The organism is Streptomyces daghestanicus (assembly GCF_020521275.1).
Taxonomy (GTDB): Bacteria; Actinomycetota; Actinomycetes; order Streptomycetales; family Streptomycetaceae; genus Streptomyces; species Streptomyces griseoviridis.
The window spans coordinates 168854-624921 of record NZ_BNDX01000002.1 but is presented as its reverse complement, the minus strand read 5'-3'; the positions used below and the strand labels follow the sequence as shown (position 1 = coordinate 624921).

General features: G+C 73.1%; 404 protein-coding genes, 8 tRNA genes, 3 rRNA genes, 11 pseudogenes and 1 riboswitch (2 of these 427 running past the window's edge). Of the genes and pseudogenes, 139 read left to right on the top strand and 287 right to left on the bottom strand.

Features of this window, described 5'->3' with window-relative positions:
• A protein-coding gene (locus Sdagh_RS03010) for a glycoside hydrolase family 31 protein (RefSeq protein ID WP_190078718.1) crosses the window boundary here: on the top strand, positions 1-1582 show its 3' portion. It extends 779 nt beyond the left edge of the window; 1582 of the gene's 2361 nt are visible here — the last part of the coding sequence; its start codon lies off the left edge, out of view; it ends in the stop codon at positions 1580-1582.
• 21 nt (positions 1583-1603) lie between these two features.
• Here Sdagh_RS03010 and Sdagh_RS03005 read toward each other — a convergent pair whose 3' ends face one another.
• The 6 genes from Sdagh_RS03005 to Sdagh_RS02980 all read right to left on the bottom strand — a co-directional run bounded on the left by Sdagh_RS03005 (position 1604) and on the right by Sdagh_RS02980 (position 7236).
• Complete coding sequence (locus tag Sdagh_RS03005) at positions 1604-2137, bottom strand: NUDIX domain-containing protein (protein ID WP_190009902.1); 534 nt, start codon at positions 2135-2137, stop codon at positions 1604-1606.
• Between the two features lie 61 nt (positions 2138-2198).
• A complete protein-coding gene (locus Sdagh_RS03000; protein WP_190078717.1) occupies positions 2199-3008 on the bottom strand; it encodes a M15 family metallopeptidase in 810 nt (269 codons plus the stop codon).
• A 94-nt stretch (positions 3009-3102) separates the two neighbouring features.
• Positions 3103-3708 (bottom strand): GTP-binding protein, encoded by a 606-nt coding sequence (locus Sdagh_RS02995; RefSeq protein WP_189425104.1) that lies wholly within the window; start codon positions 3706-3708, stop codon positions 3103-3105.
• 49 nt (positions 3709-3757) lie between these two features.
• Positions 3758-4153, bottom strand: a complete 396-nt coding sequence (locus Sdagh_RS02990; protein WP_189425102.1) for a DUF742 domain-containing protein — start codon at positions 4151-4153, stop codon at positions 3758-3760.
• Positions 4154-4162: 9 nt separating this feature from the next.
• Complete coding sequence (locus Sdagh_RS02985; protein WP_189425101.1) at positions 4163-4597, bottom strand: roadblock/LC7 domain-containing protein; 435 nt, start codon at positions 4595-4597, stop codon at positions 4163-4165.
• On the bottom strand, positions 4594-7236 hold the full coding sequence (locus tag Sdagh_RS02980) for a sensor histidine kinase (protein ID WP_190078716.1): 2643 nt from the start codon (positions 7234-7236) through the stop codon (positions 4594-4596). Before Sdagh_RS02980 ends, Sdagh_RS02985 begins: the two co-directional genes overlap by 4 nt.
• A 408-nt stretch (positions 7237-7644) precedes the next feature.
• Here Sdagh_RS02980 and Sdagh_RS02975 point away from each other — a divergent pair, with 408 nt between their 5' ends.
• The gene (locus Sdagh_RS02975) at positions 7645-8133 is read left to right on the top strand and encodes a hypothetical protein (protein WP_226534473.1); all 489 of its coding nucleotides are present in this window, start codon (positions 7645-7647) and stop codon (positions 8131-8133) included.
• A 250-nt stretch (positions 8134-8383) separates the two neighbouring features.
• Positions 8384-9538 carry an N-methyl-L-tryptophan oxidase gene (gene solA, locus Sdagh_RS02970; RefSeq protein WP_190078715.1) on the top strand — a complete coding sequence of 385 codons (1155 nt, stop codon included), beginning with the start codon at positions 8384-8386 and terminating at the stop codon, positions 9536-9538.
• Here the strand turns inward: solA and Sdagh_RS02965 are convergent.
• The 5 genes from Sdagh_RS02965 to Sdagh_RS02945 form a co-directional block, all read right to left on the bottom strand.
• Positions 9535-10491, bottom strand: a complete 957-nt coding sequence (locus Sdagh_RS02965; RefSeq protein WP_226534470.1) for an IS481 family transposase — start codon at positions 10489-10491, stop codon at positions 9535-9537. The genes solA and Sdagh_RS02965 overlap by 4 nt on opposite strands.
• A 101-nt stretch (positions 10492-10592) precedes the next feature.
• Positions 10593-15242: a hypothetical protein gene (locus Sdagh_RS02960; protein WP_189419101.1), complete on the bottom strand. Its 4650-nt coding sequence runs from the start codon at positions 15240-15242 to the stop codon at positions 10593-10595.
• 39 nt (positions 15243-15281) lie between these two features.
• Positions 15282-16163: a hypothetical protein gene (locus Sdagh_RS02955; RefSeq protein WP_189419099.1), complete on the bottom strand. Its 882-nt coding sequence runs from the start codon at positions 16161-16163 to the stop codon at positions 15282-15284.
• Between the two features lie 313 nt (positions 16164-16476).
• Positions 16477-18021, bottom strand: coding sequence for a hypothetical protein (locus Sdagh_RS02950; RefSeq protein ID WP_189419097.1), 1545 nt, complete (start codon positions 18019-18021; stop codon positions 16477-16479).
• A gap of 92 nt (positions 18022-18113) precedes the next feature.
• Complete coding sequence (locus Sdagh_RS02945; RefSeq protein ID WP_189419095.1) at positions 18114-18809, bottom strand: GntR family transcriptional regulator; 696 nt, start codon at positions 18807-18809, stop codon at positions 18114-18116.
• A gap of 128 nt (positions 18810-18937) precedes the next feature.
• Between Sdagh_RS02945 and Sdagh_RS02940 the strand changes: the two genes are divergently transcribed.
• Together Sdagh_RS02940 and Sdagh_RS02935 are read left to right on the top strand one after the other, a co-directional pair.
• Positions 18938-20266, top strand: coding sequence for an MFS transporter (locus Sdagh_RS02940; RefSeq protein ID WP_190077531.1), 1329 nt, complete (start codon positions 18938-18940; stop codon positions 20264-20266).
• Positions 20263-20847: pseudogene (locus Sdagh_RS02935) on the top strand (D-glutamate cyclase family protein); the annotation flags it as partial. The gene Sdagh_RS02940 and the pseudogene Sdagh_RS02935, both read left to right, overlap by 4 nt.
• On the opposite strand, the pseudogene Sdagh_RS02930 reads toward Sdagh_RS02935, so the two are convergent.
• The 3 genes and pseudogenes from Sdagh_RS02930 to Sdagh_RS02920 all read right to left on the bottom strand — a co-directional run.
• Positions 20745-21488: pseudogene (locus tag Sdagh_RS02930) on the bottom strand (glycosyltransferase); the annotation flags it as partial. The pseudogenes Sdagh_RS02935 and Sdagh_RS02930 overlap by 103 nt on opposite strands.
• 359 nt (positions 21489-21847) lie before the next feature.
• Positions 21848-23266, bottom strand: coding sequence for a HEAT repeat domain-containing protein (locus Sdagh_RS02925; protein ID WP_190009891.1), 1419 nt, complete (start codon positions 23264-23266; stop codon positions 21848-21850).
• A gap of 314 nt (positions 23267-23580) precedes the next feature.
• Positions 23581-23973, bottom strand: coding sequence for an ankyrin repeat domain-containing protein (locus tag Sdagh_RS02920; RefSeq protein WP_189419082.1), 393 nt, complete (start codon positions 23971-23973; stop codon positions 23581-23583).
• A 324-nt stretch (positions 23974-24297) separates the two neighbouring features.
• Between Sdagh_RS02920 and Sdagh_RS02915 the strand changes: the two genes are divergently transcribed.
• Positions 24298-24492 (top strand): hypothetical protein, encoded by a 195-nt coding sequence (locus Sdagh_RS02915; protein ID WP_189419080.1) that lies wholly within the window; start codon positions 24298-24300, stop codon positions 24490-24492.
• Between the two features lie 38 nt (positions 24493-24530).
• The gene (locus tag Sdagh_RS02910) at positions 24531-26300 is read left to right on the top strand and encodes a P-loop NTPase family protein (RefSeq protein ID WP_190077532.1); all 1770 of its coding nucleotides are present in this window, start codon (positions 24531-24533) and stop codon (positions 26298-26300) included.
• A 34-nt stretch (positions 26301-26334) separates the two neighbouring features.
• On the opposite strand, the gene Sdagh_RS02905 is transcribed toward Sdagh_RS02910, so the two are convergent.
• Positions 26335-27837: an SCO1417 family PLP biosynthesis transcription factor gene (locus Sdagh_RS02905; RefSeq protein WP_189419075.1), complete on the bottom strand. Its 1503-nt coding sequence runs from the start codon at positions 27835-27837 to the stop codon at positions 26335-26337.
• A 100-nt stretch (positions 27838-27937) separates the two neighbouring features.
• On the opposite strand from Sdagh_RS02905, the gene yczE reads away from it, so the two are divergent.
• The 4 genes from yczE (at position 27938) to Sdagh_RS02885 (ending at position 31429) form a co-directional block, all read left to right on the top strand.
• A complete protein-coding gene (gene yczE, locus Sdagh_RS02900) occupies positions 27938-28615 on the top strand; it encodes a membrane protein YczE (protein ID WP_226534468.1) in 678 nt (225 codons plus the stop codon).
• Positions 28612-29379, top strand: a complete 768-nt coding sequence (locus Sdagh_RS02895; RefSeq protein ID WP_189419071.1) for a glycerophosphodiester phosphodiesterase family protein — start codon at positions 28612-28614, stop codon at positions 29377-29379. Before yczE ends, Sdagh_RS02895 begins: the two co-directional genes overlap by 4 nt.
• Positions 29380-29427: 48 nt before the next feature.
• Positions 29428-30774, top strand: a complete 1347-nt coding sequence (locus Sdagh_RS02890; RefSeq protein WP_190077534.1) for an MFS transporter — start codon at positions 29428-29430, stop codon at positions 30772-30774.
• 280 nt (positions 30775-31054) lie between these two features.
• A complete protein-coding gene (locus Sdagh_RS02885; RefSeq protein WP_003977404.1) occupies positions 31055-31429 on the top strand; it encodes an RNA polymerase-binding protein RbpA in 375 nt (124 codons plus the stop codon).
• 201 nt (positions 31430-31630) lie between these two features.
• Here Sdagh_RS02885 and fxsA read toward each other — a convergent pair whose 3' ends face one another.
• The 4 genes from fxsA to Sdagh_RS02865 form a co-directional block, all read right to left on the bottom strand.
• Entirely contained in the window at positions 31631-32203 is a 573-nt protein-coding gene (gene fxsA / locus Sdagh_RS02880; RefSeq protein WP_189419069.1) for an FxsA family membrane protein, read from the bottom strand.
• A 47-nt stretch (positions 32204-32250) separates the two neighbouring features.
• Complete coding sequence (locus tag Sdagh_RS02875) at positions 32251-33120, bottom strand: polyprenol monophosphomannose synthase (RefSeq protein ID WP_226534460.1); 870 nt, start codon at positions 33118-33120, stop codon at positions 32251-32253.
• A 545-nt stretch (positions 33121-33665) separates the two neighbouring features.
• Positions 33666-35270: an amidohydrolase gene (locus Sdagh_RS02870; protein WP_189419068.1), complete on the bottom strand. Its 1605-nt coding sequence runs from the start codon at positions 35268-35270 to the stop codon at positions 33666-33668.
• A 46-nt stretch (positions 35271-35316) separates the two neighbouring features.
• Positions 35317-35757, bottom strand: a complete 441-nt coding sequence (locus Sdagh_RS02865) for an Lrp/AsnC family transcriptional regulator (protein WP_189419067.1) — start codon at positions 35755-35757, stop codon at positions 35317-35319.
• 209 nt (positions 35758-35966) lie between these two features.
• On the opposite strand from Sdagh_RS02865, the gene Sdagh_RS02860 reads away from it, so the two are divergent.
• Both Sdagh_RS02860 and Sdagh_RS36825 read left to right on the top strand, forming a co-directional pair.
• Positions 35967-36407: a hypothetical protein gene (locus tag Sdagh_RS02860; RefSeq protein ID WP_189419066.1), complete on the top strand. Its 441-nt coding sequence runs from the start codon at positions 35967-35969 to the stop codon at positions 36405-36407.
• A 125-nt stretch (positions 36408-36532) separates the two neighbouring features.
• On the top strand, positions 36533-36778 hold the full coding sequence (locus Sdagh_RS36825; protein ID WP_370594870.1) for a hypothetical protein: 246 nt from the start codon (positions 36533-36535) through the stop codon (positions 36776-36778).
• On the opposite strand, the gene Sdagh_RS02855 is transcribed toward Sdagh_RS36825, so the two are convergent.
• The 4 genes from Sdagh_RS02855 to Sdagh_RS02840 form a co-directional block, all read right to left on the bottom strand.
• The gene (locus Sdagh_RS02855; RefSeq protein ID WP_190077535.1) at positions 36741-37913 is read right to left on the bottom strand and encodes an acyl-CoA dehydrogenase family protein; all 1173 of its coding nucleotides are present in this window, start codon (positions 37911-37913) and stop codon (positions 36741-36743) included. The two genes, Sdagh_RS36825 and Sdagh_RS02855, sit on opposite strands and share 38 nt — an antisense overlap.
• A 238-nt stretch (positions 37914-38151) precedes the next feature.
• A complete protein-coding gene (locus tag Sdagh_RS02850) occupies positions 38152-38841 on the bottom strand; it encodes a TetR/AcrR family transcriptional regulator (protein ID WP_226534458.1) in 690 nt (229 codons plus the stop codon).
• Positions 38842-38938: 97 nt separating this feature from the next.
• Positions 38939-39079 (bottom strand): SCO1431 family membrane protein, encoded by a 141-nt coding sequence (locus Sdagh_RS02845; protein ID WP_189419062.1) that lies wholly within the window; start codon positions 39077-39079, stop codon positions 38939-38941.
• A gap of 152 nt (positions 39080-39231) precedes the next feature.
• Positions 39232-40623, bottom strand: a complete 1392-nt coding sequence (locus Sdagh_RS02840; RefSeq protein ID WP_190077537.1) for a C39 family peptidase — start codon at positions 40621-40623, stop codon at positions 39232-39234.
• Between the two features lie 277 nt (positions 40624-40900).
• On the opposite strand from Sdagh_RS02840, the gene Sdagh_RS02835 reads away from it, so the two are divergent.
• Together Sdagh_RS02835 and Sdagh_RS02830 are read left to right on the top strand one after the other, a co-directional pair.
• The gene (locus Sdagh_RS02835) at positions 40901-41545 is read left to right on the top strand and encodes a uridine kinase family protein (protein WP_372478409.1); all 645 of its coding nucleotides are present in this window, start codon (positions 40901-40903) and stop codon (positions 41543-41545) included.
• Positions 41546-42006: 461 nt separating this feature from the next.
• Positions 42007-43869: an AAA family ATPase gene (locus Sdagh_RS02830; protein ID WP_190077538.1), complete on the top strand. Its 1863-nt coding sequence runs from the start codon at positions 42007-42009 to the stop codon at positions 43867-43869.
• A 19-nt stretch (positions 43870-43888) separates the two neighbouring features.
• On the opposite strand, the gene Sdagh_RS02825 is transcribed toward Sdagh_RS02830, so the two are convergent.
• The 9 genes from Sdagh_RS02825 to Sdagh_RS02785 form a co-directional block, all read right to left on the bottom strand.
• Positions 43889-44974, bottom strand: a complete 1086-nt coding sequence (locus Sdagh_RS02825; protein WP_189419055.1) for a hemolysin family protein — start codon at positions 44972-44974, stop codon at positions 43889-43891.
• Positions 44971-46302, bottom strand: a complete 1332-nt coding sequence (locus Sdagh_RS02820) for a hemolysin family protein (protein WP_189419053.1) — start codon at positions 46300-46302, stop codon at positions 44971-44973. Before Sdagh_RS02820 ends, Sdagh_RS02825 begins: the two co-directional genes overlap by 4 nt.
• Before the next feature lie 249 nt (positions 46303-46551).
• Entirely contained in the window at positions 46552-47040 is a 489-nt protein-coding gene (locus Sdagh_RS02815) for a PH domain-containing protein (protein ID WP_189419050.1), read from the bottom strand.
• 34 nt (positions 47041-47074) lie between these two features.
• Entirely contained in the window at positions 47075-47923 is an 849-nt protein-coding gene (hisG, locus tag Sdagh_RS02810; protein ID WP_190077539.1) for an ATP phosphoribosyltransferase, read from the bottom strand.
• 43 nt (positions 47924-47966) lie between these two features.
• Entirely contained in the window at positions 47967-48239 is a 273-nt protein-coding gene (locus tag Sdagh_RS02805; RefSeq protein WP_030185156.1) for a phosphoribosyl-ATP diphosphatase, read from the bottom strand.
• A 25-nt stretch (positions 48240-48264) separates the two neighbouring features.
• Entirely contained in the window at positions 48265-48759 is a 495-nt protein-coding gene (ribH, locus tag Sdagh_RS02800; RefSeq protein WP_189419045.1) for a 6,7-dimethyl-8-ribityllumazine synthase, read from the bottom strand.
• 33 nt (positions 48760-48792) lie between these two features.
• Positions 48793-50082: a bifunctional 3,4-dihydroxy-2-butanone-4-phosphate synthase/GTP cyclohydrolase II gene (locus Sdagh_RS02795; RefSeq protein ID WP_189419043.1), complete on the bottom strand. Its 1290-nt coding sequence runs from the start codon at positions 50080-50082 to the stop codon at positions 48793-48795.
• Positions 50079-50723: a nicotinamide mononucleotide transporter family protein gene (locus Sdagh_RS02790; RefSeq protein ID WP_189419041.1), complete on the bottom strand. Its 645-nt coding sequence runs from the start codon at positions 50721-50723 to the stop codon at positions 50079-50081. The genes Sdagh_RS02795 and Sdagh_RS02790 overlap by 4 nt, the downstream gene beginning before the upstream one ends.
• Positions 50720-51322 carry a riboflavin synthase gene (locus Sdagh_RS02785; protein ID WP_189419039.1) on the bottom strand — a complete coding sequence of 201 codons (603 nt, stop codon included), beginning with the start codon at positions 51320-51322 and terminating at the stop codon, positions 50720-50722. The genes Sdagh_RS02790 and Sdagh_RS02785 overlap by 4 nt, the downstream gene beginning before the upstream one ends.
• A gap of 159 nt (positions 51323-51481) precedes the next feature.
• A riboswitch (FMN riboswitch) is annotated at positions 51482-51612 on the bottom strand.
• A gap of 252 nt (positions 51613-51864) precedes the next feature.
• Between Sdagh_RS02785 and Sdagh_RS02780 the strand changes: the two genes are divergently transcribed.
• Positions 51865-52296, top strand: coding sequence for a hypothetical protein (locus tag Sdagh_RS02780; RefSeq protein WP_226534456.1), 432 nt, complete (start codon positions 51865-51867; stop codon positions 52294-52296).
• A 4-nt stretch (positions 52297-52300) separates the two neighbouring features.
• Here Sdagh_RS02780 and Sdagh_RS02775 read toward each other — a convergent pair whose 3' ends face one another.
• Positions 52301-53563 carry an ROK family transcriptional regulator gene (locus tag Sdagh_RS02775; protein ID WP_189419037.1) on the bottom strand — a complete coding sequence of 421 codons (1263 nt, stop codon included), beginning with the start codon at positions 53561-53563 and terminating at the stop codon, positions 52301-52303.
• Positions 53564-53693: 130 nt separating this feature from the next.
• On the opposite strand from Sdagh_RS02775, the gene Sdagh_RS02770 reads away from it, so the two are divergent.
• The gene (locus Sdagh_RS02770) at positions 53694-54902 is read left to right on the top strand and encodes an MFS transporter (RefSeq protein ID WP_189419034.1); all 1209 of its coding nucleotides are present in this window, start codon (positions 53694-53696) and stop codon (positions 54900-54902) included.
• On the opposite strand, the gene Sdagh_RS02765 is transcribed toward Sdagh_RS02770, so the two are convergent.
• The gene (locus tag Sdagh_RS02765) at positions 54862-55320 is read right to left on the bottom strand and encodes an acyl-CoA thioesterase (RefSeq protein ID WP_189419032.1); all 459 of its coding nucleotides are present in this window, start codon (positions 55318-55320) and stop codon (positions 54862-54864) included. The genes Sdagh_RS02770 and Sdagh_RS02765 overlap by 41 nt on opposite strands.
• Positions 55321-55471: 151 nt before the next feature.
• On the opposite strand from Sdagh_RS02765, the gene Sdagh_RS02760 reads away from it, so the two are divergent.
• The 3 genes from Sdagh_RS02760 to Sdagh_RS02750 all read left to right on the top strand — a co-directional run bounded on the left by Sdagh_RS02760 (position 55472) and on the right by Sdagh_RS02750 (position 59027).
• Entirely contained in the window at positions 55472-56884 is a 1413-nt protein-coding gene (locus Sdagh_RS02760; protein ID WP_189419030.1) for a uracil-xanthine permease family protein, read from the top strand.
• Between the two features lie 438 nt (positions 56885-57322).
• The gene (locus Sdagh_RS02755) at positions 57323-58063 is read left to right on the top strand and encodes a DUF5995 family protein (protein WP_189419028.1); all 741 of its coding nucleotides are present in this window, start codon (positions 57323-57325) and stop codon (positions 58061-58063) included.
• 34 nt (positions 58064-58097) lie between these two features.
• Positions 58098-59027, top strand: coding sequence for a TIGR03619 family F420-dependent LLM class oxidoreductase (locus tag Sdagh_RS02750; protein WP_189419025.1), 930 nt, complete (start codon positions 58098-58100; stop codon positions 59025-59027).
• A 4-nt stretch (positions 59028-59031) separates the two neighbouring features.
• Here Sdagh_RS02750 and fxsT read toward each other — a convergent pair whose 3' ends face one another.
• The 10 genes from fxsT to Sdagh_RS02700 form a co-directional block, all read right to left on the bottom strand.
• Positions 59032-63660 (bottom strand): FxSxx-COOH system tetratricopeptide repeat protein, encoded by a 4629-nt coding sequence (gene fxsT / locus Sdagh_RS02745; protein ID WP_190077540.1) that lies wholly within the window; start codon positions 63658-63660, stop codon positions 59032-59034.
• A 2-nt stretch (positions 63661-63662) separates the two neighbouring features.
• Positions 63663-64637, bottom strand: a complete 975-nt coding sequence (locus Sdagh_RS02740; protein WP_189419021.1) for an AAA family ATPase — start codon at positions 64635-64637, stop codon at positions 63663-63665.
• Positions 64634-66823: a VMAP-C domain-containing protein gene (locus Sdagh_RS02735; RefSeq protein WP_189419018.1), complete on the bottom strand. Its 2190-nt coding sequence runs from the start codon at positions 66821-66823 to the stop codon at positions 64634-64636. Before Sdagh_RS02735 ends, Sdagh_RS02740 begins: the two co-directional genes overlap by 4 nt.
• Positions 66824-66827: 4 nt before the next feature.
• The gene (locus Sdagh_RS02730) at positions 66828-67172 is read right to left on the bottom strand and encodes a CU044_2847 family protein (RefSeq protein ID WP_189419015.1); all 345 of its coding nucleotides are present in this window, start codon (positions 67170-67172) and stop codon (positions 66828-66830) included.
• 104 nt (positions 67173-67276) lie between these two features.
• Entirely contained in the window at positions 67277-68977 is a 1701-nt protein-coding gene (locus Sdagh_RS02725; protein WP_189419013.1) for a flavin monoamine oxidase family protein, read from the bottom strand.
• Positions 68978-69051: 74 nt separating this feature from the next.
• The gene (locus Sdagh_RS02720) at positions 69052-69840 is read right to left on the bottom strand and encodes a carbon-nitrogen hydrolase family protein (RefSeq protein WP_189419011.1); all 789 of its coding nucleotides are present in this window, start codon (positions 69838-69840) and stop codon (positions 69052-69054) included.
• 396 nt (positions 69841-70236) lie between these two features.
• Positions 70237-71445 (bottom strand): MFS transporter, encoded by a 1209-nt coding sequence (locus Sdagh_RS02715; protein ID WP_190077541.1) that lies wholly within the window; start codon positions 71443-71445, stop codon positions 70237-70239.
• A gap of 148 nt (positions 71446-71593) precedes the next feature.
• Entirely contained in the window at positions 71594-72403 is an 810-nt protein-coding gene (locus Sdagh_RS02710) for a rod shape-determining protein (protein ID WP_189419007.1), read from the bottom strand.
• Complete coding sequence (locus Sdagh_RS02705; protein WP_189419005.1) at positions 72400-72783, bottom strand: TraR/DksA family transcriptional regulator; 384 nt, start codon at positions 72781-72783, stop codon at positions 72400-72402. Before Sdagh_RS02705 ends, Sdagh_RS02710 begins: the two co-directional genes overlap by 4 nt.
• A 61-nt stretch (positions 72784-72844) precedes the next feature.
• Positions 72845-73174, bottom strand: coding sequence for a TraR/DksA C4-type zinc finger protein (locus Sdagh_RS02700; RefSeq protein WP_189419003.1), 330 nt, complete (start codon positions 73172-73174; stop codon positions 72845-72847).
• A 294-nt stretch (positions 73175-73468) separates the two neighbouring features.
• Here Sdagh_RS02700 and Sdagh_RS02695 point away from each other — a divergent pair, with 294 nt between their 5' ends.
• From Sdagh_RS02695 to secD (Sdagh_RS02685), 3 genes are all read left to right on the top strand, one after another.
• Positions 73469-74578, top strand: a complete 1110-nt coding sequence (locus Sdagh_RS02695; RefSeq protein WP_190077542.1) for a sensor histidine kinase — start codon at positions 73469-73471, stop codon at positions 74576-74578.
• Entirely contained in the window at positions 74553-75266 is a 714-nt protein-coding gene (locus Sdagh_RS02690) for a response regulator (RefSeq protein ID WP_226534454.1), read from the top strand. The genes Sdagh_RS02695 and Sdagh_RS02690 overlap by 26 nt, the downstream gene beginning before the upstream one ends.
• Before the next feature lie 724 nt (positions 75267-75990).
• Positions 75991-78285 carry a protein translocase subunit SecD gene (gene secD / locus Sdagh_RS02685; protein WP_190077543.1) on the top strand — a complete coding sequence of 765 codons (2295 nt, stop codon included), beginning with the start codon at positions 75991-75993 and terminating at the stop codon, positions 78283-78285.
• Here secD (Sdagh_RS02685) and Sdagh_RS02680 read toward each other — a convergent pair.
• The 7 genes from Sdagh_RS02680 to fmt form a co-directional block, all read right to left on the bottom strand.
• Positions 78244-78696, bottom strand: a complete 453-nt coding sequence (locus Sdagh_RS02680; RefSeq protein ID WP_189418996.1) for an Lrp/AsnC family transcriptional regulator — start codon at positions 78694-78696, stop codon at positions 78244-78246. The two genes, secD (Sdagh_RS02685) and Sdagh_RS02680, sit on opposite strands and share 42 nt — an antisense overlap.
• Before the next feature lie 20 nt (positions 78697-78716).
• Positions 78717-80159, bottom strand: a complete 1443-nt coding sequence (locus Sdagh_RS02675) for a GuaB1 family IMP dehydrogenase-related protein (RefSeq protein ID WP_189419136.1) — start codon at positions 80157-80159, stop codon at positions 78717-78719.
• A gap of 133 nt (positions 80160-80292) precedes the next feature.
• Entirely contained in the window at positions 80293-80667 is a 375-nt protein-coding gene (locus Sdagh_RS02670; RefSeq protein ID WP_226534452.1) for a barstar family protein, read from the bottom strand.
• Between the two features lie 50 nt (positions 80668-80717).
• Complete coding sequence (locus tag Sdagh_RS02665; protein ID WP_189418994.1) at positions 80718-81761, bottom strand: sugar-binding transcriptional regulator; 1044 nt, start codon at positions 81759-81761, stop codon at positions 80718-80720.
• A 78-nt stretch (positions 81762-81839) separates the two neighbouring features.
• On the bottom strand, positions 81840-82526 hold the full coding sequence (gene rpe / locus Sdagh_RS02660) for a ribulose-phosphate 3-epimerase (protein WP_189418992.1): 687 nt from the start codon (positions 82524-82526) through the stop codon (positions 81840-81842).
• Between the two features lie 115 nt (positions 82527-82641).
• Complete coding sequence (locus Sdagh_RS02655; RefSeq protein ID WP_190077544.1) at positions 82642-84060, bottom strand: RsmB/NOP family class I SAM-dependent RNA methyltransferase; 1419 nt, start codon at positions 84058-84060, stop codon at positions 82642-82644.
• A 75-nt stretch (positions 84061-84135) separates the two neighbouring features.
• Positions 84136-85068 (bottom strand): methionyl-tRNA formyltransferase, encoded by a 933-nt coding sequence (gene fmt / locus Sdagh_RS02650; protein WP_189418987.1) that lies wholly within the window; start codon positions 85066-85068, stop codon positions 84136-84138.
• A gap of 310 nt (positions 85069-85378) precedes the next feature.
• Here fmt and Sdagh_RS02645 point away from each other — a divergent pair, with 310 nt between their 5' ends.
• Complete coding sequence (locus Sdagh_RS02645) at positions 85379-85924, top strand: hypothetical protein (protein ID WP_189418985.1); 546 nt, start codon at positions 85379-85381, stop codon at positions 85922-85924.
• 88 nt (positions 85925-86012) lie between these two features.
• Here the strand turns inward: Sdagh_RS02645 and Sdagh_RS02640 are convergent, their stop codons facing one another.
• The 14 genes from Sdagh_RS02640 to pyrR form a co-directional block, all read right to left on the bottom strand.
• Positions 86013-88172 carry a primosomal protein N' gene (locus Sdagh_RS02640; protein ID WP_189418983.1) on the bottom strand — a complete coding sequence of 720 codons (2160 nt, stop codon included), beginning with the start codon at positions 88170-88172 and terminating at the stop codon, positions 86013-86015.
• Between the two features lie 168 nt (positions 88173-88340).
• Positions 88341-89549, bottom strand: a complete 1209-nt coding sequence (gene metK / locus Sdagh_RS02635) for a methionine adenosyltransferase (RefSeq protein ID WP_189418981.1) — start codon at positions 89547-89549, stop codon at positions 88341-88343.
• Positions 89550-89788: 239 nt separating this feature from the next.
• Positions 89789-90991: a bifunctional phosphopantothenoylcysteine decarboxylase/phosphopantothenate--cysteine ligase CoaBC gene (gene coaBC / locus Sdagh_RS02630; RefSeq protein WP_189418979.1), complete on the bottom strand. Its 1203-nt coding sequence runs from the start codon at positions 90989-90991 to the stop codon at positions 89789-89791.
• Between the two features lie 128 nt (positions 90992-91119).
• The gene (gene rpoZ / locus Sdagh_RS02625; protein ID WP_003988945.1) at positions 91120-91392 is read right to left on the bottom strand and encodes a DNA-directed RNA polymerase subunit omega; all 273 of its coding nucleotides are present in this window, start codon (positions 91390-91392) and stop codon (positions 91120-91122) included.
• A gap of 75 nt (positions 91393-91467) precedes the next feature.
• Positions 91468-92061, bottom strand: a complete 594-nt coding sequence (gene gmk / locus Sdagh_RS02620; RefSeq protein ID WP_189418976.1) for a guanylate kinase — start codon at positions 92059-92061, stop codon at positions 91468-91470.
• 37 nt (positions 92062-92098) lie between these two features.
• A complete protein-coding gene (locus Sdagh_RS02615) occupies positions 92099-92422 on the bottom strand; it encodes an integration host factor (protein ID WP_003977346.1) in 324 nt (107 codons plus the stop codon).
• A gap of 285 nt (positions 92423-92707) precedes the next feature.
• On the bottom strand, positions 92708-93547 hold the full coding sequence (gene pyrF, locus Sdagh_RS02610; RefSeq protein ID WP_189418974.1) for an orotidine-5'-phosphate decarboxylase: 840 nt from the start codon (positions 93545-93547) through the stop codon (positions 92708-92710).
• On the bottom strand, positions 93544-94650 hold the full coding sequence (locus Sdagh_RS02605) for a quinone-dependent dihydroorotate dehydrogenase (RefSeq protein ID WP_189418972.1): 1107 nt from the start codon (positions 94648-94650) through the stop codon (positions 93544-93546). The genes pyrF and Sdagh_RS02605 overlap by 4 nt, the downstream gene beginning before the upstream one ends.
• 63 nt (positions 94651-94713) lie before the next feature.
• Entirely contained in the window at positions 94714-98022 is a 3309-nt protein-coding gene (gene carB / locus Sdagh_RS02600) for a carbamoyl-phosphate synthase large subunit (protein ID WP_189418970.1), read from the bottom strand.
• The gene (carA, locus tag Sdagh_RS02595) at positions 98015-99157 is read right to left on the bottom strand and encodes a glutamine-hydrolyzing carbamoyl-phosphate synthase small subunit (RefSeq protein ID WP_189418967.1); all 1143 of its coding nucleotides are present in this window, start codon (positions 99155-99157) and stop codon (positions 98015-98017) included. Before carA ends, carB begins: the two co-directional genes overlap by 8 nt.
• Positions 99154-99720: a PH-like domain-containing protein gene (locus Sdagh_RS02590; RefSeq protein WP_189418962.1), complete on the bottom strand. Its 567-nt coding sequence runs from the start codon at positions 99718-99720 to the stop codon at positions 99154-99156. The genes carA and Sdagh_RS02590 overlap by 4 nt, the downstream gene beginning before the upstream one ends.
• On the bottom strand, positions 99717-101003 hold the full coding sequence (locus Sdagh_RS02585) for a dihydroorotase (RefSeq protein ID WP_189418960.1): 1287 nt from the start codon (positions 101001-101003) through the stop codon (positions 99717-99719). Before Sdagh_RS02585 ends, Sdagh_RS02590 begins: the two co-directional genes overlap by 4 nt.
• A gap of 5 nt (positions 101004-101008) precedes the next feature.
• Positions 101009-101980 (bottom strand): aspartate carbamoyltransferase catalytic subunit, encoded by a 972-nt coding sequence (locus Sdagh_RS02580; protein WP_189418958.1) that lies wholly within the window; start codon positions 101978-101980, stop codon positions 101009-101011.
• An 88-nt stretch (positions 101981-102068) separates the two neighbouring features.
• The gene (gene pyrR, locus Sdagh_RS02575; protein ID WP_189418956.1) at positions 102069-102641 is read right to left on the bottom strand and encodes a bifunctional pyr operon transcriptional regulator/uracil phosphoribosyltransferase PyrR; all 573 of its coding nucleotides are present in this window, start codon (positions 102639-102641) and stop codon (positions 102069-102071) included.
• A gap of 287 nt (positions 102642-102928) precedes the next feature.
• Between pyrR and bldD the strand changes: the two genes are divergently transcribed.
• Positions 102929-103432 carry a transcriptional regulator BldD gene (bldD, locus tag Sdagh_RS02570; RefSeq protein WP_189418954.1) on the top strand — a complete coding sequence of 168 codons (504 nt, stop codon included), beginning with the start codon at positions 102929-102931 and terminating at the stop codon, positions 103430-103432.
• A 218-nt stretch (positions 103433-103650) separates the two neighbouring features.
• Here the strand turns inward: bldD and nusB are convergent, their stop codons facing one another.
• The 13 genes from nusB to Sdagh_RS02505 all read right to left on the bottom strand — a co-directional run bounded on the left by nusB (position 103651) and on the right by Sdagh_RS02505 (position 117124).
• The gene (gene nusB / locus Sdagh_RS02565; protein ID WP_189418952.1) at positions 103651-104079 is read right to left on the bottom strand and encodes a transcription antitermination factor NusB; all 429 of its coding nucleotides are present in this window, start codon (positions 104077-104079) and stop codon (positions 103651-103653) included.
• A 2-nt stretch (positions 104080-104081) separates the two neighbouring features.
• On the bottom strand, positions 104082-104648 hold the full coding sequence (efp, locus tag Sdagh_RS02560; RefSeq protein ID WP_189418950.1) for an elongation factor P: 567 nt from the start codon (positions 104646-104648) through the stop codon (positions 104082-104084).
• Between the two features lie 63 nt (positions 104649-104711).
• Positions 104712-105818, bottom strand: a complete 1107-nt coding sequence (locus tag Sdagh_RS02555; protein ID WP_190077545.1) for an aminopeptidase P family protein — start codon at positions 105816-105818, stop codon at positions 104712-104714.
• 388 nt (positions 105819-106206) lie between these two features.
• Positions 106207-107166: a Pro-rich N-terminal domain-containing protein gene (locus Sdagh_RS02550; RefSeq protein WP_190077546.1), complete on the bottom strand. Its 960-nt coding sequence runs from the start codon at positions 107164-107166 to the stop codon at positions 106207-106209.
• A gap of 243 nt (positions 107167-107409) precedes the next feature.
• A complete protein-coding gene (gene aroB / locus Sdagh_RS02545; RefSeq protein WP_190077547.1) occupies positions 107410-108501 on the bottom strand; it encodes a 3-dehydroquinate synthase in 1092 nt (363 codons plus the stop codon).
• Entirely contained in the window at positions 108498-109013 is a 516-nt protein-coding gene (locus Sdagh_RS02540) for a shikimate kinase (RefSeq protein ID WP_189418942.1), read from the bottom strand. The genes aroB and Sdagh_RS02540 overlap by 4 nt, the downstream gene beginning before the upstream one ends.
• Positions 109010-110194: a chorismate synthase gene (gene aroC, locus Sdagh_RS02535; RefSeq protein ID WP_190009837.1), complete on the bottom strand. Its 1185-nt coding sequence runs from the start codon at positions 110192-110194 to the stop codon at positions 109010-109012. The genes Sdagh_RS02540 and aroC overlap by 4 nt, the downstream gene beginning before the upstream one ends.
• Positions 110195-110409: 215 nt before the next feature.
• Positions 110410-111249 (bottom strand): shikimate dehydrogenase, encoded by an 840-nt coding sequence (locus tag Sdagh_RS02530; RefSeq protein WP_190009835.1) that lies wholly within the window; start codon positions 111247-111249, stop codon positions 110410-110412.
• Complete coding sequence (mltG, locus tag Sdagh_RS02525) at positions 111230-113059, bottom strand: endolytic transglycosylase MltG (protein WP_190077548.1); 1830 nt, start codon at positions 113057-113059, stop codon at positions 111230-111232. Before mltG ends, Sdagh_RS02530 begins: the two co-directional genes overlap by 20 nt.
• A 123-nt stretch (positions 113060-113182) precedes the next feature.
• The gene (gene ruvX, locus Sdagh_RS02520; protein ID WP_189418934.1) at positions 113183-113647 is read right to left on the bottom strand and encodes a Holliday junction resolvase RuvX; all 465 of its coding nucleotides are present in this window, start codon (positions 113645-113647) and stop codon (positions 113183-113185) included.
• Entirely contained in the window at positions 113647-116319 is a 2673-nt protein-coding gene (gene alaS, locus Sdagh_RS02515) for an alanine--tRNA ligase (protein WP_189418932.1), read from the bottom strand. Before alaS ends, ruvX begins: the two co-directional genes overlap by 1 nt.
• Positions 116319-116681: a hypothetical protein gene (locus Sdagh_RS02510; protein ID WP_189418930.1), complete on the bottom strand. Its 363-nt coding sequence runs from the start codon at positions 116679-116681 to the stop codon at positions 116319-116321. The genes alaS and Sdagh_RS02510 overlap by 1 nt, the downstream gene beginning before the upstream one ends.
• 8 nt (positions 116682-116689) lie before the next feature.
• Positions 116690-117124 carry a DUF948 domain-containing protein gene (locus Sdagh_RS02505; RefSeq protein WP_189418928.1) on the bottom strand — a complete coding sequence of 145 codons (435 nt, stop codon included), beginning with the start codon at positions 117122-117124 and terminating at the stop codon, positions 116690-116692.
• Positions 117125-117312: 188 nt separating this feature from the next.
• Here Sdagh_RS02505 and Sdagh_RS02500 point away from each other — a divergent pair.
• A pseudogene (locus Sdagh_RS02500) lies at positions 117313-119530 on the top strand (ATP-binding protein).
• Here Sdagh_RS02500 and rpsD read toward each other — a convergent pair.
• From rpsD to Sdagh_RS02475, 5 genes are all read right to left on the bottom strand, one after another.
• Positions 119518-120132: a 30S ribosomal protein S4 gene (gene rpsD / locus Sdagh_RS02495; protein WP_189418924.1), complete on the bottom strand. Its 615-nt coding sequence runs from the start codon at positions 120130-120132 to the stop codon at positions 119518-119520. The pseudogene Sdagh_RS02500 and the gene rpsD overlap by 13 nt on opposite strands.
• A 299-nt stretch (positions 120133-120431) precedes the next feature.
• Positions 120432-121787 (bottom strand): replication-associated recombination protein A, encoded by a 1356-nt coding sequence (locus Sdagh_RS02490; RefSeq protein ID WP_190077550.1) that lies wholly within the window; start codon positions 121785-121787, stop codon positions 120432-120434.
• A 44-nt stretch (positions 121788-121831) separates the two neighbouring features.
• Positions 121832-122494: a vitamin K epoxide reductase family protein gene (locus Sdagh_RS02485; protein ID WP_189418920.1), complete on the bottom strand. Its 663-nt coding sequence runs from the start codon at positions 122492-122494 to the stop codon at positions 121832-121834.
• 271 nt (positions 122495-122765) lie between these two features.
• Positions 122766-124028, bottom strand: coding sequence for a histidine--tRNA ligase (gene hisS / locus Sdagh_RS02480; RefSeq protein WP_190009826.1), 1263 nt, complete (start codon positions 124026-124028; stop codon positions 122766-122768).
• A gap of 11 nt (positions 124029-124039) precedes the next feature.
• The gene (locus Sdagh_RS02475) at positions 124040-124750 is read right to left on the bottom strand and encodes an MBL fold metallo-hydrolase (RefSeq protein ID WP_189418915.1); all 711 of its coding nucleotides are present in this window, start codon (positions 124748-124750) and stop codon (positions 124040-124042) included.
• A gap of 178 nt (positions 124751-124928) precedes the next feature.
• Between Sdagh_RS02475 and Sdagh_RS02470 the strand changes: the two genes are divergently transcribed.
• Positions 124929-125750 (top strand): peptidylprolyl isomerase, encoded by an 822-nt coding sequence (locus Sdagh_RS02470; protein ID WP_189418913.1) that lies wholly within the window; start codon positions 124929-124931, stop codon positions 125748-125750.
• A gap of 135 nt (positions 125751-125885) precedes the next feature.
• Positions 125886-127115 carry a DUF349 domain-containing protein gene (locus Sdagh_RS02465; RefSeq protein WP_190009824.1) on the top strand — a complete coding sequence of 410 codons (1230 nt, stop codon included), beginning with the start codon at positions 125886-125888 and terminating at the stop codon, positions 127113-127115.
• A 78-nt stretch (positions 127116-127193) separates the two neighbouring features.
• On the opposite strand, the gene relA is transcribed toward Sdagh_RS02465, so the two are convergent.
• The 15 genes from relA to pgsA all read right to left on the bottom strand — a co-directional run bounded on the left by relA (position 127194) and on the right by pgsA (position 142409).
• A complete protein-coding gene (gene relA, locus Sdagh_RS02460; protein ID WP_189418908.1) occupies positions 127194-129731 on the bottom strand; it encodes a GTP pyrophosphokinase in 2538 nt (845 codons plus the stop codon).
• 192 nt (positions 129732-129923) lie between these two features.
• The gene (locus Sdagh_RS02455; RefSeq protein ID WP_189418906.1) at positions 129924-130466 is read right to left on the bottom strand and encodes an adenine phosphoribosyltransferase; all 543 of its coding nucleotides are present in this window, start codon (positions 130464-130466) and stop codon (positions 129924-129926) included.
• The gene (secF, locus tag Sdagh_RS02450; protein ID WP_190077551.1) at positions 130463-131596 is read right to left on the bottom strand and encodes a protein translocase subunit SecF; all 1134 of its coding nucleotides are present in this window, start codon (positions 131594-131596) and stop codon (positions 130463-130465) included. The genes Sdagh_RS02455 and secF overlap by 4 nt, the downstream gene beginning before the upstream one ends.
• A gap of 3 nt (positions 131597-131599) precedes the next feature.
• Positions 131600-133378: a protein translocase subunit SecD gene (gene secD, locus Sdagh_RS02445; RefSeq protein ID WP_189418901.1), complete on the bottom strand. Its 1779-nt coding sequence runs from the start codon at positions 133376-133378 to the stop codon at positions 131600-131602.
• 129 nt (positions 133379-133507) lie between these two features.
• Positions 133508-133981: a preprotein translocase subunit YajC gene (yajC, locus tag Sdagh_RS02440; protein ID WP_189418899.1), complete on the bottom strand. Its 474-nt coding sequence runs from the start codon at positions 133979-133981 to the stop codon at positions 133508-133510.
• Positions 133982-134156: 175 nt separating this feature from the next.
• On the bottom strand, positions 134157-135236 hold the full coding sequence (gene ruvB / locus Sdagh_RS02435) for a Holliday junction branch migration DNA helicase RuvB (RefSeq protein WP_189418897.1): 1080 nt from the start codon (positions 135234-135236) through the stop codon (positions 134157-134159).
• 54 nt (positions 135237-135290) lie between these two features.
• Entirely contained in the window at positions 135291-135896 is a 606-nt protein-coding gene (ruvA, locus tag Sdagh_RS02430; RefSeq protein WP_189418895.1) for a Holliday junction branch migration protein RuvA, read from the bottom strand.
• Positions 135893-136441: a crossover junction endodeoxyribonuclease RuvC gene (gene ruvC / locus Sdagh_RS02425; protein ID WP_189418893.1), complete on the bottom strand. Its 549-nt coding sequence runs from the start codon at positions 136439-136441 to the stop codon at positions 135893-135895. Before ruvC ends, ruvA begins: the two co-directional genes overlap by 4 nt.
• Before the next feature lie 108 nt (positions 136442-136549).
• Entirely contained in the window at positions 136550-137302 is a 753-nt protein-coding gene (locus tag Sdagh_RS02420) for a YebC/PmpR family DNA-binding transcriptional regulator (protein ID WP_190077552.1), read from the bottom strand.
• 49 nt (positions 137303-137351) lie between these two features.
• Entirely contained in the window at positions 137352-137957 is a 606-nt protein-coding gene (pdxT, locus tag Sdagh_RS02415; RefSeq protein WP_190077553.1) for a pyridoxal 5'-phosphate synthase glutaminase subunit PdxT, read from the bottom strand.
• Positions 137958-137961: 4 nt separating this feature from the next.
• Entirely contained in the window at positions 137962-138873 is a 912-nt protein-coding gene (pdxS, locus tag Sdagh_RS02410; protein WP_189418885.1) for a pyridoxal 5'-phosphate synthase lyase subunit PdxS, read from the bottom strand.
• Between the two features lie 164 nt (positions 138874-139037).
• Positions 139038-139577: a LemA family protein gene (locus Sdagh_RS02405; RefSeq protein WP_189418883.1), complete on the bottom strand. Its 540-nt coding sequence runs from the start codon at positions 139575-139577 to the stop codon at positions 139038-139040.
• Between the two features lie 11 nt (positions 139578-139588).
• A complete protein-coding gene (locus Sdagh_RS02400; protein ID WP_189418880.1) occupies positions 139589-140779 on the bottom strand; it encodes a glycosyltransferase family 4 protein in 1191 nt (396 codons plus the stop codon).
• Complete coding sequence (locus tag Sdagh_RS02395; protein ID WP_190077554.1) at positions 140779-141684, bottom strand: phosphatidylinositol mannoside acyltransferase; 906 nt, start codon at positions 141682-141684, stop codon at positions 140779-140781. The genes Sdagh_RS02400 and Sdagh_RS02395 overlap by 1 nt, the downstream gene beginning before the upstream one ends.
• Entirely contained in the window at positions 141681-142409 is a 729-nt protein-coding gene (pgsA, locus tag Sdagh_RS02390; RefSeq protein WP_189419132.1) for a phosphatidylinositol phosphate synthase, read from the bottom strand. The genes Sdagh_RS02395 and pgsA overlap by 4 nt, the downstream gene beginning before the upstream one ends.
• A gap of 204 nt (positions 142410-142613) precedes the next feature.
• On the opposite strand from pgsA, the gene Sdagh_RS02385 reads away from it, so the two are divergent.
• Together Sdagh_RS02385 and Sdagh_RS02380 are read left to right on the top strand one after the other, a co-directional pair.
• Complete coding sequence (locus Sdagh_RS02385; RefSeq protein ID WP_190077555.1) at positions 142614-144812, top strand: elongation factor G-like protein EF-G2; 2199 nt, start codon at positions 142614-142616, stop codon at positions 144810-144812.
• Between the two features lie 187 nt (positions 144813-144999).
• Positions 145000-146658, top strand: coding sequence for an AbeC-like domain-containing protein (locus Sdagh_RS02380; RefSeq protein WP_190077581.1), 1659 nt, complete (start codon positions 145000-145002; stop codon positions 146656-146658).
• Between the two features lie 9 nt (positions 146659-146667).
• Here the strand turns inward: Sdagh_RS02380 and Sdagh_RS02375 are convergent, their stop codons facing one another.
• Positions 146668-147222 carry an HIT family protein gene (locus Sdagh_RS02375; RefSeq protein WP_189418874.1) on the bottom strand — a complete coding sequence of 185 codons (555 nt, stop codon included), beginning with the start codon at positions 147220-147222 and terminating at the stop codon, positions 146668-146670.
• A gap of 78 nt (positions 147223-147300) precedes the next feature.
• A complete protein-coding gene (gene thrS, locus Sdagh_RS02370) occupies positions 147301-149280 on the bottom strand; it encodes a threonine--tRNA ligase (RefSeq protein WP_190009811.1) in 1980 nt (659 codons plus the stop codon).
• A gap of 222 nt (positions 149281-149502) precedes the next feature.
• Between thrS and Sdagh_RS02365 the strand changes: the two genes are divergently transcribed.
• On the top strand, positions 149503-150228 hold the full coding sequence (locus Sdagh_RS02365; protein WP_190009809.1) for an exonuclease domain-containing protein: 726 nt from the start codon (positions 149503-149505) through the stop codon (positions 150226-150228).
• A gap of 55 nt (positions 150229-150283) precedes the next feature.
• On the opposite strand, the gene Sdagh_RS02360 is transcribed toward Sdagh_RS02365, so the two are convergent.
• From Sdagh_RS02360 to Sdagh_RS02320, 9 genes are all read right to left on the bottom strand, one after another.
• A tRNA-Val gene (locus Sdagh_RS02360) sits at positions 150284-150355 on the bottom strand.
• A 39-nt stretch (positions 150356-150394) separates the two neighbouring features.
• Positions 150395-150841: an SRPBCC family protein gene (locus Sdagh_RS02355; RefSeq protein WP_189418867.1), complete on the bottom strand. Its 447-nt coding sequence runs from the start codon at positions 150839-150841 to the stop codon at positions 150395-150397.
• 28 nt (positions 150842-150869) lie between these two features.
• Positions 150870-153605, bottom strand: coding sequence for an exo-rhamnogalacturonan lyase family protein (locus tag Sdagh_RS02350; protein WP_190077556.1), 2736 nt, complete (start codon positions 153603-153605; stop codon positions 150870-150872).
• 97 nt (positions 153606-153702) lie between these two features.
• Complete coding sequence (locus Sdagh_RS02345) at positions 153703-154296, bottom strand: hypothetical protein (RefSeq protein ID WP_189418863.1); 594 nt, start codon at positions 154294-154296, stop codon at positions 153703-153705.
• Between the two features lie 10 nt (positions 154297-154306).
• Entirely contained in the window at positions 154307-155179 is an 873-nt protein-coding gene (locus Sdagh_RS02340; RefSeq protein ID WP_190009805.1) for a carbohydrate ABC transporter permease, read from the bottom strand.
• A complete protein-coding gene (locus Sdagh_RS02335; protein ID WP_189418858.1) occupies positions 155176-156132 on the bottom strand; it encodes a carbohydrate ABC transporter permease in 957 nt (318 codons plus the stop codon). Before Sdagh_RS02335 ends, Sdagh_RS02340 begins: the two co-directional genes overlap by 4 nt.
• A gap of 14 nt (positions 156133-156146) precedes the next feature.
• Entirely contained in the window at positions 156147-157448 is a 1302-nt protein-coding gene (locus Sdagh_RS02330; protein WP_189418856.1) for an ABC transporter substrate-binding protein, read from the bottom strand.
• A gap of 354 nt (positions 157449-157802) precedes the next feature.
• Positions 157803-157874 (bottom strand) — tRNA-Val (locus tag Sdagh_RS02325).
• Positions 157875-157964: 90 nt separating this feature from the next.
• Entirely contained in the window at positions 157965-158417 is a 453-nt protein-coding gene (locus tag Sdagh_RS02320) for a TIGR02611 family protein (protein WP_190077557.1), read from the bottom strand.
• A 191-nt stretch (positions 158418-158608) separates the two neighbouring features.
• Here Sdagh_RS02320 and Sdagh_RS02315 point away from each other — a divergent pair, with 191 nt between their 5' ends.
• Positions 158609-159022, top strand: coding sequence for an SsgA family sporulation/cell division regulator (locus tag Sdagh_RS02315; RefSeq protein ID WP_004002642.1), 414 nt, complete (start codon positions 158609-158611; stop codon positions 159020-159022).
• Positions 159023-159329: 307 nt separating this feature from the next.
• Positions 159330-159890, top strand: a complete 561-nt coding sequence (locus Sdagh_RS02310; RefSeq protein WP_190077558.1) for a CGNR zinc finger domain-containing protein — start codon at positions 159330-159332, stop codon at positions 159888-159890.
• Between the two features lie 273 nt (positions 159891-160163).
• Here the strand turns inward: Sdagh_RS02310 and Sdagh_RS02305 are convergent, their stop codons facing one another.
• Both Sdagh_RS02305 and Sdagh_RS02300 read right to left on the bottom strand, forming a co-directional pair.
• Positions 160164-160376, bottom strand: a complete 213-nt coding sequence (locus Sdagh_RS02305) for a hypothetical protein (RefSeq protein ID WP_189419144.1) — start codon at positions 160374-160376, stop codon at positions 160164-160166.
• Between the two features lie 136 nt (positions 160377-160512).
• A complete protein-coding gene (locus Sdagh_RS02300) occupies positions 160513-160968 on the bottom strand; it encodes a hypothetical protein (protein WP_189418848.1) in 456 nt (151 codons plus the stop codon).
• A 209-nt stretch (positions 160969-161177) separates the two neighbouring features.
• Between Sdagh_RS02300 and Sdagh_RS02295 the strand changes: the two genes are divergently transcribed.
• Positions 161178-161693, top strand: a complete 516-nt coding sequence (locus tag Sdagh_RS02295) for a DsbA family protein (RefSeq protein ID WP_190009801.1) — start codon at positions 161178-161180, stop codon at positions 161691-161693.
• Positions 161694-161844: 151 nt separating this feature from the next.
• Positions 161845-162795: pseudogene (locus Sdagh_RS02290) on the top strand (IS481 family transposase).
• On the opposite strand, the gene Sdagh_RS02285 reads toward Sdagh_RS02290, so the two are convergent.
• The 3 genes from Sdagh_RS02285 to Sdagh_RS02275 form a co-directional block, all read right to left on the bottom strand.
• A complete protein-coding gene (locus Sdagh_RS02285; RefSeq protein WP_190009799.1) occupies positions 162792-163616 on the bottom strand; it encodes a GNAT family N-acetyltransferase in 825 nt (274 codons plus the stop codon). The pseudogene Sdagh_RS02290 and the gene Sdagh_RS02285 sit on opposite strands and share 4 nt — an antisense overlap.
• A gap of 65 nt (positions 163617-163681) precedes the next feature.
• Entirely contained in the window at positions 163682-164503 is an 822-nt protein-coding gene (locus Sdagh_RS02280) for an aminotransferase class IV (RefSeq protein ID WP_189418842.1), read from the bottom strand.
• A complete protein-coding gene (locus tag Sdagh_RS02275) occupies positions 164500-165546 on the bottom strand; it encodes a chorismate-binding protein (protein WP_190077559.1) in 1047 nt (348 codons plus the stop codon). The genes Sdagh_RS02280 and Sdagh_RS02275 overlap by 4 nt, the downstream gene beginning before the upstream one ends.
• Positions 165547-165724: 178 nt before the next feature.
• Here Sdagh_RS02275 and Sdagh_RS02270 point away from each other — a divergent pair.
• The 5 genes from Sdagh_RS02270 to Sdagh_RS02250 all read left to right on the top strand — a co-directional run bounded on the left by Sdagh_RS02270 (position 165725) and on the right by Sdagh_RS02250 (position 166184).
• A tRNA-Gly gene (locus Sdagh_RS02270) sits at positions 165725-165797 on the top strand.
• 38 nt (positions 165798-165835) lie between these two features.
• Positions 165836-165909, top strand: a tRNA-Cys gene (locus Sdagh_RS02265).
• A gap of 1 nt (position 165910) precedes the next feature.
• Positions 165911-165982 (top strand) — tRNA-Val (locus Sdagh_RS02260).
• 35 nt (positions 165983-166017) lie between these two features.
• Positions 166018-166089: transfer RNA gene (locus Sdagh_RS02255), tRNA-Val, on the top strand.
• A 20-nt stretch (positions 166090-166109) separates the two neighbouring features.
• Positions 166110-166184: transfer RNA gene (locus Sdagh_RS02250), tRNA-Val, on the top strand.
• A gap of 54 nt (positions 166185-166238) precedes the next feature.
• Here the strand turns inward: Sdagh_RS02250 and Sdagh_RS02245 are convergent.
• The 4 genes from Sdagh_RS02245 to Sdagh_RS02230 form a co-directional block, all read right to left on the bottom strand.
• Positions 166239-166520, bottom strand: coding sequence for a TFIIB-type zinc ribbon-containing protein (locus Sdagh_RS02245; protein WP_189418837.1), 282 nt, complete (start codon positions 166518-166520; stop codon positions 166239-166241).
• A 96-nt stretch (positions 166521-166616) separates the two neighbouring features.
• Entirely contained in the window at positions 166617-167546 is a 930-nt protein-coding gene (locus Sdagh_RS02240; RefSeq protein WP_226534450.1) for a phosphotransferase family protein, read from the bottom strand.
• 181 nt (positions 167547-167727) lie between these two features.
• On the bottom strand, positions 167728-167937 hold the full coding sequence (locus Sdagh_RS02235; RefSeq protein WP_189418833.1) for a hypothetical protein: 210 nt from the start codon (positions 167935-167937) through the stop codon (positions 167728-167730).
• Positions 167938-168174: 237 nt separating this feature from the next.
• A complete protein-coding gene (locus Sdagh_RS02230) occupies positions 168175-168423 on the bottom strand; it encodes a DUF8836 family protein (RefSeq protein ID WP_189418831.1) in 249 nt (82 codons plus the stop codon).
• Between the two features lie 196 nt (positions 168424-168619).
• Between Sdagh_RS02230 and Sdagh_RS02225 the strand changes: the two genes are divergently transcribed.
• Complete coding sequence (locus tag Sdagh_RS02225) at positions 168620-170173, top strand: serine/threonine-protein kinase (RefSeq protein WP_190077582.1); 1554 nt, start codon at positions 168620-168622, stop codon at positions 170171-170173.
• Here Sdagh_RS02225 and Sdagh_RS02220 read toward each other — a convergent pair.
• The 9 genes from Sdagh_RS02220 to Sdagh_RS02180 all read right to left on the bottom strand — a co-directional run bounded on the left by Sdagh_RS02220 (position 170146) and on the right by Sdagh_RS02180 (position 182632).
• Positions 170146-170958, bottom strand: a complete 813-nt coding sequence (locus Sdagh_RS02220; RefSeq protein WP_189418830.1) for a TrmH family RNA methyltransferase — start codon at positions 170956-170958, stop codon at positions 170146-170148. The genes Sdagh_RS02225 and Sdagh_RS02220 overlap by 28 nt on opposite strands.
• A 1-nt stretch (position 170959) precedes the next feature.
• Positions 170960-172195 (bottom strand): uroporphyrinogen-III C-methyltransferase, encoded by a 1236-nt coding sequence (gene cobA, locus Sdagh_RS02215; RefSeq protein ID WP_189418827.1) that lies wholly within the window; start codon positions 172193-172195, stop codon positions 170960-170962.
• Between the two features lie 471 nt (positions 172196-172666).
• Positions 172667-176536, bottom strand: coding sequence for a nicotinate-nucleotide--dimethylbenzimidazole phosphoribosyltransferase (gene cobT, locus Sdagh_RS02210; protein ID WP_190077561.1), 3870 nt, complete (start codon positions 176534-176536; stop codon positions 172667-172669).
• A 345-nt stretch (positions 176537-176881) separates the two neighbouring features.
• Positions 176882-178102 carry a precorrin-6y C5,15-methyltransferase (decarboxylating) subunit CbiE gene (gene cbiE / locus Sdagh_RS02205; protein ID WP_189418824.1) on the bottom strand — a complete coding sequence of 407 codons (1221 nt, stop codon included), beginning with the start codon at positions 178100-178102 and terminating at the stop codon, positions 176882-176884.
• Positions 178103-178183: 81 nt separating this feature from the next.
• The gene (locus Sdagh_RS02200; RefSeq protein WP_189418823.1) at positions 178184-178825 is read right to left on the bottom strand and encodes a GNAT family N-acetyltransferase; all 642 of its coding nucleotides are present in this window, start codon (positions 178823-178825) and stop codon (positions 178184-178186) included.
• A 126-nt stretch (positions 178826-178951) separates the two neighbouring features.
• Positions 178952-179776, bottom strand: a complete 825-nt coding sequence (locus Sdagh_RS02195) for a MetQ/NlpA family ABC transporter substrate-binding protein (RefSeq protein WP_189418822.1) — start codon at positions 179774-179776, stop codon at positions 178952-178954.
• A 67-nt stretch (positions 179777-179843) separates the two neighbouring features.
• The gene (locus Sdagh_RS02190) at positions 179844-180581 is read right to left on the bottom strand and encodes a methionine ABC transporter permease (protein ID WP_190077562.1); all 738 of its coding nucleotides are present in this window, start codon (positions 180579-180581) and stop codon (positions 179844-179846) included.
• The gene (locus Sdagh_RS02185) at positions 180578-181666 is read right to left on the bottom strand and encodes a methionine ABC transporter ATP-binding protein (RefSeq protein WP_189418820.1); all 1089 of its coding nucleotides are present in this window, start codon (positions 181664-181666) and stop codon (positions 180578-180580) included. The genes Sdagh_RS02190 and Sdagh_RS02185 overlap by 4 nt, the downstream gene beginning before the upstream one ends.
• 315 nt (positions 181667-181981) lie before the next feature.
• Complete coding sequence (locus tag Sdagh_RS02180; protein WP_189418819.1) at positions 181982-182632, bottom strand: HAD family hydrolase; 651 nt, start codon at positions 182630-182632, stop codon at positions 181982-181984.
• Positions 182633-182702: 70 nt separating this feature from the next.
• On the opposite strand from Sdagh_RS02180, the gene Sdagh_RS02175 reads away from it, so the two are divergent.
• Complete coding sequence (locus Sdagh_RS02175; RefSeq protein ID WP_189418817.1) at positions 182703-183062, top strand: hypothetical protein; 360 nt, start codon at positions 182703-182705, stop codon at positions 183060-183062.
• A gap of 1 nt (position 183063) precedes the next feature.
• Positions 183064-183483, top strand: a complete 420-nt coding sequence (locus tag Sdagh_RS02170; protein WP_189418814.1) for a hypothetical protein — start codon at positions 183064-183066, stop codon at positions 183481-183483.
• Between the two features lie 25 nt (positions 183484-183508).
• On the opposite strand, the gene Sdagh_RS02165 is transcribed toward Sdagh_RS02170, so the two are convergent.
• The 3 genes from Sdagh_RS02165 to Sdagh_RS02155 all read right to left on the bottom strand — a co-directional run bounded on the left by Sdagh_RS02165 (position 183509) and on the right by Sdagh_RS02155 (position 185802).
• Positions 183509-184006, bottom strand: a complete 498-nt coding sequence (locus tag Sdagh_RS02165; RefSeq protein WP_189418811.1) for a GNAT family N-acetyltransferase — start codon at positions 184004-184006, stop codon at positions 183509-183511.
• A gap of 57 nt (positions 184007-184063) precedes the next feature.
• Complete coding sequence (locus Sdagh_RS02160; protein WP_189418807.1) at positions 184064-184558, bottom strand: sigma-70 family RNA polymerase sigma factor; 495 nt, start codon at positions 184556-184558, stop codon at positions 184064-184066.
• Positions 184559-184632: 74 nt separating this feature from the next.
• A complete protein-coding gene (locus Sdagh_RS02155; RefSeq protein WP_190077563.1) occupies positions 184633-185802 on the bottom strand; it encodes a glycerophosphodiester phosphodiesterase in 1170 nt (389 codons plus the stop codon).
• 497 nt (positions 185803-186299) lie between these two features.
• Between Sdagh_RS02155 and Sdagh_RS02150 the strand changes: the two genes are divergently transcribed.
• On the top strand, positions 186300-186920 hold the full coding sequence (locus tag Sdagh_RS02150; protein ID WP_226534446.1) for a lysophospholipid acyltransferase family protein: 621 nt from the start codon (positions 186300-186302) through the stop codon (positions 186918-186920).
• Positions 186921-186989: 69 nt separating this feature from the next.
• Here the strand turns inward: Sdagh_RS02150 and Sdagh_RS02145 are convergent, their stop codons facing one another.
• The 4 genes from Sdagh_RS02145 to argH form a co-directional block, all read right to left on the bottom strand.
• Positions 186990-188522: an MFS transporter gene (locus Sdagh_RS02145; RefSeq protein ID WP_189418803.1), complete on the bottom strand. Its 1533-nt coding sequence runs from the start codon at positions 188520-188522 to the stop codon at positions 186990-186992.
• Entirely contained in the window at positions 188519-189070 is a 552-nt protein-coding gene (locus Sdagh_RS02140) for a TetR/AcrR family transcriptional regulator (protein WP_189418801.1), read from the bottom strand. Before Sdagh_RS02140 ends, Sdagh_RS02145 begins: the two co-directional genes overlap by 4 nt.
• Positions 189071-189158: 88 nt before the next feature.
• Entirely contained in the window at positions 189159-190109 is a 951-nt protein-coding gene (locus Sdagh_RS02135) for an aldo/keto reductase (protein ID WP_189418799.1), read from the bottom strand.
• Positions 190110-190252: 143 nt separating this feature from the next.
• Complete coding sequence (gene argH / locus Sdagh_RS02130) at positions 190253-191680, bottom strand: argininosuccinate lyase (RefSeq protein WP_190077564.1); 1428 nt, start codon at positions 191678-191680, stop codon at positions 190253-190255.
• A gap of 215 nt (positions 191681-191895) precedes the next feature.
• On the opposite strand from argH, the gene Sdagh_RS02125 reads away from it, so the two are divergent.
• From Sdagh_RS02125 to Sdagh_RS02115, 3 genes and pseudogenes are all read left to right on the top strand, one after another.
• Entirely contained in the window at positions 191896-192483 is a 588-nt protein-coding gene (locus tag Sdagh_RS02125; RefSeq protein WP_190077565.1) for a pyridoxamine 5'-phosphate oxidase family protein, read from the top strand.
• 3 nt (positions 192484-192486) lie between these two features.
• Entirely contained in the window at positions 192487-193179 is a 693-nt protein-coding gene (locus Sdagh_RS02120; protein WP_189418793.1) for a L,D-transpeptidase family protein, read from the top strand.
• Between the two features lie 58 nt (positions 193180-193237).
• Positions 193238-193740: pseudogene (locus tag Sdagh_RS02115) on the top strand (ferric reductase); the annotation flags it as partial.
• A gap of 274 nt (positions 193741-194014) precedes the next feature.
• Here Sdagh_RS02115 and Sdagh_RS02105 read toward each other — a convergent pair.
• The 5 genes from Sdagh_RS02105 to argC are packed head-to-tail and all read right to left on the bottom strand — an operon-like array spanning position 194015 to position 198863.
• The gene (locus Sdagh_RS02105; RefSeq protein WP_189418791.1) at positions 194015-194560 is read right to left on the bottom strand and encodes an arginine repressor; all 546 of its coding nucleotides are present in this window, start codon (positions 194558-194560) and stop codon (positions 194015-194017) included.
• A gap of 7 nt (positions 194561-194567) precedes the next feature.
• Positions 194568-195779 carry an acetylornithine transaminase gene (locus tag Sdagh_RS02100; protein ID WP_190077566.1) on the bottom strand — a complete coding sequence of 404 codons (1212 nt, stop codon included), beginning with the start codon at positions 195777-195779 and terminating at the stop codon, positions 194568-194570.
• Positions 195776-196687: an acetylglutamate kinase gene (gene argB, locus Sdagh_RS02095; protein ID WP_189418786.1), complete on the bottom strand. Its 912-nt coding sequence runs from the start codon at positions 196685-196687 to the stop codon at positions 195776-195778. The genes Sdagh_RS02100 and argB overlap by 4 nt, the downstream gene beginning before the upstream one ends.
• A complete protein-coding gene (argJ, locus tag Sdagh_RS02090; RefSeq protein WP_190077567.1) occupies positions 196684-197838 on the bottom strand; it encodes a bifunctional glutamate N-acetyltransferase/amino-acid acetyltransferase ArgJ in 1155 nt (384 codons plus the stop codon). The genes argB and argJ overlap by 4 nt, the downstream gene beginning before the upstream one ends.
• Entirely contained in the window at positions 197835-198863 is a 1029-nt protein-coding gene (gene argC, locus Sdagh_RS02085) for an N-acetyl-gamma-glutamyl-phosphate reductase (RefSeq protein ID WP_190077568.1), read from the bottom strand. Before argC ends, argJ begins: the two co-directional genes overlap by 4 nt.
• A gap of 420 nt (positions 198864-199283) precedes the next feature.
• On the opposite strand from argC, the gene Sdagh_RS02080 reads away from it, so the two are divergent.
• The 5 genes from Sdagh_RS02080 (at position 199284) to Sdagh_RS36820 (ending at position 202479) form a co-directional block, all read left to right on the top strand.
• The gene (locus Sdagh_RS02080; RefSeq protein WP_229879844.1) at positions 199284-199892 is read left to right on the top strand and encodes a hypothetical protein; all 609 of its coding nucleotides are present in this window, start codon (positions 199284-199286) and stop codon (positions 199890-199892) included.
• Between the two features lie 345 nt (positions 199893-200237).
• Complete coding sequence (locus Sdagh_RS02075; RefSeq protein WP_190077569.1) at positions 200238-200669, top strand: hypothetical protein; 432 nt, start codon at positions 200238-200240, stop codon at positions 200667-200669.
• Entirely contained in the window at positions 200666-201544 is an 879-nt protein-coding gene (locus tag Sdagh_RS02070) for a TniB family NTP-binding protein (protein ID WP_226534442.1), read from the top strand. Before Sdagh_RS02075 ends, Sdagh_RS02070 begins: the two co-directional genes overlap by 4 nt.
• On the top strand, positions 201475-201954 hold the full coding sequence (locus Sdagh_RS02065) for a hypothetical protein (protein WP_226534440.1): 480 nt from the start codon (positions 201475-201477) through the stop codon (positions 201952-201954). The genes Sdagh_RS02070 and Sdagh_RS02065 overlap by 70 nt, the downstream gene beginning before the upstream one ends.
• 3 nt (positions 201955-201957) lie before the next feature.
• Complete coding sequence (locus tag Sdagh_RS36820) at positions 201958-202479, top strand: TniQ family protein (protein ID WP_190077570.1); 522 nt, start codon at positions 201958-201960, stop codon at positions 202477-202479.
• A gap of 179 nt (positions 202480-202658) precedes the next feature.
• On the opposite strand, the gene Sdagh_RS02055 is transcribed toward Sdagh_RS36820, so the two are convergent.
• Positions 202659-203654 carry an Lrp/AsnC family transcriptional regulator gene (locus Sdagh_RS02055; RefSeq protein WP_190077571.1) on the bottom strand — a complete coding sequence of 332 codons (996 nt, stop codon included), beginning with the start codon at positions 203652-203654 and terminating at the stop codon, positions 202659-202661.
• A gap of 240 nt (positions 203655-203894) precedes the next feature.
• Here Sdagh_RS02055 and Sdagh_RS02050 point away from each other — a divergent pair, with 240 nt between their 5' ends.
• From Sdagh_RS02050 to Sdagh_RS02030, 5 genes are all read left to right on the top strand, one after another.
• The gene (locus Sdagh_RS02050; protein WP_190077572.1) at positions 203895-205538 is read left to right on the top strand and encodes a DHA2 family efflux MFS transporter permease subunit; all 1644 of its coding nucleotides are present in this window, start codon (positions 203895-203897) and stop codon (positions 205536-205538) included.
• 169 nt (positions 205539-205707) lie between these two features.
• Positions 205708-207042: an aminomethyl transferase family protein gene (locus Sdagh_RS02045; protein ID WP_190077573.1), complete on the top strand. Its 1335-nt coding sequence runs from the start codon at positions 205708-205710 to the stop codon at positions 207040-207042.
• 124 nt (positions 207043-207166) lie between these two features.
• Complete coding sequence (locus tag Sdagh_RS02040; protein WP_190077574.1) at positions 207167-208039, top strand: methylenetetrahydrofolate reductase; 873 nt, start codon at positions 207167-207169, stop codon at positions 208037-208039.
• A 1-nt stretch (position 208040) separates the two neighbouring features.
• Positions 208041-208946 carry a formyltetrahydrofolate deformylase gene (gene purU / locus Sdagh_RS02035; RefSeq protein WP_190077575.1) on the top strand — a complete coding sequence of 302 codons (906 nt, stop codon included), beginning with the start codon at positions 208041-208043 and terminating at the stop codon, positions 208944-208946.
• A 171-nt stretch (positions 208947-209117) separates the two neighbouring features.
• Positions 209118-209840: a bifunctional 5,10-methylenetetrahydrofolate dehydrogenase/5,10-methenyltetrahydrofolate cyclohydrolase gene (locus tag Sdagh_RS02030; protein ID WP_229879841.1), complete on the top strand. Its 723-nt coding sequence runs from the start codon at positions 209118-209120 to the stop codon at positions 209838-209840.
• Positions 209841-210347: 507 nt separating this feature from the next.
• On the opposite strand, the pseudogene Sdagh_RS02025 reads toward Sdagh_RS02030, so the two are convergent.
• From Sdagh_RS02025 to Sdagh_RS02015, 3 genes and pseudogenes are all read right to left on the bottom strand, one after another.
• Positions 210348-211383, bottom strand: a pseudogene (locus Sdagh_RS02025) (IS3 family transposase).
• Positions 211384-211534: 151 nt separating this feature from the next.
• A complete protein-coding gene (locus tag Sdagh_RS02020) occupies positions 211535-211840 on the bottom strand; it encodes a hypothetical protein (RefSeq protein WP_226534437.1) in 306 nt (101 codons plus the stop codon).
• Positions 211841-211879: 39 nt separating this feature from the next.
• Entirely contained in the window at positions 211880-214363 is a 2484-nt protein-coding gene (locus Sdagh_RS02015; RefSeq protein ID WP_190077576.1) for an alpha-L-arabinofuranosidase family protein, read from the bottom strand.
• A gap of 178 nt (positions 214364-214541) precedes the next feature.
• On the opposite strand from Sdagh_RS02015, the gene Sdagh_RS02010 reads away from it, so the two are divergent.
• Positions 214542-215060: a DUF6314 family protein gene (locus Sdagh_RS02010; RefSeq protein WP_226534435.1), complete on the top strand. Its 519-nt coding sequence runs from the start codon at positions 214542-214544 to the stop codon at positions 215058-215060.
• On the opposite strand, the gene Sdagh_RS02005 is transcribed toward Sdagh_RS02010, so the two are convergent.
• The 3 genes from Sdagh_RS02005 to Sdagh_RS01995 form a co-directional block, all read right to left on the bottom strand.
• A complete protein-coding gene (locus Sdagh_RS02005) occupies positions 215042-215635 on the bottom strand; it encodes a histidine phosphatase family protein (protein WP_190077577.1) in 594 nt (197 codons plus the stop codon). The two genes, Sdagh_RS02010 and Sdagh_RS02005, sit on opposite strands and share 19 nt — an antisense overlap.
• A 78-nt stretch (positions 215636-215713) precedes the next feature.
• On the bottom strand, positions 215714-216154 hold the full coding sequence (locus Sdagh_RS02000) for a GNAT family N-acetyltransferase (RefSeq protein ID WP_189418772.1): 441 nt from the start codon (positions 216152-216154) through the stop codon (positions 215714-215716).
• A gap of 65 nt (positions 216155-216219) precedes the next feature.
• Positions 216220-217677 (bottom strand): aminotransferase-like domain-containing protein, encoded by a 1458-nt coding sequence (locus Sdagh_RS01995; protein ID WP_190009776.1) that lies wholly within the window; start codon positions 217675-217677, stop codon positions 216220-216222.
• Between Sdagh_RS01995 and Sdagh_RS01990 the strand changes: the two genes are divergently transcribed.
• Both Sdagh_RS01990 and Sdagh_RS01985 read left to right on the top strand, forming a co-directional pair.
• Positions 217676-218593 carry a DMT family transporter gene (locus Sdagh_RS01990; protein ID WP_189418767.1) on the top strand — a complete coding sequence of 306 codons (918 nt, stop codon included), beginning with the start codon at positions 217676-217678 and terminating at the stop codon, positions 218591-218593. The two genes, Sdagh_RS01995 and Sdagh_RS01990, sit on opposite strands and share 2 nt — an antisense overlap.
• A gap of 98 nt (positions 218594-218691) precedes the next feature.
• Positions 218692-218886, top strand: coding sequence for a DUF1918 domain-containing protein (locus Sdagh_RS01985; protein WP_189418765.1), 195 nt, complete (start codon positions 218692-218694; stop codon positions 218884-218886).
• A 6-nt stretch (positions 218887-218892) separates the two neighbouring features.
• Here Sdagh_RS01985 and Sdagh_RS01980 read toward each other — a convergent pair whose 3' ends face one another.
• Positions 218893-220155: a glycoside hydrolase family 10-like protein gene (locus Sdagh_RS01980; protein ID WP_189418763.1), complete on the bottom strand. Its 1263-nt coding sequence runs from the start codon at positions 220153-220155 to the stop codon at positions 218893-218895.
• A 181-nt stretch (positions 220156-220336) separates the two neighbouring features.
• On the opposite strand from Sdagh_RS01980, the gene Sdagh_RS01975 reads away from it, so the two are divergent.
• Positions 220337-221209, top strand: a complete 873-nt coding sequence (locus Sdagh_RS01975) for a 3-hydroxybutyryl-CoA dehydrogenase (RefSeq protein WP_189418760.1) — start codon at positions 220337-220339, stop codon at positions 221207-221209.
• A 242-nt stretch (positions 221210-221451) separates the two neighbouring features.
• Positions 221452-221709 carry a hypothetical protein gene (locus Sdagh_RS01970; RefSeq protein WP_189418758.1) on the top strand — a complete coding sequence of 86 codons (258 nt, stop codon included), beginning with the start codon at positions 221452-221454 and terminating at the stop codon, positions 221707-221709.
• A gap of 30 nt (positions 221710-221739) precedes the next feature.
• Here the strand turns inward: Sdagh_RS01970 and Sdagh_RS01965 are convergent, their stop codons facing one another.
• The 10 genes from Sdagh_RS01965 to infC all read right to left on the bottom strand — a co-directional run bounded on the left by Sdagh_RS01965 (position 221740) and on the right by infC (position 232715).
• On the bottom strand, positions 221740-222285 hold the full coding sequence (locus Sdagh_RS01965) for an NUDIX domain-containing protein (protein ID WP_190009772.1): 546 nt from the start codon (positions 222283-222285) through the stop codon (positions 221740-221742).
• Between the two features lie 224 nt (positions 222286-222509).
• The gene (locus Sdagh_RS01960) at positions 222510-223850 is read right to left on the bottom strand and encodes an NsdA family TPR-like regulatory protein (protein ID WP_189418754.1); all 1341 of its coding nucleotides are present in this window, start codon (positions 223848-223850) and stop codon (positions 222510-222512) included.
• Positions 223851-224102: 252 nt separating this feature from the next.
• Entirely contained in the window at positions 224103-225119 is a 1017-nt protein-coding gene (locus Sdagh_RS01955) for a PP2C family protein-serine/threonine phosphatase (protein WP_190009770.1), read from the bottom strand.
• A gap of 157 nt (positions 225120-225276) precedes the next feature.
• Positions 225277-227790, bottom strand: coding sequence for a phenylalanine--tRNA ligase subunit beta (gene pheT / locus Sdagh_RS01950; RefSeq protein ID WP_190077578.1), 2514 nt, complete (start codon positions 227788-227790; stop codon positions 225277-225279).
• Positions 227790-228911 (bottom strand): phenylalanine--tRNA ligase subunit alpha, encoded by a 1122-nt coding sequence (gene pheS, locus Sdagh_RS01945; RefSeq protein WP_189418747.1) that lies wholly within the window; start codon positions 228909-228911, stop codon positions 227790-227792. Before pheS ends, pheT begins: the two co-directional genes overlap by 1 nt.
• Positions 228912-229075: 164 nt before the next feature.
• Complete coding sequence (locus tag Sdagh_RS01940) at positions 229076-230218, bottom strand: sensor histidine kinase (RefSeq protein WP_189418745.1); 1143 nt, start codon at positions 230216-230218, stop codon at positions 229076-229078.
• 50 nt (positions 230219-230268) lie between these two features.
• On the bottom strand, positions 230269-231114 hold the full coding sequence (locus Sdagh_RS01935; protein ID WP_189418743.1) for a TrmH family RNA methyltransferase: 846 nt from the start codon (positions 231112-231114) through the stop codon (positions 230269-230271).
• A 143-nt stretch (positions 231115-231257) separates the two neighbouring features.
• The gene (gene rplT / locus Sdagh_RS01930) at positions 231258-231641 is read right to left on the bottom strand and encodes a 50S ribosomal protein L20 (RefSeq protein ID WP_055492778.1); all 384 of its coding nucleotides are present in this window, start codon (positions 231639-231641) and stop codon (positions 231258-231260) included.
• Positions 231642-231742: 101 nt separating this feature from the next.
• On the bottom strand, positions 231743-231937 hold the full coding sequence (gene rpmI / locus Sdagh_RS01925) for a 50S ribosomal protein L35 (RefSeq protein ID WP_003977225.1): 195 nt from the start codon (positions 231935-231937) through the stop codon (positions 231743-231745).
• A 112-nt stretch (positions 231938-232049) separates the two neighbouring features.
• Complete coding sequence (gene infC, locus Sdagh_RS01920; protein ID WP_189419120.1) at positions 232050-232715, bottom strand: translation initiation factor IF-3; 666 nt, start codon at positions 232713-232715, stop codon at positions 232050-232052.
• A 386-nt stretch (positions 232716-233101) separates the two neighbouring features.
• Here infC and Sdagh_RS01915 point away from each other — a divergent pair, with 386 nt between their 5' ends.
• On the top strand, positions 233102-233467 hold the full coding sequence (locus Sdagh_RS01915; RefSeq protein WP_189418741.1) for a DUF1844 domain-containing protein: 366 nt from the start codon (positions 233102-233104) through the stop codon (positions 233465-233467).
• A 93-nt stretch (positions 233468-233560) separates the two neighbouring features.
• Here Sdagh_RS01915 and Sdagh_RS01910 read toward each other — a convergent pair whose 3' ends face one another.
• Entirely contained in the window at positions 233561-234289 is a 729-nt protein-coding gene (locus tag Sdagh_RS01910) for an SseB family protein (protein WP_190077579.1), read from the bottom strand.
• A gap of 195 nt (positions 234290-234484) precedes the next feature.
• Between Sdagh_RS01910 and Sdagh_RS01905 the strand changes: the two genes are divergently transcribed.
• Positions 234485-234829 carry a hypothetical protein gene (locus Sdagh_RS01905; protein ID WP_189418737.1) on the top strand — a complete coding sequence of 115 codons (345 nt, stop codon included), beginning with the start codon at positions 234485-234487 and terminating at the stop codon, positions 234827-234829.
• A gap of 45 nt (positions 234830-234874) precedes the next feature.
• On the top strand, positions 234875-235846 hold the full coding sequence (locus tag Sdagh_RS01900; protein WP_189418735.1) for a serine hydrolase: 972 nt from the start codon (positions 234875-234877) through the stop codon (positions 235844-235846).
• Here the strand turns inward: Sdagh_RS01900 and mycP are convergent.
• Together mycP and Sdagh_RS01890 are read right to left on the bottom strand one after the other, a co-directional pair.
• Positions 235831-237009: a type VII secretion-associated serine protease mycosin gene (gene mycP, locus Sdagh_RS01895; protein WP_189418733.1), complete on the bottom strand. Its 1179-nt coding sequence runs from the start codon at positions 237007-237009 to the stop codon at positions 235831-235833. The two genes, Sdagh_RS01900 and mycP, sit on opposite strands and share 16 nt — an antisense overlap.
• Positions 237006-237986: a hypothetical protein gene (locus Sdagh_RS01890; protein WP_226534427.1), complete on the bottom strand. Its 981-nt coding sequence runs from the start codon at positions 237984-237986 to the stop codon at positions 237006-237008. The genes mycP and Sdagh_RS01890 overlap by 4 nt, the downstream gene beginning before the upstream one ends.
• Before the next feature lie 949 nt (positions 237987-238935).
• Between Sdagh_RS01890 and Sdagh_RS01885 the strand changes: the two genes are divergently transcribed.
• Positions 238936-240138, top strand: coding sequence for an amino acid deaminase/aldolase (locus Sdagh_RS01885; RefSeq protein ID WP_189419118.1), 1203 nt, complete (start codon positions 238936-238938; stop codon positions 240136-240138).
• Between the two features lie 3 nt (positions 240139-240141).
• On the opposite strand, the gene Sdagh_RS01880 is transcribed toward Sdagh_RS01885, so the two are convergent.
• The 3 genes from Sdagh_RS01880 to Sdagh_RS01870 are packed head-to-tail and all read right to left on the bottom strand — an operon-like array spanning position 240142 to position 243719.
• Positions 240142-240978: a 3-oxoacyl-ACP reductase gene (locus Sdagh_RS01880; protein WP_226534425.1), complete on the bottom strand. Its 837-nt coding sequence runs from the start codon at positions 240976-240978 to the stop codon at positions 240142-240144.
• Positions 240979-240985: 7 nt separating this feature from the next.
• The gene (locus Sdagh_RS01875) at positions 240986-242350 is read right to left on the bottom strand and encodes an aldehyde dehydrogenase family protein (protein ID WP_189418729.1); all 1365 of its coding nucleotides are present in this window, start codon (positions 242348-242350) and stop codon (positions 240986-240988) included.
• Positions 242351-242357: 7 nt separating this feature from the next.
• Positions 242358-243719 carry a glutamine synthetase family protein gene (locus Sdagh_RS01870; protein WP_189418727.1) on the bottom strand — a complete coding sequence of 454 codons (1362 nt, stop codon included), beginning with the start codon at positions 243717-243719 and terminating at the stop codon, positions 242358-242360.
• A gap of 82 nt (positions 243720-243801) precedes the next feature.
• Between Sdagh_RS01870 and Sdagh_RS01865 the strand changes: the two genes are divergently transcribed.
• Positions 243802-244536, top strand: coding sequence for a FadR/GntR family transcriptional regulator (locus tag Sdagh_RS01865; RefSeq protein WP_189418725.1), 735 nt, complete (start codon positions 243802-243804; stop codon positions 244534-244536).
• Positions 244537-244579: 43 nt separating this feature from the next.
• The gene (locus tag Sdagh_RS01860; RefSeq protein ID WP_189418723.1) at positions 244580-245272 is read left to right on the top strand and encodes a gamma-glutamyl-gamma-aminobutyrate hydrolase family protein; all 693 of its coding nucleotides are present in this window, start codon (positions 244580-244582) and stop codon (positions 245270-245272) included.
• 78 nt (positions 245273-245350) lie between these two features.
• Here Sdagh_RS01860 and Sdagh_RS01855 read toward each other — a convergent pair whose 3' ends face one another.
• Positions 245351-246307 (bottom strand): LysR substrate-binding domain-containing protein, encoded by a 957-nt coding sequence (locus Sdagh_RS01855; protein ID WP_189418720.1) that lies wholly within the window; start codon positions 246305-246307, stop codon positions 245351-245353.
• 70 nt (positions 246308-246377) lie between these two features.
• Between Sdagh_RS01855 and Sdagh_RS01850 the strand changes: the two genes are divergently transcribed.
• Positions 246378-247511, top strand: a complete 1134-nt coding sequence (locus tag Sdagh_RS01850; RefSeq protein ID WP_190077580.1) for a TDT family transporter — start codon at positions 246378-246380, stop codon at positions 247509-247511.
• A gap of 6 nt (positions 247512-247517) precedes the next feature.
• Here Sdagh_RS01850 and Sdagh_RS01845 read toward each other — a convergent pair whose 3' ends face one another.
• From Sdagh_RS01845 to Sdagh_RS01835, 3 genes are all read right to left on the bottom strand, one after another.
• Entirely contained in the window at positions 247518-248087 is a 570-nt protein-coding gene (locus Sdagh_RS01845; RefSeq protein ID WP_189418716.1) for a helix-turn-helix domain-containing protein, read from the bottom strand.
• 403 nt (positions 248088-248490) lie between these two features.
• A complete protein-coding gene (locus Sdagh_RS01840; RefSeq protein WP_190009752.1) occupies positions 248491-251106 on the bottom strand; it encodes an ABC transporter permease/substrate binding protein in 2616 nt (871 codons plus the stop codon).
• Complete coding sequence (locus Sdagh_RS01835; RefSeq protein ID WP_189418711.1) at positions 251099-252184, bottom strand: quaternary amine ABC transporter ATP-binding protein; 1086 nt, start codon at positions 252182-252184, stop codon at positions 251099-251101. Before Sdagh_RS01835 ends, Sdagh_RS01840 begins: the two co-directional genes overlap by 8 nt.
• Before the next feature lie 236 nt (positions 252185-252420).
• On the opposite strand from Sdagh_RS01835, the gene Sdagh_RS01830 reads away from it, so the two are divergent.
• Both Sdagh_RS01830 and Sdagh_RS01825 read left to right on the top strand, forming a co-directional pair.
• The gene (locus tag Sdagh_RS01830) at positions 252421-253350 is read left to right on the top strand and encodes a 5'-3' exonuclease (protein ID WP_226534678.1); all 930 of its coding nucleotides are present in this window, start codon (positions 252421-252423) and stop codon (positions 253348-253350) included.
• A 177-nt stretch (positions 253351-253527) separates the two neighbouring features.
• Positions 253528-254379 carry a siderophore-interacting protein gene (locus tag Sdagh_RS01825; protein WP_189418709.1) on the top strand — a complete coding sequence of 284 codons (852 nt, stop codon included), beginning with the start codon at positions 253528-253530 and terminating at the stop codon, positions 254377-254379.
• Positions 254380-254861: 482 nt separating this feature from the next.
• On the opposite strand, the gene Sdagh_RS01820 is transcribed toward Sdagh_RS01825, so the two are convergent.
• The gene (locus Sdagh_RS01820) at positions 254862-255470 is read right to left on the bottom strand and encodes a GNAT family N-acetyltransferase (RefSeq protein ID WP_190009750.1); all 609 of its coding nucleotides are present in this window, start codon (positions 255468-255470) and stop codon (positions 254862-254864) included.
• Positions 255471-255549: 79 nt separating this feature from the next.
• Between Sdagh_RS01820 and Sdagh_RS01815 the strand changes: the two genes are divergently transcribed.
• The gene (locus tag Sdagh_RS01815; RefSeq protein ID WP_190078417.1) at positions 255550-256554 is read left to right on the top strand and encodes an RluA family pseudouridine synthase; all 1005 of its coding nucleotides are present in this window, start codon (positions 255550-255552) and stop codon (positions 256552-256554) included.
• Between the two features lie 15 nt (positions 256555-256569).
• Here Sdagh_RS01815 and Sdagh_RS01810 read toward each other — a convergent pair whose 3' ends face one another.
• The 16 genes from Sdagh_RS01810 to Sdagh_RS01735 form a co-directional block, all read right to left on the bottom strand.
• A complete protein-coding gene (locus Sdagh_RS01810) occupies positions 256570-258066 on the bottom strand; it encodes a cytochrome P450 (protein ID WP_189418705.1) in 1497 nt (498 codons plus the stop codon).
• Positions 258067-258124: 58 nt separating this feature from the next.
• A complete protein-coding gene (locus Sdagh_RS01805; protein ID WP_189418704.1) occupies positions 258125-258745 on the bottom strand; it encodes a GTP-binding protein in 621 nt (206 codons plus the stop codon).
• Positions 258726-259142, bottom strand: a complete 417-nt coding sequence (locus Sdagh_RS01800; RefSeq protein WP_190078416.1) for a DUF742 domain-containing protein — start codon at positions 259140-259142, stop codon at positions 258726-258728. Before Sdagh_RS01800 ends, Sdagh_RS01805 begins: the two co-directional genes overlap by 20 nt.
• The gene (locus Sdagh_RS01795; RefSeq protein ID WP_370594959.1) at positions 259139-259516 is read right to left on the bottom strand and encodes a roadblock/LC7 domain-containing protein; all 378 of its coding nucleotides are present in this window, start codon (positions 259514-259516) and stop codon (positions 259139-259141) included. The genes Sdagh_RS01800 and Sdagh_RS01795 overlap by 4 nt, the downstream gene beginning before the upstream one ends.
• A 26-nt stretch (positions 259517-259542) precedes the next feature.
• Positions 259543-261171, bottom strand: coding sequence for a sensor histidine kinase (locus Sdagh_RS01790; protein ID WP_190078415.1), 1629 nt, complete (start codon positions 261169-261171; stop codon positions 259543-259545).
• Between the two features lie 371 nt (positions 261172-261542).
• Entirely contained in the window at positions 261543-264395 is a 2853-nt protein-coding gene (locus Sdagh_RS01785) for a DEAD/DEAH box helicase (protein ID WP_190078414.1), read from the bottom strand.
• Positions 264396-264515: 120 nt separating this feature from the next.
• Positions 264516-265463 (bottom strand): twin-arginine translocase subunit TatC, encoded by a 948-nt coding sequence (tatC, locus tag Sdagh_RS01780; protein WP_189418695.1) that lies wholly within the window; start codon positions 265461-265463, stop codon positions 264516-264518.
• 48 nt (positions 265464-265511) lie between these two features.
• Positions 265512-265796, bottom strand: coding sequence for a Sec-independent protein translocase subunit TatA (gene tatA / locus Sdagh_RS01775; RefSeq protein WP_189418692.1), 285 nt, complete (start codon positions 265794-265796; stop codon positions 265512-265514).
• A 291-nt stretch (positions 265797-266087) separates the two neighbouring features.
• Positions 266088-266282 carry a hypothetical protein gene (locus Sdagh_RS01770; protein ID WP_189418690.1) on the bottom strand — a complete coding sequence of 65 codons (195 nt, stop codon included), beginning with the start codon at positions 266280-266282 and terminating at the stop codon, positions 266088-266090.
• Between the two features lie 33 nt (positions 266283-266315).
• Entirely contained in the window at positions 266316-266627 is a 312-nt protein-coding gene (locus tag Sdagh_RS01765) for a hypothetical protein (protein WP_189418688.1), read from the bottom strand.
• Positions 266624-267682: a helix-turn-helix transcriptional regulator gene (locus Sdagh_RS01760; RefSeq protein ID WP_189418686.1), complete on the bottom strand. Its 1059-nt coding sequence runs from the start codon at positions 267680-267682 to the stop codon at positions 266624-266626. Before Sdagh_RS01760 ends, Sdagh_RS01765 begins: the two co-directional genes overlap by 4 nt.
• A gap of 18 nt (positions 267683-267700) precedes the next feature.
• Positions 267701-268678 carry a helix-turn-helix transcriptional regulator gene (locus Sdagh_RS01755; protein WP_189418684.1) on the bottom strand — a complete coding sequence of 326 codons (978 nt, stop codon included), beginning with the start codon at positions 268676-268678 and terminating at the stop codon, positions 267701-267703.
• 154 nt (positions 268679-268832) lie between these two features.
• Entirely contained in the window at positions 268833-269204 is a 372-nt protein-coding gene (locus Sdagh_RS01750; RefSeq protein WP_189418682.1) for an FKBP-type peptidyl-prolyl cis-trans isomerase, read from the bottom strand.
• A gap of 60 nt (positions 269205-269264) precedes the next feature.
• Positions 269265-270260, bottom strand: coding sequence for an FKBP-type peptidyl-prolyl cis-trans isomerase (locus tag Sdagh_RS01745; RefSeq protein WP_189418680.1), 996 nt, complete (start codon positions 270258-270260; stop codon positions 269265-269267).
• 132 nt (positions 270261-270392) lie between these two features.
• Positions 270393-271754: a Pup--protein ligase gene (gene pafA / locus Sdagh_RS01740; RefSeq protein WP_190078413.1), complete on the bottom strand. Its 1362-nt coding sequence runs from the start codon at positions 271752-271754 to the stop codon at positions 270393-270395.
• Between the two features lie 9 nt (positions 271755-271763).
• The gene (locus Sdagh_RS01735; RefSeq protein ID WP_189418676.1) at positions 271764-273023 is read right to left on the bottom strand and encodes an MFS transporter; all 1260 of its coding nucleotides are present in this window, start codon (positions 273021-273023) and stop codon (positions 271764-271766) included.
• 105 nt (positions 273024-273128) lie between these two features.
• Here Sdagh_RS01735 and Sdagh_RS01730 point away from each other — a divergent pair, with 105 nt between their 5' ends.
• Complete coding sequence (locus Sdagh_RS01730) at positions 273129-274145, top strand: LacI family DNA-binding transcriptional regulator (protein ID WP_190078412.1); 1017 nt, start codon at positions 273129-273131, stop codon at positions 274143-274145.
• Positions 274146-274209: 64 nt separating this feature from the next.
• On the opposite strand, the gene prcA is transcribed toward Sdagh_RS01730, so the two are convergent.
• The 5 genes from prcA to arc form a co-directional block, all read right to left on the bottom strand.
• The gene (prcA, locus tag Sdagh_RS01725) at positions 274210-274953 is read right to left on the bottom strand and encodes a proteasome subunit alpha (protein ID WP_189418672.1); all 744 of its coding nucleotides are present in this window, start codon (positions 274951-274953) and stop codon (positions 274210-274212) included.
• A gap of 65 nt (positions 274954-275018) precedes the next feature.
• Positions 275019-275864 (bottom strand): proteasome subunit beta, encoded by an 846-nt coding sequence (gene prcB / locus Sdagh_RS01720; protein ID WP_189418670.1) that lies wholly within the window; start codon positions 275862-275864, stop codon positions 275019-275021.
• A 255-nt stretch (positions 275865-276119) separates the two neighbouring features.
• Positions 276120-276338 (bottom strand): ubiquitin-like protein Pup, encoded by a 219-nt coding sequence (locus tag Sdagh_RS01715; RefSeq protein WP_030356241.1) that lies wholly within the window; start codon positions 276336-276338, stop codon positions 276120-276122.
• A gap of 183 nt (positions 276339-276521) precedes the next feature.
• A complete protein-coding gene (dop, locus tag Sdagh_RS01710; RefSeq protein ID WP_360018524.1) occupies positions 276522-278033 on the bottom strand; it encodes a depupylase/deamidase Dop in 1512 nt (503 codons plus the stop codon).
• Between the two features lie 235 nt (positions 278034-278268).
• A complete protein-coding gene (arc, locus tag Sdagh_RS01705; RefSeq protein ID WP_189418668.1) occupies positions 278269-280035 on the bottom strand; it encodes a proteasome ATPase in 1767 nt (588 codons plus the stop codon).
• Between the two features lie 248 nt (positions 280036-280283).
• On the opposite strand from arc, the gene Sdagh_RS01700 reads away from it, so the two are divergent.
• Positions 280284-280583, top strand: coding sequence for a ferredoxin (locus tag Sdagh_RS01700; RefSeq protein ID WP_189418666.1), 300 nt, complete (start codon positions 280284-280286; stop codon positions 280581-280583).
• A 73-nt stretch (positions 280584-280656) separates the two neighbouring features.
• Here the strand turns inward: Sdagh_RS01700 and Sdagh_RS01695 are convergent, their stop codons facing one another.
• From Sdagh_RS01695 to Sdagh_RS01685, 3 genes are all read right to left on the bottom strand, one after another.
• Positions 280657-281232, bottom strand: coding sequence for a hypothetical protein (locus Sdagh_RS01695; protein WP_190078411.1), 576 nt, complete (start codon positions 281230-281232; stop codon positions 280657-280659).
• Positions 281233-281449: 217 nt separating this feature from the next.
• Entirely contained in the window at positions 281450-282352 is a 903-nt protein-coding gene (locus Sdagh_RS01690) for a tRNA (adenine-N1)-methyltransferase (protein ID WP_189418662.1), read from the bottom strand.
• 71 nt (positions 282353-282423) lie between these two features.
• Positions 282424-284010: a site-2 protease family protein gene (locus Sdagh_RS01685; protein ID WP_190078410.1), complete on the bottom strand. Its 1587-nt coding sequence runs from the start codon at positions 284008-284010 to the stop codon at positions 282424-282426.
• A 170-nt stretch (positions 284011-284180) separates the two neighbouring features.
• On the opposite strand from Sdagh_RS01685, the gene Sdagh_RS01680 reads away from it, so the two are divergent.
• Complete coding sequence (locus Sdagh_RS01680; RefSeq protein ID WP_226534422.1) at positions 284181-285125, top strand: RecB family exonuclease; 945 nt, start codon at positions 284181-284183, stop codon at positions 285123-285125.
• A 247-nt stretch (positions 285126-285372) separates the two neighbouring features.
• Positions 285373-286044: a response regulator gene (locus tag Sdagh_RS01675; RefSeq protein WP_189418657.1), complete on the top strand. Its 672-nt coding sequence runs from the start codon at positions 285373-285375 to the stop codon at positions 286042-286044.
• Positions 286045-286162: 118 nt separating this feature from the next.
• Here Sdagh_RS01675 and Sdagh_RS01670 read toward each other — a convergent pair whose 3' ends face one another.
• The 3 genes from Sdagh_RS01670 to metH all read right to left on the bottom strand — a co-directional run bounded on the left by Sdagh_RS01670 (position 286163) and on the right by metH (position 292435).
• Positions 286163-287767, bottom strand: a complete 1605-nt coding sequence (locus tag Sdagh_RS01670) for an ABC transporter substrate-binding protein (protein ID WP_189418654.1) — start codon at positions 287765-287767, stop codon at positions 286163-286165.
• A gap of 347 nt (positions 287768-288114) precedes the next feature.
• Positions 288115-288816 (bottom strand): HAD family hydrolase, encoded by a 702-nt coding sequence (locus tag Sdagh_RS01665; protein ID WP_189418653.1) that lies wholly within the window; start codon positions 288814-288816, stop codon positions 288115-288117.
• Between the two features lie 106 nt (positions 288817-288922).
• Positions 288923-292435, bottom strand: coding sequence for a methionine synthase (gene metH / locus Sdagh_RS01660; protein ID WP_190009731.1), 3513 nt, complete (start codon positions 292433-292435; stop codon positions 288923-288925).
• 315 nt (positions 292436-292750) lie between these two features.
• Between metH and Sdagh_RS01655 the strand changes: the two genes are divergently transcribed.
• The 6 genes from Sdagh_RS01655 (at position 292751) to Sdagh_RS01630 (ending at position 299844) form a co-directional block, all read left to right on the top strand.
• Complete coding sequence (locus Sdagh_RS01655; RefSeq protein WP_189418649.1) at positions 292751-293515, top strand: IclR family transcriptional regulator; 765 nt, start codon at positions 292751-292753, stop codon at positions 293513-293515.
• Between the two features lie 362 nt (positions 293516-293877).
• Positions 293878-294672, top strand: coding sequence for an MIP/aquaporin family protein (locus tag Sdagh_RS01650; protein ID WP_190078409.1), 795 nt, complete (start codon positions 293878-293880; stop codon positions 294670-294672).
• A gap of 47 nt (positions 294673-294719) precedes the next feature.
• The gene (gene glpK / locus Sdagh_RS01645) at positions 294720-296258 is read left to right on the top strand and encodes a glycerol kinase GlpK (protein WP_189418645.1); all 1539 of its coding nucleotides are present in this window, start codon (positions 294720-294722) and stop codon (positions 296256-296258) included.
• 42 nt (positions 296259-296300) lie between these two features.
• On the top strand, positions 296301-297917 hold the full coding sequence (locus tag Sdagh_RS01640; protein ID WP_189418643.1) for a glycerol-3-phosphate dehydrogenase/oxidase: 1617 nt from the start codon (positions 296301-296303) through the stop codon (positions 297915-297917).
• Positions 297918-298053: 136 nt separating this feature from the next.
• Positions 298054-298725, top strand: a complete 672-nt coding sequence (locus tag Sdagh_RS01635) for a FadR/GntR family transcriptional regulator (protein ID WP_189418641.1) — start codon at positions 298054-298056, stop codon at positions 298723-298725.
• A 135-nt stretch (positions 298726-298860) separates the two neighbouring features.
• Positions 298861-299844 (top strand): PAC2 family protein, encoded by a 984-nt coding sequence (locus Sdagh_RS01630; protein WP_189418639.1) that lies wholly within the window; start codon positions 298861-298863, stop codon positions 299842-299844.
• A 60-nt stretch (positions 299845-299904) separates the two neighbouring features.
• Here Sdagh_RS01630 and mshC read toward each other — a convergent pair whose 3' ends face one another.
• The 4 genes from mshC to Sdagh_RS01610 form a co-directional block, all read right to left on the bottom strand.
• Entirely contained in the window at positions 299905-301134 is a 1230-nt protein-coding gene (mshC, locus tag Sdagh_RS01625; protein ID WP_189418637.1) for a cysteine--1-D-myo-inosityl 2-amino-2-deoxy-alpha-D-glucopyranoside ligase, read from the bottom strand.
• Positions 301135-301229: 95 nt separating this feature from the next.
• Positions 301230-302069, bottom strand: a complete 840-nt coding sequence (locus Sdagh_RS01620; RefSeq protein ID WP_189418635.1) for an SCO1664 family protein — start codon at positions 302067-302069, stop codon at positions 301230-301232.
• A complete protein-coding gene (locus Sdagh_RS01615) occupies positions 302033-302623 on the bottom strand; it encodes a DUF3090 domain-containing protein (RefSeq protein WP_189418633.1) in 591 nt (196 codons plus the stop codon). Before Sdagh_RS01615 ends, Sdagh_RS01620 begins: the two co-directional genes overlap by 37 nt.
• Positions 302624-302689: 66 nt before the next feature.
• Entirely contained in the window at positions 302690-303376 is a 687-nt protein-coding gene (locus tag Sdagh_RS01610; protein WP_189418631.1) for a histidine phosphatase family protein, read from the bottom strand.
• A 61-nt stretch (positions 303377-303437) separates the two neighbouring features.
• On the opposite strand from Sdagh_RS01610, the gene corA reads away from it, so the two are divergent.
• Positions 303438-304433, top strand: coding sequence for a magnesium/cobalt transporter CorA (gene corA, locus Sdagh_RS01605; RefSeq protein ID WP_189418629.1), 996 nt, complete (start codon positions 303438-303440; stop codon positions 304431-304433).
• Positions 304434-304638: 205 nt separating this feature from the next.
• Here corA and Sdagh_RS01600 read toward each other — a convergent pair whose 3' ends face one another.
• Both Sdagh_RS01600 and Sdagh_RS01595 read right to left on the bottom strand, forming a co-directional pair.
• The gene (locus Sdagh_RS01600; RefSeq protein WP_190009722.1) at positions 304639-305427 is read right to left on the bottom strand and encodes a ferritin-like domain-containing protein; all 789 of its coding nucleotides are present in this window, start codon (positions 305425-305427) and stop codon (positions 304639-304641) included.
• A 221-nt stretch (positions 305428-305648) separates the two neighbouring features.
• Positions 305649-306704: an LLM class F420-dependent oxidoreductase gene (locus Sdagh_RS01595; protein WP_190009720.1), complete on the bottom strand. Its 1056-nt coding sequence runs from the start codon at positions 306702-306704 to the stop codon at positions 305649-305651.
• Between the two features lie 112 nt (positions 306705-306816).
• Between Sdagh_RS01595 and Sdagh_RS01590 the strand changes: the two genes are divergently transcribed.
• The gene (locus Sdagh_RS01590; protein ID WP_189418620.1) at positions 306817-307800 is read left to right on the top strand and encodes an aldo/keto reductase; all 984 of its coding nucleotides are present in this window, start codon (positions 306817-306819) and stop codon (positions 307798-307800) included.
• On the top strand, positions 307797-310394 hold the full coding sequence (locus Sdagh_RS01585) for a helix-hairpin-helix domain-containing protein (protein ID WP_226534420.1): 2598 nt from the start codon (positions 307797-307799) through the stop codon (positions 310392-310394). The genes Sdagh_RS01590 and Sdagh_RS01585 overlap by 4 nt, the downstream gene beginning before the upstream one ends.
• 107 nt (positions 310395-310501) lie before the next feature.
• Here the strand turns inward: Sdagh_RS01585 and Sdagh_RS01580 are convergent, their stop codons facing one another.
• Positions 310502-311284, bottom strand: a complete 783-nt coding sequence (locus tag Sdagh_RS01580) for a hypothetical protein (protein ID WP_189418618.1) — start codon at positions 311282-311284, stop codon at positions 310502-310504.
• Positions 311285-311331: 47 nt separating this feature from the next.
• Here Sdagh_RS01580 and Sdagh_RS01575 point away from each other — a divergent pair, with 47 nt between their 5' ends.
• Entirely contained in the window at positions 311332-311520 is a 189-nt protein-coding gene (locus tag Sdagh_RS01575; RefSeq protein WP_030244084.1) for a DUF5703 family protein, read from the top strand.
• Positions 311521-311601: 81 nt separating this feature from the next.
• Here the strand turns inward: Sdagh_RS01575 and Sdagh_RS01570 are convergent, their stop codons facing one another.
• The 3 genes from Sdagh_RS01570 to Sdagh_RS01560 all read right to left on the bottom strand — a co-directional run bounded on the left by Sdagh_RS01570 (position 311602) and on the right by Sdagh_RS01560 (position 314255).
• Positions 311602-312408 carry a chaplin gene (locus Sdagh_RS01570; RefSeq protein ID WP_190009716.1) on the bottom strand — a complete coding sequence of 269 codons (807 nt, stop codon included), beginning with the start codon at positions 312406-312408 and terminating at the stop codon, positions 311602-311604.
• A 127-nt stretch (positions 312409-312535) separates the two neighbouring features.
• Entirely contained in the window at positions 312536-312769 is a 234-nt protein-coding gene (gene chpH / locus Sdagh_RS01565; RefSeq protein ID WP_189418614.1) for a chaplin ChpH, read from the bottom strand.
• 160 nt (positions 312770-312929) lie between these two features.
• Complete coding sequence (locus Sdagh_RS01560; RefSeq protein WP_190009713.1) at positions 312930-314255, bottom strand: M20/M25/M40 family metallo-hydrolase; 1326 nt, start codon at positions 314253-314255, stop codon at positions 312930-312932.
• A 186-nt stretch (positions 314256-314441) separates the two neighbouring features.
• Here Sdagh_RS01560 and Sdagh_RS01555 point away from each other — a divergent pair.
• Together Sdagh_RS01555 and Sdagh_RS01550 are read left to right on the top strand one after the other, a co-directional pair.
• Positions 314442-314526: transfer RNA gene (locus Sdagh_RS01555), tRNA-Leu, on the top strand.
• Positions 314527-314595: 69 nt separating this feature from the next.
• Entirely contained in the window at positions 314596-314979 is a 384-nt protein-coding gene (locus tag Sdagh_RS01550; RefSeq protein WP_189418609.1) for a YchJ family protein, read from the top strand.
• Between the two features lie 9 nt (positions 314980-314988).
• On the opposite strand, the gene Sdagh_RS01545 is transcribed toward Sdagh_RS01550, so the two are convergent.
• The gene (locus Sdagh_RS01545; protein ID WP_189418607.1) at positions 314989-315690 is read right to left on the bottom strand and encodes a FadR/GntR family transcriptional regulator; all 702 of its coding nucleotides are present in this window, start codon (positions 315688-315690) and stop codon (positions 314989-314991) included.
• A gap of 137 nt (positions 315691-315827) precedes the next feature.
• On the opposite strand from Sdagh_RS01545, the gene Sdagh_RS01540 reads away from it, so the two are divergent.
• The 5 genes from Sdagh_RS01540 (at position 315828) to Sdagh_RS01520 (ending at position 319219) form a co-directional block, all read left to right on the top strand.
• Positions 315828-316352: a gluconokinase gene (locus Sdagh_RS01540; RefSeq protein ID WP_189418605.1), complete on the top strand. Its 525-nt coding sequence runs from the start codon at positions 315828-315830 to the stop codon at positions 316350-316352.
• A 51-nt stretch (positions 316353-316403) separates the two neighbouring features.
• Positions 316404-317801, top strand: a complete 1398-nt coding sequence (locus Sdagh_RS01535) for a GntP family permease (protein ID WP_189418603.1) — start codon at positions 316404-316406, stop codon at positions 317799-317801.
• A 74-nt stretch (positions 317802-317875) separates the two neighbouring features.
• The gene (locus Sdagh_RS01530) at positions 317876-318403 is read left to right on the top strand and encodes an NUDIX hydrolase (RefSeq protein ID WP_189418601.1); all 528 of its coding nucleotides are present in this window, start codon (positions 317876-317878) and stop codon (positions 318401-318403) included.
• A gap of 10 nt (positions 318404-318413) precedes the next feature.
• Complete coding sequence (locus Sdagh_RS01525) at positions 318414-318806, top strand: YidH family protein (protein ID WP_189418599.1); 393 nt, start codon at positions 318414-318416, stop codon at positions 318804-318806.
• A 101-nt stretch (positions 318807-318907) separates the two neighbouring features.
• Positions 318908-319219 carry a DUF202 domain-containing protein gene (locus tag Sdagh_RS01520; RefSeq protein WP_190009916.1) on the top strand — a complete coding sequence of 104 codons (312 nt, stop codon included), beginning with the start codon at positions 318908-318910 and terminating at the stop codon, positions 319217-319219.
• Here the strand turns inward: Sdagh_RS01520 and Sdagh_RS01515 are convergent.
• Both Sdagh_RS01515 and Sdagh_RS01510 read right to left on the bottom strand, forming a co-directional pair.
• Positions 319216-320170 (bottom strand): annotated as a pseudogene (locus tag Sdagh_RS01515) (IS481 family transposase). The gene Sdagh_RS01520 and the pseudogene Sdagh_RS01515 overlap by 4 nt on opposite strands.
• A 101-nt stretch (positions 320171-320271) precedes the next feature.
• Positions 320272-321210, bottom strand: coding sequence for an NADP-dependent oxidoreductase (locus tag Sdagh_RS01510; RefSeq protein ID WP_190078223.1), 939 nt, complete (start codon positions 321208-321210; stop codon positions 320272-320274).
• 205 nt (positions 321211-321415) lie between these two features.
• Between Sdagh_RS01510 and Sdagh_RS01505 the strand changes: the two genes are divergently transcribed.
• Together Sdagh_RS01505 and Sdagh_RS01500 are read left to right on the top strand one after the other, a co-directional pair.
• Positions 321416-322438 (top strand): phosphotransferase family protein, encoded by a 1023-nt coding sequence (locus Sdagh_RS01505; RefSeq protein ID WP_189422846.1) that lies wholly within the window; start codon positions 321416-321418, stop codon positions 322436-322438.
• A gap of 5 nt (positions 322439-322443) precedes the next feature.
• Positions 322444-323658, top strand: a complete 1215-nt coding sequence (locus tag Sdagh_RS01500; protein ID WP_189422844.1) for an acyl-CoA dehydrogenase family protein — start codon at positions 322444-322446, stop codon at positions 323656-323658.
• Between the two features lie 18 nt (positions 323659-323676).
• Here Sdagh_RS01500 and Sdagh_RS01495 read toward each other — a convergent pair whose 3' ends face one another.
• Genes Sdagh_RS01495 through Sdagh_RS01485 form a run of 3 tightly spaced genes read right to left on the bottom strand, consistent with a single transcriptional unit; the run spans position 323677 to position 326737 of the window.
• A complete protein-coding gene (locus tag Sdagh_RS01495) occupies positions 323677-324270 on the bottom strand; it encodes a TetR/AcrR family transcriptional regulator (RefSeq protein ID WP_189422842.1) in 594 nt (197 codons plus the stop codon).
• A 38-nt stretch (positions 324271-324308) separates the two neighbouring features.
• The gene (locus tag Sdagh_RS01490) at positions 324309-325970 is read right to left on the bottom strand and encodes a class I adenylate-forming enzyme family protein (RefSeq protein ID WP_189422840.1); all 1662 of its coding nucleotides are present in this window, start codon (positions 325968-325970) and stop codon (positions 324309-324311) included.
• Entirely contained in the window at positions 325967-326737 is a 771-nt protein-coding gene (locus Sdagh_RS01485) for an SDR family oxidoreductase (protein ID WP_189422872.1), read from the bottom strand. Before Sdagh_RS01485 ends, Sdagh_RS01490 begins: the two co-directional genes overlap by 4 nt.
• Before the next feature lie 198 nt (positions 326738-326935).
• On the opposite strand from Sdagh_RS01485, the gene Sdagh_RS01480 reads away from it, so the two are divergent.
• Positions 326936-328180, top strand: a complete 1245-nt coding sequence (locus Sdagh_RS01480) for an exo-beta-N-acetylmuramidase NamZ family protein (RefSeq protein ID WP_190078222.1) — start codon at positions 326936-326938, stop codon at positions 328178-328180.
• Between the two features lie 41 nt (positions 328181-328221).
• Here the strand turns inward: Sdagh_RS01480 and Sdagh_RS01475 are convergent, their stop codons facing one another.
• Positions 328222-331005 (bottom strand): penicillin acylase family protein, encoded by a 2784-nt coding sequence (locus Sdagh_RS01475; protein WP_190078221.1) that lies wholly within the window; start codon positions 331003-331005, stop codon positions 328222-328224.
• Positions 331006-331295: 290 nt separating this feature from the next.
• Here Sdagh_RS01475 and Sdagh_RS01470 point away from each other — a divergent pair, with 290 nt between their 5' ends.
• Together Sdagh_RS01470 and Sdagh_RS01465 are read left to right on the top strand one after the other, a co-directional pair.
• Complete coding sequence (locus Sdagh_RS01470; RefSeq protein ID WP_189422834.1) at positions 331296-331898, top strand: hypothetical protein; 603 nt, start codon at positions 331296-331298, stop codon at positions 331896-331898.
• Positions 331899-332165: 267 nt separating this feature from the next.
• Positions 332166-332900, top strand: coding sequence for a 3-keto-5-aminohexanoate cleavage protein (locus Sdagh_RS01465; RefSeq protein WP_189422832.1), 735 nt, complete (start codon positions 332166-332168; stop codon positions 332898-332900).
• A 184-nt stretch (positions 332901-333084) separates the two neighbouring features.
• Here Sdagh_RS01465 and soxR read toward each other — a convergent pair whose 3' ends face one another.
• Complete coding sequence (gene soxR, locus Sdagh_RS01460; protein WP_189422823.1) at positions 333085-333564, bottom strand: redox-sensitive transcriptional activator SoxR; 480 nt, start codon at positions 333562-333564, stop codon at positions 333085-333087.
• Between the two features lie 107 nt (positions 333565-333671).
• Here soxR and Sdagh_RS01455 point away from each other — a divergent pair, with 107 nt between their 5' ends.
• A complete protein-coding gene (locus Sdagh_RS01455; protein ID WP_189422821.1) occupies positions 333672-334133 on the top strand; it encodes a MaoC family dehydratase in 462 nt (153 codons plus the stop codon).
• Here Sdagh_RS01455 and Sdagh_RS01450 read toward each other — a convergent pair.
• From Sdagh_RS01450 to Sdagh_RS01440, 3 genes are all read right to left on the bottom strand, one after another.
• Positions 334124-334768 carry a TetR/AcrR family transcriptional regulator gene (locus Sdagh_RS01450; RefSeq protein ID WP_189422819.1) on the bottom strand — a complete coding sequence of 215 codons (645 nt, stop codon included), beginning with the start codon at positions 334766-334768 and terminating at the stop codon, positions 334124-334126. The two genes, Sdagh_RS01455 and Sdagh_RS01450, sit on opposite strands and share 10 nt — an antisense overlap.
• 79 nt (positions 334769-334847) lie before the next feature.
• Positions 334848-335135, bottom strand: a complete 288-nt coding sequence (locus Sdagh_RS01445) for a YiaA/YiaB family inner membrane protein (RefSeq protein WP_189422817.1) — start codon at positions 335133-335135, stop codon at positions 334848-334850.
• A 61-nt stretch (positions 335136-335196) separates the two neighbouring features.
• A complete protein-coding gene (locus tag Sdagh_RS01440; protein WP_189422814.1) occupies positions 335197-336348 on the bottom strand; it encodes an acyl-CoA dehydrogenase family protein in 1152 nt (383 codons plus the stop codon).
• Positions 336349-336422: 74 nt separating this feature from the next.
• On the opposite strand from Sdagh_RS01440, the gene Sdagh_RS01435 reads away from it, so the two are divergent.
• Positions 336423-337061, top strand: coding sequence for a TetR/AcrR family transcriptional regulator (locus tag Sdagh_RS01435; protein WP_189422812.1), 639 nt, complete (start codon positions 336423-336425; stop codon positions 337059-337061).
• On the opposite strand, the gene Sdagh_RS01430 is transcribed toward Sdagh_RS01435, so the two are convergent.
• Together Sdagh_RS01430 and Sdagh_RS01425 are read right to left on the bottom strand one after the other, a co-directional pair.
• On the bottom strand, positions 337048-338352 hold the full coding sequence (locus tag Sdagh_RS01430; protein ID WP_226534417.1) for a PP2C family protein-serine/threonine phosphatase: 1305 nt from the start codon (positions 338350-338352) through the stop codon (positions 337048-337050). The genes Sdagh_RS01435 and Sdagh_RS01430 overlap by 14 nt on opposite strands.
• The gene (locus Sdagh_RS01425; protein WP_190078220.1) at positions 338330-339202 is read right to left on the bottom strand and encodes an alpha/beta fold hydrolase; all 873 of its coding nucleotides are present in this window, start codon (positions 339200-339202) and stop codon (positions 338330-338332) included. The genes Sdagh_RS01430 and Sdagh_RS01425 overlap by 23 nt, the downstream gene beginning before the upstream one ends.
• A 168-nt stretch (positions 339203-339370) precedes the next feature.
• Here Sdagh_RS01425 and Sdagh_RS01420 point away from each other — a divergent pair, with 168 nt between their 5' ends.
• Positions 339371-340081, top strand: coding sequence for an ArsR/SmtB family transcription factor (locus Sdagh_RS01420; RefSeq protein ID WP_189422808.1), 711 nt, complete (start codon positions 339371-339373; stop codon positions 340079-340081).
• Between the two features lie 28 nt (positions 340082-340109).
• On the top strand, positions 340110-341045 hold the full coding sequence (locus Sdagh_RS01415) for a DMT family transporter (RefSeq protein WP_190078219.1): 936 nt from the start codon (positions 340110-340112) through the stop codon (positions 341043-341045).
• 171 nt (positions 341046-341216) lie between these two features.
• On the opposite strand, the gene Sdagh_RS01410 is transcribed toward Sdagh_RS01415, so the two are convergent.
• The 6 genes from Sdagh_RS01410 to Sdagh_RS01385 all read right to left on the bottom strand — a co-directional run bounded on the left by Sdagh_RS01410 (position 341217) and on the right by Sdagh_RS01385 (position 349900).
• The gene (locus tag Sdagh_RS01410) at positions 341217-342302 is read right to left on the bottom strand and encodes a Zn-dependent alcohol dehydrogenase (protein WP_189422804.1); all 1086 of its coding nucleotides are present in this window, start codon (positions 342300-342302) and stop codon (positions 341217-341219) included.
• Between the two features lie 16 nt (positions 342303-342318).
• The gene (locus tag Sdagh_RS01405; protein ID WP_189422802.1) at positions 342319-343707 is read right to left on the bottom strand and encodes an aldehyde dehydrogenase family protein; all 1389 of its coding nucleotides are present in this window, start codon (positions 343705-343707) and stop codon (positions 342319-342321) included.
• Between the two features lie 158 nt (positions 343708-343865).
• The gene (locus Sdagh_RS01400) at positions 343866-345140 is read right to left on the bottom strand and encodes an MFS transporter (RefSeq protein WP_189422800.1); all 1275 of its coding nucleotides are present in this window, start codon (positions 345138-345140) and stop codon (positions 343866-343868) included.
• Positions 345141-345171: 31 nt separating this feature from the next.
• Positions 345172-346539 carry a CitMHS family transporter gene (locus Sdagh_RS01395; RefSeq protein ID WP_190078218.1) on the bottom strand — a complete coding sequence of 456 codons (1368 nt, stop codon included), beginning with the start codon at positions 346537-346539 and terminating at the stop codon, positions 345172-345174.
• Positions 346540-346663: 124 nt separating this feature from the next.
• On the bottom strand, positions 346664-348895 hold the full coding sequence (locus Sdagh_RS01390; protein WP_190078217.1) for a molybdopterin oxidoreductase family protein: 2232 nt from the start codon (positions 348893-348895) through the stop codon (positions 346664-346666).
• A gap of 225 nt (positions 348896-349120) precedes the next feature.
• On the bottom strand, positions 349121-349900 hold the full coding sequence (locus Sdagh_RS01385) for a ScbR family autoregulator-binding transcription factor (RefSeq protein WP_189422794.1): 780 nt from the start codon (positions 349898-349900) through the stop codon (positions 349121-349123).
• A 547-nt stretch (positions 349901-350447) separates the two neighbouring features.
• On the opposite strand from Sdagh_RS01385, the gene Sdagh_RS01380 reads away from it, so the two are divergent.
• Entirely contained in the window at positions 350448-351233 is a 786-nt protein-coding gene (locus Sdagh_RS01380; protein ID WP_370594874.1) for an HAD family hydrolase, read from the top strand.
• Between the two features lie 25 nt (positions 351234-351258).
• On the opposite strand, the gene Sdagh_RS01375 is transcribed toward Sdagh_RS01380, so the two are convergent.
• Entirely contained in the window at positions 351259-351879 is a 621-nt protein-coding gene (locus tag Sdagh_RS01375; protein WP_189422789.1) for a TetR/AcrR family transcriptional regulator, read from the bottom strand.
• Positions 351876-352679 carry a hypothetical protein gene (locus Sdagh_RS36815; protein ID WP_370594875.1) on the bottom strand — a complete coding sequence of 268 codons (804 nt, stop codon included), beginning with the start codon at positions 352677-352679 and terminating at the stop codon, positions 351876-351878. The genes Sdagh_RS01375 and Sdagh_RS36815 overlap by 4 nt, the downstream gene beginning before the upstream one ends.
• A 181-nt stretch (positions 352680-352860) precedes the next feature.
• On the opposite strand from Sdagh_RS36815, the gene hmgA reads away from it, so the two are divergent.
• Genes hmgA through Sdagh_RS01355 form a run of 3 tightly spaced genes read left to right on the top strand, consistent with a single transcriptional unit; the run spans position 352861 to position 356145 of the window.
• Positions 352861-354171 (top strand): homogentisate 1,2-dioxygenase, encoded by a 1311-nt coding sequence (hmgA, locus tag Sdagh_RS01365; protein ID WP_189422787.1) that lies wholly within the window; start codon positions 352861-352863, stop codon positions 354169-354171.
• A complete protein-coding gene (locus Sdagh_RS01360) occupies positions 354168-354938 on the top strand; it encodes a GntR family transcriptional regulator (RefSeq protein ID WP_189422785.1) in 771 nt (256 codons plus the stop codon). The genes hmgA and Sdagh_RS01360 overlap by 4 nt, the downstream gene beginning before the upstream one ends.
• Before the next feature lie 22 nt (positions 354939-354960).
• Positions 354961-356145, top strand: coding sequence for a type ISP restriction/modification enzyme (locus Sdagh_RS01355; protein WP_189422783.1), 1185 nt, complete (start codon positions 354961-354963; stop codon positions 356143-356145).
• 3 nt (positions 356146-356148) lie between these two features.
• Here the strand turns inward: Sdagh_RS01355 and Sdagh_RS01350 are convergent, their stop codons facing one another.
• Positions 356149-356853 (bottom strand): TetR/AcrR family transcriptional regulator, encoded by a 705-nt coding sequence (locus tag Sdagh_RS01350; RefSeq protein WP_189422781.1) that lies wholly within the window; start codon positions 356851-356853, stop codon positions 356149-356151.
• A 63-nt stretch (positions 356854-356916) separates the two neighbouring features.
• On the opposite strand from Sdagh_RS01350, the gene Sdagh_RS01345 reads away from it, so the two are divergent.
• Positions 356917-357864, top strand: a complete 948-nt coding sequence (locus Sdagh_RS01345) for an ATP-binding cassette domain-containing protein (RefSeq protein WP_189422779.1) — start codon at positions 356917-356919, stop codon at positions 357862-357864.
• Positions 357861-358667, top strand: coding sequence for an ABC transporter permease (locus tag Sdagh_RS01340; RefSeq protein ID WP_189422769.1), 807 nt, complete (start codon positions 357861-357863; stop codon positions 358665-358667). Before Sdagh_RS01345 ends, Sdagh_RS01340 begins: the two co-directional genes overlap by 4 nt.
• A 26-nt stretch (positions 358668-358693) precedes the next feature.
• Here Sdagh_RS01340 and Sdagh_RS01335 read toward each other — a convergent pair whose 3' ends face one another.
• The 3 genes from Sdagh_RS01335 to Sdagh_RS01325 form a co-directional block, all read right to left on the bottom strand.
• Positions 358694-360421, bottom strand: coding sequence for an amidohydrolase (locus tag Sdagh_RS01335; protein ID WP_189422768.1), 1728 nt, complete (start codon positions 360419-360421; stop codon positions 358694-358696).
• Positions 360422-360671: 250 nt separating this feature from the next.
• Positions 360672-360941, bottom strand: a complete 270-nt coding sequence (locus tag Sdagh_RS01330; RefSeq protein WP_189422767.1) for a hypothetical protein — start codon at positions 360939-360941, stop codon at positions 360672-360674.
• A 919-nt stretch (positions 360942-361860) separates the two neighbouring features.
• Positions 361861-362667, bottom strand: coding sequence for an SGNH/GDSL hydrolase family protein (locus tag Sdagh_RS01325; protein WP_190009672.1), 807 nt, complete (start codon positions 362665-362667; stop codon positions 361861-361863).
• Positions 362668-363194: 527 nt separating this feature from the next.
• Between Sdagh_RS01325 and Sdagh_RS01320 the strand changes: the two genes are divergently transcribed.
• From Sdagh_RS01320 to Sdagh_RS01285, 8 genes and pseudogenes are all read left to right on the top strand, one after another.
• The gene (locus Sdagh_RS01320) at positions 363195-364058 is read left to right on the top strand and encodes a glycosyltransferase family 2 protein (RefSeq protein WP_226534415.1); all 864 of its coding nucleotides are present in this window, start codon (positions 363195-363197) and stop codon (positions 364056-364058) included.
• Positions 364055-365044 (top strand): glycosyltransferase family 2 protein, encoded by a 990-nt coding sequence (locus tag Sdagh_RS01315; protein ID WP_190078216.1) that lies wholly within the window; start codon positions 364055-364057, stop codon positions 365042-365044. Before Sdagh_RS01320 ends, Sdagh_RS01315 begins: the two co-directional genes overlap by 4 nt.
• Positions 365037-365840, top strand: coding sequence for a polysaccharide deacetylase family protein (locus Sdagh_RS01310; protein WP_189422764.1), 804 nt, complete (start codon positions 365037-365039; stop codon positions 365838-365840). The genes Sdagh_RS01315 and Sdagh_RS01310 overlap by 8 nt, the downstream gene beginning before the upstream one ends.
• A gap of 68 nt (positions 365841-365908) precedes the next feature.
• The gene (locus Sdagh_RS01305) at positions 365909-367003 is read left to right on the top strand and encodes a DUF5925 domain-containing protein (protein ID WP_189422763.1); all 1095 of its coding nucleotides are present in this window, start codon (positions 365909-365911) and stop codon (positions 367001-367003) included.
• Positions 367004-367286: 283 nt separating this feature from the next.
• Positions 367287-368945 carry a PP2C family protein-serine/threonine phosphatase gene (locus tag Sdagh_RS01300; protein WP_226534413.1) on the top strand — a complete coding sequence of 553 codons (1659 nt, stop codon included), beginning with the start codon at positions 367287-367289 and terminating at the stop codon, positions 368943-368945.
• Complete coding sequence (locus Sdagh_RS01295) at positions 368942-370030, top strand: cobalamin B12-binding domain-containing protein (RefSeq protein WP_190078215.1); 1089 nt, start codon at positions 368942-368944, stop codon at positions 370028-370030. Before Sdagh_RS01300 ends, Sdagh_RS01295 begins: the two co-directional genes overlap by 4 nt.
• Before the next feature lie 37 nt (positions 370031-370067).
• A pseudogene (locus Sdagh_RS01290) lies at positions 370068-370280 on the top strand (STAS domain-containing protein); the annotation flags it as partial.
• A gap of 170 nt (positions 370281-370450) precedes the next feature.
• On the top strand, positions 370451-371224 hold the full coding sequence (locus Sdagh_RS01285; protein ID WP_189422757.1) for a DUF72 domain-containing protein: 774 nt from the start codon (positions 370451-370453) through the stop codon (positions 371222-371224).
• Positions 371225-371243: 19 nt separating this feature from the next.
• Here Sdagh_RS01285 and Sdagh_RS01280 read toward each other — a convergent pair whose 3' ends face one another.
• Positions 371244-371612, bottom strand: coding sequence for a GntR family transcriptional regulator (locus Sdagh_RS01280; RefSeq protein ID WP_189422755.1), 369 nt, complete (start codon positions 371610-371612; stop codon positions 371244-371246).
• Between the two features lie 81 nt (positions 371613-371693).
• On the opposite strand from Sdagh_RS01280, the gene Sdagh_RS01275 reads away from it, so the two are divergent.
• A complete protein-coding gene (locus tag Sdagh_RS01275) occupies positions 371694-372623 on the top strand; it encodes a GNAT family N-acetyltransferase (protein ID WP_190078213.1) in 930 nt (309 codons plus the stop codon).
• A complete protein-coding gene (locus Sdagh_RS01270; RefSeq protein ID WP_190078212.1) occupies positions 372604-373122 on the top strand; it encodes a ribonuclease FAU-1 family protein in 519 nt (172 codons plus the stop codon). Before Sdagh_RS01275 ends, Sdagh_RS01270 begins: the two co-directional genes overlap by 20 nt.
• 56 nt (positions 373123-373178) lie before the next feature.
• Here the strand turns inward: Sdagh_RS01270 and Sdagh_RS01265 are convergent.
• Positions 373179-373756 (bottom strand): annotated as a pseudogene (locus Sdagh_RS01265) (class I SAM-dependent methyltransferase); the annotation flags it as partial.
• A 141-nt stretch (positions 373757-373897) separates the two neighbouring features.
• Between Sdagh_RS01265 and Sdagh_RS01260 the strand changes: the two are divergent.
• Positions 373898-374035 carry a hypothetical protein gene (locus tag Sdagh_RS01260; RefSeq protein WP_189422749.1) on the top strand — a complete coding sequence of 46 codons (138 nt, stop codon included), beginning with the start codon at positions 373898-373900 and terminating at the stop codon, positions 374033-374035.
• 9 nt (positions 374036-374044) lie between these two features.
• On the opposite strand, the gene Sdagh_RS01255 is transcribed toward Sdagh_RS01260, so the two are convergent.
• On the bottom strand, positions 374045-374506 hold the full coding sequence (locus tag Sdagh_RS01255; RefSeq protein ID WP_189422747.1) for a GNAT family N-acetyltransferase: 462 nt from the start codon (positions 374504-374506) through the stop codon (positions 374045-374047).
• A gap of 169 nt (positions 374507-374675) precedes the next feature.
• On the opposite strand from Sdagh_RS01255, the gene Sdagh_RS01250 reads away from it, so the two are divergent.
• Positions 374676-375695 carry a lytic polysaccharide monooxygenase auxiliary activity family 9 protein gene (locus Sdagh_RS01250; RefSeq protein WP_190078211.1) on the top strand — a complete coding sequence of 340 codons (1020 nt, stop codon included), beginning with the start codon at positions 374676-374678 and terminating at the stop codon, positions 375693-375695.
• An 81-nt stretch (positions 375696-375776) separates the two neighbouring features.
• On the opposite strand, the gene Sdagh_RS01245 is transcribed toward Sdagh_RS01250, so the two are convergent.
• Positions 375777-376745, bottom strand: coding sequence for a DNA polymerase Y family protein (locus Sdagh_RS01245; RefSeq protein ID WP_189422743.1), 969 nt, complete (start codon positions 376743-376745; stop codon positions 375777-375779).
• Positions 376742-380260 carry a DNA polymerase III subunit alpha gene (locus tag Sdagh_RS01240; RefSeq protein WP_190078210.1) on the bottom strand — a complete coding sequence of 1173 codons (3519 nt, stop codon included), beginning with the start codon at positions 380258-380260 and terminating at the stop codon, positions 376742-376744. Before Sdagh_RS01240 ends, Sdagh_RS01245 begins: the two co-directional genes overlap by 4 nt.
• A 152-nt stretch (positions 380261-380412) precedes the next feature.
• Between Sdagh_RS01240 and Sdagh_RS01235 the strand changes: the two genes are divergently transcribed.
• Positions 380413-381471, top strand: coding sequence for an ABC-2 transporter permease (locus Sdagh_RS01235; RefSeq protein WP_189422739.1), 1059 nt, complete (start codon positions 380413-380415; stop codon positions 381469-381471).
• 67 nt (positions 381472-381538) lie between these two features.
• Here Sdagh_RS01235 and Sdagh_RS01230 read toward each other — a convergent pair.
• Positions 381539-382622: pseudogene (locus Sdagh_RS01230) on the bottom strand (S1 family peptidase).
• Between the two features lie 471 nt (positions 382623-383093).
• Positions 383094-383999, bottom strand: coding sequence for a S1 family peptidase (locus tag Sdagh_RS01225; RefSeq protein ID WP_189422737.1), 906 nt, complete (start codon positions 383997-383999; stop codon positions 383094-383096).
• Between the two features lie 587 nt (positions 384000-384586).
• On the opposite strand from Sdagh_RS01225, the gene Sdagh_RS01220 reads away from it, so the two are divergent.
• Positions 384587-385024: a cell division protein SepF gene (locus Sdagh_RS01220; RefSeq protein WP_189422735.1), complete on the top strand. Its 438-nt coding sequence runs from the start codon at positions 384587-384589 to the stop codon at positions 385022-385024.
• Between the two features lie 39 nt (positions 385025-385063).
• Here Sdagh_RS01220 and Sdagh_RS01215 read toward each other — a convergent pair whose 3' ends face one another.
• Positions 385064-386239 carry an acyl-CoA dehydrogenase family protein gene (locus Sdagh_RS01215; RefSeq protein ID WP_189422732.1) on the bottom strand — a complete coding sequence of 392 codons (1176 nt, stop codon included), beginning with the start codon at positions 386237-386239 and terminating at the stop codon, positions 385064-385066.
• 129 nt (positions 386240-386368) lie between these two features.
• On the bottom strand, positions 386369-387964 hold the full coding sequence (locus tag Sdagh_RS01210) for an MFS transporter (protein WP_190078209.1): 1596 nt from the start codon (positions 387962-387964) through the stop codon (positions 386369-386371).
• 177 nt (positions 387965-388141) lie between these two features.
• On the opposite strand from Sdagh_RS01210, the gene Sdagh_RS01205 reads away from it, so the two are divergent.
• Positions 388142-389335: a putative hexosyltransferase gene (locus tag Sdagh_RS01205; RefSeq protein ID WP_189422728.1), complete on the top strand. Its 1194-nt coding sequence runs from the start codon at positions 388142-388144 to the stop codon at positions 389333-389335.
• A gap of 305 nt (positions 389336-389640) precedes the next feature.
• Complete coding sequence (locus Sdagh_RS01200) at positions 389641-390651, top strand: phosphatase PAP2 family protein (RefSeq protein ID WP_189422726.1); 1011 nt, start codon at positions 389641-389643, stop codon at positions 390649-390651.
• A gap of 86 nt (positions 390652-390737) precedes the next feature.
• Here Sdagh_RS01200 and Sdagh_RS01195 read toward each other — a convergent pair whose 3' ends face one another.
• A complete protein-coding gene (locus tag Sdagh_RS01195) occupies positions 390738-390953 on the bottom strand; it encodes an I78 family peptidase inhibitor (RefSeq protein WP_189422724.1) in 216 nt (71 codons plus the stop codon).
• Positions 390954-391394: 441 nt separating this feature from the next.
• On the opposite strand from Sdagh_RS01195, the gene ctaD reads away from it, so the two are divergent.
• The 3 genes from ctaD to Sdagh_RS01180 all read left to right on the top strand — a co-directional run bounded on the left by ctaD (position 391395) and on the right by Sdagh_RS01180 (position 394538).
• Positions 391395-393077, top strand: coding sequence for an aa3-type cytochrome oxidase subunit I (gene ctaD / locus Sdagh_RS01190; protein ID WP_190009650.1), 1683 nt, complete (start codon positions 391395-391397; stop codon positions 393075-393077).
• A 322-nt stretch (positions 393078-393399) separates the two neighbouring features.
• Entirely contained in the window at positions 393400-394182 is a 783-nt protein-coding gene (locus Sdagh_RS01185) for a DUF8842 C-terminal domain-containing protein (RefSeq protein WP_189422720.1), read from the top strand.
• A gap of 92 nt (positions 394183-394274) precedes the next feature.
• Entirely contained in the window at positions 394275-394538 is a 264-nt protein-coding gene (locus Sdagh_RS01180) for a hypothetical protein (RefSeq protein WP_189422718.1), read from the top strand.
• Between the two features lie 59 nt (positions 394539-394597).
• On the opposite strand, the gene der is transcribed toward Sdagh_RS01180, so the two are convergent.
• The 5 genes from der to aroH form a co-directional block, all read right to left on the bottom strand.
• Positions 394598-396076: a ribosome biogenesis GTPase Der gene (gene der / locus Sdagh_RS01175; RefSeq protein WP_189422716.1), complete on the bottom strand. Its 1479-nt coding sequence runs from the start codon at positions 396074-396076 to the stop codon at positions 394598-394600.
• A gap of 73 nt (positions 396077-396149) precedes the next feature.
• The gene (locus Sdagh_RS01170; protein WP_226534667.1) at positions 396150-396737 is read right to left on the bottom strand and encodes a lysophospholipid acyltransferase family protein; all 588 of its coding nucleotides are present in this window, start codon (positions 396735-396737) and stop codon (positions 396150-396152) included.
• Positions 396738-396790: 53 nt separating this feature from the next.
• Positions 396791-397486 carry a (d)CMP kinase gene (gene cmk / locus Sdagh_RS01165; RefSeq protein WP_189422712.1) on the bottom strand — a complete coding sequence of 232 codons (696 nt, stop codon included), beginning with the start codon at positions 397484-397486 and terminating at the stop codon, positions 396791-396793.
• A 127-nt stretch (positions 397487-397613) separates the two neighbouring features.
• The gene (locus Sdagh_RS01160) at positions 397614-398699 is read right to left on the bottom strand and encodes a prephenate dehydrogenase (protein ID WP_189422710.1); all 1086 of its coding nucleotides are present in this window, start codon (positions 398697-398699) and stop codon (positions 397614-397616) included.
• The gene (gene aroH / locus Sdagh_RS01155; protein WP_189422708.1) at positions 398696-399058 is read right to left on the bottom strand and encodes a chorismate mutase; all 363 of its coding nucleotides are present in this window, start codon (positions 399056-399058) and stop codon (positions 398696-398698) included. The genes Sdagh_RS01160 and aroH overlap by 4 nt, the downstream gene beginning before the upstream one ends.
• 216 nt (positions 399059-399274) lie before the next feature.
• Between aroH and Sdagh_RS01150 the strand changes: the two genes are divergently transcribed.
• Positions 399275-399718, top strand: a complete 444-nt coding sequence (locus Sdagh_RS01150; protein WP_189422706.1) for a Rieske (2Fe-2S) protein — start codon at positions 399275-399277, stop codon at positions 399716-399718.
• Positions 399719-399740: 22 nt separating this feature from the next.
• Positions 399741-400445 (top strand): nucleotidyltransferase domain-containing protein, encoded by a 705-nt coding sequence (locus Sdagh_RS01145; protein WP_190078208.1) that lies wholly within the window; start codon positions 399741-399743, stop codon positions 400443-400445.
• Position 400446: 1 nt separating this feature from the next.
• Here Sdagh_RS01145 and Sdagh_RS01140 read toward each other — a convergent pair whose 3' ends face one another.
• The 14 genes from Sdagh_RS01140 to pyrG all read right to left on the bottom strand — a co-directional run bounded on the left by Sdagh_RS01140 (position 400447) and on the right by pyrG (position 415668).
• A complete protein-coding gene (locus tag Sdagh_RS01140; RefSeq protein ID WP_190078207.1) occupies positions 400447-401466 on the bottom strand; it encodes an ADP-ribosylglycohydrolase family protein in 1020 nt (339 codons plus the stop codon).
• The gene (locus Sdagh_RS01135; RefSeq protein WP_189422702.1) at positions 401463-402209 is read right to left on the bottom strand and encodes an NUDIX hydrolase; all 747 of its coding nucleotides are present in this window, start codon (positions 402207-402209) and stop codon (positions 401463-401465) included. Before Sdagh_RS01135 ends, Sdagh_RS01140 begins: the two co-directional genes overlap by 4 nt.
• 68 nt (positions 402210-402277) lie before the next feature.
• Positions 402278-403201, bottom strand: coding sequence for a transporter substrate-binding domain-containing protein (locus tag Sdagh_RS01130; protein ID WP_190078206.1), 924 nt, complete (start codon positions 403199-403201; stop codon positions 402278-402280).
• Between the two features lie 40 nt (positions 403202-403241).
• Entirely contained in the window at positions 403242-404009 is a 768-nt protein-coding gene (locus tag Sdagh_RS01125; protein ID WP_189422698.1) for a hypothetical protein, read from the bottom strand.
• Positions 404006-404479: a hypothetical protein gene (locus tag Sdagh_RS01120; protein ID WP_189422696.1), complete on the bottom strand. Its 474-nt coding sequence runs from the start codon at positions 404477-404479 to the stop codon at positions 404006-404008. The genes Sdagh_RS01125 and Sdagh_RS01120 overlap by 4 nt, the downstream gene beginning before the upstream one ends.
• 200 nt (positions 404480-404679) lie before the next feature.
• Positions 404680-405795 carry a pseudouridine synthase gene (locus Sdagh_RS01115; protein WP_189422694.1) on the bottom strand — a complete coding sequence of 372 codons (1116 nt, stop codon included), beginning with the start codon at positions 405793-405795 and terminating at the stop codon, positions 404680-404682.
• A complete protein-coding gene (scpB, locus tag Sdagh_RS01110; protein WP_189422692.1) occupies positions 405795-406445 on the bottom strand; it encodes an SMC-Scp complex subunit ScpB in 651 nt (216 codons plus the stop codon). Before scpB ends, Sdagh_RS01115 begins: the two co-directional genes overlap by 1 nt.
• Complete coding sequence (locus Sdagh_RS01105; protein ID WP_189422690.1) at positions 406442-407641, bottom strand: segregation and condensation protein A; 1200 nt, start codon at positions 407639-407641, stop codon at positions 406442-406444. The genes scpB and Sdagh_RS01105 overlap by 4 nt, the downstream gene beginning before the upstream one ends.
• A gap of 18 nt (positions 407642-407659) precedes the next feature.
• Complete coding sequence (locus Sdagh_RS01100; RefSeq protein ID WP_189422687.1) at positions 407660-408220, bottom strand: hypothetical protein; 561 nt, start codon at positions 408218-408220, stop codon at positions 407660-407662.
• A complete protein-coding gene (locus tag Sdagh_RS01095) occupies positions 408205-409332 on the bottom strand; it encodes a ParA family protein (protein WP_189422685.1) in 1128 nt (375 codons plus the stop codon). The genes Sdagh_RS01100 and Sdagh_RS01095 overlap by 16 nt, the downstream gene beginning before the upstream one ends.
• Before the next feature lie 389 nt (positions 409333-409721).
• Positions 409722-410846: an alanine dehydrogenase gene (ald, locus tag Sdagh_RS01090; RefSeq protein ID WP_189422682.1), complete on the bottom strand. Its 1125-nt coding sequence runs from the start codon at positions 410844-410846 to the stop codon at positions 409722-409724.
• A gap of 134 nt (positions 410847-410980) precedes the next feature.
• Positions 410981-413149 (bottom strand): tetratricopeptide repeat protein, encoded by a 2169-nt coding sequence (locus Sdagh_RS01085; protein ID WP_190078205.1) that lies wholly within the window; start codon positions 413147-413149, stop codon positions 410981-410983.
• 161 nt (positions 413150-413310) lie between these two features.
• Positions 413311-413937, bottom strand: coding sequence for an NUDIX domain-containing protein (locus tag Sdagh_RS01080; RefSeq protein ID WP_189422678.1), 627 nt, complete (start codon positions 413935-413937; stop codon positions 413311-413313).
• Positions 413938-414018: 81 nt separating this feature from the next.
• Complete coding sequence (gene pyrG / locus Sdagh_RS01075; protein WP_226534410.1) at positions 414019-415668, bottom strand: CTP synthase; 1650 nt, start codon at positions 415666-415668, stop codon at positions 414019-414021.
• Between the two features lie 537 nt (positions 415669-416205).
• Between pyrG and Sdagh_RS01070 the strand changes: the two genes are divergently transcribed.
• Both Sdagh_RS01070 and Sdagh_RS01065 read left to right on the top strand, forming a co-directional pair.
• On the top strand, positions 416206-418008 hold the full coding sequence (locus Sdagh_RS01070; protein ID WP_189425039.1) for a glycoside hydrolase family 15 protein: 1803 nt from the start codon (positions 416206-416208) through the stop codon (positions 418006-418008).
• Positions 418009-418047: 39 nt separating this feature from the next.
• Positions 418048-419691, top strand: coding sequence for a PucR family transcriptional regulator (locus tag Sdagh_RS01065; RefSeq protein WP_190078659.1), 1644 nt, complete (start codon positions 418048-418050; stop codon positions 419689-419691).
• Positions 419692-419736: 45 nt separating this feature from the next.
• Here the strand turns inward: Sdagh_RS01065 and Sdagh_RS01060 are convergent, their stop codons facing one another.
• From Sdagh_RS01060 to Sdagh_RS01035, 6 genes are all read right to left on the bottom strand, one after another.
• Positions 419737-420879, bottom strand: a complete 1143-nt coding sequence (locus tag Sdagh_RS01060; RefSeq protein WP_189425031.1) for a glycosyltransferase family 4 protein — start codon at positions 420877-420879, stop codon at positions 419737-419739.
• Positions 420880-421064: 185 nt separating this feature from the next.
• The gene (locus tag Sdagh_RS01055) at positions 421065-421820 is read right to left on the bottom strand and encodes a hypothetical protein (protein WP_190078662.1); all 756 of its coding nucleotides are present in this window, start codon (positions 421818-421820) and stop codon (positions 421065-421067) included.
• 27 nt (positions 421821-421847) lie between these two features.
• Positions 421848-423566, bottom strand: coding sequence for a DNA repair protein RecN (gene recN / locus Sdagh_RS01050; protein WP_190012280.1), 1719 nt, complete (start codon positions 423564-423566; stop codon positions 421848-421850).
• Between the two features lie 190 nt (positions 423567-423756).
• Positions 423757-424662, bottom strand: coding sequence for an NAD kinase (locus Sdagh_RS01045; RefSeq protein WP_189425029.1), 906 nt, complete (start codon positions 424660-424662; stop codon positions 423757-423759).
• Positions 424659-425474 (bottom strand): TlyA family RNA methyltransferase, encoded by an 816-nt coding sequence (locus tag Sdagh_RS01040; RefSeq protein ID WP_190012279.1) that lies wholly within the window; start codon positions 425472-425474, stop codon positions 424659-424661. The genes Sdagh_RS01045 and Sdagh_RS01040 overlap by 4 nt, the downstream gene beginning before the upstream one ends.
• Positions 425475-425481: 7 nt before the next feature.
• Positions 425482-425745 (bottom strand): hypothetical protein, encoded by a 264-nt coding sequence (locus Sdagh_RS01035; RefSeq protein WP_189425025.1) that lies wholly within the window; start codon positions 425743-425745, stop codon positions 425482-425484.
• A 42-nt stretch (positions 425746-425787) separates the two neighbouring features.
• On the opposite strand from Sdagh_RS01035, the gene Sdagh_RS01030 reads away from it, so the two are divergent.
• Positions 425788-426135, top strand: coding sequence for an alkyl sulfatase C-terminal domain-containing protein (locus Sdagh_RS01030; RefSeq protein ID WP_189425023.1), 348 nt, complete (start codon positions 425788-425790; stop codon positions 426133-426135).
• Here Sdagh_RS01030 and Sdagh_RS01025 read toward each other — a convergent pair.
• The 4 genes from Sdagh_RS01025 to Sdagh_RS01010 all read right to left on the bottom strand — a co-directional run bounded on the left by Sdagh_RS01025 (position 426119) and on the right by Sdagh_RS01010 (position 430379).
• Entirely contained in the window at positions 426119-426988 is an 870-nt protein-coding gene (locus Sdagh_RS01025; protein WP_189425020.1) for an ABC transporter ATP-binding protein, read from the bottom strand. The two genes, Sdagh_RS01030 and Sdagh_RS01025, sit on opposite strands and share 17 nt — an antisense overlap.
• Complete coding sequence (locus Sdagh_RS01020; protein WP_189425018.1) at positions 426985-428049, bottom strand: FecCD family ABC transporter permease; 1065 nt, start codon at positions 428047-428049, stop codon at positions 426985-426987. The genes Sdagh_RS01025 and Sdagh_RS01020 overlap by 4 nt, the downstream gene beginning before the upstream one ends.
• The gene (locus tag Sdagh_RS01015) at positions 428046-429089 is read right to left on the bottom strand and encodes a FecCD family ABC transporter permease (RefSeq protein ID WP_189425016.1); all 1044 of its coding nucleotides are present in this window, start codon (positions 429087-429089) and stop codon (positions 428046-428048) included. The genes Sdagh_RS01020 and Sdagh_RS01015 overlap by 4 nt, the downstream gene beginning before the upstream one ends.
• Positions 429090-429347: 258 nt before the next feature.
• Positions 429348-430379 (bottom strand): HAD hydrolase-like protein, encoded by a 1032-nt coding sequence (locus Sdagh_RS01010; RefSeq protein ID WP_189425008.1) that lies wholly within the window; start codon positions 430377-430379, stop codon positions 429348-429350.
• A gap of 93 nt (positions 430380-430472) precedes the next feature.
• Between Sdagh_RS01010 and Sdagh_RS01005 the strand changes: the two genes are divergently transcribed.
• Entirely contained in the window at positions 430473-431768 is a 1296-nt protein-coding gene (locus Sdagh_RS01005; RefSeq protein WP_190078660.1) for a DUF1015 family protein, read from the top strand.
• Positions 431769-431827: 59 nt separating this feature from the next.
• Here the strand turns inward: Sdagh_RS01005 and Sdagh_RS01000 are convergent, their stop codons facing one another.
• From Sdagh_RS01000 to Sdagh_RS00975, 6 genes are all read right to left on the bottom strand, one after another.
• Entirely contained in the window at positions 431828-432559 is a 732-nt protein-coding gene (locus Sdagh_RS01000; protein ID WP_194544333.1) for a tetratricopeptide repeat protein, read from the bottom strand.
• Positions 432451-433566, bottom strand: a complete 1116-nt coding sequence (locus Sdagh_RS36630; protein WP_194544335.1) for a hypothetical protein — start codon at positions 433564-433566, stop codon at positions 432451-432453. Before Sdagh_RS36630 ends, Sdagh_RS01000 begins: the two co-directional genes overlap by 109 nt.
• A 184-nt stretch (positions 433567-433750) precedes the next feature.
• Positions 433751-433867 (bottom strand): 5S ribosomal RNA (gene rrf, locus Sdagh_RS00990).
• A gap of 104 nt (positions 433868-433971) precedes the next feature.
• Positions 433972-437092, bottom strand: a 23S ribosomal RNA gene (locus tag Sdagh_RS00985).
• A gap of 280 nt (positions 437093-437372) precedes the next feature.
• Positions 437373-438897 (bottom strand): 16S ribosomal RNA (locus Sdagh_RS00980).
• The 16S, 23S and 5S rRNA genes sit together here, the layout of an rRNA operon.
• 520 nt (positions 438898-439417) lie before the next feature.
• A complete protein-coding gene (locus Sdagh_RS00975; RefSeq protein ID WP_190011498.1) occupies positions 439418-440059 on the bottom strand; it encodes a DNA-3-methyladenine glycosylase in 642 nt (213 codons plus the stop codon).
• A 144-nt stretch (positions 440060-440203) separates the two neighbouring features.
• Here Sdagh_RS00975 and Sdagh_RS00970 point away from each other — a divergent pair, with 144 nt between their 5' ends.
• The 3 genes from Sdagh_RS00970 (at position 440204) to Sdagh_RS00960 (ending at position 442219) form a co-directional block, all read left to right on the top strand.
• On the top strand, positions 440204-440986 hold the full coding sequence (locus Sdagh_RS00970) for a sporulation protein (protein ID WP_189421770.1): 783 nt from the start codon (positions 440204-440206) through the stop codon (positions 440984-440986).
• A 41-nt stretch (positions 440987-441027) separates the two neighbouring features.
• Positions 441028-441567 carry a YbhB/YbcL family Raf kinase inhibitor-like protein gene (locus Sdagh_RS00965; RefSeq protein ID WP_189421769.1) on the top strand — a complete coding sequence of 180 codons (540 nt, stop codon included), beginning with the start codon at positions 441028-441030 and terminating at the stop codon, positions 441565-441567.
• A 145-nt stretch (positions 441568-441712) separates the two neighbouring features.
• A complete protein-coding gene (locus Sdagh_RS00960; protein WP_189421768.1) occupies positions 441713-442219 on the top strand; it encodes an HNH endonuclease in 507 nt (168 codons plus the stop codon).
• A 114-nt stretch (positions 442220-442333) separates the two neighbouring features.
• Here Sdagh_RS00960 and Sdagh_RS00955 read toward each other — a convergent pair whose 3' ends face one another.
• From Sdagh_RS00955 to Sdagh_RS00945, 3 genes are all read right to left on the bottom strand, one after another.
• On the bottom strand, positions 442334-443278 hold the full coding sequence (locus Sdagh_RS00955) for an SPFH domain-containing protein (protein WP_189421767.1): 945 nt from the start codon (positions 443276-443278) through the stop codon (positions 442334-442336).
• Positions 443279-443424: 146 nt separating this feature from the next.
• Positions 443425-443856, bottom strand: coding sequence for an NfeD family protein (locus Sdagh_RS00950; protein ID WP_189421766.1), 432 nt, complete (start codon positions 443854-443856; stop codon positions 443425-443427).
• Positions 443857-443929: 73 nt separating this feature from the next.
• Entirely contained in the window at positions 443930-444727 is a 798-nt protein-coding gene (locus Sdagh_RS00945; protein WP_189421765.1) for an ABC transporter ATP-binding protein, read from the bottom strand.
• 213 nt (positions 444728-444940) lie between these two features.
• Between Sdagh_RS00945 and Sdagh_RS00940 the strand changes: the two genes are divergently transcribed.
• On the top strand, positions 444941-445723 hold the full coding sequence (locus Sdagh_RS00940; RefSeq protein ID WP_190078038.1) for an Rv1486c family protein: 783 nt from the start codon (positions 444941-444943) through the stop codon (positions 445721-445723).
• Positions 445724-445877: 154 nt separating this feature from the next.
• On the opposite strand, the gene chpE is transcribed toward Sdagh_RS00940, so the two are convergent.
• The 3 genes from chpE to Sdagh_RS00925 all read right to left on the bottom strand — a co-directional run bounded on the left by chpE (position 445878) and on the right by Sdagh_RS00925 (position 448054).
• On the bottom strand, positions 445878-446123 hold the full coding sequence (gene chpE / locus Sdagh_RS00935) for a chaplin ChpE (protein WP_189421763.1): 246 nt from the start codon (positions 446121-446123) through the stop codon (positions 445878-445880).
• Between the two features lie 112 nt (positions 446124-446235).
• A complete protein-coding gene (locus tag Sdagh_RS00930; RefSeq protein WP_190078037.1) occupies positions 446236-446892 on the bottom strand; it encodes a response regulator in 657 nt (218 codons plus the stop codon).
• Positions 446885-448054 carry a GAF domain-containing sensor histidine kinase gene (locus tag Sdagh_RS00925; RefSeq protein WP_189421761.1) on the bottom strand — a complete coding sequence of 390 codons (1170 nt, stop codon included), beginning with the start codon at positions 448052-448054 and terminating at the stop codon, positions 446885-446887. The genes Sdagh_RS00930 and Sdagh_RS00925 overlap by 8 nt, the downstream gene beginning before the upstream one ends.
• Before the next feature lie 1093 nt (positions 448055-449147).
• On the opposite strand from Sdagh_RS00925, the gene Sdagh_RS00920 reads away from it, so the two are divergent.
• Entirely contained in the window at positions 449148-449858 is a 711-nt protein-coding gene (locus Sdagh_RS00920; RefSeq protein ID WP_190078036.1) for a transglycosylase SLT domain-containing protein, read from the top strand.
• A gap of 115 nt (positions 449859-449973) precedes the next feature.
• Here the strand turns inward: Sdagh_RS00920 and Sdagh_RS37150 are convergent.
• A pseudogene (locus tag Sdagh_RS37150) lies at positions 449974-450916 on the bottom strand (ABC transporter permease); the annotation flags it as partial.
• Positions 450871-451464: an FHA domain-containing protein gene (locus tag Sdagh_RS36805; RefSeq protein ID WP_370594877.1), complete on the bottom strand. Its 594-nt coding sequence runs from the start codon at positions 451462-451464 to the stop codon at positions 450871-450873. The gene Sdagh_RS36805 and the pseudogene Sdagh_RS37150, both read right to left, overlap by 46 nt.
• 865 nt (positions 451465-452329) lie before the next feature.
• On the opposite strand from Sdagh_RS36805, the gene serB reads away from it, so the two are divergent.
• Positions 452330-453568: a phosphoserine phosphatase SerB gene (gene serB, locus Sdagh_RS00910; RefSeq protein ID WP_190078035.1), complete on the top strand. Its 1239-nt coding sequence runs from the start codon at positions 452330-452332 to the stop codon at positions 453566-453568.
• Positions 453569-453663: 95 nt separating this feature from the next.
• Here serB and Sdagh_RS00905 read toward each other — a convergent pair whose 3' ends face one another.
• The 4 genes from Sdagh_RS00905 to Sdagh_RS00895 form a co-directional block, all read right to left on the bottom strand.
• The gene (locus Sdagh_RS00905; protein WP_189421758.1) at positions 453664-454182 is read right to left on the bottom strand and encodes a SixA phosphatase family protein; all 519 of its coding nucleotides are present in this window, start codon (positions 454180-454182) and stop codon (positions 453664-453666) included.
• A 58-nt stretch (positions 454183-454240) separates the two neighbouring features.
• On the bottom strand, positions 454241-454447 hold the full coding sequence (locus Sdagh_RS00900) for a hypothetical protein (RefSeq protein ID WP_189421757.1): 207 nt from the start codon (positions 454445-454447) through the stop codon (positions 454241-454243).
• Between the two features lie 197 nt (positions 454448-454644).
• The gene (locus Sdagh_RS36395) at positions 454645-454761 is read right to left on the bottom strand and encodes an SGM_5486 family transporter-associated protein (RefSeq protein ID WP_264201177.1); all 117 of its coding nucleotides are present in this window, start codon (positions 454759-454761) and stop codon (positions 454645-454647) included.
• Positions 454762-454878: 117 nt separating this feature from the next.
• Positions 454879-456068 carry the 3' portion of a CynX/NimT family MFS transporter gene (locus Sdagh_RS00895; RefSeq protein ID WP_226534405.1) on the bottom strand. The gene runs 199 nt beyond the window's last position, so the window shows 1190 of its 1389 coding nt (coding positions 200-1389); the start codon falls outside the window, past its right edge; it ends in the stop codon at positions 454879-454881.

Here is a 456068-nt window from a genome sequence, read left to right as displayed (position 1 = left end):
GGACGGGGGGCCGTTGCGCTGCTGGGTGGCGGTGGGGACGCCGGCGCGGGTGCTGCGGGTATGGGCGGCGCTGACCGGGGCGCCGGCGGTGCCGCCCGCGTGGGCGCTCGGTCACCAGCACGCGCGGTGGGCGGCAGGGGACGAGGACGAGGTGCGGCAGGCCGTCGCCGGCCATCTGGAGCGGGGGCTGCCGCTGGACGCGGTGCACCTGGGGGCCGGGCACCATGACGGGCACCGGGGGTTCAGCGTCGACCCGGAGCGGTTCCCGAAGCTGCCGCAGCTCGCCGAGGAGATGCGGCGGGACGGCGTGCGGCTGGTGTCGGCCGTCGCCCCGGCGGTCGCGGCCGTGCCGGGGGACGCGGTGTACAACGGCGGCGTGGCGGCGGACGTGTTCGTGCGGGACGCCACCGGGGAGGTGGTGCGGGAGGCGGGCCGGCCCGGGGAGGTGGTCTTCCCCGATGTCACGCACGCGCGCGTGCGGGCCTGGTGGGGCCGGTTGTACGAGGAGCGGCTGACGCAGGGCTTCGCGGGGTTCTGGCACGACCTGGACGAGCCGGCGTCGTCCGCCGCGTTCGGGGAGGCCACGCTGCCGCGGTCGGCCCGGCACTGGCTGGAGGGGCGGGGCGGTGACCATCGGGAGGCGCACAACGTGTACGCGCTGTGCCTGGCCCGGGCCGCGCACGAGGGGCTGCGGAAGCTGGTCCCCGGGCAGCGGCCGTTCGTGCTCTCCCGCGCGGGCTGGGCGGGGACGCAGCGGTACGGCGGTGTGCGGTCGGCGGACGTGGCGGCGGGCTGGCCGGGGCTGCGGGCGTCGCTGGGGCTGGTGCTCGGACTGGGGTTGTGCGGAGTGCCGTATTCCGGGACGGACGTCGGGGGGCGGGGCGGGAGTCCGTCGCCGGAGCTGTATCTGCGGTGGCTGCAGATGGCGGCGTACCTGCCGCTGTTGCGGACCTGGACGGGGCCGGGGGCGGGGCGCGGGGAACCCTGGGCGTTCGGGGACGAGATCCTCGGGCACGCGCGCGTGGCGCTGGAGGAGCGGCGGCGGTTGCAGCCGTTCTTCATGACGCTGGCGCACCTGGCGCGGCGTACGGGCGCGCCCTATGCGCGGCCGGTCTGGTGGACGGCGCCGGAGGACCGGGGACTGCGGGACTGCGAGGACGCGTTCTTGCTGGGCGACTGTCTGCTGGTGGCGCCGGTGCTCGCGCCGGGCGCGGACCGGCGGGCGGTGCGGCTGCCGCCCGGACGGTGGTACGACACGGCGACGGAGCGGGTCCACGAGGGGCCGGGGCAGGTGCTGGTCGAGGCGTCCCTGGAGCGGATTCCGGTGTTCGCGCGCGCGGGTGCGGTGTTTCCGGTGCGGGGCGCCGACGGCGGGGTGGAGCTGGAGGTGTGGGCGCCCGCCCCGGGGCGGACCGGGGGCGGGCAGTACGTGCCGGACAGCGGTGACGGCTGGGCGGAGCCGGCCGTCGAGTGGTATACCGCGCGGTGGCGGGACGGACGGCCGGCCGTCGAGCGGGAAGGCGCGGACGGGCCGGTCGAGGCGGGCCGCCCGGTGCGGGTGCGCGGGCTGGCCGGGCACTGACCGGGCCCTGACGGCCGTATGTCAGTAGCGGCCGTCGAACCAGGCGCGGACGGCGACGGTGTGCAGGGGGAAGGCGAGGTCGGCGGGGCGGCGCAGGAGGTGCCTGCCCTCCGTCTCGTCCGTGGCGGCGGAGGGCGGCAGGTCGGCGGCCGGCCGCTCGGGGAGCAGTCCGAAGAGGAGCAGGTGGCCGTCGGGCGCGCTCATGGCGTCGGCGAGGCGTACGTCGCGGCTCGCCGCGTGGATGCCCGTCTCCTCCTGGAGTTCGCGGACGACGGCGTGCCGCCAGTCCTCGCGGTCGTCGATGTAGCCGCCGGGCAGGGCCGTGCCGCCGCGGGCGGGTGCGACGGTCCGGGTGATGACGACCAGGGCGGTGCCCTCGGTGTCGTAGACGGGCTGGAGGGCCACCGCGACCGGCAGGGGGTTGCGGTAGGCCCTGGTGGAGCAGGCGGGGCAGGTGCGGGGCCAGCCGGAGACGCCCTCCCCGTAAGGGGTGCCACAGCTCGAACAGTGGGAGCCCGGTGCGGAGCCGGGAACGGAGGTCGGAGTTTCGGACACGCGGCGGACTGTATCCGATGGCGGGACGGGCGACTCCGGAAGACCGGTCAGGGACGGCCGGTCAGGGGCGGCCGGTCAGGGAGGCCGCGGAGACCGGGAAGTCGAAGTAGGTGTCGGGATAGGTCTCGGGCTTGTAGGTGAAGTGCCACCACTCCTCGGGGAGGTTGGCGAACCCGAGGTCCTCCAGGGTCTCCTTGAGCAGGAGCCGGTTGGCGCGCCGCGCGCCCTGGACGCGGGGGTCGGCGGTGTGCGAGAGGGTGTCGAAGCAGTCGAAGCCGGTGCCCATGTCGACGGAGTTGTCGGGGAAGCGTTCGGCGCGGGGCGCGGTGCAGGCCGCCAGGGGCTGTCCGGGGTGGTACGGGCGGGTCGGCCGGGCCGGGAGCCGGACGACGGTGAGGTCGACCGTGGAACCGCGGCTGTGCCCGGACCTCTCGGCGATGTAACCGTCGGCGAACAGCCGGGTCTTGTCGACCTCCGGGTAGAACTCCGCCTTCATCGCCTGGTCATCGAGATCCTGGGCCCAGCGGACGAAGTGGTCGACGGCGCGCTGCGGGCGGTAGCAGTCGTAGACCTTGAGGGTGTAGCCCTGGCTCAGGAGGCGGGTCTGGGCGGCGGCGAGGGCCTCGGCGGCGGGGCGGGTGAGGAGGCACAGGGGCTGTCGGTAGCCGTCGATGGGCTCACCGACGAAGTTGTGCGGGGTGAAGTAGCGGATGTCCTGGAGGATCGTCGGGGCGACGCTGCGCAGGGTGACGAAGTCCGCGGGGGCCTCGGGACCGGTCCCGGCGTGCGCGGTGGCGGGGACGGTGGTCACGGCGAGCAGGGCGGCGGACGCGGTGACGAGGCGGCGGGCCCAGGTGGTCGGTCGTGTCATGCCCCTTGCATATCGGGAGGGGGGTCCCGAGCGGTAGCGGTGGAGGCCCGCTGCCCGGGCGCGCTGGCGGCGACGAGTCCGGGAGCGGGGAGGCTCAGGTGGTGACGGTGCCGCGGCGCGTGGCGGAGTGCGCCATGGCGTGCCGTACGACGCCGATCAGCACCTCCTTGACCGACTCCCGGTCGCGGGCGTCGCACAGCAGGACCGGTACCTGGTCGTCCAGGTCGAGGGCGCGGCGGACGGCGTCCGCGGGGTGGCGGGGGGCGCCGTCGAAGCAGTTGACGCCGACCGTGAAGGGGATGCCGCGCCGTTCGAAGTAGTCGACGGCGGCGAAGCAGTCCTCCAGTCGGCGGGTGTCGACGAGGACCACGGCGCCGAGGGCGCCCTCCGACAGCTCGTCCCACATGAACCAGAACCGCTCCTGGCCGGGGGTGCCGAAGAGGTAGAGCACCAGGCCCTCGCGGAGCGTGATGCGGCCGAAGTCCATGGCGACCGTGGTGGTGTGCTTGCCCTCGACGCCGCTGAGGTCGTCGACGGGGCGGCCCGCCTCGGTGAGCAGTTCCTCGGTGCGCAGCGGCCGGATCTCGCTGACCGCGCCGACCAGGGTGGTCTTGCCCACGCCGAAACCGCCGGCCACGAGGATCTTGAGCGTGACGGGTTCGACCGGCGGCCTGCCGCGCTCGGGACGCCCGAGGATCATCGGTCTGCTCTCCTGCTGCTGGGTGGGGGCTGCTGGACGGCGCGGTCGTTCACAGGGCCCGGAGGCCACTGATCACATCGCGCAGAATGCTCTCGTCGGGCAGTTCGGCCGGGGGCACGGGACGGTTCACATGGACCAGGTCGGCGTCCACCAGGTCGCCGACGAGCACCCGCACCACGCCGATCGGGAGGTCGAGCCCGGCGGCGAGTTCGGCGACCGACCGGGGTTCGTCCCGGCACAGCGCGACGATGTCGTCGTGTTCCGGGGACAGGCTGGTGTCCGCCTCCGGGTCCTCCGCCCGGGGTTCGGCGACCACGACCGCGATCAGGTCGAGACGGTGCTGGGCCGGACTGGTGGTACGGCCCCGCGTCATGGCGTACGGACGGACGACCGGTCCGGCCTCGTCGTCGAACCAGTGGTGTCTTCCCTGACCGTCTGCGCTCATGTCACTCCACTACCCGCCCGAGGGCAGATCGGTGCGGGGCGCGGCGCCCAGGTGGGCGCCGACCCGCTTGACGAGGAGGGTCATCTCGTAGGCGACCTGGCCGACGTCGGAGTCCGCGTCGGACAGCACGGCGAGGCAGCTGCCGTCGCCGGCGGCCGTGACGAAGAGGAAGGCGTCGTCGAGTTCGACGACCGTCTGGCGGACGCTGCCCGCCTCGAAGTGCCGTCCCACGCCCTTGGCGAGGCTGTGGAATCCCGAGGCGACGGCGGCGAGGTGCTCGCTGTCCTCCCGGGTCAGGTCCTTGGAGGCACCCGTGGCCAGGCCGTCCCCGGACAGGACGAGGGCCTTGCGGATGCTCGCCACGCGGTCCACCAGGTCGTCGAGGAGCCAGTTCAGCTCCCGGCCGTCGGCCGTGGTGTGTCCGGTCGCCTTCGGTGCGGTCATCGACCGTCCCCCTTGTTCGTTTCATGTGGTGCGGGTGGGGCTGGTGGTGCAGGTGAGGCTGGTGGTGTCGGTGCGGTTCCTCGCGCGGGTCCGGGAGCGGTGCCGTCGGCGGCGTTCTCCCGGCGGCCTCGCTGCCAGCCGCGCTGGAGAGAGGCCATACGGCTGCGTACTTCCTCGGCGTCGCGGTCGGCGGGGTCGGCGGCCCGGTCCTCGGCGGGGCGTTCCCGTTCCCGTTTCAGCTGGGGGGCGAGGCTGGCCTGGCGTACCCGCCGGGGCAGCGGGAGGGAGCCGTCGCCGGTCTCCTGGGCGGTCTCGATTCCGTGGGTCCGTGCCGGTGCGGGGGCGGCGCCGCGGCGGGCGGGCAGTCCGCCGTCGGCCTCGCCGGCCCGGCCGTGGGAGCGGGACGGCGGCTCCTGTTCCGTCGTTCCGGGGCCCGTATGGGTCTCCTGCGGAGCGGGGGCGCCGTCCTGGCGTCCGGGGCCGGGGCGGCCGTGGGAGCCGGGCGTCCCGGAGGTACGGCGGCGGGGCAGCGGCGCGGGGGTGCCGGGCTCTCGTGTGCCGGGGAGCCGGGCCAGGGCGGTGCGGCGGTCCTCCTCCTCGCGGCCGGCCTCGTCACGGCCGGCCCCGCCGCGTCCCGTGCCGCCGCGTTCCGTGCCGCCGCGTTCCTCGGCACCGCGTTCGCCGTCGCCGCGTCCGGCGGCCCGGCCGGGGCGGTCGAGGCGGAAGCCGGCGCCGTTGGTGTCCGGGGCGTCGTCCGTCAGCAGGGCCTCCGGGATGAAGACGACCGCGGTGGTACCGCCGTACGGGGAGGGCTGGAGGGAGACGCGGACGTTCTGGCGCTGGGCGAGGCGGGCGACCACGAAGAGGCCGAGCCGGTCGGTGTCGGACAGCTCGAACTCGGGTGTCTCGGCGAGCCGGAGGTTGGCGTCGAGCAGGGTGTCGGCGGTCATGCCGAGGCCGCGGTCGTGGATCTCCAGGGTGAAGCCGTTGGCGACCCGTTCGCCCCGTACCTGTACGGCGGTGTGCGGCGGCGAGAACACCGTGGCGTTCTCCAGGAACTCCGCGACCAGGTGGGTGAGGTCGGCCACCGCGGAGCCGGTGACCGCGATCCGGGGCAGCCGGCGCACCTCGATGCGCTCGTAGTCCTCGACCTCGGCGACGGCGGCCCGTACGACGTCCATGAGCTGGACCGGCTTGCGCCACTGCCGGGAGGGGGCGGCGCCGGAGAGGATGACCAGGCCCTCCGCGTGGCGGCGCATCCGGGTGGTCAGGTGGTCCAGGCGGAACAGGTCGGCGAGTTCCTCGGTGTCCTCGGTCCGGCGCTCCATGGTGTCGAGCAGGGTGAGCTGCTTGTGCAGCAGGACCTGGCTGCGCCGGGCGAGGTTGACGAAGACCTCGGAGACGCCGGCGCGGAGTTCGGCCTGTTTGACGGCGGCCTCGACGGCGGCGCGCTGGAGGGTGTTGAGGGCCTCGCCGACCTCGCCGATCTCGTTGCGGTCGTACTCCCGGCGCGGCACCTCGGTCTCCACGTCGACCTGTTCACCGGCCGAGAGGCGGCGCATCACGCTGGGCAGGCGTACGTGGGACGCCTCGTGCGCCTCCAGGCGGAGCCGCTTGAGGTCACGGATGAGGCTGCGGCCGATGCGCACCGACAGGAAGACGGAGAACAGCAGGGCGATGACACCGAGGGTGCCGGCGACGACCGCCTTGGTGATGACGCCCATGGCGACGGGTTCGGCGCGGTTCTCGTACCGGTCGGCGGCCTCGTCGTCCAGGGTGCCGAGCGCGTCCAGCACCTCACCCGCGACGGCGTCCCAGCTCCTGGCGTCGATACCGGTGGGCGGGCCGGTGCCGGAGGCGACGACGGCGTCCTCGGCCGCGCGCAGCGGAGCGGAGGACGCGTCCCGCCAGAACCGCTCGTAGCGTTCCCGGTCCGCGGCGGGCAGCAGCGGCAGCGTCACGTCGTACAGCAGGGTGCGCTGGGCCGCCAGGTCGGAGACGTCGCTGACCTCGTCGGCGGTGAGCCGGCCGACGACCAGCGCGGAACCGAGGAGGGCGTCCTCCCGGGAGAGCAGCTCGCGCGCGCGGGAGAGGTTGACCAGGGCGCGGTACTGCTTGTCCAGGGTGACGTCGTCGATGACGTTGAGGTTGGCGAGGAGCAGGTGGCAGGGGTCGATCAGGTGGTTGTAGAAGCCGAGGGCCTGCGCCCGGTCGACGGTGCCGTTCTCGACGCTCTTCCGGAGGGGGCCGATGCCGGCGAAGGTGTCCAGGGCCGCGGTCAGCCGTTCGGCCTCGGCTCGGCTCAGCGCGTCGCGGACGTCGGAGTCGGCGGCGTAGCGGCGGACTTCGGCGATGGCCTCGTCGGTGACGGAGCGGGTGCGGCGCAGGGTGGGGAGGGCGTTGGAGGCGCGCGGGTCGGCGAGATAGACGAGGGTCTGGCGGCGTTCCTGCTGGAGCAGGCGGACGGTGTCCTCGACGGGGTAGCCGACCTTCTCGACCAGCGTCGAGACGGTGAACAGCCGGGTGGCCTCCCGGCCCGTCAGCACGGTGGCGAACGCCCAGATCGCCGTGAGGGCCACCAGCGGCACGAGCAGCAGCGCCACGATCTTCCGGCGGATGGACTTTCCGCGAAAGCGCATGGCCTCCCCCAGCTCGGCCCCCACCGAACGGGGACGCCGATGTACGTCAACAAACGGCGCGAGCCTACTACTGACGGGCTGGTTGTTCGAAGACCGGTCCGGAGGCTGAACTTCCGTACCCCACGCCGAAAGAACGCCGTTTGTCCGCGCATCTCGGGAGATGCCGTCCTGAGCGGGGCGTACGGCGGGACCGGCCGGATTTCCGCGCGGAACCGGATTTCTGTGCGCAAGGGGAATCCGGAGGGGGCGTCGATCGTCATTCTCTGTGGGAGACGGGGGCGGATCCGGCCACAGGCGCCGGGTGCCGCACCCGTGCGGCGTAAGACAGCGCAAGCCGGGCAGCCACAGGGGAGCCGGGTCTTCACGGGACGGGCGAGCGGTCTGCTGACGGTGGGGAGGGACACGTTGATGGGCACGGCGGAGCGGCGCGGGGCGCACGGGCACGACGGGGCGGTCCGGGCGGGGACACGGACAGGGTCCGAGTACGGCACCGGTGCGGTTCAGGAGCGGCCCGAGTACCGGCCGTTGTGGGTGGAGGAGCCGGCCCGGCGACGCCGGCTGCCGGACCCGGTACGGACGGCGGCCGTGCGCGCGGTGCTCATGGTCGCCGTGACACTGGTCCAGGCGACGGTGGCCTTCCTGTGCACGATGGCCGGCTCCTGGCTGGCCTTCCCCATGCTGCTCAGCGGCGTGGCCAGCACGGTGGCGGCGACCTGGGCCGTGCTCGACGTCTGGGTGACCCGCCAGGTGTGGATCCAGCGGCACGGCGTGATCTCGATACCCGCGAGCACGGCGCGGGCGCTGCGGCGGGAGCGTCGCCGGGCCCGGCGGCAGGCGCGGTCCGCGGAGCGCGCCCAGGGGCGGATACGGCGCCGCGGGCAGCTCTCCCATCCCTGAGCGACTCCTCCGGGGCCTTTCCCGGAGCGGCATCTCGCGGCGTCCGCCGCCGCCGGGGCCTGGCGTCCGGATCAGGTCGCGGGACGTCGGCGGTAACGTGTCAACGCCGTGAGCGGGGCCTGGTGCGTGCGGCTGCGTGGCGGAGGAGGGCGGCGATGCGGGGCATCGACGGCCGACGGCCACGCCTCGGACGCGCGTGCCGGGGCCCCGCGTCCGCGGCGTGATCCAGCGACCGGCCCTAGGAGTCACCATGTCCCCCGCCTACGACGTCATCGTCATCGGCCTCGGCGGTATGGGCAGTGCCGCCGCCCACCATCTGTCGGCGCGCGGCGCCCGGGTGCTGGGTCTGGAGAAGTACGGGCCGGTGCACGACCGCGGTTCCAGTCACGGCGGTTCCCGGATCACCCGGCAGTCCTACTTCGAGGACCCGGCGTACGTGCCGCTGCTGCTGCGCGCCTATGAGCTGTACGACGACCTGGAGCGGGCCACCGGCCAGGAGATCGCCACGCTGTGCGGCGGGGTGATGGTCGGCCGCCCCGACTCGCGACCCGTCGCCGGTTCGCTGCGCTCCGCACGGGAGTGGGACCTGCCGCACGAGATGCTGGACGCCGCCGAGATCCGCCGCCGGTTCCCGACGCTGGCGCCGGCGGACGACGAGGTCGCGCTCTTCGAGGCGAAGGCCGGGCTGCTCCGGCCGGAGAACACGGTCGCCGCCCATCTCCGGCTCGCCGGCCGGCAGGGTGCCGACCTGCGCTTCGAGGAGCCGATGACCCGCTGGGAGCCGCACGGGGACGGCGTACGCGTGCACACCGCCCGGCACTCCTACACGGCGGAGCAGCTGGTGATCTGCCCGGGCGCGTGGGCGCCGGAACTGCTCGCCGACCTCGGGGTCCGCGTCACGGTCGAGCGGCAGGTCATGTACTGGTTCCAGCCGGGCGGCGGCACCGGGCCGTACCGGCCCGAACGGCATCCGGTCTACATCTGGGAGGACGCGGCCGGCACACAGGTCTACGGCTTCCCCGCGATCGACGGCCCCGAGGGAGGCGCCAAGGTGGCCTTCTTCCGCCGGGAGTCGGTGCCCACCACGCCCGACACCATCGACCGGACGGTGCGGGAGGAGGAGGTCAGGACGATGGCGGACCAGGTCTCCGGTCTGCTCCCGGATCTCCCGGGCCGCTTCCTCAAGGCCGCGACCTGCATGTACGCCACCACCCCCGACGAGCACTTCGTGATCGCCCGGCACCCCGCGCACCCGGACTCGGTGACGGTGGCCTGCGGGTTCTCCGGGCACGGGTTCAAGTTCGTGCCCGTGGTCGGGGAGATCCTCGCCGACCTGGCGCTGACGGGGGCCACGGCCCATCCCATCGGGCTGTTCGACCCCGCCCGTCTCACCGGCCGCGCCTAGGTGTATTGACCCGCAGCGTTGTTGACGCGGCTGATGGGTGGCTGGCTGCCGAGTGCGGTGTGGCAGCGGTGGTGGTTGTAGGTGTGGAGGACGTCTGCCAGGGCTGTGGTGCGTTCGGTGTTGCTGGTGCAGGGCCGCAGGCAGGCCCACTCGTCGAGCAGGGTGCGGTTGAAGCGTTCGACCTTGCCGTTGGTCTGGGGCCGGCAGGCGCGGGTGAGCTTGCCGGTCGCGCCGGGGTCGGCCAGGGCCTGCTGCCAGGCGAAGCTCTTGCGGTAGGGCCAGGCGTTGTCGGTCAGGACCCGCTCGATGCGGCCGATGCCTGCGGTCCGGAAGAAGGCTGCGGCCCGGCGCGGGAAGTTCGCGCAGGTGGCGGCCTTCTCGTCCGGGTGGATCTCGCTGTGGGCGAGACGGGAGTGGTCGTCGACGGCGGAGTGGATGTGGTCGAAGCCCATGCTGCTGCGCCGGGCGCGGCCGGCCTGGCGGCCCAGGACCTTGTGGCCGCCGCCGTCCGGGATGCGGCCGAGTTTTTTCACGTCCACGTGGACCAGCTCGCCAGGGCGGGCCCGTTCGTAGCGGCGGATGACCTGTCCGGTGGGCCGGTCCATGTCCGCGAGTCGGTTCAGGCCGTGGCGGACCAGGACGCGGTGCACGGTCGAGGCGGGCAGGTTCCAGATCGGGCCGGGGCGGGCGGGGCCGAGTCTGCGGTCCTGGCGCGGTCGGCACACCTGGGCCTCCACCGTTGCCGCCGTGCGGTGGGGTGTGGTCAGCGGACGGCTGGGCCGGTCGTGCAGCCCCTGCCCGCCTTCGGACCGCCGGCGGCGGATCCACTTGTGCGCCGTGACGCGTGAGATGCCCGTCTCAGCCGCGACATGCGCTACCGGGCGGCCGGAACGGACACGGTCGACCAGCAGTCGCCTGCCGTGAACGGTCAGCCGGGCCTTACGGTGGGACACGAAGACCTCCGTGCGGTGCAGTCCCAGACAGCTCCACCACACCGGAGGTCTTCGCCCAGATCAAGCCCGGTCGGCGTTGACAACGCTCGTGATCAATACACCTAGCGGGCGTCGACGGGGCGCTTGTACATCCGCGTGGCGGTGATCTCGCTGTGCACCGCCTCGCCCTCGGCCTGCTGGGGCAGGCCAGGCCGCAGGTGCTCCTCCACGCTGATGTACTTCAGCCCGGCCCGCAGGTCCGCGTCATTGCGCAACCGGATGACCAGCGGGAACTCGGCGAGCGCGGTGGTGTCGAACAGTCCCGTGGTGTACAGGAGCTGGACGCCGAGCGCGTCGGAGACGGCGCGCTGGAGTTCCAGCAGGTAGGTGGCGTTGGCACGGCCGATGGGGTTGTCGAGGAAGAGCGTGCCGGCGTGCCGGTGCTTGTCGCGGCCCCGGTCGTTGCTGCGCAGCGCGGCCATCGTGCAGTAGAGGGCGATGGCGGCGGTGAGCAGCTGGCCGCCGGAGAAGACGTCGCCCATCTGCCCGACGGGGACCCGCTCGGCGCGCAGGACCGCGTCCGGTTTGAGGATCTCGACGGCGACGCCGTTCGGCTGGAGGGCGGCGGCGACGCCGCGCAGCAGCAGGGACATGCCGTCGCGGCGCAGGTCGGAGTTCTTCTTGACGGCCGCCCGGGTCGCCTCGTCGATCACCTCGCCGAGCCGCTCGGTGAGGACGGCCTGGTCGGGTTCCTCGAAGCGGATGCGGAGGAACTCCTGCCCGGACCACTCCCCCAGCCCCTCCGGCAGCCGGGACAGGCGCTGGGCGGAGCGGAGGGTGGCGAGGGCCGACTCCACCAGGCCGCGCAGCCGGTCCACGATGGAGTCGCGGTTGCGTTCCAGCTGGGCCAGTTCGTCGGTGAGGACGCGCAGCCGGGGGGCGAAGGCGTCGGCCCACTTCTGGGCGTGCTCGGGCAGCGCGGCGGCGGGCAGTTCGCGGATCTGCTGCCGGGCCGGGGTGCGGACCTGCTCGTAGCGGGTGGAGTTGGCGTGCCGCACCAGGACGTCGCTCGCCTCGCGGACGGCGGCCTCGGCGGCGGAGAGGTCGGCGGCGCAGCCGCGCAGCGACCGGCGGGTCTCGGCGGCGGACTTCCGGGCCTCTTCCAGGATGCCGGGGTAGGGCTCGGGCCGCTCCGGGTCCTCGTCGGCCGACGGTTCGCGCAGCAGGTCGCGCAGGAGGGCGGCGATCTCGTCGAAGCCGCCGGCCGCGTCCTCGGCGGCGCGGTGGGCGTCGAGGAGTTCGGTGTGGGCCTCGCGGGAGTGGTTCAACGCCTCGGTGCGGGCGGCCAGTTCGGACGTGGCGGTGCGCAGCAGGGCCTGGGCGTGCTCGGCGTCGCGCGGGACGAGGTCCTCGGGCAGTCCGGTGTGCGCCTCGCCGTCCTCGGGGGCCAGCCGCTCGGCCTCACCGCGCAGCCGGCCGAGCTGCTCGCTGGCGGTGGACATCCGGGTCTCCAGGAGCTGCACCAGTTCCTCGGCGCGGGCCGCGGCGGCCTGCCGGGAGGGGCCGTCGGAGCCGTCGGGCGACTGGAGGAGCTGCTCGGCCCGGATGCGGACCTTGTTGCTGAGCCGGTCCAGTTCGGCGCGGGCCGCGCTCTCGTCGCTCTCGGCGCGGGCCTGTTCGGCCCGCAGGTCGGCGCCGACGCCGACCTTCTCGTAGAGCTGGGAGGCGGCCCGGTACGCCTCGCGCAGCGCGGGCAGCGACGCGGTGGGCGCCCCGGTGCCGTCGTCCGGTACGTCGTCGGGGGCGCCGGCGATCTCGGCGCGCTCGGCGCGCAGCGCTCGGGCGGTGCGGCGGGCGTCGTCGGCGGCGCGCTGGGCGGCGCGCCGGTCCTCGTCGGCGGCGCGGGCCCGCTCCAGGCAGACCTGGGCGCGGGTCTCGGCCTCGGCCGCCTCGTCGGCCAGTTCCCGCAGGCGGGCCTGCCAGCCGGCGCGTTCGCGCAGCCGGAAGGCGAGTCCGGCGAGGGCGTCGGCGGCGCGCCGGGCCTTCTGGGCGGCCTCCTGCCGCTCGTCACGGACGCGGACGGCCTCGGCGGCGACCTCGTCGGCCTCCGCCCGAGCGGTGCGGGCCTCGGCCAGCTCGGCCTCGCACTCCTCGGCGAAGGCGTGGGCCTCCTCGGCGGCGCGGGCCAGTTCGGTGAGGCGGCCGGCCGGGCAGCCGGTGCGCCAGGAGGCGAGCCGGGCAGCCAGTTCCCGGTCCTTGCCGAGCCGGGCGGCGAGCGCGCGGATCTCCTCGTCCCGCTCGGTCGCGCGGGCGCGCAGTGCCTGGCGTTCCTCGTCGGCGGCGTGCTCGTCGTGCATGGCCGGGTTCGGCGGCACGAGGAAGACGCCCTCGTCGCCGGGGGCGTCGGCCGGGGTGGGGGCGAGCAGCGCGGCGGCGGTGCCGACGGCGACGGCGGACCGCGGCAGCAGCGCGGCGTCGCCGAGGGCGGTGCGGGCCCGGGCGTGCGAGTCGGGGTCGGTGATGATCACGCCGTCGACCAGTTCGGGCCGGGCGGCCAGGACGCGGGCGTGGTCGGCGGGGTCGACGGCCTGGGCCAGATAGCGCCAGCCGGGCAGGGCGGGGATGCCGTGCTCGCCGAGGAACTCGACGGTGGCCAGCACGTCCGGGCCGGGCGGCAGCAGACCGCCGTCGCCGAGGGCGCCGAGGATGCGGGCGTCGTCGGCGGCGGCGGTGCGCAGGTCGAACAGCTGGCGTTCGGCGGCCGAGACGCCGTCGTCGAGGAGGGCGCGCAGGTCGTCGGCGAAGCGGTCGAGCTGCTCGGGGGTGAGGGCGTCCTCGCCGGGCGACGGGGTGCCGGCGGCGTCCGGGTCGGTGGGGTCGGTGTCCGGGCCGTTCCGGCGGGGCCGCGGGATGCCGGGGCGGGGGGCGGAGGCCAGGCCGAGGAGTTCCGCGAGGCGTTCCTCGGCGGCCAGGGCGGCGGCGGTGCGGTACTCGGCGTCGCGGGCGGCCCGGGCGGCGGCGGCCGCGTCGGCCGCGCGGGCCGCGGTCAGTTCGGCGCGGCTCTCGGCGGCGGCGGCCTCGCGGGCGTGCTCGGTGGCCCGGCGGGCGGTCTCGCGGGCGGTGTCCCAGGCGGCGACGGTGGTCTTCTCGGCGTCGCTGGCGGCGAGTGCGGCGCGGGCCGGGTCGGCGTCGGGCGCGGTGTCGTCGAGCCAGCCGGCCCGGACCGCCTCGGCGGTCTCCTGCTCGACCTCGGTCAGCCGCTGGCGCAGGTGGCCGGCCTCGCTGCGGGCGCGCTGGGCCTCGGTGGCGGCGGCGGTGGCGTCCCGGTGGGCGGCGTCGCCGGTGTCCTGGAGGGTGGCGGAGCGCTCCTCCTCCTCGTTGGCCCGGTCCTCGGCCTTGCCTGCCGCCGCGTGCAGGGCGCGGACGAGGTCGACGGCGGCCTTGGCGCGGGCGGCGAGGGCGGGCGCGGCGTCCCGTTCGGCCTCCCGGATGGCGGCGGAGACGCGGGTGACGCGGTCGGTGGCCGCGCGGTGCCGCAGGACGGCCTCGGCGGCCTGCCAGGCGGAGTGCAGGGTGCGGGCGTCGGCCAGTTCGCGTTTCTGCGCGGCGGCGGACTTCTCGGCGGCGGCGAGGGCCAGGGAGGCGTGCCGGTAGGCGAGTTCGGCGGCGACCAGGGCGCTGCGGTCGCGGGCCGACTCGGCCTGGGTGACGGCGTGGGCGGCGGCGGTGACCCGCTGGGCGAGGTCGGCGGCCCGGACCCGTTCCTGGGCGCCGCGGGCGGAGAGCCGGCGGGCGAGGGTCCTGGTGCGGCGCTCGGCGGCGGTGTGGATCTCCCGGGCGCGGGCGCGGGACTCGGTGGCCTCGACGATCCGGCCGAGCAGGTCCACGGAGCCGGCCGTGAAGTCCCGTTCGGCGAGCAGTTCGGCACGGCGGCCCAGCTTGTCGCCGAAGCCGCTGACGAGGTCGGCGAGTCCGTCGGTGTCCCGGGTGTCGGTGACGGCGCGCAGCAGCAGGTCGGTGAAGTCGGCGTCCTTCTTCACCGCGAAGAGGCCGGCGGCCTCGCCCTCGTCGGCGTTCATCTCGCGCTGGTAGCGGAAGAGTTCGGGGTCGAGGCCGAGGTCGCCGAGATGCTCGGTCCAGCGTTCGTGGATGTCCTCCCAGTGGACCTCCAGGTGCGGGTATGCCTTGCCCGCCTCGGTGAGCGCGTCCCGGAAGCCCTTCATGGTGCGCCGCCGGCCCTGCGCTCCGGAGGCTCCTTCGACGGGCGGGCGTACGGCGGTGGATTCCGCGACCGGCAGGTTGTCCAGGGTGAGTCCGGGGCCGGGCCGGAAGGAGTACCAGGCCTCGGCGAACTTCCGCGGGTCGTTGGAGACCTGACGGCCCCGCCACTCGCTGACCTTGCCGACGACGACGCACTCGCCGGTCTGCACGTGCTGCCATTCCAGGGCGACGTGGCCGCAGTCGTCGGCGAGCAGGAACTTGCGCAGCACGCCGGAGCTGGCGCCGCCGAGGGTGTTGCGGTGGCCCGGCAGCATCACCGAGAAGATGAGTTTGAGCAGTACGGATTTGCCGCCGCCGTTCTCCAGGAAGAGCACGCCGGCGGGGGCGGGGCGGCGGGGCGGGCCGGCCGGCTCCTCCTCGAAGAACTCCGCCTGCCGGGGGGCCGGGTCGGGCACGGGCCGGCCCACTCCTCGCAGGTCAAGCACGGTGTCGGCGTAGCGCGCACCGGCGGGTCCGATGGAGTAGAGGCGGACCCGGGACAGCTCGTACATGGCGGACTCTCGTCAGTCTTCGTGAGGTCGGTGGGGGGCTCAGGCGGAGTGGAAGGGCAGGCCGGCGTCGGCGACCAGTTCCAGGTCGTCGGTGTCCTCGGCGGGCAGCAGGGTGGGGGTGCCGTCGGTGACCGGGACGACGCCCAGGTCCAGCAGCTCGGTCAGGGCGGCGCTGCCGGCCATGTCGCGGACCTGGAGCTGATAGCGGGCGGTGGTGCGGTAGGTGCCGCCGTGCTCGTCGCCGGTGCGCTGGAGGAAGCCGGAGTCGGTGAGGAAGGCGACGGCCTTGCCGACGATGCCGGTGGTCGAGCCGGGCAGGCGGCGGGCGTCCTTGGTGGCGCCGGTGGCGCTGCGCCTGACCCAGATCCGCCAGGCGGACTCCAGGCCGGGGGCGTCGCTGACGGGGTCGGTGTTCTCCCCCTGCTCGGCTGCGCGCTCCTCCAGGCGGCGGCAGGCCTGGCGGACGAAGCCGTCGACGCCGTTGACCGTGACCCGGCCGATGTAGCCGTCGTCGGCGAGGTCCTCGGGGCGGGGGAAGGCCATCGCGGCGACGGCGAGGTGGGCGAGGCCGTGCAGGAAGCGGTCGGCGGAGTCGGTGGCGGCGCGGCGGGCGTAGTCGCCCATGCGGACGGCGAACACCGAGTCCTCGGCGGCGGTGACGGCCATGCCCGCGCGCGGGGACACCTCCAGGACGATCAGGCCGAGGCCGGTCGCGACGGCGTCGGCCAGCCGGGCGAAGGGCGGGTCCTCGCGGTAGCGGCGCAGCAGGTCGGCGTACTCCTGGTCGCGGGCGGGCAGCAGCTTGGGCTGGAGGCCGAAGGCGACCAGCCGGGCGGCGTCGGCGGCGTCGGCGGGTGTGACGGCGGCGGCCTTCTCCGGCGCGGCCGGCTCGGGTTCGCTCCAGTCGACGGACTCGGTCACGGTCGGTACTCCTTGCTGCTGCTCGCTTGGCTTCGTGCCGGGGCGGCGGCCCCCCGGCGGCGCGGGGCGCGGGGCGCACCAGGACGTGGAACGGCCTCTCCGCCATGGCGCGGGGCACCCACCGCACCCTGGCGCGGGACGACCGCCCCGCCGTGACGCGGGGCGCCGATCCCACCGGGACGTGGAACGACCGTCCCACCACCACGCGGAACGCCGACCGTCCCCTGACGCGGAACGCCCGGGACACCGGCCTCACCTGGACGCGGGACGACCGCCCCGCCCTGCCCCGGAACGGCCCCCCGCTCCCCCCGGCTCACGCCGCCTCCGTCCGGTCCGCCGCCATGCCGGCCGCGTCGAGGAGGGCGGTGCCGACGATGAGGTCGGCGCCGCCGAACTCCGGGTCGTCCAGCTCCGTGCCGTCGTCCACGGCGAACAGCAGCTTCTCCTCGCCCTGCCGGTAGGCCGTGCCGACCGGCGGGCTGGCGGCGTGCACGGCCAGCAGGGCGACGAGGTAGGCCAGTTCGGAGCCGTCGGTGGCGTCGGCGCCCCGTCCGCGGGCCTCGGCCAGCAGCCCGGAGAGCCGGCGCGGCGCGTCGTGCGGCAGGTCGAGCAGGTCCCTGGCGACGGCGAGCTGCTCCTCGCTGAACCGGCTGTCGTCCGGGGTGGCGATCAGGTCGGGCTCGGGCATCTCGGCGCCCAGGTGGGCCCGCTCGACGGGCGGGGTGAGCAGGAGGTCGACCAGGTCGCCGACCCGGACGGAGACGGGCGTGCGCAGTCCGGTGCCGTGGGCGAAGAAGGCGTCGGTGACGCGCAGCGCCTGGTCCACGGGCAGCGGCAGGACGGGGGCGAGGAGGTGGCCGTAGAGGTCCGTGCCGGAGGAGGCGAGGGGGGTGGCGAAGGCCTGCCGGTCCTGCTCGGCGCGGAACAGCGGGCCCGCCTCCAGCAGGCGGGACTGGAGCTGGGTGTGCCGGCGGATGCAGTCCTTGACGATGTCGACCAGCTCGGCGGCGCGGCGCTTGTGCTCGGGCTCCTCGGACTCGTCGCGGGCCTTGCGGATGTTGGTGAGGATCGCGTTCTCGTGGCGGTACCGGTCGGCGACGTGGTCGAGGGCCTCGGCGATCATGTCGGGGACGGCTTGCAGCCAGTCCACCGCGCGGACGTTGCGCCGGGTGGCGTCGAGGGCGCGGCGCAGGGTCTCCGAGTACTGCACGGTGCGGTAGCGGGCCTGTTCGGCGGCGAGCTGGGCGTCGGCGAGCCGGCCCCGGCTGATCAGCACCTCCAGCTTGACCTCGGCGGCGATCTGCGCGCTGGTGACGTCGGTGTCGAGGGCGCCGACCAGGACGTTGACCGCCTCGTCGGTGGTGCGCAGGTACACCGTGCCGCCGGGGCCGGGGACCTCTTCGATCAGCTTGAAGTCGTAGTCGCGGCGCACATAGCTGCCGTCGGGCTCGAACGTGCCGTAGACCGCGCGGAAGCCGCGGTCCACACTGCCGACGTTGATCAGGTTCTCCAGGACCCAGCGGGCCACCCGCTCGTGCTCGGCGGCGGGCCTGCGGGGGGCCTGGGCGGCGACGCGCGGGACGAGCCGGGCCACTATCTGGTCGTGGTCGGCGCCCGTGTCGAAGTCCATGTTCAGCGTGACGAGGTCGATGGCGGCGAGGGCGACCTCCGCCATGCCGTAGACCGAGTACTCGCCCGCGAGATTGGCCTTGCGGGCGTCCAGGTCGTGCAGCGGGGCGGTGCAGGCCAGCGCGCGCAGCCGCCGCGCCAGTCCCTCGTCGGCGGCCGGGCCCGGCGCGGGGCGCGGCCCCGCGCTGAGCTGGGGCGGAGCACTGTCCGTCGATGCAGGCGAAGTCACGGTGCACAGACTAGGTCCTAGGTCTGACAACGACCCAAACGACCGCAGACGTCCCCCTCGGGCCACGGCACCGCGGCGTCGTCACGGCAGGGTCAGCCGTCCTCGCCGACCCGCCGCCGGTAGACCTCCAGCACCCGCTCCAGCGAGTCCGCGAGGTAGCCGGCGAGGAGCCGTTCGGCGCCCTCCCGGTCGCCGGCCGCCAGGAGGTCGAGGACCTCCTGGTTGCGGGCGATGTACGGCTCGTGCAGGCGGTGCGGGTCGTCGACGACGTGGAAGGCGAGCCGCAGTTCGGCGAAGACGCTGCGCATCACCTCGTCGGTGCGCTCACTGCCGGCCAGGGCGACCAGTTCCCGGTGAAAGTGGATGTTGGCCGTGCCCACCCGCTTCCAGTCGCCCTCCCGCGCCGCCCGCCGGGCCTCGTCCACGGCCCGGGCGACGCCCGCGAGGTCGTACGGCGGCTCGCCGAGGCCGCGGACGACCGCGCACTCCACGAGGGCGCGGGTGCGGTAGATGTCCTCGACGTCGTCGACGGTCAGCACCCGGACGAAGACGCCCCGGTTCAGCTCGTGCACCAGCAGCCGTTCATGCGTGAGCAGCCGGAACGCCTCGCGCAGCGTGTTCCGGGAGATGCCGAGCGCACCGCCGATGCTGTCCTCGGACAACCGGGTGCCGGGCGGGAAGAACCCGTCGGCGATGCGGCTCCGGAGGATGTCGGAGACCCGCTCGGCGGTACTGGTGCGGCCCAGGAGGGCGCGGTCGTCGGCGAGTTGTGCCAGCTGCTCTGCCATGCCCGGAATTCAACCTCAGACACAAGAACGAAACAACAGGGGTATTGAGGGATCGTTGAACGATCCCCTACGGTGTCGGGACTGGCTCATACCGCAAGCACTCTCCGTCCTCCTTCTGCGAGGTGCCCATGAGCACGACTCCGCCCTCCCCTCCGCGGCAGGCCCGCCCCGCCGCCCCGCGCCCGGACACCGCCGGACACCCCGCCGGCGAGGGCGCCCTGGGCTGGCTGCGCGCCCTCGGCCCGCAAGGCCGCCGCGCCTTCACCGGCGCGTTCGGCGGCTACGCCCTCGACTCCTACGACTACTTCACGCTGCCGTTGAGCATGGTCGCGCTGGCCGCGTACTTCGGCCTGGACAGCGGCCAGACCGGGCTGTTCACGACCGTCACCCTGGTGGTCTCGGCGGTCGGCGGCGCCCTCGCGGGCGTACTGGCCGACCGGATCGGGCGGGTCAAGGCGCTGCTGCTGACGGTGATCACGTACGCCGTGTTCACCGTGGCCTGCGGCTTCGCGCCGAACTACGAGACGCTGCTGGTCTTCCGGGCCCTCCAGGGCCTCGGTTTCGGCGGCGAGTGGGCGGTCGGGGCGATCCTGGTGGCCGAGTACGCGAGCGCCCGGCACCGGGGCCGCGCCCTGGGCGCGGTCCAGAGCGCGTGGGCCGTGGGCTGGGCGCTGGCCGCGGTCGTGTACACGGTGGTGTTCTCGCTGGCCGACGAGGGGCTGGCCTGGCGGATCATGTTCTGGACCGGGGCGCTGCCCGCGCTGCTCGTCGTCTGGGTGCGGCGGAGCGTGCACGACGCGCCCGAGGCGAGTGCCGCGCGGGAGCGGAATCCCGTCAAGGGGTCGTTCCGGGCGATCTTCGCGCGGGGGTCGGTCGGCACGCCCGGCCTGCTGCGGACCACGCTCTTCGCCGGTCTGCTGTCCACCGGCGTCCAGGGCGGCTATTACACGCTGGCCACCTGGGTGCCGACGTACCTGAAGGACGAGCGCGGTCTGTCGGTGGTCGGTACCGGCGGCTATCTGACGTTCCTCATCTCGGGCGCCTTCACCGGGTACCTGACCGGCGGTCATCTGACCGACCGGCTCGGGCGCCGGCGCAACATCTGGCTGTTCGCCCTGCTGTCGGCGGTCTGTGTCCTGGCGTACGCGAACATCCCGGGCGGCGCCGGCACGCTGCTCCTGGTGCTCGGTTTCCCGCTGGGGTTCTGCATGTCAGCCATCTTCAGCGGCTTCGGCTCCTACCTGGCCGAGCTGTACCCGACCGCGGTGCGCGGCACCGGGCAGGGCTTCACGTACAACACCGGACGGGCCGTGGGCGCCGTCTTCCCCACAACGGTCGGCTTCCTCGCCGACAGCTGGGGCGTGGGAGGCGCGCTGGTCTTCGGCGCGATCGGTTACGGCGTCGCGGCGCTCGCGCTGCTCGGACTGCCCGAGACGCGAGGGAGGGAGCTGGTATGAGCGGCACGCACCAGGACACCGGGGACCGCGCGGTCGTCCTCGTCGACGAGGACGCGCGCGCGTGGCGGCCGGCGACGGCCCGGAGCCGCTTCCGGGAGGGCCTCACGGGTCCCACGGCCGGGGTCGCGGCCGGCCACACCCAGGTCAACCTGATCTCCGTGCCCGCGGACTGGGCCTACGAGATGCTGCTCTTCTGCACACGCAACCCGAAGCCCTGCCCGGTGCTGGACGTGACGGACGCGGGAGCCTGGACGACCGTGCTGGCCGACGGGGCCGACCTGCGCACCGACCTGCCGCGCTACCGGGTGTGGCGGGACGGGGAGCTGGTGGAGGAGCCGACGGACGTGCGCGCCCACTGGCGCGACGACCTGGTCACCTTCCTCATCGGGTGCAGCTTCACCTTCGAGTGGGCGCTCTCCCGGGCCGGCGTCCCGATCCGCCACGTCGAGCAGGGCCGCAACGTGCCGATGTACGTCACCGGCAGGCCGTGCCGCCCCGCCGGGCGGCTGCGCGGTCCGACGGTGGTGTCGACCACGACGCGCACGCCGTCCAGGGCGCAGACGCCGGCCAGCAGCTCGACCTGCTTCTCGGGGGCGAGCCGGCCGACGTAGCCGACGATCAGCTCGCCGTCCGGGGCGAGTTCGCGGCGCAGCGCCTCGTCGCGCAGCTCCGGCCGGAAGCGGGCGGTGTCCACGCCGCGCGGCCACAGCGCGACCCGGGGCACGCCGTGCGCCCTCAGGTCGCGCAGGGCGGCGCTGGAGGGGGCGAGGGTGAGGTCGGCGGCGCAGTGCACGGAGCGGACGCGCCGCCAGGCGGCCGCCTCGCTGGCCCCCATGTACGTACGGGCGTATCCGGCGAGGTCGGTCTGGTGGACGGCGACGGCGGGGACGCCGAGGCGGGCGGCGGCGGCCATGCCGCGGACGCCGAGGACGAGGGGGCCGGCCAGGTGGACGACGTCGGCGCGGTGCGCGGTGACGGCCGCGGCGAGGCGCCGGCCGGGGAGGGCGACGCGGACCTGGGGGTAGCCCGGGAGCGGGAGGGAGGGGACGTGGACGACCGGGCAGGGGGCGTCGGCCTCGGGCCGGGTGCCGGGCGCCGGTGCGAGGGCGACGACGAGGGGAGCGTGACCGCTGTCGACGAGGTGCCGGGCGGTCTGGAGCGCGCAGTGGGCCACGCCGTTCACATCGGGGGGAAAGGACTCGGTCACGATGACGACACGCATGCGGGTGTTGTCGCTGTACCGGACGTGGCCGCGTCAAAGTGGATCTGTCCGGCCGAGGAACGGCCCGTGAGCGTTGCGCTGCGCACCCGCGCAGGTCGGGCCGTGTCCACACCCGTCGGCCCCCGGGTCATCCCGCGTTCGCACGCGGAGCGCGCGACCGCCTTCGCGTACGTCCGCCCCCGCGCGCCACGCGCCTCGCACGCCGCGCGGCTCCACCCCCCACGCGCCCCTCACGCCACGCCGCTGCACAACCCACGCGCCTCTCGCGTCGGCGCGAGCCCGGCTCCGCACGCCCCTCCCCATCGCGCGAACCGACCCACGCGCCGCTCACGCCGCGCGGACCCGGCCGCACACGCCCCTCACGCCGCCGACGCGTCCGGTCCGATCCGGCTGCGTACCGCCGTCTGGACCTCGGCCTCCTCGGCGGGGTCGGCGGCGAGCCTGCGGAGCCGTTCGACGACGCGGTTGTCGCCGGTCTCGGCGTGCCGGGCGGCGAGTTCGCGGGTGGTCTCCTCGCAATCCCACAGGCACTCGATGGCGAAGCCCGCCGCGAACGACGGGTCGGTCGCCGCCAGCGCGCGGGCGGCCCGGCCGCGGAGCTGGGAGGAGGCGGTCTCCCGGTACACGTGCCGCAGGACGGGGGCCGCGCAGGCGATGCCGAGCCGTCCGGCGCCGTCGACGAGGGTCCACAGCGTCGGCGCGTCCGGCCCCTCTCCCCGTACCGCCTCGCGCAGCGCGGCCAGGACCAGGTCGCTGTCGGCCGCCGTGCCGCGGCAGGCCAGCAGGCGTCCGGCGGCGGCGCCCAGCGCGTCGGGGCGGCGGGCCCAGCCGCGGGCCCGGTCCACGGCGCCCGGCGAGCGCATCCGCTCGAACGCGGCGACCGCGGCCTCGACCACCCCGGCCGTCCCGGTGGCCACGGCCCGCTCGATCAGGTCGAGCGCGCCGGGGTCGTCACCGTCGGCGAGATAGCGCAGGGCGGTGCAGCGGGCCCCCTCGGTACCGGACCGGGCGGCCTCGACGATCTCGGCCCGGTCCTCGGGGCCGGCCACCGCGGTGAGACACCGGGCGGCCGGCACATGGAGGGCGGCACCGCGCTCCAGCCCCTGTTCGGCCCAGTCGAGGACGGCGGCCACGCTCCAGCCCGGCCGGGGCCCGGTGGGCCGCAGCTGCCGCTGCCAGCGGTCGAAGCAGCCGGCCTCCTGGGCGGCGCGTACGCGCGTGGCGACCGCCTCCCGGGCGTCCTCGGCCCACAGCCGCCAGGGCCGGGGCTCGAAGGCGTCCCGCACGGCGGCGGCCAGTTCGGCCTCGCCCTGCGGGCCGGCGGGGAAGCGCGCGAGGACGGGCTCGGCGAGGGCGCGCAGCCCGGCGTCGTCGTCCCGCAGCGCCAGTTCGTCCAGGGCCCAGGCCCAGTTGGTCCCCCGGGCCGCGTAGCGGCGCAGCAGGTCGAGCGCGTCGCGCCGGCCGTAGGAGGCGAGGTGACCGAGGAACGCCAGGGCGAGCCCGGTCCGCGACTCCTCGGTGTCGAGGACGTCCTCGGCGTCGAAGAGGTGGGCCTCGACGGCATCCAGCTCGCCGTCGAGGTCGAGGAAGAGGCGGGCGTAGTAGAGGGAGCGGTTCTCCGCCTGCCAGTCGTGGCGCGGGTCCCGCAGCACACAGGCGTGCAGGGCGGCGAGCGCCTCGGCGCGCGGCGCGGTGAGCGCGTGCAGCGTGCCGTCGCCGCGACCCCGCTGGAGCAGGCCGAGCAGCGTGCCGCTGGGCGCTATGACCGGATCGAACATGGGAAACAGCCTCACATCAAGCGTCGACGCAACCGGGTGAACACGCGTTTACCTGGCCGCGCGACAACACGTCGGAGCGCCCGCCGTCTCTTGCTTGCCGAAGACCATTTTCCTCTGCCTCTCGTCGGTGGCCCTTGCGGACCGGGTCACGGGCCGCGCGGTGCGGCAACTGCTGCCCTGCCGTCACGTCCGTGAACCACGTCGTCATGATGACCCGGCGCTTCGTCCCGCCGCGACCGAAATATCGGCGGCCCCGTTCCGCCTCCCCCGTTTTCCCTGTCCTGCCTCACCCGCGGGGCTCCGCGCGGGTCGCGTCACCCCTCGCCGAAGAGGGCCAGCACTTCCTTGCGGTCGAACATCCGGGCCGTGTCGACGGCCGAGGGGGTGCCCGCCGCGGGGTCGGCACCGCGCTCCAGGAGGGCCTTGACGACATCGGTCTCGCCCTTGAAGACGGCGCCGGCGAGCGGGGTCTGGCCCCGGTCGTTGACCCGGTCGGCCTCGGCACCGCGCTCCAGCAGGGCGCGCACCGTGCCGGCGTGGCCGTGGTAGGCGGCGAGCATCACCAGGGAGTCGCCGCGGTCATTGGTGAGGTTGACCGGGACGCCCGCGTCGATGTAGGCCACGAGCGGTTCGGTCCGGCCCTGCCGGGCCAGATCGAAGATCTTGGTCGCCAGTTCGACGACCTCGGGGTCGGGGGCATCGGTCATCGGCCGGACCGCCTCTCCTCACTACGGACGCGCCTACGGACGTGGGCCGCGTCGGGGAATCGGGGGCGTACGGCCGCGAGCGGGCGGCCGTACGAGTGAATCGCCAGGGTACTGGCTCGTACGGCACATGACCCGGCGTGCCCGAGGCGGAGATCACCGGGTCCGCGCGGGACGCGGCAGGCCGGGTCGGCCGGGTCGAGGCGCACTCCGCCAGGCGGGGCAAATCGCCACCTTTTCACCCAGTTGCACCTTTAATCGTATAGATCCATGCTGTGATCCTGGAAGTACTCATGGTGACTGTCCCCGCGAACCAGGAGAACTCACATGATCCTCTCGATCTCAGGCGTGGTGCTGCTCGGCGTCGTCCTCTTCATCTTCTTCCGCAAGGACGGCCTGAAGGCGTCGCACATGGTGGTGGCCATGCTGTTCGGTTTCTACCTGGCGAGCACCGCGGTCGCCCCCAGCATCAAGGCGGGCGGCGAGAGCCTCGCCGGCCTCCTCGGCGGCCTGAAGTTCTGACCGCCCCACTCCCCCGTACGCACCTCCAGGAGGCAGCAGTGGCCCGGCGCCCCCTCCCCCGCATTCTGAGCAACGGCGGCGCGCAGCTCGCCCGGAGCCGGGAGCTGGCCCGGACGGCGGCCGACGGCGCCACCGACGTCCTCCAGCCGCTCCTCACGATCGGCCGCGGCCTCGGCCGGCTCGCCTCGGCCGCGCGCCGCAGGTGGACCGAGACCCCCAGGGACCGGCGCGGCGCGCTGCTCTTCCTGGTGGCCTCGGTCGTCCTGGTCGTGGCGCTGATGCCGTACGGGCCGCTGCTCGCCGCCGTCGCGCTGATGGCGGCGGCGGCCTGGCAGGGCCGCGACCGCACCCCGCCCGCGCCCGAGGGGCCCGACGACACCCAGGCCAAGCGGCTGTCCTCGCTCTACGAGGCGCTGGTCCCGTACTTCTCGCTCGCCGAGGACCCCGACCCGCTCTACACCCACGGCGGCTCGTGGGAGAAGGCGTTCCCGGCCCACGAGTTCGACGACGGCGGACGCTTCTCGCACCTGGTGGTGCACTACCCGGCGTACTTCACCGACGGGGAGGCCGCCGCCCGCGCCCGGATCGAGCACCTGCTCACCGCGAAGGCGGGCCGCGGCCGCGAGTACCGCTTCACCTGGGACGAGGAGGCCAACCACCTCACCCTCACCGTGCTGGAACCGCTGCCCACGGACATCGCCGCCCAGCGCTTCGTCACCGCGCCCGGCGAGACGGTCCTCGGCTTCACCGACCCCGGCCACGTCCAGCGCACGCTCCCGCTCACCCACGGCGAGGAGCGGCGCGACGTGCCGCCGGTCGTCTGGCGCACCGGCGTGCGCTCCACCGAGCCGCACCTGCTGGTCCTCGGCCGGCCGGGCACCGGCACCTCGACGCTGCTGCGCTCGATCGCCCTCCAGGCCCTGCACCACGGCGGCGACCTGCTCATCGTCGACGGCGGCGGCACCGGCGAGTACGCCTGCCTGACCGGGCGGGACGGCGTCCTGGCCGTCGAGTGCGGCCTGACCGGTGTGCTGACCGGTCTGGAGTGGGCGGCGCAGGAGACCGAGCGGCGGCTGATCGCCGCCAACCGGGCCCGGCAGGAGGGCGAGCCGACGCCCGAGGACACCCGGCGCCCGCTGTGGCTCCTGGTGGACCGGCCGAGCGCCTTCGCCCACCTCTCGGGCGCGGAGGGCCGCGAGGACCCGCAGTCCCTGCTCCAGATCCCGCTCCGGCACGGCCGGGCGGCGCACGTGACGGTGGTCGTGGCCGACCAGCTGGACGCCCTCGGCACCCTCAGCGACGCCGTACGGCAGCACACGCGCGCGCGGGTGGTGCTCGGCGCGGCCGGTCCGGACGAGCTGACGGCGGCGCTCGGCGCTCCCCCGCAGACCACGCCGGTCGACCAGGTCCCGCCGGGCCGCGGCTACGCCCGGCTGGGCACGGGCCCGGTGCACCGCCTCCAGGTGCCGGCCACCCCGGACCCGTACGACGACGCCACCAGCGACGCCCACCGGCAGGCGGTCCTCGCCCTGCTGCCGCCGCGCACCACACCGGCCGACGGGGAGCGCGTGCCGGACGCGCCGGACCTCCCGGACGCCTCCGAGGCGCCGCCCGCGACGGCCGCCGGCGGTCCGGCCACGGACGGCACGCCCATGCCCGGACCCGAGACGGAACCGGTCGCGCCGGTCGCGCCGGTCGCGCCGAAGACCGTTCCGACCCTCGCCCCGCCCGACGCGGAAGAAGCGGCGCGCGAAGAGGCGGAACGGGCGCGGGAGAAGAATCCGGTCCCCACGCTCGGCAAGCCGTAGTCGTCACGGCCGCGCGCCCCGGACCTCCCGGCTCTCACGCCACGAAGGTCCGGGGCGCCTCCGCGCCGCCGCCCGCGCCGCCCTTCTCCACCAGCCGGGCCGCCGCGGCCAGCCGTAGCGCCGCCTCGTCGGCCACCGCGCCGCCGACCGTGAACGGCAGCCGCGCATACCCCTCGAAGGCCCCGTCGACGCCGAACCGGGGCCCGGACGGCACCCGGACCCCCACCCGCTCCCCCGCCTCGGCGAGCCGGGACCCCGACAGACCGCCGGTGCGCACCCAGAGGGTGAGCCCGCCCTTCGGCACGTCGAACTCCCAGTCGGGCAGCTCCCGCCGCACCGCCGTCACCAGCGCGTCCCGGTTCTCCCTGGCCTGGGCGCGGCGCAGCTCGACGGCCCGCTCCCAGCCGCCGGTGCCGAACAGCCAGTTCACCGCGAGCTGCTCCAGGACCGGGGTGCCGAGGTCGGCGTAGGCGCGGGCGGCGACGAGACCGCGGATCACATCGGGGGCCGCCCGCACCCAGCCGATCCGCATCCCGGCCCAGAACGCCTTGCTGGCCGAGCCGACGGTGACGACGGTCGACCCCGCAGGGTCGAAGGCGCACACCGGACGCGGCATCTCCACGTCCCGGTCGAGCCGGAGTTCGCTCATCGTCTCGTCGGCCACCAGCACCGTCCCCGCCGACCGGGCCGCGTCGACCAGCCGCCGCCGCTGGTCCTCGTCGGCGAGCGCGCCGGTCGGGTTGTGGAAGTCGGCGACGACGTAGGCGAGGCGGGGCGCGGCCTCCCGCAGCACCTGGCGCCAGCGGTCCAGGTCCCAGCCGCGCAGTCCGCCGGCCATGGCCACCGGCACCAGCCGCGCCCCCGCCTCCCGCATCAGCTGGAGGATGTTGGCGTACGACGGCGACTCGACGGCGATGCGCTCGCCCCGGCCGCCGAAGAGGTGACAGATGGCGTCGATCGCACCCATGGCACCGGTGGTCACCATGATCTGCTCGGGCATGGTCGGGATGCCGCGCGCGGTGTAGCGGTCGGCGATCGTGGCGCGCAGCGCGGGCAGCCCGGCCGGGTAGTCGCCGTGGGTGTGCGCGTAGGGCGGCAGCTCCTCCAGGGCACCCTGGACGGCGCGGGTCAGCCACGGCTCGGGGGCGGGCAGGGCGGCGCAGCCCAGGTCGATCATCGAGCCGAGCGCCTCGGGCGGCAGCGGCTCCAGGCCGCGGGCCGGCACCGGGTTCCCGGCCGGGACGGCCGTCCAGCTCCCCGCGCCGCGCCGGGACTCCAGGAAGCCCTCGGCGCGCAGGGCCTCGTAGGCGGCGGCGACGGTGGTGCGGCTGACGGACAGGGCGAGGGCCAGTTCCCGCTCGGCGGGCAGCCGGGCGGCGACCGGGACGCGCCCTTCGAGCACCAGCAGGCGGACCCCGTCGGCGAGCGCCCGGTAGGCGGGCGGGCGGCGGGTGCCCGGCCCGGCCGGGCGGTCCGCCTGCGAGCCGAGCAGCCGGGCGAGCTGTGCGGCCCCCACGGCCGAAGTCCACTGCGCCATGTTATTCAGTCCACCTTCCGGCGATTGGCCCTGGATGACGTGCACTCCCAGGCCACAGGGTGTCATGGGTCAAGCCACATTCACCAGAGGGGGGCATTTCATGTCCACAGGTCCGACCGCACCCGTACCGGCGTCGAAGCGTCTCCCCCGCCGCCTCACCCAGCTCTACGGCGGTCTGCTGCTCTACGGGGCCAGCTCCGCGCTGCTGGTCCGCTCGGGCCTCGGCCTCGAACCGTGGAACGTCCTGCACCAGGGCCTCGCGGAGCGCACGGGGGTCTCCATGGGTGTGGTCCTCACCGTCGTCGGCGCCTTCGTCCTGCTGCTCTGGATACCCCTGCGGCAGCGCCCCGGCCTGGGCACCGTCTCCAACGTCCTGGTGATCGGGGCCGCGATGGACGCCACGCTGGCGGGGGTGCCGGACGCGCACGGCTGGGCGGCGCGCGGCGCGTTCCTGGTCGCCGGGATCGTGCTGAACGGCGCGGCGACCGGCCTGTACATCGCGACGCGGTTCGGCCCCGGCCCGCGCGACGGCCTGATGACGGGCCTGAACCGGCGCACGGGGGCGTCGGTGCGGCTGGTGCGCACCGCGGTGGAGGTCACGGTGGTGGCGACCGGTTTCGCCCTCGGCGGCACGGTCGGGGTCGGCACCCTGCTGTACGCGGTGACCATCGGCCCGCTCGCCCAGCTCTTCCTGCGGGTGTTCGCCGTCCCCGCGGCATCCGGGGGCAGCACGGTGGTTGCCGGCGGGCAACCCCGGGCGGCCATACTGCGTCGGTGACCACCGCGATACGCCATCCCTACCTCGACCATCCCGGCCCGATCCCGTTCGCCCACCGGGGCGGCACGGCGGACGGCCTGGAGAACACGCTCCGCCAGTTCCGGCGGGCGGTCGAGGCGGGGTACCGGTACATCGAGACCGACGTGCACGCCACCCGGGACGGCAAGCTCGTCGCCTTCCACGACGCGACGCTGGACCGGGTGACGGACGGGTCGGGCCGGATCGCCGCCCTGCCCTGGAAGGAGGTGAGCCGCGCGCGGGTGGCGGGCAGCGAACCGCTCCCCCTCTTCGAGGAACTGCTGGAGACCTTCCCCGAGGTCCGCTGGAACGTGGACGTCAAGGCCGAGGAGGCCCTGCTGCCCTTCCTGAACCTCGTGGGGCATGCGAACGCCTGGGACCGGATCTGCCTCGGCTCGTTCTCCGAGGCCCGCGTGGCCCGCGCCCAGCGCCTGGCCGGCCCGCGCCTCGCCACCTCCTACGGCACCCGGGGCGTGCTCGGGCTGCGGCTGCGCTCCTGGGGCGCGCCGGCCGCGCCGCGCCGCACGGCGGTGGCCGCGCAGGTGCCGGAGGCCCAGTCGGGCATCCCGGTGGCGGACCGCCGCTTCGTCCGCGCCGCCCACGCGCGCGGGCTCCAGGTGCACGTCTGGACGGTGAACGACCCCGCCCGCATGCACCGCCTCCTGGATCTCGGCGTGGATGGCATCATGACCGACCACATCGACACACTGCGCGAGGTCATGGAGGACCGCGGCGTCTGGGTCTGAGGACCCGCGCGGCGGCCGGGACCGCACCTGGGGGAAGCGAGGGCACGGGTGGGCACCGACACCGTGCGGACGGAGCCGGCCGACGACCGGGCCGGCCGCCGGCGCGAACAGCGCGGCTGGTACTTCTACGACTGGGCCTGCTCCGTCTACTCGACGAGCGTGCTCACCGTCTTCCTCGGCCCCTACCTCACCTCGGTCGCCGAGGCCGCGGCCGACGCGGACGGCTACGTCCACCCGCTCGGCATACCCGTGCGGGCCGGGTCGTTCTTCGCGTACTCGGTGTCCCTGTCGGTGATCGTGGCGGTGCTGGTGATGCCCCTGGTGGGCGCCGCGGCCGACCGCACCGGCCGCAAGAAGCCGCTGCTGGGCGCGGCGGCGTACACCGGGGCCGCGGCGACGGCCGGCATGTTCTTCCTGGCCGGCGACCGCTACCTGCTCGGCGGCGCGCTCCTGGTGATCGCCAACGCCGCGCAGTCGGTCGCGATGATGCTCTACAACTCCTATCTGCCGCAGATCGCCCCGCCCGGGGAACGCGACGCGGTCTCCTCGCGCGGCTGGGCCTTCGGCTACGCGGCCGGGGCGCTGGTCCTCGTCGTCAACCTGGTGCTGTACACCGCGCACGACTCCTTCGGGCTGACCGAGAGCGCGGCGGTCCGGGTCTGCCTGGCCTCGGCGGGCCTGTGGTGGGGTGCCTTCGCGCTGATCCCGCTGCGCCGGCTGCGGGACCGCCGCACCCCCGCGCGGGAGGCGGCCCTGCCGGGCTTGAAGCAGCTCGCGGCCACGGTGCGCGGCATGCGCCGCCACCCGCTGACCCTGGCCTTCCTCCTCGCCTACCTCGTCTACAACGACGGCATCCAGACGGTGATCTCCCAGGCGTCGGTCTACGGCTCCGAGGAACTGGGCCTCGGCCAGTCCACGCTGATCGTCGCCGTGCTGCTGGTGCAGGTACTGGCGGTGGCGGGCGCGCTGCTGCTGGGCCGGCTGGCCCGGAGGTACGGCGCCAAGCGGACGATCCTCGGCTCGCTGGTCGCCTGGACGTTCACCCTGGCGGCCGGTTATTTCCTGCCCGCCGGGGCGCCCGCCTGGTTCTTCGTCCTGGCCGCCGGGATCGGCCTGGTCCTCGGCGGCAGCCAGGCCCTCTCCCGCTCCCTCTTCTCCCACCTGGTCCCGCCGGGCAAGGAGGCCGAGTACTTCGCCGCCTACGAGTTGAGCGACCGCGGCATGAGCTGGCTGGGGCCGCTGCTGTTCGGGGTCACCTACCAGCTGACCGGGAGCTACCGGGACGCGATCATCTCCCTGGTGGCGTTCTTCGTCCTCGGGTTCGCCCTGCTCCTGCGGGTACCGGTACGGCGTGCGATCGGCGACGCGGGCAATCCCGTGCCCGGGAGGATTTAGCACTTGGCGCGAAAGGGCGGTAGTGTACGCCTTTGGCCTGCCAGGCGTACCGTTACTGCGCGTCAAAGGTGCCGAAGCACGGGGTGACATCTCCTAGTGGATGTGACATACCGGACGCCTGTGGGTACTGCACTGGTTGACAAAGGCTGCGGCTACGACGGCGACACATGGCCCCGGAACGGGACTCGGGACGGGAATCTTTACCGCCGACCGGACGTTGACCGGATGACGACGACAGCGACACCTGTCCTGTGGGCGACAAGCCCGGGAGGCACGATTCATGAGTGAGCGAGCTCTTCGCGGCACGCGCCTCGTGGTGACCAGCTACGAGACGGACCGCGGCATCGACCTGGCCCCGCGCCAGGCCGTGGAGTACGCATGCGAGAAGGGGCACCGCTTCGAGATGCCCTTCTCGGTCGAGGCGGAGATCCCGCCCGAGTGGGAGTGCAAGGTCTGCGGGGCCCAGGCACTCCTGGTGGACGGTGACGGCCCTGAGGAGAAGAAGGCCAAGCCCGCGCGTACGCACTGGGACATGCTGATGGAACGACGCACGCGCGAGGAGCTCGAAGAGGTCCTCGAGGAGCGGCTGGCCGTTCTGCGCTCCGGCGCGATGAACATCGCGGTGCATCCGCGGGACAGCCGCAAGAGTGCGTAGTCCCTGCGGGGGCTGAGCGGGATTCAGCGCATGTGAGTGACCGCGGGCGCCGTACGTCGAAACGTACGGCGCCCGCGGTCTTTGTCGTGCGGGTGGGTGTCGGGGGCTGCGTCTCCAGGTCCCCTGCCGGCCTGGACGGCCTCGTCCTCAGACGGCGGACGGGCTGAGCGGACCGGACCGGCGCCGGGACGTCAGGTCAGGTCAGCGCGTCAGGGGTGGGCGCTGGGGCTGGTCGGTGGGGTCGTCGTGCCTTACGACCTCGCCGGGGACGACCTTGCCGTCGGGGCGGTGCATGCGGGCCTGGCGGAAGGCGTCGCCCAGGGTGCCGGGGCCGGCCGCGCGCAGACGGCGCTCGAAGGTGCGCTCCGCGTACCGGCTGACGGCCTTCTGGACCGGGGGCAGCAGCAGAAGCAGGCCGGCCGCGTCGGAGAGCAGGCCGGGGATCATCACCAGCAGGCCGCCCAGCATCATCAGGCCGTTGCCCTCGCTGTTCGGCCGGGCCGCGGGCGGCGTGCCGCCCTGCTGCTGCCGCAGGGTCTCCTGGAGGCTGCGGAAGGCGCGGCGGCCCGCCCGCTTGATGATCACCGAGCCGAGGGCGATGCCGGCCAGCAGGACCAGGAAGACCACCAGGCCGTTCGACGCCCCGGCGACCAGCGTCAGCAGCCAGACCTCCAGCACCAGCCAGGCGGCCACGCCCAGCGGCAGCAAGGTGCGCGGCCGGGAGCGGCGGGTCCGGGCGGGCTGGCTGGGAGTGTGAGCGCCGGTCGTCGTCATACGTCCAGTGTGCCTGGACCGGGCTCAGCGCGGGATAAGGGGCCGGATCAGCGGGTCTCGGGCGACCGCTGCGGGGCGCGGTCCCGCTTGTCCCGGTCCCGCTTGTCCCGGTCCTGCTTGTCCCGGTCCTGCTTGTCCCGGTCCATGATCTTGCCGACCCGCTCCCCGACGCCCCAGGCGGTGACCCGCCACAGCGCCTCGACGAGGATGTCCTTGCTCATCTTGGAGTCGCCCAGCTCGCGCTCGACGAAGGTGATCGGCACCTCGACGACGTGGTAGCCGGCCTTGACCGCGCGACGGGCCAGGTCGACCTGGAAGCAGTAGCCCTGCGAGGCCACCTCCGCCAGGCCCAGGCCCTCCAGGGTCTCCCGCCGGAAGGCGCGGTAGCCGCCGGTGATGTCGCGCAGCGGCAGGTCCAGCGCGAGGCGCGAGTAGAGGCTGCCGCCGCGGGAGATGACCTCGCGGGACTTGGGCCAGTTCACCACCCGGCCGCCCGGCACCCAGCGCGAGCCGAGGACCAGGTCGGCGCTCTTCAGCGCGGTCAGCAGCCGGGACAGTTCCTCGGGCTGGTGGGACCCGTCGGCGTCCATCTCGACCAGTACGCCGAAGTCGCGCTCCAGGCCCCAGCGGAAACCGGCGAGGTAGGCGGCGCCGAGCCCCTCCTTGCCCTTGCGGTGCAGGACGTGGACGTGGTCGTCGCCGGCGGCGAGTCCGTCGGCGAGCGCACCGGTGCCGTCGGGGCTGTTGTCGTCGGCGACCAGGACGTGCGCCTCGGGGACCGCCTCGCGCACGCGCGCGACGATCGCCTGGATGTTCTCCGACTCGTTGTAGGTCGGGATGATCACCAGGGGCGTGCCGAGAGGACCGAACCGTCTCTCCTGGCCCGCTGCCGCTCGCGTCCCGTCGCCGTCGTTCACTGCTGCCCCTTCATGTCCGTACGCAGGGCACCACCATAGTGGCCGGGGCCTGCGATGACGTGACAGGACGTTCGTATGGTGGTGTCGTTTCCACAAGAGCGGGGTAGCAATGGGTCTTTTGGGGCGGGACGCGCGGGGCCGGGCTGCGGATGGGGGCCCGGTGCCCTTCGGGCCGACCCGGGACCCGCTGGCTGCGGATCGACCTAGAGCCGTTGTCTACTGAGCGTCCGGGCCCCACCCGGGTCGCACCTCCCGACCGGCCGGACATTCCCTCGTCGCGGCGCGAGCGCTGAGCCTGGCTCTCAGTGACGGTGCGCCGGTGCGGCGCTCCGTCCCTGACCCAGCGGCGCCGCGGCGTGTGCGCGGTAGTTCCCCGGTCGGGCGTCCGGTGGTGGACTCCGCCGAACCTACCGGCCCGGCTCCGTCGCCTGTCAACAGCCGTTCCACCTGCGGTGATCCGGTCAATGCCCTGGTCAGCGGCGAGGCGGGCGCGGCGGTGCGACACAGGGACGGGGGAAAGATCGTCGCCCCGTCGGACGTGGAGATCACTCGCCCGGCCGCACGAAGACCGTCCGGCCGCCGACGACGGTGCGCAGGCAGCGCGGCAGTTCGCGGCCCGGAGTGAGATCGGGCAGGCCAGGGGTGCCGGAGCGCGGGTCGGTGGACCAGCGGGCGACCCGGTCGTCGGGAGCCTGGACCACCAGTGCGCCGGTGCGCCACACGGCGTAGTCGGCGGGCGCGCCGGGGACCAGGACGCCCGCGTCGTCCCGGCCGACGGCCCGCCAGCCGCCACGGGTGTGCGCGGTGAACGCGGCGCGCACGGAGACCCGGTGCTCCGGTGTGCGGTGGAAGGCGGCGGCACGGACGGTGCCCCAGGGGTCGAGCGGGGTGACGGGGCTGTCGGAGCCGAAGGCGAGCGGGACGCCCGCCCGCAGCAGGGCGGCGAACGGGTTCAGGGTGCGGGCCCGGTCGGCGCCGAGGCGGCGGGCGTACATGCCGTCCTGCCCGCCCCACAGGGCGTCGAAGGCGGGCTGCACGGAGGCGGTCAGGCCGAGTTCGGCGAAGGCGGCGATGGTCTCGGGGGTGAGCATCTCGGCGTGCTCGACGCGGTGGCGGGCGGCGCGGACGCGGGCGAGGCCGAGCTTCTCGGCGGCGGCGCGGACGCCCTCGACGACCGTGGTCAGGGCGGCGTCGCCGATGGCGTGGAAGCCCGCCTGGAGTCCGGCCTCGGTGCAGGCCACGACGTGCGAGGCGACCGCGTCCGCGTCGAGGTGGGCGAGGCCGGCGTGGTCCGCGTCGGCGTAGGGGTGGTTCAGGCAGGCGGTGTGGGAGCCGAGGGAGCCGTCCACGAAGAGGTCGCCCGCGGCACCGGCCGCACCCAGCTCCCGGGCTCTGTCGGCATCCTGCTCGGCCCAGTAGCCGACCACCCGGGGGCCGGGCTCCTCGGCCGCCAGCCGCAGCAGCCCGGTCAGGTCGTCCTCGGAGGAGATCTCCGGGCCTGCGCATTCGTGAACGGTGCCGATGCCGAGCGAGGCGGCGTGCGCGAGCGCGGCGCGCTGGGCGGCGGTCCGCTGGGCCGGGGTGACGGCGCCGAGCGCGGTGGCGCGTACGGCGTGATGGGCGTCGCCGGTCAGCGGCGCGTCGGCGTGGCCGGCGGCGGCCGGGGCGAGGTCGAGCAGGGCGGTGGTGACGACGGCCGAGTGGACGTCGATGCGGCTCAGGTAGAGGGGACGGCCGCCGGTGGCCTCGTCCAGTTCGGCGCGGGTCGGCGGGCGGCCCTCCGGCCAGGCGGCGGAGTCCCAGCCGTGGCCCAGCAGCACGCGGTCGGCGGGACGGGCGGCGGCGAACTCCCGTACCCGGGCGAGGGCCGCCGGCAGGGAGGGCGCGCCGGACAGGTCGAGGCCGGTGAGGGCCAGCCCCGTGCTGGTCGTGTGCACATGTGCGTCGGTGAACGCCGGGGTGACCAGGGCACCGTCCAGGTCGACGACCTCGTCCACCCCGTCCGCGAAGGCGTCGGCGGCCCCCTCGGAGCCGACCCAGGCGATCTGGCCGCGCTCGACGACCATGGCCGTGGCGAAGGGGTCGGCGGGACTGTGGACCTCGCCGCGGCGCAGCAGGACGGTCTCGGACGGGGCACTGGACTCACTCATGGGCACCAGTCTCGCCCCTCACGGGAGCCGCTCCGACACCGGTCCGTCAGATGCGCGGCGGCCGGGCCTCGTACGGGGTGGAGAGCACGACCGTCGTACGGGTCGAGACCCCGGCGAGGGAGCGCAGGCGGGCGAGCAGCTCCTCCAGTTCGTGCGGGGTGGCGACGCGCACCTTGAGGATGTAGTTCTCGTCGCCGGCCACGCTGTGGCACGCCTCGATCTCGGGGACGCCGGAGAGGCGGTCCGCGATGTCGTCGGGGGCGCTGGGGTCGAAGGGCTTCACCGAGATGAAGGCGGTCATCGGCAGCCCGACGGCCTCCGGGTCGACCACGGCGGCGTATCCGCGGATGACCCCGCGCTGCTCCAGCCGGCGCACGCGCTGGTGCACGGCCGACGTGGACAGGCCCGTGGCCTTGCCCAGGTCGGTGTAGCTCATCCGCCCGTCCTTGACGAGCAGCTGCACGATCTGTCGGTCCAGCTCCTCCATGGCGCAAGAACCTACAGGGCGTTCGATCTCCTCCGATACCCGAGCAGCCCAGGTCATACCCGGTTCGTGATCCAGCGCCTGTGACGAACGCCACACGTCCCGGCCATTCTCCGTGATGTTCTCGTGATTACCGCCCGGAGCGCACGGGAAGTGCTTGCTGTGGTCGAGGCCGCAGTGCCTTCACGGCCCAGCCCGAGGGGGAGAATCCCATGCAGAGTCTTCAGCGCCCTGGTCGCACCACGCCCAGGCGGCAGCAGCCGGTCGTCGAGCCCACGCCGGAGGGTGTCGAACCCGACGCCTACGACGAGGACGAACTCGACGCCTACGACACCTTCGAGATGTACCGGGTGATCTGCCCGGACTGCGCGCAGCCCATCGCCCTGCTGGCGGACGAGGAGGTCCTCCCGGAGCACGCGCTGTGTGCCTCTCCGTGGAACCCGTTCGGGCTCACGGTCTGCTCCGGCACCGGCCGCCGGGCGGCCGACGCGCGCCCCGCGGACGCGTCCTTCCGGCCTCAGGAGCAGGACACGGCGCTGCTGCTGACGCTCCCCCAGGGCCTGGACTGGCGGATGCAGCCCTTCTCGCACGTCGGCGGCCCGGGTTCACGCCCGATGCGGGTGCCGATGATGCGGGGCCGGGCCGCCGCCTGACCGGCCGCCCACGGCGCGGGTGCCCGGCGCGCGGCGTCATCGACGGCGCGCGCCGGGCACCCGGTGAACTCATGCGCGAGCGCGTGCGCCGGTGACCTGTCCGGGGTGGCGCGCGTTGCCCGGGTATGACCCCCACGTTCACGGCCACCGGCCGTCGACGGCGCGTGTTCGTCCCGGTGCCCGCAGGCGTCTTCCCGCCCCCGCCGCAGCCCCCGGACCCGCCGATCTACCGCGAGCTGATGCGGGCCTGGGCCGACCGCGGCCGGACCCTGCCGGGGCGCCACGACCCCGAGTGGGCCGAACTCGCGGCGCCCCCGCCGGGCCTCGGCGGCCTCAGCGCTCCTCGGCCCCCACGAGATGGCGGGCGATGACCATCCGCTGGATCTGATTGGTGCCCTCGACGATCTGCAGGACCTTGGCCTCGCGCAGGTAGCGCTCGGCCGGGAAGTCCGCGGTGTAGCCGTAGCCGCCGAGGATCTGCACGGCGTCGACGGTCACCCGCATCGCGGTGTCCGTGCAGTGCAGCTTGGCCATGGCCGCCTGCCGGGCGAACGGCCGGCCCGCGTCCCGCAGCCGGGCCGCCGCCAGGTAGAGGGCGCGGCCCGCCTCGATCTGGGTCGCCATGTCGGCGAGCATGAAGCGCAGCCCCTGGAAGTCGGCGATCGGCCTGCCGAACTGCCGTCGCTCGGTGGCGTAGCGCGCGGCCTCGTCGAGCGCCGCCTGGGCCACGCCGATCGCGCAGGCGGCGATCCCGAGCCGTCCCGAGTCGAGCGCGGACAGCGCGATCGGGAAGCCCTGCCCCGGCTCGCCGATGCGCCGCGCGTCCGGCACCCGCACGCCGTCGAAGTGGACCTGTGCGGTCGGTGATCCCTTGAGGCCCATCTTCTTCTCGGGCGCCGCCGCGGTCAGTCCCTCGGCGTCCCCGGGCACCAGGAAGGCGGTGATGCCGCGCGGCCCCTCCTGGCCGGTGCGCGCCATGACCGTGTAGAAGTCGGCGACGCCGCCGTGCGTGATCCACGCCTTGGTGCCGGTGATCACCCAGTCGTCGCCGTCCCGTACGGCTCTGGTCCGCAGGGAGGCGGCGTCCGAGCCGGAGGACGGCTCGGAGAGACAGTAGGCGCCCAGCAGGCCGCCGCCGAGCATCGCGGGGAGGTGCTCGACCCGCTGCTCCTTGGCGCCGTGGGCGGCGAGCGCGTAGGAGGCGAGGGTGTGCACGCTGACGCCGAGGCCGACGGTGAGCCGGGCGGCGGCGAGTTCTTCGAGGACCTGGAGGTAGACCTCGTAGGGCTGGTCACCGCCGCCGTGTTCGGCCTCGTAGGGCAGGCCGAGCAGGCCGGAGGCGGAGAGCAGGGCGAAGATCTCGCGCGGGAAGCGTCCGGCGTCCTCTTCCTCGGCCGCCTTCGGGACGATCTCGCGCTGGGCGATGTCGCGGACGAGTGAGATCAGGTCCCGGGCCTCGTCCGTGGGCAGGTGACGGTCCACCGGCTGCGGGGCGCGGTCGTGCATGGCGACGCTCTCCTCCCTGTCGGGGCGCTCCGGCGGGCAGGCGCCGTGGGTGGGCGGCTCGCCGGGTCGGCCGGCCGTGGTCCGCAGCGGTGCTCCCGGGTCTCGGAAGCTGCCTGACCAGCGGCTGTGCGGTGAGTATGCCCGATCGGCGGCGGTCCGTCACCAGTTAACGACCGCTCACTTGAAGAAATGCTGGGGGCACCGTCCGGAGTCCGCGAGCGGGGTCGCCCGCGTGCGGTCAGGCGTCGCGGCGGGCCGGTGCGGGTGCCGGGTGGGCCGGGTCCAGTACGGCGACGGCGCGCAGGGTGCCGCCGAGGGTCTTGACCAGCGGGTCGCACCGGGCCGCGCGGGTCAGTCCGGGCCGTCCGATCCAGTCCCGGGTGGCGCCCTCCACCCCGCACACCCAGGGGAGCAGGGCCGTGCGGGCCGGCGTCGAGACGTCGGCCCGCCCGTAGACGCCCTCGGCGAGGGTGGTGACGATCACCTCGCGGACCTGGTCCCGGATGGCGTGCGCCTCGGCGTCGAAGCCGACGCCGCCGGTGACGATGGTGCGGTACGCGGCCTGGTTGCGCTCGGCGTAGCGCAGACAGCCGTCGACGGTGCGGTGCACCCGGCCCGCGGGCGGGAGGCCGAGACCGCTCACCGCGGAGGCGACCAGGCCGGCGACCGAGTCCTGGACGATCGCCAGGCAGCAGCCGCGCTTGGAGTGGAAGGAGTAGGAGATCAGCCCTTTGGCGGCGCCGGCCTGGCGGGCGATGTCGTCCATCGGCAGCGCGTCGCAGAAGGTGTCCGAGAACAGGGTCCGGCCGATGGCGAGGAGTTCGCCGCGGCGGGTCAGGGAGCGCCCGGTGCCGCGGGGGCGGGATGGGGCGGGTTCCGCTCGCGGGGCAGCGGGGGCGTTTCCGGCGCTCTGCCGGCTCGTGTTCACGGGCGACCCTGGTCTGCGACGGCGACGGGACATCCGCTGTATGGCAGCTCGGACCGTCGGGCAGGTCACATGCCGGGCGGGTCGCCCGGGTGCGGGGTCAGAGCAGGCCGAGCTGGACCACGAGCATCGCGACGACCACGACGAGGGTCCAGCCCATGAGGTGCTCCAGGAGCGCGGGGCCGTCGTCCTGCGGGCCTCCGGTGCGGGCACGGGCGGCGGTGGCGGTGTGTGCGGTCATGGCTTCTCGCAGATCTCGGACTACCGGGTGGTTCCCCCGTCGACTCCCCGTCGATCCGTCCACCTTGCCACCGAATAGGGCCGGCGCGACAGAGAGGTCGGTCACAGGCGGCGGCCCCCGGTGATCACCGGGGGCCGCCGTCCCGAGGCGGCTCAGCGCACGCCGGCTGCGGCGAGCGCGGCCCGCTGGCGCGGGGTCGGGTCGGCCGGGAAGAACAGGTAGCAGACGCCGCCGGTGCCGGAGACGACCTTGCCGGAGGCGTTGTACCGCTTGGTGCGGAGCCAGACGTTCTCCCACTCGCGGCGCCGGTAGACGCGGCGCACGGCCTCGTTGCTGTCGGAGGCCGGGTCGTTGGCGATCACGTCGCCGTCGCCGGTGAAGCCGATCACCGTCATCAGATGCCCCGAGGTGCCGTACCCGGCGCCGGTCAGCTCCTCGGCGAGGAACGACTGCGACGTTATGGCCGGGATGCCCGCCGCGATCAGCGTCTCCAGGTCGGTGAGCGAGCCGAGCCGGGTGACCAGGCCCTGGAGGCCGTCGAAGGTGGCCGCGTAGGCGGCGTTGAACGGCCAGTTGCCGCAGCCGTCGTACTGGTGGTCGAAGGTGTGGCGGGCCGCGTGGCAGATCTGCGGGTCGGCGTACGACGGGTCGACCCAGGCGAGCTGCTCCGGGGTGAGGCGGCCGCCCCAGTACTCGACGATCATCTGGGAGGAGGTGGGGCTGCACCAGGCCTCGCCGCCGTTGTCGTACTCGGGGTACTGGCCCTTGTGGATCTCCTGCGAGTAGCGCGGGACGTCCAGTTCGCGGGTGAGGCGGGGCGTGGAGGCCGGGACGGTGAAGCGGTCGGGGACGTCCGAGCCCATCGCGCCGAGCCGCCACACGGTCGGGGTGAGCCGGGTGCCGGGGCGGCGGAACAGGGTGACCCGGAGCCGGTAGGAGACCAGCCGCAGGCCCGAGGAGGCGTCGTCGACGGCGAGGGTGTCCGTCCAGACGCTGCTCTTGCCGTCGCCCTGGCCGTCCACCGAGGTGCGCCGGATGTCCTGGTCGCCGGCGGCCCAGCGGCCCATCACGTACCAGGGCGTGTCGGTGCCGTCGGAGTAGGTGCCCTTCAGCTCCGTCTGGATCCAGGTGCCGTCCGGGGTGCCGGCGTTCCAGGAGACGATCGCCTCGGTGGCGGGCACGGTGAGCCGGTGGACCGGGGAGGTCCAGGCCGCGTACTCCCAGTCGGCGGTCCGGCCGGTGTGCGGATCGGTGTACGCCAGGGTGCCGGCGGGGGCGGCGAGCACGACGCCGGGGCGGTGCCCCGCGACGGCACGGGTGCCCCGCGCGGTCCCCTCACGCCAGTCCCGGTACGTCGTCCAGGCCCGGTTGTCGACGCGGCGGGCGGCGGTGCGGTCGGGGTCGGCGGGCGCGACGTCCGGGTCGGCCCGGGGGCCGGCGGCGGCCGGGGCCGCGCCGGTGGTGAGCGCGGCGGTGGCGACCGCGGCGGCCAGCAGGGTTCTGCGGGACGGCTGTCCGGTGTCGTGCCGGGGCGATCTGGTCATGGGCGGAAGACCCCCAAGTGTCCGAGTCGGGGCGGGTCCGTGCAGGGTGGTCGGGCGGTGGGGAGGCGAAGCAGTGCAACGGTTGCGCGGTTGCGCGGTTGCGCGGTTGCGCGGTTGCGCGGTTGCGCCAACTATGGCCGCGCGCGCTCCCCGCTGCCAGCACTTCGGCCGTGCCACGCCCAGGGATGCGGCCGGGAGGGTCCCGGCTAGAGTGCTGCGCGACCGACCGCCGCCCCCTGTCCCTCTCCGCCGCCCTCCTCCACCCCAGGACCCCGCCATCCCTTCCGGACCTTCCCTCCCCCCGGCACCCGCCCTGCGCGACCTGGCCGGCCGGCTGCGCCGGCTGCCGCCGTCCTGCGGTCCGGTCCGGCTGATCGGCGTCGACGGCCACGCGGGCTCCGGGAAGTCCACGTTCGCCGGCCGGCTGGCGCGGGCGCTCGGCGGCGCCCCGGTGCTGCACCTCGACGACATCGCCAGCCACGAGGAGCTGTTCGGCTGGACCGGCCGGCTGCTGGCCCAGGTGGTCGAACCGCTCGGCCGGGGAGAGACCGCCCACTACCGGCCCTACGACTGGCGGACCCGGCGCTTCGGGCCGCCCAGGGCGCTGCCGCCCGCCCCGGTGATCCTGGTGGAGGGGGTCGGCGCGGGCCGCCGGGCACTGCGCCCCTGGCTGGCCGCGCTGCTGTGGCTGGAGCTGCCGGCCGAGCAGGCGTGGGCGCGCGGGCGGGACCGGGACGGCGAGGAGCAGCGGGCGTTCTGGGACGGCTGGGTCCCGGCCGAACGCCGGCACTTCCGCGATGACCCTTCACGCCCCCATGCCGACCTCCTGGTGCGCCCGGGGCATTCGGTGCACGAGGGGTACGACGTGCTCCCCGGGCCCGCCGGGACCGCAGGGCAAGGGCCCGATTCTCACCGTACGTGACCAGCCGTCGTCGTTGTGTCGAACCTGTGAAGACGTCGTCCCGGTAACTTGCCGACAAGCTCCAACTCGGCTTGACCCGGGAGCCGTACAGGTCTTACGTTCTCAATGTGCGGCCCTTCGGGAGCCGCCGCAGACGCGAAGCCCCCGGTTGTTCCCCCGTGATCGGGGGCTTCGTTCTGTCCGCATCACCCTTTTCCGCGGCGCCCGACGGCACCGATCGCTCACCCTCGGTCACCGCGCCCCCTGCGCCCCTCCTGCTTCCGCTCGTCGAGCGGCCCCTCCCCGCACCCTTCGGAGGGGACAGTCCCGCAGGTACGATGCCCTGGATGCGGCCCGTGGACGACTGCTCCAGGCACCTGGCAACTCCGTTCCGGGGCACAGCGGTTCAGCGGTCGGACCAAGGCGGCCGGCGGGCGACGCCCGGCGGCATACCGACGGGGGCACGGTTTGTGGGGGACGTGATGGACTTCGGCACGCAGGGCCCGCCGGCCCCGGCCGACCTCGCCTGGCTGCGAGGCGTGGACGCCTACACGATGGGCGCCTACCCGCAGGCCGAGGAGGAGTTCCGGACGGCGGTGCGGATCGATCCGGGCATGGCCGACGGATGGCTCGGACTGCACGCGCTGCGCGTCGACACGACGGCCGCGCTGCTGCGGATGTTCCGGCACCGGGACCGCTTCGGCGAACAGCGCGCCCGGCACCGCCGCACCCTCAACTCCTGGTACTGGCTGGGCTGGTGGGTGCAGCCCGTGCTGGAGAGCCCCCGCGACCTGCTGCTGGCGCACGCCTCGCACTGGCTGGACGGCCGCCATGTGCCGGAGCTGGACCGGGCGCTGGCCGGGCTGCCACCGGTCGACACCGACCCACACGTCCGTTTCCTGCACGCCTGCCGGGCCTATCTCGTCAAGGACTGGGAGCAGCTCGTCCGGCACACCGACCCGCTGCTGGGCGATCCGCTGCTGGGCATCGAGGCGGGCCTGTTCGGCGGCATGGCCCGGGTCCGGCTGGAGATGTACGGGCAGGCCGAGCCGCTGCTGTCGGCGGCCCTGATGCGGTGCCGCAGCGAGCAGCCGCAGCGCAAGGAACTGCGCTACTGGCTGGCCCGGTCCCGGGAGGGCACCGGCCGCAGCGCCGCCGCCCTGCCGCTGTACCGGGCCGTGCACCGGGTCGACCCCGGCTTCATGGACACCTCCGCCCGGCTGGCGGCGATCGCCGAGGGCGACGAGTACGAGGACGCCGCCGACCTCGCGGCGCTGACCCTGACCGGCGCCGGACAGGACGGGGTGGACGGTCCCGACGGGCTCGACCCGTTCTTCGGCACCGAGGAACGCGATCTGAAGGTCTCCGCCTTCGGGCCGCCCTCCGCTCCCCTGCCCTCGGCGGCCGACCCCTCGGTGCGGGAGAAGACCGCCCCGCCCGACCCGTCCCTGCCCACCGGCCCGACCGATCCCGGGTTACTGGAGGAGGCCCTCGCCGAACTGGAGCGCATGGTCGGCCTGGAACCGGTGAAACGGCAGGTCAAGGCGCTCTCGGCGCAGCTGAACATGGCACGGCTGCGCGCCGGGCAGGGCCTGCCCGTGCAGCCGCCGAAACGGCACTTCGTCTTCTCCGGCCCCTCCGGCACCGGCAAGACCACCGTGGCCCGCATCCTGGGCCGCGTCTTCTACGCCCTCGGACTGCTCGGCGGCGACCACCTGGTCGAGGCGCAGCGCGCCGACCTGGTCGGCGAGTACCTGGGGCAGACCGCCGTGAAGGCCAACGAGCTGATCGACTCCGCGCTCGGCGGGGTCCTCTTCGTCGACGAGGCGTACGCGCTGTCCAACTCCGGTTACGGCAAGGGCGACGCCTACGGCGACGAGGCCCTCCAGGTGCTGCTGAAGCGGGCCGAGGACAACCGGGACCACCTCGTGGTGATCCTGGCCGGCTACCCGGAGGGCATGGACCGGCTGCTGGCCGCCAACCCCGGGCTCTCCTCCCGGTTCACCACCCGCGTGGACTTCCCCTCGTACCGCCCCTCCGAACTGACCGCGATCGGCGAGGTCCTCGCCGGTGAGAACGGCGACCGGTGGGACGAGGAGGCCCTGGAGGAACTGCGCTCGATCGCCGGGCACGTCGTCGAACAGGGCTGGGTCGACGAGCTGGGCAACGGCCGGTTCCTGCGGACGCTGTACGAGAAGAGCTGTGCCTACCGGGACCTGCGGCTGTCCGCCTATCCGGGCGCGCTCGCCCGGGACGACCTGGCGACGCTGCGGCTGCCGGACCTGATGCAGGCGTACGGGGAGGTGCTCTCCGGGCGCGGGCCGCAGGACCCGCCGGGTCCCTGAGACCGCGCCCGGAGCCCGCTCAGGAGGCCAGCACCTCCTCGCTGGAGCCGCTGGTGCGCGGCTCGGCCAGGGTCACCTCGGCCACCTCCCGGTGCGCCGGGTCCCGCACCTCGCCGACGAGCAGCTCCAGTACGTCCTCCAGGGCGACCAGCCCGAGCACCCGGCCGCCGGTGTCGGCCACCTGGGCGAGGTGGGTGGCGGCCCGGCGCATCACGGTCAGCGCGTCGTCCAGGGGCAGTTCCGGCCGGAGCGTCGTCATGGGCCGCCAGACGCGCTGGGGCACGGCCCGGTCGGAGTCCTCCAGGTCCAGCACGTCCTTCACGTGCAGGTAGCCCATGAAGACGCCGTTGTCCGCGGCGACCGGGAAGCGGGAGTACCCGGTGCGCGCGGTCAGCGCGACGATCTCCCCCGGGGTGACCGACGGGCTGACCGTCACCCAGGACTCGCCCTTGAGGAGGACGTCCGTCACCGGGCGGGAGCCCAGCTCCAGGGCATCCTCCAGGCGCTCCTGCTCCTCGGGGTCGAGCAGACCGGCCTGGCCCGCGTCCTCCACGAGCCGGTTGAGCTGCTCGCTGGTGAAGACGGCCTCGACCTCGTCCTTGGGCTCGACCCGGAAGAGCCGCAGGATGCCCTGCGCGCAGGCGCCGAGGGCGGCCGTGACCGGCCTGCACAGCCGGGCGAAGGCGACCAGGCCGGGGCTGAGCCGGAGCGCGGCCTTCTCCGGGGCGGCCATCGCGAGGTTCTTCGGGACCATCTCGCCGATGACCAGGTGGCAGAAGACCACGGCGGCCAGCGCGATGACGTACCCGAGCGGATGGATCACGCCGTGCGGCAGGTGCATCCACGTGAAGACCGGCTCCAGCAGGTGGGCGACGGTCGGCTCGGCGACGGCGCCGAGGGTCAGCGAGCAGACGGTGATGCCGAACTGGGCGGCGGCCATCATCTGCGGCAGGTGCTCCAGGCCGTGCAGCACCTGGCGGGCGCGGGCGGTGCCGAGCGGTTCGATCTGGCTGCGGCGCACCGACACCAGGGCGAACTCGGCGCCGACGAAGAACCCGTTGGCCAGCACGAGGAGCGCGGCGAGCAGGAGTTGGAGGACGCTCACCGGGCCGCCTCCAGCAGACCGGCGGGCGCGGTCCGCACCAGCCGTACCCGCTCCGCGCGGTAGTGCCCGACCTGGCGGACGGAGAGCCGCCAGCCGGGCAGTTCGGCCCGGTCACCGACGGCCGGGATTCGGCCGAGCAGGTCCGCGACGAGGCCCGCGACGGTCTCGTACGGCCCCTCGGGGACCTCCAGGCCGATACGGCGCAGGGCGTCGACGCGGCAGCTGCCGTCGGCGTCCCAGGCGGGCCGGCCGTCCTCGGGCGGGGCCACCGCGAGTTCGGGCAGGTCCTGCCCGTCGTGCTCGTCGCGGACCTCGCCGACGATCTCCTCGACGATGTCCTCCAGGGTGACCACGCCGGCCGTGCCGCCGTACTCGTCGACGACGACCGCGATGGGCTGCTCGCTGCGCAGCCGGGCCAGCAGGGGCCGGACCGGGAGGGTCTCGGGGACCAGCAGCGCGGGCCGGGCGAGGGAGCCGACGGGGGTGCGCAGCCGCTCGTGGGCCGGAACCGCGAGGGCGTCCTTGAGGTGGACCATGCCGACGACCTCGTCGATCTTGTGCCGGTAGACGGGGAAGCGGGACAGGCCGGTGGCGCGGGTCAGGTTGACCACGTCCTCGGCGGTGGCCGAGGAGTGCAGGGCGCTGACCCTCACCCGCGGGGTCATGACGTGCTGCGCGGTCAGCTCGCCCAGGGACAGGGTCCGCACGAACAGGTCGGCGGTGTCCTGCTCCAGGGCGCCGGCCCGGGCGGAGTGCCGGGCCAGGGAGACCAGTTCGCCCGGAGTGCGGGCGGAGGCCAGCTCCTCGGCCGGTTCGACACCGAGGGTGCGCACGAGGCGGTTGGCCACCGAGTTGAGCGCGGCGATCACCGGGTGGAAGAGCCGGGCGAAGGCGTGCTGCGGGCCGGCCACGAAGCGGGCGACCTGCAACGGCCGGGAGACCGCCCAGTTCTTGGGCACCAGTTCGCCGATCACCATCTGCACGGCCGAGGCCAGCAGCATGCCGACGACGACGGCGACGCCGGAGACCGCGCCGCCGGGGATGCCGAGCCCGGTGAACGGGCCGTCCAGGAGCTGGGCGAGCGCCGGTTCGGCGAGCATGCCGACGACGAGGGAGGTGAGGGTGATGCCGAGCTGGGTGCCGGAGAGCTGGAAGGACAGCTCCTTGAGGGACTCGACGACCCGGCGGGCACGCCGGTCGCCGTCCGCGGCGGCGCGCTCGGCGTCCGCCCGCTCGACGGTCACCAGGCCGAACTCGGCCGCCACGAAGAATCCGTTGGCCAGGATCAGCAGGAGAGCGGCTGCCAGGAGCAGCAGGGGGATGGTCATGATGCCGCCGCCTGTGTCGTGTCACGACCGGGGGCGGCGCAGGTACTGCAGGACGATCCGTCCATCGCCGGAGGGAGTCACTCCTCGGGTAGCAGGAACCCCCGTGCACCGGGCGGAGCGACAGGGGCGAAGGCGCTCTCGTCGCGCCTTCGCCCTCCAGATTAATCACGATCCGGCCACCCGCGGCAGGGTGGACGACCCCGATCGGGCCCCGGGACGCTCCGGGGCGCACCTCGGGGGCGCTCGGGATCAGGCCGGGCGCGCCCCCGGGTCGGCGGCGGACCGGGCCTCGGCGAGGGCCCGCAGGGTGCGCGCGTCGGCGACGGCGCGCTGCTTGGCGATGCCCGGCTGGATGCCGAGGACGGGCAGGCTGGTGCCGTCGCTGAGGTCGAGGAAGACCCAGGGGTCGCCGGTGCGCAGGTTGACCCGGACGATCTCGGCCCAGTCCAGCCGGCGCCTGCGGGTGAGGTTGACGACGGTGAGGCCGGACTCCTCGGCGACGGCCTTGGGCCGGGCGAGGATCAGCAGGACGGCGTCCAGGAGCAGCGCGGTCAGCACGAAGCTGGCGCGCTCCCCCGGCCCGAGGCCCTTCAGCAGCATCGCGACCGTCGTGAGGACCACGAACAGCACGACGGCGGCGGCGAGCAGGACGGCGCGGGTGAGGACCGGCCGGAAGGTGACGGGCAGGCCGGGCAGCTCCCGCTGCGCGCCGGCGTGCCCGGGGGCGGCGTCCGCCATGGGATCGCTCCGGTGGAGGGGGTGGGACGGAGGGTCAGAGACGGCAGGCGTGGATGGCCGTGGTGAGGATGGCGCGGGCGCCGATCTCGTAGAGGTCGTCCATGATCCGCTGGGCGTCGCGGGCGGGGACCATCGCGCGGACGGCGACCCAGCCCTCGTTGTGCAGCGGGGAGATGGTCGGGGACTCCAGGCCCGGGGTGAGCGCCACGGCCTTCTCGAGCTGCTCGACCCGGCAGTCGTAGTCCATCATCACGTACGTCCGGGCCACCAGGACGCCCTGGAGGCGGCGGAGGAACTGCTGGGCCTTGGCGTCCTCGGTGTCGGCGCCGGTGCGTCGGATGACGACCGCCTCGGACTTCATGATCGGCTCGCCGAAGACCTCCAGGCCGGCGTTGCGCAGCGAGGTGCCGGTCTCGACGACGTCCGCGATGACCTCGGCGACGCCCAGCTCGATGGCGGTCTCGACGGCGCCGTCGAGGTGGACGACGGAGGCGTCGATGCCGTGGTCGGCGAGGTGCCGGGCGACGATGCCCTCGTAGGAGGTGGCGACCGTCTTGCCCTTGAGGTTCTCGACGCCGGTCGCGGCGCCCGGCCTGCCGGCGTAGCGGAAGGTGGAGCGGGCGAAGCCGAGGGGGAGGATCTCCTCGGCCTCGGCGCCGGAGTCGACCAGCAGGTCGCGGCCGGTGATGCCGATGTCGAGCTTGCCGGAGGAGACGTAGATGGCGATGTCGCGGGGGCGGAGGTAGAAGAACTCGACCTCGTTGCCCGGGTCGACGATGCGCAGTTCCTTGGACTCACGGCGCTGCCGGTAGCCGGCCTCATGGAGCATGTCCGCCGCAGGGCCGGAGAGGGAACCCTTGTTGGGAACGGCGATGCGCAGCATGGGGACGGCTTCCTTCGTGTGGTGTGGTGCGGGGGCGGGGTGCTCAGAGGTGGGCGTAGACGTCGTCCAGGGAGATGCCGCGGGCGACCATCATCACCTGGACGTGGTACAGCAGCTGGGAGATCTCCTCGGCGGCGGCGTCCTTGCCCTCGTATTCGGCGGCCATCCAGACCTCGGCGGCCTCCTCGACGACCTTCTTGCCGATGGCATGGACGCCCTTGTCGACCAGCTCGGCGGTGCGGGAGGTGGCGGGGTCGCCGTGGGCGGCCTTGTGCTGGAGCTCGGTGAACAGCTCCTCGAACGTCTTCTTGGACATGGTGGCGCCCACTCTACGGGCTCTGTCAGCTCGTCTGCCGCCAGGGTTCGGATACTGAACGGAGCGTCGCCGCCGTGGCGACCGCCGCGGTCACCGCCTCGTGGCCCTTGTCCTCGCGGGAGCCCTCGAGGCCGGCGCGGTCCAGGGCCTGCTCCTCGGTGTCGCAGGTGAGGACGCCGAAGCCGACGGGGACGCCGGTGTCGACGGAGACCTGGGTGAGGCCCTGGGCGACGCCCTGGCACACGTACTCGAAGTGGGGGGTGCCGCCGCGGATCACGACGCCCAGGGCGACGATCGCGTCGTAGCCGCGGCCCGCGAGGACCTTGGCGACCACGGGCAGCTCCCAGCTGCCGGGGACCCGCAGCAGGGTCGGCTCGCTGATGCCCAGGTCGTGCAGGGCGCGCAGGGCGCCGTCCACCAGGCCGTCCATCACCTTCTCGTGCCACTGCGCCGCGACGACGGCGACCCGCAGGTCACCCACGTTGCTCACGGACAGTTCCGGTGCGCCCTTGCCGCTCACGTTGCTCCTCGTGCTGTTCGCTGTGCTGTTCGGTTACTGGTTTCCGCAGGTGGACACGGCGGTGGTGTCCAGCCAGGGCAGGTCGTGGCCCATCCGGTCCCGCTTGGTGCGCAGGTAGCGGAGGTTGTGCTCGCCGGCCTGGACGGGCATCGGCTCCCGGCCGGTGACCTCGACGCCGTGCCGGACGAGGGCGTCCTTCTTGTCGGGGTTGTTGGTCAGCAGGCGTACGGAGCGCACTCCGAGGTCCTTGAGGATCTGGGCGCCGGCGCCGTAGTCCCGGGCGTCGGCGGGCAGGCCGAGTTCGAGGTTGGCGTCCAGGGTGTCGCGGCCGCGCTCCTGGAGCTCGTAGGCGCGGAGTTTGGACATCAGGCCGATGCCGCGGCCCTCGTGGCCGCGCAGGTAGACGACGACGCCCCGGCCCTCGGTCTGGATGCGGGCGAGCGAGGCGTCCAGCTGGGGGCCGCAGTCGCAGCGCTGGGAGCCGAAGACGTCGCCGGTGAGGCACTCGGAGTGGACCCGGACCAGGACGTCGGTGCCGTCGCCGATCTCGCCGTGCACCAGGGCGACGTGCTCGACGCCGTCGACGGTGGAGCGGTAGCCGTACGCGGTGAAGGGGCCGTGGGCGGTGGGGAGGTCGACCTCGGCCTCGCGGCGGACGGTGGGCTCTTCGCTGCGGCGGTAGGCGATCAGGTCCTCGATGGAGATGATCGTCAGGCCGTGCTTGCGGGCGAACGGGATCAGCTCGGGCAGCCGCAGCATCCGGCCGTCCTCACCGGCGATCTCCACGATGGCGCCGGCCGGGCGCAGGCCCGCGAGGCGGGCGAGGTCGACGGCGGCCTCGGTGTGGCCGTCGCGGACCAGGACGCCGCCGGGGCGGGCGCGCAGCGGGAAGACGTGGCCGGGGCGGACCAGGTCGGCGGGGGCGGCGGTGCCGCTCGCCAGCAGGCGCAGGGTGGTGGCGCGGTCGGCGGCGGAGATGCCGGTGGTCACGCCGTGGGCGGCGGTGGCGTCGACGGAGACGGTGAACGCCGTCTTCATGGACTCGGTGTTGTCCTGGACCATCTGCGGGAGGTGGAGCCGGTCCAGTTCGTCGCCCTCCATGGGGGCGCAGATCAGGCCGCGGCACTCGCTCATCATGAAGGCGACGATCTCCTCGGTCGCCTTCTCGGCGGCGATCACGAGGTCGCCCTCGTTCTCCCGGTCGGCGTCGTCGACGACCACGACCGGGCGGCCCGCGGCGATGTCGGCGACGGCCTGCCGGACGGGGTCGAGGGCGAACTCCTCGGGGCCGTCGGAGGGGTGGAGGAGGGGGGCGGCGCTCATGCGGGCGCTCCTTCCATCAGGGGCCGCGGGCCCTTGCGGGAGCGCAGCCACCAGTCGCGCAGGCCCCACAGGACCAGCGCGCCGTAGATGACGTAGACGAAGCCGGAGAAGGCGAAGCCGTTGGCGAAGTTCAGCGGGACACCGACCAGGTCGACCAGGAGCCAGGCGAGCCAGAACTCGACCATGCCGCGGGCCTGCGCGTACATGGCGACGATGGTGCCGACGAAGACGTAGGCGTCCGGCCAGGGGTCCCAGGACAGGCTCGGGTAGGCGGTGAACAGGCCGCCGACCGCGAGGGTGCCGACGGCGGCGGCGCCGAGCAGCACGGCGCGCTCGCGCCAGGTGGCGAAGCGGACGGCGATGGTGCCGTCCTGGGCCTGGCGCCGGCCGCGGTTCCACTGCTGGAAGCCGTACGCGGCGACGACCATGACGACGATCTGCTTGCCGGCGCTGCCGGAGAGGTGGGCGGTGGCGAAGGCGGCGAAGAGGATCAGGCCGGAGAGGAACTGCACCGGCCAGCTCCACAGGGAGCGGCGCCAGCCGAGGGCGAGGCCGAGCAGGCCGATCACGTTGCCGATCATGTCCGACCACTTGATGTGCTGGCCGAGGAGGACGAACGCCTCTGAGTTGAGCCAGTTCACTTGGTGCCCCCCTGGGCCGCGAGCAGGCGCTCGACGTACTTGGCGACGATGTCCACCTCGAGGTTGACCGGGTCGCCGGGCTGCTTGATGCCGAGCGTGGTCAGGGCGAGGGTGGTCGGGATGAGGCTGACCGTGAAGGAGTCGGGGCCGGCGTCGACCACGGTGAGGCTGATGCCGTCGACGGTGATGGAGCCCTTCTCCACGACGTAGCGGGAGAGCCCGGCGGGGAGGGAGATCCGGACGATCTCCCAGTGCTCGGAGGGCGTGCGCTCCAGGATCGCGCCGGTGCCGTCGACGTGGCCCTGCACGATGTGGCCGCCGAGGCGGGCGCCGACCGCGGTGGGGCGCTCCAGGTTGACGCGGGAGCCGACGGTGAGGGCGCCGAGGCTGGAGCGGTGCAGGGTCTCGGCCATGACGTCGGCGGTGAACTCGTCGCCCTCGTGGTCGACGACCGTGAGGCAGACACCGTTGACGGCGATGGAGTCGCCGTGTTTCGCGGCTTCGGTGACGACGGGACCGCGCAGTCGGAAGCGACAGGCGTCGTCGAGGGTCTCGACGGCGGTGATCTCGCCCAGCTCTTCGACGATTCCGGTGAACACGTCCCGGGTCCTCCTGCCTCTCGGGCACGGACTCCGGGGCTGCCGTCGATGACGACAGAACGTACGGACGAGAACGGTCGGGTACGCCGTCCCGTCGGTCGGACCTGTCCCCCGAGGACGGGTCCGAACCAGCCGGCGACGCGCACACGTGCTCGTCCGCCGCGCACTGCCTCCCATCCGGACTTTAACCGTCGGTCCAGGAATTTCACCTGGTCAACCGGTCGCTGGAAGCGACCGGGTCGCGGACTGTAACCGCCGGTTCGGACTTTCACCGACCCCGGAGTGCGCTGCTTCTGGTACAGAGCCAGTGTGCCACGCCTGATCGTCGTCCAGCCGGGCGAGTGCTGTGGGGTGGCTCACAGCCGGGGCCGCTCCTCCGCCGGGCTGGTCCGTACCTATTGACGATGTGGTCTAGTCCTCTCTAGTGTCTGCCCGGCTCCTGCCCCGAGACCGGCCCGGCGGTGGTGACGACGGCCCTTGCCCGCCGCCGGGCCACCCAGGAGCGTGGTGGGAGCGGCCCGCCACGGGGAAGGCTCACCTCCGTGCTGTCGACGAGCGGACGTGACGGACTGGTGCGGGCGGGGCTCGGTTTCCTCGCCGCGACCCAGCTGCTGCTGGGGCTGTGGGTACTGCTGCTCCCCGAGCTGTTCTGGAAGTGGCCCTGGGTGTCCCATCTGCCGCCCTACAACGAGCATCTGCTGCGGGACTTCGGCGGGGCCGGGCTGGCGCTCGGCGTGGTGCTGTGCGCGGCGGTGGCGACGATGGAACGGCGCCTGGTGCTGACGGCGCTGGTGGCCTATCTGGTCTCGTCGGTGCCGCACCTGGTCTTCCACGCCCAGCACCTGGCACCGCTGCCGGCGGCGAGCGGCGCGGGGTTCATGGCGCTGCTGGGCACGGCGGTGGTACTGCCGGCGGCGCTGCTGTGGCTGGCGGCGGGCGGGAACGCGGACCGGGGGGACGCGGAAGCGCCCTGACGCCCTACCGGACCGGCGGCCCGAAGAGGTCCTCCTGGGCGGCGTCCCGGGCCTTCAGCAGGGCGCCGCGCAGGACCGCCCCGCCGCCCAGCGCGCTGGTCCGCACCTCGGTGGGCAGGGGGGACATCCGGGCCAGCCGGCGGTGGACCCGGGCGGCCAGCGCCGGTCCGCCCGCGCGGCCGATCTCCCCGCCCAGCACCACACAGCCCGGGTCGAGGACGGAGACCACGGAGGCGGCGCCGAGGGCGACGCGGTCGGCCAGGGCGTCGAGGAAGCGCGCGCCGGCCGGGTCCGCGCCCTGCACCGCCGCGCGCACCAGGTCCACGGCGTGCGCGGGGGCGTCGGGGGCGGCCGGTTCACGACCGCTGCCCGCCGTCGCGCGCCCGGCCGTGCCCCGGGTTCCTGTCCCGTCCGCCGCCCGGAGGACCCCGTCCACCCCGTGTTCCGCCGCGAGGGCCGTGATCGCCGACGCCGAGGCCAGGGAGTGGAAGCCGCCCTCGCAGTCTGTGGCGGACGGCACGCCCGAGGTGCCCGGCACCGGCAGGAAGCCGACCTCGCCCGCGCCCCCGGAGGCGCCCCGGCGCAGCGCGCCGTCGAGGACGAGCGCCGCGCCGATGCCGAGGTCCAGCCAGAGCAGGACGAAGGTGTCCCGGTCACGGGCGACGCCGTCGCGCTGCTCGGCCAGGGCGGCCAGGTTGGTCTCGTTCTCGACGGTCACCCGGGACTCCGGGAACCGCTCCTGCACGGCGGCGACCAGCCGGCGGTGCCAGGCCGGCAGGCCGCCGCTGTCCCGCAGCTCACCGGTGGCCGGGTCGATCAGGCCGGGGGCGCCGATGCCCACCGTGTGCAGCCGGTCCGCCCCGGCCTCCTTGGCCGCCTGCTCGACCAGCGCCACCGCCTGCTCCACCGCCGGTCCGGTCCCCGCGTCGTCGGTGATGGGCGCCGACGCCTCGGCCAGGACGCCGCCGACCAGGTCGGAGACGAGCACGGCGACGCCCTCCGTGCGGACGTCCAGCGCGGCCAGACGGGCCAGCCCGGCGACGATGCCGTACACCTTGGCGTTGGGGCCGCGGCGCTGTTCGCCCGCCTCGCCGACCACCTCGATCAGGCCGGCCGCGCCGAGCCGTTCGACGAGGTCGGCCACGGAGGGCCGGGACAGGCCGGTGAGCTGCTTGAGCTGCGCGGCCGTCAACGGGCCCTCGCGCTGGAGCAGTTGGAGGGCGAGCCGGTCGTTGATGGCCCGAGCGGTCCGGGGAGTGGCGGGCATGCCGGAATCCTTCCAGATCGACGAGCGCGATGGCCGGAGTATTCACTATCTATCAGGAAGGCTGCCTGATAGTTTACGCCTCGCGGCATCCGGCCGTGACGGACAGCGGACCCCGGGGAGGGATTCCGGCATGAGTGTGGTGGTCCACCGACTACGCGACGTGCGGCGCGCCCGGTACGCCGTGGCGGCCGTGTTCGCCGTGCACGGCTCGGTCACCGGGTCGTTCGCCACCCGGGTGCCCTGGGTCCAGGACCACGCGGGAGTCAGCGCGGGCCAGCTCGGACTGGCCCTCGCCTTCCCCGCGCTCGGCGCCTCGCTCGCCATGCCGCTGGCGGGCCGGGTCAGCCACCGCTTCGGCGCCCGCACCGCGCTGCGCGGACTGCTGGCCCTGTGGACGCTGTCGCTCGTCCTGCCCTCCCTCGCCCCGAACCTGCCCACCCTCTGCCTCGCCCTGTTCGTCTACGGGGCCGCGTCCGGCGTGTCGGACGTGGCGATGAACGCGCTCGGCGTCGACGTGGAGACCCGTCTCGACAAGTCGATCATGTCGGGGCTGCACGGCATGTGGAGCGCGGGGGCGCTGATCGGCTCGGCGGCCGGCACGCTCGCCGCGCACCTCGGCACCGACGCCCGGCTGCACCACGCGCTGGCCGCCCTGGTGCTGACCGCCGCCGGGCTGGTCGCCTGCCGCTGGGTGCTGGACCTCCAGCCGGCCGAGGACGAGGACCCGCCGCCGAGGTTCGCGCTGCCGCCGCGATCGGCGGTGCTGATCGGCGCGGTCGGGTTCTGCGCGGTCTTCGCGGAGGGCGCGAGCCTGGACTGGTCGGCGGTCTACCTGCGGGACCGGCTGGACACCTCGGCCGGGCTCGCGGCGGCGTGCACCACCGGGTTCACGCTGACCATGGCGGTCTCCCGGTTCGCCGGCGACCGGCTCGTGGACCGGTTCGGCGCGGTGCGCTCGGTGCGGGTGAGCGGCGTACTGGCCGTGCTCGGCGGGCTGCTGGTGGTGCTCGGCGGCCATCCGGCGGTCGCGATGACCGGCTTCGCGCTGCTGGGTCTCGGCATCGCCGTGGTCGTCCCGCTCTGCTTCGCCGCGGCCGGCCGCAGCGGTGGCAACCCGTCGCTGGCCATCGCGGGCGTCGCCACCATCACGTACACCTCCGGGCTGATCGCCCCGAGCGCGATCGGCGGGCTGGCCGAGGCGACCAGCCTGGTGGTGTCGTTCGGGCTGGTGACGGTGCTGGCCTGCGGTCTGGTGGTGTTCGCGGGGGTGCTGCGCGCCGGGGACCGGCGGGTGAAGGTCAGGCGGCCGGACGCAGCAGTTCCCGGCCGACGGTCCTGAACGCCTCGCTCCACGGCGCCGGCCGCATCGTCGCCGCGTCCAGCCGGACCAGCACCCGGGTGCCGTGGGCGTAGGTGGTCGCCCCGTCCGCCGAGCAGAAACGGAAGCCGTACGTCAGCCCGGTCCGGCCCAGCCGCTCCAGCCACAGGTGGACGGCGTGGGCGCCGGGCCGGGTGACGGGCGCCTCGTAGGTGATCCGCAGTTCCTTCACGGCGTTGCAGGCGTCGCCGGCCGCCGCCCAGTCGCCCGCGTAGCGGTGACCGTGCTCCTCCCACAGCTCGCCCCAGGCCCGCTCGACCAGGACCGGGTAGCGGGCGTTGTGCAGCAGGCCGAGGGCGTCCAGGTCGTCGAAGTGGACGGTGACGGGGACGAGCCGGCCGTACGAGAGGGGGGCGGCGGCCGGGGCTTCGGCGGTCATGGGCGGTGCTCCTGGGACGTACGAGATGATTGCCGCCTACAAGGACCGGCGGCCCCTTCATCCTAAGCAGGCGCTCACCGGTGCGAAGCATGGCCGGTCAGCCCCGACAATGGTCCGGACAAGCCGCACAGAACGAGGAAAGCGACACCCCATGGATCTCGGCGTCCGCTGGAAGCTGCACGGCGACGGGCGCACCCCCGCCCCCGGTGCGGTGGTCCGCCCCGACGAACGGCTCTCCTGGCCCCGGACGGCCGGGCTCGGCGCCCAGCACGTCGTGGCCATGTTCGGGGCGTCCTTCGTGGCCCCGGTCCTGATGGGCCTGGACCCGAACCTGGCGATCATGATGTCGGGCGTCTCGACCATGATCTTCCTCCTGGCCACCCGCGGCCGGGTGCCGAGCTATCTGGGCTGTTCGCTCTCCTTCGTCGGTGTCGCCGCGGTGATCCGGGCGCAGGGCGGCACCAGCGCCACGGTGACCGGCGCGGTGCTGGTCGTGGGTGTCGCGCTGTTCCTGGTGGGGCTCGCGGTGCAGCGGTTCGGGGCGCGGATCATCCACGCCGCGATGCCGCCGGTGGTCACCGGCGCGGTGGTGATGCTGATCGGCTTCAACCTCGCGCCGGTCACCGCCTCCACCTACTGGCCGCAGGACCAGTGGACGGCGCTGCTGGTGATGCTGTTCACCGGTCTGGCCGTGGTGTGCCTGCGCGGCTTCTGGTCCCGGATCGCGATCTTCCTGGGGCTGGTCTTCGGATACGTCCTGTCGTTCCTCCTCGACCGGGTCCTCGGCAAGATCCACTCGGTGGACGGCAGCGGCGAGGTCACCGACCACTGGCGGCTGGACTTCTCCGCCGTGGGCCGGGCCGACTGGATCGGGCTGCCCTCCTTCCACGGGCCGACCTTCGAGTGGTCGGCGATCCTGGTCGCACTGCCGGTCGTGATCGCGCTGATCGCGGAGAACGCGGGGCACGTCAAGGCGGTCGGCGAGATGACCGGCGACCCGCTCGACGACAAGCTGGGCACCGCGATCTCCGCCGACGGCGTCGGCTCGGTCCTGTCCACCGCGGTCGGCGGCCCGCCCAACACCACGTACTCCGAGAACATCGGCGTGATGGCCGCGACCCGCGTCTACTCCACGGCCGCGTACTGGGCCGCCGCCTGCTTCGCCCTGCTGTTCGGCCTCTGCCCCAAGTTCGGCGCGGTGGTCGCCGCCATCCCGGGCGGCGTCCTCGGCGGCATCACCGTCATCCTGTACGGCATGATCGGCCTGCTCGGCGCGCAGATCTGGACCAACGCCCGGGTGGACCTGCGCAACCCGCTGAACCTGGTGCCGACCGCCGCGGGCATCATCATCGGCGTCGGCGGGGTCTCGCTGAAGTTCACCGACACCTTCTCGCTCAGCGGCATCGCGCTCGGCACGATCGTCGTCATCACCGGCTACCACACCCTGCGCGCCTTCGCCCCCGCCCACCTCAAGACCCAGGAACCGCTGCTCGACGAGGGCACGTCGACCTACGACCAGGGCTACGAGGGCTACGACGACGAGCCGCCGCGCGCCAAGTCGTAGGCGTGCGACGGGGGAACGGCGCCCGGCTCGCCCGCGCAGCGGTCCGGCTCCCCCGGCGGCTCGGTGCACGGCCGGCGTCGGTCCGAGCCCGCCCGGTGCGCGGCGCCGGAGCGGGGCCGACGTGCCGGGCGGGCGGTGACGGCGGCCGGGCCGGCGACCCACACGGCGGCCGGACGGCGGGACGGACGACCGGGGCGGCGGGAGCGACGACGCGGCCGGTCGTCCCGGTGCCGGCCGGAAGGGCCTGACCACGCGGGTCCGGCCCCCGTGTGGGTCGCCGGCCCGCCGGCGAGCACCCCCGCTCGTCGTCCGCCGCAGGGCACGAGCACCCGACGCGAACACGGTTCACCTCCCCCGCGCGGCGGCGCGTTCCCCCGTTCCGGGGAAGCTGCGGGGCGCCGGTCCTCCCGGCCCGCTGAAGCTGCGACTCTGCCCCCCATGACGCACCGTCGACACGTCACCACGGCCACCGGGCCGCAGGCCACCGCCCTCGCCCGGCTGCGCGCCCTCGGCGCGGCGCCCCCGCCCGGGGACGGCGTCGCGGTCTTCGCCCGGATCTACCTGCCCTTCGCCGAGGCCGCCGGCCGGAACCCGGGGGCCGGCCGCGTCCCCCGTCCCCGGCCCGCGGGCGTCCTGGGCGGGCGGTGCGCCGAGCGCTGCCTGGCCGCCGTCGACCCGGAGGACGACCCCGGCCGTCCGCCCGCCTGCTGGCGGCCCCTGCTGCAGTTCCGGCGCCACCCCCAGGTACGTCCGGCGCAGTTCGCGCTGGCCGGTCTCCACGCGCACGTCGGCCACGATCTGCCGCTCGCCGTCGTGGACGCCTGCCGGACGCTCGGCTGCGCGCCCGGGGACCTGGAGGACGAGTTCGACCGGGTGGCCGAGCTGCTCCTGCCGGTGGAGGAACGCGTCCGCGACGAGCTGATGCCGGACCCCGACGCGCTGCTGATCACCGACCCGCTGACCCATCTGCTGGGCTGCTGGAGCCTGGAGCGCGCCCGGGACGCCGCGTGGGTCACGGCCCGCGCCCTGTGGTCGCTGCGCGGACTGCCCGAACTGGCCGGGGAGTTCACCGAGCGGCTGGACGCGGCGGTCGGCTGCGCGGGCCGCATGCTCCTCACCCCCCTGCCCGTCCGGCCCACCCCCCGCACGCGGAATCCCCGTGTATCTCCCACGCGTTGACCCGGTGGTCACACCGACGGCGAAGGAGACAGGCATGGCGATCCCGCTCGGACTCGGTCTTCCCCAGATGCGTCAGTACGACATCGGCACGGACGTCCCGGAGGTGGCCCGCGCCGCCGAACGGACGGGATACAGCAGCCTGTGGGCCTTCGAACGGGCGCTGTTCCCCGAACCCGCCACGCAGGGGCTGTACGGCATCGAGGGCATGCCCTGGCCCGACGAGTACCGGAGCGTGGCCGAGCCGTTGGTCACGCTGACGCTGGCCGCCGCGGCGACCGAGCGGGCCGAACTGGGCTCCAGCGTGCTGGTCGCGCCGCTGCACGGCCCGTTCCAGCTCGCCAAGGCGCTGGCCTCGCTGGACGCGGCGAGCGGCGGCCGGGTCGTCGCGGGCTTCGGCACCGGCTGGTCCCTCGATGAGTACGCGGCGGCGGCGCCGCGCCCGTTCGCCGAGCGCGGCCGGGCCCTGGACGAGCTGATCGAGGTGTGCCGGGCGGTCTGGGGCCCGGACCCGGTGTCGTACGACGGCCACCTCACGAGGATCGCGCCGGCGGTGGTCGGGCCCAAGCCGGCCCGGCCGATACCGGTCCTGCTGGCCGCGGGCAGCGCGCGGGCCCGGCGCCGGCTCGTCGACCGGGCGGACGGCTGGCTGCCGGTGGCCGCCGGCGTGAAGGCGGTCACCGAGCAGTGGCGGCAACTGCGGAACCTCGCCGCCGAGCGCGGCCGGACCCGGCCGCTGCGGGCCTCGCTGCGGCTGAACGCCCGGTACCTGCCGACGACGTACGACGGACCCGGCCGCCGCCCCGGCCAGGGCAGCGTCGACCAGATCGTCGAGGACCTGGCCGCGTACGCCGCGATCGGCCTGGACGAGATCCACCTCGACCTCCAGGCCGGCCTGCGCGACGCGGAGGAGCTGAAGGACGTGGCGGCGGAGGTGTACGAGAAGGCCCGGGCGGCGGGGGTGTAGGGCGTCACTGTCCGCGCCGGGCCCGGTCCAGCAGCTCCCGCGCCTCCAGGGTGTGGCCCTGGAGGTTGAGCAGGGCGGCGAGCGCCTTGGTCAGGCGGGCCGTGACCGGGTGCCCGGGCCCGGACACCCGTCGGCTGCGGGGCAGCAGGTCCCGCAGGACGGTGACCGCCTGCGCCACCCGGCCGAGGCGGTGCAGAGCGAGGGCGAGGTTGTACTCCGCGGCGATCGTGTCGGGATGGTCGGGTCCCAGGACGCGCCGGCGGCCGTCCACCGTGTCCCGGTGGGCGGCGTGGGCCTCCTCGTGGTGGCCGAGGTAGTTGAGCAGCACGGCGGCCGTGCCCGTCAGCCGGAGGCAGTCGGGGTGGTCGGGGCCGAGCGCCTCCGGCCACGTCCGCCGCAGCACCTGCACCAGCGCGTGCGCGGCCCGGTGCTCCTCGCGGGCCAGCAGGTAGTCGACGGCCTCCAGCAGCCGCGCCCGCAGTTCCGGCCGCCGGTCGGCGTCGAAGTGGCCCGTGGTCAGATGGGTGGTGAGCAGCTCCCAGCCGGGCCAGTTGCCGGGGGCGTCCGGCCGGCCGAGGTCGACGGCGGCGAGGAAGGCCGCGACCCGGTCCTGCGCCGGCTGCCGGTCGGTCCCGGCCCGGACCAGCGCCTGGACCAACCGGTGGACGCGGAGCGCGCCCTCGTCCAGGGTCGCCAGGCCGAGCCGCAGCAGGGGCCTCACCGCCTCCGCCGCACCGGTCCGGGCACCGCCGCGCGCGAGGAGGCCGGGCACCCAGTCGAGCGGGACGGGCGCGGGGCCGAGGAACGCCGTCAGACCCAGCAGGTCACGGGCGGCGGGATGGTCGCCGCCGAGTCCGGCGACGGCCGCCGCGAGTACGGCACCGAGGGAGTCGCCGTCGTCCGTGCCGGCTCCGCCGCCCAGTGCCCCGGCGGGATCGTCCGCGAGCAGGGCGCGGTAGCGCGCCGGGGGCACGGCGTCCGCCAGCGCCCCGGCCGCCCGGCGCAGCGCGAGGGGATGGTCCCCGAGGGCGGCGGCAAGGGCGTCGGCGTCCCCGGGGGCGAGCCGCCGCAGCCGCCCGGTGAGGAACGCCACCGATTCGGCGCGGGTGAAGACGTCCAGGGGGACCGCGCGACCGTGCTCCGTGAAGTCGGGGTCCCTGGTGGTGATCAGCACGTGCCCGGGGCCGTCCGGGATCCATCGTTCCGTCCGCGGCGCTGTCACGGCCCCGTCGAGGACGATGAGCCAGTCGTCACGGGTCCGCAGGCGGCCGAGGAGCGCGAGGACGCTCCCGGTGGGGTCGTCCCGGGCGGTGCCGGCACCGAGCCGGAGACTCAGCTCGGCCAGCCCCCGGACGGTCTCCCCGGGGTCTTCGGCGCGCACCCACCAGACGATGTCGTAGGAGCCGGCGAAGCGGTGGGCGTACTCCAGGGCGAGCTGGGTCTTCCCGACGGCGAGGGGGCCGTACACGACCTGGACGGTCCGGTGCCCCGCCCGGAAGGCGTCGCGCAGCCGGGCCAGTTCGGTCTCCCGTCCGGTGAAGTCGGGGTTCCTGTCCGGGCTGTTCCGGACGCTCGGCAGCGACGGGGCGGAGGGCAGCGGGGGGCGCCGGGCGGCCCGGGGGGACGGCTGTGCCTCGGGGTGCGGGAGCGGGGCGGAGCCTGCCCCCGGGCCGTCGACCGCCGCCAGGAGGGCGGTGAGGGCGGCGGACTCGTCCGAGCCGGACAACCGCGTGCACGGCCTGCGGATCAGCCACTCGGGGACGTCCCGGGCCGGCACGTCGTCCACGAGCAGGGCCACGACGCGTTCGTGCCGCGCCACGTCCTCGGCGATCCCCCGCCACGGGGACGCGCCGGCGCCCGAGAACACCACGACCAGCTCGTCGGCCGCTGCCACGGCGAGGCGGGTCCGGTGGTCGGCGGGCTCCGGGCCGACGAGGTGCAGCCCTACGTGGTGTCCCCGGGCCGTCAGGTGCCACGCGATCCATTCGGCCCACTCGCGGTCGCGCGCGGTGTAGCCGATCAGCAAGGCGCGGACGGCGGCCACGTCCGGCCGGGAACCGGCGTCGGTGGAGGAGGACCGCAGGTCCCCCGGCCAGGGGGCGCCGGGCCTGGCGCGGAGCGTCCTCGACACCTCGGCGGCGGAGGGCCGGGCGTCCGGATCGCGGTGCAGGCACCGCGCCACCGCACTGCGGACGCGGGCGCCCACGCCCGTCAGCAGGGCCACGCGCCGGGCGTCGACCGGCCGGTCCCCGACGGACCCGGTCAGCAGCGCGACCAGCACGACCCCGAGGGCGTAGACGTCCGAGGCCTCCGTGGGACCGGACGCGGACGCGTCCCTCAGTTCCGGTGCGAGCAGGCCGGGACCGGGCACGTGCGCCGCGCGGTGCGGGCTGGGGACGCCGTCGACGGTGGCGGTGGCCCAGTCGGTGACGACGACGTCCTTCTCGCCCAGGAGGACCCGGCCGGAGGTCAGCGCGCCGTGCACCACCCGCTTGCCGTGCGCGTGCGCCAGCGCGGCGGCCAGCTTGGCGCCGATCCGCGCGAACTGCTCCCTCGTCGGCCGCCACCCGTCCCGCAGCAGGGTTTCCAGGTCGGGAACGGGTTCGCGGCTCCCGGCCCGCTGTTCGATGCCCACGGCCAGCCAGGGCCGGACGCCCAGGGCGCGTTCCCGCGGCGGCGGCGCGCCGAGCCCGAACAGACGCAGCAGGACGGTCTCCTCGGTGCGGACCAGCTCCGCGTCCGTCCCGGCGTCCCCGCTGACCGGCACCCGCACCAGCGCGTGGCCGAACGGGGACGACCGGCCGAAGTACTGCACGACGTGGCCGTGGACCGTGGTGGAACGGGCGGTGAGCGTGTACGGCCCCAGTCTGCGCGGGTCGTCGTCGCGCAGGGCCGTCCAGGAGGAGCCCGGCCGGTCGCCGCTCCCGGTGCCACCCTGGCCGGGGGGCCGGTCCGGTGCCTCGCGGCCGGGGCCGGACGAGAGGCCCAGCCGGCGCAGCAGCCGCTCGTCGGTGCCGGCGAACGGCCGTCCTTCCACGCCGGCCCGGCCGGTGCCCCGGTCGTCGGCCAGCCAGGCGGCGAAGCCCGGTGCGCGGCCGGTCAGTTCCCCCAGCCGGGAGCCGATCGCCCGGCTCGTGCGCAGGAGTTCGCCGGCCGGCACGGTGCTCAGCAGGATGCGCCGGGTGTCCTCGGTGACGTCGAAGACGCGCTGGTCCGGTGGGACGGCGGCACCGCCCTCGTCCGTGCGCAGCATCAGGCCGCCGAGGAAGACCTCCGCCAGGTGACCGGTGCCGATGCCGTCCCCGAGGGCCTTCTGGACCAGCCGCAGCACCGGGACGGTCACCGGTGCGACGGCGGCGACATGGGCGGCGAGACGGTACGCCTCGGGGCTGGCGGCGGCCCGGAAGCGCAGCACCTCGTGGCCGGCGTCCCGCGGGCGCTCCGCAGGCCGGGCGGGAGGGCTGGCGGAAGGCGGTGACGCGGCGGTCAGCAGGGGCAGCGCTTCGGTGGTCCCCGCCGAGCCGACGAGCCGGGCCCACCGCTCGACGACGGGGGCCGACGGTTCGATGACGGGCACGGGCAGCCCGGTGAACGGGGCCAGTTCCGCCGGCAGCACCGGGTCACGGATCTCCCACGTGTGCGGCGCGGCGCCCGCCCGCCGGGTGGTGACGCGCCAGGTCCGGTACCGGATCCCGGAGCCGGCGCGGAGCGGTTCGGGCAGGGTGTGCAGCACGGCGGTCGGACCCTGCCGGGCCAGGCGCCCGAGGAGGGCGTGCATCCGCCCGTCCCACCAGGCCGCGCCCACGCCGTCGCTGAGCACGAGCGCCAGCGTGCTCCCGGCGGCGGCGTCGCCGACGCGCACCGCGGTCGCCGCCTCCCGGTCGTCGCCCAGGTAGGGGCGGGCGGTGACGCGCGGGGCGCGCGGACCGCGGGTGTCCAGGCCGTGGACGCGTACCGTGCGGAACGCTCCGCTGCGTTCGAGCAGCTGCCGTACCTCGGTGACCAGGCGGCGCCACAGCAGCATGGACACCCCGTCGTCGACCAGCATCACCAGGTCGAGCCATCGGGTGCGGACCGGGCGCAGCACCGGGTCGAGCAGGCCCGTCTCGGCTGCGGCGGTCACGGTCGCCGGCTCGTCCAGCTCCATGACGCGGGGGTCGGGGCGGCTGCGTTTGAGGGGGCGCAGGGCCCGGCTGAGCGCCAGCTCCTCCGCCGCCAGCACCTTCTCCTCCGGCACGCGCAGCGGGATCGCCGGTGCCGACGGGCGCGCTCCCCGCGCCTCGGTCGCGTACAGCCCGGCGCCGGGTGTGCCGGTCCCGCCCGTTCCTCGGGATGGTGCGGACGGCCGTGGGTCCCGGTCCGCGCCGGGCCGCTCGGGGGCCCGGTACACGGGGACGCCGGGCCGCTCCGCGTCGCCGGCGGGCCGGCCGGGCCCGTCGTGATGTCCCGGGTCGGCCGGGCGGGCGGCGGCCGGGCCGGTTCCCTCGGCGAGGGCGGTCCGCGCCGCGCGGGCCAGCGGTGCCGTGGCGTCGCGGGGCAGGCGGGCGGCCAGCCACAGGACGTCGAGGAGTTCCTCGGCGCCGAGGCCGGAGCCGCTGTCCCGCAGGACCTGGGCGAGGGGTTCGGGCAGCATGGTCAGACGGTGCCGCCGAGACGGTGGAGCACGGCGTCGAGGAGTCCGTCGGCGTCCAGGCCGACGCCGCCCAGGCGCAGGAAGACGGCGTTCAGCAACTGGTCGGTCGCCAGTTCGCCGCGGGCCCGGCGGTTCAGGAACGCGGCGATCAGCTCCTCCAGGTCCGCCGTCGGGACCGCGCCGAGGTGGGCGGAGACGATGGCCCGCAGCTTGTCCTCGTCGGGTTCGGGCAGGTCCAGACGGACGCAGCGGCGCAGGAACGCGGGCGGGAACTCGCGTTCGCCGTTGCTGGTGATGACCACCACGGGGAACTCGCGGCAGCGCACCCGGCCGCGCACGAGGTCGGCCCGGCCGCCCGGGTCGCAGGTCATCACGGTGACGGCGGAGCGGTCCTCGGGCAGCCTGGCCAGTTCCGGGATCTCGAACTCGCCGTCCTCGAAGACCGTCAGCAGGTCGTTCGGCAGGTCCAGGTCCCCCTTGTCCAGCTCGTCCACGAGCAGCACCCGGGGGCGGTCCGCGGGCAGCAGCGCGGTACCGAGCGGGCCGAGCCGCACGTACGCGCCGATGTCGAGGGCCGTTTCCGCCTCGCCCGCCAGGTTGCTCTCCCGCAGCCGCCCGACCGCGTCGTACCGGTACAGCGCGTCCTGGACGGTGCTGCGGCTGTTGACGGGCCAGGTCAGGACCGTGCCGAGGCACAGCTCCCGGGCGACGGCGTGGGCCAGCGAGGACTTGCCGGTGCCCGGGTGTCCCGTCACCAGCAGCGGCCTGCGCAGGTGCAGGGCCGCGCTCACGACGTCCGCCTCCCGGTCGCCGATGAGGTAGGGACGGGCGGTGTCCCGGGCGCCCCGGTCGAAGCGCCGCCAGGGCGGGGCCTCGGGCAGGACGACGTGCCGTCGCCGGCCGTCACCGCGGAACAGGCGCCACTCCTCGTCGGGGAGGTCCGCGGCGGCCGTCCGCTCGGCGTGGGGATCGGTCATCGGGCACGTACTCCTTCTGCGGGGTCCGCGAGCCGGTGCTGAGCCGGCAGCGGGAGGGGGTGCTCGGGCTCCCAGACGAGGGACGGGCGGGCCCGGTGGCGTTCGGGATCGGTCCAGACCTTGCCCCGGAAGGTCCGCACGCGCTCGGGCAGCCGGACGAGCGGGCCGTTCGGGGCGACCTCGTCGAGGTGGTGGGCGTCCGCGTGGGAGCGGGCGGCCCGGTCCCACAGGACGACGGGGACCCCGCAGGCCAGGCAGATCTCCAGGAGGGTCCGGCGGATCTCCTCGGGTCCGTGCAGGACGACCTGTCCGGTGTGCTCGTGCGAGGTCCTGAGCCGGCTGTAGAGCTGTTTGGCGTCCGCTGTCTTCTCGTCCACGACCAGGGGTTCGGCCGTGTCCCCGGCCGACCAGCGGGCGCGCAGCAGCTGGGCGTGTCTCGGATTGTGCTCGGCGATCTCGGGGCAGCGCAGGGCGATGCGGTAGCCGACACCGAGCGGCTCGCCGGGCAGCCAGGGGACGGCGTTGCCCGCGTCCCATTCGTCGACCGGCAGGTGCAGTCCGTCCCGGTCGACCAGGACGTCCACGTCCCTGACCTCCTGGCCGCTCTCGGTCTCGGCCCGTTCGGCCGCCTCGCGGATGAGCCGGCCGATGCGGTCGGGCGGGAACGGCCCCGGTTCCCCGATGACCACCGGCGCGGGCGTTCCGTCCGCGCGGACCAGCCACAGCGCGCACCGGTGATGGTCCGGCGGGTCCGAGGCGAGGGTGCTGATCCGGGCGACGACGCGGGTGACGGCCGCGGGCCATCGGGCCGCCCAGGCGACCGCGTCCGCCCTGCGCTGGGCGAGGGCCGCCGCGTGCACGCCGAGCCGGCCGGCCACCCGCTCGCTCCAGGTCCGCAGGTCCTCGCGGTCCGCGGCGCCGGCCTCGGCCGCCGTGAACTCGACGAGTTTCAGCAGCGCGGGGACGGAGGGGCCGCCGTCCGGCAGTACGTCACCGTCGGGCAGGGCCTCCAGTTCGCCGAGGGCGGTCTCGACACCGTCGGCCGCCAGGGTCGCGCCGCGCAGGGCGGCGGGCAGCGGGGTGTACCGCAGGGCCTCGCGTGCCGCGCGCGGGACGAGCGCCGGGTCGCCCGCGGCGATCTCTCGCATCCGGTGCGCCAGGAGCCGTTGCTCGCCGACGGAGAGCAGACGGGCGGTGCCGCTCAGCCGGCCGGCCGCGAGCAGCCGGTCCAGGGCCCGGGGCCGCCGGCCGCCGCGGTACGCCGACGCCAGGGACTCGGTGAGCGTCGCCAGGGCCCGCTCCGATCCGCCGAGCAGGTCGACCAGTTCGTCGACGCCCGGCACCGAACCGTCGGCCGGCGTCCGCAGGCCCAGTTCGGCCGCGAGCCGGCGGGCGTGGTCGGTACGGGTCACGGGGTCGGCGAGGAGTTCCCAGAGTTCGTGGGCCAGCGTCCGGCGGAACGGGTCCTCCGGGCCGGGCGCGTCGGCGGGGCGGGCCTCGATCAGGTCGGCGGCGCCGGCGGTCAGCAGTTCGGCCCGGACGGTCTGCCACGGCAGGGCCCAGCTGCGCCGCACGACCTGCTGGCCGGTGAGCGGGCGGCCCTGCGGGTCCCGGTGGGCGACGACGAGTCCGACGACGGCCGGCTCGTGCCGGGACCACAGCGGGCCGCCGCTGAAGCCCGGGGCGACGGCCGCGCCGGAGAGGGCGCCGTCGAGGTAGTAGATGCCCTCGTCCGCCAGTTTGACCTCGGTGTCGGCGAAACCGCCGGCCTTGCCGTCGGCGCCCCAGGCCCGGACGGCCTGCCCTTCGGCCATGTCCTGCCACACCGCGGGCCGCACCGGTTCCGGTGCGGGTCCGGTCAGCTCCAGCACGCAGAGATCGCCCTGCCAGACGCCGGAGGGCCGCTGCCGGGGCGGGATCCACACGGTCACCCGCGCGACGGTCCGCCGGGGCGCGCCGTCGACGTGGAACACGATGTCGAGACCGTCCGCCACGGGCCGGTCGGCGGCCAGCGGCCGGATGCCCAGGGCGTCGTTGACCACGTGCGCGCAGGTGAGGACATGGCGGCGGGACAGCAGTACGGCGGCTCCCGCCTCGTCGCCCGCGGACCCGGTCCGGCCGTCGGCGGCCCGCCTCAGCACCGATACGACGGGCCGCGGCGCGCCGTCCTGTCTGAACCACCCCATCGCTTCAGTTCGGCCCGTCGCCGAGCCGCCAGGTCGCGGTGATCTTCATGGTGGCCTGTCCGCTGCCGCCGACGATGCCGAGCTTGAGGTCCTGGCCGATCTGCACGCCGAACTCGACGGAGAGGTCCTGGGGCGGGTCGTCGGCCGCGGCGACGGAGTCGTGGACCTGCTGGAGCAGCGGGCCCAGGGGACGCAGGGCCGCCCGGAGCGTGTCGGCGGCCAGCGCGGTCACCCGTTCGCCGCCGCGGGACACGGGGGTCCACTCGTCCTGCTCCGGGGGCTTCCCCACGTCGGCGAGTTCCAGGCGCAGGTCCGCCCCGGCCAGGTCGAGTTCGATGTAGTCGGGCATGCGGACCATTGTGCCGACCGCCCGCACGGCGGTCACGGTGTTCGCGGTTCCGCTGTCCGACCGTCACCTGCGGCCGGGCGCCCCCGGGCCGCCGGCGGCTCCGGTCAGTCCTCCGGCAGTTCCACGGGCGCGATCTCGTCGTAGAGGTCGCCGGGGCCGGGGTTGGCGGGGTCGGTCGCTCCGCCGAAGTGGCGCATGACGCCCCAGACGGCGTTGAGCGCGGTCTGGACGGCGCCCTCGGCCCAGCCGGCCGTCCAGGAGATGTCGTCGCCGGCGAGGAAGACGCCGCGTTTGTCGGCGGGCAGCCGGTCCTGCATGAAGTGGGTGAACAGGCGCCGCTGGTAGCGGTAGTGGCCGGGCAGGTTGGCCTTGAAGGCGCCCATGAACCAGGGCTCGTTCTCCCAGGAGACGGTCACCGGGTTGCCGATGATGTGCTTCCTGATGTCGACCCCGGGATAGATCTCGCCGAGCGATTTCAGCATCACCTCCATCCGCTCGCGCGCGGACAGCGGCAGCCACTTCAGGCTGTCGTCGCACCAGGTGTACGACAGGCAGATGACGGCGGGCCTGCCGGGACCGTCGTCGAGGAGGTAGGTCCCGCGGGTCATGCGGTCGGTGAGCGTCATCGACATGACGTCCCGGCCGGTCTCCTCGTCCTTGTCGAGCCAGAAGGGCCGGTCCACGGGCACGAAGAGCTTGCTGGATTCCATGTAGTGGGTGCGCTCGATCGCCGTCCAGTGGTCGATCGGGAAGAGCGCGTCGTCACAGGCGATCTTGGAGAGCAGCAGCCAGGACTGGGCGGTGAAGACCACCGCCCGGTAGGTGCGGATGTCACCGTCGGCGTCCGTGACGGTGACGCGCCCGCCCGCGGTGCGGTCGAGTCGGGTGACGGCCGGGCGGGGCTCGCCGCCCCGGTGGAGGCTCGCGAGACTGGTGCCGAACGGCCAGTGGACGATCTTCTCCGGGGCGCGTTCCCACAGCCGCAGCGGCAGTTGCCGGGAGCCGCCGACGATGCCGCGGTGGTGGTCGTCGGCCTCGGTGTAGACGACGCGGAGGATCTCCAGGATGGAGTTGGGGAAGTCGGTGTCCCAGCCGCCGGTGCCGAAGCCGACCTGGCCGAAGATCTCGCGGTGCCGGAAGGACGCGAAGGCGTCGGAGTCGCAGAGGAAGCCGTAGAAGGTCTGGTTGTCGAGCTTCTCGACCAGCTTCGCCCAGATCTCCCGGATGCGCGGGACGTCCCGCTCGCGCAGGGCGCGGTTCATGGCGGAGAAGTCGGCGCCCTCCTCCAGGCAGCGGGCCCAGGCGTCGGCGACGTCCCGGTAGACCTGCGGCAGGTCGGCGAGGGTCTCGGCGTAGTGCGTCTCGCCCTTGAGGTCGACGACGGTGGACGGCGTGGTCTCGGCGAGGGGGTTGGGGAAGGGCCGGGTCTCCAGGCCCACCAGGTCGATGTAGTGCCGCAGGGCGGTGGAGGAGGGCGGGAAGCGCATCGCGCCCATCTCGGCGGTCAGCCCCTCGGTGCCCGCGCCCTCGAAGCCGACGGTGCGCAGCCGGCCCCCGATCCGGTCGGCCTCGTACACCACCGGGCGCAGGCCCATCTTCATCAGCTCGTAGGCGGCGACGATGCCGGAGAGGCCGCCGCCGATGACGGCGACCTCGGTGCCGTGCTCGGTGGCCGGTACCTGGCCGAGGCCCGCCGGGTGGGCGAGGTAGTCGTCGTAGGCGTACGGGAAGTCCGGGCCGAACATGGTGATCGGCGGCTGCTCCGCGTCGGCGTGCTCGATCGCGTTGGGCACGGTGGAGGTCATGGGGCGGGGCTCCTGGCGACGGGCGGGGTGCGGGTGTACGGGGGCGTGCGGGTGTGTGCTGCGGCGTACGGTGCTCAGACGAGAGAGCCGTAGAGGTCCGGGCGCCGGTCCCGCAGGTACGGGTTGGCCGCGCGGGAGGCGGCGAGGAAGGCGGGGTCGGCGTCGGCGAGGAGGAGTTCCGCCTCGCGTCCGGCGCGGGCGCGGGCGACGCCGTCCGGCCCGGCGAGCGTGGAGAGGCCGACGAACTCGAACGGGCCCTCCCGGCCGGTCCGGTTGACGTACGCGACGTACATCTGGTTCTCGAAGGCGCGCACCGGGACGACCGACTCGGCGACGAACTGGAACGGGTGCATCTGCGCGGTCGGCACCAGGAGCAGGTCGGTGCCGGCCAGGGCGTGGGCGCGGACGTTTTCCGGGAACTCGACGTCGTAGCAGATCATCAGGCCGATGGTGAGTCCGCCCGACTCCGCCTGGGTGACGGGCTGTTCGCCCGGGGTGAAGTGCGCGTGCTCGTAGTCGCCGTAGAGGTGGGTCTTGCGGTGGCAGGCGAGGCGGGTGCCGTCGGCGGAGATCAGCTGGACGGAGTTGAAGACGCGCCCGCCGTCCCGCTCCGGGTAGCCGTAGGCGACGGCGAGGCCGTGCCGGGCGGCCGTCTCGGCGACGGCGTCGGCCGCGTCGCCGTCGGCGGGCTCGGCGAGCCGGGCGACGGCGTCCCCGATGGCGTACCCGGTCAGGAACAGCTCCGGCGTCACCAGCAGCCCGGCCCCCGCGGCGGCGGCCCGGCCCGCGGCGGCGTCGAGGACGCCGAGGTTCCCGGCGACGGAGCCGGGCCGGCCGGAGCTCTGGAGCAGGGCGGTGCGCATGCGTGTTCCTCACCGGTGGGCGGAGGGGGTCGGGGGACAGCTAGACGGTACGGTCGGCGCTTTCGACGGGACAAGCGGGAGCCGTTGCGCGCCGGTGGGCGATTCCTTGCGTGCCGGGGGCTCTTTCCGGCGATTCGTTGCGCGGGGAGAGCGCGGGGTGCCGCGGAGTGGTCTGCGGGGCGTCGAGGGGTCTGGGGCGGGTGCGGGATGCGGCGCGGGTCGGCGGGCGCCGGGCGCGCTCAGCGTCGTCCGGTGCGGGGCCGACTGCGGGGCGTCGGGGGGCGGGTGCGGGATGCGGCGCGGGTCGGCGGGCAGGGCGCGGCGTCCGGTGCCCCGTCCGGCACGGCGTCCGGCACGGCGTCCGGTGCGGGGTCAGGCACGGCATCCGGCACGGCGTCAGGCACGGCGTCCGGCACGGCGTCGGGTGCGGCGTCCGCGCGGTGCCGCCAGCAGGGCCGCCGTCACCAGGTAGGGCACGGCGGCCCAGGCGAACGCCGCGCCGTGGCCGGCCGCCGTCCCGAGGGTGGCGTACGTGCCGTACACGGCCAGCGTGCCCAGGTCGGTGCCGAGCCCGGCGACCGAGGTGAGGGTGGCCCGTCCGGTGGCGTCGATACGGCGCTGGAGGCGGGCGTCGGCGAGCACGCCCGCCAGTTGGAAGCCGCCGAAGGCGACGCCGACGAGGACGAGCCCGGCCGGGGTCCCGGTCAGCGCGCCCGCGGCCAGCGCGCCGGCGGCGCCGGTCAGCAGCAGGGCGAGCCCGGCCGTGCCGAGGCGTTCGGCGACGCCGGCCAGCAGTCCGCCGGCCGAGGCGCCGGCCCAGAGGACGAGCAGCAGCCAGGGGACGTCCGTCGCGGCCACGCCGGTCTCCCGGACGAGCAGCGGCGCGTACTCGTCCAGCGCGCCCCAGACCGCGCTCACCGCCGGGACCAGGAGCAGCGCGCCCCGTACGGACCGGTCGGCGCGGGCCTCGGCGAGCCCGGCGCGCAGCGTCGTCGTCCAGCCGGAGCACGCGCCCCGCGCGGACGGCACGCGGTGGGCGCGGGGCGCCCGGTGCGGGCGGTGTTCCGGGAGCCGGGCCGCCGTGGCCGCCGAGAGCAGACAGGCCAGCACACTGGCCGCGCCGACGGCCAGGGGCCCGCCCCGGGCCAGGACGGGGGCGGCCAGGGCCATGGCCGCGACGGTGGCCACCGGGCCCGCCGCGCGGACCCGGCCCATGACGCGGGCGTACCGGTCGGCCGCGCCGAGCCGTTCCAGTTCGTCGTGGGCCAGCGCCTCCAGCGCGCCGGAGCCGAGCGCTCCCCCGGCGCCCCACAGCACGAAGCCGAGCGCGAAGGCCGGATACGACGGCACGAGCACCCACAGGGCGAAGCCGGCCGCCGTCAGGAGCGGGCCGAGCCGGAGCAGCAGCCGCCGGGAGACCGCGTCCGCCCAGGCGCCGGACGGCACCTCCAGCAGGAGGCCGGTGACCGCCCACAGGGCGAAGAGGGAGGAGATCTGCCAGAGGGTGAGCCCGGCGTCGCTGAACAGCAGCGCGTACACCGGGTAGAGCAGGACGAAGTCGTCGAGGAACGCACGCGCGCAGAGCGTGGCCGACAGGCGTCGCACACCGTCGGGGGCCGCGCGGCGGGAGGATCAGTGTCGTCGTCGGGTCATGGGGTCGAGGGTAGCCGCGGAGGGACGGACGGGCTAGGGAGTTCCGGGCGAGGGGACCAGGGCGGGGAGGCCGGGGCGGGGCAAGCCGTCCGCCCGGTCGTCAGCGGTCCGGGCCGCCGGCCGACGGATGGCCGTGCGCGGCGTACAGGACCAGGGCGGCGCCGCGGACCGCCGCGGTGTGCGGTGCGGGCACCGTCCGCAGCGGTGCCCGCAGGCCGACGACGAGCCGGCGGGCGAGGCCGGGGCGCAGGGCACCGCCGCCGGACAGGAGCATGCCCCGGCCCAGGGCGTCGGAGGTGTGGCAGGTGCGGTCCTGCCGGAGCATCGAGGTGACCATGTCCGTGACGACCTCGCCGATCTCCGCCGAGACGTCGGCGCCGGCCGGATCGGCGGTGCCCAGGGCGGCGCGGCGGGCGTCGAAGACGGTGCCGTCGCAGAGCAGGACGGCCTCGGTGAGGTGGGCGCCGATGTCCACCACGAGCAGCGGACGGCTGAGGTCGGCGCCCGCGGCAAGGGCTACGGCGCGGGCGGTGGGGACGGTCAGCACGGCGCGCGGGTTCAGCACCCGCAGGGCGGCGCGGGCGCGTTCGCGGTGGGCGGGGCCGGCCGGCACCGGCGTGGTGACCACCACCAGGGGACGGGCGTCCCGGGGCAGCCGGTGGCCGAGCAGCCGGTCGAGCATGCGGGCCGCACCCGGTACGTCCACGATCGTGCCCCGCTGGACCGGATGGCCGGCCCGGTCGCCGGGGAAGGTGACGGTGGGTACGTCGAGGAGGGTGCCGCGCCCCGCGATCAGGGCCCGGGTGCGGGCGCTGCCCAGATCGAGGGCGAGGCCGCAGCACCGCCGGCACAGCGGCCAGGGCCGGTGCCCGGCCGGGGGTCCGGTCCGGGGCCGGCGCAGCATTGTCATCGCCCGGCCTCCCTTACCTGCCGGCAGCGGGCGCAGTAGCGGGCCTGCGGTACGACCATCAGGTGCTCCCGGTCGACGGGCCGCCGGCACAGGCCGCAGACGCCGTAGCCGCCCTCGGCCATGCGCCGCAGGGCCGCCCGGACGTCGGTGACCACCATGCGCGCGGAGGCCTCGATCCGGCCGCGCACCTCCGCCCGCGCGGCGGCGCCCCGGGGCGTGGGCCCCGCGGTGGGGGCGGCGGTCCGCTCGGCGGCGAGCGCGCGGAGCTGTTCCCGGCGGAAGAGGAGCTGTTCGCGCAGGTTCTCCCGGAGGGTGTCGAGGTCCTCGGGCGACAGGTGCGCGGCCCGGTCGGCGGCGCCGAGGGTCTGGTGGTTCACCACTTCACCCCTTCGTGCAGGGCTGGGGACGGGGAGGGACGGTCGAGGGACGGGGCGGAACGGGTCAGACGGCGGCGCGGCGCCGGCAGCCGACGCAGTACCGGGTGTACGGCAGGATCTCCAGACGCTCGACGGGGACGGGCTTGGCGCAGCCCAGGCACCGGCCGTACGTGCCGTCCTCGACGCGGGCGAATGCCTCGTCGATCTCCTTGAGGTCCCGGCCGATCGCCTCGGCCTGCGCGGACAGCGGGTGGTCCGCGGCGTCCCGCCCGCCGGCGTCGAGGGCCCGCAGCTGGGCCAGCCGGCTGTCGCGGGCGTGTTCGAGGCGGCGGCGGGCGTCCTGGGCGCTCATGCGGGGCGCACGGGCATCCGTACGGGAGGTGTCGGGGGACATGGGCAGGGCCTTTCGCACGGGGGCGGCAGGACGGCCGCCCGGTCCCCTTCGATGCTCCTCGTCCGCGTCCGGGAAGCCCATCGGGCGCGCTCCCCATTCGCCCGGGGCCGGGGTACCCATCCGGCCCCGGCACGGGGGTCCGCCGGGACCTCGGATATGGGGGTCACGACCCATCGACCACACGCGGGAAGCAAGGCAGAGTGGGCCGCGACCGGCGGCATCCGAAGGCGCCGGGTCCACATCCGGGTGCGTCAGGGAGATCCGGGCGGGTGAGGGAAAGAGGAGTGCGTCCCGGTGTCGCTGTTCTGGCGGATCTTCGGGCTCAACGCCCTGGTGCTGGGCACCGCGACGGCGCTGCTGCTGTGGGCGCCGGTCACCGTGTCCGTGCCGGTGCTGCTGACCGAGGCGGTCATCCTGGTGGGCGGTCTCGCCGTGATGCTGGTCGCCAACGCGGCCCTGCTGCGCTGGGGCCTGGCCCCGCTGGGCCGGCTGACGCGGCTGATGGCCACGGTGGACCTGCTGCGTCCCGGGCAGCGGCTGCCGGTGCCCGGTCCGGGTGCCCGGCCGGACGCCGGCCACGCTCCGGGACGGGGCGCCGGCCCGGGGGGCCGCGCGGGCGGCGGGGGTGGTGAAGTGACCGAGCTGATCCGCACGTTCAACGCCATGCTCGACCGGCTGGAGCACGAGCGGGCCACCAGCAGCGCCCGGGTGCTGCTCGCCCAGGAGGCCGAGCGCCGCCGTATCGCCCAGGAGCTGCACGACGAGGTCGGCCAGAGCATGACCGCCATCCTGCTGGTGCTGGGGCGCGCCGCCGACGAGGCCGCCGAGCCGCTGCGCGCGGAGCTGCGGCAGGCCCAGGAGATCACCCGGGACAGCCTGGACGAGGTCCGTCGCCTGGTGCGCCGGCTGCGGCCGGGGGTCCTGGACGACCTGGGGCTGGTCAGCGCACTGACCTCGCTGACGGAGGACTTCGCCGTCCACACCGGGCTGTACGTGGCCCGCCGCTTCGACGCCGACCTGCCCGCCCTTCCCCCGGAGACGGAACTGGTGCTCTACCGGGTGGCGCAGGAGAGCCTGACCAACGTGGCCCGGCACGCCGACGCCCGCCGTGTCGAGGTACGGCTCTGCCGGACCGGCGGGACGGTGGTGCTGGAGGTCACCGACGACGGACGCGGCGTCGAGGCCGTCTGCGAGGGCGCCGGCATCCGCGGGATGCGGGAACGGGCCCTGCTCGCCGGGGCCGTCCTCACCCTGGCCTCCCCACCGGGCTCCGGTACGCGGGTCCGCCTGACCGTGCCCGTCCCCGCGCCCGGTACGCCCCCCGCCGCCCCTGCCCCCGCCGTCTCTTCGTCCGTCCCCCTCCCAGGAAGCCCTGACCATGACCGACCCCGCCCAGCCTCCTGAACCGGCCCCGGCGCCGGTCCCGTTCGCGTCCCCGGCTGCCGCGCCGATCCGCATCCTGCTCGCCGACGACCACGCCCTGGTGCGGCGCGGCGTCCGCCTGATCCTGGAGCGGGAGGCGGACCTGCGGGTCGTCGCCGAGGCGGGGGACGGCGCGGAGGCGGTCGAGGCGGCGCGGGGCACGGACGTCGACCTGGCCGTCCTGGACATCGCGATGCCCCGGCTCACCGGTCTCCAGGCGACGCGTGAGCTGGCCGCGCTCAAGCCGGGCCTGCGCATCCTGATGCTGACCATGCACGACAACGAGCAGTACCTGTTCCAGGCGCTCAAGGCGGGCGCCTGCGGCTATGTGCTGAAGTCCGTCGCCGACCGTGACCTGGTCGCCGCCTGCCGGGCCGCGATGCGCGACGAGCCGTTCCTCTACCCCGGCGCGGTCACCGCCCTGATCCGCAACTACCTCGACCGGGTGCGGCACGGCGAGGAGAACCCCGACCGGTTCCTCACCCCGCGCGAGGAGGAGGTGCTCAAGCTGGTCGCCGAGGGCCACTCCTCCAAGGACATCGCCGAGCTGCTGTTCATCAGCGTCAAGACCGTCCACCGCCACCGGGCCAACCTGCTGCACAAGCTCGGCCTGCGCGACCGCCTGGAACTGACCCGGTACGCGATCCGCGCCGGGCTCATCGAACCCTGACGTCCGCCTCCCCCGCCTCCTCGCGCCCCGGAAAGGGACGGTGCATGCGCCCGGCACCCGGCACCGTCCCGGCCCACCGGATCACGGCGGCCCTCGGCACATTCCTCGCCGTCCTCCTGGCCTTCCTCCCCACGCCCCCGGGCCACGCCCCGACGCCCCTCGCTGCCGCACATGCCGCTCCTACACACGCCGGCCCCCTACATGCCGGCCCCGCGCAAGCCGACCCCGCACACGCCCGTCCCGAGCACACCGCTCCCGCGCACGCCGCCCCCACACACCCCGACCCGCCAGCGACCGGCCCCGCACACCCCGACCCGCCAGCGACCGGCCCCGCGCCCACCGGCCCCCGCGCGGACAGCCCCGTACACACCGATCCCCGTACAGCCGCCCCCGCCCCCGCCCCCGCACACGCCACCCCCCGCACGGACACCCCCACCGTCCTCCCGAGCCACGCGAGGGCGCGGCTCGCGCCTCTCCACCACCCCGATGACCGCCCCGCACCGCCCCACCATCGCGCCCCCGACGCCACCACCACCCCCGGCGCGCATGCCCCCGCCCCGGCCCCGTTCGCGTACCACCCGCCCGCCTCCCCCGGCCGCCCGGCCCCCGATCGCGGCCGGGCACCTCCCGCGCCCTCCGGCAGCTGAAGCACCCCCTTCCCCTCCCTCTTCTCCGCCGCGGCCGTGCCCGAGGGCCGCCGCGGCACGCCTGCCGGAGGCCCGCCTTGAAACGCCGTACCCGCGCCTCGCGCACCCGCGCCCTGCTCGCCCTCGCCGTCATCGCCGTATCGCTGGCCGTCGCCCTGACCGTGCCGGTCCGTCTCGGACTCGACCTGCGCGGCGGCACCCAGATCGTGCTGGAGACCCGCTCCACCGCCACCGTCGACGCCGGTCCCGAGGCCACCGACCGCACCCTGGAGGTGCTGCGCGGCCGGATCGACGCCCTCGGCGTCGCCGAACCCACCCTCGCCCGCTCCGGAGACCACCGCATCCTGGTCGAACTGCCCGGCGTGCACGACCCGGAGCGGGCCGCCGGCGTACTGGGCCGCACCGCCCACCTGACCGTCCACCCGGTCCTCGGCACGGCCGGGACCGAGGACGACGACGCCGCCACGGACGACGACGCCACCGCGCCTGCCCGCACCCTGCCCGACGAGTCCGGGCACCCCCTGCGACTGGGGGCCGCCGCCCTCACCGGACAGGACGTCGAGGGCGCGGACGCCCGGTTCGACCCGGAGACCGGCACCGGATGGCACGTCACCGTCGATCTCGACGACACCGGCCGCGACCGCTGGACCCGGATCACCGCGGACGCCGCCTGCCACCCGGAGGGCGACCCGCGGCGCCGGGTCGCCCTGGTCCTCGACGACAGGATCATCTCGTCGCCGGGGGTCGACCCCTCCGTGCCCTGCGGGACCGGCATCCCGGGCGGCAGCACCCGGATCACCGGCTCCTTCGACGACGCCGAGGCCCGCGAGCTGGCCCTCCTCATCTCCGGCGGCGCCCTCCCCGTCCCCGTCGAGACCATCGAGCAGCGCACCGTCGGCGCCACCCTCGGCGCCACCGCCATCACCGCCGCGGCCCGGGCCGCCGTCATCGGCACCGCCCTGACCGCGCTGTTCGTCATCGTCGTCTACCGGCTGATGGGCCTGCTCGCCACCGTCGCCCTCGCCTGCTACGGCCTGATCTCCTACGCCGCGCTGGCCGCGCTCGGCGCGACCCTGACACTCCCCGGACTCGCCGGGTTCGTGCTCGCCGTCGGCATGGCCGTGGACGCCAACATCCTGGTCTTCGAACGCGCCCGTGAGGTCCACTCCGCCCGCGACCGGTCCAGCCCCCGGTCGGCGCTGACGGCCGGGTTCCGCGGCGCGCTGAGCGCGATCGCCGACTCCAACGTCACCACGCTGATCGCCGCCGCCCTGCTGTTCGCCTTCGCCTCCGGCCCGGTCCGCGGCTTCGGTGTCACCCTGGGCATCGGGGTCCTCGCCTCCATGGTCAGCGCCCTGCTGATCACCCGGGTCCTCGCCGAGTACGCGGCGGGCCGCCCCGCCGTCCGCCGCCGTCCTCGCCTCACCGGCATCGCGCACTCCGGCTGGGTCCGCGACCGGCTGCGGCGCCGCGACCCGCGCCCGATGCGCCACCCGCGCCGCTGGCTGGCGGTGTCGGCGGTCCTCCTGACGGCGAGCGCCTCGGGCCTGCTGGTCCGCGGTCTCGACCTCGGCATCGAGTTCACCGGCGGACGGCTCGTCGAGTACGCCACCACCGTCCCCGTCGACCCCGACCGGGCGCGCGCCGCCCTCGCCGACGCCGGGTTTCCCCGCGCGCTCGTCCAGTCCTCCGGCGACACCCGGCTCACGGTCCGCGCGGAGGAGCTGACCGGCGCCGGCGCCGACGCGCTCACCGAGACCGTCGGCCGGCTCGGCGGCGGCGCGGAGAAGCTCCGCGACGAACGGATCGGCCCCACCCTGGGCGACGAACTGCGCCGCAACGCCCTCGTCGCGCTCGGTCTCGCCCTCGGCGCCCAGCTGCTGTACCTGTCGGTCCGGTTCCGCCGGCGGTTCGCGGTCGCGGCGGTCGGCGCGCTCGCCCACGACGTACTGATCCTCGCCGGCGTCTTCGCGTGGCTGGGCAGACCCGTCGACGGTGTCTTCCTGGCCGCCCTGCTGACCGTCGTCGGCTACTCGGTCAACGACTCCGTGGTCCTCTTCGACCGGGTCCGCGAACTCCTCGCCCACGACCCCGCCACACCCGTGGCCCGCCTGACCGACCGGGCGATCCTCCAGACCCTGCCCCGTACCGTCACCACCGGCACGGGCGCGGCACTGATCCTCGTCGCGCTGGCCGTGCTCGCCGACGGCGCCCTCACCGACTTCGCCCTGGCGCTGCTCATCGGGCTGGCGGTCGGCACCTGGTCCTCCGTCTTCACCGCGGCGCCCCTCACCCTGGAGCCGTTCCGGAGGAGCGCGGGGCGCGGCGGCTCAGGCCGGGGAGCCCGACGAGAAGCGGCGCAGCAGCGGTGACAGCACCAGGACGGACTTGGTGCGTTCCACGAAGGGCTCCCCCGCGATCCGCTCCAGGACCCGTTCGAAGTGCCGCATGTCGGAGGCGAAGACCTGGGCCACGGCGTCCGCGTCCCCGGTGACGGTGGAGGCGGCGACCACCTCCTGGTAGCGCTCCAGGCCGCGCCGGATGGTCTCCGGGGAGGTGTTGCGGCGGCAGTGAATCTCGACGAAGCCCTCGGTGTGCCAGCCGAGGGCGGCGGGGTCGACCCGCACGGTGAACCCGGTGATGGCGCCGCGGGCGCGCAGCCGGTCCACCCGCCGCTTCACCGCCGGCGCGGACAGGCCGACCAGCTGGCCGATGTCCGCGTAGGAGCGGCGGGCGTCCTCGGCGAGGGCGTGGACGATGCGTTCGTCGAGATCGTTCAGCACTGGACCGCGTACCCGGCCGCTCAGCTCCAGCTCGCGTGCAGCGGCTTGCCCTCGGCGTAGCCGGCCGCGCTCTGGACACCGACGACGGCCCGCTCGGCGAACTCCTCCAGGGAGCCGGCGCCGGCGTAGGTGCAGGAGGAGCGGACGCCCGCGATGATCGAGTCGATCAGGTCCTCCACGCCGGGCCGGGAGGGGTCGAGGAACATCCGGGAGGTGGAGATCCCCTCCTCGAACAGCGCCTTGCGGGCCCGGTCGTACGCCGACTCCTCCGCCGTGCGGTTGCGCACCGCGCGGGCGGAGGCCATGCCGAAGGACTCCTTGTAGGCCCGGCCGTTCGCGTCATGCTGGAGGTCGCCCGGGGACTCGTAGGTCCCGGCGAACCAGGAGCCGATCATCACGTTGGACGCGCCGGCGGCGAGCGCCATCGCCACGTCCCGCGGGTGCCGGACACCGCCGTCGGCCCACACGTGCTTGCCGTACTTCCTCGCCTCGGCGGCGCACTCCAGGACCGCGGAGAACTGCGGGCGGCCGACGCCGGTCATCATGCGGGTGGTGCACATGGCGCCGGGTCCGACGCCGACCTTGATGATGTCCGCGCCCGCCTCGACGAGGTCGCGCACGCCCTCGGCGGAGACGATGTTGCCGGCCACGATCGGCACCCGGGGGCCGAGGTCGCGGACCAGCTTGACGGCGCTGATCATCGACTCCTGGTGGCCGTGGGCGGTGTCGATGACGAGGGTGTCCACACCGGCGTCGAGGAGCTGCTCGGCCTTGCCCGCCACGTCGCCGTTGATGCCGACGGCGGCGGCGACGCGCAGCTTGCCGTCCGCGTCGACGGCCGGGGTGTAGAGCGTGGCGCGCAGGGCGCCCTTGCGGGTGAGGATGCCGGCCAGCCGCCCGTCCTTGCCGACGGCGGGGGCGAAGCGGCGGTTGGCGGTGTCGAGGGTGTTGAACGCCTCGCGCGGGTCCAGGTCCGCGTCGATCAGCAGCAGGTCCTTGGACATGACCACTTCGAGCTGGGTGAAGCGGTCCACGCCGGACAGGTCGGCACCGGTGACCACGCCGACCGGCCGGCCCTCCTCGTCCACGACGACCCCGGCGTCATGTGCCCGCTTGGGCAGCAGGGAGAGGGCGTCGGCGACCGTCTGGTGCGGGGCCAGCACGATCGGGGTGTCCAGTACGTGGTGCCGGCTCTTGACCCAGGCGACGACGTCGGTGACGACCTCGATCGGGATGTCCTGCGGGATGACGACCAGCCCGCCGCGCCGGGCCACCGTCTCGGCCATGCGGCGTCCGGCGATCGCGGTCATGTTGGCGACGACCAGCGGGATCGTGGTGCCCGTGCCGTCCGGGGAGCGGAGGTCGACGCCCTGCCGTGAACCCACGGCTGAGCGGCTCGGCACCATGAAGACGTCGTCGTACGTCAGGTCGTACGAGGGCTGGATGTCGTTGAGGAAACGCACGTGCTGCACATCCCGGGTGTTTCAGAGGTGGCCCCCGGACAGGTCAGCCAGGGGGAAAGAGCACGTACTTCATTGTCCCACGGACTGTCCCGTTCCCGCCCCGGGCAGAACGTCCAGGCTCCCCGCGGACTCCTTAGGAGGAATCTCCGAGGCCCGCCCCGCCGTGCCCCAGGGTGACGAACAGCCCGGGTCCCCGGTCGGTGGCCTCGGCGAACACCTCTTCGGCGACCTGCCACTCCTCGGGCCGCGCCTCGGCGTAGCCCCGCCAGTTCTCCACGACCAGGAGCAGACCCCGCTCGGCCGCCCCGTCGGGCCGGACGGCCCAGGACGAGGGGTCGGCCAGGGAGTCGGCGAGGGCGTCCCAGTCGTGCCCGAACCACTCGGGCAGGCCCAGTGACCGGGCGCAGCGGTCCATCAGGTCCGCCTTTGCGGTGACCCCGGCCAGGTCCAGCGTGACCACGGTCCGCCCCGCCGGGTCACGCGTCGTCTCCGTACCGTCGTCCGTCACACCCGCTCCTCGTCCTCACGCCCGCGTGTCCGGCGACCCGCCATGACCCGTCAGGACCCGTCGGGGTCGGACCGGTTGAGCGCCGCCTTCGGGGTCGGGCCGGCCGCCATGAGGTAGTCCGCGGCGGAGGTGTCCGTCACCAGGCTGGTGACCAGGCCCGAGCGCAGCACCGCGTCGATGGCCGCCGCCTTGCGCTGCCCGCCGGCGATCGCCACCACCTCGGGGATACGGCGGAGCTGGTCGGCCGGGACGGTGATGCACCGCTCCCCCAGGTCGCGGCCGACCCGGCGCCCCTCGGCGTCGAAGAGGTGCGCGGACATCTCGGCGGCGACACCGAGCGAGGCGTAGTGCCCGCGCTCCTCGTCGCTGAGCATGTCGTGCACCGTGGAGATGCCCGGTTCCCAGGAGCCGATGGAGACGCAGGCGACGGTGACCTTGTCGAAGTACTCGAAGGCCCGCGCGATGCCGGTCTGCTGGCGCAGCGCCTCGGCGGTCGCCGCGTCCGGGAGCAGCATCGGCGCGTAGATGGGGTGGGCGTCGCCGCCGGAGACCTGGGCGGCGCGGCGCACCGCCTCCACCGAGCCGCGCTCGGCGGTCCCGGCGTCGTAGACACCGGTCAGCTGCACCACCGTGCACGGCGGCAGCCGGTCGAGTGCGGCCGCCATGTGGATGGTGGACCGGCCCCAGGCCAGTCCCAGCACATCGCCCTCGTCGACGAGCTCGCCGAGCAGGTCGGCGGCCACCTCGCCCAGGTTCTCCGGGTCGGGGGTCTCCTCGGCGTCCGCCGGGGACTCCACGACGACCGCGTGCCGCAGCCCGTAGCGGGCGCGGAGCGCGTCGGAGCGCTCGGCGTCCAGCTCGGCCGGCATCCGGATCTCGATGCGTACGAGGTCCCGTTCGAGGGCGGTCTCCAGGACCCGGGCCACCTTGAAGCGGCTGACGCCGAACTCCTCGGCGATCTGGATCTTGGATTTGCCCTCCAGGTAGAAGCGACGGGCCATGGCCGCCGCCTGCACCAGTTCAGCGGGTCCCATCCGCATGGCTGCGCGGCCCGCTGACATACCCGACACGGCGATCTCCTCACTGCTGTTCACACTCTGCGTTCGCCGTTCATCCTTGCAGATGCGGCGCACTCGATCAGCCCTGACGGGAGCCGTTCACGTTCTCGTTCTTCAGTGGTCGCACGCCCAGGACGCCGCCGCGGTCGCCGACTCCGCCTGGGCGCGCAGCGCGCGCACCGCCTCGTCCGGGTCCGACGCACCGTACACGGCCGAGCCCGCGACGAAGACGTCGGCGCCCGCCTCGGCACAGCGCTCGATGGTGGCCGCGGAGACCCCGCCGTCGACCTGCAGCCACAGCTCCAGACCGTGCTTGGAGATCAGCTCCCGGGTGCGCCGGATCTTCGGCAGCATGATGTCGAGGAACGCCTGCCCCCCGAACCCCGGCTCCACCGTCATGACGAGCAGCATGTCCAGCTCGGGCAGCAGATCCTCGTACGGTTCGATCGGCGTCGCCGGCTTGAGCGCCATGGAGGCACGGGCCCCCTTGGCGCGGATCTCGCGGGCCAGCCGCACCGGAGCGGCGGCGGCCTCGGCGTGGAAGGTGACGGAACCGGCCCCCGCCTCGACGTACTGCGGCGCCCACCGGTCGGGCGCCTCGATCATCAGATGGCAGTCCAGCGGGGTGTCCGTCGCACGGGCCAGGGACTCCACGACCGGCACGCCGAGGGTGAGGTTGGGGACGAAATGGTTGTCCATGACGTCGACGTGGAGCCAGTCGGCTCCGCTCACCGCCTTCGCCTCGTCCGCGAGGCGGGCGAAGTCGGCGGACAGGATGCTGGGGTTGATCTGCACGGCCATGCCCCAAGCCTGCCATGCCCGCACGCCCGGAGTCCCTCCGGTACGGCCCTGATTCCTGTCAGGGACGGACGCCGCCCCTCTCCGGGTACGGGCACCCGGTCCCGCAGGGGACGGGTCACCCGGTCCGGCGGACGATCGCCAGGTACATCGCGTCCGTCCCGTGCAGGTGCGGCCACAGCTGCACGTCCGGTCCCTCCCCCAGCTCGGGGACGCCGGGCAGCAGCGGCCGGGCGTCGATCAGCTCGGCGCCGGGGACCTGCTTCAGCACGTCGGCGACGACGGCCCGGGTCTCGGCGAGGTGCGGCGAGCAGGTCGCGTAGCCGACGATCCCGCCGACCCGTACCGCGTCCAGCGCCCCGCGCAGCAGCCCCCGCTGGAGCGGCGCGAACCCGTCGAGGTCGGCCGGCCGGCGCCGCCAGCGCGCCTCGGGCCGCCGCCGCAGGGCGCCCAGCCCGGTGCACGGCACGTCGACGAGCACCCGGTCGAAGCTCCCCGGCCGCCACGCGGGCCGCGTCCCGTCGGCGGCGATCACCTGGTACGGCCCCGGGTTGCCCGCCAGCGCCTTCGCCACGAGTCCGGCCCGGTGCGGCTGCTTCTCGGAGGCCAGCAGGAAGGCACCCCGCTCGGCGGCGAGCGCGCCGAGCAGCGCGGCCTTGCCGCCGGGCCCGGCACAGCCGTCCAGCCACCGCCGGTCGGGGCCGTCCAGCGGCGCGTTCGCCACGGCCAGGGCGACCAGCTGGCTGCCCTCGTCCTGCACCCCGGCCCGGCCCTCCCGTACGGCCTCGACGGCCCCGGGCTCCCCGCCCTCCGTCAGCCGCACGGCGTACGGCGACCAGCGCCCCGCCACCGCGGCGTCCTCGGCGAGCAGTTCCGCCGCCGTGGACCGGCCGGGCCGGGCGACCAGCGTGACCTCGGGCCGCTCGTTGTCGGCGGCCAGCAGGTCCTCGATGCCGGACCGGCCGCCGCCGAGGGAGTCCCACAGCGCGGAGACGACCCACCGCGGGTGCGAGTGCACGACGGCGAGATGGTCCTCGGGGTCCTCGTCATAGGGCGGCGCCACCTTCTCCACCCAGCCGTCCAGATCGTCCCGCGCGACCTTGCGCAGCACGGCGTTGACGAACTTGGCCCGTCCGTCCCCGAGCACCACCCGGGCCAGTTCCACGGAGGCGGACACGGCGGCGTGGCTGGGGATGCGCGTCCCCAGCAGCTGGTGGACGCCCAGGCCGAGCACGTCCAGCACCGGCGGATCGACCTCGCGCAGCGGCCGGTCCACGCACTCGGCGATGATCGCGTCGTACGTCCCCTGCCGCCGCAGCGTCCCGTACACCAGCTCGGTGGCGAGCGCCGCGTCCCGCGCGTCGAAGTCGCCGCCCTCGCGCGCCTTGCGCAGCAGGGGCGGCAGGACGAGGTTGGCGTACGCGTCCCGTTCGTCCACGGCCCGCAGCGCCTCGAAGGCGAGGAGGCGGACGGGGTCCTTCCGGGGCCGCCGGTAGGGCGTGCCGGGCTTGCGGGGACGACGAGGCTGATCGCTCACGAAAAGGTGCTCCGGAGGTGGGAAGAGATGCACCCACCACCCTACGACGCCCCGGTCCCCCGTCCCCTCGCGAGGTCAGCCCCCGAGCCGTTCCCCCTCCGCGATCCGCACTCCGCGCGCCCAGTCCGCCGCCCGCATCGGCTTCTTCCCCTGGGCCTGCACCCACAGCAGTTCGACGGCGTGCGAGCCGGTGCCGACGTGCACGTCGTTCTTGCCGGCGGCCAGCTGCCCCGGCGCGAGGTCGGTCCGCTCCGGCGCGGGCACGGCCTGCACCAGCTTGAGCCGTTCCCCGCGGAAGGTGGTCCAGGCGCCCGGCGCCGGTGTGCAGCCGCGCACCACCCGGTCGACGCGCAGCGCGGGGGCGGCCCAGTCGACCCGGGCGTCCTCGACGGTGATCTTCGGGGCGAGGCTGATCCCCTCGGCGGGCTGCGGTACGGCCTTCAGGGTGCCGTCCTCGATGCCGTCCATGGTCGCGGCGAGCAGCCCGGAGCCGGCGAAGGCGAGCCGGGTCAGCAGGTCACCGCTGGTGTCGGTGGGCCGGACGGTCTCGGTGATCGTGCCGTAGACCGGCCCGGAGTCCAGTCCCTCCTCGATGAGGAAGGTGGACGCCCCGGTGATCTCGTCCCCGGCCATGACGGCGTGCTGCACGGGCGCGGCCCCGCGCCAGGCGGGCAGCAGTGAGAAGTGCAGGTTGACCCAGCCGTGCGCCGGGATGTCGAGCGCGACGCGGGGCAGCAGGGCGCCGTAGGCGACGACGGGGCAGCAGTCGGGCCCGATCTCCCGCAGCCGCTCCAGGAACGCGGGGTCGCGCGGCTTGGCCGGCTTCAGCACCTCGATGCCCGCCTCCTCGGCGCGCTCGGCCACGGGGGAGGCGACCAGCCGGCGCCCGCGTCCGGCCGGCGCGTCGGGCCGGGTGACCACGGCGGCCACCTCGTGGCGCCCGGAGGCGATCAGGGCGTCCAGGGCGGGAACGGCGACCTCGGGGGTACCGGCGAAGACCAGCTTCATGGATGGGACGGCCTCTCGGGCGGGGACGGCGGTCGGGCAGCGCACCAGTCTACGAGTCACCCGCCGGGGACCGCCGACGCCGCCCCACCCCACCTGGGACGCTCGCCTCCCGACGCACGGGAAACGGGAGACGGACGGTGCGCGGGTGGGAGACCACCCCCGGCAGGCCGCAGGCCGAGGGGGCGCACAAACGAGACCCCCACGCCCCACCCCGTGACCCGCGGAGCGATCCCGCGTTGGTCAAGAAAGAGTTGACCACGGGCCCCCGAACGGGCCCATTCCTTTCAACGCCGGTTCGAGAGGCTTGTTCATGGCCGACCACGCAACTCACGACGCCCAGGCTCGGGCCAGCCTGCACCTGCTGGTACGGGACATCGAGCGGGTCCGCCGGCAGGTGGACGCGCTGCGCACCCTCACCGCCCAGCTGGGCAACGTCTACCGCCCGCGCCGCTCCGGCCCCTCCACGGGCTTCGTCGTCTACGGGCGCGCCCCCGCGCCGACGGTCCGTCTCGCCCAGGAGCTGCGGGACAGTGTCGAGACCCTGGTCACGGCCGCCGTGGACTTCGACCGCTCGCTCGGCTTCTCGTGGGACGCGGTGGGCTCCGCCCTGGGTGTCACCAAGCAGGCGGTGCACCGGCGGTACGGCGCCCGCCGGGCCCCGGCCCAGGCCGCCGGGCCCGAGTCCGACCACACCCCGGAGGCCCCGGGCGCCCGCCCGGTGAACGTGGGCGCGGGCATCGCCCCCGTGCCGACGGTCCCCGCCGCCCGCTCCATGCCGACCCAGCCGACGGCCGGCAGCCCCACCCTCCGCGACGAGACCAGGCCGACCGCCTTCCCCGGCCCGCGCAACGGCTGACGCGGCCCCGCACCCCGTACCCGCCCTCCCGGCACCCGCCCGGGAGGGCAGCCGCCGTGTCACCGGCATCCGCCGCGCCGACGCCGTGTCACCCGATGTCAGGCGGGTCCACCCGCACCCGCACCACCCCGTTCTCCGGCTTGCCGCCGCGTGCCATCCGCGCCGCCTGCGCGGTCTTCAGCGCCGACGCCAGCGCCGCCCCGCTCCCCGGCGGCACCCGCACCAGCGCCCGCTCCCAGTGCTCCCCCGGCGGCGGCGCCCCCGGCCGGCGGGCGCCGGCCGCGGTGGTCACCGGCATCGGGACCGGCCCCAGCACCTCGGCGTCGCCCGGCAGTTCCACCGCGCGGAGGAACTCCGCCACCGCCTCCCCCGGCCCGGCCACCGCGGCCATCCGCGACACCGGCGGAAAGCCCAGCTCGGCCCGCTCGCCCAGCTCCCGCACCGCGTGGCCGACGGGGTCCCACCGCACCAGCGCCTGCACCGGCCGCAGCGTCGGCTCGGCGACGACCACCACGGTCCCGCCCGCCGCCTGCGGCCGGACCAGCGCCGCCGCCGCGATCCACCGTCGCAGCGCGTCCTCCCCGGCCCGCAGGTCCGGCCGTCCGAGCATCGCCCAGCCGTCCAGCAGCAGCGCCGCCGCGTACCCGCCCTCGGCGACGGGCTCGGCCCCCGGCGTGCTGACGACGAGCGCGGGCGCCCCCGGCACCGTGTCCAGCACCTGCTCGCGCCCCGAGGTCCGCACCGGTACGGCGGGGAAGGCCCGCCCCAGCTCCTCGGCGGTGCGCCGGGCCCCCACGACCTGGGCGCGCAGCCGGAACCCCCCGCACTCGGGGCAGTGCCACGCGCCCTCCTCGCGCCCGCACCACCCGCAGCGCAGCGCCGCGCCCGACTCCTGCCCCTCCAGTGGCCCCGCGCAGTGCCGGCAGCGCGCCGGCGCCCGGCACGCGGCGCACGCCAGCCGCGGCACGTACCCCCGGCGGGGCACCTGCACCAGCACCGGCCCGTGCCGCAGGCCCTCCCGCACGGCCTGCCAGGCCAGGGTGGGCAGCCGTGCGGCGCGGGCGGCCTCGTCGCGGGCCAGGTCCCCGTCCCCGACGGTCCGCACCAGCGGGGCGGCGGCCCGCACCTGGTCCCGGGCGGCGATCAGGGGCCGCGCCCAGCCGCTCTCCACGAGCTGCGCGGCCTCCACCGTGCAGCTCCAGCTCCCCAGCAGGAACGCGCACCTGTCCTGGGCGGCCCGCAGCAGCAGCACCTCCCGCGCGTGCGGCTGCGGGGCGTGCTGCTCGCTGTGGCTGTCGTCGCCGTCGTCCCACAGGGCGACCAGCCCCAGGTCCCGGACCGGGGCGAACATGGCGGCCCGCGTACCGATCACCGCCCGCACGGACCCCCGCCGTACGGCGAGCCACTCCCCGTACCGCTTCTCCGGTCCGGCGTCGGCGGTCAGGACCGCGTGCCGTCCCTCCCCCAGCACCTCGGTCAGCGCCGCGTCGAGCCGGGCGACCGCCCGGCCGTCCGGCAGGACGACGAGCGCGCCCCGCCCGGAGGCCAGCGTCGCCGCGACGGCCCGGGCCAGTTCCTCGCTCCACAGCGGACCGGGCAGCGCGTTCCACACCGCGCGGGGCGCGCCGCCTGAGGCCAGCGCCTCCAGGAACGCCGCCCCGTGCGCGTACCGCTCCCAGGGCCCCGGCGCGGGGGCGGGCGGCGGGGGCAGCGGCTCGGGCGAGGGGCGTCGCTCGGCCCGCGCGTTGCGTGGCGGCACGGCCAGTTGCAGCACGTCGGCGAGGCTGCCGGCGTACCGGTCGGCGACGGCCCGCGCGAGCCCCAGCAGCTCCTCGCTCAGCACCGGCTCGGGGGAGACGACCTGGGCGAGCGCGGCCAGCGGCCCGGAGTAGTCGGACTCGGCCCGCCGCTCGACGAGGAAGCCGTCGATGAGCCCGCCGCCCTCCCGCCGCCCGTCCCGGACCCGCCCCCGCCCGGCGCCGAACCGCACCCGCACCCGCACCCCCGGCCGGGCGTCGGCGTCCAGTTCCTCGGGGACGGCGTAGTCGAAGTACCGGTCCAGGTGCAGGACGCCCTTGTCGACCAGCACCCGTGCCACGGGCAGCTCCTTGGCGAGCGCGGCCCCCCGCCAGGTCCGCGGCTTGGCCCGCGGCACGGCCGCCTTGCGCACGCTCTCCCTGATGAGGGCGAGCTGCTCGGGCGGCGCGCCCTGCGCACCACCGCCCGCCTGCTCGTTCTCCCCGCTCACACCTGCATTCTTACCAAAGCCCACTGACAACGGCCGGTGCCGGTGACCGGTCCGGTACGCACCGGGGCCCGGCACCCCGAAGGGGCACCGGGCCTCGGACGGAACGAAGGACGGAAACGAAGCGGGACCTACAGACCCGGAGCGGGACCTACAGACCCGGAGCGGGACCTACAGACCCGTGGCCTTGCGCAGCGCCTCCACCCGGTCCGTGCGCTCCCAGGTGAAGTCGTCCAGCTCGCGGCCGAAGTGGCCGTACGCCGCGGTCTGGGCGTAGATCGGGCGGAGCAGGTCGAGGTCGCGGATGATGGCGGCCGGGCGGAGGTCGAAGACCTCGTCGATCGCCTTCTCGATCTTCTCGTGGTCGATCTTGGCGGTGCCGAACGTCTCCACGAAGAGGCCGACCGGCTCGGCCTTGCCGATGGCGTAGGCGACCTGGACCTCGCAGCGGGAGGCGAGGCCCGCGGCGACGACGTTCTTGGCGACCCAGCGCATCGCGTACGCGGCGGAGCGGTCGACCTTGGACGGGTCCTTGCCCGAGAAGGCGCCGCCGCCGTGGCGGGCGAAACCGCCGTACGTGTCGATGATGATCTTGCGCCCGGTCAGGCCGGCGTCGCCCATCGGGCCGCCGATCTCGAAGCGGCCGGTGGGGTTGACCAGCAGGCGGTAGTTCTCGGTGTCGAGCTTGATGCCGTCGTCGAGCAGCGCCTTCAGCTCCGGCTCCACCACGAACTCGCGGATGTCGGGCGCGAGCAGGGAGTCGAGGTCGATGTCGCTGGCGTGCTGCGAGGAGACCACGACCGTGTCGAGCCGGACGGCCTTGTCACCGTCGTACTCGATGGTGACCTGCGTCTTGCCGTCGGGGCGCAGGTAGGGGATCGTGCCGTTCTTGCGGACGTCCGACAGACGCTTGGACAGGCGGTGCGCCAGGAAGATCGGCAGCGGCATCAGCGTCGGCGTCTCGTCGGAGGCGTAGCCGAACATCAGGCCCTGGTCGCCGGCGCCCTGCCGGTCCAGCTCGTCGTCGTCGCCCTCGACCCGGTTCTCGTAGGCGGTGTCGACGCCCTGTGCGATGTCGGGCGACTGGGCGCCGATGGACACCGAGACGCCGCAGGAGGCCCCGTCGAAGCCCTTCTTGGAGGAGTCGTAGCCGATCTCCAGGATCTTGCCGCGGACCAGGGTGGCGATGTCGGCGTAGGCCTTGGTGGTGACCTCGCCGGCGACGTGCACCAGGCCGGTGGTGATCAGGGTTTCGACGGCGACCCGGGAGGTCGGGTCCTCGCGCAGGAGCGCGTCGAGAATGGTGTCGCTGATCTGGTCAGCGATCTTGTCGGGGTGGCCCTCGGTGACGGACTCCGAGGTGAACAGGCGACGGGACACAACGCTCCCTGGGGTTGCAGCGGCTGCTGGCTGATCATGGTCGGACGAAGCGGGGAGCTGCACCCGGCGACGTCCGGGGACAGTTTATCGGTCGCCCTCGGTCACCGGCCCACCCGTCTCGCCTCTCGGGAAGCCTGTGGCCTGCGGCACCCGCATTCTGCCCAATGAGCCGCGCCCTTGGCCAGGGCCGCCACGCACGAATGTACGAGGCGGACGGGGCCCGTGGAGCGCGCGGGGCATCATACGAGCCGCCGCGCCACGAGGTCCCACACGGTCTCGGCCAGGACTTCCTTCGGCCCGCGCGGTACGGGGGTCTCGGTGCCGTCGGCACCCAGGACGACCGCCTCGTTCTCCTCGGCCCCGAAGGTCTTGCGCTCCCCCACCTCGTTCACCACGAGGAGGTCGCACCCCTTCCGCTTCAGCTTGGCGCGTCCGTTGGCGAGCACGTCGTCCGTCTCGGCGGCGAAGCCGACGACCACCTGTCCGGGGCGGGGCCGGTCGGCCGAGATCTCCGCGAGAATGTCCGGATTCCGCACCAGGGCGAGCGGCTCGGGCTCCTGCCCGTCCTTCTTCTTGATCTTCCCGGTGGCGTACGACGCCGGGCGGAAGTCCGCGACCGCGGCCGCCATCACCACCGCGTCGGCGTCCGGCAGGGCGGCCAGCACCGCCTCGCGCAGCTCGACCGCGGTGCCGACCGGCACCACGTCCACACCGGCCGGTGCGGGCAGCGCGGCGTTGGCCGAGACCAGTGTCACGCGGGCGCCCCGCGCGGCGGCGGTGCGGGCGAGGGCGTAGCCCTGCTTGCCGGAGGAGCGGTTGCCGAGGAAGCGGACCGGGTCGAGGGGCTCGCGGGTGCCGCCGGCGCTGACCACGACGTGCCGCCCGGCCAGGTCGGGCGCGGTCACGCCCCGGGCCAGGACCCGGCGGCACAGCTCGAAGATCTCGGCCGGGTCGGGGAAGCGGCCCTTGCCGGTGTCGACGCCGGTGAGCCGGCCGACGGCGGGCTCGATCACGACGGCACCGCGGCGGCGCAGCGTCGCCACGTTCTCCTGGGTGGCCGGGTGCTCCCACATCTCGGTGTGCATGGCCGGGGCGAAGACGACCGGGCAGCGAGCGGTGAGGAGGGTGTTGGTGAGCAGGTCGTCGGCGAGGCCGTGGGCGGCCTTGGCGAGCAGGTCGGCGGTGGCCGGGGCGACGACGACCAGGTCGGCGTGCTGTCCGATGCGGACGTGCGGGACCTCGTGGACGTCGTCCCAGACCTCGGTCGAGACCGGATTGCCGGACAGCGCCGACCAGGTGGCGGCGCCCACGAAGTGCAGCGCGGAGGCGGTGGGCACGACGCGGACCTCGTGTCCCGACTCCGTGAACCTGCGCAGCAGCTCGGCGGCCTTGTACGCGGCGATGCCGCCGCTGACCCCCAGGACGACCTTGGGCTTGTCCACCGTCTCTCCCGACCTTGCGGCCGGGCCTCGGAGCCCGGCCTTGAAGAACGTATGCCCCCATGACACACCACAGGCCCGGCGGTCGTGCCGCCGGGCCGGGTGCCGAGAAGAACTGCCGAGAGGGACGGCTACTGCGCCGGGCCCTCGACGGCCTCGGACGTCAGCAGCCCCGCGTTGATCTCGCGCAGCGCGATCGAGAGCGGCTTCTCGTGGACGTGGGTGTCGACGAGGGGACCGACGTACTCGAGGAGGCCCTCGCCGAGCTGCGAGTAGTACGCGTTGATCTGGCGGGCCCGCTTGGCCGCGTAGATCACGAGGCTGTACTTCGAGTCGGTGGCCTCGAGGAGCTCGTCGATCGGCGGGTTGATGATGCCCTCGGGCGCGGAGATGGAAGAGGACACGCTCTACCTTCCGATGGATGGGAAAGAATCAGTCTCAGTGACCGTGACCGGCAGTGATCAAGACACCGGTGACGATCACACGACGTCCATCAAGGCTAGCAGCTCGCGCGCCACGTCCTCGACGGAGGTGTTGACCAGGGTGTTGTCGAACTCAGGCTCGGCCGCCAGCTCGACCTTCGCCGCCCCGAGCCGGCGCTCGATGACCTCGGGCGCCTCGGTGCCCCGGCCGGTGAGCCTGCGCACCAGCTCCTCCCAGGTGGGCGGGGCCAGGAACACGAGCTGGGCCTCGGGCATCGAGGCGCGGACCTGCCGGGCGCCCTGGAGGTCGATCTCCAGCAGCACCGGCTCACCCGCGTCCAGCCGCTCCAGCACGGCCGCGCGCGGCGTGCCGTAGCGGTTGCCCGCGAACTCGGCCCACTCCAGCAGCTCGCCGTTGGCGATCAGCTTGTCCATCTCGTCGTCGGTGACGAAGAAGTAGTGGACGCCGTGCTGCTCACCGGGGCGGGGCTTGCGGGTCGTCGCCGACACCGAGAGCCAGACCTCGGGGTGTTCCTTGCGCATATGAGCGACGACCGTGCTCTTGCCGACCCCCGAGGGGCCGGAGAGCACGGTCAGCCGCGGACGTACGTCCGGGGGCACGGGGGTCGTCCCCCGGGGTGTTGCAGCCATGCCGTGATTATTCCAGCAATACCGGGGTGGTCCGGACTCAGCTGCCGGTGCTGCCGAACTCGCGCTCCAGGGAGGCGATCTGGTTGGAGCCGAGGCCGCGCACCCGGCGGCTCTCGGAGATGCCGAGCCGCTCCATGATCTGCTTGGCGCGGACCTTGCCCACGCCCGGCAGGGACTCCAGCAGGGCGGAGACCTTCATCTTGCCGATGACGTCGTTCTCCTGGCCCTGCTTGATGACCTCGTGCAGGGAGGCGCCGGAGTGCTTGAGTCGATTCTTGACCTCGGCCCGCTCCCGGCGAGCCGCGGCGGCCTTTTCGAGCGCGGCTGCGCGCTGTTCAGGGGTAAGGGGCGGAAGAGCCACGCCTACGTCACCTCGGATGTCGAACTGTCGGATACGGACCGGTGAGGAACCTAGTCGCCCCACACCTGGGGAGGTACGAGCAACACGCTTGCTCGCGTTCTCTCGACGGAGACTAGCGGTCAAGGCCGCCAGAGTCAGCGAGAACAGCGGAAAAGTCCTGGTCAGCCTTGGTAGGACCGGACATTTAAGACATACTGCCTCGGATTTGAGGATGTATCCAGGCTCCGGCCCTCCCGGACCCCGCCCGTCGGCACCCCCCGGCGACCACGAGGAATGCGGCGAGAGTCACACCGCGGCGACCGCGGCCCGGATCTCCTCGGCGAACCGTTCCGCGCTCGCGCGCAGCGCGCCGGCGTCGGGACCGTGCCGCAGGACGCCCCGGCTGACGTTCGGCACCACGTTGCGCACGGCCCTGCCGAAGACACCGGGCAGGTCGGCGGGGGTGGCGCCCTGGGCGCCGATGCCGGGGGCCAGCAGCGGGCCGCCGATCTCCAGGTCGTACGAGGAGAGGTCGCCGAGCGTGGCGCCGACCACCGCGCCGAAGGAGCCGAGGGGCTCCTCCCCCGCGTTCTCGGCCGCGAGGTGGGCGAGCATCGTCGCGCCGACGCCCCGTCCGTCGCCGCGGACGGCGTGCTGGACCTCGGCGCCCTCCGGGTTCGAGGTGAGCGCCAGCACGAACAGGCCCGCGCCGTGCTCCCGCGCCATGTCGACGGCCGGCTTCAGCGACCCGTAGCCCAGGTACGGCGAGACCGTCAGCGCGTCCGAGAACAGCGGGGCGTCCCGGTGCAGGAAGGACTCGGCGTAGGCGGCCATGGTGGAGCCGATGTCGCCGCGCTTGGCGTCCATGACGACCAGCGCGCCGGCCGCCCTGGCCTCGGCGACCGACTTCTCCAGGACCGCGACGCCGCGCGAGCCGAACCGCTCGAAGAAGGCGCTCTGCGGCTTGAGGACGGCGACCCGGTCGGCCACCGCCTCGACCACCGTGCGGCTGAACCGCTCCAGGCCGGCGACGTCGTCGTCCAGGCCCCACTCGGCGAGCAGGGAGGCGTGCGGGTCGACGCCCACGCAGAGCGGGCCGCGCTCGTCCATGGCGCGGCGCAGACGCGTACCGAACGGCTCGGTCATGGCTTCTTCCTCACGTCGGCGCCGACCGCGTCGGCGAGGGTGGCGTAGGGGCTCCGGCGCAGCCGGGCGGCGAGGCCCTTGTGGACGGCACGGCTCCAGAACGGGCCCTGGTAGATGAAGGCGCTGTAGCCCTGGACCAGCGTGGCGCCGGCCAGGATGCGCTCCCAGGCGTCCTCCGCGGTCTCGATGCCGCCGACCCCGACCAGGGTGATCCGGTCGCCCACGCGCGCGTACAGGCGGCGCAGGACCTCCAGGGAGCGCGCCTTGAGCGGGGCGCCGGACAGGCCGCCGGTCTCCTTGACGACGGAGAGCGGGGAGGCCAGGCCGAGGCCCTCGCGGGCGATGGTGGTGTTGGTGGCGATGATGCCGTCCAGGCCCAGTTCCACGGCGAGGTCGGCCACCGCGTCGACGTCCTCGTCCGCGAGGTCGGGCGCGATCTTCACCAGGAGCGGCACGCGGCGGGCGGGCACGGCCCGGTCGGCGGCCTCGCGGACGGCGGTCAGCAGGGGGCGCAGCGCCTCGGTCGCCTGGAGGTCGCGCAGTCCGGGCGTGTTGGGCGACGAGACGTTGACGACGAGGTAGTCGGCGTAGGGCGCGAGGCGCTCGGCGGACTTCACGTAGTCCGCGGCGGCCTCCTCCTCGGGGACGGCCTTGGTCTTGCCGATGTTGACGCCGACGACGGTCCGGAAGACGGGCTCGCGGCCGGCCAGGCGGGCGGCGACGACCCGGGAGCCGTCGTTGTTGAAGCCCATGCGGTTGATCAGCGCCCGGTCGGGGACGAGGCGGAACAGCCGCTTCTTCGGGTTGCCGGGCTGCGGTTCCCCGGTGACGGTGCCGATCTCGACGTGGTCGAAGCCGAGCATCGCCATGCCGTCGATGGCGACGGCGTTCTTGTCGAAGCCGGCGGCGAGGCCGAAGGGGCCGTGCATGCGCAGGCCGAGGGCCTCGGTGCGCAGCTCCTCGTACCGGGGCGCGAGCACGGCGGCGGCGAAGGTGCGCAGGACGGGGACGCGGGCGGCCAGCCCGATCCAGCGGAAGGCGAGGTGGTGGGCGCGCTCGGCGTCCATCCTCTTGAAGACGAGGGAGAAGAAGGTCTTGTACATGGTGTCCTCGGGGTGAGCCTCATGAAGAGGGGGACACCGTTTCCGGTGTCCCCCTCGGGGCTGCTAGTCGCGGGCCGCGGTCAGGAAGCCCGCGTGTTCCTGGAGCGAGCGGACGCCCACGTCACCGTGGTTGAGGGCGTCGATGCCCTGGACCGCGGCGGCGAGCGCCTGGACCGTGGTCAGGCAGGGCACGGACCGTGCCACCGCCGCCGTGCGGATCTCGTAGCCGTCGAGGCGGCCGCCGGTGCCGTACGGGGTGTTGACGATGAGGTCGACCTCGCCGTCGTGGATGAGCTGGACGATGGTCTTCTCGCCGTTCGGGCCGGTGCCCTCGGACTGCTTGCGGACCACGGTGGCGTTGATGCCGTTGCGGCGCAGGACCTCGGCGGTGCCGGAGGTGGCGAGCAGTTCGAAGCCGTGCGCGACCAGCTCGCGGGCCGGGAAGATCATCGAGCGCTTGTCCCGGTTGGCGACCGAGATGAAGGCGCGGCCCTTGGTGGGCAGCGGCCCGTACGCACCCGCCTGCGACTTGGCGTACGCCGTGCCGAAGACGGAGTCGATGCCCATGACCTCGCCGGTGGAGCGCATCTCCGGGCCGAGGACGGTGTCGACGCCGCGGCCGTGGATGTCCCGGAAGCGGGACCACGGCATCACGGCCTCCTTGACGGAGATCGGCGCGTCCAGCGGCAGCTCGCCGCCGTCGCCGGTGGCCGGGAGGAGGCCCTCGGCGCGCAGCTCGGCGATGGTGGCGCCCAGCGAGATGCGGGCGGCGGCCTTGGCCAGCGGCACCGCGGTCGCCTTCGAGGTGAAGGGCACGGTGCGCGAGGCGCGCGGGTTGGCCTCCAGGACGTAGAGGATGTCCCCGGCCAGCGCGAACTGGATGTTGATCAGACCGCGTACGCCGACGCCCGCGGCGATGCCCTCGGTGGAGGCGCGCAGCCGCTTGATGTCGAAGCCGCCCAGCGTGATCGGGGGCAGGGCGCACGCCGAGTCGCCGGAGTGGATGCCGGCCTCCTCGATGTGCTCCATGACGCCGCCGAGGTACAGCTCCTCGCCGTCGTACAGGGCGTCCACGTCGATCTCGATCGCGTCGTCCAGGAACCGGTCGACCAGGACCGGGCGGGACGGGCTGATCTCGGTCGACTCGGCGATGTAGGACTCCAGGCGGGTCTCGTCGTAGACGATCTCCATGCCGCGTCCGCCGAGGACGTAGGAGGGGCGGACCAGGACCGGGTAGCCGATCTCGTCGGCGATGGCCTTGGCCTCGGTGAAGGTGGTGGCCGTGCCGTGCTTGGGGGCGGGCAGGCCGGCCTCGGCGAGGACCCGGCCGAAGGCGCCGCGGTCCTCGGCGGCGTGGATCGCCTCGGGCGGGGTGCCGACGATCGGCACGCCGTTGTCCTTCAGGGCCTGCGACAGGCCCAGCGGGGTCTGGCCGCCGAGCTGGACGACGACGCCGGCGACCGGTCCGGCCTGCTGCTCGGCGTGGACGATCTCCAGGACGTCCTCCAGGGTGAGCGGCTCGAAGTAGAGCCGGTCGGAGGTGTCGTAGTCGGTGGAGACGGTCTCCGGGTTGCAGTTGACCATCACGGTCTCGTACCCGGCGTCGCTGAGCGCGAAGGAGGCGTGGACGCAGGAGTAGTCGAACTCGATGCCCTGGCCGATGCGGTTCGGGCCGGAGCCCAGGATGATGACGGCCGGCTTCTCGCGGGGCGCGACCTCGGTCTCCTCGTCGTAGGAGGAGTAGAAGTACGGCGTCTTCGCGGCGAACTCGGCGGCGCAGGTGTCGACCGTCTTGTAGACCGGGCGGACGCCGAGCGCGTGCCGGACCTCGCGGACGACGTCCTCGCGCAGGCCGCGGATCTCGGCGATCTGCTGGTCGGAGAAGCCGTGCCGCTTGGCCTCGGCGAGCAGCGCACTTGTCAGCTCGGGGGCGGCGCCGATCTCGTCGGCGATCTCCTTGATCAGGAAGAGCTGGTCGACGAACCAGGGGTCGATCTTCGTGTACTCGAAGATCTCCTCGGGGGTGGCGCCCGCGCGGATGGCCCGCATGACGGTGTTGATCCGGCCGTCGGTGGGCCGGACCGACGCCTCCAGCAGCTCCTGCTTGTCGCCGGGCTCGCCGGCGAAGGTGAACTGGCTGCCCTTCTTCTCCAGGGAGCGCAGCGCCTTCTGGAAGGCCTCGGGGAAGTTCCGTCCGATGGCCATGGCCTCGCCGACCGACTTCATGGTCGTCGTCAGCGTCGAGTCCGCGCTCGGGAACTTCTCGAAGGCGAAGCGGGGGGCCTTGACGACCACGTAGTCGAGGGTCGGCTCGAAGGAGGCCGGGGTCTCCCGCGTGATGTCGTTGGGGATCTCGTCCAGCGTGTAGCCGACGGCCAGCTTGGCGGCGATCTTGGCGATCGGGAAGCCGGTCGCCTTGGAGGCGAGGGCCGAGGAGCGGGAGACGCGCGGGTTCATCTCGATGACGATGACCCGGCCGTCCTCGGGGTTGACCGCGAACTGGATGTTGCAGCCGCCGGTGTCGACGCCGACCTCGCGGATGATGGCGATGCCGACGTCGCGCAGCACCTGGTACTCGCGGTCGGTGAGCGTCATGGCGGGGGCGACGGTGATCGAGTCGCCGGTGTGCACGCCCATGGGGTCGAAGTTCTCGATGGAGCAGACGACCACGACGTTGTCGTTCTTGTCGCGCATCAGCTCCAGCTCGTACTCCTTCCAGCCGAGGATGGACTCCTCCAGGAGCACCTCGGTGGTCGGGGAGAGCGTGAGGCCCTGGCCCGCGATGCGGCGCAGCTCCTCCTCGTCGTGGGCGAAGCCGGAGCCGGCGCCGCCCATGGTGAAGGAGGGGCGGACGACGACCGGGTAGCCGCCGAGCGCCTCGACGCCGGCGAGGACGTCGTCCATGGAGTGGCAGATGTAGGAGCGGGCGGACTCGCCGTGGCCGATCTTCTTGCGGACCTCCTCGACCACGTTCTTGAACAGGTCGCGGTCCTCGCCCTTGTGGATCGCCTCGACATTGGCGCCGATCAGCTCGACGCCGTACTTCTCCAGGACTCCCTGCTCGTGCATGGAGATCGCGGTGTTCAGGGCCGTCTGGCCGCCCAGGGTGGGCAGCAGGGCGTCGGGGCGCTCCTTGGCGATGATCTTCTCGACGAACTCGGGGGTGATCGGCTCGACGTAGGTGGCGTCGGCGATCTCCGGGTCGGTCATGATCGTCGCCGGGTTGGAGTTCACCAGGATGACGCGCAGGCCCTCGGCCTTGAGCACGCGGCACGCCTGGGTGCCGGAGTAGTCGAACTCGGCGGCCTGGCCGATGACGATCGGGCCGGAGCCGATGACCAGGACGGACTGGATATCGGTGCGCTTAGGCACGCTGGCCCTCCATCAGGGAAACGAAGCGGTCGAACAGGTAGGCGGCGTCGTGGGGGCCCGCTGCCGCTTCGGGGTGGTACTGGACGCTGAAGGCCGGCCGGTCGAGGAGCTGGAGCCCCTCCACCACGTTGTCGTTGAGGCAGACGTGGGAGACCTCGGCGCGGCCGTAGGGGGTGTCGGAGACCCGGTCGAGCGGGGCGTCGACGGCGAATCCGTGGTTGTGCGCGGTGACCTCGACCTTGCCGGTCGTACGGTCCTGCACCGGCTGGTTGATGCCGCGGTGGCCGTACTTCAGCTTGAAGGTGCCGAAGCCGAGGGCGCGGCCGAGGATCTGGTTGCCGAAGCAGATGCCGAACAGCGGGGTGCCGCGCTCCAGGACGCCCCGCATCAGGGCGACGGGGTGGTCGGCGGTGGCGGGGTCGCCGGGGCCGTTGGAGAAGAACACGCCGTCCGGCCGGACCGCGTAGACGTCCTCGACGGTGGCGGTGGCGGGCAGGACGTGCACCTCGATGCCGCGCTCGGCCATGCGGTGCGGGGTCATGCCCTTGATGCCGAGGTCGACGGCGGCGACGGTGAACTTCTTGTCACCGATCGCAGGGACGACGTACGCCTCCTGGGTGGCGACCTCCTCGAAGAGGCTCGCGCCCTTCATGTGCGGCTGCTCCAGCACGCGGGCGAGGAGCGCGGCGTCGTCGGCGAGGGCGTCGCCGGAGAAGACGCCGGCCCGCATGGAGCCGCGCTCGCGCAGGTGTCGGGTGAGGGCGCGGGTGTCGATGCCGGCTATGCCGACGACGCCCTGGCGGGTCAGCTCGTCGTCCAGGGAGCGCCGGGAGCGCCAGTTGGACGGCACGCGCGCGGGGTCCCGCACGACGTACCCGGAGACCCAGATGCGCCGGGACTCGTCGTCCTCGTCGTTCCAGCCGGTGTTGCCGATCTGGGGGGCGGTCGCCACGACGATCTGCCGGGCGTAGGACGGGTCGGTGAGGGTCTCCTGGTAGCCGGTCATGCCGGTGGAGAAGACGGCCTCGCCGAAGGTCTCCCCCACGGCCCCGTAGGCACGGCCGCGGAAGACCCGGCCGTCCTCCAGGACGAGTACGGCGGGAGTCCTGGCAGCTCCCCTGGTGGAGGTGGTCATCGTGCGCCTTCCGTTTCCCTCTTGTGGATCATGTCGGTCAGGGTCTGGACCCATTCGGTGTGCTCGGCCGCCCGGTCGGAGCGGAAGCCGGAGTCGATCAGCTTCCCGCCGTGCTCCCAGGTCAGGACGAGCAGGCCGCCCTCGGTGAGCACCTTGCCCGCGATGCCCTTGTCGAGCCGGGCCTCGCGCAGCGCCGCGGCGGGGACGAAGAAGTCGGTCGCGCCGGGGCGTACGACGTCCACTCCCGCGTCGGTCAGGGCCAGCTCGGCCCGGCTGCGGGCGCCCAGGCCCCGGGCGACGATGCGGTCCAGCCACTGGCCGGCGGTGGTGGAGCCGTGGTAGCGGCCGCTCATCGTCAGTCTCGCCGGTCCGGGGGCCTCCGGCGCGGTGGGCAGCTCCGGCAGGTCGCCCTGGAGGGTGCCGCGCCACTTCCAGCCCTCGCGCATCAGCCAGTAGACGAGCGCCACGAACAGGCCCAGGCCGACCACCCAGCCGATGCGGGCGGCCCAGTCGGTCACTTGCGCCGATTCCTTCTCGGCGGCCAGCAGGATTACAGGTGTCACGTGAGCTTCCCGTCGACGAGCGTCGCCTTGCCCCGCAGCCACGTGTGTGTCACACGGCCCGGCAGCTCGCGCCCCTCGTAGGGGGTGTTGCGGCTGCGCGAGGCGAAGCCCGCGGGGTCCACCCGGCCACGGTATTCCGTGTCGACGAGGGTGAGGTTGGCGGGCTCACCTGCCGAGACGGGACGGCCCTGGCCGGCTGCCTGTCCGATCTGCGCGGGCTTGACGGACATCCGGTCGGCGACGCCGGCCCAGTCCAGCAGACCCGTGTCCACCATGGTCTCCTGGACCACTGACAACGCGGTCTCCAGGCCGACCATCCCCATGGCGGCGGCGGCCCACTCGCAGTCCTTGTCCTCGTGCGGGTGCGGGGCGTGGTCGGTGGCGACGATGTCGATCGTGCCGTCGGCGAGCGCCTCGCGCAGCGCGTGCACGTCACGCTCGGTGCGCAGCGGCGGGTTGACCTTGTAGACGGGGTTGTAGGACCGGACCAGCTCGTCGGTGAGGAGCAGGTGGTGCGGGGTGACCTCGGCGGTGACCCGGATGCCGCGGGACTTGGCCCAGCGGACGATCTCCACGGACCCGGCGGTCGACAGGTGGCAGATGTGCACGCGGGAGCCGACGTGCTCGGCGAGCAGGACGTCGCGGGCGATGACCGACTCCTCGGCCACCGCAGGCCAGCCGCCGAGGCCCAGCTCGGCGGAGACGACGCCCTCGTTCATCTGGGCGCCCTCGGTCAGCCGGGGCTCCTGGGCGTGCTGGGCGACGACCCCGTCGAACGCCTTCACGTACTCCAGGGCGCGCCGCATGATCACGGCGTCGTGGACGCACTTGCCGTCGTCGGAGAAGACGGTGACACCGGCGGCGGACTCGTGCATGGCGCCCAGTTCGGCGAGCTTGGCGCCCTCCAGGCCGACGGTGACGGCGCCGATGGGCCGTACGTCGCAGTAGCCGGACTCCTTGCCGAGCCGCCAGACCTGCTCGACCACGCCCGCCGTGTCGGCGACCGGGAAGGTGTTGGCCATGGCGAACACGGTGGTGTAACCGCCGGACGCTGCCGCGCGGGTGCCGGTCAGGACGGTCTCGGAGTCCTCGCGGCCGGGCTCGCGCAGGTGGGTGTGGAGGTCGACCAGGCCCGGCAGGAGCACCTTGCCGCCGGCCTCGACGACCTCCGCGCCCTCGGCGCTCAGCCCGGTCCCCACCGCCTCGATCGTCTCGCCGTCGATCAGGACGTCCTGCGGCTCCCCGCCGAGCACCTTCGCACCACGGATCAGGATCTTGCTCATGGGTCTTACTTCTCCTCAGTGCGGGTCTGGGCGGGTTCGTTGCCGCCGAGCAGCAGGTAGAGCACGGCCATGCGGATGGAGACGCCGTTGGTGACCTGCTCGACGACGGTGCAGCGGTCGGAGTCGGCGACCTCGGCGGTGATCTCCATGCCGCGGACCATCGGGCCGGGGTGCATCACGATGGCGTGCTCGGGCATCTTCGCCATGCGGTCGCCGTCGAGGCCGTAGCGGCGGGAGTACTCGCGCTCGGTGGGGAAGAAGGCGGCGTTCATCCGCTCGCGCTGCACGCGCAGCATCATCACCGCGTCGGACTTGGGGAGGGTGGAGTCGAGGTCGTAGGAGACCTCGCAGGGCCAGGTCTCGACGCCGACCGGCAGCAGGGTGGGCGGGGCGACCAGGGTGACGTGGGCGCCGAGGGTGTGCAGCAGGTCGACGTTGGAGCGGGCGACCCGGCTGTGCAGGACGTCGCCGACGAGGGTGATGCGCCGCCCGTCGAGGTCCTTGCCGATGCCGCTGTCCCGGCCGACCAGGCGGCGGCGCATGGTGAACGCGTCGAGCAGGGCCTGGGTGGGGTGCTGGTGGGTGCCGTCGCCGGCGTTGATCACATGGGCGTCGATCCAGCCGGAGGTGGCCAGCCGGTACGGGGCTCCGGAGGCGCCGTGCCGGATGACGACGGCGTCGACGCCCATGGCCTCCAGCGTCTGGGCGGTGTCCTTCAGGGACTCGCCCTTGGAGACGCTCGATCCCTTGGCGGTGAAGTTGATGACGTCCGCGGACAGGCGCTTCTCCGCGGCCTCGAAGGAGATCCGGGTCCGGGTCGAGTCCTCGAAGAAGAGGTTGACGACGGTACGGCCGCGCAGGGTGGGCAGTTTCTTGATCGGCCGGTCGGCGACCCGGGCCATCTCCTCGGCGGTGTCGAGGATCAGGACGGCGTCGTCGCGGGTGAGGTCGGCGGCCGAGATGAGATGACGCTGCATCTGTCAGGCTCCGTAAGGCAGTTCGGGAGGATTCGGGCACGTCGGCGCAGACGTGGGCGCGCCGGAGCGGCCGGGGTGTGCCGAGGTGCTACTGGTCGGCCTTGGCGCCGAGCAGCACGGTGTCGCGACCGTCCTCCTCGGCGAGCTGGACCTTGACCGTCTCCCGCAGCGACGTGGGGAGGTTCTTGCCGACGTAGTCCGCGCGGATGGGCAGTTCACGGTGGCCGCGGTCGACGAGGACGGCGAGCTGGACCGCGCGCGGGCGCCCGATGTCGTTCAGCGCGTCGAGGGCGGCGCGGATGGTGCGGCCGGAGAAGAGCACGTCGTCGACGAGGACGACGAGGCGGCCGTCGATGCCGTCACCGGGGATCTCGGTGCGGGCCAGCGCGCGCGGCGGGTGCATGCGCAGGTCGTCGCGGTACATGGTGATGTCGAGCGAGCCGCACGGCACCTTGCGCTCGGTGATCTGCTCGAGCTTGGCGGCGAGTCTGCGGGCGAGGAAGACGCCCCGGGTCGGGATGCCGAGGAGCACCACGTCGTCGGCGCCCTTGGCGCGCTCGACGATCTCGTGGGCGATACGGGTCAGCACCCGCGCGATGTCGGGCCCTTCGAGTACGGGCCGCGCGTCGGGTGAACCGGGCTGGGTGTCCTGCGTGTCCATAAGAAACGGACCTCCTTCTCCGCCTCACGGGACGGACCTTAAAGGACGTCGGAATTGCGCCATCCACGGTAGCAGGTGCCGGACACCACCCCGACCGCGCCCCCCTCACCCCTTCGGAGGGCTCCCGTCACCCCTTCGGCCCAACGCGTCGTCACGGACCCCGGAAGCGTCGGTGCGGACCGTTCGGCTTGACGCGGGAGAGTAACGCTGCGTAACCTCACAGTGAGTTACCAGCCGCGCGGCAGGAAACCGAGCCCGTCGCGTCGACACAGTGTCCGGGGAGCCATATGTCCAGCGAATACGCCAAACAGCTCGGGGCCAAGCTCCGCGCCATCCGCACCCAGCAGGGCCTATCCCTCCACGGTGTCGAGGAGAAGTCCCAGGGCCGCTGGAAGGCCGTGGTGGTCGGTTCGTACGAGCGCGGTGACCGTGCCGTGACCGTGCAGCGCCTCGCCGAGCTGGCGGACTTCTACGGCGTTCCGGTGCAGGAGCTGCTTCCGGGCACCACCCCCGGCGGCGCCGCCGAGCCGCCGCCGAAGCTGGTCCTGGACCTGGAGCGGCTGGCCACCGTGCCGGCCGAGAAGGCGGGCCCCCTCCAGCGCTACGCGGCGACGATCCAGTCCCAGCGCGGTGACTACAACGGCAAGGTGCTCTCGATCCGCCAGGACGACCTGCGCACACTCGCCGTGATCTACGACCAGTCGCCCTCGGTCCTCACCGAGCAGCTGATCAGCTGGGGTGTCCTGGACGCGGACGCCCGCCGCGCGGTGGCGGCCCACGAGGACGCCTGAGCCCCACCCGTCCCAGCAGAAACGTGCCGCCGGGGTGGCCGGAACCAGTCGGTTCCGGCCACCCCGGCGGCATGTGCGGCCACTTCCCGAGGCCGGGCGCCAGAGGTGCCCTCAGGGGCGCGGGGCGGAGCCGGCACGCGGTTCCGCCGCGCGGGCGCGACCGGCCACGGGCGACGCGCGGATCACCCGAATGCCGCAACCCCCGCGGCGCCCCTCGCTCAAGCCCGCCGCAGCGACGGCTTCAGCTCCTTCAGCCGGCCCAGCAGCCCGTTGACGAACGAGGGCGACTCGTCCGTCGAGAACTCCTTCGCCAACTGCACCGCTTCGTCGAGCACGACCGCGTCCGGCGTGCCGTCGACCCAGATCAGCTCGTACGCGCCGAGACGCAGGATGTTGCGGTCGACGACCGGCATGCGGTCCAGCGTCCAGCCGACCGCGTACTGGGAGATCAGCTCGTCGATCCGGGCGGCGTGCTCCGCGTACCCCTCGACCAGCTCCATCGTGTACTCGCTCACCGGCGGCTGCCGGGTGTCGGAGCGGGAGAGCCGCACCCAGTCGGCGAGGACGGTCAGGACGTCGGTGTCGCGCTGGTCGCCTTCGAAGAGGATCTGGAAGGCGCGCTTGCGGGCCGTGTTGCGGGCAGCCACGGTTAGCTGTTCACCCGGCCGAGGTAGTCGCTGGTGCGGGTGTCGACCTTGATCTTCTCGCCGGTGGTGATGAAGAGCGGGACCTGGATCTGGTGGCCGGTCTCCAGCGTCGCCGGCTTGGTGCCGCCGGTGGAGCGGTCGCCCTGGACGCCGGGCTCGGTCTCCTGGACGACCAGCTCGACGGCGGCGGGCAGCTCGACGAAGAGCACCTCGCCCTCGTGCTGGGCGACGGTGGCGGTGAAGCCCTCGATCAGGAAGTTGGCGGCGTCGCCGACGGCCTTCCTGTCGACGTGGAGCTGGTCGTAGGTCTCCATGTCCATGAAGACGAAGTACTCGCCGTCCATGTACGAGAACTGCATGTCGCGCTTGTCGACAGTGGCCGTCTCGACCTTGACACCGGCGTTGAAGGTCTTGTCGACGACCTTGCCGGAGAGCACGTTCTTGAGCTTGGTGCGCACGAAGGCGGGGCCCTTGCCGGGCTTGACGTGCTGGAACTCGACGACGGACCAGAGCTGGCCGCCTTCGAGCTTGAGCACCATGCCGTTCTTGAGGTCGTTCGTGGAAGCCACGGTTGAGGAATCTCCTGGACTGGACTGACGTGGACGACCCCGGCGCGTACGCCCAGCGTGAAGCTAGAGCGCGAGCAGCTCCTTGGTCGTGATGGTGAGTAGCTCGGGTCCGCCGTCCGCCTCGGGGCGTACGACGAGCGTGTCATCGATCCGGACACCGCCCCGGCCCGGGAGGTGGACCCCCGGTTCGACGGTGACCGGCACACAAGCGTCCAGTTTACCCATGGCCGCCGGGGTCAATTGAGGGTCCTCGTCGATTTGGAGTCCGACCCCGTGCCCGGTGCGCGCCGGAAGGTTCTCCCCGTACCCGGCGGAGTCCAGTACCTGCCGGGCCGCTCGGTCCACGTCGCGGTGGGCGACGCCGGGCGCGAGGGCCTCCCGGCCGGCCCGCTGCGCGGCGAAGACGAGGTCGTACAGCTCGATCTGCCAGTCGGCGGGCGAGGTGCCGATGACGAAGGTGCGGCCGATCTCGCAGCGGTAGCCGCGGTAGGTGGCGCCGAGGCAGACGGAGAGGAAGTCGCCCTCCTCCACGCGCCGGTCGGTGGGCCGGTGTCCCGGGCGCCCGGCGTGCGGGCCGGTGCCCACGGAGGTGGGGAAGGCGGGGCCGTCGGCGCCGTGGTCGACCAGGCGGCGTTCCAGTTCCAGGGCGAGGTGCCGCTCGGTGCGGCCGACCAGGATCGATTCGAGCAGCTCGCCGAGGGCCTGGTCGGCGATCTCGGCGCCGATGCGCAGGCAGGAGATCTCCTCCTCGTCCTTGACGACCCGGAGCTGTTCGACGGCCTGGCCCAGTCCGGCCAGCCGGAGCCGGGGGGCGGCGGAGCCGATCGCGCGGTGCCGGGCGACGGTGAGGTGGTGCTCCTCCACGGCGAGGGAGTCGGCGCCCTGGGCCTCGGCCACTCCGCCGGCCGCGACGGCCGGGTCGGCGCCGGGTCCGGGCAGGACGCGCAGCCGCAGCGACTCGTCCGGCCGTCCGGCGGCGGGCCGGTCCTCCGGCGGCTCGGCGCAGAGCAGCAGGTCCTCGGTGGTGCCCAGCAGCAGGACGGCGCCGCGCGGGGCGGCGCCCGCGAGGTAGCGCACGTTGGCGGGCCGGGAGACCAGCGCCGCCGCGCTGCCGCCCGCATTGCAGCGTTCACGTAGGCGCGTCCGGCGGGCCGCGTACACCTCTGACATGAGCCGAGCGTATGAGCCGCGCGGGTGGGGCGCCGCTCAGGAGAGGCCGAGTGGGCGGTGGCCCGCCGGGCGGGGCGCGCGGACGGGGGTTCGCGTCGTCCGTCGGCCGACCGCCGGTGGGGGCCGGGCGCGCAGTTCGCCGCGCCCCTGGGCCGGTCCGGGCACGCGTGTCACAGGTTCCCCGCGCCCCTGCGGTAGGCCCGGCTGCCCGCGTCACCGGCTCTCCCCACTTCCCTGGGGGGCCCTGACACCCGCGTCACAGTTTCCCCACGCCCCTGGGGGCGGCCCTGACACCCGCGTCACGGGTTCCCGTCCCCCTGGGCCGGCCCGGCTGCCCGCGTCACCGGCCCCCCGCCGCCACGCCCCGCAGGGCACTACGCCCCCCGCGTCACCAGTTCGGCGGGCTCGCTATCGAGCGGGCCAGTACGTCGTCCAGGACGCGGGCGGTCTCGGGGACGTCGATCTGGGAGTTGTCGATGATCGGCAGCCCGGAGCCGTACCAGCCGGCCATCCGGCCGTGGATGCGGGCGACCTCCTCGTCGGTGAGCCGCCGGTTGCCCGCCCGCTCGGCGTTGCGCTCCAGGACGACGTCCAGGCCGGGCAGCAGCACCACGGGGAGCAGGCCGGGACCGACGTGCCGTTTCCAGCCGCCGAGGCCGACCACCGGCCGGTCGGGGAAGACGGCGTCGTCGAGGATGCAGGAGATGCCGTTGGCGAGGAAGTTGCGCGCGGCGAAGCCGCAGGTGCGGCGGGCCAGGCGGTACTGCGCCTCGGAGTGCTCGTTCCACCCGGACTGCGGGTCGGCGAAGCCGGAGCGGACCCATTCGCGTACGTCGTCCAGGCTGATGTGGGCGGTGGGCACCCGGCGGTGGTCGGCCCAGTACTTGGCCACGCTGGTCTTGCCGGCGCCCGCCGGGCCGATCAGCAGGACGGCGAGGACGGTGCCCGCCGGGTCGGCGGCGGGCGGCGCGGGCGGCACGCTGGGCGCGGAGCCGGGCCGGCCCGGGGGCAGCGGGACGTGACCGGTGCCGTCCGGCGGGGGCGGCGCCTGCCGCGGCGGCTGGACGTGCCGCGGGGCCGCGGGGCCCTGGGACGCCGGAGAGTGCTGCGGCGGCTGGGCGTACTGCGGGGCGGGTGCGTGGGGCGGGACCGGCGGGGTGGCCGGGGGGCCGCCCGGGTACCCCGGCACCGGGGGCGGGGGCGGGGGCACGGGGGCGGACGCCTGGTGCGCCCCCGGGGGTGGCTCCGGGGGCCGGTCCGGGTGATGTGCGGCCGGCGACCAGCCGTCGGCCGGTCCGTGCCCCGGCTGATGGGGCGGCGGCAGCGGAGAACCCACTGCGTGCTGCATCCGGTGCCACTCCGTCTCGTTCTCGGGCTCGGTCCGCCGCCGGGGCGCTGCGGCCGGTGTCCGAGGTCGGCACCGGCGCGCCCCTTCGGCTCGCTCGCCGCGGGCGATGGGCGCTGTCGGCGGGGCCGGCCCCGCCTTCGTCGCAGAACGGTACCGCCCCCGGCCGTCCTTCGGTGAACGGCCGGGGGCAGCCCCAAGTGCCCGGCGGGCAGGGCGAATCGGGCGGAAGGTGTGCCGCGGGAGTTACTGGCCGACTTCGCCGTAGGCGGCGAGGAGGACGGCCGGGTCGGGTCCCTCCAGGACGGTGGGCTTGGCCAGGCCGTCCAGGACGATGAAGCGCAGCAGATCGCCGCGGGACTTCTTGTCGACCCGCATGTTCTCCACCAGCTTGGGCCACTGGTCGTGCCGGTAGTGCAGCGGCAGCCCGACCGCCTCCAGGATGCTGCGGTGGCGGTCGGCGGTGGCGTCGTCCAGACGGCCGGCGAGGCGGCCCAGTTCGGCGGCGAAGTGCATGCCGACGGCGACGGCGGCGCCGTGCCGCCACTTGTAGCGCTCGTTCTTCTCGATGGCGTGCCCGAGGGTGTGGCCGTAGTTGAGGATCTCCCGGCGGCCCGCCTCCTTCAGGTCGCAGGAGACGACCTCGGCCTTGACGCGGATGGCCCGCTCGATCAGCTCGGCGGTGTGCGGCCCCGCGGGGGTGCGGGCGGCCTCCGGGTCGGACTCGATCAGCTCCAGGATCACCGGGTCGGCGATGAAGCCGGCCTTGATGACCTCGGCGAGCCCGGAGACGTAGTCGTTGACCGCGAGGGAGTCCAGCGCGGCGAGGTCGCAGAGGACCCCGGCGGGCGGGTGGAAGGCGCCGACGAGGTTCTTGCCCTCGGCGGTGTTGATGCCGGTCTTGCCGCCGACGGCCGCGTCGACCATGGCCAGCACGGTGGTGGGCACCGCGATCCAGCGCACGCCGCGCAGCCAGGTCGCGGCGACGAACCCGGTCACGTCGGTGGTCGCGCCGCCGCCGACGCCGACGATGACGTCGGTGCGGGTGAACCCGGACTGGCCGAGCGCCTTCCAGCAGTAGGCGGCGACCTCGGCGGTCTTGGCCTCCTCGGCGTTGGGCACCTGGATGGCGATGGCGTCGTAGCCCTGGTCGGCCAGGTCGGCGCGGAGGGCGTCACCGGTCTCGGCGAGCGCCTCGGGATGGATCACCGCGACCCGCTTGGCCCTCGGCCCGACCAGTCCGGGCAGTTCGCCCAGGAGCCGACGCCCGACCAGGACCTCGTAGGGCTCGCTGCCGGCGGTGCCGGCGACCTGGATGCGGGTGACTTCCTCGCTCATGTTTCCTTCAGCTCCAAAGCGTCCAGAGCGGCCTGGGTGACCTCTTCCGGGGTACGGCCGTCGGTCGCGACGACGGCCGCGGCGACGCTCTCGTACAGGTGCCGTCTGGCTTCCATCAGCTCGCGCCACTGCCGGCGCGGGTTGACGGCGAGCAGCGGCCGGGCCGCGTTGAGGCCGGTGCGCCTGACCGCTTCCTCGACGTCCATGGAGAGGTAGACGACGCGGTGCCCGGCGAGCAGCGCGCGGGTCTCCTCGTCCAGGACGGCGCCGCCGCCCAGGGCGAGGACGCCGTCGTGCTCGGCGAGCGCCCGGTGCACCGCCCGCTTCTCCAGGGCGCGGAAGGCGGCCTCGCCCTCGTCCACGAAGATCTCGGCGATGGTGCGGCCCTCGGCGGCGACGATGTCCTCGTCGGTGTCCCGGTAGGCGGTGCCGAGCCGCTCGGCCAGCAGCGCGCCGACGGTGGACTTGCCGACCCCCATCGGGCCGACCAGGACGATCAGCGGTGCGGTCATCGGATGGCCAGGGCGTCGAGGTAGGAGGTGACGTTGCGCCGGGTCTCGGGCACGCTGTCGCCGCCGAACTTCTCCGCCACCGCGTCCGCGAGCACCAGCGCGACCATCGCCTCGGCGACGATGCCGGCCGCCGGGACCGCGCACACGTCGGAGCGCTGGTGGTGGGCGGCGGCGGCCTCGCCGGTGGCGACGTCCACGGTCTTCAGCGCGCGCGGCACGGTGGCGATCGGCTTCATCGCCGCCCGCACCCGCAGCAGCTCGCCCGTGGTCAGCCCGCCCTCGGTGCCGCCGGAGCGGCCCGACGCCCGCTTGATGCCCTCGGGGGTGGTGAGGATCTCGTCGTGCGCCTGCGAGCCGGGCACCCGGGCCAGGCCGAAGCCGTCGCCGACCTCGACGCCCTTGATCGCCTGGATGCCCATGAGCGCGGCGGCCAGACGGGCGTCCAGCCGCCGGTCCCAGTGCACGTGCGAGCCGAGGCCGACCGGAACCCCGTACGCCAGCACCTCGACGACCCCGCCGAGGGTGTCGCCGTCCTTGTGGGCCTGGTCGATCTCCGCGACCATCGCCTCCGAGGCGGCCTCGTCCAGGCAGCGCACCGGGTCGGCGTCCAGTTTCCCGACGTCGGCCGGGGTCGGCAGCACCCCGTAGGGCGCCTTGGCGGCGGCCAGCTCGACGACATGGCTGACGATCTCGATGCCGGCGGTCTCCTTCAGGTACGACCGCGCCACCGCGCCGAGCGCCACCCGGGCGGCGGTCTCCCGGGCCGAGGCCCGTTCCAGGATCGGCCGGGCCTCGTCGAAGCCGTACTTCTGCATGCCCGCGAGGTCGGCGTGGCCGGGCCGGGGCCGGGTCAGCGGGGCGTTGCGGGCGAGACCGGCGAGGATCTCCGGGTCGACCGGATCGCCGGCCATGACCTGCTCCCACTTGGGCCACTCGGTGTTGCCCACCATGATCGCCACCGGCGAGCCCAGGGTCAGCCCGTGCCGGACACCGCCGAGGAAGGTGACCTCGTCCCGCTCGAATTTCATCCGGGCGCCGCGACCGTAGCCGAGCCGCCGCCGCGCCAGGTGGTCGGCCACCATCTCCGTGGTGATCGGCACGCCGGCGGGAAGTCCCTCCAGCGTCGCGACGAGTGCGGGGCCGTGCGACTCCCCCGCGGTCAGCCAGCGCAACCTGCTCAACGGTGCTCCTCGGTGCTCGCGCGCTGTTCCATCACGGCGCGACCGGGTGCGCGGCCCTGATCCGCCGCTGTCAATCCTCCCACGACCGCCGGAGCGTCCCGGGCGGCGGTCCACCACCCGGACAGCGGAGCGGGGGCCACGTCCGCGTCACGCCCGGCACGGCGGTACGGGGGACCCGTGCCCGGCGTTCCCCGGGCGCCCCCGCCGGACCCGCCCTACCGCGCGGCCAGCGCCCGCTCCCCCGCCGCGCGCATCGCGGCCAGCGGGGCCGGGACGCGGCCCGTCATCTGCTCCACCTGGAGCACCGCCTGGTGGACCAGCAGGTCGAGGCCGCTGACGACGGCGCCGCCGTGCGCCGACCAGCGGGCGGCCAGTGCGGTGGGCCAGGGCTCGTAGAGCACGTCGAAGAGGGTCACCGGCCGCTCCGGCACGGCGGCGGCGAGCGCGTCGGTGGTGCCGGCCGGGGTGGTGGCCACCACCAGCGGGGCGTGCAGCGCCTCTGCCGCCCGCGCCCAGTCCACGACGCGGACCTCGACGTCCAGCCGCTCGGCCCAGCCCCGCATCTCGGCGGCCCGGGCCGCGCTGCGCACGTAGACGGCGACCTCGCCGGCGCAGATCCGGGCCAGCGCGGCCAGCGCGGAGGACGCGGTGGCCCCGGCGCCGAGGACGGCCGCGCTCTCGACCTTCTCGACGCCGTGTTCGCGCAGGGCCGCGATCATGCCGGGGATGTCGGTGTTGTCCCCGGTCCGGCGGCCGTCCGCGGTGAGGACGACCGTGTTGACCGCGTCCACCGACGCCGCCGTGTCGCTGATGCCGTCGAGCAGCGGGATGACGGCCCGCTTGAGCGGCATGGTCAGCGACAGCCCGGCCCACTCCGGCCCCAGCCCCTCGACGAACCCCGGCAGCGCCGCCTCGTCCACGTCGAAGAGGTCGTACGTCCATCCCGTCAGTCCCAGCTCCGCGTAGGCGGCGCGGTGCAGCACCGGGGAGAGGGAGTGGCCGATCGGGGACCCGAGGACGGCGGCCCGGCGGCCGTCAGTCGCCGGTACTGGCATTGAACTTGTCCTTCAGCTTCTCGAAGTCGGCGTGGGTCCTGGCGAACTCCGTGTTGCTCACGCCGTCGGTGGCCACGAAGTAGATCCAGCCGTCGGAGGTGGGCTGGAGCGCGGCCTCCAGGGCCTCGGCCCCGGGGTTGCCGATGGGACCGGGCGGCAGGCCCTTGTGGTAGTAGGTGTTGTACGGGTCCGGGTTGCTGTTGATCTCGGACTCGCCGATGTGGATCTCGCTCTGCCCCATCAGGTAGTTGAAGGTCGAGTCGAACTGGAGCTTCTGGTTGGTCTCGGTGTTGGTCGGCTTGAGCCGGTTGTAGATCACCTCGGCCATCTTGCGGAAGTCGTCGTGGGTCTTGCCCTCGGCCTGCACCAGGCTGGCGACGGTCACGAGCTGCCACGGCCCGTCGAGCCCCAGCTCCTTCGACTTCTTCTCGAAGCCCAGTTCCTCGTACGTGTCGGTGGCCCGCGCCACCATCTCCCTGAGCACTTCCTCGGGCTTCTGCCCCTTGGCCACGGAGTAGCTGGACGGGTAGAGGAACCCTTCCAGCGGGTCCTTGACGTCGGCGTGGTTCACCGCCCAGTCGGGCAGGCCGAGGTCCTTCCAGTCGTTCTTGGCGACTTCGGCGGTGGTGCCGTCCGGGACTTCGAGGCGCTTGTCGATGAGCTTGTACACGTCGACGTTGCGCCGGCCCTCGGCGATGATCAGCGAGTTGCGGCTCTCCGGGCTGAGCATCAGCTTGACGGCGCTCTCCGCGGACATCTCCTTCTGGAGCGTGTAGACGCCGTCCTGGATGCCCTTGGCGTTCGGGTTGCCCTGGAGGGCGGTGACGAAGGCGTCGACGCTCTTCACCACGCCCTTGCGCTTCAGCTCCTGCCCGATGGCCGAGCCGCCGGCGCCCTTGGGGACGGTGACCGTCACCTGCGTGCCGTTGCCGTCGCCCGCGTAGTCCGGGGCCGCGCCGAAGCGGTCCTGGTAGAACTGGTAGCCGAAATAGCCGAATCCGGCCACGCCGCCGCCCAGCACCAGGCAGACCACGAGGCACGCGCATCCGTTGCGCCGCTTCTTCGGCCTGCCGCCGCGGCCCCGCCGGTCGCCGCGCCCGGAACCGTCGCCGTCGGCGCCGTCGTCACCGTCGCCGCCCGCGAAGAAGGCGTGTTCTCCCTGGTCAGGTCCCGGGTCCCAGTCGGTGCGGACCGGCTCCGGCTCGGTGCGCCGGCGGCCCGGGGGCTCCGGGGGCGGGTACGCCTCCTCGGTGCCGTAGTGGTCGGTCTGCTCCGCGCCGTAGGGGGCGGCGGCCTGCGGCCCGTACGGGTCCGCGGGGTCGGGGGGGTACGGGGGCTGCTGCTGACCGTAGGCGGTGTGACCGCCGGCGTCGTACTGCTGCCGGCCCTGCGGCTGCTCCTGCTGGTGCGGCTGCTCCTGCTGCTGCGGCTGCTCCTGCTGGTGCTGATGGTCCTGCTGCTGCGCCGGGTACTGCTGCCCGCCGTACGCCGGGTCGTAGCCCTGCTGGTCGTACTGTCCGCCGTGCTGCTGACCGCCGTGCCGGGCGTCGTACTGCTCGGTGCCGTACTGCTGACCTCCGTACTGCTGTCCGCCGTACGGGTACTGCTGCTGGGCCTGGCCGTATCCGGCCTGGCCGCCGCCGTCGCCCCAGTCACCGTGCTGCTGATGCTGCGGTTGGTGCTGCGGCTGGCCGCCGTCGGAGGGCTGCTGTCCCGCGTGGGCCTGCTGCCCTCCCCACCCGCCGTCCCCGTACAACGGGTCCTCCGGGTGCCACGGTTCGGAGCCCTGGCCCCGGCCATACTCAGTCATGGATCCCCTAGAGCCGCGAGGCGGCCGTCACGCGGGTCTCACGGACCGCTGACCGTTCCGCCTCTCTCTGTGCGGAGGCTGTTCGAACACCGCCGCATCGCGCGGAACGTTACCGTACAGCGATCAGATGACCACTTCGACGCCCTCACCAGGAGGATTACCTGACACCCGTTCGGATTCAAGCGCCTGCTGGAGGATGATCACAGCGGCGGCCTGGTCGATGACCTTGCGGCCCTTCTTGGAGTTCACTCCGGAGGCGCGCAGCCCCTGGCCGGCCGTGACGGTCGTCATCCGCTCGTCGACGAGCCGGACCGGGACGGGGGCGACGCCCTTGGCCAGTTCCTGGGCGAAACGGCGGACCTTGGCCGCGGCCGGGCCCTCGCCCCCCTTGAGGGAGCGCGGGAGCCCGACGACGACCTCGATCGGCTCGTACTCCTCGACGAGCGCCCGCACCCGGCGGTGGGCGGCCGGGACGTCCCGGCCGGGCACCGTCTCCACGGGCGTGGCGAGGATGCCGTCGGGGTCGCACGAGGCGACCCCGATCCGGGCGTCCCCGACGTCGAGGGCGAGCCGGCGTCCTCGGCGCATTACTTCGCCGTCTCCGCGACCAGGCGCTCGACGGCGGCCACGGCGTCACCGATGGCGGCCGGGTTCTGACCGCCGCCCTGGGCGACGTCCGGCTTGCCGCCACCGCCGCCGCCGAGGGTCTTGGCGGCGGTACGGACCAGGTCACCGGCCTTGAGGCCGCGGTCACGGGCGGCGTCGTTGGTGGCGATGACGGTCAGCGGCTTGCCGTTCACCGTGGTGAAGAGGGCGACGACCGCGGCCCGGCCGCCCTGGATGCGACCGCGCACGTCGAGGACCAGCTTGCGCAGGTCGTCGGCGGTGGTGCCGTCCGGCACCTGCCCCGTGACCAGGGCCACGCCGCGGACGTCCTTGGCGGACTCGGCGAGGCCGCCGGCGGCCTGGAGGACCTTCTCGGCGCGGAACTTCTCGATCTCCTTCTCGGCGTCCTTCAGCTTGCCGAGCATGGCGGAGACCTTCTCCGGGAGCTCCTCCGGGCGGCCCTTGACCAGCTCCTGGAGCTGGGCGACGACCGTGTGCTCCCGGGCGAGGAAGTTGTAGGCGTCCACGCCGACCAGGGCCTCGATGCGCCGCACGCCGGAGCCGATGGACGACTCGCCGAGCAGCTTGACCAGACCGAGCTGGGCGGTGTTGTGCACGTGGGTGCCGCCGCACAGCTCCTTGGAGAAGTCCCCGATGGTGACGACGCGGACGCGCTCGCCGTACTTCTCGCCGAACTCGGCGATGGCACCCTGCTTCTTGGCCTCGTCGATGCCCATGACGTCGGCGCGGACGTCGAGGTCGCGGGCGAGCACCTCGTTGATCTTCTGCTCGACGTCGGTCATCACGGCCGTGGGCACGGCGGACGGCGAACCGAAGTCGAAGCGGAAGCGGCCCGGCTGGTTCTCGGACCCGGCCTGGGCGGCCGTCGGGCCGAGGGCGTCGCGCAGCGCCTGGTGGGTGAGGTGGGTGGCCGAGTGGGCGCGGGCGATGGCCTTGCGGCGCCGCCCGTCGATCGCGGCGTGGGCGGTGGCGCCCACGGTGACCTCGCCGACCTGTACGACGCCCTTGTGGACGTAGACCCCCGGGACCGGCTTCTGGCAGTCGCGCACCTCGATGACGGCACCGGAGTCGACCCTGATCCGGCCGGTGTCGCCGATCTGGCCGCCGCCCTCGGCGTAGAACGGGGTGCGGTCGAGGACGATCTCGACCTCGTCGCCCTCGGTGGCGGCCGGCGAGGAGACGCCGTCGACGAGGATGCCGACGATGGTCGACTCGCCCTCGGTGTCGGTGTAGCCGATGAAGTCGGTCTGGCCGGCGCGGTCGGCGATCTCGCGGTAGGCGCCGAGGTCGGCGTGGCCGGTCTTCTTGGCCTGGGCGTCGGCCTTGGCGCGCTCCCGCTGCTCCTTCATCAGGCGCCGGAAGCCGTCCTCGTCCACGGAGAGGCCCTGTTCGGCGGCCATCTCCAGGGTGAGGTCGATCGGGAAGCCCCAGGTGTCGTGGAGCAGGAACGCCTTGTCGCCGGAGAGGACCGACCCGCCGGCGGCCTTGGTCTCGCCGACGGCGGTGTCCAGGATGTTGGTGCCGGCCTTCAGCGTCTTGAGGAAGGCGTTCTCCTCGGCGACGGCGACCTTCTCGATCCGCTCGCGGTCGGTGATCAGCTCGGGGTACTGCTGCCCCATCATCTCGATCACGACGTCGATCAGGTCCTTGACCACCGGACCGGTGGCGCCGAGCAGCCGCATGTTGCGGATGGCGCGGCGCATGATGCGGCGCAGGACGTAACCGCGGCCCTCGTTGCCCGGGGTGACGCCGTCGCCGATGAGCATCACGGAGGTGCGCATGTGGTCGGTGACCACGCGCAGCGAGACGTCCGTGTCGTGGGCGTCGCCGTAGGCCACGCCGGTCAGCTCGGTGGCCTTCTTGATGACGGCCATGGAGGTGTCGATCTCGTACATGTTCTGCACGCCCTGCAGAATCATGGCGAGCCGCTCCAGGCCGAGCCCGGTGTCGATGTTCTTGCTCGGCAGGTCCCCGAGGATCTCGAAGTCCTCCTTGCCGATGCCCTGGCCGCGCTCGTACTGCATGAAGACCAGGTTCCAGATCTCCACGTAGCGCTCGTCGTTGACGGCCGGGCCGCCCTCGACGCCGAACTCGGGACCGCGGTCGTAGTTGATCTCGGAGCACGGACCGCACGGGCCGGGCACGCCCATCGACCAGAAGTTGTCCTTCTTGCCCAGCCGCTGGATGCGCTCGGCGGGCACGCCGACGACGTCGCGCCAGATGCGCTCGGCCTCGTCGTCGTCCTGGTAGACGGTGATCCACAGCCGCTCGGGGTCGAGGCCGTAACCGCCCTTCTCCTGCGCGCTGGTGAGCAGCTCCCAGGCGAGCTTGACGGCGCCTTCCTTGAAGTAGTCGCCGAACGAGAAGTTGCCGCACATCTGGAAGAACGTGCCGTGCCGGGTGGTCTTGCCGACCTCTTCGATGTCCGGGGTGCGCACGCACTTCTGCACGCTGGTGGCGCGGTCGAAGGGCGGCTTGACCTCACCGAGGAAGTACGGCTTGAAGGGCACCATGCCGGCCGGGACCAGCAGCAGAGTCGGGTCGTCCGCGATGAGCGACGCCGAAGGGACGACGGTGTGCCCGCGCTCCTCGAAGAAGCTCAACCAGCGGCGACGAATCTCGGCCGACTCCATCAGTGGTCCTCATTCCGGTTGTACGAGTACGTCGTCCTGTCGATGTACTTCGAGGTGGGCATCGGGTCGTTGCGGTTCTCGATGGCGGCGTACCGCCGGGGCGGCGGGAGTTCCCGGTCCGCGGGGGCGTCGAGCCCGAGCGCGTCGCCCAGTTCGGCCTCCCGCTGGGCCATGTTGTCGCGGACGTCGAGCGCGAAGTCCACCGCGCGGTCCCGGAGCCGGCCGCCCGCCTCGATGGCCTTGTTCGCCGCGGTCACGGCGAGGTTCTCGGGGGTGAGCTGCTTCAGCTTGCGGTTGACCTTGGTGGTGGCCCACACGCCGGCGGCGACGCCGGAGGTGAACCAGAACGTACGGCGGAACATTCCTGGGATCAGTCCTTCTTGCGCTTGGCCCGCCGCGTCGCCGGGACGGTACGGCCGACGACGACGGTGCGCCTGGGTGCCTTGTCCGGGGCGTCGTCCCTGCGGCCGCTCATCGCGCGGCGGACGCCGTAGCCGAAGGCCGCGACCTTGACGAGGGGGCCGCCGAAGGTGGAGGCGACGGTGGTGGACAGCGCCGAGGCGTTGGAGGTGACCTCCTGGACGTCGGAGGCGATCGCGTCGACCCGTTCGATCTGGGTCTGCGCCGAGCGCACCGCCGCGGAGGCGTCGGCCAGCAGCGGGACGGCCTGGTCGGTCACGTCCGCCACGAGCTTCGTGGTCGCCTTGAGCGTCTGGGCCAGCCTCACCAGTGCGACGGCGAGGAAGGAAACCAGGATCGCCCAGAAGACGGCCACGAGGATTCCGGCCACCTCTCCACCGGACACTGTGCACCCGCTCCCTGATCCGTGCCAGAACGTCGAGGCCGCGCCGGGCCGTCGAGAACATTCAAAAAGTCGTGCACCGAGCCTATCGCGCCGGGCGCGGAGGTCCGTACCGGATTACCGTCCGCGCGCGGTGGAGTTGCGCGAAGCGATTGTACGCACCGCGCACGCTTCAGTACGCTGCGTCGCCTATGCGTGAGCAACGGGATGCCGGAACGTGCCCGGCCGGGAACCTGCCGCTGGAACTGGACGCGTTCGTGGGCCGCGCGACGGAACTCGCCACGCTGGACGGGGCGCTGCGCGAGGCGCGGCTGGTGACCGTCACCGGGGTGGGCGGGATCGGCAAGTCACGGCTGGCGGGGCGGGCCGCGTCCCGGTCGGCGCCGCGGGACGGGGTTTGGCGGGTGGAGCTGGCGCCCGTGCGCGACCCGGAGTTCGTGGACTACGCGGTGGTGGAGGCGCTGGGCCTGGCCGATAACACCACCCGGACCCCGCGCGAGACGCTCCTCGCCCGTCTCGCCGGGCGCGAACTGCTGCTGCTCCTCGACGGCGTCGAACACCTCGTCGACTCCTGCGCCGGCCTGGTGGCCGATCTGCTGGGCCGGTGCCCCGGGCTGCGGGTGCTGGCGGTGGGGCGCCGGCCGCTGGCCGTCCCGGGTGAGCGCCTGGTCCCGCTGGCGCCGCTCGCCGAGGAGGACGCGGTGACCCTGCTGTCGGTCCGCGCTGCCCAGCACGGCGTGCCGGTGGGGCGCGCGGACGACGAGGTGCGCGAGCTGTGCCGGCGGCTGGACGGGATTCCGCTGGCGGTCGAACTGGCCGCCGGGCGGCTGGACACGCTGACACCCGGGCAGGTGCTGGGCCGCCTGGACGACCGGTTCCGGCTGCTGACCGGGGAGAACCGCGCGGCGCTCCCCCGGCACCGGGCGCTGCGCACCGCGATCGGCTGGAGCCACGAGCTGTGCACGCCCGGGCAGCGGCTGCTGTGGGCGCGGCTCTCGGTGTTCGCGGGGCGGTTCGACCTGGAGGCCGCGGAGTACGTGTGCAGCGGCGGCGGGCTGCCCGCCGACGAGGTGCTCGACGTGCTGTCGGCGCTGCTCGCCCAGTCCGTGCTGACCCGGGAGGAGACCCCGGCCGGGACGCGCTACCGGATGCTGGACACGGTCCGGGCGTACGGCGCCGAGTGGCTGGAGGCGACGGGGGACGCGGCCCGGCTGCGGCGGCGGCACCGCGACTGGTACGTGGGGCTGGTGACCTGGTGCGAGCTGGACTGGTTCTCGCCGCGCCAGCCCGAGGTGGCCGCGCGGATCGAGGCGGAGCTGCCGAATCTCCGTGCCGCCCTGGACCACTGCCTGTCCGATCCGGACGGCGCGCATCTGGGCCAGTACCTGGCGGGCTCCCTGTGGTTCCTGTGGGTCGGCTGCGGCCGGCTCGCGGAGGGGCGGCACTGGCTGGACCAGGCCGTACGGCTGGACGCGGAGCGCACCGCCCGCGAGCAGTCCCGGCTGAAGGCGCTGTGGGTGCTGGCGTACGTGGCGATCCTCCAGGGCGACCCGGTGTCCGCGCGGGCGGCGCTCCGGGAGTGCCGGGAGGAGGCGGAGCGGGCCCGCAACCCGCTGGCGGTGGCGTACGCGGTGCACCGCACCGGCTGCCTGGCGCTGGTCACCGATGACATGGTGGGCGCGGAGGCGCTGCTGCGCTCCGCGCTGGAGCGGTACCGCGAGCTCGGCGAGCTGAACAGCAATGTGCTGATGGCCCAGGTGGAACTGGCCATGACGCGGGCGTTCCGGGGTGATCTGGCGGACGCGGTGCGGCTGTGCGAGGACGTGCGCCGGGTCTGCGACGGCCACGGGGAGCGCTGGGCGCGCGTCTACGCGCTGTACGTGCTGGCGTACGCGGCGTGGAGCGACGGCGACGCGGCCGGGGCCCGGCGGCTGCTGTCCGTCTGTCTGGTCGACGCCCACCGCTTCCGTGACCTGCTGGGTTCGGTGCTGTCACTGGAACTGCTGGCGCTGGTCACGGTGACCGAGGGGGAGGCGGCGGAGGCGGCGGTGCTCCAGGGGGCGGCGGCGCGGATATGGCCCGCGGTGGGGCTGCCGCTGTTCGGCTCGGCGCACTACAACGCGCCGCACGAGCTGTGCGAGGCGACGGCCCGGGAGCACCTGGGCGACGAGCGGTACCAGGAGTGCGTACGGCGGGGTGCGCGGCTGTGCCGCGAGGAGGCGGTGGCCCGGGCGCTGCGGCGGCCGCCGGAGCCGGCCGCGCTGCCGGGGCCGCGCGGTGCGGTGCGGCCGGCGACGGCGCCGGGGACATGACGGAGCCCGCCGCCCCGCCCGCCCACGAGGGGGCGGGGAGACGGCGGGCCCGGGCACCGCGGAGGTGCTGTGGCCTGCTGGTGATCAGCGGGCGTAGTACTCGACGACGAGCTGCTCGTCGCAGATCACCGGGATCTCCTTGCGGTTCGGCTCGCGGTCCAGGCGGAACGCCAGGGCCTTGAGGTTCACCTGCAGGTAGCGCGGGGTCTCGCCGTCGGGGGCGAAGCCGCCCTCGCGGGCGATCTGGAACAGCGTCTTGTCCTTGGAGCGGTCGCGGACCTGCACGACGTCGTCGGGGCGGACGCGGAAGGACGGCTTGTCGACCTTCTGGCCGTTGACCGCGATGTGGCCGTGGACGACCATCTGGCGGGCCTGGTAGATCGTGCGGGCGATGCCCGAACGCAGCACCAGGGCGTCGAGGCGGCGCTCCAGCTCGACGATCAGGGCCTCACCGGTCTTGCCCTGCACCTTGGAGGCACGCTCGTAGGCGCGGACGAGCTGGCGCTCGGAGACGTCGTACTGGGCTCGCAGGCGCTGCTTCTCCAGCAGACGGACCTTGTAGTCCGAGTTCTGCTTGCGGCCTCGGCCGTGCTCACCCGGCGGGTAGGGACGGGCCTCGAAGTACTTGACGGCCTTCGGGGTGAGCGCGATGCCGAGGGCACGCGACTTCTTGACCTTGGGGCGGGACTGGTTCGCCACTGTCTCTCATTTCGTGGTGTTCGGCTTGCCAGGGTTGAGGGAGGTCGCATCCGCAGCCGGGGAGACCCGCCGGGTCCGCTGGGGACCTGCCGGGCAGCCGCTCCCTGGTCTGGGCACATACGTGCAGCACGCGAGTGGCCCACCGACCGGTCCCGCCGTACGGATACGGGGGTGGTGGTGGGCTGCCCGCGACACCTGTTTCGACGGTGCGCGACGCTCCTGGAACCCCGGGGGGTTCCGGCCGGGTGTCCCGCTCTGACGGCACGGGACTCGGCACTCCGGGCGAGTTTACAGGGTGTTCAGGACCGCTTGCGACCGAGGTGCTTGCGGGTCCACTCGACGGCGTCGGCGTACCGCGCCTCGGCGCCGTGCCGGGTCGGCGTGTAGTACTCGCGGTCCTTCAGGGCGTCCGGGGCGTACTGCTGCGGGGCGATGCCCTCGGGCAGGTCGTGCGGGTAGACGTAACCCTGGCCGTGGCCGAGCTTGCCGGCGCCCTGGTAGTGGCTGTCGCGCAGATGGGCCGGGACGGTGCCGGCGTGCCCCTTGCGCACGTCGTCCAGGGCGGCGCCGATCGCGGTGGTCGCGGCGTTCGACTTGGGGGCGAGGGCGAGGGCGATGGTGGCGTGGCTGAGGGTGAGGGCGGCCTCGGGGAAGCCGATCATGGCGACGGCCTGGGCGGCGGCGACCGCGATCGGCAGCGCGTTGGGATCGGCGAGGCCGATGTCCTCGCTGGCGGAGATCATCAGGCGGCGGGCGATGAAGCGGGGGTCCTCGCCGGCCTCGATCATGCGGGCCAGGTAGTGCAGGGCGGCGTCGACGTCGGAGCCGCGGATGGACTTGATCAGGGCGCTGGCGACGTCGTAGTGCTGGTCGCCGTCGCGGTCGTACTTGACCGCCGCCCGGTCGACCGTCTCCTCCAGTGTGGCCAGGGTGATCTCGGGCTCGCCCTTGTCTAGCGCGGCCCCGGCGGCGGCCTCCAGCGCGGTGAGGGCGCGGCGGGCGTCGCCGCCGGCGATGCGCAGCAGGTGGTCCTCGGTGTCCTCGGGGAGGGTGAGCGCGCTCCTGAGGCCCCGGTCGGCGGTGAGGGCGCGGCGCAGCAGGCCGCGGACGTCGTCGTCGGTGAGGGGTTCGAGGGTGAGGAGGAGGGAGCGGGAGAGGAGGGGGGAGATCACCGAGAAGTACGGGTTCTCGGTGGTCGCGGCGATGAGCGTCACCCAGCGGTTCTCGACCGCCGGGAGGAGGGTGTCCTGCTGGGCCTTGCTGAAGCGGTGGATCTCGTCGAGGAAGAGGACGGTCTCCTTGCCGTACCCGCCGACCGCACGGCGGGCGCCGTCGATGACCGCGCGGACCTCCTTGACGCCCGCGGTGATCGCCGACAGCTCCACGAACCGCTTGTTGGTGGCCTTGGAGACGACGTACGCGAGGGTGGTCTTGCCGGTGCCGGGCGGGCCCCAGAGGACCACCGAGGAGGGACCCGCGGGGCCGGACGCCCCCTCGCCGACCAGGCGGCGCAGCGGGGAGCCCGGCTTCAGCAGGTGCTGCTGGCCCACGACCTCGTCGAGGGTGCGGGGGCGCATCCGGACGGCCAGGGGACTGCCGGACGGGTCCTTCTCCTGGCGTTCTTCTGCGGCGGCGGTGAACAGATCGGGCTCCACGCACAAAACCCTAAATCACCGCACTGACAACGCGGCGGGCGCGGTCAGCTCGTCCAGAAGTCCCACCAGCGGGTGAGGACCAGCATGCCGATGATGCCGATGTGCAGCACCGGCAGCACCCAGGTGAACTCCCCGAAGAAGCCGCGCAGCCGGCCCGGCGCGGGCAGCAGGCCCTTGCGGACGTTGAAGGAGGTCACGTACCAGAACATGATGATCGTGGCGACCCAGGCCAGGGAGCACCACAGGCACAGCGCGTTGATCCGGTACAGGGACTGGAACTGCAGCCAGGTGCAGAATCCCACGCCGAAGAGGGTGCCCGCGTTGAAGGTGAGCCAGTACCAGCGCGGGAAGCGGGCCCGCGCGAGGAGGCTCACGCCGACGCAGACCACGATGCCGTAGCAGACCAGGCCGAGCATCGGGTTGGGGAAGCCGAAGACGGCCGCCTGGTCGCTCTCCATGACGCTGCCGCAGGAGACGACCGGGTTCAGGCTGCAGCCGGGGACGAAGGTCGTGCCGGCGACCTTGGCCTCCAGCAGCTTGAACTTGTCGATCGTGATGACCCACGCGGCGAGCAGTCCGGCGGCGCCGGTGAGCACCAGCAGCACACCGAAGGCGCGGCTGCCCCCCACCGCGCCCGGCGCGACGGCACCGGCGTACGACTCGGGCTCGGGTTCCGTGGAGACGTCTCTGACTGTCGTCTTGCTCATCACGCCGATTCCGTCACTTGAGGTCTCATCTTCTTCGGGCACGGTCATTGTGCCGCACGTGGGCGCGTGTCGACCGTTCGGTGCGCATAAGAAGGGACCTCCGGCCCCCACGGGGGTGCCGTTCCGGACAACGCCTGCGCCAGGGGCGCACGGGCGATCGAACCGGAGGGGGGATCGGCGGCCACCCGGTTGACGGCCGGCGGGCCGCCCCGGTCCGGAGACCCGGGCGGACCGCCGGACCGGGGCGCTCCCGGGCGCGGGAGGGGCGCGCTCAGCCGAGCCGTGACTCCAGTTCCGCCACGATCTCGTTGACGCCGATCGCCCGCTGCTCGCCGGATTCCATGTCCTTGAGCTGGACGACGCCCTCGGCGAGGTCGCGTTCGCCGGCGACGATCGCGTAGCGGGCGCCGCTGCGGTGGGCGCTCTTCATGGCGCCCTTGAGGCCCTTGCCGCCGTAGGCGAAGTCGGCCGCGACGCCGTTCTTGCGCAACTCGGTGACCTTGGCGAACAGCACCCGGCGGGCCTCCTCGCCGAGCGGCACCGCGAAGACGGAGGTGGTGGCGGGGAGGTCCAGCTCGACGCCCTCCGCCTCCAGTGCGAGGACCGTGCGGTCGACGCCGAGGGCCCAGCCGACGGACGGCAGCGCGGGGCCGCCGATCATCTCGGAGAGGCCGTCGTAGCGCCCGCCGCCGCCCACCGCGGACTGGGAGCCGAGCCCGTCGTGGACGAACTCGAAGGTGGTGCGCGTGTAGTAGTCCAGGCCGCGCACCAGCTTGGGGTCGTCCTCGAAGGCGACGCCGGCCGCCGTGATCAGCTCGCGGACCTCGTCGTGGTAGGCCGTGCAGGCGTCGCACAGGTAGTCGCGGAGCAGGGGCGCGTCGGTGAGCTGCTTCTGCACCTCGGGGCGCTTGTCGTCCAGGACCCGCAGCGGGTTGATGTCGGCCCGGCGCAGCGTGTCCTCGTCCAGGTCGAGGCCGCGCAGGAACTCCTGGAGGGCGGCCCGGTAGACGGGACGGCACTCCTTGTCGCCCAGGGAGTTGAGCAGGATGCGGAACCGGCTCAGGCCCAGCGAGCGGTACGCCTGGTCGGCCAGGATGATCAGCTCGGCGTCGAGCGCCGGGTCCTCCGCGCCGATCGCCTCGGCGCCGACCTGTGAGAAGTGGCGGTAACGGCCCTTCTGCGGACGCTCGTAGCGGTAGTACGAGCCCGAGTACCAGAGCTTGACGGGGAGGTTGCCCGTCTTGTGCAGGTTGGCCTCCAGGGCGGCGCGGAGTACGGAAGCCGTGCCCTCGGGGCGCAGGGCGAGCCGGTCGCCGCCCTTGGTCTCGAAGGCGTACATCTCCTTGGTGACGATGTCGGTGGACTCGCCGACGCCGCGGGCGAACAGCTCGACGTTCTCGAAGCCGGGCGTCTCGATGTAGCCGTAGCCGGAGTCGCGCAGCGGGGCCGCGATGGCCGCGCGGACCGCCAGGTACTTGGCGGAGTCCGGCGGCAGCAGGTCGTAGGTGCCCTTGGGGGCCTTGAAGGTGCTCACGGGGTCTCTCGTCACATTCCTCGTCGGGGAGCCTGCTCAGCTGCTCCCTGGCCGGCCGCCACCTGCCGCAGATACGGGTTGGTGGCGCGCTCCTGGCCGATGGTCGTCTGGGGGCCGTGTCCGGACAGCACCACGGTCGTGTCGTCGAGCGGCAGGACCACGCGGGTCAGGGACTCGAGCATGTCGTCCATGGAGCCACCGGGCAGGTCGGTGCGTCCGATGGAGCCGGCGAACAGCAGGTCGCCCGAGAACAGCACCGGCGGGATGTCCGCCGCCTCGGGCAGGCCGAAGGTCACCGACCCCTTGGTATGGCCCGGCGCGTGCGCCACGGTCAGCTCCAGCCCGGCCAGCGCCAGCTTCGCGCCGTCGGTCAGCTCCCGGACGTCGTCCGGCTCCCCCACCGTCAGCTCGCCCATGAGCGGCATCCCGATGGACCGGCCGATCCCCTTCTCGGGGTCGCTCATCATGTAGCGGTCGGCCGGGTGGATCCACGCGGGCACGCCGCTCGCGCCGCACACCGGGACGACCGAGGCCACATGGTCGATGTGGCCGTGCGTGAGGACGACGGCGACCGGCTTGAGCCGGTGCTTCCTCAGCGCCTCCTCGACTCCGGGGGCGGCCTGGTGGCCGGGGTCGATGATCACGCACTCCGCACCGGCGGCCGGGGCGACGAGGTAGCAGTTCGTCCCCCAGGCTCCGGCGGGGAACCCGGCAATGAGCACGATCGTCCTTGGTTGTGTCGATACGAGTGGCTTGTGAGCGGGCTGCGCCCGTGGTCAGAGCCTACCGGCGGTGCCGTTTCCTCAGCGAACCCATATACGGTACGGGGCTAACGCAGGCGGTCGGCCCACGAGCACGCACGCGTACCGGTCGGCACGAAGACGCATAGGAGACAACCCGGTGGTCAGCCAGGAACAGCGGCGGCGTCAGCTCGCCCGGGAGAAGTTCTTGCGGCAGCAGCAGCGGCGCACCGCCGCGCGACGCAAGGCGCGGGTGCGCAACTCGGTGATCGCGTCGGTGCTCGGCGTGGTCCTGGTGGGCAGCCTCGCGCTGTACACGACCGGCACGCTCAAGGACGACGACGACAAGGAGACCGCGAGCGCGGAGGCGTCGCCGAGCGCGTCGGCGACCAGCAAGGCGCCGGACCCGTGCGACAAGGCCGCGGCGGGCAAGGCCGCGACCAAGACGTGGAAGAAGGAGCCGGCGATGTCCATCGACAAGTCGGCGGACTACACGATGACGCTGGACACGACGTGCGGCGAGATAGACATCGCCCTGAAGACGGCGGCGGCCCCGCACACGGTGAACTCGTTCGAGTTCCTGGCCGGTGAGGGCTACTTCGACCACACCAAGTGCCACCGGCTCACCACCAGCGGCATCTACGTGCTCCAGTGCGGCGACCCGACCGGTCAGGGCACCGGCGGTCCCGGTTACACGATCCCGGACGAGAACCTGAAGGACAAAAGCCTGAAGGACAACGTCTACCCGGCGGGCACGGTGGCGATGGCCAACACCGGTCAGGCGCACACCGGCGGCAGCCAGTTCTTCCTGGTGTACCAGGACAGCCAGTTGCCGCCCAGCTACACCCCGTTCGGCACGATCTCCGACGCCGGCATGAAGGTGCTGAAGAAGATCGCCGCCGCGGGCGAGAGCACCGGCGCGGGCGACGGGGTGCCGAACGCGACGGTCGTGATCGACAAGGCCACCGTCACGAAGTCCTGAGCGCCGGCTGCCTAATTTCGGTGGCGCTGGATGCGGACAGGTCACCTGCCGTTCGCCTATGTTGGCGGTGACGAAACTGTGGACGATGCCCGGGGGTGGGAAAGCCCTCCGCAGGCATCATGTGGAGGAGGCGCTGTGAGCAGCGACCCGTGGGGCCGCGTCGACGAGACGGGGACCGTGTACGTGCGTACGGCAGACGGCGAGCAGGTCGTCGGTTCCTGGCAGGCCGGCTCCCCCGATGAGGCGCTGGCCTACTTCGAGCGCAAGTACGAGGGCCTGGTGGTCGAGATCGGCCTCCTCGAGAAGCGGGTGCGGACCACCGACCTGTCGGCGAAGGACGCCCAGGCCGCGATCCAGCACCTGCGCGAGCAGGTCGACGCGCACCACGCGGTGGGGGACCTGGACGCGCTCAGGAAGCGTCTCGACCAGCTGGTGGAGCTGGTGGAGACGCGGCGCGAGGAGCGCAAGGCGCAGCGGGCCAAGCAGTCCGACGAGGCCCGCCGGGCCAAGGAGGAGCTGGTCGCCGAGGCCGAGCAGCTGGCGGCGTCCGACCAGTGGCGAGCGGCCGGTGAGCGGCTGCGGGCGCTGGTGGACACCTGGAAGGGGCTGCCGCGTCTCGACCGCAAGTCCGACGACGAGCTGTGGCACCGCTTCTCGCACGCCCGGTCGGCGTTCTCCAAGCGGCGCAAGCAGCACTTCGCGCAGCTCGACGCGCAGCGCGAGGAGGCCCGCCGGGTCAAGGAGCGGCTGGTCGGTGAGGCCGAGGCGCTGTCCGGTTCGACGGACTGGGGTCCCACGGCCGCGCGGTACCGCGATCTGATGGCCGAGTGGAAGGCCGCCGGCCGCGCCCAGCGCGAGCACGAGGACGAGCTGTGGAACCGCTTCCGCGGCGCCCAGGACGTCTTCTTCGCCGCGCGCAGCTCGGTCTTCGCCGAGCGGGACGCGGAGCAGACGGAGAACCTCAAGCTCAAGGAGGAGCTGGCCGAGGAGGCCGAGAAGCTCCTGCCGGTCACGGACCTGAAGGCGGCCCGCGCCGCGTTCCGTTCGATCAACGAGCGCTGGGAGGCCGTCGGGCACGTGCCGCGTGACGCCCGGCCGAAGGTCGAGGGCCGGATGCACGCGGTGGAGCGGGCGCTCCAGGAGGCCGAGGAGGCCGAGTGGCGCCGGACCAACCCGGAGGCCCGCGCGCGTGCCGCGGGGCTGACCGGGCAGCTCCAGGCCGCGGTCGACAAGCTCAAGGGCCAGATCGAGCAGGCCCGCGCCCAGGGCAACACCGCCCGCGCGGACAAGCTCCAGCGTGAACTGGACGGCCGGCAGGCGCTGCTGGACCAGGCGCTGAAGGGCCTCCAGGAGTTCGGCGGCTGACCCGCAGCGACACGAAGGGGCTCCCGTACGGTGCGTACGGGAGCCCCTTTCGTGTGAAGCGACGGGGAGACCGCGGGTCTACGACGGCCTGCGCGCCGACGTCACCCGGTAGACGTCGTAGACGCCCTCGACACCGCGTACGGCCTTCAGGACGTGGCCCAGGTGCTTCGGGTCGCCCATCTCGAAGGTGAACCGGGAGGTGGCGACGCGGTCGCGGGAGGTCTGGACGGCCGCGGAGAGGATGTTGACGTGCTGGTCGGACAGGACGCGGGTGACGTCCGACAGCAGCCGGGAGCGGTCCAGGGCCTCGACCTGGATGGCGACCAGGAAGACGGAGGACTGGGTGGGCGCCCACTCGACCTCCAGGATCCGCTCGGGCTCGCGGGAGAGCGAGTCCACGTTGACGCAGTCGCTGCGGTGCACGGAGACGCCGCTGCCGCGGGTGACGAAGCCGATGATCGGGTCACCGGGGACGGGCGTGCAGCACCGGGCGAGCTTGACCCAGACGTCGTCGACGCCCTTGACCACGACGCCCGGATCGGCGTTGCTGCGCCGCTTGCGGCCGCGGCCCCGGGACGGGGGTACCGCCTCGTCGATCTCCTCGCTGGCCGCCTCCTCGCCACCGAGCGCCTGGACCAGCTTCTGCACGATGTTCTGCGCGGAGACATGGCCCTCGCCGATCGCCGCGTACAGCGCGGAGATGTCGGAGTAGCGCATCTCGTGGGCGAGGGTGACCAGGGAGTCGCCGGTCAGGATGCGCTGGATGGGGAGGTTCTGCTTGCGCATGGCGCGGACGATGGCGTCCTTGCCCTGCTCGATCGCCTCGTCGCGGCGCTCCTTGGAGAACCAGGCGCGGATCTTGTTGCGGGCGCGCGGTGACTTGACGAAGCCCAGCCAGTCGCGGGAGGGCCCGGCGCCGGGGGCCTTGGAGGTGAAGACCTCCACCAGGTCGCCGTTGTCCAGGGTGGACTCCAGCGGGACGAGGCGGCCGTTGACCCGTGCCCCTATGGTGCGGTGGCCGACCTCGGTGTGGACGGCGTAGGAGAAGTCGACCGGGGTGGCACCCGCCGGGAGCGCTATCACGTCGCCCTTGGGGGTGAAGACGAAGACCTCGTTGCGGGACAGGTCGAAGCGGAGGGACTCCAGGAACTCGCCGGGGTCCTCGGTCTCCTTCTGCCAGTCCAGGAGCTGGCGCAGCCACGCCATGTCGTTGAGGTGGTCGTCCTTGCCGGTGGTCCGGGGCGCGTCGGAGCGCACCTTGGACGCGCCGGCCACGGCCTCCTGCTTGTACTTCCAGTGCGCGGCGATGCCGTACTCGGCGCGGCGGTGCATGTCGAAGGTGCGGATCTGGAGTTCGACCGGCTTGCCGCTGGGCCCGATGACCGTCGTGTGCAGCGACTGGTACATGTTGAACTTGGGCATCGCGATGTAGTCCTTGAACCGCCCCGGAACCGGGTTCCAGCGGGCGTGGACGGTGCCGAGCGCGGCGTAGCAGTCGCGGACGGTGTCCACCAGGACGCGGATGCCGACCAGGTCGTAGATCTCCGCGAAGTCCCGGCCGCGGACGATCATCTTCTGGTAGACGCTGTAGTAGTGCTTGGGGCGGCCGGTGACGGTCGCCTTGATGCGGGCGGCGCGCAGGTCCTGCTGGACCTCGTCGGTGACGACGGCGAGGTACTCGTCGCGTTTGGGGGCGCGCTCGGCGACCAGGCGGACGATCTCGTCGTACATCTTGGGGTAGAGGATCGCGAAGGCGAGGTCCTCCAGCTCCCACTTGATGGTGTTCATGCCCAGGCGGTGGGCGAGCGGCGCGTAGATCTCCAGGGTCTCGCGCGCCTTCTTCTCCTGCTTCTCGCGCTTGAGGTAGCGCATGGTGCGCATGTTGTGCAGCCGGTCGGCGAGCTTGATGACCAGGACACGGGGGTCCTTGGCCATGGCGACGACCATCTTGCGCACGGTCTCGGCCTGCGCGGCCTCGCCGAACTTGACCTTGTCCAGCTTGGTGACGCCGTCGACGAGGAGGGCGACGACGTCGCCGAAGTCGCGGCGCAGGTCGTCCAGGCCGTACTCGGTGTCCTCGACGGTGTCGTGCAGCAGCCCCGCCATCAGCGTGGCCGGGTCCATGCCCAGCTCGGCGAGGATGGTGGTGACGGCGAGCGGGTGCGTGATGTACGGGTCGCCGCTCTTGCGCTTCTGGCCGCGGTGCCAGCGCTCGGCGACCTGGTAGGCGCGCTCGATCTGGCGGAGGGTCGCCGTCTCGATCTTGGGGTCGTTGCCGCGGACTATGCGCAGCAGGGGTTCCAGGACCGGGTTGTACGGGTTGGCGCGCTGCACGCCGAGACGGGCCAGCCGGGCGCGGACGCGGTTGGAGGAGCCGGAGCGGGCGGGCTGGCCTGCGGGGGCGCGCACCACCGGCGCGTTCTGCGCGCGCTCCGGCGGGACCGGCTTGGGACGGGCCTGCTGGTCCGCGGTCTTGTCGACGGGCGCGGACTGGGTGTGCTGGAGCGTCCCGCGGGTGTCGTTCTTCGCGTGCGGCGCGGTGGGCGCGGGCTTGGCCGCGGGCCCCGAGGCGGACTCGGGCTTGGCGGCGGTCAGTGGCTGGGCCTCGTCTGGCAAGAGGACTCCTCGTGCGCGATCCGGGTCCCCCGGTCAGGCTCCGGAAACCCCATGGTAGCGATCCTGGGCCCCAGGAGCGCCTGCGGGCCGCTGTGAGACCCGTCGACAGGAGGAACGCCTGAGGCGGGCGCCGGATTCCTCCGGGCCCGCCTCGGTTCGTGTCGTGCCGTCCCCTACGCGGTGACGCCGGGGTTATCCGACGGTGAGCAGGGCGTGCAGCGGCGCGCCGTCCAGGGCCGGTTCCAGGCGGGCCCGGCCGTTCAGGAAGGCCAGCTCCATCAGGACGGCCACCCCCGCGACCTGGGCCTTCGCCCGGCGGACGAGCTGGAGGGACGCCTCGGCGGTGCCGCCGGTGGCGAGGACGTCGTCGACGACCAGGACGCGGTCCTCGGCGGACAGGTCCTCGGCGTGGATCTCGATCTCGGCGGAGCCGTACTCCAGGTCGTAGGACTGGCTGAGGGTGGCTCCGGGGAGCTTGCCCGCCTTGCGTACGGGGATGAAGCCGAGGCCGGCGCGGACGGCGACCGGGGCGCCGAGGATGAAGCCCCGGGCCTCCAGGCCGACGATCTTGGTCGCGCCGGTGTCCTCGGCGATCGAGGCCAGCGCTTCGGTGAGCGCGGTGAACGCCTCCGGGTCGGCCAGGAGCGGGGTGATGTCCTTGAACATCACGCCCGGCTCCGGGTAGTCCGCCACGTCCCGGATACGGCTGAGCAGCAGCCGCTGGATGTCGGTCATCGGCGCTTCCCCGAGGGCCGGCCGCGGCCCCGGACGCGGGAGGCGGACTGGTTGCGCGGGCCGACGACGGCGGGCGCGGTGTCCTCGGGCTCGCCGGCGTCGTCGTCGTCGGCGTAGCGCTCGTCGGGCACGGCGTTCTCCGGCGGTTCGCCCGCGGAGGCGGCCTGGGCACGCTTGGCCATGACACGTCGCTTGAGGGCCTTCATCTGCGGCTCGCGCTCCTTGAGGTCGGCGACGAGCGGCGTGGCGATGAAGATCGAGGAGTACGCGCCGGCCGCGAGGCCGACGAACAGCGACAGCGAGATGTCGTTCAGCATGCCGGCGCCGAGGACGCCGCCGCCGATGAAGAGCAGGCCCGCCACCGGCAGCAGCGCGACCACCGTGGTGTTGATGGAGCGGACCAGGGTGCTGTTGATCGACCGGTTGGCGATCTCCGCGTAGGTCCAGCGGGTCTGCTTGGTGATGCCCTTGGTCTGTTCCTTGAGGCTGTCGAAGACGACCACCGTGTCGTACAGCGAGTAGCCGAGGATGGTCAGCAGACCGATCACCGTGCCCGGTGTGACCTCGAAGCCGACGAGGGCGTAGATGCCGACGGTGATGGTGATGTCGTGGATCAGCGCGACGAAGGCGGCCAGTGCCATCCGCCACTCGAAGGCGATCGCCAGGTAGATCACCACCAGGACCAGGAAGATCCCGAGGCCCTGCCACGCCTTGTTCGCGATCTGGTCGCCCCAGCTGGGGCCGACCAGCTCGGCGTTGATCTGCTCGGCGTCGACCTTCAGGTCCTTGGACAGTTCCCGCTTGATCTGGTCCGACTTGTCGGTGTCGATGCCGGCGATCTGGATGCGCATGCTGCCGTCGCCGAGCTTCTGGACGATCGCGTCGTGGCCGGAGGCGGCCTCCGCGTGCTCCTCGGCCTGGGTCACCGAGACGCTGGTGTTCTTCGGGGTGGTGAAGACCGCGCCGCCCTGGAACTCGATGCCCATGTGCAGGCCGCGCACCGCCAGGCCGACGATGGCCGTGATGGTGATCAGGATCGAGATGCCGTACCAGATCTTGCGGTTCTTGACGAAGTCGTAGCCGACCTCGCCATGGTGCAGCCTGGCGCCGAGCTCGCCGAGTTTCGACATCGCTCACGCCTCCTTCGGGTCGACGGGGCCGGCGGGACGGGACTGGCGCGTGCGACGCAGCGGCGGCTTGGCACCGAGGCTCTTGGGATCGAGCCCGGACCACTTGTGGCCGCTCGCGAAGAATCGGCGGCGGGCCATCAGCGTCAGCAGCGGCTTGGTGAACAGGAACACGACCACCACGTCGAGCAGGGTGGTCAGACCCAGCGTGAACGCGAAGCCCTGGACCTTGCCGACCGAGACGATGAAGAGCACCGCGGCGGCGAGGAACGACACGAAGTCGGAGACCAGGATCGTGCGCCGGGCGCGCGGCCAGCCGCGCTCGACCGCGGGGCGCAGCGAGCGGCCCTCGCGGATCTCGTCCCGGACCCGTTCGAAGTAGACGATGAACGAGTCCGCCGTGATGCCGATGGCGACGATGGCACCGCAGACGGCCGGCAGGTTCAGCGCGAAGCCGATGGTCGGACCGAGCAGCGCCATGATCACGTACGTCAGGATCGCGGAGACCAGCAGCGACAGCAGGGCGATGAACGACAGGCCCCGGTAGTAGAACAGCAGGTAGAGCACGACCAGCGCCAGGCCGATGGCACCGGCGATCAGACCGGCCTCCAGCTGGTCACCGCCGAGCGCGGCGGTGACGGTGGTGACGCTGTCCTCCTTGAAGCTCAGCGGGAGGGCGCCGTAGGAGAGCATGTTGGCGAGGCTCTGCGCCTCCTCCTGCGTGAAGCTGCCGGAGATCTCGGCGTTGCCGCCGGTCAGGGCCTGGCTGACGTACGGGTCCGAGACGACCTCGTTGTCCAGGACGATCGCGAACTGGTTCTGCGGGGACTGGTTCTGCGCCAGCTTGCCGGTGATGTCCGCGAACTTCTTGGTGCCGCCCTTGGTGAACTCCATCGTGACGGTCCAGCCGGCGGCGGTCTGCGTGTTGAAGACGGCCGAGGCGTCGTCGACGTCGGTGCCGTCGACCTCGGCGGGGCCGAGGATGTACTTCTGCCACGCGCCCTGCGAGTTCTGGCCGCAGGCGACCATGGACTCGTCGTCCTTGGCGCCCTCGCCGGCCTTGGCGCGCTGCGTGGCGTCGGTGCAGTCCAGCGCGGTGTACGCGGCCTGGAGCTTGCTGGTGGCGTCATCGGCGGAGGCGGACGCGGAGGCCGACGCGGAGGCGCTCGTGCTCGGGGAAGCCGAGTCGGAGGCGGTCGCCGAGGGGGTGGCGTCGGCCTTCAGGGCGTCGGTGACGGCGCGGCCCTGGGAGGTGGCGGACGCCGAGGCGCTCGCGGAGTCGGAGGGCGAGGCGCTCTCGTCGCCGTCGGTGGCCTTGTCCGGGTCCGCGGCGCTCTCCGAGGCGCTCGCCGAAGGGCTGGCCGTGGCCGCGGCGCCGGAGACCTCGGTGGCGAGGACCGGGCGGAAGTAGAGCTTGGCGGTGGTGCCGACCTGCTGCCGGGCTTCCTCGCTGTTCGTCCCCTTGGGGATGTTGACGATGATGTTCCGGTCGCCCTGGGTCTGTACCTCGGCCTCGGAGACACCCAGACCATTGACACGGCGTTCCATGATCTCGACCGCGGTGTCCATGTTGGTCTTGTTGATCGCGGATTCCTGGCCGGGCTCCGATTCGGCCCGGAGCGTGATGCTCGTGCCGCCGGCCAGGTCGATACCGAGACGCGGAGTGGTGTGCCCGGAGGCGAACATCCCTCCGGTGAGCGCCACGATGGCGATCAGGATCAGGGCCAGCGAGCGCCCCGGCTTGCTCTGGGCGCTCGCGTTCCGGCCCTTTTTAGGTGCTGCCACCTTCTCGTACTCCCTCTCGGGCCGTCTCGCGCACCGGTGCGCCGACGGCCATGACATGGTGTCGGAATCCCGTGGGAACCGCGCATGTCCAAGGGCGCGCGGGGACGTCCCGCGCGCCCCGGGGCACGGCTACTTCGCCTCGGAGTCGTCCTCGGACTTCTTCGGCCGCTCGTCCGTCTTCGCCGCGGCGGGCTCGTCGTCCGCGTCCTTCTTGCCGAGGTCGATCCTGTCGTCGGCGGGGACGGCGTCGGTGGCCTCGGACTCGGTGAGGGAGGAGGCGTCGTCCGGGACCAGGTCGGCGTCGGACTTCAGGTCGTGCTCGATGCCGTGGACGATGCGGTTGTACTCGTCGTCGGTCAGGACGGCACCGATCGAGTTCTTGGCGAAGAGGAGGTCGACGCCGGGGCCGGCGTCCAGGAGGACCGTGTCCTCGTTGACCTCCTTGACCGTGGCGTACATGCCCCCGATGGTGCGGACACCGGAACCGGGCTGCATCTGGTTCCGCATGTCGGCGGCCTGCTGCTGCTTCTTCTTCGCCGACCGGGTCATCAGGAACATGGCCCCGATGAGCACGATGAACGGGAGGAGGGTCACGAGACTCACGGGTCGGTACTTCCTTCACACGACCGCGCTGTGAGCGGCCTGATGGTTGGGGGTGTGACGCGCCGCCGACAAGGGCGGCATCGGCGGAGTCTAAGCGAGTCCGCGCGCAGGGAACAACGCACAGGATGGCACCGGGGTTCCCCCGCGGGCCAGTGCGCTCGCCGTCCGGGGCGGCTCAGGCCCCGAACAGGTCCCCTTGTCCGTTTCCCGCGGCGCCCGCGCCGGGCGGGGTGAGACCGAGGTGCGCCCAGGCGGCGGGGGTGGCGATCCGGCCACGCGGCGTCCGGGCGAGCAGGCCCTCGCGGACCAGGAAGGGCTCGGCCACCTCCTCGACGGTCTCCCGCTCCTCCCCCACCGCCACCGCCAGCGTCGACAGCCCGACGGGACCGCCGCCGAACAGCTTGAGCAGGGCCTGAAGGACGGCTCGGTCGAGGCGGTCCAGGCCCCGGCCGTCGACCTCGTAGACGGCGAGGGCCGCCGCGGCGATCTCCCGTGTGATCACTCCGTCGGCCTTCACCTGGGCGTAGTCGCGCACCCGGCGCAGCAGCCGGTTGGCGATGCGGGGGGTGCCGCGGGAGCGGCCGGCGATCTCGGCGGCACCGTCGGCGGCGATCTCGACGTCGAGCAGCTGCGCGGAGCGGTGGATGACGCGCTGCAGCTCGGCCGGTTCGTAGAACTCCATGTGGGCGGTGAACCCGAAGCGGTCGCGCAGCGGGGGCGGCAGCAGACCGGCCCGGGTGGTGGCGCCGACCAGGGTGAACGGCGGCAGCTCCAGGGGGATGGCGGTGGCGCCGGGGCCCTTGCCGACGATGACGTCGACGCGGAAGTCCTCCATCGCCATGTACAGCATCTCCTCGGCGGGCCGGGACATGCGGTGGATCTCGTCGAGGAAGAGGACCTCGCCCTCCTGGAGGGAGGAGAGGATCGCGGCGAGGTCGCCGGCGTGCTGGATGGCGGGCCCGGAGGTGATCCGGATCGGGGCCTCCATCTCGGCCGCGATGATCATGGACAGGGTGGTCTTGCCGAGGCCGGGGGCGCCGGAGAGCAGGACGTGGTCGGCGGTGGCGCCGCGGGCGCGGGCGGCGCGCAGCACGAGGTCGAGCTGCTCGCGGACCTTCTCCTGGCCGATGAACTCGTCCAGGTCCTTGGGGCGCAGGGCGGCCTCGACGGCCTGGTCCTCGCGGTCGGCGACGGAGCCCACCAGCCGCTCCGCGCCCGGGCCGGCGTCGTCGGCGGTCGTGTCGTCCCAGTTCATGCGTGATCTGCCTCGGTTCTGGCTACGGGGGGCTACGGCTCTGCGGCTCTACGGCTACCGGGCGCGGTTCAGCGTCTGCAGGGCGGCCTTGAGGAGCTGGCCCACCTGGGGCGTGCCCCCGGCGGCCTCGGCCTGCGGGGCGACGGCCGTGACGGCCTCGTCGGCCTCCCGGGTGGCGTACCCGAGGCCGATGAGGGCGGCGTGCAGCTGGTCGCGCCAGCCGGCGGAGACCGGGGCGCCGACGGCGGGGGCGCCGACCGGGGCGCCGAGGCGGTCCTTCAGTTCGAGCAGGAGCTTCTGGGCGCCCTTCTTGCCGATGCCGGGGACGGCGGTGAGGGCCTTCTCGTCCCCGGTGGCGACGGCCCGGCGCAGGGCGTCCGGGCGGTGCACGGCGAGCATGGCCTGGGCGAGGCGCGGGCCGACGCCGCTGGCGGTCTGGAGCAGCTCGAAGACCTGGCGCTCGTCGTCGTCGGCGAAGCCGTACAGGGTGAGGGAGTCCTCGCGGACCACCAGGGAGGTGGCGAGCTTCGCCGGCTGTCCGACGCGGAGCGAGGAGAGCGTGTCCGGTGTGCACTGGACGGCCATGCCGACGCCGCCGACCTCCACCACCGCGGTGTCCGGGGCGAGCGCGGCGACCGTGCCGCTGACGAAGGCGATCATGTGAGGCGGCCTTTCACGGCTCGGGGGGTCTGGGCGGTGTGCTGGGCGACGGCCTGCTGGAGCCGGTTCTGCGCGGGGGCGCGCCAGATGTGGCAGATGGCGAGGGCGAGGGCGTCGGCGGCGTCGGCGGGCTTCGGGGGCGCGGCGAGCCGCAGCAGCCGGGTCACCATGGCGCCGACCTGGGCCTTGTCGGCGCGTCCTGAGCCGGTGACGGCGGCCTTGACCTCGCTGGGGGTGTGCAGGGCGACGGGGATGCCGCGCCGGGAGGCGCAGAGGATGGCGACGGCGCTGGCCTGGGCCGTGCCCATCACGGTCCGTACGTTGTGCTGGCTGAAGACGCGCTCGACCGCGACGTACTGCGGGCGGTGCTCGTCGAGCCACTGCTCGATGCCCTGCTCGACGGCGACGAGACGGTGGCCGAGGTCGGCGTCGGCCGGGGTGCGGACGACGCCGACGCCGATCATGGTGAGCGGGCGGCCCGCGACGCCCTCGACGACACCGACCCCGCAACGGGTCAGCCCCGGGTCGACCCCCAGTACGCGCACGCCGCTCCCTCCCCTCGATCACCTGTTTGTGCAGGCTATCGGGTGCCACTGACAAAGCGGCGGGCCGACGGGGTGTGTCCCGTCGGCCCGCCCGAGCCCGTGCGCGTGTTACGCGTCGACCTTCTCCATGACCTCGTCGCTGACGTCGAAGTTGGCGAAGACGTTCTGCACGTCGTCGCTGTCCTCCAGGGCGTCGATCAGCTTGAAGATCTTGCGCGCGCCCTCCTCGTCCAGCTCGATCTGCATGGTCGGGACGAAGTTGGCGTCCGCCGACTCGTAGTCGATGTCGGCGTCCTGCAGGGCGGTGCGGACCGCGACCAGGTCGGTGGCCTCGCTGAGGACCTCGAAGGTCTCACCGAGGTCGTTGACCTCCTCGGCGCCCGCGTCCAGGACGGCGCCGAGGACGTCGTCCTCGGTCAGCTCGCCCTTGGGGACGATGACCACGCCCTTGCGGTTGAACAGGTACGACACCGATCCGGGGTCGGCCATGGAACCGCCGTTGCGGGTCATGGCGACGCGCACGTCGGACGCGGCGCGGTTGCGGTTGTCGGTGAGGCACTCGATGAGCACCGCGACGCCGTTCGGCCCGTAACCCTCGTACATGATCGTCTCGTAGTCGGCGCCGCCGGCCTCCAGGCCCGCGCCGCGCTTGACCGCGGAGTCGATGTTCTTGTTGGGGACCGACTGCTTCTTGGCCTTCTGGATGGCGTCGTACAGCGTCGGGTTGCCGTCGATGTCGGCGCCGCCCATCCGGGCCGCGACCTCGATGTTCTTGATCAGCTTCGCGAAGAGCTTGCCGCGCTTGGCATCGATGACGGCCTTCTTGTGCTTCGTCGTGGCCCATTTAGAGTGGCCGGACATCTGCCTGTCTCCTTCGCGTAACCCATCTACTGAACGAACCCCAGAGATCCTACAAGGAGTCCGCCGCGCCCCGGGCGCGCACCATGTCGGTGAACAGCCGGTGCACGCGGTGGTCGCCGGTCAGCTCCGGGTGGAACGAGGTCGCCAGCGCGTTGCCCTGGCGGACGGCGACGATGTGGCCCTCGTGCTCGGCGAGCACCTCGATGCCGGCGCCGACGGACTCCACCCAGGGGGCGCGGATGAAGACGCCCTCCACAGGATCGCCCTCGACGCCCTCGATGTCGACCGCCGCTTCGAAGGACTCGTTCTGCCGGCCGAAGGCGTTGCGGCGCACGATCATGTCGATGCCGCCGATCGTCTCCTGGCCGGAGCGCGGGTCGAGGATCTTGTCGGCGAGCATGATCAGGCCGGCGCAGGTGCCGTAGACGGGCAGGCCGGCGCGCACGCGGGCGCGCAGCGGTTCCATCATCCCGAAGAGGACGGCGAGTTTGGAGATGGTGGTGGACTCGCCGCCGGGGATGACGAGGCCGTCGACGCCGTCGAGTTCGCCGGGGCGCCGCACCGGCCTGGCCACGGCGTCGGCCGCGGCCAGGGCGACGAGGTGCTCCCGGACGTCGCCCTGGAGGGCCAGGACGCCGATCACCGGGGAAGGCATGCGATCACCAGCCGCGGTTGGCGTAGCGCTCGGCCTCGGGGAGCGTGTCGCAGTTGATGCCCACCATGGCCTCGCCGAGGTCGCGGGAGGCGTCCGCGATGACCTTGGGGTCGTCGTAGAAGGTGGTCGCCTTGACGATGGCGGCGGCGCGCTTGGCGGGGTCGCCGGACTTGAAGATGCCGGAGCCGACGAAGACGCCCTCGGCGCCGAGCTGGCGCATCAGGGCCGCGTCGGCCGGGGTGGCGACGCCGCCGGCCGAGAAGAGGACGACCGGGAGCCTGCCGAGTTCGGCGACCTCCGCGACCAGTTCGTAGGGGGCGCGCAGTTCCTTGGCGGCGGCGTACAGCTCGTGGTTGTCGCAGCCGCGCAGGCGGGCGATCTCGTTCTTGATCTGGCGCAGGTGGCGGACGGCCTCGACGACGTTGCCGGTGCCGGCCTCGCCCTTGGAGCGGATCATCGCGGCGCCCTCGGCGATGCGGCGCAGGGCCTCGCCGAGGTTGGTGGCGCCGCAGACGAACGGGGTGGTGAAGGCCCACTTGTCGGAGTGGTTGACCTCGTCGGCCGGGGTGAGGACCTCGGACTCGTCGATGTAGTCGACGCCGAGGGCCTGGAGCACCTGGGCCTCGACGAAGTGGCCGATGCGGGACTTGGCCATCACGGGGATGGAGACCGCCTCGATGATGCCCTCGATCATGTCCGGGTCGGACATCCGGGCCACACCGCCGTCCTTGCGGATGTCGGCCGGGACGCGCTCCAGGGCCATGACGGCGACGGCGCCCGCGTCCTCGGCGATCTTCGCCTGCTCGGGCGTGACGACGTCCATGATCACGCCGCCCTTGAGCTGTTCGGCCATGCCGCGCTTCACGCGGGCGGTGCCGGTCTCGGGGGCCTGGTTGTCGGGGAGCGTGCTGGACACGGGTACCTCACTGGAAGAAAAGAGGATGTCGGCAGCACTGAGGAAACGTGAACGGAGCAGGCCACAGCAAGGGCCAATGAGGAGCCGGTGGATCGTTTTCGCGCCCCGCGCCCCCGCCCCGCGCGCCGCGCCACACCCACCGCGCCCCGCGCGCCCGGCCCCGGCTAACCGCGGTCGACGAGGGCCGCCGGCGGTTCGTCGTCCATCTCGAAGGCCAGCGGGAAGGGGGCGTGGCCGGCCAGCCGGAACCAGCGGACCTTGCGGTGCTCGCGGAGCCGGCGGGCGGCGCCCACCGCGTCGTTGTGGAAGCGGCGGGCCATCGGTACCCGGCGGACCGCCTCGGTCAGCTCGCCGGCCGCCTCCTCGCCGCCGGGCGCCTCGCGCAGGGCCGTCACCTGGTGCGCGTCGCCGAACACGGCCCGCAGGGCCTGGCTCAGTTCGCTCTCGGCGACCTCCCGCTGCTCCTCCTCGGCCTGCCGGGCGGCGTGCGCCGCCTCGTACAGGACGATGGAGGCGGCCGGGTCCAGGACGCCCGAGGTGGCCAGTTCCTGCGCCACGGAGGCGCGGCGCAGCAACTGGGCGTCGAGCGCGGCGCGGGCGGCGTCGATCCGGGCGTGCAGCCGGTCCAGGCGTCCCGCCGTCCAGCTCAGGTAGACGCCGATCAGGACGAGGGCGACGAGGATCCAGATGAGGGTAGCGGTCACGGGCGGCAAGGCTACCGGGGCGCCCGGGGCCCGTCGGCCGGGTCCCGGGCCAGCCCGAACCGCGCCCGCAGCCCCGTGGCCCGTTCGTCCGCCGCCACCGCCGCCGCGCCCGCCGTCACCGTCTCGTAGACGGACAGGATGTCCGCGCCGACCGTCGACCAGTCGAAGCGCCGTACGTGCGCGCTGCCCCGCTCCCGCAGCTCCGCGCGGCGGGCCGGGTCCTCCAGGAGCCGTACGGCCGCCCCGGCGAGCGCCTCGGCGTCCTCGTTGGGGAACAGCTCACCGGCCGCGCCCCGGTCCAGCACCTGGGCGAAGGCGTCGAGGTCGGAGGCGAGCACGGGCGCGCCCGCCGACATGGCCTCGACGAGGATGATGCCGAAGCTCTCGCCGCCGGTGTTGGGAGCGACGTACAGGTCGACGCTGCGCAGGAAGCGGGCCTTGTCCTCGTCGCTGACCATGCCGAGGAACTCCACCCGGGAGCGCAGGTCGGCGGGGAGCGAGGCGACCGCCTCCTCCTCGTCGCCGCGGCCGGCGACCAGCAGCCGGGTCCGCGGGCGGGCGGCGAGGATTCTGGGCAGGGCCTTCATCAGCACCGGCAGGCCCTTGCGGGGCTCGTCGATGCGGCCGACGAAGCCGATGGTGTCGCCCTGCCACTCGGGGCGCGGCGCGGCCTTGGCGAAGAAGTCGACGTCGACGCCGTTGGGGATGACCACCGCGTCGCCGCCGAGGTGCTCGACCAGGGTGCGGCGGGCGTACTCGCTGACGGCGATCCGGGCGCTGATCTTCTCCAGGGCCGCCTGGAGGATGGAGTACGCGGCGATCATCGCGCGGGAGCGCGGGTTGGAGGTGTGGAAGGTCGCCACGATCGGGCCCTGCGCCGCCCAGCAGGCCAGCAGGCCCAGCGACGGCGAGGTCGGCTCGTGGATGTGGATGACGTCGAAGGAGCCGTCGTGCAGCCACCGCCGTACCCGGGCGGCGCTGAGGAAGCCGAAGTTCAGCCGGGCCACCGAGCCGTTGTACGGCACCGGCACCGCGCGGCCCGCGGAGACCACGTACGGCGGCAGCGGGGTGTCGTCGTCGGCGGGGGCGAGCACGGACACCTCGTGGCCGAGCCGGAGGAAGTACTCGGCGAGGTCGCGGATGTGGAACTGGACGCCGCCCGGCACGTCCCAGGAGTAGGGGCAGACGATGCCGATCCTCATCACGGCCCCTTCGGTGGGTCCAGGTCGGCGAGCCACAAGCGCTGCAGCATGTGCCAGTCCTCCGGGTGCTCGGCGATTCCGGTGGCGAAGGCGTCGGCCAGCGCCTGTGTCATGACAGACGCCTTCTCGCGCCGGTTGCCTGACCCGGGGACCGCGACGGGCGGATGGACCCGGCCCCGCATCACGGGCGAGTCGTCGAACCAGAGGGTGGCCGGCAGCAGGGCCGCCCCGGTCTGCTGGGCGAGCAGCGCCGGGCCGCCGGGCATCCGGGCCGGCTCGCCGAAGAAGTCGACCTCGATGCCGGAGGCGGACAGGTCGCGGTCGGCGACCAGGCAGACCAGGCCGCCCGCGCGCAGCCGCCGGGCGAGCGCGCCGAAGGCGGTGCCGCCGGTGTGCGGCAGCACCTCCATGCCGAGGCCCTCACGGTAGGCGACGAAACGGTCGTAGAGGCTCTCCGGCTTCAGACGTTCGGCGACCGTCGTGAAGGGGATGCCGAGGCGGGTGGTGACCCAGGCGCCGGCGAGGTCCCAGTTGGCGAGGTGCGGCAGGGCGAGGATGACGCCCTTGCCCGCGTCCAGGCCCGCGGTGAGGTGGTGCAGGTTCTCGACGTCGACGCCGTCGGCGATCCGCTCCGGGCTCCACGCGGGCAGCCGGAACGACTCCATCCAGTACCGCAGGTAGGACCGCATCCCCGCGCGGGAGAGCGCGGCGAGCCGCTCGGGGCTCGCGCCCGGCACCACGCGCGCGAGGTTGCGCTCCAGCCGCAGCACGCCCTCGCCGCGCCGCTTCCAGGCGAGGTCCGCGACGGTGCGGCCGAGGCGTGCCGCGACCGGCTCGGGCAGCTTCTTCACGGTGCTCCAGCCGGCGCCGTAGAGCGCGTCGGCCAGCCGTTCCCGGGCGCTCACTTGGCCGCCTCGCTCCCCCGGGCCTCCCGGTCGGCCGCGGCCTCCGCCTCGGCGGACTCCCGGCGGACCGTGACGACGCGCTGGACGAGCGTGACCAGGCTGCCGACGGCGACGATCCACAGGGCGACGGGCAGCAGGTACTGGATGCCCGGTACGCCGAACTTGTGCAGCCCCGCGAAGCCGGCCGCGACCAGTGAGACGACCAGCCGCTCGGCGCGCTCGACCAGGCCGTTGACGGCGACGGGCAGGCCGATCGACTCGCCGCGCGCCTTGGTGTACGACACCACCTGACCGCTGGCCAGGCAGAAGATCGACACCGCGCACAGCACGTTGTCGTTCCCGCTGCCCGCGTACCAGAGGGCGAAGCCGCCGAAGATCGCTCCGTCGGCGACCCGGTCCAGGGTGGAGTCCAGGAAGGCGCCCCAGCGGCTGGAGCGGCCGAGCTGGCGGGCCATGTTGCCGTCGACCAGGTCGGAGAAGACGAAGAGGGTGATCACCACCGTGCCCCAGAAGAACTCGCCCCTGGGGTAGAAGACCAGCGCCCCCGCGACCACGCCCGCGGTCCCGATCAGCGTGACCGTGTCGGGGCTGACCCCGCGGCGGATGAGAAACGCGGCGAACGGTGTGAGGACACGCGTGAAGAATGCACGCGCGTACTTGTTCAGCATGGCCTTCCCGACGGTCGGTGTCGCCGCGCGGCCCCTGCTGGCCACCGGCTGGCCCATCGTAGTCACGCGCGCGCGTGGGCGACGGCCGGGCACCCGCCCCACCGTACGGGGACGGCCGGCGCGGGCGCCGGGTCCTTCCGTATGGACGCGGCGTGACGGGAGTGGAAAGCTCGAAGGACCGCGGGCGTCGCAGGAGCCGCTCGCACGCGGCCGACGCGTGTCCGCGCCCCCGGTGACCTCACCGCGCACGGGAGGCAAGTCATGGGCGACAAGGCGCACACCCACCCCGGAGCCGCCGGCCGGGCGCAGGCGGCCGACCACCCCGCGTCCGTACGGAACGTGGTGCTGGTCGGCTCCTCCGGATCGGGCAAGACGACACTCGTGGAGGCCCTCGCGCTGACCGCGGGAGCGCTGAACCGGGCCGGCCGCGTGGAGGACGGCGGCTGTGTCTCGGACTACGACGAGATCGAGCAGCGCAGGCGGCGCTCCGTACAGCTCTCGCTCGTCCCCGTCACCTGGGACGGCATCAAGGTCAACCTCCTCGACACCCCCGGGTACGCCGACTTCGTCGGGGAGCTGCGGGCCGGTCTGCGCGCGGCGGACGCGGCCCTCTTCGTCGTCTCCGCCGCGGACGGCGTGGACGGCTCGACCCGCGTGGTGTGGGAGGAGTGCGCGGCCGTCGGCATGCCCCGCGCGATCGTGATCACGCATCTGGAGGCCGCGCGGGCCGGCTTCGAGGAGACGACCCGGGCCTGCGCGGAGGCGTTCGGCGCCGGCGACCCCGACGCCGTACTGCCGCTGTACCTGCCGCTGCGCGGCCCGCGCCGCCCCGACGGGCACGCGCCCGTGACCGGGCTGATCGGGCTGCTCACCCAGAAGCTGTTCGACTACGCGTCCGGTGAGCGCGTGGAGTCCGCGCCGGACGCCGCCCGGCTCCCGCTGATCGAGGAGGCCCGCGGCCGGCTGATCGAGGGCGTCATCGCGGAGAGCGAGGACGAGACCCTCATGGACCGCTACCTCGCCGGGGAGCCGGTCGACGTCAAGACGCTGATCGAGGATCTGGAACGGGCCGTGGCGCGCGGTTCCTTCTTCCCGGTGCTGGCCGCCGCGCCCGCCGCCGAGGGCGCCCGGCAGGGCCTCGGCACGGTGGAGCTGCTGGAGCTGATCACCCGGGGTTTCCCGACGCCGCTGGAGCGGGCGGCGCCCCGTGTCACCACCCCCTACGGCCGGCCGCGCGAGCTGCCGCCGTGCGACCCCGACGCGTCCCTGGCCGCCGAGGTCGTCAAGACCTCCTCGGACCCGTACGTCGGCCGGATCTCGCTGGTCCGGGTCTTCTCCGGCACCCTGCGCGCCGACCAGGCGGTGCACGTCTCCGGGCACGGTCCGGCCGGCCGCGGACACGAGGACCACGACGTCGACGAGCGCGTCGGCGCCCTCTCCACCCCCTTCGGCAAGCAGCAGCGCCCGGTGTCGCACGTCGTCGCCGGCGACCTCGCGTGCGTGGCGAGGCTGACCCGCGCGGAGACCGGGGACACGCTCTCCTCGAAGGACGATCCGCTGCTCATGGAGCCGTGGGCGATGCCCGAACCACTGCTGCCGCTCGCCATCAGGGCGCACGGCAAAGCCGACGAGGACAGGCTCTCCCAGGGGCTCGCCCGGCTCGTCGCCGAGGACCCGACGACGCGCCTGGAGCAGAACCCGGAGACCCACCAGGTGGTCCTGTGGTGTCTGGGCGAGGCGCACGCCGACGTCGCCCTGGAGCGGCTGCGCGGCCGTTACGGCGTCCAGGTCGACGTCGTACCGCACCGGGTGTCGCTGCGGGAGACGTTCGGGCGGAAGGCGGCCGGGCGCGGGCGGCACGTCAAGCAGTCCGGCGGACACGGGCAGTACGCGATCTGCGAGATCGAGGTGGAGCCGCTGCCGGGCGGCTCGGGCATCGAGTTCGTGGACGAGGTGGTCGGCGGCGCGGTGCCCCGGCAGTTCGTCCCGTCCGTCGAGAAGGGCGTGCGCGCGCAGGCCGCCAAGGGCGTCGCCGCGGGCCATCCGCTGATCGACGTGCGGGTCACCCTGCGGGACGGCAAGGCGCACTCGGTGGACTCCTCCGACGCCGCCTTCCAGACGGCCGGCGCGCTGGCGCTGCGGGAGGCCGCCGCCGGCGCGGCGATCCGTCTGCTGGAGCCGGTGGCCGAGGTCAGCGTGCTGGTCGGCGACGACTACGTGGGCGCGGTGATGAGCGATCTGTCCGGGCGGCGCGGCCGGGTGCTCGGCACCGAGCAGGCCCCGGGCGGACGCACCCTGGTGCGGGCCGAGGTGCCGGAGATCGAGATCGGCCGGTACGCCGTGGACCTGCGGTCCCTGTCGCACGGCACGGCCCGGTTCGACCGCCGCTACGCGCGGCACGAGCCGATGCCGCCGCAGGTGGCGCAGCGGGTCCGGGAGGCGGCGCACGAGGGCGCGTGATCAGCGCCGGGCGCACTCCGGCGGTCCGCTGGCCGGGCGCCGCCCTCCTCGCCGGCGGGTGGCTTCCGGCCGTCCGCCGACACGGGAGGGCACCGGGAGTTACGCTGACGACCTGATCAACAGGTGTGCGGAGCACGGAAGTCGGGAAAGCCGCTTGAGCGAGAGCGGCTTCGATCTGGGGGCGGGAATGACCGACGGCGGTTACGCGGACTTCTTCGGGCCTCAGGTGCCCCGGGCGGGGGACGCGAGCCAGACGGCCACGCTGGCGCTGGCGTCGGCGGCCTACCGGGACAGCCCGGTGGAGGAGATCAAGAAGGCCGACAACGAGTGGCACCAGACGACCGTCAACCCGGGCCGCTCCTGGGCGAAGATCTTCCGGCCCAATCTCGGTGAGGCGTTCGCCCAGGCGGTGGTGGGCCGCATGCTGGGCGCCGGCCGCAAGCCCCTCATCCAGTCCTTCGGCATCGAGCCGCAGGTCGTCGTGGAGCACTGCCTGGCCGCGAACCGCATCCGCAAGGAGCGCGACCGGAAACTGACCTTCGTGATGGCGGTGTGCGGGCTGCTCTTCCTGCCCGGCCTGCTGGTCTGGCTGCTCGGCTTCCTGATCCGCGGCACGGTCGCCAAGTCGGAGAACAAGCAGGCCGGCGCCCTCGGCACGGCGGTGCTCGTGGCGGTGGGCGCGCTGGCGGTGCTCTTCGTGCTCAAGATGCCGTTCGGGGGCTTCTGGGGCTGGTACGGCCGGCTGGCGGCGGTCATGCCGGTGGTCGGCTGGTTCTGGGCCAAGCGGATCTGCGAGGGTACGGCGAAGGACCTCAGCGCGAGCTGGGGCAGCCTGGTCAAGGGGGCCAGTGTCGGCGCCAAGGTTCCTGAGGCGGTGCCGAGCAATCCCGACGAGACCGCCGCCGAACAGCTCCGCCAGTCCCTGGCCCGGCTCGGCGCCGAGCAGCAGTCCAACTCGGTCTTCTACGCCGGCCCCAAGGGCATACTCGGCATGGGCACCCGCTGGGGCAGCTGGCAGCTGGCCGAGGAGCTGCTCCCCGCCGATCCCGCCCGGGAGATCCATCCGTTCCGGAGCTGGGACGTCGTACGCGCCATCCACGACCAGCTCAGCCTGCTGGAGCGCGGCCCGCTGAACACCGGGGGCTTCACCAAACCGTCGATACGGCACTGGATCGTCACCCCGATCGTGGAGGGCGCGACGGCGGTGTCCCGCCCGGAGGGCGCGGACGTCGAGGCGTACCAGGTCAAGCCGCACGCGGTGCAGGAGATCTGCAACAAGCAGCAGTTCGGCGCCGGCGACCGGCACTACCTGGGCGTGCAGTGGGTGCTGTGGGACGGGCAGCTGGTCATCACCATGCTGATCACGGTGACGGTGCTGCACTCCACCCTGCGCATCGAGGTCACCGGCCACGCGCTGGGCCCGGTGAACGGGCTGTTCATGGGCGGGCCCTCGGCGCCCTCCAAGACGGTCACCAAGGCGTTCAAGCCGTGGGAGAGCCGCAAGGTGATGCTTCCGCTGGTCAACACGCAGGAAGTGGTCCGGCTCGCCGTCCGCGCCCCGTTCACCTGGTACACGCCGGCGCTGAACTGGCTGGGCGGCACCATCTCCCTGCCAGAGCCGTTCGGCCTGCGGCACGCCTGGGCCGACCAGCCCTGGCGGCACCGCTTCATGGCGGACGACGCGCTGCGGGCGGCGACGCCCGTGCTGCGGGTGGTGCACCGGGCGGCGATCAAGGTGCTGGAGGAGAACGGCGTGAACACCGAGAAGTTCGGCGCCCGGTCGGCGTTCCTCAGCGGCGCGGTCCAGGACCCGACGCCGGGGAAGGCCGACACGTACAACGCGTAGGGGCGGCCGTCAGGCCGTCGGCGTCGGCCACGCCTCCGCCAGCATCTTCCGGGTGTCCCCGAGGAGCTGCGGCAGCACCTTGGTGTGGCCGACCACCGGCATGAAGTTGGTGTCGCCGCCCCAGCGGGGCACGACGTGCTGGTGCAGGTGGGCGGCGATGCCCGCGCCGGCGACCGCGCCCTGGTTCATGCCGATGTTGAAGCCGTGCGCGCCGGACGCGGTGCGCAGGGCCGTCATCGCCTGCTTGGTCAGCTCGGCCAGCTCGGCGGTCTCCGCGTCCGTCAGCTCGGTGTAGTCGGCGATGTGCCGGTAGGGCACGGCCATCAGGTGGCCACCGGTGTACGGGTAGAGGTTGAGCACCGCGTAGACCAGTTCACCGCGGCGGACGATCAGCCCGTCCTCGTCCGATTTTGCCGGGATCGAGCAGAAGGGACAGCCGTCGTCGGCGCCCGGGCCGCTCGGCTTGTTCTCCCCCTGGATGTACGCCATCCGATGGGGCGTCCACAGGCGCTGGAACGCGTCCCGCGTCCCCACTCCCCACTGCTGCTCCGGCTCACTCGTCATGCGTGCAGCATATGGCGTCGGGCCCGGGGGACGGGAAAGGCCCCCGGGGTCGCCCGGGGGCCTTCGCGGTACGGCGGGTCAGACCTGCGCGCGCTCCTCGACGACCTTGGCGATCTTGGCGATGGCCTCGTCGACGGGGATGCCGTTCTCCTGGGAGCCGTCGCGGTAGCGGAAGGAGACGGCCCCGTTGGCCATGTCCTCGTCACCGGCGATGACCATGAACGGGACCTTCTGCTTCTGGGCGTTGCGGATCTTCTTCTGCATCCGGTCGGAGGAGGAGTCGACCTCGACCCGCAGCCCCGCCGCCCGCGCCTTCTCCGCGAACTCCTGGAGGTAGGACACGTGGGCGTCGCCGATCGGGATGCCCAGTGCCTGGACGGGCGCCAGCCAGGCCGGGAAGGCTCCGGCGTAGTGCTCCAGGAGGACGCCGAAGAACCGCTCGATGGAGCCGAACAGCGCCCGGTGGATCATGACGGGCTGGCGGCGGGAGCCGTCGGCGGCGGTGTACTCCAGGTTGAACCGCTTGGGCTGGTTGAAGTCGACCTGGATGGTCGACATCTGCCAGGAGCGGCCGATGGCGTCCTTGGCCTGGACGGAGATCTTCGGTCCGTAGTAGGCGGCGCCGCCCGGGTCCGGGACCAGCGGGAGGTTCTGCTTCTCGGCGGCCTGGCGGAGCGCCTCGGTGGCTTCCTCCCAGTCCTCGTCGGAGCCGATGAACTTGTCGGAGTCGTCGCGGGTGGACAGCTCCAGCTCGAACTCGGTCAGGCCGTAGTCCCGCAGCAGGTCCAGGACGAAGGTGAGGAGCGTGTCCAGCTCCTCGGGCATCTGCTCGGTGGTGCAGTAGATGTGCGAGTCGTCCTGGGTGAAGCCGCGCGAGCGGGTCAGTCCGTGTACGACGCCCGACTTCTCGTACCGGTACACGGTCCCGAACTCGAAGAGGCGCAGGGGCAGCTCACGGTAGGAACGGCCGCGCGACTTGAAGATCAGGTTGTGCATCGGGCAGTTCATCGCCTTGAGGCGGTAGTTCTGCTCGTCGAACTGGATGGGCGGGAACATGCCTTCCGCGTAGTGCGGCAGGTGCCCGGAGATCTCGAAGAGGTGCTCCTTCGAGATGTGCGGGGTGTTCACGAACTCGTAGCCGGACACCTCGTGCCGGCGGCGCGAGTAGTCCTCCATGACCTTGCGGATCACACCGCCCCTGGGGTGGAAGACCGCGAGGCCGGGGCCCAGCTCGTCGGGGAAGGAGAACAGGTCCAGCTCGGCGCCGAGCTTGCGGTGGTCGCGCTTCTCGGCCTCGGCGAGGAAGTCCAGGTGGGCCTTCAGCTCGTCCTTGGACGGCCATGCGGTGCCGTAGATGCGCTGGAGCTGGGGGTTCTTCTCGCTGCCACGCCAGTAGGCGGCGGCGGAGCGCATCAGCTTGAACGCCGGGATGTTCCGTGTGGTCGGCAGGTGCGGGCCGCGGCAGAGATCCTTCCAGCACAGCTCGCCGGTCTTGGCGTCGAGGTTGTCGTAGATGGTCAGCTCGCCGCCGCCGACCTCGGCGTCGGCGCCGTCGGCGGCCTGCGCGGCGTTGCCCTTGAGGCCGATCAGCTCCAGCTTGTACGGCTCGTCCGCCAGCTCCTCGCGGGCTGCGTCGTCGCTGGTGACCCGGCGGGAGAAGCGCTGGCCCCGCTTCTGGATCTCCTGCATCTTCTTCTCGACGCGCTTGAGGTCCTCGGGGGTGAAGGGCTCCTTGACGTCGAAGTCGTAGTAGAAGCCGTCCCGGATGGGCGGGCCGATGCCCAGCTTGGCCTCGGGGAACAGCTCCTGCACGGCCTGCGCCATGACGTGCGCGGTGGAGTGCCGCAGGATGTTCAGGCCGTCCTCGGAGGAGATCTCGACGCCCTCGACGGCCTCGCCGTCCTTGACCTCGTAGGTGAGGTCCTTCAGCTCGCCGTCCACCCGGGCGGCCACGATCGAGCGCTCGCCGGCGAAGAGGTCGGCCGCCGTGGTGCCCGTCGTCACCACGCGTTCTTCCCGCTCGGAATCGCGCTGGATGATCACACGGACGTCTGACACCGGTCTCTCCTGACTGAAGTGGGTCGCGGCGCCATACCGGAGCGCACGCATGGGGCCGATCGTACCGACCCGGCCGGGTCCCCCGCGAAACCGTTCCCCGGCGGGTGCCCGCCGCCGTACGGCGCGGCCCTTCCGGCGTACGGGGCGAAAAGGCCGGGTATCACCGGAACGGGCAGCGGGCGGGATGCCAACTGCCGAGGGTGATCGAGGGGTTGTGGTGGTATGGCGTGCTGGTACGAAGGGCCCCTGGCCGCGTTCGCCACGGAGACCACGGGCACCGACGTCGAGACCGACCGGATCGTGTCGGCGGCCGTCGTCGTGCAGGACGCCCCGGGCATCCGGCCACGGGTCAGCCGCTGGCTGGTGGACCCGGGGGTGCCGGTGCCCGCGGCGGCGACCGCGGCGCTCGGGCTGACGGAGGAGCATCTGCACCGCAGCGGGCGCTGGCCCGCCCCGGTGATGTACGAGACGGCGGAGACGCTGGCGGAGCAGGCGCGGGCCGGGCGGCCGCTGGTCGTGATGGACGCGCCGTTCGATCTGACGCTGCTGGACCGGGAGTTGCGGCGGCACCGGGCCTCGTCGCTGGGTCGCTGGCTGGAGCGGACGCCGCTGTACGTCCTCGATCCGCCGGTCCTCGACCGGCATCTGGACCGCTCCCGCAAGGGCCGCCGGACCCTGCCCGACCTGTGCGCGCACTACGGCGTCCCGCTGGACGAGACGCCCGACGCGGCGGCCGGGGCGCAGGCGGCGCTTGAGGTGGTCCGGGCGGTGGGGCGCCGGTTCGCGGGGCGGCTGGAGCGGCTCTCCCCGGCGGAGCTGCACGCCTTGCAGGCGGTGTGGCACGCGGCACAGGCACGGGGCCTGGAGACGTGGTTCGCGCCCAGCGGCACGGAGGAGGCGGTGGACCCGGCCTGGCCCCTGCGGCCGGAGGTGCGGGCGGCGGCCTGACCGAGGTGCGGGCAGAAAAAAGCCGGTCCGCCATGCGGCGGACCGGCTCTCCCGGTGGGCGATACTGGGTTCGAACCAGTGACCTCTTCGGTGTGAACGAAGCGCTCTCCCACTGAGCTAATCGCCCGGGAACGCACTGAACCATACAGGTCCGGGCGGGCTTCCTTCAAACCGCTCCCAGGTGCGTGGCCAGTCCGCGCCGCCCGGCCCGCATCATCAGCGTGTGGTTGGCGCGGAAGAACGCCCGGCCGGGCACGGCGAGCCGGCGCAGCAGCGGCTTGCGGACGTCGACCTCCTGGTCATAGCGGGCGAGGGCGCCGGTGGCCTCGGGGGTGACCGTCCAGCGTGCCCAGCCCTCGATGTCGCCGGTCAGCGAGACCTCCAGGACGCCGGCGGCCGGATCGCGCCGCTCCTCCCGCAGGGTCTGGGTGAGGTCGTACGGGAGGAGGGCGCGGATGCGGGCGGTGCCGGTGGCGGCGTCGAGGCGGACGACCTCGCGGACCTGGGGCCACCAGCGGGGGTAGTCCTCGATCCGTTCCAGGGCGCGGTAGACGTCGGTGACGGGGGCGGGCAGCGCCCAGCGGCTGCGGAAGCGGTAATGGTTCCAGTCCACGCCCCCAGCCTGCCCGCGCGGGCGCCGGTCACGGCATGCGGTCGCCCACCAGGGCGAGGTTCTCGATGGCGGCGAGGCCGTAGAGGGCGGTGTCGTTGGTGGAGACCCAGCTCGCCTCGGTGCCGGGCACCAGCGCCATCGGGCCGGTGATCTTCTCCGTCGTCCAGGGGGCCGACTCCTTGTAGCCGTCGGAGTCGTAGAACTTCTGCCAGGCGCGGGCGGCGAGCTTGGCGTCGCCGGTCCGTACGGCGGCGTAGGCGTCGAGGCGGGAGTGGCCCTGGAAGAGGATCAGGGAGCCGAAGTGGGCGCCGTAGCGGGCGGCCTGTTCGGTCTTGGAGGCGTTGAAGTAGCGGCAGTAGTCGTAGTACGCCTCGTTGAACTCCGGGAGGTCGACCAGGTCGATCAGTTCGGCGCACAGTTCGTTGAGGCCGAAGACGGCGGACAGGTGGGAGACGCCGACCACCGGCCGCTCGGCGACGGCGAACTCGCCGGTGTCGAGGTCGTACAGGCCGCTGCCCTGGACGAAGCCGTTGGGCTGGGCGGCGATGCCCTTCATGGTGGAGATCACCCGGGCCTTGGCCTTCTCCCACTTGGGGCCCTTGCGTTCCCACTCGGTGAGCCAGGCGGACACCAGGCCGCTCCAGTCGGTGCCGAAGCCGATGGACAGGGCGTGCCGGTCGGGGGTGTAGGGGTCGGTGCGGACCTTGCGGTTGGGGTCGAGGACGAGGAAGGTCTCGTCGGAGTCGACGTTGGCGTGCATGAGGTCGCCGACGCGTTCGTCGGCGGTGAGGAAGTAGTAGAAGCGGCGGTAGGTGGTGTTGGCGATGCGCTGCTGCTTGGCGCTGTCGGCATAGTGCTGGACGCCGTGCCGGGTGCCGAGGCCGGCCCACTTGCCGAGGTGGTAGACGTCGACCTCGCCGGTGTGCCGGGTCATCGCCTCGGCGAAGCGGAAGATGTCGGCGCGGCCGGAGCGCAGGTAGGCGTACCAGAGCCAGAGGTCGGGCGAGAGTTCGGAGTTGTCCCAGGCGTAGCCGCCGACGTCGTAGCGCCACTGGTGCCGGACGCTGTCGTAGGTGTGCATGATGTCGCCGTAGTCCCAGAAGCCGTACCAGCGGCGCTGCTCCACCTGGTCCTTGTAGTAGGTGAAGAGGAAGTCGAGGTGGTCCTCGATCTTCGCCTTGGCGGGGGTGGAGCGGTCGGGTTCGGCGTAGAGGCCCTTGCCGAAGACGCCCGCCTTGATGAGCTGGGCGGGCGGGGCGGCGAGCTGCGGCAGGACGCGGACGGCCTCGGCCTGCCGGGCGAGGGTCTCGGGGGCGGGGGTGGCGGCGTTGGCCCAGAACAGCAGCTCGGAGGTGCGGGCGATGCCGTAGGGGGTGCCGAACCCGGGCTCGTAGTCCTCGTAGGTGATGTTGAGGCCCTCCAGCTGTTCGGCGTAGGTGTCCTGGTCCATACCGTCGTGGTAGAAGCGCAGGTCCATGGGCTGGGCCTCGGGGGACCAGAGCCAGAGGGTGACCTCGGCCTCGTCGGTCTGCGCGTCGCGGATGTCGAGCTGGGCGGGGTACTTCTCCCAGAAGTCGCGCAGGCCGAAGGAGAGGCCGCCGCTCACGCCGCCGACATAGCCGAAACCGGAGGCGCGGCGTCCGCCGCCGGCGGCGATCCAGCCGTGGCCCTTCGTGGTGCGCTTGCGCACGGTGAAGCCGTCGGCGGAGAGCTGGGAGAGGGTGTAGTCGCCCCACTCGGGGATGTACTGGAGGCGGCTGGTGACACGCTGGTCCCAGGTGGCGGGGTCGGGCAGCTTCTCCCCCGCGTACTGCGCCGCCTGTACGGCCGCCCCCGGGTCGCGGCGCAGTCCGGTGATGCCCTTGACGGCCTCGCGGAGCAGGCCGGTGCCCTCACCGCCGATGCGGATGTGACGGTCGTAGGAGGCGTCGCGCATCGGCACGGTGAGGCGGACGCCGAGACCGCGGATGAAGTCGCCGGAGGTCTTTCCGGGTTCCTGGGTGCCGTCGAAGGTGATGGTGTGCACCATGCGGAAGGAGTCGGCGCCCGCGTAGAAGTAGAGGCGGACGGAGAAGGGGAGCCAGCCGCGGCTGCCCTTGCGGTGCTTGCCGTCGACGCGGACGACGGCGCGGACCGGGCCCTGCTGTTCGATCGTCACCTCGCTGATCGCGCCGTCGAAGCGCTCGTGCTTGACGGTGCCCTGGTCGCCGTCCTCGATCTCGGGCTGGCGGAGCAGGACCAGCCGGCCGTTCCGGGCGATCTCGGTGGCGCCTCTGGTGACGGACTTGATCAGGGTGGTGCCGGAGGTGCCGATGCGCGCGGTGATGACGCCGGTCGCTATGTCGACTCCCCCGCCGCGCCGGGTGACGGTGACCTTCCGCTCGGGCACGGCGGGCGTCCCGGTGGTGAGGGTGAGCCGGCCGGAGCCGGTGGCGACCGCGTGCGCCGTCCACTTCAGGGAGCCGTCCGGCCAGTACGCCAGCGGCCAGGTCTGGACGGGTACGGCGGTGCCGCCGGCGTCGGTGACGGCGAAGGTCTGGTCCTCCTGGAGGGCGCCCTTGGGCCAGGGGACGCCGACGGTGGAGCCGGGGGCGGCGCCGAGGCCGCCGTCCTCCAGCCAGTCGAGGGTGACGGGGGCGTCGGCGGCGGTGTCGGCGGCGGGCGCGGCCTGGGCGTTCTTCGCGCCCAGCGCCCAGCTGAACTGGGCGGCGGCGCCGGCCACGGCGGCGGCCTTGAGCAGGGACCTGCGGGGGATGGGGGACATGGCCTTTCCTTTCCGCGTACGGATGCTGGAGTGATCAGGGGCATGACAGAGAGAGGGGCGGCGCCGGTCACGGGCGCCGGCCCCGGGAAGAGGGGTCTCAGCCGCGGCCGGTGTGCCGCTCCTCCACGGCGACCGCGGCCGCCGCGACGGCCCCGAGGACCGGGACCGCCAGCGGCGGCAGGAGCCAGGCGGACCCGGCGACGACCGCGAGTCCGCAGACGATCAGCAGGGACCCGGCGGGGTCCCCCAGGGTGCGGCGGACGGCGGCGGCCAGCAGCGCGCGCCAGGACGCGCCGGGCGTCCACACCGCCGCCGCGCGCAGCCCGGCCACCGTCAGCGCGATGAGCGCGAAGAGGCCGACCGCCCCGGCGACCGGCCCGCCGGGCAGCCCCGCCCGCGCGGCCTGGACGTCGGTCCAGACCGCGCCGGCCACGGCCCAGCCGGCCAGCCCGGCCAGCCAGCCGCGGCGCACGGCCGCCCCGAAGTCGGCGGCGAACTCCCGCACGCCGCCGCCCTCGTGCCCGGTACGGCGCCGCAGGTGCCGGGCGCCGGCGGCGAAGGCCGCGGGGACGGTGACGATGCCGAGGCAGGCCACGGCGATCCACACACCGGTGAGCAGACACTCGGCGAAGAGGGAGAACCGTTCGCCGAACGGGGACTCCCGGCGTGCCTTCACACGTGCCTCAGCCATGCTGACCGCCTCACTTCAGTCCGGACGTGGCCATGCCGTCGATGAGATAGCGCTGGAAGGCCATGAAGAAGGCGACGACGGGGACCAGCGCCACCAGCGACATCGCGATCATGCTGCCGTAGTTGGAGATGCCCTCCTGGTCGCGGAACATCATCAGGCCGAGGGAGACGGTGTACTTGGAGGGGGTGTTGAGGTAGATCAACGGCCCCATGAAGTCGTTCCAGGCGTTGATGAAGGTGAAGATGGCGCTGGTGATGAGGGCGGGGCGGCACAGCGGCAGCACGATGGACCAGTAGGTCCGCAGGTGCCCGCAGCCGTCGAGCTTGGCGGCCTCGTCCAGCTCACGCGGCAGCCCGCGCATGAACTGCACCATCAGGAAGACGAAGAACGCCTCCGTCGCCAGGAACTTGCCCGCCACCAACGGCACCAGGGTGTCGACCAGTTCGAGCTTGCGGAACATCACGTACTGCGGGATGAGCAGGACGTGGTAGGGCAGCAGCAGCGTGCCGATCATGAGGGTGAACAGCAGGTTCCGCCCGGCGAACCGGATCTTGGCGAAGGCGTACGCCGTGAGCGAGGCGGACAGCACCACGCCGACCACGGCGAGCACCGCGTACAGCAGCGAGTTGACGAAGAAGCTGCTGACGGAGATGCCGGAGATGCCGTCGGCGAGACCGGAGAAGTTGGCCCAGACGGGTCGGGCGGGCAGCAGGTCGAGGCTGGCGATGATGTCCTTGCTCGGCTTGAACGCCGCGCCGACCACCCAGACGACGGGGTAGAGGACGACCGCGAGGACGACGAGCGCGCCCACGTGCCAGGCGATCGAGCCGGTACGGCGCCGTTCGCCGGCGGTGCGTACCGCGGGGCTGGTGGCGGTGGTCACTTGGCGGCCTCCTCGTAGTGCACCCACTTCTTCTGCGACCAGAACAGCACCGCCGTCACCAGCGCCACCGCGATCACCAGCGTCCAGGCCATCGCGGAGGCGAAGCCCATCTGGGCCTCCTTGAAGCCCTTCTGGTAGAGGTAGCAGGTGTAGACGAGGGTGGCGTCGGCCGGTCCGCACCGGGTGTCGGAGACGACGTAGGCCGAGCCGAACACCTGGAACGCGTGGATGGACTCCAGCAGCACGTTGAAGAACAGCACCGGGGAGATCATCGGCAGCGTGATGTTCCAGAACCGGCGCAGCGGTCCGGCGCCGTCCACCTCGGCCGCCTCGTACAGCTCGCGCGGGACCTGCTTGAGGCCGGCCAGGAAGATGACCATGGGCGCGCCGAACTGCCAGATGCTCAGGGCGACCAGGGCGTAGAGGACGTAGTCGGGGTTGCCGATCCAGCCGCCCACGTCCAGTCCGAAGACCTTCTGCGAACGGTCGACGATCGCGTCGTCCGAGAACAGCGCCCGCCACACGAAGCCCACGGAGACGCTGGCCCCGATGAGCGAGGGCAGGTAGAACGCGGCCCGGTACAGCCCCTGCCCGCGCCGCTTCTGCGCGAGCAGCATGGCGACGCCGAGCGCGAGCAGCAGTTTCAGCGGGGTGGCCACGACGACGTACTTGAGGGTGACCTCGACCGACTTCTGCCAGCGCGGGTCCTGGAACATCGTCGTGAAGTTGTCCAGCCCCACCCACTTCGGCGGCGTGAACAGGTTGTAGCTGGTGAACGCGTAGTACAGCGACGCGATCATCGGCCCCGCCGTGAGCAGCACGAACCCGGCGATCCACGGCGACATGAAGAGGTAGCCGGCGAGGTTCTCGCGGCGCCGCCCGCGCCGCCCGGCGGCGGGAGCGGCGGCCCGCTTCCCGGCCGGGGGTGCGGGCGCTTCCTTGACGAGCGTCATGGTGGTACGTCCCCTCAGCCCGCGAAGGCGGCCTTGGCCTCGCTGAACAGCGTCCTGGCGGCGTCGGCCGGCTTGGCCTTGCCCTGGGCGACCTCCCCGCCGATGCGCAGGAACGCCGCCTCGATGACATCGGCGCCGGACGGGTGCGGGGTGATCTTCCCGAGCACTCCGGCGGCGGCGACCTCCTCCTCGTACGCCTTGACGCCCTTGTCGGGGCCGTCGGAGGGCGCGTACGCCTCGTACTGCTCGGTGGTGGCGAGGATGCCGCGGTCGTAGCCCATGATCTTGCCGACCTCGGGGTCGTGGACCATGAAGTCGATGAACTGCGCGACCTCCTTGGGGTGCTGGGTGCCGGTGAAGGCGCTGAGCATCAGCGAGCCGAGGTACTGGCCGGTGTCCTTGCCGTCGGTGGTCGGGATGGGCGCGAGGCCGTAGTCGGACTCGCCCTCGCCCTCGTAGCGGATGGAGAAGTTGTCCCAGGTGAACTCGGAGGCGGCGAGCCCGGCCGACAGGCCCGACTTGGGCTTCACCTGCTCGATCTTCTTCGGGTCGGCGACCAGCCCGGACCTCACGCGCTTGTAGCCGTCCTCCCACCACCGCGTCAGGTCGTCCTCGGTGAAGCCGAGAGCGCTGTCGGTGAAGAACGCCTTGCCGTTCTGCCGGAGGTACAGGTCGTAGAGGTACATGATGGTGAAGTAGCCGGTGTCCCCGGCGATCTTCAGCTTGTCCTGGATGGTCTGGAGCGCCTCGAAGTACTCGTCCCAGGTCCAGCCGAACTCCGGCTGGACGCCCGCCTTCCGGAACGCCTTCAGGTCGATGACGAGCGACATGGTGTTGGCGCCGACCGGCACACCGAGCTGCTTCCCGTCGGCCTGACCGGCCGCCAGAACGCCGTTGCGGAAATTGTCCAGGCTCAGATTGCCCGCGTCCGCCTGCGTCTTGAGGTCCATCAGGACACCGCGCTTGTCGTACTTGCGCAGGAAAGCGACCGCATTCTGGAATACGTCCGGCGGATTCCCGCCGGAGGCCTGGGTCTGGAACTTCTCCCAGAACGCCTCGTAGTCCGTGAATTCCGGCTTGATCTTGATCTTCGGGTACTTCTTCTCGAAGAGCGCGATCGACTTCTTGATGGCGATGGCCCGCGGCTCGCCGCCCCACCAGGCGTAGCGGATGGTCACCGTGCCGTCCGCCGAGCCGCTGCCGCCACCGCACGCGGTGGCCGTGGCGCCCAGCCCCGCGACGGCCAGCGAGGCCCCCGCCGCTTTGAGGATCGTGCGCCTCTCGATCCCGGTCCGCGCATTCCCGCCCTGCTGCATATGAGCCTCCCCGCGACGTTGCGTTCGCCCCATGGTGGTTCCATGAATCGTTTCAAGTAAGCGCTTGCTGGCACAAGGTACGGAGGGCCCAGGGGCGCGTCAATGATTCGGACAGGAATTGCCGGGCGACCCGGCCGGCCGCGGACGCCCGCAGCACCGGGCCCCCGCGCCGGACACGGAGCGAAAACCCTGGTGGACGCGGTGTGATCGACCCCTCGAACAGCACCGGACTCCTCGATGCGGGCGGCCGGGAAGGTCACGGTTGGATGAAGCCCGGCCACGCCGACGCGTGGTCGGCACAACGACAAGGCGGCCCGGCTCACGATCGTGAGCCGGGCCGCCTGAAGATCCCGGTGGGCGATACTGGGTTCGAACCAGTGACCTCTTCGGTGTGAACGAAGCGCTCTCCCACTGAGCTAATCGCCCGGGTGCGGGAAGAACATTACCGCATGTCAGGGGGTGCCCGTGACCAGCCGCGAAGGGCCGCGACCCAGGGCCGCCGCGCCGCCGGTCAGATCACTGGTCCTCGATCTTCCACGGCATGACGAGGCCGAACTTCCACAGGTAGAAACCGGCGATCGCCCCGATGATCACGAGGCCGGTCACCGTCAGGATGATGTTGCGCCGCCGCACCTTGGGGTCGAGTGCCCGCTGTGCCGCCTCGGTCACCTTGCGCTTGGTCCAGCGCAGTACGAGCTGCGCCCAGACGAACTCGGTCGCCCAGATCGCCATGCCGCCGAAGATCACCACCCAGCCCGGCCCGGGCAGCGGCAGCATGATGACGCCGGCCACCACGACCGCGAGCCCGACGACGAAGACGCCGACCTGCCAGCTCAGGTGCAGCATGCGCCGCGCCTTGACGAATTCCGGCGCCCGCGAGCCGAGCCCCCGCTCGCCCTCCGCCGTGTCCGCGCCCGTCCCGTCCGCCACCACGGCCACCTCGACCGAATCACTACTCCCCGTGCTCATACGGCCAAACCCTACCGGAGCCAAACGAGTCACCGGAATGGCCGCAGCCCGCCCCGGAACCCTGGGCCGGAAGAGGTACGTAAAGACACGCAAAACACTCAGAGGGGTTTACAACGGCACCGTAGGTGGCATGTCGATTTGGCCGACGTGCGAATCCCCGAGCGCACACTGAGCGAAAGGCCCTGGCGCTTATGAACACCACGGTCAGCTGCGAGCTGCACCTGCGCCTCGTTGTGTCGAGCGAGTCCTCACTGCCTGTCCCCGCAGGCCTGCGGTACGACACGGCCGACCCCTACGCCGTGCACGCCACCTTCCACACCGGAGCCGAGGAGACCGTCGAGTGGGTGTTCGCCCGCGACCTCCTCGCCGAGGGGCTGCACCGCCCCACCGGTACCGGCGACGTCCGTGTCTGGCCGTCGCGCAGCCACGGTCAGGGCGTCGTGTGCATCGCCCTGAGCTCTCCGGAGGGCGAAGCACTGCTCGAGGCCCCGGCGCGGGCCCTGGAGTCCTTCCTGAAGCGCACCGACGCCGCCGTGCCCCCCGGCACGGAACACCGGCACTTCGACCTCGATCAGGAGCTGTCGCACATCCTGGCCGAAAGCTAGGTCGAGGCCGCTCCGACCGCCCGGCGCCGTCGACTCGGGGTGACGGACCGGGCCGGGACAACCGCATAACGGCACAACGGACCGGCGTCGCGCCGCGGACCACACCGCGGGGCGGCGCCGGTGTGCGTCGTGCCCGGCCCGCCGGGAACCACCGGCGGGCCGGCGGCGTTGTACGGGCGCCGGGGACGACCGCCGGGCGTGGGCGGCGGTGGCCGGACGCCGCGGCGCCGGACGCCGGGCGCGGATGCCACTACCATCGGCCAGCAATCGGCGGGCGTCCGCCCGTCTCCAGGCCAGGGAGCGAAACGTGCTGATCACCCACGACACCCGGTGCGCCCTCGACACCGTGGTGGATCTGGTGAACACCGCACCGGAGGACGAGTCGTCGCCGGACGGGCTGCCGGACGTCGCCGCCCTCGACGATTTCGTGCAGAACCACGAGGTCAGTGATGTCGGCGTGCTCTCGGAGGCCGACCTTTCGGCGGTCCGAGCGATCCGCGGCCGGTTCGCCACCGTCTTCGCCACCACCGAGACCCGCGCCGCCGCGAGCCTGATCAACGAGCTGGTAGCCGCCGCGGGCACCACGCCCCGGCTCACCGACCATGACGGCTACGACTGGCATGTGCACTACTTCGCCCCCGGAGCCTCCCTCGCCGACCATCTGGCGGCCGACTGCGGGATGGCCCTGGCGTTCTTCGTGGTCGCCGGGGAGCGGGAGCGGCTGCGGCGCTGCGAGGCGCCCGACTGCCGGCGTGCCTTCGTCGATCTCTCGCGCAACCGGTCACGGCGGTACTGCGACAGCCGGACCTGCGGCAACCGGCTCCACGTGGCCGCCTACCGGGCACGGCGCAAGGAGGCGACGGGCTGACCCCGGCCAACGGGTCCGGGCTGGCGGGACCGAGGTGACGGGGCGGGAGCGGGCCATAACGACAGGTAACGGGCGGTAACGGGCGCGAGGTGACCGGACCGGCGGGTGGGCGCGAGAGTGGCGGGACCGGGGGGGCCGGTGGGGCGGACGGGACGGCGACGGTCCGGTGGGGCGGACGGGGGCGTGGCGGGACCGGTGGAGGCAGGCGCGAGGTGACGGGACCCGAGGGTGTTCGCGCCCCCGGCGGGTGGCGCCGGGGAACGCGGGTACGGCTCACAGCAACAGCAGGTCGTGCAGCGAAGCCATGAGCAGCAGACACCCGATCACCGCAAGGAAGATCATCAGCGGTGGCTGGGAAAGGGCGAAGAGACATCCGCGGGGCTCTTGCGGCCTGGGCGCGGCATCGCTCTCTGTGTGGTCCAGCTGTGTCGTGTCCAGCATCTCGCGGCGATGATGGCGCAGTTCAGAGCCCGATGCGATCAACACGCCCGCGAGGCACCTGTGTTCGCCGGTATCGATGATCTTCGGTTCGGGTTGTGATCGTTTCCGGCCGCTTCCCCCGCTCACTGTGTCGTTTCAGCGGGGCGGTCGCAGTCCCCTCGCGCGGGCTGTCACACGCGTTTCATATGCCGTGCTTCTTCAGGATGGCCTCGATGTCGCTGAAGTCGTCGTCCCCGGTGCCCGCCTTGGGTTCGCCGGCGGGACGGGCCGACGCCGGGCGCGGGGCGGTGCCACCGCCCAGTGAGGGGGCCGAGGCCCCCGGGGCCACGGCGTCCCGCCGGGCCGCCGCGCGGGCCTGCCTGCGCTCCTTGCGGGTGCCGCCGCGGCGGCGCTCCACGGCGCGGGTGACCATGAACAGCAACCAGGCCACGCCGAGCAGGGCGAAGCCGGCCCAGGCCGTCGGGGAGAAGGCGGTGTCGGCCACCCAGTCGACGACGCCGGTCATCACCAGGGCGACCGGGATCAGCGCGTAGGCGGCGATGCGGACCGCCGCCAGGAAGCGCCTGCGGTACGCGGTGACCGCCGCGATGCCAAGGCCGGCCGCGGACACGGCGGAACAGACGGTCTCGGCAATCATCCGGTCCTCCAGGGCTGGGCGCGGTCGGGCAGCGTGCGTCTTCGTCCCTTCCATCCTGCACCGTCCCCGCCCGGCGCGGCCATGCTCCGGCCCGACATCAGGGGCATCTCCGGGTCGGCTCGGGGTCGGCTCCTCCTCAGGTCCCGGTGGGGTGGGGGACCCGGCGGCCGGGATTGGGCGGGCACGGGCGGGGCTGGGAGACTGGTCCCATGAGCGATTCCTCCCCCGTACGCCCCGCCCCGCCCGTGCTCGACGTGTGGTGCGAGCTCCAGTGCCCGGACTGCCGTACCGCCCTGGACGACCTGCGCGCCCTGCGTGCCCGCTACGGCGACCGGCTGGAGCTGCGGCTGCGGCATTTCCCGCTGGCCAAGCACAAGCACGCCTTCGCCGCCGCGCAGGCCGCCGAGGAGGCCGCCGCGCAGGGGCGGGGCTGGCCGTACGTCGAGGCCGTGCTGGCCCGGTGCGGGGAGCTGGACCGCGCGGGCGAGGCCCTCCTGGTCGACGTGGCCCGGGAACTGGGGCTGGATGCCGAGGAGTTCGACACGGCCCTGATCGACGGCCGGCACATCCTGGCCGTCGACGCCGACGAGGCCGAGGGCAGGGCGATCGGCGTGACGGGGACCCCGACGTACGTCATCGACGGGCAGCGGCTCGACGGCGGCAAGAGCCAGGAGGGGCTGCGCGAGCGGATCGAGGAGATCGCCGACCGGCTGCTGGAGGGATAGTGCGGCCGGGCGTCCGGAGAGCGGTTCGCCCGGCGGCTAGGTGTGTTGTCCCGGGACGTTGGTGACACGCGTGCTGGGTGCTTGAACGGGTGAGGGCCTTCTTGGGTTCGGTGTGGATTGCGACATCTGCACCCGACCGCAGGAGGCCCTCGTGTCCCACCGCAACGCCCCGCTGACTCCGACCGGGCGGCTTCGCCCGGCCCGGTGCGTCGTGGACGACGGCCGGCCGCTGCGGCGGGCCGCGGAACGCTTCCAGGTCAGCCACACCACCGCAGCCCGCTGGGCCAGTCGCTGCCGGCAGGCCGGCGAGGCCGGGATGCGCGACCGCTCCAGCCGCCCCCACCACAGCCCGCGCCGGACGCCCGACACGGCCGAACAGCAGGCGGTGCGCCTGCGGCGCGAGCACCGCATCGGCCCCGTCCGGCCGGCCGCCCGGTGCGGTATCGCGCCGTCGACGGCCCACCGCATCCCGTCCGTCACAACCTGCCCGCCCCGGCCACGCCGGACCGGGCCACAGGCGAGCCCGTCCGCCGCCACGAACACGCCCGCCCGGGCGAACCCGTCCACATCGACGTCAAGAAACTCGGCCGCATCCCCGACGGCGGCGGTCACAAGGTCCTCGGCCGCGCAGCCGGCCGCAAGAACCGCACCGGCACCGGTCCCGCCTGCCTCCACACCGCCCTGGACGATCACTCCCGGCTCGCTCACACCGAAGATCCCCCCCGACGAGAAGGCCGCCACCTGCGCCGCCTTCCTCATCCGGGCCACCGCCTGGTTCGCCGCCCGGGGCATCACCGTCGAGCGGGCGCTGACCGACAACGCCTGGGCCCACACGACAAACACCTGCCGCGACACCTGCCAGAACCCGGGAATCCGGCCGCGCCGGACCCAACCGTGGCGACCGCAGACCAACGGCAAGGCCGAACGCTTCCACCGCACCCTGCTCGAAGAGTGGGCCCACATCCGGCCCTACACCTCAGACCGCGAACGACAGGCCGCGTTTCCCGACTGGCCGGACCGGTACAACTACCACCGACCCCACACCGGCATCCACGGCCACCCACCCAGCCGCGTCACCAACCTGCCGGGACAACACACCTAGAGCAGCGGCTTGTGGAAGCCGACGAGGGTCGTCTCGTAGCCGAGTGACTCGTAGAGCCGCTCCGCCGGGGTGTTGCCGGCGAACACGCTGAGTCCGAGCACGCCGCGGCCCGCGGTGATCGCCTGGGCCTCCGCGAGCCGCATCAGGGTGCGCCCGTGCCCCCGGCCCCGGTAGGGCTCGTCCACCTCGACCTTGTAGACGAACGCGTCGTCCGGGCGCAGCGCCACCCAGAGGACACCGACCGGTTCGCCGTCGTGGTCCACCACGCTGAGCAGCGTGTTCTCGGTGTCCGGGCCGTGCGGCAGCAGTGTGTCGTGGTCGTGCCGGGACTTGGTACGGGCCGACTCCTCGGGCACGCCCCGGGCGGCCCAGTCCCGCGCGTACCGCTCCCGGGTGCGGGGGTTCCACCGCTCGTACTCGTCCCGGGTCATGGGCCGGGCGCGGCTGCCGGCGGGCAGCTCGGGCGGGGTGTCGCCGAGCCGTTTGCGCATGCCGCGGTTGAGCCGGGTGTAGCCGAGCGCCTCGAACAGCCGCAGGGCCGCCGCCGCGTCGGCCGGGACGGCCGTGGAGATCCGGCGGCAGCCCCAGCTCCGTGCCACCTCCTCGGCGGCGAGCGCGGCGACCGTGGCCCGGCCGCGCCGGCGCTCCCCCTCGTCGACGCGCAGGTCGTGGAGCACGGCCAGCGACGCGCCGAAGGCGGGCGAGGTGCCCAGGCGCAGGGTGCCGACGGGGCGGCTGTTCACGCACACCTGGTAGCGGCGTGAACGCGTTCCGTCGGCGGCGTCGTGGAGCGGCTCGGTCGGCCGCAGGGTGGTGGTCATCAGGGTGGTTCTACCCTTCGCGCCGCAGGGGCGCAGCCCCTTTTCCACGCGCCGCCGTGCGCCGGTCAGGGGTCCAGGTCGCCGGCGGCGCGCTCCTGGAAGATCCGCATGGCCTTGGCGGTCACCGGGCCCGGGGCGCCCGGCAGCGCCCGGTCGTCGACGCGGTGCACGGCCTGGACGTCACGCAGGGTGGAGGTCAGGAAGATCTCGTCGGCCCGCTCCAGGACGTCCAGCGGCAGGTCCGTCTCGGCGGCGCCGGTCCACTCCGCGGTGAGGGCGCGGGTGATGCCCGCGAGGCAGCCGGAGGTGACGGGCGGGGTGTGGATCTCGCCGTCGAGGACGACGAAGACGTTGGAGCCGGTGCCCTCGCACAGCCGCCCCACCGTGTTGCCGAACAGGGCCTCGGAGGCGCCGCGTTCCCGGGCGCGGGCCAGCGCGACGACGTTCTCGGCGTACGAGGTGGTCTTCAGGCCGGTGAGCGCGCCGCGTTCGTTGCGGGTCCAGGGGACCGTGATCACGGCCGTGGTGTCGGGGCGGGGGGCGCTCTCGCCGAGGGCGACCAGGAGGGTGGGCCCGTGCGCGCCGCGGTCGGAACCGAGCGGCCCCTGTCCCCCGGTGCAGGTGATCCGGAGCCGGCCCAGCGGCATGGGGTTGGCCTCCAGTACGGCGGCGCAGGCGCGGCGGACCTCGTCGAGGTCGGGTTCGGGCAGGCCCAGCCCGTGCGCCGAGCGGGCCAGCCGGTCGAGGTGCCGGGTGAGGGCGAAGGGCCGGCCGGCCACCGCCTTCACCGTCTCGAAGACGCCATCGCCCACGGTCAGCCCGTGGTCGAACGCCGAGACCCGCGCGGACTCCGCGTCCCGCAGCCCGCCGTCGAGCCAGATCTTCATGTGTCCGGTCCCTCCCCGCTCGCTTCGTACGCCCCCGACGCTACCGCGAGCAGCCGGGACGCCTTCAGCTCGGTCTCCCGCCACTCCCGCTCCGGGTCCGAGCCCCAGGTGATGCCGGCCCCGGTGCCGAACTTCAGGAGGCCCTCGGCCCGGTCGATCCAGAAGGTGCGGATGCCGACGGCCAGCTCGGCGGTGCCCCGGTCGGCGTCGACCCAGCCGACCGCGCCGCAGTACGGCCCGCGGGGCGCCGTCTCCAGCGCCCGGATGATCCCGAGGGCGCTCGCCTTGGGGGCGCCGGTGACCGAGCCGGGCGGGAAGGCGGCGGCGAACAGGTCCGGCCAGCCGGCACCGGCCCGCAGGCCGCCCCGGACCGTCGAGACGAGGTGGACCAGCCCCGGGTGCTTCTCCACCACGCACAGGTCGGGGACGGTCACGGTGCCGGTGGCGCAGACCCGGCCCAGGTCGTTGCGGACCAGGTCCACGATCATCACGTTCTCGGCGTGGTCCTTCTCCAGCAGGTCCGCCTCGGTGCGCCCGGTCCCCTTGATCGGGCCCGACTCGACGGTCCGGCCGGCACGGCGCAGGAACAGCTCGGGCGAGGCGGTGGCCATCTCCACCCCGTGTCCGGGCAGCCGCAGCGTGCCCGCGTACGGCGCCGGGTTGCCGCGTGCCAGCAGCGCGGTGAGGTCGTCCACGTCGGCGTCGGGCGGGACGGGCGCGGACAGCACGCGGCACAGGTTGGCCTGGTAGACCTCGCCGGCCGCGATGTGCTCCCGGACGCGGCGGACGGCCGCCGTGTACGCGGCGCGGTCCAGGGAGGACGTCCAGTCGGTGACTTCCGGTCCCCGCCAGCGGCCGGGGCGCGGCGCGGGCACCGGCTCGTCCCGGACCTCGGCGAAACGGGCGCAGATCACACGGCCCTCGAAGTCCGCGGCGACGGCCCAGAAGCCACGGGAGTCGAGGGCCGCGGGATCGGTCGTCACCTCGAGGAGACCGGTGGCGATCCGGTCTCCGAAACGGGCCAGGGGCGGGAACTCGGACACCTGGCCGAGTCTAGGCGGGGTGGCGTCCAGGTGACCCGAACGTGTCCTTCCGCACGCTCTGACCAGGCAGGCGGGCAAGCGCACCGCAGCACGCTGCGCAAACGCGTTTTTGTGCTGGCCGGGGAATCCGCTAGAGTTCAACACGTCGCCGGGACGCGCAAGCGGACCGAAACGACAGGCGGACGTAGCTCAGTTGGTAGAGCGCAACCTTGCCAAGGTTGAGGTCGCGAGTTCGAGCCTCGTCGTCCGCTCGCAGGAACAGGGGTTCCACAAGATCCCCTACACTCCTGGTGGAGTGGCCGAGAGGCGAGGCAACGGCCTGCAAAGCCGTCTACACGGGTTCAAATCCCGTCTCCACCTCCAAGGACGATTAGCTCAGCGGGAGAGCGCTTCCCTGACACGGAAGAGGTCACTGGTTCAATCCCAGTATCGTCCACTGATCCGCAAGGATCACGATCCGTAAGGATCTCCGCGCGATTAGCTCAGCGGGAGAGCGCTTCCCTGACACGGAAGAGGTCACTGGTTCAATCCCAGTATCGCGCACGCGGTGATCGCAGTACCGAGGACGATTAGCTCAGCGGGAGAGCGCTTCCCTGACACGGAAGAGGTCACTGGTTCAATCCCAGTATCGTCCACCAGCCGAAAGCCCCCGGCCGCCTCGCGCGGCCGGGGGCTTCGTCGTGCGGCCCGCCTCAGCTGGAGAACAGCATGTGGCCGAAGCTCTTGTGACGGTTGTGGCCGTGGTGACCGTGGCCGCCGTGCGGGGCGCCCCAGGCGGGGGCCGGGGCGGCGGGGTACGCCTGCGGGGCGGCCGGGGGCGGCGGGGCCGGCTGGGCCCACTGGGACTCCAGGCGGGTCAGCGACTCCAGCTCGCCGTAGTCCAGGAAGATCCCGCGGCAGCCACTGCACTGCTCGATCTGGACGCCGTTGCGGTTGTACGTGTGCATCGGTGCGTGGCACTTCGGACAATGCATGGTCGGCTCAACTCCTCGCCGGTAGGTCCTGCTTCGTGCTTCGCCAGGACAGACTCCGTCCGGCTGCGGTCGGTTGCACCCTACTCTTCAGATGATCTACGCCGGTCCCCCGGGGGCGACGGACGGCATGCGCGCACAGGCGTCGACCAGGCAGCGCTCCACCTCGTCCAGCGGGCGGCCGGCCGCGACCGCCTTGGCCAGGGCCCGGGCGGCGGTCTGCGCGGTGAGGGCGCGGGCCGGGACGTCCAGCGCCGGCCAGGGATCGCCGGCCGGCGGGACGGCGGGTCCGCCGGCGGCGCGGTAGGCGGCCAGGAAGCGCGTCCACTCGTCGGGCGGCAGCAGTCCGCAGGCGTACCAGGCGGCCGGGCGGGCGAGATCCCAGGCGGGCACGCCGCGGCCCAGGTCGTCGACGTCTATCAGCAGCCACGGGCCGCCGGCCGTGGGGTGCCGGACGAGCTGGCCGAGGTGGAAGTCGCCGTGGCAGGGGGTGCCGGTGTCCGGCATCGCGTCCTCGCCGCGCGCCCACGCGGGCAGCGCGGCCCAGGCGCGCAGGACGGGGGCGGCGTCGGGGTGGCGGGGCGCGGAGCGCCAGAGGCGGGCGAGGGCGGCGGCGGCCTTCGCCGGGCCGCGCATCGGGGGCAGGGTGGCGGGGGCGGGCGTCCGGTGCAGCCGGGCGAGGAGCGCGCCGGCCGCCTCCCACGGGGCGGCGGCCGGGTCGTCCGGGTCCACGGGGGCGCCGTACGGCCAGCAGGTGACCAGGCGTCCGTGCAGTTCGGCGGGGGCGGGGGCGAGCGGGGGCAGGAGGACGCCCGGGAGACGGGCGGTGAACGCGAGGCGGTGGGCCAGGGCGCCGGCGTCGGTGCCGGGGGCGTGCGCCTTGGCGACCACCTCGCCGTGCCGGACGACGGTGGCGTCCGGGCGGTCGGCCAGCGTGGCCGCGCCGCAGGGGCAGGCGGCGGTACGGGCGTGCGCCTGGGCCCTGACCCGGGCGGTCAGGGCGGGGAGCAGGGGGGCCGTCGTCGTCACGGGGTGAGGGTACGGGCGGCGCCGTCCCCTCGATGGGGGCGGGGCTCGCCCGGGCACGGCAATGCCGGCGCAGCTCCCCAGCTGCGCCGGCATCCTTGCCGTCCGCCGCACCCCCGTCCCCACGGGGTTTCATGGATGGATGTCCCCGCCCGGACCGCTCTTCCGGGCCTGGGGTCGCCGCTCAGCGCCCCAGCATCACACCCACGGACGACGCCTGTGTGGCCACCGTCTCCCACCCGTCGAAGACGAGGAGGAGCAGGGCCGCCAGGGGAAGGGCCATGAGCGTCGCCACCAGCGGGTGACGGCGGCCGTGGCGACGGGTGCGGAACGGGGCGGCGTACATCCCGCGCTCCTGCGTGCGGACCAGTGTCCGCGGTGCCGTCTGGGCCATGGCTCCTCTCCTGACCTGTGTTCCGTTGCCGATCGGTGTCGTTCTGCAGCGGCGGGCGTCTGACCTCGGGGGACGAGTGCTGCACCCGCCGCTTGACCTCAAATCTAGGCGTCCGGCCCCTGCCGGGCGTCATGCCCTCGTACCGATTGCCGGGCCTCCCGGAGGATGAGCCCCGGCCAGGGGCGTACTCCCGTGGGTGGAGAAGGTGCCCCGGTTTTCGGGGTCATCCCCGAGGGGTCACCCGCTCTGTCCCGCTTTCTCCGAGCCGTCCGCCCGCGGAACCGGCTGCTCCACCAGGGCCAGCACGCGGTTGGCCATGAACCGGGCCGTGCGGACCACCGTGCCGTTGCGCGTGACTTCGCTCACCTCCACCACCCCCCGGCGCACCGCCGTCTCCACCCGGCGGCCCGCCCGGCCGGCCACCACCTCGTAGGTCCGTGTCGTGTCCCCGGCGTCCACGACTATTTCCACACGGTCACCTTTCACGGACTCAATCCCCCTTCTCGGCGGGCCGGTTGGAGACGCGGCCGGTACCGATCCGGCCCGTCCGTCCCCTTCCTGACCACTCCTCGATTCTCCCACCGCCCACTGACAATCGATCGAGTGCGGAGGGCGCGGCCTCTGCGCGCGGGCGGCCGGGGAAACGTAAGCTGTGGCTCGTCAGTGGGACCGGGCAGCGGGGATGAACATGGCGATGATGCGCCTGAGGCGCGAGGACCCGCGCGTCGTCGGCTCGTTCAGGCTTCACAGGCGGCTCGGCGCGGGTGGGATGGGCGTGGTCTACCTGGGCTCCGACAAGAAGGGGCAGCGGGTCGCGCTGAAGGTCATCCGGCCGGACCTGGCGGAGGATCAGGAGTTCCGTTCGCGGTTCGCCCGTGAGGTCTCGGCGGCGCGACGGATCAGGGGCGGGTGCACGGCGCGGCTGGTCGCCGCGGACCTGGACGCGGACCGGCCGTGGTTCGCCACGCAGTACGTGCCCGGCCCGTCGCTGCACGACAAGGTCGCCGATGAGGGGCCGCTGGGCGCGGCCGACGTCGCCGCCGTGGGCGCCGCGCTCTCCGAGGGCCTGGTCGCCGTGCACGAGGCCGGGGTGGTGCACCGGGACCTGAAGCCGTCCAACATCCTGCTGTCCCCCAAGGGGCCGCGGATCATCGACTTCGGCATCGCCTGGGCGACCGGTGCCTCGACGCTCACGCACGTCGGGACGGCGGTCGGCTCCCCCGGGTTCCTCGCGCCCGAGCAGGTGCGCGGGGCGGCGGTCACGCCGGCCACGGACGTGTTCTCGCTCGGTGCCACGCTGGCGTACGCCTCGATGGGCGACTCGCCCTTCGGGCACGGCAGTTCCGAGGTGATGCTGTACCGCGTGGTGCACGAGGAGGCGCAGCTGCACGGCGTTCCGGACGCGCTGGCCCCGCTGGTGCGGGCATGCCTGGCGAAGGACCCCGAGGAGCGGCCCAGCACCCTGCAACTGTCGCTGCGGCTCAAGGAGATCGCCGCCCGCGAGGCCCAGGGCCTGGGTGACGTACGGCCGCCCGCGCCCCGCGCGGCGGAGGCGGACCGGCCCACGGGGCAGCTCGCCGACACCTATCCGGACCGCGAACGGCGGCGTCCGCAGGGTGCGCCGGGCACGGGCGGGTCACGCGGTACGACCGGTTCGCGCGGCGGGTCACGGGCTCCCGGCCCGGGGCGCGGGGCCACTCCCGCGCGGGGCGGCGGCGTACGGGACGGCAGTCCGTCACGGGGCGGCGGCGTACGGGACGGCAGTCCGTCACGGGGCGGCGGCTCGCGGGACAGCAGTCCGTCACGGGGCGGCGGCCCGCGGGACAGCAGTCCGTCACGGGGCGGCGGCCCGCCGCGCGGGGGCACGCCGGCGCGGGGCGGTGCGCCCGCTCCCCGCAGCGGTTCCGGGGCGCGGCCCGCACCCGGCTCCCGTCCCACCGGCCGCAACGGCGCCCGTCCCGGCACCGGCGGCCGTCCGGCGTCGCGCGGCGGGGGCGGCCGGCCCGGACCGCGCCCGACCGGGACGGGGCGGCGGCCCGCCAATCCCCGGCTGCTGCGCCAGCGGCTGTTCGTGTTCGTCGTGGTGACGCTGCTGGTGGCCCTCGGCATCGCCGCGGCACAGGGCTGTCAGGGTCCGTCGCGCGGACTCGGCGGCGGGGACGGCCAGGGGAGCGCGCGGACGGCGTCCGCCATGGTGACCTACGACGGTCAGGCGGGGCGCGGGCGGGTGGCGTAGAAGGCCACCGCCGAGGCCGCCGCCACGTTGAGCGAGTCGACGCCCGCGTCCATCGGGATGCGGACGTGGACGTCGGCGGCGTCGAGCGCCCCCGGCGTGAGACCGTCGCCCTCGGTGCCGAAGAGCAGGGCGAGCCGGTCGTGGTCCCGGGCGGCGAGTTCGTCGAGGGTGATCGCGCGGTCGCTCAGGCAGAACGCGGCGACGGTGAAGCCCTCGGCGCGCAGGGTCCCGAGATCGTGCGGCCAGGATTCCAGGCGGGTCCACGGCACCTGGAAGACGTTGCCCATCGAGACCTTGACGGACCTGCGGTAGAGCGGGTCGGCACAGCGCGGGGTGAGCAGGACGGCGTCGACGCCGAGGGCGGCGGCGTTGCGGAAGGCGGCGCCCACGTTGGCGTGGTCCACGATGTCCTCGAAGACCGCGATCCGGCGGGCGCCGGCCAGCAGGGCGGTGGGCGCGGGCATCCGCCTGCGGTGCATCGAGGCGAGGGCGCCGCGGTGCACGTGGTAGCCGGTGACCTGCTCGGCGACGGCCGGGGAGACGACGTAGACCGGGGCGGTGGTCTCCTCGATGACGTCGCGCATGACGTCGACCCACTTCTCCGACAGGAGCATGGACCGCATCGCGTACCCGGCGTCGCCCGCCCGCCGGATGACCTTCTCGCCCTCGGCGATGAACAGGCCCTCGGCGGGTTCGCGGCGGCGGCGCAGCGCGACGTCGGTCAGGTCCGTGTAGTCGTGCAGGCGCGGGTCGGCGGGGTCGGTGACGGTGACGGGGGCGGCCATGTCAGACGGCCGTCCCCTTCGGCGAGACCTGGACGACCGGGCCGATGACGATGACCGCGGGCGGGCGGACCTCCTCGGCGACGGCCGTCTCCGCGACCGTCTCCAGGGTGGCGTCGACCCGGCGCTGGGCCGCGGTGGTGCCCTCCTGGACGAGGGCGACCGGGGTGTCGGGGGACTTGCCGTGGGCGATCAGCGTCTCGGCGATCCGGCCGATCTTGTCGACGCCCATGAGGACGACGAGGGTGCCGGTGAGCTTCGCCAGGGACGGCCAGTCCACCAGGGACCGCGCGTCGTCGGGGGCGACATGGCCGCTGACGACGGTGAACTCGTGGGCGACGCCGCGGTGGGTGACGGGGATGCCGGCCGCGCCGGGGACGGAGATGGAGCTGGAGATGCCCGGGACGACGGTGCAGGCGATGCCCGCCTCGGCCAGGGCCTGGGCCTCCTCCATGCCCCGTCCGAAGACGAACGGGTCGCCGCCCTTGAGCCGGACCACGGCCTTGCCCTGCTTGGCGTGCTCGATGAGCGCGTTGTTGATGGCCTCCTGCGCCATGTACCGCCCGTAGGGGATCTTCGCCGCGTCGATCACCTCGACGTGCGGCGGCAGCTCGGCGAGCAGGTCGCGGGGGCCGAGGCGGTCGGCGATCACCACGTCGGCCTCGGCGAGCAGGCGCCGGCCGCGGACGGTGATCAGGTCGGGGTCGCCGGGGCCGCCGCCGACCAGGGCGACGCCCGGGGCGCGGGTGCGGTGGTGCGGGGCGACGAGGGTGCCGTCGCGCAGGCCCTCGACGACCGCGTCCCGGACGGCGGCGGTGTGGCGGGGGTCGCGGCCCCGGGCGCTGGTGGTGAGCACGGCGACGGTGACGCCCTCGCTCTGGCCGGTCGCCGGGGTCCAGGCGGTGGCCTGGTCGGCGTCGTCGGCGCGGACGCACCACACACGGTGCCGCTCGCCCTCGGCGGAGGCGGCGGCGTTGGCCGCCGGGTCGCTGGTGGCGATCAGGGCGTACCAGGCGTCCGCGAGGTCGCCGTCGGCGTACGGGCGCCGCGCCCAGGTCAGCTCGCCGGCGTCCGCCATCGCCTCGACCGAGGGGGTGGCCTCCGGGGAGACGAGCAGGACGTCCGCGCCCGCCGCGACGAGGGCGGGCAGGCGGCGCTGGGCGACCTGTCCGCCGCCGAGGACGACCACACGGCGACCGGTCAGGCGGAGACCTACGGGGTAGGCGGGGTGTTCGGCCATGAGGGGCGGCTCCTCGTGCTGGCGGGGGTGCGGTGGGCGCGCTGCGGCTCTGGAGCTGCCCTGACGTGCGGATTTTACGCAGTGACCGTGGATGGTGGTGCGGGTGGTACGCGGTCACTGGATGGGCGGATGATACGTGGTCGTCCCGGTGGGGGTGGGGTGCGTGGTCGCCCGACGGGCCCGGGGTGCCTGGCCGTCCGGTGGACGGGGGGCGCGCTTGTCCGATGGGTGGGGGCGCGTGGTCGCCAGGTGGGTGGGTGGCGCGCTTGTCCGATGGGCGGGCGCGTGGTCGCCAGGTGGGTGGGTGGTACGCGGGCTTCCGGTGGACGGGCGGTACGCGGTCGCCGGACGGGCCGGTGGTACGCGGCTTCCGGTGGGCGAGGGGTGCGCGCGGGCGCCGGGCGAGCGCGCGGTACGGCGGCCGGTGGGGGCGGCGGCGTGTGACCGCCGCCCCTTGCCGGGGCCGGCGGGTTACTTCTCCGTGACGCCCGCCGAGTCGAACGTGGCGACCTCGTGCATGGCCCGCGCCGTGCTCTGCACCATCGGCAGGGCCAGCAGCGCGCCGGTGCCCTCGCCGAGGCGGAGGTCGAGGTCGACCAGGGGGCGCAGACCCAGCTTGTTGAGGGCGGCGACATGGCCAGGCTCGGCGCTGCGGTGGCCGGCGATGCAGGCCGCCAGCACCTCGGGGGCGATGGCACGGGCGACCAGGGCGGCGGCACCGGCGCTGACGCCGTCGAGGATGACCGGCGTCCGCAGGGAGGCGCCGCCGAGGAGCAGGCCGACCATGGCCGCGTGCTCCAGGCCGCCGACCGCCGCGAGCACGCCGATCGGGTCGGCCGGGTCGGGCCGGTGGAGCTCCAGGGCGCGGCGGACCACCTCGGTCTTGCGGGCCAGGGTCTCGTCGTTGATGCCGGTGCCGCGGCCGGTGACCTCGGCCGGGTCGGCGCCGGTGAAGACGGAGATCAGCGCGGCGGACGCGGTGGTGTTGGCGATGCCCATCTCGCCGGTGAGCAGCGCCTTGTTGCCGGCGGCGACCAGGTCGCGGGCGGTCTCGATGCCGACCTCGATGGCCTGCTTGACCTCCTCGCGGGTCAGCGCGGGGCCGGTCGTCATGTCGGCGGTGCCCGGCCGGACCTTGCGGGGCAGCAGACCGGGGGTCGCGGGCAGGTCGGCGGCGACACCGACGTCCACCACGCACACCTCGGCGCCGACCTGGGTGGCGAAGGCGTTGCAGACCGCTCCCCCGCCGAGGAAGTTGGCCACCATCTGGGCCGTGACCTCCTGCGGCCAGGGGGTGACGCCCTGGGCGTGCACGCCGTGGTCCCCGGCGAAGACGGCGACGGCGGCGGGCTCCGGGATCGGCGGCGGGCACTGCCGGGACAGGCCGGACAGCTGGGCGGAGATGATCTCCAGCATGCCGAGCGCGCCGGCCGGCTTGGTCATCCGCTTCTGCCGCTCCCACGCCTCGCCGAGCGCCTTGGCGTCCAGCGGGCGGATCTGCGCGACGGTCTCGGCGAGCAGGTCGTGCGGGTCCTCGCCGGGCAGGGCACGGCGGCCGTACGTCTCCTCGTGGACGACCCAGGACAGCGGGCGGCGCTTGGACCAGCCGGCCTGCATCAGCTCGGGCTCGTCCGGGAACTCGTCGACGTAGCCGACGCACAGGTAGGCGACGACCTCCAGGTGCTCGGGCAGGCCGAGGGCGCGGACCATCTCACGCTCGTCGAAGAAGCTGACCCAGCCGACGCCGAGGCCCTCGGCGCGGGCGGCGAGCCACAGGTTCTCGACGGCGAGCGCGGAGGAGTACGGCGCCATCTGCGGCTGGGTGTGCCGGCCGAGGGTGTGGCGGCCGCCGCGGGTCGGGTCGGCGGTGACGACGATGTTGACCGGGGTGTCGAGGATGGCCTCGATCTTCAGTTCCCTGAACTGCTTCGCCCGGCCCTTCGGGAGGGACTTGGCGTACGCCTCGCGCTGCCGCTCGGCCAGTTCGTGCATCGCACGGCGGGTGTCGGCGGAGCGGATGACGACGAAGTCCCAGGGCTGGGAGTGGCCCACGGACGGGGCGGTGTGGGCCGCCTCCAGGACACGGAGCAGGACCTCGTGCGGGATGGGGTCGCCGCGGAAGCCGTTGCGGATGTCCCGGCGTTCGCGCATGACCTTCAGGACGGCCTCGCGCTCGGCGTCGTCGTAGGGAGGCGCGGCGGGTCCGGTGGACCGCCGGGCCGCTTCCTCCCGGTCCTCCTGCTCGGCGGCACGGGTGTCCAGGTCGTCGGCGCTCTGCGCGGGGACGGGGCCGGCCGCGGCCGGTTCCGGGTCGCCCTCGCGGGGGGCGGGGACCGTGGCGGCGGGGGGCGCGGCCTGCGGCTCCGCCTCCGCGAGGTGCTGCGGTGCCGCCGGGAGGTCCGTCCCGGATACGGCGGACTGGGGTCCCTGGGCGGGCTGCGGGACCACGGCCACCGCTTCCTGCTCCTGGGCGGACTGGGGGGCGCCCTCCACGGTGTGCTGCTCCTGGACGAACTGGGGGCCCGGGACCGGAGCCTGGGGCTGCGGAGCCTGGGCGGGCTGTGCGGGCGGTACGGGTACGGACGCGGGGGGCGTGGGCTGCGGGGCCGGCTCCACGGGTGCCGGCCGCGAGGGCTCCTCCGCGAGGGCCAGCCGCTCCGGGGCGGGCGGCGCGAGGGGGGCCTCGGGAGCCGTCCGCGCGGAGGGTTCCTCGACGGGTGCCGCGAGAGCGGCGGGCTCGATGTGCTCCGCGGGCTCGGGGGTGGCGGGGACGTCCGGGACGCCGGGGACCCCTGTGACCGGCGGTGTCTGCGGGGCGGCGGGAGCCTGCGGGACCTCGGGCGGGCCCGCGACAACGGCCGGTGCCTCTGGAGCAACGGGGGTCACCGGTGCCTCCGGGACCTCCGGGACCTCCGCGACCGCCGGTGCCTCCGGGGCCACGGGAGCCTCGGCCGCGACCGGTGCTTCCGCCGCGACGGGGGCTTCGGATGCGGCGGGGGCCTCGGCGGCAAGGGCCTCCGGAGCGACGGGCTGCTCCGAGGCGACGGGCGCGGCCGGGTCCCCGAACGACGGCGCGGGTACGGCGTCGGGCTGTGCCGGTACGGCATCGGGCAGTGCGGGTACGGCGTCCACGGCCGCCGGGGCGGGGACCTCCGGCAGCGGGTCGGGGGCGGATACGGCCTCGGGGGCGGCGGCCTCCGGGGGGAGTGCCGGTGCGGCCTCGGGGGCGGCTGCCTCCGAAGTGGGCGCCGGTACGGCCCCGGCGGCGGGTTCCGTCGCCGGGGCCTGCTCGGCGAGCGCGACGGCGGGCTCGGCGGCGGGCTCGCCTGCCGGATCGGCGGCGGGCTCGGGGGCCGCCTCCGCACCGGACGCCTCGGCCTCCCCGACGCCCGGGACCTGGGCGACCGGCACCTCGGCAACCGGGGCTTCCGCGACCGGGGCTTCCGCGACCGGGGCTTCCGCGACCGCGACGGGGACGGCCGGGGCTTCCGTCGCCTCGGCGGCCTGCGGCGCCGGTGTCTCCACGGGGGCGGGTGCCTCGAACGCCTCCGCCCCTGCCTCCGGTTCCGCCCCCGCCGGGCCCGGTACCTCGACGGCCGCGGCCGGCCCGGCGTGCTCCTGCGGGGCGGCGACCGGCTCCTCGGCCACGACCGGCGTGCCGACGGCCGGGACCGGCGGCTGCTGTTCCTGGGCCTCCGGCACCGCGACCGGCTCCGGCGTCCGGGGTTCCGCGGCGGCCTCGGTCGCCGGCACCGCGCTCTCCGGTACGGCACCTTCCGGCGCCGCGGCATCCGGCACCGTACCCGTCTGCGCACCGCTCTCCGGCACGTCCGCCGGAACAACCGTTTCCGCGGGGTCCGCCTCGGGGGCCGTCTGGGCCTGGGCGGGGGGCTGCGCGGCCCAGGGCGTCGCCGCCTGAGGGGCCTCGGGGCCGGGGGCCGGGGAGCCGGCGGGTCTGGCGGCCGGGTGGGCCGGGCCCCGGTCGGCGAGCGAACGCACCGGGCTCGCCGAGGTGTCGGGCAGGGGCGGGCCGAGGTGCAGGGGCCGGCGGGGCGCGGCGGGGGCCGCCGTCCGCACGGCGCCGAGGTCGAAGGCGCCGCTGTCCCGGCCGGAGATCTCGTGCGGCTCGGGCTCGTGGACGGCCTCGACGACCGGCTCGGGCGCCGGTGGCGCGACCTCGTTGCCCCAGGCGCTCTGCGCGCCGGGCAGCAGCAACAGGTCCTCGTCCTCGGCGGTGGTCTCGGAGAGGTAGGCGTACGCACCGGGCGCGGGAACGCCCGGGTGTTCCACCATGCCTGCGTTCTCCGGCAGCCCTTCCGGGATCTGGCCGGTGTCGGTCATGCGTACCCCTCGCCCATCGGTTTGTGCTCCTACGACCAGCTCACCCGGAACGGCGCACCGACCGCTCCGTCGTGAAGAACGAGCGTGCGTGCCCAGCGGCACGAACGACCCGCCGGAAAAGGCGACAAAGCCATTGAGTGGCATTCTCGCGGTCGTTCGCCCGTCACGTCAGCTTGATCCGCGACAGGCCGCTGTGGACTGCGCCACGTTGCGCGCCCTCAGGTTCCGCCGTACCGCCCGCCGCCCGGAAGAGGCGGGTTTTCCCGGACATCGGCCGACGAAGCGGCGAGGCCCTGGTGCGGTACAACGATCGGCCAGCCTACCGCGCGCGGTACGACAACCCGATCACGGGGCGCGGTCCTCGCGTTCCGGCAGGACACCGCTGAGCAGGAACGCGACGCTCCGCTCCGTCTCCGTCCAGGCCCGGGTGTCGAGTCCGACGGACTGGAGCAGGGCGCACTCGACGCGGTAGCCGTGCTCGGTGAGGTCGCGGCCGACGAGTTCGGCCTCGTCGCGGGTGGCGGCGTGCGCCACGACACGCTGCGGGCGGCGGTCGGCGACCGCGGAGACCACGGCCGCTCCCCCGCCGCCGACCCGGACCACGTCCGGTTCGGGAAGGTTCTCCAGGACGTGCGGGGCGGTGCCGTGGACGACGTGGAGCTGGACGCCGAAGCGGCGGGCGGCCGCTTCGGTGCCGGCGCAGGCGGCCGGGTCGCGGTCGACGGCGATGACGGCGGCACCACCGCGGGCGGCGTCGGTGGCGAACGCGCCGCTGCCGCAGCCGATGTCCCACACGAGGTCGCCGAGGCGGGGGCCGAGCCGGGCGAGCTGGGCGGCGCGCAGCAGGTCGGTCTCGCCCTCGCCCGGCGCGCCGCCGTAGACCTCGGCCGGCAGCGACCAGCCGCGCGGCCCGGTGGCCGGGTCGCGCCCGGCGATCCAGCCGGCCTCGTCCGTCGTGCCGAGGGAGCCGCCGATGACGATGACGACGTTGGGGTCGCGCCAGGTGTGGTCGGCGGCCTTGTCGGAGGTGACGACGGTGACCCGCTCGCGGGCGGTGCCGAGTTCCTCGCAGATGACGAAGGTGCGGTGCACGCCCTCCAGCAGCAGGCCGAGTTCGGCGGGGCCGGCCCCCGGCGAGGTGAGGACGGCGACCTTGGTGTGGGCGCGGCAGACGTTCACCGCGCGGCGCAGGGTGCGCGGGTGGGCGACGACCACCTGGGCGTCGTCCCAGGGCATGCCGGCGCGGGCGAAGGCGGCGGCGACGGCGGAGACCGCCGGGACGACCTCGACCTCCAGGCCGAATTCGGGCGCCCGCAGGGTGCGTACGACGCCGAAGAAGCCCGGGTCGCCGTCGGCGAGGACCACCGCGCTGCCGCGGTGGGCGGCGATGCGGCGGGCGGCGAGGGCGACGCTGCCGAGGCGGACGCGCTCGGCGGCGGGGGGTACTTCGGGCAGCGCCAGATGGTGTCCGGCGCCTGCCACGAGGGTGGCGGCGCCGAGTGCGGAGCGTGCCGCGGCGGTCAGCGGCGAGCCGTCCCAGCCGATCACCGTGACGCGGTCGGCCATCGTCGTCAGTCTCCAGGTTTTTCGCAGGTCGTCCGTGGGGCGGCCCCCTGGGGGGCTCAGTGAGCGTACCCGGCGGAGCGGTCAGCTCCAGTCGGTGAAGGTGGTGAAGCCGTCGGCGTCGGCCAGGTGGTCGGCCGCGCCCTCCAGGTCCTCGGGCAGCAGACTCCACACGATGAAGTCGGTGCGTACGTCCGTCCAGGTCCCGTCCTCGGCCCGGACGTGGGCTATACAGGCGTTGCGCAGGACGCCCTCGCTGATGCAGCCGATCTTCTGGGCGACCTGCTGGGAGGCGGTGTTGTCGGCGGCGGTGCGCAGCTCGACGCGCTCGAACTTCTGGTCGCCGAAGAGCCAACGGGCGGTGGCCAGGGCGGCCTCGGAGGCGTAGCCCTCGCCGCGCGCCCAGGGGGCGATGATGTACGACAGCTCGGTGGCGCGCACGTGCCAGTCGGTCTTCCCGAGCTGGACGATGCCGACCAGGCGCTGGGTGAGGAACTCGGTGACGGCGAGGTCGAGTCCGCGGCCCGCCGCGCGTTCGGCGGGGGCGTACTCGGTGATCCAGGTGCGGGCACCCGCCTCGGTGAAGGGCTGCGGGACGTCGGTCCAGGCGCCCACCTGCTCGTCGTTCATCATGGCGGCGAGGGCGGGGACGTCGTCCTCGTCGAGGGGACGCAGCACCAACCGCTCCGTGCTGATGGAGATGGTGGGGAAGGTGCTGCTCGTCATGCGCCGCTCCGTAACCGTCGAGCCGTCGATACCGTCAGGGCCTGCTGAACTGCCCAGCATGCAGCATGGGGCCGCGGAATCGCACCAGGGGGTCGGCTCCCGGCGGAGCCGACCCGCTCGGGTGGTTCAGAACGACGGGATGACGGAACCGGAGTAGTTGTCCTCGATGAACTTCTTGACCTCGTCGGAGGTGAGGAGCTTGGCGAGCTTCTTGACCCGCGGGTCGTCCTCGTTGCCCTCCTTGACCACGAGGAGGTTGACGTTCGGGTTGTTCTCGGCGGACTCCAGGACCAGGGCGTCCTTCGACGGCTTGAGGTCGGCTTCGAGGGCGTAGTTGCCGTTGATGACGGCGGCGTCGACGTCGTTCAGGGAGCGCGGGGTCTGGGCCGCCTCCAGCTCCTTGAACTTGAGGTTCTTGGGGTTCTTGGTGATGTCGGCGGTGGTGGCCGAGGTGCCGACGCCGTCCTTGAGGGTGAGCAGCCCGTTGTCGGCCAGCAGCTGGAGGGCGCGGGCCTCGGTGACGGTGTCGTTGGGGACGGCGATGGTGGCGCCGTCCTTGAGGTCGCTCGCCTTGTCGGCCTTGTTCGAGTACAGGCCGAGCGGCTCCAGGTGGACGGAGGCGACGGACTTCAGGTGGGTGCCGTTCTTCTTGTTGAAGTCCTCCAGGTACGGCTCGGTCTGGAAGTAGTTGGCGCCCACCGAGCCGTCCTCCGTCGCCGTGTTCGGCGTGACGTAGTCGGTGAACTCCTTGACCTCCAGGTCGAGGCCCTCCTTCTTCGCCAGGTTGTCCTTGACGTAGTTGAGGATCTCGGCGTGCGGGACGGGCGTCGCGGCGACGACCAGCGGGCCGGAGGTGTCGGAGGCGGAGTCCTCGGAGCCGCAGGCGGTGAGCCCGAGGGTGAGGGCTCCGGCGGCGAGGACGGCGGTGGTGAACTTGGCGGTGTTACGCACGAAAAGTGCCTTTCCTTCGGGTGATGCGACCCCAGGTGAGGGGCGTTCGGGGGGTGGGCGCCCGGGTTCAGGCGACCTTGCTGACGTCGGCGGCCGCGGGCTCCTTGGCCTTCAGCAGCCGGAGCTTCGGTCCGGGTCCGGAGCGGCCGCCGCGCCGGTGCAGGGTGCGGGCGGCGTAGTCGCCGGCGAACTGGATGACGGAGATGGCGACGGCGAGGACCGCCACCGTGATCCACATCAGGCCGCTCTCGAAGCGCTGGTAGCCGTAGCGGACGGCGAGGTCACCGAGGCCGCCGCCGCCGACGGTGCCGGCCATGGCGGAGTAGCCGATCAGGGCGATGACCGTGGTCGTGGTGGAGGCGATGAGGGAGGGCAGGGCCTCGGGGACGAGGACCTTGCGGACGATGGTCCAGGTGTTGCCGCCCATCGCCTGGACGGCCTCGACCAGTCCGCCGTCGACCTCGCGCACGGCCGTCTCGACGAGCCGCGCGAAGAACGGGATGCCGCCGATGGCCAGGGGCACGACGGCGGCCTCGGAGCCGATGGTGGTCCCGGTGACCCACCGGGTGAAGCTCATCAGGGCGACCATGAGGATGATGAACGGCATCGAGCGGGCGATGTTCACGATCTGCCCGAGGGTCTTGTTCACCGGGGTGTTCTGGAGCAGGCCGCCCCGGTCGGTGAGGACCAGCAGGACACCGATCGGCAGGCCGACGACGACCGCGATCAGGGTCGACCAGCCGACCATGACGAGGGTCTCCTGACACGCCTGTGCCAGCAGGGGCTGCATCTCGGACCAGGTCATCGCGCGCCTTCCTTGATCGGCTCGGTACCTTCCACCACGTCGATCTGGAGGCCCTGTTCGCGCAGGAAGCCGACCGGCACGACGTTGTCCTCGTAACGGCCGGGCAGTTCGATGCGCATCCGGCCGACCTGGAGGCCGCCGACGGTGTCGATGGCCGCGCCGAGGATCGAGATGTCGATGTTGTACGTGCGGGACAGCTGGGAGATGACGGGCTGGGTGGCGGCCTCGCCCTGGAAGGTGACGTCGAGGACGGTGCGGTCCTCCGCGGAGCGCTCGCCGGTCACCGGGAAGAGGGCGGCGGCCAGCTCGGAGCCGGGGGTGGCGAGCAGTTCGCTCACGGTCCCGGACTCGACGATCCGGCCCGCCTCCATGAGGGCGGCCGAGTCGCAGATGCTCTTGACGACGTCCATCTCGTGCGTGATCAGCAGCACGGTCAGGCCGAGCTGCCGGTTCAGGTCGCGCAGCAGCTGGAGGATGGACCGGGTGGTCTCGGGGTCCAGGGCGCTGGTGGCCTCGTCGGAGAGGAGCACCTTGGGGTCGCCGGCCAGGGCGCGGGCGATGCCGACGCGCTGCTTCTGGCCGCCGGAGAGCTGGGCGGGGTAGGACTTCGCCTTGTCGGCGAGGCCGACCAGGTCGAGGAGTTCCAGCGCCTTGGCGGACCGTTCCTTCCCGGACCTGCCCAGGATCTCCAGCGGCAGCTCGACGTTGTCCTGCACGGTCCGGGTGGAGAGCAGGTTGAAGTGCTGGAAGACCATCCCGATCCGGCTGCGCGCCTGCCGCAGTTCCTTGCCGGCCCGGGGCCCCCGGCCGGCCAGGGCGGTGAGGTCCTGGCCGGCGACGGTGACCGTGCCGGCGGTGGGGCGCTCCAGCAGGTTGACGCAGCGGATCAGCGAGGACTTGCCGGCGCCGGACTGGCCGATGACGCCGTAGACCTCGCCTTCGCGGACGTGCAGATCGACGCCGTCGAGGGCGGTGACCTCGCGGCCGCGGGAGCGGTAGACCTTCGTCAGGCCCGAGGTGGTGATCACGTGGGTTTCCGTCACTGTCGAGTGCGCGGGCGCGGGTGGTCCCGGGCACGGGTGCATGCGGGTCGAAGGACGCGGCACGGTTCTCGCACGGGCGGGGGAACCGGGGTGTGCGCGCGGCCGGGGCTCGGTCGCCTGCGGCGGACCGGGCCGGCCCTCGCTTCGGGGCGCGAGGCTCGGTGGTGCGGGGCCCTCTAGCAGGCGCGCATTCGACACATACAACGAGCACCGGGCGTCATGGTCGCCTCGGTCGCGGGAACGCGGTCGCTCGTCGTGGTCATGCGCTCAGTAAAGCAGACGTATACGTTCGACCAGGACACCGCTGTCCGCATAGTGGACAGCGGTGGGATGCCGGTGGACGCGGCCGGTTCCGGGTCAGTCGCGTGCGGAGATCTCCACCACTCCGTCGATGACCTGTACGGACAGGGCCGACAGGTCCTCGACGACCAGGTCGGCGTCGAGTTCGGCGGCCGGGTGGGTTGTGGTCAACGCCACGGTCGTCATGCCGGCGGCGCGGCCGGAGCGGAGTCCGGCGGGGGCGTCCTCGAAGACGACGCAGGCGGCGGGGTCGGCGCCGAGGGCGCGGGCGCCGAGCAGGTAGGGCTCGGGGTCGGGCTTGCCGCGGGTGATGTCGTCGGCGGCTATCAGGGTCCCGGGCAGGACGCCCACGGCCGCGAGGCGGGCCTCGGCCAGGCGCCGGGTGGCGGAGGTGACGACGGCCCAGCGGCCGGAGGGGAGCGCGCCGAGGAGGTCGAGCGTGCCGGGGAGGAGGTGCACGCCCCCGTTGGGCACGTCCTCGACCTCCAGGTCCTCGATCCGGGCGACGGCCTCCGGTACGACGTGGGCGGGCAGCAGGTCGGCGGCCACCTCGGCGGCGGTACGGCCGTGCAGTTCGACCTTCCCGAACCGCTCGGCGGTGATCCCGTACTCCCCGGCCCACCGCGTCCAGCAGCGGTGCACGGATTCCAGGGAGGAGACGAGGGTCCCGTCGTTGTCGAACAGAAGGGCTTGGGCACGGATCTTCATGCCCCCGACCCTACGGCGCCCGCCGGGGTCGGCCGCGTCGGGCCGGTCACGCCGTATTAGGGTCACTGCCATGCTTGACGTCCTGACGCTGGTGACCGGCGTCGCCGCGCTGCTGCTCGCCGCCTGGTGCGGCTGGGCCGCGTACCGAGACCAGCCGACGAAGGACTGGCACTTCGCCGGGATGGCCGCGGTGACCGTGCTGGCGCTGGCGCAGCTGGTGGTCGGGGTCGTGAAGCTGGCGCGGGGCGAGGACCCGGAGCAGGGCACGACGATCTTCGTCGCCTATCTGCTGGGCGCCTTCGCCTGCGTTCCGGCCGCCGGGTTCATGTCGCTGGCCGAGCGCACCCGCTGGGGTTCGGTGACGGTGGCCGCCGGCGGTATCGTCCTCGCCGTCCTTCAGGTGCGGCTCTATGACATCTGGGGAGGCTGAGATGGCGACGGCCGAGCGGAAGCCGGCCCGGACCCGGCTGATCGCCGGGCCCGGCATCCTGCTGGTGTGGCTGTACGGCGTGATGGTCGTCGGTGCCGTGTCGCGGTCCGTGTACCAGATCGCGACCGAGTTCGACCGGGCACCGCTCGCCTACGCGCTGTCCGCGCTGGCCGGTGTGGTGTACGGCTTCATCACGTACACCCTGGTGCGCGGCGGGGAGACGGCCCGCCGGGCGGCGCGGGTCTGCTGCGCCGCCGAGCTGGCCGGCGTCCTGATCGTGGGCACCTGGACGCTGGTCGAGCCGTCCGCCTTCCCGGACTCGACCGTGTGGTCGGAGTACGGGATGGGGTACGTCTTCATCCCGGTGCTGCTGCCGCTGTCGGCGCTGTACTGGCTGCGCCGGGCGCGCACCGCGCGGTGAGCCACCGGGCGCCCGGCGCACCCGGTCAGGCCGTGGTGGCGTAGGCCCCGGCCTGCTTCTCCAGGACGATCATCGGGACGCCGTCGGCGCCCCGCGAGGTGCCGACCGTCTCGTAGCCGACGCGCCGGTACAGCCGCAGGCCGGACTCGCTGCGGTGGCCGGTGTGCAGGCGGAAGCGGGTGGCGCCGCGCTCCGCGGTGAGCGCGGCCTCGGCCGCCTTCAGCAGCCGGGCGCCGATGCCGTGCCCCTGGAGGCGGGGGTGGACGCAGAGCTTGCCGATGGCGGCGGAGCCGTCGTCGGTGATCCGTCCCCGGACCGAGCCGACCACCTCGTCGCCGAGCCGCGCCACGAAGACGCAGTCCGTGGCGACCTCCTCGCGGACGGAGTCGAGGGTCTGGACGAGCGGGTCGATGCGGTAGTTGCCGTAGAGCGCCGCCTCGCTCTGGAAGCAGAGGTACTGCAGCCGGAAGATCTGCTCGGCATCCTGGTCGGTCGCCGCCGAGATGGTCACGCTCATGCCCATGTGCGCATGCCTCCCGCTCACCTGATCGCCTGTTGTTCCTCACTCCTATCCCCGTCGTCAGTCACCCGCAACCTCCGGTGTGAGCAATCGGCGCAGACATCCCAGACATCGGGAACGTTCCGGCCCAAGACTCCCCTGTGAGATACCCAACTCCCCCGCGATCTCGCGGTATGTCAGGTCTTTCGGGGACAGCAGCGCCTCCATCAGCCGGGGGCAGCGGCCGGGCAGGCGGTGCACGGCCTCGCGCAGCGCCCGGTGCCGGGCGGCGGCGAGCGCGAGCTGTTCGGGGTCGCGGTCGGCGGCGTCGGTGGGCTCGGTGCCGTACGGCCGTTCGACGCGGGCGGTGCGGCGGGTGCGGCGGACCTCGGTGCGCACGGCGCGGCGCAGCCAGCGGTGGGGGTCGTGGGGCGGGTCGCCGGCGTCCAGGCGTTCCAGCAGGCGCAGCCAGACCGTCTGCTCCAGGTCGCCGGGGTCGGCGCCGGACGCATATGCCTCGGCCCGTGCCTCGGCGGCGAGCAGCGGGCCCAGGATGGTGAGCAGATCGTGCGTCATATGCGGAAGTACGACCGGCGCCCGGACGGTGGTTGCCCGGGACGCCGGATGTCACCCCAACCGGGGTGGGGCGATCAGCCGTTGACGAGATCCTCGCGGGCCAGCACGCCCGTGTCGGGGTGGTCGGTGAAGATGCCGTCGATGCCGGTGGCGAAGTACGCCCGGAACGCGCCGAAGGCGTCGCCGTAGGCGTCCGCGTCGGCGCCCTCGCGGAACTCGGCGGGGAGGAAGGGGTTTTCGTTGCGCAGGGTGTAGGGGTGCAGGATCAGGCCCGCGCGGTGGGCGTCGCGGACGAGCGTGGTCGGCGCGGTGAGCCGGCCGGCGGCGTCGCGCGGGATGATCAGGTCGAGGGTGGGGCCGATGCCCTGGGCGTAGGAGGCGATCTCCTTCAGGCCCTCGGGCGTGATCAGGTCGGCCGTGGTGCGCGGGTCGCCGGTGGCGACGAAGTCCCAGGGGCGGGAGCCGGCCCCGCCGAGCAGCACGGCGAGCGGATTGCCGACCAGCTCGCGCATCCGCCGGATGCTGGTGGGCTCGAAGGACTGGACGATGACCGGGGAGTTCTTCCGGTCCTTGCCGTACCGGCGCAGCAGCTTCGCGAGGCGCTCCTCGGTGGGCAGGCCGAGCGCGCGGAAGTAGGTGGGGTGCTTCAGCTCGGGGTAGATCCAGACCTGCTTGCCGCGCCTGCGGGTCTGCTCGTCCTGCCAGCGCAGCACCTCCTCGAAGGTGGGGATCTCCCAGCGGCCGTCGTAGAGCGTGTTGTGCGGGCGGTTGGCGGGGATGCGCTCGGTGGCGCGGAGCGTCTTCAGCTCGGCGAGGGTGAAGTCCTCGGTGAACCAGCCGGTGGTGGGGACGCCGTCGAGCACCTTGGTGGTCCTGCGGCCGGCGAACTCGGGGTGGCCGGCGACGTCGGTGGTGCCGCCGATCTCCGGTTCGTGGCGGCAGACGAGGTGGCCGTCCCTGGTGGGGACGAGGTCGCCGGCCTCGACGATGTCGGCGCCCATGTCGAGGGCGAGCTGGTAGGAGCCGAGGGTGTGCTCGGGGCGGTGGCCGCTGGCGCCCCGGTGTCCGATGACGGCCGGGACGGGCAGGCTCCTGATCCCGCCGCCCTGGCCGGAGCCGCGGCCTGCCGCGCCCGCGGTGCCGGGCAGGCCGAGGACGGCCCCGCCCGCGCCGAGCACGGCGGCGCCGAGGAGCGCCCGCCGTCCGGTGCCGTTGCCCTGTTCGTTCGACTTCTGCGTTCCCATGAGCGCCCCTTGGCCGTCCGGCCGACCCGTGCGGCCCGTCTGGCCGTCCCGGTCGGATGCGGGCCGATCGTAGGGGCGCGTCCATGACCACGGGGAGACCTCGTGCGGAACGCCGGGGTGACAGGGCATGTCGCAATGGACGCAAGGGCCGCCCGGTGCGGGACGGCCGGGGTTTCGCCGGCTTCGGGGCGGCCGGGCCGGGTACCCGGGCGGTGGTCCCGGTGGCCGCGCCGGTCCCGCGCCGGCGGGGCGATGCTCGTCACATCGTTCCGGCCCGGTTTCCGGCGGGCGGCGGCGCGCCGCCGCAGGTGAACGTACGTCAACACCGTGTAAGACCCTGATGAACCCGACGTGCGTGACCCCCGGGGCCGCGAGTAATGTCCTCACCTGCACAGACTGGTACCGCAATTCCCGACAGCCCACGCACACTGACACCGGAGGGCCCGTTGTCCCGCTTCGCGCTCATCAAGGCAGTGCTCGGTCCGATCATGCGCCTGATGTTCCGCCCACAGGTGGAAGGCGCGGAGAACATCCCGGGCGACGGCCCGGTGATCCTGGCCGGCAATCATCTGACGTTCATCGACTCGATCGTGCTGCCCGTCGTCACCAAGCGGCAGGTCTGCTTCATCGGCAAGGACGAGTACGTCACCGGCAAGGGCCTCAAGGGCCGGCTGATGGCCTGGTTCTTCACCGGCGTCGGCATGATCCCGGTCGACCGGGACGGCGCGAGCGGCGGTGTGGCGGCGCTGATGACCGGGCGCCGGGTGCTGGAGGAGGGCCGGATGTTCGGCATCTACCCGGAGGGCACCCGCTCCCCCGACGGCCGCCTGTACCGGGGCCGGACCGGCATCGCCCGGCTGACGCTGATGACCGGCGCGCCGGTGGTGCCGTTCGCGATGATCGGTACGGACAAGCTCCAGCCCGGCGGCCGGGGCGTGCCGCGGCCCGGCAAGGTCACGGTCCGGTTCGGCGAGCCGATGGAGTTCTCCCGGTACGAGGGCATGGACCGTGACCGGTACGTGCTGCGGGCGGTGACGGACTCGGTGATGACCGAGGTGATGCGGCTGTCCGGACAGGAGTACGTCGACATGTACGCGACGAAGGCGAAGGCGGCGTAGCCACCGGGGCCCGGCAAGGAGGCGGACCCTTCCCGCGCGGGGAGGGTCCGCCTTCGTCGTGCCGGGCGCCTACTCCTGGTGGGCGCCGTCCTCCAGTCGCTGTCCGCGCAGCAGGAACCAGGCCGCGACCGCCGCGGCGAGCAGGACCGCCGCGCCGAGGCCCGCGGCCAGCGCCAGGCCGTCGACGAAGGACTGCCGGGCGGCGTCCAGCAGTTCCGCCGCCGTCCGGGCGGGCAGGTGGCCGGCGGCCTCCACGGCACCGCCCAGCGACTCGTGGGCCGCGTCCGGGGTGCCGGGCGGGCCGGTGAAGCCCCGGTAGGCGCCGGTCACGATGGAGCCGAGCAGGGCGATGCCGAGGGCGGCGCCGAGTTCGTAGGCCGTTTCGGAGACCGCGGAGGCGGAGCCTGCCCGGTCCCGGTCCACGCCGGAGAGGATCACGTCGGCGGTGACGGTGAAGGAGAACCCGGCGCCGAGGCCGACGACCAGCAGCGCCGCGCCGAGCAGCGGGTAGCCGGTGTCCCGGCCGATCACGGTCAGCGCGGCCAGCGCCAGGCCCACCGCGGCCAGCCCGCCGGAGACGACCGCCCGTACGGAGAAGCGCCGGGCCGCGCGTCCGGCGACCAGGCCGGCCGCCACCGCGCCGACCGCGGCGGGCAGTTCGGCGAGCCCGGCCTCGAACGGCCGCCTGCCCTGCACCAGTTGCAGATACTGGGAGAGGAAGAACACCAGCCCGGACAGTCCCAGCACGGTCAGCAGGTCGGCGAGGACCGCGCCGCTGAAGCCCCGGTCGCGGAACAGCCGCATGTCGAGCAGCGGGACCGGCAGCGCGAGCTGGCGCCGGACGAACCCGTACAGCGCGGCGGCGCCCAGCAGGCCCGCGCCGAGCGTGGCCCACGCGAACCCGTGCGCCGCGGCCTCCTTCACCGCGTACACCACCCCGACGAGACCGACCAGCGACAGTACGACGCTGGGCAGGTCGAACGGCCCGGGGGCGGGATTCCTGGACTCCGGCAGCAGCTTGACGCCGACCAGGACCAGGACGGCCATCACCGGCAGGTTGATCAGGAAGACCGAGCCCCACCAGAAGTGCTCCAGCAGGAAACCGCCCAGGATTGGGCCGACCGCGGTGCCCGCGGAGGCGGTGGCGCCCCAGATGCCGACGGCGAGACTGCGTTCGCGCGGGTCGTGGAAGAGGTTGCGGATCAGGGCGAGGGTGGCGGGCATCAGGGTGGCGCCCGCGACGCCGAGCAGGGCCCGGGCGAGGATCATCACCTCGGGCGTGTGCGCGTAGGCGTTGAGCACGGACACCGCGCCGAACGCGGTGGCGCCGAGCAGCAGGACGCGTTTGCGGCCGACGCGGTCGCCGAGGCTGCCCATGGTGACGAGCAGGCCCGCGATGACGAACGAGTAGACGTCGCCGATCCACAGCAACTGGGTGCCGGACGGGGCGAGGTCCTCGCTGATGTACGGGGTGGCGAGACCGAGGACGGTCGCGTCGACGGCCACCAGCAGCACGGCCAGGACGAGGACGGCGAGCGCCAGCCACCGGCCGGGGCGCGCCACCGCCTCGTCCGTACCGGCCGGCCGCAGGGTGCTGCTCATGATCCCTCTCTCCTCAGCGCGCCGCCGAGCAGCAGCTCGACGATCAGGTGGGTGTAGTCGTTGCGGGCCACCCGGCCCTCGGCGACGGCCCAGGCGCCGGAGGCCAGCAGGCCGTAGAGCGCCTCGGTGAGCCAGACCGGGGGCAGGTCGAGACGGAACGCGCCGCTCTCCTGGCCGCGCCGGAACAGGGCGGTCAGCCGGGCGTCGAGCCGGTTCCAGCCCTCGTTGACCTGGTCGCCCTCGAAGAGCTGGTTCTCCGTGTAGAGGAAGGCGAGCAGGGCGGCCGCGGGCTCGACCGCGCGGACCAGGCGGCGCACCGCGTCGGCGGCCGGGCCCTCGTCGGGACGGGCGGCGTCCAGGGCCGCCTCGCACTCGGCGAGGCCCAGCTCCTCCAGCGCCCGCACCAGGGCGTCACGCCCGGCGAACTGCCGGTGCAGGGTGGCCCGGCTGATCCCGGCGGCGCGGGCGACCTCGTCCATGGTCGCCGTCGACTTCCGGGTCAGCAGGGCGGCGGCGGTGCGCAGTACGTGGTCACGATCGACAGCCATGAGACAACGGTAACCCATGTGAGACGTTGATGTCTCATCGCGGGTGCGGGTGACTCATGGCCGGGCGGTACGGCGGTGGCGGACGGGCTCAGTGCCAGGGCAGCCGGGCGCGCTGGTCCCAGTAGGCGCGCGGGTCCTCGGCGAGGGTGCCGAGGCGGGCCGCCTGGTCGTCGTCGAGGCGGGCCGAGGCGGCGGTCAGGTTGGAGCGGAGCTGGGCGACGGTCGCGGCACCGGAGAGGACGACGCGGGCCCAGGGCTGCCGCAGCACCAGGGCGAGGGCGACCGCGTCACGGCCGAGGCCGGTCTCCTCGGCCACGGCCCGCAGGACGGCCGGCGCGTGCGGTCCGGCGAGCCGGCCGTTGGCCATGCCCTCCTTGACGATGACGGTCAGCCCGGCGTCGTGCGCCTCGGCGAGCGCAGGCCCGGCGGAGGTCTCCAGCGCGTTGTACGTCGACTGGACGGTACGGAAGAGGGGGGCGCCGTCGACGGTCACGGCGAGCGCGGCGCGGATGGCGTCGGCCTGGGCGGGGCCGGAGGTGGAGAAGCCGACGGCGACGCCCGTCGCGGCCAGCTCCGCGAGCCGGGCGTGCAGGTCCTTGTCGGTGAGGGCCGGGCTGTCGGGGGTCACCGAGTGGATCTGGTAGAGGCCGAGCCGGCCGCCGAGCAGGGCGTCGGTCTCGGCGCGCTGCCGCTCGTAGGTGGCGAGACCGTGGTCCTTGACCTCGTGCCGCTCGGCGTCGGTGGTCCAGCCGGCGGTGTAGGTGTAGCCCCACTTGCTGCCCACGGTGACGTCGCCGCTCCCGGGGCGGGCGGCCAGCCAGTCGGCGAGGAACTCCTCGGCGCGGCCGTAGGACCGGGCGGTGTCGACGTAGCGGACGCCGGCCGCGTACGCGGCGTCGAGGAGGGCGTGGGTGCGGGCGCGCAGCGTGTCGACGCCGCGGTCGTCCCCGAGGTCCTCGTCGCGGCCGAGATTGATGTAGCCGGGGCGGCCTACGGCGGCCAGGCCGAGGCCGAGTCCTTCGGGGAGGGGGAGGGGCATCGCGGGTCCGTTCGGTCGGCCTCGGTGAGGTTTCCGACCAACGTATCCCGCGACGGCCTTCACATCGAGGGGGGTCCGAGGGGTGATCCGGCGGGTGCGGGTGCGTGGTGGCCCGTCGCGCGGTTCCCCGCACCCCTCAGGGCCTACCGCCGCGCCGTTGCCCAGGCGTGCTGGCCGGCCACGTCCCGCTTCACCTCCGCCAGTTGGACGGCGACCGCGCTCGGGGCCGTACCGCCCCTGCCGTCGCGGGAGGCGAGGGCGCCCTGGACGTCGAGGACCGAGCGGACCTCGGGGGTGAGGTGGGGGGAGATCTTGGCGAACTGCTCGTCGGTCAGCTCGTCCAGTTCCTTGCCCTCGGACTCCGCGACCTTGACGCACTCGCCGGCCACCTCGTGCGCGACGCGGAACGGCACGCCCTGACGGACCAGCCACTCGGCGATGTCGGTGGCGAGCGAGAAGCCGGCCGGGGCCAGTTCCGCCATGCGCTCGCGGTGCACGGTGAGGGTGGCCATCATGCCGGTGAAGGCGGGGAGCAGGACCTCCAGCTGGTCGATGGAGTCGAAGACCGGCTCCTTGTCCTCCTGGAGGTCGCGGTTGTACGCGAGCGGCAGGGCCTTGAGGGTGGCCATCAGGCCGGTCAGGTTGCCGATGAGGCGGCCGGACTTGCCGCGCGCCAGCTCCGCGATGTCCGGGTTCTTCTTCTGCGGCATGATCGAGGAGCCGGTGGAGAAGGCGTCGTGCAGGGTGACGAAGGAGAACTCCTTGGTGTTCCAGAGGATGATCTCCTCCGCGATCCGGGAGACGTCGACGCCGATCATCGCGGTGATGAAGGCGAACTCGGCGACGAAGTCCCGGGAGGCGGTGCCGTCGATGGAGTTGGCGGCGCTGCCGCGCTCGAAGCCGAGGTCGCGGGCGACCGCCTCGGGGTCCAGGCCGAGGGAGGACCCGGCCAGGGCACCGGAGCCGTACGGCGACACGGCCGTGCGCTCGTCCCACTGGCGCAGCCGCTCGGCGTCCCGGGAGAGCGCCTGGGCGTGGGCGAGGACATGGTGGGCGAAGAGCACCGGCTGGGCGTGCTGGAGGTGGGTGCGGCCGGGCATCGCCGCGTCCGGGTGGGCCTCGGCGAGGCCGATCAGGGCGTCCTGGAGGTCGGCGACCAGACCGCCGATGATCCGGGCGTGATCCCGCAGGTACATGCGGAAGAGGGTCGCCACCTGGTCGTTGCGGGAGCGGCCGGCGCGGAGCTTGCCGCCGAGGTCGGGACCGAGCCGTTCCAGCAGGCCGCGCTCCAGGGCGGTGTGCACGTCCTCGTCGGCGATGGTGCCGGTGAAGACGCCGGAGGCCACGTCCGCCTCCAGCCGGTCCAGGCCCGCGATCATGCGGGTCAGCTCGTCCTCGGCGAGCAGTCCGGCCTGGTGCAGCACGCGCGCGTGGGCACGCGAGCCGGCGATGTCGTAGGGGGCGAGCCGCCAGTCGAAGTGGACGGACGCGGACAGCTTCGCCAGGGCCTCGGCGGGGCCGTCGGCGAAACGGCCGCCCCAGAGCCGGACATCACCGCTGTTGCTGCTCACTTGCGTCGCTCCTAGGGAGGGTCGGTCGCTGTTCTGCATGAGTATGCAGCCCTCTGCATGAATCGTCAATTTCGGCGGGCGGCTGAACGAACCGGCGGACGCTCCCGTACTCCTGTGCGCCGCGACCGTCCCGCCCGCGCCGGCCGGGACGGTCGCGGCTTCCGCCTGCGTGAATTCCGGGACAAGGGACCCACCGGTCCGGATAATCGTTAGACATGGGAAAGACTTATGAGCGCATAGACGGCAGACTCCGCACCTTCATCGAGGCCCAGCCCCTCTTCTTCACCGCCACCGCTCCCCTCGCCGCCGACGGCACGGTCAACCTCTCCCCCAAGGGCCTCACGGGTTCCTTCGCGGTGCTCGACGAGCACACCGTGGCCTACCTCGACTTCGCCGGCTCCAACGCCGAGACCATCGCCCACCTCAGGGAGAACGGCCGGATCACGCTCATGTGGTGCGCCTTCCAGGGGCCGCCGAACATCGTCCGGGTGCACGGCCGCGGGGAGCCCGTCTTCCGCGACGACCCCCGCTTCCCCGGCCTGCTCGCCCGGTTCCCGGACATCGACCCGGCCGCACACGGCCTGCGCGCGATCATCGTCGTCACCGCCGAACTGGTCCGCGACACCTGCGGGTACGCCGTCCCCTTCATGGCGTACGAGCAGGACCGCGATCTGCACGCCAAGCGGTTCGCCCGGGAGGACGACGCCTCGCTGGACGCCTACTTCACCAAGAAGGAGCACATCGCGACCAGCCTGGACGGGCTTCCCGGGCTGCCGCTGCCCTTGCCGCCCTCTACGGTCTGACCCATGCGCCCCGGTGCCGTCGCCCTCGCCCTCGCCGTCCTCCTGCTGCCGGCCTTCTCCGCGCCGCCCGGCCCGCTGCCGGAGCGGATGGCGGACACCGGCGGCGGCACCCAGCTCATCACCGCCGTCGCCCCGGACACCGGCTCGACCACCGGCACGGTCACCTGGTGGGACCGGCGGCGCGGGCACTGGCTGGAAGCGGGTTCGGCGCCCGCCCGGTTCGGTGCGAACGGGCTCACCGACGGGGCGACCCGGCGGCAGGGCACGAACACCACCCCCACCGGCCTCTACGGCCTCCCCTACGCCTTCGGCATCGAGCCCGCGCCGCCCGGGACGGCGTACCGCCACCGGCCCGTGCGCCAGGACTCCTGGTGGTGCCAGGACAACGCCTCCCGCTCCTACAACCGCTGGACCGAGCCCCGCCCCGCCGACTGCGCCGCCACCGAGGCCGAGCACCTGATCACCTACGGGACGCAGTACGCGCACGCGCTGGTCATCGGCTTCAACTACGCGCGTCCCGTACGGGGACGCGGCGCGGGCATCTTCCTGCACGTCAACGGGGAGGGCGCGACGGCGGGCTGCGTGTCGGTGCCGAAGGACGCGATGCGGGCGATCCTGGCGTGGGCGAACCCGGCGCGCCGGCCGCACATCGCGATCGGCACGGCGGACGGGGAGACGGCGCTCACCCGGTACTGAACACAGGGCGGTCCCGGCACGTACGGGTGGGCCGAAGGCCCGTCCGTCCGGAGGAACCGTGTCCACCACGCTCGCCGGCGGCCGTGCCGCCCGCCGCCGGACGATGCGCCGCATCCGTCCGCGCCGTTCTCCGGCCGTCCCGCTGCCGCTCGCCCTGTGGGCGGGCGCGGCGGGCGTGTTGTGGCTGTGGTGGCGCAGCACGCCCGCCGTCTCCGGCACCACCCGCCCAGGTCCTCGGTACCGGCCGGATCACCGGGCTGCTCGCCGGGTACCTGATGGCGCCGGCCGTGCTCCAGACGGCCCGGGTGCCCGCGCCGGAGGGGCGGGTCGGCTCCGACCGGGTGGCCCGCCGGCACGCGATGACCGGTCGCCCCGCCCTCTTCCCGGTCCTCCCGCACATCCTGTTGACCATGGGGGGGTTACGCCCCGCGGTCGGGGCGGGGCCCCGGCGGGCTCGCCGCGCGGACCGCGGAGTCGGTCAACGGCCGCCCCGGCCGCGGCAAGGCGGCGATCGGCACGGGGCCGCTGGTGGTCATCGGGCTGCTGTCGGCCGGCCCGGTCTCGGTCAGCCGGTGACCTGGGGCCTGACCCGGGCCGACCGCTGGGCCACGGCGGCCTCCGCGAGGGGTTCGCGGGAGGGTCTGCGGCGGCTGGAGTCCCTGGAAGGAGTGGAGGCCCTGCTGATCACAGCGGGCGACGAGGTGAGACGCACCGGGGGCATGGCTTCTCGACTCGGGTGAGGAGAACGCCCCGGTGGGAGCGAGACTGTGTCGATCTGCGGCTGTGCCGCGTGGGCGCGACCGGCCACGAAGCACCCGCGCCCGGCCACGCACCCTCAATGCCCGTTCTGGGCCAGCCGCAGCAGATGATCGGCGAGCGCCTGCCCGCCCGTCGGATTCCGGCTGATCAGCATCACCGTGTCGTCCCCGGCGATCGTCCCCAGGATGTCGTGCAGCTCCGCCTGGTCGATCGCCGAGGCGAGGAACTGCGCCGCCCCCGGAGGGGTCCGCAGCACCACGAGGTTCGCGGACGCCTCCGCGGAGATCAGCAGCTCCGCGGAGAGCCGCCGCATCCGCTCCTCCTTCGCCGACCCGCCCAGCGGCGCCCGGGGCGTCCGGAAACCCCCCTCGCTGGGCACCGCGTAGATCAGGTCGCCGTCGGTGTTGCGGATCTTGACCGCGTTCAGCTCGTCCAGGTCCCGGGAGAGCGTCGCCTGGGTGACGGTCAGCCCGTCGTCGGCGAGCAGCTTCGCGAGCTGGCTCTGCGACCGCACCGGCTGCCGGTTGAGGATGTCCACGATCCGGCGGTGGCGGGCGGTGCGGGTCTGCGGCACGGCGGGCCCCGCGGCCCCCGCGCTCTCGTGGTCCTGCGCCTGACTCATCGTCGTCTCATTCTCCGGATCGTCCATCCGTTCGTCCGTTCCCGCCCGCCGCGTCCAGCAGGCCGGGCAGCGCCCCGAGGAACGCGTCCACCGCGTCGTCGCCGAGGTTCAGCGGCGGCATGAGCCGTACGACGTCGGGCGCTGGCGCGTTCACGAGGATGCCGGCGTCCTGGGCCGCCTGCTGCGCCTGCGGCGCGAGCGGCTCGGTGAGCACGATACCCAGCAGCAGGCCCGCGCCCCGGACGTGGTCGACCAGCGGGTGGCCGAGCCCCTCGACGCCGGTGCGCAGCCGCTCGCTCTGCCGCTTGACGTTGTCCAGCAGGCCCTCGTCCGCGATGGTGTCCAGGACGGCGAGGCCGGCCGCGCAGGCGACGGGGTTGCCGCCGAAGGTGGTGCCGTGGTGGCCGGGCTGGAGGAGGTCGGCCGAGCGGCCGAAGGCGACGGTCGCGCCCAGCGGCAGCCCGCCGCCGAGGCCCTTGGCGAGGGTGACGACGTCGGGCAGGACGCCCTCGTGGGCCTGGTACGCGAACCAGTGCCCGGTGCGGCCGACACCGGTCTGCACCTCGTCCAGGACCAGCAGCGCACCGGTCGCGGCGGTGATCGCGCGGGCCGCCTTCAGATAGCCGGCGGGCGGGACGACGACGCCGTTCTCCCCCTGGATCGGCTCGATGATCACCAGGGCGGTGTCCTCGGTGACCGCGGCGGCCAGTGCCTGCGCGTCGCCGTAGGGCACGTGGGTGACGTCCCCCGGCAGCGGGAGGAAGGGTTCCTGCTTGCCGGGCTGGCCGGTGAGAGCCAGCGCGCCCATGGTGCGGCCGTGGAAGCCGCCCCGGGTCGCGACCATGTGGGTCCGCCCCGTCAGCCGGCCGATCTTGAAGGCGCCCTCGTTGGCCTCGGCGCCGGAGTTGCAGAAGTAGACCTTGCCGTCGCGGCCGAAGTGCGTCAGCAGCCGCTCGGCCAGCGCGACGGGCGGCTCGGCGATGAAGAGGTTGGAGACGTGGCCGAGCGAGGCGATCTGGGTGCTGACGGCCTCGACGACCGCCGGGTGGGCGTGGCCGAGCGCGTTGACGGCGATGCCGCCGACGAAGTCCAGGTACTCCTTTCCGTCGGCGTCCCACAGCCGCTCTCCGGCACCGCGCACCAGGGGCAGCCGGGGGGTGCCGTAGTTGTTCATGAGCGCGCCCTGCCACCGCGCGGTCAGGTCCTGGCTGGCGGTCACGACTGGTCCCCCTCGGTCTCGTCCGGCACGACCATCGTGCCGATCCCCTCGTCGGTGAAGATCTCCAGCAGGATCGAGTGCTGGACCCGGCCGTCGATGACCCGGGCGGTGGTGACGCCGTTGCGGACGGCGTGCAGACAGCCCTCCATCTTCGGCACCATGCCGCTGGACAGCTCGGGGAGCAGTTTCTCCAGCTGGGAGGCGGTGAGGCGGCTGATCACCTCGTCGGAGTGCGGCCAGTCCTCGTAGAGGCCCTCGACGTCCGTGAGGACCATGAGCGTCTCGGCACCGAGCGCCGCAGCGAGTGCCGCAGCCGCCGTATCAGCATTGACGTTGTAGACATGGTGATCGTCCTGGGAACGGGCGATCGACGAGACGACCGGGATGCGGCCGTCCGCGAGCAGCGCCTCGATCGCGCCGGTGTCGATCTCGGTGATCTCACCGACCCGGCCGATGTCGATCGGCTCGCCGTCGATCCGGGGCTGGTGCTTGGTGGCGGTCATGGTGTGCGCGTCCTCGCCGGTGAGGCCGACGGCGAGCGGGCCGTGCCGGTTGAGCAGCCCGACCAGTTCGCGCTGCACCTGCCCGGCCAGCACCATCCGTACGACGTCCATGGCGTCCTCGGTGGTGACGCGCAGGCCGGCCTTGAACTCGCTGACGATGCCGTGCCGGTCGAGGGCGGCGCTGATCTGCGGGCCGCCGCCGTGCACCACGACGGGCTTGAGGCCGGCGTGCCGCAGGAAGACGACGTCCTGGGCGAAGGCGGCCTTGAGGTCCTCGTCGATCATGGCGTTGCCGCCGAACTTGATGACGACCGTCTTGCCGGCGTGCCGCACCAGCCAGGGCAGCGCCTCGATGAGGATCTGGGCCTTCGGGAGGGCGGTGTGCTTCCGCGTCGGAGTGCTCATGAGGAGTACGCGCTGTTCTCGTGGACGTAGTCGGCGGTGAGGTCGTTGGTCCAGATGGTGGCGGTGGCGTCTCCGGCCCCGAGGTCGGCGACGATGTGCACCTCGCGGTAGCGCATGTCGACCTGGTCGCGGTCCTCGCCGACGCCGCCGTTCTTGCAGACCCAGACGCCGTTGATGGCCACGTTGAGCGCGTCCGGCTCGAAGGCGGCCTTCGTCGTGCCGATCGCGGACAGCACCCGGCCCCAGTTGGGGTCCTCGCCGTGGATGGCGCACTTGAGCAGGTTGTTGCGGGCGATGGAGCGGCCCACCTCCACGGCGTCGTCCTCGGTCGCGGCGTGCACGACCTCGACCTTGATGTCCTTGCTGGCGCCCTCGGCGTCCCGGATGAGCTGCTGTCCCAGGTCGTCGCAGACGGTCCGGACGGCCTCGGCGAACGCGGCGTGCTCGGGGGTGACCCCGCTGGCGCCGGAGGCGAGCAGCAGCACGGTGTCGTTGGTGGACATGCAGCCGTCGGAGTCGACCCGGTCGAAGGTGACCCGGGTGGCGTCGCGCAGCGCCTTGTCCAGGGCCTCGGCCTCCAGGTCGGCGTCGGTGGTGAGGACGACGAGCATGGTGGCGAGGCCCGGGGCGAGCATGCCCGCGCCCTTGGCCATGCCGCCGACGGTCCAGCCGTCCCGGGTGAGGACCGACGTCTTGTGCACGGTGTCGGTGGTCTTGATGGCGATGGCGGCCTTCTCACCGCCGTGCTCGGAGAGCTGGGCGGCGGCGGTCTCGACGCCGGGGAGCAGTTTGTCCATGGGGAGCAGGACGCCGATCAGGCCGGTGGAGCAGACGGCCACCTCGCCCGCGCCGATGCCCCCGAGGACCTCGGCCGCCTTCTCGGCGGTGGCGTGGGTGTCCTGGAAGCCCTTGGGGCCGGTGCAGGCGTTGGCGCCCCCGGAGTTGAGGACGACGGCGCTCACCCGCCCGCCCTTGAGCACCTGCTCGGACCAGAGCACCGGCGCGGCCTTGACGCGGTTGGAGGTGAAGACGCCCGCGGCGGCGCGGCGGGGGCCGGTGTTGACCACGAGGGCCAGGTCGGGGTTGCCGTTCCCCTTGATCCCGGCGGCGATGCCCGCCGCCGTGAATCCCTTCGCTGCCGTCACACTCACGGCGCAACTCCGATCGTCGTCAGCCCCGTGGTCTCGTCAAGACCCAGGGCGAGGTTCATGCTCTGGACGGCACCGCCGGCGGTGCCCTTGGCCAGGTTGTCGATGGCGCTGATGGCGATGACGCGGCCCGCGGCGGCGTCGTACGCGACCTGCACCTGAACGGCGTTCGAACCGTGGACGGACGCGGTCGCGGGCCACTGGCCCTCGGGCAGCAGATGGACGAAGGGCTCGTCCGCGTACGCCTTCTCGTAGGCGGCGCGCAGCGACTGAGCGCTCACCCCGGGCCTGGCCTTCGCGCTGCACGTGGCGAGGATGCCGCGGGGCATCGGCGCCAGCGTCGGCGTGAAGGAGACGGAGACCCGCTCGCCGGCCGCGGCGCTGAGGTTCTGGATCATCTCGGGGGTGTGCCGGTGGACGCCGCCGACGCCGTACGGCGACATCGAGCCCATGACCTCGCTGCCCAGCAGGTGCGGTTTGGGCGCCTTGCCCGCACCGGAGGTGCCGGAGGAGGCGACGATCACCGCCTCGGGCTCGGCGAGGGCGGCCGTGTACGCCGGGAACAGGGCCAGGGAGACGGCCGTGGGGTAGCAACCGGGCACCGCGACGCGCTTGGACCCCTCCAGCGCGGAGCGGGCACCCGGCAGTTCGGGGAGGCCGTAGGGCCAGGTCCCGGCGTGCGGGGAGCCGTAGAACGCCTCCCAGTCGCCGGCGTCCTTCAACCGGAAGTCGGCGCCCATGTCGACCACGAGCACGTCGGGCCCGAGCTGCTCGGCCACGGCGGCGGACTGGCCGTGCGGCAGCGCGAGGAAGACGACGTCGTGCCCGGCGAGCACCTCGGGCGTCGTCGGCTCCAGCACCCGGCCGGCCAGCGGCAGCAGGTGCGGCTGGAGCGCGCCGAGGCGCTGCCCGGCGTTGGAGTTGCCGGTCAGGGCACCGATTTCGACCTTGGGATGGGCCAGGAGCAGCCGCAGCAGCTCTCCGCCCGCGTATCCGCTCGCTCCGGCCACCGCCGCGCGTACCACCATGGACATCCTCCTCCAGATGGCATGACTATACGTTTCCCTGCACGTTTATGCAACGGCCGTCCGCGTCCCCGGCGGGTGCGGCTGCGACCGAGATTCTTACTTGGCGGATGAGTGCGGTAGTTGGCGGATCTTGCTTCCGTGACGCTGTGTTGTGGTCAGTTCCGGAGATCGGGCCCTGTCGCCACGTGGGTGGTGGTGCTGTGGGTGGGTGAGCGCGATTGCCAGGGCAGGGATCCGGTCGGACTCGAGCCGCCTCAACGAGCTGGTCGCGGTGTACAGCGGGGATGCCGCATTTCAGGATGAACTCGATCTCGCGGATGGCTGGATTGTCGGTGGAGTTCGACGTGGCGGGTGGGTGCTGGCGAGGTCTGCTGGCCGGTCCGCGACATAGCTCAGGTTCCGGTACTGTCGTCGCGTCCGATGCGGGGGTTCACATGGCGGGCGAAGCAGCGGCATCGTCCTGGCCTGGAGGTGATGGCGTCCACGGGCAGGGGGCACGGCTTCGAGTCGCTGGAGGAAGTGCGGCTGCTGGTCGCCCTGGACTTCGTGGGGGTGTCGGAAGTGCTGGCGCAGCCGTTCCGGCTGGACTTTGCGCACAAGGGTGGTTCGTCCTGGCACATCCCGGACTACTTGACCGTGATCGGCGGCGGGATGTGGCTGCTGGACGTGCGCCCGATGGGACTGATCAAGGACGAGGACGCGCTGAAGTTCGCGGCGGCCAGGGAGATGGCGGCTGCGTGCGGGTGGCGGTACTCGGTGGTCGCGGGCTGGCGCCCGCACGTCTGGAGCGTCCTTGACCACTTGTCGTCGCGTCGTCGGCCGGTGAGGGATCTGTTGGGCATGCGGGACCAGTTGCTGACGATCATCGGCGGCCGGGAGGGCCGCGTGATGAGGTTCTCCGCGCTGGCGGACGCGACCAGCGTGCCTGCCGTCGGCCGAGCCAACATCGTCCGGCTGCTCTGGCAGCGCGAACTCGGAGTTGATCTGGGCAGTCCCTTGCGCGACAGCTCGCTGATCTGGGGGGTGTGATGGCGGCGCGGGCGTTTCTGCAGATCGCCCCGGGCAGGCGGGTCGCGCTCAACGGCGTCGAGTGGACGGTCGAGGAGTCCACGGCCAGCTCGGCCGGCTCGTGCTCCTCGATGGTGGCGGCAACGCTGAGACCCGCTCGTTCCGCTGGCTCATCAACCGCGCCGACCTGCGGCTCCTGCCCGCGGCCGAAGCGCCGGAGCGGCCGGCGCCGGTCGTCCGGCAGCCCAGCACTCTGGCCGACCTGGCCGAGGACCAGATGGAGCGGTCCTGCGCTGGCGGGGGCCGCCGCCCGAGGGCGAGATTCCCGCCTTCTCCGACAAGACCGCCGACGCTCTCCTGGGACACGTGAAGGCGAACAACATCAAGATCCATTCCGAGAACGAGCTGTTGGAGCATCTGCTCGGAATCCTCGGCTCGGTCACCCCCGTCGACCAATGGCCGAGCCAGGCCGAGAAGAACGCCGGGAAGAAGCGACGCGTCGCCCAGGCCCGTGAGATCGCCCGCGCGCAGACCGCGGCGGCCGACCGTCCCGCCGAGCCGGCCCCAGCGGACGAGCCGTCTGCGGCGCGGATGCCTGCGGCATGGGCGGAGCACGCCCGCATGATCGACCGGGCGGTCGACAGCGACCGCCGCCGACGACGGGAAGAAGCACTCGCCGGAACCCGGCCGGTGGCTCCACCGACGCTGCACGAGGCCCTGAACCGGCGGCCCATGTTCCTGCCGCCGCCGCACGACGACGCAGACGCCGAGACAACTGGCCAGGAGGACGACGCATGAACCGAGCCCCCTCGCACGCTGATCAGATGGAGGGCCTGCCCTCACGAGCCAAGATCGCCGAGTTGACCCTGGGCGGGCACCCGCCGCGCGACACCTACGTCGGCTGGCAGAGCTACCGCTCATGCCGCGGCCTGCTCCTTCCCGCCCCGGCGATCTCACTGCAGCAGTGGAGGACGATCCCGGAAAGCCGCCGCGCGGACTACGACCTCTTCCGCCACCTGACGAACGCGAACCTCCCGCTGCAGGACACCCCCATGCACGACAAGGTCGGCAGGCAGATCCGGCGCCGACTGCGCGGGAACACGATGAAGCAGGACGACCCCACACGCGCCGGCGTCATGGTCAGCGGCTGGGGCAACTACGGCAAGACGGCATCCGTCTGCTCGACTGCGGCCGTCTTCGAGGACCACTGGCTGCAGATGCACAGCTACCTCAAGCCCGGGACTCTGCCGGGCACCCGTGACATCCACGCGCCGGTCGTCTACGTCTCGACTCCGGTGCCGGCGACACCGAAGAGCCTTTGCGCCTCGATCCTGGGCTTCTTCCGCGCCGAGATGCGCAAATCGGCGACTCTCCCGGAACTGGTACGCCAAGTCGCCGACTCCCTGCACGACCACGGCGTCAAGGCGGTGATCCTGGACGATGTCAGCCGGCTGCGCATGCACCGGGCCGACGACCAGGACGTCCTCGACCTGATCCGGGCCTTCATGAGTCTGGACGTCACCTTGATCCTCACCGCCGTCACCATCCCCGGAATCGGCTGCTGCGGGAGGCCAAATGGAACAAGAGGTCCGGACAGTGGGAGATGCCCCCGCTGGAGTCGACCCGCATCCACGGCCTGGAGATCACCCAGACAGAGCACCGCTTCGAGCTGATCGAACTCGACCGCTTCCGCTACACCACGCCGAAACAGATCCAGGCGTTCGTCAACCACTTGTACGGGATCGAGCAGCACCTGCGGCTGCTGAACGCGAAACGGGGCATGCTCACCGACGGCACCATGCCGGAATACCTGATACGCCGCACCGGCGGCGTTGTCGGACTGCTCGGGCGGCTCATCGAGGACGGCGCCCAGGAAGCGATGGACAGCGGCCGAGAGGTCCTCGACGAGGACCTGCTCGACGAGATCGTCCTGCGCCGGGAGGAGATGACCGACGCCCCCGACGAACCCGTCCCCGCGGCCACGGCGCCCGTCGCTCGCCGGTCCTCCGGCGTGCAGCGCCGGTCTCGCAACACCGTCTTCGACGATCACGGGCCACGCACTGCCGACGACAGGACGGGGTGACCCATGCCTGCCGCCCAAGCCCCGCTGCCTAGGAGCCTTGACCCCCTGCCCGGGGAGAGCCTGCCCGGCTTCCTTCTCCGCCTGACTCACCGACTGGACCTGACTCCGTACCAGTTGGCACGGCGCGTCACGCTGATTTCTCCAGATGATCCCCATGCCAGGGCCTCAGCGGCACATCTGCTGACGATGCAGTCGGCTCGCCTGCAGGCCTTCGCCGACGTGACCCGGATGACCCCCGCGGACGCCGACGCCCTGACGCTCAGGTCCTACGCCGATCGCTACCCCGCCCTTGCCCGGGCGCTGGTCCGCCCGGGAAGCATCCCTCGCCCCCGCAGGCTGTCCCAGCCCTGGCTTCTGGCGGACCCAGGAGCAAACCCCGCAGTCCGCCTGAACCATCAAGATTGGACTCTACGAAACTCGGGGCAGCTCAATCCGCCAACCAGCTCCCTCTATCTGTCGGCGACCTGCGCCGAAGGGAGCACAGATCTTGCTTCCGCAACGCTGCGTTGTGATCAGTTGGGGTGAGCGAGGTAGCTAGGGCAAATATCCGATCGGACTCGAGTCACCTTGAGCAGCTTGTCGCGGCGTACGGCGGGGACGCCGAGTTCCGGGGGTAACTGGGGCTGTAGGGCAGCCCTGCCTCGACGCCCCCCGGGCCCAGACGTCACCTCGATCGGTGAACCTGTGCGGTCAAAGCACGCTAGCTAGGCGGGTGCAGGGTGGACGAGGCGGCCGTGGGAGATGAGGGAGGCAGCCTGTTTGAGGCGGCGGGTCCGGATGCTGACCTGGTAGGCGTCGATGCCGGGGGTGGCTCCGAGGCGGGTGGTGAGGTAGCGGTACAGGTCTTCGGCGTCGTGGCAGACGACGATGGTCATCATGTTGTGGTTTCCGCTGGTGGCTCCGGTGAAGGCGACCTCGTCGTGTCGGGCGATCTCGTCTCCGGTCTGCTGGAGACGAGTAGGGGCGGTGCGTAGCCAGAGGGTGGCGGTGAGGTGGTAGCCGAGGCGTTCGGGCAGCAGGTCAATGTCGTAGGAGAGAGTGCCGGAGTTTTCCAGGGCCTCCAGGCGGCGGGCGATACGGCCCTTGGACCAGCCGGTGAGTTCGGCGAGCTGTGTATGGGTGGTGCGGCCGTCCTCGGAAAGGCTGTCGAGGAGTGGGGCGTCGTCGGCGGTGGGGGGCAGTAGCGGCCCGGCCGGGGCGGGGCGCGGGCCGCCGGCCAGCAGGTGTTTGTGCTCGGGGGTGAGGTGTCCTCCGTAGCCTGTCCAGCCAGCTGTGTCGGTGCTGCCGAAGGGGTGGATGAGCAGGTCGATGCTCACGTCGAGCACGGCGGCGGACCTTGGCAGTTGTTGGAGGAGCATGTCCTCTCGTGGGGCGTCGAGTGGTGAGCGGATGATGCAGATGATCTCCGAGCCGCCGGAGGCGATGCTGGCGTAGGCGATGTCGGGGCGGCGGGCAAGGGCACCGGCGAGGGGGCCGACGCGGTCGGGCCGGCATCGGATGCGGGCGATCCACTGTGCGTCTCCGTGCACGGCGGGATTTACCAGGCCGACGACACGCATCACGCCGCTGCGGCGCAGGGCGTGGTAGCGGCGGGCGGCGGTCTGCTCCGATACTCCGCTCACTTCGCCGATGAGCCGGAACGGAGCACGCGGCGCGTACTGCACGGCGCGGAGGATTTGCATGTCGACATCGTCTATCACGGTGGAAGTGTGCCACGAGGCAGGTCCTGCGTGTGGATTTCTCTTCAGTATCGGCATGTGCGTCGTTGTTTCTTCCCGTTCTCGCTGATGCTGGGTCGAGGGTTTGTCCGGTGCGGGCACGCCTCCATCGGGCCTGCGTGGGCGTCAGCTCGGTCCGGGCCCTCGGACGAAAACGGCCGCTCGGACGGGGGGATCCCCGCTGGGCATCAATCGCGGCGCGCTGCGCCGCAGGGGAGTTTCGTGAACGACACATCTTCGGCGAGCAGGCCGGCCGACCGGGCGGCAACGCTCGCCATGGCTTGTCTGGGCGTGTTCATTGCCTACTTGCCGGTGACGACTGTCTCGGTGAGCCTGCCTGCCATCCAGGGGGCGCTGGGCGCCTCGACTTCTCAGCTCGCGTGGGTGCAGAGCGCGTTCGTTCTGCCCATGGCGGCGTTCATCCTGTCCGCCGGCGTGTTCGGCGACGTCCATGGGCGCAAGAAGGTGTTCCAGGCGGGCCTGCTGCTCTCCGCCGTGGGCGCCGCTGTCGCGCTGAGCGCCCAGTCGATACAGGTTCTGTGGGTCGGTCAGGCCCTGGCCGGGCTGGGGGCCGCCGCCCTTCTGCCCACGACGCTGTCTCTGATCAGTCACGCGGTGCCCGACCATCGGGAGCGGGGCAAGTTCATCGGTTTGTGGGCCACTTCGCTCCTGACGGCGCTGGCCGTGGGCCCGCTGATCGCCGGTGTCATTCTGGAACACGCCGCCTGGCGGTGGATCTACCTGCTGGTCATTCCCGTTTCGCTGTTCGCGGCGGTCTTCGCGGCCCGGCTGCTGACTGACTCGCGCGCTCCGCACGGGCGACGGCTGGACTGGCCTGGCCAGCTCACCGCCGCGCTGGCGATCACGGCGCTGGTGTACGGGGTGATCGAGGGTGGGGCCGGTTCCTTCACCGATGCCAAGGTCCTGGTGGCGCTGTTCGTCGCGGTAGCCTGCTCGGTCGCCTTCGTCCTGGCCGAGCGGCGCAGCGAGAGCCCGATGTTGAATCTGAAGCTGTTCCGCAGCGCGGCGTTCACGGCCACCACTCTGGTCGCGATGATCACTTTCATGGCACTGATCGGCTTCTTCTTCCTGCTGAGCCTCTATTTCGGGATGGTCCAGCAGCTCGATACCCTCCAGGCCGGTTGGCGCCTGCTGATGGTCACTGCCGCAGCGATCGTGGTCGGCGGTCCTGTCGGGCGTCTCATGCACCGGATCCCCGCAGGAACCCTGATCACGGTCGGGCTGCTCGTCGTCACCGGCTCGCTGGTCTCGCTGACCACCGTCGACGCGGACACGTCGTTCCTCTCCGTCATGTGGCGGCTGGTCGTGTTGGGGGTGGGTATGGGCGGCGTCCTGACGCCCATGACGGCGACCGCCGTCGCATCGGTGCCTCATCATCTGGCCGGTATGGCTGCGGCCGGCAACAACGCATTCCGGCAGGTTGGCGGGGCGCTCGGCCCTGCCGTCATGGGCGCACTTCTCACCTCACGGGCTCTTCACACCTTCCCCGGCCACCTTGCCGACGCCGGAATCGAGGGAGCGGCCCGGCAGAACATCGTGGAGGCCGCCCAGTCAGGTGGGCTGGGCGCGGTCACCCGGATGGATCTGGGCGCGGGCACCGGTCAGGCACTGGGAGCCGTGAGCGATGCCTTCCTCGACGGTCTGCGGCTGTGCCTGATCGTCGCCGCGGCGCTCACTCTGCTGGCCGCCGCGGCAGCCGCGATCCTGCTGCGCCGTCCCCGCAACGCGACCGGCCGGGCCGTGGCCGCCGCGACAACCTCGCGGACAGCCTCCGGTGCCGCATCGGCCGACGTGGACAGTGCTGCGGCACGGATCGGCCGTGCCCATGCGCGGCACCGCACGTGACGAAAACGAAGGACCTGACTTCTCGTCCGTATGCGTGAGACCGGGGCCCGCACGCCGGCGTTGGGCGGGGCCGAGGGGTGGCCGGGCCCGGCCGTACCCGCCGGGCCAAATCAGAACACACACCTGAGCCGCGTCTCGCGGAGACAGTTGAAAGCGAAAGGGACAACTCATGTCAGCACCCAGTCTCCAGGACGGCATCCACCAGGCGGGCTCGCCCGTGAAGCTGCTGTGGAAGCGCGACCCCGATGCCTGGACTCCCGAGGTCATCCAGCCCGAGTACGCGGGCTGGCGGCAGGAACAGGCCGCATGGCACACCGCGGTGTCCCTCTCGGACCTGTCCCACCACATGTCCGACACCCGTATCGAAGGACGTGACGCCACCCGTCTGCTGGCGGCGGTGAGCGCGAACAACTACGAGAAGTTCGCAGTCAGCCAGGCCAAGCAGTTCATACCCGTGGCTCCGGACGGCAACATCGTCACGGATGGGATCCTGATGCGCGACGCAGAGCACACCTACACCCTCAGCGGGGTTCCCGCCGCGCAGAACTGGGTCAAGTACCACGCGCAGAAGGGCGGGTACGACGTCGAGTTCGTCACCGACCCGTCCTCGGCGTTCCGCGGCGAGGCCTGTCCGACGCTCTTCCGCTACCAGGTACAGGGACCGCTGGCGGGCGCTCTCGTCGAAGAGGTCTTCGGCGGACCGATGCCGCCGACCAAGTTCTTCCACTCCTGCGCGGTCTCGCTCGGCGCGATGCACTTCCGTGCCCTGCGACACGGAATGGCCGGCCAGCCCGGCTTCGAATTCGTCGGCCCGTGGGAGCACGCCGCGGCCGTGAAGGAAGCGCTGATGAGCGCGGGCGAGCAGTTCGGCCTCGTGCACGTCGGAGCTCTCGCCTACCCCACCGCCAGCCTGGAAAGCGGCTGGATCGCGACACCGACCCCGGCCATCTACACCGATCCGGCCCTGGCCGACTACCGCGAGTACGTGCCCCTGTACGGGATCGAGGGGCAACAGCCGCTGCACGGGAGTTTCTTCTCCGAGAACATCGAGGACTTCTACTGCTCGCCCTACGAACTGGGCTACGGCAAGGGGGTCTCCTTCAACCACGACTTCATCGGCCGCGAGGCACTGAAGGCGGCCAAGGACAGCGTCCGGCGCACGAAGGTCACCCTCGTCCTCGACCCCGAGGACCTGGCCAAGGCCCTCGGCCGGAACCCGGACTTCGTGCACACCTACGCACGCAACCGGGTGGAAGCAGGTACCGCACTGGCAGGGGTGACCTTCCAGTCGGACTCCCTCGACCGGACCGGCACGGTCCTCTCCCTGGCGCTAATCGACCACGAGCACGCCCAGCCCGGCACCGAAGTGACGGTCGTATGGGGAGAGCATCCGGGACCGGGCACCGACCCCGGCGCCCACCTCGACCTCCCGCGCGTCCGCGCCACCGTCCACCCCGTGCCCTACGACGACCACGCACGCACCCAGTACCGGCGCAACGCCTGACCCACACCTACGCCGGCACTACCCCGCACCCCGCCCGAGGGCGGCGTGCTGGGCCCGGCACCCTGCCACCCTCCTCAGCGGCTACCCCGTGCGCCCCGGAGGAGAACCCGCGAATGAGGACAGCATGGACTCCCTCCCCACCGCGCCCGCTCCGGGCCTCGCCTCCCTTCTGAAGGACTTCTCCCTGGAAATGACGGGCAAGGACGTCCCGAAGCTCGAAGAGGCCCGAACCCACATACCCCCCGGCACCCGGATCAACGTCACCTTCCTCGGCAACGAGGACCTCGGCATGCGGCTCGCCGCGGCCCGCGCCGTCCAGCGACTCGGGTACATCCCCGTCCCTCACATCTCGGCCCGCCGACTGCGCTCGAAAGCAGAACTTGAGGAATTCCTCGCCGCGCTTCGCTCCGAGGGCATCGCCGACAACGTCTTCGTCGTCGGCGGCGACCCCACCACCTCTCACGGCCCCTACGAGGACTCCCTCGCGCTCATCTGGTCCGGGCTCCTACAGGGCTACGGCGCACGGCACGTCGGTATCAGCGGCTACCCCGAAGGCCACCCCACCATCCCCGACCCCGTGCTCTGGACCGCGATCGAGGACAAGACCGCGGTCCTGGCCCAGCAGGGCCTGACCGGCGACATCATCACCCAGTTCGGATTCGACGTCGCCCCGATCCTCACCTGGGCCGAGGAGATACGCAGACGGGGCATCGGCACCCCGGTTCGCATCGGGGTCCCCGGCCCGGCCGGAATCAAGCGGCTCATGACGTACGCCACGCGCTTCGGAGTCGGCACCAGCACATCAATCGCAAAAAAGTACGGGTTCTCCCTCACCAACCTGATGGGAACTGCCGGTCCCGACCGCTTCCTCCGAGCCCTGGCCGACGGCTACGACCCAAAGCGCCACGGCGTCCTCAAGCTGCACTTCTACACCTTCGGCGGGATCAGAGCCACGTCCCAGTGGATCGCCGATTTCTCCGCACGGGAAGGGAACTGACATGACGCTGCCGCAGGAGGCCCCGGTACACGCCACTCCGCGTAAGCCCGCACCGCAGCACGCCTCGCTGATCGTCAAGGGCGCGGACCGAACCGGCATCGTCGCCGCGGTCGGCTCCGTCCTCAGCCATCACGGCGCGAACATCGTCTCCCTCGACCAGTACTCCGACAACCCGCAGGGCGGCGCGTTCTTCCAGCGCACCGTCTTCAGCCTCGGCCACATCAAGGCCGAACTCCCCTCGATCGAGGCAGACCTCACCGGACAACTGGCCAAAGACTTCGGCCTGGAGTTCACACTCCGGGACCTGTCGGTCCCCCAGCGGGTGGCCATCTTCGCCTCCAAATCCGATCACTGCCTGCTCGACCTGCTGTGGCGCCACCGCAACGGCCAGCTCCCCGTCACCATCTCCATGGTGATCTCCAACCACCCCGACACGGCCGAAGAGGTCCGCAGCTTCAACATCCCCTTCTTCCACGTCCCCTCGTCCGGACCGGACAAGTCCGCCGCCGAGGCCGAGCATCTGCGGCTCCTCCAGGGCAATGTCGACTTCATCGTCCTCGCCCGCTACATGCAGATCCTCTCCGGCGACTTCATTGCCCGGACCGGCGTCCCCATCATCAACATCCACCACTCCTTCCTGCCCGCCTTCATCGGAGCCGGCCCCTACGCAAAGGCCAAGGAACGCGGCGTCAAGCTCATCGGCGCGACAGCCCACTACGTCACCGAGGACCTCGACGAAGGCCCGATCATCGAACAGGACGTCGTCCGCGTCACCCACGCCGACACGACCGCCGAACTCCAGCGCCGCGGGGCGGACGTGGAACGAGCCGTCCTCTCCCGCGCGGTGCAATGGCACAGCCAGGACCGCGTCATCCGCAACGGCAACCACACCATCGTCTTCGCCTGACAGGCACCTCACAGGAAGACGGCTCGACCATGACGACCGTCATCGACGGCAAGAAGATCGCACGCGACGTCCTTACCAAAGTCGCCGAGGACGTCGCCTCCCACATCGCCACCGGAAACCCCCCCTCCCGCCCTCGCCACGGTCCTGGTCGGCGACGACCCCGCCAGCACCGTGTACGTTGCCAACAAGCGGCGCTCCGTGCGCGAGGCCGGCATGCGCGACGTACACCGGTCGTTGCCCCAGGGCGCGACGCAGAAGCAGGTCGCCGCATGCATCGACGAGTTGGCCGCCGACCCGCACATCTCCGGAATTCTCCTCCAGCTCCCGCTTCCCGGACAACTGGACGCCGCCTCGCTGATCGACCGCATCCCGGTAGGCAAGGACGTCGACGGCCTGACCACCGCGAGCGCCGGCCTGTTGGCACGCGGCGAATACGGCCTGCGCCCCTGCACCCCCAGCGGTGTGATCGAACTCCTCAACTCCGCAGGCGTTCCCACCAAAGGTGCGCACGCCGTCGTGGTCGGACGGTCCCAGCTCGTTGGCCGCCCCATGGCCCAGCTCCTCCTGCTCCGCGACGCAACCACCACCCTCGCCCACCGCCACACCACCGACCTCACGGCCGTGACAAGGACCGCCGACATCCTCGTGGTCGCCACCGGCATATGCGGCCTGATCGGTCCCGAACACGTCAAACCCGGCGCCACCGTCATCGACGTCGGCATCCACCGGACACCCACCGGCCTCACCGGCGACGTCCGCGCCGGCGAACTCAACAGCATCGCCAGCCTCATCACCCCCGTACCGGGCGGCGTCGGCCCCATGACCATCGCCATGCTCATGGCCAACACCCTCCAAGCAGCCCGGTGGACACACCACCCCGCCCACCCACACTGACACGCGCTGAAGGGACAACAGGTGCCCGCCACCTTCACGGCCGGACAGCGCGCACGGTCTCTTCGAAGGCCGTGGCGCCTGCCCCGCCGTGAAGGTGGCGGGCACCTGTTCGAGCGAACCCGACTATCTGCTCCGAGTGGCCACCGCCGACCGGTGGCGCAGCAGAGCGAAGTCCGGGGACGTGACGGGGACGGCACCGAGGCAGCGCTGTGGCGAAGCTGCCGCAGGCCGCAACGTCGGGGTACAGGACGGAGGGCTCGGGAGGTGTAGTTACCGCTCCCGATCGTGCCCGAGTCGCCGATTCCCAGGGCAGGCGGATGGCGCGCGAGAGGCCTGGGCGGCTCCATCAAGGTGCTGATAGCACCCGGTCAGGCCGTGCAGGACGTCGGACCGCCACACCAGACACTCACGCACAGTGAGCGTCCACAATCACGATCCGCCAACTAACCCTCTCAAGATCCGCCAACATGAGCTGCCCAGAGTTTCGTAGAGTCCAATCTTGATGGTTCAGGCGGACTGCGGGGTTTGCTCCTGGGTCCGCCAGAAGGCTTGTTCGTACTCGGCGGGCGATACGTAGTCGAGTGCGGAGTGGAGACGTTCTTCGTTGTACCAGGTGATCCACTGGAAGATCGCCCGCTCGACCTGGTCGACGTCCTTCCAGGGGCCCTGCATCTCGATGAGCTCGGCCTTGAAGGTGCCGTTAAGGGCCTCGGCCATCGCGTTATCGTACGAGTCAGCGACTGAGCCGACCGATGCGGAGGCGCCGATGCCGGACAGCCGGTCGGTGTATCGAATTGATACGTATTGCGACCCGCGGTCGCTGTGATGAATGAGGCCGGAGTTCTTCTTGATCTTCCGTCTCCACAACGCCATCTCCAGTGCGTCCAGCGGGAGTTCGGTCCGCATGTGGTTCGCGACCTGCCAGCCGACGGTCATCCGTGAGTACACGTCCAGGACGAATGCCACGTATGCCCAGCCGGACCATGTGCGGACGTACGTCATGTCCGCCACCCACAGCTGGTCGGGCCGCAAGGCGGTGAAGTCGCGGTCGACCAGGTCCGGCGGGCGGGGTGCCGACGGCTCCGGAATGGTGGTGCGGCGGCGCCGGCCGCGGATGACGCCCTCCAGGCCCAGCTCGGCTATCAGCCGCTCGACGGTGCAGCGGGCCACCTCGTGGCCCTTGCGCCGAAGGGCGGATCGACCCCGAGACCTCTGTCACGCAGGTGGTCTATCACCTGCTCGGCCTCGTCCGGGGACGGTCGATCTCCTGGGCAAAAAACACGGACGCAGCTTTCAGGATCTCGTTCGCCCGCTTCAACTCGGCATTTTCTCTGCGCAGGTGCTTCAGTTCATCGCGCTCGGCGCTGGTCAGCCGGTCATCGCGTTCGCCGTGATCAGCCTCGGCCTGGCGGACCCAGCCACGCAGGGCTTCCTTGTGGATGCCCAGATCCTTCGCGACGTGCGCGATGGGGCGGCCGGTGGTGCGGACCTCGCGGATTGCGCGCTCCCGGAGTTCATCCGGGTACTTACGTGGTGCAGGCATGTTGCTCGTGGATCTCCTTCGCCAGGATCGTAACCCTGACATCAGGGACTCCACGAATCTCAGTACAGCTCAACAAGCCTTCTCCAGGCATTCCTGACCTGCTTAGTTCAGCTCATGATCCGCCAACTAACATTCGCGGTCACACGGCCCGTCACAGCACCAGCAGCCCCGCGACGAGCAGACCGGGCGCGAGGAGCAGCGCGGTGACGTGCCAGAGCAGGGTGCGCGCCATGCCCAGGACCGCGAACAGGACGGCCCCGCCCAGCAGCCAGGAGAGGAAGATCCGCAGGCCGAGGCCCTGGAGGGCGCTCTCCTCGGCCCGGGTGGCGGGGTCGGTGAACACGCCGATCGCCAGCAGCAGGAGCAGGCATCCCAGCAGGGAGTTCGCCACGCAGACGACGGGCGCCGCCGGACCGTCGGCCCGGCGCGCCCGCCTCCACAGTTCCATGGGACTCATGAGCAGGGGAGCTTAGCTCCCGTGATCATCATTGCGGGGTCAGCGCTGCCTGATCCGCAGGAAGGTGACCGAGTTCGCCGGGAACGTGTACGAGAACGTCGCCGCGACGCCGCTGAAGGTGGACGTGACCGGCGTGACCGGGGTGTCCGTCTCGGTGTTCACCGCGTCCTGGCCGGCGGCGAGCGTGGTGACGCGGGCCCGGGAGGCGACCCGCGCGCCGCCGAGGTCGACGGCGGTGCGGGCGGACGTGTCCTGGGCGTTGACGACCTTGACGATCAGGTCACCGGTGCGCACGTCCTCGGTGACGACCTGCCGGAAGGGCTCGGCCGGCTTGTCGTCGGTGAAGGAGCCCCACTCCTCGCCGTCGAGGTAGAGGGTGACCTGCCGGCCCCGGACCTTGACGTCGATGTCGTAGGCCCGGCCCGTCTCGATGGAGCCGGCCTTGTCGATCAGGGTGGACTTGCCGCCGTCGACGGCCTGCTCGACGGCGGACCGGGTGTTGTTCCAGCCGCCCAGGTTCCACCAGTAGTAGTTCCCGGTGTCCTTGACGCCGAAGGCGACGAGGAAGCCCTCCTTGCCGGCCTTCTTGGTGGCCCTGACGTGCAGGTCGTAGTTCTGCCAGGCGGGGTCGCCCGCGGTGACCAGGGTGTTCTCGGCGGTCTCGTCGGTCTGCGCGTACTGGCCGTCCTGGACGCTCCAGCTGCCGGCGCCGGAGTGCGTCCACCGGGAGGCGTCACCGGAGAAGTCGTCGGCGAACAGGGAGCGGCCGTCGGCCGCGGTCACCCGCACGTCGTCGTAGGCCGCGCTCGTCGCCCAGGTCGACAGGCCGACGGCGCCGGTGATGGGGCCGCTGACGGCGGGCGTGGTGGTGGCCGTGGAGGGGACGACCCGGTCACCGGTGTTGTTCATGAACAGCTTCTGCACCTCGTAGTTGGCCGAGTTCCAGGAGGCGCGGTTGTTGAACCAGATCAGGTCCGGGCGCCACTGGACGTAGTCCTCGTTGGCGAGCAGCGGCGCGTACGAGGCGAGTTTCACGATGTCCGCGTTGCGTTCCAGACCGGTCATGTAGGCGGCCTCGGACAGGGCGTTCCTCCAGGCGTTGCCCTGGGAGGCGTACTCGCCGAGGAAGACCTCGGGGCCCCGGCGGTCGTAGGAGTCGTAGCGGTCGTTGTTCTGGAGGAACCACTCGGGGCTGTTGTAGTAGTGCTCGTCGACCAGGTCGACGCCGCCCTCCCGGTTGAGGCGCCAGGCGGTGTCGAAGGTGGTGCCGGAGTCGTCGGGGCCGGAGTTGGAGACGACGGTGATGTCGGGGTACTCCGCCTCGATCGCGGCGCGGAACTTCGCGAAGCGGGCGTAGAAGGCCTCGGGGAGGTTCTCCTCGTTGCCGACGGCGAGGTGGGTGAGGTGGAAGGGCTCGGGGTGGCCCATCCGCGCGCGGACCTTGCCCCAGGTGGAGCCGGCGGGGCCGTTGGCGAACTCGATGAGGTCCAGGGTGTCCTGGATGTGCCGCTGGAGCAGGGCCTCGTCGTCGGTGGCCCTGTTCTGGCCGCAGCCGGTGACCAGGGCGGGGACGACGGGCAGGGGCATGGCGCCGATGTCCTCGGCGAAGCGGAAGTACTCGTAGTAGCCGAGGCCGTAACTCTGGTTGTATCCCCAGAAGTTGGCGTTGGTGGCGCGGGTCTCCACCGGGCCCACGGTGTCCTTCCACTGGTAGGCGCGCTTGCGCTGGTAGCCGGACGCCTCGCTGTAGTCCTCCATCGAGCCGGTGTTGACCAGGCAGCCGCCGGGGAAGCGGACGAAGCCGGGGTCGAGGGCCGCGATCTTCTCGGCGAGGTCCTTGCGCAGGCCGTTGGGCTGCCCCTTGTAGGTGTCGCGCGGGAAGAGGGACACCATGTCGAGGGCGGCGTCCGCGGTGGTGGCGACGGAGAGGCGACCGCGGTTGCTGGTGCGGGTGGCGGTGAGGGTGGCGGTGTACTTGCGCCAGCCGCCCTCCGCGGTGACCTGGCGGGCACCCGCGAGGGTGCCGGCCGCGTCCTTCAGGCCGATGGTCAGGGTGGTGCCGGCCTCGGCACGGGCCCACACCGAGAAGTCGTACCGCTTGCCCCGCTCGACGCGGATGCCGGTGTTGTAACCGGCGTTGGTGACGGACGAGCCGGCCGCCAGTTTCAGGTAGGTGCGGTTGCGGTCGTCGAGCCGGCCGGCGTCGTCGGCGGCCTCGGCCGTGCCGTCCGCCGTCCAGGAGGTCAGGGGGGTGTAGGCGGCGTTGTCGGCGGTGGAGTACTCGAAGGAGCGGTTCTGAACCAGCTCGGCGTAGAGGCCGCCGTCGGCCGCCCGGTTGATGTCCTCGAAGAAGACGCCGTACATCGTGTCGCCGATCGCGGCACCCGTGGCGTCCGGATCGACGGTGATCGCGTAGTCGGTGACCGCCTCGGCGTGCGCCGGGACCGGGACCAGGGCGGTCGCGGTCAGCAGGGCCGTCGCGGACAGACCGAGTCGGAGACGGGTGCGGTACGTGCGTGACATGGATACTCCGCGGCTCTGTCTGGACCTGTGCCAGACTGTTCGTTCGAAATATCGGACATTGATCAGCACTTCGAACGGAGAAGATAGGGAGGGGGCCGAGGGGCGTCAATGGGTCGCGCAGGATCATCTGAGGCGGCGGGACGGACCAGACGCGAAGACGGACGAGGCGGAGAGACGGATGAGGCGGAGAGACGGACGGATGGACGGGCGCGCGGACGGGTTCTGGCCGGTGCCGGACGTGCTGGCCTATCTCGCCGGGAGCTGGCGGGTGGAGCGGTCGGTACGGGATCTGGCGAGCGGGGACGAGGGCCGGTTCGCGGGGACGACGGTGTTCCGGCCGCCCGCGGAGGGCGCCGGGCTGCTGCACCTGGAGTCGGGCGCGTTCACCTGGCGGGGCGTGACCCGGCCCGCCGAGCGGACGCTGCGCTTCCTGCCGGGCGCGGCGCCGGGCACGGCCGACGTGCGGTTCGCCGACGGCCGCCCCTTCCACGGCCTCGATCTGGCCACGGGCCGGTGCGTCGCCGACCATCCGTGCGCCGCCGACCTCTACCGGGGCGAGTTCACCGTCGCGGGCGCGGACCGCTGGCGGACGGTGTGGCGGGTGGGCGGCCCCGCCAAGGACCTGCTGCTGGCCACGGACTACGTACGGGAGGCGGGCGGGGCCGGGACCGGGTCCGCCTACGGGATCGAGCGCTGAACCGGCGTGCCGTCGAAGCGCAGACGCCACCGCCCCGCCCGGCCGACCACGCCGACCGCCGACAGGGGACGCACGTCGAGCCGCCAGTACGCGGCGGGCGGCGCGTTCAGCGCGTACACCAGGGCCGCCCGGATCACCGAGGGCTCAGCCACCGCGACCACCGCGCCACCGTCCTCCACGGGCCGGGTGTCCAGCCAGCCGCCGACCCGGCCGATGAAGCCGTACAGCGGCTCCCCGCCGTGCGGGGCGGCCAGCGGGTCGGCCAGCCAGGCGGCCACGGCGGCCGGCTCGCGCGCACTCGCCTCGGCCAGGGTCAGCCCGCGCCAGCGGCCCATGTCGCAGTCCCGCAGGGCGAGTTGGACGAGCGGGGCGTAGCCGAGGCCGGTGCCGGTGGCACGGCTGCGGGGGGCCGGTGAGCAGTAGCGCAGCTCCGCCGCCGCGAGCCGCAGCAGACCGGGGGCGGCACGTTCGACCTGTCCCCAGCCGTCCCGGTCCAACGGCCGGTCGTCCTCGAACCGTTCCGCGCGCAGGGGTGCGCTGCGCGCGGCCGCGACGAACGTGACGCGAAGCGACATGGGCCGATGGTGCTGCCGTGGACCAACCCGGTCAAGAGGGGTTACCCGTGGTCACGCGCGGTAGCCGGAGGCGGGGCGTCACGCCCCGGAGGTGAGTGCCATCCACTGCTCCGGGCGCTCCAGCGGCGCGAACCCGAGCCGGGCGTAGACACCGTGCGCGTCGTCCGTGGCGAGCACGGTGCGCCGCAGGCCGAAGGGGCGCAGGTGCTCGCGGACGGCCGCCACCAGCGCCGTCCCGATGCCCTTGCCGCGCACCGACCGGTCGACGTACACATCGCAGAGGTACGCGAAGGTCGCCCGGTCGGTGATCACCCGGGCGTAGGCGACCTGCTCCCCCGGCACCGCCGCGTACACCCCGAAGTTGAGCGAGCCGGCGATCGCCCGGTCCTGCTTCTCGCGGGAACGGCCGACCGCCCAGTAGGCGTCGGTGGACAGCCAGTGGTGCACCCGGCCGGTGTCCAGGCGGGCGGGGTCGGCGGAGATCTCGTAGCCCTCGGGGAGGGCGGGCGTGTCGGTCATGCGGGGAGGCTCGCAGGACGGGGGCGCGGCCGTCGAGCCGTTTTCCGCGCCGCCGGGCCCGCCGCTCAGGGGGCGGCGCGGCCGGCCACCTCGTCCCGCGCCGCCCGCAGGCGTCGTACGCCCTCGCCGATCTCGCCGGTCCCGGCGACCGCGGCGAAGCTCAGCCGCAGATGCCCGGCCGGGGGCTCGGCGCTGAAGTAGGGGCGGCCGGGGGTGACCGCGACCCCCGCGCGCAGGGCGGCGGCGCTGAGCGCGGCCTCCCCGGTGTCCTCGGGCAGCCGCAGCCACAGGTGGTAGCCGCCGGCCGGCACGTGCGGCAGGGCCAGCTCGGGCAGGTGCAGGCGCAGCGCGGCGGTCATCGTCTCCCGGCGGGTGCGCAACTCGGCCGAGATCGTCCGCAGATGGCGGGGCCAGGCGGGCGAGCCGACGAGTTCCAGCGCGGCCTCCTGGAGGGGGCGGGGCACGAAGAAGCTGTCGACCACCTGGATCGCGCGCAGCCGGCTCAGCACCGGCCCCCGGGCGGCCAGCGCGCCGACCCGGAAGCTCGGCGAGGTGGCCTTGGTCAGGGAACTGACGTGGACGACCACGCCGTCCGGGTCGTCGGCGGCCAGCGGCGGCGGCAGCGGCCCGGCGTCCTCGTGCACCAGCCGCCGCACGAAGTCGTCCTCGACGACGAACGCGCCCGCCGCCCGCGCGATCCGCAGCACCTCGGCGCGCCGGGCGGTGGAGAGCACCGCGCCGGTCGGGTTCTGGAACAGCGGCTGGCAGACCAGGACCCGGGCGCCGCTGGCCCGGAAGGCGTCGGCGAGCAGCGCGGGGCGCACCCCGTCGGCGTCCACCGGGACCGGGACGGGCCGCAGCCCCGAGGAGCGGGCGATGGCCAGCATGCCGGGGTAGGTCGGGGACTCGACGAGGACCGGGGCGCCGGGCGGGGCGAGCGCGCGCAGCGCGGTGGTCAGCGCGGACTGGCCGCCGGCGGTGATCAGCACCTCGGCGGCGGTGACGGTGCCGCCGGGTCCGCCGATGCCGCGCGCGAACCACTCGCGCAGTTCCGGCAGCCCCTCCATCGGCGGCCGGCCCCACGCGCCGGGGCGGCGGCCGGCCCGTGCCAGGGCCGCGGCGAGGGCCCGCTCGGGCTGGAGGGAGGGGTGCAGATAGCCGCCGTTGAACTCGGTCACCCCGGGCGGCGGCGCGGCCAGCGACACCAGCACACCCGAGGCGTCGACCGAGCGCGGTACGAGGTCGGTGGCGCCGTCGGCGCTGAGCGCGACCTCCTGCCAGGAGGTGTCCCCGGCCGGGGCGGTGGGGGCGTGCGGCGCGGCGCGGAAGGCCCCGGCGCCGGGCCGGGTGACCACCAGGCCCTCGGCGGCGAGCCGGGCCAGCGCCCGGGAGACGGTCACCGGACTCACCCGGAACCGTTCGACCAGGGCCCGGCTCGACGGCAGCTTTCCACCGGGTGAGTAGCGGTTCAGCTCCCGCCGCAGGAGGTCCGCCAACTCGTCCACGCTGCTACGCTCATGCATGAGAGCACAGAGTAGCGCTACCAGTACGGCACCGATAGCGGTCGACGTCCCCGCGGAGAAGCGGTCCGCGGGCACCCTCCAGGCCGCGCTCGGCGTCGTCGCCTTCTCCCTCACCTTCCCCGCCACCGCCTGGGGCCTGGAGGGCTTCGGCACCTGGTCGCTGGTGGCCGTGCGGAGCGTGCTGGCGGCCGTGATCGCGGGGAGCTGTCTGCTGGCGATGCGGATACCGCCGCCCGAGCGCCGGCACTGGTCCGGCCTCGCGGTCGTCGCCGCGGGCGTGGTCCTGGGCTTCCCGCTGCTCACCACGCTGGCCCTGGAGACCTCCACCACCGCGCACGCCGCCGTCGTGGTCGGCCTGCTGCCGCTGACCACGGCCCTGCTGTCCGCGCTGCGGGTCGGCACCCGCCCCTCGCGCACCTTCTGGATCGCGGCGCTGGCGGGCGCCGCGGCGGTGGTCGCGTTCACCGTGCAGCAGAGCGGCGGGGCGCTGACGGCGGCCGACGCCTGTCTGTTCGCGGCGCTGCTGGTGTGCGCGGCCGGGTACACCGAGGGCGGCCGGCTGGCCCGGGTCATGCCGGGCTGGCACGTGATCGGCTGGGCGCTGGTGCTCTGCCTGCCGCTGACCGTGCCGGCCGCGGCGGTGGCGCTGGCCGTCGAGCCCGTCCGCCTGACCGCGCACGGGGTGGCCGGGCTGCTGTGGGTGGCGGTGGGCTCGCAATTCCTCGGTCTGGTCGTCTGGTACCGGGGCATGGCCGCCATCGGCATCCCCAAGGCCAGCCAGTTGCAGCTGGCGCAGCCGCTGCTGACCCTGGTCTGGTCGGTCCTGCTGCTGGGCGAGCACCTGCCGGTGGCGGCGCCGCTCACGGCCGTCGCGGTGCTGGTGTGCATCGCGGTCACCCAGCGCGCCCGGGGCTGACGGGCCGTCCGGTGCGCGAGGAAAGGCTCCGCCCCCCTGACCGCCGTAGACTCGACACCACGGACCGCTGCTCCCGCGACGGTGAGGAGGCCCCGCCCATGCACGCGACTGTGGGTGACCAGCTTGTCCAGCACGGCCGGGTGGTCGGGCAGCAGGACAGGAAGGCGGAGATCGTCGAGGTGCTGGGCCGGGCGGGCAGCCCCCCGTACCGCGTCCGCTTCGAGGACGGGCACGAGGCCGTGTGCTCACCCGGCCCGGACACCGAGATCCGGCACAAGGAGACCCAGCTCTAGGCCCGCTCAGCGCGGAGGCCGCACCTGCTGCCGGTAGTGGTCGGCGGTCACCCGCGCCATCGCGCCGAGGGGGTTCGCGGCCACGTCCCGCGCGCCGAAGAAGACGTGCCCGCGCACCTCGGGGTGGTCCTGGGCCAGCGTCAGGTGCCGGGACAGCTCGCCCGGCTCCTGCCAGGCGGCCGGCTGCGCCGTGTCACCGGCCTTGTACAGCGCCTCGCCGATGTACAGCTTGGTGCGGCTGTCCCGGGCCGTCGCGGCCCACCAGGGCAGCAGTTCGGCGTAGTCGGCGGCGTCCAGGCCGATGTTCCAGTACAGCTGCGGCGCGATGTAGTCGAGCCAGCCCTCACGGACCCACGTGCGGGTGTCGGCGTACAGGTCGTCGTAGGTCTGGACGCCCGCCCGGGTCTGCGAGCCGCGCGGGTCGGTGCCGGCGTTGCGCCACACCCCGAACGGGCTGATCCCGAACTGCGCGGCCGGCCGGACCCGCCGCACCCGGTCCGCGGTCTCCCGCACCAGCCGGTCGATGTTGTCCCGCCGCCAGTCGGCCCGGCTGCCGAAGCCGCTCCCGAAGGTGTCGTAGGCGCTCGCGTCGTCGAAGCTCTGCCCGGCCACCGGGTACGGGTAGAAGTAGTCGTCGAAGTGGACGCCGTCCACCTCGTAACGGCGCACCGCGTCGAACATCGCGTCCTGCACGAAGGCGCGCACCTCGGGCAGCCCGGGGTTGTAGTAGAGCTTGCCGCCGTACTTCACCACCCAGTCGGGGTGCCTGCGGGCGGGGTGGGAGGCGGCGAGCCGGGAAGGGTCGTCGTGGTTGGCGACCCGGTAGGGGTTGAACCAGGCGTGCAGTTCCAGTCCGCGGGCGTGGGCCTCGGCCACGGCCGTGCCCAGCGGGTCCCAGCCGGGATCGCGGCCCTGGACACCGGTCAGGCACTCCGACCACGGCTCGTACGGCGAGGGCCACAGCGCGTCGGCGGCGGGCCGGGCCTGGAAGAAGACCGTGTTGAGGCGGTACTTCACCGCCGTGTCCAGGTACCTGAGCAGGTCCCCCCGCTGGTCGGCGGCGGACAGCCCCGGCCGGGACGGCCAGTCCCGGTTGGCGACGGTGGCCAGCCACATGCCCCGCATCTCGGTCGTGTCGGCGTTCTTGCCGTCGGCGCCCGCGCCCCTCGTCCCGGCGTCGCGCCGTCCCGGTGCCGAGGAGGCCCGCGGCGCCATGGTGAGGGCGGACACGGCGGCCACCGCGAACGCACGGCGTGACAGCCGGCGCATGGGAAGACTCATAAATGACCCCAAAACGCTCCGGATCCGCTCGGTCACGGATCGTCCCAGGGGCACAGCATGCCCGACCCGGCGGACCGATCGACGGCACGGCGAGGGTAACGTGCACGATCGGAGCAGACGCCGGACCCCCGGCGGGCTGCCGGTGCCGTAGGACAGCGAAAGGGACGATGTGACCGTCTTCTCGGGAGATATCGCGCGCGTCGGCGTGGTCGGCTGCGGTCAGATGGGTGCGGGCATCGCCGAGGTGTGCGCCCGCGCCGGTCTGGAGGTGATGGTCGCCGAGACCACCGGGGAGGCCCTGGAGATAGGGCGTACCCGGCTGTTCAACTCGCTGGCCAAGGCCGCCGAGCGCGGGAAGATCACCGAGGACGAGCGGGCGGCCACGCAGGCGCGGCTCGGGTTCACCACCGACCTCGGCGAGTTCGCCGACCGGGACCTGGTGATCGAGGCCGTGGTGGAGAACGAACAGGTCAAGACGGAGATCTTCCAGGTCCTCGACCAGGTCGTCACCCGCCCGGACGCGATCCTCGCCTCCAACACCTCCTCGATCCCGCTGGTCCGGCTCGCGGTCGCCACCTCGCGGCCCGACCACGTCATCGGCATCCACTTCTTCAACCCCGCCCCGGTGCAGCAGCTGGTCGAGCTGATCCCGGCGCTGACCACCTCCGAGGGGACGCTCAGCCGGGCCCAGCTCTTCACCGAGAAGGTGCTGGGCAAGCACTCGATCCGGGCCCAGGACCGCTCGGGGTTCGTGGTCAACGCGCTGCTGATCCCGTACCTGCTCTCCGCGATCCGGATGTTCGAGTCGGGCATCGCCAGCCGCGAGGACATCGACAACGGCATGGAGCTGGGCTGCGCCCATCCGATGGGCCCGCTGAAGCTGGCCGACCTGATCGGCCTGGACACGGTCGCCTCGGTCGCCTTCTCGATGTACGAGGAGTACAAGGAACCCCTCTACGCCGCTCCCCCGCTGCTCCAGCGCATGGTCGACGCCGGCCGCCTGGGCCGCAAGAGCGGCTCGGGCTTCTACAGCTACGCCTGATCCGGGCGTACGGCGGGGCCACCGGCCGGGGCGCGGCCCCGGGGCCCCGGCGGGGCCGTCCGTGCACGGACCCGGCACCTGACGCGGGTGCCGGGTCCGCGGTGTTCACACGGCGTGTGCGGGGCGGGCTCGCATATGCCCCGCGCACACGCTCCCCTCCCGTCCACCAGGCGGGTTGACTCGTCATGCGCATGCAAACGGATGAGGTGCGCGTCCCTACGAGCACGGAAAGGAGCGGACTCGTGACCGCCGATTCCGAGCAGCCCGTCGTGAACGGTGAACTGGCCGACCTGCGGCGCCGGCTCGACGTCGCCTACGCCCGCGTCGAGGGCGGACTGACGCTGCTCAACCATCGCACCGAGGAGGCCGCCAAGACGGTGGACGACCTCGGCGCCCGGCTCACCTCCCTGGAACACGCCCGCTGGCCACTGCCCTCGATCGCCGCGATCACGGCCGTGGGCGCGCTCGTCGTCGCGGTCTGGCAGGCGTTCGGCCGCTGAGCGGGCTGGGGCCGGATGCCACAGGGGGGGTCAGGGCCGGTCGTCCTGCCCGAGCCTGAGGTGGTGCAGCAGGAGTAACGCGGCCGCCATGTTGGCGGCCGGCACCTCCCCGCGCGCGACCATGTCGGGGACCAGTTTGAGCGGCACCCACTCCCGGCGGTCGGACTCGAAGTCGTCCACCGGGTGTCCGACGTACTCACCCTCCTCGGCCCAGTAGACGTGGTGCCGGGCGTCGGTGAGGCCGTTGGACGGCTCCACGCTCATCAGGTGCCGCAGGGCTCCCGGCCGCCAGCCGGTCTCCTCCTCCAGTTCCCGGGCCGCCGCCGCCGCGAGGTCCTCGCCGTCCTCGACGACGCCGGCCGCGAGTTCCCAGCCCCAGCTGTCGGTGATGAAGCGGTGCCGCCAGAGCAGGAGCACCTCGTTGGCCTCGTTGACGACCGTGGCGACGGCCACCGGGCGCATCCGTATGAGGAAGTGGTCCAGGTGCCGGCCGTCCGGGAGTTCGACGTCCGCCAGGTTGACGCTGAACCAGCGATTTGAGTACACCATCTGTTCGTACTGTTTCGACCACTGCACGGTTATGCCACCTTTCGTTGAGTAGGTGGCAATATCGCAGCCGTCTCTGTCCGGCAGCAGGCGCACGGCGGGCCGCGCGCGGGGCGGCGGCGGGCGCTGGGCACCGCCCGGGGACGCACCAGGGGCACCAGGGACGTGGACGGGGCACAGGGGTCACAGCAGTACGCGGCGGTACGCGGCGGTACGCGGCGGTACGCGGCGGTACGCGGCGGTACGCGGAAGGATCACAGGGGCACGCGTAGCGCTCCGTCGATCAGTTCGGCCGCCTCGGCGGTGCCCGCGCAGCCGCTGCGGACGAGGTGCTCGCGCACCGCGCGGAGTCTGTCCCGCAGCCGCTGGGACTCCATGCCCCGGGCCTGTTCGGTCATCTGCACCGCCGTCACCACGGCCTTGTCCGCGTGGCCCTGCCGCAGTTCGATGGTGCTGAGCATGGCCAGCCGGTGCACCCGGCCGCGGTCGTGCGCGGGGGTGTCGACGGCCGCGGCGGCGTGCTCGGCGGCGGCGGCCACCTCACCGAGGCTGAGGAGCGCCTCGGCCACCTGCACGTTGACCAGCCCCGGCTGCACATAGCCCGTCTCGTCGGGTTCGTGGCCGCGCCGGATGCGGTCGGCGGCCCGCTCGGCGCGGCGGATGCAGGACAGGGCGCTGGTGCCGTCGCCGAGATGGGCGTAGGCCTTCGCCTGCATCGCGTACAGGTCGGAGGCGAGGGCCGGGGTGATGTGCCGGCCGGCGGCGCGCAGCGCGGCCTCGGCGAAGGCCACGGCCTGGCGGTACTCGCGCAGGTGGAGCGCCTGGTTGACGAGGAGGGCGATGATGTACGCGCCCAGGCCCCGGTCGCCGCTGGCCTTGGCGAGCCGGAGCGCCTGGTGGAAGTAGCGCTGGGCCAGGCCGTGCGCGTCGGAGTCGTAGGCGCAGATCCCGGCGACCGCGACCAGGCCGCCGGTGGCGCGGTGCAGTTGGCGGCCGGTGGCGTCGGTGTAGCTGCCGCGCAGCAGCGGGGCGGCCTCGGCGTTGAGGAAGCCGACGATCCGGGCGCGGGTCGCCACGCCGCCGGCCTTGCGGTACAGCTGCTCGTAGTGGGCGCGGGCGCTGCGCAGCATCTCCAGGTCGGCCGGGGTGACCGGGTGCCGGCCGCCGCGGGAGACGTCCACGTCCTCGGGCGGGTTCTCCCACTCCCACACCGGCATCACGGCGGGGGTGCCGGTGAGCGCGGGGGCGCCCAGGAGGTGTGCGCGCTGCTGCTGGTCCGAGCGCCACAGGGCGGTGGCCCGCTCGACGAACCCGGAGAGGGAGCCGGTGTGCGCGGTGGCCGGCTCGCCGGGCACGCCGAGGCCGATGTCGTCGAGGGTGACGGGCCGGCGCAGCCGGACCGCGAGCACCTCGCAGATCAGGTCGGGCACCTGGCCGCGCGGACGCTGCCCCTTGAGCCATCGCGCGACGGCGGTGTGTTCGTAGCGGAGCGCGAGGCCGCGGCTCCGGCCGGCCTGGTTGACGTGGGCGGCCAGCCCGGCGTGCGAGATGCCCGCCTCGTCAAGGATCGCGTCGAGCAGGGTGTTGGGCTGCACGGGCTGCCTCCCGGTGGCTCGGTGCCGTAGAGAGTAGTGGGTGTGTCTTCACACGGGGTGTGAACGGAGTACGCGTATCCGTAGCGTGTGCGCGCTGTCGCGGAGCGTGTCGATTCGCTTGACTGAGGTGCCTCCTCATGGAGGCCGGTCGGGTCGCCGGGCTCCCCCTCGTACAGTGCGGCGGCCCGGTGCCGCGCCGTCCGCCCCACCGTCTGCCCGACGCTCCGTGGCGGGGCGGACGGCTCAGCCGGCTCACGGGAGCGAGTCGGCGCCCTGGGCCAGGGCGACGGTGTCCGGCCCGGTGCGGGCGCCGTCGTGGTGCAGCATCAGCAGGGCGACGTCGTCGGCCGGGAAGCCGTCGCTGTGATGGAGGAGCGCGGTGAGGACGCGCCGCAGGACCCGCCGCGGGCACAGCGGATCTTCGCGCGCGGCGTCGGCGAGCGCCTCCCGCAGCGGGAAGAAGCTCCCGCGGGCGTCCCGGGCGTCCTCGGCGCCGTCGGTGTGCAGCAGCAGCGCCTGGCCGGGCAGCAGCCGCCCGTGCCGCTCGACCGGCAGATCGTCGGGGAGCGGGAAGAGACCGAGCGGGGGCAGCGGCTCGGACCGCGCCAGGGGCTCGGCCTCGGCGCCGGTGATCAGATACGGCCAGGGGTGGCCGCAGTTCACCGCCCTGATCTCGCCGTCCGCGCGGATCTCCAGCAGCAGTACGGTGACGAACTCCTCGTCCGCCGTGGCGTCGCGGGTCCGGGCGCGCACCTGCCGGGCGAGGGCGCGCTCCAGGCGGCGCAGCACCTCCGCGAGGTCCTTCCCGTCGTGCACCGCCTCGCGGAAGCTGTTGAGGACGGCGGCCGCGGTCCCGACGGCGGCGAGTCCGTGGCCCCGGGCGTCGCCCATCAGCACCCGGACCCCGTGCTCGGTGCCGACCGCCTCGTACACGTCGCCGCCGATGGTGGCACCGGGATCGGCGGAGAGCCGGGCGGCGGCGACGCTCAGTCCGTCGACGCGCGGCGGCAGCGGGGGCAGCAGGGCGCTCTGCGCGACGCACGCGATCCGCCGGGCCTGCCGCAGCTCCCGCAGCAGGGACCGCCGGACGTGCAGGACGATGCCGGTGCCGACGGCGAAGAAGACGGCACCGGAGACCATCCGCTGGCCCAGCCCGTCCTGCTGGGCCAGCGGGCAGGTCAGTTTGTACGTGAGGGCACTGGCGCCCCAGGCGGTGGGCAGCCCCAGCGCGCGCACCCCGCGGGGCAGCCCAGCCTTGATACGGATCATGCCGTGGCCCCCCAGTCAGGCCCAGACAGCGCGGACCGGCCCCGAAGGACCGGTCCGATTCTGTCGACGGCATGACCGAGAAGGGCCATATCATCCGGCATCGTCACCCATATGAGTGATGGAGCCGGGGTGGCCGGCTACGGGGTCCACACGGCGGTCACCCGCGCAGCACGGCTCCCGTCCGCTCACCGGCGAGCGCGACCGCCGCGTCCCGGGCCGCGGACGCCTCGTCGACCGTCAGCGTCCGGTCCGCCGCCCGGAACCGCAGCGCGTACGCCAGTGACTTGCGCCCCTCGCCGAGCTGCTCCGCGTTGTCGTACACGTCGAACAGGCGGAGGGACTCCAGCAGTTCGCCCGCGCCCTCGCGCAGCGCCGCCTCGACCTCGGCCGCCGGGACCGCCGCGTCGACCACGAGGGCGACGTCCTGCGTGGCGACCGGGAAGGTGGAGATGCCGGGCGCCCGCGGGGTGTCGTCCCCGGCGCGCTCCAGCACGTCGAGGTCCAGCTCCATCGCGCAGGTACGGGCGGGCAGCCCGAGCGCCTTCAGCACCCGGGGGTGCAGCTCACCGGCGTGACCGATGATCCGCTCGGTGCCGTCGGCGGTGACCGCCAGCTCGGCGCAGCGGCCCGGGTGCCAGGGACCGTACCGGCCCTTGCGGACGGTCAGTTCGGCGCCGGCCTCGCGGGCGACGGTGCGGGCGGCCTCGACGGCGTCGGCCCAGTCGGCCGGACGGCCCTTGCCCCACCAGCCGGCCTGCTCGCGGGCGCCCGCGAGGACGACGGCGACGTGCCGGGGCTGGTCGGGCAGCGCGGCGTTCAGCGCGGCGAGGTCCTCGTCGCTGGGGCGCCGGTCCACCGGGAGCCGTACGGCGGCCCGCTGCTCCTCGCGGGGCAGGAAGACCAGGCCGGTCTCGAACAGGGCGAGGTCGTGGCTGCCCCGGCCGTCGTTGCGGCGCAGCGCGCCGAGCAGGCCCGGCAGCAGCGTGGTGCGCAGCGCCGGCTCCTCGTCGCTGAGCGGGTTGACCAGCTTCACGACGCGGCGGGCCGGGTCGTCGGCGTCCAGGCCGAGCTGGTCGAAGACCTTCTCGCCGAGGAAGGGGTAGTTCAGCGCCTCGACATACCCGGCGCCCGCCAGCGCCCGGCCGGCCCGGCGGTGCAGCCGCTGCCGGGGGGTCAGGCCCCGCCCGGCGGGCGGCTTGGGCAGCGTGGAGGGCAGGTCCTCGTAGCCCTCCAGGCGGATGACCTCTTCGGCCAGGTCGTTCGGGTCGGTCAGGTCGGGCCGCCAGGACGGCACGGTGACCAGCAGCTCGTCCTGGCCGTACACGTCACAGCCGACCTCCTGGAGGCGGCGTACGACGGTCTCGCGGCCGTAGGTGACGCCCGCGACCTTGTCCGGGTGGTCGGCGGCGACCGTGATGGTGCGCGGCGCGTGCGGCGCGCTGATCTCGGTGACGCCGGCCTCGGCGGTGCCGCCGGCCAGCAGCACCAGCAGGTCGACGGTGCGCTGCGCGGCGGCGGCGGCGGCCTGCGGGTCGACGCCGCGCTCGAAGCGGCGGGACGCCTCGGAGGAGAGCTTGTGGCGGCGGGCGGTGCGGGCGATGGAGACGGCGTCGAAGTGGGCGGCCTCGATGACCACGTCACCGGTGGCGTTCTGGAGGTCGTCGTGGTCGGCGATCTCCGTGTCGGCGCCGCCCATGACGCCGGCGAGCCCGATGGGCCCGCGCTCGTCGGTGACGACCAGGTCCTCGGCGGTCAGCGTGCGCTCGACGCCGTCGAGGGTCTTCAGCTTCTCGCCGGGCTCGGCGCGGCGCACGCCGATGGTGCCCTGGACCAGGGTGCGGTCGTAGGCGTGCAGTGGCTGGCCCAGCTCCATCATCACGTAGTTGGTGACGTCGACGGCGAGCGAGATCGGACGGACGCCGACCTTCTGGAGCCGGCGCCGCAGCCAGATCGGGGAGCGCGCCTCGGGGCTGAGGCCGGTCACCGTGCGGGCGGTGAAGCGGTCGCAGCCGGTGGGGTCGGCGATCTTCACCGGGTAGCCGTACGCGTTCGGTCCGGGCACGTCGAGGAGGGCCGGGTCGCGCAGCGGCAGGCCGTAGGCGATGGCGGTCTCGCGGGCGACGCCGCGGATGGACAGGCAGTCGCCGCGGTTGGCGGTGACGGCGATGTCGAGCACCTCGTCGACCAGTTCCAGCAGCTCGATGGCGTCCTTGCCGACCTCGGTCTCGGGCGGCAGCACGATGATGCCGTGCGTGCCGTCGTCCCCCATGCCCAGCTCGTCGCTGGAGCAGATCATGCCGTGCGAGACCTTGCCGTAGGTCTTGCGGGCGGAGATCGAGAAGCCGCCGGGCAGGGTGGCGCCGGGGAGGACCACGACGACCTTGTCGCCGACGGCGAAGTTCCGGGCGCCGCAGACGATCTCCTGGGGCTCGCCGGTGCCGTTGGCCTGTCCGACGTCGACGGTGCAGAAGCGGATCGGCTTCTTGAAGCCCTCCAGCTCCTCGATGGTCAGCACCTGGCCGACCACCAGCGGGCCCTTGAGGTCGGCGCCGAGGCGGTCGACGGTCTCGACCTCCAGGCCGACCGAAATCAGCTTGGCCTGCACGTCACGGCCGGTCTCGGTGGCCGGCAGGTCGACGTACTCCCGCAGCCAGGAAAGCGGGACCCGCATCAGATCTCCATCCCGAACGGCCGGGTGAACCGGACGTCACCCTCGACCATGTCTCGCATGTCTTCAACGTTGTGGCGGAACATCGCCAGGCGCTCGATGCCGAAGCCGAAGGCGAAGCCGCTGTACCTCTCCGGGTCCACGCCGCAGGCGGTCAGCACGCGGGGGTTGACCATGCCGCAGCCGCCCAGCTCGATCCAGCCCTCGCTGGAGCAGGTGCGGCAGGGGCGGTCGGGGTTGCCGACGGAGGCTCCCTTGCAGACGTAGCAGACCATGTCCATCTCGGCGGACGGCTCGGTGAAGGGGAAGAAGTTCGGCCGCAGCCGGGTCTTCATCTCCGCGCCGAACAGCGACTGCACCATGTGGTCGAGGGTGCCCTTGAGGTCGGCCATGGTCAGGCCCTCGTCCACGGCGAGCAGTTCGACCTGGTGGAAGACCGGGGTGTGCGTGGCGTCCAGCTCGTCGGTGCGGTAGACGCGGCCGGGGCAGATCACGTAGACCGGCGTGCCGCGGCCGAGCAGGGAGCGGATCTGCACGGGCGAGGTGTGGGTGCGCAGGACGACCCCGGACTCGGTGCCGCCCTCGGGGCCGGCCACGAAGAAGGTGTCGGCCTCGCCGCGGGCCGGGTGGTCCGGGCCGATGTTCAGCGCGTCGAAGTTGAACCACTCGGCCTCCGCCTCGGGGCCCTCGGCGACCTCGTAGCCCATGGCCACGAAGATGTCCTCGATGCGCTCCGAGAGGGTGGTGAGCGGGTGGCGGGCGCCGGCCGGTACGCGGTCGTACGGCAGGGTGACGTCCACCGCCTCCTCGACCAGCACCCGCGCGTCGCGCTCCGCCTCCAGTTCGGCCTGGCGGGCGGCGAGGCCCTTGTTCACGGCACCGCGGGCCTGGCCGACCAGCTTCCCGGCGGCGGCCTTGGCGTGCGGGGGCAGGGCGCCGATCTCGCGGTTGGCGAGCGCCAGCGGGGAGGTGCCGCCGGTGTGGGCGACCTTCGCCTCCTGGAGCGCGTCGAGGGAGCTCGCTGCGGCGAAGGCGGCGAGCGCCTCGTCCCGCATGCGCTCGATCTCTTCCGGTTTCAACGCCTCGACCTCGACAGGGTCGTACGACTTATTCGGTGCCGACATCTCTTCCCGTGCTTCCGATTGTCCCCCAGCTACCGCTGGGAGGTGCCCCCAGGCTGGAGGTCCCCGTCCCGGCCCGGGGCCGTGTCGTCCCTTGAACGGGGACGCAAAGGTGCCAAAGGCCGAGTCTAACGGGGCGGGGATACGCGATGGCGCCCGCGGGCGGCTCAGGCGAGATAGGCCGGAGCGCTCACGGGCAAGGTGAAGCGGAACTCGGCGCCGCCCCGGGGTCCCCGGCCGACGGTGATGGTGCCGCCGTGGGCTTCCACGATGCCCTTGACGATGTAGAGCCCGAGGCCGGTGCCGCCGCGCTTGCTGCCCCGCCAGAAGCGGGTGAAGACGCGGTTCATGGACTCCTCCGGGATGCCGGGCCCCTCGTCGCTCACGGTGACCGACGTGCCGGTGTCCTCCCCTTCGCGGGGGGACGGCGCGGGTGTGATGTCGATGGTGACGGTTCCCTCGCCGTGGCGCACGGCGTTTTCGATGAGGTTGCTGAGCACCTGGTCGACCTTGTCGGGGTCGGCCCACAGGTCGGGCAGCGGCTGCGCGAGCCGGAGCAGGAACCGGTCGGCGCTCTGGCCCGCAGCGACGTACGCCTGGATGTGGCGGCCGACGGCGGCGCCGATGTCGACGGGCTGGCGGCGCAGCTCCAGGCGGCCGGAGTCGATGCGGGAGATGTCGAGGAGTTCGGCGATGAGCCGGGTGACGCGGTCGGCGTCGGCGTCGACGGTCTCCAGCATCAGCCGTTTCTGGTCGTCGGTGAACCGCTCCCACTTGGCCAGCAGGGTCGCCGTGAAGCCTTTGACCGAGGTCAGCGGGGAGCGCAGTTCATGGGCGACGGTGGCGATCAGCTCGGCGTGGCTGCGCTCGGTGCGGCGGCGGGCCTCGGTGTCGCGCAGGGTGACGACGACGCGGCTCACCGGGCCGGTGGGGTGCTCCCGTACGTACCGCGCGGAGACCAGGACCTCCCGGCCGCCGGGCAGCAGCAGGTTGCGCTCGGGCTGGCGGTTGCGGATGGCGAGGCCGCCGTAGGGGTCGGTCAGCTGCCACCAGCGGCGGCCTTCGAGGTCCTCCAGCGGGAGGGCCTTCTCCAGGGTCTCGCCGAGCACCTCGGCGGCGCGGCGGGCGGTGATGCGCTCGGCGGCCGCGTTGCAGCGGATCACCCGGCCGTGCTCGTCGGCGACGACGAGGCCGTCGGGCAGGTCGTCCGGGTCGATGCGGACGTCCGGGGCGGCCGGTTCACCGGGCCGGGGCGCGGGCGGGCACCCGGTCGGACGCGCTCCCGGTGCACTGCTCGTGCCGACACCCATTCCCGTACCCCACCTCTCCGCCACGCCGGGGTCCCGAGTGGGTCACCCTACTAGCTCTCGGTGACGGTGCGGCACCCTCCGACGGCGCGCTGTGCACGCGCCGACGCGTAGAGACATACGGCCGCGGCGGTGGCGAGGTTCAGACTCTCGGCCTTTCCGTGGATCGGGACCCGTACGACGGCGTCCGTGAGGGCGCGCGTCTCCTCCGGCAGTCCCCACGCCTCGTTGCCGAAGACCCAGGCGGTGGGCCCGCCCATGGTGCCGGCGTCGAGTTCGGCGTCGAGGTCGTCGGCGCCCGCGCCGTCGGCGGCGAGCACCCGCACGCCGGTCTCGCGCAGCCCGGCGACGGCCCGTTCGACGGGGACGCCGACGGCGACCGGAAGATGGAACAGGGAGCCCACGGAGGCCCGTACGGCCTTGGGGTTGTACAGGTCGACGGAGGCGTCGGTGAGGACGACGGCCTCGGCGCCGGCGGCGTCGGCGCAGCGCAGCACGGTGCCGGCGTTGCCGGGGTCGCGGACGTGGGCGAGGACGGCGACCAGTTTCGGCCGGGCGGCGAGGATGTCGTCGAACGGGGTGTCCACGAACCGGCAGACCCCGACCAGGCCCTGCGGGGTGACGGTGGTGGAGATGTCGGCGATCACCTGCTCGTCGGCGAGGTGCACCCGGGCGCCGGCGGACCGGGCCTCACCGACGATGCCGGCGTACCGCTCGGCCGCCTCCACGGTGGCGAACAGCTCGACCAGGGTCTCCCCGAACCCCGCCGCCTCCCGCACGGCCTGCGGCCCCTCAGCGAGGAACAGCCGCTCCTTGCCCCGGAAGTTGCGCTTGGCGAGCCGCCTCGCCGCGAGAACACGGGCAGAGCGAGGAGAGATGAGCTCAGGAGCGGCAGCCATGCACCTTACCTTCGGGAGGAATACCTAGGGGCGCGGGGAACCGCGCGAACAGCCACGACGGCCCCGCAGATCACACAGCACAGGACCCGCAGACCGAAGCCTGCGGGCCCCTACAGTCACGTCGGCCTAGAGCCGGCGCAGCGTCACGCGGCCTTGGGCGCGTTGACGTCCGCCGGCAGCGCCTTCTGCGCCACCTCGACGAGCGCGGCGAACGCACCCGCGTCGTTGACGGCCAGCTCCGCGAGGATCTTGCGGTCCACCTCGACGTTGGCGGCCTTCAGACCCTGGATGAAGCGGTTGTACGTGATGCCGTTGGCGCGGGCAGCGGCGTTGATGCGCTGGATCCACAGCTGACGGAAGTCGCCCTTGCGCTTCTTGCGGTCGTTGTAGTTGTAGACCAGCGAGTGGGTGACCTGCTCCTTGGCCTTGCGGTACAGGCGCGAGCGCTGACCGCGGTAGCCGGAGGCCTGCTCGAGGATCGCCCGGCGCTTCTTGTGGGCGTTGACTGCCCGCTTGACGCGTGCCACTTGTTTAACTCCTTGTAGCGGGGCCGCGGTGATCCTCACGCGGCCCGGTGTCGAATGGGTCCCGGTCCTGACGTACGGCGCTCAGCGGGAGCGCCGGGGCGTCACTTGCCGAGAAGCTTCTTGATCTTCGCGGCGTCGCCGGGGGCCATCTCGGCGTTGCCGGTGAGGCGACGCGTCACACGGGACGACTTGTGCTCGAGCAGGTGGCGCTTGCCGGCGCGCTCGCGGAGCACCTTGCCGGAGCCGGTGATCTTGAAGCGCTTGCTGGCACCGCTGTGCGACTTGTTCTTCGGCATAGCGCCGTTCTCTCCTCGTGGGTGGCGCTCCGATGCCCGGTCGTGGGAACCGGGCACGGTGGAGCGTCGCTCTTGTATCGGTTATGTCCTCGGGGGCTCGCGCCCCCCGGGATCACGCCTCGGCGGACGCCTCGGCCGGAGCCTCGGACGGGGCTTCGGCGTTGGCTGCCTCAGGGTCCGCGGCGTTCATCGAACGGCCGGGGTTGGCCTTCGCTTCCGCCTTGCGGGCTTCCTGTGCCTGGCGAGCCTCGGCCATCGCCTCGGTCTTCTTCTTGTGCGGACCGAGGACCATGATCATGTTGCGGCCGTCCTGCTTCGGGTTCGACTCCACGAACCCGAGGTCGGCCACGTCCTCAGCGAGCCGCTGCAGCAGTCGGTAGCCCAGCTCGGGCCGGGACTGCTCGCGACCACGGAACATGATCGTGATCTTGACCTTGTCGCCCTGCTTGAGGAACCGGACGACGTGACCCTTCTTGGTGTCATAGTCGTGCGGGTCGATCTTCGGCCGGAGCTTCATCTCCTTGATGACCGTGTGCGCCTGGTTCTTGCGCGCCTCACGGGCCTTCATGGCCGACTCGTACTTGAACTTCCCGTAGTCCATGAGCTTGCACACGGGCGGACGGGCGTTCGCCGCGACCTCGACGAGGTCGAGGTCGTACTCCTGCGCAAGCTCCAGGGCCTTGGCAAGCGGGACAATCCCGACCTGCTCGCCGCTGGGACCGACAAGTCGCACCTCGGGAACGCGAATCCGGTCGTTGATGCGGGGCTCGGCGCTGATGGATCCTCCTCGGTAGCACCACGCGACCGTCTGGCGGACAGCCGCGTTACGTCTGTGTTCGATAGACCTAACCGCGCCGACGCATGAAAAATGCCCCGGACGATCACAGGCGGGGCTCCTCGAACTGCTACCGGAGCACCGTCGCGATGATCGCGGGGCGCGCTTTCGGGCTGGTCACCGTCGTAGGACGGAACCGCCTGACCGGTGACCCGCCGCCCCGGGGGACGGTCAGGTGGGAGTTCGATGGCCTCCACTTGCAGTCGGTCGCGGTGCCGCGAGGCACACGTGTCCGACCGGTCGTTACACAAGGTTAGCAGCTCCGGCGCGGGACGTGCCAACCGAGACCGCCTGGGGGCCGGGTCCGCGCTGCGCCTATCGTGTCCGGCATGAGTGAGACCCCTCCCCAGTCCCCCGAGTCACCCGACTTCGACGCCATGACCCGCGACATCGCCGAGGTTCCCGCGGTCGAGGTGATCGTGACCGTCGCCGTCAACCTGATGAGCGCCGCGGCGGTGAAGCTCGGGCTGACGGAGGACGGCGACGCCCACAAGGACCTGGACGAGGCCCGCAAGCTGGTGCACGCGCTGGCCGGTCTGCTGGACGCGAGCGCCACGGAGATCAGCTCCTTCCACGCCGCCCCGCTGCGCGACGGCCTGAAGTCGCTCCAGCTCGCCTTCCGCGAGGCGTCCCTGGTCCCGGACGACCCGGGCCAGGGGCCGGGCGAGAAGTACACGGGCGCCGTCTACGGCTGACCCGTCACCGTCTCCCGTCGCTGACCCATCACCGTCTCCCGTCGCTGACCCGTCACCTTCTCTCGTCCACGTCAGCGCGCGTACAAGGGCACGTCAGCGCACGTACAAGGGCTCGCCCGGCGGCGTCGCCCCGGCCGGCAGCAGTGCCAGGTCGAGGCCGCGCACCAGGCGGGCCCGCAGTGTCTCGTCGGCCGCCAGGCGCCCCGCGACGGCCCGCGCGGCCCCGGCGGGCTCGGCGGCCGGGTCGAGGACCAGGGCGAGGGTGCCGTCGGCCTGCCCCGGCCCGAGGTGGGCGCGGAGCACGGCGGACTCGGCGGCCACGGCGGCGCGTACGGCGTCCAGGACGGCCGGGTCGGTGAGCGGGTCGGTGCTGGTGCGGCCCTCGGCGAGGGCGAGCAGGGCGGGACCGGTCAGCTCGAACGGCACCGGGCCGGCCAGGTCCAGGACGACGGTGTCCGCCCGTTCGTGCGCGGCGGCCCGGAGCGCCTGGTGCAGGGGGACGGCGACGGGGCGGGCGGCCGGGTCCCAGCGGGCGAGGGAGTCGGTGGAGGTGAAGGCGGGCAGCGCGGTCCGCTCGCCGGCCTTCAGGGTCGGTACGGCCATGTCGCTGGTCTTCTCGCGGCGCAGCCCGTTCTCGTCCTCCTCGGCCTCGCCGAGGACGGCCACCACCGGGACGAGCAGCCGGGCGCCCCTGAGCGCTTCGAGGACCGGCGCGAGGGCGGTGCGGTCCTCGGCCCAGGCGGCGAGCGCGGCGCTCAGCCGGGGGTCGGCGGAGCCGTCGTCGTCGGAGTAGCCGGGGTCGGGAATGTTCTTGTTCGCCACGGTCACCGACCCTAGTCCAGGGCGCTTGCGGCTCCTCGCGGACCCCGCGCGGTGGAACCGGAGGCGCGGGTGCCGGCGTCGGGACGACCATGGACGATCATCCGGGCGGTCCGGTCGTGGCCGAGGGGCCGCGCGTCAGCGGCCGGCGTCCGTGGCCCGTGTCCGGTTCCGGTCTCCTGGCCGGCGAGGACCGCGATGCGCCGCTCGTGGGCGCTGACCCGAGCGGCGCGGGCGCGCACCACCGGGATCTGTCCGCTGGGCACGGCCGTGGTCACCGTCGCGTTCCTGGCCTCCGAGCGGCTCGGGACGTACGCGGCGCACGGAGCGGGACTGCTCATGCCGGCCGCCACCGACGACAACGTGTGGGTCGCCGGCGTCGTCGTCCGCGTCACCCCGGTCGCGGTGGCGCTCGTGCCGCTGCCCCTGGTGCCGGCGCCCGCGGGGGTGGTGCTCGCGTGTCCGCGCGAGCGGCTCGCCGCCCGGGTAACACCGCCGTCACAGCCCTCAGGGAGTTCTCAGCGTTCCCTGACCGACATTTAACGGCTGTCATACGGGGCGCTCAGGAGCCGCGGCGAGCATCGCGGCATGGTGTCCTTGAGATCCCGGTTGCTGTACGCCGTCCTCGCCTGTGCCGTCGTCGGCGGTGGTACGGCGGCGGGGACCGTGTACCTGAACGAGCGGGCGGGCACGGCCGTCGCCGTGGCCCCGCTCACCACGGAGGGGGAGACAGTGCCGCGGCCCTCGGCGGAGCCTTCGGCGGAACCGGCCGCGGACCATGACGCGCTGCTCTCCGAGGCCATGGCGGCGGTCGCGGCCAGGAAGGACGGCGCGGACCTGTCGGTGGCGGTGCTCGACCCGGAGACCGGGGAGAGCGCCGGGTACGGCGACGGCGCCTTCGCCACCGCGAGCATCGTCAAGGTCGACATCCTGGCGGCGCTGCTGCTCCGGGCGCAGGACGAGGGGCGGTCGCTGACGGCGGCGGAACGGACGTACGCCACCGCCATGATCGAGAACAGCGACAACGCCTCCGCGACGGCGCTGTGGCGGACGATCGGGCGGGCCGGCGGGCTGGACGCCGCCAACGCGCGGTTCGGGCTCACGGCCACCGAGGGCGGGGACGGCGACCTGTGGGGGCTGACCGAGACCACGGCGGCCGATCAACTGGCCCTGCTCCGGCAGGTGTTCGAGGAGGACGGCTCGGAGCTGACGGTGGCGTCGCGGACGTATCTCCAGGGGCTGATGGAGCACATAGCGGACGGTCAGGACTGGGGGGTCTCGGCGGCCGGTTCGCCGGCCGCGCTGAAGAACGGGTGGCTGCCGCGGAGCAGCACCGGGCTGTGGGTGATCAACAGCATCGGGCGGGTGACGGTCGACGGGCACGCGTACCTGGTGGCGGCCCTGTCGCAGGGCAACGCCGGTCAGGCGGACGGCATCTCGCTGGTGGAGGCGGCGGCGAAGGCGGCGGTGTCCGTGTTCACCGGGACCGGTACGGACACCGGAACGGGCACGGGCACCGGGACCGGGGCCTCGTCGTCCGCCGCTCAGAAGTCGTCGTAGCGGGTGCGGCGGCCCCGCCACAGCACCACCGCGGCGACCAGCAGCACGCCGCCGGCGCCGCCCGCCAGCGGGGCCACCCAGGCGGAGGTCCCCCCGCCGGAGCGCTCGTCGTCGGGTCCGGGACCGAAGTACTCCTGCCCGTACGCCGCCGGCTTCGGGCTCTCCGTCCGCAGCCGGCCGGCCGCCTCGATCGCGGCGGCGGGGTCGATGAAGCCGTAGCCGCGGGAGTCGTCGCGCCCGTCGGCCGGGGCGTTGTCGGCGGTGTCCTCCAGGAGGCGCTTGACCTGGGCCGGGGTCAGCCCGGGGCGGGCGGCGCGGAGCAGGGCGACGGAACCGGAGACGAAGGCGGCGGCGGCGCTGGTGCCCCAGCCCTCGTAGTAGCGGTGGTCGGGGTCCGCGATGATCACGTCGACGCCGGGGGCGCTGACCGTGGCGTACCAGCGGCGGGTGGAGAAGGAGGCACGGGTGCCGTAGCGGTCGACGGCGGTCGCGGCGATCACGCCCGGGTAGGCGGCCGGGTAGGAGATGTGGTCACCCTTCTCACCCCCGTTGCCGGCCGAGGCGACGACGACCACGTTCTTCCTCAGGGCGTACTGGATGGCCTCGTCCTCGGCGGGCTCCGGGTGGGCGGAGGAGGAGTCGTCGCCGAGGGAGAGGTTGATGACGTCGGCGCCGTGGTCGGCGGCCCAGCGGATGCCCTCGGCGAGGGCGCCGCCGCGGGTCTTGCGGGCCTCGGTGCGGGCCGGGTCGCCGTCCTCCAGGATGACGCGGACGGGCAGCACCTCGGCCTCGGGGGCGACGCCCATGACGCCCTCCGCGTGGCCGGCGCCGTGTCCGTGGCCGGCGATGATCCCGGCCATGGCGGTGCCGTGCCGTGCCCAGTACGCGTCGCCCTCCCCGGCACCGAAGCCGACGAGGTCCTTGCCGGGCAGGACGTTGCCCGCGAGGTCCGGGTGGTCGGCCTCGACACCGGTGTCCAGGACGGCGACGGTGACACCCGCCCCCTTGGTGGTCCGCCACACCTGCTCCAGGCCGAGGGCGTCGAGGGCCCACTGCTTGGCCCGTATGCCGTCGGCGTGCGCGGCGGTGGAGGGGACGAGGGCGAGGGAGGCGGCGAGGAGCACGCCGAGGGCGGTGGTCCGGCGGCGCGGGAAGGCGTTCACGAGGGCTGCTCCGTGGCCGGTTCGGCGTTCTTGCGCAGGCGGCGTTCGACGCGGTCGGCGAGGCCCTGCGCCTCGTGGCCGAGGCCCGCCTGGGCCACGTCCGTGGTGGCGTCGGCCCGCATGGCCGCCGCCGCGGGCTGCGGGTCGCCGACCTCCCGGCCGTCCGCCCACCCGGAGACGGCGTAGACGACGACCGGGGCGTCGGTGAGGACGGAGACGGTCCAGGAGGCCCGCTGGTGAGCGCCGAAGCCGGCGGCGAGGGTGTGCTCCGCTGCGTAGGGCAGCGGCATCAGGTCGGTGCGGACGCCGAGGTCCTGCCGGGCGAACCGGTCGGCCAGCGCGGTCATGGCGGCGGCGTCGGCCTTGGTGAAGAGCAGGCCGACGGTGGTGACATGGCTGCGGGTGGCGTCGGTGTAGGTGGCGCGGAGCAGGCGGGCGCAGCCGGCCGGGGCGAGGGCCTCGCGCAGCAGCGGGTCGAAGGCGTGCGCGCAGCCGCTGTCGGGGGCGACGGCGATCCGGGTCCAGGTGCGGTCGGCGCCGCCGGGGCCGGCGCCCCGCCCGTCGACGGTGGGCGGGAACAGGTCGTCCACGGGCGCGCTGTGCCACAGCTCGCCGGCGGCGGCGAAGGTGCCGGGCCGGCCGTCGTCCCCGGGGTCGTCGGCGAGCCAGCTGCCGGTGACGGCACCGGTGAGCAGGCCGGCGCCCAGTACGAGGCAGACGGCGGCGGCGACGGCCTGGGAGCGCGTGCGCCGGCCGAGCGGTCGCGGCCGGGCCCGCTCGTCGTCGTACCCCTCGGGGTCCGCGAACGTCACGTACGGACGCTGCCCGGCACCCCACAGCGGCGCCTGGGGCGGCAGGGGCCGGGAGGGCACGGGCTCCGGCGGTACGCGGCGCAGCCGGCGGGTGGACTCGGCGGCGGACTCGGCCGGGGCGCCGGGGCGGGACGGGCCGGGTACGGCTCCCGGGGCAGGTGGCACGGGGCGGCGCAGCCGCGCCGTGGTCTCCGAGGGGCGCTCGGCGGCGGGGGCCGGGCGCTCGGGCGCGCGGGGGGCCGCGGGCGCGGACGGCGGCTGGGCCGGGCGGGGAGGGGCGGAACGCGGATCGGTCCCCGCGGAACGCGGATCGGCCCCCGCAGCACCGGGGCGGGGGCCCGCAGCACCGGGGCGGGGGCCCGCAGCACCGGAACCGGCACGAGGACCCGCCGGCCCGGCACCGGCAGGCCGGGTCCCGTCACCCGCAGGACGCGCGCCGCGCCCCACGGACGGCGGGGTGTCGGGGAAGCGGGCGGACGACGGGGGCGGCGGGGGCACCACCGGGCGGGAGGGCACCGGGCGGTCCTCCCGGGCGCCGGCCGCCTCGGGCGTCCCGCCGTTCCCGTGCGGTGCGCGCCCGGCCGGCATGGCGGCCCCGGGCCCCTCGGGCGCGGACGCGCGGGGAGCACCGGCCGGCCGGGACGGCGGAGCGGACGGAGGCTCGGGCGGCGGCACGGCTCCCGAGCGGGCCGGGGTCACCGGGGCGCCGGGGCGGGGCGAGCCCCCCGGCGGCGGGACCACGCCGGCGGCCGGCGCGGGAGCCGAGGGGGACGCCGGGCGGGGCGGGCGCGGGGGAACGGAGGCAGGTCGCGCTTCCGTGCTCATGCACCCCCCGTTTCCTCGTGCCCGCGCCGTCCTCGTCGGCGGGCCGTCTCCTGCTGCCCGGCCCGGCGCGGACACGCCCGCCCCGGGCACCTACCCGCACGACCGGACCGCCATCCCGGCACCGGACACCGGGCCGTGGCCCGGACGCCTCCGACGTGCGTGCGCGCCACTCTACGGCGTGACCCCCTACCGCGGGGAACCAGTCCGCGCGCCCGCGGCATTGGCCCGGATCGTCCCCCTACCCTGCGGTAATCGTGTCTGGCAGGCTGCCCTCATGACCGCTGCCCCGCTGTCCCCCCGCCCCGCCGACCGGGCCCGCTACGACCGGGCCACCGCCCCGTTCGACGCCCCGCTGGCGATCGTGGACCTGGAGGCGTTCGACGCCAACGCGGACGACCTGGTGCGCCGGGCCGGCGGCAAACCGGTCCGGGTCGCCAGCAAGTCCGTGCGCTGCCGCGCGCTGCTCGAACGCGTCCTGGCCCGGGAGGGTTTCGCGGGCGTCATGTCCTACACGCTGGCCGAGTCGCTGTGGCTGGCCCGCTCCGGTTTCACCGACGTGCTTCTCGCCTACCCGTCGGCCGACCGCGCCGGCTACGCCGAACTGGCCGCCGACCCCAAGCTCGCCGCCGCCGTGACCGTGCTCGTCGACGACCCCGCGCAACTGGACCTCATCGACGCCGCCCGCGCCGGGGGCGCCGAAGTGGTCCGGGTCTGCCTGGAGTTGGACACCTCCCTGAAGCTGCTCGGCGGACGGATACGGGTCGGCGCCCGCCGCTCCCCGCTGCACTCCCCCGCCGACCTCGCCGACCTGGCCCGCGCCGTGGCCCGGCGGCCCGGGTTCCGGGTGGTCGGGATCATGGCGTACGAGGGCCATGTGGCCGGTGTCGGGGACGCGGTGGCGGGGCGTCCGCTGCGGTCGCGGGCGGTGCGGCTGATGCAGGCCGCCGCGCGGCGGGAGCTGGCCGGGCGGCGGGCCGCGGCGGTGGCGGCCGTCCGGGCCGTCGTCCCGGACCTGGAGTTCGTCAACGGCGGCGGCACCGGCAGCGTGCAGCACACGGCGGCCGAGGAGGCGGTGACGGAGATAGCCGCCGGGTCGGGGTTGTACGTACCGCGGCTGTTCGACAACTACACGTCGTTCCGGGGCCGGCCGGCCGCCCTGTTCGCCCAGCCCGTCGTGCGGCGGCCCGGGGTGGGCGTGGTGACCGTGCTCGGCGGCGGCTACCCGGCGTCCGGCGCGGCCGGCGCGGACCGGTCGCCGGTGCCGTACCTGCCCGAGGGACTGCGCTACGACCCCCAGGAGGGCGCCGGCGAGGTGCAGACGCCCCTGCTCGGCCCCGCCGCCGACGACCTGCTGATCGGCGACAAGGTGTGGTTCCGGCACGCCAAGGCCGGTGAGCTGTGCGAGCGCTTCGACCGGCTGCACCTGGTGGCGGGCGACACCGTGACCGCGACCGTGCCGACGTACCGTGGCGAGGGGCACACCTTCCTGTGAGACCTACAGCGGGGTGACGTACGCCCCCGAGATGCCGCCGTCCACCAGGAAGTCGGTGGCGTTGACGAAGGAGGAGTCGTCGCTGGCCAGGAAGGCCACGGCGGCGGCGATCTCCTCGGCGCGGGCGAACCGGCCGGCGGGGATGTGCACGAGCCGGCGCGCGGCCCGCTCCGGGTCCTCGGCGAACAGCTCCCGCAGCAGCGGGGTGTCGACGGGGCCGGGGCACAGGGCGTTGACCCTGATCCCCTCCCGGGCGAACTGCACACCCAGTTCCCGGGACATGGCGAGGACCCCGCCCTTGGACGCGGTGTACGAGATCTGCGAGGTGGCCGCGCCCATCCGGGCCACGAAGGACGCCGTGTTGATGATGGAACCCTTGCCCTGGCGCCGCATGTGGGGCAGGGCGGCCTTGCAGCACAGGTAGACGGAGGTCAGGTTCACCTCCTGGACGCGCCGCCACGCCTCCAGGCCGGTCTCCAGGATGGAGTCGTCGTCGGGCGGCGAGATGCCCGCGTTGTTGAAGGCGACGTCGACGCTGCCGTACGTCTCGTACGCCGTCCGGAACAGCGCCTCGACCTGCTCCGGGTCGGTGACGTCGACCTGGACGAAGAGGCCGCCCGTCTCCTCGGCCGCGGCCTTGCCGCGGGTCTCGTCGACGTCACCGCAGACCACGTGGGCGCCCTCGGCGGCGAGCCGGCGCGCGCTCGCGAGGCCGATGCCGCTGCCGGCTCCGGTGACGACGGCGGTACGGCCCACCAGGCGGCGGCAGACGGCGCGTTCGGTGTCCGCGGTGTCCGCGGTGTCCGTGGTGTTCTCGATGTCCCCGGGCGTGGTGGTCATGGTCGGTTCAGGCCTCCGTGCTGAGGAAGACGTTCTTGGTCTGGGTGAAGGCGGTCAGGGCGTCCGGGCCCAGTTCGCGTCCGATGCCGGACTGCTTGTAGCCGCCGAACGGCGTCCAGTAGCGGACGCTGGAGTGGGAGTTGACGGACAGGTTGCCCGCGCGCAGCGCCCCCGAGACGCGCAGGGCGCGGCCCAGGTCGCGGGTCCAGACGGACCCGGAGAGGCCGTAGGGGGAGCTGTCGGCGAGCCGGATCGCGTCCTGTTCGCCGGTGAAGGGCAGGAGGACGGCGACGGGACCGAAGATCTCCTCCTGGGCGGCCCGGCTGTCGGGGCGTTCCCCGGTGAGGACGGTGGGCGGGAACCAGAAGCCGGGGCCGTCCGGCGCGCTGCCGCGCAGGGCCTCGGCGTCCTCGGGGACGTAGGAGCGGACGCGGTCCCGCTGGGCGGCCGAGATCAGCGGGCCCATCTGCGTCCTCTCGTCGGCCGGGTCGCCGACCACGACGGTGGAGAGCGCCTCGGCGAGCAGTTCGCGGGCCTGCTCGTACACCGTCTCCTGGACGAGGACGCGGGTGCGGGCGCAGCAGTCCTGGCCGGCGTTGTCGAGGAAGGAGAACGGGTCGAGGGCGGCCGTGAGGTCGGCGTCGGCGAAGACGATGTTGGGGCTCTTGCCGCCGAGTTCCAGGGTGACGGGCTTCAGCAGGCGGGCGCAGCGCTCCGCCACCTCGCGGCCGGTGCGCACCGACCCGGTGAACACGATCTTGGCGACGCCGGGGTGGTCGGTCAGGGCGCGGCCGGTGGTGGTGCCGTGACCGGGCAGGACCTGGAAGAGGTGCTCGGGCAGTCCGGCCGCCAGGGCCAGTTCGGCGAGGCGGAGGGCGGTGAGCGGGGTGGTCTCGGCGGGCTTGAGGAGCACCGCGTTGCCGGCCGCGAGGGCGGGGGCGGTGCCCCAGGCGGCGACGGGCATCGGGAAGTTCCAGGGGGCGATGACGCCGACGACGCCGTACGGCTCGTGGAGGGTGACGTCGAGGCCGCCGGCGACCGGGATCTGCCGCCCGGTGAGCCGTTCCACGCCGCCGGCCGCGTAGTCGAGCAGGTCGCGGACGTTGCCCGCCTCCCAGCGGGCGTTGCCGAGGGTGTGGCCGGCCTCGCGGACCTCCAGGCGGGCCAGTTCCTCCAGGTGGTCGTCGACGGCGGTGGCGAAGCGGCGCAGCAGCCGGGCGCGGTCGCCGGGCGCGAGGGCGGCCCAGCGTTCCTGCGCGCGGGCGGCGCGGACGACGGCGGTGTCGACGTCGGCGGCCGATGCGGCGGGGATGGTGGCGACGGTCTCCTCGGTGGCGGGGTTCAGCACCCGCAGCTCGGGCGTGTCGGACAACGGGGCCTCACATGCGTTCGAAGGAGCGGCGCAGCTCCCAGTCGGTGACCGCGGTGTCGAAGGCGTCGAGTTCGACCCGGGCCATGGTGCGGTAGTGGTCGACCACGTCGTCCCCGAAGGCGGTCCGGGCGAGGGGGCTGTCCGTCCAGAGCGCGGCGGCCTCGCGCAGGGTGGCGGGGACGTGGTCGTAGCCGGTGGTGTAGGCGTTGCCCGTGCAGGGGTCGGGGAGTTCGAGTTCCCGCTCGACGCCGTGGAGTCCGGCGGCGATCATGCCGGCGACCGCGAGGTAGGGGTTGACGTCGCCGCCGGGGAGGCGGTTCTCGAAGCGCAGGGAGCGGCCGTGGCCGACCACGCGCAGGGCGCAGGTGCGGTTGTCGTGGCCCCAGGCGACGGCGGTGGGCGCGAAGGAGCCGGGCCGGAACCGCTTGTAGGAGTTGATGTGGGGGGCGTAGAGGAGGGAGAAGTCGCGCAGGGCGGCCAGTTGTCCGGCCAGGAAGTGCCGCATCAGCGGGGACATGCCGCCGTCCGGGCCGGGCATGGCGCTGGTCCCGTCGGCGTGGGTGAGCGAGAGGTGGATGTGGCAGGAGTTGCCCTCGCGCTCGTCGTACTTGGCCATGAAGGTGAGGGAGAGGCCCTCCTGGGCGGCGATCTCCTTGGCGCCCGTCTTGTACAGGGCGTGCTGGTCGCAGGTGACCAGGGCCTCGTCGTAGCGGAAGGCGATCTCGTGCTGGCCGGGGTTGCACTCGCCCTTGGCGGACTCGGGTGTCAGGCCGGCGCCGGCCATCTCGTTGCGGAGGCGGCGCAGCAGGGGCTCGACACGGCCGGTGCCGAGGACGGAGTAGTCGATGTTGTACTGGTTGGCCGGGGTGAGACCCCGGTAGTTCGCGTCCCAGGCCTGTTCGTAGGTGTCCTTGAAGACGATGAACTCCAGCTCGGTGCCGACCTGGGCGGTCAGTCCGCGCGCGGCGAGGCGGTCGAGCTGGCGGCGCAGGATCTGGCGGGGCGCGGCGGTCACCGGGGAGCCGTCCTCCCAGGCGAGGTCGGCGTGGACGAACGCGGTGCCGGGGTGCCAGGGCACCCGGCGCAGGGTGGCGAGGTCGGGGCGCATCGCGAAGTCGCCGTAGCCGCTGTCCCAGGAGGACATGGCGTAGCCGTCGACGGTGTTCATCTCGGCGTCGACGGCGAGGAGGTAGGCGCAGCCCTCGGTGCCGTGGTGCAGTACCTCGTCGAGGAAGAAGCGGGCGGCGAACCGCTTGCCCTGGAGCCGCCCCTGCATGTCCGGGAAGGCCAGGACGACGGTGTCGATCTCGCCGCCGGCGACGAGGGCGTGCAGTTCTTCGACACCGAGCGGGGGCGTGCGGTCTGCCACGGGGGCTCCTCGGGCTTCCTGGTCGGGCCGGGAGCCATAAGGTATGGCGCAGGACCATTGCTTGGGAAGGGGGCGCGGCGGCATGCCGGGAGCGACCGGGGGCACGGGGGCGGACCGGCTGGCCGCGGTGCTCCGGCCGGTGCGGGCGGGCAACGGCTTCGAGGAGGCGCTGGAGCAGATCCTCCAGGTCGTCCGGCTGGGACTGGTCCCGGCGGGCGGGCGGCTGCCGGCCGAGCGGGAGCTGGCGGAGCGGCTGGGGATCAGCCGGGTGACGCTGCGCGAGGTGCTGCGCGTGCTGCACGACCAGGGGCTGGTGGAGGCGCGGCGGGGGCGGTACGGCGGGACCTTCGTGCGGGCGGGCGCGGACGCCCGGGGCGAGGACGAGCTGCGGCGCCGGGTCGCCGAGGTCGACCTGGAGGACGTGCTGCGCTTCCGGGAGGTGCTGGAGGTGGGCGCGGCGGAGCTGTGCGCGGCGCGGGGGCCTGCCGGGGAGCCGGCGGAGCGGCTGCGGGCGGCGCTGGCCCGCACGCGCGACGCGCCGCTGGCCGAGTACCGCCGGGTGGACACCGCGCTCCACCTGACCCTCGCGGAGCTGTGCGGGTCGCCGTCGCTGGCCGGGCAGTACGCGGCGGTGCGGGCGCGGCTGAACGGGCTGCTGGACTGCATCCCGCTGCTGGTGCGGAACCTGGAGCACTCCCAGCGGCAGCACACCGCGCTGGTGGCGGCGGTGCTGGACGGGGACGTGGCGGGGGCGCGGGCGGTGATGCGGGAGCACTGCGCGGGCACGGCGGCGCTGCTGCGGGGATTCCTGACGTGAGGGTGCGCAAAGGTTCGGAGTGAGTCCATTGACGGGAGCGCGGATGGCGGACCGGCCGCTGATCGGTGTCAGTACGTATCTGGAGCCCCGGGTGTGCTGGGGGGTGTGGGAGCTGGAGGCGGCGCTGCTGCCGGCCGGGTATCCGCGGCTGGTGCAGCGCGCGGGCGGGCTGGCGGCGATGCTCCCGCCGGACGCCCCGGAGCACGCCGCGGCGGCCGTGGCCCGGCTGGACGGCCTGGTCGTCGCGGGCGGCCCGGACGTGGAGCCGGTCCGCTACGGCGCCGAGCCGGACCCGCGCACCGGCCCGCCCGCCCGGGCCCGGGACGCCTGGGAACTGGCGCTGGTCGAGGCGGCGCTCGCCGCCCGCCTGCCGCTGCTGGGCATCTGCCGCGGCATGCAGCTGCTGAACGTGGCCCTCGGCGGCACCCTCGTCCAGCACCTCGACGGCCACACCGGGGCGGTCGGCGTGGTCGGCCGTCACCCGGTCGTGCCGGTGCCGGGCACGCGGTACGCCGGGATCGTCCCGGAGACGGCGCCGGTGCCGACGTACCACCACCAGGCCGTGGACCGGCTCGGCACCGGTCTGGTCGCGTCGGCGCACGCGGCGGACGGCACGGTGGAGGCGGTGGAGCTGCCGTCCGCCGGCGGCTGGGTGCTGGGCGTGCAGTGGCACCCGGAGATGGGCGAGGACGAGCGGGTGATGCGGGCCCTGGTGACGGCCGCCACCGCCCGCTGAGACCCATGGGACCCTACGCGGCACCGCTCCCCGCGTGCCGCGTACGCGACCGGGTCGCGTGGGTCCGGCCCGCCCCCGTCAGGTACGCGGCTGTGCCCGGGTCAGGGACAGCAGGTGCCGGGCCGGTCCCGCCGGCTGGTGGCCCGTCGGCCAGACGGCCCGGAGGTCGCGGGCGAGGGAGACACCGTCGAGCGGGACCCGCACCAGCCGCCGCATCGCCAGTTCCTCGCCCAGGGCGAGTTCGCTGAGGACGGCGGGGCCGGCGCCGCCGACCGCGGCGGCCTTCACCGCGGTGGTCGACGACACCTCGATCAGCGGACGGGCCAGCCCGCCGAGCGCCGCGTCCAGCACCTGCCGGGTACCGGAGCCCTTCTCGCGCAGGATCAGCGGGGTCTCGGCCAGCTCCCGGGCGGCCAGCGGGCGCCGCCGCCGGGCCCATGGATGCGTCGGTGCCGTCACCACGATCAGCCGGTCGTGGGCGATGACCGCCGAGTCCAGACCGGCCGGCACGCTCACCCCCTCCACGAACCCCAGGTCGGCCTCGTCGGCCAGCAGCCGCTGGGCGACCACCGCGGAGTTCCCGGCGTGCAGCGACACCGCGGTGTCCGGCCGCTGCGCCCGCAGCGCCACCAGCCAGCCGGGCAGCAGGTACTCCGCGATGGTCATGCTCGCCGCCACCCGCAGCCGCGAGTCCCGCCGGTCCCGCAACGCCTGCGCCCCCGCGTCGAACGCCTCCGCCGCCTCCACGATCCGCCGCGCCCAGTCGGTGACCAGTGCCCCGGCGTCGGTCAGCCGCGAGCCGCGCGGCGACCGGTCGACCAGGGCCACGCCGAGCTGCCGTTCCATGGACCGGACGCGGCTGCTGGCCGCCGGCTGGCTGATGCCCAGCTCACGGGCGGCGCCGCCCAGGCTGCCCAGCCGGGCCACCGCCAGCAGCAGCTCCAGGGCGCCCAGGTCCGGGACCCGGTGCGCCAGCCCCGCCGCGTGCGACCGCCCGGACGCGTCGCCGCCGGTCCGGCTCTCCCCGCTGCTCATAACCCCAGCTTATGCCCTCATAGGGAGAAGGTCCCTGGTCAGGGGCGTCCCCCGGGGCGACCGTAGGACCATGGTCACCGCAGTCCGCCTCTCCCCCGCTCCCCGCCGTCCCGTGTCCGCGGCGCGGTTCCCCGCCCTCCGCGAACTCGGGCCGAACTGGTACGCCGGTGTCATGGGCACCGCCGCCGTCGCCTCCGCCGGAGCCGGGCTCCCCTGGCGGCCCCCGGGTCTGCGGGCCGTCTGCGCCGCCGTCTGGGCCTTCTCCGTCCTGCTGCTGGCGGCCCTGCTGGCCGCCCGGTGCCTGCACTGGCGCCACCACCGCGACCGGGCCCGCGTCCAGCTGCTCGACCCCGCGGCGGCCCCCTTCTACGGCTGCCTGGCGATGGCGCTGCTCGCGGTGGGCGGTGCCACGCTGACCGTGGGCCGGGACTGGATCGGGGTGCGGGCGGCTCTCGCCGTGGACGCCGTGCTGTTCACCGCCGGGACGGCCGCGGCGCTGACGGCGGCGGTGGCCGTCCCGTACCTGATGGCCGTACGCCACCGGACCGGGCCCGGGCAGGCGGCGCCCGCGTGGCTGCTGCCGCTGGTCGCGCCCATGGTGTCGGCGGCGCTGGGGCCGCTGCTGGTGCCGCACCTGCCGGCCGGGCAGCCGCGCGCGACGCTGCTGCTGGGCTGCCTGGCGCTGTTCGGGGCGAGTCTGCTGGCGACGCTGCTGATGCTGCCGCTGGTCTTCGCCCGGCTGCTCACCGGCGGTCCGCTGCCGCCGGCGGTGGTCCCGTCGCTGTTCCTGGTGCTGGGCCCGCTGGGCCAGTCCACCACCGCCGTCGGGAACGTCGCGGACGCGGCCCCCGGCGTCGTCCCGGCCCCCTACGGCGACGGCCTCACCGCGCTGACCGTCCTCTACGGCGTCCCGGTCATGGGCTTCGCCCTGCTGTGGCTGGCGCTGGCCACGGCGCACCTGGTCCGGGCCCGGCGACGGGGCCTCGGGTTCTCGATGACCTGGTGGTCGTTCACCTTCCCGGTCGGCACCTGCGTCACCGGCGCCACGGTCCTGGCCCGGCACACCGGGCTGACCGTCTGCACGGGTCTCGCCGTAGCCCTGTACGGGGTCCTGGCCGTCGCCTGGGCCGTGGCGGCCACCGGGACCGTGCGGGGCGTGGCCGCCGGGGAGCTGCTCCCCGCGCGGGCCGCGCACGGCGGCTGACGCGGGTCAGCGGCCGGGCCGGTCCCGGACCGCCTCGATGTGCTCGGCGACCGCGACGACAACCAGCCGGGTGTCCGGGACGGTGGCCCGCCACCGGTGCCGCACCCCGCCGGTGAGGTAGAGCGTGTCCCCGCGGCCCAGCCGGTAGGCCCGGCCCTCCGCCTCGATCTCCACGGCGCCCTCGGCGACGTACATCAACTGGTCGTTGCGGTACTGCAGTTCGCGGCCGGCGTCGTGGTCGCCGGTGAACTCCGAGGCGTGCATCTGGTGGTGTCCGCGCACCAGGGAGCGCACCCGGGGGTCGGGGCCCGGCTCGCCGTCCTCGGCGCGGACCACGTCCACGCTGCACGCGGGGTCGGCGGCGGCGAGCAGCTCCACGGCGGTGGTGCGCAGCGCGTCGGCGACCTTCTCCAGGGAGCCGGTGCTGGGCCGTGCCCGGTCGTTCTCGATCTGGCTGAGGAACGGCACCGACAGGCCGCTGCGCTCGGCCACGACGGCGAGGGTGAGCTCCAGCGCGCGGCGCCGCCGCCGGACGGCCGCGCCCACCCGAAGGGGCTGTTCTTTGTGGTCGCCCATCGCTCCGGCTCCCTCCTTCACCCGTCGTTTCCATGGTGCCGCCCCGGTGCCGTTCCCCGGGCACGGTCCCGCCCGGGAGTCCAGGGTCCGCGGCGGAGTCCTTGCTGAGTTGTCTGCACCCTACGCATGTTCGGCAAACCGTTTCACGCGGCCGTCACGTCGATGTCACGCGCCCGTGGCGCGGACCCGCCGGTCCGCGCCACCGGTCCGCCCCGGTCCCCGGCCGCCCCGCGGGCCCGCGCGGCCCGTGCGGGGCCTGCCCGGGCGGGGAGTGCGGCGCTTCGCGGTTGTCCGAATCGTGACCGTGCGGACCGGCCCGGAGCGCGGACGGCCCGGGGGGCGGACCGCGGCGCGCGTGCGGCGCGCGGGCGGCCCGCCCCCCGGGCGGCGGTCACGGGGGCGGTCAGGCCGCGGTCATCCGGTCGGCGACCCCGGGGTTCTCCTTCAGCCAGGCGGCGACCGCTTCCTCCTCGTGGCCCTGGCCGCGGTCCTTGATCTCGCTCTCCAGTCCGCCCAGCTCGTCCTCGCTCAGGTGGAAGTTCCTGATCCACTCGGTGAGCTGCGGGTACTCGTCCGGGAAGTCCTTGTGCGCGATCGTGTGGATCTTGTTGTTCTCGCCCCAGTACTTCTCCGGGTCGGCGAGCTTGGTCAGCTCGTAGTCGCTGTACGCCCAGTGCGGCGACCACAGGACGACGGCGACCGGCTCCTTCTTGGCGTAGGCGCGCTTCAGCTCGGTGAGCATCGCCGGGGTGGAGCCGTCGACGACCTCGTACTCCTCGTCCAGGCCGTAGCCGGGCAGGACCTTGTTCTTGAGCAGGTTCATCTCGCCGGTGCCCGGTTCGATGCCGATGATCTTCCCGTCGAAGAGGTCGGCCTTGCCCTTGAGGTCCGCCATGGACCTGACGTCCTTGACGTAGGAGGGCACGGCGACCTCCAGCGAGGTCGGTTCGTACCAGCTGCCCAGGTCCGCGAGGTTCTCCTTGCTCTTCTCCCAGTAGTTGGACTGGGCGTGCGGCAGCCAGGCGTCGAAGTTGAGGTCGATGTCGCCCGAGGCGAGGCCGGTGTAGACCGGGCCGACGTCCATCTGCTTGAGGTTCAGCCGGTAGCCGCGCTTCTCCAGGACGTTCTTCCAGAGGTAGGTCACGGCGACGTCCTCGTCCCAGGGGAACCAGGCCACGTCCAGCGGCTGCCCGGCCTCCGCCGGCTTGGCGCCGGAGCCGGACGCGGCCGGGGCGAGCTTGTCGACGAGGCCGGGGTTCTTCTTCAGCCAGGTCCTGACGGCGTCCTGCTGCTTGCCCTTGCCGACCTTGTTGATCTCCGCTTCGAGACTGGTGAGCTGCTTCTCGTCCAGCTCGAAGTCCTTCATCCACCGGGTGAGGGTGGGGTCGTCGTCGGCGAGGCCCTTGCGGGAGAGCGTGTGCACCCCGTCGCCGGAGCCCCAGGCGCCCTTGGGGTCCTTCAGCTTCTTCAGGTCGAAGTCGTTGTACGCCCAGTGCGGCGACCAGAGCGTGACGACGATCGGCTTCTTCCGGCCGTAGGCCCGCTTCAGCTCGGTGAGCATCGCCGGGGTGGAGCTGTCGACGACCTGGTACTCCTTGTCCAGGCCGTACGCCTTGAGGACCTTGCTCTTCAGCAGGGCCATCTCACCGGCGCCGGCCTCGATGCCGGTGATCTTCCCGCCGAACTCGTCGGCCCTGCCCTTGAGGTCCGCCAGGGAGTCGACGTCCTTCATGTACGAGGGGACGGTCAGCTCCAGCGTCGTCTCGTCGTACCAGGAGCCGAGGTCGTCCAGCTTCGCGCCGTACTTCTTCCAGTACTGCGCGTGCGTGGTCGGCAGCCAGGAGTTGGTGACGATGTCGATGTCGCCCTGCGCGAGGGCGGTGTAGAGCGGCCCGGCGTCGAACTGCTTGGCCTCGACCTCGTAACCGCGCTCCTCCAGCAGCTCCTTCCAGAGGAAGGTGGAGGCGACGCCCTCGTCCCACGGGACATAACCGAGGGTGACCTTCTTGCCCTCGCCGACGTTCTTGCCGCCCGCGACGGACGCGGAGTCGCCGGAGCCGCCGAACACGCCCATGCCGCCGGCCACCAGCGCGAGGATCACGACGCCGACCACGGCGACCTGCGGACGCGGTCGGTACGACCAGATCTTCAGGCCGCCCGCGGCACGGGCCCGGGCGGCGGCACGCCGGCCGAGCGGCGACACCTGGGTGCCGAGGGCGCTGGTCATGCGGTCGAGGTAGATCGCGAGGATGACGATGGCGATCCCGGACTCGGCGCCGAGACCGACGTCGAGCTGGCCGATGGCCTGGTTGACGGAGCCGCCGAGGCCGCCGGTGCCGACCATGCCGGCGATGGCCGCCATGGACAGGCCGAGCATGATGACCTGGTTGACGCCCGCCATCACGGTGGGCAGCGCCAGCGGGAGCTGGACGCGGAGCAGGGTGTTGCGCGGGGTGGTGCCGAACGCCTCGGCCGCCTCGACCAGTTCCTTGTCGACCTGGCGGATGCCGAGTTCGGTCATGCGCACGCCCGGGGCGAGCGCGAAGACCAGGGTGGCGACGATGCCGGCGGGGGCGCCGGTGCCGAAGAAGAGCAGCGCCGGGATCAGGTAGACCATCGCGGGCAGCGTCTGCATGAAGTCCAGCACCGGCCGGACGAGGGAGCTGACCCGGTCCGAGCGGGCGGCCCAGATGCCCACCGGGACGGAGATGACCAGGGCGATGATCGTGGCCACCAGGAGGAGCGACAGGGTGACCATCGCGTCCTCCCACAGCTCCATGGAGTCGATGAACGCGAAGCCCACGAAGGTCAGGACGCCGGCGAGCGTGCCGCGCAGCCAGAAGGCCAGCACGGCGAAGATGCCGGCGAGCAGCAGCGGCTGCGGCGCCTGGAGGACGGCGTCGATGCCGTCGTAGGTGCCGGTGAAGACCGTTTTGAAGAAGTCGAAGAGCCAGGAGATGTGGGTGCGCAGCCATTCGACCGCGTCGTTGACCCAGTCGCCGAGCGGGATCCTAGGCACGGGCCATCACCTTCTCCCCGCCCTTGTCCCGCGGTGAGTCACAGGTGCCGGGGTCGGCCGGCTCGTCGCCGAGGAAGCCCACCAGACGCTGGCGCGGGACCACGCCGACGAGGCGGCCGTCCCTCAGCACGGCCACGGGGTGCGGCACCCGCGCGCTGATCGCGCACAGCTCGGTGAACGACGTCTCCGGGGTGGCGGTCTCGCAGCCGCAGTCGGCCTCGTCGCCGCGCACCTCGGTCTCCATGACGGCGCCGGCGGTGAGCACGCGGGAGCGGTCGACGTCCTGGGTGAAGGAGGCGACGTAGTCGTTGGCGGGGCGGAGCAGGATGTCCTGCGCCGTGCCGATCTGCACGATGCGGCCGTCGCGCATCACGGCGATGCGGTCGCCCAGGCGCATGGCCTCGTTGAGGTCGTGGGTGATGAAGACGATGGTCTTCTTCAGCGTCTTCTGCAGTTCGAGGAGCTGGTCCTGCATGTCGCGCCGGATCAGCGGGTCGAGCGCGCTGAAGGACTCGTCCATCAGCAGCAGGTCGGCGTCGGTGGCGAGGGCGCGGGCCAGGCCGACGCGCTGCTGCATGCCGCCGGACAGCTCGTCGGGCCAGGACTTCTCCCAGCCGGCCAGGCCGCACAGGGCGAGCGCCTCGTCGGCGCGGCGTTCGCGCTCGGCGCGGGGCACGCCCTGCACTTCCAGGCCGTAGGCGGCGTTGTCGCGGACACTGCGGTGCGGGAACAGCGCGAAGTGCTGGAAGACCATGCTGATCTTCTTGGAGCGGACGTCGCGCAGACCCCGGGCGCCGAGTTCCGTCAGGTCCTGGCCGCCGAAGCGGACGTGGCCGTCGGTCGGCTCCAGAAGGCCGTTGAGCATGCGCAGCAGCGTGGACTTGCCGGACCCGGACAGGCCCATGACGACGAAGATCTCGCCGGGTTCCACGGTGAAGGAGGCGTCGATGACGGCGGCCGTGGTGCCGTCGGCGCGCAGTTCCTCCCGCTCGGTTCCCTGGCGCAGTCGTTCGACTGCCTGGTCGGGTTTTCTGCCGAACACCTTGTACAGGTGCTCGGCCTCAAGCCTGGCTGACACGCTTACCTCTTGGCTCGGGGACAGGGGCAAGGTCCGAAGACTGGCTAACAGTTGAACTTTTCAACCAGCGCTGACCTGGAGGCGCACCTGCCCCGATCCTTACAGGCCAAACACAAGTGTGACTTGCGTCACTTGTACGACTCGTGTCAGTCACCCTGCGTGCCCGCCCGGTCCGCCTGCGGCAGGCCGGACCCGTACGGAAGGCGGGCCCGCGCCCGGCCGCCGGCTGCGGCATGATGCGGTGCGTGACCGGACGACTCATGCTCCTCGACACCGCTTCCCTCTACTTCCGGGCCTACTTCGGCGTCCCGGACTCCGTCAGGGCCCCCGACGGCACGCCGGTGAACGCCGTGCGCGGGCTGCTCGACTTCATCGACCGCCTGGTGAAGGACCACCGGCCCGGCCACCTGGTCGCCTGCATGGACGCCGACTGGCGTCCGGCCTGGCGCGTGGAGCTGATCCCCTCCTACAAGGCGCACCGCGTCGCCGCCGAGCGCCCGGCCGGCCCGGACGAGGAGGAGGTGCCCGACACCCTCTCCCCGCAGGTCCCGGTGATCGAGGAGGTGCTCGACGCGCTCGGCATCGCCCGCGTCGGCGTCCCGGAGTACGAGGCGGACGACGTCATCGGCACGTACACCGCGCGGGCGGGCGGCCCCGTCGACATCGTCACCGGCGACCGCGACCTGTATCAGCTCGTCGACGACGCCCGCGGCGTGCGGGTGCTCTACCCGGTCAAGGGCGTCGGCACCCTCCAGGTCACCGACGAGGCGTTCCTGCGGGAGAAGTACGGCGTCGACGGCCCCGGCTACGCCGACCTGGCCCTGCTGCGCGGCGATCCGAGCGACGGCCTGCCCGGGGTCCCCGGTATCGGTGAGAAGACGGCGGCGAAGCTGCTCGCGCAGTTCGGCGACCTCGCCGGCATCCTGGCCGCCGCCGACGACCCGGCCGCGAAGCTCACCCCCACCCAGCGCCGCCGCCTGCACGAGGCGCGGCCCTACCTGGCGGTGGCCCCGACGGTGGTCCGGGTCGCGGCCGACGTGCCGCTGCCGGACGTGGACACGGCCCTGCCGCACACCCCCCGCGACCCGGCGGCCCTCGGCGCGCTGACGGCCCGCTGGGGTCTGGGCGGCTCCCTGGAGCGTCTCCTGGCCACGCTCTCCTCCTGAGAGCCCGCCCGCGGGAACCCGCCGCGCCGGTGCGCGCATCGGCGCCCCCGCCCGGGGAAGCCGTACTGTGCCGGTCCGGAGGGAGGCGAAAGACTCATGAACCTCTCGTTCATGAGGTGTCTCACAGGGGAGGGAATGCTAACTTAGGCAAACCTAACTCGTGATTTGGGAGGCGTCATGGCAGACCGACCGGGACGCAAGCCGCGGAAGCCGCACACCGCACAGGTCGTCCGCACCGAGCGGCTCACCCCGCACATGCAGCGGGTGGTCCTCGGCGGCGAGGGGCTCGCCGCCTTCTCGGCGGACACCTGCACCGACCACTACGTGAAGCTCCTCTTCCCGTCCGGCGGCGCCACCTACCCCGAGCCCTTCGACATGGAGCGCATCCGCGAGGAGTTCCCGCGCGAGCAGTGGCCGGTGACCCGGACCTACACCGTGCGGCACTGGGACGCAGAGCTGCGGGAGCTGACCCTGGACTTCGTCGTCCACGGCGACGAGGGCCTGGCCGGCCCCTGGGCGCGGGACGTCCAGCCCGGCGCGACCATCCGCTTCATGGGCCCCGGCGGCGCCTACGCCCCCGACCCGGCCGCCGACTGGCATCTGCTGGCCGGTGACGAGAGCGCGCTGCCCGCGATCGCCCGCTCGCTGGAGGCGCTGCCGGACGGCGCCCGGGTCCACGCCTTCGTCGAGGTCGCGGGCCCGGAGGAGGAGCAGAAGATCGACTCCGACGTGGAGGTCGTCTGGCTGCACCGCGGTGACCGGCCCGTCGGCGAGGCGCTGGTGGAGGCCGTGCGCGGCCTGGACTTCCCTGAGGGCCGGGTGCACGCCTTCGTGCACGGCGAGGCGGGCTGCGTGAAGGAACTGCGCAGGCTGCTGCGGGTCGAGCGGCAGTACCCCCGCGAGGACCTGTCCATCTCCGGCTACTGGCGGCTCGGCCACAACGAGGACGGCTGGCAGTCCTCCAAGCGCGAGTGGAACGCCCAGGTCGAGGCCGAACAGGAAGGCGGCACCACCGCCTCCGCCGCGTGACCTGACCACCGGCCGCACCGCCTCCGGTCCGTGCACCGAGGCCGACGGCCCCGAGCACAGCGAAGCCCCGAGCACGGCACCTCACCCCCTCCACGCCACCCCGGCGCGACGGCACCCTCACCACAGGGGCGAGGCACGAGGAACCCGGCGCCGGCCCGGACGAGGACGGCTGGCAGCCCACCGAGCGCGAGTGGAACGCCCAGGTCGAGGCCGAACAGGAAGGCGGCACCACCGCCTCCGCCGCGTGACCTGACCACCGGCCGCACCGCCTCCGGTCCGTGCACCGAGGCCGACGGCCCCGAGCACAGCGAAGCCCCGAGCACGGCACCTCACCCCCTCCACGCCACCCCGACGCGACGGCACCCTCACCACAGGGGCGAGGCACTCGGCGCCGGCCCGGCTGGCCCACGCCCGCACCTCGGCCGGCCGGCCCGGTGGCGTCGCGCGGACGGGCGCTCGGTCCCCTTCCTGGCCTGCCGGGCTCACTGCCCTCCCGGCCGGGCCCGGTCTCCGTCCCCTCGCAGGCGGGCGTGCAGATGCATGTCGTGCCAGCCGTCGGCGTGCAGCAGCGCGCCGCGCTTGATCCCCTCGGCGGCGAACCCGGCACGTTCCGCGACCCGGCAGGACGCCACGTTCGCGACGGCGTGGCTCAGCTCCAGCCGGTGGAAGCCGACCTCGTCCAGTGCCCAGCGGGCGAGTGCCGTCGCGGCCCGCGCGGCGACCCCCTGCCGCCGGGCCGCCGCCACGGTCCAGTAGGCCACCTCGGCCACCCCGTCGGCGAGCACGATCTCGCGCAGGGCCACCCGGCCGAGCAGCCGGCCGCCGGCCGCGTCGACGACGGCCCACTGCGCGTTCCGCTCCCCCGCCCACCCTCGCTGCCACTCGGCGATCCAGCCGCGCACCTCGTCCACGGAGTCGGCGGCCCGGAGGTGCCACTGGCGCATCACCGGGTCCTGGAAGGCGTCGAAGACCGCCGGGGCGTCCTCCTCCCGCCAGGGCCGCAGCGAGAGTCCGTCGCCGGTGGCGAGGGTGGGCTGGACGGTACGGCACAGGGTTCCGGCCGCCAGGACCGGTCGCGTCAGGTAGGGCATGCCCGGCATCCTGGCAGCGGGCCGCGCCGCCGGACAGCGGTTTTCCGGCGCCCGGCGCGGCCTCGTACCCTGGCCGACGATGAGACGCCGCACCCCGCCACCGCCCTCCCCGCTCCCCCAGCGCGACGGGGTCGACCCGGTACGCGTGCGGCTGCCCGCCGAGGGCCCCTGGGCCACGGTCCGCGATTATCTCGCCGAACGGCTCTCCGGCGCCCCCGAGGGGACGGTCGCGGAGCTGTTCGACGCGGGCCTGGTGGTCGGCGCCGACGGCCGGCCGGTGCCGGCCGACGCCCCGTACCGGCCCGGTGCGTACGTCTGGTTCCACCGCCGGCTGCCTCCCGAGGTCCCGGTCCCCTTCCCGCTCCTCGTCCACTACCGCGACGAGCACATCGTGGTCGCCGACAAGCCGCACTTCCTGGCCACCACCCCCCGCGGCGGACACGTCACGCAGACGGCCCTGGCCCGGCTGCGCCGGGAGCTGGGCGTCCCGACGCTCACCGCCGCGCACCGCCTGGACCGGCTCACCGCCGGCCTGGTCCTGTTCACCGTGCGCCCCGCGGAGCGCGGCGCCTACCAGACTCTCTTCCGCGACCGCCGGGTCCACAAGACGTACGAGGCCGTCGCCCCGTACGATCCCGCCCTCCCCCTGCCCCGCACCGTGCGGAGCCGGATCGTGAAGGAACGCGGGGTGCTCACCGCCCGCGAGACCGAGGGCGAACCGAACGCCGTCAGCCGCGTCGAGCTGCTCGACCACCGCCCGGGACCCGTGCCCGGCCCGGCGCTGCCCCCGGGGCCCGGGGCGACGCCGGACCCCGCACTCGCCCGGTACCGGCTGACCCCCGCCACCGGGCAGACCCACCAGCTCCGCGTCCACATGGCCGCCCTCGGCGTCCCGATCCTCGGTGACCCGCTCTACCCCGAGGTCACCGGCCCGGTCCCGGCCGGTGACTTCCGGCGCCCGCTCCAGCTCCTCGCCCGCGAACTGGCGTTCACCGACCCGCTCACCGGCCGCGAGCACCGCTTCCGCAGTACCCGCGCCCTCGCCGCCTGGACCTCCTACCCGGACTGGGCCGCCGGCCGGTGACGGGACCGGCCGCGGTCAGTACCCACGCCACCAGCGCACCAGACGCCGCCACGCACCGAGCGGACGGGGCGGCTCCGCGACGGCGCCGGGCCCGGCAGGACCCGCGACGGGCGGCACCGGCGGTGTGACGACGGGCGACGGCTGCGAGTCCCCCACCGGCAGCGGCAGCGGAGGGCCGACGTGCCAGCCGGTCCGCTGCGCCCCGGCCGGGGCGTGACTCGGCGCCTGCGTCACATCCTGGGGCGGTTTGGGCTCGAACCGCACCGGCAGCTCCACCAGGTGCCGGGAGGCGATCGAGGACCGCCAGCGCAGCTCGTCCTCGTCGCAGTCGAGCTGGACGTCCGGCAGCCGCATCAGCAGCGCGTCGACCCCGGAGTCGGCGATGGCACGGCCGATGTCCTGACCGGGGCACTCGTGCGGGCCGCCGCCGAAGGCCAGGTGGGAACGGTTGCCCTGCATGTTGGCGGACAGGTCGGGCCGGATGCGCGGGTCCACGTTGCCCGGCGCGATGCCGAGCAGCAGACCGTCGCCGGCCCGGATGCGCTGGCCGCCCAGCTCCGTCTCCTGCTTGGCGAAGTACGCGAAGATCGTGCTGAACGGCGGCTCGTCCCACAGGGACTGCTCCACCGCCTCGGGCACCGTCATCTGGCCGCCGCTGAGCTGGGCGCGGAACCCCGGGTCGGTCAGGACCACGCGCAGCACGTTGGAGATGAGGTTCGCCGTGTTCTCGTAGGCGGCGAACAGGATCAGCCGCAGGTGCTCCCGGACCTCGTCCTCGGTCAGCTCGGCCGGGTGGCTGAGGAGGTGGCTGGTGAGGTCCTCGCCGGGCTCGGCGCGCCGGCGCGCGGTGTGCCGGCCGAGGACCTCCATGACGTGGGTGTGGCTGGCGATGGCGGTGTCGGTGCCCTTGAGCGCGTCGCGGGCGGCCTCCACCAGCCGGTCGTCGTACTCGTCCGGCATGCCGAGGATCTCGCACATCACCGCCATCGGCAGATGCTCGGCGAACTGGCCGACCAGGTCGGCCCGGCCCTCCTCGCAGAACCGGTTGACCAGCCGCTGGGTGTGCCGCCTGATATGCCGGCGCAGGCTGCGGAAGTCGATCGTGGAGATGGCGCCGGAGACCGCGCCGCGCAGCCGCTTGTGCTCGTCGCCCTCGACGTGGGAGGCGATGGGCTGCCAGGCGATGTGCGGCATCAGGGGGTGATCGGGCTTGACCATGCCCTCCTTCCACGGCGTCCAGATCCGGCTGTCCCGGCAGAACTGCGCGGGCGTGCTCACCATGTGCAGGTTCTCGGCGTGCCCGAGGACCACCCACACCGGCACGTCGTCGTGGATCAGCGCGGGCGCCACCGGCCCGTGCTGGTCCCGCAGCCGCTCGTACAGCTCGTCCAGGTCCTCGGACTCGTGGAGCCGGTGCAGCCCGCCGGGTCCGAGGCCATGCGCGGGGCAGCCGGGGGGCGGACCGGGCGCGGGCTCGCCCGTTCCGGTCAGGGAGTGGGTTTCAGACGTCACAGTGGTCGCTCCGGGACTGAAGGTGGGGCAGGTGAGTGGGGCCGGCGGGCGGCGGCGGTCAGGTGAGCGCGCCCGTCATGGCGAGGGAGTGCAGGAAGCGCATCAGGGTCATCAGGACGTCGCGGCTGGAGGCCCTGCGGCGCACGTCGCACTCCATGATCGGGATCTCCTCGGCGAGGTCGAGGGCCGTGCGCAGCTCGGACAGCGGGTAACGGGGAGCGTCCGGGAAGGAGTTGACGGCGACCACGAACGGCACCCCGCGTTCCTCCAGCCGCCCCATCACGTCGAAGCTGACCTCCAGCCGGCGGGTGTCGACCAGCACCACCGCGCCGAGGGCCCCCTCGAACAGCCCGTTCCACAGGAACCAGAACCGCTCCTGGCCAGGGGTGCCGAACAGGTACAGCACGAGCTGGTCGGTGATGCTGATGCGGCCGAAGTCCATGGCGACGGTGGTCGCCGTCTTGGAGGGGGACCCGTAGTTGTCGTCGACACCGATGCCGGCCTGGGTCATGGTCTCTTCGGTGGTCAGCGGTTTGATCTCGCTGACCGACCCGACCATGGTGGTCTTGCCGACGCCGAAGCCGCCCGCGATGACGATCTTCACGGCGGCCTCGGCGGTGTGCGGAAGCCGGTCCTCCGTCCGCGGGCCGGGAATGGTGTCAGAGTCTTTGAAGTCCATGCATCACCGCTTCGAGGAGGGATCGGTCGGCGACCTTCTGCCGGACGATCGGGGCGCGGGCCTGTACCAGTTCCGCGGCCAGCATCTCGGTGAGCAGGACGGTCACCACGCTGAACGGCAGGCTCAGGTAGGCCGAGAGTTCCGCCACGGACAGGGGCGCGACGCAGAGCCGGAGCAGGGCGGCCTGCTCGGGAGTGGCCGACGCCGGCGGTTCGGTACGCGCCACGATCAGCGTGACCAGGTCGATGTCCGCGCGCTCCCCGCCCGCCTCACCGCCGATGACGAAGAGCCGCTCGGGATTGCCCGTGGGATTCCCCGGGACGGGGGCCCTCTCCACGGGGGGCCGGCCCGACGGGTCCTGGGCGGGGAATCGCCTCTGGCGCTGGGGAGGCGTCATACGGTCTGCCCGTTGCGCCGCGCGGGGCTGGTCAGGTGGGGGCCGATGCGGGCGACCAGGTCCTGCATGCGGTTGCTCATCCGGCCGGGCTCGCACGTGATGTCGGAGAGCACCGCGAGATAGGCGTTGGGTCCCGCGGCCATGAGGTAGAAGTAGCCGCCGTTGATCTCGATGACGACCAGTTTCATCCGGCCGTCGCTGCCCGGAATCTCGTGGGCCACCGCGCCGGCCAGGCTCTGGAGTCCGGCGCAGGCGGCGGCCACCCGGTCGGCGGCGTCCGGGTCGCCGGAGTAGCGGGCGATGCGCAGGCCGTCGGCGGAGAGCACCACGATCATCTCGATGCCCGGCACACCGTCGTAGAGATCCCTGAGCATCCAGTCGAACTTGCCTTGCTGCTCGATCACTTGAGGTCTCCCTTGTCGTCGGCCGGGGCGTGGGCCGGCTCATGGGGCGGCTGGGACTGGGTGCACGCGTCGGGGGCGGGGCCGCTCTTGAGTCCCTCCCAGAACGCCTCGACCCACATCCCCGGCGGCGGCTCCTCTTTCTCGTCCTTCTCCGGCTCCGGCTGCGACGCGGGTGCCGCCCAGCGGGCGTCGCGGGCGCGTTCGGCGGCCTCGCGGGCCTCGCGCTCGGCTTCCTGCCGCTCGTAGGCGGCCTGTTCGGCGAGGCGCTGGCTGAGCGGCATCTTGACGCGGCTGCGGCGCTGCGGCAGGCCGCCCGCCGTCCACTCGGTCACCTCGGGAACGTCGTCCTCCAGGGAGACGGTGGCCGGGATGCGCGGGCTGGTGGGGCGGCGCTTCTTGGGCTTGCGGGCGGGGCCGGGGAGCGCGTCCGGGCCGGGCATCGGGATGGACGTGGCGCCGATGCCGTGGGCGAGTCCGACGCCGGGCTCGGTGGTCATCATGGTGCTCGGCACGACGAGGATGGCGCGGACGCCGCCGTAGGCGGAGGCGCGCAGTGAGACCTGCATGTTGTACGTCGTGCAGAGGCGTCCGACGACGGACAGGCCGAGGCGCGGGTTGCCCGCGAGGTCCTGGAGGTCGGTGCCGCGCTTGGCCGCCTCCAGCATGCCCTCGATGCGCAGCCGGGACTCCTCGCTGAGGTTGACGCCGGCGTCCTCGATCTCGATGGCGACCCCGGTCTGCACCTCGGTCGCGGTGACGTTGACCTTGGTGTTCGGCGGGGAGTAGCGGGTGGCGTTGTCGAGCAGCTCCGCCGCGGCGTGGATGACCGGCTCGACCGCGGTGCCCTTGATGTTGACCTTGGCGATGGAGGCCAGGTGGATGCGGCGGTACTCCAGGATGCGGGACATGGCGCCGCGCAGCACGCTGTACAGCGCGACCGGCTGGGGCCACTGACGGCCGGGGCGGCCGCCGCCGAGGACGGAGACGGAGTCGGCGAGGCGGCCGATCAGCGCGGTGCCGTGGTCGATGCGCAGGAGGTCGTCGAAGACCTCGGGGTTGCGGCCGTGGTCCTCCTCCATCTCCCGCAGTTCCTTGTTCTGCTGGTGGACGATGGCCTGGACGCGGCGGGCGACGTCGACGAAGGAGCGGGCGGCCGAGTCGCGCAGCGCCTCCTCGTGGTCGATGATCTCGATCACCATGCGGATCAGCCGCCGCTGCGGCTCGTGCAGGTCGGCGCAGGACGGGTCGAGGTCCCCGAGGTGGAGCATCACCTCGCGCGGGGTGTTCCCGCGCCGCATGTAGTGCAGCGCGGCCGGCAGAACCTCGTCGACGAGGCGGGCCATCTCCTCGTCGTGCCCGGCGATCCGCCGCTCCAGATACGCGGAGTGACGGGCGTGCTCGGCGCGCGCGACCCGCAGGGCGCGGCCCCGGCGGACCGCCTCCGCGCCCGTCACAATCACCAGGAAGGTGGCCAGAGCGCCGCACAGGCCGACCGCGGTCCGGGCCGGCTCCGTCACCACGGCGACGGCGGCCCCGGTCGCCGCCGCCATCAGTATGGCCGGCAGCAACAAAACGCGTGCGTAGGGAAGTTGGCGGTGACCGGGAGGGGATTCAACACTCACCATGTAGGGCCCTCTGAGAACGAATCGGCGGGGACGGGGAAGCAGGCAGGGGGGTATGGCAGGGAATGGTCGGCAACATCGGAACATTGGGAACAAACGCGCGAATTCACCTCAACTCGGCGCGCTGCGGGCGAGCTTAGTCCGGGCGGGTCAACGTCGTGTCATATTCGGCAAGCACCTGAAACGGCACCGGGACGGGAGTAGCCTCAGTCCCATTTGCACGCTGCGGAGCTGTCCGAACACGTAAAGTATCCGCGCACGAGCATGCGATTGTCACTCACTGTAACGAGTGAAGCGTTGGTCCCGGACAGGACGAAGGCGCCCGAGCGGCTCTCGCTCGGGCGCCTTCGTGGAGGCCGTACGGCCGGTGGTCGCTACCCCACGGACGAGTAGGCGACGACGCCCCGCAGCAGCCCTTCGACGGCCTTGCGGGCGTTCTTCGGCACCGTCGAGCCGTCCCCGGGCGCGGCGGCGGCGATCTGGCCGAGGACGTCGATCACCTGCTTGCACCAGCGCACGAAGTCACCGGCCGGCATCTCCGCCTCCCGCAGCACCTCGTCGAGGCCCCTGCCGGACGCCCACATGTACGCGGCCCAGGCGAACCCGAGATCCGGCTCGCGCTGCCCGACCCCTTCGGTCTGGCTGATCCGGAACTCCTCCTCCAGGGCGTCGAGACGCCCCCAGATGCGGACCGTCTCGCCGAGCGCCGCCTTCGCCCTGCCCGAGGGCACCTTGGGCGCCATCGCGTCGTCGGCCGCCCGGGACTCGAACACCAGGGCCGAGACGCAGGCGGCCAGCTCGGCCGGGCCCAGGCCCTCCCAGACGCCCTCACGCAGGCACTCGCTGGCCAGCAGGTCGAGCTCGCCGTAGAGCCGGGCGAGCCGCTTGCCGTGTTCGGTGACCTCGTCGCCGCGGAGGTAGTCCAGCTCCGTCAGCAGGGCCACGATCCGGTCGAAGGTACGCGCGATGGTGTTGGTGCGGCCCTCGATCCGGTGCTCCAGCTGCGCGGTGTCACGCCGCAGCCGGTGGTAGCGCTCCGCCCAGCGGGCGTGGTCCTCACGGTCGTCGCAGCCGTGGCAGGGGTGCGCCCGGATCGCCTTGCGCAGCCGGGCGATCTCCCGGTCGTCGGCCGCCTGGGACCGCTTCTTGCGGGCCCGCTCCGGCGGGATGTGCCCGGCCTTGGTCCGCAGAGCGGAGGCGAGGTCCCGCCGGGACTGCGGCGAGCGCGGATTGAACGTCCTGGGGATGCGCATCCGCTCCAGCGGCTCCACGGGCACCGGGAAGTCGATCGACGCCAGCCGCTTGACCTGGCGCTCCGCGGTCAGCACCAGGGGACGCGGCCCGTCGTGGTGCTCGAAGCCGCGGTGCCCGTTGGACCGCCCGGCGGCCAGGCCGGGATCGAGCACCAGGGCGAGACCCGCGTACTTGCCGGTCGGGACGTGGATCACGTCGCCCGGCTTGAGCTTCTCCAGGGCGACGGCGGCCTCCGCGCGCCGCTGCGCGACCCCCTGCCGGGCCAGCTCGGTCTCCCGGTCCTTCAGTTCGCGGCGCAGCCGCGCGTACTCCTCGAAGTCACCGAGGTGGCAGGTCATGGAGGCCTTGTAGCCCTCCAGCCCCTCCTCGTTGCGCTGCACCTGCCGGGAGATGCCGACGACCGACCTGTCCGCCTGGAACTGGGCGAAGGAGGTCTCCAGCAGTTCCCGGGAGCGGTGCCGGCCGAACTGCTCGACCAGGTTGACCGCCATGTTGTACGACGGCTTGAAGCTGGAGCGCAGCGGGTAGGTGCGGGTGCCCGCGAGCCCCGCGAGGTGCTCCGGGTTCATGCCCCGCTGCCACAGCACCACGGCGTGGCCCTCGACGTCGATGCCACGGCGGCCGGCCCGGCCGGTGAGCTGGGTGAACTCGCCGGGGGTGATGTCGGCGTGCTGCTCGCCGTTCCACTTGACGAGCTTCTCCAGCACCACCGAGCGGGCGGGCATGTTGATCCCGAGGGCGAGGGTCTCGGTGGCGAAGACGGCCTTGACCAGGCCGCGCACGAACAGCTCCTCGACGACCTCCTTGAAGGTCGGCAGCATGCCCGCGTGGTGGGCGGCGATGCCGCGCTCCAGGCCCTCCAGCCACTCGTAGTAGCCCAGGACGTGCAGGTCCTCGGCGGGGATGGAGGCGGTGCGCTCCTCGACCAGGGCGCGTACGCGCTGCCGGGCGTCGTCGTTGTTGAGCCGCAGCCCGGCGTGCAGGCACTGCTGGACGGCGGACTCGCAGCCGGCGCGGCTGAAGATGAAGGTGATCGCGGGCAGCAGGCCCTCGCTGTCGAGCCGCTCGATGACCTCGGGCCGGCCCGGCGTCCAGATCCGGGTGCGCTGCCTGCGCTCCCGCTCCCGGTCGGCCTCCCGCATGTGCCGTCCCCGCCTGCGGTCCTGGTAAGAGGGCCGGCTCGCTTCCAGGCGGGCCATGCGCGTCAAATCCGGGTTGACGGCCCGCTTGCGGTCCTCGCCCTCCTCGAACAGGTCGTACATCCGGCGTCCGGCCAGGACGTGCTGGAAGAGCGGCACGGGCCGGTGCTCGGAGACGATCACCTCGGTGTCCCCGCGGACGGTGTCGAGCCAGTCCCCGAACTCCTCGGCGTTGGAGACCGTCGCCGACAGCGACACCAGGGTCACCGACTCGGGGAGGTGGATGATCACTTCCTCCCAGACGGCGCCGCGGAAGCGGTCGGAGAGGTAGTGCACCTCGTCCATGACCACGTAGCCGAGGCCGGTGAGGGTCTGGGAGCCCGCGTACAGCATGTTCCGCAGGACCTCGGTGGTCATGACGACCACCGGGGCTCCCGAGTTCACGCTGTTGTCGCCGGTGAGCAGGCCCACCTTGTCGTTGCCGTAGCGGCGGCACAGGTCGGCGTACTTCTGGTTGGAGAGCGCCTTGATGGGCGTCGTGTAGAAGCACTTCCTGCCCTGCTCCAGGGCGAGGTGGACGGCGAACTCGCCGACGATCGTCTTGCCCGAGCCGGTGGGCGCGGCCACGAGTACGCCCTTGCCCGCCTCCAGCGCCTGGCAGGCCTCGATCTGGAAGGGGTCGAGGCCGAAGTCGTACATCTGGCGGAAGGCGCCGAGCGCGGTGGCCTGCTCGGCGGCGCGCCTGCGGGCCGCCGCGTACCGCTCGGCCGGTGAGAGATCCTCTGTCATCGTGCTTTCGAGCGTACCGGGCCGCACCGACAACAGGACGATCATTATCCGGATCGGGGCCCGGCCGAGCGGCGTCGTCGCAGCTCACGGGCGCGCACCGGGCGACCCGCGCCCGGCAGCGGGCGCGGCGCGGGCCCGGCAGCGGGCGCGGCGCGCGGGCCCGGCTCAGGTCACGTCGTCGTAGCCGTTCACCCGGTCCGTGCGGGACTGCTCGGGCAGGGCCGGGCTGGTGGTGACGGGCTCGATCTCGCCGATGTCCTCGGGGGTGAGGTCCAGCTCGGACGCCTCGTCGTCGTCGGGGCCCAGGGCCTCCCGACGGCGCCGGCGGCGGTCGTTCAGCAGGGAGAAGGCCACGGCCGCGAAGTAGAGCACCCAGATCGGCCCGGCCAGCAGCACCATGGTCAGCGGGTCGGTGCTCGGCGTGGCGATGGCCGCGAAGAGGGTGATGCCCATGATCATCCCGCGCCACCAGCCGGCCATCCGCTTGCCGGTGAGCACACCCGTGAGGTTGAGGAAGACCAGGAGCAGTGGGAGCTCGAAGGAGAGCCCGAAGACGAGCACCATGCGCAGGACGAGGTCGAGCAGGTCGTCCAGCGGCAGCAGGTTGGTCGTGCCGCCCGGGGTGAAGTCGAGCAGGACCTCCGCCGTGGTGGGGAGGACGTTGTACGCGAAATAGGCGCCGACGAGGAACAGCGGGGCGCCGGTGCCGACGAAGGCGTAGGCGTACTTCTTCTCGTGCCGGTGCAGTCCGGGCGCGACGAAGGCCCACAGCTGGTACAGCCAGACCGGGGAGGCGAACACGACGCCGGCCATCAGGGACACCTTCAGCGCCAGGGTGAAGGGCGTGAGCAGACCGTTGATGGTGATCGACGCGCAGGGCTTGTCCGAGGTGGACCTCGCCAACTGCTCGAACGTCTTCTCACAGCCGACGGAGTCGAGGATCGGCCGGGTGAGGAGATTGATGATGTCGTTGTAGAAGAAGGCGGCGACGACGGTGATGGCGACGATCGCCAGCAGGGCCTTCGCGAGCCGGTTGCGAAGCTCACGCAGGTGCTCCGCGAGGGGCATCCGCCCCTCGGGATCCCTCTCCTTGTTGCGGGCAGACTTCAGCAACCCACGTTCCCATCTCGTGCGGGCGGGCCGGAGGTCACCGGCCCCGCGTCAGCGCTTGGTCGTGTCCGTCGGCTCGGTGACCGGGCGGGAGCTGGTGACGTCGCCCGGGGCGGCCTGGATGGTGCGCTGCGAAGCGGCCTGCTCACCGGTGGCCGGCGGGTCGGCGGGGGCGGCGGACTTGTTGTCGTCCTTCATCGCCTTGGCCTCGCTCTTGAGGATGCGCGCGGACTTGCCGAGCGAACGCGCCATGTCGGGAAGCTTCTTCGCGCCGAACAGCAGGATGATGACGACGAGGATGAGAATGATCTCGGGGGCGCCGAGCCTTCCGAACATAAGTCTTTACCTTCTCACCGAGGCGGCTGGGTGGGGGTGCTGTCCGGCCGGCCGGACTTGTGTCCGAACGGCCGTGTTGTGCAGCGATCGTAACGCTCAGGGGTAAACGTGAGGCAATCCCTGTGCGTACTCCCGTCCGCGACCGGGCCTCGTTTTCCGGTCCGCGACCAGCAGCGTACCTGCCCCCTCCGGCGGGACGACAGGGCGAAGCGGCCCAAAACGCAAGTCACAGGAGTCCGCTGCGGGACTCACAGGCGCTCCACAACCCGCCGGTGGTGTCCGCCGTGCCGGTCACAGCGCCTGGGCGGACCGGCCGGCGCGGGCCGCCGCGTGCTCCAGCTCCTCGGCGGCCGTCCCGATCCGGCGGGCCGACTCGGCCACCTGGCGGCCGAGCCGCTGCGCCTCCACGAACACCCGTACGGCGAGCACCCCGAGGACGGCGAGACCCAGGAACCCCATGGCAACCGCGAACATCGGCCAGAACATGCGGCCGAGCCTAGACCGTCCCGCCGCCGCGGTCTAAACGGCCGCCTCGTCCTGGACGGCGGCGTGCAGCCGCAGCGTCCGGACGCCGCCGCCGGTGAGCAGTTCCACGATCCGCTCCCCCGCCGGCTTGCGGACGGTGACGCCGCAGTCCGGGCAGGTGAACGAGTAGAACGTCGTACGGCTCGTGGCGCCGATGGCCAGCCGCAGGGCACCCGCGTCCAGTTCGAACCGGCCCCGGCAGTCCGGGCAGCCCGCGCGGAACACCACCGGCGTCACGCTCCGCATCCCGGCGAACGCGGACGCCACCGTCATGCCCGTCGCCCCGGGCCCCGCCGACTCGCTCAACGTCCCCGCTCCCGCCTGTCGTCTCCGGCGTCTCCCACCCGCACGGCCGGCGGCCCGTACGCGTCCGCCGTACCGCTCTCCTCGTACGCCGCGAGTGCCTCGCGCGCCGCCTGCCGGGCACTGTCCGCCAGGTCGGGCGGGGCGACGATCCGGCCGTCCCGCCCGAGGCGCAGCGCCAGGCGCCGGAGCGAGGCCGGGTCGGGGGTGCGCAGCGTGATGCGCAGACCGCCGTCGGCGAGTTCCTCGGCGCTGTCGTGCGGGTAGTACTCGGCGACCCAGCGTCCCGCCGGGCCGACCTCCACCACGACCTCGGGGTCCTCGGCGGCGGGCTGCACCAGCGCCTGGGACAGGTCCCGCGGCTCGATCTGCGGCGGCTCGGAGGGCTCGTCGAGGATCTTGATCTCGGCGACCCGGTCGAGCCGGAAGGTGCGCCTGGCCTCGGAGCGGCGGCACCACGCCTCTACGTAGGTGTGCCCGACGCTGACCAGGCGGATCGGGTCGATCTCGCGCTCGGTGACCTCGTCGCGGGCCGGTGAGTAGTAGCGGATCCACAGGCGGCGCCGCTCGGAGATCGCCCGGTCGACGTCGGCGAAGACGCCGCCCTCGGACTCGAAGGTGACCGAGAGCCGGGAGCTGGCGCCGGCCGCCTCGCCGGCCGCGGTCTCCACCTTGGCGGTGGCCCGCAACAGCGCCTGCCGGTCGCTCTCGCGCAGGCCGGGCAGGGTGGCCACGGCCCGCGCGGCGACGAGCAGCGCGGTGGCCTCGTCGGCGGCGAGGCGCAGCGGCTCGGCCGCGTCGGCGCCGAGCGCGGCCGGGTTGTGCCACCAGATGCGCTCACCGTCGGTGTCGATGTCGAGCAGGTCACCGCCGCGGAAGCTGGTGCCGCACATGGGGAGCACGTCGAGGTCGGAGACCAGTTCGTCCTCGGTGATGCCGAAGGCGCGGGCCACGTCCTCGATCCGGGCGCCGGGGCGCTCGCGCAGATACGTCACCAGGGAGAGCATCCGCCGGGTCTGGTCGATGGCGTTGACGGGCCTGACCGGTTTGCCTGCCACTGTGTTGTCCGCTCCCCCTCAGCCCTTGGCGACGGCGCGCAGCCGGTCCACCACGTCGGCCCGCAGCTCGGCCGGCTCCAGCACCACCACGTCCGGTCCGAACTCCACCAGCCAGGCGTCCAGTCCGTGCCCGTACGGAATCAACAACTCGTCCCACCCGTCGCCGAGTTCCCGGACGGCGGTGGCCTTCGCCCGCAAGGGGTATCCGGCGTCCGCGCGCAGCCGGATCAGCGCGGAGCGGTCGGCGGTCTCCCCCGCCCAGCTCGCGACGGTCTCGCGGACGGTGACGACGTCCGGCACGGGGGCGGTGAACCGCGCCCCGCGCGAGCGCACCTTGCCGGTGATCCGGGAGAGCCGGAAGACGCGCTCGGCGCCGCGGTCCCGGTCGAACCCGGCGAGGTACCAGTGGCCGCGCCAGCACTCCAGGGCCCACGGCTCGACGTGCCGGGTCTCCGGGCGGGCGGCGGTGGCCTTGCGGTAGTCGAAGACGACCGGACGGCGGTCGCGGCAGGCCAGCATCAGCGGTTCGAAGGCCGCCTCGTGCACGGGGATGCGCGGCTCCAGGGCGCTGTGCGCCTCGTAGGGGTCGACGTCCTCGGGCAGTCCGGCGGCGCGCAGCTTCTGGAGGGCGCCGCTGGCGGCGCCGGCCAGCCTCGCCTGCTGCCAGACCTTGGCGGCCAGCCCGAGGGCGGCGGCCTCCTCGGCGTCCAGGGTGATGGGCGGCAGGCGGTTGCTGTCGCGGCGGGCGAGGTAGCCGATCTCGCCGTCCAGGCTCTCGACGGTCTCGATGACCAGGCCCAGCTCGCGCAGGTCATCCTTGTCCCGCTCGAACATGCGGTTGAAGGCGTCGTCGGAGCCGGGCGAGGTCTGCTCGGGTCCGAACGCCTCGACGTAGGCCTCGATGGACTCGCGCAGCTCGCGCTTGCTGAGCGGCCGGCGGGTGCCGAGCAGACACAGCGCCAGGTTCATCAGCCGCTCGGCCTTGGCAATGGCCATCGACGCCCTTCGCCTCCTTGTGATGCTTACGACCGTGACCGTACCGCCCCGCGGTGGCCTGGCAAAAGCCGAGGGCCCATGCCCGGACGGGCATGGGCCCCGAGGCGGTCACGTCCGATCGCATCCGTACCGATCGGACCCCGACGAGGTCGGATCAGACGCCGAGCAGGTCGACGACGAAGATCAGCGTCTCGCCGGGCTTGATCGCCGGGGTCGGGCTCTGGTTGCCGTAGGCGAGGTGGGCCGGGATGGTCAGCTGGCGACGGCCGCCGACCTTCATGCCCTGCACGCCCTGGTCCCAGCCCTTGATGACCCGGCCGCCGCCCAGCGGGAAGCGGAACGGGGCGCCGCGGTTCCAGCTGGCGTCGAACTCCTCGCCGGTGGAGAAGGCGACACCCACGTAGTGCACGGTGACGGTCTGACCCGCCTGCGCCACGGGTCCGTCGCCCTCCCAGATGTCCTTGATCTCGAGGTCCGCCGGGGGCTCGCCGCCGGGGAAGTCGATCTCGGGCTTGTCGATGCTCACGTCTCTAGCTCCTGCTTGTCTGCGGAAAGGCAACGGGTCCAGTCTTTCATCCCCCGGCCGTCAGAGCTTCGCGAGGATGTCCACGGAGAAGACGAGTGTGGAGTCCTTCTTGATGCCGCTGCCCTCCGGCGGGCTGTCGCCGTACCCGAGGTTCGGCGGGACGACGATGAGGACGCGGCTGCCGACCTTCTTGCCGGTCAGCCCCTGCGACCAGCCCTTGACGACCTGCTGGAGCGAGAACGACGTGAGCTGCTTGCGGCTGTACGTCGAGTCGAACTCCTTGCCGCCGTCCCACAGCACGCCCTTGTACTGCACGAGGACGCTGCTGTCGGCCTCGACCTCGGCGCCGTCGCCCTCGATGACGTAGTTGGCGACGAGTTTCGCGGGCGCCTCGGCGTCGGGCACCTCGATGGAGGGCGCCTTGCCGTCGGTGTCGGTGCCGACCTTGGGCAGCGCGGTGTCGTCCTGGGCGACCTCCTCGCCCTTGGCGGAGCTCGTGGCGTTGTAGCTGTCCTTCAGGTCGAAGACGAACACCAGCGTGTCGTCCTTCTTCACGCCGAGCTGCTCGTTGCCCTGGTCGCCGTAGGCCCAGGTGGGCGGGACGGCGAACTGGACACGGCTGCCGGTCTTCTTGCCGGTCAGCGCGTACCGCCAGCCGTCGATGACGCTGCCCTGGGCGAGCTGGAAGACGAGCGGGCTCTTGGTGTCGTACGAGTTGCCGAGGACCTTGGCGGAGGACCAGATCTGGCCCAGGTAGTCGGCGACCACGAAGTCGTTCTCGGCGACCGGCTTGCCGTTGCCCGCGACGGTCGTCCTGACGGCGAGCTGGCCGGAGGGGTCGCCGCTGCCCTTGGCCACCGTCGGCTTCTCGCCGAACTCCGCGCCCGCGGTGATCGCCGGCAGCGGGCCGTCGACGATCTTGGGGGCCGGCGCGGACGAAGTCGCCGACGCCGAGGGGGAGTCACTGGCCTCGCTCGAATCGCCCCCGTCGTCGCCGCACGCGGCGAGGGTGGTCAGTCCAACGGGTACGGCGATGAGAAGGGAGCGTCGGCGCACAGCGGGGGCCTCGTAATCGGTCGATCTCGGGTGGGTGACGTGCGCGCGCAACTCTACGACGTGGAACGGGCGCCGTACGGAGAACGTACGGCGCCCGTGTGGCGTTCCGGCAATGCGTGCGGACGTCCCGGCTCACATTCCGGCGATCAGCTTCTCCACCCGGTCGTCCACGGAACGGAACGGGTCCTTGCACAACACCGTGCGCTGTGCCTGGTCGTTGAGCTTGAGGTGGACCCAGTCGACCGTGAAATCACGGCGCTGTTCCTGGGCCCGCCGGATGAAGTCGCCGCGCAGCCGGGCCCGAGTGGTCTGCGGCGGGACGGACTTGCCCTCGAAGATCTTCAAGTCGTTGCAGACCCGGGTGGCCTGGCCCTTCTTCTCCAGCAGGTAGTACAGGCCACGACGCCGGTGGATGTCGTGGTAGGCGAGGTCTATCTGCGCGACCCGGGGGTGCGACATGGTCATGTTGTGCTTGGCGCGGTACCGCTCGATGAGCTTGTACTTCATGACCCAGTCGATCTCGGTGCCGATGCGGTCGAGGTCCTCGCTCTCGATCGCGTCCAGGGTGCGGCCCCACAGCTCCAGCACCCGCTCGACGGTGCCGGTGCGGATGCCGCGGCGCTCGCAGAAGTCCACGGCCTTCTCGTAGTACTCCCGCTGCACCTCCAGCGCGGACGCCTCCCGGCCGCTGGCCAGGCGCACCTTGCGCCGTCCGGTGATGTCGTGGCTGACCTCGCGGATCGCCCGGATCGGGTTCTCCAGGGTGAGGTCGCGCATCACCGTGCCGGCCTCGATCATGCGCAGCACCAGGTCGGTGGCGCCGACCTTGAGGAGCATGGTCGTCTCGGACATGTTCGAGTCGCCGACGATGACGTGGAGCCGGCGGTAGCGCTCGGCGTCGGCGTGCGGCTCGTCACGCGTGTTGATGATGGGCCGGGAGCGGGTGGTCGCCGAGGAGACGCCCTCCCAGATGTGCTCGGCCCGCTGGCTGACGCAGTACACGGCGCCGCGCGGCGTCTGGAGCACCTTGCCCGCGCCGCACAGCAGCTGCCTCGTCACCAGGAACGGGATGAGGATGTCCGCGAGCCGGGAGAACTCCCCGTGCCGGGCCACCAGATAGTTCTCGTGGCAGCCGTAGGAGTTGCCCGCCGAATCGGTGTTGTTCTTGAAGAGGTAGACGTCGCCCGCGATTCCTTCCTCGTGCAGGCGTCGTTCGGCGTCGACCAGGAGTCCCTCGAGAATGCGCTCACCCGCCTTGTCGTGGGTGACGAGCTCGGTGACGTTGTCACATTCGGGTGTGGCGTATTCCGGGTGTGATCCGACATCGAGGTAGAGGCGGGCGCCGTTGCGCAGAAAGACATTGCTGCTGCGGCCCCATGACACGACACGGCGGAAGAGGTACCGCGCCACCTCGTCAGGCGACAGGCGGCGCTGTCCCCTGAACGTGCACGTGACGCCGTACTCGTTCTCCAGCCCGAAAATGCGGCGGTCCATGACTGAACATTACGCCCGATCCCCTGAACTGAAACGGGGTTCGACGGCACGGTTTGGATCATTTTCCGATGAAGCCGCAACCACCGCTTGTCCGGCGGGAGCTGCGAGGACCCGTCCGGTGGCGGTGAGCACCAGCAGGGACACGGTCCCGGCGGCCCCCGGCACGGCGAAGCCCCACAGCGCTCCGCCCGCCTCCACGACCGGTCCGGTGAGACCGGTGCCGACCGAGGCGCCCACGGTGATCGTCGTCACCAGCCAGGAGAACGCCTCCGTCACGGTCCCCGGCGGCGCGTGCCGGTCGACCAGGACGAAGGCGCAGGCGATGGCCGGCGCCAGGAAGACACCCGCGAGCGCGGCGAGCAGCACCATGCCGGCCGTGCCCGGCATCAGCGTCAGCGGCAGGTAGCACACCGCCAGGAGCGCCACGAGCAGCCGCAGCCGGCGCGCCGGATCACCGGTCCACTGCCGCGCCCCGTACCCGGCGCCGCCCACCAGTGCCCCCAGTCCGAGCGCCGCCATCAGCCAGCCGTAGACGGCGTCGCCGCCGTGCGCGTCGGCGTACGGCACGGCGGCGACCGTGATCGAGCCGAGCGCGACCCCGACGAACAGGAAGGCGCCGAGCAGCGCCAGCAGGCCCGGCGAGCGCAGGGCGCCCAGCCAGTGCGCCTCGCGCGGGGCGGACCGCCAGGCGCGCGAGGGCGGCGACAGGACGACGGACAGTGCCCCGAGCACCCCGGCCACGTTGAGGACGAGCAGCGCGGCCTGCGCGGACCACAGGGACACGCAGAGCGTCACCAGCAGCGGCCCGGCGGTGAACATCACCTCCTGGGCCACGGCGTCCATCGCGTACGCCGTGTGCACCTGCCCCTCCTTGCGCAGGACGCTGGGCCACAGCGCCCGCAGCCCGCCCTCCAGCGGTGGCGTGAACAGCCCCGCGCCCGCCACCGCCGCGTACGCCACCGCCACCGGGCCGGTGCCGGCCCAGGCGAACACGGCCATCGCCACGCCGGACAGCACGGCCGCCGGGAGCTGCACCCGCGGCTGCCCGTACAGGTCCACGAGCCGGCCGAGCACCGGCTGCCCCACGGCGTTGGCGACCCCGTAGACGGCCGCGAGCGCTCCCGCGAGGCTGTACGAACCGCCCTCGGCCCGCACAAACAGCACGATGGCGATGGCGGCGGTCGCGTTGGGCAGCCGGCCCACGAGCGTGCCGGCCAGCAGGCGCAGGGCGTACCGCGCCCGAAGGATCTCCAGATATCCCGAGGCCATGTCCGACTCCCGTCCCCGCCGTCCGACGTTTTACGTATAACTCATGCGTGGTCATACGTACCATGACCGCTGTTCGGGAGTCCAGACGGAGGAGCGGGGCCCACGGTGGCACGAGACAGCACACGTCCGACCAGCCGGGACGTCGCCCGGGTCGCCGGTGTGTCCCAGGCGGCGGTCTCCCTGGTCATGGGCGACAAGTGGCGGGGGCGCGTGTCGGAGACGACGGCCGAGCGCGTGCGCCGGGCCGCGCACGACCTGGGGTACCGCCCCAACCTGGCCGCCCGCAATCTCCGTCTCGGCCGCACCCGCACGGTCCTGCTGGTCGTACCGGCCCTCACCACCGAGTTCTTCGCGGGCGTCTACACGGGGGCCGCGCGCGTCGCCGCGGAACACGGCTTCGGGGTGGTCCTCTACCCGTCTCCCGAGGGCATCGGCCCCGCCCGGGACCCGTTCGCCTCGGCCCAGGCGGCACTGGACGGCGTGATCGCCTCCTCGATGGCCGCGGACGCGCTCACCGCGATCCGCGGCGACCAGCTGCCGCTGGTGATGCTGGACAGCGACCCGGCGGGCAGTACCGGCGCCGCCACCGTCAACCTCGACATCGCCGACGGCATCCGCCAGGTCGCGGACCACCTGCTGGCCCTGGGGCACCGCCGTTTCCTGCACCTGGCGGCGGACGTGGGCTCCTGGACCTTCGAGGTACGGGCCAGGGAACTGGCCGCACGGCTGGCCGCCGTCCCGGGCAGCGCGCTGCGCACGGCTCACGCGCCGCTCTCGATCGAGGGCGCCCGGTCGGCCACCGAGGCGGCGCTGTCCGGCCCCGGCCCCCGCCCCACGGCCCTGGTCTGCGACGACGACAAACTCGCCGCGGGCGCCTACAAGGCGCTGCGCCGCCTGGGCCTGCGCGTCCCGGAGGACGTCTCCGTCACCGGTCTGGACGACCTCGCCCTCGCCACGGCGATCGACCCGGAGCTGACCACGGTCCGCCTGGACGCGGAGACCTTCGGGGAGCGGGGCATGCGGGCGCTCCTGGACGTGCTGGACGGCCGGGTCCCGAGCCGGGACGACATCCCGGTCGACCTGGTCGTACGAGGCTCCACGGCGCCGCCCCCGGGGGACTGACCGGGGCCCCGTCACACACCCCGGCGCCGGGGGGGGTGTCCGTCCCCCGCCGGCGCCGTCGGCGTCACTCCTCCCCGGACCCGGCCTCCGAGGCGGACGGGTCCGCCGAGGAACCGTCGAGAAGCCGGGACAGCTGACCGCCCACGATGCGCTTGAACTTCCGCTTCTGCGGGCGCGTGCGGTCCAGCACCGCCACTTCCAGCCGCTCCGCGGGAATCTCCCGCTCACTGCCGTTGGTGTCCCGGGACAGCGCCTGCACCGCCAGCCGCAGCGCCTCCGCCAGCGTCATGCCGTCCTGGTGGCGCTGGTCGAGGTAACTGCTGATCTGTTCCGCGTTGCCGCCGACGGCGACCGAGCCGTGCTCGTCGACGATCGATCCGTCGTGCGGCAGCCGGTAGATCTGGTCGCCCTCGGGTGTCTCCCCGACCTCGGCGACGACCAGCTCGACCTCGTAGGGCTTCTCACCGGCGCTGGAGAAGATGGTGCCCAGCGTCTGCGCGTAGACGTTGGCCAGCCCCCGCGCGGTCACGTCCTCGCGGTCGTAGGTGTATCCCCGCAGGTCGGCGTAGCGCACGCCGCCGATCCGCAGGTTCTCGTACTCGTTGTACTTGCCGGCGGCGGCGAAGCCGATCCGGTCGTAGATCTCGCTGAACTTGTGCAGCGCGCGGGACGGGTTCTCACCGACGAACACGATGCCGTCGGCGTACTGCAGCACGACCAGGCTGCGCCCGCGGGCGATGCCCTTGCGGGCGTACTCGGCCCGGTCGGCCATGGCCTGCTGGGGCGATACATAGAACGGCGTCGACACCGGTCAACCGTCCCTTTCTGTCGAAGTCACTGGACCACCTGACACCAAAGCAACCGTGCCCGCCGCTACAGCAGCGCCGCCCGCGGACCGTCGGGCCGCTCCAGCCGCCGCTCCAGCACGGAACGGGCGATCTGCGAGGACTCGTCCTCGGTGAGCCGGCGGAAGCCGTCCTCGGTGATCACGGTGACGATCGGGAAGATGCGCCGGGCGACGTCGGGGCCACCGGTCGCCGAGTCGTCGTCGGCCGCGTCGTACAGGGCCTGCACCACCAGGGTGGTCGCCTGGTCCTCGCTCAGGTCCTCCCGGAAGAGCTTCTTCATCGCGCCGCGCGCGAAGACCGACCCCGACCCGGTGGCGGCGAAGTGGTGCTCCTCGGAGCGCCCGCCCGTCACGTCGTAGGAGAAGATGCGGCCCCTGCCGCGGTCGACGTCGTACCCCGCGAAGAGCGGTACCACGGCCAGCCCCTGCATCGCCATGCCGAGGTTGGAGCGGATCATCGTCGACAGCCGGTTGGCCTTGCCCTCCAGGGAGAGCTGCGCTCCCTCGACCTTCTCGAAGTGCTCCAGCTCCAGCTGGAACAGCTTCACCATCTCCACGGCCAGCCCCGCCGTACCGGCGATGCCCACCGCCGAGTACTCGTCGGCGGGGAACACCTTCTCGATGTCCCGTTGCGCGATGACGTTGCCCATGGTGGCGCGGCGGTCACCGGCGAGCACCACGCCGCCCGGGAAGGTGACGGCGACGATGGTGGTGCCGTGCGGCGCCTCGATCACGCCCTGGGTGGGCGGCAGCTGCCGGTTGCCCGGGAGCATCTCCGGCTGGTGCTCCGACAGGAAGTCCATGAAGGACGACGAGCCGGGCGTCAGGAAGGCAGCCGGCAGACGCCCGGTGCTACGAGTGTTGGCTTCCACGCGTTTCCTTCCACATATGCAACAGCCCGCCGTACGACGTCGGGCCGATCGTTCGACTGCCCCAGCACGGCGCTGCGGCTGGTGCTCGGTATGCCACGGACCCTACCCGCACCACGGCGGTGATCCACATACTCGGCGGAAGCCACGGAAAGCACCCCCACGGCCCCCCGGCGGAGACGGGCGTGCGGCACGGCCGTGACCGCGCCGCACACCGGCCTCACCCCGTCGCTCACCCGTCCCTCACGGGCTCGCGGCCTACTGGCCGCCCTTCTGCACGAACGACCTCACGAAGTCCTCCGCGTTCTCCTCGAGCACGTCGTCGATCTCGTCCAGCACCGAGTCGACGTCGTCGCTGAGCTTCTCCTGCCGCTCCTTGAGGTCTTCCGACGCCTGCGCGTCCTGCGTCTGCTCCTCGACCTCCTCGGTGGAACGCGTGGCCTTCTGCTGCCCGCCGCCGGTGTCCTTGGTCGCCATCACCCTCACCCCGCTCGGTTCGCCCGACACAGTTCGCTTCACTCGCTCAAGATCCGACCCTACAAGCCGGGTCCGACATCGGCCCCGCCGTTCCTCCAACGTGCGGGGATCACCTCGATGATTCCCGGGCCGGGGACTTTCACCCCGTCCAGGCGGTCCGCCCCGGGTACCCACTGACCGGGATCAACCCCCGGACAACACCCTGACCAGGTCCTCCGCCGTACGGCAGCGGTCCAGGAGCTCCTTCACGTGATTACGCGTTCCGCGAAGCGGTTCCAGGGTTGGCACCCGCTGGAGCGAGTCCCGGCCCGGCAGATCGAAGATCACCGAGTCCCAGGAGGCCGCCGCCACGTCGTCCGCGTACTGCTCCAGACAGCGCCCGCGGAAGTAGGCGCGGGTGTCCTCGGGCGGCTTGGTACGGGCCCGCTCGACCTCGTCGTCGGTCAGCAGGCGCTTCATGCGGCCCCGGGCCGCCAGACGGTTGTACAGGCCCTTGTCGGGGCGTACGTCCGCGTACTGGAGGTCCACCAGGTGCAGCCGGGCGGCGTCCCAGTCCACGTTGTCCCGCCTGCGGTAGCCCTCCATCAGCTCCCGCTTGGCGACCCAGTCCAGCTCCCCGGCCAGGCTCATCGGGTCGTTCTCCAGGCGGTTGAGGACGTCCTCCCAGCGGGCCAGGACGTCCTTGGTCTGGTCGTCGGCGTCCGAGCCGTACCGCTCCTCCACGTACTTGCGGGACAGCTCGAAGTACTCCATCTGGAGCTGCACCGCGGTGAGTGTCCGGCCGCTGCGCAGCGTGACGAGGTGCTGGAGCGTCGGGTCGTGGGAGACCTGGTGGAGGGTGCGGACCGGCTGGTCGACGGCGAGGTCGACCGCGATGAAGCCGTCCTCGATCATCGACAGCACCAGGGCGGTCGTGCCCAGCTTCAGGTACGTCGAGATCTCGGACAGGTTGGCGTCGCCGATGATCACGTGCAGCCTGCGGTACTTCTCGGCGTCCGCGTGCGGCTCGTCGCGGGTGTTGATGATCGGGCGCTTCAGCGTCGTCTCCAGGCCGACCTCGACCTCGAAGTAGTCGGCGCGCTGGCTGAGCTGGAAGCCGTGCTCGTGGCCGTCCTGGCCGATACCGACGCGGCCGGCGCCGGTGACGACCTGCCGGGAGACGAAGAACGGCGTCAGGTGGCGCACGATGTCCGAGAAGGCGGTCTCCCGCTTCATCAGGTAGTTCTCGTGGGTGCCGTAGGACGCGCCCTTGTTGTCGGTGTTGTTCTTGTACAGGTGGATCGGCTGGGCCCCGGGCAGCTGGGCGGCCCGCTCGGCGGCCTCGGCCATGATCCGTTCGCCGGCCTTGTCCCACAGCACGGCGTCCCGCGGATTGGTGACCTCGGGCGCGCTGTACTCGGGGTGCGCGTGGTCGACGTAGAGCCGGGCACCGTTGGTGAGGATCACGTTGGCCAGGCCGATGTCCTCGTCGGTCAGCTGGCTGGAGTCGGCGGCCTCCCGGGCGAGGTCGAAGCCTCGCGCGTCCCGCAGCGGGTTCTCCTCCTCGAAATCCCAGCGGGCCCGGCGGGCCCGGTGCATCGCCGCCGCGTAGGCGTTGACGATCTGGGACGAGGTGAGCATGGCATTGGCGTTGGGGTGACCGGGGACGGAGATCCCGTACTCCGTCTCGATGCCCATTACTCGCCGTACGGTCATGCGGCCCTCCTTGCCCGGCGGCGCCCTAGGTCGTGGACGCCGCTCACGTACCGCTGGCGCTCCGGTGCGTGTGCGGTGCCCGTCCCCGCACTGCGCGACTCGGCGGTATAGGAGAGCCTAGAACGCCTCTGCGCCGGTGGGGAGATCATTTGCGTCATTGCCTTGCTCCAGCCGGGGCTCGGAAAAACACTCGGCTGCGGGTACCCGCCGAGGGCACCCGCAGCCGCCCCGCCTTTTACAGGTACTGACCGGTGTTCGCCACCGTGTCGATGGAGCGTCCGGTGTCCGCGCCCTGCTTTCCGGTGACGAGCGTACGGATGTACACGATCCGCTCGCCCTTCTTTCCGGAGATCCGGGCCCAGTCGTCCGGGTTGGTGGTGTTGGGCAGGTCCTCGTTCTCCTTGAACTCGTCCACGCACGCCTGGAGGAGGTGGGAGACGCGCAGGCCCTTCTGGTTCTTCTCCAGGAAGTCCTTGATCGCCATCTTCTTGGCGCGGCCCACGATGTTCTCGATCATGGCGCCGGAATTGAAGTCCTTGAAGTAGAGGACTTCCTTGTCGCCATTGGCGTAGGTGACCTCCAGGAAGCGGTTCTCCTCGGATTCGGCGTACATGTGTTCCACCGCCGTCTGGATCATGCTCTGGACGGTGGCCGCCTTGTCCTTGTCGTGCTCCTTCAGGTCGTCCTCGTGGAGCGGGAGGCGCTCGGTGAGGTACTTGCCGAAGATGTCCTTGGCCGCCTCGGCGTCCGGACGCTCGATCTTGATCTTCACGTCGAGCCGGCCGGGCCGCAGGATGGCGGGGTCGATCATGTCCTCGCGGTTGGAGGCGCCGATCACCACCACGTTCTGCAGGCCCTCCACACCGTCGATCTCGGCGAGCAGCTGCGGGACGATGGTGTTCTCCACGTCCGAGCTGACGCCCGAGCCACGGGTGCGGAAGAGGGACTCCATCTCGTCGAAGAAGACGATGACGGGGGTGCCCTCGCTGGCCTTCTCCCGGGCCCGCTGGAAGACCAGGCGGATCTGCCGCTCGGTCTCGCCGACGTACTTGTTCAGCAGCTCGGGACCCTTGATGTTCAGGAAGAAGCTCTTGCCGGCGGACTGGCCGGTGACCTCGGCGACCTTCTTGGCCAGCGAGTTCGCCACCGCCTTGGCGATGAGGGTCTTGCCGCATCCGGGCGGGCCGTAGAGCAGGACGCCCTTGGGCGGACGCAGCTCGTGCTCCTTGAACAGGTCGGGGTAGAGGTACGGGAGCTCGACCGCGTCGCGGATCATCTCGATCTGTCCGCCGAGGCCGCCGATCTGCTCGTAGCCGATGTCGGGGACCTCTTCGAGGACGAGTTCCTCGACCTCGCTCTTGGGGACGACCTCGTAGACGTAGCCGGAGCGGGGTTCGAGCAGGAGGGCGTCACCGGCGCGGATGGTGATGCCGCGCAGCGGCTCGGCGAGCCGGACCACGCGCTCCTCGTCGGTGTGCCCCAGCACCAGGGCGCGCTCGCCGTCCTCCAGGATCTCCTTGAGGGTGACGATGTCGCCGACGCTCTCGAACTCCATGGCCTCGACCACGTTGAGCGCCTCGTTGAGCATGACTTCCTGGCCGCGGCGCAGGTCGTCCAGCTCGACGCTGGGGCTGACGTTCACCCGGAGCTTGCGGCCCCCGGTGAAGATGTCGGCCGTGCCGTCCTCGTTCGCCTGCAGGAAGACACCGAAGCCGGCCGGTGGCTGGGCCAGCCGGTCGACCTCTTCCTTGAGGGCCACGATCTGGTCGCGGGCCTCACGGAGTGTATTGGCCAGTCGCTCGTTCTGCGCGGATACGCCGGCCAGATTGGTCTGCAGCTCGACGATCCGCTCTTCGAGGATTCTCGTGTGCCGCGGAGAGTCGGCGAGCTTGCGTCGCAGGACGGCGATCTCCTGCTCAAGATAGGCAATCTGTCCGGCCGGGTCGTCGGACCCGCGTCCCGGGCGGATGCCGCGGTTCATGTCGTCGTCGTGGGCTGCCACGGTCCTCACCTCCTCCAAGGGGAGCTGGACGCTTCCAGACCCTACCTGGGTGGGTGTCGATTGAAACCCCTAGATCACAAAGACGGTCGGGGTGTGTCCGATCTTCACCCTTGCGCTCTCCCTCACGCCAGGGGAATACCCACGGAACACGGTTGGAAAGCAGCCGGGGGTAGGGTCGAAGTGTTCAACACCCGTCAGAGCTGGCCGGATTCCCGCCGCTCGGCGCAGAAACGCGAGGAGTGACGATCGTGCAGCAGGAGGCCGCAGCCGTCGATGAGGCCCTGGAGGTCTGGATCGACCAGGACCTGTGTACCGGCGACGGCATCTGCGCCCAGTACGCGCCCGAGGTGTTCGAGCTGGACATCGACGGTCTGGCGTACGTCAAGGGCGCGGGCGACGAGCTTCTGCAGGACAAGGGGGCGACCACGCCTGTGCCGTTGCCGCTCCTGACCGACGTGGTGGACTCGGCGAAGGAGTGTCCGGGCGAGTGCATCCACGTACGGCGCGTTTCGGACAGCGTCGAGGTCTACGGTCCCGACGCAGAGTGACCAAATCCCGACCGGTTGCGCACGTTCCGTGACCGTTGTCTGATGGCTCACACGGAGTCGGCGCCGGGTGCCGTCAGACCGCGTGGGCCTGTCCGGGGGTGGAGCGGACGAACGCGCCGTTGTTCCAGCGCCACTTCGCGTCCTCCTCGACGTCGGGGCAGCAACTGGGCACGTCGGCCGACGAGTAGCCGAGGTAGCCGGCGAGGACGGATCCGCCGGACACGGTGAGGCCGGTGACGGTCCGGCGCTCCTTCGGGTCGATGAGGGTCGCCACCACGCGGGGCTCGCCGTCACCGCCCCGGGTCAGGACGTAGACGCCGTCGGGCGGAGTGCCCATGGGGGCGTCGCAGTGCACCGCGGCCACCGTCTCCGGTCGCCCGTCGCCGTCCAGGTCGCCGGACGCCCTCTTCCGTACCACCGTCTCGACCGGGCCGCAGTCCAGCGGGAAGGCGACGGCCGCGGGGTCGGGCGCGGCGACGCGCGGGCCGGCGGGCGCGGTCCTGGCGCCGGCGGCCTGGGCGGCGGTCGCGGCGTCGGGCTGGAGCACCGAGGAGAGGGCCACCACGGCGGCTACGGCGGTTGCGGTGGCGACCCAGTGGATCGGACGGGTGCGTGTGTGCGCCAGTTCCGGAACGGCGGAGTGCTGCACGAGGAGTGTCTCCTGTGAGGGCTGTGCCGGTGGGGTGGCCAGCATCGTGCCACACGTCACAGTGCGGGGGAACAGCGGGGTGGGTACTGGAATCCGTTCGCCCGGCGCCGGTCGGGCCGGCGGTCCTCCGGCAACGGGACGACGCCGTGGCGGAGTTCCCGGTGTGGCGCGGGAACTTCGCCACGGCGCCGGTACGTTGGCGGGGTGGCGGTCCGGGTCAGCGGCCGGTGCCGCCGCCGGCGTTCGGGCCGTCGTAGTCCTCGCCGTAGGCGCCCTTGGCGGGGCGGCGGCGGCGCATGGGCGGCTCCACGCCGTCGGCGAGGCGGCGGGCGGTGAGCAGGAAGCCGGTGTGGCCGATCATCCGGTGGTCCGGGCGGACGGCCAGGCCCTCCACGTGCCAGTTGCGGATCATGGTCTCCCAGGAGGTCGGCTCGTTGAAGCAGCCGATCTCGCGGATGGACTCCACGGTCCGGGCGAGCTGGGTGGTGGTCGCCACGTAGCAGCAGAGGATGCCGCCGGGGACGAGCGCCTTGGAGACGGCGTCCAGGCACTCCCAGGGGGCGAGCATGTCCAGGATGACGCGGTCCACCTCGGTGTCGGACAGGTTGTCCTGGAGGTCGCCCACGGTGAGCTGCCAGGCGGGGTGCGGGCCGCCGAAGTAGCGCTCCACGTTGCCGCGGGCGATCTCGGCGAAGTCCTCGCGGCGCTCGTAGGAGTGCAGCATGCCCTGGTCGCCGATGGCGCGCAGCAGGAAGCTGCTGAGCGAGCCGGAGCCGACCCCGGCCTCCACGACGCGGGCGCCGGGGAAGATGTCGGCGAAGGCGAGGATCTGCCCCGCGTCCTTGGGGTAGACCACGGCGGCGCCGCGGGGCATGGACAGGACGTAGTCGGGGAGCAGGGGGCGCAGCGCGAGGTAGGCGACGTTCCCGGTGGTACGGACAACGCTGCCCTCGGGAGCACCGATCAGTTCGTCGTGCGGGAAGGAACCCTTGTGGGTGTGGAAGTTCTTCCCGGCCTCGAGCGTGAACGTGTAGTGGCGGCCCTTGGGGTCGGTCAGCTGAACCTGGTCCCCGACCTTGAAGGGCCCGCGCCTGCGGGCGGCACCGGTCGGTTCGGACATGTGACCAGCCTACCGGCGTTTCGGAAGGGCACCGACCACAGGCCGGGAACACCGCTCCGGGCGGGCGGGTGTCAGCTGGGCCGGGCCATCGCCTTCACAAAGGCGCGTTCCACGTCGGCCGCGGACAGGACGCCGTAGATCTCGCCGCTCTCCTCCGTGACGAGGTACTCGGTGGCGGGGGTGGCGCGCAGGACGTCGAGGAGTTCCTCGCCGGCCAGCTCGGCGGAGACCCGCATGCCGTCGGTGAGGTCCTGGGCGAGGCCGCTGACCGCGACCCAGGGGCGGCGGTGCTCGGGCACGCCGACGATCGCGGCCTCCCGGACCAGGGAGAGGGGGGTGCCTTCGGCGTCGACGACGACCAGGGCACGGGCCCCGGCGGCGTTGGCGCGGCGCAGCGCCTCGGAGAGCGGGGTGTCGGTCTCGACGGGGACGGCGCGCCGGGTGAGGTTGCGGGCGCGCAGTTCCGGCAGGTGCTCGCGCAGGCGGGCCATGCGCAGGCTGTTGCCGGCGCCGGTCCAGATGATCGCGGCGAGGATGGCGGCCAGCAGGGCGTCCATCACGGTGTCCATGCCGACGTTGTCCACGGCGTCGGAGCCGAGGGCCCCGGACTGGGTGAGCAGCGGCAGGCCGATCAGGACGGCGATGGCGAGTGCCCGGCCGACCCAGGCGGCGGCGACCGTGCCGCTCATCGGCTTGCCGGTGAGCTTCCAGACCACGGCGCGGAGCATCCGGCCGCCGTCCAGGGGGAGGCCGGGGAGCAGGTTGAAGGCGGCCACGATGAGGTTGGAGATCATCAGGCCGGCCAGCAGGACGCCGGGGACCGTGCCGGGTTCGACGGGCAGCAGGGCCAGGTAGAAGACGCCGGCCAGGACGAGGGAGAGCAGGGGGCCGACGAAGGCCAGCACGAACTCGCGGCCCGGGGTCTCGGCCTCCTTCTCGATCTCGGAGACACCGCCGAAGAACTGGAGCTGGATGCGGCGGACCGGGAGCTTGAAGCGGAGGGCGGCGACGGTGTGGGCCAGTTCGTGGACGAGGACGGAGGCGTAGAAGGCGACGGCGAAGAAGAGGGAGACCAGGTAGCGGGCGGCGCCCAGCTCGGGCAGGACCCGGTCGAGCTGGCCGCCGAAGACCCAGGTGATGAGGGCGGCGACCAGGAACCAGCTCGGGGCGACGTAGACGGGGACGCCGAACGGGCGGCCCATCAGCAGTCCGCCGCCGGGTTCGCGGGGGCGGCGCGGGGGTTTGCCGCCCGGCCGGGCGGGAGCGCGGTGGCCCTCGCCGGGGGTGCCGGGGCGGGCGGGGGCGGGCCGGGGCGGGGTGGGGGGCGGGGGTTCGGCGGCGGGCGGCCGGTGGGGGCCGCCGCCCGCGGCGTCCGGGTCCGGGGGAGCGCCGTCCCCGGCGGTCCCCGGGCGCGGGTCGCCCGGCCGGGTGCCGCCGCTGGGGTCCGGGGCGGGGCCGGAGGCCGTGGGCGCGGTGGCCGGGGGCGTGTCGTCCGGTTGCCCGGCTCCGTCGCCGGAGGCGGGCGCCGGGGTGCCGGGGGTGCCGCCGTCCGGGTTCCGGCCGGGGCGCGCGGAGCCGGGGGCCTGGGGCCCCGCGTGGTGCTCGGCCGACTCGTCGCTGCCGGACCGCGGCTGCCCGCTCCCGCCGCTCACGTCCACGGTGTCCCCTCGTTCGAAGCGTCTTCCGCTCCTGCCGGGCGGAAGGGTCTCACATCGATGGTATGCGGCCCCCGCGCTCCCTTCCGCCCCGGCACCCCTGTGCTCCTCGCGGCACGGGCGGCACCGCCGCGGCTGGGTGACTGTCAGTGGCGGGCCGTAGGGTCTGGGACATGGAGACGAGCATCGACGGTGCGGCGGAGGGCGGCGCGGAAACGGCGGCGACCGTGGTGGACGAGGCGGCGGGCGCGGTGGGCACGGTCCCCGGGGCCGCGGTCCGTGCCGCCACCGCGCCCGCCTCCCTCTCGCCCTCGCGGGCCGGTGACTTCATGCAGTGCCCGCTGCTGTACCGGTTCCGGGTGATCGACCGGCTCCCGGAGAAGCCGAGCGAGGCCGCCACCCGGGGCACGCTGGTGCACGCGGTGCTGGAGCGGCTCTTCGACGCCCCGGCGGCCGAGCGGACCGCGCCGCGCGCCAAGTCCCTGGTGCCCGGTCAGTGGGACCGGCTGCGCGAGACGCGGCCCGAGGTGGTGGAGCTGTTCGCCGACGACCCGGACGGCGAGCGGCTGGCCCGCTGGCTGGCCGAGGCCGAGCGGCTGGTGGAGCGGTGGTTCACGCTGGAGGACCCGAGCCGGCTGGAGCCCGCCGAGCGGGAGCTGTTCGTCGAGACGGAGCTGGACTCCGGGCTGCGGCTGCGCGGCATCATCGACCGGGTCGACGTGGCGCCCACCGGCGAGGTGCGGATCGTCGACTACAAGACGGGCAAGGCCCCCCGCCCCGAGTACGCCGAAGGCGCCCTGTTCCAGATGAAGTTCTACGCCCTGGTGGTGTGGCGCCTGAAGCAGGTCGTCCCCCGCCGGCTGCAACTGGTCTACCTGGGCAGCGGTGACGTGCTCACCTACGACCCGGTCCCGGCCGACCTGGAGCGTGTGGAGCGCAAGCTGCTGGCGCTGTGGGAGGCGATCCGGCTGGCGACCGAGACGGGCGACTGGCGGCCCCGGCCCACCAAGCTCTGCGGCTGGTGCGACCACCAGGCGCACTGCCCGGAGTTCGGCGGCACTCCCCCGCCGTATCCGCTCCCCGTGGCGGCGGCCGCGCCGGGCGGCGTCCGAGGCTAGCGCCTGTCGTTCGGATCAGGTCGCGGGGAATCGGCCGCGCCTTCCTCGCGCCGGTGAGCGGGGCCTGGTGCGTGCGGAGGCAAGGCGGAGGAGGGAGTGACGTGGAGCGTCGGCGAGTGACGACAACGCGGCAGGTGCGCGTGCCAGGCCCCGTGTCCGCGGCGTGATCCGAACGACCGGCCCGAGGCCGGAAACGGCCCGGCGGCCGGGCAGGGCAGAATGGGCCGGACTAGCGAAGGAGAGTCACGTGGCCATCCGTGTCCTACTGGTCGACGACCAGCCGCTGCTGCGTACGGGCTTCCGGATGATCCTGGAGGCCGAGCAGGACATCGCGGTCGTCGGCGAGGCCGGGGACGGCCTCCAAGCGCTCGACCAGGTGCGGGCGTTGCAGCCCGACGTGGTCCTGATGGACATCCGGATGCCCCGGATGGACGGGGTGGAGGCGACCCGGCAGATCACCGGCCCCGGCCGGGACGGACCGGCGAAGGTGCTGGTGCTGACCACCTTCGACCTCGACGAGTACGTGGTGGAGGCGCTGCGCGCCGGGGCCAGCGGCTTCCTGCTGAAGGACGCCCCGGCGCATGAGCTGGTCCAGGCGATCCGGGTGGTGGCGGCCGGTGAGGCGATGCTCGCGCCGAGCATCACCAAGCGGCTGCTCGACAAGTACGCCACCCATCTGCCCTCGGGCGAGGAACCGGTCCCGGACACCCTGCACACGCTGACCGAGCGTGAGGTGGAGGTGCTGAAGCTGGTGGCGCGCGGGCTGTCCAACGCGGAGATCGCCGCCGACCTGTTCGTCAGCGAGACGACCGTCAAGACGCACGTCGGGCACGTCCTGACCAAGCTGGGGCTGCGCGACCGGGTGCAGGCCGCGGTCTACGCCTACGAGAGCGGGCTGGTGCGTCCCGGCGCGCAGTAGCGGCCTCGGCCTCGACGGCCGGGCCGGACGGCCCGGCACCCGGGCACACCGAAGAGGGCGCCCCTCCCGGAAGAGTCCGGGAGGGGCGCCCTCTTCGGTGTGCCCGGGTGCCCGAGGATCACTCGCTGACGCCGCGGCCCAGTTCCCAGAGCTGGAGGGCGGAGGCGGAGTTGAGGACGTAGGCGGTTCCGGTGATGTCGTCGCGGGTGGCGACGTACTGCTTGCCCTGCCACAGCGGCAGCAGCGGCACGTCCCTGGCGATGATCTCCTGGATCTTCGTCAGGCTGTCGGCGGCGGACAGCCGGTCGGCCTCCCGGCGGGACTCCGGGATCAGGGTGTCGATGATCTCCTTGTTGGCGTAGGGCGAGTTGAGCGTGTTGCCCTTGTCGAGGAAGGGCGCGATGAAGCTGTCCGCGTCCGGGAAGTCGGGGAACCAGCCCATGCCGTAGACGTCGTACTCGCCCTTCATCTCGGCCGGACGGAACTTGTCCCAGATATCGCCCTGGATGTCGACGTCGAACAGGCCGCTGTCGTTGAGCTGCTTCTGGAGCTGCTCGAACTCCTGCTTGGTGGCCGCACCGTAGTGGTCGGTGGTGTAGTGCAGGGTGAGCTTGACCGGCGTGGTGATGTTGGCCTGCTGCAGCAGGGCCTTGGCCTTCTCGACGCTCGGGTCGCCGTACAGGTTGAAGAACGAGTTCGAGTGGCCCGTGATGCTGGCCGGCACCATGGAGTACAGGGGCTCCGCCTGGGCGCCGTAGACGCTGGTGACCAGTTCGCTGCGGTTGATGAGCTGGGCGAACGCCTTGCGGACGGCCTTGTTCTCCACCGTGGCCGCCTCGGTGTTGAAGCCGAGGTAGCGGATCTCCAGGCCGGACACCTCGACCAGGTCGACGGAGCCGCCGGAGGTGTTGGACAGCTTGTTGATCTGGTCGGGCGTCATCGCGCGCGTCATCAGGTCGATGTCTCCCTTGTCGAGGGCCGTGCCCATGGTCTCGGCGTCGACGAAGGAGACCATCTCGACCTTGTCGTTGTTCACCGTCAGGGACCCCTTGTAGCGGGGGTTCTTGGTGAACACGGCCTTGGTCATCTCGTCGCCCTTGGTCTCCGCCTTGAAGGTGTAGGGACCGGAGCCGGACATCTCGAAGCCCTCGCGGAGCTTGTCCTTCTTGTAGTCGTCGGGGTCGACGATGCCGGCGACGGGGGTCGCCAGCTTGTACGGGAAGGTGGCGTCGGCCGTGTTGAGGTGGAAGATGACCTCGCGGTCGCCCTTGGTCTCGACGGTGTCGACGGTGGACAGCAGGGAGGCGACACCGCTGTCGCCCTTGATGGCGATGGCCCGCTCGATGGAGTACTTCACGTCGGCCGCGGTGACGGGGTCGCCGTCGGCGAACTCCAGGCCGTCGCGGAGCGTGCAGGAGTACCGCTCGTTGCCGGTGTCGGTGAAGCCGCACTGCTCGGCGGCCTCGGGTACGGGCTCGCCCTCACCGCGCGGCTGCATCATCAGCGTCTGCTGGGTCTGGCGCAGGATGTTCCAGAGGCCGACGTCGTACGCCCACGCCGGGTCGAGAGGCGCGGGGGCCTCCTTCGAGGCGGTGAACCGGTCCGTGGTGCCGACGACGATCGCGTCTCCGCCGCCGCTGCCGCCGTCGGAGCCACCACACGCGGCAAGCACCGGCGTAAGCAGGCCGACAACGGCCGGCAGCACCAAAGTCTTACGGTTCATGCTCGGGTTTCTCCAGGGCTGTCGATTCCGTGTATCCGGCGTGCAGGGGTGTCGCGGCCGATCACGGGGGTAGGGGCTGAGCTTCTCGCGTCGAGATTAGTCCGCGCCCGCACGACAGTTCGCAGCCGCCGGAGTTGAGTCCCCATCACGGAGCGAAACCGGGCGTGGACGCACCGAAAACCCGACAGCGGAAGGATTCGTGCAGGGTTCCACCAATCAGGACACATGGGCATGCCGACCGCCCCGGACGCCTGCGGGACAGCACAAGCACAGCATGCTGTCGACCCTCCGGGGCGTGGGGAACGTCACATGGCCAAGGAGCCGCTACCGGTACTCACGGTGAACGGCTAGCGCGCCCCGGTCATCAGGCCCCGCAGGAAGGCCAGGTCGACCTCTTCCAGGGAGGTCACGACCGCGCGCCGGCGGGCCGGTGCGATGGGGGCGACCGAGGGGACCGCGACGACCTGGCAGCCGGCCGCCTCCGCGGCGGCGACGCCGGTCGCGGTGTCCTCGACGACGGCGCAGCGGGCGGGGTCCACGCCGAGTCCGGCCGCGGCGGCCAGGTACGGGTCGGGGAACGGCTTGGTGCGCGGGACCTCGTCGCCGCCGACGGTCAGCGCGAAGTGATGGGCGCCCAGGACGTCCAGGACGCGGTCGACGATGCGCCGGTGCGAGGCGGTGACCAGGGCCGTCGGCATCTCGTGGGTGTGCAGTTCGGCCAGCAGCCGCCTGGCTCCCGGCATCAGCGGCAGCTCCTGGCCGATGCGCTTCTCGAAGCCGTCGTTGAGGAGCACGGTCAGTTCGGCGAGGGTGATGTCGGCACCGGTGGCCTCGATCAGGAAACCGGCGCTGCGGGTCATGGGGCCGCCGACGACGACATGGCGCCAGGATTCGTCCAGGGTGTGGCCGAGACCGGCGAAGACCTCCGTCTCGACGTCCCACCAGAAGCCCTCGGTGTCCACCAGGGTGCCGTCCATGTCGAGCAGCACCGCCTGGAGTGCGGAGCCTTGCGCCGTACGGGTGCCGAGCGCGGGGACCGTACTGGTCATCCACTTACCTCCTTGAGGGACGATCAGGCCGGTTCCCGTGTGCGGGAACCGGCCTGCGGTGGACCGACCAGTGTACGTCGCCCGGGAACGGAGCGCCCGGCGTGCCTCAGCGGGCGTTGAAGTACTTCGCCTCGGGGTGGTGCAGGACGATGGCGTCGGTGGACTGCTCGGGGTGGAGCTGGAACTCCTCCGACAGGTGGACGCCGATCCGCTCGGGCTCCAGCAGCGCGGCGATCTTCGCCCGGTCCTCCAGGTCCGGGCAGGCACCGTAGCCCAGGGAGAAGCGGGCGCCCCGGTACTTCAGCTCGAACATGCCCTGCATCCCGTCCGGGTCCTCGCCGGCGAAGCCCAGTTCGGAGCGGACCCGGGCGTGCCAGTACTCGGCGAGGGCCTCGGCGAGCTGGACGGAGAGGCCGTGCAGTTCGAGGTAGTCCCGGTAGGCGTTGGCCTCGAACATCCGGGCGGTCTCCTCGCCGATGCGGGAGCCCACGGTGACGACCTGGAAGCCGACGACGTCCGTCTCGCCGGACTCCTCCGGGCGGAAGAAGTCCGCCAGGCACAGACGCCGGCCGCGGCGCTGCCGGGGGAAGGTGAACCGGGTGCGCTCGGTGCCGTCGTCGTCGAGGACGATCAGGTCGTCGTCCTTGGAGACGCAGGGGAAGTAGCCGTAGACGACGGCCGCCTCCAGCAGGTTCTCCGTCTGGAGCCGGTCCAGCAGGCCGCGCAGCCGGGGCCTGCCCTCGGTCTCGACCAGTTCCTCGTACGTCGGTCCCTCGCCGGTGCGGGCCTGCTTCAGGCCCCACTGCCCCTTGAACAGGGCGCCCTCGTCCAGCCAGGAGGCGTACTCCCTGAGCTGGATGCCCTTGATGACGCGGGTGCCCCAGAACGGAGGCTCGGGCACGGGGTTGTCGACGGCGACGTCGGAGCGGACGTGTCCGGCCTCCGGGCGCTCCTCGACCTCGACGGTGGCGGCCCGCACCCGGCGCGGGCGGAGTTCGGGGAGCTTGGCGCCGGGCACGCCGCGCTTGATGCCGATCAGCGCGTCCATCAGGCGCAGGCCCTCGAAGGCGTCGCGGGCGTAGCGGACCTCGCCCTCGTAGATCTCGTGGAGGTCCTGTTCGACGTAGGCCCTGGTCAGGGCGGCGCCGCCGAGGATGACGGGGAAGTCGGCGGCCATGCCCCGCTGGTTCAGCTCCTCCAGGTTCTCCTTCATGATCACCGTGGACTTGACCAGCAGGCCGGACATGCCGATGACATCGGCCCTGTGCTCCTCGGCGGCCTCCAGGATGGCGGAGACGGGCTGCTTGATGCCGAGGTTGACGACCGTGTAGCCGTTGTTCGACAGGATGATGTCGACCAGGTTCTTGCCGATGTCGTGCACGTCGCCGCGGACGGTGGCCAGCACGATCGTGCCCTTGCCCTCGTCGTCCGTCTTCTCCATGTGCGGTTCGAGGTGGGCGACCGCGGTCTTCATCACCTCGGCGGACTGGAGGACGAACGGCAGCTGCATCTGGCCGGAGCCGAACAGCTCGCCGACCACCTTCATGCCGTCCAGCAGCACCTCGTTGACGATCTCCAGGGCGGGGCGGGTGCCGAGGGCCTCCTCGAGGTCGGCCTCCAGGCCGTTGCGCTCGCCGTCGATGATGCGGCGCTTGAGGCGCTCGTCCAGGGGCAGCGCCGCCAGCTCCTCGGCCTTGGAGGCGCGCAGTGACTTGGCGGTGGCGCCCTCGAAGAGGGCCATGAGCTTCTGGAGCGGGTCGTAGCCCTCGGCGCGGCGGTCGTAGATGAGGTCGAGGGCGGTGGTGACCTGTTCCTCGTCGAAGCGGGCGATGGGGAGGATCTTGCTGGCGTGGACGATCGCGGAGTCCAGGCCGGCCTTGACGCACTCGTCCAGGAAGACGGAGTTCAGCAGGATGCGGGCGGCCGGGTTGAGACCGAAGGAGATGTTCGACAGGCCGAGGGTGGTCTGCACGTCCGGGTGGCGGCGCTTCAGCTCGCGGATGCCCTCGATGGTGGCGATGCCGTCCTTGCGGGACTCCTCCTGGCCGGTGCAGATGGTGAAGGTCAGGCAGTCGACGAGGATGTCCTCCTCGCGGACGCCCCAGTTCCCGGTGAGGTCGCCGATGAGGCGCTCGGCGATCTCGACCTTCTTCTCGGCGGTGCGGGCCTGGCCCTCCTCGTCGATGGTCAGGGCGATCAGGGCCGCGCCGTGCTCCTTGGCGAGCCGGGTGACCTTGGCGAAGCGGGAGTCGGGGCCGTCGCCGTCCTCGTAGTTCACCGAGTTGATCACCGCGCGTCCGCCGAGCTTCTCCAGGCCGGCGCGGAGGACGTCGACCTCGGTGGAGTCCAGCACGATGGGGAGGGTGGACGCGGTGGCGAAGCGGCCGGCCAGCTCCGCCATGTCGGCGACGCCGTCGCGGCCGACGTAGTCCACGCAGAGGTCCAGCATGTGGGCGCCCTCGCGGATCTGGTCGCGGGCCATCTCCACGCAGTCGTCCCAGCGGCCGTCCAGCATGGCCTCGCGGAACTTCTTCGACCCGTTGGCGTTGGTCCGCTCGCCGATGGCCAGGTACGCGGTGTCCTGGCGGAACGGCACCGACTGGTACAGGGAGGCGGCGCCCGGCTCGGGGTGCGGGTCGCGCTCGGTCGGGGCGGCGCCGCGGACCCGCTCCACCACCTGGCGCAGGTGTTCCGGCGTCGTACCGCAGCAGCCGCCGACCAGCGAGAGGCCGTACTCGCGGACGAAGGTCTCCTGGGCGTCGGCCAGCTCGGCGGCGCCCAGCGGGTAGTGGGCGCCGTCCTTGCCGAGCACCGGCAGACCGGCGTTGGGCATGCAGGAGAGCGGGATGCGGGAGTGCCGGGCGAGGAAGCGCAGGTGCTCGCTCATCTCGGCCGGGCCGGTCGCGCAGTTCAGGCCGATCATGTCGATGCCGAGCGGCTCCAGCGCGGTCAGCGCCGCGCCGATCTCCGAGCCCAGCAGCATCGTGCCGGTGGTCTCGACGGTCACCGAGACGATCACCGGGAGGTCGAGGCCGAGTGCGTCCAGGCCCCGGCGGGCACCCAGTACGGCGGCCTTGGTCTGGAGCAGGTCCTGCGTGGTCTCCACCAGCAGCGCGTCGGCGCCGCCCGCGACCAGGCCCTCGGCGTTGCGCTGATAGGCGTCGCGCAGTACGCCGTACGGGGCGTGGCCGAGCGTCGGCAGCTTGGTGCCGGGGCCCATCGAGCCGAGGACCCAGCGCGGGCGGCCGTCCTTCGCGGTGAACTCGTCGGCGGTCTCGCGGGCCACCCGGGCGCCCGCCTCGGACAGCTCGTGCACCCGGTGGGCGATGTCGTACTCGCCGAGGGCGGAGTGGTTGGCGCCGAAGGTGTTGGTCTCCACGCAGTCCACACCGACCGCGAAGTACTCCGCGTGGACCGAGCGGACGATGTCCGGCCGGGTCAGGTTCAGTACCTCGTTGCAGCCCTCCAGCTGCTGGAAGTCGTCCAGGGTGGGGTTCTGCGCCTGGAGCATGGTGCCCATCGCGCCGTCGGCGACCACCACGCGGGTGGCGAGCGCCTCGCGCAGGGCGGTGACACGGGTCCGGGTGTCGGCGGACGGGGTGGACGGCGACGAGGCCATGTACGGGCTCCCTAGGATGCGACGGCTGTCGGCTTTGCGGCTTCCCGGTGTCATCGGCACACAACGCGCCGGGAGGGCGCACGCCGTCAGGGTATCCGGGACGCGGGGCCCGTGGTCGGGGCGTCCACGGGACGGACGAGGATGAGACGCGGTGCCGGCGGCCCCCCGGTGGGCGGTCCGGAGTGGCCGAAGGGTGCCACAGTGACGGACCGGCCATTGGCGGCAGGTCGGCATGGACCGGTAGTGTTCGGCATTGCCGAACAACGGAAGTGACGTCGCGCGTCGACGGTGGGACGGGACGGAGGCGGGACGGCGATGGCACGGAACATCCAGTCGCTCGAACGGGCGGCCGCGATGCTGCGGCTGCTCGCGGGCGGCGAGCGGCGGCTCGGCCTGTCGGACATCGCCTCGTCGCTCGGGCTGGCCAAGGGCACCGCCCACGGCATCCTGCGCACCCTCCAGCAGGAGGGTTTCGTCGAGCAGGAGCCCGCCTCCGGGCGCTACCAGCTCGGGGCGGAGCTGCTGCGCCTGGGCACGACCTACCTGGACGTGCACGAGCTGCGGGCCCGCGCCCTGGTCTGGACGGACGACCTGGCCCGCTCCAGCGGCGAGAGCGTCCACCTGGGCGTGCTGCACCAGCGGGGCGTGCTGATCGTGCACCACGTCTTCCGGCCCGACGACAGCCGGCAGGTGCTGGAGATCGGCGCGATGCAGCCGCTGCACTCCACCGCCCTGGGCAAGGTGCTCTCCGCCTACGACCCGGTCGCGCACAGCGAGGCCCTGGAGAGCGAGCGGCGGGCGTTCACCGACCGCACCGTCTGCGAGCCGGACGCCTTCGAGAACGTCCTGGACCTCACGCGCGCGCGGGGCTACGCGGCCGACATCGAGGAGACCTGGGAGGGCGTCGCGTCCGTCGCCGCCCCCATCCACGACCGGCGGCGCATGCCGGTCGGCTCGGTCGGCATCACCGGTGCCGTGGAGCGGCTCTGCCAGGAGGGCGAGCTGCGCCCCGAACTGATCGCGGCGGTGCGCGACTGCGCCCGCGCGGTCTCCCGGGACCTGGGCGCCGGGCGCTTCTGAAGCCCGCCGGAGCGGGTGGCGCCGGAACGCCGTGGACGGCGGCCCCGGCCCCGGCCCGCCCTCCTCCCCCGCCTCCGCCCTGCCCCCGCCCGCTCCCCCGTCCTGTTCCCGGAACGTGATTCCCGCCGAAACCGGCAATACATCACCGTAAAGTGACAGATCCGGTCGAAAGTCGATCACGAGTGCCGATCGGCATCATCGGTATCAATCGTGTTTCAGACAACAGAACCCTTGACGTGCGTGTGATGTCGGGATGAGACTCCGTCCATCGGTCGGCATTGTCGAACACCTAACGGCATCACGCGATAGAGTGGACGACCTCAAGGGCCGGCTTCCCTGGACGAAGGACAAAGGAGTCGCGGGTGTCCAGCTCCGACATCTTCATCGGCGAGACCATCGGTACCGCCATACTCATCCTGCTCGGCGGCGGCGTCTGCGCTGCCGTCACGCTCAAGGCCTCCAAGGCGCGCAACGCCGGCTGGGTGGCCATCGCCCTCGGATGGGGCTTCGCCGTCATGGTCGGCGCCTACATCTCCGCGCCGCTCTCCGGCGCGCACCTGAACCCGGCGGTCACGCTGGCCCTCGCGATCAAGGACGGGAACTGGGGGGACGTACCGGTCTACTTCGCCGGCCAGATCCTCGGCGCCCTGATCGGCGCGACCCTGGTCTGGCTCGCCTACTACGGCCAGTTCCACGCCCACCTCACCGACCGGGAGATCGTCGGCGATCCGGGCGTCCGGGACACCGCGGCCAAGTCGGTCGAGGCCCAGGAGAAGGGCGCCGGCCCGGTGCTCGGCATCTTCTCCACCGGCCCGGAGATCCGGAACACCTGGCAGAACCTGGTCACCGAGATCATCGGCACCTTCGTGCTGATCCTCGCCATCCTCACCCAGGGGCTGAACCAGGACGGTGACGGCCTCGGCGCCCTCGGCGTCCTGATCACCTCGTTCGTGGTGGTCGGCATCGGTCTGTCGCTCGGCGGCCCGACCGGTTACGCGATCAACCCGGCCCGCGACCTCGGCCCGCGCATCGTGCACGCCCTGCTGCCGCTGCCCAACAAGGGCGGTTCCGACTGGAGCTACGCCTGGATCCCGGTGGCCGGCCCGCTGATCGGCGCCGCCATCGCCGCGGGCGTCTACAACGTCGCCTTCGCGTGAACCGCGCCGCACCCGACCGCCACCACCACGGACCCCAGGAGCACCCCATGACCGACACCCACACCGCCGGCCCCTTCATCGCGGCGATCGACCAGGGCACCACGTCCTCGCGCTGCATCGTCTTCGACCGCGACGGCCGCATCGTCGCCGTCGACCAGAAGGAACACGAGCAGATCTTCCCCAAGCCGGGGTGGGTCGAGCACGACGCCAACGAGATCTGGGCCAATGTCCAGGAGGTCGTCGCCGGCGCCGTCCGCAAGGCCGGCGTCACCCGCGACGACATCAAGGCCATCGGCATCACCAACCAGCGTGAGACCACCCTCGTCTGGGACAAGAACACCGGCGAGCCCGTCCACAACGCCATCGTCTGGCAGGACACCCGCACCGACGCCCTCTGCCGCGAGCTGGGCCGTAACGTCGGCCAGGACCGCTTCCGCCGCGAGACCGGCCTCCCCCTGGCCTCCTACTTCGCCGGCCCCAAGGCCCGCTGGCTGCTGGACAACGTCGACGGCCTGCGCGAGCGCGCCGAGGCCGGCGACCTGCTCTTCGGCACCATGGACACCTGGGTCATCTGGAACCTGACCGGCGGGGTGAACGGCGGCAAGCACGTCACCGACGTCACCAACGCCTCCCGCACCCTGCTGATGAGCCTGCGCACCCTCCAGTGGGACGAGAAGATCTGCGAGTCCATCGGCGTGCCGCCGCAGATGCTCCCCGAGATCCGCTCCTCCGCCGAGGTCTACGGCGAGATCACCGGCGGCCCGCTGGGCGAGCTGCTCGGCGGCATCCCGGTCGCCTCCGCGCTCGGTGACCAGCAGGCCGCCCTGTTCGGCCAGACCTGCTTCGACGAGGGCGAGACCAAGTCGACGTACGGCACCGGCACCTTCATGCTGATGAACACCGGTGACAAGGTCATCAACTCCTACAGCGGCCTGGTGACGACCGTCGGCTACCAGATCGGCGACCAGAAGCCGGTCTACGCCCTGGAGGGCTCCATCGCCGTCACCGGTTCGCTGGTGCAGTGGATGCGCGACCAGATGGGGCTGATCTCCACCGCCGCCGAGATCGAGACCCTGGCGATGCAGGTCGAGGACAACGGCGGCGCCTACTTCGTCCCGGCCTTCTCCGGCCTGTTCGCCCCGTACTGGCGCTCCGACGCCCGCGGCGTGATCGCCGGGCTGACCCGGTACGTCACCAAGGCGCACCTCGCGCGCGCCGTCCTGGAGGCCACCGCCTGGCAGACGCGGGAGATCGCGGACGCCATGACGAAGGACTCCGGGGTGGAGCTGACCACCCTCAAGGTCGACGGTGGCATGACCTCCAACAACCTGCTGATGCAGACCCTCGCCGACTTCCTGGACGCCCCCGTGGTGCGCCCGATGGTCGCCGAGACCACCTGCCTCGGCGCCGCCTACGCCGCCGGCCTGGCCGTCGGCTTCTGGAACAGCACCGACGACCTGCGCGCCAACTGGCGGCGGGCCGCCGAGTGGACCCCCCGCATGGACGCGGACACCCGTGACCGCGAGTACAAGAGCTGGCTCAAGGCCGTCGAGCGGACCATGGGCTGGATCGACGACGAGAGCTGACGAGCACCCTCACCGGCTCTGATACAGGAGTTATGAACCGCAATGACCACTGAGTCCACCCTCCAGACCGCGCCTGCTCTGGGCACGCACCCCGCCTCCGGTTCCCTCCCGGGCCGGGCCGAGACCCGGGAGCAGCTCTCCCGGGCGTCGTACGACCTCCTCGTCATCGGCGGCGGCATCCTGGGCATCTCCACCGCCTGGCACGCCGCGCAGTCCGGTCTCCGGGTGGCTCTGGTCGACGCCGGCGACTTCGCCGGCGCCACCTCCTCCGCCTCCTCCAAGCTGCTCCACGGCGGTCTGCGCTACCTTCAGACCGGCGCGGTGAAGCTGGTGGCGGAGAACCACTTCGAGCGCCGCGCGGTCTCCCGCCAGGTCGCCCCGCACCTGGCGAACCCGCTCACCTTCTACCTCCCCGTGTACAAGGGCGGGCCGCACGGCGCCGCGAAGCTCGGGGCCGGCGTCTTCGCGTACTCGGCGCTCTCCGCGTTCGGCGACGGTGTCGGCCACCTGCTCTCCCCGGCCCGCGCCCGGCAGGACGTGCCCGAGCTGCGCACCGAGAACCTCAAGGCCGTGGCCGTCTACGGCGACGACCAGATGAACGACGCCCGGATGGCGCTGATGACGGTCCGCGCGGCCGTCGACGCCGGCGCCGTCGTCCTCAACCACGCCGAGGTCTCCGGGCTCCGCTTCACCAAGGGCCGGGTGACCGGCGCCGAGCTGAAGGACCGGCTGACCGGCGAGGAGTTCGGTGTCAACGCCCGGCTGGTGCTCAACGCGACCGGCCCCTGGGTCGACCACCTGCGCAAGCTGGAGGACCCGGACGCGGCCCCCTCCATCCGGCTCTCCAAGGGCGCCCACCTGGTCCTGAAGCGCACCTCCCCGTGGAAGGCCGCGCTGGCCACCCCCATCGACAAGTACCGCATCACCTTCGCCCTCCCCTGGGAGGACATGCTGCTGCTCGGCACCACCGACGAGGAGTACGAGGGCGACCCGGCGGACGTCGCGGTCAACGACAAGGACATAGCCCAGATCCTGGACGAGGCCGCGTTCTCCGTCCGGGACCAGCAGCTCGACCGCGACCTCATCACCTACGCCTTCGCGGGCCTGCGGGTGCTGCCCGGCGGCCCCGGGGACACGGCCAAGGCCAAGCGCGAGACGGTCGTCACCGAGGGCCGGGGCGGCATGCTGTCGGTCGCGGGCGGCAAGTGGACCACCTTCCGCCACATCGGCCGTACGGTCATGCAGAAGCTGGAGGCGCTGCCGGGCCACCCCCTCGGCGACGACTTCGAGCCGATCTCCTCGCTGCCCAAGAAGCTGCCGCTGCCCGGCGTCGCCAACCCCCGGGCGGTCGCCCACCGCCTGCTGGTGGACGGCCCCGCGCCCGGCCCGCGGATGGCCGCCGACACCGCCCGGCACCTGGCCACCCACTACGGCTCGCTCGCCTTCGACATCGCCCGGCTCGCCAACGAGAACCCGGAGCTGGCCGAGCGGGTCCACCCGGACGCGCCCGAGATCTGGGCGCAGGTCGTCTGGGCCCGCGACCACGAGTGGGCCGAGACCCCGGACGACGTGCTGCGCCGCCGGACCACCCTGACCATCCGCGGCCTCGCCACCGACGAGATCCGCGGCAAGGTGCAGGACCTGCTCGACAAGAAGTAGACCCCGCGCCCGGGAGGCGGTGACCCCGTGCCGCGGGGCCGCCGCCTCCCGGGTGCGCGGCACGGCCGCCGCCGGGCCCATAATGGCTCATACATCGGATGTCTGGGCGGCATCCGGCAGAGGCAGGAGGCCGAGCGTGGCAGTCACCGACGAGGCGATCGAGAAGATCAAGGACATGATCGTCTCCGGCGCGCTGCGCCCCGGCGACCGGCTGCCCAAGGAGAGCCGGCTCGCCGACGACCTCGGCCTGTCCCGCAACTCCCTGCGCGAGGCCGTCCGCGCCCTGTCCCTGATCCGCATCCTGGACGTGCGGCAGGGCGACGGCACCTACGTCACCAGCCTGGACCCGCAGCTCCTGCTGGAGGCGCTGAGCTTCGTCGTCGACTTCCACCGCGACGACACGGTGCTGGAGTTCCTCGCCGTTCGGCGCATCCTGGAGCCGGCCGCGACCGCGATGGCGGCGGCGTCCATCACGGAGGAGGAACTCGACGCGCTCGGCGCCCAGTTGGACGCGCTCGGCGACGAACCCTCGGTGGAACGGCTGGTCGCCGCCGATCTGGAGTTCCACCGGGGCATCGTGCGCGGCTCGCGCAACACGGTGCTCTGCTCGCTGCTCGACGGTCTGTCCGGGCCGACCACCCGGGCCCGGGTGTGGCGCGGCCTGACCCAGGAGGACGCGGTCGGCCGCACCCTGCGCGAGCACCGGGCGATCCTCGCCGCGCTGCGCGACCGGGACGCGGAGGCCGCCCGCTCCTGGGCGACGGTGCACATCGCGTCGGTGGAGCAGTGGCTGCGCTCCAGCCTGTGAACCGCGCGGGGTGTCCGGCCCGGAAGATCGGGGCAGTGATCCGTTCACTGCCCCGTACAAGGGGGCTGCGGGCGCTCCCGCCGCACGCCGTAAGGTTGGGTCGTTAAGCGAGGGCACGTCGGAAGGAGGCGCTGGGTGATCGAGCTGGAGGGGGTTCCCGAGCTGATCGACCCAGTGATGGTGGCCGCGTTCGAAGGCTGGAACGATGCCGGCGACGCCGCCTCCACCGCGGTCGCGCATCTGGACAGGGAGTGGAAGGGCGAGGTCTTCGCGGCGCTGGACGCCGAGGACTACTACGACTTCCAGGTGAACCGGCCGACGGTGTTCATGGAGGCCGGGGTGCGCAAGATCACCTGGCCGACGACGCGGCTGTCCGTGGTCCGGGTGGGCGGCGACAAGCCGCGCGACCTGGTGCTGGTCCGCGGCATCGAGCCGTCCATGCGCTGGCGCTCGTTCTGCAACGAGCTGCTGGGCTTCGCCCATGAGCTGGGCGTGGAGCTGGTGGTCATCCTGGGCGCCCTGCTCGGGGACACCCCGCACACCCGTCCGGTGCCGATCAGCGGCACCACCTCGGACGGCGACCTGGCCCGCCGGATGGACCTGGAGGAGACCAAGTACGAGGGGCCCACGGGCATCGTCGGCATCCTCCAGGAGGCGTGCGCGCACGCGGGCGTGCCGGCCGTGTCGCTGTGGGCGGCGGTCCCGCACTACGTGTCGCAGCCGCCCAACCCCAAGGCCACGCTGGCCCTCCTGAACCGCCTGGAGGACCTGATCGACGTCCGCATCCCGCTGGGCGAGCTGCCCGAGGACGCGCGTGCCTGGCAGGTCGGCGTGGACCAGCTGGCCGCCGAGGACAGCGAGGTCGCCGAGTACGTGCAGACGCTGGAGGAGGCCCGGGACACCGCGGAGCTGCCGGAGGCCTCGGGCGAGGCGATCGCCCGCGAGTTCGAGCGGTACCTGCGGCGCCGGGACGGCGGCGGACCGGGCGGCCACGCCACGGCGGACGGCGGCGAGGCCCCGCCGGGACCGCCGTTCCGGCGGGACGCCCCGGGAGGCCGGCCGCGGCCTCCGAAGCCGCCGCGGGCCGGCGGGGACGACGAGGATTCCTCGGAGGAGTGACGTGACGACGTGGAGGGGGGCCTGCCGCGGCAGGCCCCCCTCCACGTCGTCGTCCCCGGGTTACAGGGCGACGCCCAGCAGCGCGTCCACCGCGCGGGAGACGACGCCGGGGGCACCGGCGTCCGTGCCGCCCGACTCCTGCTGGAGCGCGGCCCAGCGGTCGACCGCGGCGAGCGCGGACGGGGCGTCCAGGTCGTGCGCGAGGGCCTCGCGGATCTCCTCGACCAGCGCCTCGGCGGGCGGGCCGTCGGGCCGGGAGACGGCCGCGCGCCAGCGCTCCAGGCGGGCGACGGCGTCCCGCAGCACCTGGTCGGTCCACTCCCAGTCGGAGCGGTAGTGGTGGGCGAGGAGCGCGAGGCGGATCGCGGCCGGGTCGACGCCGTCGCGGCGCAGCCGGGAGACGAAGACCAGGTTGCCCCGGGACTTGGACATCTTCTCGCCGTCCAGGCCGACCATGCCGGCGTGCACGTACGCCTTGGCCATCGGGAAGGCGCCGGTGAGCACCTGGGCGTGCGAGGCGCCCATCTCGTGGTGCGGGAAGGCCAGGTCGGAGCCGCCGCCCTGGACGTCGAAGCCCATGCCGAGGTGGTCCAGGGCGATGGCGACGCACTCGATGTGCCAGCCGGGCCGGCCGCGGCCCAGCGAGCCGCCGTCCCAGCTCGGCTCGCCCTCGCGGGCGGCCATCCACAGCATCGGGTCGAGGGGGTTCTTCTTGCCCGGCCGGTCCGGGTCGCCGCCGCGCTCGGCGGAGAGCAGCCGCATCGCCTCCGCGTCCAGGTTCGAGACCTGGCCGAAGTGCGGGTCGGACTCGACGGAGAAGTAGACGTCACCGTCCAGCTCGTAGGCGGCGCCTGCGTCACGGAGCCGCTCGACGAGCGGGACGATGCCCGGTATGGCCTCGACGGCGCCTATGTAGTGCTTCGGCGGGAGCATCCGCAGGGCGGTCATGTCCTCGCGGAACAGGGCGGTCTCCTGCTCGGCGAGGGCGCTCCAGTCGACGCCGTCGCGCACGGCCCGCTCCAGGAGGGGGTCGTCGACGTCCGTGACGTTCTGGACGTAGTGAACCTGCCGCTTGGTGTCGAGCCACACGCGCTGCACGAGGTCGAACGCGTTGTAGGTGGCCGCGTGCCCCATGTGGGTCGCGTCGTACGGCGTGATGCCGCAGACGTAGATACGGGCGACGGGACCGGGGTCGAGGGTGACCAGGCCGCCGGTCGCGGTGTCGTGGATCCTCAGGTCGCGGCCCTGACCAGGCAGGGCGGGGACCTCGGAAGCGGGCCAGGCATGCATGACACGAGCCTAACCGGACGGATGTTCCGTACACGAACCGGACGGCGGCAGGATGACCGGGAAGGCGTTCTTGCCGATTCCCGCAGGGTGTGCTGTCACACCGGGGGCCAGGGGATCGCGGGCCACTCGCCGCCCGGTTCCGGATGGGTGCCGGTGGCGAGCAGCGCCTCGACGCGGGCGCGGGTGGCCGCCGTCTCGGCGGGCGTGATCAGTTCGCCCAGCCGGGTGGCCAGGCTCCCGCCGTCCGCCAGCGCCTCCCGCAGCCCGCCGAGGACGGCCAGCGCCTCCTCGGTGAGCGGCTCCCCCGCCCAGCCCCACAGCAGGGTGCGCAGCTTGTCCTCGGCGTGGAAGGTCACGCCGTGGTCGATGCCGTACAGCCGGTCGCCGGCCGGCAGCAGGTGGCCGCCCTTGCGGTCGGCGTTGTTGATCACCGCGTCCAGCACGGCGAGGCGGCGCAGCCGCGGGTCGTCGGCGTGCACCAGCAGCGCGGTCCGGCCGTCGCCGACCTCGGCGAGGCCGATCGCCTTCCAGCCTGGCTCGGGCTCCTCCGCGTCGACCAGGGCGAGCAGTTCCGCGTCCGGGGCCGCCTCGATCCACTGCTGGACCATGCCCTCGCCGTACGGCCCGTCGCGCAGCACGGTCACGGGCACCAGGCCCCAGCCGGTCGCCTCGGAGACCTTGTACGCGGCGACCTCGCGCTGGGCGAGGGTGCCGTCCGGGAAGTCCCACAGGGGCCGCTCGCCGGCCACCGGCTTGTAGACGCAGGCGGCCTCGCGGCCGTCGCGGGCGACCGTGCAGTACAGCGCCGCGTTGGAGGCGTCGCGGATGCGGCCCCGGACGGTCAGCTCACCCTCGGTCAGCAGCTCCGCGAGGGACCCGGCGGGCGGCTCGGGAGGCGTCACGCTCCGCGGCGGTATCCGTTCTGGCGCGGACATACGTGTCCTTCCGGGTCGAGGGGGAGGCTGCACAGCGGGCACGGCGGCCGCCCGGCGTTGACGACGTCGAGGGCGCGCTTGGCGAAGGCCCGGGCCTGCGCGCCGGTGAGCCGGACCCGCAGCATCGGGGGGCCGTTCTCCTCGTCCTGGAGAAGCTTCTCCTCCGCTTCGGCCAGGTCCTCCTCGGACTCGGCGTCCAGCTCCACCAGGGCCTGTGCCTCGACGATCATGCGCTGTTCGTCGCCGTCCCAGGCCAGGGCCATGGTGCCGACCCGGAACTCCTCCTCCACGGGGGCGTCCAGCGGGGCGGTGTCGGCGGGCTCGGCGGGCGCCACGGCGGGGACGGCGGCGCTGCCGCCGCTGCGGCGCACGACCTCGTCGAGCAGCTCGTCCATCCGTTCGGCGAGCGCGGCGACCTGCGTCTTCTCCAGGGCCACGCTGGTCACCCGGGGGCCGGCGGTGGCCTGGAGGAAGAACGTACGGCGTCCGGGCAGTCCGACCGTGCCGGCCACGAAGCGGTCCGGCTGGTCGTAGAGGAACACCTGACGGGACACGTCCTGTCTCCATTGAGAGTCGGGGGTGGCTACTGCTGGGACGGCTTCACCCTACTGGGCCGACGATCACGGTGCGCCCGCGCCGCCCCCGACGGTCGCGTCGTCGCCGCGCGGCTCCTTCGGGGGCGCCAGCGAGGAGAGGTCGCCGGTGTCGCCGAGGCGGACCAGGAAGGGCCGCAGCCGGGTGTAGCGGATCGCGGTGACGGAGCAGGGGTCGACGTGGATGCGCTGGAAGAGGTCCAGGTGGAGGCCGAGCGCGTCCGCGACGAGGGACTTGATGATGTCGCCGTGGGAGCACATCAGGTACACGGCGTCCGGGCCGTGGTCGCGCTCCACGCGCGCGTTCCACTCGCGTACCGCCTCCGCCGCGCGGGTCTGCATGGCGCGCATCGACTCGCCGCCGGGGAAGGCCGCGGCGGACGGGTGCGCCTGGACGACCTCCATCAGCGGCTCGTCCTTCAGCTCGGCGAGCTTGCGGCCGGACCAGTCGCCGTAGTGGCACTCGCCGATCCGCTCGTCGGTGTGGACGCGCAGCTCGGGCCGGGCGTCGAGGAGCGGCCGGATCGTCTCCTGGCAGCGTTGCAGGGGGCTGGCGACGACCTCGGCGATCGGCAGCGCGGCGAGCCGGGCGGGCAGGGCGGCGGCCTGGGCGGCACCGCGTTCGTCGAGGGCGACGCCGGGCGTCCAGCCGGCGAGCAGCCCCTCGGTGTTGGCGGTGGAACGTCCGTGCCTGACCAGGATCAGCGTGGGCATGCGCCCAGGGTAGGCGTACAGCACCGGGCACCGGCGTCCGGGCGAGGGGAGAATGGGTTCGGTGATCGTCGACTGTGCCATCTACCGGGACGGACACCGCACCGAGGGCCCGGAGGACTTCTCCGACGCGCTGGATCAGGCGCGGTCCGCGGGCGGCTTCGTGTGGATCGGGCTGCACGAGCCCACCGAGGAGGAGTTCGAGCACGTCACCCAGGAGTTCGGGCTGCATCCGCTGGCCGTGGAGGACGCCCTGAAGGCGCACCAGCGGCCCAAGCTGGAGGTGTACGACGACTCGCTCTTCGTCGTCGTCAAGCCGGTGGTCTACGAGCCGGAGAGCGACACCGTCTCCTCCGGCGAGGTCATGATCTTCCTCGGGGACGCCTTCGTGGTGGTCGTCCGGCACGGTGAGGGGGCCGCGCTCAAGGCGGTGCGGCAGCGCCTGGAGCACGAACCCGAGCTGCTCGGCAAGGGCCCGACCTCGGTGCTGTACGCCATCACCGACGCCGCCGTGGACCACTACCTGGAGGTGGCCACCGAACTCCAGACCGACCTGGAGGAGCTGGAGGCGGAGGTGTTCTCCCCCGACAGCGGCGGTTCGCGGAACACGGCGTCGCGGATCTACACCTTCAAGCGGCAGGTCCTGGAGTTCCGCCGGGCCACCGGGCCACTGGCGGTGCCGCTGGCCCGGCTGGCGGGCACCGGCTCGTTCGGCGCGCCCGTGCCGTTCGTGAACGACCGCGCGCGCCCGTTCTTCCGGGACGTGCAGGACCACGTCACGCGCGTGAACGAGTCGGTCGAGGGCCTGGACCGTCTCGTCTCGGACATCCTCTCCGCGCACCTCGCGCAGATGAGCGTCCGGCAGAACGACGACATGCGGAAGATCTCCGCGTGGGCGGCCATGGCCGCGGTCCCCACGATGATCGCGGGGATCTACGGCATGAACTTCGAGCACATGCCGGAACTGCGCTGGGTGTGGGCGTACCCGGCGGTGATCGCGCTGATGGCCGTCCTGGAGGTGCTGCTGTACCGGATGTTCAAGCACCGGGGATGGCTCTAGGTGTGCTGTCGTCCGGATCAGGTCGCGGGGAATGGGCTGCGTCTTCCTCGCGCCGGTGAGCGGGGCCTGGTGCGTGCGGATGCGAGGCGGAGGAGGGAGTCGACGCGGAGCGTCGGCGAGTGACGACAACGCGGCAGGTGCGCGCACCAGGCCCCGTGTCCGCGGCGTGGCCCGAACGACAGGCCCTGGGGGGCCGGCCGCCCCGTCAGGCGGGTTCGGGGGCCGGGGCGGCCGGGCCGCCGAGGGCGTCGCGGCGTTCGGGCATCCGCAGGGTCACCATCCGGCGCCAGCCGCCGAGCCGCTCGTAGGCGTACACCGCGCGGATGCCCGCGGCGAGCGCGGCGGACCGGGCCCGCGGCCAGCCGAGGAGGCGGCCCATGCGCGCCATCACGGCGAGGCTGACGTCCCGGTGGACGGCGATCTCGGCGAGCGCGCACGCCCGCAGGGTGCGCTGGATGAGCCGGCCGTGTCCGGCGGCGGCGAGGCGGAGCAGTTCCTCGTGGGAGTAGGCGAGGTGGTTGTCCTCGTCGGCGGAGATCATCCGCACCGCCCGGCCGATGTCCGGGTGGTCGGCGAAGTACCGGCGGAGCAGGGCCATCTGCTCGGCCGCCCGCTGCTCGGTGACCCTGCTGTGCGCGAGGTAGGTGACGAGGTCCGGCACGGTCAGCGGCCGGTCGGCCCTGAGCCTGTCGTGGGCGAGGCCGATGCCGCGCCGCTCCAGGAGCGCGGTGTAGTCCGTCTCGGGGGGTACGGCGACGGGTTCTAGGCCGCGCTTCCTCAGCAGCGCCTGGAAGATGCGGCCGTGCTTGTCCTCGTCCGCGCCGTGCCGGGCGATCCTGGGGGCCAGGGCGCGCTCGCTCTCCGGTACGAGGGCGGCGATCCGTCCGTTCTCCCAGCCGCCCTGCGACTCCCCGCCGGCCGCGATGGAGCAGAACAGCCGGAACGACTCGTCGTGGTCGAGGATCTCCTGGAACAGACTCTTGGCCGACAGCATGACCGGTCACCTCTCCGCCTCAGCAAGGTGCTGCGGAGAACGAGTCAAGTGCGGACCCCGGGGGACGGCAACAGGTGTGCCGGGCGACTGCGCCGAACGACGGACGGGGAGGGCCCGGAAGCGGGCGTAACCCCGTGCGCGCGGGCGCGTTGTTCCCCGTGACGGCCGTGGCGGGGAAGACCCCCGAGCCCCCACCACGGCCGTGGAACCTCTTCCCGGCCCTACGCCAGCCCGGCCCGCTCCAGGGCCTCGGTGCCGGCCCGCAGGGCGGCGATCCGCTCGTCCAGCGTGAAGCCGGCGGGGGCCAGGGTCAGGGTGGTGACGCCGGCCGCCGCGTAGGCCCGCATCCGGTCGGCGATGCGGTCCACCGAGCCGAGCAGGGTCGTCTTGTCGATCAGCTCGTGCGGTACCGCCGCGGCGGCACCCTCCTTGTCGCCGGCCAGGTACTTGTCCTGGATCTCGGCGGCCTCCTTCTCGTACCCCATGCGCTGGGCGAGCCGGTTGTAGAAGTTCTGCTTCCGGCTGCCCATGCCGCCGACGTACAGCGCGGTGTACGGGCGGAAGGTGTCGGCGAGCGCGGCGAGGTCGCCGTCGTCGCCGAGGGCGAGCGGGACGGTCGGGCAGACGTCGAAGCCGTCGAGGGACTTGCCCGCCTTCTCGCGTCCGGCGCGCAGGGGGCGGATCGCGGTCTCCTCCAGGTGCTCGGCGGACGGGAAGATGAGCAGCGCGCCGTCGGCGATCTCGCCGGTCTGCTCCAGGTTCTTCGGGCCGATCGCGGCGATGTACAGCGGGATGTGCTCACGCTGGGGGTGGACCGTGAGCTTGATCGGCTTGCCGGGGCCGCCGGGCAGCGGCAGCGTCCAGTGCTCGCCTTCGTGGGCGAGGCGTTCGCGGGACATGGCCTTGCGGACGATCTCCACGTACTCGCGGGTCCGGGAGAGCGGCTTGTCGAACTTCACCCCGTACCAGCCCTCGGAGACCTGGGGGCCGGAGACGCCGAGGCCCAGGCGGAACCGGCCGCCGGAGAGGGAGTCGAGGGTGGCGGCGGTCATCGCGGTCATGGCCGGCTGGCGGGCCGGGATCTGGAAGATGGCCGAGCCGACGTCGATGCGCTCGGTCTGGGCGGCGACCCAGGTGAGCACGGTGGCGGCGTCGGAGCCGTACGCCTCCGCGGCCCAGCAGACGGCGTAGCCGAGGCGGTCGGCCTCCTGGGCGACGGCCAGATTGTCCGCGTCCATCCCACCGCCCCAGTAGCCGAGGTTGATCCCGAGCTGCATGGCCGATCCCCTTACTGATCAGTAACGTCCCTGGTGGTCCGACCTTAGCGCGGGCGGTCCGGTTGTCCACAGGGCCCCACAGGGGAAGCCGTGGCCAGTAATCTCGGCGTCCATGGAGCAGAGGCATCTCGGCCGCACCGGCCTGCGCGTGTCCCGTATCGGTCTGGGCACCCTGACCTGGGGACGCGACACCGACGAGCACGACGCCGCGGAGTGCCTGAAGACCTTCTGGGAAGCGGGCGGCACGCTGGTCGACACGGCGGACGTGTACGGCGACGGGGAGGCCGAGTACCTGCTGGGGCGGCTCATGGAGGGCCTGGTGCCGCGCCGGGACCTGGTGATCTCGACCAAGGCCGGCAGCGTGCCCGACCCCGACCGGCGCTCCGACGGCTCGCGCGGCCATCTGCTCTCCGCGCTGGACGCCTCGCTCTCCCGGCTCGGCACCGAGTACGTCGACGTGTGGCACGTCCACGCCTACGACCCGTACACGCCGCTGGAGGAGACGCTGCACGCCCTGGACCTCGCGGTGAGCAGCGGACGCGCCCGTTACGCGGGGGTGTCCAACTTCTGCGGCTGGCAGCTCGCCAAGGCGGCGACCTGGCAGCTGGCGGCGCCGGGCGTGCGGAACCGGCTGGCGAGCACGCAGCTGGAGTACTCGCTGGTGCAGCGCGGGGTCGAGCGGGAGGTGCTGCCCGCCGCCCTCGACCTCGGCATCGGACTGCTGCCCTCCTCGCCGCTGGGGCGCGGCGTGCTCACCGGCAAGTACCGCACCGGGACGCCGTCCGACTCGCGCGGGGCGTCCGAGCACATGGCCCCCTTCGTCGCGCCCTACCTCGACGACGACGCCGCGCGCATCGTGGACGCGGTGGCCACGGCGGCGGACGGGCTCGCGGTGACCCCGCTCCAGGTCGCCCTCGCCTGGGTCCGGGACCGCCCCGGGGTGGCCGCGCCGATCGTGGGCGCGCGCAACGCACGGCAGCTCACGGCCGCGTTGTCAGTGGAGGCGCTTAGTCTTCCTGACGAGATCTGCCGGGCGCTGGACGACGTGTCGGAGCCCGTGCACCGCTATCCCGATCACGACTGGAGCACGCTGTGAGCACGGAGCCCGGGCCCGAGCCCGCCGAGAACCCCGCGGACGTCGCGGAGGCCGGGGACGGTACGGAGGCGGAGACCGCGGACGGCACGGGGACCGGGGACGCCACGTCGGCGGACGGGGCGGAGGCGCCGGCGGACGGGGCGGAGGCGCCGGCGGACGGGACCTCGGAAGCCGAGGCCACGGGCGGCGCCGAGGGTCCCGGGGACGGTACGGAGGCGGGCGCCGTGACGCCGGGCGGCGTGGTGGCCGGCGGAAACTCGGAAGCCGAGGCCGCGGACGGCTCAGGGGCCGGGGACGGCACGGGGGCCGGGGACGGCACGGGGGCCGGGGACGCCACGCCGGCGGACGGGGCGGAGGCGCCGGCGGACGAGACCTCGGAAGCCGAGGCCACGGGCGGCGCCGAGGGTCCCGGGGACGGTACGGAGGCGGGCGCCGTGACGCCGGGCGGCGTGGTGGCCGACGGAAACTCGGAAGCCGAGGCGGGGGCCGGGGCGGCGGAGGCGGGCGGTGCGGAGGGCGCCGGGGGCAAGCAGTTGTCCGAGGCCGAGGCCGAGCTGGCCGCGCAGCGGCTGGAGCGGGAGCGGATCGAGCGGCGCAAGGCGGAGCGGAAGGGGCCGGTCACCGCCGGGGCGAAGCTCAGCGGCACCGCGGCCGACCTGCTCGCCGCGGTCCGGGCCGTGGAGAGCGGCGCCAAGCCGGTGGCGACGGTCTTCGCCGACCCGGAGCCCGCCCCCCGCCGCCCCGCCCCCGAGCCCGGACCGGTCCGCCGGGACGTGCCGGTGCCCGGACGGGCCCCCGGTGCGGCCCCGGCACCCGCCCCGGAGAGCGTGCAGGCCGTGCGGCGGGTACTGGCCCGGGGCGGCGCCCCCGAGACGCTCGCCCCGGCCGTCGCCGCGGCGCTGGGCGAGGGCGCCGACGAGGTGCTGGGGGCCGACCCCTGGCAGTTGCTGCGGGTGCCCGGGGTGCGGCCGGAGCAGGCCGACGGCTTCGCGCGGGCGCTGCTCGGCGCCGACTGCCGCCCGGACGACGAGCGCCGGGGGCGGGCCGTCACCGGCTGGCTCCTGGAGCAGGCGGCGCTGGCCGGGCACACCGCCCTGGAGCTGCCGAGGCTCACGGCGACGCTCGCCCAGCGCGGCGTGCCGGACCCGGACGCCGCCGTGCGGAGCACCCTCGCCGAGGGCGAGGCCCTGGCCTTCCAGGACGCCCTGGAGGAGCCCGGCGCGCCCGCGCCCCGGGCGGCCCGGGGCGCGGAGGACGGCGAGGACGAGGCCGAGGAGGAGCGGCCCGTCCGGGTGCTGATCGGCCTGGAGCGGTACGCGCTCGCCGAGGAGAGCCTGGCCGACGGCCTGGCCCGGCTGGCCGGGTCGGTGCCGAAGCAGGACGGTTCCCCGGAGGACTGGGAGCGGGCCGCGGCCTCGGCGCGGGGGTCGGCCGCCGAGCTGGTCCGCGCCGTCGCGGAACACGGCCTGGTGCTGCACACCGGCGGGGAGGCGGCCCTGGCGGAGCCCGCCGCCCTGCTGCGCGCCGCGCGCGGGCTGGGCCTGCGCGCCTGGGCCTGCGCGCCCGGACCGCTCGGCCGGCTCCGCTTCGCCGCCCTGTGCGCACCCGGTGAGGATGCCCCCGGAGCGGCGGCCCCGCCGGTCGCCACCGTCGCGGGGTTGCTCGCCGGGGCCGAGGGGCCCGGCCGGGACCCGGAGGGCGCGCTCGACCTGGACCTGCTCGTCGTGGTGGACGCGCCGCAGCTGGACGTGGAGGCGGCGGCCCTGCTGACCGAGTCCCTGCCGGACGGGGCGCGGCTGGTGCTGTCCGGCGACCCGGCGGTGCTGTGGTCGGCAGGACCCGGACGGGTCTTCGCCGATCTGCTGGCGGCCCGGATCTGCCCGCAGATCGCCTCCCGGCGACCGGACCCCGGCCCGCTGGGCGAGCTGGTCTCCGGCATCGGCGCCGGCGAGCTGACCCAGGTCGAGGCGCCGGGCAAGGAGATCGTGATCGTGCCGGTGCGGGAGCCGGGCGAGGCCGTGCACCGCACCGTGCAGCTGGTCTCGGACTCGGTGCCCCGGGCGTTCGGCGTGCCCGCCGAGGAGACCCGGGTGATCACGCCGGGGCACGGTGGCCCGGCCGGCACCCGGGCGCTCAACGCGGCGCTCAAGGAGCGGCTCAACCCGGGGCCGGGCCGCTTCGGCGGCTTCGACCCGGGCGACCTGGTCGTCCACTCCCCCGTGCCGGGCCGTACGCTGCCGGGCCGGGTGACGGGGGCCGACGCGGAGGGGCTGCGCCTGTCCTGCGCGGACGGGACCGCGGTCGTCGTCCCGAGGGACCAGGTGGAGAGCCGGGTCCGGCACGGCTGGGCGCTGACCGCGCACCAGGCGGCCGGCGGCCGGTGGCCCGCGGTGGTCGTGGTCCTGCCCGGTGACGCGGCGCAGACGCTCAGCCGGCCCTGGGTGTACACGGCGTTCGGCCGGGCGGAGCGCCATCTGTCCGTCGTCCACGGCGTGGACCAGGCGCTGCCCCGGGCCGTGGCCGAGGTCCCGGGCAAGCCGCGGACGACACGTCTGCCGGTCCTGCTCGCCCCGCAGGCCCCGGCGGAGGACTGAAGGGGGGAGCCGCTACGACGACGGCGGTGGCCCCGGGAAACCTCCCGGGGCCACCGCCGTCACGGTTCTCTCGGCCCTCTCAGCGGGCCGGCGCCAGCGCGGTCCGCTCAGCGGTCCGCGTCCAGCCGCTCCAGCTCGTCGTCCTCGTCCAGTTCCTCTTCCCCGGCCTCGTCGGCCTCGTCCACGTCGGTGTCGAGCTCGACCATCTCGTCGTCCACCTGGTCCACTACGTCCTCCACATCGCCCGCCTCGTCATCGAGGTCGTCATCGAAATCGTCGTCAGCGTCGTCGTCGAAGACCGCGCTGACGTCGAAGCGGCACACCACCCGCTGGGGATCGACGTGTTCGAACGGCGCCTCCAGCCACTCGCCGGCTTCGGCCGGTTCGTCCGCCGCCGTCACCCACAGCGTGGAGTCGCCCTCCTCGAGGCCGAACTCCTTGTGCCGGGAAGCGACCTCGTCGGGTTCGAACTCGCCGAAGAGCAGCCCCAGCGCACCGTGCACCGTACCGGAGGCTCCCGTGCCGGACGCACGGTCGTCGTCCGCCGCCTCGACCCGCCGGGCCTGGGCCAGCAGCCGCTGCGGTTCCACCACCGCGTAGTCACGGCGGATCAGCACGCTCAGCGCGTTCGGTTCCTCGGGGCCCGTGTACGGGGGCAGCTCGTCCTCCGCCGCGGGGATCTCGAAGGGGGTGACCTCGTCGTAACGGTCGTAGAGCAGCTCGTCGTACGCCTCGGCGGCCGCCGCCACCTGGTTGAACGCCTCGTAGACGGCCGGGTCGTCGTCCCCCGAGCGTCGTTCGACCGCGGCCAGATGACGGTCGAGCGCGGCCTTGACCGCCTCGGCGGCGGCGCGTACCTCGGCAGCGGTGGGCTGCACAGCATCAGACATACAGCAGACGCTATCCGTACCGGGCCCCAGCCCGCACAATAGATGCGATGCCGGAATACGAATTTGTCGACGTGTACGTGCCGCGCGGGGTCTCCCGCAAGGAGACGGCGCGTCTGCTGACGGACCACGCCGAGTACGGACACTGGGAGTTGTACCGCCTGAGCCTGCTGCGCGACGGCAGTCGCAGGGTGCGGCTGCGCCGTCGGATCATCCGACAGGTGCGCGCCACCTGGTGAGCGGGACCGGGCCGGTGACGGCCGAACCGGAGCGGGCCCCGCCGGTGAAGCGGGGCCCGCTCCGGTCGCGCGCGGGGCGCGTCACCGCGTGGCGCGCGCCTTGCGGTAGAGCATCGTGCCCGTGAGCAGCACGCCCGCGCCCATCGGCAGGGCGAGGCCCAGCGGCAGGTCGCTGCCGGTCTCGGCGAGCTGCGCGTCGGGGGCCGGCTGGCTGACGGACGGCTCGTCCGGGGTCTCACCGCTTCCGGCGGGCGGGGCGACCGGCTCCTCCGGGGTGCCGGGCTCCTCCGGGGTGCCCGGTTCCTCGGGCTGACCCGGTTCACCCGGCTGTCCGGGCTCCTCGGGCTCGCCCGGCTGTTCCGGTTCCTCCGGCTGGCCCGGCTCCTCCGGCTCACCCGGAGGCGGCTCCTCGCCACCGCCGGGCGGCGGGGTGGGGTGACCGCCGCCCTGCTGGCCGCAGTCGTTGCCGGTGGCCGGGTCGGCGACACCGACGACGTTCACGGAGTTGCCGCAGACGTTCACCGGCACGTGGACCGGCGCCTCGACGTGGTTGCCGGAGCCCACGCCGGGCGAGTCCGTGGCGTGGCCGTCGGCGTGGCTGCCGCCGCCGTGCCCCCCGTGACCGCCGGAGCCCTTGCCCGGGCCGCCGTTGGCGCAGGCGTTGCCGACCGCGGCGTTGAGGCCGCCGATGACGGTGACCGTGTTGCCGCAGATGTTGACCGGCGCGTGCACCGGCGCCTGCACCGAGTTGCCGGAGAGCACGCCGGGGGACCCCGAGGCGCCGCCCTGCGCGCCCGAGCCCGTCGCGTGGGCGGTGCCGCTCGCGGCGGCGATCACGCCGGTGGCCGCCGCCACCGTCATCAGGCCCTTGCGGGTGACCTGTCGCATGTACTGAATTCCCTGCCTTCGACCTGGTACCGACGTTTCACGTTCCGATAAGGCCGGTCGGCCCCGGAGCGCACGGCATGCGTTCCGGGGCCGACGGGCTAGGCCCCCGAAAGGGCGAGACACAACGTCACTTGTTGATGCAGGTGTTGCCGAAGGCGGGGTTCAGCAGACCGATCACGTTGATCGTGTTGCCGCAGACGTTCGCCGGGATGTGGATCGGCGCCTGGACGACGTTGCCGGAAAGGACGCCCGGGGAGTGCACGGCCGCACCCTGGGCACCGGAGTCGGCGACGGCCAGGCCCGCGCCCGCGAGAACCAGTCCGCCGGTGGCAGCGGCAGCGGCGACGACCTTCTTGATCATTATTTCCTCCTAGTTGGCAAACGCGATCCAAAATGCGGATCACATGACCAGTAACGAGGAGGGAGTAATGAGGCTACGAGCGTATGGTCGCATTCACTCTTCCCGGGCCACTCCCGTACGTTCGGACGATTAACTACGAACGATTAACGGAGTGTCGTACTCAGGACGCGTCGATGAACCGGTCCAGGACGCGCACGCCGAACTTCAGGCCGTCCACCGGCACCCGCTCGTCGACACCGTGGAACATTCCGGCGAAGTCCAGCTCCGGCGGCAGCTTCAGCGGGGCGAAGCCGAAGCCGCGGATGCCGAGGTCGTCGAAGGACTTGGCGTCCGTGCCGCCGGAGAGCATGTACGGGATCGCCTTCGCTGCCGGGTCCTCCGCCACCAGCGCGGACTGCATCGCGGCGACCAGCGGACCGTCGAAGGTGGTCTCCACGGCCTTGTCGGAGTGGACGTCCTCGCGCCGCACCTTCGGGCCGAGGATGCGGTCGAGGTCGGCGAGGAACTCCTCCTCGTGACCGGGCAGGAACCGTCCGTCGACGTGGGCGGTGGCCTCGCCGGGGATGACGTTGACCTTGTACCCGGCGCCGAGCTGGGTGGGGTTGGCGGTGTTGCGCAGGGTCGCGCCGATGAGCTTGGCGATGCCGCCGAGCTTGGCGAGGGTGCTCTCCATGTCGTCCGCGTCCAGCTCGACGCCCATCGCGTCGCCGAGTTCGTCGAGGAAGGCCCGGGTGGTCTTGGTCACCCGGATCGGGAACCGGTGCCTGCCGAGCCGGGCGACGGCCTCGGACAGCTCGGTGATGGCGTTGTCCCGGTGGATCATCGAGCCGTGCCCGGCGGTGCCGGCCACGGTCAGCTTCATCCAGTGCATGCCCTTCTCGGCCGTCTGGATCAGGTAGAGCCGGCGCTGCTCGCTCACCGTGAAGGAGAAGCCGCCCACCTCGCTGATGGCCTCGGTGACGCCCTCGAAGAGGTCCGGGTGGTGGTCGACCAGGTAGCGGGCGCCGTAGGTGCCGCCCGCCTCCTCGTCGGCGAGGAAGGCCAGCACGATGTCGCGCGGGGGCCTGCGCCCGCTGCGCAGCCGGTCGCGGACGACCGCCAGGGTCATCGCGTCCATGTCCTTCATGTCGACGGCGCCGCGGCCCCAGACGCACCCGTCGGCGATCTCGCCGGAGAACGGGTGGTGGGTCCAGTCGTCGGCGTTGGCCGGGACGACGTCGGTGTGGCCGTGGATGAGCAGCGCGGGCCGGGACGGGTCCTCGCCCTCGATCCGGGCCACGGTGGAGGCGCGGCCCGGGTGCGACTCGAAGATCCTGGGTTCGAGCCCCACCTCGGCGAGCTGTTCCGCGACGTACTCGGCCGCCTTGCGCTCACCCGGTCCCGAGTGGTCGCCGTAGTTGCTGGTGTCGATCCGGATCAGGTCGCGGCAGATGCCGACGACCTCGTCCTCGCCGGTGACGCTTCCGGTCGTGCCCGAGTCGCTCACGTGCTTCCTCCCGCTGTCACTGCTGGTGGGTCACCCTCATCCTCCCTCTCCCGCGGGTGACGCCCAAGACCGGTCCCGGCCCGTCACACGCCGTTCACGCGCGGGCCGGGGTGATCGGGCACCCCCGGACGCCTGGTAATGTTTACGTCGTCGCCGCGGGGCAGCACTCCGCACGACAGACACCTTGTCCGGGTGGCGGAATGGCAGACGCGCTAGCTTGAGGTGCTAGTGCCCTTTATCGGGCGTGGGGGTTCAAGTCCCCCCTCGGACACATCGGATGTGAGGGCCGTGACCGTGAGGTCACGGCCCTCACGCGTCTCCCGGCGGGCGCTGCCGCACAATGGTGGCCATGACCACGCGTTCCTGCCCGTGCGGGCGGTCCGAGCCGTACGAGAAGTGCTGCGGCCGTTTCCACTCCGGTGCCGCCGCGGCGCCGACGGCCGAGGCGCTGATGCGGTCGCGCTACTGCGCGTTCGTGAGGCTGGACGCGGCGTATCTGCTGCGCACCTGGCACCCGCGCACCCGCCCGGTCCGGCTGGACCTCGATCCGGCGATGCGGTGGACGGGGCTGGAGATCCTGGGGACCACCGACGGGTCCGCCTTCCACACCACCGGGACCGTGACGTTCCGGGCGTCCTACCGGGGCGGGTCGCTGCACGAGCGCAGCCGGTTCCAGCGGATCGACGGGGGCTGGGTGTACGTCGACGGGGAGTTCCTGGACTGACGGCACGCCCTACGGGGCGAGGATGTCCAGCTCCTGGAGGGCGCCGACGGTGATCTCGCGGGTGAGCGCCTCGGCGCGCTCGGCGTCCCGTTCGCGCACGGCCTCGGCGAGGCGGACGTGCAGGGTGACGGCGGCGGGGTCGGGGTCCTCGAACATCACGTCGTGCCGCGTACGGCCGGACAGGACCTCGGCGACCACGTCGCCGAGGCGGGCGAACATCTCGTTGCCCGAGGCGTCGAGGATGACGCGGTGGAAGGCCACGTCGTGGAAGAGGTACCGGTCCAGCCGGTGGCCGCTGGAGTTGGCGACCATGCCGAGGGCGCACTCGGTCAGCTCGGCGCACTGGGCCGGCGTGGCGTGGCGCGCGGCGAGGCCGGCCGCGACCGGCTCCACCGCCGAGCGCAGGACGGTGAGCGAGCGGAGCTGGCGGGGGCGGTCGGCGCCCGCCAGGCGCCAGCGGATGACCTGGGGGTCGTAGACGTTCCACTCGCGCTCGGGCAGGACGGTCACGCCCACCCGGCGGCGGGACTCGACCAGGTGCATGGACTCCAGGACCCGGACCGCCTCGCGCATCACCGAACGGGAGACGTCGAAGCGCTGGGCGAGTTCGTCGGTGCGCAGGACACTGCCCACGGCGTACTCGCCGGCGGTGATGGCGGGGCCCAGGGCGTCCAGTACTCGGCCGTGCAGACCGCGGCCCGGTGTGCTCATGCACTCAGCGTACGTGCCGGATCACCGCACGAAAAAGTCAGACTTATATGTCACACCCTCTTGAATTAGTAGGACGTAATAGGTTTCAGTTGCGTCGACATCACGTGTCGACGAAGACAGCAGACAGCGAGAGCACGATGCAGCAGCCGCAGACCCCCCACGTCGTCGTGGTCATGGGCGTGGCGGGCACGGGGAAGACCACCGTCGGTCCCCTGCTCGCCGCCCGCCTCGGCGTTCCCTACGCCGAGGGCGACGACTTCCACCCGCCGGCCAACATCGCCAAGATGACGGCCGGCACCCCGCTCGACGACGACGACCGGTGGCCGTGGCTGGACGCCATCGGCGCCTGGGCACACGAGCGGGCGGGGCTCGGCGGGGTGGTCAGCTGCTCGGCGCTGAAGCGGTCGTACCGCGACCGGCTGCGGGGCGAGGCCCCCGGGCTGGTCTTCGTCCACCTCACCGGCGACCGGGAGCTGATCGGCGACCGGATGGCGCACCGCGCGGGGCACTTCATGCCGACCGCGCTGCTCGACTCGCAGTTCGCCACGCTCCAGCCGCTTCAGCCGGACGAGGCCGGGGTCGCCGTGGACGTCTCCGGCAGCCCCGAGGAGATCACCGAACGGGCCGCCACCGCCCTCCAGGGGCTCCCCCGACCCGCGTAGCGCTCCCCGCGCTCACCCACCCCGCATCCCCATCACCGCAAGGAAATCACCGTGACCAGACTCAGCGTCGAGATGCTGGCAGCGGACACCGTCGAGCCGATCACCTCGGCCGGTCACGCCCAGCTGGGCATCGCCGTGCTGCTGGGCATCGCCGTCATCGTCCTGCTCATCACCAAGTTCAAGCTGCACGCCTTCCTGGCCCTGACCATCGGCTCGCTGGCGCTCGGCGCGTTCGCCGGGGCGCCGCTGGACAAGGTCATCACCAGCTTCACCAGCGGGCTCGGCTCGACCGTCTCCGGCGTGGGCGTGCTGATCGCCCTCGGCGCGATCCTCGGCAAGATGCTCGCCGACTCCGGTGGCGCCGACCAGATCGTGGACACCATCCTGGGCAAGGCGAGCAAGCGCTCGATGCCGTGGACGATGGTGCTGATCGCCTCCGTGATCGGGCTGCCGCTCTTCTTCGAGGTCGGTATCGTCCTGCTGATCCCGGTCGTCCTGATGGTCGCCAAGCGCGGCAACTACTCGCTGATGCGGATCGGCATCCCGGCGCTGGCCGGCCTCTCCGTGATGCACGGCCTGGTGCCGCCGCACCCCGGTCCGCTGGTGGCCATCGACGCGCTCGGCGCCAACCTCGGCGTGACCCTGGCGCTCGGTGTCCTGATCGCCATACCGACGGTGGTCATCGCGGGTCCGGTCTTCTCGAAGTTCGCCGCCCGCTGGGTCGACGTGCCGGCCCCTGACCGGATGATCCCGCAGCGCGCCTCGGAGGACCTGGAGAAGCGTCCCGGCTTCGGCGCCACGCTGGCCACCATCCTGCTGCCGGTCGTGCTGATGCTCGTCAAGGCGCTGGTCGACATCATCGTCGACGACCCGGACGCCCTGGTGCAGCGCACCTTCGACGTCATCGGCAACCCGCTGATCGCGCTGCTGGCCGCCGTGCTCGTCGGCATCTTCACGCTGCTGCGGCCCGCCGGGTTCGGCAAGGAGCGGGTCTCCGGCCTGGTCGAGAAGGGCCTCGCGCCCATCGCGGGCATCCTGCTGATCGTCGGCGCGGGCGGCGGCTTCAAGCAGACGCTGATCGACTCCGGCGTCGGCCAGATGGTCCTGGACATCTCCGAGGACTGGTCGATCCCGGCGCTGCTGCTGGCCTGGCTGATCGCGGTGGCGATCCGGCTGGCGACCGGTTCGGCGACCGTGGCGACCGTCTCGGCGGCCGGTCTGGTCGCGCCGCTGGCGGCCGACATGTCGACCACCCACGCCGCGCTGCTGGTCCTCGCCATCGGTGCCGGTTCGCTCTTCTTCAGCCATGTCAACGACGCCGGCTTCTGGCTGGTGAAGGAGTACTTCGGGCTGAACGTCGGCCAGACGATCAAGACCTGGTCGATCATGGAGACGATCATCTCGGTGGTGGCCGGCGCGCTGGTGCTGCTGGTCTCCCTGATCGTCTAGCGCCCCCGCCGCGCACCCCCGCCGAGGCCCCGGTCACCGCCGGGGCCTCGGCGCGTTCCTGCTTGGATGGCCGTATGAGACCTGAAGACGAGATCCTCGACGTCGTCGACGAGCGGGACCGGGTCGTGGGCCGGGCGCCGCGTGGTGAGGTGTACGCGCAGGGGCTGCGCCACCGCTGCGTGTTCGTCCAGGCCCGGGACGCCGAGGGGCGGATCTTCGTCCACCGGCGCACCGCGCGGAAGCTGGTCTTCCCGTCCCTGTACGACATGTTCGTCGGCGGGGTGGTCGGCGCGGGCGAGTCCTACGACGACGCGGCCCTGCGCGAGGCCGAGGAGGAACTGGGTGTCAGCGGACTGCCCCGGCCCCGGCACCTGTTCACGTTCCTGTACGACGGCGGCGGCGGGCGCAGCTGGTGGTCGGCGGTGTACGAGGTGCGGTGCGACACGGCGGTGCGGCCGCAGGCCGAGGAGGTGGCCTGGTACGCCTTCCTGCCGGAGGAGGAGGTCGTGCGGCGGCTGACGGAGTGGGAGTGGGTGCCGGACGGGCTGGCGGCGTACCGGCGGCTGACGGGGCGGGGCGAGGGAGCGGGGGCGGCCGGATAGGGTCCTGCGCGTGATCGACTTCGCACGGAACGTCCGCCTGTGGTTCGCGCCCGAGGAGGTCCGCCGGGAGGGCGGCACCCCCGACTACCGCTTCTCGCTGGCGAACGAACGCACCTTCCTGGCCTGGCTGCGCACCGCGCTCGCCCTGATCGGCGGCGGGTTCGCCGTCGACCAGTTCCTGCCGGACCTGAGCGGGGCGTGGCGGGTGGGGCTCGCGCTCACGCTGCTGGCGTCGGGGGTGCTGTGCTCGCTGCGGGCCGTCAACCACTGGGTGCGCTGCGAGCGGGCCATGCGGCGCGGCGAGGATCTGCCGGTCTCCCGGTTCCCGGCACTGCTGGGCGTGGTCGTCGCCGTGGTGGCCGTGGCGATGGTCGCGGTGGTGCTGGTCGGGTGGGAGGGGTGAGCGGTACGCCGCCCCCGCGGCGCGGCGCCCCGGTGCCGGAGCGCGGCTCCTCGGTACCGGAGCCGGGTTCCCCGCCCCCGGAGCGCGGCGCCCGCACCCCGGTGCCGGGCCGTGATCCGGGGCTCCAGCCCGAGCGGACCCGGCTCGCCTGGCGGCGGACCACCCTGTCGGGGGCGGTGGCCGCCGTGCTCGCCGCGAAGACCGCGCTCCAGCGCGACGCCTCGGCCGTCTCCGTCCTCGCCGGTTCGCTGACCTGCGTCCTGTGGCTGGGCCTGCTGTTCCTCGCCCACCGCCGCATCACCACCGTGGCGGCCTCGCCCCGGCCGGCCGCGCTCGGCCCCCGGCACGCCACCGCCCTCGCCCTGTGCACGGTGGCGATGGCGGGGTGCGGGGCCGTGCTGATCATCGGCTAGGTGTATTGACCCGCAGCGTTGTTGACGCGGCTGATGGGTGGCTGGCCGCCGAGTGCGGTGTGGCAGCGGTGGTGGTTGTAGGTGTGGAGGACGTCTGCCAGGGCTGTGGTGCGTTCGGTGTTGCTGGTGCAGGGCCGCAGGCAGGCCCACTGGTCGAGCAGGGTGCGGTTGAAGCGTTCGACCTTGCCGTCGGTCTGGGGCCGGCAGGCGCGGGTGAGCTTGCCGGTCGCGCCGGGGTCGGCCAGGGCCTGCTGCCAGGCGAAGCTCTTGCGGTAGGGCCAGGCGTTTCGGTCAGGACCCGCTCGATGCGGCCGATGCCCGCGGTCTGGAAGAAGGCTGCGGCCCGGCGCGGGAAGTTCGCGCAGGTGGCGGCCTTCTCGTCCGGGTGGATCCCGCTGTGGGCGAGACGGGAGTGGCGTCGACGGCGGAGTGGATGTGGTCGAAGCCCATGCTGCCGCGCCGGGCGCGGCCGGCCTGGCGGCCCAGGACCTTGTGGCCGCCGCCGTCCGGGATGCGGCCGAGTTTCTTCACGTCCACGTGGACCAGCTCGCCGGGGCGGGCCCGTTCGTAGCGGCGGATGACCTGTCCGGTGGGCCGGTCCATGTCCGCGAGTCGGTTCAGGCCGTGGCGGACCAGGATGCGGTGCACGGTCGAGGCGGGCGGGTTCAGGATCGGGCCGGGGCGGGCGGGGCCGAGTCCGCGGTCCTGGCGCGGTCGGCACACTTGGGCCTCCACCGTTGCCGCCGTGCGGTGGGGTGTGGTCAGCGGACGGCTGGGCCGGTCGTGCAGCCCCTGCCCGCCTTCGGACCGCCGGCGGCGGATCCACTTGTGCGCCGTGACGCGTGAGATGCCCGTCTCAGCCGCGACATGCGCTACCGGGCGGCCGGAACGGACACGGTCGACCAGCAGTCGCCTGCCGTGAACGGTCAGCCGGGCATTACGGTGGGACACGAAGACCTCCGTGCGGTGCAGTCCCAGACAGCTCCACCACACCGGAGGTCTTCGCCATGATCAAGCCCGGTCGGCGTTGACAACGCTCGTGATCAATACACCTAGCGCCGGTCCGGACCGACCGTCACCACGATCTTGCCGCGGGTCCGCCCCTCCTGGCTCTCCCGCTGGGCGTCCGCCGTCCGTTCCAGCGGGTACGTCCGTGACACGTGCACCGACACCACGCCCTGCTCCACCAGGTCCGTCAGGTGGCCCAGGTCCCGGGGGTCGGGTCGGACGAAGGCGTACCGCCCGCCGTACGCGACGGCCTCCGGGTCGGCGATCGAGGTGAGGCGGCCCTCCGGGGCCAGCAGGTTCGCGGAGACCTTGAGGGTCTCGCCGCCGACCGTGTCGAAGACCGCGTCCACGCCCTCGGGGGCCAGCCCCCGCACCCGTTCGGCCAGTCCCTCGCCGTACGCCACCGGCTCGCCGCCGAGGCCGCGGACGTAGGCGTGGTGGTGTGCGCTCGGCGTGCCGAGGACGCGGGCGCCGAGATGGCGGGCGAGCTGGACGGCGATCGAGCCGACGCCGCCGGCCGCCGCGTGCACGAGGACGGTCTCGCCGCGCTTCACCTGGAGCGACCTGGTCAGCACCTGGAGGGCGGTCAGCCCGGTCAGCGGGAGGCCCGCCGCCTCCTCGAAGGAGACGGTGCGGGGCTTGCGGGCGAGGGCGCGCACGGGTGCGGCGACGTACTCGGCGAAGGTGCCGCGGGAGAGGAAGTCCTCCCGGCAGTAGCCGATGACCTCGTCACCGGCGCCGAACTCGGTGACGGCCGCGCCGGGCCGGACCACGACCCCGGCGACGTCCCAGCCCGGCACCACGGGGAAGACGGGCGCGAGGAGGGCGTCCAGGCGGCCCTCGCGGCACTGCCAGTCCACCGGGTTGACGCCCGCCGCCCGCACCTGGACCAGGACCGAGTCGGGGCCGACCCGGGGGTCGGGGACCTCGCCGTACTCCAGGACCTCGGGGCCGCCGTACCGTGCGTAGCTGATCGCCTTCATGGCTCCGACCCTCAAGGGTGGCCGGGTGGGACGCAACCGGAGCCGGACGGGGCGGGGCGGACGGGGACCGTGGCGCGGATCACGTTCCGGTCCGCCCTCTGGACGGCATACCGACCGGTCGGCATCATGATCGGACAACCGATGTGACCGTGGCCGCCCGCGGCCATCGCCCGACCTGCCCGCGCATCCGCCGGAGGAGCTGCCGATGAGCCCCGATCACCCGCCAGGACTCGACCTCGACCGGCTGCGCGGTCTGCTGGACCGGGAGCGGCCCGGCCTGGTGCGCGGGCCGCTGACCGGCCGGCTGATCGAAGGGGGGCGGTCCAACCTCACCTACGCGGTCTCCGACGGCGTCTCCCGGTGGGTGGTGCGGCGCCCCCCGCTCGGCCACGTCCTGGCCACGGCGCACGACATGCGGCGCGAGCACCGGGTGATGAGCGCCCTGCACCCGACCGGGGTGCCGGTGCCGCGCACGGTGCTGCTGTGCGAGGACGAGGAGGTGCTCGGGGCGCCGTTCTACGTGATGGACTTCGTCGAGGGCACGCCGTACCGCACGGCGGACCAGCTCGCGCCGCTGGGCCCGGAGCGCACCCGGGACGTCGTGCTGAACCTGGTGGACACGCTGGTCGAGCTGCACGCGGTGGACCCGGCCGCGGTGGGCCTCGCCGGCTTCGGCCGGCCGGACGGCTTCCTCGACCGGCAGCTGCGCCGCTGGGCCAAGCAGCTCGACGCGTCCCGCAACCGCGACCTGCCCGGCATCGACGAGCTGCACGCCACCCTGGGCCGGGAGCTGCCCCGCTCCCCCGCCCCGGCGGTGGTGCACGGCGACTACCGGCTGGACAACGTGCTGATCGGCGACGACGACCGGATCAGGGCGGTGCTGGACTGGGAGATGTCCACGCTCGGCGATCCGCTGACCGATCTGGGGCTGCTGGTGATGTACAGCCGGCCGCTCGGCATGCCCGACTCCCCCGTCTCCACCACCGCCGAGGCGCCCGGCCACCCCGCGCCCCGGGAACTGGTCGAGCGGTACGCCGCGAGGTCGGGGCGGGACGTGTCGGGCGTCTCCTGGTACACGGCGTTCGCCTGGTTCAAGCTCGCCGTGATCCTGGAGGGCATCCACTACCGCTACACCCTGGGCCAGACGGTCGGGCGCGGTTTCGACCGCATCGGGGACCTGGTGCCCGTCTTCATCGAGCACGGACTGACCACTCTGCAGGAAGGCTGACCGGCATGGACTTCGCGTTCGACGCACGCACCGAGGAGCTGCGCGCCAGGCTGCTCGCCTTCATGGACGAGTACGTGTACCCGGCCGAGCAGGTCGTGCACGAGCAGCGCGCCGGACTGGCGTCCCCCTGGCAGACCCCGCCGGCCGTCGAGGAGCTGAAGGCCGAGGCCCGCCGGCAGGGCCTGTGGAACCTGTTCCTGCCCGACGCCGAGCACGGGGCGGGGCTGACCAACCTCCAGTACGCGCCGCTCGCCGAGATCACCGGCCGCAGCCCGCAGCTCGCGCCCACGGCCACCAACTGCGCGGCGCCGGACACCGGGAACATGGAGGTGCTCGCGCAGTTCGGGACCGAGGCGCAGAAGAAGCAGTGGCTGGAGCCGCTGCTCGCCGGGGAGATCCGCTCCGCGTTCGCGATGACCGAGCCGGAGGTGGCCTCCTCGGACGCCACCAACATCACCACGCACATCGAGCGGGACGGCGACGAGTACGTCGTCACCGGACGCAAGTGGTACATCTCCGGGGCGATGAACCCGGACTGCAAGATCTTCATCGTCATGGGCAAGACCGACCCGGACGGCGCCGACATCCGGCGCCAGCAGTCGATGGTGCTGGTGCCGCGGGACACCCCGGGCGTCACCGTCGTCCGGGGGATGCAGGTCTTCGGCTACGAGGACCACTGGCACGGCGGGCACGCCGAGGTCGTCTTCGACCACGCGCGGGTGCCGGTGTCGAACCTGGTCGGCGAGGAGGGCGGCGGTTTCGCCATCGCCCAGGCCCGGCTGGGTCCGGGCCGCATCCACCACTGCATGCGGCTGATCGGCATGGCGGAGCGGGCGATCGAGCTGATGTGCCGGCGGGCCGTGTCCCGGACGGCGTTCGGCAAGCCGCTGGGGCAGCAGGGCGTGGTGCAGAACTGGATCGCGGACGCGCGGGTGGCCGTGGAGCAGCTGCGGCTGCTGGTGCTGAAGACGGCCTGGATGATGGACACCGTCGGCAACCGGGGCGCGCACACCGAGATCCAGGCCATCAAGATCGCCACGCCGCGCACGGTGGTCGGCATCCTGGACCGGGCGGTCCAGCTGTACGGCGCGGGCGGGGTGAGCCAGGACTTCCCGCTGGCCGAGCTGTACGCGGGGGCGCGCACGCTGATGCTGGCCGACGGCCCGGACGAGGTGCACCAGCGGTCGCTGGCCCGGCGGGAGCTGAAGCGGTACCTGTGACCCGGTGCTCGCGCGCGTCTACGGGCGCAGCGCGCGCAGCAGGAGGTCGGCGAGGTGGTCGGCGAGTTCCTGCGGGCTGAGGGGGCCGTCGGGGCGGTACCAGGTGGACAGGTGGTGGATGGACCCGAAGTGGTAGTCCACCACCAGGTCCGCCGGGATCTCCTTGGTGAAGACCCCGGACTGCTGGCCCTCCTCCACCAGGGCGCGGAAGCGCTCGTGGTACCGGCGGCGCTCGGCGCGCACCTGGCGGTTCTTCTCCGGGCTCAGGTGGTGCATGGAGCGGAAGAAGATCGAGGCGTCGTCGAGGTTGTCGATGGTGGTGACGACGACGTCGGCCGCCGCGTCCCGCAGCCGCTTCTCGACCGGCTCGTCGGCGTCCGCGAAGGTGTCCAGGCGGTCCTGCTGGAGGCGCAGGACCCGGGCGTACACCTCGTGCAGCAGGTCGTCCTTGGAGCCGAAGTAGTGGTAGAGCGCGCCCTTGGTGACGCCGGCCGCCTCGACGATCTCCTGCACCGAGGTGCGGTCGTAGCCCCGCTCCGCGAAGAGCCGGGTGGCGGCGGCCAGGAGCCGCTGCGGTACCGGGGTCCCGTCCCCGTCCGTGGTCCTGGGCACTGCCGCCACCTGCCTTTCCTCGACACTGCTCGTCGGTGCTAGTCGTTGCGGGAACGCAGTTCCCGACGGAGGATCTTGCCACTCGCCGTCTTCGGCAGCTCGGGCAGGATCTCCACCTGACGCGGGTACTTGTACGCTGCCAGTCTCTCCCCGCAGTACGCGGCGAGCGTCTCGGGGTCGGCCTCGGCGCCGGGGCGGAGGCTGATGTACGCCTTGACCGTCTCCCCGCGGTACCCGTCGGGCACGCCGACGACGGCGGCCTCGCGGACCGCCGGGTGGGTGTAGAGGACGTCCTCGACCTCGCGCGGCCAGACCTTGAAGCCGGACGCGTTGATCATGTCCTTCTTGCGGTCGACGACGTACAGCCAGCCCCGTTCGTCCATGAAGCCGATGTCGCCGGTGCGCAGTTCGCCGCCGGGGAAGGTCTCGGCGGTGGCGTCGGGGCGGCGCCAGTAGCCGGGGACGACCTGGGGGCCGCTGACCACGATCTCGCCCTGCTCGCCGAAGGGGACCTCCTCGCCCAGGTCGTCGAGGACGCGGACGACCGTCTCGGGTCCGGGCACGCCGACCGCGAGGGTCCCGGAGCCCGGGTCGACGGGTGCCTCCAGGTGGGGCGGTACGGAGGCGCAGGGGGCGGTGCACTCGGTGAGGCCGTAGCCGTTGCGGATGTACGGGCCGAGGCCGGCGCGGAACTTCTCCACCAGGGCGGGCGGCAGCGGGGCGCCGCCGGAGGAGAGCACGGTGAAGGAGGCGAAGTGGTCGCGGGTGACGCCGGGGTGGGCGGCCAGGGCCATGAAGGCGGTGGACGGGCCGACGGTGTAGTGCGGGCGGTGCTCGGCGAACGCGTCGAGGACGACGCCCGCCTCGAAGCGGTAGGCGAGGACCAGCGTGCCCCCGCTGTTCAGGCAGGCACCGAACTCGCAGACCAGGCCGGTGATGTGGAACAGCGGCGCCAGCGCGAAGTAGACCGGCGCCTCGGGCAGGCCGAGGCCGGTGCGCTGCCGCTCGGCGTTGTACATGATGTTGCGGTGGGTGTTGGTGGCGCCCTTGGGGGTGCCGCTGGTGCCGGAGGTGTAGCTGATCAGCGCGGTGTCGCCGGCGGCCGGGTCGCGGTCGGCGGGGGCCGGGTGTCCGGCGCGGGCCACCGCGGTGAGGTCCTCGGCGTCGGGGGCGGGCTGCCGCTCGAAGGCCAGGACGCGGGTGTCGCCGCGGGTCTGGAAGTCCAGCTCGCACGCGGTGAGCGCGATCCGCACCGGGGAGCCGGCGGCCGTCTCGCGCAGATACGCCGCCCAGGCCCGGTCGGAGCAGATCAGCGCGGCGGCCTCGGCGTCGCGCAGGACGTGGCCGACCTCGCCCGCCTTGTACATGGGGTTGACCGGGACCACCACGCCGCCCGCCTTCCAGGCGCCGAGGACGGCGAGCACGAAGTGCGGGGAGTTCTGGAGGATCACGGCGACCCGGTCGCCGCGGGCCAGGCCGCGGGCGGCGAGGTGACCGGCGACCGAGTCGCTCAGCTCGTCGGCCTCGCGGTAGGTGAGGCGGCCGTCGAAGTAGGCGAGGAAGGTGCGGTCGGGGGTGTCGGCGACGGCCCGGCGCAGGGCGTGCACCAGGGAGGTGCCGGGGTGCAGCGGGGCCTTCTGGGCGTCGGTGAGGAGGTCCAGCCAGGGCTTGGCGGCGTACCGGGAACGGGCGGCGGTCATCGGGCGTTCCCCTCCTCCCACTGGCGCTGGAGCCGGTTCATGCCGCGCAGCCAGCGGTCCGGCTCGGCGGCGCGTGCCTGGTAGTACGCGGCGACCTCGGGGTGCGGCAGGATCAGGAAGCGGTCCTCCTCGATGCCCTTGAACAGGGCGTCGGCCACGTCCTCCGGCTCGATCGCGGTCGGGGTGAGGACGAGTTCGCCGGCGCTGCCGCTTGCGGTGAGCATGTCGGTGCGCACGCCCTGCGGGCAGATGGCGTGCACCGTGACGCCGCGGTGGCGGTAGGTCAGCGACAGCCACTCGGCGAAGGCGTAGGCGCCGTGCTTGGTGACGCTGTAGGGGGCGGCGCCGATCATGGTGAGCAGTCCGGCGGCCGACACGGTCGAGACGAACCGGCCCCGGCCGCGCTCCAGCCAGTCGGGCAGCAGGGCGTGGGCGGCGCGGACGTGGGCCATGACGTTGACGTCCCAGGCCAGTGCCCAGACGGACTCGTCGGCGGCCTCGGTGCCGCCGGAGCCGACGCCCGCGTTGGCACAGTACACGTCGACCGTGCCGCCGAGCGCCTCGCGGGCCTCGTCGACGACGGCCGAGGCGTCGCCCGGTACCGCGATGCCGCCTATGTCGTCGGCGACCGCCTTCGCCTTCGCGGCGTCCAGGTCGTTGACGACGACACGGGCGCCCTCGGCGGCGAAGCGGCGGGCCAGCGCGGCTCCGATGCCGCCCCCCGCTCCGGTGACGACGACACGGGCGTCCTGCACGGCTTCCACGATCGGTCTCCTTCGACGCGACGCTATCGGGCGACGACAGACTAACCAGTCGGTATGTGCTGCGGAAAGGGGTGCGGAGCGGTATGCCGCGCCCGCCCGCCGGTTCCGCCGCGGTTCCGTCCCGGTTCCGCCGCGGTCGCCCGCGCGGCGTCCGGCCCGGATCGTTCCGCCGGACCCGGGCGGGCGCTAGCGTGCGCGTACATGACACTCTCGCGACGTACGCTGCTCGCCACGACGACGGCGGCCGCGGTGGCGGCCGGTTCCGGGACCGCGGAAGGGGTGCCCGCGCACGGCGGGCGACGGCTGCGGACCGGCTTCGAACGGCTGGCCGCCGACGGGTACGCGCTGCTCGACGGCGACCGGGTCGGCGTCGTCACCAACCCGACCGGCATCACCCGGGACGCCCGCCACGTCGTGGACGTCCTGCACGCCGACGACCGGGTCCGGCTCACCGCCGTCTTCGGCCCCGAGCACGGCTTCCGGGGCACCGCGCAGGCCGGCGGCTCCGAGGGCCGGTACGACGACCCGGCGACCGGACTGCCGGTCTACGACACCTACCTGAAGAGCGGGCAGCCGCTCGCGGACGTGTTCACCGCGTCCGGCGTGGACACCGTCGTCTTCGACATCCAGGACGTGGGCGCGCGCTTCTACACGTACATCTGGACGCTGTACGACTGCATGGAGGCCGCCGCGCTGGCGGGGAAGCGGTTCGTGGTCCTGGACCGGCCGAACCCGGTGACCGGGCGGGCCGCGCTGGGGCCGGTGCTGCACGAGGAGTTCGCCACCTTCGTCGGGCGGAGGCCGATCGCCCAGGCGCACGGCATGACGGTGGTGGAGCTGGCGCAACTGTTCAACGGGGAGTTCCTGACGACCCCCGTCACCCTGGACACCGTGCCGATGACCGGCTGGCGGCGGTCGGACTTCTACGACGCCTCCGGACTGCCGTGGGTGCCGCCCAGCCCCAACATGCCGACGCCCGGGACGGCCCTGGTGTACGCCGGGACCTGTCTGTTCGAGGGCACGAACCTCTCCGAGGGGCGGGGCACCACCCGGCCCTTCGAACTGCTGGGCGCGGAGGGCGTCGACGGGGCGTGGGCGGCGGCGGTGAACGGGCTGGAGCTGCCGGGGGTGCGGTTCCGGGAGGCGTACTTCGCGCCCGCCTTCTCCAAGTTCCAGGGGACGACGGTCGGGGGTGTGCAGCTCCATGTGCACGACCGCGAGGTGTTCGATCCGGTGCGGACGGGGATCGCGCTGCTGGTGACGGCGAAGCGGGTCTGGGACGGGTTCGCCTGGCGGTCCGACCGGTGGATCGACAAGCTGACCGGCTCCGCGCGGGTGCGCACGATGATCGACGCGGGCGCGGACACCGACGAGGTGGTGGCGGGCTGGCGGGCGGACCTGGCGGCGTTCCGGCGGGTGCGGGAGCGGTACCTCGTCCACCGCTGACGTGGGGGGCCGACGGGTCACCGACGGCCCCCCTTCTGCCGTCAGCGTCGGGAGGTGAACTCCACCACCTGCTGGTAGGTCGGCCGGTTCTGCCAGGCGATCGGGCCGTGCTTGATGCCGCCCAGGGTGCGGTGGACGACCGCGTCCGCGCACCACTGGTCGCCCGCGGCGCAGTTGTCGTCGCCGGGGTAGACCTGTGCGGGCGTCTTCGCCGCCGCCTCCTTCAGGGTGGTGAGCAGCACGTCCCGGCAGGCCGCCCGGTCACCGCCGCCGCAGTAGGCACGGGCGAGCGGACCGCTGACCGGCTCCCCCAGCACCGCCCGCAGATCCTTGTCGACGTGGCTCCACCAGCCGTACTGGAAGGCGCTGCCGGCGTGGGCGCCGGTGGGGCCGTGCGCGGCGGACGGGGACTCGTCGACGGGCAGGTTGGCGGTGAGGGCCGTGTACAGCTCGGTGCCGAGGCCCGGGGCGAACTCCGCCTTCACCAGCAGTGGCCACCAGGCGTCCATGATCCGTACGGCGTCGGCGTGCGCGTACGTCTTCGCACCCGCCGAGGTGACGGTGCGTCTGCCGCCGGCGGTCAGCCACGCCCGGAGCCGGTCGACGGCCGCCTGGGTGGCGGAGTCGGCGACCGGAGCGGTGTCGATCACCTTCAGCAGGTCCGGCAGGACGTCCTCGGCCCGGAGGTCGGTCAGCCCCGCCTCGGCCATGGCCCTGACGAGCGCGGCGCGGGTCACCCCGCCCCGTTCGACCAGTGCGCGCACCCGGTCGTCGAGCAGGTTCCCGCGGTGCACGGAGCCGTCGCCCCAGGAGGCCGTCGAGTAGTCCCGGGCCACCTTGTTGTTCCAGGAGACGTAGTAGTCCTGGCCGGTCGACTGCGGATGGGCGGACGCGGGGGTGTAGGCGGCGGTGTTGGCCGCCGGGTCCCAGTTCCGCCACTCGCGCGCGGGGCGTGCCCAGACGGGGAAGTCGGCGTCGACGCCGTCCGCCCGGACCGGGTTGTCGCCGCTGTTGTAGTACGCGGTCCGCTCGGCGTCGGCGTAGAACCAGTTGAAGGTGTAGTTGATGTGCTGGACCGCGCTGCGGAAGCCTTCCGGGCCCTTGACGTGGTCGGGGTCGTTCAGCATCTGGAAGCCGATGATGGAGTCGGCCTCGTGCAGGAAGGAGGAGCGCAGCGAGGTGTAGGCGACCTTCTTGCCGCCGACGGTCGCGCGGTACTCGACGGGACCGTACTCGGTGCGCCAGACCCGCATGGTGTACGAACCGGCGGCGGTGCCGTCGGCCACGGTCGGGGTCCAGGCGTTCTTCCGCTCGACCTTCTCCATGGGGACGCAGGTGCCGCGGTAGAGGTAGTGGACGTCGTCCTGGCACAGCTCGACCGCGTAGGTGTCGATGATGTCCTGCCCGGACGTGGTCGCGCTCCACGCGTAGTCCTGGCCGCGGCCCAGCTCGACGTACATGCTCAGGCCTGCGAAGGAGGCGCCGCGGGCGCTGAGGCCGGGGCCCTGGATCTCCTGGAGCATCAGCAGCTGCGGGGCGAAGTAGCCGGTCTGCGGCCCGAAGACGGCGACGGGGTGGCCGCTCGCGGTGTGCTCGCCGCTGACGACGAGGGCGTTGGACATGCCGCGCCGGGCGGAGGAGAGATCGGTGGCGGCGGGCTGTGCGGTGGCGCTGCCCGTACGGTCGTACACGAGCGGTTCCGCCGTCACCGACCCGGCGTCGGGCAGGGCCCGGCCCTGCGGGTCGGCGGGCGGGGTGAGGTACGGGAAGCTGCCGTCCCGTACGGTGAGCACGGCCTCGGGGTCGTTGCGCTGCCGGAAGGACTCCCAGACCTTGGTGCCCTCGGCGACGCCGTACTTCTGCTGGGCGGCCAGCAGGGACAGGGCGTTGTTCACCTCGCCCCCGCCGCCGGAGCCGAACAGGGCGCCGATGACCGAGGCGAGGGCGACCAGGTCGGCGGGTTCGAAGTGCTCGATGGTGCCGGCGTTGGTGATCGCGTCCTTGTGGCCGGTGAGGACGTACTCGCCGGGGAAGGTGCGGGCCTTGTCGGAGGCGTCGATGTAGGCGTTGACGCCGGCGAGGTACGCCTCCACGTCGGCCAGGGCCTGGGCGCCGCGCGCGCCGGCCTTGGCGGCGGCGCTGTCGATCTGGGCCTGGAGTTCGGCCTCGGTGTAGGGGGCGCTGCGCCAGAACTGCTGCTCCAGGCCCTGGTTGGCGGGGGCGCCGCCCGCGAAGGAGGTCAGTTCGCCGCGGCCGACGTGCCGGAAGAGGTCCATCAGCCAGAGGCGGTCCTGGGCGGCGGCGTAACCGGCGCCGAACTCGGTGCCGTAGCGGGTGGTGCCGCTGATGTGCGGCACACCGGTCTTCTTGTCGCGGACGATGGTGACGTCGGTGCGGCCGGCCGGGCGGACGGTGGAGGCGACCTGGTCGGCGGGGACGCCGAAGGAGGCGTCGTTGAAGAACGAGTTGATCGTGTCGCCGGTGAGCGACGGGTAGCCGGTGGCGAGGTTCGCGTAGGGGCCGAGCTGGTCCTCGGCGTGCGCGGGCTGGGTGCCGAAGGCCTGGTTGAGCAGGATCTGGGCGAGGGTGGCGTTGCCGTTCTGGCCGGGCGGCAGGATGTCGGAACACTGTCCGCCGCAGTGGTCGTCGGCCGCGGCGGTGACGGCCGGGGGGCCGTCCCGGTCCGCGCCGGCCGCCACGGCCGGGGAAAGCGGTGACAAAAGACCGGCAATGAGGGCGCATAGGGATGCGCCCTTCAGGAACCCGTGGATTCCGCGGGGAGTTCTCAGTGCGTCGAAGGCCGTGCGTGGGATGCGCCGTGACATGGGGCAGCTCCTCCCGACGGGGACGGGCCGGATGTTACCGCCGGTATTCCCGGGTTAGAAGATGAACACGCGTCACTTCTCGGCGTCGGCACAGCGGGCTCACAGGCCGCGGGGGTCGACTCGGGAAGCGGATCGGGAGGTGGTTCGGCCGGTGGTTCGGTTCGGTTATGGGTGCCATCAGGGATCGGATGGAGCCGGATCGCGAGTCGATACGTCTACTCGGCGACGTCCGTGCGACGACGCCGAAGTGACCGGAACAGCAGGTGCAGGTGTGACGGAGGTGCAGGGCGATGGCCGGTTTCCGGAGTCTGGCGAGACAGGTCCGCGATCCGCGGTCCGACCTGGCGCTGCGGCGCTACTCGCTGCGTAAGTGCCTTGAGCGGTTCGCCCCTTACGGACACAGGGCGACCTGGGACCATCTGTGCTCCCGATGGGGGTTCGGACCGGAGGACAGGTCCCCCGACCCGGCGCGGCTGGTGGGCGCGCTGGAGGAGTTGGAGCAGGCGCGGACGGTGTGGCTCGCCTATGAGGTGGAGTTCGCCGAGCGCCGCCGGAAGGAGAAGCACGACGGGCTGCGCCGGCCGGGCAGTGTGGACGACTGGCATCGGCTGACCTGGGGCGGCTTCGGTGTGGCGTGGTGCGACGACCCGGGGCTGCATCCGCGTGAGCCGCTGGCCGAGGTGCTGCGCCGGCTGATCGCCGCGCTGGAGCGGGAGCCGGGGGTGGCGTGTCCGGTGTGTGAGGGTGAGCGGCTGGTGTGGAAGTACGGGCTGGATCATGAGCCGTCGGCGGGACCGGTCTGTGCGGATTGCGGGATTCTGGTGCCGCGGCCGGTGCTGACGGGGGATGCGCTTGCGGCGATCCGGAGGGGGCGGTTGTTGGTTTCGGCGTAGGCGGATGGGGCCGGGGGGGGTGCGGGGGGCTGCCGCATCGTCGGCGGGTGCGGGGGGGCTGCCGCATCGTCGGCGGGTGCCGGGGGGGTGGCTGGTCGCGCGGTTCCCCGCGTCCCCCAGTGATGGTTGCGGTCGTCTGCCCTCGTGCGGGTGCGTGGTGGGTGGTTGGTCGCGCGGTTCCCCGCGCCCCTGGATGGTGGTTGCGGGTGTCCGCCATCGTGCGGGGGAGTGCGTTGTGGTCCGCAGCCCCGACGGGAGAGGGCCGGCATGGTGCAGGTTTGTCTGAACGGGGGGCGGGGGGCCGGGGACGGGGGTGTGGTGCCTCTGTCCGTGGAGGCGTTGGCCGATGCCGCCGAGGGGGCGGTGGGGGCCGGGGCTAGCGATGTGCATCTGCATCCGAAGACGCCCTGCGGGCGGGACACCCTGTCGGCGCGCGTGCTGGCGGTGACCCTGGAGGCGGTACGGGCGCGGGTGCCCGGCGTGCCGGTGGGGGTGACCACCGGCGCCTGGGCGGAACCGGAGCCGGCCGGGCGGGAGCGGCGGGTACGGAGCTGGACCGCGCTGCCCGACCACGCCTCCGTCAACTGGCACGAGCCGGGCGCCGAACAGGTCGCCGCCGCCCTGCTGGAGCGGGGCGTCGGGGTGGAGGCGGGCATCTGGTCCGGGACGGACGGCGCGGAGCGGTTCGCCCGCTCGCCCCTGGGCCCGAGGGTGCTGCGGGTGCTCGCCGAGGTCACGGAGACCGACCCGGCGACCGCGCCCGGCGCCGCCCGGTCGCTGCTGTCCGCGCTCGGCCCCGCGCACGGCCGCCCGGTGCTGCTGCACGGCGAGGAGGGCGGCGCCTGGCCGGTGCTCCGGCTGGCCGGACGGCTCGGCCTGGCCACCCGTATCGGCCTGGAGGACACCCTGGTCCTGCCGGACGGCCGGCGGGCCGCGTCCAACGCGGAGCTGGTCGCCGCCGGCCTCGCCGAGTGGCACGCCGCCCGCGCGCGGCAGTCTTAGGGCCTGTCGTTGGGATCAGGTCGCGGGGAATCGGCTGCCTCTTCCTCGCGCCGGTGAGCGGGGCCTGGTGCGCGCGGATGCGAGGCGGAGGAGGGAGTCGACGCGGAGCGTCGGCGAGTGACGACAACGCGGCAGGTGCGCATGCCGGGCCCCGCTCACCGGCGTAATCCGAACGACAGGCCCTCTAGGCTCCGTCCGCCCCCTTCCGCCCCCGTTCCACCATCAGCCGGGAGCCGGCCCGGCGTTCGCCGAAGACGTCGTCCGGGTTGGAGAGCACACAGGTGTCCAGGGAGAGGCAGCCGCAGCCGATGCAGTCGGTGAGGTGGTCCCGCAGCCGGTTGAGCTGCTTGATGCGCTCGTCCAGCTCCGCGCGCCACGCCTCCGAGAGGCGGGCCCAGTCGTCCCGCGTCGGGGTGCGCTCCTCGGGCAGCTCGGCGAGCGCCTCCCGGATCGTCGCCAGCGGGATGCCGACCCGCTGGGCCGCGCGGATGAACGCGACCCGGCGCAGGGTGTCACGGCAGTACCGGCGCTGATTGCCCGAGGTGCGGCGGCTGCGGATCAGGCCCTTGGACTCGTAGAAGTGCAGGGCGGAGACGGCGGCGCCGCTGCGCGCGGCGAGCTGGCCGACCGTCAGCTCGTGGACCTTCTCTGGGATCTGGGGCACTCCCCCGAGCCTACCCACCCCGCCCACGGACGGGTCCGTTGACAGGGGCCGCACGGCCGACCATGCTAAGCAGTTGCTTAGAGATGACCTATGCGGGAGGCCGGGACATGGCAGAGCCGAGGATCTTCACCTCCGCCGACGAGCTGAAGGCGGCGGTGGGCGAGCGGTTGGGGTACACCGACTGGCTGGAGGTCGACCAGAAGCGGATCGACCTGTTCGCGGAGGCGACCGGCGACCACCAGTGGATCCACGTGGACCCGGAGAAGGCCGCCGCGGGACCCTTCGGCACCACGATCGCCCACGGCTATCTGACCCTGTCCCTGCTCCCCCTCTTCGGGCCTCAGCTGCTCGCCGTCGAAGGCGTGACGATGGGCGTCAACTACGGGACGAACAAGGTCCGCTTCCCCGCCCCCGTGCCGGTCGGCTCGCGGCTGCGCGCCACGGCCACCCTCAGCGGCGCCCAGGACGTGGAGGGCGGCGTCCAGGTCACGGTCGCCTTCACGGTGGAGCGCGAGGGCGGCGAGAAGCCGGTGTGCGTCGCGGAGTCGGTCTCCCGCTACTACTTCTGAGCCGCGGCCGGGGCCTTCGCGCCCACCATGCGCAGCACGAGGTCGGCGTAGAGCGCGCCGACCTCGTCGGGGGTGCGGGGCCCGTCGACGTTGAACCAGCGGGCCACGTCGATGCAGAGCGAGAGCACCGCCAGTGTGGTGCCCTTGAGGTCGAGCACCTCGAACTCGCCCGTGGCGACGCCGTCCTCGATGATGCCGCGCACCTCGGCGTCGCACTGCCGGCGCAGCGCGACGATCTCCGCGCGGGCCTCGGGGCCCAGCGCGTCCAGCTCGTACTGCACCACCAGCGCGGTGGTGCGCCGGCCGGCGTGCCAGCGGACGAAGGAGCTGACGGCGTCGGCGAGGCGCTCGGCGGGGCCGCCCTCGCCGCGGGCCGCCGTGCGCAGGATGTCCAGCGCCCGGTCGTGACCGATCCGGCTGATGCGGTGGAGCAGCTCTTCCTTGGTCTTGTAGTGGATGTAGAGCGCGGCCGGGCTCATCCCGGCCCGGCCGGCGATGTCCCGGGTGGTGGTGGCGTGGTAGCCGCGCTCGGCGAAGGCCTCCACGGCGGCGATCAGCAGCCGCCGGGCCGCGTCAGGGGTGACCTCGCTCCAGGGCTCGGTGTCGCCGCCCCTGGTCTCCTCCGCCGTACTCATCGCCGTACACGCCCCTCTCGGTGACAGGAGCTCCACCATACCGCCGAAGCTGAGCGGGCGCTTAGAGTGCCCCGTGGGCTCAGAGCTTCTGGAAGGGGTCGTGCGCGGCGAGGAGCTGCTCGACCCTGGCCTGGTCGACGCGGCTGACGATCTGGCCGGCCTCCTGGCGGTCCCGGATGATCTTGGCGAGGGTGAAGGCGGAGGTGACCAGGTACAGGACGGCGATCCCGAGGAAGGCCCGCACCCAGGCGTCGGCCTCCAGGTTGAAGATGCCGATGGCGGTGGCGACGATGGCGACCGCGAAGGACGCGACGGCCTGCCCGTAGAAGGCGGCGGTGCTCTGCTGCTTGACCGGTGTCTCACTCATGGGGACAAGGGTCGGCGGACGCGGCCGCGGCCACATCCGCCGGTGTACTCAGCTCGGGTACTCAGAACGCCGATACGCCCGTCAGCGCGCGCCCGATGACCAGCTTCTGGATCTGGCTGGTGCCCTCGTAGAGGGTCATCACGCGGGCGTCGCGCAGCAGCTTGCCCGCCGGGTACTCGTCGATGTAGCCGTAGCCGCCGAAGACCTGGAGGGCGTTGTTGGCGGCGCGCACGGCGGCCTCGGAGGCGAACAGCTTGGCCTTGGAGGACTCGGTGGCGAAGGGCTGCCCGCGGTCGATCAGGTCGGCGACCCGCCAGGTCAGCAGCCGGGCGGCGTCCACGTCGACGGCGATGTCGCTGAGCAGTTCCTGGACGAGCTGGTGGTGGGCGATGGACTTGCCGAACTGCTCCCGCTCGCCCGCGTACCTCACGGCCGCGTCCAGCGCGGCCTGGGCTATGCCGACACAGCCGGCCGCGACCGACATCCGGCCCTTGGCGAGGGCCGACATGGCGACCGAGAAGCCCTTGCCCTCGGGGGCGAGCATCGCGGAGGCGGGGACGCGGACGTCCTCCAGGACCAGTTCGGCGGTGGCCTGGCCGCGCAGCCCGAGCTTGCCGTGGACCGTACGGCGGGACAGGCCCGGCGTGTCGGCGGGGACCAGGAAGGCGGAGACGCCCTTGTGACCGGGGGCGTCGGTGGAGCGGGCGAAGAGCAGGACGACGTCGGCCCAGGTTCCGTTGGTGATGAACATCTTGGTGCCGTTGATCACGTAGTCGTCGCCGTCGCGGACCGCGCGGGTGGAGAGGTTCCCGGCGTCCGAGCCCGTGCCGGGCTCGGTGAGGCCGAAGCAGCCGACGTACGCGCCGGAGGTCAGACCGGGCAGCCAGCGGCGCTTCTGCTCCTCGTCGCCCCAGGCGGCGATGGTCTTGGCGACCAGGCCGAGGGAGACGGAGACGATGCCGCGCACGGAGGAGTCACCGCGCCCCAGCTCCTCGGTGACCAGGCAGTACGCGAGGTGGTCGCCGCCGGAGCCGCCGTACTCCTCGTCGATCGTCAGGCCGAGGAAGCCGACCTCGCCGAGCTTCTTGACGATGCCCCGGTCGACCTCCTCGGCGCGGTCCCAGGCCACCACGTGCGGAGCGATCTCGCGGTCGACGAAGTCCCGGGCCAGCTGCCGGACGGCGGTCTGTTCCTCGCCGAGCTCCAGGTTCATGCCGCGCCACCTCACAGGTCCACAGTTATAAATTAGCACTGCTAGTTTCTTGTCGCAGCCCTACTATGTGCGCCATGGCCCGACCGCGCAAGCCCCTGCTCAGCACCGACCGGATCGTCGCGGCGGCCCGCGCGCTGGTGGACGCGGAGGGCCTCGCCGCCGTCTCCACCCGCCGGCTCGCGGCCGAGCTGGGCGTCAGCGGCCCCTCCCTCTACAACCACTTCCGCACCAAGGACGAGATCCTGGAGGCGGTCGCCGACTCGGTGAGCGGCCAGGTCGACCTGTCGATGTTCGAGGACGGCCGGCCCTGGCGGACCGCCCTGCACGACTGGGCCGTCTCCTACCGGGCGGCCCTGCGCGACCACCCCAACATCGTCCCGGTCCTGGCCCACGGCCCCGGCCGCCGTCCGGCCGCCCTGCGCCTGGCGGACGCCGTCTACGGCGCGATGGTCGAGGCGGGCTGGCCGCCGGCCCAGGCCACCTCGATCGGCGCGCTGATGCGGTTCTTCGTCATGGGCTCCGCGCTCGGCTCCTTCGCCGGCGGCTTTCCCGCCGAGCCCGGCGCCTACGACCCCGCCGACTACCCCCACCTCCAGCAGGCCCACCGGCTGGCCGAGCAGCAGGAGAAGATCGACGAGCGGGCCTTCGAGACGGGCCTCGCGGCCCTGCTGGACGGGCTGGCCCAGCAGTACGAGCAGGTCACTCAGGACTGAGCGGGGTGCCCAGGGCGAGCAGGGCGGTGTCGTCGTCCACGCCGTCACCGAGCTTCTCCAGCAGGGCGGCGACGGCGGCGACCAGGTCCTCGGGTGCCGTGGAGGTCTGCCGCGCGAGGAAGTCCCGGAGGCGCTCCTCGCCGTACAGGTCGGTGCGGCCGGGGCCGAGGCGGGCCTCGGTGAGGCCGTCGGTGTAGAGGAGCAGGGTGTCGCCGGGGCCCAGGGTGGCGGTGGCCGGGGTGAAGGAGGCGTCGGGCAGGGCGCCGGCCAGCATGCCGCCGGGCATGAGCACGCACTCCGCCCGGTCCGCCGTGCCGACCGGCCCGGCCGCGCGCAGCAGCAGGGGCGGCGGGTGGCCGCCGGAGGCGAGGCGGACCGTGGCGCGCCCCCGCTCCGGGTCGGGTTCGACGACGCCGACGACCGCCGTGCAGTGGCGGGGGTCGGCGTCGGCGCCGTAGCGGTCGTACAGGACGGCGTTGAGGGTGGTCAGGGCGCCGGCCGGGTCGGACTCCTGGAAGACGGCCGCGCGCAGCGTGTAGCGGGTCAGCGAGGTGACGGCGGCGGCCCTCGGGCCCTTGCCGGTGACGTCGCCGAGGAAGAACGCCCAGCGGCGGGCGTCCAGGGCGAACAGGTCGTAGAAGTCGCCGCCGAGCCGGTCGGGCGAGGCCGTGTAGTAGTACGAGGCGACGTCCAGGCCGGGCACGGTGGGCAGTTCGGCGGGGAGCAGGGCCTGCTGGAGCACGGCGAGGGCGTCGGTCAGCCGGCTGCGGTCGGCCTCGGAGCGGGCGCGGGCCTCCTCCGCCTCCCGCAGCGCCGCCTCGGCCAGGTCGCGGGCCTCGTCGGCGGCGGCCCTGCGGCGCAGCAGCTCCTCCTCGTAGGTGCGCCGGTCGGCGGCGTCGAAGACGGTGAAGTGGACCAGCGCGGGTGTGCCGTCGGCGGCGTACCTGACGGCGGCGGAGACCAGCACGGGCAGGCGGTCGCCGGTCGCGGTGCGCATCTGCAGGGCGATGCCGCCGATCTCACCGCGCATGCTCAGCAGCGGGGCGAAGTGGGTCTCGTGGTACAGCCGGCCGCCCGTGGTGAGCAGGTCGCTGAACCGGGCCCGGCCCACCGTGCCGGCCCGGTCCCGGCCGAGCCAGCGCAGCAGCGTCCCGTTGATCTTGGTGATGGTGCCGTCCATGGCCGTGGAGAGGAAACCGCAGGGGGCGGTCTCGTAGAGTTCCTCGGCGCTGTCCGCGCAGGGGCCGGGTGCGGGCGCCGGTTCCCGGTCAGGTCCCGGGGCGGGCGTCACGGGCGCGGTCCAGGAAGTCGAGCAGGGCGTCGGCCGTGGCCTCGGGGGCGCTGAGCTGCGGGCAGTGGCCGGTGGCGTCCAGGGTGACCAGGCGGGAGCCGGGGACGCGGGCCTGCACGAAGGCGCCGACGCCCCGGGGGGCGAGGGCGTCCTCGGCGCACTCCAGGATCAGGGTCGGCACCTTCACCCCGGCCAGGTCCCCGCGGTTGTCGGAGAGGAACGTCGTGCGGGCGAAGACCCGGGCCATCGCCGGGTCGGTGGCGCAGAAGCTGTCGGTCAACTCCTGCCCCAGCTCCGGGCGGTCGGGGTTGCCCATGACGACCGGGGCCATCACGGAGGACCAGCCGAGGTAGTTCGACTCCAGCGAGGCGAGCAGTTCCCGGATGTCCTCCTGGGTGAAGCCGCCGCGGTATCCGTCGTCGTCGAGGTAGCGCGGGGACGGGGTGACCAGGGCCAGGGCCGCGATGCGGTCCGGGGCCATGCGGGCGGCCAGGACGCCGGCCATCGCGCTCACCGAGTGCCCGACGAAGGTCACCCGCTCCAGGTCCAGCTCGCGCAGCACGTCGACCACGTCCTGGGCGTAGCCCTCCAGCGAGGCGTACCGGTCCGCGTCCCAGGCCGCCGGGTCGGACCGGCCGGAGCCGACGTAGTCGAACAGGACCACCCGGTGCCGCTCGGCCAGCCGGGGCACCACCAGCCGCCACATCTGCTGGTCGCAGCCGAAGCCGTGGGCCAGGACCACCACCGGGCCGTCGGGGTCGCCGGTCACCGTGACGTTGTTCCGGTGCCGCACGTCGTGCGCCGTGTCCCCCGTGTCCGCCGTGTCCGAAGTGTCCTGTCGTACGTCCATGTCCGCCGTCACGCTTCCTGTCCGGGACCTCGGTCCGGGTTTCCTGAGCTTCTTCCCGTCAAGAGGACATCGTGCCGTTTTGTTCCATTTTCCCCTCTCGGTCCCGGGCGTGCCGTCTCCCGGACCCTTCGGTGCCCGCCGAACGGTCCGTGCCGCATCCTGGGACGCATGACCACCAAGGACCCCGGTGCGGCCGGGCTGGCGCGGCTGGCCGGGCTGTTCGCCGACGAGACGCGGGCGGCCTGCCTGCTGGCGCTGCTCGACGGGCGGGCGTGGACCGCCGGGGAGCTGGCCCGGCACGCGGGGGTCGCCGCGTCCACGGCCAGCGAGCACCTCGGCAAGCTGGTCGCGGGCGGTCTGCTGGCCGAGGAGCGGCAGGGGCGGCACCGGTACGTACGGCTGGCCGACGACCGGGTCGCCCAGCTCGTGGAGGACCTGGCCGCGCAGGTCGCGCCCGGGGCGGCGCGGCGTCCGCGCACCCTGGCCGCCGCCGGCGCCGGGTCGGCGATGGCCCGCGCGCGGACCTGCTACGACCATCTCGCCGGGCGGCTCGGGATCGCGGTGACCGACGCGCTGACCGGGCTTGGCCTGCTGCGGCAGGACACCGGGTTCGCGCTCACCGACCCGGGGCTGGCCTGGTTCGACGCCCATGGCATCCCGCTCGCCCGCACCGGACGCCGTCCGCTGGCCCGCGGCTGTCTGGACTGGACCGAGCGCCGGCCGCACCTGGCCGGGGTGGCGGGCGCGGCCCTGTGCCGGCACGCCCTGGACGCGGGCTGGTGCGTGCGCATCGGCAGCGAACGGGCGGTGAAGGTGACGGCGGCGGGCGACCGCGCGCTGTCCGAGCTGTTCGGTATCGACGCGGCGGCACTGCGCTGACCGCACCACAACACCTTTCCGGAGCCCGATGAAACCCGCCGTGTCCCGCCGTGCCGGGCTGCTCGCCGCCGGTGCCGCCACCGTCACCGTCGTCCTGTGGGCCTCGGCCTTCGTCGCCATCCGCAGCGCGGGCGAGGTGTACTCCCCCGGCGCGCTGGCGCTCGGCCGGCTGCTCTCCGGGGTGGTGGTGCTGGGGCTGATCTGCCTGGTGCGGCGGGAGGGGCTGCCGCCGCGGTCGGCCTGGCGGGGCATCGCGCTGTCGGGCGTGCTCTGGTCCGGCTTCTACACGGTCGCCCTGAACTGGGGCGAGCGGGAGGTCGACGCGGGCACCGCCGCGCTGGTGGTGAACGTCGGGCCGCTGCTGATGGCGCTGCTCGCCTCGCGCCTGCTCGGGGATGTGATGCCGCCGCGGCTGCCGGCCGGGATGGCGGTGTCGTTCGCCGGGGCGGTGACCGTGGGGCTGTCCATGTCGGGCGGGGGCGGCGCCTCGCCGCTCGGGGTGGTGCTGTGCCTGCTGGCGGCCGTGGCGTACGCCGCCGGGGTCGTCGCCCAGAAGCCGGCCCTGGGCCGGGCGAGCGCCCTCCAGGTGACGACGTGGGGGTGCGCGATCGGCGCGGTGGTCTGCCTGCCGTTCGCCGGGCAGCTGGCGCACGAGGCCGCCGGCGCGCCCCTGTCCGCCACGCTCACCATGGTCTGCCTGGGCGTCTTCCCGACCGCGCTGGCCTTCACGACATGGGCCTACGCGCTGGCCCGTACGACCGCCGGGCGGATGGGGGCGACGACGTACGCGGTGCCCGCGCTGGTCGTGCTGATGTCATGGCCGGCGCTGGGCGAGGTGCCGGGGGCGCTGACGCTGGCGGGCGGGGCGCTGTGCCTGGCGGGGGTGGCGGTGTCCCGGTCCCGGGCGCGGGACACCACCGCCGTTCCCCCCGCCGAGCCACACGAGCACCCCGCGCGCCGCTGACCGTGTCCGCGAAGTCCCGCTCTTCCCGTGACGCCCGGCACGCACTCTCGCCGCACCGGACACGGTCCCGAGTACGCGCGGTACGAGGGCCCGCGTCCGGCACGGCGGGAGCACCCACCGGACGCCGCGTGACCCGCCCCCGGGCGGACGGAGGGACGTCACGGACACGGCCTAGAAGACGACCAGCGCCCGGCCGCCCTTGCCGGCCAGCATGTTCTCGAAGGCGGCCGGGATGCCGTCGAGGGCGATGCGCTCGGTCACCAGGGCGCCGAGGTCCAGGCGGCCCGCCCGGACGTGGTCGGCGATGACCGGGAGGTCGCGGGCGGGGTCGCTGTTGCCGTAGACGCAGCCGGACAGGGTGCGGCCCCAGTGGAAGATCTCCAGGGCGTTGAAGGTGACCTGCTGGTCCTTGCCGCCGATGCCGACGACCGTGGTCCGGCCGCCACGCCGGGTGGACTCCCAGGCGGTGCGGATGGTGGTCGCGCGGCCCACGCACTCGATGGCCACGTCGACGCCCTGCCGGCCGGTGAGGGCGCGGATCTCGCGGGGGGTGGTGTCGGAGGCGAGGAGGTAGTCGGTGGCGCCGGCGGCGCGGGCGAGTTCCTCCTTCTCGGGCGACACGTCCACGGCGACGATCTTCGAGGCGCCGGCGATACGGGCCGCCTGGAGGGTGGCCAGGCCCACACCCCCGACGCCGAAGACGGCGACCGTCTCGCCCTCGCGGACCCGGGCCGCGTGGTGGACGGCGCCGTAGCCGGTGAGGACGGCGCAGCCGAGCAGCGCGGCGTCGGTGAGCGGGATGCCCTCGGGGGCGGGCAGCACGCAGGAGGCGTCGACGACCGTCTCCTCGGCGAACGCGGCGACGTTCAGACCGGGGTGCAGGCCGGTGCCGTCGTCGGAGCGGCGGGCGTGCGTGCGGGCCGCGCCGGACAGGGCGTCGGCGCAGAGCCAGACCTCGCCGAGCGAGCAGGGGTGGCAGGCGCCGCAGGACGGGGCCCAGTTGAGGACGACGGGGGCGCCGGGGGCGAGGCCCTCGACCCCTTCGCCGACGGCGAGGACCGTGCCGGCGCCCTCGTGGCCGAGGACGGCGGGCAGCGGCAGCCGCATGGTGCCGTTGGACAGGGACAGGTCGGAGTGGCAGACCCCGGCGGCGGTGAGCCGGACCCGGACCTGGCCGGGACCGGGGTCGGGCAGCTCGATGCCGGTGATCTCCAGCGGGGAGCCGATGGCGGGTACGACGGCGGCGCGGACAACCATGACGACTACGACTCTCCTAGAACTGAAGGGACTTGGTCTGCAGGTACTCGGCCAGGCCGTGCGTGCCGAGTTCGCGGCCCACGCCGGACTGCTTGTACCCGCCGAACGGGGCGAGCGGGTTGAACCGGCCGCCGTTGATGTCGACCTGCCCGGTCTCCATCCGGCGGGCGAAGGCGACCGCCTCCGCCTCGTCGCCGGCCCAGACGGCGCCGGCCAGCCCGTAGACCGTGCCGTTGGCGATGCGCAGGGCGTCCTCCTCGTCCTCGTACCGCAGGATCGTCAGGACCGGGCCGAAGATCTCCTCCTGGGCGATGGTCATGTCCTCGGTGACGTCGGCGAAGACGGTCGGCCGGACGTAGTAGCCCGGTGCGCGCGGGGCGTCGGGGCCGCCGGCGACCAGCCGGGCGCCCTCGGCGACACCCTTCTCGATGTAGCCGCGCACCCGCCGGCGCTGCCCGTCGTTGACGACCGGGCCGATCCGGTCGCCGTACTTGGCGGCGGCGGCCGCGGCCAGTTCGACGGCCTCGTCGTACCGGTCGCGGTGGACCAGCATGCGGGTCCAGGCGCTGCACGTCTGACCGGAGTTGGACATCACGTTGGCGACGCCGACGTTGACCGCCTTGGCGAGGTCGGCGCTGGGCAGGATCACGTTGGCGGACTTGCCGCCCAGTTCCAGGGCGACCCGCTTGACGGCGGCGCCGGCGCTCGCGCCGATCCGGCGGCCGACGGCCGTGGAGCCGGTGAAGGAGACCAGGTCGACGCCGGGGTGTTCGGCGAGGGCCTGCCCGGCGACCGGGCCGAGCCCGGTGACCAGGTTGAAGACGCCGGCCGGGACGCCGGCCTCGTGCACCGCCTCCGCGAAGAGCTGGGCGACCAGCGGGGTGTCCTCGGCCGGCTTCAGCACGACCGTGCAGCCCGCCGCGAGCGCCGGGGCGGCCTTGGCGACGATCTGGTGCAGCGGGTAGTTCCAGGGGGTGATGGCGCCGACCACGCCGACCGGCTCCAGGTACACCGTGGAGTTGCCGACCTTCTCCTCGAAGGCGTACGTAGCCGCCAGCTCGGCGTAGGAGCCGGCCACGGCGATCGGCGCGCCGGCGTGCACGGCCTCGGAGAACTTCAGCGGGGCGCCCAGTTCCGCGGTGACCGTCTCGGCGATCTCGTCCTTGCGGGCCACCAGGACGTCCCGGAGGGCGGCGAGCCGGGCGCCCCGCTCGGCGGGCGGGGTGGCGGCCCAGCCCGGCAGGGCGGCGCGGGCTGCCCGCACGGCGCTGTCGACGTCCTGCGCGTCCCCGGCCGGGACCCGGCCGATCACCTGCTCGTCGGCCGGGTTCACGACCGCGATGGTCTCCTGGCTCCGGGCGGGTCGCCAGGCGCCGTCGATGTACATGCCGTCCTGTGCCTTCATCGCGTTCCTTCCGGCGGTCCTCGTCGTCCGCGCCCCAAACTAGCGCCGTTAGTTTTCCGGCACCAGGGGCCGCTCCCATGGCACGGCTCACCCGGCCCGGGAACAAGCCGGACGACACGGCGGAGAACGGTCCAGAAGGCGGCGTCGCCGGCCCTCGGCTACTCCTCCGGCTCCGGCGTCCGGGCCGGGGCGGGGGCGCCCTCGGGGCGTGCGGGGCGCCCGGGGGCGGGCCGCTCAGGGGGCGGCGGGCCGTCGTCCCGCGCCGGGGGACGGGACGGGGAGCGCAGGGCGACGCCCGAGGAGAGCAGGAGCAGGGCGCCCAGCATCACGAAGGGGGCGGCGACGCCGGCCACCCCGGCGATCAGGCCGGCCGCGGCGGGCGCGGCGACCTGGCCGAGGCGGTTGCCGGTCAGGCGCAGGGCGAGGGCGGTGGAGCGGGCGCCGTCGGGGGCGGCCTGGACCACCGTCGTCATGGACAGCGGCTGGCCGACGCCCAGGCAGAAGCCGAGGACCACGAGGACCAGGCCCAGCGCCGGGACCGGCAACGGCAGCGCGACGCCCGCGCAGAGCAGGGCGGCCAGCAGACAGGTCACCGTGAGCAGCGTGGTGCGGCCGAGCAGCCGCAGCAGCGGGGTCAGCACCAGCCGGCAGGCGATGGTGGCGGCGGCGCGCAGGCTGAGCAGGACCCCGATCACCGAGGGGGCGATGCCCCGGTGCTCACCGACCACCGGCAGGTAGGCGGTGAGGATGTCGGTCGCGGAGAGCACGGAGAGGCTGATCAGCATGCCCGCGGGCACGCCCCGGGCCCGCAGGATGCGGCCCACCGGGACGCGGGCGCCCGGCACGGCGGACGCCTTGACCGCCGTACGGTCCTCTGTGCGCCACAGCGAGGTCAGGGCGACCGCGCCGCCCGCGCCCGCCGCCACCAGCGCCACCGCGCTGCTGTGCGCCATGGCGGCGCCGTCGACGACCGCGCCCGCGGCGACGGGCCCGACGAGCTGGCCGAGGGAGGCGCCGATGGTGAAGTGGCCGAAGTTGCGGTCCTGTTCGTGCGGGGCCGACTGGCGGGCGACCAGGGACTGCGCGCCGATCACGAAGCACAGGTGCCCGAGGCCCATCACCCCGCTCCACAGCGCCATCGTGCCGAGCGACCCGGCGACGCCGCTGAGGACGCAGCCGCCGGAGATCAGGACGACGCCGGCGGGCAGCAGCGGGGCGCAGCGGCCGTGGTCGGTGCGGCGGCCGAGGGGGACGGCGGCGAACAGCGGCAGGAGGGCGTAGACGCCCGCGATCACGCCGACCGCCCGTTCGTCGGCGCCGAGCGCGAGGGCCCGGTAGGAGACGGCGGGCCGGGCCATCGACACCGCTCCTTGCGCGAACGAGAAGGCGATGACGAGGCGGAGCAGCCAGCGGCGGTTCCCACCGGACACCATGGTCGTTTCCTCCTGGACGGGCGGGCCGGGATCAGACGATGCCGAACAGGACGGCCGACCCGAGCACGGCGAGGCAGGTCAGGGCGGCCCACTTCACCACGAACCGGGTGTGGTCGCCGAACTCGACCTTGGCCATGCCGACCAGCACGTACACGGCGGGGACGAGCGGGCTGGACATGTGCAGCGGCTGGCCGACGATGGAGGCGCGGGCGATCTCCAGGGTGGAGACGCCGTGCGCCTGGCCGGCCTCGGCGAGGACCGGCAGGACACCGAAGTAGAAGCCGTCGTTGGACATGAAGTAGGTGAGCGGCAGGCTCAGGACGCCGGTGACGAGGGCCATGTGCGGGCCCATGGCGTCGGGGATGGCGCCCACCAGCCAGTCGGCCATGTGGTCGACCATGCCGGTGCCGGTCAGGACGCCGGTGAAGACGGCGGCGGCGAAGACCATGCCGGAGACGTTGAGGACGTTGTCGGCGTGGGCGGCGATCCGGGCCTTCTGGTCGGGCATGTGGGGGAAGTTGACGGTGAGCGCGAGCGCGGCGCCGAGCAGGAACAGCACCGGGATCGGCAGCAGCTCCATGATCATCGCGGTGAGCAGGACGACGGTGAGCAGCGCGTTGAACCAGTACAGCTCGGGGCGCAGGGTGGGGCGGTGGGGGTCGAGGCCCTGGAAGTCGTCGGAGCCGACCGTGCCGCCGGTCGCCGGCCGGGGTTGCGTACCGCCGCCACCCGCGCCCGCCGGCACGGTCTCCTTCTCCTCCACCAGCACCTCGGTCAGGGTGAGGGTGCCGACCCGCTTGCGCTCGCGCAGGCCGAGCACGTAGGCGAGGACGAGGACGAAGAGCAGGCCGACGGCGAGCGCCGGGATCATCGGGACGAAGATGTCGGTGGCGTCGACCTTGAGCGCGGTGGCGGCGCGGGCGGTGGGGCCGCCCCAGGGCAGCGTGTTCATCACGCCGTTGGCCATGGCGGCGATGCCGGTCATCACGACCAGGCTCATCTTCAGCCGCTTGTACAGCGGGTACATCGCCGACACCGTGATCATGAAGGTGGTGGAGCCGTCGCCGTCCAGGGAGACGATCGCGGCGAGCAGCGCGGTGCCGACGACGATCCGCATCGGGTCGGCCTTGCAGAACCGCAGGATCGCCCGGACGACCGGGTCGAACAGTCCGACGTCGATCATCACGCCGAAGTAGACGATCGCGAACATCAGCATCGCCGCGGTGGGGGCGAGGCTGGAGACGCCGTCGATGACGTAGTCGCCGAGTTCGGCGCCCTTGCCGACGAGGACGCAGAACAGCGCGGGGATCAGCACGAGCGCCGCGATCGGGGACATCTTCTTCAGCATGATCAGGACCAGGAAGGTCGCGATCATGGCGAAGCCGAGGAGGGTCAGCATGAGTGGAGTACCTAACGTTCGCCCTTGAACATCCCACCTGGGACCGGCGGTGCGACGACGTTAGGTGCGTCCACTCGGTGTTAACAAGATGTTGACACGCGAGCAATAAGCGCAAAACCCCTGGTCACCGTACGGGTGTCAGCGCGACCGGCACGCCGTTGAGGACCGCGTTGCCCGACAGCGGGTCGAGCAGACGGCCGTCGAGGAGCTGGTTGACGTTGGCGCCGGGATCGCCGGCGGCGTGGCCGAGGCGGGTGCCGGGGCGGTCGTGGCCCCAGCCGTGCGGCAGGCTCACCACGCCGGGCCGGATGTCCTCGGTGACCTCGGCGGGGACGGTCACCTCTCCCCCGTCGCCCTTCACGCGTACGGCCGCCCCGTCGCGCAGGCCGAGCCGGGCGGCGTCCTCGGGGTGGAGGTGCAGGGTGCAGCGGTTGGAGCCGCCGGTCAGGGCGGGGACGTTGTGCATCCAGCTGTTGTTGGAGCGCAGGTGGCGGCGGCCGACCAGGACGAGTCCGGCGGGGCGGTCGGCCAGTGCCCGCCGCAGCCGGGGCAGGTCGGCGGCGATCGGGCCGGGCAGCAGTTCCACCGCGCCGCTGCGGGTCTTCAGCGGCTGCGGCAGGCGGGGGCGGAGCGGGCCCAGGTCGATGCCGTGCGGGTGGGCGAGGAGTCGGTCCAGGGTCAGTCCGCCGGGCCGGGCGCCGAAGCCGTCGCCGTAGGGGCCGAGGCGGAGCATCAGGTCGAGGCGACGCTCGGGGCCGTCGGCGCCGGTGAGCAGGGCGGCCAGTTCCCCGGGGTCGCGGCCGTGCGCCGGGGAGTGCGGGGTGCGTACGGCACGGTCCAGGGTCTGCCGGATCGCGGTGGCGTCGACGGTGGCCGGGTCGGTCCCGTGCCCGCCGCTGACGGCGAGGATCAGCCGGGCCATGATCTCGCTCTCGGCCATCCGGCCGGGTTCCAGGGGGACGGCCGGGCGGGTGTAGCGGACCTGGTTGCGGACGGCGAGGGTGTTCAGGGCGAAGTCGTGGTGGGGGCTCTGCGCGGGCGGCGGCGGGGGCAGTACGACGTGCGCGTGGCGCGCGGTCTCGCCCAGGTAGGGGTCGACGCTGACCATGAAGTCGAGGGAGGCCAGGGCCTTGTCGAGGCGGTCGCCGTCGGGGGCGGACAGGACGGGGTTGGCGGCGACGGTGATCAGCGCGCGCAGCGGCTCGCCCTCGGCGGTCGCGGTGTCGATCTCCTCGGCGAGCGCGGCGAGCGGCAGTTCGCCCTTGGCCTCGGGGTGTCCGCTCACCCGGGAGCGCCAGCGGCCGAGCGCGAAGCCGTGGCCCGGTCCGGCGGGGCGCGGGGCCGGGGCGGTGGCGGCCAGCGGGAAGAGGGCGCCGCCGGGCCGGTCGAGGTTGCCGGTGAGGACGTTGAGGACGTCGACCAGCCAGCTGGCGAGGGTGCCGTGCGCGACGGTGCAGCTGCCGATGCGGGCGTAGACGGCCGCGGTGGGGGCGGCGGCCAGCTCCCGGGCGACGGTACGGATCAGGGCGGCGTCCAGGTCGCAGGCGGTGGCGACCGCCTCCGGCGTGAACTCGGCGAGTTCCGCCCTCAGTTCGCCGAGTCCCTGGACGTGCGCGGCGAGCGGGCCGAGGTCGGCCAGGTCCTCGGCCAGCAGGACGTGGGCGACGGCGGCGAGCAGCAGCGCGTCGGTGCCGGGCCGGATCGCGAGGTGCCGGTCGGCGAGGCGCGCGGTGCGGGTGCGGCGCGGGTCGACGACGGTGAGGGTGCCGCCGCGGGCCTTGAGCGCCTTGAGACGGCCGGGGAAGTCGGGGGCGGTGCACAGACTGCCGTTGGACTCCAGCGGGTTGGCGCCGATGACCAGGAGGTGGTCGGTGCGATCGAGGTCGGGTACCGGGATGGCGTTGGCGTCCCCGAAGAGCAGGCCGCTGGAGACGTGCTTGGGCATCTGGTCGAGGGTGGACGCGGTGAAGACGGCGCGGGTGCCGAGGGCGCCGAGCAGCAGCGGCGGGTAGAGGGCGCCGGCCACGGTGTGGACGTTGGGGTTGCCGAGGACGACGCCCACGGTCTGCGGGCCGTACCGCTCGATCAGGGGCCGGACGCCGTCGGCGACGGCGGCGAACGCCTCCTCCCAGCTCGCCTCGCGCAGCCGTCCGCCGCGCCGCACCAGCGGCACCCGGAGCCGGTCGGGGTCGGCGTCGAGAGCGCCGAAGGAGGCGCCCTTCGGGCAGAGGAAGCCCCGGCTGAAGACGTCGTCGCGGTCGCCCCGGGCGCCGGTGACCCGGGCGCCCTCGATGGTCAGCGTCAGGCCACAGGTGGCCTCGCACAGGGGGCAGATGCGCAGGGCGGTGCGGGTCACGGGTCCTCCGGAGGGCGGCGGCGCGAGGGCGGGGGCGGGGTGGGGCAGGGGAACGGCGGGGCACGGGCGACGGCGGGCACGGGACGTCCCGCGGACAGGGACGTCCCGCCGAGCCGAGCATACCGACCGGTACGCATGCCGGGGAGGGGCCGGGACGACCCGGCCGCCCGCGCGGTGGCCCGGGGCCTCGGCGGCCCGTGACCCGCCGCGCCGGGCCCCCGGGGTTCAGGACCGCCGCGAGGACTCGGAGGCGCGGCGCGGGACCGGCGAGCCGACCGGAAGGGAGACGGTCGCCCGCGCGGCGCCCGGCGACGGGCGGGAGACCGGTCGCGCGGGCCCCGGCACGGTCCGTTCCAGCGGATGCGGGCCGCCGTCGGCCGGGCCCGGCCACGCGGAGGACCGTCCGGGACGCGGGGGGTCCTGGAGCGAGGGCAGGGTCAGCTGCCACCAGTCGGACAGGCGGCCGGGGAGGGCGCCCGGGCCCTCCAGCGCCTCGGTGAGGGTGCAGAAGCCGAAGAAGGCGCGGACCAGGGTGCGGGCGGCGGGGGCCGGCCGGACATGGGCGGCCAGTTCACCGCCGGACCGGGCCTGGGCCAGCAGCCGGGTGACGGCGGTCGTCCAGAGGGGGAAGGGGTCGGGGAGGGGCACGCCGATCGTGTCCCGCTCCGCCCACAGCCGGGCTCCCGCGCGGGTCAGGGGGTCTTCGGCGAGGGCGCGGGCGACCTCGTAGCTCAGCGCGACCAGGCGGTCCAGCGGCGGCATGCTCCGGTCGCCGTACCGTGCGACCAGGCCCGGCCAGGTGGCGAAGCCGGCCCGGACCACGGCGAGGGCGATGCCCTCCTTGCTGGCGTAGTGGAAGTAGACGGACCCGCTGGTCCGTCCGGACCGGGCGCTTATGTCGTTGACACTCGTCCCCGCGTATCCCTGCTGGGCGAAGAGGTGGGCAGCCGCGTCCAGGAGTGATCTGCGGGTTGCTCGGGCCCGTTCCTGCAAGGTCTCATGCACCTTCGCTCGGTGTTCCGGAATGAACGACGGAAAATGTAGTGCGCCCGCGTACGCCTGGAGCAGCAATTCGCCACCCTCGCGCGGTAATTGCGCTTTTCTTTCGAATGTGAACGCGGGCGAGTGGCAAGTGGCCTTTCGCATACCCTTCTTGGTTCACCGGCCGGTACCGCCGCCCGGCATCCGCCGGGGTGATTAATTCCCCTCGAATATGCCTCAACTCCGTTCGGCCCGCCGCATGATGACGGCCGCTCAGAACGGCACGGACAGCACGGGCGCGGCCGTCGCATACACCCTCTCCGTCCGACGGTCGAGCACTCGAAGCGGTGATTGCCTCACTTTTCGGGGCCGAAATAACGTAGTCGTCGCAATGTTTTACTTTTGCGGCTGATGCCCGAATTGCGGGCTGCCGGCGGCCCGGTGCGGGAGGCCGGCCCTCCGACAGGAATCCGGTGCCGGGAGGCCGGCACCACCGAGCCGGCGCGGGCAGCCGCACCACCCCCCACTCGCGGTCCCGTCGACGCGTGACCGCCCCCATCCAGGAGCCACTGTGACGTCAATGCCTCCTTCCCTGCTGAACTGGTCACCCGACGCCGTCGTCTTCGACTGCGACGGCACCCTCATGGACACCGAACGCCACTGGCAGGACGCGCGCAGCCGCGCCTTCCGCGCCTTCGGGCTGCTGCCCCCGCCGGGGTTCGCCGAGCGGGCCAAGGGCGTGCACTACGTCGACTGCGGACGCCTGATGGCGGAGGAGACCCACAAGCCCGACCTGGCCCCGGAGCTGACCGCCGCCCTGCTCGAACACTTCCTGTCCCTCGTCGCGGAGGAACCGCTGACCATGCCGGGCGCCGCCGAGTTCGTACGGCTGCTCGCGGGCCGGCTGCCCCTGGCGGTGGCCAGCAACTGCCCCCGGCAGGTGGTGGAGGAGAGCCTCGACCGGGCCGGGCTGCTCCGGTACTTCGACCATGTCGTCGTCGCCACGGTGACGCCCGGGGAGGCTCCCCCGCCCCCGTCCGGCGACGACGGCGAGGCCCCGGAGGCGGTACGGCCCAAGCCGTGGCCCGACGTGTACCGCAGGGCCGCGCAACTGTGCGGGGTCCCGCCGGGGGCCGCCCTCGCGGTCGAGGACTCCCTCACCGGGGTCGACTCGGCGCGCCGCGCGGGCCTGCGGGTGCTCGGCGTGGGGCCCCGGCCGGACCACGCGGACGCCCGGCGGGCCGACGCCTGGATTCCGGGCCTGAACTCCGAGGAGGTGCTGACCTGGGCCCGGGCCCGGGTGCCGGCCCCGGCGCCGGGCAGCGCACCCGGCCGGGTGAACGGCGGACCCCGGTAGGCGGCTTCGGCGGCCGGGGCGGGCCCTACCGGTCCAGGGCCCGCCCCAGATAGGACCGCAGCAGCTCCCGCGCCTCGGCGATGATCTTCGGGTCGCCGTCCGGTGCGACCCGGAAGGCGAGCTGCACCAGGGTGTCGGCGGTCTCGACGGCGACCAGGAAGACGCGCCGCAGGTCGTCGTCGGGGCGCCGGCCCAGGGAGGCGGCGAGCAGCTCGGCGAGGCGGTCGGCGACCCGGTGGTTGGGCGCGGCCTGGCGGTCGCCTACCGGGATCTGGTTGCCGAAGTCGACCAGGCAGAACCCGGGCGCGGTCCGCTTCATCGCGAGGTACTCGTCGAGGACCGTGTCCAGGGCCGTGCGCCAGCCGGTCTCCCCGGCCCGTGCCAGGCGCTCGGTGACGCGCCGGGTGAAGCGCTCCAGGTTGCGCTGGGCGAGGGCGTCGGCCATCTGCCGTTTGTTGCCGAAGAAGCGGTACACCGAGCCGATGGGCACGCCGGCGCGCTCGGCGACGGCCCGGGTGCTCAGCTCCTCGTAACCGACCTCGTCCAGGAGGTCGGCGCAGGCGTCGAGAATGCGGGTCAGCCGTTCGGCGCTGCGCCGCTGGACCGGAGCGCGGCGGAGCGGGGTCGCGTGGGGCACGCCGTTCATGATGCCTTCCCGTCGGCGTCCCGTGAACGGGGGTCCGGAGTTGGGGGTTCCGGGGCGGCGGGCGCCGCCGTGGTGCCGGCCTTACGGTGCGCCGTGCGGGCCGGGTGCGCGGGGCCCGCCGGGACCGCCGGGTCCCTCGCCGGTTCCGTGTCGTCCACCGCGTCCGCCGCGCCTCGCGCGTCCACCGGGTCGGGCACGTCCGCCGCGCCTCGCGCGTCCGCCGGGCTCGGACCGTCCGCCGTGCCTCGCGCGTCCGCCGGGCTCGGATCGTCCGCCGGGCTCGGAGCGTCCGCCGCGTCCGTCACCCCCGACGCCGTGATGTCCGCCGTGTTCTCGACCGGCTCGCCGTCGACGGCCCAGACCGTGCCGTCGTCGGCGTACAGACGGGCCGTGACGTGGTGGGTGCCGCGCGGCACGAGTCCGGCGGCGAGGCGGTGGGCGGGGTCGCGCAGCCGGGCGACCAGCGCGCCGTCGACGTAGAGGTACGCCAGGCCCCGGCCGGCCACCGCCTCGGCGGGCGTGCCGGCGGGCGAGAAGCGGAAGCCTCGGACGGTCAGGCGTACCCGCCAGTCGCCGTCGGCCTCCGGCTGCACCTCGATGCCGACCTCCGGGGCGTCCTCGCGGCCGACCTCGCGCAGCCGCCGGCCGTCCTCGTCGGTGTCGTCGAGGAGCCGGCCCGCGGCCGCGGTCACCGCCGGACGCTCCGGTCCGTCCGTGTCACTGGTGCCGCAGCCCGCGGATCCGGTCAGCAGCAGGACACAGACCGCGAGCGCGGCGAAGCCTCTCCGCGTCCACGACATGTCCGCGAGCGTAGAACACGAGTCCGACCGGTCGAATCCCCCCTGGGGTCGGGTTCCGGTCATCCTTCCTGAGGAGACCGCGCCTCCCCGCACCTCCCCCTTGCGTACGGCGGGCCGCAATCCTACGGTTCCCCATAGGAATCGAAGCGGAATCGGCACCGGATCGCTCCAGGGAGCACTCATGCACGGGGACGCGCGGAAGACCGCGGCGGGACTGTCCTATCTGTCCGGTTTCGGCAACGAGCACGGCTCCGAGGCCGTGCCGGGTGCCCTGCCCGAGGGCCGCAACTCGCCGCAGCGGGCGCCGCTCGGCCTCTACGCGGAGCAGCTCAGCGGCACGGCGTTCACCGAGCCGAGGGCGCACAACCGGCGCTCGTGGCTGTACCGCATCCGTCCCTCGGCCGCGCACCCGGCGTTCACCCGCTCGGACCGCGGCACGCTGCGCACCGCGCCGTTCACCGAGACCGTCCCCGACCCCAACCGGCTGCGCTGGGACCCGCTGCCCCCGCCGCCGGCCGGCACCGACTTCCTGGCGGGCCTGTGGACGCTCGGCGGCAATGGCGACGCGACCCGGCGCGCGGGGATGGCCGTGCACCTCTACCACGCGGACGCCCCGATGGACCGGGTGTTCAGCGACGCCGACGGCGAGCTGCTGATCGTCCCGGAGCGCGGCGGCCTGCTGCTGCGCACCGAGTTCGGGCTGCTGGCCGCCGAGCCGGGGCACGTGGCGCTGATCCCGCGCGGGGTCCGCTTCCGGGTGGACCTCCTCGACGCCACCGCCCGCGGCTACGTCTGCGAGAACTACGGCACCCCCTTCCGCCTCCCCGACCTCGGCCCGATCGGCGCCAACGGCCTCGCGAACGCACGGGACTTCCGCGCCCCGGTGGCGGCGTACGAGGACGTGGAGGGGCCGGTGGAGGTGGTCAACAAGTTCTGCGGCAACCTCTGGACGGCCCGCTACGACCACTCCCCGCTCGACGTCGTCGCCTGGCACGGCACCCTCGTCCCGTACGTCTACGACCTGCGCCGCTTCAACGCCCTCGGGTCCATCACGTACGACCACCCCGACCCGTCCGTCTTCACCGTGCTGACCTCGCCGTCCGACACGCCGGGCCTGGCGGACGTGGACTTCGTGGCGTTCGTGCCGCGCTGGCTGGTGGGCGAGGACACGTTCCGGCCGCCGTACTTCCACCGGAACGTGATGAGCGAGTACATGGGGCTGATCGAGGGCGCCTACGACGCGAAGGCGTCCGGTTTCGTGCCGGGCGGGGGCTCGCTGCACGGGATGATGTCGGCGCACGGCCCGGACCGGGAGACCTTCGACCGGGCGAGCGCCGCCGAGCTGCGCCCGCAGAAGGTGGACGACGGGCTGGCGTTCATGTTCGAGACGCGCTGGCCGGTGACGCTGACCGCGCAGGCCGCCGGGGCGCCGCACCTGCAACGGGACTACGACGCCGTGTGGCGGGGTCTGGAGCGGCACTTCCGCCCATGAACACGCCACCCGCGCCCGTCCCGTCCTTCACCCCGGACTCCCTCGTCCTCAACCGCAAGCTGCCGCTGTGGTACCAGGTCTCGCAGTCGCTGCGGGCGTCGATCCTCGGCCGCTCGCCCGGCGATCCGCTGCGGCTGCCGACCGAGGAGCAGCTCGCCGGGCACTACGGCGTCAGCGTGCTCACCATGCGGCAGGCGCTCAAGGAGCTGGAGGAGGAGGGCCTGATCACCCGGCACCGCCGGCGGGGCACGTTCATCGAGCCGCACGTGGCGCAGACCGCCCCGGTGCGGCTGCTGGGCTCGGTGGACGCGATCGTGGCCCAGCAGTCGGGGATGCGCAGCGAGGTGCTGGCGCACGGGAGCGGGCCGGTGCCCGCCGGGCTCGGCGACTGCTTCCCGGACCTCACCGAGGTCGCTACGTACCACCGGCTGCGCGGGGACGAGGAGACGGGCGAGCCGACCAATCACGCCCGCAACTACGTCCGGCCCGAACTGGCCGCCCGGATCGACCCGGACGACCTCACCCGGCACCCGATGACGAAGGTGCTGCGGGACGTGGTGGGCGTGGCCATCGGGCGGATCACGGACACCGTGCAGGCCCGGCTCGCGGACCCCGAGACGGCCCGCCTGCTCCACGTCCCGCTGCTCAGCCCGATCCTGCACTACACGGGCGTCACCCGGGACCCGGCCGGGCGGGTGCTGGACGTGGCGGTCATCCACTACCGGGGCGACCGCTTCTCCTTCGGCGTCACCCTGGACGCCACCTGAGGGGCCGGGCGGCCGTCGTACGATGCCCGGCGTGACGCACGACGACGCGCCGCCGCTGGCGGACCTCATGCCGTGGTCCGTCGCACCGCTCCGGCTCGGCCGGGAGTGGCCGGCGGCCCCCGACGCGGCGTCCCTGAAGGCCCGTTGGGACACACTGATGAAAGCGGCGGGGCCGGAGCGGGCGGCCCTCTTCCGGCCGTCGCGGGCGCGCACCCCGCACACCGCGGTCGGGCAGCTGCCCGGGATCGCCGCGGGGACGGAGCGGCTGGCCCGCGCCTCGGGGCCGTGCCCGGAGCCGGTACGGGTGCTGCGGGCGCCCTTCGACGAGCAGTGGCTGCTCCCCGACCACCGGCTGATCGACGCGGCCCGCCCGGAACTGTGGCGGGTGGCCGACGCCCGCCAGGTCTTCGTCGTCGAGACTCCGGACGCCTCCGACCCGCTGCTCGCAACCTCGCTGCTGCCGCTGTTCGGGCCGGGCCGGGTCCGGCCGCTGTACCGCCGCCCCGGCGGCGCCGAGCCCAACCTCGCGCCGGGGCTGCTGGACCACCTGGCCGCCCGGCTGGGCAGCCGCCCCGACCCGCTGGACGTGCTGGCCTGGACGATCACGGTGACGACGGCGGTGACGACGGCGTCGGGCCGGGGACCCGGCACGCCGGTGGTGCCGCTGACCTCGGACCCCGGGCTGTGGGAGCACGGCGTGCGGCTCGGCCGCCGCGCGCTGTGGCTGCTGCGGCGCGACGGCGAACGGCCCAAGCTGCCCGGCGGGCGCCGCCCGTACGTCCGCGCCCCGCTGCCGCCGCGCCCGCTCGTCCTGCGCTACGACCGGGACGAGGAGGTCCTGCACATCGACGAGGGCCGGATCTCCCCGGTGCCGCCCGAGGCGTGGGACGCGCCGGCCGGCGGGGAACGGGTGCTGGAGCGGTGGTTCGCGGCCCGCACCGCCGAGGGCGAGCCGGGCACGCTGGCCGCGATCCGCCCGGCCGGCTGGCCGCAGGCCTGGACCTCGGAGCTGCTGGAGCTGATCACCGTACTGGCGCTGCTGGCCGAGGTCCGCGCCGCGCGGGCCGGTTTCACGGTGAGCGATCCGGTCACCGCCGCCGACCTCCGCGCGGCGGGCGTCCTCCCGGTCCCCCGCCCGGCCCGCGCCCCCGCCTCCGTGCTGGACGGCCGGGAGGAAGGCCCCGAGGGGCAGCTGGCCCTGCTGTAGGGGTCACCCGAACCCGGCCAGCACCCGCCGCAGCGCCTCCTCGAACACCGCCTCCAGGTCGATCGGCCCGGCGTCCTCGGTGAAGGCCGCCGCCAGCCGCGGATAGGCGCCGCCGGCGATCTGCGAGCCGAGGTAGGCGACGCGGGCCCGCTGCTCCTCCTCGGCGGACCAGGGCAGCGAGCGGGTGCGCTCGGCGGTGGCCAGCTCGTTGCTGACGTACGTCGTCACCACGCCGTTGACCAGCGCGATGAGCTGCATCTTGGTGCCGTAGGACTCCGCCAGCGGGTCCAGGCAGGCCAGGCAGTGCTCCAGGTAGCGCAGGGCGTGGGGGCTGAAGCCGTAGGCCGGGGACATCAGCCGGGGCAGCCAGGGGTGGGCGTGCATCAGGGCCCGGGTGTCGCGGGCGACCCGGAACATGTCGGCCCGCCAGTCCCCCGAGGGCTCCCAGAGTGTGTGCTCCCCGCTGACGGCGTCCACCATCAGCTCGTGGAGGTCCTCCTTGCGGGGGACGTAGTTGTACAGCGACATGGTGCCGCAGCCCAGCTCGGCCGCGACGTGCCGCATGGAGACCGCGTCCAGTCCCCCGGCGTCCGCGAGCCGGACCGCGGCGGCCGCGATGTCGGCGCGGCTGTAGCCGGGCCTGGGTCCTCGGCCGGTGCGCTCGGGGCGCGCCCAGATCACTTCGGGTACGGCCGCTCGGCCCGCCATCGGTCATCACCTCGGCCACCATCCTAGTTACGTACAGCGTACGTAGTGCGCTATGGTCGGCCCATGACTACTACGTACGCTGTACTTAGTGAGGGTCTGGAGAAGCGCTTCGGCGAGGTGCGCGCACTGCGGGGGCTGGATCTCGCGGTGGCCGAGGGGACGGTGTGCGGCCTGCTCGGGCCGAACGGGGCGGGGAAGACGACGGCCGTACGGCTGCTGACCACGCTGCTGCGACCGGACGCCGGATCGGCCCGGATCGCCGGCCTGGACCTGGTCCGCGAACCGGCGGCGATACGGCGTCGGATCGGCGTCACCGGCCAGGACGCGTCGGTCGACGGGGACCTGACGGGCCGGGAGAACCTGCGCCTGTTCGCCCGGTTGCACCGGGTCCGGGACCCGGCGGGCCGCGCGGCGGCGCTGCTCGACCGGTTCGGCCTCGGCGAGGCCGCCGACCGGCCGGTGTCCACCTGGTCGGGCGGGACGCGCCGGCGGCTGGACCTGGCGGCGAGCCTGGTCCGGCGCCCGGAGGTGCTGTTCCTGGACGAGCCGACCACCGGCCTCGACCCGGCCGGCCGCAACCGCGTCTGGGAGGCGGTGCGCGAGCTGCGGGCGGACGGCACGACCGTGCTGCTGACCACGCAGTACCTGGAGGAGGCCGACCGCCTCGCCGACGACATCGTGCTGGTCGACCGCGGCCGGTCCGCGCACACCGGGTCGCCCGCCGAGCTGAAGGCCCGGGTCGGCGCGTACGCGCAGGCGGTGGTGACGCACGCGGACGCGCTGCCCCGGGCGGCGGCCGTCCTGGCCCGGCTCACCGGCACCGAGGCCGTCGTGGACCGGGAGCGGACGGCCGTCGGCGCGGTCAGCACCGACCCGACCCTGACCCTGCCCCGGCTGGTGCGCGCGCTGGACGCGGCGGGCGTGCCGCTGGCCGACGCGCGGGTCAGCCCGCCCACCCTCGACGACGTCTTCCTCCGGCTGACCACGACCAAGGAGGCACCGGCCGCATGAGCACCCTGACGCACGGCCCGGCTTACGGCCTGGCCCACGACGGCATCGCGCTGCTGGGCCGGCAGGTGCGGCGCGCGCGGAACAACCCCGGCCTGCTGGTCCTCACCCAGACGATGCCTGTCTCGATGCTGCTGTTCTTCGGGTACGTCTTCGGCAGCGCGCTGGCGGTGCCGGGCGCCGCGTACCGTTCGTTCCTGGTGCCGGGGCTGCTGGCGGCGACGGCGGCGGGCGGGATCATGACCGGCATGTTCCAGGCGGCCCAGGACGTCCACCGGGGCGTGACGGACCGGCTGCGGACGCTGCCGGTGAGCCGGGCCGCGGTGCCGCTCGCGCAGGCGGTCGCGGACACGGTGCTGACGGCCGCCGGGACGGTCCCGTTCCTGCTGGTGGGCGTCGCGGTGGGCTGGCGGGTGGAGGGCGGCGCGCTCGCCGCGGCCGGGGCGCTCGCGCTGCTGCTGCTGTTCCGGTTCGCCTGCGTGTGGGCGGGCATCTTCCTGGGCCTGCTCACCCGCGACGAGGAGGCGGCGGGGCAACTGGGCGGGGCGACTTTCCTGTTGCCGCTGCTGTCCAGCGCCTACATCCCGGCCGACGGGCTGCCGGGCCCGCTGCGCACGGCCGCCGAGTGGAACCCGATCAGCGCGGTGACGACGGCCCTGCGCGACCTGTTCGGCAACGCGCCGGTCCCCGAGGGCGCCGCCTGGCCGGTGGCGCACCCGGTGGCCGGGACGCTCGCGTGGTGCGCGGTGCTGCTGGCGGTCTTCGTCCCGCTCGCCGTACGCCGGTACGCGCACGGCGAGCGGTAGGACCGGCCCAGGTCAGGTCTGCGGAGTCAGGTCTGCGGGGCGAGTTCGGGGCCCAGTGAGGAGAACTTCTCCCGGGAGACGACGCGCCGCGGCGGCCAGGTGATGTTCTCCGGGGGCCAGGACTGCCCGGTCCGTTCCAGGAACCACCGGGGCGGCTCGTACATCGGCGGTTCGTACCCCTCGGGCAGGGCGGTCCGCCACTCGACGCCCTTGGTCCGCTCGGCGAACTCGTCCTTGACCGCCTTCAGCCGTTCCGGCTGGGTGAGCAGGTCGACGGCGGTGGCGGCGAGGTACTTGGCGGCGGCGAGCACGGCGGCCCGGCCGGGGGCCGCCGCCGCGCAGGAGGCGGTGGACCAGGTGTGCATCTTGGTGCCGATCGGGGCGAGGGCGGCACCCATCGAGACGGTCGGCACCCGCCAGCTGATGTCGGCGACATCGGTGGAACCGCCGCCCATGAAGACCGGGTTGGGCGCGGTGAGCGCCGCGACCTCGGCGTGCAGGCCCTTCTGCGGGAGCCCCAGGGACGCCTGGAGCTCCTTGGCCAGGGTCTGCGCCTCGGCGGTGAACTCGGGTGGGCCGATCTGCCGCATGTTGTCGTACATCAGCTCCGCGAAGGACTTGGACGGGAGCTGGTTCCAGCAGGCGGCGGTGATCCGGTGGCGGACCGAGGTCTGCGCGGCCTTGGCCGCCGCCTCGGAGACGGCGATCACCTTGTCGAGGAGGACCTGGACCCGGGCCGGGCTGCCCTCGCGGACGTAATAGGAGATTTCCGCGATCTCCGGGGTGACGTTCGGTATGTCCCCGCCGTTGTTGATCACCCAGTGCAGCCGGCCGGAGGGGGCGAGGTTCTCCTCGCGCAGGAACTCCGACATGGTCGCCATCATCACGGCCGCGTCCAGCGCGCTCTTGTTGCCCAGCGGGGTGCCGCCGTGCCCGGCCACGCCGAGGAAGGTGAAGGTCACGGCGGTCATCGCGGTGGTGCTGCCCCAGCCGGTGGCGTTGGCGGTGGAGGGGTGCCAGTCGAGGAACGCGTCGAGGCCGTCGTAGACGCCCCTGCTGACGGCGTAGGTCTTGCCGATCAGGGTCTCCTCGGCGGTGGAGCCGAAGAACTTCACGGTGACCGGGAGGCGGTGCTTCTTCGCCGCCGCCGCGACCGCCGCGGCGGCGGACGCGGCGGCGGTGCCGAGCGCGCAGTGGCCGCAGCCGTGGCCGGGTCCGTAGCCGGGCGCGAAGGGGTCGTGGACGTATTCGCGGGGGTCGTGGTGGCCGACGCCCTGGCGCTGGGAGAGGCCGGGCAGCGCGTCGTACTCGCCGCTGAAACCGAGCGCCGGACCGCCCTTGCCCTGGGTGAAGGTCGCGGTGAAGGCGGTGGGGAAGCCGGCCGTGCCGAACTCGACGGTGAAGCCGGCCTTCTTCAGGAAGTCGGCCTGGGCGAGGGAGGAGTTCCACTCGCGCAGGCTCAGCTCGGCGTGCTCCCAGATCGCGGCGTTGAGGCCGGTGATGCGGGTGGCGTGGCCCTCGATCCAGGCGAGCGCGCTCCGCTTGGCGGGGCTGTCCTCGGCGAGGCCGGTGGGGGCGGTGTAGGCGGCGGGGGTGTCGTCGGCCGAGGCGGCCATCACGGGGTCGGTGTCCGCGGCCAGGGCGGCGGTGGTGACACCGGCCGCGCCCAGCAACTGCATGATCCGGCGCCTGCTCAGGCCGGAGCCGTTGACCGGGGTCGCCTCGTGGTCGTGCTGGTCGTGCAGGTCACACACACACGCCTCCGGGGGTGAGGTGGGGTGCAGCAGCCGCTCGTCGGGTGCGAACGATCAGCAACACTGAAGCCGGATCATTGCCCCGTCAATATGTGTGCATGACAAACATGTAACCGCGGAGGGGTGGCGTACCGGGGGAGGAAACGGGAGGGCCCGCGCTCGGGAACACACCGGTGAGGGGCGCCGCGTGCCGTGGGGATGGCGGACGACGGGTGCGCGACGCCGGGTGGTGTGACCGTCGAGCGCGGGCTCAGCTGCTGCCGAACAGCGAACGCCGCAGGCGGCGCAGTGGCGCGAAGAGCGAAACCCGGCGGACCCGGGCACGCCTGCCACTGTGCTCACGCGCGGGCTCCCGGGCGATCAGCTCCCGCATCAGCGAGGTCGCCTCGACCGTCTCGCGCTGGGGCACGGCGGGACCGCCGAGCACCGCGAGATGGCGGTCCAGACGCGAACTGGTCGCGCTGCTCCCGCAGGTGATCGCAGGGACCCTGGCCCTGCTGCGCACTGTTATCTGTTCCATGTCACTCCCCACCCGTAACGAGTCCACCCGGCGCGGGCAGGCTAACCCTATCTCCCCTGCGGGGCTCGCGTGTATCGCGGTCCCATGAATCACCTTCCCCGCAAGGGCGTTGACGATCACTCTCCGAATCGAGCAGATTCCAGGGTGAGTTGGACAAGCGGCCGGTCGGCGGGCCGGGCGGGGCCGCCACGGGGTCCGGGGGGTCACCGTCCGTGGCGGCGCGGTCCGGCCGGGGCCGGGGCGGTCAGGGGCGTGTCGCCACCGGGGGAAGCACACGGAGGCGCGGGCGCGTGCCGGGGCGCGTGTTCCGCGACCGGAAGCACGCGCCCGTCCGGCCCGGTGCCGTGTCCGCCGCGTCGGGCGAACGGGCGCCCCTCGGGAGACCGGTGTCCGAGGACCCCGGCGGGGAACGGGTCGTCGCCGGCCGCTACCCCGTCCTGCCCCGCTCGGCGAGGGCGGCGGCACGGGAACGGTGCGGCGGGCCCGCGCCGAGGTGCCGGCCGGGCTGCGGGCCGCCGGCCCCGTCGTCGAGGGGCTGCCGCGCGGGGACCCGGCCGCGCGGCTCCCCGCCGGGCGGCCCGAGCGGGGCCTGCGGAGCGTGGGCGCGGGCGGCCCGCCCGGCACGCAGACGGTGCCGGCCGTCCCGTACGCCCCCACGGCCTCGGCGGCCGGGGCGTACGGGCCGCCGCTCTCCGCCTCCGCTCTCCGCCTCCGCTCCCCGCCGGGACCGCCGGAGCGGCCCCGCGGGGAGCGCGGCCGGCGCCGAGGTGCCGGGGTGCGGGAGCCGGTGCGCACCGGCTCGGGGACCGTGCCGTTCCCGGTGACGTGCGAGGGGGAGGTCCCGACGGACGGGACCTCCCCCTCGCCTTCCGTTCTCCGCGGTCCCCGTGCCGGGGGACGGCCCCGGCGGGGCGCCGGATCAGGTGGCGCTGTTCAGGGCCGGCAGATAGCCACCGGACTGGCCGGCGGCCGTCGGATGGTACGACTCGCCGACGTTGAGGACGTTGAGGCTGTGCAGCCAGGCGCTGCCGGAGCAGAGTTCGTGGCCGGTGAAGGGGGGACGGACGTCGGCGAAGGTGAAGCCGTGTGCGGCGGCGCGCTGGGCGACCTTGGTGTTCAGGAGGTCGGAGGCGTCGTTGATCGCCTTCCGCTTGGTCTCGGAGAGGCCGACGCAGGTGGTGCCGAGTTTGTAGAAGCGGGGGTAGCCGAGGACGACGACCCGGGCGTTGGGCGCCTTGCCGCGGATCGCGGTGTAGACGCTGTCGAGCTTGCCGGGGAGCGTGGAGTCGACGTAGGACTCGGCCGTGTCGATGCGGGACAGGCAGGCGCTGTCGGACTGGAGCACACAGGTCGTCATGACGTCGGCGAATCCCGCGTCGTTGCCGCCGACGCTGATCGAGACCAGGCCGGTGGAGCCGCTGAGCGGGGTGAGCTGTCCGGCGAGGACATCACCCGTACGGGCGCCGGCGCAGGCGGTGAAGTCGAAGGACGAGGGTGAGTTGGCGTTGGCCCAGAGCTGGGGGTAGGCCTTGGTGCTGCGCTTGCAGTCGCCACTGGCGGAGGTGTAGCTGCCGGCGCCCACTCCGGAGGAGTAGGAGTCGCCGAGGGCCACATAGCCGGTCGCCGCGGCCGATCCGGACGCCTCGGCCGTGGCCGCCCCGGTGAGGGCGGCGCACGCGGCGAGGAGTACGGAACTCAGGTATCCGACAAGTCGGGAACGTCTCATGGAACCTCCCTTTAGCAGGTTCTCTGCCTCAACGTTGGTAACAGCTACGCGTGTTGACAGGAAGTGCTCATGCCAAAAATGACCCGAACGGTGACCCGGCAGAAGGCCGTCTTGACGATTTCCGCCGGTCTGCGCGACATTGAGGCCGCGCGATGACCGCAAAACATCAAAAACGTGAGGGCTCGTTCCGGGCCTTGCCATACGGGTTCAATCGTCAATACCGTCATAGATCTCACTCGCATCGGTACGTCGGCACACGGCCCGGGGGAGGGCTCAGGGACCGCGGCGGACCGGGCGGGACGCGGTAGGGGGGTGCCGTACCCGGCGATCTGACCGGTCGTCGGGTCGGTCGTGCCGCGCGGTCGGCCGCCGTCTTCGGAGCGGTCGGCCAGTTCTGCCGGCTCACCGGCGGGCACGGAGCGTCGCCGTCACCGTGCCGTGCGTGAGCCCGACCCCCCTTTCGAACCGGACACACAGCCGGACCACCCCTGGCGCGGGCGGTCCGCCGGACGAGAGGGACCAGACCCATGAGCTCAGTTCTGCGGCCGCCCGCCACCGGCACGGAGCCGTCGGGCGCGACGAAGTACCGGCCCGTCTCCTCGCATCTGGCCATCGCTCCGCCGGTGAGCGTGGTCATACCGGCGATGAACGAGGCGGAGAACCTGCCGTATGTCTTCAAGACGCTGCCCGACTGGATACACGAGGTCGTCCTGGTGGACGGCAGCTCCACCGACGACACCGTCGCCGTCGCCCGCGCGCTGCGGCCGGACGTCAAGGTGGTGGAGCAGCGCGGCAAGGGCAAGGGGGACGCGCTGATCACCGGCTTCCAGGCGTGCACCGGCGACATCATCGTGATGGTCGACGCCGACGGCTCGGCCGACGGCCAGGAGATCGTGTCGTACGTCTCCGCCCTGGTCTCCGGCGCCGACTTCGCCAAAGGGTCGCGCTTCGCCAACGGCGGCGGCACCGACGACATGACCTTCATCCGCAGAGTGGGCAACGCCGCCCTCTGCGCTGCCGTCAACCGGAAGTTCGGCGCCCGCTACACCGACCTGTGCTATGGCTACAACGCGTTCTGGCGGCACTGCCTGGACAAGATCGACCTCGACTGCACCGGCTTCGAGGTCGAGACCCTGATGAACATCCGGGTGGTCACGGCGGGTCTGAGGGTCCAGGAGATACCGAGCCACGAGTACCTGCGCATCCACGGCGTCAGCAACCTGCGGGCGGTGCGGGACGGGCTGCGGGTGCTGAGAGTCATCCTGCGGGAGCGTGCCAACCGGCGTGCGCCGCGCGGCGGCCGTGACCGGTCGCCGGTGCCCGGCGCGGTCCCCGCACGTCCCGCCCGTCAGGCCCGTCAGGCCCGTCAGGTCCGGAGGAAGGCGTCTTGAGCGCTCCGGACATCTCCGTGGTGATCTGCGCCTACACCGAGGAGCGCTGGGAGGACGTCCTCGCGGCGGTCTCCTCGGTACGGGCGCAGTCCCGCCCGGCGCTGGAGACCCTGCTGGTCGTGGACCACAACGAGAAGCTCGGGGACCGGCTGGCAAGGGAGTACGCGGCGGCCGGTGACGTGCGGGTGCTCGCCAACGCGGGCCCCCGCGGGCTGTCCGCCGGCCGCAACACCGGCGTCGCGGCGGCGCGCGGCGCGGTGATCGCCTTCCTCGACGACGACGCGGTCGCCGAGCGGGACTGGCTCCTGCACTTCGCCGGGGCGTACGACGACCCGCGCGTCCTGGCGGTCGGCGGGCGGACCGTGCCGGTGTGGGCGTCGGGGCGCCGGCCCCGCTGGTTCCCCGAGGAGTTCGACTGGGTGGTGGGCTGCACGTACCGCGGCCTGCCCCCCGGCCGGGTCCGGGTGCGCAACGTGCTGGGCGGCAACGCCTCCTTCCGCCGGGAGGCGTTCGACGCGGCGGGCGGTTTCGCCACCGGCATCGGCCGCGGCGGCGACCGGCGCCCGCTGGGCGGCGAGGAGACGGAGCTGTGCATCCGCCTCGCCCGGGCCCGCCCGGACGCCGTGCTCCTCATCGACGACCGGGCGGTCATCCACCACCGGGTGCCCGCGCCGCGCGAGCGCTTCGCCTACTTCCGCGCCCGCGCCTACGCCGAGGGTCTGTCCAAGGCGCTGGTGACCCGCAGCGTCGGCGCGGCGAAGGGCCTGGAGTCGGAACGCCGGTACGCCGCCCGGGTGCTGCCCGCCGGGGTGGCGCGCGGGCTGCGGGACGCGCTGCTGGCGCGGCCGGGCGGCGCGGGCCGGGCGGGCGCGATCGTCGCCGGGGTGCTCACGGCGGCGGGCGGCTACGCGGTGGGCAGCCTCCGGGCCCGGCGGGGCGCCGTGACGTTCGGGCCGGCACCGGCCGGGGGTGGCGCGCGTGACTGACCCGCGCGTGCCGATCCTCATGTACCACGCGGTCGCCGCCGAACCGAACGACGCCACCCGCGCCCTGTCGGTGACCCCGCGGGCGTTCGCGGAGCAGATGGCGGTGGTGGCGGACCGGGGCCTGACCCCCGTCACCACCGCGCGGCTGGCCGCGGCCTGGCGCGGCGGCCGGCCCCTGCCCGCCCGGCCGGTGCTCATCACCTTCGACGACGGCTACGAGGGCGTGCACCGCCACGCCCTGCCGGTGCTGGCGCGGCACGGTTTCCCGGCCACGCTCTTCGTCTCCACCGGCTGGCTGCGCGGCCCGTACGACACCGGCGGCGCCCTGGACACCATGCTCGGCTGGGACCAGGTGCGCGAACTGGCCGCGGCGGGCGTGGAGATCGGCGGGCACAGCCACACCCACCCGCAGCTCGACCAGGTGCCCGCCGGTGACCTGCGGCACGAACTGGTCCGCTGCCGGGAGATCGTCGCCGACCAGGTGGGCACGGCACCGCTCTCCTTCGCCTACCCCTACGGGTACTCCGACCGCCGGGTGCGCGCGGCGGTGCGCGAGACGGGGTACGCCCAGGCGCTGGCGGTGGGCAACGGACTGGCCCGCCGCGCCCAGGGGCCGTACGCGCTGCGCCGGGTGACGGTCCGTCGCCGTACCGGGGCGGAGGAGTTCGCGCGGCTGGTCGAGGGCCGGGGGATCGGCCGTGCGTTCGCCCGGGACCGGGCCCTCACCCAGGGGTACGCGGTGGTGCGCCGGGCGCGGCGGCTGGGCGGCCGGGTCCTCGCGGACGCGGGGCGCTGACCGGCGGGGCGGCGTGTGTCGGTGGGAAACCGGGTGCACGCGCCGCCGGCGTGCCGGATCATGGCGGCATGTCAGACAACCCGTACGACGCGCTGCCGATCCGGCTCCACGTCGACGACAGCGACTCCCCCACCGACGTCGTCGACGCGCTGTTCCTCGGCCGTTTCGCGACGGGCGAGCAGCCGTTCTCACACGCGGCCAACATCGACCGGGTGCGCTCCGCGGCGACGCTGCTGCCGCCGGGCGCGACGGTGCTGCGCGCCGCACGCGACGGCGACCGCAGCGCGACGCTGGCCGAGGGCGACGGCTGGACCCTGCTGATCTCCCGCTGGAACCGGGGCGCCGACGTCACGGTGACGGCGACCAGCGCCGAGCTGGCCGAGAAGGTCCTCGGCGAGGCCACCGACGGCGCGGCGGACGAACCCGAACCGCAGCCGGAGAACGTGACGATGGGGTTCTGGTACGTCTCCCCGCGCCGGGGCCCGCACCGCACCACCCGGCAGATCTCCGCCGGCACCTGGGAGGAGGTGCGGCCCAACTACACGGCGCCGGTCGCGGACGCGATGGACCGTCTGATGAAGACGGGCCCCGAGGACATCGCCGGGCGGCTGCTCCTGCTGCACGGCCCGCCGGGCACCGGCAAGACCTCCGCGCTGCGCACCCTGGCCCGGTCCTGGCGGGACTGGTGCCAGGTGGACTGCGTCCTCGATCCCGAGCGGCTCTTCTCCGACGTCGGCTATCTGATGGACATCGCCATCGGCGAGGAGGACGCGGCGGGCAAGGACCGCTGGCGGCTGCTGCTCCTGGAGGACTGCGACGAACTGATCCGCGGCGAGGCCAAGCACACCGCGGGCCAGGCCCTGTCCCGGCTGCTCAACCTCACCGACGGCCTGCTCGGCCAGGGACGCAACGTGCTGGTGGGGGTCACCACCAACGAGGACCTGGAGCGGCTCCACCCGGCCGTGGTCCGCCCCGGCCGCTGCCTCGCCCGGATCGAGGTCGGGCCGCTGACCCGCGCGGAGGCGGTGAACTGGCTCGGCACCGAGGAGGGCGTGGGCCGCGAGGGCGCGACGCTGGCGGAGCTGTACGCGCTGCGCCGGGGCACGTCACCGACCGCCCTGCCGGAGCCGCGGGACGCCTCCGACGCGGGGCTGTACCTGTAGCCGCCCGGGGGGCACGGGCGCCGTACCCCCGCCACCCGGCGAACGCGGGGCCCGCGTCCGTGCCGCCCGGCGAGAGGGGCCGGGCCCGCGGCGGTCCTTCGCCGGTGCCTGTCCGCACACCTGTGGGGAATGCCCGGGTTGTCGCCGAGGAGGCCGATTGTGATGTTTCCGTGCCCTTCTCCCGGGCGCCTTGCGTCCCGGCGGTGACTGAGGGACGGTTGCCGGACGACAACTATTCCCTAGCAGAGGGGTGGTGAGGCGCGCACCGTGCGCGCCTCCGCTTGTGACTGCTTCCCCGCAACCGTCCACCGGCACGGACCCCGCCGACCTCCGGGTCGGAGCGACGTGGCGTGACGCCCCCTGCCCGGTGCTGGTGCTCGACCGGCACGGCACGCCCGTCCGCGTCAACGAGGCCGCGCGGCGGCTCCTGCCGGAGACGGCCCGCGACGGCCGGCCGCCCCACGCCGTGCCGTCCTGGCTGTCCGACGCCCACCGGCGGATCGCGGACGGGCCGCACACCCCCGCCGCCGGTCCGCTCACCGGCGCCATCGACGACCGTGTCTTCGCGGCGCACCCGACCCGGGCGGCCGACGGCGACGTGGTGTGGTGGCTGGTCGAGGAGACCGACCGCCGGCTCGCCGAGGCCGCCCTGCGCAGCGCCCGGCTGCGTTCCGAGATCCTCTCCGAGGTCTCGTCCACGCTGCTGTCCACGCTGAACGTGTCGCGCTGCGCGGAGGTGACCGCTTCCCTGGCCGCCGAGCACCTCGCCGAGGCCGCCGTGCTCATCACCCCGCCCCAGGGCCGGCGCCACCGCCTGACCTACGCCTGCCAGGGCGGTCCGGTCACCCAGGTCATCCGGCAGGCGGACGTGAGCAGCGTGCCGGGGCTGGCCGAGACCCTCCAGGGCTTCCCGCCCGTACCGGCCCGCTGGCTCAACCCCGACGACCTGCCGGCCTGGGTGGTCCCGGACGAGTTCACCGGCCCGGTCGGCTCGGTGCTCGTCACGCCGCTGCCCGGTCACGGGGTGCCCGCGGGCGCCCTGATCCTGCTGCGGGCCGGCACCGAGCGGGTCTTCACCGAGGGCGAGGAGGTCTTCGCCCGGCTGTTCGCCGCCCGCGCCGGCGCCGCGCTGTCCGCCGCCCGCCTCTACACCGAGCAGTCCTCGATCACGGCCACGCTGCTGCGGGAACTGCTGCCGCCGGCGCTCGGCAGCGTGCACGGCGTGGAGTACGCCGGCGGGTACCGCGCCGCCGCCGACCACGAGCGGGTCGGCGGCGACTTCTACGACGTCCACCCCGGCTCCGACCCCACCCAGGAGACCCTGGTCGTCCTGGGCGACGTGGCGGGCAAGGGCCTGGACGCGGCCGTCCTCACCGGCAAGATCCGCAACACCCTGCACGCCCTGCTGCCGCTGGCCGAGGACCACCAGCGCGTCGTCAGCCTGCTCAACGGGACGCTGCTCTCCTCCCGCCACACCCGGTTCGCGACGCTGGTCCTGGCCTCCGTGCGGCGCCGGGGCGGCCGGGCGCACCTGCGGCTGACCAGCGCCGGGCACCTGCCCCCGCTGATCCTCCGGGCCGACAGCACGGTCGAGGAGGTGGCGACGCACGGCACGCTGGTCGGCGCCGTGCCCGAGGTGCGGGTGCGCACGGTCGAGACGGTGCTGGCGCCGGGCGAGATCTGCCTGCTGTACACCGACGGCATCACCGAGGCGCGCGGCGGTCCGCTCGGGGACGAGATGTTCGGTGAGGCGCGGCTCCGGCGGGCACTGGGTGAGTGCGCGGGGATGCCCGTCGAGGCGGTGGTGGAGCGGGTGCGGATGCTCGCCGCCCAGTGGCTCGGCTCGGGCGGGCACGACGACATGGCCGTCGTGGCGATCGGCGCGGCCAGGACCGGCCCGCTGTCGGTCGTCGACGGCGGGAACGGCGGGAGGAGCACGTGACCGGCCGCACCCCCGCCGCCGGGCTCCGGCGGCGGGGGTGGGACGCGGTGTCCGCCGGCGACGAGCACACCGCCTTCGGCGTCCTGGACCGGGCGGCGGCGGACGGCGTCGACGAGGAGGCGCTGCTGCTCGACGTCATCGCCCCGGTGCAGGAGCGCATCGGCGCGGAATGGGCCGCCGACCGCGTCAGCGTCGTCCAGGAACACGCCGTCACCGCCCTCAACGAGCGGGGCGTCGCCGCCCTCGCCCACCGCCGGCGCGCCACCGCTGACCCGGCCGGCGGGCGCGGCCGGGTCACGGTCGCCTGCGTCGACGGCGAGTGGCACGCCTTCCCCGCCCGGCTGGTCGCCGAGGTGCTCGCCCTGCGCGGCTGGCGGGTCGACTGCCTCGGCGCCCAGACCCCCACCCCGCACCTGGTCGCCCACCTGCACCGCACCGATCCCTGCGCGGTCCTGCTCTCCGGGTCGGTCCCCACCCGTCTGCCCACCGCCCACACCGCGGTCACCGCCTGCCAGGCCATAGGGGTGCCCGTGCTGGCCGGCGGGCGCGCCTTCGGACCGGACGGCCGGCACGCGCGGGCGCTCGGCGCCGACCGGTGGGCGGCGGACGCCCGCGGCGCGGCGGCGGTACTGGCGGCCGGGCTGCCGCGGGCCGGCCCGTCGGTGACCCGGCAGGCCGTGGACGACCTCCCGCACCTGACCGACCAGGAGTACACGCTGGTCGTCCGGTCACGGCCCCGGCTGGTCAGGCAGGCCCTGGCCGACCTGGAGACCGGCTTCCCGGCCGTGCGCGCCCACGGCGAGGCGCAGCGGGAACGCACCGCGGAGGACATCGCCCATATCGTCGACTTCCTCGCCACCGCCCTCTACCTGGACGACGCCGAGGTTTTCACCGCCTTCCTCACCTGGACCGCCGCCGTCCTGGAGGCACGGCGGGTGCCCGCCCGGTCGCTGGTGAGCGGACTGGACGCGCTCGCCGGCCGGCTCCACGACTTCCCGCGCGCCCTGGAGCTGCTCCGCCTCGGCACGGCCGCGCTCCTGGACTCCCCCGCCCGCCCCGGCCCCGCCCCGTACGGCCACTCCTGAGTCCCCCGAGTTCGCCCTCGTCGTCCGCGCCGAGCGGCCCGTGCCGACCGTGCGGGTGGTGGGCGAACCCGACCACGACACCTGCGGCGGCCTGGTCCACGCGGTCGCCGCGCGGCTGACGGGCGGGCCGCAGGCGCGTGAGGTCCGGCTCGCCTTCACCGAGCTGGTCATGAGCGGTTCCTCGGGGCTGTCCGCCCTGCTGATGGCGCGCCGGCACACCCGGGCGGCCGGCGGCCGGCTGCGCCGGTGAACCGGCCGCCGTTCCTGGAGGGCCTGCTGTACCTCTCGGACATCCTCGGCCACGTCACCGCGCCCCCGGCGGCGTCCGGTCACCCGGCCGGGCCGGCGCCACGGGGGCCGACGCCACCTGGGTGTCCTCCTCCGGCGGCCCGGACCACCGCCCGCTGTTCTCATGGGGCCATGACCCTTTTCGTCGGCACGTCGGGCTGGCAGTACCGGGACTGGCGGGACGCCCTCTACCCGTCCGGGCTGCCCGTACGGCGGTGGCTGGAGGAGTACGCGGCGCACTTCGCCACCGTCGAGGTCAACAACGCCTTCTACCGGCTGCCGGCCCGGGAGACCTTCGAGGCGTGGCGGGAGCGGGTCCCGGCGGACTTCGTCGTCGCGGTCAAGGCCAGCCGGTTCCTCACCCATGTCAGACGGCTGCGGGAGCCCGAGGAGCCGGTGGCCCGGCTGATGGGCCGCGCCACCGGGCTCGGCGACCGGCTCGGCCCGGTCCTCCTCCAGCTGCCGCCCACCCTGCGGGGCGACCCCGGGCTGCTGGACGGCTGCCTCGGCTGCTTCCCGCCCGGCACCCGGGTGGCCGTGGAGCCCCGGCACGCCTCCTGGTGGACGCCCGAGGTGCGGGAGGTGCTGCGCGCCCGGGGCGCCGCGCTCTGCTGGGCCGATGTGCTGTCCCGCCCGGTGACCCCGCTGTGGCGCACCGCCGACTGGGGATACGTCCGCTTCCACCAGGGGCGGGCGCTCCCCTGGCCGCGCTACGGCCGGACCGCCCTCGCCGCCTGGGTCCGCCGGATCGCCGGGACCTGGCCGCGGGAGGCGGACGTGTACGCCTACTTCAACAACGACCCGCACGCGGCGGCCGTACGGGACGCGGCGGCCTTCGCGCGGGCGGCGCGGACGGCCGGGCTGGACGCCACCCGGGCACCGGCGCGGGTGCCGTCGTCCGCCTGAGCCCTCCGGCGGACCGCGCTCAGTCCCCGTACGCCGCCCGCAGGGCCTCCCGTACGGCTGTCAGCGCCGCGTCCTGCGGCTGCCCCAGGCGCCGGGCCCGCGCCGCGAACTCCTGTGCCGCCGAGGCCAGTTCCCGCTGGGCCGCCGGGCCCGCGGCGGCGACGAACGTGCCGTTGCGGCCCCGTGTCTCGATCACGCCGTCCGCCTCCAGCGCCCGGTACGCCTTGGCGACCGTGTTGGCGGCGAGCCCCAGGGACTCGGCCAGGCCCCGCACCGTGGGCAGCCGGTAGCCCACCGGCAGCGTGCCCGAGCGGGCCTGTTCGGAGATCTGCGCGCGCACCTGCTCGTAGGGCGCGGCACCGTCGGCGATGTGGATCTTCAGGGTCACGGCCCGATTGTCCCGCACCCGCCGGGTGCCCGGCGGAAAATGGGAGGCGTCCCGCGGCGGGCCGCCGTAGCGTGCGCCCACATGACCGTCTCCGTACGCGACCTGCGCCCCGACGACCGGGCGGACGTCGAGCAGTTCGCCCATGTGCGCCACCGCGCCCTCCCGTTCGTCCTGTGGACCCCGGACGCCGTGGTCCACCACCTCGCGCACACCCACCCGGCCGCCCGGGTCCGCTCCCTCGTCGCCGTGGAGGACGGCGAGGTGATCGGCACGGCCCAGATCGGCCTGGTCCACGAGAGCCCGGAGCCGGGGCAGGCGTACCTCAACGTCTATACGCACCCGGACCGGACGCGGCGCGGCGCCGGCGGCCTGCTGGTGCGGGCGGCCGAGGAGTACCTGGCGGCCGAGGGCGCGACGAAGCTGTTCAGCTGGGTGCTGGACGAGCCCCGCAACCGGGCCTTCGCCGAGCGGCGCGGTTACCGCGCCGGGCGGTCGGCCCACTTCCTCCGCCTGGACCTGGCGGCCGGGACCCTGCCCCCGCTCCAGCCTCCCGCGCCGGGCGTCGACCTGCGCACCGCCGCCGACTACGCGGCCGATCCGCGCCCGCTGTTCGCGCTGGACGCGGAGACGACGGCGGACGAACCGAGCGATGTGGAGACCGCGCCGGCGGACTACGAGGCGTGGCTGGCGGAGACCTGGCGGCACCCGCTCCTCGACCGGGAGCTGACCACGGTGGCGGTCGTCGACGGCCGCCCCGTCGCGTTCACCGCCGCCCACACGGACGGCGGGACCCGGTACGTCACCGGGATGACCGGCACCGCCCGCGCCTTCCGCGGCCGGGGCCTGGCCAAGCTGGTGAAGAACGCCTCCCTGCACCGCGCCCGGGAGGCCGGCCTCACCGAGGCGTTCACCGGCAACGACACCGGCAACGGCGCGATGCTCGCCGTCAACAAGTGGTTCGGGTACGAGGTCTGCGCGTCGGAGGTGCGTCATGTCCGCGGACTCGGCTGAGGCGGACGGCGTCCGTGTCATGGAACCGGACCTGGACGTGATCCTGCGCAAGGCGGGCCGCACGAAGATCCGTTACCGGGCGGCGCTCCTGGCGGACGACGGCACCCGGGTCACCGTCCGCGCCCCCTGGGCCGGTGCCGGTGTCCGTGACTTCGGCTTCGTGCGGTTCGAGCCGGGGGACGTGTTCACCGAGCACTACTGGCGCGACCGGTGGTACGCCGTGAAGGAGGTCCGCGCCGGCACGGGCGCGCTGAAGGGCTGGTACTGCGATGTCACCCGCCCGGCCGTGCGCACCGGCACGGAGCTGGTCGTGGAGGACCTCGACCTGGACCTGTGGTGCCCGGCGGACGGCACGGACGTACGGCGGCTGGACGAGGACGAGTTCGCCGCGAGCGGTCTGCCGGAACGCGACCCGGCCGCCGCCGCGCACGCCGTGGCGGCCCTGGACGCCCTGGAGCGGCTGGCCCGCGGCGCGGACGGCCTCCGCACCCTCCTCTGACTCCGGACACTGCCCAGAACTCCACCACCGTCGCGTACCGCTCGTCCGTACCTCCTTACCTCCTTCCCCCACAGCAGCGGGTCGGCGGACAGCGGCTCGGTCCGGGGCCGCCCGGCGAGCGGCGCGAGGAGCGCGGCGAGCCGGCCGGCGGAGACCCCGGCCGGGGTGACGCTTCCCCGCACGCCCTCGACCAGGACCAGCCGGCCGCCGGGGCGCAGCAGCTCCCGCCAGCACCGCAGCGCCGCGCCGGGATCGGGCAGCGCCCACAGGACGTGCCGGACCAGGACGACGTCGAAGCGCCGCTCCCCCACGGGCGGCGCCGAGGCGTCCCCGGCCAGGAACACCGCGTCCCGCCCCGCCGGCTTGGCCCGGGCCCGTGCCGGCATCGCCGGGGACAGGTCGACGCCGGTGACCCGGTGCCCCTGCCCGGCCGTCAGGAGGGCGAGGCCGCCCGTGCCGCAGCCGAGGCCGAGGAGGTCGGCCGGGGGGTTCGGCAGCCAGGCGCGCAACGGCCGGCCCAGGCGTCGCGCACCCTCGGGTCGCGCAGGCCGTGGTCCGGCTCGGCGTCGAAACGGGCCGCCTCGGCATCCCGGTCGACACGGGGCGTGTCCGTCACGTCACTCCCGTACGTCATGACCCCAAGGGTGACACCCACCACTGACAGTCGAATCGTGACAGTCGCCACTGACAGATCCGGCGGCGATGAGGAACTCTCGCGCAAAGGGTCTGCCCCCCGTGGCACCGCGGAACCCGGTGGGCCCATGAGGAGGCAGCCATGCGCCGTGTGACCGTGCAGAAGCCCCTGAAGCCGCGGACGGACGTCCGCCGGGTCCGCGAGGAGGCCGAGGCCCGCCCCGCCGGGCGCCCTGAGGTCCGCGAGGACATCGCCCGCACCTGGTGGCCGGACGCCTGAACCGGCCCGTCATGAGACGTTTCCTCCCAGCCGTTTCCGGTAGTGGACGCGGTCGTAGGGTCCGTCCACGCGACGCTCGACGACCTCGTAGCCGTAGCGCGGGTACAGCTCCTGGTTCTCCCACATCAGCGCGTTGGTGTAGAGCCTGACCTCGGGCAGGCCGAGCGTCCGCGCCCGGGCGTCCACGAACCGCAGCAGCCGCCGTCCCACGCCCCGGCCACGGGCGTCGGGGTGGACGGCGACGCTCTCCAGGAACAGACGGCCGGGGAGCGCCTCCACCACGACCAGTCCCGTCACCGGCTCGCCCGTGACGAACACCTTCCCGCCGGCCACGTCCGCCGCGTGGTCGGCGGTCATGGGCGCGGGCACCACACCGATCCGTGCGACGTACGGGCGGTAGGCGGCGTCGGTGACGGCCCGTACCGCGGGCACGTCACGTTCTTCGGCGGGTCTGATCGTCTCGTCGGTCATGCCGCGACGGTAGCTACCTGAGCCCAGCCTGAGCACTCCCTTAACGCGACCATAAGGATCTCCGTTCCCCGTCTCCAGCAGGGGTTTTCGCGGTTCTCCGGGGCTAGCGTGCTGGTCGCCCCCCACGGGTTCCGGACCGCTTTTCCCGAGACCGTTCGAGGAGTTCCCCATGCCCGCGCCCCGCAGGACCGCCGTCGCCGCCGCCGGTGCCCTCCCCCTCGCCCTGACCGTGCTGACGGCGGCGCCCGCCGCCGCGCACGGCACGATGGGCGACCCGGTCAGCCGGGTCTCGCAGTGCTACGCCGAGGGACCGGAGAGCCCCGGCTCGGCGGCGTGCCGGGCGGCGGTCGCGGCCGGGGGCACCCAGGCGCTCTACGACTGGAACGGCGTCCGCATCGGCGACGCGGCCGGGCGGCACCGGGAGCTGATCCCGGACGGCAAGCTGTGCAGCGCGAACAGCGAGGAGTTCAAGGGCCTCGACCTGGCCCGCGCCGACTGGCCGGCCACCGCCGTGAGCAGCGGCTCGTACACCTTCAAGTACCGCGTGACGGCCCAGCACAAGGGCACCTTCACCGTGTACCTCACCAAGGACGGCTACGACCCGTCCCAGCCGCTCGCCTGGGACGACCTCGAGCTGACGGCCCCGGTGGCGACCGTCACCGACCCGGCCGCCGCCGACGGCTTCTACACCTTCTCCGGCACCCTGCCCGAGCGCACCGGACAGCACCTGCTGTACGCGGTCTGGCAGCGCTCGGACAGCCCGGAGGCGTTCTACTCCTGCTCGGACGTCACCTTCGGCGGGGACGGCGCCGACGGCACCGCCACCGGGGAGAGCGGGGAGGACGACACCCCCGCCGCCGCGCCCGCCCCCGCGCCCGCCGCCTCCGCGCCCTCCGACGAGCAGATCGCCGCCGGCACCGGCAGGTCGACGGTCGAGCACCACGGCCACGGCGACCAGGACGCCACCACCACGACCGACCCGACGGCGCCCGGGCACGAGGCCACCGGGGCCACGGAGGCCGCCGCGGCCGGCGAGGGCAGCGCGCCGAGCGCCGCCGGCGGGTCGGCGGACCTCGCCGAGACCGGCGGCGACGGCAGCACCGCCTCCTTCGCGGTCGGCGGCGCCGCGGCCCTGGCCCTCGGCGCGGCCACCCTCTTCGCGTCGGTCCGCCGCCGCGCCGGCCGCTGAGCCCACCGTCCGCGGCGCGGGTCCGCCCGGCGGCTCAGGCCGGACGGGCCCGCGCCGTCGGCGGCCCCGGGGCCGCCCCGGTCAGGCCGCCAGCGCCCCCGGGATCACCGCCCGGGGCCCGAACCGCGCGCGGGCGCGGTCCGCGGCCTCCTCTATACGGCGGACCTTCTCGTCCACCGGGTCGAAGGTGAGCTGGTGGGCGGCCTGTTCTGCGGGGGCGAGACCCTCGGCGCGCAGGGCGATCGCGCGGACCCGGGCGCGCTGGAGGCCGAGCGCCTCGTACATCTCGTACGCGGCCGCGGTGAGCGCCGCCGTGTGGGCGGTCGGCTCGCGCAGGGTGCGGGTGCGGGGCGTAGCACTGCGGTCGGCGTAGCGGACGGTGAGGGTGAGGGTGCGGCAGATCCTGTCGACGGCGCGCAGCCGGGTGCCCAGTTCCTCGGTGGCCGAGAGCAGGGCGCGGCGGTGCCGGGCGGGGTCGATCTCGTCGCGGGGGAAAGCGCGTTCGGCGGCCAGGGACCGGGAGACGCCGTTGGGGACGACCCGGCTCCGGTCGATCCCGCCGGCCTTCTCGCGCAGGTCGCGGCCGGTCTTCGCGCCGACCAGGCGCTGGAGGGTGGACAGCGGCGCGGCGGCGACCCGGCCGAGGGTGTCGAGGCCGTACTCGCACAGGGTGCGGGCGGTCGCGGCGCCGACGCCGGGCAGCGCGACGACGGGCCGGTCCGCGAGGAACTCCGCCGCCTCCTCCGCCGTGACCGCGCGGACCGCGCCCGGCCGGGCCTCCCGCAGCGCCATCCGGGCCAGCAGCGGGCCGGGCCCGGCACCGATCGCGCAGTCGACCCCGTGCAGCGCGAGGGCGCGGACGCGGATCACCGAGGCCAGTCCCACGGCGTCACGCCCGAAGTAGCGCTCGGCGCCCCGCAGATCGGCCAGCGCCCCGTCGGGCGGCAGAGCCTCGACGACCGGCGTGAACTCCTCCAGCAGGCCGAGCAGCCCCGGCAGGGCCGCCTCGTACATCGGCGGCAGCTGGAAACGTACGCAGAGAATGGTCATCCCGCACTCCCCGGACTCTGGTGCCACAACTTCCTTCCCGCCGCGGGCCCTTCGCCCGCGGGGCGCAGATCGGCCCAGGGGTGCATCTCGTACCCCGTGGGCATGCGGATGCTCCGCCGCCGTTCCATCGCGTCCTGGGCGGCGGAACCGGCCGGCGCGGGCTGTCCGTCCGAGCCGGCCAGGCGCCGGCGGGCGGGTCCGTCCCCGGGGGCGCCGCCCCGGGTCCCGTCGGCCAGCCGGGCCGCGACCCCCTCCAGCCCTTCCTCCCGCCGCACCTCCAGCAGTTCGGCGAGGTTCCAGGCGGCGGCGCCCACCACGCTGTAGCTGCGCGGCCCGCGCCGCTGCACCACCCCGCGCACCAGCAGCAGCCAGGAGTGGAAGACGGTGTGCGCGCAGGCGTCGTGGGAGTCGTCGAAGAAGGCGAGGTCGACCAGGCCGGTGCCGTCGTCCAGGGTGGAGAAGATGACCCGGCGGCCGGAGCGGACCGGCGGTGTCTGGGTGGCCGCCTTGGCGCCCGCGACCAGCACCGTCTCCCCGTTGCGGGCCTCGCGCAGCCGCTTGGCCGAGACCACGCCCAGCTCGCGCAGGAACTCCCGGTGGTCGTCCATCAGATGGCGCGAGGTGTCCATCGACAGCACGCCCAGCTCGGCGCTGAGCTTCTCCGCCGGGGTGAGGTCGGGCAGCCCGGCCGGCGCCGTCCTCCGGCCGCCGGACAGCGGGAGCTGCTCGCCGCGCCCGCCCCGGGCGCCCCGGTGCAGCTCGGTCAGGTGCAGCTGGAGGTCGCGGCGGTTGGCGCCGAACGCGTCCAGCGCGCCGACCTGGGCGAGGCGTGAGGCGAGCGGGCGGCTGGGGCGGGCGCGGTCCCAGAAGTCGAGCAGGGAGGCGTACGGCTGTCCGGCGGCGATCCGCTCCGCCTCGGCCTCGGTGATGCCGTGCACGTCCAGCAGCGCCAGCCGGAGCCCCCAGACCCGCCGCCCCCGCGATTCAGACACCAGTTCGATCCGATGGGCGGCCCCCGACGTGTTCACGTCCAGCGGCAGGATCGGCACCCCGCGCCGCCGCGCGTCCGCCAGCAGCAGCCGCTTGGGGTACATGCCGGGGTCGTGGGTGAGCAGTCCGGCGTAGAAGGCGGCCGGGTGGTGGGCCTTCAGCCAGGCCGACTGGTACGTGGGCACCGCGAAGGCGACGGCGTGCGCCTTGCAGAAGCCGTAGGACCCGAACGCCTCGACGATCTCCCAGGTCCGCCCGATGGTCTCCGCGTCGTACCCGTTGGCCGCCGCGTGCTGCGCGAACCACGCCCTGATCCGCCCCTGCGACTCGGGGTCGGACAGCCCGCGCCGCACCCGGTCGGCCTCGCCGCGTCCACAGCCGGTCAGGACCGCGATGATGTCGATGACCTGCTCGTGGAAGACGACGACCCCGTACGTGCTCTCCAGCGTTTCCGCCAGGTCCGGGTGCGGGTAGCGCACCGGCGCCCGCCCGTGCCGGGCCTCGATGAACGGCCGCACCATGTCGGCGGCGACCGGTCCGGGCCGGAAGAGGGAGATGTCGACCACCAGGTCGTGGAAGACCGACGGCTGGAGGCGCCCCACCAGGTCCCGCTGGCCCGGCGACTCGATCTGGAAGCAGCCCAGCGTCTCGGTGGACCGGATCAGCGCGTACGTCGCCGGATCGCCGTCCGGTACGGCGTCCAGGTCGACCCGGGTGCCCGAGGCCCGCTCCACCTCGGCGACCGCGTGCGCCATCGCCGACTGCATCCGCACGCCCAGCACGTCCAGCTTGAGCAGCCCGAGGTCCTCCACGTCGTCCTTGTCGAACTGGGCCATCGGGAACCCCTCGCCGCTGGTCGGCATGACCGGCGTACGGGAGAGCAGGGAGGCGTCGGAGAGCAGCACGCCGCAGGGGTGCATGGCGATGCCGCGCGGGAGGGCGTCCAGGCCCTCGACCAGTTCCCAGAGCCGGCCGTACTCCTGCGCGCGGCCCGCCAGTTCCTTCAGCTCGGGGAGTTCGGCGAGGGCCGCGCGGGCGTCGCGGGCGCGGATGTGCGGGAAGGACTTGGCGACCCGGTCGATCTCGGCGGGGTCCATGGACAGCGCGGCGCCCACGTCCCGGATCGCGTGCCGCACCCGGTAGGTCTCCGGCATGGCGACCGTCGCGACCCGCTCGGTGCCGAACCGGCCGATGATCGCCCGGTAGACCTCCAGGCGCCGCGCGGACTCCACGTCGATGTCGATGTCGGGCAGCACGACCCGCTCCTTGGACAGGAAGCGCTCCATCAGCAGCCCGTGCTCGACGGGGTCGGCGTGCGCGATGCCGAGGAGGTGGTTGACGAGGGAGCCGGCGCCGGAGCCGCGCGCCGTGACCCGGATGCCCATGTCCCTTACGTCGTCCACGACCTGCGCGACCGTCAGGAAGTACGAGGCGAAGCCGTGGTGGGCGATGATGTCCAGTTCCTGGTGCATCCGCTCCCAGTACGCGCGCCTGCGGTCGTAGCCGCGTCGCACCATCCCCGCCGCCGCCCGCGAGGCGAGGGCCCGCTGGGCGGTGCGGCGGCCGGCGCCGACGAGGTGCGGTTCGGGGAAGTGGACGGTGCCCATGCCGAGGTCGTCCTCGGGGTCGACCAGGCACTCCGCGGCGGTCGCCCGGGTCTGCTCCAGCAGGCGGTGCGCGGTGTCCCGCCGGAAGCCCGCGGCCTCGACGATCCGCTCGGCGGCGCCGGCCATGGCGGCGGCGTCCTTGAGCCAGGCCTCGCCGGAGTCCAGTTCCCCGGCGGGGTCGACCGGGACCAGGCGGCGGGCGGCGTCCAGCACGTCGGCGACCGGGCCCTGGCCGGGGTCGGCGTACCGCACGGCGTTGGTCAGCACGGGCCGTACGCGCTGCTCGGCGGCGAAGCCGACGGTACGCGCGGCCAGCCGCAGGGAGCCGGGTCCGGTGCCGGTACGGCCGTGCCAGACGGCCTCAAGGCGCAGGGCGTCGCCGTACACCTCACGCCAGGGCGCGAGCAGCCGCGCCGCGCGGTCGGGGCGGCCCGCGGTGAGGGCGCGGCCGACGTCGGAATCGGGGCCGAGCAGCACGGTGAGGCCGTCGGCGTGGTTGTCGGGCCAGGTCAGCAGGGGGGTCTCGGGGTTCCGGTGGGCGGCGGAGACCAGCGCGCACAGACCGGCCCAGCCACGGGCGCCGTCCCGGGCGAGGAAGGTGACGCGGGGGGCCGACTCGTCGACGAAGGCGCCGCCGCGCACGGGGACGCGGCGCCGGTCACGGCGCACGGAGGTGGCGTCGCGGTCCGGCCCGCCGACGGGCGGCGCCACCGCCAGGTCCGCGCCGAACAGCGGACGGATGCCGGCCTTCGCGCACGCCTTGGCGAAGCGGACGGCGCCCGCGAGGCTGTCGCGGTCGGTGAGGGCGAGGGCGTCCATGCCCCGCTCGGCGGCGCGCTCGGCCAGCCGCTCCGGGTGGGAGGCGCCGTACCGCAGGGAGAACCCGGAGACGGCGCGCAGATGCGTGAAATCCGGCACGCGCACCTCCCGCCTTCGTGACCCGCGACGCCCTATCGAACGCCTGTTCCAACCATCTCACCCCACCATACCTCCATCTTCGAATGTGTGTACGACATCCGTTCGGACCCCTCCCACCTGCGGGAACGCCCTCCGGCCGGGACGGTGGGGACATGTCACACACCTCAGGGAGCAGCACCCGGAACGGCTCGTTCCGCGACGAGGTGAGGGACGCCGTCAGCCTGCGGGCCACCCTGCTCGTGCTCGGCGTGATCGCGCTCCAGCTGCTCTTCATCGCCTCCTACGTCGGGGCGCTGCACCACCCGGAGCCGAGGGACGTGCCCTTCGGGGTGGTCGCGCCCGACGCGGCGGCCGGGCAGACGGTGGCCCGGCTGGAGCGGCTGCCGGGCGGACCGCTGGACCCGCGCGCGGTGGCCGACGAGGCGGGCGCCCGGCGCCAGATCCTGGACCGGGAGATCGACGGCGCCCTGATCGTGGACGCGCGCGGCGGCCGGGACACCCTGCTGGTCGCCTCCGGCGGCGGCACGGCCCTCGCCACCACCCTGGAGGGTCTCGTCACCGGGCTCGAGGGGGCCGAGCGGCGGACGGTACGGACCGTCGACGTGGCACCGGCCTCCGCCCGTGACTTCGACGGACTGTCCTCCTTCTACCTGGTCGTCGGCTGGTGCGTCGGCGGCTACCTGTGCGCCTCGATCCTCGCGATCAGCGCCGGCGCCCGCCCCGCCGACCCGCGCCGCGCGGCGATCCGGCTGATCGTGATGGCGCTGGTCGCGATCGTCGGCGGGCTCGGCGGCGCGGTGATCGTCGGGCCGGTGCTGGGCGCGCTGCCCGGCAGCGTGGTCGACCTGTGGGGACTGGGTGCGCTGATCACCTTCGCCGTGGGCGCCGCCACCCTCGCCCTCCAGGGGCTCTTCGGGGTGGTCGGCATCGGGCTCGCGATCCTGCTGGTGGTGATCGCGGGCAACCCGAGCGCGGGCGGCGCCTTCCCGCTGCCGATGCTGCCGCCGTTCTGGAAGGCGATCGGCCCGGCGCTGCCGCCGGGCGCGGGGACCTGGGCGGCCCGTTCGGTGGCGTACTTCAAGAGCAACGCCCTGACCGTTCCGCTGCTGGTGCTGTGGGCGTGGGCGGTGGCCGGGACGGTGATCACGCTGCTGGCGTCGGCGCGGCGCCAACGGCGGCAGGAGGCGGAACTGCCGGCGCGGGCGGGCTGACCACCCCGTACCCGCGCGGGAGTCCCGCCCCTCGCGCGCGCGGCGGGACTCCACCGGGGCCTGCGGGTCAGCCGATCTCCGTCCCGGTGGGCCGACAGCGCCTCCGTCACCGGCTGGAAGAAGGTCTCCCCGCCCGAGGCGCGGTCACCGCTGCCGCCGGAGGTGAGACCGACCGCGCTGCCGCCGGCGAAGAGGGAGCCTCCGCTGTCGCCGGGCCCGGCGCGGACATCGGTCCGGATGAGGCCGTCGACGATGACGCCGTTGCCTCAGTTCACGGTGGCGTCGAGGCCGGTGACCGTGCCGGAGTACACCTGGGTGGCGGAGCCGCTGCGGGTCACCGCCATGCCGACGGTGGCCTCGGCGGCGCCCGTGACGGGCTGCGCCGAGCCGTCGTAGAGGTCGGCCTCGCCCGGGTGGTCCACGTCGGCGGTGTACTTGACCAGGCCGTGGCCGTCGCCCGGGAATCCGGACACCTCGTTCTCGCCGATGCCGGTGCCCGAGGAGTCCGACCACGAGGTGCTGGACTCGGTGCGGTGCCCCGCGGCCAGGAAGTACGGCTCGCCGCCCTTGGCGACGTCGAAGCCGAGCGAGCAGCGCCCGCCGCTTCCGGTGATGGCGTCGCCGCCCGCGGCGAACGGCCTGCACTCCCCCGCGGTCCGCTTCGGCCCGGCCTTGGCGCCGAGCGACTCCACCACCTCGGTGAGCTTCGCCCAGGCGGCCCCCGAGACCGTGCGGTCGGCGGTGACGACGACCTTGTCGGCGGTCGGGCCGGTCACCCAGGAGGTGCCCGGGAGGGCCGCGTCCCGCCGGAGGGCGGCGCGGGCGCGCTTCAGGTCGGCGAGCGGGTTCTCGACGATTCCCGCCGTGGCGCCGGCCTTCTCGACGCTCCGCGCGGCGGTCTCGTCGAGGACGTTGACCACCAGGTTCTTGTTCCGCGCGTCGTAGTGGGTGCCGGCCGCGCCGGTGCCGAGTTCGCCGAGCAGGGCGGTGGCGAGCCGTCCGGCCGCGGGGGCCGACAGGGACTTGGGAGCCGGGGACGCCGGACTCTCGCCGGCGTTCGCACTCCGGAAGGTGAGGGCCGTGGCGACCAGCGCGCCGACGCCCGCGCCCGCCAGAGCCGTCCGTCGCCGGGATATGCGTCGGCGCTTCAACCCATGTCCTCCTACGGGGGGACGGCCCGTGCGGTCATGGGGTCCGCGGGGGCCGGAAGGCCGGTTGACGGGCGTCCGCTCTTCCGAACGGCCCAGCGCGCACACAAGGTCGACCTCAAGACGTGCGCACACGGCCTCCACCGTTCGCGATCGCTCACGTCCCGGCCGGGCAGGTACACGGAGCGGCCCCACCGCGTGCCGCGTCCCTCACCCCGGAGCGAGGTCTAGTCCTGTCCGGATTCCCGCTCTTGCGCTCCGGCGCCGATCCGTGCGTCTACGCGCGGTGGACGGCCCGCCCGGTGTCCGCTCCCGTCCGCCCGCCCCGCCCCTCGTTCCGTACGGACGCGGGAGACCTCCTCACTCCGCACAGAAGCGAGCCCCCGCCCGGCGGGTGCCGGGCGGGGGCTCGTCGTGCCGCTGGCTGCGGCCTCGTCAGCGATGCGTGTGGGGGGTGCGGATGGAGCGGACCGGTCAGTAGACGCTGACGCCGTAGGCGCTGAGGGCCTCGGTGACCGGCTGGAAGAAGGTCGTGCCGCCGGACGTGCAGTTACCGCTGCCGCCGGAGGTCAGACCGTAGGCGGTGCCGTTGCTGCCGTAGAGCGAGCCGCCGGAGTCGCCGGGCTCGGCGCAGACCGTGGTCTGGATGAGGCCGTAGACGATGTCGCCGCTGCCGTAGTTCACGGTGGCGTTCAGTGCGGTGACCCGGCCGCTGTGGGTGCCGGTGGTGGAACCGTCACGGATGACGGTGGCGCCCACGCTCGGGGTGCCGGCGCTGGTGATGTCCACGCCGTTCGCGGTGCCGGGCCGGGCCACGGACCCGGTGTACCGCACAATCCCGTAGTCGTTGGTCGGGAAGCTGGAGCCGGTGGTGGTGCCGATGGCGGTGGTGCGCGCGGAGTTGGAGTACCAGGTGCCCGCGCCGTCGGTGCAGTGCCCGGCGGTCAGGAAGTACTGGGTACCGCTGCTGTCCTGCACGTTGAAGCCGAGGGAGCAGCGCCAGCTGCTCGCGTAGATGGCGTCACCGCCCTGGATCAGCTTGTTGAACGTGCCGTTGGTGCGCTTGATCGTGAGCGCGCCGGCCTTGTCACCGGCCTGCTGCTTGATCTTGGCGATCTCGGCCTGGGACACCGTCTCGTCGATGGTGACCAGGACCTTGCCGGACTTGCTGTCGACGGCCCAGGCGGTGCCCGGGACGTCGGCCTTCAGCACCGAGGCGCTCGCGCTCTTGAGCTCGGCGGAGCTGAAGGTGGTGGGGGTGTCGGCGGCGGTCGCACTGGGGACCGCGATCGCGGCGGCGGCGACGAGACCGGTGGAGACGGCGATCAGCCGGGTACGTCTCGTGACACCGCTGCGGGGGGTGGTGCGCTTGATCCTCACTTTTCGTTCCTCCACGGGGGAAGTCGGGGGCCCGGTCGTGGGGTTGCCGGACCCGTGAGGCGCAGCCGGGGGCCCGGGTGTCCGGATTCCGGAAACGATCGTGCCCCTGACAAGCGCTGAGTGGGAGTATTCGGCCGAACGAACGGTCGGCGCAAGGGTGCCTTTCGGCCGTCACCACTCATACGACCGGCGTTTCCCGCGACGCCACGACCGTCCCGCCCCCACCGGTCGCGTCCGCGAATCCCGCGCACGGCCCGCACGGCCGCCCCTGATTCCGCGTCAGCACCGGGACCTCGGCCCGCCATACGCCCTCCCGGTCCGTACGCCGCGCACGGCACCGCGCCGGCCGCCGGATTCACCCGTACGCCCGGCTCCTCACCCGTCCGCCAGGAAGAGTCATATTTCATTCCCGGTCAGCAGCCGTTTGGGAAACGGCCCTTGGGACACATGGACTCTCGACGGATCTGCTGTGCACCAGTACCGTCACAAACCCCCCGCGCGGCGTCTATCCACTTGGCGCGACGTCCGCATCATGGATGACCATAGGGATGCGGAAAGAACGGAAGACCGCTTGAGAGGAGGCGTCCATGGGATCGGTACGCAAGGCGAGTGCGTGGCTCGGCCTCGTCGACGACAACGAAGACGAGCGCTACTACGACGACGACTACTCCGAGGGCAACGACCCCGGGGACGCCTGGGTCACGGACCCTCGGGTGAAGGTCGCCTCGGACACGGCCGAGGAGAGGGGCCGGCGCATCGGCACGGTCACCCCGGACAGCTTCCGGGACGCCCGCGCCATCGGCGAGCTGTTCCGGGACGGCGTCCCGGTCATCATGAACCTGACGGCCATGGAGGCCGGCGACGCCAAGCGCGTGGTCGACTTCGCCGCCGGGCTGATCTTCGGGCTGCGCGGTTCGATCGAGCGGGTCTCCAGCCGGGTGTTCCTGCTGAGCCCGGCCGACACCCAGGTCATCAACGGCGAACCCGCCGCGCACCGCACGGACGGGTTCTTCAACCAGAGCTGAGGCCGGGCCGCCCCCGCCGGCCCGCCTCACCCGCGGGTGCTACCGGAACGCGTCGATTCCGGTGAGCGCCTTGCCCAGCACGAGCTGGTGCATCTCGACGGTGCCCTCGTAGGTGAGCACCGACTCCAGGTTCGTCGCGTGCCGCATCACCGGGTACTCCAGGGAGATCCCGTTGGCGCCGAGGACCGTCCGCGCCGTACGGCAGATCTCGATCGCCTCCCGCACGTTGTTCAGCTTGCCGAAGCTGACCTGCTCGGGGCGGAGCCGCCCCGCGTCCATGCGCCGCCCCAGATGATGGGCGAGCAGAATCCCCTTGTGCAGCTCGACCGCCATGTCGGCGAGCTTGGCCTGGGTGAGCTGGAAGCCGCCGATGGGCCGCCCGAACTGCTCGCGCGTCCGCGCGTACTCCACCGCCGTCTCGAAGCAGGCGCGCGCCGCGCCCATGGCGCCCCAGACGATCCCGTACCGGGCGTGGGTGAGGCAGCTCAGCGGGCCGCGCAGGCCCGTGACCTCCGGCAGCACCGCGTCGGCGGGCAGCCGTACGTCGTCCAGGACGAGTTCGCTGGTGACGGAGGCCCGCAGCGACCACTTGTGCTTGATCTCGGGCGCCGAGAAGCCGGGGCGGTCGGTCGGGACGACGAACCCCCGGATGCCCTCGTCGGTCCGCGCCCACACGACGGCGACTCCGGCGACCGACCCGTTGGTGATCCACATCTTGCGGCCGTTCAGCACCCAGTCCGTGCCGTCGCGCTCGGCGTACGTCCGCATCCCGGCGGGGTCGGAGCCGTGGTCGGGCTCGGTCAGCCCGAAGCAGCCGATGACCTCGCCGGCGGCCATGCGGGGCAGCCACTCCCGCTTCTGCTCCTCGCTGCCGAACCGGTGGAGGGCGTACATCGCGAGGGAGCCCTGCACGGAGACCAGGGACCGGATGCCGGAGTCGGCCGCCTCCAGCTCCAGACAGGCCAGTCCGTACTGCACGGCGCTCGCGCCCGCGCACCCGTATCCGGTGAGCGACATCCCGAGCGCGCCGATGCCGCCCAGCTCCCGGGCGAGGTCCCGGACGCCGGGCAGCTCCCCCTGCTCGTACCAGTCGGCGACGTACGGCAGGACCCGGTCGGCGGCCCAGGCCCGTACGGTGTCGCGGACCGCGAGGTCGTCCGGGTCGAGCAGGTCGTCGATGCCGAGGGGGTCGGCGGGGTCGAAGGACGCGGGCATGGGGCACCTTCCCGGGGACGTCAAAACTAGCACTGCTAGTTACGGCTCCCGGCCGACGTTACGACGCGCTGCGCCCCACGTCCAGAGTCCCCCGCCCCCGCCCCCGGGCGTGGTGGGTGAAGGAGACGGTCAGACCGGGACGCGGGACTTCGGCGCGTCCCGGGGGGAAGGCACCGTCACCGCCCCGCCCCCCATCCCCCGCGGCAACCGCAGTGCCATGCCCGCTCCCAGCAGCAACAGCCCCGCGCTCACCAGCAGCGTCACATGCAGCCCGTGCACGTACGCCCCAGCCGCCGCCGACCGCAGCGCCGCCCCGCCCGGCCCCCCGAGCCGCGCCGCGACCTCGTACGCCTCCCCCAGCGAACGCCCGGCCGCCGCCGACGCCCACGCCGGCACCCCGTCGACGCGCGCCAGGCCCGGCGCGTACGCCGCGTTCATCACCGTGCCGAGCAGCGCGATCCCGATCCCGGCCCCGAGCTGGTACGACGTCTCCCCGATCGCCGCCGCTCCGCCCGCCTGCTCCGGCGGCGCCTCGCTCAGCATCGACTCGTACGCCCCGAACAGCGTGGTCTCCAGCCCGAACCCGAGCAACACGAATCCGCCCAGCATCAGCGCCCACGCGTCCGCCCGCCCCAGCCCCGTCAGCAGCAGCACCGCCCCGGCCGTCAGGCAGAACCCGAAGCACACCGTCCGGCGCGGCCCGAACCGCCGCAGCAGCCGCGCCCCCGCGAGACCCGCCGCCATCGCCGCGAAGGTCAGCGGCAGCAGCCGCAGCCCGGTCTCCAGCGGCGACAGCCCGAGCACCAGTTGCAGGTACTGCGCGGCGATCAGCTCCAGGCCGACCAGCGCGAGCATCGCCAGCACGATGCACCCCACCGATGTGACGAACGCCGGCCGCCGGAACATCGTGAGGTCCACCAGCGGATGGGCCCGCCCCCGCTGCCGCCGCACGAACAGGGTGAGCAGCGCCGCGCCGCCCAGCAGCGGCACCACCGTCAGCGCGCTGACCACCGGCTCCCCGCCGCCGAGCCGCTTGACGCCCAGCACCGCCCCGAACAGTCCGGCCGCCGCCAGCAGCGCCCCGCCCACGTCCCAGGGCCCCTGGTCCGCACCCCTGGACTCGGGCAGCAGCAGCCGGCCCACCGGCAGGGCGGCCAGCATCAGCGGGATGTTGACCAGGAAGACCGACCCCCACCAGAAGTGCTCCAGCAGGAACCCGCCGAGCAGCGGCCCGATCGCCGCGCCCACCGCCGCGACCGCGCTCCACACCCCGATCGCCAGCGCCCGCTCCCGCCGGTCCGGGAAGACCTCCCGCAGCAGCGACAGCGTCGCGGGCATGATCATCGCGCCGCCGGCCCCGAGCAGCGCGCGGGCCGCGATCAGCACCGGCGCGCTGTCGGCGCAGGCCGCGAGGGCGGAGGCGACGCCGAACAGGGCGTACCCGAGGAGCAGGACGCGCCGGCGGCCCACCCGGTCGCCCAGCGTGCCGAACAGGATCAGCAGCGAGGCGCAGACGAGCGGGTAGACGTCGACGATCCAGAGCAGTTCGATCGGGCCGGGTCTGAGGTCCTCGGTGACGGCGGGGACCGCCACGTGCAGCACGGTGGCGTCGAGGGCCACGAGCAGCAGGCTGACACAGAGGACGACCAGGACCGCCCAGCGGTTGGCCCCGGCCCCGGCGGCCCGACGGCGCGGCGGGGCGGCGGCCGCGGTCGTCCCGGACATGTGCGTACCTCCCAGAAGTGGCTCGTCAGAGTACGCGAGTCCCCGCGCGCCTCACGTGGCCCAGCTCTCACCCGTCCCGGGCCCCGGTGTGGTGTGCGCCACTTCCGCGCCGCCGGCGCCCCCGCCCCGCGTCCCCGCCCGCCGGGACGCCCGTGCCCGGCGCCGATAATCGGGGCCGTGACCTACCTGGAGACACGCGCGGTGCCGGACCGCCGCACCGGCGCCGCGCGCCGGGCCGCGCCGGCGCTCCTCGGCTTCGCCGCCGTACGCGCCCTCGGCCTGCTGACCCTGGCCCTGTGGAGCGCGGCGCGCGACAAGAGCGCGTACACCCTGCTGACCGCCCGCTGGGACTCCCTCTGGTACAGCGGGATCGCCGCGGAGGGCTACGGCCACGAGGTGCGGCTGCCCACCGGCGACATCCACTCCGACCTGGCCTTCTTCCCGCTGCTGCCCTGGCTGGAGCGGTTCGGCGCGACGCTGACGCCCCTGTCGTACGCGGACGCCGGGTTCGTGGTGAGCCTGCTGGCCTCGCTCGCGGCGGCCTGGGGCGTGTACGCGGTCGGCGAGCACGTCGGCGGCGGGCGCGCCGGTGTCTGCCTGGTGCTGCTGTGGGCCGTACTTCCGGTCGGGATCGTGCAGTCGATGGCGTACAGCGAGTCGCTGTTCACGGCGCTGGCGGCCTGGTCGCTGTACGCGGCCCTCACCCGCCGCTGGGTGACGGCGGGCGCCCTCGCACTGGCGGCCGGGCTGACCCGGCCGGTGGGTCTCGCGGTGGCGGCGGCGGTGTGGGCGGCCGGCGTTGCGGCATTCGCGCGAACCCGGAGCACCGCCGGTACGCACGGCGCGCGGGCGACCGTACGCGCCCCCGGCGAGGGCGCGCGGTGCGCGCTGGGCATGCTGCTCGCGCCCCTGGGCGCCGTCGGGTACGTGGTGTGGGCCGGGCATCGCGCCGGCGGCGGCCTCCTCGGCTACCTCGACGTGCAGGCGGGCTGGCGCAACGGCTTCGACGGCGGCTGGGCCTTCGCCCGTTTCACCGCCGGCCTGTTCACGGGGTTCCCGTCGGCCCTGGCGGGCGCGGGCCTGGCCGCCGGCGTCGCGCTGGTGGGCTGGCTCTACGTCCTCGGCGTACGGCGGCGGCTGCCGCTCGCCCTGCTGGTGTACACGGGGCTCGTCACCCTGTTGGCCCTGGGCGCGTCGGGTTATTTCGGTTCCAAGCCGCGCCTGCTGCTGCCCGCCTTCCCGCTGCTGCTGCCGCTCGCCGCGGTCCTCGCCCGGAGCCGGACCGCCGGGGCGGCGGCGGTGCTGGTACCGGTCGCGGTGGCGTCGGCTCTGTACGGCGCGTTCTGGCTGAACGGCTCGGGCCCGCCCTGACGGCCCGCCCGGTCCCCGGCACCGCTCTTCCGGCTTGTCCGGTCTGCCCGGTCCGTCCTCCGTGACCGGCCGTGAGCGCCCTCGGTGAGCGCGGGAAGAATTCCGTACCAGCATTCGGTGAACGAATTCATAAGCACGATAAAACCGCCGCCCGGAATGATCAAAAGAAATGAAGGGCGCGCCCCGCATGATCCGCCGAATCCAGGGAATTAGGGCACGTCCTGAGAGGAATCCCACATCACATCGTCATCACAAAGCCGTTGATTCGGCGGGCACGAGACCTCACTCGCTGTAACGTCGATTGGGTGCGTACCGAACGGAACCTCACCCGTCTGGACCGGGTGTTCGCGAGACTGGACCGGGAGCCCGAACGGCCGGTCCATCTCGACGTGCCGAAGATGAGCCGGCACAGGATCGCGTTGGTCGCCGGGTCCCTCGCGGTGTACGTCGCGATCGTGTGGGCCGTGGTGATCACCTCCTGGCTCGTCCGGCTCGACTGGCAGGTCATGTTCTTCCGGCCGTACCAGCAGTGGCCGGAGATCCACGCCTTCGTGGACTACTACGTGGTGCTGGGCCAGCGCGGCCCCACCGCCGTGATGGTCGCCGCCTGGCTGGGCTGGCGCTCCTGGCGGCAGCACACGCTGCGCCCGATGCTCGCGCTGGGCGTCTCGCTGCTGCTGCTGAACGTCACCGTGGGCGCCGCCAAGTACGGCATGGGACGGCTGGGACCCCACTACGCGACCACCGTCGGCTCGAACGAGATGTGGGCCGGCGGCGATATATTTCCGAGCGGTCACACCGCGAACGCCGTGGTGACCTGGGGCATCCTGGCCTATCTCGCCTCGACGCCCGCGACCCGCCGCTGGTTGTCCGCCGTGTCGGCGGTCACCTCGCTCGGTGTCGGGATGTCCACCGTCTACCTCGGTACGCACTGGCTCAGCGACGTGGTCCTCGGCTGGATCGCGGGGCTGCTGATCCTGCTGGCGCTGCCCTGGTTCGAGCCGCTGATCGCCCGCGCGGAGGCGTGGCTCCTGGGGCTGCGCGACCGCTGGGCGGCCCGGCAGGGGCGCACGGCGTCCGCGCCCTCCGGTCCCGTGGTGCTCGCGCCCGCCGTCACCGACCCGGACGCCGCGGCGCGCGAGCCGGTCGCCCCGGGCCGCTCCCGGGCGCCGGTGTACCTCGCTCCGGGGCCGCACACCAGCCGCGCGGAGCGTTCGCCGGTCACCCCGGCCGGCAGCCGCCGGCCGCCGCACTCCGACCGTCATCCACGGGGCGCCGCGTCCCCCTCCGGCGCCCGCCCCCTCTCGGGCGGCTGACCGCCCCCGGTACGCACGCGCCGGCCCCGGTCTCCCGTGCGGGAGACCGGGGCCGGCGTCGTCGCGCGGCTCGCCGGAGGCGCCCCTCAGCCCTTCCAGGCCCGCGCCACGCGGCCGTCGCGCACCTCCAGGTTGAGCCGGCCCACGCGGTACTCCATGGTGATGATCGCGCCGGGCGGCAGGGACCGCACGGCGGTCCACCCCCGCTCCCGCGCCCGCTGCTCGGCCGCGTCGGCGGCGAGGCCGACGTAGGCGTCCGGACTGTCCTGGGGTTCGTCCGAAGGTGACGGATTCGGTGCCATGCCGCCACGCTATGCCCTGTCCGGCGACCGGGGAAGCCCGGCCCGGTATCCGGTACGCGGCCCCGTCCCGTCACACTTCTGTCACAGATCACAGCGCGTGTTCCGACGGAAGTCCGTCACCCGGACGGGCGGTTCCCCACGGCCGCGCGGCGCATTCCCGCCGACAATTCCGCCGGGGTTCGCACACTCCCTCCGGGCCCTTCGAATAACCGCGCGAAAAACAGGCGGATACCGGCCTTCGGGAACCGTCGTATTCCGGCCCGCCGGCGGCCTTCCCGGACGGGACGCGAATCCCGGGCCGCCACGGACCGTACCGGCCGGCACAGGCGGTACGGCCGGACGGTCGCGCACGCCCCCTGTCGGCCGCCCGGCGGCGCGAGCATCATGGCGTGGGCGTGCGGGCCCCGGCGGGGCCGTGAGCCGACGACGGAGGGGCGGGCGATGAGTACGCGGACCACGGTGGCGACGGCGGAGGCGGGGCAGGCCGGGCGGCCCGGACGGGTGGTGGTGGACTGGCTGACCACCACCGACCACAAGAAGATCGGCCACCTCTACCTGATCACGTCGTTCCTGTTCTTCCTGGTCGCGGGTGTCATGGCCCTGATGATGCGGGCAGAGCTGGCCCGGCCGGGGCTCCAGATCGTCGACAACCAGCAGTTCAACCAGCTCTTCACGATGCACGGCACGATCATGCTGCTGCTCTTCGCGACCCCGAGCTTCGCGGGGTTCGCCAACGAGCTGATGCCGCTCCAGATCGGCGCCCCCGACGTCGCCTTCCCCCGGCTGAACATGCTCTCGTACTGGCTGTTCCTCTTCGGCGGGCTGATCGTGCTCGGCTCGCTGCTGGTGCCGGGCGGTCCGGCCGCCTTCGGCTGGTTCGCGTACGCGCCGCTCAACAGCCAGGTGCACTCCCCCGGCGTCGGCGCCGACCTGTGGATCATGGGGCTGGCGCTGTCCGGGTTCGGGACGATCCTCGGCGCGGTCAACTTCCTCACCACGATCATCGGGATGCGGGCCCCGGGCATGACGATGTTCCGGATGCCGATCTTCGTCTGGAACACCCTGTTCACGTCGATCCTGATCCTGCTGGCGTTCCCGGTGCTCGCGGCGGCGCTGCTGGTCCTGGAGGCGGACCGGCGGTTCGGCAGCCAGGTGTTCGCCGCGGGCAACGGCGGCGCGCTGCTGTGGCAGCACCTGTTCTGGTTCTTCGGCCATCCCGAGGTGTACATCATCGCGCTGCCGTTCTTCGGGATCATCAGCGAGATCATCCCGGTCTTCGCCCGCAAGCCGCTGTTCGGCTATCTGACGCTGGTGGCGGCGACGATGGCGATCACCGGCCTGTCGGTGGTGGTGTGGGCGCACCACATGTTCGTCACCGGTGCGGTGCTGCTGCCGTTCTTCTCGTTCCTGAGCTTCCTGATCGCGGTGCCGACGGGCGTGAAGTTCTTCAACTGGACCGGCACCATGCTCAAGGGCTCGCTCTCCTTCGAGACGCCGATGCTGTGGGCGACCGGCTTCCTGGTGTCCTTCCTGTTCGGCGGTCTGACCGGCGTGATCCTGGCCTCGCCGCCGCTCGACTTCCACGTCAGCGACACCTACTTCGTCGTCGCCCACTTCCACTACGTCGTCTTCGGCACCGTCGTCTTCGCGACCTTCGCCGGGTTCTACTTCTGGTGGCCCAAGTTCACCGGCAGGATGCTCGACGAACGGCTCGGCAAGATCCAGTTCTGGACCCTGTTCACCGGCTTCCACCTCACCTTCCTGGTGCAGCACTGGCTGGGCGCCGAGGGCATGCCCCGCCGGTACGCGGACTACCTCGCCGCCGACGGCTTCACCGCGTTGAACACGCTCTCCACCATCGGCGCCTTCCTGCTCGGCTTCTCCACGCTGCCGTTCCTCCACAACGTCTGGAAGACCGCGAAGTACGGCCGCAAGGTGGAGGTCGACGACCCCTGGGGCTTCGGCCGCTCCCTGGAGTGGGCGACCTCCTGCCCGCCGCCCCGGCACAACTTCCACGCCCTGCCCCGCATCCGCTCCGAGTCGCCCGCCTTCGACCTGCACCACCCCCGGTACGCGGCCCAGGCCCCGCAGCCCGAGCCGAAGCGGCACCAGGCGGACGGGTGAGACGGCGACGGGAGCCCCGGCACCGGCTGGTTCCGGCCACCCGCTTCATTCCCCGATTTCCTGATTTGTCGACCTGTCACCCAGGTGGTGGGCCGTCCATGAGGCACCCCCAACTCTCCCTGGAACACGTTGATTTGAGGTGGCCCGGCCCGGCCCGGCCGGCCGGTCACCGCGGGTGCCGGTTGGTTCGATTCCGTTCGTGCCGGGGCGTGACCCCTGCCTCAGATCGTCCGTTGTCTTCTTCATGAGCCGGGGACCCACCCGGACCGCGGGGCCGGTCGCGCCCGGTCCCGCCACGTACCGCATCCCGAGGGAGCCACCCGTGCCGCGCATGCTCGACGTCAGCGACGAGGTACGCGCCGAGATCGGCGACGAAGAAGCCGACCGCCTGCTCGCCGGAGAGACCGCCCCGGGCAGTTACGACTGCACCTCCTGCCGCACCCCGGGCGACTGCGAGCAGGAGCGCACCAGCACCGTCCTGTTCATCGGGGACGAGACCGCCGTCCTCGCCTTCGCCCACGCCGGCTGTCTGCCCTCCCAGGTGGTGAAGGTGACCGAGGAGCAGCTCCAGGGCGCCGTGAAGTCCATCAGCGGCGACACCGCCGGCCCGGAACCGGAGAAGGTCGTGCCCGAGCAGGCGGTGCTCGGCGTGACCAGCGGTCTGATCCTGATCGCCGGGGAACTGCACCCGGCCCTGGTCGTGGAGCCGACCGCGCCCGTCGTCCGGCCGGGCAGCTCCGGGACCAGCGACGAATTCCTCCCCCTCCTGATCGAGCAGGGGTTCATGCCGGTCACCGAGCTGTCCTCGGTGCCGCCCGTGCTGCACGGCTGGTCCGTGCTGCTCGCCGTGGGCCAGCTGCACGCGGTGCTCCAGCCGGGGGCCGTGGAGGGCCGGCCGGTGGCCTGGTGGCAGGCGCACCAGCCGCTCCAGGTCACCGACGGCTGGCGCACGGCCGCCAACAAGCACCAGCAGGTGCTGATGTTCGCCGCGCCGGTCGGCTCGATCGGCCGCCAGCCGCGCGAGGACCTGCTGCGGGACGCGCTGGACAAGGCGGCGGCCGGCGGGCGGCTGGTCGCCGCGGCGCTGCCGCTGGCGGGCACCTGAGGAGCACCGCGCGCCCGGTCCTGACGGCCCCGCGCCCTGGGAGATGCGCTGCTCAGCCGCATCTCTTCGGCCGCGGGGTCGTTTGCACGGATGTGCACACATACGACGCCTTCCACCGCCAGAGCGGCCCCTCGGCCACGCCGATCTACGACGCGCTCTACGCCGAGTACGTCAGGTCCTTCCGCGCACTCCCGGGCGACCGCAGCGGCGAGGAACAGCTGGGGTTCACCGCCTTCCGGCACATCCCGCGGGGCAGGGGCTCGTACAGCGCCTACAGCGCGGGCGCGCACAGCGCCCGGCTCGGGATGCACCACGTGCCGGCCGCGCTGCCGCCGGCCCCGCGCAGAGGCGCCTGACGGCGGGCAGCACGAAGGGGGCGGACCCGGTGACCGGGTCCGCCCCCTTCGTACGTCCGCTACTTCTTCTTGGCGCCGCGCTTCTCGCGCACCCGCACGGAGATGTGGATCGGGGTGCCCTCGAAGCCGAACTCCTCGCGCAGCCGGCGCTCGATGAACCGGCGGTAGCCCGCCTCGATGAAGCCCGACGCGAAGAGCACGAACCGCGGCGGCCTGGTGCCCGCCTGGGTACCGAACAGGATGCGCGGCTGCTTGCCGCCCCGCACCGGGTGCGGGTGGGCGGCGACCAGCTCGCCGAGGAAGGCGTTGAGCCGGCCCGTGGGCACCCGGGTCTCCCAGCCCGCCAGGGCCGTCTCGATCGCGGGGACCAGCTTCTCCATGTGCCGGCCGGTGCGCGCCGAGACATTGACCCGGGGCGCCCAGGCGACCTGGCCCAGCTCGGTCTCGATCTCCCGCTCCAGGTAGTAGCGGCGCTCCTCGTCGAGGGTGTCCCACTTGTTGAAGGCGAGGACGATCGCGCGGCCCGCCTCGACGGCCATGGTGACGATCCGCTGGTCCTGCACGGAGATGGAGTCGGAGGCGTCCAGCAGGATGACCGCGACCTCCGCCTTCTCGACCGCGGCGGCGGTGCGCAGCGAGGCGTAGTAGTCGGCGCCCTGCTGGAGGTGGACCCGCTTGCGGATCCCGGCGGTGTCGACGAACTTCCAGGTCACGCCACCCAGCTCGATCAGCTCGTCGACCGGGTCGCGGGTGGTGCCCGCCAGCTCGTTGACGACGACGCGCTCCTCGCCCGCCACCTTGTTCAGCAGCGAGGACTTGCCGACGTTGGGGCGGCCGATCAGGGCGATGCGGCGCGGGCCGCCGACCGCGGTGCCGAAACTCTGCTCCGGGGCCTCGGGCAGCGCCTCCAGGACCTTGTCCAGCATGTCGCCGGTGCCCCGGCCGTGCAGCGCGGAGACCGGCTGCGGCTCGCCCAGGCCCAGTGACCACAGATACGCCGCGTCGGCCTCGCCGCTCGGGCCGTCGACCTTGTTGGCGCAGAGCACGACCGGCTTGCCGGCCTTGCGCAGCAGCCGTACGACGGCCTCGTCGGTGTCGGTGGCGCCGACCTTGGCGTCCACCACGAAGACGACCGCGTCGGCCGCCTCGATGGCGTACTCGGCCTGCGCGGCGACGGAGGCGTCGATGCCGAGGACGTCCTGCTCCCAGCCGCCGGTGTCGACGACCTTGAAGCGGCGGCCGGCCCATTCGGCCTCGTAGGTGACGCGGTCGCGGGTGACGCCGGGCTTGTCCTCGACGACCGCCTCGCGGCGGCCGATGATCCGGTTGACCAGGGTCGACTTGCCGACATTGGGGCGGCCTACGACGGCGAGGACGGGCAGCGGGCCGTGCCCGGCCGCCTCGATGGCGCCCTCGACGTCCTCGACGTCGAAGCCCTCTTCCGCGGCGAGCTCCATGAACTGCGCGTACTCGGCGTCGCCAAGCGCCCCGTGGTCGTGCTCCTCGCCCGAGCCGCCGGAGTGGATGTCGTCGTTCATGAAGTCCGTACCTCGTTCATCGTGGTGATCGGTGGGCACCCCTGTACCGGGTGATCCACTACTCAAGTGTTACCTAGCGTCCGGTGAGACGCCTGGCGTGCTCCAGGTGCGCGGTGAGCTGCTTCTGGATGCGCTCAGTCGCCTCGTCCAGCGCCTTGCGGGTGCGCCGCCCCGTGCCGTCGCCCGCGTCGAAGGGGTCGCCGAAGACGACGTCCACGCGGGAGCGCAGCGGAGGCAGCGCCTTTATCAACCGTCCGGGCCGGCCGGAACTTCCCAGCACCGCCACCGGCACGATCGGCGCCCCGCTGCGGACCGCGAAGTACGCGAGCCCGGCGCGCAGCGCGGCGAAGTCGCCCTCGCCGCGGGTGCCCTCCGGGAAGATCCCGAGGACGCCGCCGGCCGCGAGCACGTCCAGCGCCCGGGTGATCGCCGCGCGGTCGGCGCCGGAGCGGTCCACCTTCAGCTGGCCGATGCCGGTCAGGAAGGGGTCGAGCGGGCCGACGAACGCCTCCTTCTTGATCAGGAAGTGCGTGGGCCGGGGCGCGACGCCCATGACCATCGGGCCGTCTATGTTGTGCGCGTGGTTGACGGCGAGGATCACCGGGCCGGAGGCGGGCACCCGCCAGGCGCCCAGCACCCGGGGCCGCCACAGCCCGTACATCAGGCCGACGCCGATGCGCCGCCCGACCTCGGCTCCCCGCTCGGAGGCGACGGTCACCTGGCGGCCCGCTTCTCCTCGACGAGGGAGACGACGCACTCGATGACCTGCTGGAGGGTGAGGTCGGTGGTGTCCACCTCGACGGCGTCGTCCGCCTTGGCCAGCGGGGAGGTCTTGCGGGTGGAGTCGGCGGCGTCCCGCTTGATCAGCGCCTCCCGGGTCGCCTTGACGTCGGCGTCCTTCAGCTCGCCGCTGCGGCGGGCGGCGCGGGCCTCGGCGGAGGCGGTGAGGAAGATCTTGAGGTCGGCGTCGGGCAGCACGGTGGTGCCGATGTCCCGGCCCTCGACCACGATGCCGGTCACGGCGGAGGCGGCGATGGCCCGCTGCAACTCGGTGATCCGGGCCCGCACCTCGGGGACCGCGCTGACCGCGCTGACCTTGGAGGTGACCTCCTGGGTGCGGATCGGGGCGGCCACGTCCACGCCGTCGACGGTGATGGTCGGGTTCTCCGGGGCGGTGCCGGAGAGGATCTCGGGCTTGTCCGCCGCGGCGGCGACCGCCTGCGCGTCGTCGGTGTCGATGCCGTTGGTCACCATCCACCACGTGATCGCCCGGTACTGGGCGCCGGTGTCCAGGTAGCTCAGGCCGAGCTGCGCGGCGACGGCCTTCGACGTGCTCGACTTGCCCGTGCCGGAGGGGCCGTCGATGGCGACAATCACTGCCGGGGCGGTCGGGGCGGCGCCGTTTTCCACGAGGGGACACCTTCCTGGTGCGGTGGGGCGGGGTGGTGTGCGGGGCACACGCTCTGTCGGACGCGCCCCCGCACCAGGTTACTGGCTGCCAGGAGGCCCCGGGACCGGCCTCCTGGTCAGGCCGGTGTCACCGGCGGATCGCCCAGCCCCGCTCCCGCAGGGCGGCGGTCAGCGCGGGGGCCGCCTGCGGCTCCACCATCAGCTGCACCAGGCCCGCCTGCTGCCCGGTGGCGTGCTCGATCCGCACGTCCTCGATGTTGACCCCGGCCCGGCCCGCGTCCGCGAAGATGCGGGCGAGCTGGCCCGGCTGGTCGTCGATGAGGACGACGACGGTCTCGTAGACGCGCGGCGCGCTGCCGTGCTTGCCCGGCACCCGGACCTGTCCCGCGTTGCCCCGGCGCAGGACGTCGGCGACGCCGGCGGCGCCCTCCTGCCGCTTGTCCTCGTCGGCGGACTGGAGCGCGCGCAGCGCCCGTACCGTCTGTTCCAGGTCGGCGGCGACGTCCCCGAGCAGGTCGGCGACCGGTCCGGGGTTGGCGGAGAGGATGTCGATCCACATCGCCGGGTCGGAGGCGGCGATCCGGGTCACGTCGCGGATGCCCTGCCCGCACAGCCGTACGGCGGCCTCGTCGGCGTGCTCCAGGCGCGCGGCGACCAGGCCGGAGACCAGGTGGGGCATGTGGGAGACGAGGGCGACGGCCCGGTCGTGGGCGTCGGCGTCCATCACCACCGGGACCGCGCCGCAGAACGAGACCAGCTCCAGGGCGAGGTTCAGCACCTCGGTGTCGGTGGCCCGGGTCGGGGTCAGCACCCAGGGGCGGCCCTCGAAGAGGTCGGCGGTGGCGGCCAGCGGGCCGGACTTCTCCCGGCCGGACATCGGGTGCGTGCCGAGGTACGCCGACAGGTCGAGGCCGAGCGTCTCCAGCTCGCGGCGCGGCCCGCCCTTGACGCTGGCCACGTCGATGTACCCGCGCGCCAGCCCGCCGCGCAGGGCGTCGGCGAGCACCCCGGCCACATGGGCGGGCGGGGCCGCGACCACCGCGAGGTCGACGGGCCCGGCCGGGGCCTCGTCGGTGCCGGCGCCGAGCGCGGCGGCGGTGCGGGCCTGCTGGGGGTCGTGGTCGGCGAGGTGGACGGTCACGCCCCGCCGGGTCAGGGCGAGGGCGGCGGAGGTGCCGATCAGCCCGGTGCCGATGACGAGTGCGGACCTCACTGGGCGATGTCCTTGCGCAAGGCCGCCGCGGCGCCGAGGTAGACGTGGGTGATCCCGGCGCGCGGCCGGTCGGACTCGATGTGCGCGAGGACGCGGACGACGCGGGGCATGGCGCCCCGGACGTCCAGCTCCTGGGCGCAGATCAGCGGGACGTCGGTGATGCCGAGCTTGCGGGCCGCGGCGGCCGGGAAGTCGCTGTGCAGGTCGGGGGTGGCCGTGAACCAGATGCTGATGAGGTCGTCCGCGGTCAGCCCGTTCCGCTCCAGTACGGCGGTGAGCAGGGCGGCCACCTGTTCGTCCATGTGACCGGCTTCGTCCCGTTCCAGCTGGACGGCGCCCCGTACCGCTCGTACCGCCACGTCTCGCTCCTCGTCGATGGGTATCGGCTCTGCCCCTCCAGCGTAGTCAGGGGGCGTGGGGCGGGGGCGGGGCGCCCGGTGACTGAGACGGCCGCGCTTCCGGAAGCCCGGGGCGCGTTATGTCGTACTCGTCCGTGTTGCTTCCTCTTCACCCCCTTCGGTGCCATGCTCGGGCGGTCGGCATCCCCCCTCTCCCCCACCTTTCGGAGTGACGACATGCCCCACAGCGCGACGCGCCGCACGATCCTGCTCACGACCGCCGCCACCGCCCTGCCCCTCACGGTGGCCTGCGGCGGCGGGGACGACGACGGCGGCTCCTCGTCCGCCGACAGCTCCCCGGCGTCCGGTACCCCGGCGTCCAGCGCCCCGGCGTCCCGGGAGCTGGCGAAGACCGGGGACATCCCGGTCGGCGGCGGCAAGGTCTTCAAGGAGCGGAAGGTCGTGGTGACCCAGCCGGCGAAGGACGACTTCAAGGCGTTCTCGGCGGTCTGCACCCACCAGGGCTGCGTGGTGGCGGACGTCTCCGGCGGCACCATCAACTGCGCCTGCCACGGCAGCAAGTTCGCCTTGTCCGACGGCGCGGTGACGCAGGGTCCGGCCACCGAGCCGCTGCCCGCCGAGAAGATCACGGTCGAGGGGAATTCGGTCCGCCTGCCGTGACCCGCCGCCTACCGTCCGGGACATGACTCCCCCGGACCCGGACGCCGTGACCCTGGTGCGCGACCCCACCGTCCACGCCTGTGTGACGGGGTCGCGCGCCTTCGGGCCGGCGGCGGAGGACGGCGACACCGACCGCCGGGGCGTCTTCCTCGCCCCCACGCCGCTGTTCTGGCGCTTCACCAAGCCGCCCACGCATGTGGAGGGGCCGGCCGAGGAGCAGTTCAGCTGGGAGCCGGAACGCTTCCGCGAGCTGGCCCTGCGCGCCGATCCCCAGGTCCTGGAGTGCCTGCGCTCCCCACTGGTGGAGCACGCCGACGCCACCGGCCGCGAACTCCTCGCCCTGCGCGGCGCGTTCCTCTCCCGCCTCGCGTACGACTCGTTCACCGGGTACGCCCTGAGCCGGCGCCGCGGACTGGAGGCCGACGTCCGCGCGCACGGCGCCCCGCGCTGGAAGCACGCGATGCACCTGCTGCGCCTGCTGGCCGCCGCCCGGGACCTGCTGCGCACCGGCACCCTCACGGTCGAGGTCGGTGACGCCCGGGAACCGCTGCTCGCGGTGAAGCGGGGCGAGGTGCCCTGGGCGGAGGTCGAGGCGCGGATGGCCTGGCCGGCAGCGGAGTGCGAGCGGGCCCTGTCCCGCACCCCGCTGCCCGCCGCACCGGACCGGCGCCGCGTGGAGGACTTCCTGGTCCGCGCCCGGCGGGCGTCGGCCCTCGGCGCGCGGTGACTCAGGAGTCCCAGAGCGCCCCGAACGCCACCAGGTCGGACCGGTGCTCCACCCGCTCCGCCCACTCCTGCGGCCAGGCGTCGGCCCCCAGGTGGGCCCCGGCGAAGGCGCCCGCGAGGCAGGCGATCGAGTCGGAGTCCCCGGAGGAGCAGGCCGCGCGGCGCAGGGCCGTCAGCGGCTCCCCGGGGAAGAGCAGGAAGCAGAGCAGGCCGGTGGCGAGCGCCTCCTCCGCGATCCACCCGGCCCCGGTCGCCAGGCACGGGTCGGTCTCCGGCGAGACGGTGCGCACCGCGTCCCGCAGCCGGTCGAGCACGGCCAGGCACTCGTCCCAGCCCCGGGCGATGTACTCCTGCGGCCCGGCGTCCCCGGCCCGGGTCCACAGGTCCCCGAGCCAGCGCTCGTGGTAGTCGGTGCGGTGGTCCAGGGCGTAGGACCGCAGGCGTCCGACCAGTCCGGTCGGCTCGGCGCCCGTGGCGAGCAGCCGTACGGCGTGCGCGGTGAGGTCGGAGGCGGCCAGCGCGGTGGGGTGGCCGTGGGTGAGGGCGGCCTGCGACTGGGCGGCACCGGCGCGCTGTTCGTCGCTCAGTCCGGGGAGCAGTCCGACGGGGGCGACGCGCATGTTGGCGCCGCAGCCCTTGGAGTGGACCTGGCTCGCGTCCTGCCAGCGCCGCCCGGGGTCCGCCAGCAGTTCGCAGGCGCGGATGCAGGTGGCGCCGGGGGCCCGGTTGTTCTCCGGTGACCGGTTCCAGGCGATGAACTCCGTCCGGGCCGCCGCGGCCAGGGTCTCGGGCGCGAGCACGCCCCGGTCGGTCGCCGTGCGCAGGGCGCGGGCGAGCGCGAGCGTCATCTGGGTGTCGTCGGTGACGTACGCGGGGGTGGGCAGTGCCATCTCCCGCCAGGGGCCGCACGTGGTGAGGATCGACGGCACGTCGTGGAACTCCGTCGGGAAGCCGAGCGCGTCCCCGAGGGCCAGGCCGGTGAGCGCGCCGGTGGCGGCGTACTCGGTGAGGGTGGTGGTCATGCGGGGCGTCCTTCCCGGGACGGTCGGAGCAGGGGCGGGTGCAGGGCGGTGGCGGGGCCGGCCCGGTAGAGCGCGGCCGGTTTGCCCCGGCCGCCGGTCAGCCGGGCGGCGCCGGGCACGGGTTCGACGAAGCCGGGGGTGGCGAGGATCTTGCGGCGGAAGTTGGGCCGGTCCAGGGGTGTGCCCCAGACGGTCTCGTAGACCTGCTGGAGCTCGCCGAGGGTGAACTCGGCCGGGCAGAAGGCGGTGGCGAGACCGGTGTACTCCAGCTTGGCGCCGACCCGCTCACGGGCGTCCGCGAGGATGCGGTCGTGGTCGAAGGCGAGGGGCCGGGCGGCGTCGTACGGCACCCAGCGGGCCTCGGCCGCGTCGCCGCCGCCGCGCGGTTCGGGTGCCTCGGGGAGCAGGCAGGCGAAGGCGACGGAGACGACCCGCATCCGGGGGTCCCGGCCGGGTTCGCTGTAGGTCCGCAGCTGCTCCAGGTGCAGCCCGGCCACCTCGTCGAGGCCGGTCTCCTCGGCCAGCTCGCGCCGGGCCGCCGACTCCGCCGACTCCTCGGGCAGCAGGAAGCCGCCGGGCAGGGCCCACCGGCCGGCGTACGGTTCCTGCCCCCGCTCTACGAGCAGCACGTGCAGCGCGCCCGCCCGCAGGGTGAGGACGGCGAGGTCGACGGTGACGGCGAAGGGCTCGTGGGCGTGCTTGTCGTAGCCGCCCGCGTCCGCGGCGGCGCCATGTCCGGCCATGACTCGACCCCCTCTTTATAGTCACCATGACTATAAAGAGGGGGTGGTCCCGCGCACAAGCCCCGGGCTCAGACCTTCGGCTTGTCCACGCAGGAGTGCGCGTCGATGAGTTCGTCCTCCGGCTTGTGCCGGCTGATCCAGTCCGGGTTCTCCCGCACCAGCAGGGGCTGGGCCTCCCGGAAGTTCGCCTGCCACTCGGGGCTGCCCACATAGCCCTTGAGCCACTCGGCGAGCCGCCCGCAGTCCTCGCGGTGCCCCTTGGCGACGCCGATCCCGTAGTGCTGCGGAGCGCCCACGGTCAGGCCGGGCACCACGCGCAGCCCGTTCTCGCCCGGCTCCAGCTGGGCGAAGCCGTACAGCAGCACCTGGTCCGTGGAGACCGCGTCCGCCTGGCCGTCCCGCAGTTTCCGCACGCACTCGGCGGCGTCCGTGCCGCCCACCGAGACGGTGTCCTCCAGTTCGGCCTCCAGCGCCACCCGGGAGGTCGTGCCGTCCCAGGTGCAGACCCGCTTGCCGGCCAGGTCGGCGTGGGTGCGGATGCGGGAGTCCGCGTCGACCAGGAAGCCCTGGACGGTGGTGAGGTAGGGGCCCACGAAGTCGATCTCCTTCATCCGGTCCGGCGTGATGGAGAACGAGGCGATGATCAGGTCCGCGTCGCCCGACTGGAGCTTGGCGATCCGGGCCGCGGAGGGGACGTCGGCGTTACGGGTGACCTGGACGCCCTCCTCGCCCTCCAGCCACTCCTCCAGATCGAGGAAGAGGTCGTTGTCGAAGCCGGAGTACGTGTAGTTCTCCAGCAGCGACATGCCGGGCAGGTCCTTGTGGATGCCCACGTCGATCTCGCGCGTGCCGAGGAACCGTCCGTCGTGCTCGTCCGACGCGCACGAGGTGGCCAGCAGCGCCGCGAGCGCCGCCACCACCACCGCCCGGCGCCGCATCCGGTGCCCGGCGCGGTGCCGCTCGGCGCCGCGTCCGGCCGTGGTCCGTGTCACTGTCTCCCCCATCACTCGGTCGTGCGGTGCGGGTCCGGCCTCAGTCGTGCAGGACTGCGTCCGCCACGGCCGTGCCGAGGCGGCAGCCCGGGTCGGTGTGGAGCACCACGTCCACCCGGACGGCGCCCCGGACGCCGCCCAGCGGCAGGGAGAACGTCTCCCCGCTGCGTACGCCCTCGACCCGGACGTCCGTGCTGCCTGCCAGTTCCGCGTCGTAGGTGGTGGCCGGGACACAGGACTGGGCCCCGGGGACGGCGTCGGTGAGCACCAGGCTGAGCCGCAGGTGGTTGCGGTGCGGGGTGTTCTCCACCGTGACGGTCAGCCGCCCGCCGTCCGCCGCGGACGCCGCGCCGGTGATCTCGGTCCGGCCGGTCACCTCCGCCTCGCCGTGCTCGGCGTAGTGGTTCATGCCGACGATGGCGAGGGACGCGAGCACGACGCAGCCGAGGGAGACGAGCGGCGGAAGGGTCCTGCGACCGCGGGCGTCGCCCTCGTCCCGGGGCCGGAACAGCCCCGCCACCCGGCAGAAGGACAGGACGAGGGCGATCGCCATGGCCGCGTACACCCAGGCGATCTGACGGACCGGGCCGTCGGGGGCCAGGGACAGCGCCACGGCGTCCAGCAGCAGCACCAGGAAGAACTGCGGCCAGTTCCAGCCGCTCCAGCGCTGGACCCGCTCCGCCCGCTCCTCCCACTCGGGCCCCACGAGGCTGAGCAGCAGCACGCGTCCCGCGGTGCCGATGCCGACGGAACCGGGGCCGGAGGCTTCGACCTGCTGCTCGGGCGGACGCGGCTCTCTGCCGCTCACGGCCCTTCCTCCCGGCGCTCCTCCCCCGGCGGCCGGGCAGGGGTGCCCTGGGTGAGACCGCCCAGGTTCTCCACGTAGGCGATGCCGATCGAGCCGGGGCCCGAGGCCACGGCGCGGGCGGAGATCCGCCGGGCCGGGCGGGCCGCCCTGGCCTCGTCCTCGATCAGGGTCCGCAGGTCCGCGGACCGGCCGGCGGACCGGGCGTCCAGCCAGGTCCCGACCGCCCGGTCCAGGGCGAGCCGCTCGTCCTCGGACAGGGCGCGGATGCGCTCCACGGCCTCGTCGGTCCCGGCGTCGCGCGGCTCCTCCGGGCGGCGCTCCAGCAGCCGGCCGACCAGCGCCCGGCCCCGTTGCACGACGGAGTCCGCCGCCTGGTTCTGGGCGGACTGCACGACGGCCCCGGCGAAGCCGGCGGCGGCCGTGGTGATCACGGGCGCGATGGTCTGTGCGGCGGTCAGCAACTCCGACATGGGACTCCCCCGGTCCTCAAGGCAACCGTGCCGTCCGGCCGGGCCGGCGGAACGGGAGGGCCGCCCCGAAGGGCACCCGCGCACCCGCCGCCCCGACTGGTCCAGACTACCGGCCGACTACGCACCGTGGGACGCCAGTTACCGGACGGTGACCCTGGTGGTGCCGCTCCGTCACCGCCGCCGCACCGCTCCCGGTCCGGCTACAGGTCGACCTCCTGCATCAGCATCCCGACCTCGGTGTTGGACAGCCGGCGCAGCCAGCCCGACTTCTGGTCGCCCAGGGTGATCGGCCCGAAGGCGACCCGCACCAGCTTGTCCACCGGGAACCCGGCCTCGGCGAGCATGCGCCGCACGATGTGCTTGCGGCCCTCGTGCAGGGTGACCTCGACCAGGTAGTTCTTGCCGGTCTGCTCCACCACCCGGAAGTGGTCCGCGCGCGCGTACCCGTCCTCCAGCTGGATGCCGTCCTTGAGCTGCTTGCCCAGGTCGCGCGGGATCGGGCCCACGATGTGCGCGAGGTAGGTCTTCTTCACGCCGTACTTGGGGTGGGTGAGGCGGTGCGCCAGCTCACCGTGGTTGGTGAGCAGGATGACGCCCTCGGTCTCGGTGTCGAGCCGGCCCACGTGGAAGAGGCGGGTCTCCCGGTTGGTGACGTAGTCCCCGAGGCACTGCCGGCCCTCCGGGTCCTCCATGGTGGAGACGACACCAGCGGGCTTGTTCAGCGAGAAGAACTGGTACGACTGCGTCGCGACGGTCAGTCCGTCGACCTTGACCTCGTCCTTCTCCGGGTCGACCCGCTTGCCCTGCTCCAGGACGATCTCGCCGTTGACCTCGACACGGGCCTGCTCGATCAGCTCCTCGCAGGCACGCCGGGAGCCGTAGCCCGCGCGCGCGAGGACCTTCTGGAGCCGCTCGCCCTCCTGCTCGGCGCCGGGGAAGGTCTTGGGCAGCTTGATGTCCTTCTTGCCCGCGTACCGGTCCCGGTTGCGCTCCTCGATCTGGGTCTCGTACTCACGGGGGCGGGCCGGTGCCGTGCGGCCCCGCTGCTGGGGCTTGCGCGGGCCGCCCTTCGCGCCGCCGCGCGCCGAGGGGCCGCGGCCCGACTTCGGACCGTCCTGGGTGGCGCCGGGACCCACGTCGTAGCGCCGCTCCTCCGGGCGGGGCTTCTTGGGACGGCCGCCCTGCTTGTCGTCGCGGTTGTTGCCGGCGCCGCGGTGGTTGCCGCGACCACCGCCGCTCCCGCCGCGGCCGCCGCTGTTGCCACCACGGCTCCCGCCGTTGTTTCCGCTGCTGTTCCTGCCGCTGCTGCTTCGCATCAAAATTCCGTCTGGTCGTCCGCTTCGTCGGAACCCGGCGCATCGGGTGCGTCCGGATCGAACGACGGAACCCCTTCCAGCGTCTCGGCCTCGATCGCCTCCGCCTCGGGGAGGAAGGGCGCGAGCTCCGGCAGCTCGTCCAGGCCGCGCAGGCCCATCCGCTCCAGGAAGTGGTTCGTCGTCACGTACAGGATCGCACCTGTTTCGGGTTCCGTGCCCGCCTCCTCGACCAGGCCCCGCTGGAGGAGGGTGCGCATCACGCCGTCGCAGTTCACGCCGCGGACCGCGGAGACCCGGCTGCGGCTGACCGGCTGGCGGTAGGCGACCACGGCGAGGGTCTCCAGGGCGGCCTGGGTGAGGCGGGCCTGCTGGCCGTCCAGGACGAAGCCCTCGACGGCCGGGGCGTACTCGGGCCGGGTGTAGTACCGCCAGCCGCCCGCGACCTGCCGCAGTTCGAAGCCGCGCCGCTGGGCGGTGTACTCGTCGGCCAGCTCGCGCAGGGCGTCCGCGATCCGGAGCCGTGACCGCCCCAGGATCTTGGCGAGGTGCGCCTCGGTCGCGGGCTCGTCGACGACCATCAGGACCGCCTCCAGGGCGGGCTTGAGGTCGAGGTCCGCGACGGCCGGCGCCGCGGTGGCTTCGTCGCTCACGTCGTCCTCTCCTCCTCCGGCCGCGCGGGCGGCCGGTCGAACTCGTCGGTCACGGCCGGCGCCGCGCCGCCGTCCTCGCCGGTCCAGCGCACCAGCAGCTCCCCGAGGGCGGTCTCCTGGTCCAGGGCGACGGCCTTCTCCCGGTACAGCTCCAGCAGCGCCAGGAAACGGGCCACGACCGTCAGGGTGTCGTCGGTGTCCGCGGTCAGCGTCCGGAAACTGGCCTCGCCCAGCTCCCGCAGCCGCGCCACGACGATCCCGGCCTGCTCCTGGACGCTGACCAGCGGCGCGTGGATGTGCTCGACGTGGACCCGCGGCTCGGGCCTGGGCTGCATCGCCTTGACGGCGAGCCGGGCGAACCCCTCGGCGCCGATGCTGATCACGACGTCCGGCAGCAGCTCGGCGTGGTGCGGTTCCAGACCGACGGTACGGGGGTACCGGCGGGCCTCGTCGTCCAGCCGCCCGCTGAAGATGTCCGCGATCCGCTTGTAGGCGCGGTACTGGAGCAGGCGGGCGAAGAGCAGGTCGCGGGCCTCAAGGAGCGCCAGGTCGGCCTCGTCCTCGACCTCCGCGGCGGGCAGCAGCCGGGCCGCCTTGAGGTCGAGCAGGGTGGCGGCGACGACCAGGAACTCGGTGGTGCGGTCCAGGTCCCAGTCCGGGCCCATGGCCCTGATGTGCGCCATGAACTCGTCGGTCACCTTGGAGAGGGCGACCTCGGTGACGTCCATCTTGTGCTTGGCGATGAGCTGGAGCAGCAGGTCGAAGGGGCCCTCGAAGTTGGCGAGCCGCACGGTGAACACACCGCCGCCGCCCCCCGCGCCGGCCTCCGGCGCGGGGTCCGGTCCGGACGGACTCCCGGGGCCCGGTCCGGGCACGGTCGCGGGGATCGCGTCGGCCTCGGCGTCCCGTCCGGGCACGGTCGCGGCCTCGGGGCCCGGTCCGGGCGCGGTCGCGGCCTCGGCGTCCCGTCCGGGCGCGGGCCCGGGGTCGGGTCCGGGCACGGGGATCGCGTCGGCCTCGGGCTCCTGGACGTGCCCGGCCTCCGGGCCCCGTCCGGGGGTCCGCCCGGTCTCCGTCGCCGGCTCCGGCGCGGCGGGCGTCGGCGTCCGCTCGTCCGGCGCAGTCGCCGGACCCCGGCCCAGCGCACGCCGACGGCCGCCGGAGGCGCCGGCACGGGGAACGTCGTGGGAGGTCATGGCCTCCGCAGGCTACCGCTACCGCCCGCGCAGCCGTCGTACGAGGATGCTGGCGTCCCCGCGGCTCTCCAGGTCGGCGAGGACCACGGCGACCGCCTCGCGGACGATCCGGCCGCGGTCGACGGCCAGTCCGTGCTCGCCCCGGAGCACCAGACGGGCGTGCTCCAGGTCCATCAGCTCCTCGGCGGAGACGTAGACGGTGATCTTCTCGTCGTGCCGCTCACGGCCGCTGGGGCGGCGGGCGGCGGCCCGGCCGCGCTTGCGGGACCGGTCGGCGCCAGAACCTTCCTGCGCCGGGTCCGCGCGCCGCGCGGAGCGCTCCCCGCCCCGGCTGTGCGGCTCACCGTCGGGTCCCGGCTCCGCGTCGGCGGCCGTGTGCTCGGCGCCCCGGCCGTCGCCGCCCTGCGCGGGCACCGACTGCGGCGCGTCCTCCGCGCCGGCCGGGCCGCTCTCCCCGGCCGGCGCCGGTACCCGGGCGTCACCGCCCGTCTGGCGGCGCGGAGTGGACGCCTGGAGCGCCGTACCCCCTGTCGTGCGGAAGAGTTCGTCGGCCCCCGGCAGACTCACTCGGCGTGACACCGGGCGAGCACCTCCCTGGCGAGCTGACGGTAGGCGGCGGCGCCGACGGAGTTGGAGGCGTACGTGGTGATCGGCTCACCGGCGACCGTGGTCTCCGGGAAGCGGACGGTGCGGCCGATGACCGTGTGGTACACGTGATCGTCGAAGGCCTCGACGACCCGGGCGAGCACCTCGCGGCTGTGCACCGTACGGGAGTCGTACATCGTGGCGAGGATGCCGTCCAGCTCCAGGTCGGGGTTGAGCCGCTCCTGGACCTTCTCGATCGTCTCGGTCAGCAGCGCCACACCGCGCAGCGCGAAGAACTCGCACTCCAGCGGCACGATCACCTTGTGCGCGGCGGTCAGCGCGTTGACCGTGAGCAGGCCGAGCGAGGGCTGGCAGTCGATCACGATGTAGTCGTAGTCGTCCATCAGCGGCTTCAGGGCGCGCTGCAGGGTCGACTCGCGGGCGACCTCGCTGACGAGCTGCACCTCGGCGGCGGAGAGGTCGATGTTGCTGGGCAGCAGGTCCATGTTGGGGACCGCCGTCTTCAGCAGCACCTCGTCGGCCGCCATGCCCCGCTCCATGAGCAGGTTGTAGACGGTGAGGTCCAGTTCCATCGGGTTGACGCCGAGACCGACCGAGAGCGCGCCCTGCGGGTCGAAGTCGACGAGCAGCACCCGCCGCCCGTACTCGGCGAGCGCGGCACCCAGGTTGATGGTCGACGTGGTCTTGCCCACGCCGCCCTTCTGGTTGCACATCGCGATGATCTTCGCGGGACCGTGGTCGGTCAGCGGACCGGGGATCGGGAAGTACGGCAGCGGGCGTCCGGTCGGACCGATGCGCTCGCGGCGCTGCCGGGCCGCGTCGGGCGCGAGCGTGGCCGCGTACTCGGGATCGGGCTCGTACTCGGCGTCCGGGTCGTAGAAGTGCCCCTCGGGCAGTTCGTCGTAGTCGGCGAAGTGGTTGCGGGGCGCGCCACTTCCGTCGCCGGCCATGGCGTTCACGTGTTGGCCATCCATCTTCGGGTGTGCTGTCTGAGTTGCCTGCGGACTCTGGTGGGCTGCGAAGGTGCGCACAGCGACGGAGCCGACAGCCTCGAACCGCCCGGGGCCTCCGGCCCGTACAGGCATTCCTGGTTGACCACCCCCGGGAGTAAATGTCGACTCATTCACAAGTCGTCTTACCTCCTTGGTGACCAGGAAACTTCTAGACAGGTCAGCGTGGCACCATGCCGACGATTGGCGACTCTATGGCGTGTCGGCGGTCCGCAGCAACACAATCCGCCGGACCCGGCCGGATGTGTCGGCAATGAAACACCCCCCTGTCAAGGGCGTACGGCCGTCGCACGGCAGGTTTCACCGGTGTGCGAATGGGGCCAAGCGGTACGTTCGAGGCGAGTTGACCGAGAATCGCAAAGTGACCATACACACACTCGGGCGGACCTTGTCGACAAGGTCCGCCCGAGTGTGTGTCGTTGACGGCAGGCGTTGACCGGTCGCCTTCACCGCATGGCGACTTGTCAGCCGAGCAGCGCGGACAGTTCCACGTGGTCCAGGCCGTGGGCCTCGGCGACCTCCTTGTAAACGACCTTGCCGTCATGGGTGTTGAGGCCCTTGGCGAGCGCGGGGTCGCGGCGCAGCGCCTCCACCCAGCCGCGGTCGGCCAGTTCGACGATGTACGGCAGCGTGGCGTTGGTCAGCGCGTAGGTCGAGGTGTTGGGGACCGCGCCGGGCATGTTGGCGACGCAGTAGAAGACCGAGTCGTGGACCGTGAAGGTCGGTTCGGCGTGGGTGGTGGGGCGCGAGTCCTCGAAGCAGCCGCCCTGGTCGATCGCGATGTCGACAAGGACACTTCCGGGCTTCATCCGGGAGACCAGCTCGTTGGTGACCAGCTTGGGGGCCTTGGCGCCCGGGATGAGGACGGCGCCGATCACGAGGTCGGCGTCGAGGCAGGCCTTCTCCAGCTCGAAGGCGTTGGAGACGACGGTCTGGATCTTCGTACCGAAGATCCTGTCCGCCTCCTTGAGTTTGTTGATGTCCTTGTCGAGCAGGGTGACGTGGAAGCCCAGGCCGATGGCGATCTGCGCCGCGTTCCAGCCGGAGACGCCGCCGCCGATGACGACGGCCTTGCCGGCCAGCACCCCGGGGACGCCGCCGGGCAGCACGCCCCGGCCCCCGTTGGCGGCCATCAGGTGGTAGGCGCCGACCTGCGGGGCCAGCCGGCCCGCGACCTCGGACATCGGGGCGAGCAGCGGCAGGGCGCGACCCGGCAGTTCGACCGTCTCGTAGGCGATGGCGGTGGTGCCGGACTCCAGCAGGGCGTCCGTGCACTCCTTGGACGCGGCCAGGTGCAGGTAGGTGAAGAGCGTCTGGTCCTTGCGCAGGCGGTGGTACTCCTCCGCGATCGGCTCCTTGACCTTCAGCAGCAGGTCGGCGCCGGCCCAGACCTCGTCGGCGGTGTCGAGTATGTCCGCGCCCGCCGCGACGTACTCGGCGTCCGGGATCGAGGAGCCGACGCCCGCGCCGCGCTCGACGACGACCTGATGGCCGTGGCGCACCAGCTCGTGGACGCCTGCGGGGGTGATGGCCACCCGGAACTCGTTGTTCTTGACCTCGCGGGGAATGCCGACCTTCACGTCGATCACGGTCCTTGGCTCAGGGAGTGGGGCTACAGAGAAGACATACCCGGCATGCGAGGGCATACCAGGAGAGACCGCAGGAGAACGTGCGGCAGAGCCAGTCTAATGAAGGTATTCCCGCTGTCTAGCCTTCCAAAGCATCAATCCCTGATGGGCGCGCTACGGATTTCGCAGGTGTTAGCTCCGTGTTCCGCCTCGGAGTCCGCCACCGGCCCGTTCCCGGCGGGCCGTACGTCCTCCACCGGCCCCACGGGTTCCGTCGTCACCGCGGGGCGCGCGGCTCCGGCGGGCTCCGCGATCCGGCCGGGACCTCCGGGCTCCACCGGTTCCCCGCCCAGCATCCGGTCGGCCGTGCTGCGGTGGAGCCCGGCCGCCACCGGGTCGCCGAGGTGGTCCAGGGTGTCGGCGAGGCGCAGGTGCAGGGCCGCCTGGAGCCGCAGGTCCTCGGCGCGGCGGGCCCACTCGACCGCCTCCTGGCAGGTGCGCAGCGACTCCTCCGGGCGCCCCGCGTACTCCTGGACCCGGGCCAGCTCGCTCAGGGCCCGCGCGTGGGCGGCCAGATCCCCGGCCCTGCGGTGCCCGGCGATCGCGGCCCGCCAGTTGCGCAGCGCCTCGCCGTAGCGGCCGGCGTAGGTGTGGGCGGCGGCGATGCGGCCGTAGAGCCGGGCGGCGTCGGCGCGCTCGTCCCGGGCGAGCCGCTGGACGAGGGCCCGCCCGAACCAGTCGGCGGCCCGGTCGTAGTCCCCCAGCTCCAGATGGGCACCACCGACGGATTCCATCGCGCGGCCGGTGGCGTACGGGTCGTTCGCCGCCCGTCCGGCGTCCAGCGCGGCCCGGTAGCGCACCAGCGCCTCGGCGGTGCGGCCGGTACGGGCGTCCAGGTCGGCCAGGTTCAGCAGGGCGGCGGCCTGCTCGCGGGGCAGGTCGCGGCGCTCGGCCACGTCCAGCACGAGCCGGTGGACGCCGTACAGGTCGGGGGCCGCCGCCTGGGTGCCGATGTGCGCGACCATGGCCCGCACCAGCTGGGACATCAGCCTCCGGGCGAGGGTGTCCAGCTCACCGTCGGCGACCGCGAGGCGGGCCGAGGCCAGCAGGGCGGGCCGGCGCAGCCGCAGCCACTCGGCGGCGTCCCGGGGGGTGTCGAAGCGCAGGGCGCGCGGCATGCCGAGGAGCTTCTCGCGGGCCCCCGGGCTGTCGGTCTCGGTGATCGCCCGGCAGGACTGGAGCAGCCGCACGGTCCGCTCCAGCATCCGGGCGCGGGCGAGCTGGAGTTCGGCGGGGCGGTCCTCGGCGCTGGCGAGGGCGGCCAGGAGGGGGTGGAGGCAGCCGGGGACCTCGTACTCGGGCAGCGGGGAGGCGAGGCGGCGCAGCAGGCCGAGGGCGACGAAGTCGTCCAGGGCGGTGCGGGCGCCGCCCACCGAGCAGCCGGCCAGCGCGGAGGCGGTGTGCGGGTCGGCCAGGCCGGCCGGCGCCAGCGAGAGCAGCCGCAGCATCCGGGCGGCGGCGCTGGGCAGCGAGGCGTGGACGAGCCGGAGGATGCGGGCGACCGGGTCGGGCTCCTCGGAGCCGGCGCGCAGTTGCTTGGCGAGGTCGGCGACGGCCGCCTTGGGGTGGGCGGCGAGCCAGCCGCCGGCGAGGACCAGCGCGGCCGGGCGGCCCTGGCACTCCTCGGCCAGGGACTCGGCGGCCCGCGGGTCCACGGTGACGCGGACCGAGCCGATCCGCCGCTGGAGCAGCTCCACGGCGGACTTGGTGTCCAGGCCGCCCAGTGTGCAGGGGCGGACGTCGGCGATGCCGGTCAGCGGACCCTCGGCCACGGCGACGACCAGGGAGCCGGGGCTGTCCGGCAGCAGGGCGTCGACCTGCTCGGCGTCGGCGGCGTCGTCGAGCAGGAGCAGGGCGCGGCGGCCGGCCAGGGCGGTGCGCAGCTCGTGGGCCAGCTCGTCCTCGGGGGCGCCGGGCCGGGTGGTGCGGCCCAGCGCGGTGAGCAGGTCCCGGGCGAGGGAGGCGACGGGCACCCGGGTGCCGTCGGGCTCGCTCAGCCGGGCCCGCAGCAGGCCGTCCGGGTAGTCGTCGGCGACCTGGGCGACGAGTTCCTCGGCGAGGGCGGTGCGGCCGGAGCCGGGGCGCCCGGCGACCAGCAGCACGCGGGCGCGCGGGGCCTTGCGGCCGGAAAGGGTGTCCAGGCCCGCGCGCGCGATGTCCGCGCGCAGTTCCTTCAGCTCCCTGGTACGGCCCAGGAACCGACTCTCCTCAGCAGGGTCCTGCGACAGCCGCACGCCGTCCGTGTCCACCGCCTGATCCGTCACGGGCCACACTCCCGATCCCACCGCGCACCGGCGCCCGCCGGAACTCCCGGTTCGGGCGTTTTCCGAGCCTAGTTCAGGCTCTGGGGCGTTCCGGTGGGAGCGGGGCGGGAAGGTCGCCCGATCGGATCAGCAGATCGTCACATCAACCGTCGGAGGGTTCCTCAGGCGTCGAACGGACGTGCGGGCCAAGGGGCCTGGGCCGGGCGGAGCGTGTCGAGACCGTCCCCGTTCCGCGCGGCGGCCAGCGACAGCACACCCACCACGAGGCAGTTGTTGTGCAGGTCGCCGGCGAGGACCTTGCGGACGAGGTCGGCCACCGGCACCCGGGCCAGCTCCATGTCCGCCTCCTCGTCCTCGACCTGGAAGCGTTCGCCCTCCGCCTCCGACAGCTCCCGGGCGAGGAAGATCCGTACCGCCTCGTCGCAGCCGCCGGGGGTGGTGTAGACGTCGGTCAGCACCCGCCAGTCCTCGGCCTTGACGTGCGCCTCCTCGTACAGCTCGCGCTGGGCGGCGTGCAGCGGATTCTCGCCGGGGACGTCCAGCAGTCCGGCCGGGATCTCCCACAGCTTCTGGCGCACGGGGTGGCGGTACTGGCGCAGCACCAGCACCCGGTCCTCGTCGTCCAGGGCGAGCACGGCGACGGAGCCGGGGTGCACCTGGTAGTCGCGGCTGACGACGGTGCCGTCGGGCATGACCACCTCGTCGGTACGGACGGAGGTCTTCTTGCCCCGGAAGGGCGTCTCCGTCGCCCGGATCTCCCACTCCTCGGCGGTGTCCCTGATGGTCATGCCCTGTCCTCCCAGACGTACGAGAAAGCCGGGGCGCGCCCGTCCGCACGGGCCCGCCCCGGCCACCGTACAACTGTCGTGCTACTTCGCCGTCTTCCGCTCGACCGCGGCCTTGACCAGCCCGGCGAAGAGCGGGTGCGGGCGGGTCGGGCGTGAGCGCAGTTCCGGGTGGGCCTGGGTGGCGACCAGGTAGGGGTGGGTCTCGCGGGGGTACTCGACGTATTCGACGAGTTTGCCGTCGGGGGAGGTGCCGGAGAAGACGATGCCCGCCTTCTTCTCCAGTTCCGCGCGGTAGGCGTTGTTGACCTCGTAGCGGTGGCGGTGGCGTTCCTCGACGTACTCCTTGCCGTCGTAGACCTCGCGCACGATCGAGCCCTCGGCCAGTTTGGCCGGGTACATGCCGAGCCGCATGGTGCCGCCCATGTCGCCCTCGCCGGCGACGATGTCGAGCTGCTCGGCCATGGTGGAGATGACCGGGTGGGCGGTGGCGGGGTCGAACTCGGTGGAGTTGGCGTCGGCGATCCCGGCCAGGTTGCGCGCGGCCTCGATCACGATGCACTGCAGGCCCAGGCAGAGGCCGAGCAGCGGGATCTTGTGCTCGCGGGCGTACTGGATCGCGCCGACCTTGCCGAGCACGCCGCGGTCGCCGAAGCCGCCCGGGATGCAGACGGCGTCGACGTCACCGAGCTGTGCCCGGGCGCCGGCCGGGGTCTTGCAGTCGTCCGAGGTGACCCACTTGATCTTCACGCGGGCCCGGTTGGCGAAGCCGCCGGCGCGCAGTGCCTCGGTCACCGACAGGTAGGCGTCGGGCAGGTCGATGTACTTGCCGACCAGCGCCATGGTGATCTCGTGCTCGGGCTGGTGGACGCGTTCCAGCAGGTCGTCCCAGGTCCTCCAGTCCACGTCCCGGAACGGCAGGTCGAGCTTGCGCACGACGTAGGCGTCCAGGCCCTCGGCGTGCACGACCTTGGGGATGTCGTAGATCGAACGGGCGTCCGGGCAGGCCACCACGGCGGCCTCGTCGACGTCGCACATCAGCGAGATCTTGCGCTTGATGGCGGTGGGCACCTCGCGGTCGCAGCGCAGCACGATGGCGTCCGGCTGGATGCCGATGTTGCGCAGGGCGGCGACGCTGTGCTGGGTCGGCTTGGTCTTCAGCTCGCCGGAGGGGCCGATGTAGGGCAGCAGCGAGATGTGGACCACGAAGACGTTGTCCCGGCCGACCTCGTGGCGGACCTGGCGGACGGTCTCCAGGAACGGCAGCGACTCGATGTCACCGACCGTGCCGCCGACCTCGGTGATGACGACGTCGACCTCGTCGGTCGCCATACGGCGGATGCGGTGCTTGATCTCGTTGGTGATGTGCGGGATGACCTGCACGGTGTCACCGAGGTACTCACCGCGCCGCTCCTTGGCGATCACGGTGGAGTACACCTGGCCGGTGGTGACGTTGGCCGAACCGTCCAGGTCGCGGTCGAGGAACCGCTCGTAGTGGCCGATGTCCAGGTCGGTCTCGGCGCCGTCGTTGGTGACGAACACCTCACCGTGCTGGAACGGGTTCATCGTGCCAGGGTCGACGTTGAGGTAGGGGTCGAGCTTCTGCATCACGACACGCAGACCCCGGGCCTTGAGCAGCATGCCGAGGCTGGAGGCGGTCAGCCCCTTGCCGAGAGAGGAGGCGACACCCCCCGTGACGAAGATGTGCTTGGTCGTCGAGGATGTGTGCGGCATGGCCAAGAGGGGGCTCCCGTGGTCGCGGTCTGGGGTGCGATACGGCGGTCCGCCGGATATGTCCGGGGTGCTGCCGTCGCTGCGGTTCGGGGGTTTCGTGCCCACCGGTCCACGGGCTACCAGCGTAACAGCGCTGGAGAGCGATGGCTTCCGGCCACGCTCCGCACCGGTCCGGACACGGAAGCGGAACCTTTCCGCCACGCCTCACCCGGTGGTCACCCGTTCGGCCGACCCCGGTTGTCCGGAGCGGCACACAGATCATCTACGTGACACGTATCCTGCTCGGACCTTCACTGCCGAGCCCGGCCGGCGACGCGGCACCACCCCTCGCCCGTACGTACCGGAACAACGCGTGCTCGTCAGTTCGTTGGACAACAACCGTCGTCCGGTGTCACAGAGTCCGGCATCACACGAGTTTGGCTTGCGGGCCGGACGGCTGCTTTGCTTCACCGATCAACGACGCATGACATTTACCCCTTGACCGCACTAGCGACAGCCCCCTTGTGGGGTGACGTGGCCGTTCGACTGGAGTTGCACGTGGCCGGGCGCATCGAAGACTACGCACTCATCGGAGACATGCAGACCGCCGCACTGGTCTGCCGGGACGGCACAGTCGACTGGCTGTGCCTGCCCCGCTTCGACTCCCATGCCATCTTCGCCGGTCTGCTGGGCACCGAGGAACACGGCTTCTGGCGGCTCGGACCGGCCCACGCGGCCGGGGCCGAGCCCCCCACCGCCGCCCGGCGCACCTACCGCGGCGACTCCCTCATCCTCGAATCCGAGTGGGACACCCCGCGCGGCACGGTCCGGGTGACCGATTTCATGCCGCCCCGCGACGGCGCCCCGCAGCTCATCCGGATCGTGGAGGGCGTCTCCGGCCGGGTGCCGATGCGCTCGGAGCTGCGGATGCGGTTCAGCTACGGCCGGGTGGTGCCCTGGGTGCACAAGCACGAGGGCCGCACGGTGGCCGTCGCCGGCCCGGACTCGGTGTGGTTCGACTCGGAGGCCGAGACCTACGGCAAGGACCTCACCACATACGCGGACTTCACGGTCGCGCCGGGTGACCGGATCGCCTTCACCATCTCCTGGGAGCCCTCCCACAAGCAGCCGCCGGCGCTGCCGGAGCCGGAGCAGTCGCTGACGGCGACGGAGGACTTCTGGCGCGAGTGGGTCGAGCACTGTACGTACCACGGCCCCTACCGCGAGGCCGTGATCCGCTCCCTGATCACGCTGAAGGCCCTGACGTACGCCCCCACCGGCGGCATCGTCGCCGCCCCCACCACCTCCCTGCCGGAGGACATCGGCGGCGTCCGCAACTGGGACTACCGCTACACCTGGCTGCGGGACGCCGCGATCACCCTCTCCTCGCTGCTGCGCACCGGCTACCGCGAGGAGGCCCGCGCCTGGCGCGAGTGGCTGCTGCGCTCGGTCGCCGGCGACCCGGAGAACCTCCAGATCATGTACGGCATCGCCGGCGAGCGCGAGCTGGGCGAGGCCGAGCTGGACTGGCTGCCGGGCTACGAGAACTCCGGCCCGGTCCGCGTCGGCAACGGCGCCGCCCACCAGCTCCAGCTCGACGTGTACGGCGAGGTCACCGAGGCCCTGCACCTGGCCCACATGACCGGCCTCGCCCGCAACGACTACGCCTCCGTCCTCCAGCTCAAGCTGATCCGCTACCTGGAGGACCACTGGAACGAGCCGGACGAGGGCATCTGGGAGGTCCGCGGCCCGCGCCGCCACTTCGTGCACTCCAAGGTGATGGCCTGGGTGGCGGTGGACCGCACCATCAAGCTCATCGAGTCCGGCGACGCGGACGGCCCGCTGGAACGCTGGAAGGAACTGCGGGACGACATCCACCGGGACGTGTGCGAGAAGGGCTACGACAAGGAGCGCAACACGTTCACGCAGTCCTACGGCTCGAAGGAGCTGGACGCGTCCCTGCTGCTCATCCCGCAGATGGGCTTCCTGCCGCCCGACGACAAGCGGGTCATCGGCACCATCGAGGCCATCCAGCGCGAGCTGTCCACCTCGGACGGCTTCATCCTGCGCTACCCGACCGACGGCGCGGACGAGGGCGTCGACGGCCTCCCCGGCGACGAGGGCGCCTTCCTGGCCTGCTCGTTCTGGATGGCCGACGACCTGGCGATGATCGGCCGCGTCGACGAGGCGCGCAGGCTGTTCGAGAAGCTCCTCTCGCTCCGCAACGACCTCGGTCTGCTCGCCGAGGAGTGGGACCCGCGCCTGCAGCGCCAGGTCGGCAACTTCCCGCAGGCGTTCAGCCACGTCCCCCTGATCGACACGGCCCTGCGGCTGACCGCCTCGGGGGCGTACGGGGGCTGACGGCCGGCGCGAGCGGCGGGCCGGGGTAGCGTCCGGCCCATGGACGTGGGCGAGGGCACCGGGATCACCGTACGGCGGGCGCTGGAGCTGCCCGGACTGCGTGCCGGGCTGCCCGAGGTGGTCACCGGCGCCGACCGGCTGGACCGTACCGTGCGCTGGGCGCACGCGGGCGAGGTGCCGAACATCGCCTCGCTGCTCAAGGGCGGGGAGCTGCTGCTGACCACCGGCTTCGGGTTCGGGGTCCGCTCCGCCGACCAGCGGGCGTTCGTCCGCACCCTCGCCGAGCGCGGCATCGCGGCCCTGGTCGTGGAGCTGGGCCCGCGGCTGACCCGGCTGCCGGCCGCCGTGGTCGACACGGCCCGCGCGGCCGGGCTGCCGCTGGTCCAGCTGCACCGCGAGGTGCCGTTCGTGGCGGTCACCGAGGAGATCCACACCGAGATCGTCAACGGGCACTACGCGCTGCTCCAGCGGGCCGACGAGGTGCACCGCCGCTGCACCGGGGCGCTGCTCGGCGGCGGCGGGGTCCCGCAGGTCCTGGAGGTCCTGGCGGGCTTCGCGGACAACCCGGTGTTCCTGGAGACCGCCGGCGGCCGGCTGCTGTACGCCGCCGGGGCGGGCCCCGAGGGCACCGAGCCGCTCCAGGTGTGGGAGGGGCTGCGCGGCACCCGCGAGGAGGTCCCGCCGCCGGCCGGCTCGGTCCTGGTGGACGTGCCCGGCGGCGGCCCCGGCACCGGGGCGGTCCGGGCCCGCCTGGTCCTGCTGCCGGTACGGTCCCCGCTGGCGCCGGTGCACCGGATGGCGGCGGAGCGCGCGGCGGGCCTGCTCGCCCTGGTGCTGATGCAGGCCCGTCAGGAGGAGGAGCTGGCGGCGCGCGGACGCGGTGACTTCCTGACCGACCTGGCCGAGGGCCGGATCGCCGCCCGGGACGCCCCGGCGCAGGCCCGGGTCCTGGGCTTCCGGCCCGGCGCCGGGCTCCTGCTGCCCGTGGTGATGCGGCTGGGCGACGCCCTGACCCCGGCGGACGGCGGCTGGGCGGTGCTGGCCCGCGCGGTCGCCGAGGAGCTGGCGGCGGTCGGGGTGCCGGTGCTGCTGGGGGTGCGGCCGGTGGAGGGCCGGGTGCCGCTGCTGCTGGGGCTGCGGGCGGAGGCGGAGCGGGCGGTGGTCGCCGACCGGGTCGCGGCGGCGCTGCGGGCGGGGGCGGAGCGGGCCGCGCCGCACCGGCCGGGCACCGCGGCGCCGGTCGTGGTCGTCGGGGCGCCCGGCGACTGGACGGCGGTGCCCGCGGCGCTGCGGCACACGGCGGAGACGGCGGCCGTGGCACAGGGGCTGCCGGACCGCCCCTGGTACGACGCCCGCCGCCTGGACACCGAGCTGCTGCTGTGGCGGCTGCGCGACCATCCCGACCTCGCGGCCTTCGTGGACCGGGCGATCGGCCCGCTGCTGGACCACGACGACCGGGCCCGGCCGCCGCTGCTGCCGACCCTGGAGGCGTACCTCACACACGCGGGCCGCAAGGCGGAGACCGCCCGCGAACTCCACCTCAACCGGCAGACGCTGTACAACCGGCTGGCCCGCATCGAGGAACTGCTCGGCACCGCCCTCGACGACCCGCAGACGGTCCTGACCCTGAGCCTGGCCCTGCGCGCCCGCCGCCACACCCCCCGCAGCCCGCGCACCCCCTGAGGGCCGGGGCGGCTCACGCGGCCGGCCCCCGCCCTGCCCCGCCCGTCACACGAACGTCCGCACCTGGGTCAACTCGTCGTAGACGCTCAGCACTTGGGCGACCGTGTCGTCCTCCGTCGGCCAGCCGGCCGTCTGCCGCGTCCCGTTGGCCCGCAGCAGCTCCCGCCGGCCGGCGTCGCCGAGCAGCCGGACGACGGCGTCGGCCAACGCCTCCGCGTCGTCGGCCGGGACCAGCTCGGCGGCGTCACCGGCGAGTTCGCGGATCCCCTCGGTGTCGGCGGCGACCAGCGGCACGCCCGCGTGCAGTGCCTGCCGGGCCGGCACGGACCCCATCTCGTGGCGGCCCGGCAGCAGCGCCAGATCCGCCGCGGCCAGCAGGTCGGCGACGTCGTCGCGGCGGCCGGCCAGCGTCACCGGCAGGTCCTCCTCCTCGATCCGCCGTTGCAGGGCGGACCGCAGCGGCCCCTCCCCCGCCACCACGACCAGCGGTACGGGGTCCAGGTCCCGCCAGACCCGCGCGGCGTCGCACAGCGTCCCGTGCCCCCGCTGCCGTTCCAGCGCGCCGACCGCGATGAGCAACGGGCGCCCGGTGGCCCCGAGTTCGGCCCGGATCTTGGGGCGTCGCCGGTCGGTGTCCTCGGGGTCGGCGGCCGGCCGGGGACCGGGCAGCGCGACCGCGGCCAGCCGGGCGTCCCGGGCGCCGCTGCGCCGCGCGTGGTCCACCAGCCCCGGGGTGGTGCCCAGCATCACCGTGGCCGCCCTCGCCACCCGGCGCTCCAGGACCCGCAGCAACTGGCCCCGCGGCCCCTCGGCCGGCACCCGGTCGTGCCAGGTGACGACCAGCGGGACCCGCTCCCGCCGGCCGCTGAGGGCGAGCGCGGCACGGAAGGACGCGTGCAGGCCGTGCGCGTGCACCAGATCGGCCCCCGCGCACGCGGCCCGCAGCCCGGCGACGGCGACCGGGTCGCTGCTGCGCGCCACGTCCACGTGCTCGGCGCCGGCCCCGGTGAAGTCGTGGATGCGCTCGGTCTCGGCGGGGGCGCACACCGTGACCTTCACGCCCCGAGCCACCAGTCCCGCGGCCAGGGAACGCACGTGCGCGCTGCTGCCGGCGTTGCCGCCGCCGAGCACCTGCACGGTGCGCAGCGCGGACTGGCCGTGCGGGGCGTGGCTGCTCACGGGGGTCACCTGGCCGGGGCTCCTGGTTCTGCGGCGGGCGTTCACGGAGAAAGTACCGAAGGGTGGAGCGGGGGTACGCGCCGCGCGGGGCCGCGCGCGTACGACGTCAAGGATGCCAGGACGTACGGGTGTTCCGGGAACGACAAAGGCCGGCGACCGCGTGGACACCAAGACAACGCGACGCGCTCAGTCACTCACACGAGTGACCGCGCCCAGGCGCTGACCCGCTCCCCGTGCGCCGCGGCCGTCACCACGGCCACGGCGTGCGCCACCAGCCCCGCCCGCCCGTTGCCCAGCGCGATCGCGGTCCCCAGGGCCGCGCCCAGCGCGTGCGCCCCGGTGTCGCCGAGCATCGCGCGCTCCCGTACGTCGTCGGGCGGCACGGCCCCGGCGGCCCCCGTCGCGGCGGCGGACAGTCCGGCGGCGCTCCCCCGCTGCGCGAGCCCCGGCACACCGCACACCAGCACGGCCCCGGCGGCCCGGTCCGGCCGTACGTCCACGAGGTCGACGAAGTGCGCGGCCCCGGCGACGACGACCCCGGCGAGCACCTTGTCCAGCGGCCGTTCCCTCAGCAGCGCGCCGGCGGCCAGGCCGGCCGCCGAGATCCCGAACAGCTTCACCGCCCCGCCGGTCACCTCGCCGCCGCGCGGCGCCGACAGATGGGCGCGGGACCCGCGCCGTCCGTCACCCGCCCCGGCCACGTCGTCGTACGCCCCGCAGGGCCCGGCGGCCAGGACGGCGAACCCGGCGGCGGGCCGTGCCCGTCCCGTCGCCGGCGCCGCCGCGAGCGCGGACGCGGGCCCGGCGTACGGCCCGGCCGCGCGCCCGGCGTGATTCGTGCGCGTCCAGTGCTCCCGTCCGCCCGGCGCGGTGGCGCGCAGCACGGTCGCACCGGCCCGCGCGAGCGCGACGGCGAGGGCGAGGGAGCGGGTCCGGGGAGCGCGGTCGATCCCGCGCTCGCCCCAAGACCGCGCGTCCTACAGGTCGGCGCGGGCGGTCGCCAGCAGTTCCTCGGCGTGGGCCCGCGCGGTCTCCGAGTCCTCCTGCCCGGCGAGCATCCGGGACAGCTCGCGGATCCGCTCCTCGCCCTCCAGGGCCTTCACCCCGGAGCGCGTCACCGACCCGTCGCTGGTCTTCTCCACCAGCAGGTGCCGGTCGGCGAAGGCCGCGACCTGCGGCAGATGGGTGACGACGACGACCTGCGCGGACCTGGCCAGCTTCGCCAGCCGACGCCCGATCTCTACCGCCGCCTTGCCGCCGACCCCGGCGTCGACCTCGTCGAAGAGGTACGTGGGCACCGGGTCGGTCCCCGCGAAGACCACCTCGACGGCCAGCATCACCCGCGACAGCTCACCGCCGGAGGCACCCTTGGCGATGGGCCGGGGCGGGGCTCCGGGGTGCGGGGCGAGCAGCAGCTCGACCTCGTCGGCACCGGACGGTCCGTACGCCACCGTCCGCCCGCCGACCTCGACGCCCTCGGGGTCCTCGGTCTGCCGGATCTCGAACGACACCCGCGCGTGGGGCATGGCGAGGGACGCCAGCTCGGCGGTGACGGCGGCGGCGAACCGCTCCGCGGCCTCCGTCCGGGCGTCCGTCAACGCCTGGGCCAGCGAGCCCAGTTCGACCCGGAGCGCGTCCCGTTCGGCGGTCAGCTCGCCGATCCGCTCGTCGTCGCCGTCCAGTTCGGTCAGCCGCGCCGCGCTCCGCTCGGCCCAGGCCAGCACCGCGGTGACGTCCTCCCCGTACTTCCGGGTCAGCCCGTTGATCGCGGCCCGCCGCTCCTCCACGGCCGCCAGCCGCAGCGGATCGGCGTCCAGGTCGTCGGCGTACCCGGCCAGCTCGCCGGCCACGTCCCGCAGCAGGATGCCGACCTCCCCGATCCGGTCGGCGAGGGCGGCCAGCGCCGGGTCGTGGGACCGTACGGCGTCCAGCGCGCGCTGGGCGCCCGCCACCAGCGTGGCGGCGTCGACTCCCTCGGGGTCCTCGGGGTCGCCCGCCATGGCGGCGTGCGCGACGGTCGCGGCCGACGCCAGCGCCTCCGCGTTGCCGAGCCGCTCGGCCTCCTCCGCCAGCTCCGCGTCCTCACCGGGCCGCGGTTCGACGGCGGCGATCTCGTCCAGCCCGAACCGGAGCAGATCGGCCTCCTGCGCCCGTTCCCGGGCACGCGTGGTGATCTCCTCCAGCTCCGCGGTGACGGCCCGGAGCCGCCGGTAAGCGCCGCCGTACTCGGCGAGCGGCGCGGCGACGGCGTCCCCGGCGTACCGGTCGAGGGCCTGCCGCTGCCGGGCCTGCTTGAGCAGCCCCTGCTGGTCGGTCTGCCCGTGCACGGCCACGAGTTCGTCGGCGAGTTCGGCGAGCACTCCCACGGGTACCGATCTGCCGCCCAGGTGCGCCCGCGAGCGCCCCTCGGCGGACACGGTGCGGCTGATGAGCAGTGCCCCGTCGTCCAGCTCGGCCCCGGCCTCCTCGGCCCGGACGGCCACCGCGGCGTCCGGGGGCACGGTGACCCGCCCCTCCACCACCGCGTTCTTGACGCCGATCCGAACCAGCGCCGGGTCCGCCCGCCCGCCCAGCAGCAGGCCCAGGCTGGTGACCACCATGGTCTTGCCCGCGCCGGTCTCGCCGGTGACGGCGGTGAACCCGGGCGACAGCTCGACGACGGCGTCGTCGATCACGCCGAGCGACCGTATCCGCATCTCCTCCAACACGCCCCCGACCTTACGAGGTCCGGGCGGGGTCGCGCACACGGCCCGCCCCCGTCACGCCGGGAAGGACACGTCCCTCGGGGGCGCGGGACTGTGCTGACAGGCGCCGCGCCACGGGGCGCGACCAGCCACGAAGCACCCGCACCCGGCAACGAACCGGAACCACCCCTTCGGGGTCACGCTACTGCGGTGCCCCCCGCCACCCGGCGACCGGCAACGCGAACTTGGCCACCAGCCGGTCGGTGAACGACGCGTGGTGCAGCCGGGCGAGCCGCACCGGCACCGCCCCCCGCCGCACCTCCACCCGCGCCCCGGCGGGCAGCTCCACCGTCCGCCGCCCGTCGCACCAGAGCACCCCCGGCGGGATGTGCGGCAGCACCTCCACCGCCAGCACCGAGTCCGGCGACGTCACCAGCGGCTTCGCGAAGAGCGCGTGCGCGCTGATCGGCACCATCAGCAACGCCTCCACCTCCGGCCACACCACCGGCCCCCCGGCCGAGAACGCGTACGCCGTCGACCCGGTCGGCGTCGCCAGCACGACCCCGTCGCACCCGAACCCGGTCACCGGCCGCCCGTCGACCTCCAGCACGACCTCCAGCAGCTTCTCCGCGCCGGCCTTCTGCACGGCCGCCTCGTTCAGCGCCCAGTCCGTGTGCACGATGTCCCCGTTGCGGTGCACGACGACGTCGACGGTCATCCGCTCCTCGACCTCGTACGCCCGGTTCACCACCCGGTCGACGACCTTGTCGAGGTCGTCCCGCTCGGCCTCCGCGAGGAAGCCGACCCGCCCCAGGTTGACGCCGAGCATCGGCACCCCGGAGGCGCGGGCGAACTCGGCGCCCCGCAGCAGCGTCCCGTCGCCGCCGAGCACGATCAGCAGCTCGCACCCGTCCAGGCACTGCGGGGTGGCCTCCTTGACCAGCTGCACCTCGCCCGGCAGCGGCAGGTCGCACGCCTCGGCCTCCAGCACCCGCACCCCTAGCCCGGCGCGCAGCAGCCCCTTCACCACCAGTTCGGCGCTGCGCACGGCCGCGGGCCGCCCGGTGTGGGCCAGCAGGAAAACAGTACGAGCTCGGTTCTGGGTCAACGCGGCCCCTCCGCCACTGCGCGATCGACGTCGGCCGGGTCCAGTGCGTCGGCGCCGGCCCGCAGCCACAGAAAGTACTCGACGTTCCCGGAGGGACCCGGCAGCGGGCTCGCGGTGACGCCCTCCACTCCGAGCCCCAGCTCCCACGCCTTCGCCGCGACCCCGCGCACGGCCTCCGCCCGCAGCTCGGGACTGCGGACGACACCCCCGCTGCCCAGCCGCTCCTTGCCCACCTCGAACTGCGGCTTCACCATCATCACGAGGTCGGCGCCGGGCGCCGCGCACCGCACCAGGGCGGGCAGGACCAGCCCGAGCGGAATGAAGGACAGGTCGCCCACGACAAGATCCACCGGCACCCCGTCGATCGCCTCCGGCGTCAGTTCCCGCACGTTGGTACGGTCCTTGACGGTGACGCGTTCATCGCTCCGCAGGGACCAGGCGAGCTGCCCGTAGCCGACGTCGACGGCGACCACGTGGGCCGCTCCGGCCCGCAGCAGCACATCGGTGAACCCGCCGGTCGAGGCCCCGGCGTCCAGCGCCCGGCGCCCCTCGACCGCCAGCCCCCGCGGTACGAACGCGGCGAGGGCGCCCGCGAGCTTGTGCCCGCCGCGGGAGACGTAGTCGGGGTCGTTGTCGTCCTGGGCGACGACGATGGCCGCCGCGGTCTCCACCTGCGTGGCGGACTTGGTCGCGACGGTCCTGCCGACGGTGACCCGCCCGGCGGCGATCAACTGCCCGGCGTGCTCCCGCGAGCGCGCCAGCTTGCGCCGGACCAGCTCCGCGTCGAGACGGCGACGTGCGACTCCTGCCACGTTCGGTTCAGCTCCTACTGCGGTACGGGGACGGGGGCGCCGGAGGTCCCGGGCGGGCGTCGAGCGCGGTGAGCGCGTCGCGCAGCCCCCGGTGTACATCCTCGTACACGGCCAGGTGCCCGTCCGTGGGCAGGTGGTCCAGGTCGGCCAGCCGCTCCAGCAGGGCGTCCGCGCCGGCGTCGCCGGTGGCGGTGCGCGGGACCTGCAGGGGGGCGGGCGCGGCCGGGGCGCGCTCCGGCCGCGCTTCCGTCTCCGGTACTGCGTCGCTCATGCCCCGACGCTACCGCGAACCGCTGCGGTACGGTCGGTGGCGATGGCGACGATCGAGGAGTGCCGCGCCGCACTCGAAAAGCTCTCGGAGAACATGCGGGGCACCGAAGGGGGGGTGCGGGCCGCCGCCGAACTGGACCGTTCGGTGAGCTGTCACGTCACGGACCTGGACGTCACCTTCGCCGGCCGCATGGCGGACGGCGTGATCGACGTGCGCGAGACGCTCACCGGGCCGCCCCGCGAGAAGGCCGACATCCGGCTCACCATGACCGGCGACGACCTGGTCGCCCTGGTCGGCGGCGAGCTGAACTTCGCCAAGGCGTGGGGTTCGGGCCGGGTGCGGCTGGAGGCGGGCCTGCGGGACCTGTTCCGCCTCAGGAAGCTTCTGTAGCCGCCCCGACCCGGTCGCGTGCCCTGCGCGCGGCCGGCACCACCAGCGGCGTGCCGGTCTCCGGGTCGTCGATGACCTGGCAGCGCATCCCGAAGACCCGCTCGACCAGCTCGGCCGTGACGATGTCCTTCGGCGCGCCCTCGGCGATGACCCGGCCGTCGCGCAGGGCGATGAGGTGGGTGGCGTACCGGGCGGCGTGGTTGAGGTCGTGCAGCACGGCGACGAGCGTGCGGCCCTGTTCCTCGTGCAGGTCGGCGCAGAGGTCGAGGACGTCGATCTGGTGCTGGATGTCCAGGTACGTCGTCGGCTCGTCCAGCAGCAGCAGCGGGGTCTGCTGGGCGAGGGCCATGGCGATCCAGACGCGCTGGCGCTGCCCGCCGGAGAGTTCGTCCACGTACCGGTCGGCCAGCTCGGCCACCCCGGTCTGGGCCATGGACTCCTGGACGACCCGCTCGTCCTCGGCGGACCACTGGCGCAGCAGACCCTGGTGCGGGTAGCGGCCCCGGCCGACCAGGTCGCCGACGGTGATGCCGTCGGGCGCGATCGAGGACTGCGGGAGCAGGCCCAGGGTGCGGGCCACCTGCTTGGCGGGCATCGACTGGATGACCTGCCCGTCGAGGAGGACCCGGCCGGCGCTGGGCTTGAGCATCCGGGACAGGGCGCGCAGCAGGGTCGACTTGCCGCAGGCGTTGGGGCCGACGATCACCGTGAACGAGTTGTCGGGTATCTCCACCGACAGCTGCTCGGCGATGACGCGCTGGTCGTAGGCGAGGGTGACGTTCTCGGCGGACAGGCGGTTCACGTTGCTCCTTTGGTTGTTCAGCCCGCTGGTGACGCCGGGGCGGGGGCTCATATCCGGCCCGCCTTGCGCTCGGTGACCAGCAGCCACAGCAGGTAGAGGCCGCCGAGCACGCCGGTGACCACGCCCACGGGGAGCCGGCCGGCGCCGAAGACGCGCTGCGAGAGCCAGTCGGCGGTGACCAGCAGGGCGGCGCCCATGCACAGCGACGGCAGCAGGTTGGGACCGGGCGCGCGGGTCAGCCGGCGGGCCAGCTGCGGCGCGGTGAGCGCGACGAAACCGACCGGTCCCGCGGCGGCCGTCGCGGCGGCCACCAGCAGCACGGCCGCCACCAGCAGCAGCATCCGCACCCGCTCGACCCGCACCCCGAGGGCGTACGAGACGTCGTCGCCCATCTCCGTCATCCGCAGCCCCCGCGCGTTGGCGAGGCACAGCGGCACGAGGAGCACGCACAGCACGAGCAGCGGCCAGACCTGGTCCCAGTCCCGGCCGTCGAGGCTGCCGGTCATCCAGACCACGGCACGGGAGGCGTCCACGATGTCGGCCCGGGTCATCAGATAGCCGTTGACCGCCGTGACGATCGCGGACACCCCGATACCGACCAGGACCAGCCGATATCCGTGCACGCCCCGCTTCCAGGCGAGCACATAGATGCCGAACCCGGTCACCAGCCCGCCCACGAGCGCGCCGAAGGTGACCTGCGCGGCGCTCCCGGAGAACAGCACGATCATGATCAGCGCCCCGGCCGTCGCGCCCTGCCCGAGGCCCAGGACGTCCGGGCTGCCCAGCGGGTTGCGGGAGATGGCCTGGAACAGCGCGCCGCCCAGCCCGAGCGAGGCGCCGACCAGCAGCCCGACCAGCACGCGCGGCAGCCGCAGCTCCCGGACGATGAACTCCTGTCCCGGCTCGCCCGCGCCGAACAGCGTCCGCAGCACGTCACCGGCCGGGATCGGGAAGTCGCCGGTGCCGATCAGGACGACGCTCGCGGCGAGCGCGGCCACCAGCAGCAGGACGACGACGGTGACCGTCCTGCCGTCCACCCGGACCGAGAGGCCGCCGGGGGTGCGCAGGACGCGTCCGGTCCTCGCGGGAGTCTTCGCAGCGGGGTTCTTCACAGCTGGGCCGTCCTGCGCCGTCGTACGAGGTGGATGAAGACCGGGCCGCCGAGGACCGCGGTGACGATGCCGACCTGGAGCTCCGAGGGGCGGGCGACGATCCGGCCGAGGACATCGGCGCCGAGCAGCAGCACCGGCGACAGGACCGTGGCGTACGGCAGGATCCAGCGCAGGTCGGGGCCGGTGAAGGAGCGGACGACGTGCGGCACCATCAGGCCGACGAAGACGATCGGCCCGCAGGCGGCGGTCGCGGCCCCGCACAGCACGGTCGCGGCGAGCATGGCCAGTGCCCGGGTGCGGGTCAGGTGGGCGCCGAGGGCGCGGGCGGTGTCGTCGCCCATCTCCAGGGCGTTGAGCGGCCGGGCCAGCGCCAGGGCGAGCACCGTGCCCACCGCGAAGAACGGCAGAACCTGGACGATCGTCCCGCTGTCCGCCGAGGACAGCGACCCGACCGTCCAGAAGCGCATCGTGCCCAGCGCCGCCTGGTCGGTGATCATCACGGCCTGGAGGTAGCCGTAGAGCGCTGCGCTGATCGCGGTGCCGGCGAGCGCGAGACGGACCGGTGTGGCGCCCCGGCTGCCGCCCAGGAACCAGACCAGTGCCCCGACCGCCGCCGCGCCGAGGAAGGCGAACCACACGTACCCGCTCAGCGAGGTGACGCCGAGGAAGGTGACGGCGGTGACGACGGCCGCGGAGGCACCCGCGTTGATTCCGAGCAGGCCGGGGTCGGCCAGGGGGTTGCGGGTGAGTGCCTGGAGGACCGCGCCGGACAGGCCGAGCGCGGCCCCGGCGAGCAGCCCCAGCACGGTCCGCGACAACCGCTCGCCGACCACCACGTCACCGTACGACCCCGAATCGGCGAAGAGGCCGTGCCAGACCTGCGCCAGCGACAGGTCCTTGGCGCCGATGACCAGGCTGGCCACGGCGACGCACGCCAGGACGAGCACGGAGACCAGCAGCCCGGCGGCACGGATCACCCGGCGGTCCGGGGGCGCGGCGACGGTCTGGGCGCGCGCTTCGGGGGGACTGTCGACCAACACCCGGTTAGGTTAGCCTAAGTCCCCTTCTCCCACGATGCCCGGGACAGCGCACCCGTCTCCCCCTGAGCCTCACAGCCCCCAGCGCACCCGCCGCCTCCGGGAGCCCACCGAGCCCCGACGCGCACCCGTACCGTCCCGGCGCCACGAGCCCCGACGCGCACCCGTACCGTCCCGGCGCCACCGAGCCCCGACGCGCACCGGTGCCCTCCAGGGCGCCTCACAGCTCCGACGCGCATCCGTCGCTGCTCCCGGGCGTCGTCACAGCCCCAGTCGCGCCAGTGCCTTCCCCGTGTCCAGCGCGCAGGTGCCGTCTCCGGCCGCCGTCCACGCCGCCGCGCACAGTGCCCGTAGGCCGTCGAGGGCTTCCCCGTCCCCGTCCAGCTCCAGCCGCTCCGCGCCCGCCCGTGCCGTCCAGCCACCGCACCGGAAGCCGCCGCCGTCCGCGCCCGCGACCTCCGGCTGGCCGGTGAGCAGGCCGCGCAGATCGGCGTCCACATAGGTCGGCCGGTGCTGCGGCGGCGCGGCCAGGAGCTGCCGGCCGTCCGTGACGCCGGTCAGCACGAGCAGCGAGTCGACCTCGCCGCTGTGGGCCCCTTCGATGTCCGTGTCCAGCCGGTCCCCGACCACCAGGGGACGCTTCGCCCCGGTCCGCAGAATGGTCTCCCGGTGCATCGGCGGCAGCGGCTTGCCCGCGACCTGCGGCTCGGCCCCGGTGGCTATCCGCACGACCTCCACCGCGGCGCCGTTGCCCGGCGCGATGCCGCGGGCGCCCGGGATGGTCAGGTCGGTGTTGGACGCGTACCAGGGCACTCCGCGGGCGATGGCGTAGCACGCCTCCGCGAACCGTCCCCAGGGCAGCTCCGGCCCGCCGTACCCCTGCACCACCGCCACCGGGGAGTCATCGGCCGACTCGACCGGCTCCAGCCCGCGTTCGCGCAGCGCGACCCGCAGCCCCTCCCCGCCGATCACCAGCACCCGCGCTCCGGCCGGCACCTGCTCGGCGACGAGCCGCGCCACGGCCTGCGCCGACGTGACGACGTCGGAGGCGTCGGCGGCGATGCCCAGCTCCGTCAGGTGCGCGGCCACCGCGTCCGGCGTCCGCAGGGCGTTGTTGGTGACGTACGCCAGCCGCATCCCGCCCTCGTGCGCGGTGGCCAGCGACTCGACCGCGTGAGCGATCGCCTCACCCCCGGCGTACACCACCCCGTCCAGGTCGAGCAGCGCCGTGTCGTACGCCTCGCTCAGGGCCTGCCCCCTGCCCTCGGGCCTCGTCCTGACGCTCCGGCTCATCGCACATCGCTCCTCGTCGTCCCGGTGCCGTTCCCGTTTCCGGCTCTTTCCCCCGATCATCCCCCATGCCACTGACGCACGTACGATGCCGGGATGGATACCGCAGGTCACTCGGAAGCGACGGCGCGCCGGGGCCTGGAACTCACCCCGTTCCGAGGTCTCCGCTACGACCCCAACCGGGTCGGCAGCCTGGCCGCCGTGACATCCCCTCCCTACGACGTCGTGGTCCGCCCCGACGGCCTGCTCCACCTCGAATCCGCGGACCCGCACAACATCGTCCGCCTGATCCTGCCGCAGGCCGCCACTCCGGAAGCCCGTACCGCGCAGGCCGCCCGCACCCTGCGCGACTGGCGCGCGGACGGCGTCCTGGCCCCTGATCCCGAGCCGGGCCTGTACGTCTACGAGCAGCGCGCCCCCGACGGCCTCCTGCAACGCGGCCTGATCGGCGCCCTCCGCCTCCCGGACCCCGGCGACCGGGCCGTCCTCCCCCACGAGGACGTCATGCCGCACGTGGTCGCGGAGCGCGCGGCGCTGATGCGGGCCACCTCGGCCAACTTCGAACCCCTCCTGCTGACCTACCGCGGCGACCCCTCGGCGGCGACCGCCGCGAGCGCGTCCGTGGAACACGCCGCCGCCCGCCCCCCGCTCCTGGCCACCACCACCGAGGACGGCTACCGGCACCGCCTGTGGTCGATCACCGATCCCGGGGAGATCGACCGGATCGCGGGCGACCTCGCCCGGCACCAGGCGCTGATCGCCGACGGCCACCACCGCTGGGCGACCTACCGTGAACTCCGCGCCGAGCACCCCTCCCCCGGCCCTTGGGACCACGGCCTGGTGCTGCTCGTCGACACCGCCCGCTATCCGCTCCGCGTCCGCGCCATCCACCGCCTGCTGCACGGCCTGCCGGTCGCGGAGGCCCTGACGGCCCTCAAGGACCACTTCCGGGTCCGCCGCCTCGACGTCCCCCGGGACGAGGCCCTGGCGGCCCTGGCCGAGGCCGCCGGCTCCGGCAACGCCTTCCTCCTCGCCGGCGACGGCACCTTCCACCTCGTGGACCGGCCGGATGCGGAGCTGCTGGCCCGCACGGTCCCCGCCGACCGCCCCACGGCCTGGCGCACCCTCGACGCGACCGTCCTGCACACCACCCTCCTCGCCCACGTCTGGCACGTCCCCGAGGACGCCGCGGACCGTGTCTCCTACATCCACGACACGGCGGCCACGATCGAGAAGGCCGAACGCGACGGCGGTACGGCGGTCCTGCTGCACCCGGTCCGCGAGGAGGTCGTCCGCGACCTGGCCCGCCAGGGCGTCACGATGCCCCGCAAGTCGACCTCGTTCGGTCCGAAACCGGCCTCGGGCCTGGTCCTGCGCACCCTGGACCTCTGACCCGCGCCGCACATGACCGAGGGGCGGGACCGCGTACGGTCCCGCCCCTCGGTCATGCGTCAGCCCTGCCGACCGCCCTCGTCGCTCTCTTCCTCGTCGTCGCTCTCACTCTCGTCGAGGGCGTCCACGAAGTCGACGCCGTCCAGCTCGGCGAGCCGGTCGGAGGCGTCCGTGCTGCCGTCCCGGTCGGACTCCACGGCCTTGGCGAACCACTCCCGCGCCTCCGTCTCACGCCCCGCGGCGAGCAGCGCGTCGGCGTAGGCGTACCGCAGCCTGGGAGTCCACGGCTGTACGGAGCTGGAGGCCAGCTCGGGGCTCTGCAGCGTCACGATCGCCGCGTCGAGCTGCCCCATGTCGCGCCGGGCACCGGCCGCGACGAGCCGCATCTCGACCTGCCCGGCCTTGTCCAGCTTGTGCACCTCGGGGGCACCGGCCATGTCCAGCGCCTTCTCCGGCCGCCCGAGCCCCCGCTCGCAGTCGGCCATGACCGGCCACAGATCGACACTGCCGGTCATCCGCCGCGCGGCCCGGAACTCGGAGAGCGCCTCGGAGTACTTCTGGTTCGCGTACGCCGCGAAACCGGCGGCCTCCCGTACGGCGGCGACACGCGACGCCAGCCGCAGCGCCACCTTGGAGTAGCCGTAGGCCCCTTCCGGGTCCTCGTCGATGAGCCGGGCGACCATCACCAGGTTCCTGGCGACGTCGTCCGCGAGCGTCTTCGGCAGGCTCTGCAGTTCCTGCCGTACGTCCTTGTCGATCTCCTCGCCCGTGACGTCCTCGGGGATGGGCAGCCGCTTGATCGGCTCCCGGTCCCGGTCATCACGGAAGCGGCCACCGCCACCACGCCGGTCATCACGACCGTCCCGGCCACCCCGGAACCCACCGGGCCTGCCGCCCCGGTCGTCCCGCCGCGGCCCACCCCGGTCGTCCCGCCCCCGGAACCCACCGCGGTCTCCACGGTCGTCCCGGCCCCGGAACCCACCGCGGTCATCGCGCTCGACCCGGCCCCGGTAACCGCCACGGTCCCCGCGGTCGTCGCTCCGCCGGTCGTCCCGCCCCCGGAACCCACGGTCCCGGTCGTCCCGCCGCGGATACCCACCACGGTCACCGTCCCTGCGGTCATCACGCCGGTCATCACGGCGGTCATCACGGCGGTCGTCACGCCGATCGTCACGGCGGAACTCCGGCCGCCCGTCACGGCGGTCGTCACGGCGGAAGCTGGGCCGGTCGTCACGGCGGTCGTCACGGCGGAAGCTGGGCCGGTCGTCACGGCGGTCGTCACGACGGAAGCTGGGCCGATCGTCACGACGGTCGTCACGGCGGTCGTCCCGCCGATCGTCACGGCGGAACTCCGGCCGCCCATCACGGCGATCATCACGACGGTCGTCACGACGGAAACCGCCGCGCGGTCCCCGGTCGTCATCCCTGCGGAACGCCGGCCGGTCCCCGCGGTCGTCCCGGCGCGGCCCCCGGTCCCGGTTGTCGTCACGCCGACCGTAGCCACCACCACGGCTGTCCTCGCGCCGACTGTCGTCGCGGCGGAAGCCGCTGCGCGGGCCGCGATCGTCATTCCGCCGGTCGTCACGGCGGTCGTCCCGGCGGGCGTACGCCCCGCCACCGCCACGGTTGTCGTCGCGGCGGAACGCCGGCCGGTCCCCACGGTCGTCACGACGCGGCCCCCGGTCGTCCCGCCGATCGTCACGGCGGAACTCCGGCCGCCCGTCACGGCGGTCGTCCCGGAACCCGCCCCGGTCACGGTCACTCGGTCGACTTCCGTAGCCACTGCGACCGCTGTCACGGCGGAAGCCGCCCCGATCCCCGCGGTCACCACTGTCCCGTCGCCGCTGGTCGCGCTCCGGTCGGTCGTCGGGAGAGTTGGTGGACATCGGTGACTCCTGTCTTCGGTACTGCAAGCATTGTAAAAACGAAAGGACCCCTGGTCCCAGCTGAACGCTGGTGACCAGGGGTCCTCCCCAAAGATTGTTCGGCGGCGTCCTACTCTCCCACAGGGTCCCCCCTGCAGTACCATCGGCGCTGTAAGGCTTAGCTTCCGGGTTCGAAATGTGACCGGGCGTTTCCCCTACGCTATGACCACCGAAACCCTAATGGTTTCGAGCGAACAAGCACACTCTTCAATTGTCTGTTCTACTCAAAACCGGCAACGGTCGTTGCCTCAGAACAAACACAGTGGACGCGAGCAACTGAGGACAAGCCCTCGGCCTATTAGTACCAGTCACCTCCACACCTCACGGCGCTTCCAGATCTGGCCTATCAACCCAGTCGTCTACTGGGAGCCTTAACCCCTCAAAGGGGGTGGGAGTCCTCATCTCGAAGCAGGCTTCCCGCTTAGATGCTTTCAGCGGTTATCCCTCCCGAACGTAGCCAACCAGCCATGCCCTTGGCAGAACAACTGGCACACCAGAGGTTCGTCCGTCCCGGTCCTCTCGTACTAGGGACAGCCCTTCTCAAGACTCCTACGCGCACAGCGGATAGGGACCGAACTGTCTCACGACGTTCTAAACCCAGCTCGCGTACCGCTTTAATGGGCGAACAGCCCAACCCTTGGGACCGACTCCAGCCCCAGGATGCGACGAGCCGACATCGAGGTGCCAAACCATCCCGTCGATATGGACTCTTGGGGAAGATCAGCCTGTTATCCCCGGGGTACCTTTTATCCGTTGAGCGACGGCGCTTCCACAAGCCACCGCCGGATCACTAGTCCCGACTTTCGTCCCTGCTCGACCCGTCGGTCTCACAGTCAAGCTCCCTTGTGCACTTACACTCAACACCTGATTACCAACCAGGCTGAGGGAACCTTTGGGCGCCTCCGTTACTCTTTAGGAGGCAACCGCCCCAGTTAAACTACCCATCAGACACTGTCCCTGATCCGGATCACGGACCCAGGTTAGACATCCAGCACGACCAGACTGGTATTTCAACGACGACTCCCCCTGAACTGGCGTCCAGAGTTCACAGTCTCCCAGCTATCCTACACAAGCCGAACCGAACACCAATATCAAACTGTAGTAAAGGTCCCGGGGTCTTTCCGTCCTGCTGCGCGAAACGAGCATCTTTACTCGTAGTGCAATTTCACCGGGCCTATGGTTGAGACAGTCGAGAAGTCGTTACGCCATTCGTGCAGGTCGGAACTTACCCGACAAGGAATTTCGCTACCTTAGGATGGTTATAGTTACCACCGCCGTTTACTGGCGCTTAAGTTCTCAGCTTCGCCCCACCGAAATGGAGCTAACCGGTCCCCTTAACGTTCCAGCACCGGGCAGGCGTCAGTCCGTATACATCGCCTTACGGCTTCGCACGGACCTGTGTTTTTAGTAAACAGTCGCTTCTCGCTGGTCTCTGCGGCCACACCCAGCTCAGACCGTAAAGATCATCACCAGACGTGGCCCCCCTTCTCCCGAAGTTACGGGGGCATTTTGCCGAGTTCCTTAACCATAGTTCACCCGAACGCCTCGGTATTCTCTACCTGACCACCTGAGTCGGTTTAGGGTACGGGCCGCCATGAAACTCGCTAGAGGCTTTTCTCGACAGCATAGGATCATCCACTTCACCACAATCGGCTCGGCATCAGGTCTCAGCCCCATGTGCGACGGATTTACCTACCGCACGGCCTACACCCTTACCCCGGGACAACCACCGCCCGGGATGGACTACCTTCCTGCGTCACCCCATCACTCACCTACTAACCGCTTGGGCCGGCGGCTCCACCACTTTCCATCCCCCGAAGGGTCCGGAACGGCTTCACGGCCTTAGCATCACGATGCTCGATGTTTGACGCTTCACAGCGGGTACCGGAATATCAACCGGTTATCCATCGACTACGCCTGTCGGCCTCGCCTTAGGTCCCGACTTACCCTGGGCAGATCAGCTTGACCCAGGAACCCTTAGTCAATCGGCGCACACGTTTCCCACGTGTGTATCGCTACTCATGCCTGCATTCTCACTCGTCAACCGTCCACAACTCGCTTACACGGCTGCTTCACCCGGCAGACGACGCTCCCCTACCCATCACAGCAGGCGTTGGCCCTATAGCTGCAATGACACGACTTCGGCGGTACGCTTGAGCCCCGCTACATTGTCGGCGCGGAATCACTAGACCAGTGAGCTATTACGCACTCTTTCAAGGGTGGCTGCTTCTAAGCCAACCTCCTGGTTGTCTCTGCGACTCCACATCCTTTCCCACTTAGCGTACGCTTAGGGGCCTTAGTCGATGCTCTGGGCTGTTTCCCTCTCGACCATGGAGCTTATCCCCCACAGTCTCACTGCCGCGCTCTCACTTACCGGCATTCGGAGTTTGGCTAAGGTCAGTAACCCGGTAGGGCCCATCGCCTATCCAGTGCTCTACCTCCGGCAAGAAACACACGACGCTGCACCTAAATGCATTTCGGGGAGAACCAGCTATCACGGAGTTTGATTGGCCTTTCACCCCTAACCACAGGTCATCCCCCAGGTTTTCAACCCTGGTGGGTTCGGTCCTCCACGAAGTCTTACCTCCGCTTCAACCTGCCCATGGCTAGATCACTCCGCTTCGGGTCTTGAGCGTGCTACTCAAACGCCCTGTTCGGACTCGCTTTCGCTACGGCTACCCCACCCGGGTTAACCTCGCAACACACCGCAAACTCGCAGGCTCATTCTTCAAAAGGCACGCAGTCACGAGGATGAAGCAAGCTCCACCCCGACGCTCCCACGGCTTGTAGGCACACGGTTTCAGGTACTATTTCACTCCGCTCCCGCGGTACTTTTCACCATTCCCTCACGGTACTATCCGCTATCGGTCACCAGGGAATATTTAGGCTTAGCGGGTGGTCCCGCCAGATTCACACGGGATTTCTCGGGCCCCGTGCTACTTGGGTGTCTCTCAAACGAGCCGCTGACGTTTCGACTACGGGGGTCTTACCCTCTACGCCGGACCTTTCGCATGTCCTTCGCCTACATCAACGGTTTCTGACTCGCCTCACAGCCGGCAGACTGTAAAAGAGAGATCCCACAACCCCGTATACGCAACCCCTGCCGGGTCTCACACGCATACGGTTTGGCCTCATCCGGTTTCGCTCGCCACTACTCCCGGAATCACGGTTGTTTTCTCTTCCTGCGGGTACTGAGATGTTTCACTTCCCCGCGTTCCCTCCACTTGCCCTATGTGTTCAGGCAAGGGTGACAGCCCATGACGACTGCCGGGTTTCCCCATTCGGACACCCCCGGATCAAAGCCTGGTTGACGACTCCCCGGGGCCTATCGTGGCCTCCCACGTCCTTCATCGGTTCCTGGTGCCAAGGCATCCACCGTGCGCCCTTAAAAACTTGGCCACAGATGCTCGCGTCCACTGTGCAGTTCTCAAACAACGACCAACCACCCACCACCCCGGGACAACATCCCGAGTTCACTGGGGCCGGCAACTGAAGGCGAACTCACGGCCGTACCCTCAGACACCCAACAGCGTGCCCGACACCCAAGCCCTCCCCAACTCACGTTCCACGCCGAAGCAGTACTAGCAAGCAGATCAGATCTCGTGTGCCGAATAGTCAACGTTCCACCCATGAGCAACCGTGCAAGACGTTTGCTTGCAGTCGGCCATGTGCTCCTTAGAAAGGAGGTGATCCAGCCGCACCTTCCGGTACGGCTACCTTGTTACGACTTCGTCCCAATCGCCAGTCCCACCTTCGACAGCTCCCTCCCACAAGGGGTTGGGCCACCGGCTTCGGGTGTTACCGACTTTCGTGACGTGACGGGCGGTGTGTACAAGGCCCGGGAACGTATTCACCGCAGCAATGCTGATCTGCGATTACTAGCGACTCCGACTTCATGGGGTCGAGTTGCAGACCCCAATCCGAACTGAGACCGGCTTTTTGAGATTCGCTCCACCTCACGGTATCGCAGCTCATTGTACCGGCCATTGTAGCACGTGTGCAGCCCAAGACATAAGGGGCATGATGACTTGACGTCGTCCCCACCTTCCTCCGAGTTGACCCCGGCGGTCTCCCGTGAGTCCCCAGCACCACAAGGGCCTGCTGGCAACACGGGACAAGGGTTGCGCTCGTTGCGGGACTTAACCCAACATCTCACGACACGAGCTGACGACAGCCATGCACCACCTGTACACCGACCACAAGGGGGACCCTGTCTCCAGGGTTTTCCGGTGTATGTCAAGCCTTGGTAAGGTTCTTCGCGTTGCGTCGAATTAAGCCACATGCTCCGCCGCTTGTGCGGGCCCCCGTCAATTCCTTTGAGTTTTAGCCTTGCGGCCGTACTCCCCAGGCGGGGCACTTAATGCGTTAGCTGCGGCACGGACAACGTGGAATGTTGCCCACACCTAGTGCCCACCGTTTACGGCGTGGACTACCAGGGTATCTAATCCTGTTCGCTCCCCACGCTTTCGCTCCTCAGCGTCAGTATCGGCCCAGAGATCCGCCTTCGCCACCGGTGTTCCTCCTGATATCTGCGCATTTCACCGCTACACCAGGAATTCCGATCTCCCCTACCGAACTCTAGCCTGCCCGTATCGACTGCAGACCCGGGGTTAAGCCCCGGGCTTTCACAACCGACGCGACAAGCCGCCTACGAGCTCTTTACGCCCAATAATTCCGGACAACGCTTGCGCCCTACGTATTACCGCGGCTGCTGGCACGTAGTTAGCCGGCGCTTCTTCTGCAGGTACCGTCACTCTCGCTTCTTCCCTGCTGAAAGAGGTTTACAACCCGAAGGCCGTCATCCCTCACGCGGCGTCGCTGCATCAGGCTTTCGCCCATTGTGCAATATTCCCCACTGCTGCCTCCCGTAGGAGTCTGGGCCGTGTCTCAGTCCCAGTGTGGCCGGTCGCCCTCTCAGGCCGGCTACCCGTCGTCGCCTTGGTGAGCCACTACCTCACCAACAAGCTGATAGGCCGCGGGCTCATCCTGCACCGCCGGAGCTTTCAACCCCTCCCCATGCGAGGAGAAGTATTATCCGGTATTAGACCCCGTTTCCAGGGCTTGTCCCAGAGTGCAGGGCAGATTGCCCACGTGTTACTCACCCGTTCGCCACTAATCCCCACCGAAGTGGTTCATCGTTCGACTTGCATGTGTTAAGCACGCCGCCAGCGTTCGTCCTGAGCCAGGATCAAACTCTCCGTGAATGCTTCAACAGCTCACGGGAGCGGAACAGCCGGAGGAATAATCCGACCGTTCACAGCGTCCTCGCTGTATTTTTCTTCAAAGGAACCTCGCCCCAGCAGAGCTGGAGACGGGGTATCAACATATCTGGCGTTGACTTTTGGCACGCTGTTGAGTTCTCAAGGAACGGACGCTTCCTTTGTACTCACCCGAGAGACTCTCTCAGGCTTTCCTCCGGGCGCTTCCCTTCGGTCTTGCGTTTCCGACTCTATCAGATCGTTTTCACGATCCGATTCCCTGTCGGCGGGATTGCCGTCAGCCTTGGGCTTTCGCCTGTCGGCCTTTCGACATTCACTACGTTAGCTGATTTCCCTGCCGGTTCATAATCGGCATTCGCGAGTTCGAATTCGGGCATGCGAGCACGCCGAATGAGACCCCGCTGAGGGGTGGTGCTAGGTAGTGGGTTGGCCGCTTCCGGCTGCAGGCGAATGCCGTACCCGGTTCAAGCGGCTCGGACTACATTACGGGGCACGCAAGGGTGCGTCAACTTCGGCGCCGCCGGGGGACATGGGCCCGGTACGGGCTCACCGTCGGGTCCTCGGCGATCCAGTAGCGCCAGGGATGCACTCCGCCTTCACCCGCCACACCGGTGCGGGGGCCGTTGCGTACCTGGTCGCGGGGTACGGCCGTGCCGGACAGGATGCGCAAGGGGGTCTCGCCGGCGGCGCACGCGTCCGTGCCGTTCAGGGCACGGTCGACGTCGAGGGCCGTGGCCAGGCGGGCGGGGCCTTTGGCCAGTTCCTTGTCATTGCGGGCCGAGAGGCGACGGGTCCGGGCCAGCTCGGCGCCCTCGACGATCTCGCCCGCGCGGAGCAGGACCGCGCTCGACCGGCCTTCGGGACCGCAGACCAGGTTCATGCAGAACCACATGCCGTAGGTGAAGTAGACGTACACGTGTCCGGGGGGACCGAACATGACGTCGTTGCGAGGGGTGCGGCCACGGTAGGCGTGGGAGCCGGGATCGTTCTGGCCGTCGTAGGCCTCCACCTCTGTCAGACGGAGGGAGATCGGGCCGTCCGGGGTGGTACGGACCAGGACGCGGCCCAGGAGATCGGGCGCCACCTCGAGGACGGGGCGGTCGAAGAACTCCCTCGGCAGAGGCGTACGGTCAGGGGTCGCGATCATGCCGTCCGAGCGTAACGCAGACGGTACGGGCGGCGGGCTGGTCAGCTGGCGGACGCCTTGTCAGGGTGGGGTGCGGAACCGGCCACGGCCGGATCGCGTATGTAGGGATCAAGGGTTCACGCATAAGCCTGCAGAGGGAGAGACATGCCGTTCAAGAAGCTGCTCGCAAGCCTGGGGGCCGGTGGGGCCTCGGTCGAGACGGTGCTGAACGAGGTGAACGTCGTTCCGGGCGGTGTCGTCCAGGGTGAGGTGCGGATCCAGGGCGGGTCCGTCAACCAGCAGATCGAGGGGCTGTCGGTCGGGCTCCAGGCCAAGGTCGAGGTGGAGAGCGGCGACCAGGAGTACAAGCAGGACATCGAGTTCACGAAGGTCAGCCTCGGGGGCGCCTTCGAGCTTCAGGCCGGCGCGGTGCACGCGGTGCCGTTCGGGCTGGAGATCCCGTGGGAGACGCCGGTCACCATGATCGACGGGCAGGCGCTGCGCGGCATGAACATCGGGGTGACCACGGAGCTGGCGATCGCACGGGCCGTGGACTCCGGGGACCTGGACCCGGTCAACGTGCACCCGCTGCCGGCGCAGAAGGCGATCCTGGACGCGTTCGTCCAGCTCGGTTTCCGCTTCAAGAACGCGGACATGGAGCGCGGGCACATCCGGGGGACGCGGCAGAAGCTGCCGTTCTACCAGGAGATCGAGTTCCTGCCGCCGCAGCAGTACCGGGGGCTGAACCAGGTCGAGCTGAGCTTCGTCGCCGACGACCAGGCGATGGACGTCGTACTGGAGATGGACAAGAAGCCGGGGCTGTTCAGCGAGGGCAGCGACACCTTCCGGTCGTTCACGGTCGGGCTGCACGACTACCAGGGGACCGACTGGGTCGCGTACCTCAACCAGTGGCTGTCCGAGGTCGGCAGCAAGCGGAACTGGTTCTAGGCTCGGGAGTCGACTGCACGTATCGATCAGGAGGTACCGAGGTGACCGAGCACAAGCGGCGGCCGCTCCCCCATGACTTCCACCCGCCCGTGCCGGCGTTCACGGTGACGAGCGAGGACGTCCAGGACGGGGCGACGCTCAAGGACGCTCAGGTCTACGCGGCCGGCAACACCTCGCCGCACCTGCGGTGGGAGGGCTTCCCGTCCGGGACCAAGAGCTTCGCCGTGACCTGCTACGACCCGGACGCGCCGACGGGCAGCGGCTTCTGGCACTGGGTGGTGTTCGACATCCCGGCCTCGGTGACGGAACTGCCGGTGGGCGCGGGCAGCGGGACGTTCGAGGGGCTGCCGGAGGGCGCCGTCCAGGCGCGCAACGACTACGGCAGCAAGGACTTCGGGGGCGCGGCGCCGCCGGCCGGGGACGGACCGCACCGGTACGTCTTCACCGTGTACGCCGTGGACCAGGAGAAGCTGGGGCCGGACGCCGAGGCCACGCCCGCGTTCGTCGGTTTCAATCTGCGGTTCCACACGATCGCCCGTGCGCAGCTGATCGGTGAGTACGAGGTGCCCGCCGACAGCTGACCGTTCATGGAACGTTTGCCCGTCTCTGGTCTTGGAAGTGATCAGGGGCGGGCATTTTTTATTGCGTTGTCCATCCCGGCGTGCCCGGCCAGAGTTGATCCAGCCCGCCAGGGGGTGGGCCGGTGCACACGGGAGGTGGGCTGGTATGCGGGACACGCTGGTGCTGAACGCGAGCTTCGAACCCTTGTCGACGGTGTCGCTGAACCGAGCCGTCGTTCTGGTGCTCCAGGACAAGGCCGTCGTCGAGCAGGCCCACCCCGAACTGCGGATGCGGGGAGCGGCGGTGGACATACCGGCGCCCCGGGTGATCAGGCTCTGCCAGTACGTACGGGTGCCGTTCCGAAGACGTGCGCCGTGGTCGAGGCGGGGGGTGCTGGTGCGGGACCGGCACCGGTGCGCGTACTGCGGGCGGCGGGCGACGACCGTGGACCACGTGGTGCCGCGGTCGCTGGGCGGGCAGGACACGTGGCTGAACACGGTGGCCTCCTGTGCGGAGGACAATCACCGCAAGGCGAACCGGACGCCCGAGCAGGCGGGGATGCCGTTGCTGCGCCAGCCCTTCGAGCCGACGCCCGCCGATGCGATGCTGCTGGCGCTGGCCCGGGACGACTTCGCCGCGCTGCCGGACTGGTTGGTGCTGGACGCGGCGTAGCGGTCTCGCCTCAGGAAGGTTCGGTCCTTCCCCGGCCGCGGGTTCAGGGAGGGTCGGTCGCGCAGTTCCCCGCGCCCCTGGGTGGGGACGCGGGGCCTGTGTTCCGATGCGCCGTCAGTCGATGGTCGGCTTTTCGCGGCGTTCCTGTGGCGGGACCGTGGGGGCGCTCTGGGCGCCGCCGCCCAGGCCGCCGAAGTTGCCCATCGCGCCGGAGAGGCCCTTGAGGGCGTCGCCGATCTCGCTGGGGACGATCCAGAGCTTGTTGGCGTCGCCCTCGGCGATCTTCGGGAGCATCTGGAGGTACTGGTAGGAGAGCAGCTTCTGGTCCGGGTCGCCGGCGTGGATGGCCTCGAAGACCGTACGGACGGCCTGGGCCTCGCCCTCGGCGCGCAGGGCGGCGGCCTTGGCCTCACCCTCGGCGCGCAGGATCTGGGACTGCTTCTCGCCCTCGGCGCGCAGGATCTCGGACTGCCGGACACCCTCGGCCTGGAGGATCGCGGCGCGCTTGTCGCGGTCGGCGCGCATCTGCTTCTCCATCGAGTCCTGGATGGAGGTGGGCGGCTCGATCGCCTTCAGCTCGACGCGGTTGACGCGGATGCCCCACTTGCCGGTGGCCTCGTCGAGGACGCCGCGCAGGGCCGCGTTGATCTCCTCGCGGGAGGTCAGGGTGCGCTCCAGGTCCATGCCACCGATGATGTTGCGCAGGGTGGTGACGGTGAGCTGCTCGATCGCCTGGATGTAGCTGGCGACCTCATAGGTCGCGGCGCGGGCGTCGGTGACCTGGTAGTAGATGACCGTGTCGATGTTGACCACCAGGTTGTCCTGGGTGATCACCGGCTGCGGCGGGAACGGGACGACCTGTTCGCGCAGGTCGATGCGGTTGCGGATGGTGTCGATGAACGGGACGACGATGTTGAGGCCCGCGTTCAGCGTGCGTGTGTAGCGGCCGAAGCGCTCGACGATGGCGGCGCTGGCCTGTGGGATGACCTGGATCGTCTTGATCAAGGCGATGAAGACCAACACCACCAGGATGATCAAGACGATGATGACCGGCTGCATGGTCTCTCCCGTACCCTTCTCCGCCTCGGCGCTCTCGGCAGATCCTGACTGCTGCTGATCTTACGGCTGTTGAGGATCTTGCTGGTCGAGTCTGACAGACCGTCGCCCGTGCCGGGGGCTGTTCCCCCAGGTTGCGTGGTGCGCGGTCATAGGACGATCGCCGTGGCGCCCTCGATGTCCACGACGTCCACCTCCTGCCCCACGTCGTAGGCGCGGCCGCCGTCGAGGGAGCGGGCCGACCAGACCTCGCCGGCGAGCTTGATCCGGCCACCGGAGCCGTCGACCCGTTCCAGGACGACGGCTTGCCTGCCCTTCAACGCTTCCACCCCCGTGACGAGTTGGGGCCGGTCCTGGCGGTGCCGGGCGGCGATGGGGCGTACCACCGCCAGAAGGGCGACCGAGACGACGACGAAGACGAGGACCTGGAGGACGACGTCGGCCCCGAGGCCGGAGGCGATCGCCGCGGCGACCGCGCCGACGGCGAGCATGCCGAACTCCGGCATCGCGGTGACGACGAGCGGGATTCCGAGGGCTGCCGCGGCGACGAGCCACCACACCCATGCGTCGATGTCGTTCACGTGGTCATGGTAGGTCCGTCGGTCGCCGCTGGGACAGGGCGCAAAGAGGACGGGGCGGCCGGGGCGGGGCGGGTCAGGAGAGCGGGAGGCCCTGGGCGGTCCAGCGGTCGCCGACCTGTTCCACGACGAGCGGGAGGCCGAAGCAGAGGGAGAGGTTGCGGGAGGTCAGTTCCAGCTCCAGCGGGCCGGCGGCGAGGACCTTGCCCTGACGGATCATCAGAACGTGCGTGAAGCCGGGGGCGATCTCCTCGACGTGGTGGGTCACCATGATCATCGAGGGGGCGATCGGGTCGCGGGCGAGGCGGCCGAGGCGGCGTACGAGGTCCTCGCGGCCGCCGAGGTCGAGGCCGGCGGCGGGCTCGTCGAGGAGGAGGAGCTCGGGGTCGGTCATCAGGGCGCGGGCGATGAGGGTGCGCTTGCGCTCGCCCTCGGACAGGGTGCCGAACTTCCGGTCGAGGAAGTCGGTCATGCCGAGGCGGTCGAGGAAGGCGCGGGCGCGCTGCTCGTCGATGTCCTCGTAGTCCTCCTGCCAGGTGGCCGTCATGCCGTACGCGGCGGTCAGCACGGTCTCCAGGACGGTCTGGCGCTTGGGGAGCTTCTCGGTCATGGCGATGCCCGCCATGCCGATGCGGGGGCGCAGCTCGAAGACGTCGGTGCCGGGCCGGCCGAGGGTCTCGCCGAGGATGGTGGCGGTGCCCTGGCTGGGGAAGAGGTAGCTGGAGGCGAGGTTGAGGAGGGTGGTCTTGCCGGCGCCGTTGGGGCCGAGGATGACCCAGCGCTCGCCCTCCTTGACCGACCAGGAGACCTGGTCCACCAGAGCCCGGCCCTCCCGGACCACGGATACGTCCTGAAGCTCCAGAACATCGCTCATGAGCGCGTTGTCTCCCCTTGCAGTGTGCCGGTCTCGGCTGTCGCGTACGCCAGTGGCTCGGTCGGCCGCGCCGGTGGGCGCCGCCCTCTAGGAAATCTACGCCACCGGTCGGCCCGGCCGTTCCATCGGGATGGTTCACGGTGGGCTCGCGACGGGTCCGCGGGGTGCGGTGACGTCGTGGAGGCCCCGCGGAAGCGTCCTAGGGTGGTGGGCATGCTCACGGAACCACGCGCAGGGCGGCTGGCCGCCTGGGGAAATGCCCTCCTTGTCGGAGTTGTCTCGCCGGACGACGCCGTGCTCGCGATCGTCGGCGAGGACGCGGTGCACCGGGTGGCGGGGCTGCCGGGCGAGTCGGCGCCGGTCGGTCTGACGCTGGCGCTGGGGCGGCTGCGGGCGCTCGGGGTGACCGGGCTGCGGGTGGCGCTGCCCGCGCCGGGGCATCCGCTGGGGCTGAGCGGGCCGCCGGAGTTCAACGCGCGGGCACTGGAGGCCGAGGAGGCGGTGGTCTGTCACGGGGCCGCGCTGGGGCTGGTGCCCGAGGTGTCCGAGGCGGGGCCCGAGGGCGATGTGCACGTCGAGGTGGTCTGGCACTGTCTGCCGGTGCGTCAGGGGCCGCCCGCGGATGTGCCGTCGCTGGCGGAGGCGGAGCGGGAGCTGGCGGAGGCGCTGCGGGACGCGACGGCGGTGCTGACGCGGCTGGACCTGGCCGGGTCGGGGCCGGTGGCCGAGGCGGCCGTCGCGGCGTACCGGGCGCGGGCGGAGGCGGGGCGCGAGGTGCTGGCGCCGGGATATCCGCCGCGGGCGGTGCGGGTGCTGGAGCTGGCTCAGCGGGTGGGGGCGCTGATCTCGCTGGCGTACGAGAACGGGCCCGGGGGCGCGGTGAGCGCCTCGGAGATGGCGGCGCGCTCGCATGCGCTGCGGCCGGTGGAGCGGACGGCTCGGCGGGCGCAGGTCGCGGCGTACAACTCCGTGGTGGAGGAGCGGGGACGGGAGTGACGTCCGCAGGGGGAGGGAGTGGCGGCGTCGGTGGGCCGGGTGAGGTGACCCGGCCCGGTGTCGACGGAGTGCCGTCCGCGCCCGCCCCTGCCGCCCTCGCGGCGCTCCTGCCCGCGGGCTCACGGGCGGGACGTACGGCACCCCCGTCGGGGCGTCAGCGGTTGAGACCCAGGTTGCCGAAGGCCGGGTTCAGGACGCCGATGACGCTGACGCTGTTGCCCACGGCGTTGACCGGGACGTGGATCGGCGCCTGGACGAGGTTGCCCGAGGCGACGCCCGGGGAGCCGACGGCCTTGCCGTGCGCGTCGGCACCACCGGAGGCGGAGGCCATACCGGCACCGGCGGCGACCAGCCCACCGGCCACCATCGTCACGGCCACTGCCTTCTTCAGGTTCTTCACTTGCCAGTCCTCCTTGCGATCGCCGCGGCAATCGCCGCGGCACGCACTGGAGAACGGCCGGGCACACCGGAGGTTGCGCCATTCGGGGGACATTCCCACGACGGTATGAATCTCAGTCCGGAACGGAACCCTCCGTGTTGCTGTGGCGTACGGCCCACAGGGCGGCCTGGGTGCGGTCGGCCAGGTCGAGTTTCATCAGGATGTTCGAGACGTGGGTCTTGACCGTCTTCTCGGACAGGACGAGGGCGCGGGCGATCTCCCGGTTGGAGCGGCCGTCGGCTATCAGGCCCAGCACCTCGCGCTCGCGGTCGGTGAGGGAACCGGCCCTGCCCTGGCCGGAGCCGGTGCCCTCGGGCTGGAGCAGGGCGCCCGCGACCTCGGGCTGGAGCAGGATGTGCCCGGCGTACACCGAGCGGATGGCGCCGGCCAGCGCTTCGGGGTCGATGTCCTTGTAGACGTAGCCGGCGGCGCCGGCGCGCAGGGCGGGGACCACGGTGCGCTGCTCGGTGAAGCTGGTGACGATCAGGACTCGCACGGGGTGGTCCAGCTCACGGAGCCGACGCAGGGCGTCGACGCCGTCCATGCCCGGCATCTTGACGTCCATGAGGATCACGTCGGGGCGCAGCTCGGTGGCGCGGTCGACCCCTTCCGCGCCGTCCGCGGCCTCGCCGACCACCTCGATGTCGTCCTGCACCTCCAGGAAGGTGCGCAGGCCGCGGCGGACCACCTGGTGGTCGTCGACGAGCAGCACCCTGATTGCCTCAGCCACCGGGGACCTCCATCGTGATCGTGGTGCCCTTGCCGGGCGCCGATTCGACGGTCAGCGTGCCGCCGACCCCGCTCGCCCGGTCCCGCATGGAGACCAGGCCCAGATGACGTCCCGCGCGGTGCACCGCCCGCGGGTCGAAGCCGGCGCCGTCGTCGGTGACCCGCAGCTCGGCTCCCGCGCCGGCCCGGCGCAGGGTTACGTCGACGTGGGTCGCGGCGGAGTGCCGCAGGGCGTTGTGCAGCGCCTCCTGGGCGACGCGGAGGACGGCCTCCTCCTGGGCGGCGGGCAGCGCGCGCAGGCCGTGGCCGGTGAAGGTGACGTGCGCGGTGTGGGCGCGGTCGAGGACCTGGACGTGGGTGCGCAGGGTGGCGACCAGGCCGTCCTCGTCCAGGGCGGCGGGGCGCAGCTCCACGACGGCGGCGCGCAGCTCGTCCGCGGCCTCGGCGGCCAGGGCGGTCACCTGCCGCAGCTCCTCCTTGGCGCGGGCGGGGTCGCGGTCCACCAGGCGGGCGGCGGCCTGGGCGGTGAGACGGAGGGAGAACAGCTTCTGGCTGACCGCGTCGTGCAGCTCGTGGGCGAGGCGGGTGCGCTCCTCGGTGATGGTCAGCTCGCGGCTGCGCTCGTAGAGGCGGGCGTTGGTGAGGGCGATGGCGGCGTGCTGGGCGAGGATGCCGAGGAGTTCCTCGTCGTCCTGGGTGAAGCCGCAGGTGCCCTCGCGCCCGGGGCTCGGGGGGTCTCCCTCGTCGGGGTGCAGCTTGTTGGCGAGGAAGAGGGCGCCGAGGACCTCGTCACCGTCGCGGATCGGCAGGCCGAGGAAGTCGGCCAGCTCGGGATGGGCGGACGGCCAGCCTTCGAAGCGGGGGTCCTGGCGGAGGTCGGCGAGGCGCTCGGGGCGGGCGTCGCGCAGCATCGCGGCGAGGATGCCGTGCTGGCGGGGCAGGGGGCCGATGGCCTTCCACTGCTCGTCGCTGATGCCGTCCACCACGAACTGGGCGAAGCCGCCGTGGTCGTCGGGGACTCCGAGGGCCGCGTACCGCGCGTCGAGCAGCTCGCGGGCGGAGGCGACGATCGTCTTCAGGACGTCGCGCACCTCCAGGTGCCTGCTCATGGCCAGCAGCGCGGCACTGACCGCGGCGAGGCCGGACCGGGGGCCGTGACTCATGACCTCACGGTACCGGCGGGGTGTGACACCCGGATCGGCCCGGTGACGGGCGACCGGCCGGGTCGATGGTCCTAGGTCGGAGGTCCCGGGACGGTGGGATCGCGGGGGCGGGGGCCGGACGGTTGGGTACCACGCGCGCGTGCGGGTGGGGGGGCGAGGGCGACTGGTCGCCACGGCGGAGACGCAGCCGTCCGAGCGGGCTTCTCTCGCACGCGCGCGTGCGAGAGAAGGGGTGAAGGGGTAGGGAGGCGGGGCTGCCCGGGGAGCGGCTGGTGCTGGGGGGCCACCGGGTGCGCGGGTGCCGGGGCCGGACGTGGTCGGATGGGCTTTCGGTGGACGTGACCGGCTGGAGGCCATCCCGGTAAGGGTGGCCGGACGGGCCGGTGAGGGCGGCCGGACGGGCTCCCGGTGAAGGCGGTCATATGGGCGGTGGAGTCGGCGGGGGCAGGGCCGTACCGGGGGGAGGTCCTCCCCAGGGGGAGGCCGTACAGGCGTGGGCGGAGTGGGCGTGGGCGGAGTGGGAGGGCCCGGTCGTCGCGCCGGAGCGGGGTGCGGGAGGTGCGCAGGGGTGGACGGGCCGCTCGGGCTGTCCGTCCCCGGCCCCGTCTCTGCTGGTGCCGGGGACGGTGGCGGGGCGGGCTGCCCCGGAGCGGAGGCGAGGAGGTGGTGGGCGGGTGCTGCCGGTGGCGCCAGTTCCGGCAGGCTCAGTCCCCCCTGCGGCCCCTGCCATGACACCGTCCCCACCGACCCCGGCAGTCACTCACGTATCGCATTGCTTCAGCAACTCGCAGTGAGATGAGGGGGTGGCCCGTGTGAGCCCCCGCATAGGGCGCACGTCACGTACGAAGTGGGTTAGGAGGACGAGACGTCCGTTTTGACCGGGAAGATGGTCACTGTTGCCCGGTTTCTCCCCTCCCTGATCCACTATCCAGCTTCGTACGTCACACCTTTGCCAGCCGATTTTGCGGCCGCTAACAATGGCTCACGTCGCTCAGTGCCGTGGGTTGTGAACCACGGCGTTCGTGCCGGAAGCACCCCTGTACTCAGCAGGACGAGAGCGACCTCCGCGCAACTCGAAGAGGTCTATCCCGCCATGCCCAAGAACATCCTCACCCGTGGTCATAGTCGTTCCCTGACCCGCAACCACAAGATCGCCATAGCCGGTGTCGGCGCCCTCGGTGCCGCCGCCCTCGCGATCTCCGCGGTGCCCGCCAGTGGCCACACGACCGCCACGAGCGAGGCCGCCCCGGCGGCCAAGGTGGCCTACAGCTCCGAGCAGATCAAGGACGTGAAGACGTCCGTCACCGACCAGCTCGCCGGGACCAGCGAGAAGCTCGCGGCCATCGACGCGAAGCAGCAGGCAGCGGCCGACGCCAAGAAGCAGGCCGCCACGCAGGCCGCCGCCAAGAAGCGTGCCGCGAAGCAGGCCGCCAGCCGGTCCGCCGAGCGCGCCGAGGTGAAGCAGGTCGCCGCCAAGAGCTACCCGGACAACCTCAACGGCTGGATCAACGAGGCCCTGAGCATCATGAAGGCCAAGGGCATCCCCGGCTCCTACCACGGCCTGCACAAGAACATCATGCGTGAGTCCTCGGGCAACCCGAAGGCGATCAACGACTGGGACATCAACGCCATCAACGGCATCCCGTCCAAGGGCCTGCTCCAGGTGATCCCGCCGACCTTCAAGGCGTACCACGTGGCCGGCACCTCCTGGAACATCTACGACCCGGTCGCCAACATCACCGCCGCCGCCAACTACGCGGCCGACAAGTACGGCACCATCGACAACGTCAACAGCGCGTACTGAGCCGGCCCGGAGACCGAGGTCAGCGCGGACCTCACTTCCGACACGCAGCCACGCCGAAGGGCGGCACCCCGTACGAGGGTGCCGCCCTTCGGGGCTGTCCGGGGGCGGGCGGCCGCTTCCGCGTCACCTCGGGCTCGTGGCGGCGCAGGACGCGGGAGACGGGGAGGCCGCAGAGGACGCCGAGGACGAGCACGGCGGCCGGGTCCATGGTCCAGGCGGGTGCGGTGTGCTCCCACAGCGGATCGGCGCCGGCGGCCCCCTGTGGCGGGCCGATCCGGTCGAGGTCCAGCGTGGCGCCGGCCGCGGCGACCGCCCAGCGCGACGGCGTCAGGTACGAGACCTGGTTCACGCCCGCCGTGCCGTGCGGAGCAAAGAGACAGCACCTGAAGACGACCTGGACGACCGCGAACACCACCAGCGGCGGCACGGTCGTCTCGGAGGTCCGTACCAGCGCCGAGATGACCGGGCCGGACATCGTCGAGGCGAAGCCGAGCGCCATGGCCGGCAGGCACAGCTCCAGCAGCGTGAGCCCCCAAGAAAAGGACCACGCCCTCGTGCGGGATCTCCCGGGTCGAGAGGCCGATGAGCCCGAGCAGCAGCCCCTGGAGCAGGGTGATCAGGCCGAGCACCACGACCCTGGACATCAGGTACGCCGAGCGGGACAGGCCGGTCGCGCGCTCCCGCTCGTAGAGGACCCGTTCCTTGGTCAGCTCACTGACCGAGTTGGCCGCGCCCGTGAAGCAGGCGCCGGCGGCGGGGATCAGCAGGACCGTGGTGGCCGTGCCGTCGGGCTCGGGCCGCCCGGCCTCCGAGTCGGCCGGGTGTGCCGGGTCGGGCAGCAGGCCGGCACCGAAGTCGATGAGCAGGCCGACCAGGCCCAGGAGGGCCGGCGGGGACACCGTTACGGCCAGGAAACTCCGGTCGGAAGCGATCACCGAGACATAGCGCCGCGCCGGGGTGGCGAACCGCGCCGTCCAGGGCTGCGGCTGCCGTCCGGGAGGTGGTGCTGGTTTTAGGGGTGCTGGTGCTGGTGCTGGTGTTGATGCGGATTCGGGTGCGGGTGGTGGTGCTGCTGCGGGTTCGGCTGCTGCTGGTACTGGTTCGGGTGGTGGTGTTGGTATTGGGGTGGCTGCTGGTACTGGTGCCAGGGGGGTTGCTGGTGCTGGTTCTGTTGCTGTTGCTGAGGGATGTGCGGAGGGTGGGCCTCCTGGTGCGGTGGCGCGAAATGCTGGGTGTACGACGCCGGTCGAGGCGCGTACGGCTGGTGTTCGGGGTGCGCCTGCCGCGGGTCGGCGGTGACGGCCGTGGCGGAGAGGTTCAGCAGCGGGCCGTCGGTCGCGTTGCCCAGGTGTACGGCCGTGGCGGCGTCCAGCTCGCACCGGTGGATGCGACGGCCGTGTACGAACGTGCCGTTGGTGCTGCCGTGGTCCTCGAGCACCCAACCGCGGCCGTCGAAGCGGACCGTGGCGTGCCGCCAGGAGACCCTGGCGTCGGTGAACACGATGTCGCCCTGCGGATCGCGTCCCAGGGTGTAGGGCCTGGACGGATCGAGTGTCCAGGTCTGCCCGTTTGATTCCAGTACGAGTTCCGGCACTCCGAGCCCCATTGAGTTGTCCCCTGACGTACCCCCGGTCACGGGGAGTCTAGGGATGTCGAACATCGGGGGAACTATCTCAGGCACGGCCCCTGACCGAAAGCCGGGCCTTGCGCGAACCGGACCAGGGGGGCGTCTTCCGTTTCCGTCGAGGGGTCGAAAACGGCCTGGAGGGTGGCGAAGCACGCGAGGGGGACGAGTGGTGCGACCCGGCCGCGCGATGCGTAGCGGGGGTTTTGCCATGAGCGCGTCCAGGAGTACGGCGGTCGCGGAACACGGCGTGAAAGCGCCGTGGTGCGATGTGCCGCTGTCCGCGATCGCGGCCGTGAGCTGGGCGTTGGTCGAGGTGCCGGGACGGCCGCGCTCGGGCCGCGGCTCCTGGCTGCGGACGCGTCGGGCTCGCCCGGCCGACGACGCCCCCGTACCCGGCACCGGACGGGCAGCCGGTCCGTACCGGCCGGCTCCTCGTGTCCGCCGCCGAACCCCGCCACGAAACCCCCTAGGCTCAGGCCACCGGAACGGCCGTCTGTCCCTCCCCCGGCCCCCGCGTGCGAGGACGCGGCGGACGGGGGGGCCGGACCTCCACGGGCGCCCACCGTTGAGGTCCCGTACTCCCGCGACGGTCGCCGTCGAAGCGGGGTCAGGGGTTCCGGCGCCACCGCCACCGCATCATCTCCCCGGCACCGCGTCGGCCGAGGCGGCCCGAGCGCGGGGAGTGAGCCCCTCCGACGGCGGGGCCGGCGATCGGCCGACAGCACCACCTGCCGCACCGCTCCACCGCTGCCTTCACGCCACCGAACCGCCACCCACTGTTCCGTGTCCGCCAGGCGGACCTCGGGCGCGCGGGGCGCGGGGTGCCGGATACCGTATGACCACCATGAGCGCTACGCAGACCTCTGACGTCCCTACGCTTCTCGTCAAGATCTTCGGCAAGGACCGGCCGGGCATCACGGCGGGCCTCTTCGACACTCTCGCGGCCTTCTCCCTCGATGTCGTCGACATCGAGCAGGTCGTCACCCGTGGCCGGATGGTGCTGTGCGCGCTCGTGACCCATCCGCCCCAGGGGCTGGAGGGTGAGCTGCGGGCCACCGTCCACAGCTGGGCGGAGTCGATGAGGATGCAGGCCGAGATCATCTCCGGCACCGGCGACAACCGGCCGCGCGGCCTCGGCCGCTCCCTGGTCACGGTGCTCGGCCACCCGCTCACCGCGGAGGCGACGGCCCAGGTCACCGCCCGGATCACCAAGGCCGGCGGCAATATCGACCGCATCTTCCGGCTGGCGAAGTATCCGGTGACGGCGGTCGAGTTCGCGGTGTCCGGCGTGGAGACCGAGCCGCTGCGGACCGCGCTGGTGACGGAGGCGGCGGCGCTGGGCGTCGACGTCGCGGTCGTCGCCGCCGGGCTGCACCGGCGGGCGCAGCGACTGGTCGTCATGGACGTGGACTCGACGGTCATCCAGGACGAGGTCATCGAGCTGTTCGCCGCGCACGCCGGCTGTGAGGCGGAGGTCGCCGAGGTGACGGCCGCCGCCATGCGCGGGGAGCTGGACTTCGAGCAGTCCCTGCACGCCCGCGTGGCGCTGCTCGCGGGGCTGGACGCCTCCGTCGTGGACAAGGTGCGCAGCGAGGTGCGGCTGACCCCGGGGGCGCGGACGCTGATCCGTACGCTGAAGCGGCTCGGATATCAGGTCGGCGTCGTCTCCGGCGGCTTCACCCAGGTCACCGACGACCTCAGGGAACGGCTGGGGCTGGACTTCGCCCAGGCCAACACCCTGGAGATCGTCGACGGGAAGCTGACCGGGCGGGTCACCGGGGAGATCGTGGACCGGGCGGGCAAGGCGCGGCTGCTGCGCCGGTTCGCCGCGGAGGCGGGCGTACCGCTCTCCCAGACGGTGGCGATCGGGGACGGCGCCAACGACCTGGACATGCTGAACGCGGCCGGGCTCGGAGTGGCCTTCAACGCCAAGCCGGTGGTCCGGCAGGCGGCGCACACCGCGGTGAACGTGCCGTTCCTGGACACCGTCCTGTATCTGCTGGGCATCACCCGCGAGGAGGTCGAGGCCGCGGACACCCTCGATGAGCGGCTCCTCGGCCGGGCCGCGGACGAGGAGCACTGAAGGGTCCGGTACCGGACCGGATCGGGTCGGTACCGGGTGCTCTGCTGACGGGAGTGCCGGGACCGGCTCCGCCGGGCCGGGAGACCGGGGGCCGGTCAGTCGGCGGGGGCCCAGTAGTCCCGCAGGGTGGCGGCACCGGGCTCCAGGGACTTCCAGGGGCCGTCGAAGGAGAGGACCGCGAAGGCGGCGGTCGGGAAACCGCGGCCGGCCATCCGCTCGCGGACGTCGCCCTCGGCCGAGCCGGCCAGGACCTCGGTGAGTCCCTGCGCGCCCGGGTTGTGGCCGATCAGCAGGACGTCCCGCAGGTCGTCGGGGGTCTCGTTGAGCACGGCGATCAGCTCGCCAGGGGACGCCTCGTAGATCCGCTCCTCGTAGACCGTTTTCGGCCGCTGCGGGAACTCCTGGACGGCGAGCTTCCAGGTCTCGCGGGTGCGGACGGCGGTGGAGCACAGGGCCAGATCGAAGGAGATGCCGGTGTCGGTGAGGCGGCGTCCGGCCTCCGCTGCGTCCTTGCGTCCCCGCTCGGCGAGCGGTCGCTCGTGATCGGGCACCTGGGGCCAGTCGGCTTTCGCATGCCGGAAAACAACAATCCTGCGGGATTCTGCGACGCTCATACCCTCCAGCTTCGCATGAAACAGGCCATGGGGCGCAGGGAGTTGACCGGGTGGGCCGTCAGCGTCCGATCAGGTGCCGTATTCGCTCCACGAGGTGGGTGACGGCCGGGTCGGCGGTGGTCGCGTGCGCCTTCGCCGGGTCGAGGATCAGCGCGAGCAGCGCGGCGAAGGCGAGAACCGGCAGGACCAGCGCCCACCAGGGCAGCCGGCTGTCGACGCCCCCGCGTACGGCAGGGCGGGAGCCGGGGTGGGTAGGGGTCGACATGAGTGCCTCCGCGGGTCTTCGGCGTCCCTGAGTCCGTGGTCCGTCGTGCGCCACGCTCCCGGCTCCGGCGCCGGGACTCGCGGTCACACCACGACGCTACGGAATCCGCGGGCGGCTTCCCATCCGGTGATCCACCCACTCGACCCTGAGCCTTCCCCCCTAGGGGACGGGGGGCTGGCCCTACCCTCCCGTCGGGTTCACGGTGAGGCGATGGTCGCGACGATGCCGATGATCACGAAGATTGCGAGGAACGAGCCGAAGACGAGCAGCATCTTCTTCTGGCCGTTCTGGGGGTTCGGGTCGAGGACTGGCATGGGACAAGTCTCGCACCCGCCCCGGACACCCCGGTCGGCGGGCCGCCGTCCCGGCAGGCCCCGGACCCCGTCGGCGGCGACCTCCCGGCCCCGTCACCGGCAGGCCGCCGCCCCCGGTCAGCGGGCCGCCTCCTCCTCCACCGTACGGTCGCGTCCCGCCAGGACGCCCACCACCATCTGCGGCACCATCAGGGCGGCCATCAGCGCGATCGGCAGCCCCCAGCCGCCGCTGTGCTGGTAGAGCACGCCCACCAGGAGCGGCCCGGGGATCGAGATCAGGTAGCCGGTGCTCTGCGCGAAGGCCGAGAGCTGGGCGACACCCGGCCCGGTCCTCGCGCGCATCCCGACCATGGTCAGGGCCAGCGGGAAGGCGCAGTTGGAGATGCCGAGCAGTACGGCCCAGGCCCAGGCGCCGCCGGCGGGCGCGAGGTACAGGCCGGCGTAGCCCGCGAGACCGCAGAGGCCGAGGACGACCACCATCGGGCCCTGCTGGGGCAGCCGGGTCGCCACCCGGGGAATGACGAAGGCCAGCGGTATGCCCATCGCCATGGTGACGGCCAGCAGCACTCCGGCGGTGCCGGCGGAGACGCCCGCGTCCCGGAAGATCTGCGCCATCCAGCCCATCGTGATGTAGGCGGCGGTCGCCTGGAGGCCGAAGAACACGGCGAGCGCCCAGGCGGTACGGCTCCGGGTGATCCGCAGCGCGGGCCGCCCGGCGCCGGGGCCGGCCGGGGCGGACCGGGTGGCCGGGGCCTGCCCCGTCCCCGGGGCGGCGCCGCGGTCCCGGAGGAACGGGAGCCACGGCAGTACGGCCGCCGCCGCCAGCGCGGCCCACACCCCGAGGCCCGGCCGCCAGTTCCCGCCGAGGGCGTCCGTCACCGGCACGGTCGCCGCGGCGGCGATCGACGTACCGCAGGCCAGGGCCATCGAGTACAGCCCGGTCATGGAACCGACCCGGTCGGGGAACCAGCGCTTGACGATGACCGGCATCAGGACGTTGCTGACCGCGATGCCCATGAGCGCCAGGGCGCTGGCCGCCAGGAACACGGCCGTGTTCCCCACGAAGGGGCGGACCAGCAGGCCCGCGGTGATGGCGGCCATGCCGGCGCAGACCACCGCACCGGGGCCGAAGCGGCGGGCGAGCCGCGGGGCGGTGACGCCGAAGACGGCGAAGCAGAGCGGGGGCACCGAGGTGAGGAGCCCGGCCACACTGCCGCTCATGCCCAGTCCGTCGCGGACCTCCTCCAGGAGCGCGCCGAGACTGGTGATCGCGGGCCGCAGGTTGAGCGCGGCCAGCACGATGCCGA

Coding starts and splice junctions, on each gene's coding strand:
- ruvB (WP_189418897.1), bottom strand. CDS start 135,236: ATGAACTGGGACGACACGACCGCCGACGACGCCGGCCCGGGCGCGGAG.
- Sdagh_RS02160 (WP_189418807.1), bottom strand. CDS start 184,558: ATGACGCACGATCTGCTCACCATCCTGGGCCCGCTGCTCGCCGCCGAG.
- Sdagh_RS01405 (WP_189422802.1), bottom strand. CDS start 343,707: ATGAAGGCACAGGACGGCATGTACATCGACGGCGCCTGGCGACCCGCC.
- Sdagh_RS02845 (WP_189419062.1), bottom strand. CDS start 39,079: ATGACCGCACACACCGCCACCGCCGCCCGTGCCCGCACCGGAGGCCCG.
- hisG (WP_190077539.1), bottom strand. CDS start 47,923: ATGCTGCGCATCGCCGTTCCCAACAAGGGTTCCCTCTCCGGCCCTGCG.
- Sdagh_RS02150 (WP_226534446.1), top strand. CDS start 186,300: ATGTTCCGCCCACAGGTGGAAGGCGCGGAGAACATCCCGGGCGACGGC.
- Sdagh_RS02775 (WP_189419037.1), bottom strand. CDS start 53,563: ATGCCCGCCACTCCCCGGACCGCTCGGGCCATCAACGACCGGCTCGCC.
- Sdagh_RS02580 (WP_189418958.1), bottom strand. CDS start 101,980: ATGCAGCGTCATCTCATCTCGGCCGCCGACCTCACCCGCGACGACGCC.
- Sdagh_RS02350 (WP_190077556.1), bottom strand. CDS start 153,605: ATGTCCCCCATCCCCCGCAGGTCCCTGCTCAAGGCCGCCGCCGTGGCC.
- Sdagh_RS02120 (WP_189418793.1), top strand. CDS start 192,487: ATGCGCCCCGGTGCCGTCGCCCTCGCCCTCGCCGTCCTCCTGCTGCCG.
- Sdagh_RS02605 (WP_189418972.1), bottom strand. CDS start 94,650: ATGTACAAGACCTTCTTCTCCCTCGTCTTCAAGAGGATGGACGCCGAG.
- Sdagh_RS02740 (WP_189419021.1), bottom strand. CDS start 64,637: ATGACCGATCCCCACGCCGAGCGGACGGCCGCCGCGGACCTCCCCGAC.
- Sdagh_RS02185 (WP_189418820.1), bottom strand. CDS start 181,666: ATGCACCCGTGCCCGGGACCACCCGCGCCCGCGCACTCGACAGTGACG.
- Sdagh_RS02870 (WP_189419068.1), bottom strand. CDS start 35,270: ATGAGTGAGTCCAGTGCCCCGTCCGAGACCGTCCTGCTGCGCCGCGGC.
- Sdagh_RS01480 (WP_190078222.1), top strand. CDS start 326,936: ATGACACTCTCGCGACGTACGCTGCTCGCCACGACGACGGCGGCCGCG.
- Sdagh_RS02145 (WP_189418803.1), bottom strand. CDS start 188,522: ATGAGCAGCACCCTGCGGCCGGCCGGTACGGACGAGGCGGTGGCGCGC.
- cobA (WP_189418827.1), bottom strand. CDS start 172,195: ATGGCCGAACACCCCGCCTACCCCGTAGGTCTCCGCCTGACCGGTCGC.
- glpK (WP_189418645.1), top strand. CDS start 294,720: ATGACCGACACCCACACCGCCGGCCCCTTCATCGCGGCGATCGACCAG.
- fxsA (WP_189419069.1), bottom strand. CDS start 32,203: ATGACGACGACCGGCGCTCACACTCCCAGCCAGCCCGCCCGGACCCGC.
- Sdagh_RS01030 (WP_189425023.1), top strand. CDS start 425,788: ATGGCGACGATCGAGGAGTGCCGCGCCGCACTCGAAAAGCTCTCGGAG.
- Sdagh_RS01530 (WP_189418601.1), top strand. CDS start 317,876: ATGAGACCTGAAGACGAGATCCTCGACGTCGTCGACGAGCGGGACCGG.
- Sdagh_RS01795 (WP_370594959.1), bottom strand. CDS start 259,516: ATGCTCAGGGATCTCTACGACGGTGTGCCGGGCATCGAGATGATCGTG.
- Sdagh_RS01640 (WP_189418643.1), top strand. CDS start 296,301: ATGACCACTGAGTCCACCCTCCAGACCGCGCCTGCTCTGGGCACGCAC.
- Sdagh_RS02235 (WP_189418833.1), bottom strand. CDS start 167,937: ATGGCCCAGACGGCACCGCGGACACTGGTCCGCACGCAGGAGCGCGGG.
- Sdagh_RS02725 (WP_189419013.1), bottom strand. CDS start 68,977: ATGACCTCCACCGTGCCCAACGCGATCGAGCACGCCGACGCGGAGCAG.
- Sdagh_RS01140 (WP_190078207.1), bottom strand. CDS start 401,466: ATGACCACCACCCTCACCGAGTACGCCGCCACCGGCGCGCTCACCGGC.
- Sdagh_RS01935 (WP_189418743.1), bottom strand. CDS start 231,114: ATGGCTGCCGCTCCTGAGCTCATCTCTCCTCGCTCTGCCCGTGTTCTC.
- Sdagh_RS01825 (WP_189418709.1), top strand. CDS start 253,528: ATGGCAGACCGACCGGGACGCAAGCCGCGGAAGCCGCACACCGCACAG.
- Sdagh_RS02750 (WP_189419025.1), top strand. CDS start 58,098: ATGGCGATCCCGCTCGGACTCGGTCTTCCCCAGATGCGTCAGTACGAC.
- fmt (WP_189418987.1), bottom strand. CDS start 85,068: ATGAAGCTGGTCTTCGCCGGTACCCCCGAGGTCGCCGTTCCCGCCCTG.
- Sdagh_RS01120 (WP_189422696.1), bottom strand. CDS start 404,479: ATGTCGGAGTTGCTGACCGCCGCACAGACCATCGCGCCCGTGATCACC.
- Sdagh_RS01210 (WP_190078209.1), bottom strand. CDS start 387,964: ATGTCCGGGACGACCGCGGCCGCCGCCCCGCCGCGCCGTCGGGCCGCC.
- Sdagh_RS01465 (WP_189422832.1), top strand. CDS start 332,166: ATGGTGCAGGTTTGTCTGAACGGGGGGCGGGGGGCCGGGGACGGGGGT.
- Sdagh_RS02220 (WP_189418830.1), bottom strand. CDS start 170,958: ATGGCCGCCCCCGTCACCGTCACCGACCCCGCCGACCCGCGCCTGCAC.
- Sdagh_RS01435 (WP_189422812.1), top strand. CDS start 336,423: ATGGCCCGACCGCGCAAGCCCCTGCTCAGCACCGACCGGATCGTCGCG.
- Sdagh_RS02865 (WP_189419067.1), bottom strand. CDS start 35,757: ATGGAGGAGCTGGACCGACAGATCGTGCAGCTGCTCGTCAAGGACGGG.
- Sdagh_RS02960 (WP_189419101.1), bottom strand. CDS start 15,242: ATGTACGAGCTGTCCCGGGTCCGCCTCTACTCCATCGGACCCGCCGGT.
- Sdagh_RS01395 (WP_190078218.1), bottom strand. CDS start 346,539: ATGCTGACCCTCCTCGGCTTCGCCATGATCGCGACCTTCCTGGTCCTG.
- Sdagh_RS01680 (WP_226534422.1), top strand. CDS start 284,181: ATGGAGACGAGCATCGACGGTGCGGCGGAGGGCGGCGCGGAAACGGCG.
- Sdagh_RS01665 (WP_189418653.1), bottom strand. CDS start 288,816: ATGACCAGTACGGTCCCCGCGCTCGGCACCCGTACGGCGCAAGGCTCC.
- Sdagh_RS02510 (WP_189418930.1), bottom strand. CDS start 116,681: ATGTTCCGCCGTACGTTCTGGTTCACCTCCGGCGTCGCCGCCGGCGTG.
- argC (WP_190077568.1), bottom strand. CDS start 198,863: ATGGTGGTACGCGCGGCGGTGGCCGGAGCGAGCGGATACGCGGGCGGA.
- Sdagh_RS01805 (WP_189418704.1), bottom strand. CDS start 258,745: ATGGACTTCAAAGACTCTGACACCATTCCCGGCCCGCGGACGGAGGAC.
- Sdagh_RS02915 (WP_189419080.1), top strand. CDS start 24,298: ATGATCCTCTCGATCTCAGGCGTGGTGCTGCTCGGCGTCGTCCTCTTC.
- Sdagh_RS01580 (WP_189418618.1), bottom strand. CDS start 311,284: ATGTCTGATGCTGTGCAGCCCACCGCTGCCGAGGTACGCGCCGCCGCC.
- Sdagh_RS02335 (WP_189418858.1), bottom strand. CDS start 156,132: ATGACGCTCGTCAAGGAAGCGCCCGCACCCCCGGCCGGGAAGCGGGCC.
- Sdagh_RS01500 (WP_189422844.1), top strand. CDS start 322,444: ATGGACTTCGCGTTCGACGCACGCACCGAGGAGCTGCGCGCCAGGCTG.
- Sdagh_RS01995 (WP_190009776.1), bottom strand. CDS start 217,677: ATGCATGAGCGTAGCAGCGTGGACGAGTTGGCGGACCTCCTGCGGCGG.
- Sdagh_RS36825 (WP_370594870.1), top strand. CDS start 36,533: ATGACCCCCACGTTCACGGCCACCGGCCGTCGACGGCGCGTGTTCGTC.
- argB (WP_189418786.1), bottom strand. CDS start 196,687: ATGAGCACTCCGACGCGGAAGCACACCGCCCTCCCGAAGGCCCAGATC.
- Sdagh_RS02365 (WP_190009809.1), top strand. CDS start 149,503: ATGGCGTGCTGGTACGAAGGGCCCCTGGCCGCGTTCGCCACGGAGACC.
- Sdagh_RS01250 (WP_190078211.1), top strand. CDS start 374,676: ATGCCCGCGCCCCGCAGGACCGCCGTCGCCGCCGCCGGTGCCCTCCCC.
- tatA (WP_189418692.1), bottom strand. CDS start 265,796: ATGTTCGGAAGGCTCGGCGCCCCCGAGATCATTCTCATCCTCGTCGTC.
- Sdagh_RS01145 (WP_190078208.1), top strand. CDS start 399,741: ATGACTCCCCCGGACCCGGACGCCGTGACCCTGGTGCGCGACCCCACC.
- Sdagh_RS01425 (WP_190078220.1), bottom strand. CDS start 339,202: ATGGACGTACGACAGGACACTTCGGACACGGCGGACACGGGGGACACG.
- Sdagh_RS02925 (WP_190009891.1), bottom strand. CDS start 23,266: ATGTTCGATCCGGTCATAGCGCCCAGCGGCACGCTGCTCGGCCTGCTC.
- Sdagh_RS01105 (WP_189422690.1), bottom strand. CDS start 407,641: ATGACCTCCCACGACGTTCCCCGTGCCGGCGCCTCCGGCGGCCGTCGG.
- Sdagh_RS00975 (WP_190011498.1), bottom strand. CDS start 440,059: ATGATCGCGACCCCTGACCGTACGCCTCTGCCGAGGGAGTTCTTCGAC.
- Sdagh_RS01505 (WP_189422846.1), top strand. CDS start 321,416: ATGAGCCCCGATCACCCGCCAGGACTCGACCTCGACCGGCTGCGCGGT.
- Sdagh_RS02720 (WP_189419011.1), bottom strand. CDS start 69,840: ATGCGCACCGCCCTGCTCCAGAGCTCCGGCCGGCCCGGCTCCGTCGCC.
- Sdagh_RS00900 (WP_189421757.1), bottom strand. CDS start 454,447: ATGTCGACCCCTACCCACCCCGGCTCCCGCCCTGCCGTACGCGGGGGC.
- Sdagh_RS01940 (WP_189418745.1), bottom strand. CDS start 230,218: ATGGGTGTCGGCACGAGCAGTGCACCGGGAGCGCGTCCGACCGGGTGC.
- Sdagh_RS02420 (WP_190077552.1), bottom strand. CDS start 137,302: ATGTCCGGCCACTCTAAATGGGCCACGACGAAGCACAAGAAGGCCGTC.
- Sdagh_RS02765 (WP_189419032.1), bottom strand. CDS start 55,320: ATGACCGCCGAAGCCCCGGCCGCCGCCCCCCTCTCGTACGGCCGGCTC.
- Sdagh_RS02105 (WP_189418791.1), bottom strand. CDS start 194,560: ATGAGTCAGGCGCAGGACCACGAGAGCGCGGGGGCCGCGGGGCCCGCC.
- mltG (WP_190077548.1), bottom strand. CDS start 113,059: ATGACTGAGTATGGCCGGGGCCAGGGCTCCGAACCGTGGCACCCGGAG.
- Sdagh_RS01955 (WP_190009770.1), bottom strand. CDS start 225,119: ATGATCCGTATCAAGGCTGGGCTGCCCCGCGGGGTGCGCGCGCTGGGG.
- Sdagh_RS01285 (WP_189422757.1), top strand. CDS start 370,451: ATGACCCTTTTCGTCGGCACGTCGGGCTGGCAGTACCGGGACTGGCGG.
- Sdagh_RS02380 (WP_190077581.1), top strand. CDS start 145,000: ATGACCGACGGCGGTTACGCGGACTTCTTCGGGCCTCAGGTGCCCCGG.
- solA (WP_190078715.1), top strand. CDS start 8,384: ATGTCCCCCGCCTACGACGTCATCGTCATCGGCCTCGGCGGTATGGGC.
- pyrF (WP_189418974.1), bottom strand. CDS start 93,547: ATGACCGAGCCGTTCGGTACGCGTCTGCGCCGCGCCATGGACGAGCGC.
- Sdagh_RS02040 (WP_190077574.1), top strand. CDS start 207,167: ATGGACTCCCTCCCCACCGCGCCCGCTCCGGGCCTCGCCTCCCTTCTG.
- Sdagh_RS01415 (WP_190078219.1), top strand. CDS start 340,110: ATGAAACCCGCCGTGTCCCGCCGTGCCGGGCTGCTCGCCGCCGGTGCC.
- recN (WP_190012280.1), bottom strand. CDS start 423,566: ATGCGGATACGGTCGCTCGGCGTGATCGACGACGCCGTCGTCGAGCTG.
- mshC (WP_189418637.1), bottom strand. CDS start 301,134: ATGCATGCCTGGCCCGCTTCCGAGGTCCCCGCCCTGCCTGGTCAGGGC.
- Sdagh_RS01815 (WP_190078417.1), top strand. CDS start 255,550: ATGAGACGCCGCACCCCGCCACCGCCCTCCCCGCTCCCCCAGCGCGAC.
- Sdagh_RS02400 (WP_189418880.1), bottom strand. CDS start 140,779: ATGAGGATCGGCATCGTCTGCCCCTACTCCTGGGACGTGCCGGGCGGC.
- Sdagh_RS02885 (WP_003977404.1), top strand. CDS start 31,055: ATGAGTGAGCGAGCTCTTCGCGGCACGCGCCTCGTGGTGACCAGCTAC.
- Sdagh_RS02190 (WP_190077562.1), bottom strand. CDS start 180,581: ATGACCTGGTCCGAGATGCAGCCCCTGCTGGCACAGGCGTGTCAGGAG.
- serB (WP_190078035.1), top strand. CDS start 452,330: ATGAGCGCTACGCAGACCTCTGACGTCCCTACGCTTCTCGTCAAGATC.
- Sdagh_RS02080 (WP_229879844.1), top strand. CDS start 199,284: ATGCGGGGGTTCACATGGCGGGCGAAGCAGCGGCATCGTCCTGGCCTG.
- Sdagh_RS01115 (WP_189422694.1), bottom strand. CDS start 405,795: ATGCGAAGCAGCAGCGGCAGGAACAGCAGCGGAAACAACGGCGGGAGC.
- Sdagh_RS01255 (WP_189422747.1), bottom strand. CDS start 374,506: ATGACCGACGAGACGATCAGACCCGCCGAAGAACGTGACGTGCCCGCG.
- Sdagh_RS01620 (WP_189418635.1), bottom strand. CDS start 302,069: ATGTCCGCGCCAGAACGGATACCGCCGCGGAGCGTGACGCCTCCCGAG.
- Sdagh_RS02990 (WP_189425102.1), bottom strand. CDS start 4,153: ATGAGCGCAGACGGTCAGGGAAGACACCACTGGTTCGACGACGAGGCC.
- Sdagh_RS01400 (WP_189422800.1), bottom strand. CDS start 345,140: ATGGTGTCCGGTGGGAACCGCCGCTGGCTGCTCCGCCTCGTCATCGCC.
- Sdagh_RS02245 (WP_189418837.1), bottom strand. CDS start 166,520: ATGCATTGTCCGAAGTGCCACGCACCGATGCACACGTACAACCGCAAC.
- Sdagh_RS01080 (WP_189422678.1), bottom strand. CDS start 413,937: ATGACCATCAGGGACACCGCCGAGGAGTGGGAGATCCGGGCGACGGAG.
- Sdagh_RS01690 (WP_189418662.1), bottom strand. CDS start 282,352: ATGTCCGAACCGACCGGTGCCGCCCGCAGGCGCGGGCCCTTCAAGGTC.
- Sdagh_RS02375 (WP_189418874.1), bottom strand. CDS start 147,222: ATGACGAGTGAGCCGGAGCAGCAGTGGGGAGTGGGGACGCGGGACGCG.
- Sdagh_RS01320 (WP_226534415.1), top strand. CDS start 363,195: ATGAGCTCAGTTCTGCGGCCGCCCGCCACCGGCACGGAGCCGTCGGGC.
- Sdagh_RS01540 (WP_189418605.1), top strand. CDS start 315,828: ATGCAGCAGCCGCAGACCCCCCACGTCGTCGTGGTCATGGGCGTGGCG.
- Sdagh_RS01360 (WP_189422785.1), top strand. CDS start 354,168: ATGAACACGCCACCCGCGCCCGTCCCGTCCTTCACCCCGGACTCCCTC.
- Sdagh_RS01860 (WP_189418723.1), top strand. CDS start 244,580: ATGGCGGACCGGCCGCTGATCGGTGTCAGTACGTATCTGGAGCCCCGG.
- Sdagh_RS02170 (WP_189418814.1), top strand. CDS start 183,064: ATGGCGACGGCCGAGCGGAAGCCGGCCCGGACCCGGCTGATCGCCGGG.
- Sdagh_RS01905 (WP_189418737.1), top strand. CDS start 234,485: ATGCGCCGCTCGTGGGCGCTGACCCGAGCGGCGCGGGCGCGCACCACC.
- Sdagh_RS02165 (WP_189418811.1), bottom strand. CDS start 184,006: ATGGGCATGAGCGTGACCATCTCGGCGGCGACCGACCAGGATGCCGAG.
- Sdagh_RS01990 (WP_189418767.1), top strand. CDS start 217,676: ATGAGAGCACAGAGTAGCGCTACCAGTACGGCACCGATAGCGGTCGAC.
- rpe (WP_189418992.1), bottom strand. CDS start 82,526: ATGGCCGTGCAGATCAACCCCAGCATCCTGTCCGCCGACTTCGCCCGC.
- Sdagh_RS01865 (WP_189418725.1), top strand. CDS start 243,802: ATGCCGGGAGCGACCGGGGGCACGGGGGCGGACCGGCTGGCCGCGGTG.
- Sdagh_RS01235 (WP_189422739.1), top strand. CDS start 380,413: ATGTCACACACCTCAGGGAGCAGCACCCGGAACGGCTCGTTCCGCGAC.
- Sdagh_RS01900 (WP_189418735.1), top strand. CDS start 234,875: ATGGTGTCCTTGAGATCCCGGTTGCTGTACGCCGTCCTCGCCTGTGCC.
- Sdagh_RS00940 (WP_190078038.1), top strand. CDS start 444,941: ATGCTCACGGAACCACGCGCAGGGCGGCTGGCCGCCTGGGGAAATGCC.
- Sdagh_RS01275 (WP_190078213.1), top strand. CDS start 371,694: ATGACCGTCTCCGTACGCGACCTGCGCCCCGACGACCGGGCGGACGTC.
- chpH (WP_189418614.1), bottom strand. CDS start 312,769: ATGATCAAGAAGGTCGTCGCCGCTGCCGCTGCCACCGGCGGACTGGTT.
- ctaD (WP_190009650.1), top strand. CDS start 391,395: ATGAGTACGCGGACCACGGTGGCGACGGCGGAGGCGGGGCAGGCCGGG.
- cobT (WP_190077561.1), bottom strand. CDS start 176,536: ATGACCGACACCGGCCAGATCCCGGAAGGGCTGCCGGAGAACGCAGGC.
- Sdagh_RS02155 (WP_190077563.1), bottom strand. CDS start 185,802: ATGGGAACGCAGAAGTCGAACGAACAGGGCAACGGCACCGGACGGCGG.
- secF (WP_190077551.1), bottom strand. CDS start 131,596: ATGTCGAAACTCGGCGAGCTCGGCGCCAGGCTGCACCATGGCGAGGTC.
- Sdagh_RS01355 (WP_189422783.1), top strand. CDS start 354,961: ATGCCCGGCGTGACGCACGACGACGCGCCGCCGCTGGCGGACCTCATG.
- Sdagh_RS02820 (WP_189419053.1), bottom strand. CDS start 46,302: ATGACCATCCCCCTGCTGCTCCTGGCAGCCGCTCTCCTGCTGATCCTG.
- Sdagh_RS01410 (WP_189422804.1), bottom strand. CDS start 342,302: ATGGTTGTCCGCGCCGCCGTCGTACCCGCCATCGGCTCCCCGCTGGAG.
- Sdagh_RS02855 (WP_190077535.1), bottom strand. CDS start 37,913: ATGCACGACCGCGCCCCGCAGCCGGTGGACCGTCACCTGCCCACGGAC.
- Sdagh_RS02295 (WP_190009801.1), top strand. CDS start 161,178: ATGAGCGATTCCTCCCCCGTACGCCCCGCCCCGCCCGTGCTCGACGTG.
- Sdagh_RS02135 (WP_189418799.1), bottom strand. CDS start 190,109: ATGCCCCTCCCCCTCCCCGAAGGACTCGGCCTCGGCCTGGCCGCCGTA.
- Sdagh_RS01855 (WP_189418720.1), bottom strand. CDS start 246,307: ATGAGCAGCGGGGAGAGCCGGACCGGCGGCGACGCGTCCGGGCGGTCG.
- Sdagh_RS02710 (WP_189419007.1), bottom strand. CDS start 72,403: ATGACAATGCTGCGCCGGCCCCGGACCGGACCCCCGGCCGGGCACCGG.
- Sdagh_RS01150 (WP_189422706.1), top strand. CDS start 399,275: ATGCCCCACAGCGCGACGCGCCGCACGATCCTGCTCACGACCGCCGCC.
- Sdagh_RS02735 (WP_189419018.1), bottom strand. CDS start 66,823: ATGGGGTGGTTCAGACAGGACGGCGCGCCGCGGCCCGTCGTATCGGTG.
- Sdagh_RS01420 (WP_189422808.1), top strand. CDS start 339,371: ATGACCACCAAGGACCCCGGTGCGGCCGGGCTGGCGCGGCTGGCCGGG.
- Sdagh_RS02730 (WP_189419015.1), bottom strand. CDS start 67,172: ATGCCCGACTACATCGAACTCGACCTGGCCGGGGCGGACCTGCGCCTG.
- pheS (WP_189418747.1), bottom strand. CDS start 228,911: ATGTCGGCACCGAATAAGTCGTACGACCCTGTCGAGGTCGAGGCGTTG.
- Sdagh_RS02300 (WP_189418848.1), bottom strand. CDS start 160,968: ATGATTGCCGAGACCGTCTGTTCCGCCGTGTCCGCGGCCGGCCTTGGC.
- Sdagh_RS02860 (WP_189419066.1), top strand. CDS start 35,967: ATGCAGAGTCTTCAGCGCCCTGGTCGCACCACGCCCAGGCGGCAGCAG.
- Sdagh_RS01850 (WP_190077580.1), top strand. CDS start 246,378: ATGGTCACCGCAGTCCGCCTCTCCCCCGCTCCCCGCCGTCCCGTGTCC.
- Sdagh_RS02975 (WP_226534473.1), top strand. CDS start 7,645: ATGGGCACGGCGGAGCGGCGCGGGGCGCACGGGCACGACGGGGCGGTC.
- Sdagh_RS01545 (WP_189418607.1), bottom strand. CDS start 315,690: ATGAGCACACCGGGCCGCGGTCTGCACGGCCGAGTACTGGACGCCCTG.
- alaS (WP_189418932.1), bottom strand. CDS start 116,319: ATGGAGTCGGCCGAGATTCGTCGCCGCTGGTTGAGCTTCTTCGAGGAG.
- Sdagh_RS01570 (WP_190009716.1), bottom strand. CDS start 312,408: ATGCGACAGGTCACCCGCAAGGGCCTGATGACGGTGGCGGCGGCCACC.
- Sdagh_RS02020 (WP_226534437.1), bottom strand. CDS start 211,840: ATGAGTCCCATGGAACTGTGGAGGCGGGCGCGCCGGGCCGACGGTCCG.
- Sdagh_RS01985 (WP_189418765.1), top strand. CDS start 218,692: ATGCACGCGACTGTGGGTGACCAGCTTGTCCAGCACGGCCGGGTGGTC.
- pgsA (WP_189419132.1), bottom strand. CDS start 142,409: ATGGGCCAGCCGGTGGCCAGCAGGGGCCGCGCGGCGACACCGACCGTC.
- Sdagh_RS02000 (WP_189418772.1), bottom strand. CDS start 216,154: ATGACCGACACGCCCGCCCTCCCCGAGGGCTACGAGATCTCCGCCGAC.
- Sdagh_RS02280 (WP_189418842.1), bottom strand. CDS start 164,503: ATGAAGATCTGGCTCGACGGCGGGCTGCGGGACGCGGAGTCCGCGCGG.
- Sdagh_RS01490 (WP_189422840.1), bottom strand. CDS start 325,970: ATGACCGCCGCCCGTTCCCGGTACGCCGCCAAGCCCTGGCTGGACCTC.
- Sdagh_RS01655 (WP_189418649.1), top strand. CDS start 292,751: ATGGCACGGAACATCCAGTCGCTCGAACGGGCGGCCGCGATGCTGCGG.
- dop (WP_360018524.1), bottom strand. CDS start 278,033: ATGACCGTACGGCGAGTAATGGGCATCGAGACGGAGTACGGGATCTCC.
- Sdagh_RS36395 (WP_264201177.1), bottom strand. CDS start 454,761: ATGCCAGTCCTCGACCCGAACCCCCAGAACGGCCAGAAGAAGATGCTG.
- Sdagh_RS01980 (WP_189418763.1), bottom strand. CDS start 220,155: ATGCGCCGGCTGTCACGCCGTGCGTTCGCGGTGGCCGCCGTGTCCGCC.
- Sdagh_RS01025 (WP_189425020.1), bottom strand. CDS start 426,988: ATGAGCCCCCGCCCCGGCGTCACCAGCGGGCTGAACAACCAAAGGAGC.
- Sdagh_RS01440 (WP_189422814.1), bottom strand. CDS start 336,348: ATGAACCTGGAGCTCGGCGAGGAACAGACCGCCGTCCGGCAGCTGGCC.
- Sdagh_RS01785 (WP_190078414.1), bottom strand. CDS start 264,395: ATGATCGTCCTGTTGTCGGTGCGGCCCGGTACGCTCGAAAGCACGATG.
- rpmI (WP_003977225.1), bottom strand. CDS start 231,937: ATGCCGAAGAACAAGTCGCACAGCGGTGCCAGCAAGCGCTTCAAGATC.
- Sdagh_RS02010 (WP_226534435.1), top strand. CDS start 214,542: ATGAGGCGGAGAGACGGACGGATGGACGGGCGCGCGGACGGGTTCTGG.
- Sdagh_RS01220 (WP_189422735.1), top strand. CDS start 384,587: ATGGGATCGGTACGCAAGGCGAGTGCGTGGCTCGGCCTCGTCGACGAC.
- Sdagh_RS02455 (WP_189418906.1), bottom strand. CDS start 130,466: ATGACCGACATCCAGCGGCTGCTGCTCAGCCGTATCCGGGACGTGGCG.
- Sdagh_RS01755 (WP_189418684.1), bottom strand. CDS start 268,678: ATGGCCATTGCCAAGGCCGAGCGGCTGATGAACCTGGCGCTGTGTCTG.
- fxsT (WP_190077540.1), bottom strand. CDS start 63,660: ATGCTGCCCGAACCCCTCGCCCAGGTCCTGCGGGACAGCGGCTCCGGC.
- Sdagh_RS02005 (WP_190077577.1), bottom strand. CDS start 215,635: ATGTCGCTTCGCGTCACGTTCGTCGCGGCCGCGCGCAGCGCACCCCTG.
- Sdagh_RS02985 (WP_189425101.1), bottom strand. CDS start 4,597: ATGACCGCACCGAAGGCGACCGGACACACCACGGCCGACGGCCGGGAG.
- Sdagh_RS00955 (WP_189421767.1), bottom strand. CDS start 443,278: ATGCAGCCGGTCATCATCGTCTTGATCATCCTGGTGGTGTTGGTCTTC.
- Sdagh_RS02700 (WP_189419003.1), bottom strand. CDS start 73,174: ATGTCCCCCGACACCTCCCGTACGGATGCCCGTGCGCCCCGCATGAGC.
- Sdagh_RS02840 (WP_190077537.1), bottom strand. CDS start 40,623: ATGACCAGATCGCCCCGGCACGACACCGGACAGCCGTCCCGCAGAACC.
- Sdagh_RS02995 (WP_189425104.1), bottom strand. CDS start 3,708: ATGATCCTCGGGCGTCCCGAGCGCGGCAGGCCGCCGGTCGAACCCGTC.
- Sdagh_RS02920 (WP_189419082.1), bottom strand. CDS start 23,973: ATGACCGATGCCCCCGACCCCGAGGTCGTCGAACTGGCGACCAAGATC.
- Sdagh_RS01770 (WP_189418690.1), bottom strand. CDS start 266,282: ATGTTCTGGCCGATGTTCGCGGTTGCCATGGGGTTCCTGGGTCTCGCC.
- Sdagh_RS01845 (WP_189418716.1), bottom strand. CDS start 248,087: ATGGGCGACCACAAAGAACAGCCCCTTCGGGTGGGCGCGGCCGTCCGG.
- pheT (WP_190077578.1), bottom strand. CDS start 227,790: ATGCGGGTCCCGCTTTCCTGGCTGCGGGAGTACGTCGACCTGCCGGCC.
- Sdagh_RS02125 (WP_190077565.1), top strand. CDS start 191,896: ATGGGAAAGACTTATGAGCGCATAGACGGCAGACTCCGCACCTTCATC.
- ruvX (WP_189418934.1), bottom strand. CDS start 113,647: ATGCGCCGAGGACGCCGGCTCGCCCTCGACGTCGGGGACGCCCGGATC.
- carA (WP_189418967.1), bottom strand. CDS start 99,157: ATGACCACCTCCACCAGGGGAGCTGCCAGGACTCCCGCCGTACTCGTC.
- Sdagh_RS01715 (WP_030356241.1), bottom strand. CDS start 276,338: ATGGCGACCAAGGACACCGGCGGCGGGCAGCAGAAGGCCACGCGTTCC.
- Sdagh_RS01215 (WP_189422732.1), bottom strand. CDS start 386,239: ATGCCCGCGTCCTTCGACCCCGCCGACCCCCTCGGCATCGACGACCTG.
- Sdagh_RS02815 (WP_189419050.1), bottom strand. CDS start 47,040: ATGGCGGACGCCGCCCCCGGGCACGCCGGCGCGCAGCGGGAGCTGCCC.
- Sdagh_RS01095 (WP_189422685.1), bottom strand. CDS start 409,332: ATGCCTGTACGGGCCGGAGGCCCCGGGCGGTTCGAGGCTGTCGGCTCC.
- Sdagh_RS00920 (WP_190078036.1), top strand. CDS start 449,148: ATGCCCAAGAACATCCTCACCCGTGGTCATAGTCGTTCCCTGACCCGC.
- Sdagh_RS01510 (WP_190078223.1), bottom strand. CDS start 321,210: ATGAAGGCGATCAGCTACGCACGGTACGGCGGCCCCGAGGTCCTGGAG.
- yczE (WP_226534468.1), top strand. CDS start 27,938: ATGTCCACAGGTCCGACCGCACCCGTACCGGCGTCGAAGCGTCTCCCC.
- Sdagh_RS02645 (WP_189418985.1), top strand. CDS start 85,379: ATGGCCGACCACGCAACTCACGACGCCCAGGCTCGGGCCAGCCTGCAC.
- Sdagh_RS02015 (WP_190077576.1), bottom strand. CDS start 214,363: ATGTCACGCACGTACCGCACCCGTCTCCGACTCGGTCTGTCCGCGACG.
- Sdagh_RS02585 (WP_189418960.1), bottom strand. CDS start 101,003: ATGAGCAAGATCCTGATCCGTGGTGCGAAGGTGCTCGGCGGGGAGCCG.
- Sdagh_RS02200 (WP_189418823.1), bottom strand. CDS start 178,825: ATGACGAGCAGCACCTTCCCCACCATCTCCATCAGCACGGAGCGGTTG.
- Sdagh_RS01005 (WP_190078660.1), top strand. CDS start 430,473: ATGGATACCGCAGGTCACTCGGAAGCGACGGCGCGCCGGGGCCTGGAA.
- Sdagh_RS00960 (WP_189421768.1), top strand. CDS start 441,713: ATGCGGGACACGCTGGTGCTGAACGCGAGCTTCGAACCCTTGTCGACG.
- Sdagh_RS01135 (WP_189422702.1), bottom strand. CDS start 402,209: ATGGCCGGACATGGCGCCGCCGCGGACGCGGGCGGCTACGACAAGCAC.
- Sdagh_RS01170 (WP_226534667.1), bottom strand. CDS start 396,737: ATGTACGGGCTGTGGCGGCCCCGGGTGCTGGGCGCCTGGCGGGTGCCC.
- Sdagh_RS02140 (WP_189418801.1), bottom strand. CDS start 189,070: ATGGCTGTCGATCGTGACCACGTACTGCGCACCGCCGCCGCCCTGCTG.
- Sdagh_RS01350 (WP_189422781.1), bottom strand. CDS start 356,853: ATGGCGGGCCGAGCGGCCGTACCCGAAGTGATCTGGGCGCGCCCCGAG.
- Sdagh_RS02760 (WP_189419030.1), top strand. CDS start 55,472: ATGGATCTCGGCGTCCGCTGGAAGCTGCACGGCGACGGGCGCACCCCC.
- Sdagh_RS02540 (WP_189418942.1), bottom strand. CDS start 109,013: ATGACCGCACCGCTGATCGTCCTGGTCGGCCCGATGGGGGTCGGCAAG.
- Sdagh_RS02485 (WP_189418920.1), bottom strand. CDS start 122,494: ATGAGCAAGACGACAGTCAGAGACGTCTCCACGGAACCCGAGCCCGAG.
- Sdagh_RS03000 (WP_190078717.1), bottom strand. CDS start 3,008: ATGACACGACCGACCACCTGGGCCCGCCGCCTCGTCACCGCGTCCGCC.
- Sdagh_RS00905 (WP_189421758.1), bottom strand. CDS start 454,182: ATGAGCGTCGCAGAATCCCGCAGGATTGTTGTTTTCCGGCATGCGAAA.
- Sdagh_RS01600 (WP_190009722.1), bottom strand. CDS start 305,427: ATGCTGTCGGCCAAGAGTCTGTTCCAGGAGATCCTCGACCACGACGAG.
- Sdagh_RS02345 (WP_189418863.1), bottom strand. CDS start 154,296: ATGGCTGAGGCACGTGTGAAGGCACGCCGGGAGTCCCCGTTCGGCGAA.
- Sdagh_RS01575 (WP_030244084.1), top strand. CDS start 311,332: ATGCCGGAATACGAATTTGTCGACGTGTACGTGCCGCGCGGGGTCTCC.
- Sdagh_RS02175 (WP_189418817.1), top strand. CDS start 182,703: ATGCTTGACGTCCTGACGCTGGTGACCGGCGTCGCCGCGCTGCTGCTC.
- aroB (WP_190077547.1), bottom strand. CDS start 108,501: ATGAGCGAGGAAGTCACCCGCATCCAGGTCGCCGGCACCGCCGGCAGC.
- Sdagh_RS01065 (WP_190078659.1), top strand. CDS start 418,048: ATGGACGTGGGCGAGGGCACCGGGATCACCGTACGGCGGGCGCTGGAG.
- Sdagh_RS02755 (WP_189419028.1), top strand. CDS start 57,323: ATGACGCACCGTCGACACGTCACCACGGCCACCGGGCCGCAGGCCACC.
- Sdagh_RS01340 (WP_189422769.1), top strand. CDS start 357,861: ATGAGCACCCTGACGCACGGCCCGGCTTACGGCCTGGCCCACGACGGC.
- hmgA (WP_189422787.1), top strand. CDS start 352,861: ATGCACGGGGACGCGCGGAAGACCGCGGCGGGACTGTCCTATCTGTCC.
- Sdagh_RS01010 (WP_189425008.1), bottom strand. CDS start 430,379: ATGAGCCGGAGCGTCAGGACGAGGCCCGAGGGCAGGGGGCAGGCCCTG.
- Sdagh_RS01375 (WP_189422789.1), bottom strand. CDS start 351,879: ATGAACGGCGTGCCCCACGCGACCCCGCTCCGCCGCGCTCCGGTCCAG.
- Sdagh_RS01450 (WP_189422819.1), bottom strand. CDS start 334,768: ATGAGTACGGCGGAGGAGACCAGGGGCGGCGACACCGAGCCCTGGAGC.
- cbiE (WP_189418824.1), bottom strand. CDS start 178,102: ATGGCCGACCGCGTCACGGTGATCGGCTGGGACGGCTCGCCGCTGACC.
- Sdagh_RS02070 (WP_226534442.1), top strand. CDS start 200,666: ATGAACCGAGCCCCCTCGCACGCTGATCAGATGGAGGGCCTGCCCTCA.
- ruvA (WP_189418895.1), bottom strand. CDS start 135,896: ATGATCGCCTTCGTCAGCGGCACGGTCGCCGCGCTCGCCCCGGACACC.
- Sdagh_RS02980 (WP_190078716.1), bottom strand. CDS start 7,236: ATGCGCTTTCGCGGAAAGTCCATCCGCCGGAAGATCGTGGCGCTGCTG.
- der (WP_189422716.1), bottom strand. CDS start 396,076: ATGAACGACGACATCCACTCCGGCGGCTCGGGCGAGGAGCACGACCAC.
- Sdagh_RS01260 (WP_189422749.1), top strand. CDS start 373,898: ATGCGCCGTGTGACCGTGCAGAAGCCCCTGAAGCCGCGGACGGACGTC.
- Sdagh_RS01550 (WP_189418609.1), top strand. CDS start 314,596: ATGGTGGCCATGACCACGCGTTCCTGCCCGTGCGGGCGGTCCGAGCCG.
- Sdagh_RS01330 (WP_189422767.1), bottom strand. CDS start 360,941: ATGGAACAGATAACAGTGCGCAGCAGGGCCAGGGTCCCTGCGATCACC.
- Sdagh_RS02045 (WP_190077573.1), top strand. CDS start 205,708: ATGTCAGCACCCAGTCTCCAGGACGGCATCCACCAGGCGGGCTCGCCC.
- metH (WP_190009731.1), bottom strand. CDS start 292,435: ATGGCCTCGTCGCCGTCCACCCCGTCCGCCGACACCCGGACCCGTGTC.
- purU (WP_190077575.1), top strand. CDS start 208,041: ATGACGCTGCCGCAGGAGGCCCCGGTACACGCCACTCCGCGTAAGCCC.
- pyrR (WP_189418956.1), bottom strand. CDS start 102,641: ATGGACACGCAGGACACCCAGCCCGGTTCACCCGACGCGCGGCCCGTA.
- Sdagh_RS02945 (WP_189419095.1), bottom strand. CDS start 18,809: ATGGCAGAGCAGCTGGCACAACTCGCCGACGACCGCGCCCTCCTGGGC.
- pdxT (WP_190077553.1), bottom strand. CDS start 137,957: ATGCCTTCCCCGGTGATCGGCGTCCTGGCCCTCCAGGGCGACGTCCGG.
- Sdagh_RS02795 (WP_189419043.1), bottom strand. CDS start 50,082: ATGAGCGCCGCCCCCCTCCTCCACCCCTCCGACGGCCCCGAGGAGTTC.
- Sdagh_RS01590 (WP_189418620.1), top strand. CDS start 306,817: ATGGAGCAGAGGCATCTCGGCCGCACCGGCCTGCGCGTGTCCCGTATC.
- Sdagh_RS02830 (WP_190077538.1), top strand. CDS start 42,007: ATGGACTTCGGCACGCAGGGCCCGCCGGCCCCGGCCGACCTCGCCTGG.
- Sdagh_RS02180 (WP_189418819.1), bottom strand. CDS start 182,632: ATGAAGATCCGTGCCCAAGCCCTTCTGTTCGACAACGACGGGACCCTC.
- pafA (WP_190078413.1), bottom strand. CDS start 271,754: ATGGACCGCCGCATTTTCGGGCTGGAGAACGAGTACGGCGTCACGTGC.
- Sdagh_RS01830 (WP_226534678.1), top strand. CDS start 252,421: ATGCGGTGCGTGACCGGACGACTCATGCTCCTCGACACCGCTTCCCTC.
- Sdagh_RS36815 (WP_370594875.1), bottom strand. CDS start 352,679: ATGTCGTGGACGCGGAGAGGCTTCGCCGCGCTCGCGGTCTGTGTCCTG.
- Sdagh_RS01670 (WP_189418654.1), bottom strand. CDS start 287,767: ATGAACCGTAAGACTTTGGTGCTGCCGGCCGTTGTCGGCCTGCTTACG.
- Sdagh_RS01800 (WP_190078416.1), bottom strand. CDS start 259,142: ATGACGCCTCCCCAGCGCCAGAGGCGATTCCCCGCCCAGGACCCGTCG.
- Sdagh_RS02320 (WP_190077557.1), bottom strand. CDS start 158,417: ATGAGCACGGGGAGTAGTGATTCGGTCGAGGTGGCCGTGGTGGCGGAC.
- Sdagh_RS02805 (WP_030185156.1), bottom strand. CDS start 48,239: ATGTCCAAGAAGACGTTCGAGGAGCTGTTCACCGAGCTCCAGCACAAG.
- Sdagh_RS02315 (WP_004002642.1), top strand. CDS start 158,609: ATGAACACCACGGTCAGCTGCGAGCTGCACCTGCGCCTCGTTGTGTCG.
- Sdagh_RS01915 (WP_189418741.1), top strand. CDS start 233,102: ATGAGTGAGACCCCTCCCCAGTCCCCCGAGTCACCCGACTTCGACGCC.
- Sdagh_RS01035 (WP_189425025.1), bottom strand. CDS start 425,745: ATGAGCGACGCAGTACCGGAGACGGAAGCGCGGCCGGAGCGCGCCCCG.
- Sdagh_RS02905 (WP_189419075.1), bottom strand. CDS start 27,837: ATGGCGCAGTGGACTTCGGCCGTGGGGGCCGCACAGCTCGCCCGGCTG.
- Sdagh_RS01820 (WP_190009750.1), bottom strand. CDS start 255,470: ATGCCCTACCTGACGCGACCGGTCCTGGCGGCCGGAACCCTGTGCCGT.
- Sdagh_RS02690 (WP_226534454.1), top strand. CDS start 74,553: ATGACCGACCCCGCCCAGCCTCCTGAACCGGCCCCGGCGCCGGTCCCG.
- Sdagh_RS01790 (WP_190078415.1), bottom strand. CDS start 261,171: ATGGTGAGTGTTGAATCCCCTCCCGGTCACCGCCAACTTCCCTACGCA.
- Sdagh_RS01475 (WP_190078221.1), bottom strand. CDS start 331,005: ATGTCACGGCGCATCCCACGCACGGCCTTCGACGCACTGAGAACTCCC.
- Sdagh_RS02330 (WP_189418856.1), bottom strand. CDS start 157,448: ATGCAGCAGGGCGGGAATGCGCGGACCGGGATCGAGAGGCGCACGATC.
- Sdagh_RS02225 (WP_190077582.1), top strand. CDS start 168,620: ATGAACATGGCGATGATGCGCCTGAGGCGCGAGGACCCGCGCGTCGTC.
- Sdagh_RS01345 (WP_189422779.1), top strand. CDS start 356,917: ATGACTACTACGTACGCTGTACTTAGTGAGGGTCTGGAGAAGCGCTTC.
- Sdagh_RS01610 (WP_189418631.1), bottom strand. CDS start 303,376: ATGCCCACGCTGATCCTGGTCAGGCACGGACGTTCCACCGCCAACACC.
- Sdagh_RS36805 (WP_370594877.1), bottom strand. CDS start 451,464: ATGGGGCTCGGAGTGCCGGAACTCGTACTGGAATCAAACGGGCAGACC.
- pyrG (WP_226534410.1), bottom strand. CDS start 415,668: ATGCCGCACACATCCTCGACGACCAAGCACATCTTCGTCACGGGGGGT.
- Sdagh_RS02555 (WP_190077545.1), bottom strand. CDS start 105,818: ATGTCAGAGGTGTACGCGGCCCGCCGGACGCGCCTACGTGAACGCTGC.
- Sdagh_RS01880 (WP_226534425.1), bottom strand. CDS start 240,978: ATGACCACCACGCCCGGGGACATCGAGAACACCACGGACACCGCGGAC.
- Sdagh_RS00925 (WP_189421761.1), bottom strand. CDS start 448,054: ATGAGTCACGGCCCCCGGTCCGGCCTCGCCGCGGTCAGTGCCGCGCTG.
- Sdagh_RS01470 (WP_189422834.1), top strand. CDS start 331,296: ATGGCCGGTTTCCGGAGTCTGGCGAGACAGGTCCGCGATCCGCGGTCC.
- Sdagh_RS01195 (WP_189422724.1), bottom strand. CDS start 390,953: ATGGCACCGAATCCGTCACCTTCGGACGAACCCCAGGACAGTCCGGAC.
- Sdagh_RS01305 (WP_189422763.1), top strand. CDS start 365,909: ATGTCAGACAACCCGTACGACGCGCTGCCGATCCGGCTCCACGTCGAC.
- Sdagh_RS01245 (WP_189422743.1), bottom strand. CDS start 376,745: ATGACCATTCTCTGCGTACGTTTCCAGCTGCCGCCGATGTACGAGGCG.
- Sdagh_RS02065 (WP_226534440.1), top strand. CDS start 201,475: ATGCCCCCGCTGGAGTCGACCCGCATCCACGGCCTGGAGATCACCCAG.
- Sdagh_RS01270 (WP_190078212.1), top strand. CDS start 372,604: ATGTCCGCGGACTCGGCTGAGGCGGACGGCGTCCGTGTCATGGAACCG.
- Sdagh_RS01735 (WP_189418676.1), bottom strand. CDS start 273,023: ATGGCCTCGGGATATCTGGAGATCCTTCGGGCGCGGTACGCCCTGCGC.
- Sdagh_RS36820 (WP_190077570.1), top strand. CDS start 201,958: ATGCCTGCCGCCCAAGCCCCGCTGCCTAGGAGCCTTGACCCCCTGCCC.
- Sdagh_RS00945 (WP_189421765.1), bottom strand. CDS start 444,727: ATGAGCGATGTTCTGGAGCTTCAGGACGTATCCGTGGTCCGGGAGGGC.
- Sdagh_RS01325 (WP_190009672.1), bottom strand. CDS start 362,667: ATGAGACGTTCCCGACTTGTCGGATACCTGAGTTCCGTACTCCTCGCC.
- Sdagh_RS02285 (WP_190009799.1), bottom strand. CDS start 163,616: ATGACCACCACCCTGCGGCCGACCGAGCCGCTCCACGACGCCGCCGAC.
- Sdagh_RS02530 (WP_190009835.1), bottom strand. CDS start 111,249: ATGCCAGTACCGGCGACTGACGGCCGCCGGGCCGCCGTCCTCGGGTCC.
- bldD (WP_189418954.1), top strand. CDS start 102,929: ATGTCCAGCGAATACGCCAAACAGCTCGGGGCCAAGCTCCGCGCCATC.
- Sdagh_RS02550 (WP_190077546.1), bottom strand. CDS start 107,166: ATGCAGCACGCAGTGGGTTCTCCGCTGCCGCCGCCCCATCAGCCGGGG.
- Sdagh_RS00970 (WP_189421770.1), top strand. CDS start 440,204: ATGCCGTTCAAGAAGCTGCTCGCAAGCCTGGGGGCCGGTGGGGCCTCG.
- gmk (WP_189418976.1), bottom strand. CDS start 92,061: ATGGCTGCAACACCCCGGGGGACGACCCCCGTGCCCCCGGACGTACGT.
- Sdagh_RS02385 (WP_190077555.1), top strand. CDS start 142,614: ATGGGCGACAAGGCGCACACCCACCCCGGAGCCGCCGGCCGGGCGCAG.
- Sdagh_RS01455 (WP_189422821.1), top strand. CDS start 333,672: ATGGCAGAGCCGAGGATCTTCACCTCCGCCGACGAGCTGAAGGCGGCG.
- Sdagh_RS01595 (WP_190009720.1), bottom strand. CDS start 306,704: ATGCAGCTCGGGATCAACCTCGGCTACTGGGGCGGTGGGATGGACGCG.
- Sdagh_RS01445 (WP_189422817.1), bottom strand. CDS start 335,135: ATGAGTGAGACACCGGTCAAGCAGCAGAGCACCGCCGCCTTCTACGGG.
- Sdagh_RS02940 (WP_190077531.1), top strand. CDS start 18,938: ATGAGCACGACTCCGCCCTCCCCTCCGCGGCAGGCCCGCCCCGCCGCC.
- Sdagh_RS02770 (WP_189419034.1), top strand. CDS start 53,694: ATGAGTGTGGTGGTCCACCGACTACGCGACGTGCGGCGCGCCCGGTAC.